This window comes from Bradyrhizobium sp. AZCC 1610 (assembly GCF_036924515.1).
Taxonomy (GTDB): Bacteria; Pseudomonadota; Alphaproteobacteria; order Rhizobiales; family Xanthobacteraceae; genus Bradyrhizobium.
This window is the reverse complement of sequence record NZ_JAZHRR010000001.1, coordinates 6599259-7058022: the sequence shown is the minus strand read 5'-3', so window position 1 is coordinate 7058022 and position 458764 is coordinate 6599259. Positions and strand designations below refer to the sequence as shown.

418 protein-coding genes, 3 tRNA genes, 1 other RNA gene and 15 pseudogenes (1 of these 437 running past the window's edge) are annotated in these 458764 nt (G+C 63.0%); 222 read left to right on the top strand and 215 right to left on the bottom strand.

Annotation, left to right across the window (positions count from 1 at the left end):
- Positions 1–230 carry the 5' end (the start) of a ribosome maturation factor RimP gene (gene rimP, locus V1279_RS34545; protein ID WP_334445218.1) on the bottom strand. 547 nt of this gene lie to the left of the window's left edge, so 230 of the gene's 777 nt are visible here — the first part of the coding sequence; the start codon lies at positions 228–230; the stop codon falls past the left edge of the window.
- A gap of 341 nt (positions 231–571) precedes the next feature.
- On the opposite strand from rimP, the gene V1279_RS34540 reads away from it, so the two are divergent.
- A complete protein-coding gene (locus tag V1279_RS34540; RefSeq protein ID WP_334445216.1) occupies positions 572–1642 on the top strand; it encodes a DUF2336 domain-containing protein in 1071 nt (356 codons plus the stop codon).
- 218 nt (positions 1643–1860) lie between these two features.
- Here the strand turns inward: V1279_RS34540 and trmB are convergent, their stop codons facing one another.
- From trmB to murJ, 17 genes and pseudogenes are all read right to left on the bottom strand, one after another.
- Positions 1861–2598 carry a tRNA (guanosine(46)-N7)-methyltransferase TrmB gene (gene trmB / locus V1279_RS34535; protein WP_442894929.1) on the bottom strand — a complete coding sequence of 246 codons (738 nt, stop codon included), beginning with the start codon at positions 2596–2598 and terminating at the stop codon, positions 1861–1863.
- The gene (locus V1279_RS34530) at positions 2598–3725 is read right to left on the bottom strand and encodes a M20 family metallopeptidase (protein ID WP_334445212.1); all 1128 of its coding nucleotides are present in this window, start codon (positions 3723–3725) and stop codon (positions 2598–2600) included. The genes trmB and V1279_RS34530 overlap by 1 nt, the downstream gene beginning before the upstream one ends.
- A 100-nt stretch (positions 3726–3825) precedes the next feature.
- A complete protein-coding gene (locus V1279_RS34525; protein ID WP_334445209.1) occupies positions 3826–4248 on the bottom strand; it encodes a helix-turn-helix domain-containing protein in 423 nt (140 codons plus the stop codon).
- Between the two features lie 242 nt (positions 4249–4490).
- Positions 4491–6102 (bottom strand): annotated as a pseudogene (gene lnt, locus V1279_RS34520) (apolipoprotein N-acyltransferase).
- The gene (locus V1279_RS34515) at positions 6099–7217 is read right to left on the bottom strand and encodes a hemolysin family protein (RefSeq protein WP_334445207.1); all 1119 of its coding nucleotides are present in this window, start codon (positions 7215–7217) and stop codon (positions 6099–6101) included. The pseudogene lnt and the gene V1279_RS34515 overlap by 4 nt, the downstream one beginning before the upstream one ends.
- 2 nt (positions 7218–7219) lie before the next feature.
- Positions 7220–7741, bottom strand: coding sequence for an rRNA maturation RNase YbeY (gene ybeY, locus V1279_RS34510; protein WP_334445205.1), 522 nt, complete (start codon positions 7739–7741; stop codon positions 7220–7222).
- A gap of 83 nt (positions 7742–7824) precedes the next feature.
- Entirely contained in the window at positions 7825–8880 is a 1056-nt protein-coding gene (locus V1279_RS34505) for a PhoH family protein (RefSeq protein ID WP_334445203.1), read from the bottom strand.
- Between the two features lie 4 nt (positions 8881–8884).
- Complete coding sequence (gene miaB, locus V1279_RS34500) at positions 8885–10318, bottom strand: tRNA (N6-isopentenyl adenosine(37)-C2)-methylthiotransferase MiaB (protein WP_334445201.1); 1434 nt, start codon at positions 10316–10318, stop codon at positions 8885–8887.
- Positions 10319–10451: 133 nt separating this feature from the next.
- Positions 10452–12434, bottom strand: a complete 1983-nt coding sequence (locus V1279_RS34495; RefSeq protein ID WP_334445199.1) for a glycosyltransferase family 39 protein — start codon at positions 12432–12434, stop codon at positions 10452–10454.
- 130 nt (positions 12435–12564) lie between these two features.
- A complete protein-coding gene (locus V1279_RS34490; RefSeq protein ID WP_334445197.1) occupies positions 12565–13245 on the bottom strand; it encodes an HAD family hydrolase in 681 nt (226 codons plus the stop codon).
- A gap of 12 nt (positions 13246–13257) precedes the next feature.
- Positions 13258–13707 carry a Fur family transcriptional regulator gene (locus V1279_RS34485; protein WP_334445195.1) on the bottom strand — a complete coding sequence of 150 codons (450 nt, stop codon included), beginning with the start codon at positions 13705–13707 and terminating at the stop codon, positions 13258–13260.
- A 52-nt stretch (positions 13708–13759) separates the two neighbouring features.
- Positions 13760–14242 (bottom strand): ribosomal protein S18-alanine N-acetyltransferase, encoded by a 483-nt coding sequence (gene rimI, locus V1279_RS34480; RefSeq protein ID WP_334445193.1) that lies wholly within the window; start codon positions 14240–14242, stop codon positions 13760–13762.
- Positions 14239–14940, bottom strand: coding sequence for a tRNA (adenosine(37)-N6)-threonylcarbamoyltransferase complex dimerization subunit type 1 TsaB (gene tsaB, locus V1279_RS34475; protein WP_334445191.1), 702 nt, complete (start codon positions 14938–14940; stop codon positions 14239–14241). Before tsaB ends, rimI begins: the two co-directional genes overlap by 4 nt.
- A 148-nt stretch (positions 14941–15088) precedes the next feature.
- Complete coding sequence (locus V1279_RS34470; protein ID WP_334445189.1) at positions 15089–15658, bottom strand: NifU family protein; 570 nt, start codon at positions 15656–15658, stop codon at positions 15089–15091.
- Between the two features lie 117 nt (positions 15659–15775).
- On the bottom strand, positions 15776–16270 hold the full coding sequence (locus tag V1279_RS34465; protein ID WP_334445187.1) for a universal stress protein: 495 nt from the start codon (positions 16268–16270) through the stop codon (positions 15776–15778).
- Positions 16271–16424: 154 nt separating this feature from the next.
- A complete protein-coding gene (trpS, locus tag V1279_RS34460) occupies positions 16425–17477 on the bottom strand; it encodes a tryptophan--tRNA ligase (RefSeq protein WP_334445185.1) in 1053 nt (350 codons plus the stop codon).
- A 67-nt stretch (positions 17478–17544) separates the two neighbouring features.
- The gene (murJ, locus tag V1279_RS34455) at positions 17545–19089 is read right to left on the bottom strand and encodes a murein biosynthesis integral membrane protein MurJ (RefSeq protein WP_334445183.1); all 1545 of its coding nucleotides are present in this window, start codon (positions 19087–19089) and stop codon (positions 17545–17547) included.
- Between the two features lie 246 nt (positions 19090–19335).
- Here murJ and V1279_RS34450 point away from each other — a divergent pair, with 246 nt between their 5' ends.
- Entirely contained in the window at positions 19336–20337 is a 1002-nt protein-coding gene (locus V1279_RS34450; protein WP_334445181.1) for an adenosine kinase, read from the top strand.
- 47 nt (positions 20338–20384) lie between these two features.
- Positions 20385–21314, top strand: coding sequence for a GIY-YIG nuclease family protein (locus V1279_RS34445; protein ID WP_334445179.1), 930 nt, complete (start codon positions 20385–20387; stop codon positions 21312–21314).
- 950 nt (positions 21315–22264) lie between these two features.
- On the opposite strand, the gene V1279_RS34440 is transcribed toward V1279_RS34445, so the two are convergent.
- Positions 22265–23458, bottom strand: a complete 1194-nt coding sequence (locus V1279_RS34440; protein ID WP_334445177.1) for a serine hydrolase domain-containing protein — start codon at positions 23456–23458, stop codon at positions 22265–22267.
- A 367-nt stretch (positions 23459–23825) separates the two neighbouring features.
- Here V1279_RS34440 and V1279_RS34435 point away from each other — a divergent pair, with 367 nt between their 5' ends.
- Together V1279_RS34435 and V1279_RS34430 are read left to right on the top strand one after the other, a co-directional pair.
- A complete protein-coding gene (locus V1279_RS34435) occupies positions 23826–24146 on the top strand; it encodes a hypothetical protein (RefSeq protein ID WP_334445175.1) in 321 nt (106 codons plus the stop codon).
- Between the two features lie 104 nt (positions 24147–24250).
- On the top strand, positions 24251–25747 hold the full coding sequence (locus tag V1279_RS34430; protein ID WP_334445173.1) for an NAD-dependent succinate-semialdehyde dehydrogenase: 1497 nt from the start codon (positions 24251–24253) through the stop codon (positions 25745–25747).
- Between the two features lie 6 nt (positions 25748–25753).
- On the opposite strand, the gene V1279_RS34425 is transcribed toward V1279_RS34430, so the two are convergent.
- From V1279_RS34425 to V1279_RS34415, 3 genes are all read right to left on the bottom strand, one after another.
- A complete protein-coding gene (locus tag V1279_RS34425; RefSeq protein ID WP_334445172.1) occupies positions 25754–26557 on the bottom strand; it encodes a crotonase/enoyl-CoA hydratase family protein in 804 nt (267 codons plus the stop codon).
- Positions 26558–26644: 87 nt separating this feature from the next.
- On the bottom strand, positions 26645–27559 hold the full coding sequence (locus V1279_RS34420) for a phosphoribosylaminoimidazolesuccinocarboxamide synthase (RefSeq protein ID WP_334445170.1): 915 nt from the start codon (positions 27557–27559) through the stop codon (positions 26645–26647).
- 42 nt (positions 27560–27601) lie between these two features.
- Positions 27602–28519: a pirin family protein gene (locus tag V1279_RS34415; protein WP_334445168.1), complete on the bottom strand. Its 918-nt coding sequence runs from the start codon at positions 28517–28519 to the stop codon at positions 27602–27604.
- Between the two features lie 222 nt (positions 28520–28741).
- On the opposite strand from V1279_RS34415, the gene V1279_RS34410 reads away from it, so the two are divergent.
- The 3 genes from V1279_RS34410 to V1279_RS34400 all read left to right on the top strand — a co-directional run bounded on the left by V1279_RS34410 (position 28742) and on the right by V1279_RS34400 (position 32026).
- Positions 28742–29317 (top strand): GNAT family N-acetyltransferase, encoded by a 576-nt coding sequence (locus tag V1279_RS34410; RefSeq protein ID WP_334445166.1) that lies wholly within the window; start codon positions 28742–28744, stop codon positions 29315–29317.
- 67 nt (positions 29318–29384) lie between these two features.
- A complete protein-coding gene (locus V1279_RS34405) occupies positions 29385–30446 on the top strand; it encodes a helix-turn-helix domain-containing protein (protein ID WP_334445164.1) in 1062 nt (353 codons plus the stop codon).
- A gap of 149 nt (positions 30447–30595) precedes the next feature.
- Positions 30596–32026, top strand: coding sequence for a serine hydrolase domain-containing protein (locus tag V1279_RS34400; protein ID WP_334445162.1), 1431 nt, complete (start codon positions 30596–30598; stop codon positions 32024–32026).
- A gap of 140 nt (positions 32027–32166) precedes the next feature.
- Here the strand turns inward: V1279_RS34400 and V1279_RS34395 are convergent, their stop codons facing one another.
- The 5 genes from V1279_RS34395 to gyrB all read right to left on the bottom strand — a co-directional run bounded on the left by V1279_RS34395 (position 32167) and on the right by gyrB (position 39366).
- The gene (locus tag V1279_RS34395; protein WP_334445159.1) at positions 32167–33537 is read right to left on the bottom strand and encodes an MmgE/PrpD family protein; all 1371 of its coding nucleotides are present in this window, start codon (positions 33535–33537) and stop codon (positions 32167–32169) included.
- A gap of 156 nt (positions 33538–33693) precedes the next feature.
- Positions 33694–34167, bottom strand: coding sequence for a DUF2867 domain-containing protein (locus V1279_RS34390; RefSeq protein WP_334445157.1), 474 nt, complete (start codon positions 34165–34167; stop codon positions 33694–33696).
- Positions 34164–35564, bottom strand: a complete 1401-nt coding sequence (locus V1279_RS34385) for an MATE family efflux transporter (RefSeq protein WP_334445155.1) — start codon at positions 35562–35564, stop codon at positions 34164–34166. Before V1279_RS34385 ends, V1279_RS34390 begins: the two co-directional genes overlap by 4 nt.
- A 50-nt stretch (positions 35565–35614) precedes the next feature.
- A complete protein-coding gene (gene murA / locus V1279_RS34380; RefSeq protein ID WP_334445153.1) occupies positions 35615–36913 on the bottom strand; it encodes a UDP-N-acetylglucosamine 1-carboxyvinyltransferase in 1299 nt (432 codons plus the stop codon).
- 14 nt (positions 36914–36927) lie between these two features.
- A complete protein-coding gene (gyrB, locus tag V1279_RS34375; protein WP_334445151.1) occupies positions 36928–39366 on the bottom strand; it encodes a DNA topoisomerase (ATP-hydrolyzing) subunit B in 2439 nt (812 codons plus the stop codon).
- A 334-nt stretch (positions 39367–39700) separates the two neighbouring features.
- Here gyrB and V1279_RS34370 point away from each other — a divergent pair, with 334 nt between their 5' ends.
- Both V1279_RS34370 and V1279_RS34365 read left to right on the top strand, forming a co-directional pair.
- Positions 39701–40198: an acyltransferase family protein gene (locus V1279_RS34370; protein WP_334445148.1), complete on the top strand. Its 498-nt coding sequence runs from the start codon at positions 39701–39703 to the stop codon at positions 40196–40198.
- Between the two features lie 107 nt (positions 40199–40305).
- Positions 40306–41157, top strand: a pseudogene (locus V1279_RS34365) (SGNH hydrolase domain-containing protein).
- Between the two features lie 4 nt (positions 41158–41161).
- Here the strand turns inward: V1279_RS34365 and recF are convergent.
- From recF to rpsT, 5 genes and pseudogenes are all read right to left on the bottom strand, one after another.
- Entirely contained in the window at positions 41162–42301 is a 1140-nt protein-coding gene (recF, locus tag V1279_RS34360; protein ID WP_334445146.1) for a DNA replication/repair protein RecF, read from the bottom strand.
- A 46-nt stretch (positions 42302–42347) separates the two neighbouring features.
- Positions 42348–42634: pseudogene (locus tag V1279_RS34355) on the bottom strand (GIY-YIG nuclease family protein).
- A 46-nt stretch (positions 42635–42680) separates the two neighbouring features.
- Positions 42681–43799 carry a DNA polymerase III subunit beta gene (dnaN, locus tag V1279_RS34350; RefSeq protein ID WP_334445144.1) on the bottom strand — a complete coding sequence of 373 codons (1119 nt, stop codon included), beginning with the start codon at positions 43797–43799 and terminating at the stop codon, positions 42681–42683.
- A gap of 419 nt (positions 43800–44218) precedes the next feature.
- Positions 44219–45646: a chromosomal replication initiator protein DnaA gene (dnaA, locus tag V1279_RS34345; RefSeq protein WP_334445142.1), complete on the bottom strand. Its 1428-nt coding sequence runs from the start codon at positions 45644–45646 to the stop codon at positions 44219–44221.
- 1320 nt (positions 45647–46966) lie between these two features.
- Positions 46967–47233 (bottom strand): 30S ribosomal protein S20, encoded by a 267-nt coding sequence (gene rpsT, locus V1279_RS34340; RefSeq protein ID WP_334445140.1) that lies wholly within the window; start codon positions 47231–47233, stop codon positions 46967–46969.
- Positions 47234–47605: 372 nt separating this feature from the next.
- Between rpsT and V1279_RS34335 the strand changes: the two genes are divergently transcribed.
- From V1279_RS34335 to V1279_RS34320, 4 genes are all read left to right on the top strand, one after another.
- Positions 47606–47923 (top strand): hypothetical protein, encoded by a 318-nt coding sequence (locus V1279_RS34335; protein ID WP_247782089.1) that lies wholly within the window; start codon positions 47606–47608, stop codon positions 47921–47923.
- 128 nt (positions 47924–48051) lie between these two features.
- Positions 48052–48708: a peptide-methionine (S)-S-oxide reductase MsrA gene (gene msrA / locus V1279_RS34330; protein WP_334445136.1), complete on the top strand. Its 657-nt coding sequence runs from the start codon at positions 48052–48054 to the stop codon at positions 48706–48708.
- Positions 48709–48861: 153 nt separating this feature from the next.
- A complete protein-coding gene (locus tag V1279_RS34325; protein ID WP_334446704.1) occupies positions 48862–49593 on the top strand; it encodes a polysaccharide biosynthesis/export family protein in 732 nt (243 codons plus the stop codon).
- Positions 49594–49941: 348 nt separating this feature from the next.
- Positions 49942–50949 carry a Bug family tripartite tricarboxylate transporter substrate binding protein gene (locus V1279_RS34320; RefSeq protein ID WP_334445134.1) on the top strand — a complete coding sequence of 336 codons (1008 nt, stop codon included), beginning with the start codon at positions 49942–49944 and terminating at the stop codon, positions 50947–50949.
- Positions 50950–51063: 114 nt separating this feature from the next.
- On the opposite strand, the gene V1279_RS34315 is transcribed toward V1279_RS34320, so the two are convergent.
- From V1279_RS34315 to V1279_RS34305, 3 genes are all read right to left on the bottom strand, one after another.
- Complete coding sequence (locus V1279_RS34315; RefSeq protein ID WP_334445132.1) at positions 51064–51738, bottom strand: dienelactone hydrolase family protein; 675 nt, start codon at positions 51736–51738, stop codon at positions 51064–51066.
- A 62-nt stretch (positions 51739–51800) separates the two neighbouring features.
- Positions 51801–52145, bottom strand: a complete 345-nt coding sequence (locus tag V1279_RS34310) for a hypothetical protein (RefSeq protein ID WP_334445130.1) — start codon at positions 52143–52145, stop codon at positions 51801–51803.
- Entirely contained in the window at positions 52142–52930 is a 789-nt protein-coding gene (locus V1279_RS34305) for an alpha/beta fold hydrolase (protein ID WP_334445129.1), read from the bottom strand. Before V1279_RS34305 ends, V1279_RS34310 begins: the two co-directional genes overlap by 4 nt.
- Positions 52931–53261: 331 nt before the next feature.
- On the opposite strand from V1279_RS34305, the gene V1279_RS34300 reads away from it, so the two are divergent.
- Positions 53262–54359 carry an HD-GYP domain-containing protein gene (locus tag V1279_RS34300; protein WP_334445127.1) on the top strand — a complete coding sequence of 366 codons (1098 nt, stop codon included), beginning with the start codon at positions 53262–53264 and terminating at the stop codon, positions 54357–54359.
- A gap of 22 nt (positions 54360–54381) precedes the next feature.
- On the opposite strand, the gene V1279_RS34295 is transcribed toward V1279_RS34300, so the two are convergent.
- Both V1279_RS34295 and V1279_RS34290 read right to left on the bottom strand, forming a co-directional pair.
- Complete coding sequence (locus V1279_RS34295) at positions 54382–55962, bottom strand: AMP-binding protein (RefSeq protein WP_334445125.1); 1581 nt, start codon at positions 55960–55962, stop codon at positions 54382–54384.
- Positions 55963–56175: 213 nt separating this feature from the next.
- Complete coding sequence (locus V1279_RS34290; protein WP_334445123.1) at positions 56176–56595, bottom strand: VOC family protein; 420 nt, start codon at positions 56593–56595, stop codon at positions 56176–56178.
- A gap of 152 nt (positions 56596–56747) precedes the next feature.
- Here V1279_RS34290 and V1279_RS34285 point away from each other — a divergent pair, with 152 nt between their 5' ends.
- The 7 genes from V1279_RS34285 to V1279_RS34255 all read left to right on the top strand — a co-directional run bounded on the left by V1279_RS34285 (position 56748) and on the right by V1279_RS34255 (position 60527).
- Positions 56748–57725: a Bug family tripartite tricarboxylate transporter substrate binding protein gene (locus tag V1279_RS34285; protein WP_334445121.1), complete on the top strand. Its 978-nt coding sequence runs from the start codon at positions 56748–56750 to the stop codon at positions 57723–57725.
- An 83-nt stretch (positions 57726–57808) separates the two neighbouring features.
- A complete protein-coding gene (locus tag V1279_RS34280) occupies positions 57809–58063 on the top strand; it encodes a DUF3551 domain-containing protein (protein ID WP_442894856.1) in 255 nt (84 codons plus the stop codon).
- A gap of 155 nt (positions 58064–58218) precedes the next feature.
- Positions 58219–58689, top strand: coding sequence for an ArsR/SmtB family transcription factor (locus V1279_RS34275; protein ID WP_334445119.1), 471 nt, complete (start codon positions 58219–58221; stop codon positions 58687–58689).
- The gene (locus V1279_RS34270; protein ID WP_334445117.1) at positions 58689–59030 is read left to right on the top strand and encodes an SRPBCC family protein; all 342 of its coding nucleotides are present in this window, start codon (positions 58689–58691) and stop codon (positions 59028–59030) included. Before V1279_RS34275 ends, V1279_RS34270 begins: the two co-directional genes overlap by 1 nt.
- A 15-nt stretch (positions 59031–59045) precedes the next feature.
- Positions 59046–59780, top strand: a complete 735-nt coding sequence (locus tag V1279_RS34265) for a DUF899 domain-containing protein (protein ID WP_334445115.1) — start codon at positions 59046–59048, stop codon at positions 59778–59780.
- Between the two features lie 109 nt (positions 59781–59889).
- Positions 59890–60249, top strand: a complete 360-nt coding sequence (locus tag V1279_RS34260; RefSeq protein ID WP_334445113.1) for a DUF1428 domain-containing protein — start codon at positions 59890–59892, stop codon at positions 60247–60249.
- 62 nt (positions 60250–60311) lie between these two features.
- Entirely contained in the window at positions 60312–60527 is a 216-nt protein-coding gene (locus tag V1279_RS34255) for a hypothetical protein (RefSeq protein WP_334445111.1), read from the top strand.
- Between the two features lie 20 nt (positions 60528–60547).
- Here V1279_RS34255 and V1279_RS34250 read toward each other — a convergent pair whose 3' ends face one another.
- Both V1279_RS34250 and V1279_RS34245 read right to left on the bottom strand, forming a co-directional pair.
- The gene (locus V1279_RS34250) at positions 60548–61669 is read right to left on the bottom strand and encodes an amino acid ABC transporter permease (RefSeq protein WP_334445109.1); all 1122 of its coding nucleotides are present in this window, start codon (positions 61667–61669) and stop codon (positions 60548–60550) included.
- Between the two features lie 4 nt (positions 61670–61673).
- Positions 61674–62861 (bottom strand): amino acid ABC transporter permease, encoded by a 1188-nt coding sequence (locus V1279_RS34245; protein ID WP_334445107.1) that lies wholly within the window; start codon positions 62859–62861, stop codon positions 61674–61676.
- A gap of 98 nt (positions 62862–62959) precedes the next feature.
- On the opposite strand from V1279_RS34245, the gene V1279_RS34240 reads away from it, so the two are divergent.
- Genes V1279_RS34240 through V1279_RS34225 form a run of 4 tightly spaced genes read left to right on the top strand, consistent with a single transcriptional unit; the run spans position 62960 to position 66917 of the window.
- Complete coding sequence (locus V1279_RS34240) at positions 62960–63835, top strand: MurR/RpiR family transcriptional regulator (protein WP_334445105.1); 876 nt, start codon at positions 62960–62962, stop codon at positions 63833–63835.
- A gap of 5 nt (positions 63836–63840) precedes the next feature.
- Positions 63841–65190, top strand: a complete 1350-nt coding sequence (locus V1279_RS34235) for an aspartate aminotransferase family protein (protein WP_334445103.1) — start codon at positions 63841–63843, stop codon at positions 65188–65190.
- A gap of 13 nt (positions 65191–65203) precedes the next feature.
- The gene (locus V1279_RS34230) at positions 65204–66217 is read left to right on the top strand and encodes an amino acid ABC transporter substrate-binding protein (protein ID WP_334445101.1); all 1014 of its coding nucleotides are present in this window, start codon (positions 65204–65206) and stop codon (positions 66215–66217) included.
- Positions 66218–66275: 58 nt separating this feature from the next.
- Positions 66276–66917 (top strand): aspartate/glutamate racemase family protein, encoded by a 642-nt coding sequence (locus V1279_RS34225; protein WP_334445099.1) that lies wholly within the window; start codon positions 66276–66278, stop codon positions 66915–66917.
- Here V1279_RS34225 and V1279_RS34220 read toward each other — a convergent pair.
- Positions 66914–67213: a hypothetical protein gene (locus tag V1279_RS34220; RefSeq protein WP_334445097.1), complete on the bottom strand. Its 300-nt coding sequence runs from the start codon at positions 67211–67213 to the stop codon at positions 66914–66916. The two genes, V1279_RS34225 and V1279_RS34220, sit on opposite strands and share 4 nt — an antisense overlap.
- 217 nt (positions 67214–67430) lie before the next feature.
- Here V1279_RS34220 and V1279_RS34215 point away from each other — a divergent pair, with 217 nt between their 5' ends.
- Positions 67431–69128, top strand: coding sequence for a methyl-accepting chemotaxis protein (locus V1279_RS34215; RefSeq protein ID WP_334445095.1), 1698 nt, complete (start codon positions 67431–67433; stop codon positions 69126–69128).
- A gap of 36 nt (positions 69129–69164) precedes the next feature.
- A complete protein-coding gene (locus tag V1279_RS38055) occupies positions 69165–69515 on the top strand; it encodes a hypothetical protein (RefSeq protein ID WP_442894855.1) in 351 nt (116 codons plus the stop codon).
- A 255-nt stretch (positions 69516–69770) separates the two neighbouring features.
- Here V1279_RS38055 and V1279_RS34205 read toward each other — a convergent pair whose 3' ends face one another.
- On the bottom strand, positions 69771–70919 hold the full coding sequence (locus V1279_RS34205) for a transporter (protein ID WP_334445091.1): 1149 nt from the start codon (positions 70917–70919) through the stop codon (positions 69771–69773).
- 81 nt (positions 70920–71000) lie between these two features.
- Between V1279_RS34205 and V1279_RS34200 the strand changes: the two genes are divergently transcribed.
- From V1279_RS34200 to V1279_RS34190, 3 genes are all read left to right on the top strand, one after another.
- Positions 71001–71204 carry a hypothetical protein gene (locus tag V1279_RS34200; protein ID WP_334445089.1) on the top strand — a complete coding sequence of 68 codons (204 nt, stop codon included), beginning with the start codon at positions 71001–71003 and terminating at the stop codon, positions 71202–71204.
- 63 nt (positions 71205–71267) lie between these two features.
- A complete protein-coding gene (locus V1279_RS34195) occupies positions 71268–71783 on the top strand; it encodes a copper chaperone PCu(A)C (RefSeq protein ID WP_334445087.1) in 516 nt (171 codons plus the stop codon).
- A gap of 623 nt (positions 71784–72406) precedes the next feature.
- Positions 72407–72628 (top strand): hypothetical protein, encoded by a 222-nt coding sequence (locus tag V1279_RS34190; RefSeq protein ID WP_334445085.1) that lies wholly within the window; start codon positions 72407–72409, stop codon positions 72626–72628.
- Positions 72629–72902: 274 nt separating this feature from the next.
- Here V1279_RS34190 and V1279_RS34185 read toward each other — a convergent pair whose 3' ends face one another.
- Genes V1279_RS34185 through V1279_RS34165 form a run of 5 tightly spaced genes read right to left on the bottom strand, consistent with a single transcriptional unit; the run spans position 72903 to position 76756 of the window.
- Complete coding sequence (locus V1279_RS34185) at positions 72903–73079, bottom strand: helix-turn-helix domain-containing protein (RefSeq protein ID WP_334445083.1); 177 nt, start codon at positions 73077–73079, stop codon at positions 72903–72905.
- 21 nt (positions 73080–73100) lie between these two features.
- Positions 73101–73739: an NADPH-dependent F420 reductase gene (locus tag V1279_RS34180; protein WP_334445081.1), complete on the bottom strand. Its 639-nt coding sequence runs from the start codon at positions 73737–73739 to the stop codon at positions 73101–73103.
- A 35-nt stretch (positions 73740–73774) separates the two neighbouring features.
- A complete protein-coding gene (locus V1279_RS34175) occupies positions 73775–74416 on the bottom strand; it encodes a nuclear transport factor 2 family protein (RefSeq protein WP_334445079.1) in 642 nt (213 codons plus the stop codon).
- 58 nt (positions 74417–74474) lie between these two features.
- Positions 74475–75908 (bottom strand): mercury(II) reductase, encoded by a 1434-nt coding sequence (merA, locus tag V1279_RS34170; RefSeq protein WP_334445077.1) that lies wholly within the window; start codon positions 75906–75908, stop codon positions 74475–74477.
- Between the two features lie 20 nt (positions 75909–75928).
- Positions 75929–76756: an alkylmercury lyase family protein gene (locus tag V1279_RS34165; RefSeq protein ID WP_334445075.1), complete on the bottom strand. Its 828-nt coding sequence runs from the start codon at positions 76754–76756 to the stop codon at positions 75929–75931.
- Positions 76757–76869: 113 nt separating this feature from the next.
- Here V1279_RS34165 and V1279_RS34160 point away from each other — a divergent pair, with 113 nt between their 5' ends.
- Complete coding sequence (locus V1279_RS34160; RefSeq protein ID WP_334446701.1) at positions 76870–77316, top strand: MerR family transcriptional regulator; 447 nt, start codon at positions 76870–76872, stop codon at positions 77314–77316.
- A gap of 290 nt (positions 77317–77606) precedes the next feature.
- On the opposite strand, the gene V1279_RS34155 is transcribed toward V1279_RS34160, so the two are convergent.
- Positions 77607–77683, bottom strand: a tRNA-Arg gene (locus tag V1279_RS34155).
- A 68-nt stretch (positions 77684–77751) separates the two neighbouring features.
- Positions 77752–78507 carry a GntR family transcriptional regulator gene (locus tag V1279_RS34150; protein ID WP_334445073.1) on the bottom strand — a complete coding sequence of 252 codons (756 nt, stop codon included), beginning with the start codon at positions 78505–78507 and terminating at the stop codon, positions 77752–77754.
- A 151-nt stretch (positions 78508–78658) separates the two neighbouring features.
- On the opposite strand from V1279_RS34150, the gene V1279_RS34145 reads away from it, so the two are divergent.
- The 4 genes from V1279_RS34145 (at position 78659) to V1279_RS34130 (ending at position 82269) form a co-directional block, all read left to right on the top strand.
- Entirely contained in the window at positions 78659–79666 is a 1008-nt protein-coding gene (locus V1279_RS34145) for a TRAP transporter substrate-binding protein (RefSeq protein ID WP_334445071.1), read from the top strand.
- A 73-nt stretch (positions 79667–79739) separates the two neighbouring features.
- Entirely contained in the window at positions 79740–80288 is a 549-nt protein-coding gene (locus tag V1279_RS34140; protein ID WP_334445069.1) for a TRAP transporter small permease, read from the top strand.
- Positions 80289–80314: 26 nt separating this feature from the next.
- Positions 80315–81625 carry a TRAP transporter large permease gene (locus tag V1279_RS34135; RefSeq protein WP_334446699.1) on the top strand — a complete coding sequence of 437 codons (1311 nt, stop codon included), beginning with the start codon at positions 80315–80317 and terminating at the stop codon, positions 81623–81625.
- A 167-nt stretch (positions 81626–81792) separates the two neighbouring features.
- Positions 81793–82269 carry a universal stress protein gene (locus tag V1279_RS34130; RefSeq protein ID WP_334445067.1) on the top strand — a complete coding sequence of 159 codons (477 nt, stop codon included), beginning with the start codon at positions 81793–81795 and terminating at the stop codon, positions 82267–82269.
- Between the two features lie 13 nt (positions 82270–82282).
- Here V1279_RS34130 and V1279_RS34125 read toward each other — a convergent pair whose 3' ends face one another.
- The gene (locus V1279_RS34125; protein ID WP_334445065.1) at positions 82283–82690 is read right to left on the bottom strand and encodes a YccF domain-containing protein; all 408 of its coding nucleotides are present in this window, start codon (positions 82688–82690) and stop codon (positions 82283–82285) included.
- Between the two features lie 284 nt (positions 82691–82974).
- On the opposite strand from V1279_RS34125, the gene V1279_RS34120 reads away from it, so the two are divergent.
- Both V1279_RS34120 and V1279_RS34115 read left to right on the top strand, forming a co-directional pair.
- On the top strand, positions 82975–83892 hold the full coding sequence (locus tag V1279_RS34120) for an LLM class flavin-dependent oxidoreductase (RefSeq protein ID WP_334445063.1): 918 nt from the start codon (positions 82975–82977) through the stop codon (positions 83890–83892).
- 150 nt (positions 83893–84042) lie between these two features.
- Positions 84043–85977 (top strand): patatin-like phospholipase family protein, encoded by a 1935-nt coding sequence (locus tag V1279_RS34115; RefSeq protein ID WP_334445061.1) that lies wholly within the window; start codon positions 84043–84045, stop codon positions 85975–85977.
- Here V1279_RS34115 and V1279_RS34110 read toward each other — a convergent pair.
- The 3 genes from V1279_RS34110 to V1279_RS34100 form a co-directional block, all read right to left on the bottom strand.
- Positions 85893–89000, bottom strand: coding sequence for a bifunctional diguanylate cyclase/phosphodiesterase (locus tag V1279_RS34110; RefSeq protein WP_442894854.1), 3108 nt, complete (start codon positions 88998–89000; stop codon positions 85893–85895). The two genes, V1279_RS34115 and V1279_RS34110, sit on opposite strands and share 85 nt — an antisense overlap.
- Positions 89001–89181: 181 nt before the next feature.
- A complete protein-coding gene (locus tag V1279_RS34105) occupies positions 89182–90957 on the bottom strand; it encodes a putative bifunctional diguanylate cyclase/phosphodiesterase (RefSeq protein WP_334445059.1) in 1776 nt (591 codons plus the stop codon).
- 219 nt (positions 90958–91176) lie between these two features.
- The gene (locus V1279_RS34100) at positions 91177–92139 is read right to left on the bottom strand and encodes a sensor histidine kinase (RefSeq protein WP_334445057.1); all 963 of its coding nucleotides are present in this window, start codon (positions 92137–92139) and stop codon (positions 91177–91179) included.
- A 189-nt stretch (positions 92140–92328) separates the two neighbouring features.
- Here V1279_RS34100 and V1279_RS34095 point away from each other — a divergent pair, with 189 nt between their 5' ends.
- Both V1279_RS34095 and V1279_RS34090 read left to right on the top strand, forming a co-directional pair.
- Complete coding sequence (locus tag V1279_RS34095; protein ID WP_334445055.1) at positions 92329–93171, top strand: SDR family NAD(P)-dependent oxidoreductase; 843 nt, start codon at positions 92329–92331, stop codon at positions 93169–93171.
- A gap of 13 nt (positions 93172–93184) precedes the next feature.
- Positions 93185–93685: a cupin domain-containing protein gene (locus V1279_RS34090; RefSeq protein ID WP_334445053.1), complete on the top strand. Its 501-nt coding sequence runs from the start codon at positions 93185–93187 to the stop codon at positions 93683–93685.
- A gap of 107 nt (positions 93686–93792) precedes the next feature.
- Here V1279_RS34090 and V1279_RS34085 read toward each other — a convergent pair whose 3' ends face one another.
- From V1279_RS34085 to V1279_RS34075, 3 genes are all read right to left on the bottom strand, one after another.
- Entirely contained in the window at positions 93793–95169 is a 1377-nt protein-coding gene (locus tag V1279_RS34085; protein WP_334445051.1) for a cytochrome P450, read from the bottom strand.
- 242 nt (positions 95170–95411) lie between these two features.
- On the bottom strand, positions 95412–96653 hold the full coding sequence (locus V1279_RS34080) for an LLM class flavin-dependent oxidoreductase (RefSeq protein ID WP_334445049.1): 1242 nt from the start codon (positions 96651–96653) through the stop codon (positions 95412–95414).
- Between the two features lie 196 nt (positions 96654–96849).
- Entirely contained in the window at positions 96850–97110 is a 261-nt protein-coding gene (locus V1279_RS34075) for an Lrp/AsnC family transcriptional regulator (protein ID WP_334445047.1), read from the bottom strand.
- Between the two features lie 361 nt (positions 97111–97471).
- Here V1279_RS34075 and V1279_RS34070 point away from each other — a divergent pair, with 361 nt between their 5' ends.
- Entirely contained in the window at positions 97472–98689 is a 1218-nt protein-coding gene (locus V1279_RS34070; RefSeq protein ID WP_334445045.1) for an extracellular catalytic domain type 1 short-chain-length polyhydroxyalkanoate depolymerase, read from the top strand.
- A 27-nt stretch (positions 98690–98716) separates the two neighbouring features.
- On the opposite strand, the gene V1279_RS34065 is transcribed toward V1279_RS34070, so the two are convergent.
- Positions 98717–99391 (bottom strand): MBL fold metallo-hydrolase, encoded by a 675-nt coding sequence (locus V1279_RS34065; protein ID WP_334445043.1) that lies wholly within the window; start codon positions 99389–99391, stop codon positions 98717–98719.
- A gap of 158 nt (positions 99392–99549) precedes the next feature.
- Between V1279_RS34065 and V1279_RS34060 the strand changes: the two genes are divergently transcribed.
- Positions 99550–100368 (top strand): RMD1 family protein, encoded by an 819-nt coding sequence (locus V1279_RS34060; protein WP_334445041.1) that lies wholly within the window; start codon positions 99550–99552, stop codon positions 100366–100368.
- 60 nt (positions 100369–100428) lie between these two features.
- On the opposite strand, the gene V1279_RS34055 is transcribed toward V1279_RS34060, so the two are convergent.
- Complete coding sequence (locus tag V1279_RS34055; RefSeq protein ID WP_334445039.1) at positions 100429–101547, bottom strand: vWA domain-containing protein; 1119 nt, start codon at positions 101545–101547, stop codon at positions 100429–100431.
- 168 nt (positions 101548–101715) lie between these two features.
- On the opposite strand from V1279_RS34055, the gene V1279_RS34050 reads away from it, so the two are divergent.
- Positions 101716–102201, top strand: coding sequence for an MmcB family DNA repair protein (locus V1279_RS34050; RefSeq protein ID WP_334445037.1), 486 nt, complete (start codon positions 101716–101718; stop codon positions 102199–102201).
- 58 nt (positions 102202–102259) lie between these two features.
- Here the strand turns inward: V1279_RS34050 and V1279_RS34045 are convergent, their stop codons facing one another.
- Entirely contained in the window at positions 102260–103981 is a 1722-nt protein-coding gene (locus tag V1279_RS34045) for a SulP family inorganic anion transporter (RefSeq protein ID WP_334445035.1), read from the bottom strand.
- Positions 103982–104041: 60 nt separating this feature from the next.
- On the opposite strand from V1279_RS34045, the pseudogene V1279_RS34040 reads away from it, so the two are divergent.
- Positions 104042–104217: pseudogene (locus tag V1279_RS34040) on the top strand (MmcB family DNA repair protein); the annotation flags it as partial.
- Positions 104218–104252: 35 nt separating this feature from the next.
- Here the strand turns inward: V1279_RS34040 and V1279_RS34035 are convergent.
- From V1279_RS34035 to V1279_RS34025, 3 genes are all read right to left on the bottom strand, one after another.
- Complete coding sequence (locus V1279_RS34035) at positions 104253–104723, bottom strand: helix-turn-helix domain-containing protein (protein ID WP_334445033.1); 471 nt, start codon at positions 104721–104723, stop codon at positions 104253–104255.
- A gap of 170 nt (positions 104724–104893) precedes the next feature.
- Entirely contained in the window at positions 104894–105448 is a 555-nt protein-coding gene (locus V1279_RS34030) for an ActR/PrrA/RegA family redox response regulator transcription factor (protein ID WP_057852373.1), read from the bottom strand.
- A gap of 105 nt (positions 105449–105553) precedes the next feature.
- Entirely contained in the window at positions 105554–106879 is a 1326-nt protein-coding gene (locus V1279_RS34025) for an ActS/PrrB/RegB family redox-sensitive histidine kinase (RefSeq protein ID WP_334445030.1), read from the bottom strand.
- 107 nt (positions 106880–106986) lie between these two features.
- On the opposite strand from V1279_RS34025, the gene V1279_RS34020 reads away from it, so the two are divergent.
- The 4 genes and pseudogenes from V1279_RS34020 (at position 106987) to V1279_RS34005 (ending at position 111113) form a co-directional block, all read left to right on the top strand.
- Entirely contained in the window at positions 106987–107781 is a 795-nt protein-coding gene (locus V1279_RS34020; protein WP_334445028.1) for an ABC transporter ATP-binding protein, read from the top strand.
- Positions 107778–108600, top strand: a pseudogene (locus V1279_RS34015) (ABC transporter permease). Before V1279_RS34020 ends, V1279_RS34015 begins: the two are co-directional and overlap by 4 nt.
- Before the next feature lie 124 nt (positions 108601–108724).
- Positions 108725–110107 (top strand): polyhydroxyalkanoate depolymerase, encoded by a 1383-nt coding sequence (locus tag V1279_RS34010; RefSeq protein WP_334445026.1) that lies wholly within the window; start codon positions 108725–108727, stop codon positions 110105–110107.
- Between the two features lie 184 nt (positions 110108–110291).
- Positions 110292–111113: a M48 family metallopeptidase gene (locus V1279_RS34005; protein ID WP_334445024.1), complete on the top strand. Its 822-nt coding sequence runs from the start codon at positions 110292–110294 to the stop codon at positions 111111–111113.
- A gap of 112 nt (positions 111114–111225) precedes the next feature.
- On the opposite strand, the gene V1279_RS34000 is transcribed toward V1279_RS34005, so the two are convergent.
- Positions 111226–113454: a transglycosylase domain-containing protein gene (locus V1279_RS34000; protein WP_334445022.1), complete on the bottom strand. Its 2229-nt coding sequence runs from the start codon at positions 113452–113454 to the stop codon at positions 111226–111228.
- 145 nt (positions 113455–113599) lie between these two features.
- On the opposite strand from V1279_RS34000, the gene V1279_RS33995 reads away from it, so the two are divergent.
- On the top strand, positions 113600–114025 hold the full coding sequence (locus tag V1279_RS33995; protein WP_334445021.1) for a DUF1330 domain-containing protein: 426 nt from the start codon (positions 113600–113602) through the stop codon (positions 114023–114025).
- A gap of 231 nt (positions 114026–114256) precedes the next feature.
- Here V1279_RS33995 and V1279_RS33990 read toward each other — a convergent pair whose 3' ends face one another.
- Positions 114257–115483 (bottom strand): ABC transporter substrate-binding protein, encoded by a 1227-nt coding sequence (locus V1279_RS33990; protein ID WP_334445019.1) that lies wholly within the window; start codon positions 115481–115483, stop codon positions 114257–114259.
- 328 nt (positions 115484–115811) lie between these two features.
- Complete coding sequence (locus tag V1279_RS33985; RefSeq protein ID WP_334445017.1) at positions 115812–117035, bottom strand: ABC transporter substrate-binding protein; 1224 nt, start codon at positions 117033–117035, stop codon at positions 115812–115814.
- Between the two features lie 336 nt (positions 117036–117371).
- Here V1279_RS33985 and V1279_RS33980 point away from each other — a divergent pair, with 336 nt between their 5' ends.
- Positions 117372–117941 carry a methylated-DNA--[protein]-cysteine S-methyltransferase gene (locus V1279_RS33980; protein WP_334446697.1) on the top strand — a complete coding sequence of 190 codons (570 nt, stop codon included), beginning with the start codon at positions 117372–117374 and terminating at the stop codon, positions 117939–117941.
- 273 nt (positions 117942–118214) lie between these two features.
- Here V1279_RS33980 and V1279_RS33975 read toward each other — a convergent pair whose 3' ends face one another.
- The 4 genes and pseudogenes from V1279_RS33975 to V1279_RS33960 form a co-directional block, all read right to left on the bottom strand.
- Positions 118215–118400 (bottom strand): hypothetical protein, encoded by a 186-nt coding sequence (locus V1279_RS33975; RefSeq protein ID WP_334445015.1) that lies wholly within the window; start codon positions 118398–118400, stop codon positions 118215–118217.
- A 359-nt stretch (positions 118401–118759) separates the two neighbouring features.
- Positions 118760–119149: a response regulator transcription factor gene (locus V1279_RS33970; RefSeq protein ID WP_334445013.1), complete on the bottom strand. Its 390-nt coding sequence runs from the start codon at positions 119147–119149 to the stop codon at positions 118760–118762.
- A gap of 105 nt (positions 119150–119254) precedes the next feature.
- Positions 119255–119926 (bottom strand): response regulator transcription factor, encoded by a 672-nt coding sequence (locus V1279_RS33965; protein WP_334446696.1) that lies wholly within the window; start codon positions 119924–119926, stop codon positions 119255–119257.
- 147 nt (positions 119927–120073) lie between these two features.
- Positions 120074–121351: pseudogene (locus V1279_RS33960) on the bottom strand (PAS domain-containing sensor histidine kinase); the annotation flags it as partial.
- Between the two features lie 586 nt (positions 121352–121937).
- Between V1279_RS33960 and V1279_RS33955 the strand changes: the two are divergent.
- Positions 121938–122414: a hypothetical protein gene (locus V1279_RS33955; RefSeq protein ID WP_334445011.1), complete on the top strand. Its 477-nt coding sequence runs from the start codon at positions 121938–121940 to the stop codon at positions 122412–122414.
- A gap of 384 nt (positions 122415–122798) precedes the next feature.
- On the opposite strand, the gene V1279_RS33950 is transcribed toward V1279_RS33955, so the two are convergent.
- Positions 122799–125594: a [protein-PII] uridylyltransferase gene (locus V1279_RS33950; protein WP_334446694.1), complete on the bottom strand. Its 2796-nt coding sequence runs from the start codon at positions 125592–125594 to the stop codon at positions 122799–122801.
- Positions 125595–125802: 208 nt separating this feature from the next.
- Between V1279_RS33950 and V1279_RS33945 the strand changes: the two genes are divergently transcribed.
- Together V1279_RS33945 and V1279_RS33940 are read left to right on the top strand one after the other, a co-directional pair.
- Positions 125803–126312, top strand: a complete 510-nt coding sequence (locus V1279_RS33945; protein WP_247782018.1) for an OsmC family protein — start codon at positions 125803–125805, stop codon at positions 126310–126312.
- A gap of 155 nt (positions 126313–126467) precedes the next feature.
- A complete protein-coding gene (locus V1279_RS33940) occupies positions 126468–127265 on the top strand; it encodes a hypothetical protein (protein WP_334445007.1) in 798 nt (265 codons plus the stop codon).
- Between the two features lie 8 nt (positions 127266–127273).
- On the opposite strand, the gene V1279_RS33935 is transcribed toward V1279_RS33940, so the two are convergent.
- Both V1279_RS33935 and mutS read right to left on the bottom strand, forming a co-directional pair.
- A complete protein-coding gene (locus V1279_RS33935) occupies positions 127274–128308 on the bottom strand; it encodes a hypothetical protein (RefSeq protein ID WP_334445005.1) in 1035 nt (344 codons plus the stop codon).
- Between the two features lie 94 nt (positions 128309–128402).
- Positions 128403–131135, bottom strand: a complete 2733-nt coding sequence (gene mutS / locus V1279_RS33930) for a DNA mismatch repair protein MutS (RefSeq protein ID WP_334445003.1) — start codon at positions 131133–131135, stop codon at positions 128403–128405.
- Between the two features lie 237 nt (positions 131136–131372).
- Here mutS and pcaF point away from each other — a divergent pair, with 237 nt between their 5' ends.
- From pcaF to V1279_RS33845, 17 genes are all read left to right on the top strand, one after another.
- The gene (pcaF, locus tag V1279_RS33925) at positions 131373–132581 is read left to right on the top strand and encodes a 3-oxoadipyl-CoA thiolase (RefSeq protein ID WP_334445001.1); all 1209 of its coding nucleotides are present in this window, start codon (positions 131373–131375) and stop codon (positions 132579–132581) included.
- Between the two features lie 135 nt (positions 132582–132716).
- Entirely contained in the window at positions 132717–133418 is a 702-nt protein-coding gene (gene pcaH / locus V1279_RS33920) for a protocatechuate 3,4-dioxygenase subunit beta (protein WP_334444999.1), read from the top strand.
- On the top strand, positions 133419–134024 hold the full coding sequence (gene pcaG / locus V1279_RS33915) for a protocatechuate 3,4-dioxygenase subunit alpha (protein ID WP_334444997.1): 606 nt from the start codon (positions 133419–133421) through the stop codon (positions 134022–134024).
- Positions 134025–134072: 48 nt separating this feature from the next.
- Positions 134073–135011, top strand: coding sequence for a LysR family transcriptional regulator (locus V1279_RS33910; RefSeq protein WP_334444995.1), 939 nt, complete (start codon positions 134073–134075; stop codon positions 135009–135011).
- Positions 135012–135140: 129 nt separating this feature from the next.
- Complete coding sequence (locus tag V1279_RS33905) at positions 135141–136031, top strand: shikimate dehydrogenase (RefSeq protein WP_334444993.1); 891 nt, start codon at positions 135141–135143, stop codon at positions 136029–136031.
- A 133-nt stretch (positions 136032–136164) separates the two neighbouring features.
- Complete coding sequence (locus V1279_RS33900) at positions 136165–137301, top strand: ABC transporter substrate-binding protein (RefSeq protein ID WP_334444991.1); 1137 nt, start codon at positions 136165–136167, stop codon at positions 137299–137301.
- A 99-nt stretch (positions 137302–137400) separates the two neighbouring features.
- Positions 137401–138276: a branched-chain amino acid ABC transporter permease gene (locus V1279_RS33895; RefSeq protein WP_334444989.1), complete on the top strand. Its 876-nt coding sequence runs from the start codon at positions 137401–137403 to the stop codon at positions 138274–138276.
- Entirely contained in the window at positions 138273–139274 is a 1002-nt protein-coding gene (locus V1279_RS33890; RefSeq protein WP_334444987.1) for a branched-chain amino acid ABC transporter permease, read from the top strand. Before V1279_RS33895 ends, V1279_RS33890 begins: the two co-directional genes overlap by 4 nt.
- Positions 139271–140014: an ABC transporter ATP-binding protein gene (locus V1279_RS33885; protein ID WP_334444985.1), complete on the top strand. Its 744-nt coding sequence runs from the start codon at positions 139271–139273 to the stop codon at positions 140012–140014. The genes V1279_RS33890 and V1279_RS33885 overlap by 4 nt, the downstream gene beginning before the upstream one ends.
- A gap of 12 nt (positions 140015–140026) precedes the next feature.
- Positions 140027–140767, top strand: coding sequence for an ABC transporter ATP-binding protein (locus V1279_RS33880; protein WP_334444983.1), 741 nt, complete (start codon positions 140027–140029; stop codon positions 140765–140767).
- Positions 140764–142635: a bifunctional sugar phosphate isomerase/epimerase/4-hydroxyphenylpyruvate dioxygenase family protein gene (locus tag V1279_RS33875; RefSeq protein ID WP_334444981.1), complete on the top strand. Its 1872-nt coding sequence runs from the start codon at positions 140764–140766 to the stop codon at positions 142633–142635. Before V1279_RS33880 ends, V1279_RS33875 begins: the two co-directional genes overlap by 4 nt.
- 43 nt (positions 142636–142678) lie before the next feature.
- The gene (locus V1279_RS33870) at positions 142679–144508 is read left to right on the top strand and encodes a tannase/feruloyl esterase family alpha/beta hydrolase (RefSeq protein WP_334444979.1); all 1830 of its coding nucleotides are present in this window, start codon (positions 142679–142681) and stop codon (positions 144506–144508) included.
- A gap of 6 nt (positions 144509–144514) precedes the next feature.
- The gene (locus tag V1279_RS33865; protein ID WP_334444977.1) at positions 144515–146227 is read left to right on the top strand and encodes an FAD-dependent oxidoreductase; all 1713 of its coding nucleotides are present in this window, start codon (positions 144515–144517) and stop codon (positions 146225–146227) included.
- A gap of 53 nt (positions 146228–146280) precedes the next feature.
- On the top strand, positions 146281–147036 hold the full coding sequence (locus V1279_RS33860) for a sugar phosphate isomerase/epimerase family protein (RefSeq protein ID WP_334444975.1): 756 nt from the start codon (positions 146281–146283) through the stop codon (positions 147034–147036).
- A 68-nt stretch (positions 147037–147104) separates the two neighbouring features.
- Complete coding sequence (locus tag V1279_RS33855; protein ID WP_334444973.1) at positions 147105–147428, top strand: ArsR/SmtB family transcription factor; 324 nt, start codon at positions 147105–147107, stop codon at positions 147426–147428.
- 11 nt (positions 147429–147439) lie between these two features.
- Positions 147440–147910, top strand: coding sequence for an SRPBCC domain-containing protein (locus V1279_RS33850; RefSeq protein ID WP_334444971.1), 471 nt, complete (start codon positions 147440–147442; stop codon positions 147908–147910).
- A gap of 100 nt (positions 147911–148010) precedes the next feature.
- The gene (locus V1279_RS33845) at positions 148011–148478 is read left to right on the top strand and encodes a GyrI-like domain-containing protein (RefSeq protein ID WP_334444969.1); all 468 of its coding nucleotides are present in this window, start codon (positions 148011–148013) and stop codon (positions 148476–148478) included.
- Between the two features lie 43 nt (positions 148479–148521).
- On the opposite strand, the gene V1279_RS33840 is transcribed toward V1279_RS33845, so the two are convergent.
- The 3 genes from V1279_RS33840 to V1279_RS33830 are packed head-to-tail and all read right to left on the bottom strand — an operon-like array spanning position 148522 to position 151739.
- Complete coding sequence (locus tag V1279_RS33840; protein WP_334444967.1) at positions 148522–150081, bottom strand: MDR family MFS transporter; 1560 nt, start codon at positions 150079–150081, stop codon at positions 148522–148524.
- Between the two features lie 4 nt (positions 150082–150085).
- Positions 150086–151252, bottom strand: a complete 1167-nt coding sequence (locus tag V1279_RS33835) for an HlyD family secretion protein (RefSeq protein ID WP_334444965.1) — start codon at positions 151250–151252, stop codon at positions 150086–150088.
- Positions 151245–151739, bottom strand: coding sequence for a MarR family winged helix-turn-helix transcriptional regulator (locus tag V1279_RS33830; RefSeq protein WP_442894853.1), 495 nt, complete (start codon positions 151737–151739; stop codon positions 151245–151247). Before V1279_RS33830 ends, V1279_RS33835 begins: the two co-directional genes overlap by 8 nt.
- A gap of 131 nt (positions 151740–151870) precedes the next feature.
- Here V1279_RS33830 and V1279_RS33825 point away from each other — a divergent pair, with 131 nt between their 5' ends.
- Both V1279_RS33825 and V1279_RS33820 read left to right on the top strand, forming a co-directional pair.
- On the top strand, positions 151871–152356 hold the full coding sequence (locus V1279_RS33825) for a Fur family transcriptional regulator (protein ID WP_334444961.1): 486 nt from the start codon (positions 151871–151873) through the stop codon (positions 152354–152356).
- Between the two features lie 33 nt (positions 152357–152389).
- Positions 152390–153328 (top strand): DMT family transporter, encoded by a 939-nt coding sequence (locus tag V1279_RS33820; RefSeq protein WP_334444959.1) that lies wholly within the window; start codon positions 152390–152392, stop codon positions 153326–153328.
- 103 nt (positions 153329–153431) lie between these two features.
- Here the strand turns inward: V1279_RS33820 and V1279_RS33815 are convergent, their stop codons facing one another.
- Entirely contained in the window at positions 153432–154310 is an 879-nt protein-coding gene (locus tag V1279_RS33815; RefSeq protein WP_334444957.1) for a sulfurtransferase, read from the bottom strand.
- 266 nt (positions 154311–154576) lie between these two features.
- On the opposite strand from V1279_RS33815, the gene ispG reads away from it, so the two are divergent.
- The 3 genes from ispG to V1279_RS33800 all read left to right on the top strand — a co-directional run bounded on the left by ispG (position 154577) and on the right by V1279_RS33800 (position 158426).
- Positions 154577–155863, top strand: a complete 1287-nt coding sequence (gene ispG / locus V1279_RS33810) for a flavodoxin-dependent (E)-4-hydroxy-3-methylbut-2-enyl-diphosphate synthase (RefSeq protein ID WP_334444955.1) — start codon at positions 154577–154579, stop codon at positions 155861–155863.
- Positions 155864–155999: 136 nt separating this feature from the next.
- Positions 156000–156893, top strand: a complete 894-nt coding sequence (locus tag V1279_RS33805) for a TauD/TfdA dioxygenase family protein (protein WP_334444953.1) — start codon at positions 156000–156002, stop codon at positions 156891–156893.
- Positions 156894–157085: 192 nt separating this feature from the next.
- Positions 157086–158426 carry a Rieske 2Fe-2S domain-containing protein gene (locus V1279_RS33800; protein WP_334444951.1) on the top strand — a complete coding sequence of 447 codons (1341 nt, stop codon included), beginning with the start codon at positions 157086–157088 and terminating at the stop codon, positions 158424–158426.
- Between the two features lie 63 nt (positions 158427–158489).
- Here the strand turns inward: V1279_RS33800 and V1279_RS33795 are convergent, their stop codons facing one another.
- Both V1279_RS33795 and V1279_RS33790 read right to left on the bottom strand, forming a co-directional pair.
- Positions 158490–160097, bottom strand: coding sequence for a Na+/H+ antiporter (locus V1279_RS33795; RefSeq protein ID WP_334444949.1), 1608 nt, complete (start codon positions 160095–160097; stop codon positions 158490–158492).
- 160 nt (positions 160098–160257) lie between these two features.
- Entirely contained in the window at positions 160258–160632 is a 375-nt protein-coding gene (locus V1279_RS33790) for a nuclear transport factor 2 family protein (RefSeq protein ID WP_334444947.1), read from the bottom strand.
- A gap of 101 nt (positions 160633–160733) precedes the next feature.
- On the opposite strand from V1279_RS33790, the gene V1279_RS33785 reads away from it, so the two are divergent.
- Complete coding sequence (locus V1279_RS33785) at positions 160734–161162, top strand: GFA family protein (RefSeq protein WP_334444945.1); 429 nt, start codon at positions 160734–160736, stop codon at positions 161160–161162.
- Positions 161163–161402: 240 nt separating this feature from the next.
- Complete coding sequence (locus tag V1279_RS33780; RefSeq protein WP_334444943.1) at positions 161403–163172, top strand: caspase family protein; 1770 nt, start codon at positions 161403–161405, stop codon at positions 163170–163172.
- Positions 163173–163270: 98 nt separating this feature from the next.
- Here the strand turns inward: V1279_RS33780 and V1279_RS33775 are convergent, their stop codons facing one another.
- Both V1279_RS33775 and V1279_RS33770 read right to left on the bottom strand, forming a co-directional pair.
- The gene (locus V1279_RS33775) at positions 163271–163951 is read right to left on the bottom strand and encodes a DUF1345 domain-containing protein (protein ID WP_334444941.1); all 681 of its coding nucleotides are present in this window, start codon (positions 163949–163951) and stop codon (positions 163271–163273) included.
- Positions 163952–163970: 19 nt separating this feature from the next.
- Positions 163971–164891, bottom strand: a complete 921-nt coding sequence (locus V1279_RS33770) for a polyprenyl synthetase family protein (protein ID WP_334444939.1) — start codon at positions 164889–164891, stop codon at positions 163971–163973.
- Positions 164892–165067: 176 nt separating this feature from the next.
- Between V1279_RS33770 and mtgA the strand changes: the two genes are divergently transcribed.
- The 3 genes from mtgA to V1279_RS33755 all read left to right on the top strand — a co-directional run bounded on the left by mtgA (position 165068) and on the right by V1279_RS33755 (position 167020).
- Positions 165068–165739: a monofunctional biosynthetic peptidoglycan transglycosylase gene (gene mtgA, locus V1279_RS33765; protein ID WP_334446692.1), complete on the top strand. Its 672-nt coding sequence runs from the start codon at positions 165068–165070 to the stop codon at positions 165737–165739.
- Positions 165740–165893: 154 nt separating this feature from the next.
- Positions 165894–166076 (top strand): 50S ribosomal protein L32, encoded by a 183-nt coding sequence (rpmF, locus tag V1279_RS33760; protein WP_028347701.1) that lies wholly within the window; start codon positions 165894–165896, stop codon positions 166074–166076.
- A gap of 134 nt (positions 166077–166210) precedes the next feature.
- Positions 166211–167020 carry a hypothetical protein gene (locus V1279_RS33755; RefSeq protein WP_334444937.1) on the top strand — a complete coding sequence of 270 codons (810 nt, stop codon included), beginning with the start codon at positions 166211–166213 and terminating at the stop codon, positions 167018–167020.
- A 1-nt stretch (position 167021) separates the two neighbouring features.
- Here the strand turns inward: V1279_RS33755 and V1279_RS33750 are convergent, their stop codons facing one another.
- A complete protein-coding gene (locus V1279_RS33750; RefSeq protein WP_334444935.1) occupies positions 167022–167306 on the bottom strand; it encodes a hypothetical protein in 285 nt (94 codons plus the stop codon).
- A 231-nt stretch (positions 167307–167537) separates the two neighbouring features.
- On the opposite strand from V1279_RS33750, the gene V1279_RS33745 reads away from it, so the two are divergent.
- Positions 167538–169229, top strand: coding sequence for a putative bifunctional diguanylate cyclase/phosphodiesterase (locus V1279_RS33745; RefSeq protein WP_334444933.1), 1692 nt, complete (start codon positions 167538–167540; stop codon positions 169227–169229).
- A gap of 122 nt (positions 169230–169351) precedes the next feature.
- Here the strand turns inward: V1279_RS33745 and phaR are convergent, their stop codons facing one another.
- Positions 169352–169951 carry a polyhydroxyalkanoate synthesis repressor PhaR gene (gene phaR / locus V1279_RS33740; RefSeq protein ID WP_334444931.1) on the bottom strand — a complete coding sequence of 200 codons (600 nt, stop codon included), beginning with the start codon at positions 169949–169951 and terminating at the stop codon, positions 169352–169354.
- Positions 169952–170268: 317 nt separating this feature from the next.
- On the opposite strand from phaR, the gene V1279_RS33735 reads away from it, so the two are divergent.
- A complete protein-coding gene (locus tag V1279_RS33735; RefSeq protein WP_334444929.1) occupies positions 170269–171447 on the top strand; it encodes an acetyl-CoA C-acetyltransferase in 1179 nt (392 codons plus the stop codon).
- A 226-nt stretch (positions 171448–171673) separates the two neighbouring features.
- Entirely contained in the window at positions 171674–172399 is a 726-nt protein-coding gene (gene phbB, locus V1279_RS33730; protein WP_334444927.1) for an acetoacetyl-CoA reductase, read from the top strand.
- 88 nt (positions 172400–172487) lie between these two features.
- Here phbB and V1279_RS33725 read toward each other — a convergent pair whose 3' ends face one another.
- Positions 172488–173642, bottom strand: coding sequence for an IS4 family transposase (locus tag V1279_RS33725; RefSeq protein WP_334432501.1), 1155 nt, complete (start codon positions 173640–173642; stop codon positions 172488–172490).
- A 199-nt stretch (positions 173643–173841) separates the two neighbouring features.
- On the opposite strand from V1279_RS33725, the gene yddG reads away from it, so the two are divergent.
- Positions 173842–174711 carry an aromatic amino acid exporter YddG gene (gene yddG, locus V1279_RS33720; RefSeq protein WP_334444925.1) on the top strand — a complete coding sequence of 290 codons (870 nt, stop codon included), beginning with the start codon at positions 173842–173844 and terminating at the stop codon, positions 174709–174711.
- On the opposite strand, the gene V1279_RS33715 is transcribed toward yddG, so the two are convergent.
- The 3 genes from V1279_RS33715 to gloB form a co-directional block, all read right to left on the bottom strand.
- The gene (locus V1279_RS33715) at positions 174708–175388 is read right to left on the bottom strand and encodes a flavin reductase family protein (protein ID WP_334444923.1); all 681 of its coding nucleotides are present in this window, start codon (positions 175386–175388) and stop codon (positions 174708–174710) included. The two genes, yddG and V1279_RS33715, sit on opposite strands and share 4 nt — an antisense overlap.
- A gap of 77 nt (positions 175389–175465) precedes the next feature.
- Positions 175466–175900 carry a cupin domain-containing protein gene (locus V1279_RS33710; RefSeq protein WP_334444920.1) on the bottom strand — a complete coding sequence of 145 codons (435 nt, stop codon included), beginning with the start codon at positions 175898–175900 and terminating at the stop codon, positions 175466–175468.
- Positions 175900–176667 (bottom strand): hydroxyacylglutathione hydrolase, encoded by a 768-nt coding sequence (gloB, locus tag V1279_RS33705; protein WP_334444918.1) that lies wholly within the window; start codon positions 176665–176667, stop codon positions 175900–175902. Before gloB ends, V1279_RS33710 begins: the two co-directional genes overlap by 1 nt.
- A gap of 121 nt (positions 176668–176788) precedes the next feature.
- Between gloB and V1279_RS33700 the strand changes: the two genes are divergently transcribed.
- Positions 176789–177535: a methyltransferase domain-containing protein gene (locus tag V1279_RS33700; RefSeq protein WP_334444916.1), complete on the top strand. Its 747-nt coding sequence runs from the start codon at positions 176789–176791 to the stop codon at positions 177533–177535.
- A 232-nt stretch (positions 177536–177767) separates the two neighbouring features.
- Here the strand turns inward: V1279_RS33700 and V1279_RS33695 are convergent, their stop codons facing one another.
- The 5 genes from V1279_RS33695 to V1279_RS33675 form a co-directional block, all read right to left on the bottom strand.
- The gene (locus V1279_RS33695; protein ID WP_334444914.1) at positions 177768–178535 is read right to left on the bottom strand and encodes a DUF4167 domain-containing protein; all 768 of its coding nucleotides are present in this window, start codon (positions 178533–178535) and stop codon (positions 177768–177770) included.
- A 494-nt stretch (positions 178536–179029) separates the two neighbouring features.
- Positions 179030–179914, bottom strand: a complete 885-nt coding sequence (gene prmC / locus V1279_RS33690) for a peptide chain release factor N(5)-glutamine methyltransferase (RefSeq protein ID WP_334444912.1) — start codon at positions 179912–179914, stop codon at positions 179030–179032.
- Positions 179915–180077: 163 nt separating this feature from the next.
- Positions 180078–181157 carry a peptide chain release factor 1 gene (prfA, locus tag V1279_RS33685; RefSeq protein WP_334444910.1) on the bottom strand — a complete coding sequence of 360 codons (1080 nt, stop codon included), beginning with the start codon at positions 181155–181157 and terminating at the stop codon, positions 180078–180080.
- Positions 181158–181212: 55 nt separating this feature from the next.
- Positions 181213–183480, bottom strand: coding sequence for a phosphoenolpyruvate--protein phosphotransferase (ptsP, locus tag V1279_RS33680; RefSeq protein ID WP_334444908.1), 2268 nt, complete (start codon positions 183478–183480; stop codon positions 181213–181215).
- A 325-nt stretch (positions 183481–183805) separates the two neighbouring features.
- Positions 183806–185059 (bottom strand): aspartate kinase, encoded by a 1254-nt coding sequence (locus V1279_RS33675; protein WP_334444906.1) that lies wholly within the window; start codon positions 185057–185059, stop codon positions 183806–183808.
- Between the two features lie 173 nt (positions 185060–185232).
- Between V1279_RS33675 and V1279_RS33670 the strand changes: the two genes are divergently transcribed.
- The 3 genes from V1279_RS33670 (at position 185233) to V1279_RS33660 (ending at position 187550) form a co-directional block, all read left to right on the top strand.
- Positions 185233–185712 carry a PH domain-containing protein gene (locus V1279_RS33670; protein WP_334444904.1) on the top strand — a complete coding sequence of 160 codons (480 nt, stop codon included), beginning with the start codon at positions 185233–185235 and terminating at the stop codon, positions 185710–185712.
- A 3-nt stretch (positions 185713–185715) separates the two neighbouring features.
- Positions 185716–186483, top strand: coding sequence for a bifunctional 2-polyprenyl-6-hydroxyphenol methylase/3-demethylubiquinol 3-O-methyltransferase UbiG (gene ubiG, locus V1279_RS33665; protein WP_334444902.1), 768 nt, complete (start codon positions 185716–185718; stop codon positions 186481–186483).
- 167 nt (positions 186484–186650) lie between these two features.
- Complete coding sequence (locus V1279_RS33660; protein ID WP_334444900.1) at positions 186651–187550, top strand: DMT family transporter; 900 nt, start codon at positions 186651–186653, stop codon at positions 187548–187550.
- On the opposite strand, the gene V1279_RS33655 is transcribed toward V1279_RS33660, so the two are convergent.
- From V1279_RS33655 to V1279_RS33640, 4 genes are read right to left on the bottom strand one after another with little or no spacing between them, the layout of a single operon-like run.
- Positions 187551–188024: a DUF1178 family protein gene (locus V1279_RS33655; protein ID WP_334444898.1), complete on the bottom strand. Its 474-nt coding sequence runs from the start codon at positions 188022–188024 to the stop codon at positions 187551–187553.
- Positions 188021–188899 carry a carbon-nitrogen hydrolase family protein gene (locus tag V1279_RS33650; protein ID WP_334444896.1) on the bottom strand — a complete coding sequence of 293 codons (879 nt, stop codon included), beginning with the start codon at positions 188897–188899 and terminating at the stop codon, positions 188021–188023. Before V1279_RS33650 ends, V1279_RS33655 begins: the two co-directional genes overlap by 4 nt.
- On the bottom strand, positions 188896–189168 hold the full coding sequence (gene grxC, locus V1279_RS33645; protein ID WP_334444894.1) for a glutaredoxin 3: 273 nt from the start codon (positions 189166–189168) through the stop codon (positions 188896–188898). Before grxC ends, V1279_RS33650 begins: the two co-directional genes overlap by 4 nt.
- Before the next feature lie 29 nt (positions 189169–189197).
- Positions 189198–190007: a ComF family protein gene (locus V1279_RS33640; RefSeq protein WP_334444892.1), complete on the bottom strand. Its 810-nt coding sequence runs from the start codon at positions 190005–190007 to the stop codon at positions 189198–189200.
- 78 nt (positions 190008–190085) lie between these two features.
- Here V1279_RS33640 and V1279_RS33635 point away from each other — a divergent pair, with 78 nt between their 5' ends.
- Entirely contained in the window at positions 190086–190931 is an 846-nt protein-coding gene (locus V1279_RS33635) for a methyltransferase domain-containing protein (protein WP_334444890.1), read from the top strand.
- A 299-nt stretch (positions 190932–191230) separates the two neighbouring features.
- Here the strand turns inward: V1279_RS33635 and V1279_RS33630 are convergent, their stop codons facing one another.
- The 3 genes from V1279_RS33630 to V1279_RS33620 form a co-directional block, all read right to left on the bottom strand.
- The gene (locus tag V1279_RS33630; RefSeq protein WP_334444888.1) at positions 191231–191641 is read right to left on the bottom strand and encodes a (deoxy)nucleoside triphosphate pyrophosphohydrolase; all 411 of its coding nucleotides are present in this window, start codon (positions 191639–191641) and stop codon (positions 191231–191233) included.
- Positions 191642–191656: 15 nt separating this feature from the next.
- Complete coding sequence (gene argJ / locus V1279_RS33625) at positions 191657–192916, bottom strand: bifunctional glutamate N-acetyltransferase/amino-acid acetyltransferase ArgJ (RefSeq protein WP_334444886.1); 1260 nt, start codon at positions 192914–192916, stop codon at positions 191657–191659.
- A gap of 160 nt (positions 192917–193076) precedes the next feature.
- On the bottom strand, positions 193077–193985 hold the full coding sequence (locus tag V1279_RS33620; RefSeq protein WP_334444884.1) for a peptidylprolyl isomerase: 909 nt from the start codon (positions 193983–193985) through the stop codon (positions 193077–193079).
- A 349-nt stretch (positions 193986–194334) separates the two neighbouring features.
- Here V1279_RS33620 and secA point away from each other — a divergent pair, with 349 nt between their 5' ends.
- Positions 194335–197172 (top strand): preprotein translocase subunit SecA, encoded by a 2838-nt coding sequence (gene secA / locus V1279_RS33615; protein ID WP_334444882.1) that lies wholly within the window; start codon positions 194335–194337, stop codon positions 197170–197172.
- Between the two features lie 197 nt (positions 197173–197369).
- On the opposite strand, the gene V1279_RS33610 is transcribed toward secA, so the two are convergent.
- From V1279_RS33610 to V1279_RS33595, 4 genes are all read right to left on the bottom strand, one after another.
- On the bottom strand, positions 197370–198842 hold the full coding sequence (locus tag V1279_RS33610) for a murein L,D-transpeptidase family protein (RefSeq protein ID WP_334444880.1): 1473 nt from the start codon (positions 198840–198842) through the stop codon (positions 197370–197372).
- 284 nt (positions 198843–199126) lie between these two features.
- The gene (locus V1279_RS33605; RefSeq protein WP_334444878.1) at positions 199127–200089 is read right to left on the bottom strand and encodes an acetyl-CoA carboxylase carboxyltransferase subunit alpha; all 963 of its coding nucleotides are present in this window, start codon (positions 200087–200089) and stop codon (positions 199127–199129) included.
- Positions 200090–200289: 200 nt separating this feature from the next.
- Entirely contained in the window at positions 200290–201252 is a 963-nt protein-coding gene (gene xerD, locus V1279_RS33600; protein WP_334444876.1) for a site-specific tyrosine recombinase XerD, read from the bottom strand.
- Positions 201253–201321: 69 nt separating this feature from the next.
- The gene (locus tag V1279_RS33595; protein WP_334444874.1) at positions 201322–201468 is read right to left on the bottom strand and encodes a histidine kinase; all 147 of its coding nucleotides are present in this window, start codon (positions 201466–201468) and stop codon (positions 201322–201324) included.
- A 143-nt stretch (positions 201469–201611) separates the two neighbouring features.
- Here V1279_RS33595 and V1279_RS33590 point away from each other — a divergent pair, with 143 nt between their 5' ends.
- The 3 genes and pseudogenes from V1279_RS33590 to V1279_RS33580 all read left to right on the top strand — a co-directional run bounded on the left by V1279_RS33590 (position 201612) and on the right by V1279_RS33580 (position 204807).
- The gene (locus tag V1279_RS33590; protein ID WP_334444872.1) at positions 201612–202244 is read left to right on the top strand and encodes a shikimate kinase; all 633 of its coding nucleotides are present in this window, start codon (positions 201612–201614) and stop codon (positions 202242–202244) included.
- A complete protein-coding gene (gene aroB / locus V1279_RS33585) occupies positions 202241–203383 on the top strand; it encodes a 3-dehydroquinate synthase (protein ID WP_334444870.1) in 1143 nt (380 codons plus the stop codon). Before V1279_RS33590 ends, aroB begins: the two co-directional genes overlap by 4 nt.
- 70 nt (positions 203384–203453) lie before the next feature.
- Positions 203454–204807, top strand: a pseudogene (locus V1279_RS33580) (hemolysin family protein).
- Between the two features lie 24 nt (positions 204808–204831).
- On the opposite strand, the gene V1279_RS33575 reads toward V1279_RS33580, so the two are convergent.
- Positions 204832–205239 (bottom strand): hypothetical protein, encoded by a 408-nt coding sequence (locus V1279_RS33575; protein ID WP_334444868.1) that lies wholly within the window; start codon positions 205237–205239, stop codon positions 204832–204834.
- A gap of 283 nt (positions 205240–205522) precedes the next feature.
- A complete protein-coding gene (locus V1279_RS33570; RefSeq protein ID WP_334446690.1) occupies positions 205523–205804 on the bottom strand; it encodes a BolA family protein in 282 nt (93 codons plus the stop codon).
- Positions 205805–205914: 110 nt separating this feature from the next.
- Between V1279_RS33570 and V1279_RS33565 the strand changes: the two genes are divergently transcribed.
- On the top strand, positions 205915–206562 hold the full coding sequence (locus tag V1279_RS33565) for a J domain-containing protein (RefSeq protein WP_334444866.1): 648 nt from the start codon (positions 205915–205917) through the stop codon (positions 206560–206562).
- Positions 206563–206674: 112 nt separating this feature from the next.
- Here the strand turns inward: V1279_RS33565 and V1279_RS33560 are convergent, their stop codons facing one another.
- Positions 206675–207766 carry a citrate synthase/methylcitrate synthase gene (locus V1279_RS33560; RefSeq protein ID WP_334444864.1) on the bottom strand — a complete coding sequence of 364 codons (1092 nt, stop codon included), beginning with the start codon at positions 207764–207766 and terminating at the stop codon, positions 206675–206677.
- A gap of 73 nt (positions 207767–207839) precedes the next feature.
- Here V1279_RS33560 and V1279_RS33555 point away from each other — a divergent pair, with 73 nt between their 5' ends.
- Entirely contained in the window at positions 207840–209057 is a 1218-nt protein-coding gene (locus V1279_RS33555) for a citrate synthase family protein (RefSeq protein WP_334444862.1), read from the top strand.
- Here V1279_RS33555 and V1279_RS33550 read toward each other — a convergent pair.
- Complete coding sequence (locus V1279_RS33550) at positions 209015–209671, bottom strand: DedA family protein (protein ID WP_334444860.1); 657 nt, start codon at positions 209669–209671, stop codon at positions 209015–209017. The two genes, V1279_RS33555 and V1279_RS33550, sit on opposite strands and share 43 nt — an antisense overlap.
- 299 nt (positions 209672–209970) lie before the next feature.
- Between V1279_RS33550 and cobS the strand changes: the two genes are divergently transcribed.
- The 4 genes from cobS to V1279_RS33530 all read left to right on the top strand — a co-directional run bounded on the left by cobS (position 209971) and on the right by V1279_RS33530 (position 215325).
- A complete protein-coding gene (cobS, locus tag V1279_RS33545) occupies positions 209971–210969 on the top strand; it encodes a cobaltochelatase subunit CobS (protein ID WP_442894852.1) in 999 nt (332 codons plus the stop codon).
- A 144-nt stretch (positions 210970–211113) separates the two neighbouring features.
- Complete coding sequence (gene cobT, locus V1279_RS33540) at positions 211114–213015, top strand: cobaltochelatase subunit CobT (RefSeq protein ID WP_334444856.1); 1902 nt, start codon at positions 211114–211116, stop codon at positions 213013–213015.
- 4 nt (positions 213016–213019) lie between these two features.
- On the top strand, positions 213020–214087 hold the full coding sequence (locus tag V1279_RS33535; RefSeq protein WP_334444854.1) for an esterase-like activity of phytase family protein: 1068 nt from the start codon (positions 213020–213022) through the stop codon (positions 214085–214087).
- 125 nt (positions 214088–214212) lie between these two features.
- Positions 214213–215325 carry an NADH:flavin oxidoreductase/NADH oxidase gene (locus V1279_RS33530; RefSeq protein WP_334444852.1) on the top strand — a complete coding sequence of 371 codons (1113 nt, stop codon included), beginning with the start codon at positions 214213–214215 and terminating at the stop codon, positions 215323–215325.
- 133 nt (positions 215326–215458) lie between these two features.
- On the opposite strand, the gene V1279_RS33525 is transcribed toward V1279_RS33530, so the two are convergent.
- From V1279_RS33525 to V1279_RS33515, 3 genes are all read right to left on the bottom strand, one after another.
- Positions 215459–216583, bottom strand: a complete 1125-nt coding sequence (locus V1279_RS33525) for a DUF2336 domain-containing protein (protein WP_334444850.1) — start codon at positions 216581–216583, stop codon at positions 215459–215461.
- Between the two features lie 988 nt (positions 216584–217571).
- The gene (locus V1279_RS33520) at positions 217572–218849 is read right to left on the bottom strand and encodes a DUF2235 domain-containing protein (RefSeq protein WP_334444848.1); all 1278 of its coding nucleotides are present in this window, start codon (positions 218847–218849) and stop codon (positions 217572–217574) included.
- Between the two features lie 113 nt (positions 218850–218962).
- Positions 218963–219289 (bottom strand): transcriptional regulator, encoded by a 327-nt coding sequence (locus V1279_RS33515; protein WP_334444846.1) that lies wholly within the window; start codon positions 219287–219289, stop codon positions 218963–218965.
- A 187-nt stretch (positions 219290–219476) separates the two neighbouring features.
- Here V1279_RS33515 and V1279_RS33510 point away from each other — a divergent pair, with 187 nt between their 5' ends.
- Both V1279_RS33510 and V1279_RS33505 read left to right on the top strand, forming a co-directional pair.
- A complete protein-coding gene (locus V1279_RS33510; RefSeq protein WP_334444844.1) occupies positions 219477–222581 on the top strand; it encodes a metallophosphoesterase in 3105 nt (1034 codons plus the stop codon).
- Between the two features lie 237 nt (positions 222582–222818).
- A complete protein-coding gene (locus V1279_RS33505; protein ID WP_334444842.1) occupies positions 222819–223055 on the top strand; it encodes a DUF1902 domain-containing protein in 237 nt (78 codons plus the stop codon).
- Between the two features lie 186 nt (positions 223056–223241).
- Here the strand turns inward: V1279_RS33505 and rpmB are convergent, their stop codons facing one another.
- The gene (gene rpmB, locus V1279_RS33500; RefSeq protein ID WP_334444840.1) at positions 223242–223550 is read right to left on the bottom strand and encodes a 50S ribosomal protein L28; all 309 of its coding nucleotides are present in this window, start codon (positions 223548–223550) and stop codon (positions 223242–223244) included.
- Between the two features lie 408 nt (positions 223551–223958).
- On the opposite strand from rpmB, the gene V1279_RS33495 reads away from it, so the two are divergent.
- The 7 genes from V1279_RS33495 to V1279_RS33465 all read left to right on the top strand — a co-directional run bounded on the left by V1279_RS33495 (position 223959) and on the right by V1279_RS33465 (position 232386).
- Positions 223959–224774 (top strand): DUF3108 domain-containing protein, encoded by an 816-nt coding sequence (locus V1279_RS33495; protein WP_334446688.1) that lies wholly within the window; start codon positions 223959–223961, stop codon positions 224772–224774.
- A 594-nt stretch (positions 224775–225368) separates the two neighbouring features.
- Positions 225369–228818 (top strand): helicase-related protein, encoded by a 3450-nt coding sequence (locus tag V1279_RS33490; protein ID WP_334444838.1) that lies wholly within the window; start codon positions 225369–225371, stop codon positions 228816–228818.
- Positions 228819–228917: 99 nt separating this feature from the next.
- The gene (locus V1279_RS33485) at positions 228918–229187 is read left to right on the top strand and encodes an RNA-binding S4 domain-containing protein (protein ID WP_334444836.1); all 270 of its coding nucleotides are present in this window, start codon (positions 228918–228920) and stop codon (positions 229185–229187) included.
- Between the two features lie 136 nt (positions 229188–229323).
- Positions 229324–229662, top strand: a complete 339-nt coding sequence (gene fdxA, locus V1279_RS33480; RefSeq protein ID WP_334444834.1) for a ferredoxin FdxA — start codon at positions 229324–229326, stop codon at positions 229660–229662.
- Between the two features lie 423 nt (positions 229663–230085).
- Positions 230086–230874, top strand: coding sequence for a CarD family transcriptional regulator (locus V1279_RS33475; protein ID WP_334444832.1), 789 nt, complete (start codon positions 230086–230088; stop codon positions 230872–230874).
- A 581-nt stretch (positions 230875–231455) separates the two neighbouring features.
- A complete protein-coding gene (locus V1279_RS33470) occupies positions 231456–231815 on the top strand; it encodes a hypothetical protein (protein WP_334444830.1) in 360 nt (119 codons plus the stop codon).
- A gap of 208 nt (positions 231816–232023) precedes the next feature.
- On the top strand, positions 232024–232386 hold the full coding sequence (locus V1279_RS33465; RefSeq protein ID WP_334444828.1) for a hypothetical protein: 363 nt from the start codon (positions 232024–232026) through the stop codon (positions 232384–232386).
- A 548-nt stretch (positions 232387–232934) separates the two neighbouring features.
- Here the strand turns inward: V1279_RS33465 and V1279_RS33460 are convergent.
- Positions 232935–233435: a DUF1326 domain-containing protein gene (locus V1279_RS33460; RefSeq protein ID WP_334444826.1), complete on the bottom strand. Its 501-nt coding sequence runs from the start codon at positions 233433–233435 to the stop codon at positions 232935–232937.
- Positions 233436–233486: 51 nt separating this feature from the next.
- A complete protein-coding gene (locus V1279_RS33455) occupies positions 233487–234368 on the bottom strand; it encodes an MBL fold metallo-hydrolase (RefSeq protein WP_334444825.1) in 882 nt (293 codons plus the stop codon).
- A gap of 323 nt (positions 234369–234691) precedes the next feature.
- Here V1279_RS33455 and V1279_RS33450 point away from each other — a divergent pair, with 323 nt between their 5' ends.
- Positions 234692–235702: an AraC family transcriptional regulator gene (locus tag V1279_RS33450; protein ID WP_334444823.1), complete on the top strand. Its 1011-nt coding sequence runs from the start codon at positions 234692–234694 to the stop codon at positions 235700–235702.
- A 46-nt stretch (positions 235703–235748) separates the two neighbouring features.
- On the opposite strand, the gene V1279_RS33445 is transcribed toward V1279_RS33450, so the two are convergent.
- Both V1279_RS33445 and V1279_RS33440 read right to left on the bottom strand, forming a co-directional pair.
- Positions 235749–237236, bottom strand: coding sequence for a M48 family metalloprotease (locus V1279_RS33445; protein WP_334446686.1), 1488 nt, complete (start codon positions 237234–237236; stop codon positions 235749–235751).
- 99 nt (positions 237237–237335) lie between these two features.
- Positions 237336–238124, bottom strand: coding sequence for a thermonuclease family protein (locus tag V1279_RS33440; protein WP_334444821.1), 789 nt, complete (start codon positions 238122–238124; stop codon positions 237336–237338).
- 82 nt (positions 238125–238206) lie between these two features.
- Here V1279_RS33440 and V1279_RS33435 point away from each other — a divergent pair, with 82 nt between their 5' ends.
- The 6 genes from V1279_RS33435 (at position 238207) to V1279_RS33410 (ending at position 247082) form a co-directional block, all read left to right on the top strand.
- Positions 238207–238620, top strand: a complete 414-nt coding sequence (locus V1279_RS33435; RefSeq protein WP_334444819.1) for a VOC family protein — start codon at positions 238207–238209, stop codon at positions 238618–238620.
- Positions 238621–238988: 368 nt separating this feature from the next.
- Positions 238989–242315 carry an adenylate/guanylate cyclase domain-containing protein gene (locus V1279_RS33430; RefSeq protein ID WP_334444817.1) on the top strand — a complete coding sequence of 1109 codons (3327 nt, stop codon included), beginning with the start codon at positions 238989–238991 and terminating at the stop codon, positions 242313–242315.
- Between the two features lie 230 nt (positions 242316–242545).
- Positions 242546–243754, top strand: a complete 1209-nt coding sequence (locus V1279_RS33425) for an ABC transporter substrate-binding protein (protein WP_334444815.1) — start codon at positions 242546–242548, stop codon at positions 243752–243754.
- Between the two features lie 165 nt (positions 243755–243919).
- A complete protein-coding gene (locus V1279_RS33420; protein ID WP_334444813.1) occupies positions 243920–244714 on the top strand; it encodes an enoyl-CoA hydratase in 795 nt (264 codons plus the stop codon).
- 1 nt (position 244715) lies between these two features.
- Positions 244716–245480: a hypothetical protein gene (locus V1279_RS33415; protein ID WP_334444811.1), complete on the top strand. Its 765-nt coding sequence runs from the start codon at positions 244716–244718 to the stop codon at positions 245478–245480.
- Positions 245481–245804: 324 nt separating this feature from the next.
- Positions 245805–247082 carry an IS4 family transposase gene (locus tag V1279_RS33410; RefSeq protein WP_334444809.1) on the top strand — a complete coding sequence of 426 codons (1278 nt, stop codon included), beginning with the start codon at positions 245805–245807 and terminating at the stop codon, positions 247080–247082.
- Positions 247083–247134: 52 nt separating this feature from the next.
- Here the strand turns inward: V1279_RS33410 and V1279_RS33405 are convergent, their stop codons facing one another.
- From V1279_RS33405 to V1279_RS33395, 3 genes and pseudogenes are all read right to left on the bottom strand, one after another.
- On the bottom strand, positions 247135–247935 hold the full coding sequence (locus V1279_RS33405; RefSeq protein WP_334444807.1) for an enoyl-CoA hydratase/isomerase family protein: 801 nt from the start codon (positions 247933–247935) through the stop codon (positions 247135–247137).
- A 17-nt stretch (positions 247936–247952) separates the two neighbouring features.
- Entirely contained in the window at positions 247953–249113 is a 1161-nt protein-coding gene (locus V1279_RS33400) for an acyl-CoA dehydrogenase family protein (protein WP_334444805.1), read from the bottom strand.
- 55 nt (positions 249114–249168) lie between these two features.
- A pseudogene (locus V1279_RS33395) lies at positions 249169–250242 on the bottom strand (acyl-CoA dehydrogenase family protein).
- A 281-nt stretch (positions 250243–250523) separates the two neighbouring features.
- Between V1279_RS33395 and V1279_RS33390 the strand changes: the two are divergent.
- The gene (locus V1279_RS33390; protein WP_334444803.1) at positions 250524–251306 is read left to right on the top strand and encodes an SDR family NAD(P)-dependent oxidoreductase; all 783 of its coding nucleotides are present in this window, start codon (positions 250524–250526) and stop codon (positions 251304–251306) included.
- Between the two features lie 190 nt (positions 251307–251496).
- Here V1279_RS33390 and V1279_RS33385 read toward each other — a convergent pair whose 3' ends face one another.
- On the bottom strand, positions 251497–251775 hold the full coding sequence (locus tag V1279_RS33385; protein ID WP_334444801.1) for a GlsB/YeaQ/YmgE family stress response membrane protein: 279 nt from the start codon (positions 251773–251775) through the stop codon (positions 251497–251499).
- A gap of 125 nt (positions 251776–251900) precedes the next feature.
- A complete protein-coding gene (locus V1279_RS33380) occupies positions 251901–252476 on the bottom strand; it encodes a YidB family protein (RefSeq protein WP_334444799.1) in 576 nt (191 codons plus the stop codon).
- A 140-nt stretch (positions 252477–252616) separates the two neighbouring features.
- Here V1279_RS33380 and V1279_RS33375 point away from each other — a divergent pair, with 140 nt between their 5' ends.
- The gene (locus tag V1279_RS33375) at positions 252617–253624 is read left to right on the top strand and encodes a 2-dehydropantoate 2-reductase (protein WP_334444797.1); all 1008 of its coding nucleotides are present in this window, start codon (positions 252617–252619) and stop codon (positions 253622–253624) included.
- 77 nt (positions 253625–253701) lie between these two features.
- Positions 253702–253899 (top strand): hypothetical protein, encoded by a 198-nt coding sequence (locus V1279_RS33370; protein WP_334444795.1) that lies wholly within the window; start codon positions 253702–253704, stop codon positions 253897–253899.
- A 70-nt stretch (positions 253900–253969) separates the two neighbouring features.
- On the opposite strand, the gene V1279_RS33365 is transcribed toward V1279_RS33370, so the two are convergent.
- The gene (locus tag V1279_RS33365) at positions 253970–254593 is read right to left on the bottom strand and encodes a hypothetical protein (protein WP_334444793.1); all 624 of its coding nucleotides are present in this window, start codon (positions 254591–254593) and stop codon (positions 253970–253972) included.
- Positions 254594–254861: 268 nt separating this feature from the next.
- Complete coding sequence (locus V1279_RS33360; protein ID WP_334444791.1) at positions 254862–255818, bottom strand: helix-turn-helix domain-containing protein; 957 nt, start codon at positions 255816–255818, stop codon at positions 254862–254864.
- Between the two features lie 402 nt (positions 255819–256220).
- Here V1279_RS33360 and V1279_RS33355 point away from each other — a divergent pair, with 402 nt between their 5' ends.
- The 4 genes from V1279_RS33355 (at position 256221) to V1279_RS33340 (ending at position 258529) form a co-directional block, all read left to right on the top strand.
- The gene (locus V1279_RS33355; RefSeq protein ID WP_334444789.1) at positions 256221–256859 is read left to right on the top strand and encodes an RraA family protein; all 639 of its coding nucleotides are present in this window, start codon (positions 256221–256223) and stop codon (positions 256857–256859) included.
- A 59-nt stretch (positions 256860–256918) separates the two neighbouring features.
- Positions 256919–257287 carry a dimethylsulfonioproprionate lyase family protein gene (locus V1279_RS33350; RefSeq protein ID WP_247781862.1) on the top strand — a complete coding sequence of 123 codons (369 nt, stop codon included), beginning with the start codon at positions 256919–256921 and terminating at the stop codon, positions 257285–257287.
- A gap of 57 nt (positions 257288–257344) precedes the next feature.
- Positions 257345–258304 (top strand): Bug family tripartite tricarboxylate transporter substrate binding protein, encoded by a 960-nt coding sequence (locus V1279_RS33345; protein ID WP_334444786.1) that lies wholly within the window; start codon positions 257345–257347, stop codon positions 258302–258304.
- A gap of 148 nt (positions 258305–258452) precedes the next feature.
- A tRNA-Arg gene (locus V1279_RS33340) sits at positions 258453–258529 on the top strand.
- 55 nt (positions 258530–258584) lie between these two features.
- On the opposite strand, the gene V1279_RS33335 is transcribed toward V1279_RS33340, so the two are convergent.
- Positions 258585–259547, bottom strand: coding sequence for an alpha/beta hydrolase (locus V1279_RS33335; RefSeq protein ID WP_334444784.1), 963 nt, complete (start codon positions 259545–259547; stop codon positions 258585–258587).
- Positions 259548–259787: 240 nt separating this feature from the next.
- Here V1279_RS33335 and V1279_RS33330 point away from each other — a divergent pair, with 240 nt between their 5' ends.
- Positions 259788–260030 (top strand): hypothetical protein, encoded by a 243-nt coding sequence (locus tag V1279_RS33330; RefSeq protein WP_334444782.1) that lies wholly within the window; start codon positions 259788–259790, stop codon positions 260028–260030.
- Between the two features lie 77 nt (positions 260031–260107).
- Here the strand turns inward: V1279_RS33330 and V1279_RS33325 are convergent, their stop codons facing one another.
- A complete protein-coding gene (locus tag V1279_RS33325) occupies positions 260108–261949 on the bottom strand; it encodes a di-heme-cytochrome C peroxidase (protein ID WP_334444780.1) in 1842 nt (613 codons plus the stop codon).
- A gap of 375 nt (positions 261950–262324) precedes the next feature.
- Here V1279_RS33325 and V1279_RS33320 point away from each other — a divergent pair, with 375 nt between their 5' ends.
- From V1279_RS33320 to V1279_RS33300, 5 genes are all read left to right on the top strand, one after another.
- Entirely contained in the window at positions 262325–263251 is a 927-nt protein-coding gene (locus tag V1279_RS33320; RefSeq protein ID WP_334444778.1) for an alpha/beta fold hydrolase, read from the top strand.
- Positions 263252–263289: 38 nt separating this feature from the next.
- Entirely contained in the window at positions 263290–264126 is an 837-nt protein-coding gene (locus V1279_RS33315; protein ID WP_334444776.1) for a MerR family transcriptional regulator, read from the top strand.
- A 106-nt stretch (positions 264127–264232) separates the two neighbouring features.
- Positions 264233–264916, top strand: coding sequence for a glutathione S-transferase family protein (locus V1279_RS33310; protein ID WP_334444774.1), 684 nt, complete (start codon positions 264233–264235; stop codon positions 264914–264916).
- 172 nt (positions 264917–265088) lie between these two features.
- Positions 265089–265772, top strand: a complete 684-nt coding sequence (locus V1279_RS33305; protein ID WP_334444772.1) for an alpha/beta hydrolase family protein — start codon at positions 265089–265091, stop codon at positions 265770–265772.
- A 165-nt stretch (positions 265773–265937) separates the two neighbouring features.
- Positions 265938–266672 carry an aspartate/glutamate racemase family protein gene (locus V1279_RS33300; protein WP_334444770.1) on the top strand — a complete coding sequence of 245 codons (735 nt, stop codon included), beginning with the start codon at positions 265938–265940 and terminating at the stop codon, positions 266670–266672.
- Here the strand turns inward: V1279_RS33300 and V1279_RS33295 are convergent.
- Positions 266664–267446, bottom strand: a complete 783-nt coding sequence (locus V1279_RS33295; RefSeq protein ID WP_334444768.1) for an SDR family oxidoreductase — start codon at positions 267444–267446, stop codon at positions 266664–266666. The genes V1279_RS33300 and V1279_RS33295 overlap by 9 nt on opposite strands.
- Positions 267447–267630: 184 nt before the next feature.
- Here V1279_RS33295 and bioB point away from each other — a divergent pair, with 184 nt between their 5' ends.
- Entirely contained in the window at positions 267631–268611 is a 981-nt protein-coding gene (bioB, locus tag V1279_RS33290) for a biotin synthase BioB (RefSeq protein ID WP_334444766.1), read from the top strand.
- Between the two features lie 24 nt (positions 268612–268635).
- Here the strand turns inward: bioB and V1279_RS33285 are convergent, their stop codons facing one another.
- Together V1279_RS33285 and V1279_RS33280 are read right to left on the bottom strand one after the other, a co-directional pair.
- Complete coding sequence (locus V1279_RS33285) at positions 268636–269610, bottom strand: ketopantoate reductase family protein (protein WP_334444764.1); 975 nt, start codon at positions 269608–269610, stop codon at positions 268636–268638.
- A gap of 254 nt (positions 269611–269864) precedes the next feature.
- Positions 269865–270017: a hypothetical protein gene (locus V1279_RS33280; RefSeq protein WP_334444762.1), complete on the bottom strand. Its 153-nt coding sequence runs from the start codon at positions 270015–270017 to the stop codon at positions 269865–269867.
- 57 nt (positions 270018–270074) lie between these two features.
- On the opposite strand from V1279_RS33280, the gene V1279_RS33275 reads away from it, so the two are divergent.
- From V1279_RS33275 to V1279_RS33265, 3 genes are all read left to right on the top strand, one after another.
- The gene (locus V1279_RS33275) at positions 270075–271181 is read left to right on the top strand and encodes a Spy/CpxP family protein refolding chaperone (protein ID WP_334444760.1); all 1107 of its coding nucleotides are present in this window, start codon (positions 270075–270077) and stop codon (positions 271179–271181) included.
- 78 nt (positions 271182–271259) lie between these two features.
- Positions 271260–272057: an enoyl-CoA hydratase-related protein gene (locus V1279_RS33270; protein ID WP_334444758.1), complete on the top strand. Its 798-nt coding sequence runs from the start codon at positions 271260–271262 to the stop codon at positions 272055–272057.
- Positions 272058–272864: an aspartate dehydrogenase gene (locus V1279_RS33265; RefSeq protein ID WP_334444756.1), complete on the top strand. Its 807-nt coding sequence runs from the start codon at positions 272058–272060 to the stop codon at positions 272862–272864.
- A gap of 14 nt (positions 272865–272878) precedes the next feature.
- On the opposite strand, the gene V1279_RS33260 is transcribed toward V1279_RS33265, so the two are convergent.
- On the bottom strand, positions 272879–273763 hold the full coding sequence (locus tag V1279_RS33260) for a LysR family transcriptional regulator (protein ID WP_334444754.1): 885 nt from the start codon (positions 273761–273763) through the stop codon (positions 272879–272881).
- 111 nt (positions 273764–273874) lie between these two features.
- On the opposite strand from V1279_RS33260, the gene V1279_RS33255 reads away from it, so the two are divergent.
- The 4 genes from V1279_RS33255 to V1279_RS33240 all read left to right on the top strand — a co-directional run bounded on the left by V1279_RS33255 (position 273875) and on the right by V1279_RS33240 (position 278336).
- A complete protein-coding gene (locus V1279_RS33255; RefSeq protein WP_334444752.1) occupies positions 273875–275239 on the top strand; it encodes an FAD-dependent oxidoreductase in 1365 nt (454 codons plus the stop codon).
- A gap of 371 nt (positions 275240–275610) precedes the next feature.
- Positions 275611–276615 carry an ABC transporter substrate-binding protein gene (locus V1279_RS33250; RefSeq protein ID WP_334444750.1) on the top strand — a complete coding sequence of 335 codons (1005 nt, stop codon included), beginning with the start codon at positions 275611–275613 and terminating at the stop codon, positions 276613–276615.
- A gap of 136 nt (positions 276616–276751) precedes the next feature.
- Entirely contained in the window at positions 276752–277525 is a 774-nt protein-coding gene (locus tag V1279_RS33245) for an ABC transporter ATP-binding protein (RefSeq protein ID WP_334444748.1), read from the top strand.
- Positions 277518–278336: an ABC transporter permease gene (locus V1279_RS33240; RefSeq protein ID WP_334444746.1), complete on the top strand. Its 819-nt coding sequence runs from the start codon at positions 277518–277520 to the stop codon at positions 278334–278336. Before V1279_RS33245 ends, V1279_RS33240 begins: the two co-directional genes overlap by 8 nt.
- Positions 278337–278486: 150 nt before the next feature.
- Here the strand turns inward: V1279_RS33240 and gtdA are convergent, their stop codons facing one another.
- The gene (gtdA, locus tag V1279_RS33235) at positions 278487–279527 is read right to left on the bottom strand and encodes a gentisate 1,2-dioxygenase (RefSeq protein ID WP_334444744.1); all 1041 of its coding nucleotides are present in this window, start codon (positions 279525–279527) and stop codon (positions 278487–278489) included.
- A gap of 108 nt (positions 279528–279635) precedes the next feature.
- On the opposite strand from gtdA, the gene maiA reads away from it, so the two are divergent.
- From maiA to V1279_RS33220, 3 genes are read left to right on the top strand one after another with little or no spacing between them, the layout of a single operon-like run.
- The gene (gene maiA / locus V1279_RS33230) at positions 279636–280268 is read left to right on the top strand and encodes a maleylacetoacetate isomerase (protein ID WP_334444742.1); all 633 of its coding nucleotides are present in this window, start codon (positions 279636–279638) and stop codon (positions 280266–280268) included.
- Positions 280258–280767 (top strand): MarR family winged helix-turn-helix transcriptional regulator, encoded by a 510-nt coding sequence (locus tag V1279_RS33225; protein ID WP_334444740.1) that lies wholly within the window; start codon positions 280258–280260, stop codon positions 280765–280767. Before maiA ends, V1279_RS33225 begins: the two co-directional genes overlap by 11 nt.
- The gene (locus V1279_RS33220; protein ID WP_334444738.1) at positions 280767–281948 is read left to right on the top strand and encodes a 3-hydroxybenzoate 6-monooxygenase; all 1182 of its coding nucleotides are present in this window, start codon (positions 280767–280769) and stop codon (positions 281946–281948) included. The genes V1279_RS33225 and V1279_RS33220 overlap by 1 nt, the downstream gene beginning before the upstream one ends.
- A 96-nt stretch (positions 281949–282044) precedes the next feature.
- Here V1279_RS33220 and V1279_RS33215 read toward each other — a convergent pair whose 3' ends face one another.
- The 3 genes from V1279_RS33215 to V1279_RS33205 all read right to left on the bottom strand — a co-directional run bounded on the left by V1279_RS33215 (position 282045) and on the right by V1279_RS33205 (position 285286).
- Entirely contained in the window at positions 282045–283658 is a 1614-nt protein-coding gene (locus V1279_RS33215; protein ID WP_334444736.1) for a benzoate-CoA ligase family protein, read from the bottom strand.
- On the bottom strand, positions 283655–284794 hold the full coding sequence (locus V1279_RS33210) for an FAD-dependent monooxygenase (protein ID WP_334444734.1): 1140 nt from the start codon (positions 284792–284794) through the stop codon (positions 283655–283657). The genes V1279_RS33215 and V1279_RS33210 overlap by 4 nt, the downstream gene beginning before the upstream one ends.
- 318 nt (positions 284795–285112) lie before the next feature.
- The gene (locus V1279_RS33205; RefSeq protein WP_334444732.1) at positions 285113–285286 is read right to left on the bottom strand and encodes a hypothetical protein; all 174 of its coding nucleotides are present in this window, start codon (positions 285284–285286) and stop codon (positions 285113–285115) included.
- Here V1279_RS33205 and V1279_RS33200 point away from each other — a divergent pair.
- Together V1279_RS33200 and V1279_RS33195 are read left to right on the top strand one after the other, a co-directional pair.
- Positions 285279–286385 carry an efflux RND transporter periplasmic adaptor subunit gene (locus V1279_RS33200; protein ID WP_334444730.1) on the top strand — a complete coding sequence of 369 codons (1107 nt, stop codon included), beginning with the start codon at positions 285279–285281 and terminating at the stop codon, positions 286383–286385. The two genes, V1279_RS33205 and V1279_RS33200, sit on opposite strands and share 8 nt — an antisense overlap.
- A 9-nt stretch (positions 286386–286394) precedes the next feature.
- The gene (locus tag V1279_RS33195) at positions 286395–289565 is read left to right on the top strand and encodes an efflux RND transporter permease subunit (RefSeq protein ID WP_334444728.1); all 3171 of its coding nucleotides are present in this window, start codon (positions 286395–286397) and stop codon (positions 289563–289565) included.
- A gap of 168 nt (positions 289566–289733) precedes the next feature.
- Here V1279_RS33195 and V1279_RS33190 read toward each other — a convergent pair.
- From V1279_RS33190 to V1279_RS33180, 3 genes and pseudogenes are all read right to left on the bottom strand, one after another.
- Positions 289734–290736 (bottom strand): annotated as a pseudogene (locus tag V1279_RS33190) (NADP-dependent oxidoreductase).
- A 91-nt stretch (positions 290737–290827) separates the two neighbouring features.
- Entirely contained in the window at positions 290828–292144 is a 1317-nt protein-coding gene (locus V1279_RS33185) for a bifunctional folylpolyglutamate synthase/dihydrofolate synthase (RefSeq protein ID WP_334444726.1), read from the bottom strand.
- Positions 292144–293142 (bottom strand): hypothetical protein, encoded by a 999-nt coding sequence (locus tag V1279_RS33180; protein WP_334444724.1) that lies wholly within the window; start codon positions 293140–293142, stop codon positions 292144–292146. The genes V1279_RS33185 and V1279_RS33180 overlap by 1 nt, the downstream gene beginning before the upstream one ends.
- A 289-nt stretch (positions 293143–293431) precedes the next feature.
- Between V1279_RS33180 and V1279_RS33175 the strand changes: the two genes are divergently transcribed.
- From V1279_RS33175 to V1279_RS33165, 3 genes are all read left to right on the top strand, one after another.
- A complete protein-coding gene (locus V1279_RS33175; protein WP_334444722.1) occupies positions 293432–294205 on the top strand; it encodes a ferredoxin--NADP reductase in 774 nt (257 codons plus the stop codon).
- A 175-nt stretch (positions 294206–294380) separates the two neighbouring features.
- Complete coding sequence (locus tag V1279_RS33170) at positions 294381–294512, top strand: hypothetical protein (RefSeq protein ID WP_334444720.1); 132 nt, start codon at positions 294381–294383, stop codon at positions 294510–294512.
- A 190-nt stretch (positions 294513–294702) separates the two neighbouring features.
- On the top strand, positions 294703–296334 hold the full coding sequence (locus tag V1279_RS33165) for an FMN-binding glutamate synthase family protein (protein ID WP_334444718.1): 1632 nt from the start codon (positions 294703–294705) through the stop codon (positions 296332–296334).
- Between the two features lie 132 nt (positions 296335–296466).
- Here the strand turns inward: V1279_RS33165 and V1279_RS33160 are convergent, their stop codons facing one another.
- The 3 genes from V1279_RS33160 to V1279_RS33150 all read right to left on the bottom strand — a co-directional run bounded on the left by V1279_RS33160 (position 296467) and on the right by V1279_RS33150 (position 300188).
- Positions 296467–298470: a carbohydrate porin gene (locus V1279_RS33160; RefSeq protein WP_442894851.1), complete on the bottom strand. Its 2004-nt coding sequence runs from the start codon at positions 298468–298470 to the stop codon at positions 296467–296469.
- 512 nt (positions 298471–298982) lie between these two features.
- The gene (locus tag V1279_RS33155; RefSeq protein ID WP_334444716.1) at positions 298983–299237 is read right to left on the bottom strand and encodes a hypothetical protein; all 255 of its coding nucleotides are present in this window, start codon (positions 299235–299237) and stop codon (positions 298983–298985) included.
- Between the two features lie 135 nt (positions 299238–299372).
- On the bottom strand, positions 299373–300188 hold the full coding sequence (locus V1279_RS33150; protein ID WP_334444714.1) for a creatininase family protein: 816 nt from the start codon (positions 300186–300188) through the stop codon (positions 299373–299375).
- A gap of 144 nt (positions 300189–300332) precedes the next feature.
- On the opposite strand from V1279_RS33150, the gene V1279_RS33145 reads away from it, so the two are divergent.
- From V1279_RS33145 to V1279_RS33115, 7 genes and pseudogenes are all read left to right on the top strand, one after another.
- Positions 300333–301352 (top strand): ABC transporter substrate-binding protein, encoded by a 1020-nt coding sequence (locus tag V1279_RS33145; protein ID WP_334444712.1) that lies wholly within the window; start codon positions 300333–300335, stop codon positions 301350–301352.
- Between the two features lie 6 nt (positions 301353–301358).
- Positions 301359–302171, top strand: coding sequence for an ABC transporter ATP-binding protein (locus V1279_RS33140; RefSeq protein ID WP_334444710.1), 813 nt, complete (start codon positions 301359–301361; stop codon positions 302169–302171).
- Positions 302168–302956, top strand: a complete 789-nt coding sequence (locus V1279_RS33135) for an ABC transporter permease (protein ID WP_334444709.1) — start codon at positions 302168–302170, stop codon at positions 302954–302956. Before V1279_RS33140 ends, V1279_RS33135 begins: the two co-directional genes overlap by 4 nt.
- The gene (locus tag V1279_RS33130) at positions 302956–303945 is read left to right on the top strand and encodes a 2-hydroxyacid dehydrogenase (protein WP_334444707.1); all 990 of its coding nucleotides are present in this window, start codon (positions 302956–302958) and stop codon (positions 303943–303945) included. The genes V1279_RS33135 and V1279_RS33130 overlap by 1 nt, the downstream gene beginning before the upstream one ends.
- Before the next feature lie 101 nt (positions 303946–304046).
- Positions 304047–304647: pseudogene (locus V1279_RS33125) on the top strand (AprI/Inh family metalloprotease inhibitor).
- A gap of 126 nt (positions 304648–304773) precedes the next feature.
- Positions 304774–305172, top strand: coding sequence for a YciI family protein (locus V1279_RS33120; protein ID WP_334444705.1), 399 nt, complete (start codon positions 304774–304776; stop codon positions 305170–305172).
- 31 nt (positions 305173–305203) lie between these two features.
- Complete coding sequence (locus V1279_RS33115; RefSeq protein ID WP_334444702.1) at positions 305204–306469, top strand: RNA polymerase sigma factor; 1266 nt, start codon at positions 305204–305206, stop codon at positions 306467–306469.
- Here V1279_RS33115 and V1279_RS33110 read toward each other — a convergent pair.
- From V1279_RS33110 to V1279_RS33095, 4 genes are read right to left on the bottom strand one after another with little or no spacing between them, the layout of a single operon-like run.
- On the bottom strand, positions 306466–307368 hold the full coding sequence (locus V1279_RS33110; RefSeq protein ID WP_334444700.1) for a metal ABC transporter permease: 903 nt from the start codon (positions 307366–307368) through the stop codon (positions 306466–306468). The genes V1279_RS33115 and V1279_RS33110 overlap by 4 nt on opposite strands.
- Complete coding sequence (locus tag V1279_RS33105) at positions 307365–308186, bottom strand: metal ABC transporter permease (protein WP_334446683.1); 822 nt, start codon at positions 308184–308186, stop codon at positions 307365–307367. The genes V1279_RS33110 and V1279_RS33105 overlap by 4 nt, the downstream gene beginning before the upstream one ends.
- Positions 308187–308221: 35 nt before the next feature.
- Complete coding sequence (locus V1279_RS33100) at positions 308222–309118, bottom strand: manganese/iron ABC transporter ATP-binding protein (RefSeq protein ID WP_334444698.1); 897 nt, start codon at positions 309116–309118, stop codon at positions 308222–308224.
- Positions 309119–309123: 5 nt separating this feature from the next.
- Complete coding sequence (locus V1279_RS33095; RefSeq protein ID WP_334444696.1) at positions 309124–310029, bottom strand: metal ABC transporter substrate-binding protein; 906 nt, start codon at positions 310027–310029, stop codon at positions 309124–309126.
- A gap of 235 nt (positions 310030–310264) precedes the next feature.
- Here V1279_RS33095 and V1279_RS33090 point away from each other — a divergent pair, with 235 nt between their 5' ends.
- Together V1279_RS33090 and V1279_RS33085 are read left to right on the top strand one after the other, a co-directional pair.
- Complete coding sequence (locus V1279_RS33090; RefSeq protein WP_334444694.1) at positions 310265–311149, top strand: carbohydrate porin; 885 nt, start codon at positions 310265–310267, stop codon at positions 311147–311149.
- Positions 311049–311630, top strand: coding sequence for a carbohydrate porin (locus V1279_RS33085; protein WP_334446682.1), 582 nt, complete (start codon positions 311049–311051; stop codon positions 311628–311630). The genes V1279_RS33090 and V1279_RS33085 overlap by 101 nt, the downstream gene beginning before the upstream one ends.
- 56 nt (positions 311631–311686) lie before the next feature.
- Here the strand turns inward: V1279_RS33085 and V1279_RS33080 are convergent, their stop codons facing one another.
- Positions 311687–312295 carry a TetR/AcrR family transcriptional regulator gene (locus V1279_RS33080; RefSeq protein WP_334444692.1) on the bottom strand — a complete coding sequence of 203 codons (609 nt, stop codon included), beginning with the start codon at positions 312293–312295 and terminating at the stop codon, positions 311687–311689.
- A gap of 96 nt (positions 312296–312391) precedes the next feature.
- On the opposite strand from V1279_RS33080, the gene V1279_RS33075 reads away from it, so the two are divergent.
- The gene (locus tag V1279_RS33075) at positions 312392–312886 is read left to right on the top strand and encodes a DUF3237 domain-containing protein (protein WP_334444690.1); all 495 of its coding nucleotides are present in this window, start codon (positions 312392–312394) and stop codon (positions 312884–312886) included.
- 54 nt (positions 312887–312940) lie between these two features.
- On the opposite strand, the gene V1279_RS33070 is transcribed toward V1279_RS33075, so the two are convergent.
- The 12 genes and pseudogenes from V1279_RS33070 to V1279_RS33015 all read right to left on the bottom strand — a co-directional run bounded on the left by V1279_RS33070 (position 312941) and on the right by V1279_RS33015 (position 321945).
- Positions 312941–313624, bottom strand: coding sequence for a DUF6064 family protein (locus V1279_RS33070; RefSeq protein WP_334444688.1), 684 nt, complete (start codon positions 313622–313624; stop codon positions 312941–312943).
- Positions 313624–314544, bottom strand: coding sequence for an aldo/keto reductase (locus tag V1279_RS33065; RefSeq protein WP_334444686.1), 921 nt, complete (start codon positions 314542–314544; stop codon positions 313624–313626). Before V1279_RS33065 ends, V1279_RS33070 begins: the two co-directional genes overlap by 1 nt.
- 158 nt (positions 314545–314702) lie before the next feature.
- A pseudogene (locus V1279_RS33060) lies at positions 314703–314864 on the bottom strand (JAB domain-containing protein); the annotation flags it as partial.
- Positions 314865–314898: 34 nt separating this feature from the next.
- The gene (locus tag V1279_RS33055) at positions 314899–316353 is read right to left on the bottom strand and encodes a GntP family permease (RefSeq protein WP_334446681.1); all 1455 of its coding nucleotides are present in this window, start codon (positions 316351–316353) and stop codon (positions 314899–314901) included.
- Positions 316354–316367: 14 nt separating this feature from the next.
- The gene (locus tag V1279_RS33050; protein WP_334444684.1) at positions 316368–317396 is read right to left on the bottom strand and encodes a patatin-like phospholipase family protein; all 1029 of its coding nucleotides are present in this window, start codon (positions 317394–317396) and stop codon (positions 316368–316370) included.
- Positions 317397–317435: 39 nt separating this feature from the next.
- Positions 317436–317669, bottom strand: a complete 234-nt coding sequence (locus V1279_RS33045; protein WP_334444682.1) for a hypothetical protein — start codon at positions 317667–317669, stop codon at positions 317436–317438.
- Between the two features lie 57 nt (positions 317670–317726).
- Positions 317727–318302 carry an HdeD family acid-resistance protein gene (locus V1279_RS33040; protein ID WP_334444680.1) on the bottom strand — a complete coding sequence of 192 codons (576 nt, stop codon included), beginning with the start codon at positions 318300–318302 and terminating at the stop codon, positions 317727–317729.
- Between the two features lie 217 nt (positions 318303–318519).
- A pseudogene (locus V1279_RS33035) lies at positions 318520–318621 on the bottom strand (JAB domain-containing protein); the annotation flags it as partial.
- 20 nt (positions 318622–318641) lie between these two features.
- A complete protein-coding gene (locus V1279_RS33030) occupies positions 318642–319625 on the bottom strand; it encodes a ribonuclease Z (RefSeq protein ID WP_334444678.1) in 984 nt (327 codons plus the stop codon).
- Between the two features lie 231 nt (positions 319626–319856).
- Positions 319857–320024, bottom strand: coding sequence for a hypothetical protein (locus V1279_RS33025; protein WP_334444676.1), 168 nt, complete (start codon positions 320022–320024; stop codon positions 319857–319859).
- Positions 320025–320141: 117 nt separating this feature from the next.
- Positions 320142–320855: a RadC family protein gene (gene radC, locus V1279_RS33020; protein WP_334446680.1), complete on the bottom strand. Its 714-nt coding sequence runs from the start codon at positions 320853–320855 to the stop codon at positions 320142–320144.
- Between the two features lie 130 nt (positions 320856–320985).
- A complete protein-coding gene (locus V1279_RS33015) occupies positions 320986–321945 on the bottom strand; it encodes an MBL fold metallo-hydrolase (RefSeq protein WP_334444674.1) in 960 nt (319 codons plus the stop codon).
- A gap of 95 nt (positions 321946–322040) precedes the next feature.
- On the opposite strand from V1279_RS33015, the gene V1279_RS33010 reads away from it, so the two are divergent.
- Complete coding sequence (locus V1279_RS33010; protein WP_334444672.1) at positions 322041–323249, top strand: DUF6929 family protein; 1209 nt, start codon at positions 322041–322043, stop codon at positions 323247–323249.
- Positions 323250–323360: 111 nt separating this feature from the next.
- Here the strand turns inward: V1279_RS33010 and map are convergent, their stop codons facing one another.
- Positions 323361–324185, bottom strand: coding sequence for a type I methionyl aminopeptidase (map, locus tag V1279_RS33005; protein ID WP_334444670.1), 825 nt, complete (start codon positions 324183–324185; stop codon positions 323361–323363).
- Between the two features lie 116 nt (positions 324186–324301).
- Positions 324302–325618 carry a mechanosensitive ion channel family protein gene (locus V1279_RS33000; RefSeq protein ID WP_334444668.1) on the bottom strand — a complete coding sequence of 439 codons (1317 nt, stop codon included), beginning with the start codon at positions 325616–325618 and terminating at the stop codon, positions 324302–324304.
- Between the two features lie 233 nt (positions 325619–325851).
- On the opposite strand from V1279_RS33000, the gene V1279_RS32995 reads away from it, so the two are divergent.
- Positions 325852–327645, top strand: a complete 1794-nt coding sequence (locus V1279_RS32995; RefSeq protein ID WP_334444666.1) for a potassium/proton antiporter — start codon at positions 325852–325854, stop codon at positions 327643–327645.
- 55 nt (positions 327646–327700) lie between these two features.
- Here the strand turns inward: V1279_RS32995 and V1279_RS32990 are convergent, their stop codons facing one another.
- Complete coding sequence (locus V1279_RS32990; protein WP_334444664.1) at positions 327701–328006, bottom strand: hypothetical protein; 306 nt, start codon at positions 328004–328006, stop codon at positions 327701–327703.
- A gap of 466 nt (positions 328007–328472) precedes the next feature.
- On the opposite strand from V1279_RS32990, the gene V1279_RS32985 reads away from it, so the two are divergent.
- From V1279_RS32985 to V1279_RS32975, 3 genes are all read left to right on the top strand, one after another.
- The gene (locus V1279_RS32985) at positions 328473–329240 is read left to right on the top strand and encodes a hypothetical protein (protein ID WP_334444662.1); all 768 of its coding nucleotides are present in this window, start codon (positions 328473–328475) and stop codon (positions 329238–329240) included.
- A 704-nt stretch (positions 329241–329944) separates the two neighbouring features.
- Entirely contained in the window at positions 329945–330295 is a 351-nt protein-coding gene (locus V1279_RS32980) for an ArsR/SmtB family transcription factor (protein WP_334444660.1), read from the top strand.
- Complete coding sequence (locus V1279_RS32975) at positions 330270–330773, top strand: SRPBCC family protein (protein ID WP_334444658.1); 504 nt, start codon at positions 330270–330272, stop codon at positions 330771–330773. Before V1279_RS32980 ends, V1279_RS32975 begins: the two co-directional genes overlap by 26 nt.
- 158 nt (positions 330774–330931) lie before the next feature.
- Here V1279_RS32975 and V1279_RS32970 read toward each other — a convergent pair whose 3' ends face one another.
- Positions 330932–331405 (bottom strand): DUF805 domain-containing protein, encoded by a 474-nt coding sequence (locus V1279_RS32970; protein WP_334444656.1) that lies wholly within the window; start codon positions 331403–331405, stop codon positions 330932–330934.
- 203 nt (positions 331406–331608) lie between these two features.
- Between V1279_RS32970 and V1279_RS32965 the strand changes: the two genes are divergently transcribed.
- Both V1279_RS32965 and V1279_RS32960 read left to right on the top strand, forming a co-directional pair.
- Positions 331609–331866, top strand: a complete 258-nt coding sequence (locus V1279_RS32965; RefSeq protein WP_334444654.1) for a helix-turn-helix domain-containing protein — start codon at positions 331609–331611, stop codon at positions 331864–331866.
- A 376-nt stretch (positions 331867–332242) separates the two neighbouring features.
- Positions 332243–333433, top strand: coding sequence for an NADH-quinone oxidoreductase subunit D (locus V1279_RS32960; protein WP_334444652.1), 1191 nt, complete (start codon positions 332243–332245; stop codon positions 333431–333433).
- 257 nt (positions 333434–333690) lie between these two features.
- Here the strand turns inward: V1279_RS32960 and V1279_RS32955 are convergent, their stop codons facing one another.
- Entirely contained in the window at positions 333691–333906 is a 216-nt protein-coding gene (locus V1279_RS32955; RefSeq protein ID WP_334444650.1) for a hypothetical protein, read from the bottom strand.
- A 1010-nt stretch (positions 333907–334916) separates the two neighbouring features.
- Between V1279_RS32955 and V1279_RS32950 the strand changes: the two genes are divergently transcribed.
- From V1279_RS32950 to ilvD, 5 genes are all read left to right on the top strand, one after another.
- Complete coding sequence (locus V1279_RS32950; protein WP_334444649.1) at positions 334917–335144, top strand: hypothetical protein; 228 nt, start codon at positions 334917–334919, stop codon at positions 335142–335144.
- Positions 335145–335186: 42 nt separating this feature from the next.
- Entirely contained in the window at positions 335187–335423 is a 237-nt protein-coding gene (locus V1279_RS32945) for a hypothetical protein (RefSeq protein ID WP_334444647.1), read from the top strand.
- A 1022-nt stretch (positions 335424–336445) separates the two neighbouring features.
- A complete protein-coding gene (locus V1279_RS32940) occupies positions 336446–337375 on the top strand; it encodes a glycine reductase (protein ID WP_334444645.1) in 930 nt (309 codons plus the stop codon).
- Between the two features lie 145 nt (positions 337376–337520).
- Positions 337521–338714 (top strand): CaiB/BaiF CoA transferase family protein, encoded by a 1194-nt coding sequence (locus V1279_RS32935; RefSeq protein ID WP_334444643.1) that lies wholly within the window; start codon positions 337521–337523, stop codon positions 338712–338714.
- 136 nt (positions 338715–338850) lie between these two features.
- Positions 338851–340695 (top strand): dihydroxy-acid dehydratase, encoded by a 1845-nt coding sequence (gene ilvD / locus V1279_RS32930; protein ID WP_334444641.1) that lies wholly within the window; start codon positions 338851–338853, stop codon positions 340693–340695.
- Between the two features lie 137 nt (positions 340696–340832).
- On the opposite strand, the gene modC is transcribed toward ilvD, so the two are convergent.
- The 6 genes from modC to V1279_RS32900 all read right to left on the bottom strand — a co-directional run bounded on the left by modC (position 340833) and on the right by V1279_RS32900 (position 345824).
- Positions 340833–341492 carry a molybdenum ABC transporter ATP-binding protein gene (gene modC, locus V1279_RS32925; RefSeq protein ID WP_334444639.1) on the bottom strand — a complete coding sequence of 220 codons (660 nt, stop codon included), beginning with the start codon at positions 341490–341492 and terminating at the stop codon, positions 340833–340835.
- 2 nt (positions 341493–341494) lie between these two features.
- The gene (modB, locus tag V1279_RS32920) at positions 341495–342190 is read right to left on the bottom strand and encodes a molybdate ABC transporter permease subunit (protein ID WP_334444637.1); all 696 of its coding nucleotides are present in this window, start codon (positions 342188–342190) and stop codon (positions 341495–341497) included.
- A complete protein-coding gene (gene modA, locus V1279_RS32915) occupies positions 342190–342975 on the bottom strand; it encodes a molybdate ABC transporter substrate-binding protein (RefSeq protein WP_334444635.1) in 786 nt (261 codons plus the stop codon). Before modA ends, modB begins: the two co-directional genes overlap by 1 nt.
- Before the next feature lie 201 nt (positions 342976–343176).
- Positions 343177–343698: a Spy/CpxP family protein refolding chaperone gene (locus V1279_RS32910; protein ID WP_334444633.1), complete on the bottom strand. Its 522-nt coding sequence runs from the start codon at positions 343696–343698 to the stop codon at positions 343177–343179.
- Positions 343698–344675, bottom strand: coding sequence for a penicillin-insensitive murein endopeptidase (gene mepA, locus V1279_RS32905; RefSeq protein ID WP_334444631.1), 978 nt, complete (start codon positions 344673–344675; stop codon positions 343698–343700). The genes V1279_RS32910 and mepA overlap by 1 nt, the downstream gene beginning before the upstream one ends.
- A gap of 147 nt (positions 344676–344822) precedes the next feature.
- Positions 344823–345824 (bottom strand): Bug family tripartite tricarboxylate transporter substrate binding protein, encoded by a 1002-nt coding sequence (locus V1279_RS32900; protein WP_334444629.1) that lies wholly within the window; start codon positions 345822–345824, stop codon positions 344823–344825.
- 118 nt (positions 345825–345942) lie between these two features.
- Here V1279_RS32900 and V1279_RS32895 point away from each other — a divergent pair, with 118 nt between their 5' ends.
- Both V1279_RS32895 and V1279_RS32890 read left to right on the top strand, forming a co-directional pair.
- Complete coding sequence (locus V1279_RS32895) at positions 345943–347127, top strand: FAD-dependent monooxygenase (protein WP_334444627.1); 1185 nt, start codon at positions 345943–345945, stop codon at positions 347125–347127.
- Positions 347128–347446: 319 nt separating this feature from the next.
- Positions 347447–349270 carry a putative bifunctional diguanylate cyclase/phosphodiesterase gene (locus V1279_RS32890; RefSeq protein WP_334444625.1) on the top strand — a complete coding sequence of 608 codons (1824 nt, stop codon included), beginning with the start codon at positions 347447–347449 and terminating at the stop codon, positions 349268–349270.
- Between the two features lie 101 nt (positions 349271–349371).
- On the opposite strand, the gene V1279_RS32885 is transcribed toward V1279_RS32890, so the two are convergent.
- Both V1279_RS32885 and V1279_RS32880 read right to left on the bottom strand, forming a co-directional pair.
- On the bottom strand, positions 349372–349848 hold the full coding sequence (locus V1279_RS32885; RefSeq protein ID WP_334444623.1) for a DUF1801 domain-containing protein: 477 nt from the start codon (positions 349846–349848) through the stop codon (positions 349372–349374).
- Between the two features lie 118 nt (positions 349849–349966).
- Positions 349967–351139: an acyl-CoA dehydrogenase family protein gene (locus V1279_RS32880; protein WP_334444621.1), complete on the bottom strand. Its 1173-nt coding sequence runs from the start codon at positions 351137–351139 to the stop codon at positions 349967–349969.
- Positions 351140–351380: 241 nt separating this feature from the next.
- Between V1279_RS32880 and V1279_RS32875 the strand changes: the two genes are divergently transcribed.
- Positions 351381–353177, top strand: a complete 1797-nt coding sequence (locus V1279_RS32875) for an alkaline phosphatase D family protein (protein ID WP_334444619.1) — start codon at positions 351381–351383, stop codon at positions 353175–353177.
- Between the two features lie 18 nt (positions 353178–353195).
- Here the strand turns inward: V1279_RS32875 and V1279_RS32870 are convergent, their stop codons facing one another.
- Complete coding sequence (locus tag V1279_RS32870; RefSeq protein WP_334444617.1) at positions 353196–354425, bottom strand: MFS transporter; 1230 nt, start codon at positions 354423–354425, stop codon at positions 353196–353198.
- A 268-nt stretch (positions 354426–354693) separates the two neighbouring features.
- Between V1279_RS32870 and V1279_RS32865 the strand changes: the two genes are divergently transcribed.
- Positions 354694–356283, top strand: a complete 1590-nt coding sequence (locus V1279_RS32865; RefSeq protein WP_334444615.1) for a hypothetical protein — start codon at positions 354694–354696, stop codon at positions 356281–356283.
- Between the two features lie 2 nt (positions 356284–356285).
- Here the strand turns inward: V1279_RS32865 and V1279_RS32860 are convergent, their stop codons facing one another.
- Complete coding sequence (locus tag V1279_RS32860) at positions 356286–356417, bottom strand: hypothetical protein (RefSeq protein WP_334444613.1); 132 nt, start codon at positions 356415–356417, stop codon at positions 356286–356288.
- 180 nt (positions 356418–356597) lie between these two features.
- On the bottom strand, positions 356598–358409 hold the full coding sequence (lepA, locus tag V1279_RS32855) for a translation elongation factor 4 (protein ID WP_334444611.1): 1812 nt from the start codon (positions 358407–358409) through the stop codon (positions 356598–356600).
- A 159-nt stretch (positions 358410–358568) separates the two neighbouring features.
- Between lepA and V1279_RS32850 the strand changes: the two genes are divergently transcribed.
- The 4 genes from V1279_RS32850 (at position 358569) to V1279_RS32835 (ending at position 363207) form a co-directional block, all read left to right on the top strand.
- Complete coding sequence (locus V1279_RS32850; RefSeq protein ID WP_334444609.1) at positions 358569–359927, top strand: YARHG domain-containing protein; 1359 nt, start codon at positions 358569–358571, stop codon at positions 359925–359927.
- Positions 359928–360695, top strand: a complete 768-nt coding sequence (locus V1279_RS32845) for a M15 family metallopeptidase (RefSeq protein ID WP_334444607.1) — start codon at positions 359928–359930, stop codon at positions 360693–360695. It begins immediately after the preceding gene.
- Between the two features lie 73 nt (positions 360696–360768).
- A complete protein-coding gene (locus V1279_RS32840) occupies positions 360769–362379 on the top strand; it encodes a glycosyltransferase family 39 protein (RefSeq protein WP_334444605.1) in 1611 nt (536 codons plus the stop codon).
- Positions 362380–362409: 30 nt separating this feature from the next.
- The gene (locus tag V1279_RS32835) at positions 362410–363207 is read left to right on the top strand and encodes an SDR family NAD(P)-dependent oxidoreductase (RefSeq protein ID WP_334444603.1); all 798 of its coding nucleotides are present in this window, start codon (positions 362410–362412) and stop codon (positions 363205–363207) included.
- A gap of 188 nt (positions 363208–363395) precedes the next feature.
- Here V1279_RS32835 and V1279_RS32830 read toward each other — a convergent pair whose 3' ends face one another.
- The 5 genes from V1279_RS32830 to V1279_RS32810 all read right to left on the bottom strand — a co-directional run bounded on the left by V1279_RS32830 (position 363396) and on the right by V1279_RS32810 (position 367382).
- Positions 363396–363722: an HPr family phosphocarrier protein gene (locus V1279_RS32830; protein WP_334444601.1), complete on the bottom strand. Its 327-nt coding sequence runs from the start codon at positions 363720–363722 to the stop codon at positions 363396–363398.
- Positions 363719–364120, bottom strand: coding sequence for a PTS sugar transporter subunit IIA (locus V1279_RS32825; protein WP_024339151.1), 402 nt, complete (start codon positions 364118–364120; stop codon positions 363719–363721). Before V1279_RS32825 ends, V1279_RS32830 begins: the two co-directional genes overlap by 4 nt.
- A 132-nt stretch (positions 364121–364252) precedes the next feature.
- Positions 364253–364774, bottom strand: coding sequence for an HPr kinase/phosphorylase (locus V1279_RS32820; protein WP_334444599.1), 522 nt, complete (start codon positions 364772–364774; stop codon positions 364253–364255).
- Positions 364771–366588 (bottom strand): sensor histidine kinase, encoded by a 1818-nt coding sequence (locus V1279_RS32815; RefSeq protein WP_334444597.1) that lies wholly within the window; start codon positions 366586–366588, stop codon positions 364771–364773. The genes V1279_RS32820 and V1279_RS32815 overlap by 4 nt, the downstream gene beginning before the upstream one ends.
- A 92-nt stretch (positions 366589–366680) precedes the next feature.
- A complete protein-coding gene (locus V1279_RS32810) occupies positions 366681–367382 on the bottom strand; it encodes a response regulator transcription factor (protein ID WP_027541437.1) in 702 nt (233 codons plus the stop codon).
- Between the two features lie 218 nt (positions 367383–367600).
- Here V1279_RS32810 and V1279_RS32805 point away from each other — a divergent pair, with 218 nt between their 5' ends.
- From V1279_RS32805 to V1279_RS32795, 3 genes are all read left to right on the top strand, one after another.
- Positions 367601–368335: a HugZ family pyridoxamine 5'-phosphate oxidase gene (locus V1279_RS32805; RefSeq protein WP_334444595.1), complete on the top strand. Its 735-nt coding sequence runs from the start codon at positions 367601–367603 to the stop codon at positions 368333–368335.
- 101 nt (positions 368336–368436) lie between these two features.
- Positions 368437–368661, top strand: a complete 225-nt coding sequence (locus V1279_RS32800; protein WP_334444593.1) for a hypothetical protein — start codon at positions 368437–368439, stop codon at positions 368659–368661.
- Between the two features lie 339 nt (positions 368662–369000).
- A complete protein-coding gene (locus V1279_RS32795; RefSeq protein WP_334444591.1) occupies positions 369001–370617 on the top strand; it encodes a phosphoenolpyruvate carboxykinase in 1617 nt (538 codons plus the stop codon).
- Positions 370618–370687: 70 nt separating this feature from the next.
- On the opposite strand, the gene rocF is transcribed toward V1279_RS32795, so the two are convergent.
- From rocF to V1279_RS32780, 3 genes are all read right to left on the bottom strand, one after another.
- Entirely contained in the window at positions 370688–371659 is a 972-nt protein-coding gene (rocF, locus tag V1279_RS32790) for an arginase (protein WP_334444589.1), read from the bottom strand.
- Positions 371660–371778: 119 nt separating this feature from the next.
- Positions 371779–372597 (bottom strand): acyl-CoA thioesterase, encoded by an 819-nt coding sequence (locus tag V1279_RS32785; protein ID WP_334444587.1) that lies wholly within the window; start codon positions 372595–372597, stop codon positions 371779–371781.
- A 202-nt stretch (positions 372598–372799) separates the two neighbouring features.
- Positions 372800–375274, bottom strand: a complete 2475-nt coding sequence (locus V1279_RS32780) for a glycogen/starch/alpha-glucan phosphorylase (protein WP_334446678.1) — start codon at positions 375272–375274, stop codon at positions 372800–372802.
- A gap of 299 nt (positions 375275–375573) precedes the next feature.
- Between V1279_RS32780 and V1279_RS32775 the strand changes: the two genes are divergently transcribed.
- Positions 375574–375804 (top strand): hypothetical protein, encoded by a 231-nt coding sequence (locus V1279_RS32775; RefSeq protein ID WP_334444586.1) that lies wholly within the window; start codon positions 375574–375576, stop codon positions 375802–375804.
- A 19-nt stretch (positions 375805–375823) separates the two neighbouring features.
- Here the strand turns inward: V1279_RS32775 and V1279_RS32770 are convergent, their stop codons facing one another.
- Positions 375824–376054, bottom strand: a complete 231-nt coding sequence (locus V1279_RS32770) for a hypothetical protein (protein ID WP_334444584.1) — start codon at positions 376052–376054, stop codon at positions 375824–375826.
- Positions 376055–376224: 170 nt separating this feature from the next.
- Between V1279_RS32770 and V1279_RS32765 the strand changes: the two genes are divergently transcribed.
- Complete coding sequence (locus V1279_RS32765) at positions 376225–376656, top strand: hypothetical protein (RefSeq protein ID WP_334444582.1); 432 nt, start codon at positions 376225–376227, stop codon at positions 376654–376656.
- 99 nt (positions 376657–376755) lie between these two features.
- On the opposite strand, the gene V1279_RS32760 is transcribed toward V1279_RS32765, so the two are convergent.
- Together V1279_RS32760 and pyrE are read right to left on the bottom strand one after the other, a co-directional pair.
- Complete coding sequence (locus V1279_RS32760; protein ID WP_334444580.1) at positions 376756–377565, bottom strand: DUF2865 domain-containing protein; 810 nt, start codon at positions 377563–377565, stop codon at positions 376756–376758.
- A gap of 276 nt (positions 377566–377841) precedes the next feature.
- Positions 377842–378405 carry an orotate phosphoribosyltransferase gene (gene pyrE / locus V1279_RS32755; RefSeq protein ID WP_334444578.1) on the bottom strand — a complete coding sequence of 188 codons (564 nt, stop codon included), beginning with the start codon at positions 378403–378405 and terminating at the stop codon, positions 377842–377844.
- A gap of 206 nt (positions 378406–378611) precedes the next feature.
- Between pyrE and V1279_RS32750 the strand changes: the two genes are divergently transcribed.
- Positions 378612–379238 (top strand): glutathione S-transferase family protein, encoded by a 627-nt coding sequence (locus V1279_RS32750; RefSeq protein WP_334444576.1) that lies wholly within the window; start codon positions 378612–378614, stop codon positions 379236–379238.
- A gap of 115 nt (positions 379239–379353) precedes the next feature.
- Here the strand turns inward: V1279_RS32750 and V1279_RS32745 are convergent, their stop codons facing one another.
- From V1279_RS32745 to V1279_RS32735, 3 genes are all read right to left on the bottom strand, one after another.
- Positions 379354–379989: a LysE family translocator gene (locus tag V1279_RS32745; protein WP_334444574.1), complete on the bottom strand. Its 636-nt coding sequence runs from the start codon at positions 379987–379989 to the stop codon at positions 379354–379356.
- Positions 379990–380208: 219 nt separating this feature from the next.
- Positions 380209–383295, bottom strand: coding sequence for a DNA polymerase I (gene polA / locus V1279_RS32740; protein WP_334444572.1), 3087 nt, complete (start codon positions 383293–383295; stop codon positions 380209–380211).
- 198 nt (positions 383296–383493) lie between these two features.
- Positions 383494–384546, bottom strand: a complete 1053-nt coding sequence (locus V1279_RS32735) for an acyltransferase family protein (RefSeq protein ID WP_334444570.1) — start codon at positions 384544–384546, stop codon at positions 383494–383496.
- Between the two features lie 179 nt (positions 384547–384725).
- Between V1279_RS32735 and V1279_RS32730 the strand changes: the two genes are divergently transcribed.
- The 4 genes from V1279_RS32730 to V1279_RS32715 all read left to right on the top strand — a co-directional run bounded on the left by V1279_RS32730 (position 384726) and on the right by V1279_RS32715 (position 391016).
- Positions 384726–386045 carry a UDP-glucose dehydrogenase family protein gene (locus V1279_RS32730; RefSeq protein ID WP_334444568.1) on the top strand — a complete coding sequence of 440 codons (1320 nt, stop codon included), beginning with the start codon at positions 384726–384728 and terminating at the stop codon, positions 386043–386045.
- A gap of 128 nt (positions 386046–386173) precedes the next feature.
- On the top strand, positions 386174–388651 hold the full coding sequence (hrpB, locus tag V1279_RS32725) for an ATP-dependent helicase HrpB (protein ID WP_334444566.1): 2478 nt from the start codon (positions 386174–386176) through the stop codon (positions 388649–388651).
- A gap of 239 nt (positions 388652–388890) precedes the next feature.
- The gene (locus V1279_RS32720; RefSeq protein WP_334446677.1) at positions 388891–389394 is read left to right on the top strand and encodes a TIGR02281 family clan AA aspartic protease; all 504 of its coding nucleotides are present in this window, start codon (positions 388891–388893) and stop codon (positions 389392–389394) included.
- Between the two features lie 122 nt (positions 389395–389516).
- A complete protein-coding gene (locus V1279_RS32715; RefSeq protein WP_334444564.1) occupies positions 389517–391016 on the top strand; it encodes a phosphomannomutase/phosphoglucomutase in 1500 nt (499 codons plus the stop codon).
- 573 nt (positions 391017–391589) lie between these two features.
- Here V1279_RS32715 and V1279_RS32705 read toward each other — a convergent pair.
- From V1279_RS32705 to V1279_RS32670, 8 genes and pseudogenes are all read right to left on the bottom strand, one after another.
- Positions 391590–392758 (bottom strand): annotated as a pseudogene (locus tag V1279_RS32705) (IS110 family transposase).
- A 114-nt stretch (positions 392759–392872) separates the two neighbouring features.
- On the bottom strand, positions 392873–394342 hold the full coding sequence (locus V1279_RS32700; RefSeq protein WP_334444560.1) for a methyl-accepting chemotaxis protein: 1470 nt from the start codon (positions 394340–394342) through the stop codon (positions 392873–392875).
- A 21-nt stretch (positions 394343–394363) separates the two neighbouring features.
- Positions 394364–394657 (bottom strand): hypothetical protein, encoded by a 294-nt coding sequence (locus V1279_RS32695; RefSeq protein WP_334444558.1) that lies wholly within the window; start codon positions 394655–394657, stop codon positions 394364–394366.
- Between the two features lie 120 nt (positions 394658–394777).
- Positions 394778–395278 carry an Lrp/AsnC family transcriptional regulator gene (locus tag V1279_RS32690; protein ID WP_334444556.1) on the bottom strand — a complete coding sequence of 167 codons (501 nt, stop codon included), beginning with the start codon at positions 395276–395278 and terminating at the stop codon, positions 394778–394780.
- A 68-nt stretch (positions 395279–395346) separates the two neighbouring features.
- On the bottom strand, positions 395347–396309 hold the full coding sequence (locus tag V1279_RS32685; protein ID WP_334444554.1) for a sugar kinase: 963 nt from the start codon (positions 396307–396309) through the stop codon (positions 395347–395349).
- 80 nt (positions 396310–396389) lie between these two features.
- Positions 396390–397340 (bottom strand): NAD(+) diphosphatase, encoded by a 951-nt coding sequence (gene nudC, locus V1279_RS32680; protein WP_334444552.1) that lies wholly within the window; start codon positions 397338–397340, stop codon positions 396390–396392.
- A gap of 4 nt (positions 397341–397344) precedes the next feature.
- The gene (locus tag V1279_RS32675; protein ID WP_334444550.1) at positions 397345–397770 is read right to left on the bottom strand and encodes an HIT family protein; all 426 of its coding nucleotides are present in this window, start codon (positions 397768–397770) and stop codon (positions 397345–397347) included.
- A 57-nt stretch (positions 397771–397827) separates the two neighbouring features.
- Positions 397828–397971: a hypothetical protein gene (locus V1279_RS32670; protein ID WP_334444548.1), complete on the bottom strand. Its 144-nt coding sequence runs from the start codon at positions 397969–397971 to the stop codon at positions 397828–397830.
- A 54-nt stretch (positions 397972–398025) separates the two neighbouring features.
- Between V1279_RS32670 and ffs the strand changes: the two genes are divergently transcribed.
- The 5 genes from ffs to V1279_RS32645 all read left to right on the top strand — a co-directional run bounded on the left by ffs (position 398026) and on the right by V1279_RS32645 (position 401482).
- Positions 398026–398122: signal recognition particle sRNA small type (gene ffs, locus V1279_RS32665), an RNA gene on the top strand.
- Positions 398123–398232: 110 nt separating this feature from the next.
- Positions 398233–400077, top strand: coding sequence for a DNA polymerase III subunit gamma/tau (locus V1279_RS32660; RefSeq protein ID WP_334444546.1), 1845 nt, complete (start codon positions 398233–398235; stop codon positions 400075–400077).
- A 24-nt stretch (positions 400078–400101) separates the two neighbouring features.
- A complete protein-coding gene (locus tag V1279_RS32655) occupies positions 400102–400422 on the top strand; it encodes a YbaB/EbfC family nucleoid-associated protein (protein ID WP_334444544.1) in 321 nt (106 codons plus the stop codon).
- Position 400423: 1 nt separating this feature from the next.
- Complete coding sequence (gene recR, locus V1279_RS32650) at positions 400424–401029, top strand: recombination mediator RecR (protein WP_214489070.1); 606 nt, start codon at positions 400424–400426, stop codon at positions 401027–401029.
- Between the two features lie 24 nt (positions 401030–401053).
- The gene (locus V1279_RS32645) at positions 401054–401482 is read left to right on the top strand and encodes a hypothetical protein (RefSeq protein ID WP_334444541.1); all 429 of its coding nucleotides are present in this window, start codon (positions 401054–401056) and stop codon (positions 401480–401482) included.
- A 104-nt stretch (positions 401483–401586) separates the two neighbouring features.
- On the opposite strand, the gene V1279_RS32640 is transcribed toward V1279_RS32645, so the two are convergent.
- The gene (locus V1279_RS32640) at positions 401587–402957 is read right to left on the bottom strand and encodes an AmpG family muropeptide MFS transporter (RefSeq protein WP_334444539.1); all 1371 of its coding nucleotides are present in this window, start codon (positions 402955–402957) and stop codon (positions 401587–401589) included.
- A 101-nt stretch (positions 402958–403058) separates the two neighbouring features.
- Positions 403059–404267 (bottom strand): DNA recombination protein RmuC, encoded by a 1209-nt coding sequence (locus tag V1279_RS32635; protein ID WP_334444537.1) that lies wholly within the window; start codon positions 404265–404267, stop codon positions 403059–403061.
- A gap of 171 nt (positions 404268–404438) precedes the next feature.
- On the opposite strand from V1279_RS32635, the gene def reads away from it, so the two are divergent.
- The 3 genes from def (at position 404439) to truA (ending at position 406776) form a co-directional block, all read left to right on the top strand.
- The gene (def, locus tag V1279_RS32630) at positions 404439–404966 is read left to right on the top strand and encodes a peptide deformylase (RefSeq protein ID WP_334444535.1); all 528 of its coding nucleotides are present in this window, start codon (positions 404439–404441) and stop codon (positions 404964–404966) included.
- Between the two features lie 140 nt (positions 404967–405106).
- Positions 405107–406039: a methionyl-tRNA formyltransferase gene (gene fmt, locus V1279_RS32625; RefSeq protein WP_334444533.1), complete on the top strand. Its 933-nt coding sequence runs from the start codon at positions 405107–405109 to the stop codon at positions 406037–406039.
- Positions 406039–406776 (top strand): tRNA pseudouridine(38-40) synthase TruA, encoded by a 738-nt coding sequence (truA, locus tag V1279_RS32620; protein ID WP_334444531.1) that lies wholly within the window; start codon positions 406039–406041, stop codon positions 406774–406776. Before fmt ends, truA begins: the two co-directional genes overlap by 1 nt.
- Here the strand turns inward: truA and dapE are convergent.
- From dapE to rpmH, 11 genes are all read right to left on the bottom strand, one after another.
- The gene (gene dapE, locus V1279_RS32615) at positions 406773–407939 is read right to left on the bottom strand and encodes a succinyl-diaminopimelate desuccinylase (RefSeq protein ID WP_334444529.1); all 1167 of its coding nucleotides are present in this window, start codon (positions 407937–407939) and stop codon (positions 406773–406775) included. The genes truA and dapE overlap by 4 nt on opposite strands.
- Positions 407932–408549 (bottom strand): DUF805 domain-containing protein, encoded by a 618-nt coding sequence (locus tag V1279_RS32610; protein ID WP_334444527.1) that lies wholly within the window; start codon positions 408547–408549, stop codon positions 407932–407934. The genes dapE and V1279_RS32610 overlap by 8 nt, the downstream gene beginning before the upstream one ends.
- A gap of 73 nt (positions 408550–408622) precedes the next feature.
- Positions 408623–409468 carry a 2,3,4,5-tetrahydropyridine-2,6-dicarboxylate N-succinyltransferase gene (dapD, locus tag V1279_RS32605; protein WP_334444525.1) on the bottom strand — a complete coding sequence of 282 codons (846 nt, stop codon included), beginning with the start codon at positions 409466–409468 and terminating at the stop codon, positions 408623–408625.
- 204 nt (positions 409469–409672) lie between these two features.
- Complete coding sequence (locus V1279_RS32600; protein WP_334444523.1) at positions 409673–410368, bottom strand: pyrimidine 5'-nucleotidase; 696 nt, start codon at positions 410366–410368, stop codon at positions 409673–409675.
- A 186-nt stretch (positions 410369–410554) separates the two neighbouring features.
- Positions 410555–411541, bottom strand: coding sequence for a DUF1036 domain-containing protein (locus V1279_RS32595; RefSeq protein WP_442894928.1), 987 nt, complete (start codon positions 411539–411541; stop codon positions 410555–410557).
- Between the two features lie 95 nt (positions 411542–411636).
- On the bottom strand, positions 411637–412533 hold the full coding sequence (argB, locus tag V1279_RS32590; protein WP_334444521.1) for an acetylglutamate kinase: 897 nt from the start codon (positions 412531–412533) through the stop codon (positions 411637–411639).
- Between the two features lie 179 nt (positions 412534–412712).
- Positions 412713–413084: a DUF423 domain-containing protein gene (locus V1279_RS32585; protein WP_334444519.1), complete on the bottom strand. Its 372-nt coding sequence runs from the start codon at positions 413082–413084 to the stop codon at positions 412713–412715.
- Positions 413084–413734: a ribosome biogenesis GTP-binding protein YihA/YsxC gene (gene yihA / locus V1279_RS32580; RefSeq protein WP_334444517.1), complete on the bottom strand. Its 651-nt coding sequence runs from the start codon at positions 413732–413734 to the stop codon at positions 413084–413086. Before yihA ends, V1279_RS32585 begins: the two co-directional genes overlap by 1 nt.
- Before the next feature lie 142 nt (positions 413735–413876).
- Complete coding sequence (gene yidC / locus V1279_RS32575) at positions 413877–415772, bottom strand: membrane protein insertase YidC (protein ID WP_334444515.1); 1896 nt, start codon at positions 415770–415772, stop codon at positions 413877–413879.
- Positions 415773–415791: 19 nt separating this feature from the next.
- Positions 415792–416241, bottom strand: a complete 450-nt coding sequence (gene rnpA / locus V1279_RS32570; protein ID WP_442894850.1) for a ribonuclease P protein component — start codon at positions 416239–416241, stop codon at positions 415792–415794.
- A gap of 25 nt (positions 416242–416266) precedes the next feature.
- Positions 416267–416401 (bottom strand): 50S ribosomal protein L34, encoded by a 135-nt coding sequence (rpmH, locus tag V1279_RS32565; RefSeq protein ID WP_008542748.1) that lies wholly within the window; start codon positions 416399–416401, stop codon positions 416267–416269.
- Between the two features lie 411 nt (positions 416402–416812).
- Here rpmH and V1279_RS32560 point away from each other — a divergent pair, with 411 nt between their 5' ends.
- Positions 416813–418294, top strand: a complete 1482-nt coding sequence (locus V1279_RS32560; RefSeq protein ID WP_442894849.1) for an ATP-binding protein — start codon at positions 416813–416815, stop codon at positions 418292–418294.
- 83 nt (positions 418295–418377) lie between these two features.
- Here V1279_RS32560 and V1279_RS32555 read toward each other — a convergent pair whose 3' ends face one another.
- From V1279_RS32555 to V1279_RS32545, 3 genes are read right to left on the bottom strand one after another with little or no spacing between them, the layout of a single operon-like run.
- Entirely contained in the window at positions 418378–419349 is a 972-nt protein-coding gene (locus V1279_RS32555) for a Bug family tripartite tricarboxylate transporter substrate binding protein (protein ID WP_334444511.1), read from the bottom strand.
- Positions 419350–419407: 58 nt separating this feature from the next.
- Positions 419408–420253 (bottom strand): alpha/beta fold hydrolase, encoded by an 846-nt coding sequence (locus V1279_RS32550; RefSeq protein WP_334444509.1) that lies wholly within the window; start codon positions 420251–420253, stop codon positions 419408–419410.
- A 35-nt stretch (positions 420254–420288) separates the two neighbouring features.
- Positions 420289–421002, bottom strand: a complete 714-nt coding sequence (locus V1279_RS32545) for a GntR family transcriptional regulator (RefSeq protein ID WP_334444507.1) — start codon at positions 421000–421002, stop codon at positions 420289–420291.
- Positions 421003–421135: 133 nt separating this feature from the next.
- On the opposite strand from V1279_RS32545, the gene V1279_RS32540 reads away from it, so the two are divergent.
- From V1279_RS32540 to V1279_RS32515, 6 genes are all read left to right on the top strand, one after another.
- On the top strand, positions 421136–421750 hold the full coding sequence (locus V1279_RS32540) for a glutathione S-transferase family protein (RefSeq protein ID WP_334444505.1): 615 nt from the start codon (positions 421136–421138) through the stop codon (positions 421748–421750).
- Complete coding sequence (locus V1279_RS32535) at positions 421743–422960, top strand: CaiB/BaiF CoA transferase family protein (protein ID WP_334444503.1); 1218 nt, start codon at positions 421743–421745, stop codon at positions 422958–422960. The genes V1279_RS32540 and V1279_RS32535 overlap by 8 nt, the downstream gene beginning before the upstream one ends.
- Positions 422957–423574, top strand: a complete 618-nt coding sequence (locus tag V1279_RS32530; RefSeq protein WP_334444501.1) for a carboxymuconolactone decarboxylase family protein — start codon at positions 422957–422959, stop codon at positions 423572–423574. The genes V1279_RS32535 and V1279_RS32530 overlap by 4 nt, the downstream gene beginning before the upstream one ends.
- Positions 423571–424464 carry an amidohydrolase family protein gene (locus tag V1279_RS32525; RefSeq protein WP_334444499.1) on the top strand — a complete coding sequence of 298 codons (894 nt, stop codon included), beginning with the start codon at positions 423571–423573 and terminating at the stop codon, positions 424462–424464. The genes V1279_RS32530 and V1279_RS32525 overlap by 4 nt, the downstream gene beginning before the upstream one ends.
- Positions 424461–425246 carry an enoyl-CoA hydratase/isomerase family protein gene (locus V1279_RS32520; protein ID WP_334444497.1) on the top strand — a complete coding sequence of 262 codons (786 nt, stop codon included), beginning with the start codon at positions 424461–424463 and terminating at the stop codon, positions 425244–425246. Before V1279_RS32525 ends, V1279_RS32520 begins: the two co-directional genes overlap by 4 nt.
- 370 nt (positions 425247–425616) lie before the next feature.
- A tRNA-Arg gene (locus V1279_RS32515) sits at positions 425617–425693 on the top strand.
- Positions 425694–425738: 45 nt separating this feature from the next.
- On the opposite strand, the gene V1279_RS32510 is transcribed toward V1279_RS32515, so the two are convergent.
- The gene (locus V1279_RS32510) at positions 425739–425939 is read right to left on the bottom strand and encodes a hypothetical protein (RefSeq protein ID WP_334444495.1); all 201 of its coding nucleotides are present in this window, start codon (positions 425937–425939) and stop codon (positions 425739–425741) included.
- Between the two features lie 171 nt (positions 425940–426110).
- Here V1279_RS32510 and V1279_RS32505 point away from each other — a divergent pair, with 171 nt between their 5' ends.
- From V1279_RS32505 to V1279_RS32490, 4 genes are all read left to right on the top strand, one after another.
- Complete coding sequence (locus V1279_RS32505) at positions 426111–426929, top strand: C1 family peptidase (RefSeq protein ID WP_334444493.1); 819 nt, start codon at positions 426111–426113, stop codon at positions 426927–426929.
- A gap of 316 nt (positions 426930–427245) precedes the next feature.
- Positions 427246–427578 (top strand): hypothetical protein, encoded by a 333-nt coding sequence (locus tag V1279_RS32500; RefSeq protein ID WP_334444491.1) that lies wholly within the window; start codon positions 427246–427248, stop codon positions 427576–427578.
- Position 427579: 1 nt separating this feature from the next.
- Positions 427580–428572: an AAA family ATPase gene (locus V1279_RS32495; RefSeq protein WP_334444489.1), complete on the top strand. Its 993-nt coding sequence runs from the start codon at positions 427580–427582 to the stop codon at positions 428570–428572.
- Positions 428573–428613: 41 nt separating this feature from the next.
- Positions 428614–431109, top strand: a complete 2496-nt coding sequence (locus V1279_RS32490; RefSeq protein ID WP_334444487.1) for a S8 family peptidase — start codon at positions 428614–428616, stop codon at positions 431107–431109.
- 351 nt (positions 431110–431460) lie between these two features.
- Here the strand turns inward: V1279_RS32490 and V1279_RS32485 are convergent, their stop codons facing one another.
- The 4 genes from V1279_RS32485 to V1279_RS32470 all read right to left on the bottom strand — a co-directional run bounded on the left by V1279_RS32485 (position 431461) and on the right by V1279_RS32470 (position 435987).
- Positions 431461–432897 carry a metallophosphoesterase family protein gene (locus V1279_RS32485; RefSeq protein WP_334444485.1) on the bottom strand — a complete coding sequence of 479 codons (1437 nt, stop codon included), beginning with the start codon at positions 432895–432897 and terminating at the stop codon, positions 431461–431463.
- A 222-nt stretch (positions 432898–433119) separates the two neighbouring features.
- Complete coding sequence (locus V1279_RS32480) at positions 433120–435009, bottom strand: CHAT domain-containing protein (RefSeq protein WP_334444483.1); 1890 nt, start codon at positions 435007–435009, stop codon at positions 433120–433122.
- Positions 435006–435449, bottom strand: coding sequence for a hypothetical protein (locus V1279_RS32475; protein ID WP_334444481.1), 444 nt, complete (start codon positions 435447–435449; stop codon positions 435006–435008). The genes V1279_RS32480 and V1279_RS32475 overlap by 4 nt, the downstream gene beginning before the upstream one ends.
- 316 nt (positions 435450–435765) lie before the next feature.
- Positions 435766–435987 carry a hypothetical protein gene (locus tag V1279_RS32470; protein WP_334444479.1) on the bottom strand — a complete coding sequence of 74 codons (222 nt, stop codon included), beginning with the start codon at positions 435985–435987 and terminating at the stop codon, positions 435766–435768.
- A 25-nt stretch (positions 435988–436012) separates the two neighbouring features.
- Here V1279_RS32470 and V1279_RS32465 point away from each other — a divergent pair, with 25 nt between their 5' ends.
- On the top strand, positions 436013–439309 hold the full coding sequence (locus V1279_RS32465) for a CHAT domain-containing protein (RefSeq protein ID WP_334444477.1): 3297 nt from the start codon (positions 436013–436015) through the stop codon (positions 439307–439309).
- 141 nt (positions 439310–439450) lie between these two features.
- Here the strand turns inward: V1279_RS32465 and V1279_RS32460 are convergent.
- Positions 439451–439883, bottom strand: a pseudogene (locus V1279_RS32460) (hypothetical protein).
- Positions 439884–439929: 46 nt separating this feature from the next.
- Positions 439930–440325, bottom strand: coding sequence for a hypothetical protein (locus V1279_RS32455; RefSeq protein ID WP_334444475.1), 396 nt, complete (start codon positions 440323–440325; stop codon positions 439930–439932).
- A gap of 146 nt (positions 440326–440471) precedes the next feature.
- On the opposite strand from V1279_RS32455, the gene ku reads away from it, so the two are divergent.
- The 5 genes from ku to V1279_RS32430 all read left to right on the top strand — a co-directional run bounded on the left by ku (position 440472) and on the right by V1279_RS32430 (position 447422).
- A complete protein-coding gene (gene ku, locus V1279_RS32450; protein ID WP_334444473.1) occupies positions 440472–441392 on the top strand; it encodes a non-homologous end joining protein Ku in 921 nt (306 codons plus the stop codon).
- Between the two features lie 18 nt (positions 441393–441410).
- Complete coding sequence (locus V1279_RS32445; RefSeq protein ID WP_334444471.1) at positions 441411–442025, top strand: cell envelope biogenesis protein TolA; 615 nt, start codon at positions 441411–441413, stop codon at positions 442023–442025.
- Between the two features lie 667 nt (positions 442026–442692).
- Positions 442693–444729 (top strand): ParB/RepB/Spo0J family partition protein, encoded by a 2037-nt coding sequence (locus V1279_RS32440; RefSeq protein ID WP_334444469.1) that lies wholly within the window; start codon positions 442693–442695, stop codon positions 444727–444729.
- An 801-nt stretch (positions 444730–445530) separates the two neighbouring features.
- Positions 445531–445842, top strand: coding sequence for a DUF736 domain-containing protein (locus V1279_RS32435; RefSeq protein WP_334444467.1), 312 nt, complete (start codon positions 445531–445533; stop codon positions 445840–445842).
- 389 nt (positions 445843–446231) lie between these two features.
- A complete protein-coding gene (locus V1279_RS32430; protein ID WP_442894927.1) occupies positions 446232–447422 on the top strand; it encodes a DUF932 domain-containing protein in 1191 nt (396 codons plus the stop codon).
- 186 nt (positions 447423–447608) lie between these two features.
- Here V1279_RS32430 and V1279_RS32425 read toward each other — a convergent pair whose 3' ends face one another.
- Entirely contained in the window at positions 447609–447860 is a 252-nt protein-coding gene (locus V1279_RS32425; RefSeq protein ID WP_334444464.1) for a helix-turn-helix domain-containing protein, read from the bottom strand.
- A 196-nt stretch (positions 447861–448056) separates the two neighbouring features.
- Here V1279_RS32425 and V1279_RS32420 point away from each other — a divergent pair, with 196 nt between their 5' ends.
- From V1279_RS32420 to V1279_RS32360, 13 genes and pseudogenes are all read left to right on the top strand, one after another.
- Positions 448057–448338 carry a DNA -binding domain-containing protein gene (locus V1279_RS32420; RefSeq protein ID WP_334446673.1) on the top strand — a complete coding sequence of 94 codons (282 nt, stop codon included), beginning with the start codon at positions 448057–448059 and terminating at the stop codon, positions 448336–448338.
- Positions 448339–448490: 152 nt separating this feature from the next.
- Complete coding sequence (locus V1279_RS32415; RefSeq protein WP_334444462.1) at positions 448491–448679, top strand: transcriptional regulator domain-containing protein; 189 nt, start codon at positions 448491–448493, stop codon at positions 448677–448679.
- A gap of 205 nt (positions 448680–448884) precedes the next feature.
- Entirely contained in the window at positions 448885–449259 is a 375-nt protein-coding gene (locus tag V1279_RS32410) for a DUF2285 domain-containing protein (protein WP_334446672.1), read from the top strand.
- 128 nt (positions 449260–449387) lie between these two features.
- Positions 449388–449669 carry a helix-turn-helix transcriptional regulator gene (locus tag V1279_RS32405; RefSeq protein ID WP_334444460.1) on the top strand — a complete coding sequence of 94 codons (282 nt, stop codon included), beginning with the start codon at positions 449388–449390 and terminating at the stop codon, positions 449667–449669.
- Between the two features lie 21 nt (positions 449670–449690).
- Positions 449691–450573: pseudogene (locus V1279_RS32400) on the top strand (replication initiator protein A).
- Between the two features lie 250 nt (positions 450574–450823).
- Positions 450824–451288 (top strand): DUF2840 domain-containing protein, encoded by a 465-nt coding sequence (locus V1279_RS32395; protein ID WP_334444458.1) that lies wholly within the window; start codon positions 450824–450826, stop codon positions 451286–451288.
- A complete protein-coding gene (locus V1279_RS32390) occupies positions 451288–451800 on the top strand; it encodes a S26 family signal peptidase (protein WP_334446671.1) in 513 nt (170 codons plus the stop codon). The genes V1279_RS32395 and V1279_RS32390 overlap by 1 nt, the downstream gene beginning before the upstream one ends.
- 218 nt (positions 451801–452018) lie before the next feature.
- Positions 452019–452297 carry a hypothetical protein gene (locus V1279_RS32385; protein ID WP_334444456.1) on the top strand — a complete coding sequence of 93 codons (279 nt, stop codon included), beginning with the start codon at positions 452019–452021 and terminating at the stop codon, positions 452295–452297.
- The gene (locus V1279_RS32380) at positions 452294–454048 is read left to right on the top strand and encodes a relaxase/mobilization nuclease domain-containing protein (protein WP_334444454.1); all 1755 of its coding nucleotides are present in this window, start codon (positions 452294–452296) and stop codon (positions 454046–454048) included. The genes V1279_RS32385 and V1279_RS32380 overlap by 4 nt, the downstream gene beginning before the upstream one ends.
- Before the next feature lie 215 nt (positions 454049–454263).
- A complete protein-coding gene (locus tag V1279_RS38050) occupies positions 454264–454842 on the top strand; it encodes a ribbon-helix-helix protein, CopG family (protein WP_442894848.1) in 579 nt (192 codons plus the stop codon).
- 115 nt (positions 454843–454957) lie between these two features.
- Positions 454958–456349, top strand: a complete 1392-nt coding sequence (locus V1279_RS32370) for an MFS transporter (protein ID WP_334444450.1) — start codon at positions 454958–454960, stop codon at positions 456347–456349.
- On the top strand, positions 456267–458210 hold the full coding sequence (locus V1279_RS32365) for a conjugal transfer protein TraG (RefSeq protein ID WP_334446669.1): 1944 nt from the start codon (positions 456267–456269) through the stop codon (positions 458208–458210). Before V1279_RS32370 ends, V1279_RS32365 begins: the two co-directional genes overlap by 83 nt.
- 9 nt (positions 458211–458219) lie before the next feature.
- Positions 458220–458654, top strand: a complete 435-nt coding sequence (locus V1279_RS32360) for a CopG family transcriptional regulator (protein ID WP_334444448.1) — start codon at positions 458220–458222, stop codon at positions 458652–458654.
- Positions 458655–458764: the final 110 nt, after the last annotated feature.

Sequence of the window (458764 nt, the reverse complement as noted above, 5' to 3'; positions counted from 1 at the left end):
GAGATCGCCTCGCAATCCTCGATCTGCATCGTACCATCAGGCCGCTCGGCCATGATCTGCACCGTGCAGCCGGCCTCGGCTGAAATCTTGATCCGGACCAGCCGGTAGCCCATTCCCTGCAGAACCGGTCCGGCCACCGCCGATACCCGCGCGGCCGCGCCCGGCTCGACGACGAGACGGGGCTCGGCCAAGAGGTCGGCATCCACAGAACCAGCAGTTGGATCGGTCATGTCCAGGGTCAAAAGTGTCTTACTTGCATGGGTTTAGGCCGGGCCTTAACCGGCGGTCCGGCCGGTTCCCTTAAACCGCGCCTGACGCCCATTCTGGGCAGGGGTAGGTTCAGGTAATAAAAAAGAGCGGGTCCCGGGGGGCCCACTCTCAATACGCGATCGTATGAGAACCATAAGTTGCCGCGGATATAGCGCTTTTTGCGCAATCCGACAAGGCCCGCGATCCCGTTAAGTCCGATTTTGCCAAGCTTTGAAGGCCGGCGCCAGGTCTAACCCTTCATTCACGAACGCTGCCTAGATTTCCCGAAAACCAGCCAATTCAGGCCGGTTTGGGCGGGCTCATGATAATTTCACCATCGTTGATCCCGGAACTCGACGACATCATCAGTCGCGGCGACCCCAAGCGCCGCGCCGATGCCGCACGCCGCATCAGCGAGCTTTTCCTGCAGGGTGCGGCGAGCTTCCGCTCCGATCATGTCGATCTGTTCGACGGTGTCCTGACCAGTCTCGTGCCGCATGCCGAGCTGGCCGAGCGCGCCGAACTGGCCGAGCGTCTGTCGGTGCTGGCAAACGCGCCGCGCGGTTTGGTCGGCCAACTCGCCCATGATGATGAAATTGCCATCGCAGGCCCGCTGCTGCGCCGCTCGCCGCTCATCGACGAAAAGATGCTGGTCGAAATTGCGTCCGTGAAGGGCCAGGGCCACTTGCTGGCGATGGCGGAACGGCCCACGCTTTCAGCCGATCTCACCGACGTCATCGTCGCCCGCGGCGACCGCAACGTCGTCAGGCGTGCCGCCGGCAATGCGGGCGCCGCCTTCTCGTCGGACAGCTATTCGACGCTGATCAAGCGCGCCGGCCAGGATGGCGTGCTGACGATCAGGCTCGGCCAGCGCGACGATCTGTCGCCTACGCAATTGAAGGACCTGCTCTCCGGCTCCATCGACGTCGTTCGTCGCCGCCTGTTCCAGGTCGTCAAGCCCGAGCGGCAGGCCGACATCAAGCAGGCGATGACCGCCATCACCGGCCCGTCCGAGCGCGAGGACCGGCGCGACTTTATGTCGGCGCAGCGCACCGTGCTGAAGCTCCACCGCGAAGGCATGCTCGGCGAAGGCGCATTACTCAACTTCGCCAGGGCCTTCAAATACGAGGAGTCGGTCGCCGCGCTGTCGGCGATGACCGGCGTCAAGATCGAAACCCTCGACCGCCTGATCAGCGGCGACCGCTACGATCCGATCCTGATCGCCGGCAAGGCCATCAATATCGAATGGGCCACCGTGCGCGCGCTGATCCTGCTTCGGCTCGGTCCGAACCGGACCACGTCCCCCGCCGACATCGAAAACGCGCGGGTGAATTTTACGCGCCTGATGCCATCGACCGCCGAGCGCGTCGTCGCGTTCTGGAAGACGCGGTAACGGTCTCGCCTTTCGTCATTGCTATCGGGCGTGAACGCCGCAAGCGCATGATGTGGGAAATGACCGATACGAAGCAGGCGGATGATGGGACAATAAACTCTCGCCGTCATGGCCGGGCTTGTCCCGGCCATCCACGTCTTTGCCGCCGCACGGCCTGTAAGGCGTGGATGCCCGGGACAAGCCCGGGCATGACGAGCTGATGAAGTTCGCCTGAATTCTCAGATCCGCCGAAACCGCAAATACGCCGCCACCCGTCCCTCGCGCTCGGCCTTTCGCCCATAGCGCGTCATGGTGTAGCCGTCCCACGGCCTTTGCCAGTCGGCGGCGCGTTCGGCAGTCCAGAGAAAATCCGGCGATCGCATCAGATGCGCCAGCGTCCAGGCGCAGTAATCGTCGATGTCGCTGACGAACCGAAACTCGCCGCCGGCCTTGATGATGCGCGCCATCGCCTCGACCGTCGCGTCCTGCACGAAGCGCCGCTTCCAGTGCCGCCGCTTCGGCCAGGGATCGGGATGGATCAGGTCGATCCGCGCCAGCGATCGTGGCGGCGCCCAGGCCAGCAACTCCGCGGCATCGCCGGCATAGAGGCGGATGTTGCTGATGTTGTGCGTCTCGATCTGCGTCAGGATCTTGGCCATGCCGTTGACGTAGGGCTCGCAGCCGATGAATCCGATCTTGGGAAAGGCTTGCGCCTCCGCGATCAGGTGCTCGCCGCCGCCAAATCCGATTTCGAGCCTGACATCCGCAGGTCCATCGTCGAACAGCTCGGCAAGCCGCGCCGGTGCGGGCGCCCCGATATCGAGCGCCAGTTGCGGCAGCAGATTGTCGATCAGGTCGGCCTGGTGGATGCGGAGCTTGTGGCCCTTGCGGCGGCCGAAGAACGAGCCGCGCGCATGTGCCGACGCGCCGTCATCCGGCGTCGCGTCGCGGTCGCCGGTATCGCGCGGAGCGGTCATCATCGCAGCGTCTGATAGAGACGGTACAACAGCCGCGCTCTCGGCTCGATCGAGGAGATGTACATCTGCTCGTGGTGGGTATGTGCGCCCTGGCCGTCGACGCCGAGCCCGTCCAGCGTTGCGGTATGCGGCGCGGTGAAATTGCCGTCGGAGCCACCGCCGGTCGACGTATCGACCAGGTCGAAACCGATCTCGGCCGCAATCGTCCTGGCGTGCTCGTAGAGCGCGGCGCCGGCATTGCTCTTTTCGTACGGCGGGCGATTCAGCTCGCCGATCACCTTGACGGTGACGCCCTCGGTGCGCGATTTCAGATTGAGGATTTTCGCCGTGAGCTCGTCGGAATCCGATATCGTCGGTACGCGCAAATCGACCTCGGCATAGGCCTCCTCCGCGATCACGTTCGGCTTGGTACCGCCGCGGACCACGCCGACATTGACGGTGATGCCGCGCGCCAGATCGTTCATCGCCTCCAGCGTCTGGATGACGTTGCCGAGTTCGCGGATGGCGCTGCGGCCGTCCTCGGGCCTGGTGCCGGCATGCGAGGGCACGCCCTTGATGAAAACCTCAAAGCGCCCGACGCCCTTGCGCCCCGTCACGATCTTGCCGCCGTCGCGCGCCGGTTCGGTGACCAGCACATATTTCGCTTTCCGCCCCTCGCTCTCAATCAGCGCACGCGAGGTCGGACTGCCGATCTCCTCATCAGAGACATAGAGCTGGGTGATGCCGAGCGACGGCCGCGCGCTGTCGGCGCAAACTTGCCGAAACGCATGATAGGCGAGATAGGCGCCGCCCTTCATGTCGTAGATGCCTGGGCCGAAAGCGCTGTCACCCGCAATCTTGAACGGCAGGCGCTCGATGAATCCAAGTGGATGCACCGTATCGAGATGGCTCAGCACCAGGATGCCCGGTGCGTCCTGCCCCCATGACGAGCGCGCCACCAGATGATCGCCGCAGCCGGAGTGCCCGGCGATCCGCTCCACGGTCGCGGGCAGGCCGCGATAACCTTCAGCGACGAGGTCGGCGAGCTTGTTGACCTGCTCGGGCGCTTCGGTCGGGGTCTCGATCTCGACCCAGCGGCGGATGCCCGCGAGGATCGGCGCAGCATCGAATGGATTGGCTGTCGTCATGTCGTATCCGATACCGCGTCATTTCACGATGCGCAATTTCGCACCGGGAAATGATGGCATATTCCAGAGTACGAAATTCTCAAACCGGTGCGGATGAAAATCAGCGCGGGTCGGGGCCGTCGCGCGACGCGATCTGCTCGACCAGCTCGACGATGGAGCGCCGCATTTTGGAATCGCTGATGCGCGTGAACGCGCGCGTCAGCGCGAGCCCCTCCGATGTGGCGAGGAAATCTGACACGTAGGCCGGGGAGGCGCCTTCGGAGAAGCCCGCGCCATTCACCGCGCCGCTCGGCCCGCCATCGAACAGAAACGACACCGGGACCTGCAATATTTCGGAGATCTGCTGCAGGCGGCTGGCGCCGACCCGGTTGGTGCCTTTTTCGTATTTCTGAACCTGCTGGAAAGTAAGGCCGAGCGCTTCGCCCAGTTTTTCCTGGCTCATACCCAGCATGATACGGCGCATCCGGACGCGGCTGCCGACATACTTGTCAACCGGATTGGGCGCTTTGGTGGAGGTGGACATCTGCATCACTCCTGGGATGGGCGCCGGGAATAAGGCAGTGGAAGGCTGTGCCTCAGGCGCCGGTACCGTCAAATCCTGCTCGGAGGATCGGGTAGAATTGCGGGACGATCTGAGCAATGAAGTGACTGGTTGTTGTTCTTGGCTTGCAGCCGCAGAAAGCGAATCGCAGCCGCGATGTCAACAGGTGGAACCGCGCAGCAGCGTTTTTTAGTAAACCAGTGACAATCAGCGATGAGCAAATCTCAGGCAGCTTGCTTTGCAGCGCGGCGCCTGACGACGAACAGCAGGGCGGCGGCCACGATGATGGCAGCCGGAATATCTCCAAGACGAGCATAAACCGTCGGCGGCAGCGCCGACGGCAGGCCGGCATCCAGCACGCCTTCGATGCCGAGGCCGAGCCGTGCCACAATCCGCCCCGAGGGATCGATCACCGCCGAGATGCCGGTGTTGGCGGCGCGCACCATCGGCAGCCCTTCCTCGATCGCACGCAGCCGCGCCTGCTGCAGGTGCTGGTAGGGGCCCGTCGAATTTCCGAACCAGCCGTCGTTGGTCAGGTTGACGATCCAGCCGGGGCGATCGTCACGCGCTGCCACATTTCCGGGAAAAATCGCTTCGTAACAAATCAGCGGCAGCGCGCGCGGCGCATTCGGTATCTCCATCGCGCCGTGCCGCGTGCCGGGAATGAAGCCGCCATGCACCTTTGTAAGCTGCACGAAGCCGAGCTTTTCCATCCACTCCTGAAACGGCAAATATTCGCCGCAACGGCACCAGATGCAGCTTGTCGTAGACCGACAGCACGCCACCGTCATGGTCGATCAGATATATCGAGTTGTAGGCACGGCTGACGCGGGCGCCGGGCGGTCCGTCCGGGGCGCGCACCGAGCCGGTCATCAGCACCGTGCCCTTCGGCAGCAGCTCGGCGATCTGCGCCATCGCGTCGGCCTCCCGCGTCAGGAAGAACGGGAAAGCCGATTCCGGCCAGATCAGGATCTGCACGTCGCGCACGCCGGTGGATTGCGGTCCTGAAGCGCGGTCGGACAGAGCAAGGTATTTCTGCATCACTTCCGCCTTGGCGGCGTAGTTGAATTTGACGTCCTGCTGCAGGTTCGGCTGCATGATGCGCAGCCTGACCTTGGTCATGGCGGTCGGCTGCAGCGACAGCCGCACGGCGCCGTAGACACCCATCACCACGAGCAGCGACAGCGCCGCCGCCGGCGCGATCCAGGGCTTTCGACCGCGCGAAGACCCGTCGATCAGCGCCGCCGGGCTGGCAAAGATCGCGACGCTGAGGAAAGTCATGCCCCACAGCCCGATCAGCGACGCCGCCTGCGCCAGCGCCAAGGGCTCCGACAGCGCGTAACCGAAGGCATTCCACGGGAATCCTGACAGCGCATAGCCGCGCAGCCATTCGCTGACCGTGAGCCCGATCGCGAGCGCCAGCACCCGCGAAGCATCCCGCGTCCAGATCAGGCGCGCCAGCGCGAAGCCGAGCGCCGGAAACAAGGCAAGGTAGGCCGGCAGGCCGAGCACCGCGAACGGCATCAGCCAGGCAAAGGTCGGCGCATCGACCAGGAAGGCGTTGCCGGTCCAATAAAGCCCGGGCACGAAATAGCCGAGCCCGAACCAGAAGCCCGACGTCGCCGCCGCCGGCACACCGCGCCATTTTCCGGCCGCCGCCCCGTCGATCAGCCAGACCGCGACCGGAAAGGTCACAAACAGCACCGGCCAGGCATTGAACGGCGCCATCGCAAGCACTGACAAGGCACCCGCGGCCAGCGCGATGATCGCGCGCTTCCAGCCCCAGGCCAGGATGATCGAAAGTCCCGCGAGGCGGAATTTGCTGGTTGGGATCACTGCGAGCCGGCTCCATCGCCGGAGGTCGGCGGTGTATTGTCATTGGTCGGCGGCACGTTGGTATCGGGCGCGGCCTCGCGGCGGCTTCGCTCGCGCGTCGCGCGCGTCGCCGGGCGCTCTTTCCGAATCCCGATCCGCAGCCGCTTGACTCGCCGCGGATCGGCATCGAGCACCTCGATCTCGAAATTGCCCGGGCCCGCAATGACTTCGCCGCGCACCGGCAGGCGGCCGACTTGCGCCACCAGATAGCCACCCAGCGTCTCGACTTCCTCGCCGGCCTCGCCGGTCACGAATTCCTCGCCGATCATCTGGCGCGCATCCTCGAGGCTGGCGCGGGCGTCTGCGATGAATGCATTGTCGCCCTGCCGGATGATCGACGGCGGCTCGTCGCTGTCGTGCTCGTCGTCGATCTCGCCGACAATCTGCTCGACGATGTCCTCGATCGACACCAGCCCGTCGGTGCCGCCATATTCGTCGACCACCAGCGCCAAATGGATGCGCGAGGCCTGCATCTGCGCCAAGAGATCGATCGCCCGCATCGACGGCGGCACAAACAGCAGCTTGCGGATGATGTTGGCCTCCGCCAGCGGCATTGCGAGGTCGACCGCGCGCAGGTCGAGGCCCGCCGGGAACGGCTTCTTGCGCTTCGGCTTGGTGGTATCGCCGACCCGCGCCTTCGCGGTCATGAACGCCAGAAGGTCGCGGATGTGAACGATGCCTTCGGGGTCGTCGAGGGTTTCGTTGTAGACCACGAGCCGCGAATGCGCCGCGCTTTCGAACAGGCTCATTAGCTCGCCGAGCGGAATATCCCGCTTCACTGCGACGATGTCGGCGCGGTGCACCATCACATCGGCGATCCGCCGTTCGTTCAGGCCGAGGATGTTGCGCAGCATGGTGCGCTCGATGGCGGAAAAGCCGACATCATCGGGGGTGGAGGCGTCGAGCACGACCTGAAGATCGGCGCGCACCGATCCCGCCCTCCAGCCGAACAGCGTACGGATCGCGCGCATCAGCCAGTTGTCGGCGGCCGGGCGTAGCACCTCGCCTTCCTTCACCACCGCCGGCAGGTTGGGCGTGTCGCGCGGGTTGTCCTGTATCGGGTCGGAGTCCGGCATTTTCAGTCTATCCGCTCCCGGTCCGCGTAGGGATCTCGATCCGTATACGGATCGGGAATGCCGAGCTGGGCGAGAATCTCCCGTTCGAGATCTTCCATGGCTTCGGCGTCGGCGTCCTTTTCGTGGTCGTAGCCGATCAAATGCAGGAAGCCGTGGACCGCCAGATGGCTGAGATGATGATCGAACGGCTTTTCCTCGTCGTCGGCCTCTTTCCGCGTAGTCTCATAGGCGATCGCGATATCGCCGAGCATCCGCGGCGCGTTAGGGGGCGCGCTCGCGGTCGGCTGCAATGCCGGAAACGACAGCACGTTGGTCGGCTTGTCGATGCCGCGCCAGTTATTGTTGAGCGTGCGGATGCCGGCATCGTCGGTCAGCATGACGGCGAGCTCGGCCTCGGCGACATCGGCCTCGGCGATTTCGGCTGCCGCATTGATGGCGCGATGGATCACCGCCTCGGCCTCCGGCTCGGTCTGCCAGCAATCGGCGACGACGAGAACCTCGATAAGGGGAAGGGCGGACGACACGGGCGTTCCAGCGCTTTGCATTTCAGAGTTCGGGTTACGGCCGGGACCTGCCTGTGGCAGGTCCACGGCCGAAGATTGTTGGGTCAAGATTTGCCGGTTGCCGGTTTTTGCGGCAATCCCTCATAGGCGGCGACGATCCGCGCCACCAGTTCATGGCGGATGACGTCTTCCGCGGTGAATTTCACCTGCGCAATGCCTTCGACGCCGTCGAGCAGCTTGACCGCTTCGGCAAGCCCGGAGGCCTGGCCGTGCGGCAGGTCGACCTGCGACGGATCGCCGGTGATGATCATGCGGCTGTTCTCGCCGAGCCGGGTCAGGAACATCTTCATCTGCATCGTCGTCGTGTTCTGGGCTTCGTCGAGAATGATGACGGCATTGGTCAGCGTGCGGCCGCGCATGAACGCCAGCGGTGCGATCTCGATCTCGCCGGCCTGCAGCGCGCGCTCGACAATGCGTGAATCCATCAAATCGTACAGCGCGTCGTAGATCGGCCTTAAGTAAGGATCGACCTTTTCCCGCAAGTCACCGGGCAGGAAGCCGAGCCGCTCGCCGGCCTCGACCGCCGGCCGCGACAGGATGATGCGATCGACTTCCTTGCGTTCGAACAATTGTGCGGCATGCGCCACCGCAAGCCATGTCTTGCCGGTGCCCGCCGGGCCTACGCCGAACACCAGCTCGTGGCGCTTCAGCGCGCGGATGTAGGAATCCTGCGCGGCCGTTCGCGCCCGCACTGGGCGCTTGCGCAGGTTAATGGTCTCGAACGAGGTCTTGGCGGCCTTGGGGTCGAACTCGAACAGCGAGCCCTGTGCGAGCACGGCGCGGATCGCGCCTTCGACCTCGCCCTGCGAGAGATCGTGACCTTGCACAGCCTGTGCGTAGAGCGTCTCCAGCACGCGCCGCGCGGCGTCGCAGCCGTCGCGGGAGCCGGCGATGGTGATGTGGTTGCCGCGGGAATCGACGACGATGCCGAGCCGCCGTTCGACCAGCGCCAGGTTTTGTCCGTAGGGGCCGACAAGCGCGGAAGCGGCGCGGTTGTCGTCGAAGTCGATGACGACCTGGGTTTCGGGCGGAATTTGCATGTCGCGGTCAAATTTGCGGCTAGGAGCGAGCGAAGACGAATCCGATGCGCTTTTGGGCAAGGGTTCAGGCTCCAATTTCTTGAGAAGGATTGGTTTGTTGAGAAGAATTGGTCATGGTTGAAAGTGTTGAAGACATTGGCCGTGCGGCAGCGCCGGCGAGTTCGCCGAGCAGGCTGTAACGCTCGAGGCTTCCGATCGTGACCGGCAACACCCGTCCGATGATGTCAGGCGAGGCAAAGACATGCGCGGGCTGAAGGTACGCGGTGCGGCCGACGATCTGGCCGGGATTGCGGGCCGCGCGTTCGAACAGCACATCGACGGTGTTGCCAATCATGGCCTTGTTGAAGGCCGATTGCTGGCTGTCGATCAATCCCTGGAGCCGCACCAATCGCTCGTCCATCTCAGCCGCTGACACCGTCTCCTGCATGTCCGCCGCCGGCGTGCCGGGCCGAGGCGAATATTTGAACGAATATGCCGTAGCGTATCCGATTTGCATGACAAGCGCGAGGGTCGCGGCAAATTCTCCCTCGGTTTCGCCGGGGAAGCCGACGATAAAATCCGATGAAAAAGCAATATCTTGGCGGGCGTCGCGAAAACGGTCGATGACGCGGCGGTAATCATCGGCGGTATGCTTGCGGTTCATGGCGGCCAGGACCCGGTCGGAGCCGGACTGCACCGGAAGATGCACGAACGGCATCAGCGCAGCGAGATCGCGATGCGCCGCAATGAGCGAGTCATCGACATCGCGGGGATGACTGGTCGAGTAGCGCAGCCGCGCGATACCTTCGATTTCGGCCAGCCGATGCAACAGCATGCCGAGCGGCCAGGTCCGTCCGTCGGGGCCTTCGCCGTGATAGGCGTTGACATTCTGGCCGATCAGCGTGATCTCGCGCACGCCGTTGTCGGCCAGCCGCTTCACATCGTCGACGATTTTTGCGACCGGGCGCGACACTTCCGCGCCGCGCGTATAGGGCACCACGCAGAAGGTGCAGAACTTGTCGCAGCCTTCCTGCACGGTGACGAAAGCGGAGATGCCGCGCGCACGGATCGCGTCCGGTTTGGGGGCGGGGAGGAAACCGAACTTGTCCTCGACCGGGAATTCGGTCTCCAGCGCGCGGCCATGGGTTTTCGCGTGCGCCAAAAGCTGCGGCAGGTGATGATAGCTCTGCGGCCCGACCACGACGTCCACGGTTGGTGCGCGGCGGATGATCTCCTCACCCTCGGCCTGCGCGACGCAGCCCGCGACCGCGATGCGCATCTCACGGCCATTGCGTGCCGCCTCATCCTTGGCGACCCGCAGCCGACCGAGCTCGGAGTAGACCTTCTCGGAGGCTTTTTCCCGGATATGGCAGGTGTTGAGGATCACCAGATCCGCATCCTCGGCGCTGTCAGTCTCGACAAAGCCTTCCGGCCCCAGCGTGTCCACCATGCGTTGCGCATCGTAGACGTTCATCTGGCAGCCATAGGACTTAATATGCAGCTTGCGCGGCGGCTTCATGGAACCTGAGTGCTGGTGGAAAAGGCGCCCTGACGGCGGCTGGGGCTCAGATATAGCCTAAATGGCCAAAAAGCCAGCGGTTGAGGCCGTCATTTCGGGGCGCGAACGCATCCCCCCGGAACGACGGGCAGGCTCAATCCGCCTTGCCCCAGAGATCGAACAGTTCGGGCGGCGGAACCTCCACCCATTCATTGCCGAGGTTGATGCGGTAGGGGGTGCCGGCCGATGCGGACAGGCGCCACAATTCTGGATCGACGGGGCGGCCGTTGGCGCGCACCCATCGGGCGATCGGATCGAGCGCCGCCGTCTGCTTTGCAGGCGCCAGGGTAAATCCGCCAAGCATGACGAAGCGCAGTTGCCTGTCCGAGGCCAGCCGTTCGATGTCCGACGGCGTCAGGATCGGATCGTCGCCGAGATAGCCGCCGATCGCCATGACGGGCAGGCCGGTCGCGATAATGAGCGGCGCAGCGACGTTGGCGTTGGGGACCGCGACGAGAAACTTTGCGGCCTCGCGATGGGCGATCAGGTAGCCGGTGAGCTTCTGGCGGGCGGCGTCCAGCCGCGATGTCCGCAAGGCCGCACGCTCGGTATCCGACGGCGCGAGCAGGGCGGTCATATTGGCAACCGGCGCCGCGATGTTGGGGCGTCTCAGAACGACGCTCGCGGCGGTCAAGGCAGGCGCAACGAGCAGCGCGCCGATGGCCGCGCCTGCGAACAGTATTGCGAATCTGCTGCCCTGCTGCGGCAATGCATAAAGGACGGCCGCGCAAATCCCGGCGATCCCGATCGACGTCAGCCATGTCAGGCTGAGCCAATCGGATCCGATTCCCTCGGACTGCGCCATGCAGAGATAGGTTTGCCAGGCGGCCGTGGCCACGATGATCAGCGGCAAATATATCCGCCCTGGCTTGCCCGCTTTCCACCTCGACCAGAACCCGGCGACGGCGATGCCGGAAAACACGGCGAGTGGCGGACCGAGCACGGCGACGTAGTAGGTGTGGATCAATCCGCCCGCAAAGCTGAGCACGATCCAGTACATCACGAGCCAGCCGGTCCACACACCGGCGCTGATGCGGCGTGACACGGGCGCGCCCGGACCCCGTGTGTCCGACCAGGCGAGAACGAGGCCCGCGAGCGCGAGCGGAAGCAGCCAGGCGAACTGTGTCGCGGCCCTCGGCCGAAACAGGCGGAGAGGGCCTGTTGCCGAGTCGTCGGTCATAACGGGCTGCGGCCGAACTTGCGCGCTTGCAGGCGCCGTCTCGCCCGAGATGGTGGATGCGGAGTTTGCCGGAATGCCTGCGGGCGTAACGAAGCGGGCTGCGCCATTGTGCACTAGCGCAAGCTCCAGCATGGAGTTGTGTTTGGTGCTGCCCGCATAGGGCCGGTCGCGAACCGGCGTGAGATCGAAGAGGATCGCCCATGACAGCGAGACGGCGACGAGGGCGATGCCCGCGATGGCCTGTCGCCGGACATGCCAGGTGACTGGAGCCGCCGGCTGCGCGAGGCTGAACGTCAAGGCCAGCACGGGAGCCAGCACCAGCGCAGTTCCCATCTTGACGTTGAAGCCTACGCCGAGCGCGGCCATCGCGGCGCAGTACATCGCGAGCCGGCCGGTTTCGGCCGCGCGCATCGCGAGCCACACGCCGGCCAGCAGCACCAGGATGAGACAGCTATCGGTATTGTTGGAGCGGTCGACGGCAACATTGACCGGGCTGAGCGCGAGCGACAGCGCGGCGATAGCCCCCGCCGTCCCGCCCCAATATTTCCGCACCAGAACGTAAATCAAGAGGATCGCGGCCAATCCCGCCATCACCTGGGCAAGCAGGATCGGAAGCGCGCCAAAGCCGAACAGCTTGGCGCTGGCGACCTGCAGCCAGATCGCCACGGGCGGCTTGTCGATGGAAACAAAGCCTGCGGGGTCGAACGCGTTGAAGATGAAATTGTGCCAGCTACCCAGCATGCTGCGCACGCCTGCGGCGTAGTACTGCCTTGCAAAATCGTTCTGCGAAAGCTGCCAGGTTCGCGCAAGCACAGCCACCGCCGCAACGAGCGTGAGCGGCAAGGCCGCCTTCAACATCAAGGCTGCCTTTGATATCTGGCTGTCAGGTAATTTCACGATGCGCGCGCTCCCCTCACGCAGGTCCATCGGAAACTATCACCTGCGGGTCTCGCGCCCAGTTAACTCGCGGCAAGATTCTTGATCTGATGCCGGCAGTGACGCCGGACTTCAACCATGCGATGCAGGATTAACCGGCCGTTCGACCGATGCGCGCAATCAGGTCGGGCAGTTGCCGCATATCGTCGAAGATCATGGCGGCACCGGCGGCGCGCAGCATCTCGGCATGGCCCGGCTGACAATGGCTGCCGCCGTGGAAACCGAGCACCGTCATCCCGGCGGCGCGGCCGCCGGTGACACCGGGAACGCTATCTTCGATCACGATGCAGCGTTCGGGCGGTGCGTTCATTTGCTCGGCCGCGAATAGAAACAGATCGGGCGCGGGCTTGCCGCGGCTGACCTGCGTCGCGGAGAAAATATGCGGCGCGAGTTGGTCGTAGAGGCCGGCGCAGGTGAGGCCGTGGCGAATCTTTTCGGGCGTTCCGCTGGAAGCGACGCATTTGGGCAGGCGTATCGCGCCGATCGCCTTGCCGACATGCGCGATCGCCTGCAAATCGCCCTCGTAAAATTTCAGCGTGGCCGCCTTCACCTGTTGTTCGAAGTCATCAGGCAGCTTCCGGTCGATCTCGCGCTCGATCGTTTGGCGCGCCTCGCGGTCAGACACGCCGAGAAAGCGAACGAGCACCTGTTCGGAAGTGATCGGATAGCCATGACGCGTCAGCGTCTCCGCATGGGCACGACACGAAATGACTTCGCTGTCGACCAGCACGCCATCGCAGTCGAAGATGACCAGATCGAAATTCGGATTCAAGTTGGCACGCGATCAAGATTTCTCTTCGTCGAGCGGCACGCAATACAATTCCAGCCGATGATCGACCAGCTTGTAGCCGAGCTTGCGGGCGATCTCGGCCTGCAATTTCTCGATCTCCTCGGAGGTGAACTCGATCACCTTGCCGTCGCGCAGATTGATCAGATGATCGTGGTGGCTATCGGGCATCTGCTCGTAGCGCGCGCGCCCCTCGCGGAAATCGTGCCGCTCGATGATCCCGGCGTCTTCGAACAACTTGACGGTGCGATACACCGTCGAGATCGAGATCTTGTCGTCGACCGCGACACAGCGCCGGTAAAGTTCCTCGACGTCGGGATGGTCGACCGAATCGGCCAGCACGCGCGCGATCACCCGGCGCTGTTCGGTCATGCGCATACCGGTGGCGGCGCAGCGGGCCTCGATGCCGGTATTCTTGTGCGCAGGCGGGGATTTCAGTACGGGCATGGTCTCAGGGCCTTCGGACGCAGGTCGGGGGTCTTTTGCCACCCGGCGCACATTACGACAAGTCACGCCGCATCAGAAGTGCATTCAATTGCTCGCCGCCGGGCTGCTGATAATAGCGTTCCCGGCGGCCAACGACCTCAAATCCGGCCCATTCATACAGCCGCCGCGCCGGCTGATTATTTTCTTCGACCTCGAGGAACACCTTGCGTACGCCGCGGCCTGCGAGATGACCGAGATGCGTCAGCAACAGGTTGCGCGACAGACCGCGGCCACGTTGGGTCGCATCGATGGCGATCGACAGTAACTCCGCCTCGTCGGCCGCTATGCGCGACACCGCAAAGCCGATAATCTTGCGCCCCTGTCTGAGCCGGTGAACGAGCGTATTGCGCTCGGTCAGCATGACCTCGAATTCACCTTCGCCCCAGCCGCGGTGAAACGATGCGCCATGCAGTTGCGCCAGACGCGTCGCGTCGCGCTGGCTGGCCGGTTCGATCACGGCCGTGCCGCCGCTCCACCATTCGGAGAGCCATGTCATCGCGAGGCCGGCGGCTGTGCTGCGCTCGCCAGCGGATCCTTCGGCGGCTTGGCATCGGGCGCGCGCAGATAATAGGGCCGTGCCGGTGAGCTTTCGGGATTGACGGCGGCCCCCAGCCACGCCACCCAGGCGATATCGGGCGCGGCCTGCTGATCGATTCTGAAGGGCGGCGCTGCATCGGTCGGCCAGCGGTCGGCGAGAATTTTCGCGGCATTGCCTATCAGATGCGGCGTGCCGAAGCGCGCTGCGTCGAGCGCTTCCGCGATTGGCGCCACTTTCGCCTTGATGAGCGAACGGCCGTCGCCGCCCAGCATCTGGAAATAGACATGATCATGCCGCGCATCGACGGCGGATATCACCGGATGCTCGCTGGTCTCGCTGACGATGGGGGCGGCAAACGCGGTCAGTGTCGTCACGCCGACGACCGGCTTGCCGGCGGCGAGCGCTATGCCGCGGGCGGCGGAAAGGCCGACGCGCAATCCGGTAAAGCTGCCGGGACCGGTCGTCGCGGCGATGCGGTCGAGCGCGGCAAAGGCAACGCCGGATGCCTTCATCACGCGCGCGATCAGCGGCATCAGGGCTTCGGCATGACCGCGCTTCATCGCCTGCGATTCTTGCGCGATGACCCCGCCTGCGCTGGTGTCGAGCACGGCCGCGGCGCAGGAATCAAGCGCGGTATCGATGGCGAGGATCAGCATGAGGAGAGGTATAGCAGACGCGCAATCATCACGTCATGTTTTGCGGCGCGTAGGGTGGGCAAAGCGAAGCGTGCCCACCATGCGACGACACGGATAAACGATGGTGGGCACGGCGCTCACGCGCCTTTGCCCACCCTACGACACCAACTCACACCGGCCGGACTTCGACCACGTCGGGCACGAAATGCCTCAGCAGATTCTGGATGCCGTGCTGCAGCGTCGCCGTCGAGGACGGGCAGCCGGCGCAGGAGCCCTTCATGTTGAGGTAGACGACGCCGTCCTTGAAGCCACGGAAGGTGATGTCGCCGCCGTCATTGGCCACCGCCGGCCGCACCCGCGTCTCGATCAGGTCCTTGATGGTCGCGACCGTATCGGCGTCGGCCTCGTTGAAGAACTCGCCTTCCTCGTCGGTGGCCTCGTCGTTGCCGGCAGTCCCGTCCGCCAGCAGCGGCGCGCCGGACATGTAGTGCTCCATGATGGCGCCGAGGATCGCGGGCTTGAGGTGCTGCCAGTCGCCGTCCGCCTTGGTCACGGTGACGAAATCGTAGCCGTAGAACACGCCGGAGATGCCGGGCACGTCGAACAGACGCTCGGCGAGCGGCGAGCGGGCGGCGGCTTCGCGGCTGGCGAATTCCATCGTGCCGGTGTCGAGCACGGTACGGCCTGGAATGAATTTCAGGGTGGCGGGATTGGGCGTGGCTTCGGTTTGAATGAACATTGCTTTTCTCCGGCGTCGCCGGTTCAAGGCCGGCGCGTGGGGCTTCCCATAGCAGATGGCGACGGGGCGTGCACGATCAAGGGGCGCAGATCAGCAATTCCGCAGGTAAATCAAGCCTTAGGACAGGCCGTCGATGTCCGAATCGCTGAGATCGCCGGAAACGATGACGACGGGAATCGGGAACGAGCCAGCGGCCTGCGCCATCATGCTGATCAGGGGGCCGGGGCCCTCGGGGCCTGGATTGGCCGCCAGCACCAGCATCGAAATATCGACGTCCTTGTCGATCACATCGAGTATCTGGGCGGTCGGATCGCCCTCGCGAATCACCCGCTCCGGCGTGATTGCGGCGATGCCGTTGGCGCGGCCGGCGGCGCGGTCGAGCGCTTCATTGGCGGCGTCCTCGGCCTCGGCGCGCATCAGGTCGGCTACCCCCAGCCATTGCTGGTTCTGGTCCTCGATGGCGATGATGCGCAGCATCACCACGCCGCCGCCGACCCGCACCGCCCAGCGGCTGGCGTAGTACACCGCGCGGTCCCACTCCGCGGTGTCGTCAACGATGACAAGGCATTTTGGCTTGTGACCCGTTTCGTAGCTTCGTCGCTGGGTGGTCATGCATGTCCCGGTGCTGCGCCAAACCGCCGCATGGTGCCACGGCGCAGCCGCCTTCGACAAGCGGCGTCGCTGTTGCAACGCCGCGAGAGCCATAGCGTTTTCGAGCGAAGTGGGTACCGGTTCGCGTGAAGAAAACGCGTCAAAACAAGAATCTCTAGCTCTTTCGGATGAAACCGATGATATCCTTGGCCGCGCGCATGGTTTCGTCGGCGATGACGCGGGCGCGGTCGGCGCCGTCGATCAATATTTTGTCGACATGGCCGGGGTCGGCGACCAGACGTTTCATTTCGGAAGCGATCGGCGAGAGTTTTGCCACGCAAAGTTCCACCAGCGCGTTCTTGAAGCTGGAGAACTGCCCGCCGCCGAATTCCTTCAAAACGTCGGCCTTGCTGCGCTCGGACAGCGCCGCATAGATGCCGACGAGGTTGTCGGCCTCGGGCCGGCTCTCCAGGCCTTTTTCCTCCGACGGCAGCGGTTCCGGATCGGTCTTCGCCTTGCGGATTTTCTGCGCGATGGTGTCGGCATCGTCGGTCAGGTTGATGCGCGAATTGTCCGAGGCATCCGACTTCGACATCTTCTTGGTGCCGTCGCGAAGCGACATCACCCGCGTCGCCGGCCCCGTGATCAGCGGTTCGGGTTGCGGGAAGAACAGCCCGTCATTGAAGCCGTGGCCGCGAATCGAATCGCCAAAATCGTTGTTGAACTTTTGCGCGATGTCCCGCGACAGCTCCAGATGCTGCTTCTGGTCCTCGCCGACAGGCACATGCGTGGCGCGATAGAGCAGAATATCCGCCGCCATCAGCACCGGATAATCGTACAGCCCGACGGACGCGTTCTCGCGGTCCTTGCCGGCCTTCTCCTTGAACTGCGTCATGCGGCTGAGCCAGCCGACCCGCGCCACGCAATTGAAGATCCAGGTCAGCTCGGCATGGCCGGCGACCTGGCTCTGGTTGAACACGATGTGCTTGTTCGGATCGATGCCGGCGGCGATGAAGGCCGCGGTGACCTCGCGCGTGTTGCGGGCAAGCTCCGTCGGACCGCCCCAGACGTCCACGCCTTGCGTGATCGCGTGCATGTCGACGACGCAATAGATGCAGTCATGGGTTTCCTGCATCTTCACGAAGTTGACGATCGCGCCGAGGTAATTGCCGAGATGCAGATTGCCCGTCGGCTGAACGCCGGAAAATACTTTTTCAACAAAAGCCATAGTCAGCTTCCCGAGGATGCCTGTTTCGCGCTGTCGTTTGCCACGCAGGGGCTATTCGCGCAAGCCGCTAGACCTTGGATTGCCTGAAGGCGTTAACCGCCTCGCGCCAGCCGGTGACGCGGAGAAGCCGCAGAAACAGGCCGTAAATCGCAATTCCCGCCGCTATCACGGCAAGCCACAGGACGGCCTGCACAAACCCGTGCGCGTCCGAACTGAGCGCCGGCAGCGACCGCGTCGCCAGCCACAGCAGCGCGCCCATCGCGAGCGCTGATAGCGCGATGCGCGGCAGCCGCCGCCGCGCTTCTGCATCGATCGAGAATCCAAACGTCTCGGCGCCGCGGCGGATCAGGCTGAACGCCATGCTCCACGCGCCAAGCGCAATCGCCGCCGCAATGCCCTCAGTGCCGTACCAATGGCTGAGCAGGAAGGCGATAGCGATCGCCAGCACCACGCCCTTGAGTGCTGCGACCAGCGGCGTCATCGTATCCTCGCGCGCGAAGAACGCCGGCGATAATGCTTTCATCAGCACATGCGCCGGCAGCGCCAGCGTCAGCCACATCAGCGCGCGGGCGGTGGCTTTCGTGTCATCAGCCGTGAAGGCGCCATGCTCGAACAACAGCCGCACGATTGGCTCGCTCAGCACCATCAGCCCGAGCGTGGCCGGCAGCGCCAGCCCAACCGCGAGTTCAAGCCCGCGCGATTCCGCATGCGCCACGGCGGCGCGATCCTCGGCCCGAACCGCGCGCGTCAATTCCGGGATCAGCACCGTGCCCATGGCGACGCCGACGATGCCGAGCGGCAGCTCGACCAGGCGGCCTGCAAAATAGAGCCACGACACCGCCGACGGCGACGACGACGCGATGATCGCGCCTGCCACCATCAGCAGCTGCGGCGCGCTCGACGCCATCATGCCGGGCGCGGCCTTGGCCAGGAAGCCGCGGATTTCCGCATCGAACGAAATCCGCAAAGATCCGGCGATGTTGCCGCCACGGCGCAACACCAGCACCGATAGCTGCAACAGCCCGGCAATGCCGACAGTCGCGGCGACGATTTGCGCTGATAGCACCGCATCCGGCCGTATGGCGAGCAGGACGACCATCACCGCGATCAGCGCGATATTAAATAGCAGCGGCGAAAACGCCGTCAGCGCAAAACGGCCTTGCGCGTTCAACAATGCCATCATCACGGTCACTGGCCCTGCAAAGGCGAGGTACGGCAGCATCAGCCGCGCATTGTCGGTGGCGAGCTGCAGCGTCTCGCGCCCCGAGAACCCCGGCGCCAGCGCTGTGATCACAAGCGGCATCGCCAGCGCGAGCACCGCTGTGGCTGCGATCAACGCTGTTGTCACCGTGCCGAGCACGCGCCCCGCGAACGCCGCCGCTGCCACAGCCCCATCGGTTTCACGCACCCGCAGCCATGCCGGTACCAGCGCCGCGTTCAGCCCGCCCTCGGTCAACAGCCGCCTGATGACATTCACCAGCTGAAACGCCGCCAGGAAAGCATCCGCGGCGGCGCCCGCGCCGAGCAGCGCGGCCAGCGCCGAATCGCGCACGAACCCCAGCAGCCGCGAGGCCAGCGTTCCCGAGGATACCGTGAGAAAGGAGCGGATCATTGCGGGGTGTATAGCAGCCGCTTGCCCAACCCGTCATGCCCGGGCTTGTCCCGGGCATCCACGTCTTTACGGTCTCTCGGCGACGAAGACGTGGATGGCCGGGACAAGCCCGGCCATGACGAAAGACTTTCGGCATGGTGGGTAGCGGCCCCCCGCTTCCCTTGCTGGCGCGGGGCCGATCTGGTAGGCCGCAGCCTTAGCCGCGCTCGGCTTCTTCGCGCAAACAGCCGTAAACAGGACGGATGAATGACTGACGCAAAATACGACGTTCTCGGGATCGGCAATGCGATTTTCGACGTCTTCGCGCAAACCGATGAGAAGTTCCTTAGCCAGCACGGCATGGCCAAGGGCGGCATGGCGCTGATCGACGAGGCCCGCGCCATTTCGATCTACCGCGACATGGGCCCGGCCACGGAAGTCTCCGGTGGCTCCTGCGCCAATACCATCGTCGGCGTCGCCGGCTTCGGCGCGCGGGCCGCCTTCATCGGCAAGGTCAAGGCCGACCAGATCGGCACCCTCTACAGCCACGATATCAGAGCCGCCGGCGTCGCCTTCGAGACCAGGGCGGCCGCTGATGGACCCGCCACCGGCTGCTCCTACATCCTGGTGACGCCGGACGGCGAGCGCACCATGAACACCTATCTCGGCGCCGCGCAGGACCTTAACCCATCGGACATCGATGAAACGCAGATCGCAGCCGCGCGCATCGTTTATCTCGAAGGCTATCTCTGGGATCCGAAGAACGCCAAGGAAGCCTTCGTCAAGGCAGCTAGCATTGCGCACGCGGCCGGCCGCCAGGTGGCACTGACGCTGTCGGATTCCTTCTGCGTGGATCGTTATCGTGACGAGTTTCTCGACCTGATGCGCAAACGCACGGTCGATCTCGTGTTCGCCAACGAGGCCGAGCTGCATTCGCTGTACCAGACCTCGGATTTCGATGGTGCGCTGAAGCAGCTGCGCCTCGACACCAAGCTCGCCGTCGTCACCCGCAGCGAAAAAGGCTGCGTGGTGGTGTCATCCGACGGCGTCACATCAGTGCCGGCCTTCCCGATTCAAAAGCTCGTCGACACCACAGGCGCCGGCGACCTGTTCGCCGCTGGCTTCCTGTTCGGCCTGGTGCGTGATGCCAGCCACGAGACGTGCGGCCGGCTGGGGGCTCTGGCGGCGGCAGAGGTGATCCAGCACATCGGCGCAAGGCCGCAGGTGTCGCTGAAGGAGCTGGCGGGGCAGAACGGGTTGCCGGTGTAGGGAGCGGCCTACTCGTATTAGCTTGAGACAGGAAAAGAGCTGTCGCCATGCCTTCGGACGGTTTCACAATACGAATTTTCGTGCCCGATGGTGACCCTGAGGGCGTTAGAATAATCGATCGCATGGCTTCCACGGGACTCGCCATAACGTTTCCCCGAGTGCAATGGCCCAATATTAAGGCTCGTCCAGAGTTTCAGCGGGCGGGCGTTTACGTCCTCTCCGGATACGCGACGGACGACGCGGAACTGCCGACGTTGTACATTGGTCAAGGCGACGGAGTGCTCGATCGTATCGAGAGCCACTACTCGGGGAAGGATTTCTGGGACTGGGGTTTTGCGTTCGTTACGAAATCCACTGATAGTGGATTCAACCGAGCGCATATTACTTGGCTCGAACACATGCTTATTACACGGGCCCGGCTCGCAGGCCGTAGTCATCTCAACAACGGAAACATTCCGACAGAGCCGACTCTTTCTGAAGCTGACAAAGCTGATACGTACCTGTTTCTAAGGGAAATATTTCAGGTGTTGCCGTTGGTCGGATTGCGCGCATTTGAGATCCCGGTGCCGGTGGCCACGCCAAATGCTTCGGGCGAGATTGTGCCTGCGGCTCCGAAGGTTACTGATGAGCCGGATACCGTCATCGTGCCTGCGCAGAAAGATGGCTTCGAGGAAGTTTTCTTACGTCAAAATGCTTGGTGGGCTATTCGTATTGGTGGAGGCATGATTCCTAAGGTCAAGTATATTGCAGCCTATCAAAGCAATCCTGTTAGTGCGGTAACGCACGTTGCGCCTGTTGCCTCGATTGAACCTTACGGAGAAGACGGCAAGTACAAATTAAACTTCTCCGCACCGGCAAAACCGATTGATCCGATTCCATTTGCAGACGCTCCGTCAGGATCGATGCAAGGACCGCGCTACACAACGTATGCACGTTTGATGGCAGCAAAGAAGGTAACTGACCTCTTTCCAAAGTAGAGTGCTCGCTCAAATCAACCGTCGTCCGAGACAGCCGACCTCCCTCGCCCCAGCACTGATTTGCCCGACGGCGCAAATCAAAAAACGATCTTCCGCAAAAATAATCCGCTTCTCGTTTCCCCCAAATCACCCTTACAACCTCCGGTATCCCGTCCCCCAAGAGGGGCGTTTCGCGATCGTCACTGAACGCGGGGCGGGGTGCGGTGGACGCGGCAGCGTCGGGCGCGCAAACGTCGTCGCAGGGCGGGCTCTCTTGAGTTCGTGAGCGAAGGGACGGCACGCCGACGACCGATGCTAAGCCGCTCTTCGTCAGACTTCGGCGGGTGGGTACCAAGCCCGTCGAGACCCTTGGCGTTGGGCGTGTCGCGTACGGCCAAGTCGTGTGGTCCTGGCACCCGTTGCTGGTGTCAAGTCCGCGGAGGATGTGCCGGCCCGACCGGGCAGGCCCCATCCATCAATCCGCGGATGACGGTGGCTAAAGGAATTCGCACACCGGGGAGAGCACGAAGTACGCCGTAAAACCATTGCGCAGGGAAGGCCGGATGCTCTCCGCTGGACCTGTATGCTCGTGTGCGCGTTTTTTGCGCAATTGCACACGAGACCGCGGGTGCAGCGCGCACCCGGTCTTCCCTGCGCCCTCTTTATCCAAGGAGGGCGAACGAGATGCAAACCTCGGGCAGTTCATGCCGCGAGATCGTGAAATCATGTCGGCCGTTACATCCGTCGAAGGTGCGTCAATCACAGCCGTCATTGCGAGCGAAGCGAAGCAATCCATTCTTTCCTTGCGCCGCACGATGGATTGCTTCGCTTCGCTCGCAATGACGACAGAGACACCAGTGATGGATTCGATAGGCCCCGGCGGACGGGATGCCCCGCATGCGCGGGGCATGACGACTGTAAGTGGGGCGAGGGCGCGCCAAGCAACGCCGCGCCGCCCTCGTTCCTCTATTTTACGCCGCGCGCTGGCCGCTGCCGGCATCGAGCCCGGCATAGACCCCGCGCTCGAAGCCTGCAAAAGCCTCCAGGCACTTGGCGTCGGCGAACGGCAACAGCTGCATCAGGATCACGCCGGCGACGTTGCGCGCCGGATCGATCCAGAAATAGGTGTTGGCGAGGCCGGCCCAGGCGAGGCTGCCGGCGCTGCGGCCCTCGGGCGTTTTGGCGGTGTTGATCAGGAAGGAGAGGCCCCACTTCTTCACCATGTCGGGATAGAGATCGACATCGTTGGTGTAGACCGGCGCCACCGTCACCATCTTGCCCATGGTGAGATCGCCGATGTGGTTCTGGCTCATCAGTGCGACCGTCTCGGGCTTGAGCACCTGGTTGCCGTTGCCGCGGCCGTTGTTGAGGATCATCTGGGTGAACGTGATGTAATCGGCCGCCGTGCCGTAAAGGCCGCCGCCGCCCATATGAAATTCCGGCGCCTGTTCGAGCTCGAACGGCATCGGCGCCAGCGATCCGTCCTCGCCGCGCGCATGCATGCCGACCAGCCGCTGGCGCATCGAGTCCGTGATCTTGAAGGCGGTGTCGTTCATGCTGAGCGGCGCGAACATGTTCTCGTGCAAATACACATCGAGCCGCTTGCCGCTCACCGCTTCGATCGCCTTGCCGACAAAATCGATGTTGGTGCCGTATTCCCAGCGCGTGCCGGGGTCGCTCGCGAGTGGCGTTGTCAGCGCGGCGTTCAGGCAGGAGATGACGCCGGGCGTGCCGGTCTTCTCCATGTATTTCCCGATGTCGCCGTTCCACATCTCGTAGCAGAAGCCGGCGGTGTGGGTCATCAGATGCCGCAGCGTGATCGGCTTGGTGGCGGGGCGCAGCTTCGGCTCGCCGCTGTCGTCAAAACCTTCCAGCACCTGCGGGTTGGCCAGATCGGGCAGCAGCTTGCCAATCGGCTCGTCGAGGGAGAGCTTGCCTTGCTCGACAAGCTGCATGCCGGCCGCGGTCGTGATCGCTTTCGTCATGGAGGCGATCCAGAACACGCTGTCGGCGGTCATGGCATCGTCCTTGGAAAGATCCCGCTTGCCGAACGCGCCTTGATAAATCACCTCGCTGCCGGTCGCCGCCATCGCGACCACGCCGGGAATCTCCCTGGCCTCGCATTTCTGACGCAGAATCTGGTCGATCTCCGCTTTGCTTTGCATGGGTCTCCTCCGCCTTGTTTTTTATGGAAGTGGAACGATCTTCCTCCCGGCCGCCCCATCCCGCAAGCGTCCGCGCTCAGCCGCCGCGGATGTCGCGATCTCGTGATGGGCAAAGGGGGCGTGGAGTGGCGTGGGCAGGAGGCGCGGGGGTCCATCCGGCACCAAACTGCAACACCTCGCTGCAATCCGCGGTGGACGAAGTGCAATGGCGGTGACCCTGCTTTGCATCCACGATAACGTGATTTCGCCACGATTCCCGTCGCCGATTTTTTGCAGTAAAGCGTTCAAATTCCAGCACAAACGCCAGCGCGTTGGCTGGCTCAATTGACGAAAATTGTTTCATTTCCGAACGTTTTGAAGGTGCGCAATGATTTCGACCTGGAGTGAATGGAAGCGGTATCCCCGTGCCGGGCGGGGCGAGAACATCGAGGCGCCGATCTCGCCTGGCATTTACGAAGTCCGCTACGCCGGCACCGGCGCGCTGCATTCCTTTGAGGCGGTCGATAACGTCGCCCAGGCCCTGGCGCAGCTTTCAGTCGGGTCCAAATCCTGGTTCGCCCGCCGCGAACCCGCCAAGCTGCCCGACCTCGAATACCGCACCTGCGCGACCTCCTCGAAGGCCGATGCCAAAGCCGCTGCGCAACGCATGGTCGGCCGCCGCGAAACCTATATGAGCGGCGCGGCCTGACCTCAAAATTGGTTGACGCAGAGTTGCCTCAGCGGGCGGTGCATTGCTGACGATACGGGCCTATACTCGGACCAATCTCTCAAGAAAATCCGAGGAGTAACGCCATGAACCCGCCCGTCGCCGCACGCGCTTCGAAAACCTCCCAACCCTCGCTGCACGACCGCCTGAAGGATCCCTCGCTGCTGCGCGACCGCTGCTACATCGACGGCGCCTGGGTCGGCACGCCGTCGCGCCCCGTCACCAATCCGGTCAACGGCGTCGAACTCGCCAAGGTCCCGGCGTTCAGCACGGCGGAAGCCACGCAAGCGGTCGAAGCCGCCGAGCGCGCATTCCCGGCCTGGGCCAAGCTCACCGCCAAACAGCGCTCCAATACCTTACGCAAATGGTTCGACCTGATCATCGCCAACCGCGAGGACCTCGCGCTGATCCTCACCTCCGAGCAGGGCAAGCCGCTGGCCGAAGCGCTCGGCGAGGTCGATATCGGCGGCGCCTATGTCGAGTTTTTCGCCGAGGAAGCCCGCCGCGTCTATGGCGAAACCATTCCGACCCAGCGGCCGGATGCGCGGCTGCTCGCGATCAAGCAGCCGATTGGCGTCTGCGGCGCCATCACGCCGTGGAATTTCCCCTGCTCGATGATCACCCGAAAGGTGTCGCCGGCGCTCGCCGCGGGCTGCACCGTGGTGCTCAAGCCTGCCAATGAGACGCCGCTGACCGCGCTGGCGCTGGTCGCGCTGGCCGAAAAGGCCGGCGTGCCGAAGGGCGTGTTCAACATCCTCACCGGCAATTCGTCCGCGATCGGAAAAGTGCTGTGCGAGCATCCCGCCGTGCGCTTCATCGGCTTCACCGGCTCGACCGAAGTCGGCAAGATCCTCTATCAGCAGGCTTCCGTCGGCGTGAAGAAGCTCGGCCTCGAACTCGGCGGCAACGCGCCGTTCATTGTGTTCGACGATGCCGATATCGATGCGGCGGTCGAGGGCGCCATGATCTCCAAGTACCGCAACATGGGCCAGACCTGCGTCTGCGCCAACCGCATCTACGCCCAGGACGGGATCTACGACCAGTTCGTCGAAAAGCTTTCGAAGAAAGCCGCGGCGATGAAGATCGGTGACGGCACCGAAGCGGGCGTGACGCAGGGCCCGCTGATCAACATGGCAGCGATCGACAAGGTCGAGAAGCACATTGCGGACGCAGTGAAGGGCGGCGCGAAAGTCGTCACCGGCGGAAAACGCCATTCACTCGGCGGCAGCTTCTTCGAGCCGACGGTGCTTTCGAATGTGAAGCCGGACGCCCTCGTCGCGCACGAAGAAACGTTCGGCCCGCTGGCGCCGGTGTTCCGCTTCAAGGACGAGGCCGAGGTGATTGCGATGTGCAACAACTCGCCGTTCGGTCTCGCCTCTTACTTCTACTCCCGCGATCTCGGCCGCGTCTGGCGCGTCGCCGAAGCGCTGGAATCCGGCATGGTCGGCGTCAACACCGGGTTGATCACCACCGAAGTCGCGCCGTTCGGCGGCGTGAAGGAATCGGGCCTCGGCCGCGAGGGCTCGCATCACGGCATGGAGGAATATGTCGAGATCAAATACGTGATGATGGCCGGGGTGTAGTTCCGGTCAATCGGTGGCGTCACTGGCAAACGCGCCGTGGCGACCGATGCCGGAGGCAAACCGCGTTGCGCCCGACAGCGTTTCGCCCGAGGCGATCACCTCAAGCCCGCCGCGCATTTCGTTGGCAATCGCCTCTTCCTCGGAAAGATCCCATTGCCGCAGCGCCGACAGCCGATCGGCGCGCAGGCATCTTTGCGGAAAGCGCGCGATCTCCCGCGCCAGCGCGATCGCATGCGCCGTGGCTTCGCCCCGGCCGACGACGCGATTGGCGAGCCCCATGCGCAACGCTTCCTGCGCGCCGACTGGGCGGCCGGTGAGGATCAGGTCGATCGCCTGCGAATGGCCGATGAGCCGTGGCAGGCGGATGGTGCCGAGATCGATCAAGGGCACACCAAAGCGGCGGCAGAAGATGCCGAAGGTGGCATCCTCGGCAACCACGCGCATGTCTGCCCACAGCGCGAGCTCCATTCCGCCGGCGACCGCAAAGCCTTCGACCGCGGCGATCACCGGCTTTGACAACCGCAACCGGCTCGGTCCCATTGGCGCGATCGAATCGTGGCCGCCGAGTTCGCGCCGCTTATTGGGATCGCCCGCCGCCACCGCCTTGAGGTCGGCGCCGGCGCAAAAATAGCCGCCGGTCCCGGTGAATACGGCGACGGACGCTGCTCCGTCGGCATCGAAGGCAAGAAACGCGTCGTACAATTTGCGTGCCGTCGCGCCGTCAACGGCGTTGCGGCAATGCGGGCGGTTGATGGAAACGATGGTCACCGGGCCATCGCGTTCGACCAGCACGGAATCGGCTTCGGTCATATCAGGCGCTCCCTCGCATTTTTATGGAGGGAGCTTCGCACCGGACGGGCGTGCAGGGCAATCCTATATCCGCTCGCAATGACGGGGCTAGATTTGCAGCTCTGTCCCCGTCACCCGCCGATACGCTTCGAGATACCGCTTGCTCGTCGCATCGACCACGCTGTCAGGCAGCGGCGGGGGCGGGGCGTCGCCATTCCAGCGGCCGGCGTGGCGCTCGGCGTCGAGATAGTCGCGCAGCGGCTGCTTGTCGAAGGAGGGCTGCGGCCGGCCAGGCTTGTAGACGTCGGCGGCCCAGAAGCGCGAACTGTCCGGCGTCATCACCTCGTCGATCAGGATGATGCGGCCGTCCGCCGCGCGGCCGAACTCGAACTTGGTGTCGGCGATGATGATGCCCTGATGACGGGCGATCCGTTCGCCGAAATTGTAGACCGTGCGCGCCATGCTCTCGAGTTTCTCGGCGACGTCGGCGCCCAAAATCTCGCGCACGCGCGCAATCGTGATGTTTTCGTCATGGCCGGTCTCGGCCTTGGTGGCCGGGCTGAAGATCGGCGCGTCGAGCTTCTCGCTTTCGACGAGACCGTCTTTCAGCTCCTCGCCGGCGAGCGTGCCGGACGCGGCATATTCCTTCCAGGCCGAGCCCGAGATGTAGCCGCGGATCACGCATTCGACCGGGAAGACGGTGGTGCGCCTGCACAGCATCGCGCGCCCGAGAATATCGGCGCGGTGATCTTTCAGGTCAGGCACCTCGCGGATGATCTCGTCGGCATCGGCGCTGATCATGTGATGCGGCACCACGCCTTCGAGCTGGCGGAACCACCACGCGCTGATCTGCGTCAGCACCGCGCCCTTCATCGGAATGGTCTCGGCCATCACGACGTCGAACGCGCTGATGCGGTCGGTGGTGAGCAGCAGCACGCGGTCGCCGCCGACGGCATAGATGTCGCGCACCTTGCCGCGGCCGATCCGGGGCAGGGGCAAATCGCTGGCGAGCATCGCGTTCATTCGGTCAGGCTTTCGAGCAAATTGGGAATACAGAGCAATAGCTCACTCCGGCAGCGGAATGAACTCATGTTCCTGCGGAACGGCTGCAAACCGGCCGGTTTTCCAGTCCTGTTTGGCCTGCTCGATCCGCTCCTTGCTGGAGGAGACGAAATTCCACCAGATGTGCCGCGGCCCCTCCAGCGCGTCGCCGCCCAGAAACATCATCCGCATCGGCCTCACGGCCTTCGCCGTGATGCGGTCACCGGGCCGGAATATCAAGAGGCGCGGCCCCTCATAGCGCTCGCCCGCGATCTCGACCTCGCCGTCGACCAGATAGATCGCGCGCTCTTCATGGTCAGGGTCGAGCGGGACACTGGTCCCGGCTTGCGCCGTCACTTCGCTATAGAACCATGGCGACACCATGCTGACCGGCGATTTCGCGCCGAACGAACTGCCCGCGATGATGCGCGCGGTGAAGCCGCTCTCCTTCACGGTCGGCAGCGCCTCGGCGGCGTAGTGCTGGAACGACGGTGCGATTTCCTCGGAGCCAGCCGGCAGCGCGATCCAGCTTTGCAGGCCCAGCATCTTCTGGCCGTCGCGGCGCTGCACGTCAGGCGTGCGCTCGGAATGCGCGATGCCGCGCCCCGCCGTCATCAGGTTCATGGCGCCGGGCTGGATCTCCTGGATGTTGCCCTCGCTGTCGCGGTGCGTGATCGAGCCGTCGAACAGATAGGTGACGGTGGCAAGGCCAATATGCGGATGCGGGCGCACGTCCATGCCCTTGCCGGCCATGAACTGCACCGGGCCGAAATGATCGAAGAAGATGAAGGGCCCGACCATCTGTCGCTTGCCATGCGGCAGCGCGCGGCGCACCGCGAAACCATCGCCGAGATCGCGGGTGCGCGGCACGATGATGAGATCGAGCGCGTCGCAGGTCTTGGGATCGCCGAGCACGGGATCGTTGGACGGTTGCCAGCTCATGGGGGACTCCTTGATGTTTGCGGAGATCATAGCAGAAACTGCGGGATAGCACTCAAATGCCTCCACATGTCGTCCCTGCCTAGTGCGCAATTGCGCACGGGCGCAGGGACCCATACTCCGTGTCCTATCGTTTGGCGGCAATGGCAGATATCGTCTCCAGCAACTCACAACGGTGGTTATGGGTCCCTGCTTTCGCAGGGAGATATAGGAGAATGATGAGCCATGATCCCTCCACTCAAGCCCGGCGCCAGATTGTTGAAGGTCGATGGTCCCATCCTCGAGACCGCGCGCCTGATTCTGCGCCCATGGCGCAGCGACGACATTGCCGCGAATACGGCGATGCTGTCCGATCCCGATACCGCGCGCTTCATCACGCCTGACGGCAAGGCGATCACCACCGAAATCGGCGGATGGCGCAATGCCGCCGTGATATCGGGGCATTGGGCGCTGCATGGCTTCGGCATGTTCGCCGTCGAGGAAAAATCGAGCCGCCGCTATATCGGCCGCGTCGGGCCGTGGTCGCCGCCGGGGTGGCCGGGCTTTGAGGTCGGCTGGGGTATCGACCGTGCATATCGCGGCAAGGGTTACGCGGTGGAGGCAGCGCGGGCGTCGATCGACTGGGTATTCGCGAGTTTCGAGATTGACGAGATCATCCATTGCATCGAAGCCAGCAACGAGCCGTCCAAGAGCGTCGCGCGACGGCTGGGGGCAAGGAGAGATGGCGAAGTTGATTTGTTAAGCAAGACCAATGAACGCTGGGTGACGTCGCGCGATAGCTGGAAAGGTCAATCGGCGTAAAATTGAACCAAGCGACGACTCGCACTAGATTGACATGCGCGGATGACCGCGCCAACGGACCGACCGAATGCTGCTTTCCACCATCGACATCGCCTTGCGCGGCGCCACCGTGGCGCTGCTGCTGGTGCTGGCGGCGTCGCTGTTTCGCGGCTTCGGCACGGTGCTCGCCGGACGATTGGCCGCGGCGTTCGCGCTGGGGTCGGCGGCGCATGCCGTGACCGCATCGATCGGGGCGACGTCGCAGGTCGCGGCAGTGCATGCGCCTGTGATCGCGCTGTCGACCGGCAATGTCGTGGTGTTCTGGCTGTTCACGCGGGCGCTGTTCGACGAGGCGTTCAGGCTGCGATGGTGGCACGCGCTGATCTGGGCGGCGGTCGCGGCTTTCAGTTTCGTCAATTGCATGTGGCTGGCGCCGGCATCCGGTGTGCGGCTATCCATTATCGCAGTCAATCTGCTGGCGCTCGGCTTTATCGTCCTGGCCGTCGCGCAGACCATCACATCCTGGTCGTCGGATCTCGTCGAGGGCCGGCGTCGCGTCCGCATCTTCATCGTGAGCGCCGCCGCGCTGTATGGCGGGCTGAACGCAGTGCTGCAGATCTCGCTGTCCGGCAGCGGCGCAGCCGAAATTGCCAACACGGTGAATTCGGCCGTGTTGGCCGGAGTGGTGGCAGCGATCTCGACCGCTATGATGCGCGTCGACGGCGCCGACCTGTTCCCGGCGGCGCCTGAGGTTCAGGCCGAGGCAAGCGGCGGGGCGATCGTCGAATCCAGCGCCGTCGATCAAAAGCTGGTCGATGCGCTGATGCGGTTGATGGGCGACGAGCGCATCTATCGCCATGACAACGTTACCATCGGCACGCTGGCGACCAAGCTTGGGATTCCCGAATACCGGCTGCGCAGGCTGATCAATCAGCGGCTCGGCTACCGTAATTTCAATGTCTTCCTCAACGAGCACCGGATCGCCGAAGCCAAGGCCGCGCTGGCCGATCCCAGCCAAGCCGACGTCCCCGTCATTACGATTGCGATGGACGCCGGCTTCCAGTCGCTCGGGCCCTTCAACCGCGCATTCAAGGCGATCACGGGCGTTACGCCGAGCGAATACCGCCGGCTCAAGGCCAGCCCGGCATAGTCGGCATCATATTGTTATCATTTATATATTTCGGAATCGGCGAGGCGTATTGAGCTTTCGGCCAGCGCGAATTCCAAATCCGGCGAGCAGCCAGCGGCCGCTTCGCGATTATCCCGGCACGCGCTGATGCGTCATGCCGGAGGCTCTTCGTGAAACGCCGAAATCTCATCCTCATCCTGGCCACCACAACGGCACTGAGCGCGCTCGCGCTATCGGCGGCCCGAGCCCGCGACGTGCCAAAGGTCGCAACCGGCTTCGTCGCCAACGTGCTCTGCACGGAGACCTTCGTCTCCGGCCTCGACCCGGTGCGGGTATTCGCCGAGACCACCTCGGCGATGCCGGGCGCAGGCCTGATCGCCTGGGCGCTGGACTATCGCGTCGATCGCGTGCGCAAGGACGTCACGGTGACGCTGTTCGGGATAGGCAGGAGCCACGCCGTCTATCGCGGCGAAGGTCTCGGCTGCTATCTCGATCACGGCGGGGCGGTCGCCGACGTCACATTGCCGGCGTCCGATGCAAAGCCGGCGCTGCAGCCCGACATCGCCAGTCCATCCATTGTCGCGCCGCAAACGCCGCAACTGGCCGCCGCGCTCGACCGGGCCTTTGCCGAGCCGGACAAGTCGACGCCACGCCATACGCGGGCGATCGTGGTCATGAAGGACGGGCGCGTCGTTGCCGAGCGCTATGCCGACGGCATCGGCATCGATACGCCACTGCTCGGATTCTCCGCCACCAAATCGGTCATCTCGGCGCTGGCCGGGATCCTCGTGCGCAAGGGAGCGCTGAGGCTGCATGAGCCCGTGCCCATCGCGGCGTGGCAAGGCCCCGGCGACGCCAGGCGCGCCATCACGCTCGATCATCTCTTGCGCCATACCGCGGGGCTTGCGCTCGGCAACTCGTTGCAGGCGTCGCTGGCGTCCGCGCTCGAGCCGGTCAACCGCATGAAATTCATGGAGCCGGATATGGCCGCCTATGCGGAGAGCATGCCGCTGGAAACCGTGCCGGGCGCGGCATGGAACTATCACGATGGCAACACCGTCATCCTCGCGCATCTGATCCGCCAGGCCACCGGCGGCAGCGCATCCAAAATGATGCGCTTTGCGCGGCAGGAATTGTTCGACCCGCTCGGCATGCGCAACGTGACGCTCGAATTCGACGCGTCGGGGAATGCGGAAGCGTCGAGCCAGTTGCTGGCCAGCGCGCGCGACTGGGCGCGTTTCGGTCAGCTCTATCTCAATGACGGCACGGCCGGCGGCAAACGCATCCTCCCCGAAGGCTGGGTGAAATATTCCGCTACGCCAACGCCGAATGCCTGGGTCGGCCAGGGCGCGGGCTTCTGGACCAATCTCGGCGACAGTTTTGGCGCGACCTACCGCACCGAACGCGGCTGGCCGCACGACGCGTTCTTCGCCAAGGGCACGATCGGGCAGTACGCGATCATCGTACCGTCCGAGCGGCTGGTCATCGTCCGGCTCGGCCGTTCGTCGAACTGGCTGCCGGAGGCCGATGGCGTGTTCGATCTCGTGCGCGACGTGGTAGCGGCGACGGGGAGCAAGGGAAAGCTGGCGGGAGCGAATTGACTGCGGGCAGGCCTCACGGCCTGCCGAGACGCGTAGCCCGGATGGAGCGCAGCGAAATCCGGGGGCGGTATGTCAGCGGATGGTCTGATCCCGGATTGCGCTTCGCTCCATCCGGGCTACGTACTACGCACTCAACACGATTACTGCCGTCCCAATTGCGTGGCCTTCTCGACGCGGTCAAATCTTTCGAGCGACAAGATCGCGTCGGCAAGCTGGTCGGCGCGGCCGTTCAGCACGGGGCGGGCGAGCGTGAGGAATTTTTGCTGCATCGCCTGCGCGTCCGGGAACGAATTCGGCTCGCCGGACGGGTCGGCATAGAGCCGCTCATGCACGCCGTCATCGGTGGTGATCGAAACGCGCGCGCCAAAGGGGTGGGTGCGGCCGATCTCGAGGCGGTCGTCCTGCACCACGTCGAACTTGTCGGCCAGCGCGTTGACGGCCGCGTCGCCGAGCCGCTCGTAATCGTCCCAGCCGAAGCTGCCCTGGTCGAGTGCCAGCGCGCCAGTGAAGAACATCGAGAATTGCCCGCCGACGATCGAGGTCGGGTGTCGCTTGGTGGCGGCGTCGCCGGTCAGCGTGATGCCGTTGCGGTGGAGACCGATCTCGACGCGCTTGATCTGGTCCGGCGTCAGATTGTGTTCGCGGCGCATCGCGATCAGCGCATCGAGGGCTGCATGGGTGTAGCGGCAGCTCGGATAAGGCTTCACGCCAATTTTGAGCGTCTCATAGGTCTTGCCGAGGCCCGCGATAGCCTTGTCCGGATGCGCGTCGTCGCTGTAGCCGACGAGGAGACCATGCTTGCCCTCTACAGATTCGGTCGAGCCAACAAAATTGTTGCGCGCCAGCGTCGCTGATATGACGCCGTTCATCGCGGCAGCGCCGACCTGATAACGCTTGTTCCAGGCGCCGTTGACCAGAAACTGCAGCGAGCCCGCGGCCTGGCTGCCAGAAACGCCGAAGGCGGATATGAGCTGGTCTTTCGTAAGGCCAAGCAATTTGCCCGCCGCCGCCGCAGCGCCATACGTTCCTGCGGTCGCGGTCGGGTGGAAGCCGCGCGCATAATGCGAGGTCGGATCGAGCGCGTTGCCGAGGCGGCAGCATACCTCGTAGCCGGCCACGATCGCGGTCAGGACGTCGCGCCCCGATGCGCCGACCATTTCGCCGACCGCAAACGCCGCCGGCACCACGGGCGCGCTCGGATGCAGCGAGGAGTCCGCGTGCGTGTCGTCGAAATCTAGGGAATGGCCAAGCGCGCCGTTGAGCAGGGCGGCGACCGCGGGCGTCCAGGTCTTCGCATCGCCGAACACGGTGGATTCGCCCTTGCCGTCGAGCGCCAGCGCTTCCAACATCTTGAGCAGCGAGGGTGTGGATTCCGCATCCCGCCGCGCCCGGATCGTGCTGCCGAGAAAATCCAGCGTCAGCACCTTGGCGCGCTCCAGCACCTCAGGCGGGATGTCAGTGAATTTCAGGTTGGCGACGTAGCTGGCGAGCGTTGCGGTTTCATTGGCCACGGCGTTGCCTCGTTTGTTCTTGCGTTGAGGTTAGGTACGGCGCAGCCGTGGCGTCGTCAACATCAGTTACGGCGGGTCAGACCCCTGCTTTCCATGCGCAGATCAGAAGATCGATGCGGGTCCTGGCCGTGTTCTCCTCCGGCCATTTTTGCGGCCTCAGGCCGCAACCTGGCGCAGCAGGGCCGGCACGATCAACCGGTGAAACGGCATGATGATCGCGAGATAGGTCCGGCCGAGCCAGTTGTGGGTCTTGACCAGCGTGGTCGCGGTGACCTGCCTGACGCCGCCGGGCGCCGTCACATCCACCACGATGCGAAAATCCAGATGGTGATCGTTGAAGCCGGCAATGAGGCGATCGGGCGTTGCGCTCACGACCGGAAAGATCCCGATCATGTCGCGAGGTACGTTCGGAGTGGCGCCTGAGGTTTTCAGCCCGAGCGGTGCGACCAGCAGATTCCGCAGCGACAGCAGCGCCTCGACCCATCGCGGCTGCCGCGCCATCATCCGCTCCGCTGCGCGGCGGGCGTCGAGATTGCAGTCGCTAATCTCAATGCAAAAGGCGTCGGCGAACTGCGCGCCGGCCAACAGCGTATCGGCATCGACGGCAGGCGTGACTTCGCGGACGGTCATCGGAACGTGAGCTTGTTCGCCAGCAGGCGGAAGCGCAACAGCAGAAGCACGGCATAGACGGCGGTTCCGATCGACAGCCCGATCCACACGCCGACGGCGCCTGATGGTGTCCAGAAGCCGAGCCAGCAGGCGCAGGTGAAACCGATCAGCCAATAGCTGAGGATCGCGAACAACAGCGGCACGCGCGTGTCGTTCATGCCGCGCAACGAGCCGGCGGCGACGGTCTGGATGGCGTCGGCGATGAAGAAAGTCGATCCGACCAGCAGCAGCGTCGCGGAGAGTTCGGCTGTCGCGTCGGCGCTTTCGCCCAGGAAAAGCGCTGCAATGCCAAAGCGGCTGACGATCACAGCGACCGTCAGGACCGCGGCGAGAACGATGCTGAGCCAGATGGCAACGTAGCCAGCGCGCCGGACCGCGCCCGCGTCGCCGCGGCCGATGGCGTGGCCGACCCGCACGGTGGCGGCCATGCCGATGCCGAACGGCACCATGAACAGGATAGCCGCGACCTGCAGCGCAATCTGATGCGCCGCCAACGCGGTCGTGCTGATCACGCCCATCAGGAGTCCTGCGGCGCCGAACAGGCCGTATTCGAGCAGGAACGAGAAAGAGATCGGCGCGCCGATCACGACGAGTTGCCGCATCAGCTTCCAGTCGACGCGCCAGAAATAGCCGAGCACGTGATACTTCCGGAATGGGCGGCGGCGAGCGGCAAACCACAGGCCCGCCAGGAACGTGCCGAGATTGACGATCGAGGTCGCCAGCCCAGCGCCGAACAGGCCGAGTTCCGGCAGGCCGAACGCGCCATACAGCAACAGATAGACCAGCAATGCATTGGCCGGGATCGCAGCCAGTGTGATCCAGAGGATCGGCTCGGGCCGGTTGACCGCGCTCATGAAGCCGCGGATCGCCAGAAACCACAGTCCCGGCAGGATGCTCCAGGTAAGCCCGAACAGATATTCCTGCGCGAGGCGCGCCGCCGTCGGCGCCTGGCCCAGCATCAACAGGATCGGTTCGCCGCGGAATGACAGCGCCATCATCGGCAGCGACATCAGCAGTGCGGCCCACAGGCCGACGCGGAGCGAACGCCGGATCAAACGCGGATCACGCGCGCCGAACGCCTGCGCCGCCAAGGGTGCTACCGCGGATACCAGCCCCATGCCGAAGGTGAAGCTGACAAAGAAAACCGTATGCGCCAGCGTGGCTGCCGCCATCGCCTCGGTGCCGAGGCGGCCGATCAGGGCAATGTCGGTCGTCATCATCGCGATCTGCCCGAGCTGCGTCAGCGCGATCGGAACTGCGAGCTTCAGCGTTTCGGCGAGTTCCAGCGCGAGATGACGCCCGGGCACCACTGTGGAATCGGGCGGCGCAACTGATGTGGCTTCGACTTTTTCGAGCATTGCAACGGACTAACACCGACGAAGGTCAGAAAAGTGACAGCGCGCAGGGTCTAGCGGCCGTCTCGCGCCGGCACACGCGTAATCTTGGCGCCGAGCGCATTGAGCCGTTCCTCGATGCGCTCATAGCCGCGCTCGATCTGGTCGGCGTTGTTGATTGTGCTGGTGCCTTCGGCAGCGACCGCCGCCAGCAGCATGGCCATGCCGGCGCGGATGTCGGGGGAGGTCATCGGCGCGCCGCGCAGCCGGCTCGGGCCCGCCACGATCGCGCGATGCGGATCGCATAGCACGATGCGGGCGCCCATCGAGATCAGCTTGTCGACGAAGAACATCCGCGACTCGAACATTTTTTCGAACATCAGGATCACGCCGTCGCATTGCGTCGCGGTGACGATCGCAATCGACATCAGGTCAGCCGGGAAAGCCGGCCACGGCTGGTCCTCCAGCTTCGGCACATGGCCGCCGAAATCGTCGTGGATCTTCATGGTCTGGCCTGAGGGCACCACGAGGTCGTCGCCCTCGACGCCGCAGACGATGCCGAGCCGTTCAAAGCCCATCCGGATCGAGCGAAGATGCTCGACGCCGGCCTTCGCGATGCGCAGCGGCGAACGCGTCACCGCGGCGAGCCCAATCAGGGAGCCGACCTCGATATGGTCGGGCTGGATCGAATAGCTCGTGCCGCCAAGCGTCGCCGGGCCGTGCACGATGATGGTATTGGTGCCGATGCCCTCGATCTTCGCGCCGAGCGCGACCAGGAAATGCGCGAGGTCCTGCACATGCGGCTCGGAGGCGGCGTTGCGCAGATAGGTGGTGCCATGGGCGGCGACGGCTGCGACCAGCGCGTTTTCGGTCGCGGTGACGCTCGGCTCATCGAGGAACACGTCGGCGCCCTTCAACCTGGTCGCGCGGAACTCCAGCCGGTGCGTTGCGGTGACGGTGGCGCCCAACTGCTCGAACGCCAGAAAATGCGTGTCGAGGCGACGGCGGCCGATGACATCGCCGCCGGGCGGCGGCAGCGCCACCTCGCCGCAACGGGCCAGCAGTGGCCCGGCCAGCAGGATCGAGGCGCGGATCCGCGCGCAGAGTTCGGGATCGAGATCGGCGGCGCGGACTTCCTTGGCGTGGATCGCCAACGTGTTGCGCGCTTTCCATTCAGCCGAGGCGCCGACCGAGCGGATCAGTTCGACCAGCGTTTCGGTGTCGCGGATGCGCGGCACGTTTTCCAGCGTGACCGGATGTTCGGTGAGCAGGGCGGCAGCGATGATCGGCAGCGCAGAATTCTTGTTGCCGGACGGCTCGATCGTTCCCGCGAGCCGGTGGCCGCCTTCAACGATGTATTGAATGGGCGGCACGGGCGCGTCCTGCCTCACACGTCAACATTAGCGCTGAGCGAATTATCCTGGATGAATTCGCGGCGCGGCTCGACCACGTCACCCATCAGCTTGGTGAAGATGTCGTCGGCTTCGTCGACCTCCTTGATCTTCACCTGAAGCAGCGAACGCTCGTTGGTGTCGAGCGTGGTTTCCCAGAGCTGGCCGGGGTTCATTTCGCCGAGACCTTTGTAGCGCTGCAACGCCACGCCCTTGCGGCCGGCGTCGGTCACCGCCTCGAACAGGCTGACCGGCCCGTGGATCGCGGTCTCCGCATCCTTGCGGCGCAACACGCCGGTCGTCTTCGGATAGGACTCCTGAAGTTTAACGGCGTAGTCGTCGAGTTTGCGCGCATCGGCGGAGCCGAGCAGGGCATCGTCGATGATGGCGACATCCTTGACGCCGCGGATGGTGCGCTCGAAGAAGAAGCCTTCGCCTTCGGTGAAACGGCCGGTCCAGCCGCGTTCGACCTCGTCGGCCAGCGCATCGAGGCGCCTGGCGATGTAATCGGCGGCGGCATTGGCGGTAGCGATGTCGCTGGTGATCTTCGGGCTCAGGACGCCGGCAATCGCCGCCTGCTCGACCACCTTGCGGTTATAGCGGCTGTGCAGGTTGTTCAGGATGCCGCGGATGATGCGCGCATCCTCCACCAGCGACAGCAGGTCGCGTCCGGCACGCTCCGATCCCGTCGCCGGCTTGAAAACGCAGTCGTCGAGGCCGGTTGCGATCAAATAATCTTCCAGCGCGCGCTCGTCCTTCAAATACTGTTCGGACTTGCCGCGCGTCACCTTGTAGAGCGGCGGCTGGGCGATATAGAGGTGGCCGCGGTCGATCAGTTCACGCATCTGCCGGTAGAAGAAGGTCAACAGCAGCGTGCGGATATGAGCGCCGTCGACGTCGGCGTCCGTCATCACGATGATCTTGTGGTAGCGCAGCTTGTCGGCCGAGAAGTCGTCGCTGATGCCGGTGCCGAGCGCGGTGATCAGCGTTCCGATCTGCTCGGAGGACAGCATCTTGTCGGTGCGGACGCGCTCGACGTTGAGGATCTTGCCGCGCAGCGGTAGCACGGCCTGGAATTCACGGTTGCGGCCCTGCTTGGCGCTGCCGCCTGCCGAGTCGCCCTCGACGATGAACAGTTCGGACTTGGCCGGGTCCTTCTCCTGGCAGTCGGCGAGCTTGCCGGGCAGCGACGAAATGCTGAGCGGGCTCTTGCGGGTCAGCTCGCGCGCCTTGCGGGCGGCTTCGCGCGCCGCCGCGGCCTGGATCACCTTGCCGACGATGACTTTGGCCTCGCTCGGATGCTCCTCGAACCACGCCGCCAGCGCCTCGTTCAGCACGTTCTCGACGACGGGACGCACTTCCGAGGAAACCAGCTTGTCCTTGGTCTGCGAGGAGAATTTCGGGTCGGGCACTTTCACCGACAGCACGGCGGTGAGGCCTTCGCGGCAATCGTCGCCGGTGAGCGCGATCTTCTCCCGTTTTGCATTGGCCTCGGCATAGCCGTTGACCTGGCGCGTCAGCGCGCCGCGGAAGCCCGCAAGATGGGTGCCGCCGTCGCGCTGCGGGATGTTGTTGGTGAAGCACAGCACGTTCTCATGGTAGCTGTCGTTCCACCACAAGGCAGCCTCGACGCCGATGTCGTTGAGCTCCGCCCGAATCATGATCGGGGCAGGCACCATCGCCTTCTTGTTGCGGTCGAGATATTTGACGAACTCCTCGACGCCGCCGTCGTAACGCATCGCCTCGCGCTTCTCGACCGCGTGGCGCATGTCCGACAGCACGATATTGACGCCGGAATTCAGGAACGCGAGCTCGCGCAGGCGATGCTCCAGCGTCGGGAAATCATATTCGACGTTGGTGAAAGTCGCGGTGGAAGCAAGGAACGTCACCTCGGTGCCGCGCTTGCCGTTGGCGTTGCCGACGACTTCGAGCGGGGCGACCGCATCGCCATGGGCGAATTCGATGTAGTGCTCCTTGCCGTCGCGCCAGACGCGAAGCTGCAGCTTGCTGGACAGCGCGTTGACGACGGAGACGCCGACGCCGTGCAGGCCACCGGACACCTTGTAGGAGTTCTGGTCGAACTTTCCGCCGGCGTGGAGCTGGGTCATGATGACCTCGGCCGCGGAGATGCCTTCGCCCTTGTGAATGTCGACCGGAATGCCGCGCCCGTCGTCGCGCACCGTCACCGAGCCGTCGGCATTGAGGATGACTTCCACGGCGGTGGCGTGACCCGCGAGCGCTTCGTCGATGGCGTTGTCAACGACCTCGTAGACCATGTGGTGCAGGCCGGAACCGTCATCGGTGTCGCCGATATACATGCCCGGCCGCTTGCGCACGGCATCGAGCCCCTTCAGCACCCGGATCGATTCCGCGCCATATTCGACCGGAATGGAATGCTCAGTATCGGCAGGTGTCTGCCGGGCAGGTTCTGTCATGTGAGGCCTTCGAGGGTGTCCCGAATCAGCTGCGCAATATGAGGCGCTGATTGATCTATTTGTGCCATGAAAGAGCCATCGCGCCTAGCGCAATCTCTCCATCAACAAGTCATTGAATAAATGGCGATTTTTTACCCTTTTTCAAGGTCTCCGAGGGCCGATTTTGGCGGTCTCGAAAAGCGCGCTTCGGGGACTGATTCTGCGCTTCGACCGCCGGATTTTTGTGAGTCGTCGCGGTGGGAAATGGCAGGCCGCCGCGGACCTGCTAAAGAGAGGCGGCGCGGCAGCTTGTAGTGGTTGTCCGCCGTCACTGCGATCCCGGATTAGCTCTCCATTGTCCCAGCCTTCATCAAAATATCGGCCCGATGTCGATGGCCTCCGGGCCATCGCCGTGATGCTGGTGCTGAATTTCCATGCGTTCCCGGACGCCATGCCGGGCGGCTTCATCGGCGTCGACGTGTTCTTCGTGATTTCGGGCTTCCTGATCACGGGCATCATCACGCGCGAACTGGAACTCGGCCGCTTCAGCCTGGTCGAGTTCTACAACCGGCGAATCCGGCGCATCTTCCCGGCGCTGATCGTGGTGCTCTCTGCGACATTGATGCTCGGTTGGTTCTGGATGCTGCCACAGGCCTTGGCGCAGCTCGGCAGCGACAGTCTCGCCAGCGCGGCGTTCTTGGCCAATATCGCGCTGTTGCTGCAGTCCGGCTATTTCGACGTCGAGTCCGCCAAAAGCCGTTGCTGCATCTATGGTGGCTCGGCATCGAGGAACAGTTCTATCTGTTCTGGCCGCTGTTGGTATTCGCAGGGATTATCAAATTCGGTCCGCTGACGCTGCTGGAGCGCCACTTGATATTGCTCGCGAGCACGCTCTTGGCCTGGGCGACCTACCGGTTTGTCGAGATACCGTTCCGTTTCGGCCTCCCGAGCCGGCGCAAGATGTTCAGCCTCGGGGCCGGCATGGCGATGATAGCGGTTGCGGGTATTGCCGTCATTTGGGGGCGCGGCTTCGACGTCCGGCTGCCGCCGGAAATCCGCGCGATGGCCACTGTGCCGACGGAGAGCTTCAAGTGGCGGTTTCACGAATGCCTGCTCGATCTCAGCAACGAAACAACGTTTGCCGACACTTGCGTCGATCGCGATCGGCGCCCGCTGGTCCTGATGTGGGGGGATTCGACCGCGGGCGCCCTGCTGCCCGGCCTGCGCAAAGCGCAGGAGCAGCGAAACTTCGGCATCGCGCAGCTTACCTCCAGTTCCTGCATTCCGGCGCTCAACGCCGACATTGCGAGCCTGCCCAATTGCCGCGCGATGAACGACAAGGTTTTCTCACTCGTCCGGCAGATCAAGCCGGATATCGTCTTGCTGCATGGAACCTGGGAAAAATATCTCGACAACGTGGCCGAGACCGTGGTCGCGCTGTAGAAGGAGACGAATGCGCGGGTCGTTGTTCTCGGCGGCGTACCGACGTGGCGGCGCGGACTTCCGTCCGAGGTGCTAAGGTATTTCATCCTCCATCGTGCGCTGATCCCGCAGCGTTCGCCCAATGCCGCACCACCTACCGCCTACGATGCCGTGATGCGCGCCAGGCTCGAGCCGCTGGGCGCGGAATTCATCTCGGCGTCGGACGTCTTTTGCGATGCGCAGGGTTGCCTGACCCGCACTGGCGATGCGGCGAAAGATATTGTCGTGAGCGATCAGGTGCACCTGACCGAAAAGGGATCGGTATTTCTGATCGACTCGATCATCGACCGCTTGCTCGGCGGTGTATCGCCCGCGGGCAGGGCGCGTTAAGGACTCAGACGCGACGGCTCACCTGGCCCGATTCCACGTCGAAAATCTCGCCGGTCGCGCCGATGTCGACGAAGGCGGCCGGATCGGCGCCGGTCATCCAGACCTGTGCGCCGAGCTTTGCGAGTTCATCGAACAGCGCCTTGCGCCTGACGGGATCGAGATGCGCGACGACCTCGTCGAGCAGCAGCAGCGGCACGATGCCGGTCATCTCGGCAACCAGCGTGGCATGGGCCAGCACCAGCCCGATCAGAAGCGCCTTTTGCTCGCCGGTGGAGGCGTCGCGGGCCGGCATATTTTTGGGCGCATAGACCACCTGCAGATCGGTAAGGTGGGGACCGTCGAGCGTGCGGCCGGCCGCGGCGTCGCGGGCGCGGCTGGCGCGCAGGATCTCGCGGTAGCGATCCTCGACTGCGGTCGCGGACTCGTTGACCAGCGCATTTTCCATCCAGCCGTCGAGCATGATCTGTGCCGACGGAAAGGCCGAAGCTTGGCCACGTTCGCGCAGCATCGTTGCCAGCCACGTCACCGTCTGGCCGCGGGTGGCGGCGACCGCGACCGCAAGCTCGGCGGTTTCGCGCTCGATCGCGTCGCACCAGTGGTCGTCATAGTTGCGCACTTCAAGCAGGCGGTTGCGCGAGCGCAACGAGCGGTCCAGCGCCGAGACCCGGCTGGAATGCTCGCTGTCGATCGCCAGCACCAGCCGGTCGAAGAAGCGCCGCCGCTCGGAAGCTGCGCCGAGAAACAGCCCGTCCATTGCGGGCGTCAGCCACACCATGCGCAAATGATCGCCAAAGGCGGTTGCCGAACCCACCGGCTCGCGGTCGATCCGGCAGCGCCGGCTGGTTGACGCCGCCTCCGCGGCGGGCGCATCGATACCGGTGCCGAGCGTGGCGAGCCCCAGCGCGCCCTCGACCTCGGCGGAGACCGCCCAGGAGCCGTCGCCCTGGTTGTCGGCGACATCCTCCAGCGTCGCGCGCCGCAGGCCGCGCCCCGGTGACAGAAACGAGATCGCCTCCAGGCAATTGGTCTTGCCGGCGCCGTTCGGCCCCACCAGCACCACGACATCACTCCGCGCCTGCACGCTCGCCGCGCGGTAGTTGCGGAAGTGCGTGAGGTTGAGGCGATGGATGCGGGAGGGGGTCATGGCCGGTCGTCATTGCCGGGCTTGACCCGGCAATCCATCGTTCGCGTCAGCGGACAATTTCTTCGTAAAGATCGCGCCAATCGGGATTGCCCGCGACGATCAGATCTATTTTCCACTCGCGCGACCAATGCTTGATGTTCTTCTCGCGTTGAAGCGCCGGCGATCGTTTCGTGCGCTTCGAAATAGACCAGTGTCTTGATGCCGTACCGCTTGGTAAAGCCGTCCGCTAGGCCTTCCCCGATGCTCGTAGACGCGCCGAACCAGATTGTTCGTTACACCCACATACAGTGTTCCACCGGGCTTGCTGGCGAGGCTGTACACCCAATAGGTCATTTGGTTTGATGGATTGCCGGGTCAAGCCCGGCAATGACAGTTGGGCTCACACCCGCATCGGCATCAACACGTAGAGCGCGCCCTTGTTGTCCTTGTCCTGCACCAGCGTCGGCGAGCCGGGGTCGGCGAGGCGCAGCACGGCGACTTCGCCTTCGATCTGGGCGGCGATGTCGAGCAGATAGCGCGAGTTGAAGCCGATATCGAGGGCGTCGGAGGCGTATTCGACTTCCAGCTCTTCAGTGGCGCTGCCGGAATCCGGATTGGTCACCGACAGCACCAGCTTGCCGGCGGACAGCGCCAGTTTCACCGCGCGGCCGCGTTCGCTGGAAATGGTCGAGACGCGGTCTACCGCAGCCTCGAAATCCTTCTTGTCGACGATCAGTTCCTTGTCGTTGTTCTGCGGAATGACGCGGCCGTAATCCGGGAAGGTTCCGTCGATCAGTTTTGAGGTCAGCACGACGTTGCCGAGCGTGAAGCGGATCTTGCCCTGTGACAGTTCGATTTTGACTTCGGCCTCATTATCCTCGATCAGCCGCTGCACTTCGCCGACCGTCTTGCGCGGCACGATCACGCCGGGCATGCCGGTGGCGCCACTGGGCAAGGCCAGATCGATCTGCGCCAGCCGATGGCCGTCGGTTGCCACCCCGCGCAGGGTTGCGGCCTTGGCGCTGCCGGCCGTGTGCAGATAGATGCCGTTGAGGTAGTAGCGGGTTTCTTCGGTCGAGATGGCAAACTGCGTGCGGTCGATCAGGCGCTTGACGTCGGCAGCCGCGAGCGAGAACGAGTGCGTCATGTCGCCGGCGGCGAGATCAGGGAAATCGCTTTCGGGCAGGGTCTGCAGCGTGAAGCGTGAGCGGCCGGCGCGGATCGCCAGCACCGAACGGTCGCCGTCGGCTTCCAGCACGATCTGCGCGCCATCGGGCAACTTGCGGACGATATCGTAGAACATATGCGCCGGCACGGTGGTGGAGCCGCCAGTCGCGGTTTCCGCCGCCAGCGTTTCGGTCACCTCCAGGTCGAGGTCGGTCGCCTTCAGCGACAGCCTGGCGTTTTCGGCGCGGACCAGCACGTTGCCGAGGATCGGGATGGTGTTGCGGCGCTCGACCACACGATGGACGTGGCCCAGCGATTTCAGCAGTTGCGCGCGTTCGACGGTGACCTTCATTGCAATATCCGCCAGAGATGGAAAAGCCGGGCGGCCCGTAAAGGCAGCGCCGCGGCATTGGAAACCCGAAAAGCCGGATCAGGATCGGATCTGATCAAACCCCCGGGGGGACCGCAAGGTGGCGCGGATGGCCCGCCGGTGCAAGGGAGGCGAGACCCCGTTCCCCACTTTTGCGGCAGAAAATGGCGGCAGAAAAAAATTCTCCCACCCCAATTCTCCCACATCTGGGATCAGGGGAGGGAGAGGTGGGGGAGGAGCCAAGTTCTTAAGGGGCAGGTCCCGTTCCTGCTCGAGCTTCGGCTCTGATTGAATCAGAGCCGAAGCTCTAGATTCTTGTTTTAGCGCGTTTTCTTCACGCGAACCGGTATCCACCCCGGATCAAGTCCGGGGCAGGCTTTCGCTCGAAAACGCTATAACCGCTATTCCTGCAATTGCCGCTTCAGCGACTCGACCTCTTCGGACAGAGCGATATCCCGGGCCACCAGCGCCTCGATCTTGCGCACGGCGTGCAGCACCGTGGTGTGGTCGCGTCCGCCGAACCGGCGGCCGATCTCGGGCAGCGAACGCAGCGTCAGCGTCTTCGCCAGATACATCGCGACCTGACGCGGCCGTACCACGTTCGCGGTCCGCCGCGACGAGAGCAGGTCCGAACGGCTGACATTGTACTGCCGGGCGACCACCCGCTGGATGTCCTCGATCTTGATCCGCTTCGGTTCCTGCGGGCGGACCAGGTCGCGGACCTCGCGCTCGGCCATTTCCAGCGTCACCGGCTGGGCGTTGAGCTTGGAGTGGGCGAGCAGGCGGTTGATGGCGCCTTCTAGGTCGCGGCCGTTATGGGTGATGGTGCGCGCCAGATAGTCCAGCACCGCTTCCGGTACTTCGAAGCTCGCGTGATGCGCGCGCGCAGCCGCCACGCGCGACTTCAGGATTCCGAGCCGCAGCTCTTCACCGAGCGAGCCCATCTCCACGACGAGGCCACCCGCCAGCCGCGAGCGCACGCGATCGTCGAGGCTCTCGAGATCGGACGGCGGACGGTCGGCGGCGATCACCACCTGGCGGCCGGCATCGATCAGCGCGTTCAGCGTGTGGCAGAACTCGGCTTGGGTCGACTTGCCCTGCAGGAACTGCAGGTCGTCGATCACGAGCACATCAATGCCGCGTAGTGCCTCCTTGAACGCCAGCGCCGTCTGCGTTTTCAGCGCGGCGACGAAGCCGTACATGAACTTCTCGGCGGTGAGATAGAGCACCTTGCGCTCGCTGCCCGAATTGCCGGCCCACGTCACCGCCTGCAACAGATGGGTTTTGCCAAGGCCGACGCCGGCGTGAATATAGAGCGGATTGAACATCACGGCATCACCGCGGCGTCCTTCGGCGACCTGACGTGCGGCCGCATGCGCCAGCGTGTTGGAGCGGCCGATCACGAAGCTCGCAAAGGTCAGGCGCGGGTCGAGTGGCGAGCCGCCGAGCGCATCATGGCTGGCGGATACCGGCGCCGTCGCAGTCGCGCGCAATTCTGGCGCGGGCCGGCCATTGGCCTGCTCGGCGCGGCGTTGATCGGCTGGCGCGATTTCCTTGGCGGGCGCGGCGCAGCGCATCGCGGTGCGCACGGTGAGGTCGATGCGGTGCACTTCCGGCATCTCGGCCTGCCAGCAGGTCAGAACACGGTCGGCGTAATGCGCCTGGATCCAGCTCTTGAGGAACCGGGTCGGAACCGAGAGATGCACGCTTTCGTCCTGCACACCTTCCAGGTCCATGCGCGCAAACCAGCTTGTATAAACGTCCTCGCCCACGGTCGTCCGCAACCGTCCCTTCACGCGCGACCAACGATCCTGTTCCGTATTTGTCATTGCCTGAGAACTTTTCTGAATGAGTAAGTAATGGTGTTTGCGAAATCGGCCGGCGAGTTGACGTGACCTCGACGCGGAGCTTCAGCCATCAGACAAAGATCGGGCGTTCGGCGGAATCGCCGTTTGCTGAGATCAAAGGCTGGATGGAGTGAGAGGCTACCGCGAGGTCAGCGCGTACTCGACGGTCTGCCCGGAGTTCGCGTGGGTGGACGACTGGAAACGTCGTTCAGGGATTCAGAAGCGGTCTCGATGGAAATGAGCGTGCCGAATGTCGCGTTGATTCCGTAAAACATAGTACCTCCCCCTCTCGCCGCGAGAACGCGCGGCGAGCAATCACATCACCAGTGTTTCAAAGCCAGTCTGCCGCTACCGAACATCCGCTTGTCCGACCGCTGCGCCGCCGCGTATCTCAGTCTGTCGTCTTCAACACGTTCACGATCTTCGCGTTCCCACTCGTTGCATCATCGGCCAGCATCTTATTCCCCTTGCCTTATTCCCCTTGTCCGGAACGCACTGAACGCGAGCACCACGCCGGGAAATTTAGACACAGAACAGCCGCTCTCATATTGCTATGAGCTACCAACTCAGCTTCGCTTGGAAAGCGTCGCTAACGCGCACACCGCCGCCGATTTGCACGTCCGCTCTTGGGTCTCATACCGCGCTGGTCAGGAGAGCCTTGGGCGTCGCGAACGAGTAACAAATACACCAAGCGCGATTTCTGACAATCCGTGATTCGACGACGTGGCCCGACTCTTCGTCGGTGTTGCAACACTGCAATTGCGAAACTCCACACCAAGTTTTTGAATCCGCGCGTAGAATCGCGCGACTCCGACAAGCGTGACAATTTTCGTTGCACTCGCAAAATTTTTTAAGAAACCGTTACAATCGTGGTTACCGGGACCAATTTTCGAAACGCTTGTGCTCGCTATGTGGATAAGTGATTAGCGAGACGAAGTTTTTCGGAATTGTTTTTCAGGGTAACCCCGCGCGGCAGAGATGCGGGCGGGAAGAAGCTGGCGTCTGATTGGTCAGCCGTTGCGATCGCGCTTCTCGCAAATGCGCATGGCAACGCCGGTGCAATAAATTGCACCTCGTAAAATTACGGCGCTAGAAATGTGACACGTAACCCGGTGCTCAGCAACGGGACAATTGAACTGTCACGGCCAATCCAGGGCCACGCTTTCAGCGTGAGCCAAAAATGCAACAGGATGCACGTGCGTGGCGAAATGGATTTTCGGGTTCGCGCTCGTACGCCCGGCATGACAGAAAAACAAAAGCCCGGCGAAGCCGGGCTTTTGACGAATATCTATTTCTGTCAGTTCACTTCGCGAGCTTGGCGATCGCGTGCGTCAGGCGCGACACCTTCCGGCTCGCATTGTTCTTGTGAATGATGTTGCGCTGCGCGGCCTGCATCAGTTCCGGTTCCGCGTGCTGCATCGCCTTGAGCGCCGCCTCGCGATCGCCGCTCTTGATCGCCTCCTCGACAGTCCGAACCGCGCCACGCATCTGGGTGCGGCGCGACTTGTTGACGATGGTGCGGCGGGCAATCTTGCGGGTCGCCTTTTTGGCGGAAGAGGTATTGGCCATGTTCTCAACTATCCTTCGGCTGTCATCGCTCGGGTGGTCGGGCTTGAGCGCGCCGGCCGTTCAAATTGCGTGATCGACACTGGTTGTGTTTTCCAGGGTGTTCTGACGTAAGCCGTTCTTGAGGATGCCATGGACGGAAGCCAAAATGCTCCCGTAAGCGGCGCTGCTCAAAGAACAGCGGCGGCGGGATTGCGCCCGCCGCCATTGGGGGTCTTATAGAGGGCGCGTCATGCACCGTCAACGCTTTCCGCCCCTCCCCAAAAGGCCGGAAAGGGGGCGAAAATGGCGCGTAAGGTGCTGACGAGGTTGAATTTCGGGGTGCCCCCGGTATTGGCTGACGGCCTTTTGGGGGCGATAGATATAAGGTGACGCATGATCCGCGGTTTTTTCCGGCTAATCGGCCTGCTGCTCCTGGCCGGCGGATTCATCTTCATGGTCTATGACGGCGCCCGTTTCGTCGCCGACCAGACCCTGCGGTTTACCCGGTTTGGCCAGTTCTGGAACGACATCCATCAGTCCAGCCAGCTTGCATTCCGGACCTGGGTCGAGGGTACCGCGCCGTGGCTCTGGAACAGCGTCATCAAGGTCCTGCTGGATCAGCCGGTTTTTGCCGTGCTGGGCGTGGTCGGCATTCTGCTCATGATCCTGTTCCGGCCCCGCAAGCCATTGATCGGCTATTCGCGGGACTGACCCGGCCCGCCGCCCGCCCGCGGGGCGCGGCATAACAGGGCTGCGGCATCTGGCGTAAAGACATATATAGAAGTCCAACCGGCCGACGCCGTTGTCGCGTCCGCCGATGTCCCGCCTGGAGGTACTCCATGTTGTTCATGCGCAAGACCACCGCGTTGCCAAGCGCCGCCGAAGCGCTGTCGGGCCGTGCCACCCCGATACCGACCGCCACCACGCATTTCGTCAACGGCCGCAAGCTGCAGCCGCCCTATCCCGCAGGCCTCGAGCAGGCGGTGTTCGGCCTCGGCTGTTTCTGGGGCGCAGAGCGCAAGTTCTGGGAGCTCGGTGACGGCATCCATGCGACCGCCGTCGGCTATGCCGGCGGACATACGCCCAATCCGACCTATGAGGAGGTCTGCTCGGGCCGCACCGGACATACCGAAGTGGTGCTGGTCGTGTTCGATCCGAAGAAGGTCCCCTATGAGCAGCTCCTGAAGACGTTCTGGGAAAGTCACAACCCGACGCAGGGCATGCGCCAGGGCAACGATGTCGGCACCCAGTATCGCTCGGCGATCTACACCTTCGGCGATGCGCAGCGCCAAGCCGCCGACGCGTCGAAGGCAACGTACCAGAAGGCACTGGCGGCGAAGGGTCTCGGCGTCATCACCACCGAAATCGCGCCATCGGGCGAATTCTATTTCGCCGAGGACTATCACCAGCAATATCTCGCCAAGAACCCGGCCGGCTATTGCGGATTGGGCGGCACCGGCGTGTCGTGCCCGATCGGCGTCGGCGTGAGTGCCTGATTTGTTTTCTTCTCTCCCCGTTCTTTACGGGGAGAGAGGGAGCTTCCTTCATCCCTCCCGCATGCGCGTTCGCCTCTACAAAACCCTTTATTAACCATACCCGGTGCAAGACTAGAGCTGTCTCGCTTTTGAGGGATGGGCTGAGTGCGGGTTGTGCGCGCGTTTCGAATACCGATCACTGCGATCATCACCGCGCTCGCTCTGTCGGGCTGCATGCGCACGACCGGGCCGGTTGCGGTCGCGCCGCAAGGCGATCTCGACCAGATGGCCTATGGCCACGCCAACAGCCCGCCGCCGCAGTCAGTCGTGGCCAATTCGGGCGGCGGCGCGATCGGCGCGCTTCGCTCGGCCTTTGCCGCAGCACCAGCCCCCGTCGTCGTTGCCGCGCCCGCGGCCTATGTCGAATCCGCACCCGTGCGATACGATACCGCCTATCATCTCGATGCCGGTGACAGGCTGCGCGTCGTTGTCTACGGCCAGGAAGGCCTGACCAACACCTACGCGATCGACGCCGGCGGCTCGATCACGATGCCGCTGATCGGTTCGGTGCCGGCGCGCGGCCGCACCACGGCGGGACTGGCGGCAGGGATATCGGCGAAACTGCGCGCCGGCTTCATCAGGGATCCGTCGGTCGCGGTGGAGATCGAAGCCTATCGGCCGTTCTTCATTCTCGGCGAGGTCGCAGCACCCGGGCAATATCCCTACGTACCCAACATGACGGTCGAGAGCGCGGTGGCGATCGCCGGCGGCTTTTCGCCGCGCGCCCTGCGCGATCGTGTCACGGTCACTCACACCGATGGGTCGGGAACGGCGCGCTTCGTCGTTCCGCCCGGCAGCCCGATCAGTCCCGGCGACACCGTGCTGGTCAGCGAGCGCTGGTTCTAGGGCGTGAAGCCCTTCATCGGGCCGTCATTTGAGCCGGCTCTTTTCCTGAGCCTTTGTGTCAGGCAAATGCCTCGCATTTGACCAGTAAAATTCATTATCTGTTTCGAACCAGCGGGTTCTGCGTTCCGCATCTAACTTGCAGTGGCGGACATGCGGCTTCGCACGTCTGGAGGTAGTGATGACGCCCGCGCATCGCTGTCGAGCCGTTTTGGTTGCGATAAATTAGCGCTATGCGCTGACTGCATTCGAAACCTTATTCCAAGTTGCACTGCAGCGATGTAGAAGGACGTCGTCAAATCTAGGCGCGCCGGATTGTTCGGCTAAGTGCCTGCAATCCGGAGTATGACCATGAACTATCATTTGCCGGCTCGCGTGGTGCGCGCGGCGACCGCGGCCGCGTTGCTCGCTTCCATCGCCGTAACGGCTTTGTGTGCCTCTTCGCATCCGGTGTCGGCGGCGGATCCCTATCCGAGCCGGCGCATCACCTTCGTCGTGCCGTATCCCGCGGGCGGAGCCACCGACGTCCTGGCCCGGTTGCTTGCCAACAAATTATCGGAGTCGTGGAAGCAAGCCGTCGTCGTGGAGAACAAGTCGGGCGGCGGCGGCGTGGTCGGCAACGACAACGTGGCCAAGGCGCAGCCGGATGGCCACACCGTGCTGATCGGCATCACGCAGATTATTCAGGCGCCGAGCCTCGTTGCCAAACTGCCTTACGATGTTTTCAAGGATCTCGCGCCTGTCACCCAGATCGCCTTGTCGACCATCGTTCTGGTGGTCCCAGAGCAGCAGCCGATCAAGTCCGTCAAGGAGCTGATCGATTATGCCAAGGCGAACCCCGGCAAGCCTTACGGCACCTTCGGCAACGCCACGACGTCCCACCTCTACGGCGAGTTGCTCAAGAAGAACGCCAATATCGACATGACCCATGTCCCCTATCGCGGCTCGGCGCCTCTCACGAACGACTTGCTCGCCAACACGGTTACCTCGGCGTTCCAGGACCTGACCACGGCGAGCGCGCAAATCAAGGCGGGCAAGCTCCGGGCTCTGGCGGTTGGCGGCGAGAAGCGCAGGAAAGCGTTGCCCGACGTGCCGACGATGTCCGAACTCGGTTACCCCGGTTTTGAGATCGAAGGCTGGCTTGGCGTGTTCGTGCCCGCCGCGACGCCAAAGGAGATCGTGAAGAAGCTTTCGGACGAACTCGCCCGCATCATCGCCTCGCCCGAGGGCGTCGCCGGGATCGAGACGCTCAGCCTCATACCGGTGGGCGGATCGGCGGAAACGTTTGAGAAAGTCCTGCGCCGCGATTACGAACGGTGGGCCGATGTCGTGAAGGCCACCGGCGTCAAGGGCGAGTAAGGGGTTAGTTGCGGTCCGTCATTCCGGGGCGATGCGAGAGCATCGAACCCGGAATCTCGAGATTCCGGGTTCGTGCTGCGCACGCCCCGGAATGACGGCGGAGAGATTTGCGCGCTATTTGTCCAGATGCTTGGCGAAAAACGCCAGGCTGCGCGGCCAGGCGATGTCGGCGCTGGCCTTGTCGTAGCTTGCGCGCTCGTCGCAGTGAAACCCGTGTTGCGCGCCGGGATAGATATGGACTTCGACTTCCGGCCGCTTGGCCTTGATGGTTTCGACGTCGGTCAGCGGAATGCCCGCATCCTTCTCGCCGAAATGCAGTTGCGTCGGCACCTTCGGCTTGTCGTCGGCAAAGCGGACGATGGCGCCGCCGTAATAGCCGACCGCGACCGATAGTCCCGACAGCTTGGTTGCCGCAGCATAGGCGACGCTGCCGCCGAGGCAGAATCCGATGATGCCGACCGGACCAGCATCCTTGACGGCATCAATCGCGGCCTGGCTATCGCGCAGCATCGCGGCCCAATCGGGATTGGCGATGAACTTTCGCGCGGTCGCAATCTCGTCAGGCGAATAGCCGCACTGGAAGTCCGGCTGGGTGCGATCGAAGATCGACGGCGCAATCGCGACATAGCCTTCGCCGGCCAGCCGATCGCAGACCGAGCGGATATGGTGATTGACGCCAAAGATCTCCTGGATCACTACGATGGCCGCTTTCGGCGTGCCTGTGGGGTCGGCACGATAGCCGCCCAGTTTGAAACCGTCCGAAGCCGTCAGTTTGATATCCTGTCCCACGGGTCATCCCTTCTTGTTTTGGGTCGCACGCAGTCGGTTGCGTGAATCTGCGGAGCCGAGTGCTACTGCCACATCCAGTTGTGGCCCCAGTCGCCCTTCCAGCCGGCCAGTCTGCCCTTGCGGAATTGCAGAAACAGCCGGTCCTTCTTGTAGAATAATCCGCTGCCGCCGATATTGCGGAATGCGAGGAAGATTTCCTCGCCCGGCCGGCCCCGGACATAATTGAGCGGGGCGCCCAGCGCACGCGCGGCTTCGTCGGCGTCCATGCCGAACGCCAATGGCGTGTTGTTCGACAGCGTTTCGGTGAAAGGCGGCGGATAGGAGCCGCCGATCGGCGGCAGTTTTTGCGCAGCAGCCTGGCTAAAGCTGCCTGCGATCAGGGCGAGGGCCACAGCTTCTACCTTCATGACGCGGCTTTCCGTGTTGCCTTGGTGTCCAGGCCGTCGAGGAACGGCAGCACGGCGTCGATAAAGGCCTGCGGCTGGTCGATGTTGACGGCGTGGCCGGCGGCCGGGATCACCACCTTCTGCGCGCCCGGAATCTTGGCGGCCATGTAGTCGGAGGCGGCGAGGAACGGCGTGTCGTCGGCGCCGACCACGATCAGCGACGGCACCTTGATATCGGGCAAGGATTCGATCACGCGGGCATCGCGCTGAGTCAGCATGCCGCGCGCGGCGCGCGCCAGTCCCGATGCGTCGCGATGGGTGACGCTGGAGCGTTCGCGGCTGGCCGATTTCAGAACCTCCAGTCCCTCGCGCTCGAAGCGGTCGCCGGTGTCATGCGCGCGCTTGTTCCAGACTTCACGGGCCTCGTCGTTCTTGAAGCCCGGGCCGGTGTCGATGATCAGTAGCGCACGGACGCGATCCGGATTGGCGCGGTAGAACGCCAGCGACATGTAGCCGCCGAGCGAGAGTCCGCCAACGATGGCGGTGTCGGCGCCGACGGTGTCGAGCAGCGCTGCCATGTCGGCGACCGTCAGCGCTTCGCTATAGGCCGAGTTATCCTCGGGGTAACCGGACTGGCCATGACCCCGCATGTCCCACAACACAAGTTTGTGATGTTGCGACAAGGCCGCGATCTGGCCCTGCCACATCCCACTGGTGGACGAATAGCCGTGTGTCAGTAGCAACGGTGGGCCAGAGCCGTGAACCTCGTAATAGATGCGCACTCCGTCACGATCGATTGTCGGCATTGCGATTTCCCAGGCAAATAACGCGAAATTCCGGTCTCGTTTCATCCTAGCGCAATCGGTCCGCCGTTGGGAAATGCGTAAACGGAATGTGCGTCTACGGCGGCCCGCTTGATTGACAAGCACGTGACAGACAGTGCCGCAGCGCACAAGCCCGCGGCTCGCGAATGCGCTTTCGGGGAGGATGTCGGTCTCGACGCGGCGCATCACGAACCAGATCGCTAAAATTTTAGCGTCTATGGTAGTTCGCTTTCAGCATCCCTCTTAAGCCCCGGGGAACTCCTTGTCCGCTAGCTTCGGTTGCAGGTCATCACCGCTAGGGGTCTGGGGTTTCATGACATCGGTAGCCAACAAGACTTCGACCAAGCGCCGGCTGCTGCTGGCTTCGGATCGGAGCGATCAAAGCAGCGAACTCGCCAGCATTCTACGATCCGTCGGTCAGGTCGATACCATCGCGACATCAGATATTCCCGACGCGCCGGAGCGCGACCTGGCGGGCATCGTGGTCGACATCAACCTGCGCTCCGCCGAGAGTGTGCAGCTGGTGCGCAACAAGCTGCGGGCCGAAGCCTATCGCGAAATGCCGCGGCTGTTCGTGCTGGCCGACGCGCTGCATCACGGATCGATGCAGGCCTGGGCGCTCGGCGCCACCGACACCATCGCGCGGCCGTTCGACGCGCAAGGCATCCTGCAGCGGATTCGCGCCGCGTTTCCGGACAGCGACGGATATGACGAGACCGATCGCGGCAAGGTCCTGAACCGGGGCGTCGAAGCGGCGCATGCCGTGATGGTCAAGATCTTCGAAAAGCTTCCGGCCGGCGTCCCCCTGAAATACAGCGACATCGTCGAGGCCGAGAACAAGATTCTCAAGGCGATCAAGCATTCGTCCTTGCGGGAATGGCTGACGACGGTCGGCTGCCATCACGCCGGCAGCTACCGCCATTGTCTCTTTGTCACCGGCTTTGCGGTAGCCTACGCGCAGCATCTTGGCATGCGCGAGGACGACCAGCGCCGTCTCGCCCGTGCCGCGCTGCTGCACGACGTCGGCAAGGCCTTCATTCCGGTGGCGATCCTGGACAAGCCGGGCCCGCTGACGCTGGAAGAGATGGAAGAGATGCGCCAGCATCCGCGCCGCGGCTATGACGCTCTGATCGCGCAGGGCGGTTTCCCGCCCGAAATGCTCGACGTGGTGCTGCACCACCACGAATTCCTCGACGGCACCGGCTATCCCAACGGCCTGAACGACAAGCAGATCAGCGACATCGTGCGGCTGACCACGATCGTGGATATCTATGCCGCCCTGGTCGAGAAGCGCGCCTACCGGCTGCAGTTCACCCACGCCCGGGCGTTCGGCATGATGGAAGAAATGGGCGACAAGATCGACCAGAATTTGCTGCACGCCTTCCGCCCGGTGGCGTTCGGGTATTATTGAGTCCCCGCGATAATCGCGCCTCTCACCCGAGCATCTTCCGCAATTCCGCCTTCGCCACCTTCTCCAGTGTCGAGCGCGGCATGTCGTCGACGAAATGGATTTCGCGCGGCACCTTGAAGTCCGCCAGCGAAGTGCGGCAGGCGGTCATGACCGTGTCATGCAGGTCGGCCGGTGCGCCGTTGACGCCGGCCTGCGGAATGATGAACACGACGGGCACTTCATCCAGCATCGGATGCTTCTTCGCCACTACCGCGGCCTCGCGCACGCCCGGCACCACAGCAATCACCTGTTCGATCTCGGACGCCGCGACGTTCTCGCCACCGACCTTCAGCATGTCCTTGGTGCGGTCGCCGAAGCGGACGAAGCCGTTCTCGAGCAGCGTGACACGGTCGCCGGTGATGAAATAGCCGTGCTCGTCGAAACTTTCGCGCGTCGCCTTTTCGTTGTGCAGATATTCTGCAAATAGCGACAGGCCGGGAATGCCCTTGATCAGGAGATTGCCGGTGCCGCCGACGTTCGTCGGCGTGCCGTCGTCTTTGACGATGCGGATCTGATATTCGGGCGCGGCGCGTCCGATCGACATCGGTGTATTGGGCTGGTCGACTTCGCCGACGATTCCGTGCGTGATGGTTTCGGTCATGCCCCACCAGCCGATCGTCTTGACGCCGAAGGCGGCAAATGGCGGCGGCTCGGATACCGCAGTGCCCCAGAGCCGGAACTTGTGGCTCTTCGGAATCTCATGTTCCAGCAGCGCCTTCATGCAGAAGGGGATGGTCGAGGTCCAGGTGCAGTTGTGCGCAAGCGCCACGCTCCAGAACCGGCTCGCCGAAAACCGCGGCTGGATCACGCAAGAAGCACCAACCCACAGCGTCGCCAGCATCGAATAGGCCAGCGCGTTGGTGTGAAACAGCGGCAGATAGGTCTGGTGCACGTCGCCCGCGTGCAGATCCTCATGCGCGGCGTTGATCTTGGCGCCCCACAATGCGTTGGCATGCGTCCACAGCACTGCCTTCGGCCGTGACGTGGTGCCCGAGGTGTATTGAACGCTGCACGGCGCGAACGGGTCGGCGGCGCGGCGCGGCCGGTCGGTGCTGTCGGCGAAGAGTTGCTCAAAGCTGTCGCCGCGCGGCGCGCCCCGCGCCGGCGTGCTGCCGGCATCATGCGAGATGACGGCGATCCAGCGCAGGCCGCGGCAATTGGCCGAGATCAGCTCGGCATAAGCGGGTTGGGTGATGGCGGCGACCGCGCCGCAATGACCGGCGAAATATTCCATCTCGGCCGCTGCCGAGCGGGTGTTGGTGGTGACCGCGATGGCGCCGAGTTCGACGCAGGCAAACCAGGCCAGAACAGCCTCGATGCAATTGTCGAGATGGATCAGCACATATTCGCCCGGCTTGATGCCGCGTTTGACGAGGCCGGCGGAAAGCGCGCCGACGCGTTCGTGGAATTCGCCGTAGGACCAGCTCCGCGCCGGGCCCTCGAACGGCGCCCAGATCAGGAATGGATGGTTGCGGCGGCTCTCGGCGCGCATCCGCAGCAGCCACGGTACGTCGAGGCCTGAAAATGGTCCGACAATGCCCGGCGTGGCTTGCGAAAGTGGCATGAAATTCCTCCCGTGCAGCTTTGACGGGCTGCCTTGGTTTTACTTGGGAGCAGTTCTGCCATTGGACGGCGCGATGGGCAAATCGGGAATTGGCGAGTCTCTTTTCCCCCGTCATTGCGAGCGAAGCGAAGCAATCCATGGCGCGGCAGCGGCGGTATGGATTGCTTCGTCGCTAGCGCTCCTCGCAATGACGGGGAGAGAGCGGCGCGTTAGCTACTTCACGCCATCCTCATACGACGAAATCTCGATCAGGCTCCCGTCAGGATCCCGGCAATAGACCGAACGCAGCGTGCCGCGGGCGCCCTGCTTTGCCACGGGGCCTTCCTCGATCGCCACGCCATTGGCTTTCAGGTGCGCCACCACTTCGTCCGGTGTGCTTGACGTCAGGAAGCACAGATCGTCGCTCCCGGCGGTCTCGTGATCGGCCGTGAACCACTCGACCTTGTCGGCGCCGCGCGGCCGCACATTGATCTTCTGGTTACCAAACACCAGCGAGGTCCGCGGCGTTTTGCCCGTACCCGGATCGAACACCTTGACCTCCATGCCGAGAATCTTCCGATACCACTCGGTAGAACGCGCCACGTCGGAAACGTTGATGACGAGATGGTCGAGCGCGTTAACCTTGACAGACATGCCTTATCCTTTCGTCGCGGTCGGCGGCGCTTGCGTCGCACTGGCCGCACCTGACTTTGTTTGTTACAACGCGGGCCGCGCTCGGTTCAATAGAGCCGCGCCTCAATAGAAACGGACTGGGCTTTGAATCCCGGCCTCCAAGGAGAAGCTTTATGATTTCACGCCGTACTGCGATTTGTCTGGCCGTCATCGGTCTTTCTACCGCCGCCTCGATGGGCAGCGCTTCGGCGCAGGATTACCCGACCCGACCGGTGAAATGGGTCGTCGGATATCCGCCGGGCGGCGCGACCGACATTATCGCGCGGCTGCTCGGCCAGCGGCTCTCGGAACGGCTGGGCCAGCAATTCGTGATCGAGAACAAGCCCGGCGCCGGCAACAACATCGCCACCGAATCGGTGATCAACGCCGAGCCCGATGGCTACACCCTGCTGTTCGTCAATCCGGCGAACTACATCAACGCCACGCTCTACGCCAATCTGAAATTCAACGTGGTTCGCGATATTGCGCCGATCGCGGCGTTCAATCGCGTGCCGAACGTAATGACGGTCAACAAGGACGTGCCGGCGAAGACGGCCGCGGAGTTCATCGCCTATGTGAAAGCCAATCCCGGCAAGGTGAACCTGGCGTCGTCGGGCAACGGCACGTCGGTGCATCTGTCCGGCGAAATGTTCATGGCGATGGCAGGCGTCAAGATGCAGCACGTGCCCTATCGCGGCGCCGCACCTGCGATTACCGATCTGCTCGGCGGCCAAGTCCAGTTGATCTTCGACAACATGCCCTCGATTCTTCAGCATGTCCGCGCCGGTTCGGTGCGGGCGTTGGCCGTCACCGGTACCGCGCGGTCGCCGCTGTTGCCTGACGTGCCGGTTCTCGCCGACACCATCCCGGGTTACGAGGCGAGCGCGCTGTTCGGCGTCGGCGCACCGAAGAACACGCCAAAGGCGGTTATCGAGAAGCTGAACAAGGAGATCAACGCCGTGCTCGCCGAGCCGGCGATCAAGGCGCGCCTGCTCGACCTCGGCGGCGAACCGCTGATCGGCCCGCCGGAAGCGTTCGGCGCGATGATCGCGGCCGAGACGGAGAAGTGGAGGAAGGTGATCGAGGAAGCCAAGGTCGAAAAGGTGCAGTGATCCACCTCACGGAACATTGGCGCAGCCGCGGTGTTTTATGGCAGAGGCGACGCGGCTTTTGCGTCCCGTGAAGGAGATCGAAGATGCGCAATGCAATGTTAGCGATATTGGCGTTGTCGGCGGCGACTGTCGCCACGGTGGCGGGCAGCTCGCCGGCGGCGGCGTACGATTATCCCTATTGCCTCCAGGGCCGGGGAATAGGCATCCCCGGCGACTGCTCCTACAGCAGCTATGGCCAGTGCATGGCGTCGGCGTCCGGACGGGCGCTCTACTGCAATGTTAATCCGCGCGTTGCTTTCGGACAGCAGCGGCGGATGCGGGTTTATCGGGATTATTGATCGGGCCCGCGAATTCTTCCCGGGATGGCCGGACTGACGCGCGAAAGCTTTTTGCGCTGAATGATCCGGCCATCTACGCCTCTGTTGCCGCAACTCTCGACTTCGTGAGCAAACGCCGGCTTGACGGCGTTTGTTTTGCCTCTATACTAAACCAAATGGTTAAGTATCAGGAAGACGTTCTGGACCGAACCTTTGCCGCGCTTTCCGATCCGACCAGGCGCGCGCTGCTGACGCGGCTCGGCGATCGCGAAAGCCTTTCGGTCAGCGAGCTGGCGCAGCCGTTCTCGATGTCGCTGCCCGCGATCATGAAGCATCTCGATGTGCTGTCGGATGCCGGCCTGATCGCGCGCGAAAAAACCGGCCGCACGGTCGCGTGCCGGTTGACCGCTCAGCCGATGGAGCAGGCGATGGACTGGCTCAATCGCTACCAGCGCTTCTGGTCCGACGCTCTCGACCGCCTTGCCGCTTTTGTGGAGGAAGACCCATGGCCACCCAGTCAAGCCTTGCCAAGCACGACGCTATCAGCGACGCCGAACTCGCCGCGCGGCCAAGCCTTACGCTCACGCGACGTCTCAACGCGGCGCCCGAAAAAGTCTACGCCGCGTGGGCCGACCCGCAAAAACTAGTGCAATGGTTCGGGCCGGCGTCGGTCGAGGAGGGCTCGGTCAAGGCCGACATCGATCTGCGTATCGGAGGCCGCTACCGCATCAGCTTCAGCGCCAACGGCGGTTATAATGAGGTTGGCGGCGTCTATCGCGAGGTCATTCCGAACCAGCGGCTGGTCTTTAGCTGGGCGTGGCATTCCACGCCGGAACGGGAATCGCTCGTGACCATTTCGATCAAGCCGGAAGGCAGCGGCACGCTGCTCGTCTTCAATCACGCGCAGTTCGTCGATGAGAAAGCGCGCGACAATCACGAGCGCGGATGGACGGAATTCCTTGGCAAGCTTGAAAGCTACCTGGCCTGAACAGAGGAGCCGCCCATGCAGCCGCACCCCATCGTCTCCCGCGAGGAATGGATCGCCGCCCGCAAGGCGCACCTTGCGCATGAGAAGGAATACACCAAAGCGCGCGAGCGCCTGAACGAGGAGCGCCGCGCGCTGCCATGGGTCAAGGTCGAGAAGGATTACGGGTTCGACGGGCCCCATGGCAAAGTGTCGCTCGGCGACCTGTTCAAGGGGCGCAGCCAGCTCGTGGTGCAGCACATCATGTTCGCGCCCGACTGGAACGAGGCCTGCAAGAGCTGCTCGTTCTGGGCTGACGGGTTCGAGCGCATGATCCCGCATCTGGCCGCGCGCGACACCACGATGGTCGCGATCTCGCGCGCGCCGCTGCCAAAGCTCGCTGCGTTCAAGCAGCGGATGGGCTGGACGTTCGACTGGCTGTCGTCCGGCGGCAACGCGTTCAATTACGACTACGGCGTTTCCTTCACGCCGGAGCAAATCGAGAGAGGCGGCAACTACAATTTCGGAACCATCCGGTTCGGAAGCGAGGAAGCACCCGGAATCAGCGTGTTCTATCGCGATGAGGCCGGGAACATCTTCCACACCTACTCCTGTTACTCGCGCGGCCTCGACATGATGAACGCCGCCTATCACTACCTCGACCTGACCCCGCTCGGGCGTCATGAGGAAGGCCTGCCATATCCGATGGACTGGGTGCGGCTACGTGACCAATACCAACCGGCGCCGGTTCAGGCATCTTGTTGTCATGGTTGAATGAATGTTTGTTCCTTGTCATTCTGGGGCGATGCGAAAGCATCGAACCCGGAATGACGACAAACATCTGCTCCCAACAGCCAGGGAAAAACAACGGAGAGGAACACGCATGCCCTACGTCGATGGCTTCATCGTCGCCGTGCCGAAGAAAAAGCTCGCGGAATACGCCGCGCTATCGAAGAAGTGCGGCAAGCTGTGGCGCGAATACGGCGCGCTGGATTACCGCGAATGGGTCGCCGACGACGTCAAGGTCGGCAAGCTCACGTCCTTCCCGCGCAGCGTCAAGCTCAAGCCGGGCGAGACCGTGATATTCTCCTGGATCACCTACAAGTCGCGCGCCCAGCGCGACAAGATCAACGCCAAGGTGATGGCGGACCCGCGGCTCTCGTCGATGATGGATCCGAAATCCCCGCCGTTCGACGGCAAGCGGATGATCTATGGCGGCTTCGAAAGCCTGGTGAAAGTGTAGCTCGTAAGGGCATCCTGGCTAGCTGTTATGCCGCGCGGTGGAATTGTTGGCCTCGTCTGGCAGTGCATATTCTCGCCAGCGGCCATGTGCTTTGCGATGGCGATGGTTGGCGAATCACTGCCGAGGGGCGGGATTTCCTGCGTGCGCTCGAGGCGGCGACGCAGGACAACCGGCTGGCTGACGCCGGACCGTGCGAACCGGAAGGCGGCAAGGCTGCCGAGCGTCCGCGTGCGGCGCTGATTGTCGTCGGTCATCGCTTCAAGACCCGGCGGCGCTGACGCGCCATCCATAGCGGCCGTCAACCCGGCCGTGCCTGCGCCTCCAGATGCCGGCTATAGCGGGACATCGCAAAGCAGAAGACGAAATAGATCAGCCCCACGAACACGTAGACTTCGACGCTGAACGGCTGCCAGGCGGGATCGATGATCGACGTCTTCGCCGTCGTCAGCAGGTCGAAGATGCCGATGATCAGCACCAGGCTGGTATCCTTGAAGAAGGCGATGAACGTATTCACCAGCGGCGGAATCACGTGTCGGATCGCCTGCGGCAGGATGATCAGGCCATTCTTCTTCCAGTAGGAAAGCCCGAGCGCGTCGGCGGCGTCGTGCTGGCCTCTCGGAATGGCCTGCAGGCCGCCGCGGACGACTTCGGCGAGGTAGGCGCCGGCGTACAGCACGAACGCGATCTGGGCACGGAGCAATTTATCGATGTTGACGCCATCGGGCATGAACAGTGGAAACATCACGCTGGCCATGAACAGGAGACTGATCAGGGGAACACCGCGGATCAGTTCGACATAGAGCACGCAGAGCGATCGGATCGCCGGAAGCTTAGAGCGGCGGCCCAGCGCCACGACAATCCCAAGCGGAAAGCCGAAGGCGAGCCCGAAGGTCGCAAGGATCAACGTCACCGGCAGACCGCCCCAGCGGTCCTGCGACACGTAGGTCAATCCGGCAACGCCGCCCCACATCAGGACGCCGATCAGCACCAGTGCGGCCGCCCACACCGCCACCAGTTCCTTGCGCCACCAGTTCCGCCGGCTCGACACATAGAACAGCGCAATGAATGTCAGGCACACCAGCGCCGGTCGCCATTGCTCGCTAAACGGATAGGTGCCGAACAGGATGAAGCGATATTTCTCGGGGATCACGGCCCAGCAGGCGCCGAGTCCGCGGATCGACCGGCAGGCGCCGGTCTGGTCACCGGGCACCGACCAGATCGCATTCCAGTAGCCCCATTGCACGAGGCTCACCAGCGCTTTGCCGAGCAGGGCTATCAGGAGCACGGAGATGACCGAGGACGTGACCGAGGCAAACAGGTTGGCGCGCAGCCAGCGGATGACGCGCCCGCCCAGGACCTTGCGCGATCGCGCGCTGTTGAACGGCAGTGGATTTTGCGGCCCGTCCGTGATCGACGTCATGAGATCAGCGCTCCACCAGCGCGATGCGCGCATTGTACCAGTTCATGAGAAGACTGATGCCGAGACTGATCGTCAGGAACACCATCATGATGAGCGCGATGGCTTCGATGGCCTGGCCGGTCTGGTTCAGCGTCGTATTCGCGATCGACACCACGTCCTGGTAGCCGACCGCGACGGCAAGCGAGGAATTCTTGGTGAGGTTGAGGTACTGGCTGGTCATCGGCGGAATGATGACGCGCAAGGCCTGCGGCAGCACGATGCGCTGAAGCACAAAACTCCGGCGCAGGCCGAGCGCGTTTGCCGCATCCCATTGCCCTCTGGGAACGGCCTGGATGCCGCTGCGGACGATCTCGGCGATGAAGGCTGACGTATAGGTGACCAGCGCGATCAGCAGCGCAAAATATTCCGGCGCCAGCGTCAGCCCACCGACGAAATTGAATCCGCGCAGCTCCGGCATCGTGACGGTCCAGGAAGCGCCCAAGCCAAGGGACACCAGCGCCGGCAATCCCACGAGCAAGGCCAAGGCGTACGGCCACAGATGGCGCACCTTGCCGTCGGCCATCTGCCGCGCCATCAGCTGCCGCCGTAGCACATAGAGCGCGATCAGCCCGGCGATGACGGCCGCGATCACCCAGAGGTTTGCTTCCGCGATCGGGATTGATGGAAGCACCAGGCCGCGGTTGGAAAGAAAGACGCCCTCGACCGGCTTCCATGCGGCGCGCGCCGCCGGCAATCCCTGCATCAGCACGTACCAGAACAGCAATTGCAGCAGCAGGGGAATGTCGCGCAGCAGTTCGACATAGATGGCGGCGAGCCGCGACAGCAACCAGTTCGACGACAGCCGCGCGATGCCGACCAGCGTGCCGATCACGGTCGCCAGCACGATGCCGATCACGGCGACGCGAAGCGTATTGACGATGCCGACGATGAAGGCGCGGACGTACGGGTCCCTCGGGCTGTAGGCGAGCCAGCTGTCCGCGATCGGCATCCCGGCTTCGCGGCCGAGAAACGCGAAGCCGGTCGAAATCCGCCGTACCGACAGATTGTGCAGCGCGTTCGACCAGAGCCAGCCAACGATCGCGACGGCGATCCCGACCACCAGGATTTGCCAGGCAAGGCCGATGAGTTGTTGGCGGTTCAGCGAGAAGCGCAGCCGCCTGCGGCGTGGGAAGTCGGGCGTGGATGTCTTCACAGCACAAGGATCCTTCTGGCGACAGCGATCTTCGGCCATGCGTCCCGGGACGCATTTCAAATGTTGCACCAAAATTGGTTTCGTGCAACATTTGTTTCATGGCGCAGCTCCAGTCGAAATCCTCACCGCTCAGCGAATTATGCAGTGCCTTGCCGTCGCTTCCGGCGCGGCTGCAGCAAGTCGGGCGCTTCGTCGCCGCCAATGATTACGACGCCACCACGCGTTCAATGCGCGATCTGGCGGCCGAGGCCGGCGCCGATCCCGCCGCCTTCACCCGGCTGGCGAAAGCGCTGGGTTATTCGGGATGGGACGAATTGCGCGCCGCGTTGACCGAGGCGCGCCGTCCAGCGCAAGCTCAGCCCTTCTCGGCACGCACCCGCGCCGGTCGCAAGGGACCCCACGCCGAGATATCGCTGGTCGCCGACAAGCTGGAAGCCGAGGCGGCGGGCCTCGCGCGCATTTCCACCGGCTCGGTGGCCGAAGCAGCCAAGGCCCTGCATGCCGCGCGGCGAATCTGGATCGCCGGCTTTCGAAGCTGCCGCAGCGTGGCCGAGTTGCTCAATTATCAGCTCCGCCTGTTCCGCTCCGACGAGGTGCAACTGGTCGGCGGCTCCGGTCCGGAAGATCTCGACCTCGGCGCCTTCCAGCGCGGCGACGCGGTCGTGGTCATCGGCTTTGCGCCCTATTCCAGGGCCAGCGTGCTGTCGGCGCGCGCCGCGCATGATTCCGGCGCCACGCTGGTCGCGATTGCCGACGCGATCACCGCGCCGATGGCGGAGGGCGCCGATCATCTGCTGCTCTATGAAGCGGCCGCATCGCCCGGATTCTTCCCGAGCTTGACGGGAGCCATTGCGATTGCGCAGTCGCTGGCTGCGGTCACCTTCGTGCTCGGCGGCGCGAGCGCAAGGCGGCGCCTTGAAGCAACCGAAGGCCGGCTGGCCGCGATGTCGCAATATGTCGCCGAGGAAGGTTGATCGATATGGGTGCGAGCCGAAGCCGGGTGCTGCATCGAAGCCTGCGTGAAACCCCTCCCAAGGCAATCGGCGGCGAGGGCGTCTGGCTGATTGGCGAGGACGGAAGGCGGATTCTGGATGCGTCCGGCGGCGCTGCCGTCTCCTGTCTCGGCCATCAGCATCCGCGCGTGCTCGAGGCGATGTCGCGGCAGGCGGCGAAACTCGCCTATGCCCATACCAGCTTCTTCTCGTCGGAGCCGGCCGAAGCGCTGGCCGACAAGCTCGTGGGCCACGAGCCCGGCGGGCTTGGCTACGCCTATCTCGTCAGCGGCGGTTCGGAAGCGATCGAAGCCGGCATCAAGCTGGCGCGGCAGTATTTTATCGAGATGGGCCAGCCGCAGCGCCGGCACTTCATCGCGCGCCGCCAGAGCTATCACGGCAATACGCTGGGTGCGCTGGCTGCCGGCGGCAACGCCTGGCGCCGCGAGCCCTATGCCCCGCTACTGTCGACGGCCTTCAGCCATGTGACGCCGGCCTTCGCCTATCACGAAATGCGCGACAGCGAATCCGAGGTGGATTTCGTCGCTCGCCTGGCGGCTGAACTGGAGGCGGAATTCCAGCGTCTTGGCCCGGAGAGCGTGGCGGCGTTCATCGCCGAGCCTGTCGTGGGCGCGACCGCCGGCTGCGTGCCGGCGCCGGAGGGATATTTCCGCGCCGTCCGCGAGATCTGCGACCGGCATGGCGCGCTCGTCATCCTCGACGAGGTGATGTGCGGCATGGGCCGCACCGGCACGCGCCACGCCTGGGAGCAGGAAGGCATCGCGCCGGATATCCAGGCGATCGCCAAGGGACTGGGCGGCGGCTATCAGCCGATCGGCGCCATGCTTGCGAGCGCGCGCATCGTCGATGTCATTCGCGACGGTTCGGGCGCGTTCCAGCACGGCCATACCTATCTGGCCCACCCGCTGGCTTGTGCCGCGGCGCTCGAGGTGCAGCGCGTGATCGATGACGAGCAATTGCTCGACAGGGTCAAGACTCTCGGCGGTCAGCTCGAGCGGCGCCTCACCGAGCGCTTCGGCAATCACCGGCATGTCGGCGACATCAGGGGCCGCGGCCTGTTTCAGGCCATCGAACTCGTCGCCGATCGCGCCACCCGCGCGCCGTTCGATCCGGCGCTGAAATTGAACCAGCGCATCAAGGCGATCGCGTTCGAAGGCGGCCTTGGCTGCTATCCCGCGGGCGGATGCATGGACGGCCGCAGCGGCGATCATGTCCTGCTCGCGCCGCCCTATATCGCGACATCGGACGATATCGACATGATCGTCGACCGCCTGGGCCAGGCGGTCGACTTAGCCTTGAAGAGTGTGGGCCATTAGCAGGAGGAGCAGTATGAAGAGGATTGTCATCGCTACGGGCTTGCTCGCCGCGTCGTGCTTGACGGCGCAGGCCGCTACGCTGGATACGGTCAAGCAGCGCGGCATGCTGGTGTGCGGCGTCAGCGCCGGTTTTGCCGGCTTCTCGACGCCGGACTCGCAAGGCAACTACAAGGGGCTCGACGTCGACTATTGCCGCGCCTTGGCGGCCGGCGTGCTCGGCGACGCCGCAAAAGTGCGATACGTCGCGCTGACGGCGCAGAACCGCTTCACCGCCCTGCAATCGGGCGAGATCGACGTACTCTATCGCAACTCGACCCAGACCTACCTGCGCGGCGCGACGCTCGGGCTGCGGCAGGGGCCGGTCAATTTCTACGACGGCCAGGGGTTTGTCGTGCGCGCCGACGCCGGCGTGAAGGATCTCAAGGGGCTGAACGGCGCCACCGTCTGCGTCGCACAGGGCACGACCCACGAAGTCACGCTCGGCGATTACGGCCGCGCCAACGGAATCGAATGGAAACCGCTGGTGTTCGACCGCACCGACACCATGTACCAGACCTTTTTCGGCGGGCGCTGCGATGCCATGACCCAGGACGCATCGGCGCTGGCGGGCGCCGTCACCACGGCGGCCTCGAACCCCGCCGACTATGTCGTCCTGCCGCAGACCATCAGCAAGGAGCCGCTCGGGCCTTTCACCCGCAACGGCGACGAGGTGTGGACCGACATCATCGCCTGGCTGCATTCCGGCCTGATCGAGGCGGAAGAACTCGGCGTCACCGCTGCTAATGCCGATGAGATGGCGAAGTCCAGCGGCATCCCGGCGATCCAGCGGCTGCTGGGCACGTCTGGCGAACTCGGATCGCGGCTCGGCCTCGACAACAAGTGGATGCTGAAGGCGATCAAGGCGGGCGGCAATTACGGCGAGATCTTTGAGCGCAATGTCGGCAAGTCGAGCCCGCTGAAACTCGATCGCGGCCTGAACGCGACCTGGACCAAGGGCGGCCTGATGTACGCCCTGCCGTTCAAGTAAAAATCACGCTGCGGCACGTCGGGTTGACACCAGCCGCGCCGCAGCCAAACTGATCCGCATGCGCATCACCCTGATCCACGCCCTGAAACATTCAGTTGTGCCGATCGAGGCCTCCTTCGCGAGGCTTTGGCCGGACGCCCGCCTGATGAACTTGCTGGACGACAGCCTGTCGGCTGATCTGGCGCGCGACGGCGGGCTGTCCGATGTCATGACCGAGCGTTTCCTGAAGCTAGGGCGCTATGCGGCCAGCACCGGTTCGGACGCAATCCTGTTCACGTGCTCCGCCTTCGGTCCCTGCATCGAAGCGGTCGCCCGCGCGCATTCGTCCATGCCGGTGCTCAAGCCCAACGAAGCCATGATCGAGCAGGCCGCCGCCCGCGGCCGCAAGATCGGCCTGCTGTCGACGTTTCCGCCGACGCTGGCCTCGATGCCGCCGGAGTTTCCGTCGTCGATCGAACTGGTGCCGAAACTGGCGGAAGGTGCGCTGGCCGCGCTCGATCGCGGCGACGGCGCCACGCACGATCGGTTGGTGGTGGAGGCGTCAAAAGACCTGCGCCATTGCGATTTGATTGCGCTCGCCCAGTACAGCATGGCGCCGGCGGCCGCAGAGGTCGCTGAAGCAACCGGGCGGCCGGTGCTCACCACGCCTGATAGCGCGGTGATGAAGCTGAAGAGGATGCTTGGCGTTGAGCGCGCCTAGCCGTCCTTTTTCTTCGCCGCCATCTGCGCAGCCGCTTCCTCGGCCGCGTTCCTGATTGCCCGGGCATAACTATCGGCGGTGTTTTCCGCTGAATTCTGCAGCCGCTTGGCCGCGGCCGCACCTAGCAGCATCGTGCTCTTGGCGATCAGCCGGAATTGATCCCGGGTCTCCCTGTCCTTGGCCTTGGCCGCGCGGGCCATGATCTGGTCGCGGCGTTTCTTGACGGCGGCCATCAGGCTCTTGTTCTGCGCTTTTGCGATTTGCCGGATGAGGATGTCGAGGTCGGCTTCAGCCATTATGGATCACTCTTACCGCGGCAAGCCGTCCGCACGGTGCGGCGATCATTGGCGCGTCATGTTGGAAGGAAAGGCACGCCATTGTGTCGCCGCAGCGCTGTCATTTCAAGCGCCGATTCTCGCGATCGGACGTCGCGGGCCATCTGCGCAACCCACCGCTAACATTCGATTAACGGTGTATTGGTACAAATCCTCAACCAACAGGAAGGCCAGCGGCATGCGCAACCTCACCGTCTATCAGCGTTTTGCGATGATCATTGCGGCGCTCACGATGGTGCTGTTTGCCGTCTCCGCCTTGCAGATCCTGGTGTTGCGGGATGCGGTCCTGGGCGAGCGGCGCACCACGGTCCGCGATCTCGTCGAGGCTGCGACCAAGATTCTCGCCCACTATGAGGGCGAGGCCAAGGCAGGCAGGATCGAGCCGGATAAGGCGCGCCAGATGGCCTTCGCCTCGATCAGCTCCATGCGGTGGGGCGAATATTCGGACTATATCGGCGTCTACGGCACGGGAAGCGCTGACGCCGGCGTGACCTACGTGCACGCCAATCCCAAATACATCAACGTCAACCGCTGGGAGTTCAAGGACAAGAGCGGCAAGCTGCTGATCCAGGACATCGTGCGGACGGCGCGCGCCGGCGGCGGCTTTGTCGAATATCTGTCGCCCCGGTCGGCCGGTGGTGCCGAACTTCGCAAGGTCTCCTATGTCGGGGCCTTTGGGGCGGGCGACAAGCTTCTGGCGCTTCAGGCGGGCGCCTATGTCGACGATATCGACGCCGTGGTGTTTCGCCGGATGATCTGGGCTGGGATCGCGGGGCTCGCCGGGCTGGCATTCGCGGCATTCGCGGCGTTCTGGCTTGGCCGCGGCCTGGTCGGCCCCCTCAACAGAACCTGCGCGGCCATGGACGAGGTGGCCAAGGGAAATCTTGCGGTCGACATTCCGTTCGTCGACCGGACCAACGAGGTCGGCCGGATTGCGCGAAGCCTGCAGGTCTTCAGGGATCATCTGGTCGAAACGACGCAGCTCCGCACCGAGCAGGAAGCGATGAAGGTCCGTTCCGCCGAGGAGCGGCGGACGGATCTCGCCCGTATCGCCAACGAATTCGAGCGCAGCATCGGCGGGGTGATCCGGGGCACCGCCACCGCCGCCGACGAGCTGCAGGATTCGGCTTCGTCGATGTCCACGATCGCGGTGGGGACGACGGATCAGAGCGCCAAGGTCGCGGCCGCAGCCGAGCAGACCGCATCGAACGTTCAGACCGTTGCAGCTTCGGCGGAGGAGCTGTCGTCCTCGATCCAGGAGATCGCGCGGCAGGTCACCCAGTCTTCGTCAATTGCCCAGAATGCAGTCGGGCAGGCCAACCGAACCGAGGCCATGGTCGGACGCCTGGTCGAGGCTTCCCAGAAGATCGGCGAGGTCATGGCGTTGATCCAGACCATCGCGGGACAGACGAATTTGCTGGCCTTGAACGCAACCATCGAGGCCGCCCGGGCCGGCGAAGCCGGCAGGGGCTTTGCCGTCGTGGCCAACGAGGTCAAAGCGCTGTCGTCGCAGACCGCCAAGGCTACCGACGAGATCACCAGCCAGATCCAGGAAATTCGCGACGCGACCGGCTCGACGGTCAACGCCATCCGCGAGATCGGCACCACGATCGGGCAGATGAACGAAATCACCGGCTCCATTGCGGCCGCCGTCGAAGAGCAGGGCGCTGCGACCAACGAGATTGCCCGCAGCGTGCAGCAGGCGGCACAGGGCGCCCAGGAGGTGATGCAAAACATCACGGGCGTTCGCGAAGCGTCGAGCAAGGTCGACGCTGCCGCCACCCTCGTCTTGAATGCAGCCGCGCAACTGACGTCGCAATCCGAGCAGCTCGAGACCGAAACCGGCAAATTCCTCGGCAACATCCGCGCCGCATGACACCCAGCCTAAGCTTCGCGCGGCGGGCGGAGAATCATGGCAGGCGCGCTATTCCTGTTCGACGTCTTCGAGCCTGACGCCAAGTCCAGCGCTCAAGCTGCTGCGCGCCTGTTCGATGCGGCGCAGGAAGCGTGGGTCATGTTCGAGACGGTATTCGAACCAGTCATCCTCCGATTCAAAGCCGATGAGCACGCCTGCCGGTTTACCATGACGGGTTATGACGATTTCCTGGGTCGCCGCCTCGCGAAGGAAGCGAGACAGATCGTCCTTGATTTCGGACAGGGGGACTTCCTTCATGCCGGATTTCCGAACTGTGCGAGCCATAACTCAGCCTCCGATTTGGCTACGATCGCCAAAACTTCGACGGTCGTGCCGGAAACATCATAGAACACCCGGACTTCATCCACGCGCAGTCGATACTGCGGACGGCGCAATCCTCGTAACCGTTTGATGCGACTGCGGCTTACCTTTTCAGGCTCGTGTCGCAGATGCGTCTCGAGCGCAGTCCGTTGTTCGAACCTTCGCCGTCAACCTCCTGAGGTCTTCGACCGCTTCCGGAGCAAGTATGATGGCGAAAGGCATTCTGGCCAGATTATAGCCAGAATGCCGCCGGCGCCAAACGGCGGCCGCCCACTTCCGTGTTCAGTTCAGCCGCGCGCCGATCCCCGTGAGGATGCGATAATCGGGCTTGGACTGAATGCCGTTGTGCTGGTTGATGACCGGCACGCCGACGGAGACGAAGCCCGAAAAGCGATCGAAGCCCACGCGTACGCCGGGTGAGAGATAGACCGTGGTGCCGCCCGAATTGGGGTCCGGAATACCGGCGGTCCGCTGCTTGTCGTGCCACTCGCCATTGAGCTCGAGAACGAGGTCGAGTGTGTAGGGCGTCTTCTTCATGTCGCTGTGGTCGTGATTGGCGTGATAGAGGCAATGCTCCTGCAGCTGGTTGCGGGGCTGCATGCAGTATTCGTGCAACTCCACCTCTTTGGATGAGCCGGTGGCGCCGACCAGGCGATACGACACCGCGGTGCCGAACAGGAAGCGGTCGCCGAGATTGGTGTTCTGCGTGCCTGTGCTGATCAGGTAATAGAGGCCGCTTACGTCGAACGACCAGCGGCCTGCGCGCTTGGTGAGGGCGGCGCCGAACAGGCCGTCCCAAGAGCCCGAGCCCGGCTGAAACTCGGCCTGGAATAGCTCGCCGAGGCTGTCGCGTCGGTTGGTGACACCGGTCGGCGCCTTGAAGCCAAACAGCACGGCGGCCGACGTTCCCGTCTGCGCGTTGTTGTGGAAGCGGTATTGCCCGAGCATGGTTACGTCGCCGAAGCCTGCCGAATTGCCGCGCCGGTTGATGCCGTCAGGGCTCATCAGGCTGCTCATGTCGCTCGTATTCATCATGCCCATATGGCCGCCGCTCAGCATGTCCTCGGCGGGCTCGCTGATACCCGAGCGGCGGACGCCGGCGGCGCGAACGGCAACGGTCAGGTCATTGGTGATGCCGTAGGCGACCGAAAGCGAGACGGCGTCGATCGAGCGGATCGAGTGCGCGTGGGTGCCCTGGCTCGCGGCGGCGAGCAGCTGGGCGTCGCTGAGCTGGCCAAGCCGGATGAATTCGTAGCGAACGGATGCTGCGATCAGTCCTTCGGAAAGCGTGTCGGCCGAGATGGTGTTGATGGGGCCGCCGCTACCGGTATTGCCGCCGCCGCCGGGATGATGCGCTTCCGCAGGTAACGCGAGAAAAAACATGATGGATGAAAAGACACCGGCAGCCGGCCGTTTAAGATACGCACGCACATACGCCCCCTTTACTCACTGTCGGACGATTAGCCATTGCAATCGGGCGCGAGATTGACTGGATCGTGCGAGAAGCGCGACTTGCTGGCGACGGAAGGGAAGCGGAAAAGCGAAGACATCATCGCGAGCGCGGCATCGGTGTGGCTGTCGCGTGTTGAGCAAATGGTGAAAGAGGTGCGGCCCGGCTGCTTGGTTGTGCGTCCGATTTTCTTCGCGTCGCGTCACGATGCGGTGGCCGTAATCACGTCCGGCAGTAGCCGCAATCACGGCGAGCACCGGCCGTAATCGCGTCTGAATGTTTCTCTACACGCCTTAACGGTCCAGCGCGCGTATCGGAGTAGGACAATAATGACAACCATCGTCAGAGATATCTTTGTGTTTGTCACCGCGGCCATTTTCGTCGCAGCCGCCGTGCTCGTTACGACCGGGGCCGGCGCGCACGAGTTCAAGGTCGGTGCGATCGACATCGGTCACCCCTGGTCGCGCCCGACCCCGAAGGACGCCAACATTGCGGGCGGCTACCTCACCATCACCAACAAGGGAAAGACTGCGGATCGCCTGATCGGAGGCGCCTCACCCTCGGCAAGCCAGATCGAGGTGCACGAGGTGGTCGATGTCGACGGCATGACGAAAACACGCGCGCTCGCCAACGGCATCGAGATCAAGCCCGGCAAGACCGTAGAGCTCAAGCCCGGCTCGTATCGTATCCTGCTGCTCGGCCTCAAGGAGCCGTTACAACTCGGCCAGAAGGTGAAGGGCACGCTGGTGTTCGAGAAGGCCGGCCCTGTCGAGATCCTCTACAACGTCGAGGAAAATGCCGGAGCCGCCGTCAGTGGAGTCGCGCAGCAGCATAAGAACCATTAGGGCGCGGCCTCGCGGGCTCTGCCGGGGGAGGGCTCCCCGCCCTTGAGCATCGAATAGCTCTCGGCAGATCGCGCGATGTCCGCGAGCTGCGGCGTCGCGGTCTGTTCGGCGTCACGCGCCGAGCGAACAACGCCGGGCCATCGCGATCGGCGATGGCTGGTCTCGACCTCATCATTCTCCAGCCAGGATCCTGACCAGTGTCCAGCCCGAACCAAATGTCAGCCGTCACCGCGGCCAGCCTGCAACCACTACCGCAAAGAAGACGAGTGACCTGGCCGTTCGCTGCCACGATGTTGTGCGCATCGCTTCTCGGGATCGGGTTGGCCTACTGTGCCCGTACATTGTCGATCCCGGCATGGGGGCTTGATGGGGGCGTCGCGTCTCTGTTGCCGAAGGACATCGTCTGTTCGAGCGAAAATTCTTCGACCGCGCCGCAGACAACTCGCACAGACGAGTGAAGCGGTTGAGCTTTTCGAACTTTGAGGGGGCCACGCCGCGTCTATCCGTTGAGCACCCGCCGTCAACAGTTCGGAAACCACATGGGCTCTCTTCCAGCGCCGCTAACTAATCGAAAATCGTTCTGCCGCAAGTTCGTGCCCGGGAAAGAAAGGGGAGATCCGAACATGAACGGCATGGCCATCATGGAAAACGTTCGCCGATACCGCACCATCGCTTCGTTGTACCGCCAAACCGCGGCCTTCCGGCCGCTTCATAGCGGCTCCCTGCTGGCGCAAGCCAAGGAATGGGAGCATCGCGCCGTTGCGGAGCTGGAAGCCTACTATGAGGCCTTCTATTACGCGGCTTCCGGCAATGCCCCGACCCACTCCGCAAGCTGCGCAGCGTGAGCTGACGGCGGGCTGCCCGGAAAGGGATGCGCCAAGGGTTCATTAAGAATTGCGACGGCGTGGGATAATCAGTCGGCAAACAGCGCGCCTTCGCTGTCCCGGGCGGAGACTGGATTGGTCACGCTACTGGTGTCGGTGATACGATCTAAATTCTCCGCCGCGCATCTGACCTCCTTCCCGGCTAGATATTAGATCGCGGGCGCTATCAGTCCGACTCGCATATCCTTGGCGACGTAGACGCAGGTGTCGTCGGCAAATACAGCCGTTCGCAATTTCAACGGCCAAGGGGCGATCCGGGCCGGGCGGTTTTCCATGGACTGCGAATTCTTTTTTCAACCTGGACAGCGCTGAGATTGGATTGCGTGAGCCCGAGCACATCAGCAGCCTTTCGGAAGCTGTCGTGACGCGCGGCCATCTCAGCGTAGTGTAGATGCTTGAGCTTGACAGACACGCGGACGAAACGGATGAACAGTCACGGCCGCCGACGGGCCAACGTGAAGGCCCAGTCGCGGCCCTCGCCGCGTAAAATGGCTTGGTTGATCCACACCATGGCCAAGGGCTCGAGCAGGCGCGCTATGCTGAGCGGACCCGCGTCCAATGGCTCAAAGCCGAGTTCGGCGACTAACGCTCGTGCAGTGTCCTTTGCGGCGGCATCATCGCCAGCGAGAAACATCACGGGGCGCGCCGACAGCATGGTGGTATCCCCCATCACCTCCGCACCGGCCTGATTGAGCGTCTTCACGACGCGCGCGCCCGGAAGCCAGGCTGCCACGCGTTCCGCGCCCGACGTTTCAAATCCGCACTCAAGCCCGAGCGCCCCATCGCGCATGATGAGCGGGTTCATGCAATCGATGACGACCTTTCCGTTGAGGTCGCCCAGGCCGCGTACGGCCGGTTCCGCCTTGCCCCACGGCAACGCCAGCACGACAACGTCCGCAGCAAGCGCGGCGGCCTGGCCCGGTGCTTCGCGTCCCCCAGTCTGGGCGAGAAAGGACGCCATGTCCTTGACGCCGGCGGTGCGCGCGCCATAGACCACATCATGGCCTGCCTTGACCCAGGCGCGCCCGAGCGCGCGCCCCACCGCGCCAGCGCCGATGACTGCAACGCGCATGACCAAATCTCCTTCTCGGCTTGGCGTGCGCTGAACTAAGCGCTTCTGCGATTCACACCAGCAACGATCGCCGGTGGCGTCCAGTTATGCGGGTGCGGCCAGCCGCGATCCCAAAGACAGATAGCAAGATCGAGCGAATTATCGGCCACGTCGATGCGCACGATCTTGTTCGCCTGGATGGTCAGCAACAGCGTCTCGATCGAAGTTCCCTCGCGAAAGGTGGGCACGAGCCCCATGAATTCGCGGTCATGCTTCCAGTGGAGATTGAAGGTGATGAAGCCGCGCCCGTTGCCGCGGCTGTCTAGTGCAAGGTGTTCATCGACAAGGTCGATCTGATAAGCGAGCGTGGTGGCGAAGGCGGCCGCCCACGTCTTGAGAGGGCCGATCCCCTCGATCCCCCGTCCGCCTGGGCTATTGGTCACGACATTTGGTGAAATGATCGCGTCCCATCGATCGATCTGGGCGCTTTGGAAGGCGTCATAGAGTTCGCGTGTCAGTGTCATTGGTTCAATCCCCGACTTGGTTTTGGCAGCGGCGAGCGTGGGAACCACGATAGCAAGCGTGCTACCGGCGATAAGGAGGCGCCAGATCCACATTGATGCCCAGGCCAGCCGCGTCCGGAGGTAATCGCTCGAATCATGGTACACCTCTGGACGGCTGAGTTTGCCTTGCTGCATTCGGTTGTGGCCCTGGGTCACACTTTCGCGTGGACGAGCGGAAACTGAATCAATTTGTTCAGCCCGCGCAGCAAGATAGTCTGCTCAGATCCTTGTCGAACCCCTGTGCAGCGAGCTTGAGCCCTTCGACGGTGGTCAAATACGGGAAGATCGCGGCCGTGAGATCATCGATCGTTAGTCTGTGCTGGAGCGCCAGCACCGCGGTCTGGATACTGTCCGCGCCTTCCGGAGCCAGGATATGCGCCCCGAGCAGCCGTCGCGACGCGCGATCGGCGATCAGCTTGATCAGACCGCGGGTGTCCCGGCCCGCCAACGCGCGCGGCACCTGGTCGAGCCGGACCGTCGAAACACGAACATCGTACCCGGCGGCGCGCGCAGCCGTTTCCGTGAGGCCGACGCTTGCCCCCTGCGGGTCGGTGAACACCACGGCCGGCATCGCCGCATTGTCGTAACGCAGCGTGTCGCCGTTCAAGGCGTTTATCGCCGCAAGCTTTGCGCCGTAAGCCGCCATGTAGACGAACTGGTCGCGGTCGGTCACGTCACCCGCGGCATAGACGTCCGGCCTGGTAGTACGCATGCGGTCGTCCACGACGATCGCGCCGTTGTTCGAGACGGCGATCCCCGCTTCGGTGAGACCGAGTTGCTCGGTATTCGGCGTCCGGCCAGTGGCGATGAGCACCTTCTCAGACTCAAAAACTTGCTCCCGGCCATCGCGTGCCACGGCGAGCTTCACGCCCGCGCCGTCCCTTCGAATAGCGCGGTATGCAACCCCTGCAACAATTTTGATCCCTTCGTCTGCAAGGTACTCCGTCAGCGCTTCGCTGATTTCATCGTCGGCCTTGGGCAGCAGGCGTGAACGGCAAACGAGCGTGACCGCAACGCCGGCGCGGGCAAACAGCTGGGCAAGCTCCGCGCCGATGTAGCCGCCGCCGATCACGAGCAGCGACTTCGGCAGCTCCTCAAGATCCAACGCCGACGTGCTCGTGAGATAGGGAACCGTTTCGATGCCGTGAATCTCCGGCACGGCTGGTCGCGCGCCGGTGGTGATGATGATCTTTTCGGCGTGGACCTGCTCGCCCCTGACCTCGATTCCGCCATTGACGAGACGGGCCGCCCCTTCGATATACGCAACGTCTCCATAGAATTGCAGAATGTCTGTGTATCTGGCCTGCCGTTGCTCCGTGACCAGCTCGTTCTTTTGCCGAACCGTCGCGCGCCAATCCTTGATCTTGGCCCCTGCTTCGATCCCGGCGAAGCGGGCTGCAACGCAGGCGCTGTGCAATGTCTCCGCCGCACGAATCAACGTCTTGGAAGGCAGACACCCGATGTTGGTGCAGGTGCCGCCGATGACCCCGCTGCCGATGAGGGCGACCTGCGCGTTCTGCTCGCACGCAGTGATCGCAGCCGAGAAGCCCGCCGAACCGGCTCCGATGACAGCCACATCGTAGCGGCCGCCATTCTTGCCGTTCGTGATCGTGTTGTTGTTCGCCATTGAACCATCTCCTGGGCGTGTCAGCCGCCGACCGAAAGAGCGTCGAGGCGTTGGGCGGAGCCGGTGCATGCATCGATACCCGCTAAACTTGGTCCGAAAATTGCCCGGCCGACCTCGAGCGCTTCGCCGAGCGAAAGCCGAACGCCGCGCATGTCAGCAGGTTGATCCTTGTGCCACGCTTCGAGATGGTCGTCCGTGGCGAAGAATACGGTCACCGTGCAAAGAGAGTACGCCGCGGATCCGCCTTCATAACGCAGGCTCAGCCAGACAACCGTCGTTTCAGGATGAGCAACCGCAATTGCTCGGCCGCAGTCGCGAGTTGTGATCCTGATCGCGCTGCCGCTGCGGTGACAGCGCGAGTCGATCTGAACGTCGCGCCCCAACATAGCGCCGACGCCCAGCGCGTCGACGGCGCACATGGCGTTGACCGTTCGACCGTCCAGCTTGACCCGCTGACCGGTGTCGCGGTCGCTGAAAGGATAGGCGCCGATGATCCGCTCGCCATCGCGGGAGAGGACGACAAGATCGCGCAGCCGGAGTTCCGCAAGCTGACTCCGGGCCTCGGCCGTATCCAACCGGGCGCGCGCCGCAAGTGCGTCGATGGTCGGAGCTCGACCCTGCTCCGCGTAAAGCCCGAGCAGCGCAGCACGTACGCGGTCTTCGGCGGGCGAATAACCCGACCAACGATTCAAAATGTGTTCGGACTCGAACATTGCCAGTAGCGCATCCTTGACCACCGGAGATGTGACAACCGACCAATCCGGACAGGACACGCCGGGACGCATGATGAAACTCGGCTGGGCTGTCGCCTTTGCTGATGATGGACGCGATGCGCTGCTAGCGGTCATTGTTCAGTGCTCCTGTCTGTTGCGCCGTATTTGAACTCGCGATCCATTGCGAAATCCGATCTGCCGCCTAACTCTGGGGTCTGTAGCTGCTACAGGCTCAAGAGGTTTTCATGATGCGCGATCACGCTGGCGTGAGGGGCCTGCAGAGGGGCGAACTTGCCAAACGGGCCCGATGCAACATCGAGACTGTCCGCTATTACGAGAAGATCGGATTGCTGCCGCAGCCTTCACGCACGACTACCGGCTATCGGGTGTACGACACGATATACGAGCGACGTCTCGGGTTCGTGCTCAGAGCGCGTGAGCTCGGCTTCCGCCTCGACGAGATTCGCGCGCTGCTGCGGCTCGTCGACGAGCTCGATCAACCGTGCACGGAGGCTCGCGCTGTTGCGACGGCTCACCTCGACGATGTACGTGCGAAGATCGCCGACTTGAAGCGCATGGAACGCCTACTGAAAGACGTGATTGCGCAATGTGGCAGCAGCAAGTTGCGCGAATGCGCGTTGATCGAGACATTGTTTCGCGACGATCGTCGTGCCTTGGCGAGCACCCGCGCTTGAGTGCGGGAGGTGCGGTAGTGGCGACTGCCTGCTACCTTGCATGGGGCCGTCTTCGATATTTTTGGTTGGGCGCCACAGCTGCGCGAGGGCAAGATATCCTGCTTGAAGCCGCATACTCTAGCGAGGCCTGCTCGTGGAGTTCAGCGGCGAGCAACGTCGCGGCTACGCGGTCGCGCCGTGCCCGCGGGCGGACTTGCTCGTCCTGCACGATGTTCCAGAAGCGGCCTGATCATCGAATGGCAGCGCAGAAAACGGACCCTTAAGCGGGTCCTGCGTGCTGTGGCGTAAAGTGGCGCACCCGACACGATTCGAACGTGTGACCTTTGCCTTCGGAGGGCAACGCTCTATCCAGCTGAGCTACGGGTGCTTCGGGCCTTCATTTAGCCGATTGGCCGGGCAGGGGCAACGGTCCTGCAGGGATCGTTTTGGGGCGTGTCAGGCGCCTGCGCCGCCGTCGCCGAAGCGTTGCCGGTAGGCGCGAATGTAAGCCTGCTCCGCCGGTTTGAGGTGACGCCGGGTCAGCATGATCAACTCCTCGCGGCGCGAATGCCGCAGAGCCTCGATCATCGCCATATGGTCCTGGCGGGCGTCGTTCAGCGCGCCCGGGTTGGCGTAGGCATAGGAGCGGATGCCGGAGACCTTTTGCGCCAGATTCTCGATGGTCTCGATCAGGCAGCCATTGCCGCATAGCCCGAACAGGGCGCGATGGAATTGCACATTGCTGTGGAACACGGCCAGAAGGTCGCCGGAATCGACGGCCTTGCCGTGTTTGCGCTGCACGGCTTCCAGCCTGACAATGTCGGCGCTCGCGACCGGAAACGGCAGAATCCGCACCGCCATCACCTCGAGTTCCTCGCGCACATTATAGATTTCGCTGACCTCCCGCGGCTTGAGATCGCGCACGATCGCGCCGCGGTTCGGGATGCGCTCGACGATGCCGCGCTTTTCCAATTCGAACAGCGCGAGCCGGATATCGCCGCGATGGGTGCCAAAGGCCGAGCACAGATCCTGCTCGACCAGGCGCTCGCGCGGATGGCGTCGTCCGAGCACGACATCCTCCTCCAGCTTCCGGGCAATCACATGCGCGTTCGGTTCGCGCTCGTGCTGCGCCTCGGCCGGGGAGGGAATCCCGGCAGTTGTCGCAGCGTCGCGGCGAGCAGGCAGCTTTTTCGAGGTTTTGGCGGTCACCATGGAGCCAATTTGCCATCGGTCCAGATAGTATACAATCTAAAATACTATCTTGTTAACACATCGGCTTCGGTCATAATGAGATGGACGCCGGGGCCCTAGGGGTGATGGCGACAATCAGTCCGCAAAAGCGGCGAAGCAGGGGAGGAGTTCGATGTCCGTTTCACGGTATCTGCCGTTCGCGCGCGGAATTCTGCTGGGCGTCGCCATTGCCATGGTGTCGTCAGCGGCGTCAGCGCAAAAGCGCGAATTCTCGTTCGCCTACGACCAGCCCAAGAACAGCGGCTATGGCATTGGCGCCGAAATCTTCAACAAGAAGCTGACCGAACTGAGCAAGGGCACGCTCTCGATCAATCAATACCCCGGCGCCCAGCTCGGCACCGAAGCGCAGACCCTGCAAAAGGTCCAAACCGGCGACATCGATTTCGTGATGCTGTCGACCGCCAACGCCTCGACCGCGCAGCCGGAATCGGGCGTGTTCTCGCTTCACTATATCTTCCGCGATGAAGCGCACGCCATCAAGGTGCTTGGCGATCCCGCCGTCATCGCGGCGATGAAGGAATTATATGCGGCCAAGATGAAGGGCGCGCACATGCTGGGGTTGGGCTCGCAAGGCCTGCGGCACATGTACGGCAAGAAGCCGATCGAGAAAGTCGCCGACCTCAAGGGCGTCAAGGTGCGGGTGCAGGCCACCGTGACCGAAGATACCCTTTTCCCGGCTTACGGCGCCCAGGTCGTGCACATGCCGTTCGGGGAGGTCTACACCTCGCTGCAGACCGGCGTTGTCGATATGGCCGAGAACGGCATCAACAACTATCTCGTCAACAAGCACTACGAACCCGCCCCGGTGCTCTCGCTCACCGAGCACGAAGCAAACAATGCCGCTCTGTTCGTCAGCGACAAGGTATGGAGCAGTCTCAGCGACGAGCAGAAGAAATGGGTGCAGGCGGCCGCCGACGAAGTCAGCCGCAACGAGCCGACGGCAGCCTTCAAGCTTGAACGCGAAGCGCAGGCGAAGCTCGAGAAGATCGGCGTCAAGGTCGTCAAGACCGTCGACAAGAGCGGCTTCATGGCCATCAGCAAGCCGATCCAGGACAAGCTGGCGTCCGACCTCGGACCGAACGCCGTCAAGGTCCTCGGCATGGTACGCAACGTTCAGTAGCTGGCGGGCGTGCGCGGCGGGGAGCGGTGGCTTCCCGCTGCGCCGTTCCTCATCGCGGATTCGAGAATCGACCATGCCTGGATTCAATAGCCTCGTCCTGGAGGAGCAGCGCCACCTGAAATGGCGCGCGCTCGACTGGCTCGAACAGGTTCTGATGATTCTCTGCGGCGTCGCCATCACCGGCTTCTCCATCCTGGTGATGTGCGACGTTGTCACCCGCACCATCGGCCACCCCTGGCTCTGGCTCCAGGAGGCGACGATGACATTCTTCATCTATGGCATCTTCTTCGGCGTCGGCGCGGCGACGCGGCGCAACGATCATCTCTACCTCGCCGTGCTGGCGGAATCGCTGGCCGGCAATGCGCGGCTATTCTTCGAGATGTTCAACCGGCTGGTGGTGCTCGGCGTCGCCTTCTGCATGATCTATTTCGGATACTTGAACTTTCTGGACGGCTTCAAAAGCCTGCGCATGCCGTCGATGACGCCGCTGGCGAGCCTCTACGCAGCCATTCCGCTGTGTGGTGTGCTGATCTCAATTTTCATCATTGAGCAGATGGTCAACGGCTGGAAGAACGGCTTCGGCGGCCCGTCTGACGTGGATGAGAAGAGGAAGGCGCTGTGACGACCAATGGCGGGCTCATCTTCCTGATGGGATTTCTGTTTCTGTTCTTCGGCTATATGGGCGTGCCGGTGGCCTTTGCCCTGATCGCGTCCGTGCTGATGGTGACGGCGTTCACGCCGGTCAGCCTCGCCTCGATGATGGCGCAGCTGTTCAACGGGATGGATACCGAAGCCCTGCTCGCGGTGCCGTTCTTCCTGCTGGTCGGCGATCTCATGACCTCGGCGAACGTCACCGTCCGCATGATCAAGTTGTCGCAAACGATGGTCGGGCATTTGCGCGGCGGTCTGGCGCAGGTGGTGACGATCTTCAGCATGTTCTTCGCGGGCATTTCCGGCTCGTCCGCCGCCGACGTCGCCATCCTGTCGCGAACGCTGGCGCCGGAAATGAAGCGGGAAGGTTACGACCTCGCCTTCACGGCGGCGCTGATCGCTTCGGCCTCGACAATGGCTAATCTCATCCCGCCCAGCATCATGGCCGTGGTGTATGGCGCGACCGGTAACGTGTCGATCGGCGGGTTGTTTCTCGGCGGCGTGGTGCCTGGCGTGTTCGTGGGCATCGGGTTGATGATCTACAGTTTCTTCTTCGGGCCGGTCGGCATCAAGCGCGAGCGCGCCACGTTTGGCGCGTTCGCAACCGCGACGAAGGAGGCGGCCGTGCCGCTGATGATCCCGTTCATCATCATGGGCGGCATCCTGACCGGCCAGTTCACGCCGACCGAAGCCGGCATCATCGCCGTGGCCTACATCGTGTTCGTGGCAATCCCGTTGCTCAATCGCCGGCATTACCGGCACTTGCCGCACGATATGGCGATGACCGGATTGCTCTATTCCATTCCGCTCATCACCATCGGCGCCGCATCGGTGTTCGGCTGGATGCTGGCCTATCTGCGCGGGCCGGCAGTGGTATCAGGCTGGATTTCGTCGGCAGCCGGCGGCGATCCCTTTCTGATCATGCTGTTGCTGGTCGCCCTGTTCGTGGTGGTCGGCGACTTCATCGATGCGATTCCCGCGATCATCATTTTCATGCCGATCATCGACGATCTGACCAAGAACGCCGATATCAATCCGGTGCACATGGGCGTCGTCATCATCGTCACGCTGGCATTCGGGCTGATCACACCGCCTTACGGGCTGGCGCTGCTGATGGCATCGAAATTCGTCGGGGTGCGCTTTGGCAGAGCGATGCTGGCATCGTTGCCCATCTACATCGTGTTCTTCGCCGCGATCGCGTTCTGCATCTTCTTTCCCGAAGTCGTGCTGTGGCTGCCCAAGCACCTGCTTCCGGAATCGGTCGGCTGCTTCAAAAACCCCAGCGGCGCCGGCTATATCTGTCCCTGAGAGGATCGATGTGCCGCAATAATGGTCGTCCCCGCCGGCAGGCCTGCCGGAGCGAAACCATGAGCCAGGGAAACGGGCCGCGCTTCTCGTCAAAATTCTGATCCGTTCCCGTTAATTGGTGCTAGTCTTGTTGCGTTGATCTTCTAGACCATGGATGGGGACGTCCGATGTATAAGAAGGTTCTTCTCGCCTATGACGGTTCGGTCGAGGGGCGGCGCGCGTTGCGGGAGGGCGCAAAGCTCGCACAACTCTGCCGTTCCGAGGTCTTTTTGCTCGCCGTCGTCGAGGTTTCCTCGATCATGACGCCGGAGGCCGGGCTTACGATCCCGATCGAGCTGCAGACCGAGGATTACAAGGCCATCCTGAACGAAGGCACCGAGCGGTTGAAGGCGCTGGGATTTTCGCCGACCGCACGGCTCGAGGTCGGCGATGCCGGGCAGAAAATTGCCGAGGTTGCCGAAGAAATCGGCGCGCATCTCGTCGTCGTAGGCCACCGCCCGCAGGGGGCGCTGGCGCGGTGGTTCGGCTCGATCGGCAGCTATCTGGTCAAGCGCCTGCGCTGTAGCGTGCTGGTGGCCCAGACCGAGGTCAGCGATGCCGAGTTCGAGCGGCTGAAGCCTGAAGAAACGGCAGCCTCGGGATAGACCGAGGCCGAACTTAAGTCGTGGGAACGATGATCTTGCCGATCGGCCATAGCGCGATTCCGGCAAGCTTCAGGTGTGCCCAGGCAAAGGGAATGCCGATGATGGTCACGGCCAGCACCACCGCCGTTATGACATGCCCGAGCGCCAGCCACCATCCCGCCAGCACCAGCCAGATGATGTTGCCGATCACGCCGAACGGTCCGGTGCCGATATCCTCCTGCCCGGTATAGGCATCGCGGGAGATCGCCGTGAAGCCGAACGGGAACAAGGTGTAGGCCGCTATATTGAACGCAGCTCGCGCCCAGGGAATGCCGATGATCGTGATCGCCATGACGACGGCGGCGACCAGCCAGCCGAACGCCATCCAGGCGCCGCCGAGAACGATCCAGATGATGTTGAGAAGCAGCGAGACCGGTGACATGGCTAAAACTCTATCTTGGCGTGGGCGCGATTGAAATCGAAAATCGCTCTGCAGGGGGAACCCGATTGCCCCGGGATTCGCAGGCGCTAAACTCAGGGCTGAACGACCCGGCAACAAGTGTCGACAGGGAGAAGCGTTCATGCGTCAGCTCGAATTCGGCTGGTATCTGCCCACGCATGGCGACACCACGGCCTATGGCCTGATGGACGCGCAGATTCCGGGCTCTCCCGAACTGTGCGGCTGAAGCGGCCGGCTTCGAATATCTCCTGATCCCGGTCGGCTCGGTGTGCTGGGAAGCCTGGATCACCGGCGCGTTCATGGCGGCGCGTTCGTCGTCCATCAAGCCGCTGATTGCGGCAAGGCCGGGCTACATCAACCCGGTGCTGCTGGCGAAAATGATCTCGACCTTCGACCAGATGTCGGGCGGGCGCATCTGCATCAATTTGATCGCCGGCCAGAACGAGAGCGAGGTCGAAGGCGAGGGCGTGCGCTACCCCAAGGAACAGCGCTACGCGCTGATGGAGGAAGAGGTCTCGATCCTGAAGGCGCTGTGGACCACGCGCGGACCGCTAAACTTCGAAGGAAAATTTTACAAACTTTCGGCTGCGCATATCCGGCCGCGTCCGCACCAGCAGCCGTTTCCAAAATTCTATCTCGGCGGCGGCTCGCGCCAGGCCTGGGAATTATCCGCCAAGCATTCCGACGTGCATCTGTTCTGGGGCGACCTGCCGGAAAAGATCGCCTCGAACATTGCCGAGATCAGGGAGATGGCGCGCGCGCATGGCCGCGAAAACGACATCGGCTTCGGCATGAGGCTGCAGGTGGTCTGCCGCGAGAACGAGGCGGACGCCGGGGAGGCTGCCGATCAACTGGCGCGCCACGCCACCGAGCGGCAGAAGCAGGAAATCCAAACGCTCTACAACAAGTCGGAAGCGAACCTGCGCGTGCAGCAGCTCGCCCGCGAGCATGGCGACCTGTTGCTGCCGCATCTGTGGACCGGCATCACCAAGGTTCGCCCCGGTGCCGGCATCGCCGTCGTCGGCAATCCCGTCCAGTGCGCCGACACGCTGCAGCAATTCATCGATGCCGGTTGTCATTCGTTCTGCCTGTCCGGCTATCTGCATGACGATGAGGCCGAGCGCTTCGGCCGGCTGATCCGGCCCGTTCTCGCCGAGAACAATCGCGGCCGGTGGGCGGCGTAACGCGGGGACGGACGCGGCGTCCATGTTGCAGTGCGTCCGTTGACGCCGGGCGCATTGCTGCAGTGCGCTCAAGCAAGGCTTTTATATCGCTCGCGGTGGTGTGGGCCCGGCGCTAAAGTTGAGGCGCGAATTTCAACCGGGTACCGCCAAATGAGTGGATCGAGTTCGGTACTTGTGTGGAGCTCCGCTCTGGAGGACTTCGCGCTGTTTCGAACGCTCAGTTCCGAACAGCGGCTGAAAACGCTCAACGCCATGGTCCGCCAGGATCTGGTGCGCGGGCAGATGCTGGTCGCGCAAGGCGGGCCCTCGGATTCGCTTTTCCTGGTGCTGCATGGTGCGCTCGCGGTGCGCAAGACCGGCTATCTCGAACCGATCGCCGAGCTTCGGACCGGCGAACTGGTGGGCGAGATCGGCTTCTTCGCCGATGTCCCGCGCACGGCGGACGTGATCGCCATCCGCGACACCAGCGTGCTGGCATTGACGCGTCCTGCCTACCAGAAGCTCGTCGAGGAAGCCCCCGCCATCGTCGAGGCGCTGCTCGCGGCGCTGGCGCGGCGGTTCGCCAGGGAGACCGCGCGCATCGCACCGTTCCCAACCTCGCCGAAGGCGCGAACGGTGGCGCTGATCGACGGTGGATTGGAGCCGCTGCCGGGCGATTTCGATCGCCGGATGCGGGACGGGCTGGCCGCGACCCATGCCGAGATCATCGACGCCGGCCGTCTCGACACAATGTTTCCCGGCCGCGCGCTCGATGCGCACGAAGTCACCGAATGGCTCAACAAGCTCGAACACACGGCGCCGCTGGTGGTTTATCTCGCTGGCCGCGACGCCTCGCCTTGGGCGCGCAAGGCGATCCGCCAGGCCGACATGGTGGTGTTCGCGTGTCGCGGGGAGGCGCCTGTCGCCGCATTAACTGACATCGAGGCCTTCGCCTGCGAGGTTCATTCCGTCTCGGCCAGACGCCTCGTTCGCATTCACGACAAGCGAAGCGGCGAGGTCTCTGGCACCGCGGCCTGGTTGGCCCGGCTGCCCGCCTTCATGCATCACCATGTCGCCCTCGAAGACCAGGTCGATATCGACAGCCTGATCCGTTTTCTGTGCGGCCGGGCGATCGGCTTCGTTGCCGCCGGCGGCGGCAGTTTTGGAACCGCGCATGTCGGAATCTACAAGGCGTTTCGCGAACGCGGCGTGATGTTCGATATTTTTGTCGGCACCAGCGTCGGCTCCGCGATGGTGGCCGGCTTTGCCAAAAATCTCGAAGCCGAGCATCTCGAGCGCGGCACGCACGAGATTTTCGTCAGGAGCCGAAGCTTTCGGCGGCCGACCTGGCCGCGCTACGCGCTGCTGGATCACAAGGCGTTCGATCGCGCGCTCGCCCATCAGTACGGCCCCGACTGCCGGATCGAGGATTGCTGGCGGCCTTTCGCCGCCGTCGCAACCAATCTTTCGACCCACAATCTCGAACTGATCCGGACGGGGCCGCTCTGGCAGGCGGTGCGCGCATCGAGCGCGATCCCCGGGCTGTTGCCGCCGTTCTACACGCCGGAGGGGGCGATGCTGGTCGATGGATGTCTCATCGACAATGTCCCGCTGGCGTCGATGCACCAGCTCAAGAGCGGTCCCAATCTGGTGGTGCATTTCGGCGAGCCGGCGGCGGAGATGTTCGACGTCGACTACGCGGCGCTCCCCGGACGGCTTGAACTGATCGCCGCCATGCTGACGCCGTTCCGCAAGAAGCTGCTGCCCGCCGCACCGAGCGCGGTGAACGTGCTGTGGCGAAGCCTCGTGGCGCATCAGCGCTACGATACGTTGCCGGTCGGGCCGTTCGATACGGTGATGCGACCGCCGCCTCCGGTCGGGATCGACGTGACGGATTTCGATCGCCACACCGAGATATTTGAAGCTTCCTACCTCTGGGCCAAAGAGGCCATCGCGGCGCTGGAGGCGGGAGGCAGCTCAGCCATCGCCGCCATGCTCGACACCGGCGCGCTGGAACGGCGTCAGGCGACGGCGGTCGCAGTCTCCAATCGCGCGCCCAGCAATCGCCTCGCCTCGGCCGCCGGCTTCGGCGCGCTGAACAGATAGCCCTGCATCTGGGTGCAGCCGAGCTGGCGCAGTATCTCGCGCTGCTGCTCGGTCTCGACGCCCTCTGCGGTCGTTGTCATGTGGCGGGCTGCTGCGATATTCACCACCGCCTGCACGATCGCAGCCGAGCTGTCGACCTCGATGTCGCTGACGAAGCAGCGGTCGATTTTGATCTTGTCGAACGGGAACCGCTTCAGATAGCTCAACGAGGAGAAGCCGGTGCCGAAATCGTCGAGCGCGATGCGCACGCCGATGGCGCGGAGTTGATGCAGGATCGCCAGCGCGCTTTCGTCGTCATGGATCAGCACCGCCTCGGTGATTTCGATCTCGAGCCGATCGGGCGGCAGGCCGGAGGCGGCAAGCGCGCCCGTGATCCGCAGCGCCAGCGTAGGCGACTTCAACTGGATCGGAGAAACGTTGACGGCGAGCCTGACCCGCGACGGCCAGCCGGCCGCCTCGGTGCAGGCGGTCTCCATGACCCAGTCGCCGAGTTCATTGATCAGGCCGGTGTCCTCGGCGACCGGAATGAATTCCGCCGGTGAGACCATGCCGCGTTCGGGATGACGCCAGCGCAAGAGCGCCTCGCAGCCCGTCACCTCGCCGCTCGCGAGATCGAGCAACGGCTGATAGTGGATTTCGAAGGCGCCATCGACCAGCGCCTGCCGCAGATCCTGCTCCATGGTGAGCCGCGCCTTGGCGCGGGCATCCATGGCAGGCTCGAAGAAGCGATGGATGCGGCGTCCCTCGGCCTTGGCGGCGTACATCGCAAGGTCGGCGTGCTTGATCAACTGGTCGAGTTCGGTGCCGTCCTCCGGTGCGAGCGCGATGCCGATGCTGGCGTCGGTGGAAAGATGATGGCCGAGGCATTGATAGGGCTGGCGTATCGCCTCGTAAATGCGGATCACGAATTCCTCGACGTCGGCGCGGCCGCAGACCGAGGTCTGAATCACCGCAAATTCGTCGCCGCCGAGGCGGGCAATGAGATCGCCCGGCTTGATGCAGTCCTTGAGGCTGGTCGCGACCGCCTTCAAAAGTTCGTCGCCGACATGGTGTCCAAGCGAGTCGTTGATGCCCTTGAATTCGTCGATGTCGATATAGAGCAGTGCGAATTGTTGGTCGCCAACGGCCTTGCGAAGCTCGCGCTCGATCTGCTCGCGGAACAGCACCCGGTTCGGAAGATCGGTCAGCGCGTCGTAATGCGCCAGATGCGCGATCTTCTCGTTGGCAAGCCGGCGCTCGGTAACGTCGTCGACGACGTTGATGATGTAACGCGCCTGACCCGCCGCATTGCGGATGCCAAGTCGCTTGGAGGTGACGTAGCGCGGGCCCATCCCCTGGGTTTCCCAGACATGCTCGTCCTTGAACAGGCCGTCGGGGGATTGCAGCGTTTTCTCCTCATCGGCCGCGATGAGGTCGGCGGCGGCTTTTGGAAAGATGTCGGAGGTCGTCTTGCCGATGATGAGGTCGCGAGAGATGCCGAACTGGGCTTCCGCCACGCGGTTGACCAGCAGGTAGCGCCGGTCGTGCACGTCCTTCACGGTGATCTGCGACGGGATGTGATCGATGATCTGGCTCAGGAAGGCGTAGTTGCGGTCGCGCTCCTGCTCGAGATTGCTCCGCTCGGTGATGTCTTCCATGGTGGCGACCCAGCCGCCGTCCGCCAAGGGCTTGCTCACCTCCATGAAAGAGCGTCCGTCAGGGCATTGCATGATGCTGTGGTCGACCTGGCCGCGCGCGATGTTTTGCATGACGGTAGAGCAGAAGCCGTCGACGTCGCCGGCGAACGATCCGCAGTCCTTGCGGTGCTGCATCAGGTCGCGGAAATGACAGCGCGGCTTCACCACGTCGGTCGACAAATGATACATGTCGATGTAGCGCCGGTTGAAGGTAACGAGTCGCGCCGAGGCATCGAACGTCACCAGGCCCTGGATCATGTTGTTTAGGGCCGTATCGAGCCGGCCCCTTTCCGCCTCCAGCCGTTGCTGCGCCTCGCGGTTCTGCCGGGTGATCTGCCTTATGATCAGGAACAGGATCAGGGCGATCACCGCAGCCGCCAGCGTTGCCGCGATGACGAGAAACCGGGTTTGCTCGCGCCAGTCGGCAAGCGCGGCGGTAACCGTGTTGGTTGCGACCACCACGCCCGAGTAGTGGCCGAGCGGGGCTGCAGATCCCAGCCTGTCCGTCTGGTCGATCGGGCTTTGTACGCGCAGCGTCTGCCGGGTGCCTCGCTCCCGGACGCGCTGCAGCAGCGGCGCCTTCGCGAAATTCTGGCCGATCAGTTCGTCGACCCGCGGATAGCGCGCCAGCAGGGTGCCGTCGGCATGAAACATCGAGATGGCGGCGCCTGTTCCGAGTGCGACGGAAGCGAAGAATTTTTCGTAAGTGGCGGGGTTGATGCGCCGCGTCATCACGCCGAGGAAGATGCCGTCCTCGCCGCGCAGTCGATGGGCGATGACGGAATTCAGATTGCCGGTGAGATAGCTGCGAACCGACTCGGCCAGAATGGATGGCGATCGTGAATCGAATTTGAAGCTCTTGAAGTAGGCCCGCTCGGAAATGTTGAGCCTCGGCGCCGGCAGCGGCCGCGACCAGTTGATCATGTCTCCATTGGAATCGAAGATGGAGATGTCGCCGAGGTAGGACAGGACGCCGGCCTTGGATCTCAGGATCTCGTGCGATTCGGAGCTCGCAACACGTTTGCGGAATTCCTTCTCCGAGGCGATGCTGGAAATTTGCAGCCGGGAAATCACGTCGCCGGCGAGCGTGTCGGAGTCTTCGAACTGCTGGTCGAAGTGACGGGTAAGCAGGACGACGGTATTCTCCAGCTCGCGTTCGCTGTTGCGAAGTGCGCGCTCGCGGAATTCACCGGTCATCATGATGGTGCCGACGAAAATCGCCGCGACCAGCAAGCCGCCGCAAAGGGTCAGCCACAACACCGGGCCCCGGATGGTCGCGGCAAGGTGCCGCCCGGTGGCTGCGGATCGGGCCTTCATGCCATGCAGGTGGTGAAACAGACCGCGCATTCTCCCTTCTCCCGGGAACATGCATACGATGGGCGGATGTCATAAGCTGTTAGGAAATCCGGTTACCTAAGGCTTAATCGCGTGTCCTTCGGGTGCGATCGCGGGAAGAAGCGGTATTCTACGGCTTCTGCCGTCCTGCCGGCGGAAATGAAGCGCGCGTCCGCGGCAAGCAGCCTACCCCTCAGCGGCGATAGCCGCCGCTGCGGGAGTAGGCGGCGCGGGTTTCCGGCGCGGGGCGGCTAACGAGGCCAGCGCGCGCCTCGCTGGCGCGCGGGGTCGCCAGCTTGAGGTCTTCCAGGAAGATCGGCCTCGAGAAGTAGTAGCCCTGGGCGTAGCGGATCTTGGTCGCGGCCTGCAGATAGGCCAGTTCCTCGAAGCTTTCGAGCCCTTCGGCGATCACGGTCATGCCGAGCGCTTCGCTCAAGGACTCGATCGCCCGCAAGATGCCCTGGCTGCGGGGGCGCTTATGGATGTCGGTGATGAAGGAGCGGTCGATCTTGATCTCGTCGGCGGTAATGTCGGCCAGCGCCGACAGCGACGAATAACCGATGCCGAAATCGTCGATCGAGATCTTGACGCCGAGCTTGCGGAAGATCGGCAGGATCTCGTCCTGGAAATGCGCCTTGGTGACGAAGGCGTCTTCCGTCACCTCTATCATGAAGCGCTTTGGAAATCCCGTGGCCTCGAGCGCCTCAGCGAACGGTCGCATGAATTCGGGATTGCCGGCCTGTTTGGCCGCGACGTTCATGCTGATCGTGACGTCGGGGCCGAAGGTCTCGTTGATCAGGTCGACCGACTTGACGATCTCCGCCAGCACCAGATGCGTCAATTCGTCGATCAGGCCCAGTTCGGTGGCAAGGTTGATGAAGGTGCTGGGGGCCTGAATCACCCCCTCGTCGTCGCGCAGGCGCACCAGCGCCTCGACGCCCGTGACCTCCTGGGTCCGGATATCGACCTTGGGCTGGAAGGCGCAGCAAAAACGCTTCTCCAGGATAGCCAGCCGCAGCGATTGCTCGATCTTCATGCGCGCCAGCGCCTCGCGCTCCATGCTGGCATCGAAGAACGCCGCGGCGCCCTTGCTGCCGTTCTTGACGCGGTACATCGCGATGTCGGCGTTCTGGCGCAGCACCTCGTAGCTGCGCCCGTGTTCGGGATAGAGGCTGACGCCGATCGAGGTCGAGGCGAATATCTCGGATTGGTCGATGAAGAATGGCGCCTTCAGCCGCTGCAGGATGAAGTGGATGTACTCTTCGACCTCGGTGTCATTCTGAATTGGGTTGAGCACCAGCACGAACTCGTCGCCGCTGATCCGCGACAGGATATCGGATTCGCGCAGGTCCAGCCCCAGCCGCTTGGCCATCTCCACCAGCAGCGCGTCGCCGACCGGGTGTCCGTAATAGTCGTTGATGTGCTTGAAATTGTCGATGTCGAGAAACGCCAGCGCGAAACGGCCCTGTCCGTTGTCGTACTTCAGCAGACTGTTGACGCGATGTTCGATCACGCGCCGCGTCGGCAAGCCGGTCAGCTCGTCGTAATAGGCGGAGCGGAACAGGTGATCCTCGAACGCCTTCTGTTCGCTGATGTCGGTCGAGCTCGAGATCAGCAGATTGCGCCCGGCGACCTGGACGGGCCGGTGCGAGGTGAGAAAAACCTTTTTGGCCGGACCGCCGGCAATGGCTTCTTCCAGCACGGCCGGGCGGCCGGTACGCAGCAATTCGAGGCAGGTTTCGCGGCGATCGCTCAATTGCGAGGCCGACGGCGCCGCGGCGGCCGCCTCCAGGATGGCGGTCGCGGCATCGTTCATCAGCACGAACTCGCCGTGCTCGTCCTGAACCGTCACGCCGGCCGGAAGCAACCTGAAGATATCCCGCAGGATGTTCAATTCGGATTCAAATATGCTTTCATCACCGGCTTGCGTCGCCGCCGTCCGAAAGTCGTGCTTGTTGGGACTATGCATGCCACGGAGATTGGCAAAGTCCCTTGTAGCATTGGTTAAGCGGAACTGCGAAAAACCGTAACAACCGTAGAAGTCAGTGATTTCCAGCGGAGTTGGACTTGATCGTCATTAACAGAATGTCAACGCCGACGGAGAGGGCTGCTTGCGAAGCGAATGTCAGTTCGCGCGTTTTCAGGATCGCGACGGAGATTTTGCGTCGGGACTTCGCTGGAAACCGGTCTAATTCGCGGGAATCCGGCATTGCATCGTGCAATGCACGCCGGTCTTCAGGAAGCGGATCTCCGTCTTGCCGTCGAACGCGCGAAGCGCCGATTGCAACAGCTTGGTGCCGAAGCCCGCAGGGCCGACGTTTTCGACCACGGGACCTTCCGTTTCATCCCAGGTGACGTTGAGGCGATTCTCCGACACCGACCACGACACCTGCAACAGCCCACGCGCCGAAGAAAACGCGCCGTACTTGCCCGCATTGGTGGCCAGTTCGTGAAAGATCAGCGCCAGGCTGACTGCCAGTTGGGCCGGCAGGAACAGCGGATCGCCGTTCAAATTGAACCGGACGTGACCGTACGGCCCGAGTTCGGAATGCAGCATGTCCTTGATGTCGCAGCCGCTGCCGTCCAGCCGCGCGATCAAATCGTCGGTCGCCGACAGCGCGCGGAGGCGGCGATCGATGCTGCCCCAGATCTGCGGCTGGTTCTGCAGCACCTGGTGCAGCACGGCGTGGATCGTCGACGTCTTGTTTTTGAGCCGGTGCTGCAATTCCTCGACCAGGAGCTTGCGGTATTCCTCTTCCCTGATCAAGCGTTTCGAATCTTCCTGCTGTTGCGCGACGATCGTTCGGTAATGCTCGACGCCCCAGATGGCGAACCCGCAAACCGCCCAGAACATCAGGAGCAGCGCAAACCGCGCGGAATCCGCAATAGAGCTATCAAAATTGACGGTGACGCCGAGCAGGCCTCCAGCGATGGCCGTCGCGATCCCGATCCTGGCGCCGCCGATGGCGGTGGCCAGGAACACGGCCGGGAAGTAGGGCGTGAAGAATACGTCGGGGCGGATCAGGGAGACTCCCCACCGGGCGATCGTCGACAAGACGAGGCAGCCGGTCGCGAAGGCCGTGCTGAAAAGCAAGGAAGGCTGGGAGATTCCCTGCCATCCGCGTCTGAATTCGTCGATCAATTTCTTCATCGGTATTGTCACTTCACGTGATCAGCGAATCCAAAATAAGGCCGATCATAGCGAAATTCGGGTATTTCGGAGCCGTCGACGGCAGCAAGGCCGGCTCAGTGCCGGGTGATCGCGGTGGAACAAGCTCGCTTGCCATGTCCACGAGGGGCGGGGATATTGATGTCAACAATATCGACAGGGGATAACGACATGGGACGGCTGGACGGCAAGGTGGCGGTGATCACCGGTGCGACGAGCGGCATCGGACTGCACACTGCGGAACTATTCGTCGCCGAAGGCGCAAAAATCGTGATCGCCGGGCGCCGCGCGCCGGAGGGCGAGGCGCTGGCCAAAAAGCTTGGGCCCAACTGCATCTTTCGCCAGACCGATGTCACCGCGGAAGAGCAGATGAAGGCACTGATCGGCCTTTCGGTGGAGAAATTCGGCCGCATCGACTGCCTGTTCAACAATGCCGGCGGTCCGGCGCAAACCGGCGGCATCGAAGGCCTCGAGGTCGAGCGTTTCGACGCCGCGATGGCGACGCTGGTGCGCAGCGTGATGCTCGGCATGAAATATGCGGCCCCCTATATGCGCAAGCAGCGTTCCGGCAGCATCATCAACAATGGCAGCATCGCCGGGACGCTGGCCGGCTATTCGTCGTCGATGGTCTATAGTGCGGCAAAGGCCGCCGTTATCCATTTGACCAGATGCGTCGCGATGGAGCTCGGCGAATCCAACATTCGCGTCAATTCGATTTCGCCCGGCGCAATTGCGACCGGCATCTTCGGCAAGGCGCTGGGCCTGTCGGTGGAGGCCGCCGAAAAGACCCCCGCCGTCATGCGCGAGGTCTACAAATCGGCTCAGCCGATCCCGCGCGCCGGTTTGCCGGAGGATATTGCGCACGCCGCGGTGTTTTTGGCGAGCGACGAATCCTCCTTCGTCAACGGCCACGATCTGGTGGTCGACGGCGCCATGATCGGCGGCCGCAATTGGAGCCAGCAACAGCAGGGCTATGTGACCCTGCGCAAGGCATTCGATCAGGGTGCCGGGTGAGGGAGAGACACAAATGTCTGCAACATTCCGCCTGTCACCGACATCGGACGGCCGTCCGTTCTACCTCGCCATCATCGCCGGCCTCGCCTGCGCCTTCGTCATCGGCAAGACGCTGCCATCGACCATGGACGCGATCTCGGCGGTTATCGAGCCGCTGTGCGCAAACAGTGTCTCGTCGGGCTCGACACAGGATGTCGTCGAGCCGATCTCATCGCATGCATTGCCGAACGTGCCGGGCAAGCGCGTGACGATCGTGCGCGTGTTCTATGGCCCCGGCGGGTTCACGCCTGCGCACCGGCATGGCGGTTCGGTCACCGCCTATGTCACCAAGGGCGAAATCCGCTCGCAATTGGCGGGCGGTCCGGTCGAGACGTTTGGGGTCGGTCAGTCGTTCTTCGAGCCGCCCGGCACCGTGCATCTGGTCTCGGCCAATGCCAGCATGACCGAGCCCGCGGAATTGATCGCGGTGTTCGTGGCCGACGAGGGCGCGCAACTCACGACGTTCGTGGATTAGCAGCGCGGCCACGTTCTCAACTCGTCATGCGCGGGCTTGACCCGCGCATCCATCGAAAGAATCAAGCGAAGCGTGATGGATTGCCGGGTCAAGCCCGGCAATGACGGCTAGACCGCCTTCACCACCACGCGCAAGCCATCCCGCGGTTTCGGGATCGGCCACATCTGCCAATCCGCCTTGTAGCCGGGCTCCAGCGACACCTCCAGATTCTGCAGGAAATGCCGCGCGAAACATTTCGCCTGCATGTAGGCGAAGTGCAGGCCGAGGCACATATGCGCGCCGCCGCCATACGGCACCCAGGCGAAGCGATGGCGGGTGCGCTGCGCTTCGTCGGAGAAACGCATCGGATCGAACTTGTCCGGTTCGTGCCAGATCTCCGGCATGTGGTGCGTGAACAGCGGGTTGACGCCGATCAGCGTGCCGGCAGGAACGTCGTACCCCCTAAACGAAAAGTCGCGCACCGCGCGGCGCGGCATCGACGGCACCGGCGGCTTCAGCCGCAGCGCTTCCTTGAACGCCATTTCCGACAGCGGCATCTTTTCGAGATTATCGATGCTGGAGGGATCGTTGGCCTCGATGCCGAGGCCTTTGACTTCCTCGCGCAACTGCTGCTGCCATGCGGGGTGGGCGGCAAGCTCGCCGACAAAGGAGGTCAGCGACGATGTCAGCGTGTCATGCGCCGCCATCATCAGAAAACTCATGTGGTCGATGATATCCTGGGTCGACAGCAGCGCGCCGTCCTCGTGCGTCGCCTGGCACAGTTGCGAGAACAGGTCATCGCCGCCGCCCCGCGCGCGGCGAATCGGAATCTGCTCGCCGAAGTAGGCAACGATCCGCTTGCGGCCTGCAACGCCGCGGCCCATCTGCGTGAACGGCAGTGGCCGCCGGATCGGCGCCACGGCTGCGGCCACCATGTCGATGAAGGCGCGGGTGATCTCGTCGACCTCAGGCCCGATGTCGGCGCCGAGGAACGACGTCGCCGCCAGATCAAGCGTGAGCTGCTTCATCGCCGGATACATCAGCATCTCGCCCGGCCGCGCCTTCCACTGCTTGACCCGCGTGGCAATGCCGCGGTCGAGATCGACGAGGTAGGACTTCATCGGCCCCGACTTGAACGCGACCGACAGCGCGCGGCGGTGCAGGCGGTGCTCTTCAAAATCCAGCAGCATCAGCCCGCGCGGAAACAACAGGCCGAGGATCCGTCCCCAGCCATGGGTGGAGGAGAACATGCGCGCCTGGTCGAACAGCACGAGCTCGTTGGCCTCGGGCCCGAGCATCGTCACGCTGGTCTCGCCGAACAGATGGGTGCGGTAGATCAGACCGTATTTGGCGGCCGACTTCTCAATCTGTCCTTTGGGGTCGGCCAGCACCGCCAGCGTGTTGCCGATGAACGGCCAACCCTCGTTGCCGGGAATGTGCCTTAACGCCTTGGGGTTCGGCGGCACCGGGATAGTGACGGGGGAAGCCACACTGTGCATCGACATGGCAATTGCTCCGGTTGAGCCTCGCAAATCGCAAATATTATCCCAAATATTATCCATTGTATCGGCGGCTTTGTCGCGGCCTTAAATATTGGCGCGGGCGGGCCAGGGTCCAGCCGGCCGCAGGTAAATAACTCTTTGTTTCAATGCGGCAAAGCGTGCGCCTGCCGGGCAAAGCTGCTAGCCCCGCCATTGCGACCCGTTGGCTCGCAATGGCGGTGGTAGACCCGCATCGAATTGGCCGATCACGCCTTGCGCTTGGCGGCTTCCTTCTGCAGGTCGGGCGCGTTGATGGTTGGGATCGCAACGCGGCCGGGGCCGGTATGGGCAAGGGCCGCTGCGGCCTTTTCGTTTTCCATGATTTTCGCCATCACGGCCTGGCCTGCACGCTCAAACACCGCGCGGTTCTCGATCACGAATGTCTGCGACTCGCGCAGCTTGGCGACGTAGCCGTTGATCTCAGGGATCACGTAGCGCGCCACCATGTCCCAGCTTCGGCGGGTATTTTCCGGGTTGGCCCAGTCGTGGACGAAGCCGATAATGGTGCCGACGCCGCCCGAGACCTGCATCAAATTCTTGATGGTTTTGACCAGGTCATCAGGCGTGCCGATGGTGGAGGCGGCGTTTTCGCCACCGGCGGTTTTCTCGATCGCATCCTCCGGCGAGGTGAACGGCTCCAGGCCCGGCCGCTGCAGCGTGCGGACATTATATTCATTGTGCCAGCGCATCAGGCCGGGGCCGGCCTCGTGCTGCGCCTGCTCGCGGGTCTCGGCGATGTGCCAGGAGAGCAGCACGCGCCAGTCGGAGCGGCTCACGGTGGTGCCGGCCTTCTTCGCGGCGTCCTCGGCAAAGCCCCACTGCGTCGGCAGCGCCATCAGGCCCTGCGTCGACATCGAGCCGAGCGAGATGATGCCGATGCCGTATTTGCCGGCGAGCGTCATGCCCGACGGCGAAATCTGCGACGCCACCACGAACGGCATGTCCTCCTGCAGCGGCAGCAACTGCAGCGCGGCGTCGTTCATCGTGAACCAGTCGCTCCTGGCGGTGACGCGTTCGCCCTTGAACAGGCGGCGGATGATCGCGATCGCCTCGTCCTGGCGGTCGCGCTGCGTCATCGGGTCGATGCCGAGCGTGTGCGCATCGGAGGCCAGCGCACCCGGGCCGGAGCCGAAGATCGCGCGGCCGCCCGTCATCCAGTCGAGCTGCACCATGCGCTGCGCGACGTTGTAGGGATGGTGATAAGGCAGCGAGATCACGCCGGTGCCGAGCTTGATGCGCTTGGTGCGTTCGCCGGCAGCCGCTAGAAACATTTCCGGCGAGGCGATCATTTCCCAGCCCGAGGAATGGTGTTCGCCGCACCAGAATTCGTCGAAGCCGAGCGCGTCGATCTGCTCGACGAAGTCGAGGTCGCGGCGGAACTGCAGCAGGGGATTTTCGCCGATCGGATGATGCGGGGCGAGAAAGGCTCCGAACTTCAGGCGTGCCATGCGTGTTCCTCTCCGGATTGATTTTGCTTTTTGGAATTGCTCAGGCCCCAAACTACGGGGAGGGCAAGGGCAAGGCAATCCTCGAAGCCGGGCGGCCAGCGCATGGTTGTCGCGCAAAGACAGGCGACATGCCGCAGCCCGGAATTCCTGTGCTTCTTCTTCTCACGGCGCGCCGCGTACGGCATCGCCGGCGACATCAGAATTGCACGGCCTCGAGACTGACCTTCCACGTCTCCTTGGCCGACGACAGCGTGATCAGCGTCTCGGTTCGCTCCACGCCATTCACCGCCTTGATGGTTTCGGTGAGAAACCCTTCGAGATCGCGCGTGGTGCCGACTCGAACTTTGAGAAGGTGATTCCAGGCGCCGGTGACGTGATGGCACTCCAGTACGTCGGGTGAGGCCTTCACCTTCTCCGGAAATATCGCCTCGACCTTCGGATTGCTCCAGCCCACCATGATGAAGGGCGAGCAGATTGAGCCCCGCCGCTTCCGGCGCGACGTGGGCGTGATACAAGGGAGGCCTGTCGCCAACGATCCTTTGTGAAAAGTCGGCGCTGTATTATTCTTCGAAGCCGGTCAATCGGCTCGGCTGGCGCTGCTTGCTGCGTGCGCACTGTTTGCGTTGTCGATTATCGCCTGCGCCGCATTCCTGACATGGACGCGCCAGGTCACGGGATGACAAATTAACGTCATCTGCCAAAATTTGATTGTGGGGAATGACAGTGCACGGCCTTTTTATTTCGCAGTGCAGCAACTATCTGTTCTAGGTAACGTGATTAAGAAAAATCGCCCCAGAACAATCGCCCCAGGAGCCATCTTGTCGCTCGCGAAGAACGTCGAATTCTTGCGCCATTTCCCGAAGCTGAACGGGTTCAATGGCTTGGGAATCTATGGCCGAACCGTTTCGCCGTCGGGGCGGAGTCCGCTGGTTGAGATCAGCGGATTTGGCACCAATCCCGGCGCGCTCAAAATGTTCGCCTATGTGCCGGACCCGTTGCCGCGCGCGCCTGCGCTCGTCGTCGTCCTGCACGGCTGCGGCCAGACCGCGGCCGGTTACGACTTCGGCACCGGCTGGTCGACACTCGCCAAACGCTATGGCTTTGCGTTGCTGATGCCCGAACAGCAGGCCTCGAATAACGCCAACACCTGTTTCAACTGGTTCAATCCGGGCGACATCGCGCGCGGCCGCGGCGAAGCCGCTTCGATCCGGCAGATGGTCGCGCGGATGGTCGCCGATCAAAAAATCGATTCCCGCCACATCTATATCACCGGACTTTCCGCCGGCGGCGCGATGACGTCGGTGATGCTGGCTGTCTATCCGGAAGTGTTCGCGGGCGGCGCCATCATCGCCGGTCTCCCCTACGGCATCGCCAGCAATGTCCGGGAAGCGCTCGGCGGCATGATGCAGTCGACGTCGCGCCCCGCCGGCAAATTGGGCGATCTCGTCCGCAAGGCCTCCAAGCACAAGGGCCCGTGGCCGAAAGTGTCGGTGTGGCACGGCAGCGCCGACCGCACGGTGAATCCCGGCAACGCCAACGAAATCGTCAAGCAATGGCTCGACGTTCACGGTCTGCCATCAGCGTCGATGTCGGCCAGCGATGTCGACGGCCATCCGCGCGAGGTCTGGTGGAACGCCGACGGCGAGACCGTCGTCGAGTCCTACACCATCACCGATATGGCCCATGGCACGCCGCTGGGCTTAGCCGGCAATGACGAGCCCTATGGCGCGGAAGGCGCGTTCCTGATCGAAGCGGGGATCTCGTCGTCCTATCACATCGCCAACTTTTTCGGCCTGACCGAGCGCGTCAGCCAGCCGAATGAAGCTGCAGTCAATAGTGCGAAGCGCGCGGCGCCAATCGCTCCTTCGGCCGCCACCGCTTCCCTGCAGTCGTCTGACCTCGCCGCCACGCTCTGGTCGCGGGCCCACAAGCCGGTTCGCCAACCCGAGCCGGCGCCGCGCGAACCGAAGCGTCGCGGCATCGATGTCGGCGCCGTCATCACCCGCGCCCTGACGGCCGCGGGACTGATGAAATAACCGCTCCGGCCATCAAGCCCAGCGGAATTAAATTCCGATCTCGCCGGTGATGAACGGGTTGGTCAGGCGCTCCTGGCCGATGCTGGAGCCGGCGCCGTGGCCGCAGATGAAGCCGACGTCGTCGCCGAGCGGCAGCAGCTTTTCCTTGATCGAGTTGATTAGCGTGGCGTGGCTGCCGCCAGGCAAATCGGTGCGTCCGACTGAGCCGTTGAACAGCACGTCGCCGACATGGGCGAAGCGCAATTCCTTGTTGAAGAACACCACGCTGCCCGGCGAATGGCCGGGGCAGTGCAGGATGTCGAACGTGAGATCACCGATCGAGACCTGCTCGCCTTCGTCGAGCCAGCGGTCGGGCCCGAAATTGCGCACATCGGTCATGCCGAAGCGCTCGCCGCTGCTCACGACATTGTCGAGCAGGTATTTGTCGGCGATATGCGGACCCTCGATCTTCACCTGCAGCGCATCGCGCAAGTCGGCGGCGCCGCCGACATGGTCGATATGGCCGTGGGTGAGCCAGATCTTCTCGACCGTGACGCCGGTCTGCTTGATTGCTTCCAGAATCTTGGGAACGTCCCCGCCGGGGTCGATCACCACGGCCTTCCTGGAAGGCTCGTGCCAGATGATGGTGCAGTTCTGCTCGAACAGCGTCACCGGCACGATCATCGCGCCGGCCTTCGCCTGGGTCTCTATTTTATCATCCATGGCAGGCACCATATTCTACCTTGAAAAGGGGTCAACACGGGCCGGAACCGGCATGTGGCCCGTTTCAGTCCGTGATAGGTTTGCACAGACGGATATCTAGTAGCGAAAGCCGGAAATCGCATCGGTCAGATCGCGATTTCGACCGGGATGCGCAATTCATGAACCAAGCCTCCAAATCGCCGCTGGGCGGTCCCCGTACAACTGCCCGCGCCTTCTTTGTCAGCGAGCGCCTCAATGCGTCGGGCCTTGAACGCGGCGATGTCCTCTCCACGACACCCCTTGCCTTTCGCGTCAATCAAGACGGCGGCGTCGCGATCTTGTTTCGCTATGGCGTTGTGATTTTGATCGGCCTCAATGCCCTGGAGGAGGAAGAATTCCTTCGTAGCCTGCAATCGCGCATGACAGGGGTATTCGCAAGGCGCGACGAGGAAATGGCCGTCGTTGAACTCGGCTCGGACAAGGAGGACCAGGTTCCGCCCGGCGGACCGATTTACCTGCAAAGCTTCTCGCCGGAGCGCCTGATTTTGGTTGGCGAGGCGCTTGCGAAGAGCGTCGTCCTGGCGCGACATGAGCGGGAGGTTGCCAGCGTGTTTGACGCCACGGAGCCGTTCTCGCGGGAGCTGGCGCGCAGCGGCCGGATGGGTGGCGGCCGCCGCTCGATCCTGAAGCATATTGGCAATGCGCTGCTGGTGCGGCATCGAGTGTCAGGGCCGGTCGAAGTAGCGGAGAAACCCGACGTGCTGTGGGACAAGCCGCATCTTGAGCGGCTCTATGCCCGGCTGGAGGACGAGTACGAGCTCAAGGAGCGTGCGGAATCGCTGAACCGCAAGCTCGCCGTGATCGCCGAGAGCGCGCAGGTGTTGACCGATATCATCGACACGCGGCGTTCGCTGCGGCTCGAAGTGATTATTGTGCTCCTGATCCTGTTCGAAGTGATTATCACGATCTACCAACTCGCCATGGGCCGGCATCCCTGAGCATGGCCGTCATTCCGGGTTGCTGGCGCTCGCACTCCCGGAATGACGCGCGGGAGAAACCTACCGCTTGATCTGCGCCTTCAGCGTATCCTCGACCACACGGTCGAACGATGACGCTTTCGGTGGCGCCTTGGCGCGCTGGTCGGCGACGTACTTGTCGCGTTTCGCCACCAGCGCCGCCAGTTTTTCGTTGAGCGCCTTGCGCTGGCTCATCTGCTTGCTGACTTCCTCGACGCGCTGTTCAGGCTTCATCGCGCGCAGATTATCCGGCAGGTCTTCTTCCTTGATGGCGGAAAAGCTGCTGCGGCCGGCCGAGACATCAGCGACGAGATCGCCATCGCCGGTGACGGCTTCCGACGTCGCCTTGGAACGCTTGTTGAGGTAGCTCGCCATCTCCGAGGCCTGCGCCGGCGCGGCGGCGGCGACCTCGGACAATTGCTTGGTCTTGCCCTCGGTGCGCTTCTGCAACGCGCGCGGTCCGTAAGGGATCACGGTGCCGTTGATCTCCCGCTGCAGGATGATGATGTCCTCGTCGTAAGGGGTTTCGATGATCACGACCTGGCCGCCGTCCTGCGGGATCGGGATGAAGCGGCCGTTGCCGTTCCGGGCGATATCGCGCCACACCCGCTCGGTATCGCGGGCCTCGCCGGCCAGCACCGCATTGACGATGATGTCCTTCTGCTTCGCCACCGACAGCGTGACCGGATACTTGCTATCCTGCGCGTAATCCATGTGCGGCGGCGCATCGCCGACCAGGAACACGATCCGCCTGATGTCGCCGCCGGTGGTCCATTGCAGCTTGTTGACGGCCACATCAAGCGCCTCATTGACGCTCTCCGGCCAGTCGCCGCCGCCGCGGGCTTTCAGTTCCAGAAGGCTGGCGTAGAGATCCTGGATGTCGGTGGTGAGTTCGACCTTCCTGGTGACGTAGTCGTCGCCGATGTCGCGATAGGCGACGAGGCCCATGCGGATGTCGGCGTCGGGGTTGGAATCGACGATGGCGGTCGCGATCGACCAGATCTTGCGCTTGGCGCCTTCGAGCAGGCCGCCCATCGAGCCCGTGGTGTCGAGCACGAACGCCACTTCGACGGCGGGCTTTGCAACGGCCGACGACAGGCCGGCGGACAGGAACGGGGCAGTGAGAGCGAGGGCAAAAGCTGATGTAGCGATGCGTGGCATCGTTGGATCTCCTCCAGTGTTTTGTCCCTCGAAGCCAAGGTTCCCTTGGCTTCACGGTGCGCTGAGGTCCAAAAAAGGGCGGGCGGCGGACAAATTTGTGGCCGGCTTTGCGTCGGACTTGGCATCGCTGCTGGGTGGTCGTCGTGAAATCGGATAGGGTTCACGACTATGGAATCGCCCGCCCGCCAGATCAGCCTCGTGCCGCCGTTAGACCGCCGCCAGTCGGAGACGGCGCTGGCGATCGCGCGCGGTACCGCGCGGCTACTGCGATCGCTGGGGTTCTCCTGCATCAGCGAGCTGCCGTTGCCCTCGGGGCGACGCGCCGATCTGGTGGCGCTGAACGAGCGCGGCGAAATCTGGATCGTCGAGATCAAGTCGTCGGTGGAAGACCTGCGCGCCGACCAGAAATGGCAGGACTACCGGATGCATTGCGACCGGCTGTTCTTCGCCTTCACGCAGGACCTGCCTTGCGAGATCTTCCCGCAAGATACCGGCCTGATCATCGCCGATGCCTACGGCGCCCATCTGCATTGCGAGGCGCCTGAGCATCGCCTGCCGGCGGCGACGCGCAAATCGATGACGGTGCGTTTTGCCATGGCCGCAGCCCAGCGGATCAACCGCCTGGTCGATCCGCAAGGGCATGGGGAGTTCTGAGAGACGGTGCTTACCTCTCCGCACACGATCAGCGTGTGTCCGGCATGTCACCCCCTAACTAACGTTTGGCTCGGTCCTCCCAGTCCTCCCACTCGACATCATGGACTTCCAGGTAGCCGGAAACGGCTGCGCCGATGGTTGGGAAAAAGCAATTCTCGCCAAGCTGTGCCAATAAACCGAATTTCTTCAGCTTGTCCTTTACGGGATCCTTGAGTTCGGCAAAACAAAGCTCGATACCCTGTGCATGCAACGCCTCGTCCAATTCGGCGAGCGTATCGCCGGCGGTGACGTCCACGCCAGTGACCGGCTCCGCCGCAACCACCAGCCAGTGTACCGGCGTCGGCGATTTCGCCACCGCGTCCAGAGCGCGCTCCTTGAAGAATTCAGCGTTGGCGAAGAACAGCGGCGCATCCCATCGGAACAGAACCAGCCCGGGGATCTGCCGTGCATCCGGATATCGCGTGATGTCGTGATAACCTTTCACGCCGTCGGCGCGGCCCAGTACGGCGGAGTGCGGGCGCCAAGCGTCCCATAGAAACTCGGCAATGGCGATAGCGATTGCCAGACCTATTCCCGGAATCACTCCGAGCGCGACGACGCCGGCAAAGCAGACGATCGATAGCCAGAACTCCCACGGCTGAATGCGGAAGATCCGCTTGAGGTCGGTGACCTCAATCAAGCTGATCGCAGCGGCGATCACGACAGCGGCCAACGCAGCGTTGGGCAAATACTGAAGCAGGTTGGGTGCCACCAGCAGAAGGAAAGCGATGGCAACCGCGCCAACGATGCAGGTCAGTTGAGTGCGGGCGCCGGCGGCTTCTGCAACAGGCGTACGCGAACCGCTGCTGCTGATCGGGAAACCCTGAAAAAGGCCGGTTGCCAGATTGGCGGCGCCGAGCGCCACCATCTCCTGGTTGGGATCAACATGATCGCCCAATCGCGCCGCATAGGCCCGCGAAAGCACGCTGGTATCGGCAAAAGATACCATCGCGATCGCGCAACCGCCGATCAGCACCGGGACTATATCGCCCGGACCGATCCAGGGAACGGCGAAACCCGGCAGACCCTGCGCAAGGGGACCCAGAACTGTCACGCCGTAACGCGCCGCAAGATCCAGCGCAGCGACGGCGGCCGTTGCCGCGACGACTGCAATCAGAATGCCTGGCAGCCGCTGGTATTTCTGGAGCAGCAGGATGACCGTCAACGTGCCGAGCCCAATCCCGAAGGCCACCCAGTTGGTCTTTCCTTCAAGGATTGCACCGGTGATCGCCCACAAGCTCCGCAAAGAGCCTTCGCTTTCGATCGAGAAGCCGAACAGCTTTGGCAACTGGCTGATCAATACGGTCAATGCAATTCCATTGATGTAGCCGTAGCGTATCGGCTTGGAGAGAAGCTCAGTCACAAAGCCCAGGCGCGCGATGCCTGCCAGAATGCAAACCGTCCCGGAAACGATTGCCATCATGGCGGCCAAGGTTGCAGCGCGGACGGGATCGCCGCCAGACAACGGAACGACGACGCCAAGGATGATAGCTGCAAGCGCCGAGTCCGGTCCGAGGACGAGGATGCGGCTTGGCCCGAACAATGCGTAGACAAAGAGCGGTATGATCGTTGCGTACAGGCCGTAGATGCCGGGCAAGCCCGAGGCCTCCGCGTAGGCAATGCCAACCGGGATCAGCATGGCTGACAGCACGAGCCCGGCGAGGATATCGTGCCTGAGCCACGCCGCTTCATATCGACGGAGGGTGTCGAGACCTGGCAGCCAGCGGATCCAATGCTTCATTGCCGGTCACTCCCAAGCCCGGCCGGGCGCGCTTGGGCTCGCGCGCCGTTGCGACCGGTCTTCACGCATACCCCGCCGTGCAAGATTTTCCGTTAAAACACCGGATTGATCATAGCCGATGCCTTCGGCGCGCATCGGCATTGCCAGACGCCGGAGCATCGCCTACCGGCGGAAAAACGCGCAAGTCGATGACGGTGCGCTTTGCGATGGTGGCTGCCCAGCGGATCAACCGCTAGGGCACGGGGAGTTTTAACGGGTTCGAAGGAAGCGGTTAGAGCTTCCGGCCCAACTGCTTCTCGACCTGTTGCCGTTCCCATTCGCCATTCAGGAACGGAATTTTGTCGAACGTCCGCAATCCGTGCAACAGCAGGCCGATACCCCAGCCGAGCGCAATCCAGACAACCCAGTAGGACCGGGGATACACGAAGAAATTGACCGCCGCGAGGAAGCCGACAGTGATGGCGTATTGGGCCAAGTGAATATAGAAGCCTTTTACCTTGCGGACGTGCGACAGGGCGAGGGCTTCATCGGCGCTGACATTTTGGCTAACAGTGGGGTTCATTTCTGGCTCCTTGAGATCGGAAAAATCGATCTGAAAGGCCGCCCCAAGCGATTTCAAAGATTCGATGCTGGCGGGCTGGCCCCGCTCGATGCGCTGGATGGTGCGCACGCTGAGGCCACTCAACTCGGCCAGTTGTTCCTGTGACCAGCCGCGCTGCAGCCTGAGTTTTTGTATCAGCATGGGGGACCCTTCAGTCAACGGCTGAAATTTGGGCCGAAAGGGCATAGGACAACACGTCAGCAACCCGTCAGTGACCCGACATCACCCCGACTTTGATGACAGCAGGACGACGGCCGCTTTCGGCAAACCTGGAGAGGCCCCAAAATGACCGGGGATTGAAGGCGGGGGGACTACCGCGGCGCGCGTTTCGCCAGAATCCGCTGCAAGGTGCGGCGGTGCATGTTCAGCCGCCGGGCGGTTTCGGAGACGTTGCGGTTGCACATCTCGTAGATGCGCTGGATGTGTTCCCAGCGCACGCGATCCGCCGACATCGGATTTGACGGCAGCTCGGACTTCTCGGTGCCGCTGGCGAGCAGCGCCGCAACGACGTCGTCGGCGTCCGCTGGCTTCGAGAGATAATCCACCGCGCCCATCTTCACCGCCGTGACGGCAGTGGCGATGTTGCCGTAACCAGTCAGCACGATGGTGCGCGCGTCGGGGCGCTTGCGCTTCAGCGCCGACACCACGTCGAGCCCGTTGCCGTCGCCAAGCCGCAGGTCCACCACCGCGAAGGCCGGTGCGGCCTTGTTGATCTGGGCCAGCCCGTCGGACACGGTGTCGCAGGATGTCACCGCGAAGCCGCGGGTTTCCATCGCGCGCGACAGGCGCTCCAGAAATGGCTTGTCGTCCTCGACGATCAGCAGCGAGCGGTCGGCGAGATCGTTCAGTTCGGCGATGGCGTTCAAGTCGGCTATCCCCCGGTTGCGGATATAAAGGATATGGCGTGGCAATTTTGCGCTGCCAAGGCCCCCAAGTCGATCGGTTCCTTTTCCCTGATGCCTGGGACAGTTCTAATCTGCTGGCCCGGCAGGACTTTCCTCGGTTTCGAAGCGGGCGCGGGGCCAGGCGATCTGCACCACGGCGCCGTGATCGGGAAACGTCCGGTTGGAGAACGAAACCTTGGCGCCGGTCCGTTCCAGCAGCGTGCGGGCGATGAACACGCCAAGGCCGAGGCCGGCGCGTTCGCGGTGGGCCTCATCGGCGCTGCGGCGCCTCGATAAATAGGGTTCTCCGATCCGTTTCAGCATATCGGGCGCAATGCCCGGGCCGTCGTCCGAAATGACGATTTCGACCGTATCGGCGTTCCACCAGGCGTTCACCTCCACGGTCGTCCGTGCGAAATCGACGGCGTTCTCCAGGATGTTGCCGACGCCGTAGAGGATTGCCGGGTTCCGAGCGACGACCGGTTCCCGCGTGGCTGCGACAGCTAGCCGCACCTTGATCGCGACGTCGAAATCGCGATGCGGCGCCACCGCCTCCTCGATCAGCGTCGACAGCGGCATGAGGTCGAACGGCGCGCCGGAGGAGGAAAGCTGGGTGAGCTTGGCCAGGATGTCGCGGCAGCGCTGCGCCTGTTCGCGCAGGGTTTTCAGGTCGGACGCCAAGGGGTCGTTGCCGTCGACCGTCTTTTCCAGCTCCCGCGAAATCAGGAAGATCGTCGACAGCGGCGTGCCGAGTTCATGCGCGGCAGCGGCGGCGAGGCCATCGAGCTGGGTCAGGTGCTGCTCGCGCGTCAGCACCAGCTCGGTCGCGGCCAGCGCATCGGAAAGCTTCCGCGCCTCCTCGTTCGCCTGGAACGCATAGAGGCTGGTGACGCCGATCGCGAGCACGATCGAGAGCCAGACCCCGAACAGATAGATCGGTGGCAGCACCAGCGGATCTTCGCTGTCCCACGGCAGCGGCAGATTGAAGAACACCAGGCCCGAAGAGCATGCGACCGCGAGCAGGCCGAGCCCGACCGTCATCCGGACCGGCAGCACCGTCGCCGAGATCAGGACCGGGCCGAGGAACAGAAATGAAAACGGATTCTGCAAGCCCCCGGTCAGGAACAGCAGCGCCGCCAATTCGACGATGTTGAGCGCCAGCAGCGCCGCCGCATAGACCGGTTCCAGCCGCTGCATCGGGTTGAAGGCAACCTGCAGCGCGAGATTAAGAAGTGCCGAAACGCCAACAATTGCGACGCATGCAATGACGGGAAAGTCGAATTCCAGCCCATGCGCCACGATGAAGATCGCGGTGAGCTGGCCGAGCGCAGCCAGCCAGCGCAGCCGAAGAATCGTGTCGAGACGGACATAGCGGTGCGGAAGGCGGAAATCGGAGGTGGCGACGTCGGTCATTACTGGAGTTTAGCCGCGCGGGCGTGCGATCACAAACGCGCTGCTCACAGCTTCGATTCCCGCGCAAGTCTTGCACTTATCGGCGCAATGGCTCAATGAACGGCCAAATGGACGACAGCGAGACAATGCCCGCCCAATCGCCCGCGGTCGGGCCGGAAAGCCCCGCCGCGATTGACGTCGCGCATCTGATAAAACTCTACAAGACCACCCGCGCCGTCGACGACGTGTCGTTCCGGATTGCGCGGGGCAGCATCACCGGCCTGCTCGGCGGCAATGGCGCCGGCAAGACCACGACGATCGCCATGATCATGGGGCTGGTGCTGCCGACCTCGGGGCGCGTTCAGGTGCTGGGACACGCGATGCCGGAGCAAAGCGCCGAAGTGCTCGGCCGGATGAATTTCGAGAGCCCCTATGTCGACATGCCGATGCGGCTCACGGTGCGGCAGAACCTCACCATCTTCGGCCGGCTCTATGCGGTGAAGAATCTCGCCGAGCGCATCGAACAGCTCGCCTCCGACCTCGATCTCAAGGATTTCCTCGACCGCGCCAACGGCAAACTCTCGGCCGGGCAGAAGACCCGCGTCGCGCTGGCGAAGGCGCTGATCAATCAGCCTGAACTGTTGCTGCTCGACGAGCCGACGGCCTCGCTCGACCCCGACACCGCCGACTGGGTGCGGCAGCATTTGCAGGATTACCGCCGGACCCATGACGCCACCATTCTGCTGGCGTCGCACAACATGCTGGAAGTGGAGCGGCTGTGCGACCGCGTCATCATCATGAAGCGCGGCCGCATCGAGGATGACGACAGCCCCGACCAGATCATGGCGCGCTACAACCGCACCACGCTGGAAGAAGTGTTCCTCGATGTCGCGCGCGGGCGGGTGCGGGAGGGGACACCATGAGCGAGATCGCCGCGCATCACGCCATTTCCTGGCATCGCATCCAGGCGATGGTGCTGCGCTACTGGTATCTGCTGATGTCCTCCTGGCCGCGGCTGCTGGAACTGATCTACTGGCCGGCGCTGCAGATCATCACCTGGGGCTTTCTGCAGAACTATATTTCGCAGAACGACAATTTCTTCGCGCGTGCCGGCGGCACGCTGATTGGCGCGGTGATCCTGTGGGACATCTTTCCTGTTCCGCGGCCAGCTCGGCTTCTCGATCTCGTTCCTCGAGGAGATGTGGGCGCGCAACCTCGGCAACCTGATGATGAGCCCGTTGAAGCCGATCGAGTTCCTGATCTCGCTGATGATCATGAGCCTGATCCGGCTTGCGATCGGCGTGATCCCGATGACGCTGCTGGCGCTGTTCTTCTTCGATTTTAACTTTTTCGCAATCGGGCTGCCGCTGATCGCGTTCTTCTGCAATTTGATCTTTACGAGCTGGTCGGTCGGAATTTTCGTGTCTGGTCTCGTGCTGCGCAACGGGCTCGGCGCTGAGAGCATCGTCTGGACGCTGATGTTCGGCCTGATGCCGCTCGCCTGCATCTACTATCCTGTCGCGGTGTTGCCCGGCTGGCTGCAGACCATCGCCTGGACGTTGCCGCCGACCTATGTGTTCGAGGGCATGCGCGCGCTACTGATCGATCACGTGTTCAGGGCCGACTTGATGGTCTGGTCGCTTGGCATCAACGTAGTGCTGTTCGCTGCCTCCTTTGCGATCTTCCTTGCTCTTTTGCGCAGTGCCAAACATCACGGTTCTTTGCTCGGGGGTGGCGAATAAGTCACAGTTTTCCCGTGTATTTCCGGGGTTTCTAAGCCTTTTGGCGCGTGGACATAACTAATCGGTCCATTGACGCATTATTACGCATTCTGCACTATGCTGCGGCGCAAACAGAGGAAATAAAATGCCGATTGGTGAGTTTGGCGGCGCACCGCCACTGGTGGCCGAAGGCAGTCCGGCGCTTACGACGCCTATGTACTGGATGTACGAATTGGGCCACGCGTCGCTCAACCCGGCACGCGCCGTGACCGACGCCACCAAGATCCTGTTTCAAAATCCGCTGAATCCCTGGTCGCACACTCAATTCGGCAAATCGATCGCCGCGGCCTGCGAATTGTTCGAGCGCACCACGCGCCGTTACGGCAAGCCCGAATGGGATCTCGACTTCACCGAAGTTAACGGCATCCGCACGCCGGTCGAGGTCCGCTCGATCTGGGAAAAGCCGTTCTGCCGTCTGCTGCATTTCGATCGCAAGCTGATCCGGCCGCTGCGCGCGCCGCATCCGCGCGTCCTGATCGTGGCGCCGATGTCCGGCCATTACGCGACGCTTTTGCGCGGCACGGTCGAGGCGTTCCTGCCGACGCATGAAGTCTACATCACCGACTGGTCCGACGCGCGGATGGTTCCTCTCACCGAGGGCCGCTTCGATCTCGATGACTATGTCGATTACGTCATCGAGATGCTGCATGTGCTCGGCGGCAACATGCATGTGATCGCGGTATGCCAGCCTTCGGTGCCCGTGCTGGCGGCGGTTTCCGTGATGGAAGCCGCGCGCGACCCCTTCGTGCCGCTGTCGATGACGCTGATGGGCGGCCCGATCGATACCCGCCGCAATCCGACCTCGGTGAACAACCTCGCGGCCGAGCGCGGCATCGAATGGTTCCGCAACCATGTCATCACCAAGGTGCCGTTCCCGCATCCCGGCGTGATGCGCGACGTCTATCCGGGCTTTTTGCAGCTCTCGGGCTTCATCACCATGAACCTCGATCGCCATACCGACGCGCACAAGGCCCTGTTCAACAATCTGGTGAAGGGCGACGGCGACATGGTCGACAAGCACCGCGAATTCTATGACGAATATCTCGCGGTGATGGATCTGACGGCTGAGTATTACCTGCAGACCGTCGATGTCGTATTCGTCAAGCACGCGCTGCCCAAGGGCGAGATGACCCATCGCGGCAGGCTGGTCGATCCGTCGCAAATCCGGCGCGTGGCGCTGATGACGGTGGAAGGCGAGAACGACGACATCTCCGGACTCGGCCAGACCGAAGCGACGCACGCGCTGTGCCCCGCAATTCCCGATCATCGCCGCGTGCATTACGTGCAAAAGGGCGTTGGACATTACGGAGTGTTCAACGGTTCGCGATTCCGTTCCGAAATCGTGCCACGCATCTCCGATTTCATGATGTCGGGCGTCCAATACCAAGCCGAAATTGGTCGCTGCAGCCTCCGCGGCCGAATAAACCCGATGGCGGCATCGATTTTGGTGCCGCCGATAAGCTGCTGAATAGATTCAAACATTCCAGTTTTCGGTCGAATCAAGGGGTGAGTTAAGACTCACTTCTTGAGGCCGTTTTTGACCCTTGGTTCCAGCCAAAATTTTGGGTTCCAGCCCCTGCCGGTAGAGGCCTTTTGGCCTCCATCCCCTGTATATTGGGCAAATGATTTGTTTTTTGCGCCGAACGATTTAGATGAGATTCCCTTGGCGTCGGATATGGCAGAATCCGGGCGAACTCCTGCTCCCCGGACTCCAAGACATGGCTACTCGCGCCCTCCTTTATCGGCGGCCCGCCGAACCCGCGACTCTTTTGGTCAAGCACGGCTCGCAAATCTTTGCGATCCGACTGCGCCGGCACCGCCGGGCGCGGCGTTACACGTTACGCATTCATCCGACCGACCGCGAAGCCATCCTGACGATGCCGCCGCGGGGCACGATCATGGAAGCCAAGGATTTTGCGCAGCTTCACGGCGGCTGGATCGCTGCCCGTCTCGGCCGTCTGCCGAAGGCCGCGCCGTTTCAGGCCGGCACTGTCATACCGTTGCGCGGTGTGCCGCACCGGATCGTGCATCGCGCAGGTGAGCGCGGCACGGTGTGGACCGAAACGCGCGACAGCGGCGAGAAGGTTTTGTGCGTGGCCGGCGGCGCCGACCACATGGACCGGCGCGTCCACGACTTTCTCAAGCGCGAAGCGCGGAAAGATCTGCACAAGGCATCGCTCGCCTATGCGGCGGATCTCGGTGTGCGGGTCAGGCGGGTGTCGATCCGCGACCAGTCGAGCCGCTGGGGATCGTGCACCTCGGCCGGCTCATTGTCGTATTCCTGGCGCTTGATCCTCGCGCCGCCCTATGTGCTGGACTATCTCGCCGCCCATGAGGTGGCTCATCTCGTCGAGATGAATCACTCTCTCAGGTTCTGGCGCGTCGTCGGCCGCATCTGCGACCATGTCGAACGTGCCAAGCGCTGGCTCGACACCTACGGCAACGACCTGCATCGTTACGGGGTCGAGGAATAGGCGGAGTCACTCGTAGCCCGGATGGAGCGAAGCGCAATCCGGGAAAAACTCGATCAGCTCACAAAGACTGTCCCGGATTGCGCTTCGCTCCATCCGGGCTACTGGCTTCGAGTTATCGTCCAAACAGCCGGTCCACCAGCCAGCCATCGAGTCCTGCCGCCGCTTCCGGGCGTGCCGATGGATTCGGCGGCGGCGCGGAAGTTCGCGCCGGCGGTGGCCGGTGCGAACCGCCTTGTGGGGCCGGAGCCGACGGGTTCGGCGCCGCGCTGGCCTGCGACGCGGTCTGAAACAGGTTCGACAGAAAACCGCCGCGCTGCGAGTTTGGCAAACTCGCCACTGCCACGCCCTGATGCGCTGTGCGCATGAAGCGGGTCCACACTTCCACCGGCAGGCCGCCGCCGGTTGCCTTCCTGGTCGGCGAATTATCGTCATTGCCGAGCCAGACGCCGGTGACCAGGTTGGCCGTATAGCCGATGAACCAGGCGTCGCGGAAATCCTGGCTGGTGCCGGTCTTGCCGGCGGCCATCCAGCCCGGAATTTCCGCCTTGCGCGCGGTGCCGCTCAAGAGCGTTTCCTGCATCATCGTATTCATCATCGCGACATGGCGCGGCCCGATCACTTGGCTGAGCTGATCGGGTTGCCGCATGTACAGCACCTTGCCTTCATTGGTACGGATCTTGGTCACGACATGCGGGGAGACGCCGAGCCCGCCATTGGCAAACGGCGCATAGGCTCCGACCAGTTCGATGACGGACACTTCCGAAGTGCCGAGCGCGATCGAGGGATTGGCCTCCAGCTTCGATGAAATGCCGAGCCGGTGCGCGGTCCGCACCACGTTTTTCGGCCCGACTTCGAGGCCGACCCGCACCGCGACCGTGTTGAGCGACATCGCCAGCGCCTGCGTCAGCGTCACCGCACCGAAATATTCATGGGTGTAGTTCTCGGGTTTCCAGCCCTTGAGATCGAGCGGCGCATCCTGGCGGATCGTTTCCGGCGTCAGGCCGCCTTCGATCGCCGTCAGATAGATGAACGGCTTGAACGCCGAGCCTGGCTGGCGTTTGGCCGTCACTGCGCGGTTATACTGGCTGTCGGCATAGTTCCGCCCGCCGACCATGGCGCGCACCGCCCCTTCGGGCGTCATCGCCACCAGTGCGCCCTGGGTGACGTTGAATTTCACGCTCTTCGCCGCCAGCTCGTCGATGATGGCGGCTTCGGCCACGCTCTGCAGCTTCGGATCGATCGTGGTCTCGACCACGATGCTCTGGTCGATCTGGCCGACGAGATCGTCGAGCACCTCGCCGATCCAGTCGGCGACGTAATTGACCGTGCCGGCGCCGGCCGGCTTCACCTTGTAGGAGGGATGGCCGATCGAGGCCTTGGCCTGGGCGGCGCTGATGAATTTGGACTCCGCCATCGCCGCGAGCACGATTCCGGCGCGCGCTTCCGCGCCTTCGGGGTTACGGTTCGGCGCCAGCCGCGACGGCGATTTGACGAGGCCCGCCAGCATCGCGGCTTCCGCGACCGTGACATTTTTCGCCGACTTGCCGAAATAGCGCTGGGCTGCGGCCTCGACGCCATAGGCGCCGGAGCCGAAATAGACGCGGTTAAGATAGAGCTCGAGAATTTCGTTCTTGGAGTGCTTGCGCTCCAGCCACAGCGCGAGCTCCACTTCTTGCAGCTTGCGCGCTATCGTGCGTTCCTGGGTCAGGAACAGGTTTTTCGCGAGCTGCTGCGTCAGCGTCGAGCCGCCCTGCGAGACGCCGCGATGCAGGACGTTGGCGACCGCGGCGCGCGCGATGCCGATGGGGTCGATGCCGTAATGCGAATAGAAGCGGCGGTCCTCGATGGCGATGAACGCCTTCGGCAAATACGGCGGCAGGTCCTTCAGCGCGACATTGGTGCCGGCCATTTCGCCGCGCGAGGCCAGCAGGCTGCCGTCGACCCCTGTAATCTGGATGGTCGGCGGGCGCTTTGGAATTTCCAGCGACTGGATCGCCGGCAGATGCGCGCCGACCCAGATCACGACGCCGATGATCGCGATCGCCGCCCACAGGCCGAGCACCGCGCCCCAATAGATCAGCCGGCCGAACCTGAGCCCGCCGCGCGATTTCGCACGCCGCTTGGCGCCGCCTCTCGCTGCGCGCGGTTTGCGCTCGCGCGGCGGCCGCTCGTCGTCGTCCTCATCGGGCTTGCGCTTCGGCACTGGCTTCTTCGGTTTGTCGTCGTCGTCGGTGGCGGCCGGAATGCGATCTTCGGGAGAGAGGCGCAGGTCGGCGAGCGCGGCCTGAAGGCCGAATAGCGGCTCCTTGCGTCCGCCGCTCTTTCTCCGTCCCCACGCCATGACAAACGCCGTTCACACCCATCCCGCCGTACGCTAGCGGGGGCTGTTTAAGGGTCGGTTACGGAAAGGTTAATGCGGGATTAGGAGGTGCGGCGGGGCCATATTAGGATGGCTGCAAACCACAGCGTGCTCAGGGGAAATTGGCATGGGCCACATCGATCCGACCAAGGAAATGTTCGCGCAATTCAAGGCCAATGACCGGCCGGGGCCCATCCATATGCTCAATCTGGTCCGGTTGCGCGCGCTGGCCGCCTATCCCGACGGCCGCAAGGCGACCGGCGCGGAAGCCTACGCGGCCTATGGGCGCGAAAGCGGCCCGGTGTTCGAGCGGCTGGGTGGCCGCATCGTCTGGCAGGGCAGGTTCGAGCTGATCCTGATCGGGCCGCAAGACGAACGCTGGGATCACTGCTTCATCGCCGAATATCCAAGTGTCGCGGCGTTCGCCGAGATGATCCGCGATCCCGTCTACCGCGAAGCGGTAAAGCACCGCCAGGCCGCGGTCGAGGATTCCCGCCTGATCCGGCACGCGCTGCTGCCCGTCGGCAAGACGTTTGGCGAGATTCCTGCCTAGATCGTCATGGCCGGGCATAGCCGTCTGAAGGACGGCGTCGCTTGCGCTCGCCTATGCCCGGCCATCCACGTTTTTCTTGCTGCAATACCGTTAAGACGTGGATGCCCGGGACATCTAGCGCGAAGACGCGCTTCGCGCTTCTGCCCGGGCATGACGAAAGTAAAAAATCGGCGGCCCCGAGGGGCCGCCGATCGCTTCTTTCCGCCGATCGTTTCGATTGGTTCGCCGCGACTAACCCGCCGCGCCCTTGTCCTCGAGGATCGGGCCGAACATTTCCCAACGCTCGCCGTTGAACTTCATCATCTGCAACTGCTTGTTGACGCGATAATCGTCCGGCGTGGTGTTGACGGAAATGCCCGGCAGCAGCAGGTCGAGCTGGACGTTCTTCAGGTTGGTGGCCTGCTTCAGCACGTTCTCGCGGGTCAGGTTGTCGCCGCACGCCTTGAGCACATGGATCAGCAATTGCGAGGTCATGTAGCCATAGGAGTTGAAGCTCGAATCCTTGTCGCCGTCCGGATAGTACTTCGCCATGAATTCGAAATACTTCTTCATGCCGGCGTCGTCCTTCCAGGTCGGATCGAGCGGATCCTTGCCGTAGTTGACGCTGATCACGCCCTTGGAAGCTTCGAGGCCTGCCGGCTTCATCACCGCGCCGACCGAGGTGGCGTTGATGTCGAGGATGTGCACCGGCTTCCAGTTAAGCTCGGCGATCTTCTTGATCGCCTGCGCCGCCTGCTTCGGCGTCGTCGCCGAGAAGAACAGGTCCGCGCCGGCATCCTTGATCTTGAGGATCTGCGAGTCGATGGTCGGATCGGAGACTTCGTAGGAAGCTTCCGCCACGATCATCTTCGCCGCCTTGTCGCCGAGGCCGGCCTTGATGCCGTTCAGATAATCCTTACCGAGGTCGTCATTCTGGTAGAGCACGCCGATCTTGGCGTTCGGATGTTCCTTCAGGATGTACTGGCCGTAGATGCGTCCCTCGACGAAGTAGTTGGGGTTGAAGCCCATCGTCCAAGGGAAATTCTTCGGATCGGTGAATTTCGACGCGCCGGTGGCGGCGAACAGTTGCGGCACCTTCTTCGTGTTCAGATACTTCTGAACCGCTGCGTTCGAGGGCGTGCCGAGAACCTGGAAGGTGAGCAGCACCTCGTCGCTCTCGACCAGCTTGCGCACCTGCTCGACCGCCTTGGGCGGTGAGTAGGCATCGTCATACTGAATCAGATTGATCTTGCGGCCGTTCACGCCGCCCTGATCGTTGATCATCTTGATGTAGGCCGCCTGGGTCTTGCCGATCGTGGCATAGGAGGAGGCGGGTCCGCTGAATGGATTGGTCTGGCCGATCTTGATCTCGGTGTCGGTTGCGCCGGTATCGTATTTCTTCTGCGCTGACGCCGTGGAGACCGACAGCGCAAGCGCGAGCGCCGTCCCGGTGACCAGATGGAAAATACCCTTCCGCATATTGATGCATTCCTCATGTGTTTATGATTGAGCCGATGATCTTTGCCCGGGCTGTAATCAACCCGGGCGGGCGCCATCGCTGCGACGATACTGGCGGAAGCCATGTTGCATTGCAAGGCGAGCCGTTCCGAGCGCGCACGATTTCGTCTCGACGGTCGCAAGCTCAAAGCAAGGGCATCGGCTGATGGTTGCACAAAAACAGCTCATCGGTATTGCCGTGCCGCCGTGTGCGCCCTTGGGTAGGCTGGAACCTCATGGAAACGAAACTGCCGGCGCCGAGAAGACACGGCGCCGGCAGTTGTTTCAAATTGGATCGGACGTGCTCTATTTAACCGGACGGTCCGGTATCCTCGATGATCGGGCCGAACAGTTCCCAGCGCTCGCCGTTGAACTTCATCATCTGCATCTGCTTGTTGATGCGGTAGTCGGTCGGCGAGGTGTTGGTGACCATGCCCGGCAGCGACAGGCTGCCGGTGACGTTCTTCAGATTGGCGGCCTGCTTCATGATGTTTTCGCGCGTGAGGTTGTCGCCGCATTGCTGCAGGATCTTCACCAGCAATTCCGCGGTCCCATAACCGTAGACGTTGACGGTGTTTTGCTTGTCACCCTCGGGGTAATATTTGTCCATGAAGGCGAAATAGGCCTTCATGCCCGGATCGTCCTTCCATTGCGGATCGCCCGGGTCCTTGCCGTAGTTGGTCGAGATGATGTCCTTGGAGATATCGAGGCCCGCGGGCTTGAGCGTGGCCGAGACCGGGCTCGCATTGATGTCGAGGATGTGGACCGGCTTCCAGCCGAGGTCGGCGACCTTCTTGATGGCTTGGGCTGCAAATTTCGGCGTCGAGGCGTCGTAGAGCAGGTCGGCGCCGGCCGCCTTCAGCTTGACGACCTGCGAGTCGATGGTCGGGTCGGTCAGCTCATAGGAGGCTTCGGCGACGATCATCGACGCGGCCTTGGCGCCTAAGCCTTCCTTCAGACCGGTGACGTAATCGCGGCCGAGATCGTCGTTCTGGTAGAGAATGCCGATCTTGGCGTTGGGGTGATTTTGCAGAATGTACTTTGCGTAGATGCGTCCCTCGGACTGGTAGTTGGGATTGTAGCCCATCGTCCAGGGGAAGTTCTTGGGATCGGTGAACTTCGAGGCCCCGGTGGCGGCGAGGAGTTGCGGTACCTTCTTGCTGTTGAGATATTTCTGGACGGCCGCGTTCGACGGCGTGCCGATGATCTGGAAGGTGAACAGAACCTCGTCGCTCTCGACCAGCTTGCGCACCTGTTCGACGGCTTTCGGCGGCGAGTAGGCGTCGTCATACTGGATCAGGTTGATCTTGCGGCCGTTGATGCCGCCCTGCTCGTTGATCATCCTGAAATAGGCGGCCTGCGTCTTGCCGATGCCGGCATAGGCGGATGCTGGTCCCGAGAACGGAACGGTCTGGCCGATCTTGATTTCGGTATCGCTTGCGCCGGTATCGTACTTCTTCTGCGCATTGGCCGGTGACGCCAGCGCGATCGCAACCGCCGTGCCTGCGATCAGATGAAGAACACCGCTTCTCATATCGCTCCTCCCTAATGTTGGCCGATGATTGTTCCGGCCATCCGTTGGGATGGCCGGCCGTCATCGTTGGAAGGGAGTTTGGCGGAACGGTTTTGCCAATGCAAGCTATAGCGTTCTCGCGAAGCATACCTCGGACTTGATCCGTGGGTGGACGCCGGTTCGCGTCAAGAAAACGCGTCAGAACAAGAATCTAGAGCGTGGCCCAGCGGCTTGTCCCAGAGAAAATTGGCGACGAAGATCATGTTGCGGTCGCCCCAACCGGCAGCAGAATTCGGGTGGACGCTAGCACGGCGTGCGTGAAAAGTGCGGGCGCGCCTGTCTATAATCTTTCAGGGAATGACGATGCCAGAGAGCTTCAACCTCGATCGCCTGCTAACGCCCATCGGGACGGCGCTATTGGTCACCGATGCGGACGGACTGCTCCGCGCGCTGGACTGGGAGGATTATGAGCCGCGCATGAAGCAGTTGCTGCGTCTGCATTATGGCGCGGTGGAGCTGAAGAACGCGCAGGCGCCGCGCGAGCTGCGCGCCGCATTGACGGGCTATTTCAAGGGCGACCTCGACCGCCTTGCTGCAATCGAATGGCGCGTCGCCGGCACGCCGTTTCAGCAAAAGGTCTGGAACGCGTTGCCCCGGATTCCTGCAGGCACGACGCTGAGCTACGGCGCGCTCGCCGCGAAGCTCAGCATGCCCAAAGCCGTCCGCGCCGTCGGCCACGCCAACGGCTCGAATCCGATCAGCGTGGTCGTGCCCTGTCACCGCCTGATCGGCGCCAACGGTTCGCTGGTGAAGTACGGCGGCGGGCTGGAGCGCAAGCGCTGGCTGTTGCAGCACGAGGGCGCTCGGATTCAAGAAGGGGGCGGGTCAATCAAGCGACTGGAAGCTGCACTTGAGGGCCCGTCATAGGCTAGAGCGTTTTCCAGCGAAGCATGCCCTCGGACTTGATCCGGGGGGAGACCGGTTCGCGTCAAGAAAACGCGTCAAATCAAAAACCCAGAGCCCGTTCCGATTCCATCGGAACGGAAAAGCTCTAGTCGAGACCTCGTGTGTTTCGCATGTCCCGCACGATATAGATGAACACAAGAATCGTTGGTGCCCAGGCCAGTATCGCGCCCACCATCATCGCCTGTACTGTCGTCATGATCGCTCCTTGAGTGTCCGCTCCACCCCGTGGCTGGATCAGTTTCTTTCCGCGACCGACGGCTCAGGGCATTTGTAGAGCCATTTCCAGTAGGTCCGGTTGCGCTCCAGCTGACGCTTGTAGATCTCGCGGCACTTCGCCGAGCAAAACTGTTCGAAGTACCAGCTGCGCCGGACCAGCCCGAAGGGGCGCTTGCATTCCGGATTTCCGCAACAATTGGTCATGACGCGATCTCCGCATTCGTGCGCCGTATCCAGCGAATGAAATTCTCGTGACCCTTGTCGAGACAGAAGCGTCCGCAATAGCGTTCAAACGCAGGATTTCGCAGAGAGATGATTTTCGGGCCTTCACTGTCGCAATGAGAGCAGCGCGGTTCTAAACGCATGGCGACCTCCTTCTGAGGAATTGCCACTTGCCGGATCAAAATATGATGCTTTGCTGTCGCCTTCGTTCTCTCGATGAGCGACGATGCGAAGTCTCGCGCCGGCACCGCTTTTCTTCAACCTGTCTATATGTTTGGCGAGGTCATCCTTGCGTATAGCCGGCCCGCAACTCATTGACGCAGCGCCCCGACCCTGCTGGGTCATTCGCCGGTTGTCGCGCCCTTTCCTTCCAGGGCGGCATCGAGGCATCCGATCAAGGCTTCCCCATCGAAGGGCTTGGTCAGATAGCAGATCGCCCCGGCCTTCAGAGCTCGCGCGCGATCGCTCTCGATGGCGAAAGCGGTAATGAAAATGAACGGCAGGCTCTGTCCCCGGGCAAGCAAGTAGGCCTGCAGTTCGAGCCCGCTCATGGCAGGCATTCTGACATCCGCTATTACGCACGATGTGTCACCCAGGTGGGACGATCGCAAGAACTCCTCGGGCGACGCGAACGTATGGACGGCGTAGCCGAGCGATCTCACGAGATTGTGGGTCGCGGCGCGAACGGACCCATCATCGTCGATGATTGAAATTACCGGTGGGTTGGACACAGCGGTCCTTCCTGGAGACGACCGGAAGGTGTCTCTTGCTGTATAGCCGCGTGGTGGGAGAGTGCGTCCGAAATCAGAGTCGGAGAATCATACTTAGGTTTGCGCTTAGGTTTGCGGCCCGCCGGATGCGGGCCCGATCCCGAGCATCTCGGCCATTCGCACCAGATCGGGCAGCGATTTCGCGGCCATTTTTCGCATGATGTGCCCGCGGTGTATCTTCACGGTGATCTCGGCAATACCGATTTCGGCTGCGATCTGCTTGTTCATGCGTCCGGCCGTTACCAGTGCCATCACCTCGCGTTCCCGAGGGGTCAGGGTCGCGAAACGAGCATGCAAGCCCGCGAGCATCCTGGCTTCATCGCGGCTCACCCGGTCGCGTTCGATTGCCGTGGTTACGGCATCCAGCATGTCCTGGTCGCGGAATGGCTTGGTCAGGAAGTCGACCGCTCCGGCCTTCATCGCCCTGACCGTCATCGGGATATCGCCGTGACCCGTCATGAAGATGATCGGAATGCGAATATCGGCCTTCGCCAGCTCGGCCTGAAAGTCGAGGCCGCTCAGCCGAGGCAGCCTGATGTCGAGGATCAGGCAACTGGCGACATTCGGAAGCTTGCTCTGCAGAAACTCGTGAGCCGAACCGAACACTTCGACCCGCAAGCCCACCGACCGGAAAAGATTGCTCAGCGCTTCTCGCATCGATGCGTCGTCGTCGATAACGAAGACAACGGGTTCCTCGGCGCCTGCGATTGTATGAGGCGATGCTGGGCGGCTGGTCACGTACTGCCCTCCTGATGCGATGGCAAGGTGAACTGAAACGTCGCGCCGGGGCCGGCATTGTCTGAGGCCGATAGCCGTCCTCCGTGAGGCGTCGACGATCGAGCGGCAAATCGACAGGCCCATGCCCATGCCGCTGGATTTGGTGGTGAAGAAGGCGTCGAACAGCCGATCGGCATTCTCGGCGGCCACTCCGACACCGCAGTCGCTCACCGTGACCAGGACGTGGCGGGTCTCGTCCTGTCGCGTCCGGATCACCAGCTCGCGCGGCCGATCCTTGACCGGCTGCATCGCTTCAATTCCGTTGATGACGAGGTTGAGGATGACTTGCTGCAGCTGGATCCGGTCGGCGAGGACCAGGGGGAGGGCAGGAGCAAGTTCCAGCCGCAGCGCCACCCGGTGGCTCAACAGCTCATGCTGCACCAGGCTGATGACCTCGTTGACGACTTCATTGATGTGGAGCGGCGCTTTCTGATCGGTAGTCTTGTTCACGAGTGCACGGACGCGCTGGACCACTTCGCCCGCCCGATTGCCGTCCTCGACGATCGATTGCGCGGTGCTGCGCGCTTCTTTCAGGTTGGCAGGTTCGCGGTCGAGCCAGCGCAGGCATGCGGCAGCATTGGTGACGACGGCGGCGAGCGGCTGGTTCACTTCGTGGGCGATCGACGCGGCGAGCTCGCCTAGCGCAGTCACGCGCGTGACATGCGCGAGGTTCGCCAGCGCTTCGTGCAACTCCGCTTCGGCTCGCTTGCGGGAGGTGACGTCCGTCACCGCTCCGACAAATTCGATCTCACCCGACGCATCTGTTACGGCATGCGCGGTGGCATGGACATGTTTGACCGAGCCGTCGGGCATCAGCAATCGATATCCTTGCGCGAAGTCCTTTCCGTCGCGGGACGCGCGGTCGATGATCTGTTCCACCCGCGCACGATCGTCAGGATGAATGCGCTGCATCACTGTAGCGAGCTTGATGGAAGAGGCCTTGTCGTAGCCAAATATTCTGAATGTTTCCTCCGACCAAATGGTTTCGCCGCTGGCGACGCGCCAGCCGAAGCTGCCGGTGCGGCTCAATCGCTGGGCTTCGGCCAGATACATTTCACTCTGCCGCAAGGCATTTTCAGCCTCCTTGCGTTCGGTGATGTCCTCGCATGCGATCAGGACGATCAGTTGGTTGTCCAGCCACCGCACGGCTTTGGCGTTTTCACGAACCCAAAGCGACGAACCGTCCTTGCGAACCTTGCAGATCTCCCAACTGTGGGTTTGGCCGATATTTTCCAGGCATGTGGCAACGTTGCTCTGGGCCGCATGTTGCTCTTCGGCAGGAAAGACTTGCAGCACGGATTGCCCGAGCAATTCGCTGACGGAGTAGCCAAGTTGTGCAGCGCCGAACGTGTTGACGGACAGGACGGTGCCGGCCGCGTCGACCATGAAATACATCACCGGGTTGTGCTCGAATACTTCCTTCCATTGCGCTTCGCTATGGCGCAGCGCTTCTATCGCGTGTTGTTCGGCTCTCGTCCGGCCGTGGAGCATGGCTTCCATCTGCCTGCGGGTAGTGCCCACCCGGCGCATCATGATCAGGGAGGCGAGAAGCGAGGCGATGAGCAATACGACGGCGGTCAAATAGGCGGGAGCCGCCGGTGCGGGGCCGAGAACAAGCCAAATGAAAGCCGCCGCAGCCAATGCCAGCACCATGCCGCCCAGCAGCCATTGCTCGGCTGAGCGCCAGGATTTCATGGTCTGGTTGCGCATCATCGGCAGCACAAAAGGCTTGGCCATCCCGGACCGGCGCTGCGTCGCTAGGTGATCTCGATCATCAGCGGCGACAACGTCGCCCTCCTAACAGGCCGCATACTAGCAGCTTTTGGACCTCCGGAGCGATATTCCGGAAGACATTAAGATCCGGAACGGTCCTTGCGGTGCACCGACGTGCCTCCCGGGAGTGCCGATCGCCCGCCGCAGCCCGGATAGCGATCCCAAACCTAGGTATGATGCTGCGAACCGAATGTAACGTGTGGATCAACCTCCGTTTAATGGTCAGTTTCGTTTCAATGATGAAAGCTTGTCGGATAAGCCGATGGCACAAGAGTTTTCTGGAATTGCCCTGCGGGAAGGTTTTTACGCGAGACCTTCAACCGGACGTCTCGCCGAACGCAAATATCTCGTCGCAGTTGTCAAACCCGTAACCCGGCGATCACCGACCGCAGATTTGGGGATTGATATGACGAAAGCACATCTGCACTTGATCTGTTGCTCTGATGACATCGAACCCGAAGCAATGCGTCGGAGGCGCGGGCGCAGCTTCCAGCTATCCGTTATCGACGGAGGCAAGCGAGCAATCGACGCGCCGGGAGAGAAGCTTTGGGAAACCATGCTTGATCTGTTCGATCTGGGCATTCTGGTTTCCCAGGCAAACTATCTGACCTTCGTTGCAGCGAGCCTGACAGCTCTCGAGCTCCATGGTTGGGCTGATCCCAAACGGGCCAGCTAAACGCGACAGTGATCTGCCTCGCATGCAAGCGCGAAGCACGCGAGACCGCGGGTGCAGCGTGCACCCGGTCTTCCCTGCGCCCTCTGACTTTGGAGGGCAAGGTCAAAGGCAAACCTCGGGCAGTTCATGTCGCGAGATCGCAAAAGCATACTCAATTGTCGTCACCCGCCTTGTGCGCAATTGCGCACTGGGGCGGGTGGCCCAGTATTCCAGAGACGTCAATGATTGAACCGATAAGCCGCGGCGTACTGGATCCCCCGCCTGCGCGGGGATGACGCTGTTATGTGCGTCGCTACCTCCACGTCATTGCGAGCCACCCGGTCGGCGCGAAGCGCCGCCGGATGGCTCGCAATGACGGTGGGGCCGCAGGGGGAGGACGGCCCATCACGCCGCCGGCTGCGCGACGTTGTCTTCAATGGAGAGCAGATGAATCAGCGCGCTCTTGATCGCGGCCTGCCGGGTCGGCGCGTTGATCTGGGCGCCGAGCAGATCCGTCACGTAGAACACGTCGCGGGCGCGTTCGCCGAAGGTCGCGACATGGGCGGAGGCAATGTTGAGGTTGAGTTTCGATATCGCGGTCGTGAGCTGATACAGCAGGCCAGGGCGGTCGAGGCCGGAGACCTCGATCACGGTGTAGCGGTCCGACCACTGATTGTTGATGGTGACCTCCGGCTCGACCACGAAAGCGCGCACCTTGCCGCGGTTGGCCGCCTTGCGGGCCACCACTTCGGGCAGCCGCAGCTTGCCTTCCAGCACCTGCTCGATCATCTCGCCGATGCGGGTGGCGCGCCGTCCCTCGTCCTCGTCGCGGTCGTACTCCCTGGAGATCGCGATGGTGTCGAGCGCGCGGCCGTCGGTGGTCGTGTAGATCTGCGCGTCGACGATGTTGGCGCCGGCGGACGCGCAGGCGCCTGCAATGATCGACAGCAGCCACGGATGGTCCGTCGCCAGGATCGTCAGTTCGGTGACGCCGCGCGCCTCGTCGAAGCCGACATTGATCGCTAGCTGATGTCCGGCCTGCTCGCTGGCGCGGATGAAACGCGCCTGGCGGATTTTGCGTTGCAGGTCGACCTTGAGCCAGTAGGCGGGATAATGCCGCCCGATATAGGCGTTGAGTTCAGCGTCCGGCCATTCGGTGAAGGCGGCGCGGAATTCGGATTGCGCTACCGCGATGCGCTGCGCGCGGTTCACTTCCGAGAAGCCGCCGGTCAAGACCGGCTCGGTCTCGTAATACAGCGTGCGCAGCAACTGCGCCTTCCAGCCGTTCCACACGCCGGGGCCGACGCCCCTGATGTCCGCGGTGGTCAGGATGGTCAACAGCTTCATCTGCTCGACCGACTGCACGACCGCGGCAAAATTCTCGATCGTCTTGCGGTCGGAGAGGTCGCGCGACTGCGCCACCGTGGACATCGTCAGATGCTCTTCGATCAGCCATGCCACCAGCTCGGTATCGGCGGCGTTGAAGCCGAGCCGCGGGCACAGCCGCCGCGCCACCTTGGCGCCGGCGATCGAGTGATCCTCGAGGCGGCCCTTGGCGACGTCGTGCAGCAGGGTGGTAATGTAGATCACCGCGCGATGCTCGGGGCGGATCTTGCGGAACAGGTCGCTCGCGACCGTGAACTCGTCATTGCCGCCGCGCTCGATCTCCTGCAGGTGGCCTATGCAGCGGATCAAATGCTCGTCCACCGTATAATGGTGGTACATGTTGAACTGCATCATCGACACGATCTTGCCAAAGGCGCGGATGAAGTGGCCGAGCACGCCGGTCTCGTTCATGCGCCGCAGCACGATCTCCGCGTTGTCAGACGTCAGGACCTCCATGAACAGCCGGTTGGCTTCCGGATTTTCGCGAAGCTGGGCGTTCACCAGCTTCAGCGAGCGCGTCACCGTGCGCATCGCGTCGGGATGGAAGGCGAGGTTGTTCTTCTGCGCCAAATGGAAGATCCGGATCAGGTTGACCGGGTCGTGCTTGAAGACGTCGGCAGCGGCGAGGTTGATGCGGTTGTTGTCGATGATGAAGTCGTCACTGTCCGGCACCCGCCGCCGCTTGATGCCCGGCCGTAGCCGCGCCACCATGCGGCTCAGCACCGGCGCGGGCTTGGCCTGCTCTTCTTCCAGCTTGGCGCACAGGATCGCGGTCAGGTCGCCGACGTCCTTGGCGACGAGGAAGTAGTGCTTCATGAAGCGTTCGACATCCTGCATGCCGGGATGCGAAGTGTAGCCGAGCCTCACTGCGATCTCGCGCTGCATGTCGAACGACAATCGTTCCTCGGCGCGGCCGGAAACGAAATGCAGGTTGCAGCGCACCGACCACAGGAAATCGGCGCAGCGGCGGAAGGTGCGGTATTCCTGCGCGTCGAACACGCCGCGCTCGACCAGTTCGCCGGTCTCGCGCACGCGGTAGACGTATTTGGCGATCCAGAACAGCGTGTGCAGGTCGCGCAAGCCGCCCTTGCCGTCCTTGACGTTGGGCTCGACCAGATAGCGCGATTGCCCGGCGCGGCGGTGGCGTTCTTCGCGCTCGGCGAGTTTGGCGGTGACGAAATCCGAAGCCGTGCCCTGCACCACCTCCTTGTCGAACCGCGCGACCAGTTCGTCATAGAGCGGCTGGTCGCCGGTCAAAAATCGCGTCTCCAGGATCGCGGTGCGGATCGTCATGTCGCCGCGCGCCTGGCGGATGCATTCGTCGACCGAGCGCGTGGCGTGGCCGACCTTCAGTCCCATGTCCCACAGGCAATACAGAATGGCTTCCGCGACCTGCTCGCCCCAGGCGGTCTGCTTGTAGGGCAGGATAAACAGCAGATCGATGTCGGATTCCGGCGCCATCAGGCCGCGGCCATAGCCGCCGGTCGCCACCACGGCCATGCGCTCGGCGCCGGAGGGCACATGCGAGCGATAGAGATGCCGCGTGGCGGCCGAATAGAGGATGCGGATGATTTCGTCCTGCATGAAGCAGAGTCGCTCCGCGCAGCGGCGGCCGTGGCGATCCTTCAGCAGCACGGCCTGCGCGGTGGCGCGCGCCGTGATCATCTCGGCTTTCAGGAGTTGGGCCAGCGCCGAGCGAAACACGTCCTCGCGGCCGGCATGTTTTTCGGCCAGCGCATCGACCGCCGCGGTGATCCGCGTGGTATCGAAACGTTCATCCTCGCCCGAAGGGGCCTCAATCACGATGCTGTCCATGATCTCCCCGATATCGGACGGCGCAGGGGCTGTCACGGGCGATTGTACGGTCAAGTCAAAGCTATGCCGCCGCGTGCGCGAATGCCAGCCATAACCTGTTGGAAAAGCGTGGATTTCCGACGCCGCATAGGGCGGCCGCGGGGGACCGTGATGACAGCGCGTCAATAGCCCTTTATATCCGATGCACAAACAAAGTCGGGAGACGAAGATGGACGCTGCCGAACTCCGCGCGATGCAGGCCCCGATCAAGGAACGCTACAAGTCCGATCCCTCGGCCGCGGTCATTACGCTGAAAGCCAAAGGCTCGATCGACAATGAAGGCATCGCCTGCAAGGTCGAAACCGGCCGCGCGCTGGCGGTAGCTGGCCTCCACCCCGCCACCGGCGGCTCCGGCCTCGAGCTCTGCTCCGGCGACATGCTGCTGGAAGCCCTCGTCGCCTGCGCCGGCGTGACGCTCAAATCAGTGGCTACCGCCGTCGACGTTCCGCTCAGAAGCGGCACCGTCATCGCCGAAGGCGATCTGGATTTTCGCGGCACGCTCGGCGTCGACAAGGAAGCTCCGGTCGGTTTCGAGGAGATCCGCCTGCGCTTCGAGGTCGGAACCGACGCGCCGCAGGACAAGCTCGACCTGCTGCTGAAGCTCACTGAGCGCTATTGCGTGGTCTATCAGACCATCAGGAACGGCCCGAAAGTCTCGGTGTCGATGAAGCGGGTCTAGTTCGGTGTCGCCCCTGCCTAGTGCGCAATTGCGCACGGGCGCAGAGGCCCATAGCCACCGGAGTCCATGGGTGCGGGGAGTATCAACCCACACCTCCCATAATCGATAGGCCGCGGCGTATGGGCCCCTGCGTTCGCAGGGGCGACAGATAGAGAATGTCCCCCGAACTCGCTTTCATCCTGACGCTCGGCCTGCGCATGGCGATCACCGCGGCGTTCGTGGTGACGGCCTCGATTGTCACCGAGCGATCGGGCCCGGTGATCGGCGCGTTGATCGCGACGCTGCCGATCTCGGCGGGACCGTCCTACGTGTTCCTCGCGCTCGATCATGACGCGGCCTTCATCGCCGAGGGCGCGCTGGCGAGCCTGCCGATCAACGCCGCGACGATCTTCCTCGGGCTGACCTATGTCGTGCTGGCGCAGCGCCATGGCGCGCTGCTCAGTTGCGCTGCGGCCGTCATCGTGTGGCTCGTGCTCGCCACGGTCATCCGCTCGGTGCAATGGTCGTTGGCCGGCGGGCTGATCGCCAATGTCATCGCTTACGCCATCTGCGTCCCGCTGCTCGCCCGCTACCGCCACGCCAAAATGCCGCCGATCAGGCGCCGCTGGTACGACATTCCGCTGCGGGCGTCGCTGGTCGCGACACTGGTGGCGACGGTGGTCACGACGTCGAGCTGGGTCGGCCCCAAGGTCAGCGGCATCATCGCGCTGTTCCCGATCGTGTTCACCTCGATGATGCTTATCCTGCATCCGCGCATCGGCGGCCCGCCGACCGCGGCAGTCCTCGCCAACAGCGCCTGGGGCCTGATCGGCCTCGGCACCGCCATTGCCGTGCTGCATGTGGCGGCGCTGCAGTTCGGTTCGGCGATCGGGCTGAGCCTGGCGCTGGCAACATGCGTCGGCTGGAATCTCAGCCTGTGGTGGCTTGGGCGCAGGAAGGCCGTTACGCGCTAACGGAGTCGCTACGACTGCGCTGAAAGCGGATGTCGTAGCATGAAGTCCGCCCGCGATCTGATCGCAGGGCTTCGATCCTTCGCCAGATGGGCGATCAAAATGTCTGCGTCCGGTATTTGCGCGCGAGCGCCGACCAAGGCGTCTGCGGCAATCCTTCGCACGAATGCTGACTTGTCGTGGATTCCCTCCCTGATCCATTCAGCGGCGGGACGGGTTGCTCGAACATCGCGCGAGGCAAGCACCGGTATGCGCCTTCGCAGGCCGTAAACCTTGTCGATCCATGCCCATTCGAAGCCCACCGGCCAAGTCGCCTTCCCGGCAATCAGCCATTGGTAGGCAACCGCTCTAACTGACGGTTGAACCGCCGCAGCCGCTATGTGTGGAAGGTGCTCGTCGATATCGGGATAACGCGAAGCGCTGCGAAGGCAAGTTGCGACCGGTCCAGTCGATTGCTCCTGCAGATGCGCTGCTAAGGCTGCAATTGCATCTCTCCGCCCGAACACTGAATCTAGGACATTTGCCTCATCAGTCCAACGGCTCCATACGAGGCGGCGATCAAGTAAGTATAGCGCCGCCTTCGCGGCGACGTCTGCAGTGGTTTGATGCAGTACTCGTTCGGCGCAGCGCTGCGCTGCCTGGCGCACCGGTCGAACCCAGTCGTTCAACCGCCATGCCAGCGTGGCAAAGAAGAAGGCTGATGTTGGAGGGTCGTTTATCGAGTCCAGTGCGGCTTCTCTCGCGTAGCCACTGGGGTGAAACAGAAAGACCCACGCGTAATCGCGATTTTTCCTGAGAAGTTGCGGAGTAGACGCCGCTCCGCCAAATAGCGGCGGGAGCAAAAATCCATTTTGCTCTCGCCACCAGCCGAAGCGGACTGCTGTCGCGATCTCTCGGCTGGCGGGCACAATTACGTTGGCAGGAAGCGCTGAAAGCTCCGCCAACACGTCTTCCAGTTCGTCGTCAGATTGCCCGAGCTTGTTGCCCAACGCAGCCAGCTTGGCGGCCAACGGCGGCGGTAGAACTGATCGACGATGTGATGCCATGGCCCTAGCTTGGCAGGAATCTGCAACAATTGGAAGTTGCGCTCACACATCGGCGATCGGACTCAAGGTGGGCGAGCCGGCGTGCCGGAATAGACTATTGCTGCTTCGGCAATTTCGCCTTCAGCGCATACAGCGCTTCCAGCGCCTCGCGCGGGGACATCTCGTCGGGATGCAGCGCTTTCACGGCTTCCATCATTTGCTCGGCCTCGCTCGGTGGCGCGGCTTCGGCGGCGGCGCGGGAGGGGACGGCGAACAGCGGTAAATCATCAGCCAGCGCGCGGGCGGTCTGGCCGCGGTCCTGCGCCTCGAGCTTCGCCAGCACCGACTTGGCGCGCGCGATCACGGCGGGCGGCAGGCCTGCGAGCTTGGCGACCTGGATGCCGTAGGAGCGGTCGGCCGAGCCCGGCAGCACCTCATGCAGGAACACGACGTCGCCCTGCCACTCCTTGACGCGCACGGTGGCGTTGAACATTCGCGGCAGTTTGGCCGAAAGCGCGGTCAGCTCATGATAGTGCGTGGCGAACAGCGCGCGGCAGCGATTGGCCTCGTGCAGATGCTCGATCGCGGCCCAGGCGATCGACAGGCCGTCGAAGGTCGCAGTCCCACGGCCGATTTCGTCGAGGATCACCAGCGAGCGCTCGCTGGCCTGGTTGAGGATCACGGCGGTCTCGACCATCTCGACCATGAAGGTCGAACGTCCCCGTGCGAGATCGTCGGCCGCGCCGACGCGTGAGAACAGCCGGTCGACGACGCCGATCCGCGCGCGCGACGCCGGCACGTAGGAACCGATCTGCGCCATCAGCGCGATCAGCGCGTTCTGGCGCAGGAAGGTCGACTTACCCGCCATGTTGGGGCCGGTGATCAGCCAGATCTGGCCGGATTTTTGCGCGGGCCCCGGCGAGAGATCGCAGGCATTGGCGATGAATGGCTGGCCGTCGCGCTTCAGCGCCTGTTCGACCACGGGGTGCCGGCCGCCCTCGACCGCGAAGCCGAGCGAGCCGTCGACTTCGGGCCGCACATAATTGTCATCGACGGCGAGCTTCGCCAGCGCAGTCGCGACATCCAGCAACGCGAACGCGTGCGCGGCGGCACGCAGATCGTCGCTGGCGGCGAGCGCCATCGCAGAGAGCCGCTCGAAAATTTCCAGTTCCAGATTGAGCGCGCGGTCACCGGCATTGGCGATCTTGGCTTCGATCTCGCCGAGCTCGGACGTGGTAAAGCGAACCTGTCCCGCCAGCGTCTGGCGGTGGATGAAGGTCGCGTTGAGCGGCGGCGCCATCAGCTTGTCGCCATGCTGCGCCGTGACCTCGACGAAATAGCCGAGTACGTTGTTGTGGCGGATCTTGAGCGCCTTGATGGAGGTCGCGTCGGCATAGCGCGCCTGCATCGCGGCGACGACCAGGCGGGAGGCGTCGCGCAGATTCCGGCTTTCGTCGAGCGCGGCCTCATAGTCCTCGCGGATGAAGCCGCCGTCGCGCTTGATCAGCGGCAGTTGCTCGGCGAGCGCGCGTTCGAACTCGCGGGCGAGATCGCGCGAGGGACGGCGCAGAGCCTCCGTCACGGCAATGATTTCCGGCGCCTCCAGTTGCGCGAGCCGCGCCAGTGCCTGATCGGCGGCAAGGATTCCGTCGCGCAGGCCAGCAAGGTCGCGCGGGCCGCCGCGTCCGACCGACAATCGCGCCAGCGCGCGCGACATGTCAGGCGCCGCGCGAAGCGTGGTTCTGACATCGTCACGCGCCGCGCTGTCGGCGACGAATGCCGCAATCGCATCCAGCCGCCGCGCGATCGCGGCACTGTCGGTCAGCGGTGCCGCGAGCCGTTGTGCCAATAGCCGCGAGCCGGCGGCGGTGACGGTGCAGTCGATCGCATCGAGCAGCGATCCGCGCCGCTCGCCTGACAGCGTGCGGGTCAGTTCGAGGTTGGCACGGGTCGCGGGATCGATCGCCATCGTGGTGCCGGCCGCTTCGCGCGAGGGCGGCGACAACGGCGGACGCTTTCCGACCTGCGTGCGGTCGATATAGGTGACGGCCGCCGCCGCCGCGGTCGCCTCCAGCCGCGACATCGCGGAGAGGCCATCCATGGTTGCGACCGCGAAATAGTCGCAGAGCCGCCGCTCGGCAGTGGCGCCGTCGAAGACATCGCGGGTGAGCGGCGTTACTGACGGCAATTCGCGCAGCAGTGGCCCGAGATCGGTATCGCCATACAGCGCGTCGGTGACGATGGCCTCGTTCGGATTGATCCGTGCCAGTGTTGCAGCCAGTTCCGCGGTCGAGCATTCCGTGACCATGAACTCGGACGTCGAAATGTCGATCCACGCGAGCCCGATACGATCGCCACCGGAGGAGGCGCGGGCGCGCGCGATCGCGAGTAGATAGTTGTTGGTACGCGCGTCGAGCAGCGTGTCTTCGGTCAGCGTGCCCGGCGTCACCAGCCGCACCACGCCGCGGGCCACCACGCTCTTGTTGCCGCGGGCGCGCGCCGCGGCGGGATTCTCGGTCTGCTCGCACACTGCGACCCGATGGCCGGCGTTGATCAGGCGATGCAGATAATCCTCGGAGCGCTCCACCGGCACGCCGCACATCGGGATATCCATGCCCTGATGTTTGCCGCGCTTGGTCAGCACGATTCCGAGCGTTTTGGAGGCGATCTCGGCGTCCTCGAAGAACAGCTCGTAGAAATCGCCCATCCGGTAGAACAGCAGGAGCCCTGGGTGGGCGGCCTTGATATCGAGATATTGTTCCATCATCGGCGTGACGCGCGACGTTGCGTCAGCGGCAGGCGCGGCCTCGGGGGGCGCGGGGGCGGGGATGGATTGCTGGATCGTCATTGCGGGCGGCAAACTACAGAATTTCGCCGCCCGGTCCTATTCCCATACCCGCGTTGTCAGAGTTTTCCACGCCCGCCGCCGCACGATTGATCATGCCCGCCACAAGGGCATAGCGGCCCCCCGCGAAAGTAGCGCAAGGGGAACGATGCCTCAATTGACCTGCCGCGGGCGCGCTCCTAAAACTCGCCATCAATTCTGCGTCAAAGGCCTAAAGCACGGCATTCAGGGAGAGATTCTATGCGTGATGTATTCATTTGCGATGCCGTCCGGACCCCGATCGGCCGTTTCGGCGGCTCGCTCGCCAAGGTGCGCGCCGACGATCTGGCTGCGACCCCGATCAAGGCGTTGATGGCAAAGCATCCCAATCTCGACTGGTCCCAGGTCGATGAGGTGTTTTTCGGCTGCGCCAACCAGGCCGGCGAGGACAACCGCAACGTCGCGCGGATGGCGCTGTTGCTCGCGGGCATACCCGAATCGGTTCCCGGCCAGACCCTCAACCGCCTCTGCGCGTCGGGCCTTGATGCGGTCGGCGCCGCGGGCCGGGCGATTCGATCAGGCGAGATCGATTTCGCGATTGCCGGCGGCGTCGAGTCGATGACCCGCGCGCCGTTCGTGATGGGCAAGGCGCCGGAAGCGTTTGCGCGCTCGGCGGAGATTTACGACACCACCATCGGCTGGCGCTTCATCAATCCCTTGATGAAGGCGCAGTACGGCGTCGATGCGATGCCGGAGACCGGCGAGAACGTCGCCGAGGAATTCCAGGTGTCGCGCGCCGACCAGGATGCGATGGCGATCCGTTCGCAGCAGCGGGCGGGCGCTGCAATCGCTTCCGGCTATTTCGCCGAAGAAATCACGCCGGTGTCGGTGCCGGGCGGCAAGGCCGGGCCTGTCATCGTCGACAAGGACGAGCATCCGCGCCCCGAGACCACGCTGGAGGGCCTCACCAAACTGAAGCCGATCGTGCGCAATCCCGGCACGGTGACGGCGGGCAATGCATCCGGCGTCAATGACGGTGCGGCGGCGATGATCCTCGCCTCCGAGCTAGCTGTGAAGAAGCACGGGCTGACGCCGCGGGCGCGCATCCTGGGGTTAGCCTCGGCCGCCGTGCCGCCGCGCATCATGGGCATCGGCCCGGTGCCGGCGACGAAGAAGCTGATGGAGCGGCTCGGCATCAAGATCTCTGACTTCGATTTGATCGAGCTCAATGAAGCCTTCGCCTCGCAGGGCATAGCCTGTTTGCGGCAACTGGGCGTCAAGGACGACGCCGACTTCGTCAATCCGCATGGCGGCGCGATCGCGCTCGGCCATCCGCTCGGCATGAGCGGCGCGCGGCTGGCGTTGACGGCGGTGCACGGCATGGAGAAGCGGGGCGGGAAGCTTGCTTTGGCAACCATGTGCGTCGGCGTCGGCCAGGGCGTCGCGGTCGCGATCGAAAAGATAAATTAAAACAACTATTTGAGAGGGTGAAAAACAGCCCTTTCCCGGATTAGTTATGTCATATAATGATCTGGCGGCGCGGCTCAGCGACAAAATTGCAAAGCAATTTTGCGCTGCGAGCGCGATGCGAGGGAGGAATTCGTCATGACATTGGTCTATCCAGTGCAAAGTCTTGCGGCGCATCCGCCGCGGCTGTCCCCCGCCTACAAGAGCACGGTCAAGCGCTCGCCCTCGAAGCCGCTGATTCCGATGCGGCACACGCTGTCGGAATTGACCGGGCCGGTCTACGGCCACGAGACGGTGCGCGAGCACGATCACGATCTCACCGTTCAAGGCAAGGGCGAACCGATCGGCGAACGCATCATCGTGCACGGCCATGTGCTCGACGAGGACGGCCGCGGCGTTTCGAACGCGCTGGTCGAACTGTGGCAGGCTAATTCCTGCGGCCGCTATGTCCATGTCGTCGATCAGCATCCCGCCCCGCTCGATCCGAATTTTACCGGCGCCGGCCGCACCCAGTCGGACGCGCAGGGTTACTATCGCTTCGTCACCATCAAGCCCGGCGCCTACCCCTGGGGTAATCACCACAACGCCTGGCGTCCCGCCCACATCCACTTCTCGGTGTTCGGCCACTCGTTCGTCTCGCGGCTGGTGACGCAGATGTATTTCCCCGGCGATCCGCTGTTTCCGTTCGATCCGATCTTCAATTCGGTCACCGACGAGAAGGCGCGCAACCGGATGATTTCCTCGTTCGATCTGGAGAACACCAGGCCGGATTGGGCGCTGTGCTACCGTTTCAACATTGTGCTGCGCGGGCGCAACGCCACGCCGATGGAGAACAGTTAAGTGCAACAGACCAAGCCAGACGGCATCACCCCGTCGCAGACCGTCGGTCCGTATTTCGCTTATGGCCTGACGCCGAACGGCAAATACGACTGGAACGACGCGTTCAACAACAATTTGGTGACGCCGGACACTTCGGGCGAGCGCATTCGCATCGAAGGACAGGTGTTCGACGGTGACGGCGCGGTTGTGCCGGATTGCATGCTGGAGATCTGGCAGGCGGACGCGCAGGGCCGCTTCTCCGATCCGCAGGACAAGCGGGCGCTGACGAATTCAACGTTCAAGGGGTTCGGCCGCATCGGCACCAATGCGAAGGGCGGTTATGCCTTCGACACCATCAAGCCGGGGCAGGTCGCGGATCCCGACGGCAAGCCGCAGGCGCCGCATATCGTGCTCGCCGTGTTCGCGCGCGGCATGCTGCTGCACAACTATTCGCGGATCTATTTCGACGGCGAGGCCGCCAATGCGTCAGATCCCGTGCTGGCGCTGGTGCCGGCCGATCGCCGCGCCACGCTGATCGCGGCGCGCCAGCCGGGCAGCGGCAACGCGGTCTATCGCTTCGACATCCATCTGCAGGGCGACAAAGAGACGGTGTTCTTCGACGTGTAGCTGTATTCACATCGCAGCCGCAGCCAAGCGACAGGCAAGGCCTCGCACATGATGACGCTTCGCCAGGTCGAGGTGATCCGCGCCGTGATGGTGACCGGCACGATCGGCGGCGCGGCGCGGCTCCTGAATGTGTCGGCGCCCGGCATCAGCCGGCTGGTGAAGTATACCGAGAAGTCCCTGGGCGTCCGCTTCTTCCAGCGTCAGAACGGACGCTATTTCCCGACGGCGGAAGCGCGCAACATCTTCGAGCAGATCAACGGCGTTTACGAGAAGATGGATGACCTCTCCGAGATCATCTCCAAGATCGGCCGCGGCGATCTGTCCGAGCTGCGCATCGGCTCGGTGCCGAGCATCTCGCAGGTCATGGTTCCGCGCGCGATCGAGCGGGTGCGGCGCCGCTATCCCGAACTGCGGATCGACATCAACATCCTCAAGATCGAGGAGGCCGTCGATTATCTGCTGCTGGGCCGTGGCGATTGCGTCGCCATGAGCTACCGGCTCGATCATCCCGGTCTCGACTTCCTGCCGCTGGCGTCGGGCGAATTGTTCTGCATCGTGCCGGCGGGCCATGAGCTTGCCGGATGCAAGCAGGTCTCGGCCGCGGAAATCATCCGCTATCCGCTGATCGGGATCGATCCCAACGACCCCTATGGGCGGATCATGGCGGAGATATTTGCGCGCAACAAACTCGACTACGACATCACCATCCGCGCGCGCTTCGGCACCACCGTGTGTGCGCTGGTCAAGGCCGGTCTCGGCATTGCCGTGATCGACCAGTTCACCGTCGCCCATGGCGGCTATCCCGGCATCGAATTGCTGAAAATTGTCGAGCCGACCAGATTCGACACCTACATTGCGGTGAAACGCGGTGCGCCGCTGTCGCTGCACATCGAGCATTTCATCGACTGTCTGCGCTCCGAAATGCGGGCGGTGGGGCCAAGTAAGACGGCGTCGCGAAAGCCCGATTCCAGGCCCCGCAAGAAATAACATGATGTTATCTATCCGGCATAAATGGGTAATTGTGTTAGGTCGGCAAAAGGCTATCGTCGGGGCGGATCGGGCATGTCCCGAGCACACCGCTGCCGCTAACGCGCATTGCATCCTGATGATGAGAACATGAGCCCTGCCGCCCGACCTCCTGCTCCGGCCGACCGCCGTTTTCTCACGGGCCTCATCGGTGCGCCGATCGCGCATTCGGCGTCGCCCGCGATGCATGAGCGGGCCGCCGAAGCGCTCGGCGCCCATTGCCATTACCAGCTCATCGAAGTTGCAGGCGCCGGCCGCGAGGAACTGCGGCGGCTGCTCGACGGCGTGCGCCGTCTGGGCTTTGCGGGCGTCAACGTCACCTTTCCGTACAAGGAAGCGGTGGTTTCCCTGCTCGATGAATTGTCGCCGGGCGCGCATGCGATCGGCGCGGTCAACACGGTCGTGGTCAGGGATGGCCGGCTGATCGGATACAACACCGACACCACAGGGTTTGCCCGGGCGATCACCAAGCTCGTGCGTGATCCCGCGCAGAGCCGCGTCGCCGTGATCGGCGCAGGTGGTGTCGGCAAGGCGATCGCCTTTGCACTGGCGGCGACCAGCGTGAGCGAGATCAGGATTTTTGACACCGATCGCGCCAAGGCTGAGCAGCTTGCCGCGCAGCTCAAGAGTCATGGCGAAGCAAGGCCGGCCGGCAGCGTCGAGGACGCGATGCGCGGCGTCACCGGCGTGGTCAACGGTTCGCCGGTCGGCATGCTGCCGAACCGCGGCACGCCCGTCCCGGATGCACTGTTGCACAAGGACCTGTGGGTGGCGGACGCGGTCTACACGCCGCTCTGGACGCCGCTGTTGAACGCCGCAAAAACAAAGGGCGCTGAGGTCATGACCGGGCGCGAGCTTGCGATCTATCAGGCCGCGGACGCATTCGAACTGTTTACGGGATTGAAGCCATCGGCCGTCGAGATGGGAAATGCATTCGACGCCGTGATGGCCAAACGCTACGCTAAAGTGAACGCAGCTTAGAGCCTGATCCGGAAAAGTGGGTACCGGTTTTCCCTCGCGACAAACGCGGAACGCGTTTGCGCGGAGATCATGCTCAATCTAAGAACGCGGCCGGTTACAAGGCCGTTTGTTGTAATGAGAAGAGGGGATGGAAATGAAATCTGGGATTCTCGCGGGCGTCTTGCTCGCCACCGTGTCGGCCGCAGCCGCATTCGCGCAAGGCGGCCCCATCAAGCTCGCCAATGTCGCCGAACTGTCCGGCGGCGGCGCCACCGTCGGCAACAACTGGAAAAACGGCATCGACCTTGCGATCGAGGAGATCAACGCCAAGGGCGGGTTGCTCGGCCGCAAGCTGGAAGTCACGCATGCGGATTCGCAGTCGAATCCCGGCGTCGCGCGTGCACAGGTGCAGAAGGCGCTCGACAACGAACCATATGTCCTGCTCGGGCCCGGCTACTCCGGATCGGTCAAGGTGACTGCGCCGCTCGCCGCGGAAGCCGGCATCGCGCAGATCATGGGCGGCGAGGCCGCCGAGCTGACACAAGGCGGCAACAAGTTCCTGTTCCGCACCTCGTTCGGCCAGCAATCATCGATGCCGAAGGTCGCCAAATACATCAACGACGAACTGAAGGCGAAATCGGTCGCGATCGTCTGGGTCAACAACGACTTCGGCAAGGGCGGCCGCGACGTCATCACCAAGGAATTCGCCAAGTACAGTATCAAGGTCGCCGCCGACATTTCCACGGAAGCAGGTCAAGCCGATTTCGCCGCCGACGTCAGCAAGATCAAGGCCGCGGCGCCCGATGCGGTGTTCGTCTATGTCAACGAGGAAGAGAGCGCGCGGATGCTCAAGGAGCTGAAGCGCCAGGCGATCACCGTGCCGCTGATGGGCGAGACAACGCTGGTCGGCCAGAAGGTCGTCGAACTCGCCGGCGAAGCCGCCAACGGCGCACGCGGCCATGTCGGCCTGACCACGGATGCACCGGTCGATCTGGTCAAGGCGTTTCGGGAAAAATTCGTCAAGAAGTACAATTACGTGCCCGATCACAACGGGCTGAAGGGCTATCTCGCGATCTACATGATCAAGGCCACCACCGAGAAGATGGGCAAGGTCGACGCCAAGGCGTTCGCCGACAATCTCCATGGCCTCACCATCAAGGCTGCGAGCGAGCCCGGCATTCTGATGGATGCGACTTTCGATGAGAAGGGCGACATCGATCGCCAGGGGTTCCTGGTCGAGATCGTCGACGGCAAGCAGGTCGTCAAGCAGGTGCTGCCGAAACTGAACTGAGCCACGGCACGGGTGGCGCGCGGAAGAACGCGCCCCCGTCGCGATCAGGCATTGCGAAACAGCATTGATATCGTCCGCGTGCGACGGTGAGGGAGAAGCATGTCCAATCTGCTCGATCTGCTCGTGGCAGGCCTTGCGACCGGGGCGATCTATGCCTTGGTCGCGGTCGGTTTCACGCTGCTGTGGCAGACGTCACAAACCATCAATTTCGCGCAAGGCGAATTCGTGATGTTGCCGGCGTTCCTGATGCTGGCGGTGATGCATGCGGGCGCGCCGTTCTGGCTCGCGATTATCATCGGCATCCTGCTGTCGCTGCTGCTGCTCGGGCTCGGCTTCAAGCTGCTGCTGGTCGACCCGATGCTGCGGCACGGCGTGCTGCCGCTGGCGATCGCGACCATGGCGCTGGCGATCGGCATGAAGGAAGCGGTGAAGCAGTTCTTCAGCGCGGAGGCGTCGCCATTTCCGTCCATCGTGCCCGCCGGTGATGTGTCGATCCTCGGCCGGGTGGTGTCGTTGCAAAGCCTCGGCGTGCTCGCGCTTGCGATCGCGGTGGTGATCGGCCTGACGGCGCTGCTGAACCGCACGTCGGTCGGCCATCAGATGCAGGCGACCGCACAGAACCCGACGGTCGCCCGCATCATCGGCGTGCCAGTCGAACGCATGATCCTGCTGACCTTTCTGATCAATGCGCTTCTGGTGGCGCTGGCCTCGCTGCTGATCACCCCGATCTATCTGGCGAAATTCTCCTCCGGCGAAGTGCTGGGGCAGGCGGCGTTCATCGCGGCGATTGTCGGCGGCTTCAACCAGGTGCGCGGCGCCATCGCCGGTGGGCTCCTGATCGGCGTGGTCGACAATCTGGCTGCTGCCTATGTGTCGACGCAATACCGCGCCGCAGTGCCGCTGATCCTCCTGATCGTCATCATCCTGTTCCGTCCGCAGGGCCTGCTCGGCCGGCCCGAGGAGCGCACGGTATGACCGCCACGGGAAAATATTTGCGCATCGCGCTCGGCGTCGCCGTGATCGCGGCGCTGATTATCGTGCCGATGAATTTCAACCGCTATGGCCTCTACATCCTGAGCCAGTGGGCGGTGATGACGATCGCCGCGATGGGACTTAACCTGACGCTCGGCTATGCCGGCCAGGTCTCGCTGGCGCAGGGCGCGTTCGTCGGCATCGGCGCCTATGCGGCGGCGATCATGACCACGCAGGGCGGCATGCCGCTGATTGCGGCGCTCGGCGTCGCCATCGTGCTGTGCTTTGCGATCGGCTGGATCCTCGGTTATCCAGCGCTGCGCGTGCAGCATCATTATCTCGCCTTCGTGACGCTGGCGTTCTCGACGCTGGCCTTCCTGGTATTCCGCAACGAGGACTGGCTCACCAAGGGCATCTACGGCATCAGCAATATTCCGCGGCCCAATGTTCTGGGCTTCGCCACCAACCGGCCGCTGCCGTTCTATTACTTCTGTCTCGGCTCGCTTGCGCTCGTCTCGCTGGCGATGTGGTGGCTGATCCGCTCACCCTGGGGCCGCGCGTTTGTGGCGCTGCGCGAAAATCCGGTGCGGGCGCTGTCGCTCGGCATCGACACGCGGCGCTATACGCTGATGGCGTTTGCGATCGGGTCGGCGCTCGGCGGCGTCGCCGGCACGCTCTACGCGCCGCTGACGCAGTACATCGATCCGGTTCCCTTCAACCTCTCGCTCTCGCTCGATCTGCTGATGATGGTGATCGTCGGCGGCTCCGGATTCTTCTTCGGCCCATTCCTCGGCGCGATGATCGCGGTGCTGCTGCCGGAGTGGCTACGCTTCACGCAGGGCTATTACCTGATGCTTTATGCGGTGGCTGTGATGCTGCTCCTGATCTATTCGCCGACCGGCATCCTCGGCATCCTCGATCGCTATCTGGCCGAGCGGCGCACCAAGGCGGCCTCCGCACTGCGCGCGGTCGTCAAATCCCGACTGGAGACGGCGCCATGACCGCAGTCCTCGAAGTCAGCGACATCAAGAAGAGCTTTGGCGGCATCAAGGCCGTCGACGGCGTCAGCTTCGACGTACAGGAGGGCGAGATCCTCGGCCTGATCGGCCCGAACGGCTGCGGCAAATCCACGCTCTTCAACTGCATCCTCGGCCAGCTCACGCCGACCGATGGCGAGGTGAAGGTGGATGGCAAGGTCGTCACCGGGTTGCGGCCGTCGGAGCTTAATCGTCTGGGTGTCAGCCGCACCTTCCAGCTTCTGCAGGTGTTTCCGAAACTGTCGGTGCGGGAAAATCTCATCCTCGCCGGGCAGGAGCATCAGGGCAACATGATGTCGCGGCTGTTCGGCCCTTCGGACGCCGGATTGACCACCGCCGCCGACCAGATGATCGGCTTCTTCAAGCTCGATCACCTCGCCACTGAAGCCGCGGGCGGCCTGTCCTACGGCCAGCAAAAGCTGCTCGATGCCGCGATGGCGTTCATGGGCGGGCCGCGTCTGGTGCTGCTCGATGAACCCGCCGGCGGCGTCAACCTCACCATGCTCGGCGATCTCAAGGAACGGCTGGCCGCGATCAACCGCGAGAAGCGTGCCACCTTCGTCGTGATCGAGCACAACATGGAATTCGTGATGTCGCTGTGCACCCGCGTCATGGTGATGGCGGAAGGCAAGCTGCTGGCGATGGGCACGCCGGCCGAAGTCCGCGCCAATCCCGCCGTCATTGAAGCCTATCTCGGCCACTGAGGGGATCGATCCATGAGCGATACCATCCTGGATGTTCAAGGCCTCGTCGGCGGCTACGGCAAGATGACGATCCTCAATGGCACCAGCTTCTCGGTGCCCGCGGGCTCCATCACCACCGTGATCGGCCCGAACGGCGCCGGCAAATCCACCGTGTTCAAGGCGATCTTCGGCCTGTTGAAGCTGCGCGAAGGCAAGGTCCTGTTCAAGGGAAGGGACGTCACCGGGTTGAGCCAACGCGAATTGCTGACGTCAGGCATCTGCTACGTGCCGCAGGGACGCAATATTTTCCCGGAACTCTCGGTGCGCGATAACATCCAGCTCGGCGCCGTCGTGGCGGGGCGGGACATTACCGATCTGCCTGATCGGATCGAGGCGGCGCTGGATAAATTCCCGGTGCTGCGCAAGAAGGCAACCCAGCAGGCGTCGACGCTGTCGGGTGGCGAGCAGAAGCAGCTCGAGGTCGCGCGCGGCCTGTTGCTCAATCCGCAACTGGTGCTGATCGACGAGCCGTCGATCGGGCTTTCGCCGCTGATGGTGCAGCAGACCTTCAATATTTTGAAAGACCTTCGCGACCGCGGGGTATCGATCCTGATGATCGAGCAGAACGCGCGCTCGGCGCTGGAGATTTCCGATTACGGCATCGTGCTCGAACTCGGCCAGACCCGGCTTGTCGACACCGCGCAGCGCGTGCTGAACGATCCCCGCATCGGGCAATTGTTCCTGGGCGGCGCCATGACGGAAACTGCGGCATGAACAAGCGCTCGATCGCCACGGTTTCGCTGAGCGGCGCGCTCGACGAAAAGCTGCGCGCGATCGCCGCCGCCGGCTTCGATGCCGTCGAGATCTTCGAAAACGATTTGCTGTCGTTCAGCGGCAGCCCGCGGGACGTCGGTCAGATGTGCCGGGATCTCGGGCTTTCGATCTGCGCCTTCCAGCCATTCCGTGACTTCGAGGGCATGCCGGAGCCGCAGCGCACCCGCAATTTCGCGCGCGCCGAGCGCAAGTTCGACCTGATGCAGGAATTGCAGGCCGATCTGATGCTGATCTGCAGCAACATCTCGCCGGCCTCGCTCGGGGGCATCGACCGCGCGGCCGCTGATTTCCGCGAACTGGGTGAGCGGGCCGCCGCGCGGGGCTTGCGCGTCGGCTATGAGGCGCTCGCCTGGGGGCTTCACGTCAACGATTACCGCGACGCCTGGGAGATCGTGCGGCGCGCCAACCACAAGTCGATCGGCATCATTCTCGACAGTTTTCATGCGCTGGCGCCGTCGTTTCCCACGTTGCCGATTCAATCGATCCCCGCCGACAAGATCTTTCTGGTGCAACTGGCCGACGCGCCGAAACTCGGCCTCGACGTCTTGTCCTGGAGCCGGCACTTCCGCTGCTTCCCGGGCCAGGGCGACCTGCCGGTCGCGCAGTTCGTGAAAGACGTGCTCGCTACCGGCTATGCGGGCCCGCTGTCGCTGGAGATATTCAATGACCAGTTTCGCGCCGGCTCGGCGGTCCGCACCGCGACCGACGGGCTGCGCTCCCTCATCCTGCTCGAGGATGACGTCCGCGGCGCGGCGTCGGGCGCGCCTGCCATGCCGCTGCAACCGAAGGCGCGCAGCCGCGGCGTCGGCTTCATCGAATTCGCTATGAGCGAGGAAAAGGCCCGCGACCTCGCGGCGCTGTTTAGCCAGCTCGGCTTTCGCAAGACCGGCGCTCACCGCAGCAAGGACGTCGAACGCTGGTCGCAGGGCCATATTGACCTCGTGATCAATTGCGAGCCTGATGGTTTTGCGCATTCGCATTTTGTCGCCCATGGCCCCGGCGTCTGCGCCATCGCCGTTGATGTCGATGACGCCGCTAGCACCATGGCGCGCGCGGAAGCGTTGCAGGCGCGGACTTTCTACCAGCCGGTCGGGCCGGGCGAGCTCGAGATTCCAGCGATCCGCGGCGTCGGCGGTAGCCTGCTATATTTCCTGGAAGAGGCCGGCAAGAACTGGGACCTCGATTTCGAGCCGCTGCGTAGCGACGCGGCTACCGATAGGCTCGATGCCGTCGATCACATCTCGCAGTCGATGCCGTATGATGAGATGCTGTCGTGGCTGTTGTTCTACACCGGCATTCTCGATCTGGAACGCCTGCCGCAGATGGAGATCGCGGACCCGGTCGGGCTGGTGCAGAGCCAGGCGCTGATCAATGGCAATCAAGGCCTGCGCGTGGTGCTCAACGGTTCGTCCGCCACCCGAACGCTGTCAGCCCGCTTCATCCACGAATTCTTCGGTTCCGGCGTCCAGCACGTCGCGTTCTCCTGTCGCGATATCTTCGCCGCGGTCGCCGACATGCGCTCGCGCGGTGCGGACTTCCTGAAGATTCCCGATAATTATTACGACGACATCGAAGCCAAATACGGCCTCGACGCCGCGACCATGACAGCGCTTCGCGACAACCAAATTCTCTACGACCGCGAAGGCGATGGCGAATTCTTCCAGGTCTACACCCACGCCTTCGACGAGCGGTTTTTCTTCGAGATCGTCGAGCGGCGTGACTATCACGGCTTCGGCGCCGCCAACGCCGCGATCAGGCTCGCGGCCCAGACCCGGGAATCGCGGCCGCTGACCATGCCCAAGGCGTGACTAATCAGAATAGCAACAAGAAGACTGAAAGGGGAGCGAGACGATGTCGATCATGAACGGGAAGGGTATTCGCGCGGCATTGCTGCTTGCGGCCTGCGGCTATCTGACGCCGGCGCTGGCCGATACGCTTCCTTGCGATGACGGCATCAAGACGGCCTTTCGTCCTGACGCCGACACAAAGGTCGTCGCGGTTCGGCTGGTGAAGAAGGGCGAGGAGCTGAAGGCGCCCGACGCGCCGCAGCCGGTGACGGCAGCGGCCGACCTTTGCCTCGTGAAGCTGCTGGTCGGCCCCGGCGCCACGGCGGAAAAGGACAAGACTGCGCGCTCCTATTCGGAAGGTATCGGCATCGAGGTCTGGCTGCCGACGCACGTCAACTGGAACGAGCGCATCCGCAACTATGGCGGCGGCGGATGGGTCGGTGGCGGCCATCGCTATGCGGACAAGATCGGCAGCAAGGTGCCGGCCATCGTCAACGCCAACATCGGCTATGCCTCGGGCACGACGGATGCGGGCCAGCCCTGGTATCAGGATGGCTCGTTCGCATTTCTGTCCGATGGCAAGGTCAACGTGGAATCGCTTCGCGACTTTTCCGTGCGGGCCATGGTGGAGCAGGCCGTCAAGACCAAGGCGCTGGTCAGCCTCTATTACGGCAAGGCGCCTACATACACCTACTATGACGGCCATTCGCAGGGCGGCCGGCAGGGCATGAAGATTGCCCAGGAGTATCCGGAGCTCTACGACGGCTACATGATCGCCCAGCCGGCGTTAAACATCGCGAAGTTCGGCACGGCGGGACTCTATCCGCAGATCGTGATGCAGACCGAACTCGGCTTCACCGCGGCGAACAAGCCGGAGGCTGCAGCCTTCGCTACCAGGGTCGCTGCCGCCAGCAAGCGCGCGGTCGCCGTCTGTGACAAAGCGGGTCTTGGTTTCCTGCTTGATCCCTTCACCTGCGATTACAATCCGGCGCGCGATGCCGACATATTGTGTGCAGGCGTGGTCGGCGAAGGCGTGTCCGGCAGGAATAACGACGCGGCAACCTGCATGAATTTGAAGGAGGCGAATGCGCTGAATCGGATCTGGTACGGCGCCACCAGCGATGGAAGCTTTGACGCCGCGCAAAGCGCCGATGCGCGATCCGGCAAGTCGCTCGGCAAGAACCAGCTCTGGTGGACCTTCACCAAGGGCACCGCCATCGGCAATCAGATCACGAAGGCCGCTTCCCTCGGTGTCGCGCTGGCGCTGCAGGACGTCAGCTATGCCCCCGACGCCAGCACGGCATCGGGCGATCCGATTACGAACGTTTCGTCTGACGTGCGCAACAAATGGCGTGAGCTGGATTACGCCGGGCTCGCCGACGCCGTGAACAAGGGCGTCGCATTGCAGCCGACGCTGTTCAGCGACCTCATCACGGACAAGGCGGACCTAGGGAAGCTGCGCGATCTCGGCCGCAAGGTTATCGTCTACAGCGGGCTCGTCGATGACGCGATCCCGCCCGCCGGCAACATCAACTATCACGAGCGCGTGGTGGCGGCGATGGGCGGACACGCCGAGGTGCAGAAGTTCATGCGGATGTATCTCCTGCCGGGTTCGGCGCACTCCTCGCAAGGCCGGGCCTACACGGTTGGCAGCAAGAACGACGCCGTGCCGCTGCCGAAACTGCCCGGTAACGCCAACCAGACGCCGACGCGCGAGCAGGACCAGTTCTTCACCGCACTGGTGGATTGGGTCGAGAAAGGTGCGGCACCGGGCGAAATCCTGCTGACGTCGCGCGACAACAGCGTCAGCTATCCCGTCTGCGTCTATCCGCTGCGGACGACGTGGAACGGCAATGGGGATGCAAAGCAGGCGGCAAGCTATAGCTGCCGGTAGTTGTCCTTGCGCCGCCGTGGATTATCCGAGGTCTCGCCCGGTTACGACGTCGTCGTGATCGGCGCCGGAGCCGCCGGCATGTCGGCTGCGCTTTTTTCCGCCATTCGAGGCGCGAAAACGCTGCTGGTCGAGAAGACCGGATTTGTTGGCGGTACCTCCGCACTATCGGCTGGATCGATCTGGATATCCAATACGCGCCACGCGTCGGCGCTCGGTGCGACCGATAGCCCGGCGAACGTCGAAAAGTACCTGCAGCAGATCGTTGGAAACCATGCCGACGTTGCGCTGCGCGCAGCCTTCCTGAAGGCTGGTCCGGCGGCAATCGAGGTTCTGGAAAATCATTCCGAAGTGAAATTGCGGGCCTATGCTCGTCATCCCGACTATCGCTCGGAGCTTGAGGGCGCGGCGCTCGCCGGGCGCGCGCTGGAGCCGTTACCGTTCGACGGGCGGTTGCTTGGCGAGGCGTTCGAGCTGATTCGTCCACCATTGCCGGAGTTCACGCTGCTTGGCGGGATGATGGTCGACAGGACCGACATCGGTCACCTGCTGTCGTCGACGAAATCGATCGGATCATTGCTGCATTCCGTACGCCTCGTTGCGCGTTACGCACGCGACAAAGCGAGCCATGGCAGGGGCACGCGGCTCGTGATGGGTAATGCGCTGGTCGGCCGGCTTCTGTATTCTTTGATGCGTCAGGACGTGGATATCCTCACCGGTGCATCGCTCGCGAAGATCATCCGGGAACCCGACGGTCCCGTTACGGCCGCGAGTTTAACCTCGGGGGGAGTATCGCGCGAGATCGGCGTCAACGGCGCGCTGATTCTGGCGGGAGGCGGGTTCAACCTTCATGCCGGGCGGCGTCTCGCCGCGCTTGGAACTGAAGCCGGCTGGTCGTCCGTTGCGCCGGGCTCGAGCGGCGATGCGCAGGACAAGGCCCTTGAGATCGGTGCGCGCCTCAGCGAGCGCGACGTCAGCCCTGCATTCTGGGCGCCCGCATCGATCCGGCGGCGGCGTGACGGATCACAAGCGGTCTTTCCGCACTTCGTGCTCGACCGTGCCAAACCAGGGACGGTGGTTGTCGACAGCAACGGGCGTCGTTTCGTCAACGAAGCGATCTCCTATCACCAGTTTGCGTTGGAGATGCTGGCGAAGGGAAAATCGGCCATCCCGGCGTTTCTGATCGCGGATGCGGCTTCAGTCCGGAAGTATGGTCTTGGCATGGTGCGGCCTGGTGGCTGGGGCGCCAGCGCTGCTGTCGCCGACGGCTATCTCGCCGCCGCCGACACCATCGAGCAGCTTGCGCTACGATTGAACATCGATCCCGGTCAATTGCGCGAGACGGTCGACAGGATGAACCTGTATGCGCAAACTGGTCGTGATCCCGAATTTGGCAGGGGAAGCACTGTGTATCAAAATCACAACGGCGATGCGTCTGCGGGCGGGGCCAATCCCAACCTTGGCCGCATTGCGACGGCTCCCTTCTACGCGGTCCGGCTTTATCCTTCCGATATCGGCGCGTCGGCGGGCCTTGTAACGGACGAGGTTGCCCGCGTTCTCGATGCCGGCAATCAGCCGATTGCCGGCCTCTACGCTTGCGGAAATGAAATGCAGTCGATCATGGGCGGAACCTACCCCGGACCGGGGATCACGCTCGGACCGGCTATCGCGTTCGCCTATCTCGCGGCGTCGGATGCGGCTCGGCGCGTGGGTTTCGAATGATGCCGTCGTTTTCGCTTGCCGCGCTTACCGCGCTCGAACTTGCACCACCCGAATTGATCGACGTCGCCGCCGCCTGCGGCTACGACCACGTCGGACTCCGTCTTCTGCCTGCGATGCCCGGAGGCGTTGCCTATCCGCTGATGGAAGATGACGCGGCTTTGAGGGAAACCATCGCGCGGCTGGCCGCGACTGGTGTGACCGTTGCGGACCTGGAAGTGGTTGCCATCCGGCCGGAAACGGAAATCGCGGCGTTCTCGGCGTTCTTCGAGGCCGGAGCGCGCCTCCGCGCCAGGCATGTTCTGGTCGCGGCATACGATCCCGACCTGGACCGGTTTGCGGATCGCTTTGCCGGATTTTGCGAGGCTGCTGGGCCCCACGGATTGACCGCGGATCTCGAGTTCATGCCGTGGACGAGCGTGCCCGATCTTGAGACTGCCAAACGAATTGTCGAACGGGTTGCGCAAGCAAATGCCGGGGTTCTCGTGGATGCCCTGCATTTCGACCGGTCGCAAAGCCCGGTCGGCGACATCGCAACGATCCCCGCCGGCAGGCTTCACTATTGGCAATTATGCGACGCCCCGGCCGAACGGCCGGCGACACCAGAGGAAATGATACACGCCGCTCGCAACGAGCGGATGTTTCCCGGAGAGGGCGGCCTCGATCTCGTTTCGCTGATGCGAGCCATGCCGCCGGATATCGCAATCAGCATCGAGGTGCCGACCGCGACGCTCGCGCGGACGGTGGGTGCTGAGGCGCGGGCCCGGCGCGCACTCGAAGGGGCGAGGCGCATCGTCGCGGCGGCAAGGTAATTACCTCGGTTGACAATCGCTATCTGGTTATATAATAAATTAGTTATATAACCGATTTGAGATATACGATGCCGAGCCTCGATGCCGCTTTTTCCGCGCTGGCCGACCCGACACGCCGGGCGATCCTGGCGCGTCTCGCGCTGGGCGAAGCTACCGTCATGGAGCTGGCGGAGCCGTTCGAGATGACGCAGCCCGCCATCTCCCGACACCTCAAGGTGCTCGAAGGCGCAGGTCTCATCCTCCGGCGTGTCGAAGGCACGAAGCGGCCGTGCCGGCTGGCGCCGGCAGCCGTCAACGAGATCGACCAATGGCTTGCGATGCTCCGGCGAGCCCTGGCCGCGAACTACAACCGGTTGGACGACGTTCTGGCCGCCATGAAAACCGAAGAGTGAAAGGCAGTCCGATGAGCAAGTTGACGCTTAAGACCGAAGGCGACACCCACGTCGTTGTTACCAGGCACTTCGCCGCCACGCCGGAGGCGATGTATCGCGCGCACACCGAGCCGGCGCTGATCCAGAAGTGGCTGCTCGGTCCGGAGGGCTGGACGATGCCGGTTTGCATCAACGAGGCGCGACCGGGCGGCAAGATCCGGTACGAGTGGACGAACGGCGAAGGCGGCGGATTCTATTTGACTGGCGAGTATCTCGAACTGGTGCCATTCAGCCGGCTCGTTCATGTCGAGCGGATGCACATGCCCGATGCGACGCCGGACAACCATGTCGAAACGACCTTCGCGCCGGACGGGACCGGTACATTGATGACCATGCGGATGACCTTGCCCGATGCCGCGACGCGGGCCGCCATGCTGTCGACCGGCATGGAGCACGGAATGGAAGCGAGCTATGTCCGGCTTGAGACAACTCTCAAATCATAAGCAGCGCTCAACCACTGAACATGGGCCGTGCGCCACACCACGTGGCTGAAATGAGCGAAGAAGAACGTTTCAGCCAGACTTCTGAATTTGGAGAGCAACCGTGATCGAACCGCTTCGTATCGTTCAAACCAGGCCACAGCTCACGGCAATGATTCCGATCACGGTTCCGCGCGAAGACATTCACAAGGTCATGGGGCCCGGCCTTGCCGAACTGAAGGCGGCCGTCGCCGCGCAGCACGTTGCGGTCACGGGCCCGTGGTTCACTCACCATGTTCGCAATCCCGGTGAGGTGTTCGATTTCGAGATATGCCTGCCGGTCGCCACGCCCGTCGCGCCGGTAAATCGCCTGAAACCAGGGCAGTGGTCCGCGATGAATATCGTCCAGACCACCTATCACGGTGGCTACGAAGGCCTCGGCGGTGCGTGGGGCGAATTCATCGGCATGATCAAGGCGGCAGGACACAGAACCGTGGACGGCCTCTATGAAGCCTACTTGGTAGGCCCGGAGGAGAGCGCGGACACGAATGCCTGGCGGACGGTGCTCAGCAAGGAACTGGTGGAGGCTTAGAATAAACCAGTCTCGAAGCGGAGAAAATTCGCCGTGAGAAATTCTACTCCATCACCGCATGATCCGGCGCGGCCGACTGCTCACGCAACGTGGCCTTGCTAGAGCCGATCATGATCGCAAGCGGGATCGCGCAGGCGGTGAAGATCATCACCATCTGGTAGTCATACGAGAACGCGATGATCTGGGCCTGCACCTTGACCATCATGTCAGCCATGGCGCGGCCCTTGTCGGTGGCGAGATCGATCATGTCGCGCACGGCAGGCATCTGCAGGGCGTGATTGAACGGATTGATGTGCTCCGACAGGACCGCGTAGGTGTAGCGCGTGCCCTGCGTCAGTTGCGAGATCACGAGCGAGATCCCGATCGAGCTTGCGACATTGCGCATCAAGGTCAGCATCGAGGTGCCGTCGGTGCGCAGATGATTGGGCAGCGTCAGGAACGCCACTGTGGAGAGTGGCACGAACACCAGGCCGAAGCCAAAGCCCTGAACCACGCTGATGATCACGATCTCGGTCACGCCGGTCTGGTCGGTCCAGCCGGTCATGTAGAACAGCGAGGCTGCGGTCAGGCTGAGGCCTGCGACGATCAGCGTTCGTGCCTCGATATGGTTCATCATGCGGCCGACCAGCATCATCGCCACGAAAGTGCCGCAGCCGCGGCTCGCCAGCAGAAGCCCCGCTGTGATGATGGGGTAGCCAATCACGTTCTGCAGGAACGGCGAGGAAAGGGCCATGGTGGAGAACAGCACCAGCCCCATCACGGCCATGAATACGCAGCCGCCGACGAAATTCTTGTCCTTGAACAGCGCGAACTGAATGAACGGATGTTGCGTCGTTAGCGAATGCGCCAGGAAATAATAGAAGCCGATGCCGGCGATGATGAACTCGGCGATGATCTCGTTGGATTCCAGCCAGCCGAGCTGCTCGCCGCGGTCGAGCGCAAGCTGCAGCGCGCCGATCGCGATCGCCAGCGCGGTGAAGCCGAACCAGTCGAAGCGCAGGCCGAGGTCCTTTTTGGACTCGTCCATGAAGATGACAAGACCGAGCACCGTGAAGATGCCGAACGGCAGGTTGACGAAGAACACCCAATGCCAGGAATAGGTCTCGGTCAGCCAGGCGCCGAGCGACGGGCCCATGATCGGCCCCATCATCACGCCCATGCCCCAGATCGCCATCGCTTTCGCCCGCTCATGCAGCGCGTAGGAGTCGAGCATCACCGCCTGCGACAACGGTACCAGCGCCGCGCCGAACACGCCCTGCAGCAGGCGGAACAACACCATCTGGCCGATGTCCTGCGCCAGTCCGCACATCACGGAAGCAATGGTGAAGCCGGCCGAGCAGATGATGAAAATGCGCTTGCGGCCGAAGCGGTTGGCGATCCAACCCACAGGCGCGGTCATGATCGCGGCGGCGACGATATAGGAGGTGAGCACCCAGTTGATCTGGTCCTGCGACGCCGACAGCGTGCCCTGCATGTAGGGCAGCGCGACGTTGGCGATCGTTGTGTCGAGCGCCTGCATGATGGTCGCCGTCATGGCGCAGATCGTCACCATGCTCCGGCGCAGGCCGGGAACGGCAGCCGATGATGCGCCCGGTGTCGCCATGGCGCTATTCGTGGTCCTGGTTGGCTACCGCCGGCGACAGGCCGAGCAGGGCGGACAGCGAGCGGCGATGGTTGGTGTCGATCGTGGCGTAGACGCTCATGCCGGCCTTCAGCTTGCGGACGAACTTGTCGTTCTTGTCGAAATAGATCCGCACCGGCACGCGCTGCACCACCTTGACGAAATTGCCCGAGGCGTTCTGCGGCGGCAGGATCGCGAATTGCGCACCGGTGCCGGGCGAGAGCGAGCCGACCGTGCCCTTGAATGGGTGGTTGGGGAACGCGTCGACCTCGAGCGTGACGGACTGGCCGACCGCGACATAGGTGAAATCGGATTCCTTCGGGTTGGCGTCGACCCAGGGGTTCGAGGTGTCGATGATGCTGAACACCGGCGCGCCCGCCATCACGAAGCGGCCGAGCTGAATCTGTTCGACCTGCGTGGCGATGCCCGCCATCGGCGCGCGCATCACGGTGTGGTCGAGATTGCGCTGGGCCTGGTCGAGCGCCGCCTTGGCCTGGGCGTAGGGCGGGAATTCCTCGAGCGGCAGCTCCGGATTGCCAAGCAGTTGCGCTTTGGCGGTCGCGATCTTCTGCTGCAGCAACTGGAACTGGGCGCTCGCAGTCACCAGCGCTGTCGACGCATTGTCAAGGTCGAGCTGCGAACCGAAGTTGTTCTTCACCAGTGAAGACTTGCGTTCAACGTCGCGCCGCTTCAGGTCCATGCCCTGTTGCGAAAGCTCGCTCATCTGGCCGTAGATCCTGAGATCGGCGATCAGATTGTCGTAGGTGACCTTGGCCTGCGCGAGGTTGGCCCTGGCCTGCGCCACGGCGAGGCGGAACGGGACGGGATCGATCTCGAACAGCACGTCGCCCGGACCAACCTGCTGGCCCTCCTTCACCACGACCTTCTCGATCTTGCCGGAGATATCGGGCGTGATCAGAACCTTCTGCGCGCCGACATAGGCGTCGTCGGTGGTCACGTAGCGGCCGCCATTGAGATAGAACGTCACACCGGCGACCAGTGCGACCAGCGGCAACACTACCAGCAGCAGGAAGCGGCGGTAGCGGCGCATGCCGGCCATCAGGCGGCGGCGCGGCTCGGCCGCCAGTTTCGGCCGTGGCGTCGCAGGATTGCCCTTCTGCTCAGGTGGGAATTTGAGCACGGGATCAGCCATAACGCTGCTCCTTTCGCGGAGGTTCGTTCGCCGGATTCTGGATCGCGTTGCGAACGTTCTCCTTGATCAGGTCGAGTTGGTCGAGCAGGCGGTGGGCGTCGGCGGGGTTGATGCCGTCGAGCGCGGTCGCCGTCAGTTCGGAGCGAAGCCCGGCGAGTTTGCCGAGCAGTGGCCGCGCAGCCTTGCGCAGATAGAGGCGGTTGACGCGGCGGTCGTTCTCGTCGCCGCGGCGTTCGATCCAGCCATTGTCGCAGAGCTTGTCGATCAGCCGCGTCAGCGTGATCGGCTGCATCTCCATCAATTCAGCGAGTTCCGACTGCTTCAAACCCTCGCTGCGTTCGACCTTGGCCAGAACCGCCCATTGTGCGCGAGTGATGCCGTAGCGCGCCGCCTGCCTGTCGGCATAGGCACGCACCATTCGCTGCACCTCGCCGAGCGTGAACAGGAAGTTCATATCCACGGAACCGCGCATGGCCTCAGCCTCCATAAGCTTGCGATATAATAAGCTTGCTTATGAATTCTGCATGGCGAGTTAGCAATGGCCTGATCCGCTTCCAGCACATGGCTGGGAACCAAGGAGCTTTGGGATTGGCCCGCGAACTGATACAAAAGCCCGATATGACCCTGACGAAACCGACATTTCCCGCGCCCGACCACGATCACGGCCGCTGCACTGCGGAAGCGATCGCGCATGCCGAACAGGTTTGCGCGCGGCGGGCGCAGAAGTTCACGCCGATCCGGCGCCAGGTGCTGCAGGCGCTGCTCTCGAGCCACCGGCCGCTCGGCGCCTATGAGGTGATCGACGAACTCGCCAAATCGATGCCGCGGCCGGCGCCAATCACGGTCTACCGCGCGCTCGATTTTTTGATGGAGAACGGCCTCGTCCACCGGATCGAGAGCCGCAATGCATTCCTCGCCTGCGCGCATGACCATGACGAAACCTCGATGGTGGCGTTCCTGATCTGCGATCATTGCGGTTCCGTTGGCGAAATTCCGGCGGCGCCGGTGGCGCAAAGCCTTAATGCGGCGGCGCGGGCCACGGGTTTCGCACCAAAGCTCTCCGTCGTCGAGATCGCCGGCACCTGCGCGCACTGCCAGAAATAGAGAACACGGCGGATAAGCCGGCCGCGAGGATCGATGTCTTCCAAACCAATAGAACCGTCCGCCGGGCGTGCGCTCACCCCGGGGGCGATCGCCTTGATGCTGATGCTGTGCCTGAGCTGGGGCTTCAACCAGATCGCGGTGAAGCTGGTGTTGCCGGAGGTGCCGCCGATGCTGCAGGCATTGAGCCGCTCTGTCGGCGCGTTGCCGGTGTTGCTCGCGATCGGCTGGTTCCGCGGTGTGAAATTCTTCGAGCGCGACGGGACGCTGTGGCCCGGCGTGAGCGCGGGGGTGATCTTCGGTATCGAATTCGTTCTGATCTATCGCGGCCTGCTGCTGACATCGGCGTCGCGTGCAGTGGTGTTTCTGTATACGGCACCATTCTTCGTCGCGCTCGGCTCGTATGTCTTTCTCGGCGAACGGCTGCGGGCGCCGCAATGGGGCGGCCTGGCCCTGAGCTTCGCCGGGGTCGCGCTGGCGATCGGCGTCCCGCAGGCCAATGTCGATGCGAAGGTCCTGCTGGGCGACCTCCTGATCGTCGCCGGCGGCGCGCTCTGGGCGGCCACGACGCTGATCGTCAAGACCACCGCGCTGATCAAGGCCCCCGCGGAGAAGGGGCTCGGCTATCAGGTGGCGCTATCGATCCCGATTCTCGCGCTTGCCGCGTGGATATCGGACGAAACCATCTCCCAAGTTCCGGGGCCGCTGTCGCTGTCGCTGCTGGCCTATCAGGCGTTCTGGGTGGTGGGTCTGACGTTCCTGTTGTGGTTCGCGCTGGTGAAAACCTACTCAGCCAGCAAACTGTCAGCCTTCACCTTCGTCACGCCGCTGTTCGGCGTCGCCGCCAGCTATTTCATCCTGCATGATACGCTGACCATCGCCTTCGGCGTCGCGGCGCTGCTGGTCATTGCCGGGCTCTATCTCGTGAACAAGCCGGATCCGAAGGTCGTGCCGGATCCGAACCTGCCGGCGTGATGAGTCCGTCATTGCGAGCGAAGCGAAGCAATCCATCTTTCCACCTGCGCTGAAAGATGGATTGCTTCGTCGCTATCGCTCCTCGCAATGACGTGGAGAGAGCCTACCCGGTCTCGATCGGTAACGACGCATCCTTGGCCCATTCGCCCATCGAGCCGTCGTAAAGGGTGAGCTTGTCGTAGCCGAGCTGGTGCAGCAGGAACAGATCGATCGTCGCCGAGATGCCGCCGCCGCAATAGGCGACCACGCGCTTGTCTCTGGTGATGCCCTGCGCCTTGAATTTTGCTTCCGCCTCGGCCAGTGGGATGAACGCCTTGGTCTTGGGATCGAGCAGCGTCGCGGCCGACACGTTGCAACTGCCGGGGACACGGCCAGGCCGGCCGTAGCGGCTGGGCTCGAGGCCTTTATGGAATTGCGGTCCGAGCGCGTTGACGACGATAGTGCCCTGCTCGGAAGTGGCAGCGAGCGTTTCGTGCTTGTCGACAAAAAATCCCGGCTTTGGTTTGGCGGTGAAGGTCGCGGGCCCGTGTCCCTTCGCCGGTCCGGTTTCGAGCGGGCGGCCTTCGGCCTTCCATTTGTCGAGCCCGCCGTCGAGCACCGCGACGCTCTCGAAGCCGAGCGATTTGAGCATCCACCAGAACCGCGTCGCCCACATCGGTGAGCCGATGCTGTACAGCACCACCACCCGGCTACCGTTGGATACGCCGTGACGGCCGAACGCAGCCTCGAGATACGCAACATCCGGCATCATGAAGCGAAGCTCGATATCGGGATCGGAGAACTCGCCCTGCAGATCCAGAAAATCCGCACCCGGAATATGCCCGGCTTCGAACGTGAGACGTCCGGGTACAGTGAGATAGGGCTGGCCAGCGCCTTCGGGCGCGGGTTCGAGGTAGGTAGTGCAGTCGAACAGGCGCAGGTCGGCCTGGCCCAGAATATCAGCGAGTTCCGCGGTAGAGATGAGCCCGTTACGCCCCGACATTGTTGGCCTCCCGTTATTTGAGGCCGATGCTAGGGCCCGCATCGGGCTATGAAAAGGCGGCCGGGAAGTACGCTCGCCCTTTCAATTCGGCGATTCCTGTCCAATATAGCTGATAACGGAAGTCGCGGTATTTCGCCCGGCTTCCGGCCGCCGTGGCCGGCCTAAGCTATTGAATATGCAATGCAAAAATCCGAAGTGTGACGGGGCGCACAGACCCTTCGCCATCCCCTTGGTGAATGTCACCAAAACCTGATATTCGAGGCCCCATGAACAAGCCCGAAATAATTCCGCAAGACGACGTCGCCGGCCCCAAGGCCCGGCATAAAACCACCCAGGTCATGGTCGGCAATGTTGCCGTCGGCGGGGGGGCGCCGATCGTCGTGCAGTCGATGACCAATACCGACACCGCCGATGTCGATGGCACGATCGCGCAGGTCGCGGCCCTGTCGCGCGCCGGATCGGAAATGGTGCGCATCACCGTCGATCGTGAGGAGGCGGCTGCCGCCGTTCCGCATATTCGCGACGGCCTGCGCAAGCGCGGCATCACCACGCCCCTGATCGGCGACTTCCATTATATCGGCCACAAGCTGCTCGCCGATTATCCGGCCTGCGCCGAGGCGCTCGACAAATACCGCATCAATCCCGGCAATGTCGGCTTCAAGAACAAGCGCGACACGCAGTTCGCCGACATCATCGAGATCGCCAACAAGAACGACAAGCCGGTCCGCATCGGCGCGAACTGGGGTTCGCTCGACCAGGAACTGCTGACCAAGCTGATGGACGAGAATACGGCTTCAGCCAACCCGCGCGACGCCCGCGCGGTGACCCGCGAGGCCATGGTGCAGTCGGCGCTCTTGTCGGCCGCCCGCGCGCAAGAGCTCGGCATGCCCAAGAACCGCATGATCCTGTCGGCGAAGGTTTCCGCCGTGCAGGACCTGATCGCGGTCTATCAGACGCTCGCCTCGCGTTCGGACTACGCGATCCACCTCGGCCTCACCGAGGCCGGCATGGGATCGAAGGGCATCGTGGCGTCGTCCGCGGCGCTCGGCATTCTGCTGCAGGACGGTATCGGCGACACCATCCGCATTTCGCTCACCCCCGAGCCCGGCGGCGACCGCACGCTGGAAGTGCAGGTCGCGCAGGAACTGCTGCAGACCATGGGCTTCCGCACCTTCGTGCCGCTGGTTGCGGCATGCCCGGGCTGCGGCCGCACCACCTCGACCACGTTCCAGGAACTGGCGCGGTCGATCCAGGATTTCATCCGCGAGGAAATGCCGGGCTGGAAGACGCAATATCCCGGCGTCGAATCGCTCAACGTTGCGGTGATGGGCTGCATCGTCAACGGCCCCGGCGAGTCCAAGCACGCCAATATCGGCATCTCCTTGCCCGGCACCGGCGAAGCCCCGGCCGCGCCGGTGTTCGTCGACGGCAAGAAGTTCCGCACCCTGCGCGGGCCCACGATTGCCGCCGACTTCAAGGCGCTGGTGATCGACTATATCGACCAGCGTTATGGCGCGGCCAGCAAGACGCCGGAGACGGCGGCGGCGGAGTAAAGCCGCAGCAAACGTAGCCCGGATGGAGCGGAGCGAAATCCGGGGCCTTTCTCGCGCGTAGATGTACTGATCCCGGATTGCGCTTCGCTCCATCCGGGCTACGATGGCTGAAAACAACAACCATCGGAGAAACGCCATGAGTTCGTTGTCCGGCAAGCAAGGTCCGCGCTATCGGCACACCGCCGGCGACACCGAGCCCTACGAGACCATCGACGTCGAGAAACTGACGCCGATCATCGGCGCGGAGATTTCGGGCGTCGATATCGGCAAGCTGGTCTCGGACGACGCGCGCTCCAATCGGCAGATGGACGAGATCCACCGCGCGCTCGCCGAAAACCTCGTGATCTTCTTCCGCGACCAGCACATCACGCCGGCCCAGCACCTCGCCTTCGGGCGCAAGTTCGGCGAATTGCATGTGCATCCGGCGGCGCCCAACGAGGGCGACCCGGCGCTGATGAAGATCTATGCCGACAAGGATTCGCCGCGCGCCAATGGCGAGGGCTGGCACACCGACGTGTCCTGCGACGTCGAGCCGCCGATGGGATCGATCCTCTATATCAAGCAGTGCCCGCCGCGCGGCGGCGACACGTTGTTCGCCAACATGTACGCCGCTTACGAGGCGCTGTCGGACCGGATGAAGGCCTATCTCGATGGGCTCACCGCGCTGCACGATGGTGAGCAGACCTATCGCGGGCTCTACGCCAATTACGGCGTTGCCGATCGGGTGGACTATCCGCGCGCCGAGCATCCGGTGGTGCGTACCCATCCGGTGACGGGCAGGAAAGCGCTCTACGTCAACCGCGGCTTCACCCGTTTCATCGTCGGCATTCCCCGCGACGAGAGCGACGCCATGCTGGCCTATCTCTACCAGCACGCGGAAAACCCGCTGTTCCAGTGCCGCTTCCGCTGGACCGAAAACGCCATCGCGTTCTGGGACAACCGCTGCGCCCAGCACCGCGCGATGTGGGACTACTGGCCGCACACAAGGTCAGGCACGCGGGTGACGGTGAGGGGCGAGCGGCCGGTGTAAGGCGGGGCCCACGCTTTGCATCCACGATGGGTCCCGGCTCTGCAGCGCGTCACCATAGCGCGTCGAAGACGCGCGTAAACGCGCTGATGGTGCCGCGCTGCGTCCGGGACACGAGAGTGGGACGAGCGTTGACGTTATCGGCAGCCCGCGTCAATCTTCTGCAAACTCAGAACAACATCCGGAGGTCCCCCCATGCTCCGCGCCGAAGACAACAAATTCCTCACCGAAAGCGGTGCAGGTACCGGCATGGGCGAATTACTGCGCCGCTTCTGGATTCCCGTGCTGCTGTCGGAAGAGTTGCCCGAGCCTGACGGCACCCCGAAGAAGATCGTCGTCATGGGCGAGGAGCTGCTCGCCTTCCGCGATACGCGCGGTGTGGTCGGCGTCATCGATCAATATTGCCCGCACCGCGGCGCCAATCTCTGGCTCGGGCGCAACGAGGAATGCGGCATCCGCTGCGTCTATCACGGCTGGAAGTTCGATACCGACGGGCGCTGCGTCGACATGCCGACCTCCTATCCCGACCTCAACGCCAAGGATCTGATCCGCATCAAGTCCTATCCGGTGCGCGAATGGGGCGACATGATCTGGGCCTATATGGGCCCGGCGGAGCAGGTGCCCGAATTGCCCGCGCTGGAAATGGCGCTGGTGCCGCCTTCGCACCGTTACGTTTCGAAGAAATGGCAGGACTGTAACTGGGTGCAGGCGCTGGAAGGCTCGATCGACACCGCGCATTTCACCTTCGCGCATCTCTCCTTCGAAAAGGAAGAGAACGAGATCCTCGACATCAAGAGGCACTTTGTGAATCCGCTGACGCGGGTCGCGACCGACCACATGCGATGGATCGCCGAAGACCCGCGCCCGGTGATCAAGATCAATCCGCACGAGGCCGGCCTGACGGTCGCGGGAGGGCGATTGACCGGCTCCGACAACATTTACTGGCGTATAGCCCAGTTCCTGATGCCGGTGCATGCCTATGCGCCGAGCTCGATGCCCGGCGAGAATATTTTCGGCCAGAGCTTCATTCCGGTGAACGATACGAGCTGTTGGATCTTCACCTATGCGTGGAATCCGGAACGTCCGCTGACGCAGGCGGAGCGCGATGGCTATGACCGCGGCAACGGCGTGATGTCGGAGGTCGACGAGAACTATATTCCGCTGCGAAACAAGTCGAACGATTACCTGATCGATCGCCAGCTGCAGAAGACCAAGAGCTACACCGGCATCAAGGGCGTGTCCGAACAGGACGCCGCCGTGCAGGACAGCCAGGGGCCGATCGCCGACCGCACCCGCGAACATCTCGGCCCGACCGATCTCGGCATCATGCATTTCCGGAAACTGGTAATGGATGCCGCCCGCGCGTTGCAGAAAGGCGAGGCGCCGTCGCACCTCAAGCATCAGGATCGTTATGCGGTGCGATCCGGTGCCTGCGTCACCAGCAAGGCCAAGGACCTCACCGCGGTCATGATCGAGCGGTTCGGCGACGCGGCGGGCCATGTCGGTCGGCCCGGCAGGAACGCGGCGGCGGAGTAGGGATCTGTCGATCGTCGCTGCCGCTGCGCAAACGCTTCGCGTTGTCGCAGGCAATGACGGCTTCTAGAGCGCGATCTTCCGATACTCCCGATTGCTCAAGCTGGCTTCCTCCAGATCGAGGTCGCGTTCGATCCGCCGCCTGGTTTCGTCGGTGATCTTGCCGTCGCGGAGCAGGACGTGGATGAACTTCCGTTCCGCCGCAATCAATTCCCGCGTCAACTCGGTACCGGCCGCCGAGATATCGTGGGCGTCGGCATCGAGCACGTCAGGGAGCTGATTGCTGCGGACCTCGTGCCGTGCACGCAGCAGCTTGACGACTCCGTCGGAAAGCTCGCGGTCGTCGGTGATGGCATCGAGCGATCTGAGCGCCGCATCGAGCGCCTCGCGGCGCGCCGCGATCTCCGCTTCATGCTCCGCCAAATGTTCGCTGCGGCCGTCTTTGGCGACCCCGAGCCATCGCACCACCGCCGGCAATCCAAGCCCCAATCCCACCAGGGTGATGAAGATGACGCCGAAGGCCACGAACAGGATCATGTCGCGGTGGGGAAAGCCCTCGCCGCTCGGCAGCGCGAACGGCAGCGCCAGCGCCGCTGCGAGCGACACCGCGCCGCGCACGCCGGTGAAGGCCACCACGAACACGGTCTGCCAGGATGGCGGCGGATCACGTTCACGGATTCGTCTGCTGATCAGACGCGGAAGATAGGTTGCGGGATAGACCCAGGCAAAGCGCGCCACGATGACGATGATGGCGACCAGCGCGGTGGCGAACAGGATTTCCTGCAGCGGAAACGCCTTCGATTTCTCGAACAGCAGCCGCATCTGGAATCCCGTCAGCAGGAACAGCGAGCCCTCGACCAAATAGATCACGAGGTCCCAGAAGAAGATGCCCTGCAGGCGCGTCGCCGATGAAATCAAGAGCGGTCCATTCCAGCTGATATAGAGGCCGCAGGCCACGGTTGCGATCACGCCGGAGCCGCCGAGATGCTCGGGGACCCAGAAGGCGAGGTAGGGGGTGATCAGCGACAGCGTGATCTCGACCTGCGGATCCCGCGCGCGATGGCGGGCGCGCAAGGAGAGCCAGCCGATCGCCACGCCGAACAGGATCTCGCAGACGACGATCATCGCGAAGGTGCCGGTGGCCTTCGGCAGCGAGAACAGACCGGTCGAAATCGCCGCCACGGCGAAGCGATAGAGGATCAGCGCGGTGGCATCGTTGGCCAGCCCCTCGCCCTCGAGCACGACGAGAATGCGGCGCGGCATGCCGAGCTTGCGGGCAATCGCTAGCGGCGCCACCACGTCCGGCGGTGCGACGATCGCCCCCAGCAGGAAGCCGACGCCCCAGGGCAGCCCGATGAGATAATGCGTCGCGGTCGCGACCGCGAAGGCGGTGAAGATCACGCAGCCGACCGACAGCAGGATGATCGGACGGAGATTGGACTTGAATTCGCGCCAGCTCATGGCGACGCTCGCCGAATAGATCAGCGGCGGCAGGAATACGAGCAGCACCAGCTCAGGCGGCAATTCCACCGTCGGCATGCCGGGCACGAAGGCCAGCGCGATGCCTGCGAGCAGCAGCAGGATGGCCGGTGCGACGTTGATTCGCCGCGCCAGCAATGCGGTCCCTGCCAGCGCCGCGAGCAGGATCAAAAAGATCTGAAACTTGGCTTCCATGATGGTCCCAGTTCGCAGGGAAAAACCGCGAGGTCAATAATGCGAAGGGGACGCGCTCATGGACGGGACTATCAGGCTTCAAGTCGGTCCGGCCAAACTGGCGATCGAACTTCTCGAGGTTGCCAACAACTGTCGCCGGCGGGCGTGCTCGTCTGATCGACTACTCGCGCAGGTCGTAGCGGTAGGATTTCGAGACGATCTTCCAGCCGTCGCGCAGCTTCATCGCCACCAGATAATCGGTGAAGTAGCGCGGCGGCAATTGGCAGCGCACCTTGATGAAGGCGGTCTGATCATCGGAGCGGTCGATTGTGACGATGAAATCCTCGCGCGGCTTGCCTTCGGCCTTGGCTGAGGGGCGCTTGCGCACGCGATCGAGCCAGTCCGGCACGGTCAGCACCTGCAATTCGCCGTTTTCCAGCCAGCGCAAATCGGCGGTGGCGTCGAAGATCGCGCCGAGCTTGTCGGCATCGCCCTCATACAGGCCATCGAAATAGTTCTTCACCACGGCTTCGACGGTCGATCGGTCGTGACTCACGGTAGTTCCTCCCGGCGAAAAGAAATTTGTTCGAGCTGAATTAAGCCACGAACCGCTTCATTGCGCTAGGCTGACTTGATCACGGTTGCGAGGAGTTGCAGGTGGCGGGTTCAGCAAAATCGAATGCTCGCATTCTTGCCGGAGAATGCTTTTGCCGCGCGGTCAGCTACGCTGTGGCTGACGAATTCGGCTACGCCTTGAACTGCCATTGCTCGAATTGCCGGCGCACCACCGGTGCGGCGTTCAAGCCGTTCGCTGGCATCGCGCGCGACAAATTCAGCGTCATCAAGGGCGAGGACGATCTCATGATCTATGGCGACGAGGCCGGCCACGACGCGCATTGCCGGAAATGCGGCTCTTTGCTCTATTCGGTGGTGCGTGAAGGCGCCTTCGTCCACGTCGCCATGGGCACGCTGGTCGACGATCCCTCGATCCGCCCGACCGCTCACATTTTTGTCGGCTCCAAGGCATCGTGGTTTGCGATCACGGACGACCTGCCGCAATACCGGGAGCATGTCGTGCCGCGTTGAGCGGCTCATACTGCACCGGGAATACATGCCTGTCGCCGGAGGTTTATACCTGGACGGGATCCCGGCGGAAAAGGTGGTCGGTCATGGCCGAACCGACAGGGCGCTGGCCCGACTAAGGATATAGCGAGGGCACAATTCACGTTGGCGTGGATCGTGACTTAACTCACAAAGCCGGGCTGTGGCTTCTGGTAGGCAGGCCGGTGTGGTAAAAAGGTACAAGGCTCCGGAGGAGTCATTATGATGTCTGGATCGCTAAAATTGCTTCGATGGGCCGCTGCAGCCGCGGCCTTCCTGTTCGTGAGCGAGCCGGCCCTTGCCGAGAAGCGCGTGGCGCTGGTGGTTGGCAATTCCGCCTACAAAAATGTCGCGCCGCTGGCCAATCCCGTTAACGACAGCGCCAAGATCGCGGCGACGTTGAAAGACGCGGGCTTTGATGTCGTCGATTCCCGCCGCGACCTGCCGGCGGCCGAGACCCGTCGCGCGCTGCGCGACTTCGCGGATCGTGCGCGCGATGCCGATATCGCGGTGGTCTATTACGCCGGCCACGGTATCGAGGTGGACGGCGGGAACTACCTGATTCCCGTCGATGCGCGGCTGGAACGCGACACGGACATCTATGACGAAGGCCTCTCGCTCGACCGCATTCTGATCGCGATCGAGCCGGCCAAGAAGCTGCGGCTCGTGATTCTCGACGCCTGCCGCGACAATCCGTTCGCCCGGACGATGAAGCGCACGGTTGCTTCGCGCGCTATCGGGCAGGGCCTGGCCAAGGTCGAGCCGACCAGCCCGAACGTCCTGATCGCTTATTCAGCCAAGGCCGGGTCCACCGCAGCCGACGGCGACGGCCAGAACAGCCCGTTCACGGCGGCGCTGTCGCACCATTTGACCAAGCCCGGGCTCGACGTGCGCCGCGCGTTCGGCTTTGTCCGCGACGAGGTGCTCAAGACCACCAATAACCGGCAGGAACCCTTTGTGTATGGTTCGCTCGGCGGTGAAGACGTGCCGTTGGTGCCGGCTCGCCCGGCGGTTGCGGCGGCCCCTGCGACACCCGCCCCCAGTGCGCAGGCCGAAGCCCGCCGCGATTACGAACTCGCGCTGCAGATCGGCAACAAGAGCGCGCTCAACGCCTTCCTCGCGCAGTATCCCGATGGCTTCTACGCCAGCCTCGCCAAGCTTCAGCTCGACAAGATCGCCGCCGAAGAAGCACGCGTCGCCGCGACCGAGAAAGCGCGGCTGGCCGAGCAGGAGCGGGCACGGCTCGCCGCGGAGGGCGCCCGGAAGTCGCAACAGGCAAAAGCCGAAGCGGAAGCCAAAGCCGCCGAGCAGGCGCGCATCGCGGCTGAAAAGGCCAAGCAGGTGGCGCAGGACCAGGCGGCTGCCGCCGAACAGAAGCGCGTCGCCGCCGAAAGCGCCAACGCCGACAAGGCATCTGCTCCAGCCCCCGCTGACAAGGACAAGGCCGTGAACGTTGCTGCCCTCGCCGCGGGGCCGCCGCAGGCCGACGTCACCAAATCGGTGCAGGCCGAGCTGCGCCGCGTCGGCTGCCTGACCGGCAACGCCGATGGCAACTGGAATAACGCCTCGCAGCGGTCGCTGACGCTGTTCAACCGCTACGCCGGAACCAAGCTCGACACCAAGGTCGCCAGCGTCGATACGCTCGATACGATCAAGCTGAAGTCGTCACGGGTGTGTCCGCTGGTCTGCGAACACGGCTTCCAGGCCGATGGCGACCGCTGCACCAAGATCGCCTGCGCCGAGGGCTCGTTCCTCAACGACGACAATGAATGCGAAAAGCGTCGCGCCAAAAAGCCGGTGGCAACGCGCGACAGGCCGGAATCACGGCGCGTTCCCGAAGCAAGGCATGCTCCGGAACCAAGGCAAGTTATCGTCAGGCGTTCTCAGGGACCGACTGGTCCAGGGCTGTCGTCTACAGGCCGGCCGCTTACCGGCCACGAACGTCAGGTGGGTTGCCACTCCTACAGCGCCATCATGTCGGGCGTGTGCCCATAGCCACCGCCGCGTGTTATCGAACACGCCACGGCCCCGGCTCATCTCTGTCTTCACGGCAGGGGTCCGGGCCAGATTCAGGGCGCCGGGGACGACGGGGGTTAGATCGCGCTCGCCGCGATATTCACCATTAAGGCCAGCAGCGCCGTATTGAACACGAATGAGATGATGCCGTGCACGGTCGCGGTGCGGCGGATGACCCTGTCGGTGATGCCGACATCGGAAACCTGCGCGGTCATGCCGATCACGAACGAGAAGTAGACGAAGTCCCAATAGTCCGCATCCTCGCGCGCGTCGCCGCCCGGGAACTGCAGGCCGCCGGCTTTGCTGCCGCGGTAGAAATCATGCGCGTAGTGCAGCGCAAAGGCGGTGTGCACCAGCGCCCATGACACCACGATCGTCACCGTCGCCAGGATCAGCCCGGCCGGATTGCCTTTAGAGGCGCCGAGCTCGAACACGATCGCGCCAAGGCTCGCGAGGGCGCCAAACGCGGTCAACAACAGGATCAGGAAACGCCCGTCATCCTGCAACACCGCGCTGCGCCTTATATGGCTGACGTCACAGCGCAGCATCATGATGTAGGCGAGCACGAGATACAGCGCGGCGAACACGTCCCAGCCGACGACAAGCCGCGTTGGCAGCCGCAGCGTGCCGGGCAGCAGCAGGAACGCGATGACGCCGACCGCGAGCGCGATGAAGGTGCGCGGCCTCCCGTAGACCACGCGGACTGGCAGCGGCAGGTTGCGGAACCGAACAAGGTGCTCTTCGAATTCCTTGCTCATCCGCAGCCTCTATTGCTCGCTAGTTCTTGCGCTCCGCGACGAAGCGCGCGGCTGCCCGCAACACGTCGCCCTTTGTCCCGAAGATCGACAGCGCCGAATCCGCCCGCGCCAGCAGATCGCGCACGCGCTGCTTGGCGCCGTCGATACCGAGCTGGGTGACGAAGGTGGTCTTGCCGAGCGCCGCATCCTGCCCGGTCTGCTTGCCGAGCGCCGCCGCGTCGCCCTCGACGTCGAGCAGATCGTCGGCGATCTGAAACGCCTCACCGAGTGCACGGCCGTAATCGTCGAGCGCCTGGTATTCCTTCTGTGAAGACTGGCCGAGGATGGCGCCGGCGATGCAGCCATAACGCAACAGCGCGCCGGTCTTCATCTGCTGCAGCCGTGCCACGTCGACCGGTTCGCGGTCGCCGAACCGGCCTTCGCCGGCGAGGTCGAGGATCTGGCCGCCGACCATGCCGCCAATGCCGGAGGCGCGCGCCAGCGCGCGCGTCAGGAGCAGGCGCACAGTGGCGTCCTTGTGGATCTCGTCGCGGGTGACGATGTCGAACGCCAGCGTCAACAGCCCGTCGCCGGCGAGGATCGCGGTGGCGTCGTCGGTCTCCTTGTGCAGCGTGGGCCGGCCGCGGCGCAGGTCGCTGTTGTCCATCGCGGGCAGGTCGTCATGGATCAGGGAATAGCAATGGATGCATTCCAGGGCCGCGCCGACCAGCAGGGCCGCTTCGCGCGGAACACCGAACACCGCCGAACTTTCGGCTACCAGAAAGGGCCGCAGCCGCTTTCCGCCGCCGAGGCTGGAATAGCGCATCGCCTCCATCAGCCGCTTCGGCCGGACGATCTCGTCGGGCAACAGCGTATCGGACAACAGCTTCGCCAGCAGGGCTTCGGTATCGTCCGCGGTCTGGTCCAGTCGTTTGGCAAAATCGGCAGTGGCGGTCGTCATTAAGAATAGCTCCAGATCAATTTGGCCGGACAATCGTTGATGGCAACGGCTTCGTCAATTCCATGACCCCGGTCACAAAAGCGCTGGAAAACGCACGAAATATCATGGAGATGTCACGTGGGTGGGGCCTGTTCGCCGGTCCCGGGCCGGGTTGGGCTGAACCGGAAGCATCCAATTTGCGCATTGTCCGAATTTTATTGCTGATCCTGCTTGCGGTGCTGTTGCTGCCCTATCTGGTGACGCCGCTCTACCGAACCGGCCATCCGGTCTCGGCGCTGATGGCTTGGCGCTGGCTCAACGGCGTGCCGGTATCCCGGCAATGGGTCAATTTCAACGTGATTTCGCCCTCACTGCCGCGCTCGGTGGTGGGCTCCGAAGACGCCAGATTCTGCAGCCATCGCGGGGTCGATTGGGGTGCGCTGCAGGATGCGATCGACGACGCCGAGGATGGTGAGACTGCCCGCGGCGGATCGACGATTACCCAGCAGGTGGCCAAGAACCTGTTCCTTTGGCCGGGCCGCAGCGTGGTCCGCAAGGCGCTGGAACTGCCGCTGGCGATGTGGATCGATCTCATGCTGCCCAAGCAGCGGATCCTGGAAATTTACCTCAACATCGCCGAGCTCGGCCCATCCGGACAATTCGGGGCCGAGGCCGGGTCGATGTACGCGTTCGGCCATTCGGCGGCCACGCTTTCCGCGCGCGAGGCTGCCTTGCTGGCGTCGATCCTGCCCAATCCCGTCAGGCGCAGCGCCCGCAACCCCGGCCCCGGCGTGCGCCGTCTGGCCGGAACCTATATGGCTCGGGCCAACGCCGTGCCCCGCTGCTGGAGCGAAAATCGTGCTTTTTGAGCCAATTTTCAGTCCCTTTAACCGCAAGCCGGCCTAGCTTTACGCCATCCCATCCTCTATAAGCGCGGCCTTATCGGCATCGCAGCCCGTGCGCGCAGCGCTGGGCCGTCCGGTTTGCGGACAATGCCTCCGACAACACCCCTAGAGGACCGTTATGGCCGTTCCCAGAAGAAAAACATCGCCCTCGCGGCGTGGCATGCGCCGCTCGGCGGACGCCCTGAAGAAGCCGACTTATGCCGAGGACAAGGATTCCGGCGAACTGCGCCGTCCGCACCACCTCGACCTGAAGACCGGCATGTACAAGGGCCGGCAGGTGCTGAAAAAGAAGGAATCCTGATCGGGTTCGGGGGATAAGGCGCCGCTTCCAGCGGCGTCTGCCCGAATTTGGCCAACGAGTGGGCCAAGGTTCCACAGGGCGAAGCGATGCTTTGCCCGGGGACATTCCGGCATTCCTAGGAAGGCGCGATACCCATGGTCGGTTTTCCGCTGCTTCTGATTCCGCTCGCGATCTACAACATCATCGTCTTCCTGATGCCCAGCGTTGCGTTCACCGATCCGCTGGTGAAGCTGACGTTGATGTCGGGCGCGGAATGGACGGTGACGCTGAGCGACGTGCTGCTTACGCTCGCCATCCTGCTGCTGCTCGCCGAAGTCATCAAGGGCGCGCGCCCCGGCGCGAAATATCTCACCGACCATCTGCTGTCGCTGATCGTGTTCGGCGCGGCTGCGGCCGAATTCGTGCTGTGGCCGAAGTTCGGCACCTCGACCTATTTCCTGATGACGGCACTGGCGCTGGTGGATTTCCTCTCCGGCCTTGCCTTGCGAACGCGGCGCCGTGCAGTTGCGGTAGCGGCGGCGCCTGCGCCTGCGCCAAAAGCCACCGAACCTCCGCCAAAAGCCGCCGAAAAAGTCGAGGCGCCGGCCGAGCCTAAAATCGAGCCCGCGCCGGCAGCCGCACCCACGCCTGCTGCGCCATCGGTGCCGCCGGCAGCCTCTGTTGCCGAATCCGTGTTGAAGGATCAGCCCGAGCCGAAACCGGCGCAGTCCGCCGCCGCGCCCGAGGCGACCTCGCCGAAACCGGCGCAGCCCGCCGCCGCGCCCGAGGCGACCTCGCCGAAACCGGTGCAGCCCGCCGCCGCGCCCGAAGTGACCTCGCCGAAAACGCCTTCACCGGAAGTCCATTCGGCGGAAATCTCGTCACCGGAAGTCCCGTCGCCGGGAATACAGCCGGGCAGCGGCCCGCAGCCCTCGCCGGATAAGCCGGATACCCCTCAACGCTGATCTAGACGGTTTGCTTGGTCCGGAAGCCGGTGCCGGACCGCCGGATCTGGCTGGCGCCATAGGCCGTCTGCGCATCCGCCAGCGAAGCCCGCCTAAGGCCGCGGGTTTGCGGCGCCCGGTCGGCGGTCGCGATCAGCTGTGCGACGAAGGTTGGATCGGGCCGCGGCGCCGATCTCGGCGACCAGTGCACGGACTGGGTCACCGGCACCAGCTCGGTGCAGGCCGGCTCGTCGAGGTTGACGAACTCGCCGTCCAAGATTTCGTCTGATCGATCGATATCCAGCATCGCACACCGTAACCGGCTAACTGTCACGTTTTGGGACGTTACGCCCTACTGCGATCTGACCTCGCAAGGCCTATGCCGCTTCCTTCCGGTTCGTTCCCGCCGGCCCCGGGAAGTCTGTGAAACATGGTTTCCGGATTATTTATGAACTTGACCTAGCCTGGCGTTCGAAAGAGCCACTATCCTTGAGGCTTAGGGGAATCACCCCACGGTGTCCCGAATCGAGGCGTCCTGATGCCCCCTGTCCCGCAAGCCTCCAGCATCCTTGCCTCGCTTGGTCAGGCGGCCTTCCTCTGGGACCTGACGGCGGACACCATCGCCTGGAGCGACAATGCCGGCGCGGTCTTCACCGACATCCCGGCGGAGGCCCTGGCCAGCGGCGCCGGGTTCGCCAAGCTGATCGAGCCCGCCCAATCGATCCGGGCGGAGGCGCTCGCCCAATCGGCGCCGGCGCGGGGCGACGAAGGCGTCGCCTACCGGATCGAATATGGCGTGCGCGCCGCGGCCTCGGCGCCCGTGATCTGGATCGAGGAGACCGGTTGCTGGTTTGCCGGGCCCGACGGCAAGCCGGTGCGCGCGCAGGGCATCGTCCGCGTCAACAACGAACGCCACGCCCGCGACGAACAGCTCATGCGGCTTTCGCGGCACGATCCGCTGACCGGTGAACTCAATCGCACGCATCTCGTCGCCTCGCTGGCGGAAACGATCGAAGAAACCATGCGTTTCCGATCGTCCTGCGCCTTCATGCTGATCGGCATCGATCATCTGGCGCGCGTCAACGATGCCTTTGGTTTCGACGTAGCGGACGCCGTGATCGCCGAAGTCGGAAAACGCATCCGCGCCAAGCTGCGCGGCGGCGACGTGCTCGGCCGGTTCTCCGGCAACAAGTTCGGGCTGGTCTTGAGGAACTGCACGGTCGACGACACCAATACTGCGGCCGAGCGCTTCCTGGCAGGGATCCGCGACGAGGTGATCCCGACCAAATCCGGCCCCGTCTCGGTGACGGCCTCGATCGGCGCGATCAGCATCCCGCGCTACGCCCGCAATGCCGATGAGGCCATCAATCGCGCCCAGGAAACACTCGACGGCGCCAAGCGCCGCCGCGCCGGATCGTTCTCGCTGTGGCGTCCGAATGTCGAACGCGATGCCCAGCGCCGCGTCAACATCCGCGTCACCGACGAGATCGTCACTGCACTCAACGAGCGCCGCATCGTGACGGCGTTCGAACCCGTCGTGGAAGCACGCTCGCGACAGCCGGCGTTCTACGAGTGCCTGGTACGGATGGAGCAGCCGGACGGGCAGGCGCTACTGGCGCCCGATATCGTTCCGGTCGCCGAGCGATTGGGCCTGATCCGGCTGGTCGATCACCGCGTGCTCGAACTCGCGGTCGCCGAACTTGCCGCGTCGCCGAACGTACGGCTCAGCCTCAACATCTCGCCCGACACCACCATGGACCCGGATTGGTGGACCGGAATCGAATCGCTGATGCGGGCCCATCCCGGCGCCGGCGAGCGGCTGATCGTCGAAATCACCGAAACGGTCGCGATCCAGGATATCGACGATGTCCGCGGCTTCGTGACCCGTTTGAAGAATTTCGGCAGCCAGATCGCGATCGACGATTTCGGCGCCGGCTACACTTCATTCCGAAATTTGCGCAAGCTCGGCGTCGATATCGTGAAGATCGACGGCGCCTTCGTGCAGAACATCGCACGCTCCGCGGACGATCGCGCGTTCGTGCATACGCTGATCGATCTGGCGAACCGCCTGCAGATCAAGACGGTGGCGGAATGGGTGCAGGACGAGGAAGCCGCCGTGATGCTGCGCGAATGGGGCTGCGATTACATCCAGGGCCGCCTGATCGGGCTGGCCTCGCCGGAACGGCCGTGGGCTGCGCAGACTGAGACGGTGTTGCCGGCGGCGGGGTAGGCACGCGTAGCCCGGATGAAGCGAAGCGCAATCCGGGAGAACTCAAGCCGGTTGCGAAACCGTCCCGGATTTCGCTTCGCTCCATCCGGGCTACGAGCGCGGAATGCGCGTCAGAGGAAGCTCTACTCTTCCTTCTTCGGCTCTTTCGACATGCGCTCGAGCCGGTCCTGCATGTCTTTCATCTGGCGGCGAAGATCGTCGATATTGTCTTCGTCGGGTGCCGGCTCCGGCACCTTCTCCGGCTCGGACGGCGCCGATCCGGGGCGCGGCGGCACGAACGGCTTGAACATCGAGAACGTCTGCTGAAACAATTCCATGTTGCGGCGGACATGTTCTTCGAGCGGCGCAAACGGCGTGCCGCTGAACGTGTTGGTAAGCTGCTTGCGGAATTTTTCCTGTTCGCGCGTCAGCGTATCGATCGACTGCTCCAGATATTTCGGCACCACCATCTGCATGCTGTCGCCGTAGAAGCGGATCAACTGCCGCAGGAAAGTGGTCGGCAACAGATTCTGTCCGGCCTTGTTTTCCTGCTCGAAGATAATCTGCGCCAGCACCGAGCGGGTGATGTCGTCGCCGGTCTTGGCGTCGTAGACGAGAAAGTCCTCGCCGTCCTTCACCATCGCCGCGAGATCCTCAAGCGTCACATAGGTGCTGGTGCCGGTATTATAGAGCCGCCGATTGGCGTATTTTTTAATAGTCGTAGGTTGGTCTGACTTTGCCATGGGCTCACACATCGACACCGAGAGCGGGGAACCCGACGGCATCGCCGACGGGCAGACGAGCAACGCAACGCAGCAAAGTAAGCATTTTCAATGCGGTTCGGCTACCGTTTTGTGCGGCACGGTTAATTCCAAGGCATGGACGCTGCTATGGAAACCCACACGTGGATCAATTTGAATGCGCCGCGGCAGGATTTTGGGCCTTGGCCGATTGACATGGGTCAATGGGGTTAACAGGATGAGGTGAGAGACAGGCACGCCATCCGGCCGCCCGCCGTCGAAGAAACCTCAAGCCCAAGAAACCCAATAAGGAGATGTCCATGTCAGACGATGTCGTCATCGTCAGCGCCGCCCGCACCCCGGTCGGCAGTTTCAACGGCGCGTTCGCCACGATGCCGGCCCATGACCTCGGCGCCGTCGCCATCAAGGCCGCGCTGGAGCGGGCCGGCATTGAGCCTGGCCGCGTCTCCGAAGTCATCATGGGTCAGATCCTGACCGCAGCCCAAGGCCAGAACCCGGCCCGCCAGGCCTCGATCGCCGCCGGTATTCCGGTGGAGAGCCCGGCCTGGGGCGTCAACCAGCTCTGCGGTTCCGGCCTGCGTACGGTCGCGCTCGGCTACCAGGCGCTGCTCAACGGCGATTCCGAAATCGTGGTCGCCGGCGGCCAGGAATCCATGAGCATGGCCCCGCACGCGCAATATCTGCGCGGTGGTGTGAAGATGGGTGGCCTGGAGCTGGTCGACACCATGATCAAGGACGGGCTGTGGGATGCCTTCAACGGCTACCACATGGGCAACACCGCCGAGAACGTCGCTCGCCAGTACCAGATCACCCGCGCGCAGCAGGACGAGTTCGCGGTTCACTCGCAGAACAAGGCCGAGGCCGCGCAGAAGGCCGGCAGGTTCAAGGACGAGATCGTCCCCGTCACCATCAAGACCCGCAAGGGCGACATCATCGTCAGCGACGACGAATATCCGCGCCATGGCGCGACGCTCGACTCGATGGCCAAGCTGAAGCCCGCCTTCGAGAAAGACGGCACCGTCACCGCCGGCAGCGCGTCCGGCATCAATGACGGCGCCGCCGCGGTGGTGCTGATGACCGCCAGGCAGGCCGCCAAGGAAGGCAGGAAGGTGCTCGGCCGCATCGTGTCGTGGGGCCAGGCCGGCGTCGATCCCAAGATCATGGGCACCGGGCCGATCCCGGCTTCCCGCGCTGCGCTGAAGAAGGCCGGCTGGAACATCGGCGATCTCGACCTGATCGAGGCCAACGAAGCATTCGCGGCGCAGGCCTGCGCGGTCAACAAGGACCTCGGCTGGGATACCGGCAAGGTCAACGTCAATGGCGGCGCGATCGCGATCGGCCACCCGGTCGGCGCCTCCGGCGCGCGCGTGCTGGTAACGCTCTTGCACGAGATGCAGAAGCGCGATGCCAAGAAGGGCCTCGCCACGCTGTGCATCGGCGGCGGCATGGGCATCGCGATGTGCATCGCACGCGACTGAACTAAAGGCAGAGTGACTGGTTGAATGATGAAAAGATCATCTCGCAACCTCGGCTCGAATTGATAAAGATGAAATGCCCGGTCTCGCGCCGGGCATTTTCATCTTGCGCAAGCGTTTCCAGGAGCGCTGCAAAAACAAGAGCGCTTCAAAACCGGAAAGATTGAGTTTCGTCAAAAGACCGGAGCAATTCCGGCGTAGAAAAAAGACCACCAAGGAGGACTACGACATGGCACGTGTTGCATTGGTAACTGGGGGGACGAGGGGCATTGGCGCGGCGATCAGCAAGGCGCTGAAGGCTGCGGGCTACAAGGTTGCGGCGAGCTACGCCGGCAACGACGCCGCCGCCGAGAAATTCAAATCGGAGACCGGCATCCCCGTCTACAAATGGGACGTCAGCTCGTTCGACGCCTGTGCCGAAGGCGTCAAGCAGGTCGAAGCCGACCTAGGCCCGGTCGACGTGCTCATCAACAACGCCGGCATCACCAAGGACGGCGCCTTCCACAAGATGACGCTCGATCAGTGGAACGCGGTCATCAACACCAATCTCGGCTCGCTGTTCAACATGACGCGCCAGGTGATCGAAGGTATGCGCGCCCGCAAATTCGGCCGCGTCATCAACATCTCCTCGATCAACGGCCAGAAAGGCCAGTTCGGCCAGGTCAACTATTCCGCGGCCAAGGCCGGTGACATCGGCTTCACCAAGGCGCTGGCGCTGGAGAACGCCAAGGGCGGCATCACCGTGAACGCGATCTGCCCCGGCTACATCAACACCGAAATGGTGCAGGCGGTGCCGAAGGAGGTGCTTGAGAAGAGCATCCTGCCGCTGATCCCGGTCAATCGCCTCGGCGAGCCCGAAGAAATCGCCCGCGCCGTGGTGTTCCTTGCCGCCGACGAGGCTGGCGGCATCACCGGCTCGACGATGACTGTCAATGGCGGGCAGTACATGGTGTGACCTGAGCGCTCGTCACCGCATGGCTGTTGCATGTCGCAACGGCTCATAAAAAGTCGTCATGCCCGGGCTTGTCCCACGGCTGTCCGGTTCATTGTAAGTATAATCCGAGTTTTAACTGGTTTGAGTTGATCGGGATGGGCTGTAGGGGTTCGAGCAACTGGTTGATCGGGCGCCTGCGCATGAGGTTGGAGCGGACGAGCCGGGCAAATACGAGGGGGCTGTGTATTGCCTTTTGAGCGAGCTGGGCCATACGCAAGATGAGAAAAGCGATCAGGGCGGTAGCGATCTGAATGCGAACGGCATTCTCGGAGACCCCGATGAAGTGCCTGATTCGAAGCGTCTGCTTGACCCAGCGGAAGAACAACTCGATCTGCCAACGCTGTTTGTAAAGGTCTGCGATCTCCTGCGCCGGCGCGTCGAGATCATTGGTCACGATGCGCAACAACTTACCGGTGTCGATGATCACGCGGATCTCCCGGACCGGAACTTGCAGCGGATTGTTGCGGCTGTTGGCGAGCCGGGCCGGCAGGTGACCGATCCGGTCGCTCACAATATTGCTGCCCTTGGGAACGCGGTTCTCCTTGACCACGCTGAACGGAGTGTTCTTCTTCAGCCGTGTCACAAAGCGGCAGCCGGCATCATCGAGCCTCGCCCACCAGCCGTAATCGTAATAACCGAGGTCGTAGACGTAGGTTACACCCGGCTCGATCGGCATGGCTTTGGCGGCTGTGATGTCGTTGACGTTGGCCGGTGTCACCGCAAAGTAGACCGGTCGATCGGCATTCGGATCGTAGACGATATGCGCCTTGGCCCCGAACACATCGGCCGAAAACGTCGCCCAGCCTTCGCTCAGGCTAGAGAGCCGAACACTGGTGGAATCAATCAGCCGGACCGCGTCTGCCGCCGCGCGCCGCAGCCCGCGATGCGCTTGCGGCAACATTTGCGCAAACAACTCGCTAAACACTTGCCAAGGCCGTTTCGAATTGGCGTCCGACATCGTCGAACGCTTCACCGGTGTCGCTCCCACATGATAAAGTCGTGTCTCGTGGCTCGCCATTCCGGTCACGGCCTCCCGCAGGCTCGTTGCGCCGCTCAATTGCCCATACAGCAAAGCAATGAGGTGACGCTTCGTCGTCAATTTGCGCACCAACCGGTCGGCTCCGTGCTTTTCCACGATCTGTTCGAATCTAGACCAAGGAATGTGCTTCGTTAGACTATGAAATACGCTATTCTGATGCCGCATGGCGCGGATCTCCTTCCGTGTCTCGAACGTGTGCGAAGCGCTCAAAACACAGAAGAATCCACGTCATGCACCCTGTCCATAAAAATCGAACCGGACAGCCGTGGGCTTGTCCCGGGCATCCACGTCTTTACAACCATCTGGCGAAAAAAGACGTGGATGGCCGGGACAAGCCCGGCCATGACGGAAAGTACCTGCATAAATGACCCCCCGTGCCGCCACACTGATCGGACTGACCGCGATCCTGATGTGGTCGCTGCTGTCGGTGTTGACCGTTGCGACCGGAAAGATCCCGGCTTTCCAACTCGCCGCCATGACGTTTGCAATCGGCGCCCTGGTCGCTTTCGCAAGTTTCCTGCTCAGGCCCGCCGCCTTTGGCGCATTGAAGCAGCCGCTGGTCGCCTGGGTCATCGGCGTCGGCGGCCTGTTCGGTTATCACGCGCTGTATTTCCTCGCGCTGCGCTTTGCGCCGCCGGCCGAAGCCGGCCTATTGAACTATCTCTGGCCGCTCCTGATCGTGCTGTTCTCCTCGCTGCTGCCGGGTGAGCGGCTCGCGCCGCATCACATCATCGGTGCGTTGCTTGGGCTCGTTGGAACGGTGCTGCTGTTCGTCGGCAATACCGGTGCCTTCGCACCGGGCCAAATACCGGGACTCGCGGCAGCCTTCGTTGCCGCCTTCGTGTGGGCAGCCTATTCGGTGATGTCGCGCAAGCTCAAGGCGGTGCCGACCGATGCAGTGGCGGGCTTCTGTCTCGCGACCGCGCTACTGGCCGCGCTCGTGCATGGCATGGTCGAGACCACGGTTTGGCCGGAAACGATCGGGCAGTGGCTTGCAATCATTGCTCTCGGCGTCGGCCCGGTGGGCGCCGCCTTCTTCGTCTGGGACATCGGTATGAAACGCGGCGATATCCGCGTGCTCGGCGCCGCGTCCTACGCGACGCCATTGCTGTCTACGTTGTTCCTGATTCTCGCCGGCTTTGCGCAGCCGACCGCCACCATTGCCATCGCCGCGATCCTGATCGCCGGTGGCGGCCTGATCGCGGCGAAGGATATGGTGTGGAGGAAGTACTAAGCCGCCGGCTTCCAGCCCGGTGGCTTGTACTTCGCTTCCGGAATCTCTCCGAGTTCGGAGCGCTGCAGCTTTTGCGGCGTCAGCCCGTAGAATTGCTGGAAGCTCATGATCAGCGGCCGCCATTTGTCGGGATCGACGCGGTTGGGCTCACCTTCCATCATGATTCCCGGATGCGCATGCACGCGGGTGATGCGCACCTCGATCGCCGTGATGTTGCCGCGCCAGACACTATCCTCCTGCGCCATTTCATGGACCTGCGCGACCTTGGCTTCGATCTGCACCGAACATTCCAGCGCGCGCGGTGCCGCAACTGTTTCACCTGCCATCGCCGTCAGGCCGCACAGGCCGAACTTGTCGCGCGCATGCCGGTAGCCGCGCATGATCTTGCCCGGCGGCACCGGGTCCGAACCAGTCGTGCGCGCCAGCCGATCGACCGCGCCGACGAGCCCGGCGGACGGCAGATTGAGGACGCATTCGCCTGATCGAATCATGTTCTCGGTGGTCTTTGAATTGGCTGCCAACCCCAGCATACAGCGCCATCCGACCCACCATGCCGACGACATCGGGGCGAGGTTAAATGAGCCGTCCTCATTGGTTGAGCCGATCAGAACCACCGGCGTGCCGAAATAGAAAATCGCCGGCTCGATCTGATGTGAAACGCTGAATGTCCCGTGCATTTTCCGCTCCTCTTGTTGCGAGGCCGGAAACTATGTGCGCGAGCGTGTGAAACCCACCCGATTTCCGATCGGCTGTTTCAGCGTGGAGGAGTCCAATCCTTCGGCGCGAGTTCGAATTTCGCAAATTCGAATCCGGGCGCAACCGTGCAGCCGACCAGCGTCCAGTCGCCGGTGCTTTCGGCTGCCTGCCACGCATGCGCGGGCACGACCGCCTGCGGGGTTTCGCCGGCCGTGAGATCGGCGCCGAGTTTGATGCTGCGTTCACCGTTCTCGTCCGCGATTCGCAGCGTCAGCACGCTGCCCGCATAGTAGTGCCAGGTCTCCACGGCATCGACGCGATGCCAGTGCGAGCGCTCGCCGCGCGCCAGCAGGAAATAGATCGCGGTCGATCGCGAACGTCCATCGGCATCCGCGCGCGCGTCGCGAAACGTCTCGCGATAATGCCCGCCTTCCGGATGCGGCTTCAGGTCGAGCCGCGCGATGATGTCGGCGGCTTCTTTCGGTAGCGCCATCAGGACTTGTTCTTGCGTTCGCGCAGTTCGCCGAATACCTCGGCCGCGCTGGCGCCCTTCATGTGCAGCTTCGCCGCTACCGACGGCTCGTCGGCGCGCAGGAAGACGTTGGCTTTCTTCTCCTCACCCAGCAGCACCGGGATCGTCGGCTTGTTCTCCGCACGCAGCCGCGTCACTTCCTCGGCACGCGCCTTCAGCGCGGGATTGTCGGTATCGACTGACAGCGCGAACTTGACGTTCGACGCCGTATACTCGTGACCGCAATAAAGTTTGAAATCGTCCGGCAGCGCGCGGAGCTTCAACAGCGAATCCCACATCATGGGATAGGTGCCCTCGAACACCCGGCCGCAGCCGATCGAGAACAGCGTGTCGGCGGCAAACAGCGCCTTTTCGGTGTCGAACACGTAGGAGATATGATCGAGCGTATGGCCGGGCGTTTCCAGCACCCGCGCCAGCAGGCTGCCCACCTTGATCACATCGCCATGGGCCGCGCGCAGGTCGACATTAGCGATCCTGGTGGACTTGTCGTTGGGGGCAACGACCCGGCAATTATATTTCTGTTTCAGTTCGGCGACGCCGCCGACATGGTCGTGATGGTGGTGGGTGACGAGAATATCCGTCAGCGTCCAGCCTTCGCGCTCCAGCGCCTTGATGATCGGGGCGACCTCCGGCGCGTCGATCGATGCGGTAGCCTTGGTCGCGGGATCGTGAATCAAATAGCCGAAATTGTCGTTGAGGCAGGTGAAGGTACGAATTTCCGCGGCCATGATAGCTCCGTGACTAAGGCTTTCCGCCCCATTGGGATATCAAGAAATATGGCGTTAACGCTCGCGCGGCAATGCCATTTTCGGCGCACCGCAACGAAACGCCATGTGGTAGATTGCGCCCATGACCATCGACGTCATCGATCTCCGCGATTTCTATTCACAGCGCCTCGGCATCGTGGCGCGGCAGTTGATCAACCGCGGCATCCGGGCGCGCTGGCCCGATGCGACGGGTCAGCGCGTGCTCGGGCTCGGCTACCCGACGCCCTATCTCGGCCTGTTTCGCGAGGATTCCGAGCGCTGCCTCGCCTTCATGCCGGCGGCGCAGGGCGTGTTGAAATGGCCGACCGCGCGTCCCGCGCTGGCGACCCTGATCGACGAATTTTCGATGCCGCTGCCGGACGCTGCGGTGGACCGGATCCTGCTGGTCCACGCGCTGGAAATGTCCGACGATCCGGAACGCTTGCTGCGCGAGGTGTGGCGGGTGCTGGCGCCGTCCGGGCGGCTGATCGCGGTGATCCCGAACCGGCGCGGCGTGTGGACGCGCTCCGACAATACGCCGTTCGGTCACGGCCGGCCCTATTCGCGCGCGCAGATCACGCAATTGCTGCGGCAGACCTGGTTTACGCCGGCGGCGTGGGGCGAGGCGCTGTTCCTGCCGCCGGTTGGCAATAGCTGGTTCCTGCGGTCGGCGATGGCGTGGGAACGCGTCGGCGCCGCGCTGTCGCTGCCGTTCGCGGGCGTCCATATCGTGGAAGCGACCAAACAGGTCTATCGCGCGATCCCCGCGGGCCGCGAACGCACGCGGTTGATTCCGTCACTGGAGCCGGTGCTGGTGCCGTCGTCGACGGCGACAAGGGATAAGGCGTAGTCTATCCGCTCGTCGTCCCTGCGAACGCACTAGGGCATCTACACATCTTCTGGAGTCTTCTCAAAGAGTTACCGCGAGAATGCCGAGAAATCGCACGTCAGCGCTAGGCTAGACGCAAGAAATTCGGTCGCAGGTTAACAACCAAGTCCTTGATCTTGAGTCAGTTTTTCGACTCGAAAGATGTGTAGATACGCTAGTGCGTTCGCAGGGACGACGGTTGTGAGCGAATTACCTACTCATTCCCCGGATTGAAATCTTCGCTGGGCGCGGCAGGCGCGGCAATGCTGTCGGGACGCGGGCCATGCGGCCGGCGGCGCCGGCGCGGGAAACGCTCGCCGCCACGGCCCTCTTCATACCCGCCGGGCGCGCCATTCACCTGCGGCTGCGGGCCGGTGATGAAGGAGGGCAGGCGATCGACGCCGCCGGTATCGGCAATCACCGGCTGCGGCTGGGGTTGCGGCTGATATTGCGGCTGCTGCGGACGATGCTCGCGTTCGCGATGATGCTCGCGCGGCTGCTGGTCGCGCTGGAAGGGCGGACCGTCGCCGCGCTGTTCGCGCGGATTGTTGTCGCGCTGCTCACGCGGATTATCGCGGATGTAAGGCTGCGGCTGCTGCGGGACGAAGCCCGGCTCCTGGCCGAAATGCGAGAAGCTCTCGCCGTCGTCATCGCCGTCTTCCGTCGGCGCCATTTCGGTGTCGACGCGCGGCTGCGGCTGGCTCTGCCGGAACTGCTCCTGGGCGGCTGCGATCAGGCGGAAGTAATGTTCGGCGTGCTGGTAGTAGTTCTCGGCCGCGACCGGGTCGCCGGAAGAGCGCGCGTCACGCGCCAGCTGAACGTATTTTTCGGCGACGTGCGAGGCGGTGCCGCGGATTTTGATATCGGGTCCGTTCGATTCGAATACCCGGGTCATCGGGTTTTGACCGCGCCGGTTATTGTTGTTGCTATTATTATTGTTATTCCGGTTACGCATCCGCTTGTTGTTCTGACCGTTTCTCATGTCTCGCCTTTATTCCAGCCCTGAAGTTATGCAGTTGCCGTCGTAGCCTGATCCGACCCGGCGCGCTCATGCGCACCGAATCACGATGCCGTTCAAATTCATGTCGTCTCGTCGATTTCGCCAACCATCGCGTTCAGCAAAGACGCGTTCCCCACCCGGCGGCGTACACTCGCCCGCCGGACCAAATCATTCAGCCTGCCAAAGCCAGCCTAATCGTCTTGCGTGACGGCTTCGCGTGACCATCTGTTGCGTAAGTCTTCAAGCGCAATATCAGGCTTTCGTTCGCTTTGCGGTCAAGAGCAGCACAGCTCCAGCTATTGCGCTCAATTCGACCTGCGTTTTGGAACCTTTCACTCGGCGGGCTCTCGTTTCGAGAACTCTGGCCTCCACCCGTGAATACCTACGGGGCCAGCGACCCTGGACCGACGTTGTGAGCGGAACGTAGTCGCTCCCGGGCAATATTCCAAGTGGTTTTTTTGCGTTCCAATGGGACTTTATCGGGCCGTTTTGTGGCCTGCGACGGCCCGCGGAACGCCCGCCAGATCGGCTTTGGGCGCGCGCGCGGGCGTTAACCCAGCCGCGGTCATCAAGGCCTGGATTTGGCCGCTTTGGCCCTCTCCGGCCTCCACAACCAGGGCGGCTCCGGGCGCCAGACGGCAAGCCGCCTGGGGGATCAGCGCGCGGTAGGCATCCAGCCCGTCGGCGCCGCCGTCGAGCGCGGCCAAGGGATCGTGATTCCTGACTTCCACCGCCAGACCACCGATATCCGCTGATCGGATATAGGGCGGATTCGAAACGATCAGATCAAACAGGCCGGATAGTCCGCTCGCATAATCGCACGCGATGAACGTCGCGCGCTCCAGGAGCCCTGCGCGGGCGGCGTTGGCTGCGGCGGTTTGCAAAGCCAGTTCGGAAATGTCGGTGCCGAATCCCGTTGCCGCCGGCAATTCGGACAACAGCGCCAGAAGAATCGCGCCGCTGCCGGTGCCGAGATCGGCGATGCGCAGCGGGCGATTGAGGTCGCCATCGGCGCGCAAAAGCTCCAGCGCCAGTTCGACCACCGTCTCGGTATCGGGCCGCGGCACGAGCGTCGCGGACGAGAGTTGCAGCGGCAGCCCCCAGAATTCTCTCTCGCCGACAATGCGGGCGACCGGTTCTCCCGCGAGGCGACGGCGGGCGAATTCCTCGAGGCGTACCGATTCGTCTGGCGTCAGCTGGCGCTGCGCGGCCGATATCAAGCCGGTCAGGTCGAGGCCGAGTGCGTGGCCCGTGAGGAGCCGCGCGTCGAGGTCGGCGGATTCGATGGCGGCCGATTTGAATTGTGCGGTAAGCGCACGCCGCGCCGCGTCGACGGTTTGTCCGGCGAAGGAGCCCGTCATGCGGCGGCCTCGCCCAAATCTCTCCACACGTCTTCCCTGCGAACACAGGGACCCATACTCCGTGGCCCTTCGATTGGAGCGATGCGGGTCGATATCTTGAGCAACAACGGACGCTGATGGTTATGGGTCCCTGCGTTCGCAGGGACGACGGCGAGTTTGCCGCTCACGCCGCCGCGCCTTGGGCCGCAAGCTGCGCGGCCTGGTGCTCGGTGGTCAGCGCGTCGGTCAATTCACCCAGTGCTTCGCCCGAAATCACCTGCGGCAATTTGTAGAGCGTCAGGTTGATGCGGTGGTCGGTGACGCGGCCTTGCGGGAAATTATAGGTGCGGATGCGCTCACTTCGGTCGCCGGAGCCGACTTTCTCCTTGCGGTCGGCGGAACGTGCTGCATCGACGCGCTGGCGCTCGGCGTCATAGATGCGCGAGCGCAGGATGTTCATCGCGGAGGCGCGGTTTTTATGCTGCGAGCGGCTGTCCTGCATCATGACGACGATGCCGGTCGGGATGTGGGTGATGCGGATCGCGGATTCGGTCTTGTTGACGTGCTGACCGCCGGCGCCCTGCGCACGCATGGTCTCGATCCGCAAATCGTCGGCCTTGATGTCGACATCGACATCCTCGACCTCGGGCAGCACGGCGACGGTGGCGGCGGATGTGTGAATTCGCCCCTGCGTTTCGGTGTCGGGCACACGCTGCACCCGGTGCACGCCGGATTCGAACTTCAGCTTGGCGAACGCGCCGCGGCCCTGCACTTCGGCGACGATTTCCTTGAAGCCGCCCATGGTGCCCTCGGAGGCCGAGATCACCTCGACCTTCCAGCCCTGCAGGGCGGCAAACCGCTCATACATCCGGAACAGGTCGCCGGCGAACAGCGAGGCTTCGTCACCGCCGGTGCCGGCGCGGATTTCCAGCACCACGTTGCGGTCGTCCATGGCGTCCTTGGGCAACAGCGCCACGCGAATCTTCTGCTCCAGCTCGGCTGTGCGCGCCTGAAGCGTTTCGAGCTCGAGCTCCGCCATGCTGCGCATTTCGGCATCGGTGGCGGCATCCGCCAGCAGCGATTCGGCGCCGGCAATCTCGGCCCGCGCCGCGCGATAGTCTTTCACGGCGTCGATCAGCGGATTGAGCTCGGCGAGCTCGCGCGTGATCTGGACGTATTTTTCGGAATTCACCTGGCCCAGCAGCTCCGCTTCTAGCGAGGCGTGGTGGGCGAGCAGGATATCGAGTTTGGCTTCGGGTAGCATGGCGTTGTTCTCAGGGATCGAATGCGGACGGCTACGGTGTCGGGACAGAGCCTCGCTACAACGACAGCCCCTCGGCCTCCGCGAATTCGGTCAGTTTCTTCCGGATCGAGACGCTGCCGGCCGGCGCGTCGAGCAGCGGCATGATGACAGCTTCGGCCTTCTTGGCGTCGAGGTCGAGGATCATGGCCTTCACCGGCCCGTGCGCGGTGGCGGATAGCGACAGCGAGCGGTAACCCAGCGCAATCAGCGCCAGCGCGCCAAGCGGCTTTGAAGCCATCTCGCCGCACAGCGACGCCGCCTTCTTCGCCGCCTGCGCCTTGCGCACGATGTCGCGCAGCGCACGCATGATCGGCGCCGACATGGTGTCGAACCGCTCGGAAACCTTGGCGTTGCCGCGATCGACCGCGAACATGAACTGGAACAGGTCGTTCGATCCGACCGAAACGAAATCGACCTTCTTGAGGAGCTCGTCGAGCTGATAAAGCAGCGCCGGCACTTCCACCATGGTGCCGACGTCGATACGTTCCGGCAGTGCATGGCCGTGCTGACGCAGGTATGTCAGCTCGCGTTCGACGATGGCCTTGGCCTGGTCGAACTCGGCGACGTCGGAAATCATCGGGAACATGATCTTCAGCGCGCGGCCGCCGCCGGCCCGCAGCAGCGCGCGGATCTGGCCACGCAGCAATCCAGGCCGGTCGAGCCCTAGCCGGATCGCGCGCCAGCCGAGCGCGGGATTTTCCTCGATCACGGTTTCCATATAGGGCAGCGCCTTGTCGCCGCCGATGTCTAGCGTCCGGAACGTGACCGGCTTGGTGCCGGCCGCGTCCAGCACGGTGCGATAGAGCGCGAGCTGGTCAGAGGATCGCGGCAGGCTCTGGCCGACCATGAACTGCAGTTCGGTACGGAACAGCCCGATACCGGCGCTGCCGGTGTCGTCGATATGCGGCAGGTCGACGACGAGACCCGCATTGATCATCAACTCGACCGGCTGGCCGTCCTTGGTCACGCAGGGCTTGTCGCGCAGCGCGGCATACTGCGCCTGCCGCCGCGCCCGAAACCGCACCCGCTCGGCATAGGCCGATTCGATCTCGGCCGAGGGGCGGACATAGATCGAGCCCGAAGTGCCGTCGACGATGATGGCGTCGCCGGGATCGGCGATGCCGGGCGCGTTCGGCACTTCGCCGACGGCGGGAATGCCGAGCGCGCGCGCCACGATCGAGACATGTGAGTTGGCGGTGCCTTCCTCCAGCACCAGGCCGCGCAGCCGCTTGCGATCGTAGTCAAGCAGGGCCGCCGGTCCCATCGCGCGCGCGATCAGGATGGCGTTCTCGGGAAGCTGCTCGCGCGACGGCGCATGATCCTGTCCCACCAATTGCCGCATCAGGCGATGGCCGAGGTCTTCCAGATCGTGCAGGCGGTCGCGCAGATAAGGATCGGTCGAGCGCAGCATGCGGGCGCGGGTGTCGGACTGCACGCGCTCAACGGCGGCTTCGGCGGTGAGGCCGGTGGCGACCGCCTCGTGCAATTTGTGCGACCAGCCGTGGTCGTTGGCGAACATGCGGTAGGCTTCCAGCACGTCGCGGTGTTCGCCGCCCTCGGCGACGTCGCCGCGCTCCAGCATGCGGTCGAGATCGGCGCGCAGTTTGGTCAGCGCCGCGTCGAGCTTCTTGATTTCCTTCGGCAGGTCTTCGGCGATGTAGTTGGTGATGACGACACGCGGCTCGTGCAGCACGACGTGGCCGAGCGCGATGCCGTCGGAGAGGATCGCCCCGGTCTTGTGCAGGGAATGCCGCGCCGCCGGTTCCGCGCCGGGCTGTGCCAGCGCCGCCAGCTCGCCGGAGGCGATCATTTCCGCCAGCACCATGGCGGTGGTCTGCAGCGCCTCGACCTCTTCCTCGACATAGGTGCGCTTGGCGCGGTTTTGGACGACCAGCACGCCGAGCGTGTTGCCGGCCCTCAGAATCGGCACGCCGAGGAAAGAATGGTAGATTTCTTCGCCGGTTTCAGGCCGGAACGAGAACGCCGGGTGATTTTGCGCGTCCGAGAGGTTGAGCGGGCTCGCCTCGCTGGCGACCAGGCCGACGAGGCCCTCATGCGCATTCAGCACCGTTCGGTGCACCGCGTCGCGGTTCAGGCCTTCGGTGGCATAAAGTTCGAGCGTGTTATCGATGCGCAGCACGTAACAGGAGCAGACCTCGGCCACCATGTTGGCCGCGATCAGCACCACGATCTTGTCAAGGCGTTCCTGGGCCGAGACCTGCTCCGCCATGGTTTCGCGGAGCCGTCTCAACAAGACGCGGGGACCTCCCGACGCGCTCCGCATGTGCTGGTATCCTCCCCCGCGAGTCTGGGCCGCCGGGTGGCCGGCAGCTGGCGTGAAACGCACGAAAACAACAATTTTATTCATTCGGCGCGGCCGCAGGCACCTGATCCCGGCCGAATCGGGATCGCCAAAACCGTGGCGCAGTTTGCGGCAACCCACCTCACAGGCCGTATAGCCAATCGAGGCTTGCTTTGCCAAGCAAAACGCCTGCCAGCAGCAATAACGTGTGTGTCAGAGCCGATGCTGCGCCAGCGAAGCGCATGATCTGCCAAAACGCCGCCGGTTCGGCGATCAGACCATGCGCCAAATTTGAGAGAAAATTGTTCTAAGCTTTGTCGAGCCCGTAGAGCGTGTGCAGCGTGCGCACCGCAAGTTCGGTGTAGGCGGCGTCGATCAGCACCGAAAACTTGATCTCGGAGGTGGTAATGGCGCGGATGTTGATATTGCGCCCGGCCAGCGCGGTGAACGCCTGCGCCGCGACACCGGCATGGCTGCGCATGCCGCTGCCGATCACGGAAACCTTGGCCACGTCGGTGGCGCTGTCGAGCCGGGCATAGCCGATCTTGGCCTTGGCCGAACTGATGGTGTCGCGGGCGCGGTTATAGTCGGAGGCCGGAACGGTGAAGGTGAGGTCGGTGGTCTTGCCATCTTCGGAGACGTTCTGGACGATCATGTCGACATTGATGTTGGCTTCCGCCAGCGGCCCGAAAATCGCGGCGGCAACGCCCGGCTTGTCCTCGATTTGGCGCACGGAAATCTGGGCTTCGTCCTTGGAGAAGGCGATGCCGGTGACGACGTGGCTTTCCATGATTTCCTCCTCGCTGCAGATCAGCGTGCCCGGCGGTGTGCCGTGCGGGTCGATATCCTCGGGCTTGTCGAAACTGGAACGGACGAACACGGGCATGTTGTGCACCATGCCGAGTTCCACCGAACGTACCTGCAGGACCTTGGCGCCCTGAGAGGCCAGTTCCAGCATGTCCTCGAAGGCGATCTTGTCGAGCCGCCGCGCCTTTGGAACCACGCGGGGGTCGGTGGTGTAGACGCCGTCGACGTCGGTATAGATGTCGCAGCGGTCGGCGCGGATCGCGGCCGCAATTGCCACCGCCGAGGTGTCCGAACCGCCGCGCCCGAGCGTGGTGATTCGGTTGGTCTGCGGATTGATGCCCTGGAAGCCGGCAATGACGGCGACTTCCTTGCGATCCTTGAAGCGGGCGCTGATCTCGGTGCCGTCGATCTCCAGAATCCGCGCCGAGGCGTGGGCATCGGAGGTCTTGATCGCGATCTGCCAACCCTGCCAGGAGCGGGCCTGGATGCCCATGCCCTGCAACACGATCGCGAGCAGGCCCGAGGTCACCTGTTCGCCGGATGCCACCACGGCGTCATATTCCCGCGCATCATGCAGCGGCGAGGCGTCGCGACACCAGTCCACCAGCTCGTTGGTCTTGCCGGCCATGGCCGACACGACGACAGCGACATCGTGTCCGGCGTCCACTTCGCGCTTGACGTGACGCGCGACGTTGCGGATTCGGTCGATATTGGCGACGGACGTACCGCCGAATTTCATCACGAGGCGGCCCATGACGACGCGTGCATTCCCTGTGAGGATAAGTAAGGTGACCCGCACGGAAAGTGGAGCGCCCGGGCCGAAAGCGGCGTATACATAGCGGCGCGGTCCGGAGCAAGCAACCAGCTTCGTTTTCGGCCCAAAATGGCGCAAATGGCTGTGGTAGCGGGTTAATTCAAGGCAGGCGTATGGGCCGTTATATCGATGATATCCTGCAGCCCGGCGAGACGGTGCTGTATTCGACCAACGCGCACTGGATGTTCTATCTGCCGGCTATCGCAGCGTGGACTGTGGCGATCGTGTTTCTGGTGCTGTCGCGGATGGTCACCGCCGACGCGCTGATGTTGCTTTGCGTGGCGCTGGCGGCCGTCGCCGGACTTGCGGCATTGTATTGGAGCGCGACGGCCTGGTTCCATCGCTGGACCACCGAGACCGACGTCACCAATATGCGAGTCGTCCACAAGACGGGTTTCATAAAGCGGCGGACCTTCGAGATGAGCCTCGACAAGGTCGAGAGCGTCGACGTCAACCAGAGCATTCTCGGCCGCATCATGAACTATGGCGACGTCACCATTCAAGGCGTCGGCGAAGGCACGCAAACCATTTCCACCATTTCGCGCCCGCTGGCGTTTCGCACCGCCATCACCACCCGACCGGCCGGCACCTGAATCATGGCCATGCAGCAAAATTCATCCGCCGGCCTTTCCGCGACGGGCAGCAGCGTTGACCCCGCCGAAGTCGCCAAGTTTTCAAAGCTGTCCGACGAGTGGTGGGATCCCAGGGGCAAGATGGCCCCGCTGCACAAGATCAATCCGCTGCGGCTCGCCTATATCCGTGACGCCGCCTGCCGCAAGTTCGATCGCAATGCGAGGAGCCTGAGCTGCCTGTCGGGCCTGCGCATCCTCGATATCGGCTGTGGCGCCGGGCTGTTGTGCGAGCCGTTCACGAGGCTGGGCGCACAGGTGATCGGGATCGATCCGTCTCCCACCAACATCGCCGCCGCCAAGCTGCATGCCGACAAGGGGCATTTGTCGATCGACTACCGCTGCACCACCGTCGAGGCGATGGATGTGCGCGAGCGCTTCGACATCGTGTTGGCGATGGAGGTGATCGAGCATGTCACCGATGTCGGCGCGTTCCTTGCGCGCTGTGCGGCGATGGTCAAGCCCGGCGGCATGATGGTGGTCTCGACACTGAACCGCAACTGGAAGAGCTTTGCGCTCGCAATCGTCGGCGCGGAATATGTGCTGCGCTGGCTGCCGCGCGGTACCCATCAATGGGACAAGTTCGTCACGCCCGACGAACTCGCCCAGCATCTTGCCCACAACCGCCTCACCATCACCGAGCAGGCCGGCGTGGTCTATAACCCGCTCGCCGACCGATGGAGCATCTCGTCGGACATGGACGTGAACTACATGGTGGTGGCCGAGGGGGTTTAGTTAGTTAGCCCCATATCTATCGTCGTCCCTGCTCCCGTGCGCAATTGCGCACTAGGCAGGGACGACGACCGTTTGTGGTGCGCGCGCAATCCTGTCATGACGCCGGTTCTGTTGACCTAACGCATCTCACCCTTCACGGTGCAGCAGCTTTCCCGCCGGTACTCCCCATGCTCTCCGTCGCTACACTCTGGATTCCCTTCACCATCATCGCTGCGCTGGGCCAGGTCGCGCGCAATGCGATGCAGCGGTCGTTGACGGGGCCGCTCGGGACCTGGGGCGCGACCAATATCCGCTTTCTGTTCGGTTTTCCGTTCTCGCTGGTGTTCTTCGCCGTCGTGGTGGCGGTGACTGGCGACCCCATACCGTGGCCGACGGCGGTGTTCTGGCCGTGGCTGCTGCTGGGTGCGCTCAGTCAGATCGTCGCCACCGGTCTGATGCTGCTTGCGATGAACGACCGCTCCTTCGTCGTGACCACGGCGTATCTCAAGACCGAGGCGATCCAGACCGCGATCTTCGGCTTCATCTTTCTCGGCGATCATTTGACGCTGCTGAAAGTGGTCGCGATCGTGATCGCGACCATCGGCGTGGTCATCACGGCGCTGCGGCCGGGCGGCGAAAAGGGCTTTGCGGAGCTGAAGCCGACCATCATCGGCCTGGTCGCCGCCGGTTGCTTCGCGCTGTCGGCGATCGGCTTTCGCGGCGCCATCATCACGGTGCCCGGCGTCTCCTTCGTAACGGCGGCGTCCTACACACTGGTGTTCGGCCTGTTCGTGCAGACACTGGTGTTGACGATTTATCTGCTGGTCCGCGCGCCTGATGTGCTGATGAAGATTGTCGGACTGTGGCGGCCCTCGATGCTCGCGGGCTTCATGGGCGCGTTCGCCTCGCAATTCTGGTTTCTGGCGTTTGCGCTGACGGCGGCCGCGAACGTGCGCACGCTGGCGCTGATCGAAGTGCTGTTTGCGCAGGCAGTGGCGTATTATTCGTTCAAGCAGCCATTGTCGGCGCGCGAACTGTCCGGGATTGTGCTGATCGTGGCGGGCGTTGCGCTGCTGGTGGCGGCTTAGTTAGTTCCGGTCGTCCGGCAGCACCGGCAGCGGGGAGACCTCGACGCCTTCGTCGATCAGCGCGCGCGCCTCGTCCGGCGAGGCCTCGCCGTAGATCGGGCGATGCTCGATATCGCCGTAATGCATCTTGCGCGCTTCGTTGGGGAAGCGCTCGCCGACATTGTCGGCATTCTTGACGATGTGATCGCGCAATTCCTTCAGCTTGGCGCGCAGCTCGCGTTCCTGCGCCATCAGGAGCGGCGTCGATTCGGATGGCGCCGTTGCTTCCGCAGGCGTGGCCGACGCAGGCGCGGCGGCCTCGCGGCCCTTCTTGCTCACGATCTGCGGGGCCATGATGGCGCGTTCGACCTTGACCGAGCCGCAGGCAGGGCAGCTCACCAGCCTGCGTTTCTCCTGGCTCTCATAAGCCGCGGAGCTTTGAAACCAGCTTTCGAAGGCATGGCCCTTCTCGCAGCGAAGGTTGTAGCGGATCATGCCGAACCCCGGACGAGATGCAGATGCTCCGGGCCGGCCTTGGGGTCGGCGATCCCGAAGCGCCGTCCGTGCTGCAACGACGGCACGGCCGTGCGCGCGGTCTCCACCTTCGAGGGATCGATCTCGGCGAGGAACACGCCGGGGTCGACGCCGCCCTCGGCAAGAATCTCGCCCCAGGGGGCGATGATCAGCGAATGCCCGAAGGTCTCGCGCTTGTTCTCGTGCATGCCGCATTGCGCCGCCGCGAAGACGAAGCAGCCGGTCTCGATGGCGCGGGCGCGGAGCAGCGTGTGCCAATGCGCCTCGCCGGTCTTCCTGGTGAAGGCGGACGGCACCGTGAGGAACGACGCACCGGCTTCGGCAAGCGCGCGATAGAGCGCCGGAAAGCGCACGTCGTAACAGATCGTCAGCCCGATGCGGCCCCACGGCAGATCCGAGATCACGGCCGTCTCGCCCGGCTGGTAATTGGCGGATTCGCGATAGCTCTCGCCGCCGGGCAGATCGATATCGAACATGTGGATCTTGTCGTAGCTGGCGAGCAAATTGCCGTCGGGCCCGATCAGGAACGAGCGATTGACGGCGCGCTCCGGCGAATAGCGCAGCGCCAGCGAGCCAATGTGGAGATGAATCTTCAATTCCGCCGCCAGCGCTCGATAGGCTTTCAACGAGAGATCGTCGCCCTCGGCGGCGAGATGCTCGAACAGCGCCTTGCGGTTCAGCTGCATCATGTTGCTCACCTCAGGCGTGAGCACGTAGTCGGCGCCTTGCGCGGCGGCCTCGCGGATCAGCTTGATGCCCTGCTCGAGGCTCGGCTCGGGTAACAGCCCGGTGCGCATTTGCACCATGGCGGCGGTAAAAATGGAGCCTGCGCTCATGAGGAAGCCTTTTCTGTCGCCAGCAAGCCATCGAGCTTGCCCGCGCGGTCCAGCGCGTAGAGTTCGTCGCAGCCGCCGACATGGGTTGTGCCGATGAAGATCTGCGGAAAGGTCGAACCGTGGCCTGCGCGACCGTACATCTGCTCGCGATAGGTCGGGTCGGTCGCCACGTTCAATTCGGTAAACGCGGCGTTCTTGCGCGTCAGCAGCGATTTGGCGGCGGTGCAGTAGCCGCAGCCCGGGCGGGTATAGATTTCAATGGCAGTCATGGTGCGCTCTGATTTGGCAAGTGTTTGAATTATATGGGAGCCCGGTGGGTGTCCACAACCCGCGCGAATACCAGCACGTCGACCTGCGCGGCTTTGGCGCGCAGCAGCGCCCGGGCGCAGGCGTCCGTCGTGGCGCCGGACGTCAGCACGTCGTCGATCAGGATGACGCGGCGGCCCTGGATATCTGCCATGCGATCGGCGGCGACCTTGAAGGCGCCCTGCACATTGCTGGCGCGCTGCGGCCGGGACAGCCCGATCTGCTGCTCGGTCGCGCGAATGCGGCGAAGCGCCTCAGTGGCCAGTTTGACGCCGGTTTGCTGCGAAATTACCCGCGCCAGCGCGCCGGACTGGTTGTAGCGGCGGCTCCAGCCGCGCCGCCAGTGCAGGGGAACCGGCACCAGCACGTCGGCCTCTGCGAGCAATTCCTGACCCGCGCGGGCCATCCAGCGGCCCATCGCCGGCGCCAGATCGGTGCGGTCCTGGTATTTCAGCGAATGAACCAGCGTGCGGGCAACGTCGTCATAGCGCACCGCGGCGCGGGCGCGCTGGTAGGCCGGCGGACTGGCGATCGCCTCCATCGACAGCAATTCCGGACCGGGATCATAGACAAAGGGAATGCCGAGCCGCGGACAGAACGGCTGTGCGATGAACGACAGTTTCGCCCAGCACGCCGCGCAGACGCCCTCGCCATCGACCGGTTCGCGGCAGGAAACGCACAGCGTCGGCAGCGCGATGTCGAGCGCGAGCCGCGGAAGATTCGCGAATGCGTCGCGGCAGGCGCCGAGCGCGCCGCGAAGATGGCTGGAAATGGATCGTGGTGGTGATGCCTCGGCGTCCATGGGACGAGGCTAGCGCTGCTGGGCAGCGTGCTCAAGCGGAGGATTGCCAGAGACGGGGCGGGCGGCGTACCAACCGGCATGGTTTCGAGCCCGACCGCCGCACCCATCCTGTTCGACCGCGCACTCTTGCGTGCGCGCATCGATCGCGCGCGGCGTGGCGGGCCGGTGACGTTCCTGCTTGATCGCGTCAGGGAGGACATGGAGGAGCGGCTGCAGGCGGTGATGCGGAATTTTGCCGACGTGGCTGAAATCTGGACGCCGGGCGAATTGCTGCGAAAGCCCATCGCTGATCGCTTCCAGTCGATCTCGCGCATCGATCCCGATCAATCGGAAACGCTGCGCTTGCCGCCGCAATCGCTCGACCTCGCCGTCTCGGCGCTCGCCTTCCAGTTCGTCAACGATCTCCCCGGCGTGCTGGCGCAAATCCGCCGCGCGCTAAAACCCGACGGATTGTTGCTGGCAGCAATGATCGGCGGCGATACGCTGACCGAGCTCAGGCAATCCTTTGCCGCCGCGGAAGCCGAATGCGAGGGCGGGGTATCGCCGCGCGTCGCGCCGTTCGCGGATCTGCGCGATGTCGGCGCGCTGCTGCAACGCGCAGGCCTTGCGCTGCCGGTCACCGACGTCGATCGTGTCGTGGTGCGCTACGACAGTGCGTTCGCGCTGATGGCCGATATCAGGCGGATGGGTGCGACCAATATCCTGATCGAGCGGCGGCGGACGCCGACCCGTCGCGCCACCATGTTGCGGATGGTGCAGATTTACGGCGAACGTTTTGCCGATCCGGATGGCCGCATCCGCGCCACCTTCGATCTTGTCTGGCTGTCCGGCTGGGCGCCGCATGAGAGCCAGCAAAAGCCGTTGCGGCCGGGTTCGGCGAAAGCGAGCCTGGAGGCGGCGGTGAAGAAAACTGCTCCCAAATAGACAACCTAAAGCGGGATGAGATCAGGTTGGGCCGTGGCGACGGACCATTTTTCTTCTCGTGCCCCGGACAAAGCACGAGTGCGGCAAGCCGGCCCCATTCTACTTTGCATGGGGTTGTTTTCGCGATTTTGTGTCTGGGCTCTGCGTGCCGCCGAAGATGCGCCGCACTGGAAGACTCTTTGAAGTTGATGGATGCCCGGATCCCGGCTACGCCAAGGCTTCGCCGCGGCTTTCCCCGTTGGCGCGCCGAAGCTTTAGCGGAGGCGGCAAGTCCGGGCATGACAGTGGTATGCGCCACCTCACATCAACAAATCAATCAGATGCGGGATCAGAGGAATGTCTGCGGGCGGCATAGGGTAATCGCGCAGTTTGTTGGCGCGGACCCAGGCCAGTTGCTGGCCTTCGCGCGCCATCACCGTGCCTTCCCAGCGCCGGCAGATATAGAGCGGCATCAGCAAATGAAAGCTGTCATAGGCGTGGCTGGCAAAAGTCAGCGGCGCCAGGCACGGCTCGCTGACGTCGATGCCGATCTCCTCATGCAATTCGCGGATCAACGTCTGCTCCGGCCGTTCGCCGGGCTCGACCTTGCCGCCGGGAAATTCCCAGAGACCCGCGAGCGCCTTGCCCTGCGGACGTTGCGCGATCAGCACACGCTTGTCGGCATCGACGAGGGCGCAGGCGACGACGAGGGTGAGCTTGATGTCAGCCATGCGCCGCTGTCTCGCTCACGACCGGTAGTCGCCATTGATCGCGACATATTCCTTGGTCAGGTCGCAGGTCAGCACGCGGTCGCGGCCCTTGCCGAGGCCAAGCGCGACCTTGATCTGGATCTTCGGATTTTTCATCACCTCGGAAACCTCGGCCTCGTTGTAGGACGGATCGCGCGCACCGCTCCTGGCGACCCGAATGCCGTTGAACGAGATCGAAAGCTTGTCGCGGTTGGCGGGCTCGCCGGCCTTGCCGACGGCCATCACCACGCGGCCCCAATTGGCGTCCTCGCCGGCGATCGCCGTCTTGACCAGCGGCGAATTCGCGATCGACATCGCGATTCGGCGCGCCGAGGCCTTGGTGGTCGCGCCTTCGACGATCACCTCGACCAGCTTGCGCGCGCCTTCGCCATCGCGGGCCACCTGTTCGGCAAGGTTGGCCAGCACGTCGCGGAACGCCTTGGCAAACGCCTTCAGCCGCGGGTCGCTGGCGCGGCTGATCTTCGGTGCGCCGCTGGCTGCGGCCGTGCCGGTGGCGAACGCCAGTAGCGTATCCGATGTCGAGGTGTCGCTGTCGATCGTGACGGCGTTGAAGGTGTCCTCGACGCCGCTCTTGAGCAGCGCCTGCAGCACGGTGGACGACAGCGGTGCATCGGTGAACACGAACGACAGCATGGTCGCCATATCGGGCGCGATCATGCCCGCGCCCTTGGCCATGCCGTTGATGGTCACCTTGGTGTTGCCGAGCTTTGCCGTGGCGGTTGCGACTTTCGGGAAGGTGTCGGTAGTCATGATCGCGCTTGCCGCGCTCATCCAGCCATCCGGCGCGGCGGCTTCCGCCAGCGTCGCCAGGACGCCGTCGAACTTGGTGGCGTCCAGCGGCTCGCCGATAACGCCGGTCGAGGCAAGGAACACCTCGTTGGCGCTGCAGCCTACTGCTTTCGCTGCGGTTTGCGCGGTCAGCGCCGTCGACTGCTTGCCGGTCTTGCCGGTGAATGCGTTGGCGTTGCCGGAGTTCACCACCAGCGCGCGGGCAAATCCTGCCTTGGAAGATCCATCCCGGCCGAGCTTGGCGCGGCACCATTCAACGGGAGCGGACGGGCATTTCGATTTGGTGAAGACGCCCGCGACCGTGGTGCCCTTGTCCATGACGGCGAGCAGCACGTCGGTACGCCCCTTGTAGCGGATGCCGGCGGCGGCGGTGGCAAGCTTCACGCCCGCAATCGCCGGCATCTCGGGGACATCGGTCGGGGCGAGGGGGGAGATGGTGGTGGACATGCGGCACCTTCTTCGACCAGATCAACCATAGCCGGATCTGCGCCGGCATCGACGTCTTCAGGGCCTGCCAACCAGTCCCTGGACATGGAATGGCCGGGCGCTTCGGCCCGGCCATGACGATGGTAGATACTATCGGCCTCGAAGAAGGGACAGCGATTTTTTACTTTTTCGGCGGCGCCATCTTGGAATCCGAGGGCTTGGCGGCGTCCGGCTTGGCGGCTTCCGCCGGCTTGTCCATGCGTTCGACCTTGGCGGCTTCACGCAGCTTGGCGACGTATTCGGCCTGCGCCTTGCGCGTCACGTAGGTCTCGATCTGCGCCTTGACCTGCTCGAACTCGGGCGCCTTGCGGGCGCGCTTTTCCTCGAGCTTGATGATGTGCCAGCCGAATTGCGACTTCACGGGGTCGGAGATCTTGCCGGGCTCGAGCGTGAACGCGACGGCGGAGAATTCCGGCACCATCTGTTCCTTGGTGAAGAAGCCGAGATCGCCGCCATCGGAGGCGCCGGGGTCCTTGGACTTCTTCTTCGCCAGCTCGGCGAAGTCGCCGCCCTTCTTCAGCTCTTCCGCGATCGCCTTGGCCTCGTCCTCGGTCTCGACCAGGATGTGCCGGGCGTGAACCTCCATTTCGCCGGTGATCTGCTTGGAGGCCTCCTCATAGACCTTCTTCATGGCCTCGTCGGTGGTCGCAGCCTTGCCCTCGGTGGCGAGCAGGTTGTCCATCAGAAGACGGCTGCGGGTGAAGGCCAGGCGCCTCTTGAAGTCTTCCGAATTCTCGACCTTCTTGTCCTCGGCGGCCTTGGCGACGATTTTCAGGTCGATCAGGAAGGCCAGAACATTGTCCTTCTTGGCCGCCGGGTCCATTTGCGCGAGGCTCGGGCCGAGTTCCTCTTCCGCGAGCGCCACATCGCTCTGGCGGATCTCCGCACCGTTAACCTTGGCGAGAACGGGGTTGTCCTGGGCACGAACCGGCAGGCTGGCGGCCAGAACCGCAGCCAGACAGGCCGTCGCGGCCAGGGAGGCGAGGCCGAAGCGCAGGCCGGTTTTCGTTTCCGGGAACGAGGTGGTCATGGAAAATCCTTGTCTTGAAGAAGGGGGCAGCAAAAGGCGGCGGGACACTCGCCCAATCATGCGGCCTTGGCAACGCGAAAAGTCTGTCAAAATGATGAATTCCTTGACAGATGGACCCACGTTGACAAGGCCCCAACCCAGCCATATCTGTGCCGGATCGTACGGCGGCGATAGCGCTTATTTTGCTGCGTTTTTTGCCGTTGAACCTTGGATTGCTTAATTCCCACTCATTAGGCGGATGACCCCCGGATCGGGGTGTTTGCCGCGACGCGTCACGGTGAGTTGATAAGCAATTTGGTGGACCCCGTCACGGCTTGCAACGCAAGTAACGGCAAAGGCAGGAATTGGCATGATCGGCGCGCTCGCCCGCAAGTTTTTCGGCTCCGCCAACGACCGGCGGGTGAAGGGATATCAGTCCCGCGTCGACGCCATCAACGCGCTTGAGCCCGAGCTCGCCGCGCTCTCCGACGAGGCGCTGAAGGCCCGCACCGCCGAGTTCCGCCAGCAACTCGCCGACGGCAAGACGCTCGACGATATCCTGGTTCCGGCCTTCGCCACCGTGCGCGAAGCCGCCAAGCGCACCCTCGGCCAGCGCCATTTCGACGTCCAGCTGATCGGCGGCATGGTACTGCATGAGGGCGACATCGCCGAGATGAAGACCGGCGAAGGCAAGACGCTGGTGGCGACGCTTGCGGTCTATCTCAACGCGCTGGCCAGCAAGGGCGTCCATGTCGTCACCGTCAACGACTACCTCGCCCGCCGCGATAGCGAATGGATGGGCCAGATCTACAATTTCCTCGGCCTGACCGTCGGCGTGATCGTGCACGGGCTCGACGATTCCGAGCGCAAGGAAGCCTATTCGCGCGACATCACCTACGGCACCAACAACGAATACGGTTTCGACTATCTGCGCGACAACATGAAGTACCGGCTGGAGGACATGGTCCAGCGCGGCCATTTCTACGCCATCGTCGACGAAGTCGACTCGATCCTGATCGACGAGGCGCGCACGCCGCTGATCATCTCCGGTCCGCTCGACGACCGCTCGGAATTCTACAACACCATCGACACCTTCTTCCCCCAGCTCGACAAGACCGATTACGAGGTCGACGAGAAGCAGCGCACGGTGACGCTGACCGAAGCCGGCATGGAGAAGATCGAGACGCTGTTGCGCGATGCCGGTCAGCTCAAGGGTGAATCGCTCTACGACGTCGAGAACGTCTCCGTCGTTCACCACATCAACCAGGCGCTGCGGGCGCACTCGCTGTTCAACCGCGACAAGGACTACATCGTCCGCGACGGCGAAGTCATCATCATCGACGAATTCACCGGCCGCATGATGCAGGGCCGCCGCTATTCCGAAGGCCTGCATCAGGCGCTGGAAGCCAAGGAGCACGTCCAGGTCCAGCCGGAAAACCAGACGCTGGCCTCGATCACATTCCAGAACTATTTCCGGATGTACGAAAAGCTCGCCGGCATGACCGGTACGGCGCTGACCGAAGCCGACGAATTGTTCGACATCTACAAGCTCGAGGTCGTGGAAATCCCGACCAACGTGCCGGTCGCGCGTCTCGACGAGGACGATGAAGTCTACCGCACCCAGAACGAGAAATACGCCGCGATCCTGGCCGAGATCGAACGCGCCAATGCGCGGCTGCAGCCGGTGCTGGTCGGCACCGCCTCGATCGAAAAGTCGGAAGTGCTGGCCGATTACCTGAAGAAGCATGGTTACAAGCAGATCGATTTCGGCTCTGAATCCAGCATGGAAAAGCTCTATGCGGCGGCGCGTGCGGGCAAACCGGCAAAACTGTTTGCGGTGTTGAATGCGCGCTTCCACGAACAGGAAGCCTATATCGTCGCCGAAGCCGGCGTCCCCGGCGCGATCACGATCGCGACCAACATGGCCGGCCGCGGTACCGACATCAAGCTCGGCGGTTCGCTCGAGATGCGGATCCTGCAGGAGACCGCCAACATTACCGACGAGGCCGAGAAGGCCACGAAGATCGAACAGATCAAGGCCGACATCGAACGCTTCCGCGAGATCGTGCTGAAGGCCGAGGACGTGGTCGAGGTCGAGCCCGCCAAGGGCAGCAAGCCGGCCAAGACCATCACCAAGCCGGGTGGGCTCTACATCATGGGCTCGGAGCGGCATGAATCCCGCCGCATCGACAACCAGTTGCGCGGCCGTTCCGGCCGTCAGGGCGACCCCGGCCGCTCGAAGTTCTTCCTGTCGCTGGAAGACGATCTGATGCGGATCTTCGGGTCCGACCGGCTCGACAGCATGCTGCAGCGGCTCGGCCTGAAAGAGGGCGAGGCCATCATCCATCCCTGGATCAACAAGGCGCTGGAAAAGGCGCAGCAGAAGGTCGAAGCCCGCAACTTCGACATCCGCAAGAACCTGCTCAAGTTCGACAACGTGCAGAACGACCAGCGCAAGGTGATCTTCGATCAGCGCGTCGAACTGATGAAGAGCGACAGCGTGGCCGAAATGGTTGCGGACATGCGTCATGATTTCATCGACGACATCGTCGTCAAGCATGTGCCGGAACACGCCTATGCCGAGCAGTGGGATGTCGCGGGCCTCAAGGAAGAACTTAAGCGCGTGCTCGACGTCGACCTGCCGGTCGACGAATGGGCCAAGGAAGAGGGCATTGCCGACGAGGAATTGCTGACGCGGATCGAGCAGCGCGTCGACGAGCACATGGCGGCCAAGGTGGCGCAGTGGGGCCCCGACGTGATGCGCTATGTCGAGAAGACCATTCTGCTGCAGACGCTGGATCATCTCTGGCGCGAACACCTGATCATGCTCGATCATCTGCGTCAGGTGATCGGCCTGCGCGGCTATGGCCAGCGCGATCCGTTGCAGGAGTACAAGTCGGAAGCCTTCGGCCTGTATGAGGCAATGACCGCGCACCTGCGCGAGGCGGTGACGGCGCAATTGATGCGCGTCGAGATCGTGCCGCCGGAAGAGCAGCAGCCGGTGCTGCCGGCGATGGAGGCGCACAAGTTCGATCCCAATACCGGCGAAGACGAGATGGCCTTCGCCAACGTCTCGCTGGTGCCTGAAGTCGCGGACGCTGATCGCGATCCCAAGAATCCCGCAAGCTGGGGCAAGGTCGGCCGCAACGAGGATTGTCCCTGCGGAAGCGGCAAGAAGTACAAGCATTGCCACGGCAAATACGGGTGATTTTTTCGGTGATGGCGCGCTGACGCCATCACGCGCCGCTGTCATCACACGCGCCGCTGTCATCATCCGCGAAGGCGGATGATCCAGTACGCCGCACCGCTTCGGTTCTTCCAATACGCGTTAGGGAACACCCGCTTTCGCAGGGCGCATGACGGCACTGTGCTGTTGTGCAGTCCGGGGGAGCCGCGTCGCGCTTCTTACTTCACCGCCCCGAAGCGGCTGTCGAACGAGTTCGACGACACGATCGGTGCGGAGCCGGAGACCTGGTTGTCCTTGGCAGCGGGGCCCGGGGTATCCGACACGGACGCTCTCAGCGGCGGGCGGGCGGCGGCCTGTTTGGCGTCGTGCTTCGGCGCCATGGTCTTCGGCGCGGCCGCTTCCTGACGCGGCGGCTCGCTTCGCTTGGCTTCGCTCGCCTTCGGCTTCGAGGGCGGTGTGCTTGCGGTGGCGTCAGCCGCGCCGCCGATACCGACCTTGCGGGCGAGGTTGGAGAAGAACCCGTCATTCTGGGCCGTCGGCGCCGCATTGGCGACCCGCGTCGGCGCCGCGGCAGGGGTGGGAGCCGGGGCTGCGGCAAGCTTCGGCGGCTCCGGCGCACCCATCAGCAGATTATCGGAGGGCGCCTTGGGCGGATTGACGTGGGAGGGAACGGTGCCGGGAGCGCGCGCCATCAGCGACAGGCTTGAGCCGTCGCCGGGCTCCGAAAGGCCGGTGCTGGCTTCAGGCACACGGGCGGCGAACACCCGGTGCATGCCGCCGTCGATGCCGGTGTTGGCCCGGGCGACCGGCGTTCCCTTGGCGATCAGCCGCGCGGTCTCGGCGAGGTCGGTCGCCTGCTTTTCGCGCACGGCGTCGGCGACCTCGTCGGGAATCACATAGGCCGGGCACTTGGCCGAAGCATCGAACACCAGATCACGCGTCGCGTTCGGCGGCTTGGCGGCATCGAACACGTATTTCTTTTCGCAGAAATCGACCTTCGGCTCTTGCCGCGTCACCTCGAAATGATCATTGCCTTCCTTGATCATCTTCCAGAACGGCATGTTCGGATTGTTGCGATGCTTCGCCATGTTGATCGGCGTCATCTTGAACGGATAGGCCTGCAGCTGGAACGATTTCTGGCCGCCGAAGAAGGATTCGCGGCCCAGCGAATAGATTTCCGCGATCTGCTCGTCGGTCATCGCGTAGCAGCCGCGCGATGAGCAGTCGCCATGCACCATCAGTTGCGAGCCGGTACGCCCCAGCGCCTTGTCGAAGGCGTTCGGATAGCCGGTGTTGAAGGAAAGATAATAGGCCGATTGCGGGTTCATCTGCGCCGGCGAAATCGCATAGAAGCCTTCCGGCGCCTGGCGGTCGCCCTCGCGGACCTTGGGTCCGAGATCGCCCGACCAGCGGCAGATCGGATAGGTTTTCAGCAGCGCGAAACGGCCGGAGCGGTCCTGCTTCCAGATCTCCAGTTCGGCTTCCTGTTTGAACAGACGAACCAGGATCGGCGACTGCAGGTCCATGTTTTTCGCCGTCATGTCGGCGATCAGTTTTGGCGGGACCGGCTGGTTGGCCTTGGCGTTATTGGCCAGCGAGATGTCGTCACCGTTGCAACCGGCCATCAGCAGGCCCGCGCCCAAAAGGGCAGCCGACGTGACGAGCGCGCGAACCAGCGAGCAGTAAATCAAAGGCTAAGCTCCACACCCACCGGGCATTTTCGCACCCCAAATCACAGCGAACATGCCCTGAAGCCATTGCATAAAATAGTACCCTTTGACCTTCCGCGCCGCAACCCGAACGCGATGCGCCAGCCGCTTCCACGGCAGGCATGGTCAATAGAGTTTAAAGATGGGGTCTTGGGCCTAATTAGGGCCGAATCAAGTGATCCGACGAAATAAAGCACCTTTAAGGCGGCGTTAACGAATGGGACGCCGGGCCGTCCGACCCCATCCAGGGGGAGGACAAGGGGCCATCAGCCGAGCTTGCGGCCGATATCGAGAAATTTCTGCCGCCGCTGCCGGCGGACGCCATCCGCGTCCAGATTGCGGAAATCGTTGAACGCCTCGGCGATCGCATCGCCCGTGGCTGAGATCATGGCGGCGGAATCGCGGTGAGCGCCGCCGGAGGGTTCTTTCAGGATCTGGTCGATCACGCCGAATCGCAGCATGTCCTGCGCGGTGATCTTCATGCCGTTGGCGACTTCCTGAGCCTTGGTGCCGTCGCGCCACAGGATCGAGGAGGCCGCCTCCGGCGAGATCACGCTGTAGATCGCGTGTTCCAGCATCAGCACCCGATTGGCGGTCGTAATGGCGATGGCGCCGCCCGACATGCCCTCACCGGTGACGATCGCGACATTGGGGACGCCGAGCGAGAGGCATGTGTCGGTCGAGCGTGCGATCGCTTCCGCGACGCCGCGCTCCTCGGCGCCGATGCCGGGATAGGCGCCGGCGGAATCGACGATCGACAGCACGGGAATGCCAAAGCGGTCGGCCATCTCCATCAGCCGCACCGCCTTGCGATAGCCCTCGGGCCGCGCCATGCCAAAATTGTGCTTGATACGGCTGTCGGTGGTGGCGCCCTTTTCCTGGCCCATCACGCAGATCGCCTCGCCGCGGAAACGGCCGAAGCCGCCCATCAGCGCCTCGTCCTCGGCGAATTTGCGGTCGCCCGCCATCGGGGTAAATTCAGTGATCAGCGCGTTGACGAAATCGCTGAAGTGCGGGCGCTGCGGATGGCGCGCCACCAGCGTCTTCTGCCACGGCGTCAAATTGGCGTAGAGGTCAGCCAGCGCCTGCTGCGACTTGTCCTCTATGCGTGCGATCTCATCGCCGATGTCGCTGCCGGACGCCGCCAGCGCGCGCAGTTCATCGACCTTGGCCTCTAGTTCGGCGACGGGTTTTTCGAAGTCGAGATAGCTGCGCATCTGATCCGGCATCAAACCAATATAGGTAACAACGTGCTTTGAGGCGAAGCGGTTTCGATTCGCTTAAGGAAAGCACGCATCTTCAATGATTTAGCGTGCAGCTCGGTCCGGATGACCCGGTTTACCGAAAGCGCGCCAAACAAGGCCGCGGGCGGGAGACGGCTCTTTCAGGGGAGACGCCGCGGAAGTCAAGGCGGGCGTTGCGACGAAGGTTACTTCTCCGCCAGCGGATGCAGGTCGCGCACCAGGCTTTTCAGCCGCTCCTCGACCACATGGGTGTAGATCTGCGTGGTGGAGATATCGGTGTGGCCGAGCAGCGTCTGCACGATGCGCAGGTCCGCGCCGTTATGCAGCAGGTGGCTGGCAAAGGCGTGGCGGAGCACGTGCGGGGAGACCAGCCGCGGCGCGAGGCCCGATGCCGCTGCCAGTTCCTTCAGGTCGCGCGCAAAATGCTGCCGCGTCAGGTGGCCGCTCTCGCCGAAGGAGGGAAACAGCCATTTCGAGCTGGCGGTGCTTTTCTTCTTCTCGGGCTTGAGCGCTTCCATCGCGGCGAGATAGTCGGCCATCGCCTGCCGCGACGTTTCGTTGAGCGGTACCAGCCGTTCCTTGTTGCCCTTGCCGCGCACCACGATCATGCTGATATCGCGCCGCGAGGCCGACAGCGGCAACGCCACCAGCTCTGAGACGCGCAAGCCGGTGGCGTAGAGCACTTCCAGCAGGCAATACAGCCGCATCGCGCGCAGCCGCTGCTGCGGCGAAGCGTTCTCGGCCTCGGTCAATTCCTTGGCGCGCGTCAGCATGCGGTCGACGTCCGATATCGACAGCACCTTCGGCAAGCCTCGGCCGCGCTTCGGGCCGGACAGGATTGCCGCCGGATCGTCGCTGCGAATGCGCTCGTTCAAGAGGAAGCGGAACAGATGCCGCATCGCCGACAGCCGGCGTGCCACGCTGGAGGATTTGAAACCGCGGGTGTCGAGGTCGGCGAGGTAGTCCCGCAGCCCATCCGTCCCGGCACCGGCAAAGTTTTGTCCCTTGCGGCCGAGAAATTCGGAAAAATCCGTGAGGTCGCGGCGATAGGCGTCGAGCGTGTTGTCGCCCGCTCCCTGTTCCGCCGCGAGCATGTCGAGGAACAGGTTGATCAGTTTCTCGTCTTTGGCCGTCTTGCTGGAACGCATTGCCCCCGACATCCCGTAACGAGATGCCGCTCCCCGAGTTCGTGCTCACCACAAATCAGACGATAGCGGCTATTTCTTGAGGAACTTGTCTGCGGGGATGGTGACCGTCATTTCCCGGGGCTTTGGGGTCACGAAGTTCGCCAGCGAAAAAATCACGCCATAGATCACCCCGGCGATGATGCCGACGGCCGTCAGAAAGCGGAACAAACTGGGCATAGGGGGCTCAGGGCGGCGAATTAACCAATGAAATCATCCAACATGTTCCCATCCCCGTGGCAAGAGACTCTGGCAACGGCATCGATGGGGGTAGTATAGGTGTCGCAGCGCGGAGCAAGTCCCGCAAAACCGCAGAGTTTTTGATGTCCGAGACCGCCGCACCGGCACAAACGAGCCCCACCCAGGAGGCCGACATCACGTCGGCTCTGGGAAGGCGTTCGGTCGTGCTGGTCGGCATGATGGGCGCCGGCAAGTCCACCATCGGCCGGCGGCTGGCGGCCCGGCTGCGGCTGCCGTTTCTCGACGCCGATATCGAGATCGAGGCGGCGGCCGGGATGTCGGTCCCGGACATTTTCGAAACCCATGGCGAGCCGCATTTCCGGGACGGCGAGGCGCGGGTGATCGCGCGGCTGCTCGATAGCGGCCCGGCCGTGATCGCCACCGGCGGCGGCGCCTTCATGCGGGAGGAGACCCGCAACCGCATCCGCGACAAGGCGGTCTCGATCTGGCTCAAGGCGGATGTCGAAATCATCATGAAGCGCGTCAAGCGCCGCGCCGACCGGCCACTGCTACAGACCGAGGATCCGGTTGCGACCGTCAGCCGCCTGCTCGAAGCGCGCGAGCCGGTCTACCGGACCGCCGACCTGACGATAGGCTCGCGCGACGTGCCGCACGACCGCATCGTCGACGAATGTATCGATGCCCTGCGCGCCCGGCTGTGCGCCGGCGCGCCTGCCGCCCAGCCGACAACCGACGGGATCAGCGTCACGCCATGACTGCGCCCCTGAAACATTCCGCCGATATCACGGTCGACGTAGCCCTCGGCGACCGCGCCTATGACATCGTCATCGGCCGTGGCGTGCTGGAGTCGCTCGGCGCGCGCGTCGCCGCGTTGCGCCCCGGCGTGCGGACCGCCATCGTCACCGACCGCACCGTGGCGAAGCACTGGCTGGAGCCAACCGAGCGCTCGCTGGCGGAAGCCGGCATCCTGACCTCGCGTGTCATCATCGAGGAAGGCGAGGGGTCGAAAACCTATGCCGGTCTCGAAAAGGTCTCCGAGGCGCTGATCGCGGCCAGGATCGAGCGCAACGATCTGGTGATTGCGCTCGGCGGCGGCGTGGTCGGCGATCTCGCCGGCTTTGCGGCGGCGATCCTGCGTCGCGGCGTCGATTTCGTGCAGGTGCCGACCTCGCTCCTGGCGCAGGTCGATTCCTCGGTCGGTGGCAAGACCGGCATCAACTCGCCACAGGGCAAGAACCTGCTCGGAGCGTTTCATCAGCCGGTGCTGGTCATCGCCGATACGGCGGTATTGGACACACTGTCGCCGCGCCAGTTCCGCGCCGGCTATGCCGAAGTCGCCAAATACGGTGTGCTCGGCGACGAAGCCTTTTTCACCTGGCTCGAAGCCAACTACGCCGACATCTTCTCCGGCGGCGCGGCGCGCGAGCACGCGATTGCGACCTCCTGCCGTGCCAAGGCCGCGATCGTGTCCCGCGACGAGCGCGAGAACGGCGAGCGTGCGCTGCTCAATCTCGGCCACACTTTCGGCCATGCGCTGGAGGCCGCGACCGGCTTTTCCGATCGCCTGTTCCACGGCGAAGGCGTCTCCGTCGGCATGGTGCTGGCAGCGGAATTTTCCGCCGAACTCGGCATGATCTCCGAGGCCGATGCCGCCCGCGTCGAACGCCATCTTGCTTCCGTCGGCCTGCCGACCCATTTGCAGGATATCGCAGGCTTTGCGCAGGAGGGGCTGGCGGATGCCGACGCGCTGATGGCGTTGATGGCGCAGGACAAGAAGGTCAAGCGCGGCAAGCTTACGTTCATCCTGCTGCTGGCGATCGGCCGCGCGGTGGTCGCAAACGACGTCGAGCCGGCGCTGGTGCGCGACTTCCTGCAACAGAAGCTGTCGGGATGAGAACGGGGTTGTCCGAGGGCATTGCGGGCGACACGTCGCGCACGGCCGGGGCCGTCGCCGCGAGGCAATCATGAGTTCGACTGCATTCAATCTGCTGCTCGCGTTTCTGCTGCTCGCCGCCAACGCGTTCTACGTGGCCGCCGAGTTTGCGCTGGTGAAGAGCCGCGGGTTTCGCATCAGGGTGATGGTCGAGCAGAATCGTTTCGGCGCCCACCTGCTGCATAGCATGATGAATAACATCGAGGCCTATCTTGCCTGTTGCCAGCTCGGCATCACCATGGCCTCGCTCGGCCTCGGCTGGGTCGGCGAACCCACGGTTTCGGCGCTGCTCGAACCGATGCTCATCCCGCTAGGAATGTCGGAACCGACCCTGCACTTCGTGTCGTTCCTGACCGGCTTCCTGGTATTTTCCTCGCTGCACATCGTCGTAGGCGAGCAAGTGCCGAAGACGCTGGCGATCAGGGAGCCGATGCCGGTTTCGCAGTGGATCGCTTATCCGCTCTATTTGTCCTATCTGGCTTTCTATCCGCTTAACTGGCTGCTCAACACCGCCTCGCGCGGGATCTTGCGCCTGCTCGGCGTCAAGGAATCCTCGCAGCATGAAATCCTCACCGATTCCGAGATCGAAGGGCTGGTGGAAGAATCGGCCGTGCACGGCGGCATTGAAAGCGGCGAGGCCGAGTACATCCACAACGTCTTCCGCTTCGGTGACCTCGCCGTGTCTGACGTCATGGTCCATCGCACCTCGATGGTGATGATCAATGCCGACTTGCCGCCGGACGAACTGGTGCGCGAGGTGCTGGCGACCGAATACACCCGCATCCCGCTGTGGCGCGACAAGCCGGAGAACATCATCGGCGTGCTGCACGCCAAGGATTTGCTGCGCGCGATCCGCGTCTCCGAGGGCGACATGTCGCGCATCAACGTTTCGGCCATCATGTTGCCGCCCTGGTTCGTGCCGGAGATGCGGCCGCTGTCCGAACAGTTGAAGGCGTTCCGCCGCCGCAAGACCCACTTCGCGCTCGTCGTCGACGAGTATGGCGAGGTCGAAGGCATGGTGACGCTGGAAGACATTCTGGAAGAAATCGTCGGCGATATTTCCGACGAGCACGACGTCGTGGTGACCGGCGGTCCGCGCCCAACTCGACGGCTCGGTGGTGGTGGACGGCTCGGTGCCGATCCGCGACCTCAACCGCGCCATGAACTGGCATCTGCCGGACGAGGAGGCAACGACCGTCGCCGGCCTCGTGATTCACGAAGCGCGCTCGATCCCCGAGCGCGGGCAGAGTTTTACCTTCCATGGCTTCCGCTTCCGCGTGCTGCGCCGTGAGCGCAACCGCATCACGGCCCTCAAGATCGCGCCGGTGCCGCGCGAGGCTGAGGGCGAGGATCCGAAGCCGAAGCGGGCGGGGACGGCGTTCTGAGCGTCCGCGCCATGACGGTGTCAGCTATTCGATATCGATGGTGATGCCGCTGAGCTTCCACTGACCGTCGGAGGGGATGAAGCCGAGTTGGTACTTCACCTTTTTGGGCGTCGTGTCGAAATGACCTTTAAGGCGCAGTACGCCTTTGTCGTCGATCTTCGCATCTTCATCCGGAATGACCGGGTTTGCGACGATCGCGTCGAACACGGCGTGCTTCTCGACCAGGTCCTTGAAGACGGTCCGCAGCTTCTCGGGCGGAAACTGATCGCGGAACGGCTTTGAAATCTTGGCGTGGAGCACCGTGAAATTATCCGATGCCACCGCGTCGTTGAGCGTCACCAGAATGCTCTTGATCAGGACTTCCTGGACAAAGGGGCTCGGCATATCAAGCGCGTGCGCCCTGATCGGGGAGGTCGCAACCAGCAGCGCCAAGGCGGCGGTCCATCTGAAGCATGCCCAATATCGCATCGGACGACCCCATCGACCTGCGACGGCATCGGGGTCAGCCCGACCCCGCGTTCGAACGGAACCTGATCCATCGCTTTGGCAATTGTCTCACAGTTGCGAAAACGGTTCTACCGTCCCGGCCGACCTTCACAGGAAGCTGGCGGACAGCCCCATGCAGGTAGAAGATGGCGTCCGCGACCAACCATTCGGCCGGATGTGTCGAAATTTCCAGCGCCAGCGGGCGCTCATATTCTTGCGGCAGACCAACTTACCGGCCGGCGGTTTCTCCCGGGGCCTGCGCCTTGATCGCGAGCGCATGGACGGAGCCCTCGAGTTCCGCCGCAAGCGTCGCATTTACCATACGGTGGCGTTCAACCCGGCTCTTCCCTTCGAAGGCCGGAGATACGATATAGACCCTGAAATGCGTCTCGCCGCCCGGCCGGTGGCCCGCATGGCCCTCATGCAGATGAGATTCGTCCGTAACGTCGAGGCTTTCCGGCAAGAAAGCTTCACGCAACTTGTTTATGATAGCGTCCCTGGTGGTGCTCATGATGGCGGCAGATAATTCCGTTGTCGGCTTTCCGTCAATGACGCATCCGAACAGAGGTATTCGCAATGTCAAGACTTGAAGCCTCGGGCATTGCGTAGTCAAAGTCAGCCATGGCAATTGATTCATCCAAATTCTTCGATTCCATTCGCATCAAGCCCAACAAGCTGAGTGCGAAGCAGCAGGCGCAGGCGCGCGAGGAAGCCGCCATGTGCGAATGGGCGGGCTGCCAGAACAAGGGCCCGCACCGCGCGCCCAAGGGCCGGGAGAATTCGCGGGAGTACTTTCACTTCTGTCTCAATCACGTCCGCGAATACAATCAGAACTACAATTTCTTCCAGGGTATGAATGCCGACGCCGTCGCGCGCTACCAGAAGGATGCGCTGACCGGTCATCGCCCGACCTGGAAAATGGGCGCCAACACCGCCGGCAAGAAGGGCAAGCAGGCCGCCGAGGATTTTGACGGCGCCGCTGATCCCTTCAGCGTGTTCTCCGAGCTCAACGGCCGCGGACGCTGGCGGCCCGGACCGGGCGCCGAGGCCAAGGCCGAAACCCGGAAGGTGATGAACGCCGAGCGCAAGGCGCTGCAGGTGATGGGGCTCACCGCCGAAGCCACCCTCGAGGACATCAAGGCGAAGTACAAGGCGCTGGTCAAGCAGCACCATCCCGACGCCAACGGCGGCGACCGCTCCACCGAGGACCGCCTGATCGAGATCATCAAGGCGTATAATTATCTCAAGACCGTAGTGCGCGGCGCGTAGCGAGCGCAGGCTCCGTAGCCCGGATGAAGCGCAGCGCAATCCGGGATTTCGCTCACCGCTGATAAACCGGCCCCGGATTACGCTGGCGCTCCATCCGGGCTACGGTTTTCGATCACTCTGGCATCGCCCCGATATAGGCCGAACTCGGCCTGATCAACCTCCCGCCGCGCTGCTGCTCGCGGGCATGCGCGGTCCATCCGGCGGCGCGCGCCACCGCGAAGATCGGCGTGAACGCCTGCCGCGGGATCTTCAGCGCGTCGAGCAGGATCGCGGTGAAGAACTCCACATTGGTGTCGAGCGGGCGTTCCGGATTCTTTATCCGCAACGCGCTACGGATATAGGCCTCGACCTCGCCCGCGAACGGCAGGTCGGTGCCGTCACCGGCAAGCCGTTCGATCGCACCTTTGAGCACATCGGCGCGGGGATCGCGGACGCGATAGACGCGGTGGCCGAATCCCATCAGCCGCTCGCCGCGGGCCAGCGCACTGTCGACCCAAGGCTTGATGCGCGCGGTTGAACCGATTGCGTCCAGCATCTCCAGCACCGGTTCAGGTGCGCCGCCATGTAGCGGCCCTGTCAGCGCGCAATAGCCGGCGGTGACGGCTGCGAACAAATCCGCCTGGGTCGAGGCCACCACGCGCGTCGCGAACGTCGACGCGTTCATGCCGTGGTCGCACACCGTGACGAAATAGGCGTCCAGCGCCGCCACCTCGCGCGCGTTGGGCTTGCGGCCGAGCATCATCGACAGCGTGTCGGCGGCATGGCTGGCGGTTGGATCGGGTGCGACGGGGTCGTTCCCCTTGGCGCGCTGGACCAGGGCCCCGGCGATGACCGGAAACGCGCCGACGATCGTGGCCTCGTGCGCAAGCCCCGCTTCCGCCCGCAGCCCCGCAATCGCTGCGCGGAAACCGTCGACGACCGAAAGGCCGCGCGTGATGCCCAAGAGATCCGGCAGCCGGGCGAAGGCGCGTTCGCGGCCCGCACCGAGGGCGGCGCGCACGGCGGCTTCGCCGACCGGCTGGCCGGTTCCGCCGCTCCACAGCCGGGCGGTCACGCCCTCAAAACCGGTCTTGCGGGCGAGGTCGCCGACCCGGTCGCCGGCGATGATCAGTTCGCCGCGCTCGCCATCGACATGGCTGAGCACGGTTTCGGCGGCCGGAATCCCGTCCAGGCCGATCGGGGTCTTCGAAAGCTGCATATTCATGAGGGCTCTCCTTTGTCGCTTCCAAAGGTCGGGCCTCTCGACAGGTTGATCAATCTTGATTATGTCAATCAATATGAAAAAATCCGCCGGCCTTTATCTCTCGGCCCGCGAGGCCTCCGCCGAACTCGCGATCTCGCAGGCCACCCTCTACGCCTATGTCAGCCGCGGGCTGATCCGCTCGGAGCCATCGCAGGACTCGCGCAGCCACCGCTACCGGGCCGAGGACGTTCGCACGCTGAAGGAGCGGCGCGCGCCGTCGCCGGAGCCGCGGGGCCTGCGCAGCTTCGACGCCGATCTGCCGGTCATGGATTCGGCGGTCGCGACCATCACCGAGGACGGGCCGATCTATCGCGGCGTCAATTGCGTCGACCTCGCCGAGCGCGACACGCTCGAACATGCGGCGACGCTGCTGTGGGATGTCACCGGCGCCGATCCGTTCGAACAGGACAATTGCCCCGTCGTGTCGGACGAAATGCGTGCCGTGGCCGAAGCTGCGCGCGGGGCCAATGCGATCGATCGCACGATCGCCGTGCTGGCGCTGGCGGCCAGTGCCGACCCGCGGGCGTTCACCCGGGCGTCCGAAGGGCGCGCGATGCTCGGCGGCCGCATCATGCGGCTGGTGGTCGCGACCATGCTGAACGCCAAATCCTCGGCAAGACCGCTTCATCTGCAGATCGCGCGCGTCTGGGCGCCGGAGCACAAGCACGCGGCCGATTTGATCCGCCGCGCGCTCGTGCTGCTGGCGGATCACGAATTGAATGCGTCGACCTTCACCGTGCGCTGCGCGGCCTCGACCGGGCTAAACCTCTACGACGCGATCATCGCCGGGCTCGTCGCGCTCAAAGGCCCCAAGCACGGCGGCGCGGGTGTGCTCGCGGCGCAGCTTTTGAAGACGCTCGCTAATGGCGAGGTCGCCCCCGTCATCCGCGAGCGCGTCGCGCTCGGCGAACGCTTCGCGGGCTTTGGTCATGGCGTCTACAAGCACGGCGATCCGCGCGCGCGGGCCCTGCTGGAAGCGCTGGCGCGCTCGGGCGCCGACCGCAAACTCACCCACGAAATCCCCGAGCGGATCGCGGAGGCGACCGGCGAGTTCGTCAATATCGACTATGCCCTTGCGGTGCTGGTGCACACGCTCGGCCTGCCGCCCGGCCATGAACTCGTGCTGTTTTCCATGGCGCGCACGGTGGGGTGGATCGCGCATGCCTGCGAACAATTGCGGCATGGCGGGCTGATCCGGCCCCGCGCGCGCTATGTCGGCCCGGCGCCCGGGCGCAGCCCCGTCCGGGCCTGACGGCGGCGTAGCGTCCAGACGCCGAGCGCGATGATCGCCGCCGCGAACACGGCCAGCATCCACAGATGTTTGCCGGTGTGCTGGTGGTGGGGCAGGCCGGCATATTCATGCAATGCCGAGACCGCGAGCACGCCTGGCAGCACGTGCGCCAACGCCCAGGCGAGTACCGCGGGAATATTGACGCCGAAGAAAAGCATTGGTGGCATCCCGAGCGCGCCCGCTGTGACCGGTACGAAGGCGCGGATCGGCGGCACAAAGCGCGCGAACAACACGGCCAGCGTTCCCCAGCGGTGGAAGAACGCCTCGCTCTGCGCCATCACGCCCGGATATCTCGACATCGGCCAGGCGCCCAGAATCTCGCGTTGCGAGCGATGGCCGGCCCAGAACGCCGAGCCGTCGCCAAGTATGGCGCCAGCGATCGCTGCCGCCAGCACGCCCCACAGCTTCAGTTCGCCACCCGGCACCAGCGCACTCAGGGCGAGGATGACGGTCGAGCCCGGCACCAACGCCCCCACGACCGGAATCGCCTCCAGCAGGGCCGCGAGAAATAGTGTCAGATAGGCTGCCCACGGATGGGCCGAAACGAATGCAATCACGGGATCGAGGAATGTCACAACCTTGCTGTCCAGTCGGAGGCTGAATCAGAGCTACCAAGCCCGGGCCGGGGCTGAAAGTGCCGGCCAGCCTCCGGTTTTGAGCGTGGTGGGGTGGCCAAGGCGGCAAAAGTGCGGCGTGATTCGCAGGGCAGCCCTCCAAAAACCTGATACACGGCCTATCTCAATGATAAGGCAACGGAACTTTGATTGCGCCGCGGGCTTCTGCCGGCCCTTGCTCTCTGCTAGGTTCGATTAGCCCCCATCCGCAGCCATTCAACAAATCTGGTTTCGGGAACGCCCGGGACCTCGGAGGATTGATGACGACCGCCGCCATGAGCAAAGTTTCGGAGCCCGCCGGTTTGCCCGACATGAAGGTGTCGGTCCGGCAGGTTTTCGGTATCGACAGCGATCTCGAAGTTCCGGCCTATTCCGAAGTCGACCCGCATGTGCCGGAGGTCGATTCGGACTACCGCTTCGATCGTGCCACCACGCTCGCGATCCTCGCCGGTTTTGCCAAGAACCGCCGCGTCATGGTCACCGGCTATCACGGTACCGGCAAATCGACCCACATCGAGCAGGTCGCAGCAAGGCTGAACTGGCCTTGCGTGCGCGTCAACCTCGACAGCCACATCAGCCGTATCGACCTCGTCGGCAAGGACTCGATCGTGGTCCGGGACGGCAAGCAGGTCACCGAATTCCGCGACGGCATCCTGCCCTGGGCGCTGCAGCACAACATCGCGCTGGTGTTCGACGAATATGACGCCGGCCGCCCTGACGTGATGTTCGTGATCCAGCGCGTGCTGGAAGTTTCCGGCCGCCTGACGCTGCTGGACCAGAACAAGGTGATCAAGCCGCACCCGTCGTTCCGCCTGTTCTCGACCGCCAACACGGTCGGCCTCGGCGATACGTCGGGCCTCTATCACGGCACCCAGCAGATCAACCAGGGCCAGATGGACCGCTGGTCGATCGTCACCACGCTGAACTATCTGGCGCATGACGAAGAGGTCGAAATCGTGCTGGCCAAGGCGCATCACTACCGCACGCAGGAAGGCCGCGACATCGTCAACAAGATGGTGCGGCTCGCCGATCTCACCCGCAACGCGTTCGCCAATGGCGATTTGTCGACGGTGATGAGCCCGCGCACCGTGATTACCTGGGCCGAGAACGCCGATATCTTCAGCGACATCGGCTTTGCGTTCCGCGTCACCTTCCTCAACAAGTGCGACGAACTGGAGCGGCCGCTGGTGGCCGAATTCTACCAGCGCTGCTTCAACCAGGAACTCGCGGAATCTTCGGTGAACGTGGCGCTTTCGTAGTCGTCCGTAGTTGTCGTCCCTGCGAAAGCGGGGACCCATACGCCGTGACGTTTCAGTAGCGCGACGGAGCCAGAGTTTGGAAGACAATGATCGCCGGTGGTTATGGGTCCCTGCTTTCGCAGGGACGACGGCGGTGAGGTGGCAATGACGACGTCGAACTCCAAATTCCGTACCGGATCGAAGGAAGCCCCGACCGAGCCGTTCAAGCGCGCGGTGACCTCGTGCCTGCGTGCGATCGCAAAGGCGCCGGAGCTGGAAGTGACGTTCGCGGCTGAGCGCCCCGGTCTCGCGCCGGGCAAGGCGCGGTTGCCGGAGCCGGCCCGCAAGATGACCAAGCGCGACGCGGCGATCGTGCGCGGCCATGCCGATTCGATCGCACTGAAGCTCGCCTGTCACGATCCCAAGGTGCACCGCAAGCTGATGCCGGGAAATCCGCAGGCGCGCGGCGTGTTCGAAGCCGTGGAGCAGGCCCGCGTCGAGGCGATCGGGTCGCGCCGGATGTCGGGCGTGGCGAAAAACCTCACCGCGATGCTCGATGATCATTTCCATCGCGGCAAGTATGACGAGATCACCGACCGCGCCGACGCACCGCTGTCGGATGCGCTGGCGATGCTGGTGCGTGAGCGGCTGACCGGCATGGCGCCGCCCACGGCTGCCAAGAAGATGGTCGACCTCTGGCGACCGGTGCTGGAAGACAAGATCGGCACCCGGCTCGACAAGCTGAGCCGCGTCACCGAGGACCAGGCGAAGTTCGGCGACCTCGTGCACGACCTGCTGTCGGCGCTCGATCTCGGCGACGAGCGCGATGCGGACGCCGATGACGACGAGAACGACGAGAATCAGGACGGCGAGAACGACCAGTCCGGCGCCGAAGGCTCACCCGACAGCGACGCCGCGCAGGAAATGAGCGCCGACCAGGCGCAGGCTTCCACTGACGAAATGTCGGAAAGCGCGATGGAGAGCGCGCAGGCGTCCACCAGCGACACATTTGACGATGGCGAACTCGGCGACGACGAGACGCCGGGCGAGGCGACGCGGCCGAATACCCGCGGCGCCAACGAGCCGCGCGGGCCGGAATATCACGCGTTTGCGCCGAAGTTCGACGAGGTCATCGCGGCCGAAGATCTCTGCGACCATGACGAGCTGGAACGCTTGCGCTCCTATCTCGACAAGCAGCTCGCGCATCTGCAGGGCATCGTGGCGCGGCTCGCCAACCGGCTGCAACGCCGCCTGATGGCGCAGCAGAACCGCGCCTGGGAGTTCGACCTCGAGGAAGGCATCCTCGATCCGGCGCGGCTGTCGCGCGTGGTCACCGATCCCTATCATCCGCTGTCCTTCATGCATGAGAAGGAGGCGACGTTCCGCGACACGGTGGTGACGCTGCTCCTGGACAATTCCGGTTCGATGCGCGGCCGCCCGATCACGGTGGCGGCGACCTGTGCCGATATTCTCGCGCGCACGCTGGAGCGTTGCGGCGTCAAGGTCGAGATTCTCGGCTTCACCACCCGCGCCTGGAAGGGCGGGCAGTCGCGCGAGGCGTGGCTTGCCGCCGGCAAGCCGGCCAATCCCGGCCGGCTGAATGATCTCCGCCACATCATCTACAAATCCGCCGATGCGCCCTGGCGGCGTTCGCGCAAGAATCTCGGCCTGATGATGCGCGAGGGTCTCCTGAAGGAGAACATCGACGGCGAGGCGCTGGACTGGGCGCACAAGCGGCTGCTCGGCCGGGCCGAACAGCGCAAGATCCTGATGATGATTTCGGATGGCGCGCCGGTGGACGACTCCACGCTGTCGGTCAATGCCGGCAACTACCTCGAGCGGCACTTGCGCCACATCATCGAGGAGATCGAGACCCGCTCGCCGGTCGAACTGATCGCGATCGGCATCGGTCACGACGTCACGCGCTACTACCGCCGTGCGGTCACCATCGTCGATGCCGAAGAGCTCGGCGGCGCCATCACCGAAAAGCTCGCCGAACTGTTCAGCGAGACCCACGGCGCCGCGCCCGCCACGGGCCACCGCCGGCCGCGCCGCCTGCATTCGTGAGCGTATGCGCACGCCCATAGGCCGCCGCCGGCTTTTGAAATATGCAGCGGCGGGGCTTTCCGTGGCGGCCGTGCCCGCCATCGCGGCGGCGCAAACGGCCGTTCAGCGGCCCCCGAGGCGGACCGTTCCCGACGAATTCTCGGTCACCACGCCGGTCTCGATCGAGGTCAATGCCCGGCCGCTGCCCTCGTTCGATACCCGCGACCGGTCGCGTCTGCGGTTTGGCGAACTCGAATATCGCAGCGGGCTCATTCTGACCTCGCGGTTTCGCGGCTTCGGCGGATTGTCGGGCCTGCGGCTGGACGCGAAGGGTGAGCGCTTCATCGCGATCAGCGACAAGGGCGGCTGGTTCACGGGGCGCATTGTCTACAAGGGCCGCGAGATGACCGGGCTCGACGACGTCGAGGCCTCGCCGATGCTCGGTCCCGACGGCAAGCCGATCATCTCGCGCGGCTGGTTCGATACCGAGGCGCTCGCGCTCGACGGCTCGCTGGTCTATGTCGGCCTCGAGCGCGTCAACCAGATACTGCGGTTCGACTTCGCCAGGGGATTTACGCGCGCAGATGGCGAGTTGATTCAGTTGCCGCTGGGCGTGCGCAAACTGCCCTACAACAAGGGGATCGAGGCGCTTGTCGTGGTGCCGAAGGGCTTGCCGCTGGCGGGAACGCTGATCGCGATCTCCGAACGCGGACTCGACGCGCAGGGCAACATCACAGCCTTCCTGATCGGCAAGACGCTGGGGCTGTTCAGCATTCGCCGCACCGAAAATTTCGACGTCAGCGATGCGGTGCTGCTGCCGTCCGGCGGCCTGTTGCTGCTGGAGCGCAAATTCTCCTGGCTCGGCGGGATCGGCATCCGCATCCGCCGCATTGCACTTGCCTCCATTGCCCCCGGCGCGGTGATCGACGGTCCCTCGATCTTCGAGGCCGATCTCGGCCACGAGATCGACAACATGGAAGGCATCGACGCCCACGTCACGCCGGAGGGCGACACGGTGCTGACGCTGGTCTCCGACGACAATTTTTCGATGATCCAGCGCAATCTGCTGCTGCAATTCACGCTGGTGGAGTGACGTTGCCGGTGGCGCGGCCAACGATGAATCGCCCGGCAGGGTTGCAGCCGGGGCGGGTTGAGGAGCGCCAAGCGGCTCGCTAGACATGGCGGGTCGCTTTCCTCCCGGTCCGGATCCCTTAGCCCATGAGCGCTTTGTTTACCCCGATCAAGCTGCGCGGCCTTAACCTTGCCAACCGCATCATGGTGGCGCCGATGTGCCAGTACTCGTCCGTCGACGGCGAGGCCAATGACTGGCACTTCACCCACATCAATTCGCTGGCGCTGTCGGGGGCCGCGGTGTTCTGCATCGAGGCGACGGCGGTGGAAGCCACCGGCCGCATCACGCCCGCCTGCCTCGGCCTCTACAACGACGCCACCGAAGCCGCACTTAGGCCGATCCTCGCCTCGGTGCGCAAGCGCTCGAAGGCGCACGTGATGATCCAGCTCGCGCACGCCGGCCGCAAGGCCTCGAGCCACACGCCGTGGGACGGCGGGCAATTGATCCCGCTTGCCGAAGGCGGCTGGCGGGCAGAGGGGCCCTCGGCGATCCCGCACAAGGAGAGCGAGACGCCGCCGCTGGCGTTCGACGCGGCGGGACTGAAGCGCGTGCGCGACGCCTTCGTGGCGGCGGCGCAGCGCGCTGAACGGCTCGGCATCGATGCCATCGAGGTGCACTCCGCGCACGGCTATCTGCTGCACCAGTTCCTGTCGCCGATCGCCAACCGGCGCACCGATCAATATGGCGGCTCCTTGCAGAACCGCATGCGCTTTCCGCTCGAAGTGTTCGACGCGGTGCGCGCGGCGTTCCCGCATGACAAGCCGGTGGGATTGCGCGTCTCCTGCACCGACTGGGTCGAGGGCGGCTGGGATCTGCCGCAGACGATCGAGTTCGCACAGGCCCTGAAGCAGCGCGGCGTCGATTGGATCGATGCGTCCTCGGGCGGCGTGTCGCCCTTGCAGAAGATCCCGCTCGGCCCCGGCTACCAGGTGCCGTTCGCGCAGGCGATCCGCGAGGCGACCGGCCTTCCCACCATCGCCGTCGGCCTGATCACGGAAGCCAGGCAGGCCGAGGAGATCGTGGCCTCGGGCAAGGCCGACATGGTCGCGCTGGCGCGCGCCATGCTCTACGACCCGCGCTGGGGCTGGCATGCGGCGGCCGAACTCGGCGGCGAGGTGTTCGCCCCGCCGCAATACTGGCGCTCGCAGCCCTCGACGCAGAAGGCACTGTTCGGCGCCACCACGTTCGGGACAAGGTAGCGCGCGTTTCGTAGCCCGGATGGAGCAAAGCGCAATCCGGGATTCTCGCAGCCCGATAGACCTATCCCGGATTGCGCTGCGCTCCATCCGGGCTACATTCTTCGCTTCGCTCGCAATGACGTAGGACACGCCCTCAATGCGGCTTCGGCGGCGCGTCGGCGGGGCGGACTTGCCAGAATTTTATGAGACGGCGGGCGTTTTCGACCGTCAGCTTGCCGTATTTCTCTTTTGCTTTCGCCAGTTCATGGCGGCCCATGCTGCCGGAGGCGAAGCGGCTGTCGAGCACGGCTGCGACCGTTTCCCAGTTCAATCCGGCGACGCGGCAGGGGATCAGCACGCCGTCATCGCGCAGGCTCTGCATGACAGGGCGGATCACCTCGACGGTCGAGCCTGACAATTCGGCAAGCGCCGCGACCGTCTCGGCGTATTTGCGCTCTTTCGCAAAGGCCAGCAGCGCCGGCTCGTTGAGCTTGCCGTGCTTGGCAAGCGCCATGACGAAGCGGCGGGCCGCGGTGAAATCGCGCGTGCGCGACATTTCGCGGTTGGCGCCGGCGGCAGCAAGCGCGATCGCGTTCCTGATTTCCTCGAACAGATGCGGCGGGGCGCGCGACAACAGCCGCGAGCGCACGGCCTCGGTGGCGCTGCGCAACAATTGCTGGCGCTGCTCGGCCGGCAGGTCGACGCGAATGCCGGTCTCGACCGCGAGATCAGGATCGCTCTCCGCCTGCTTCAGCACGACGGCGAAGCCTGCGGCCGACATCCGCGCGCCGGGATTGGTGACGAGCCGCCGGCTGACGGAAGGGTAATGCCGCTTCAACAGCGCGTCGGTGACGATCTCGGTCAGCCACCAGCGCCCGGAGATCGCGAGCAGATGCTGCTCGCCCTTGGTTTGTGCGAGCTCGACCAGATCCTCGGCCGTCAGCCGCGCCGATTCGGTCAGCACGGGCCGCGCAATCGAAATCTCGTCATTATGCGCCAGGCGGCGGACCACGGCCGCCGGCGCCTGCTTGATGGAGGCGAACTGCGTGCTCATTTCGGCGAGCGCAATGCGCGCGGAGACATCGGCCAGCGCGCGCAGCTCGATGGTCCGGATCAGCCGTTCCAGCACGTCGCCGAACAGCTCGATCTGTTCGCCGGAATAGCCGTCGGCGGACAGCAGAAACAGGTCGGTGACCTGCCTCAGCGTATCCAGATGTTTTTCCGTCGAGCCGGCCTTGATGGCCGCCTCGACCTCGTCGGCGATCGATCGTTCCAACATCGCTCGTCCTGAGCGTTTCAAGCCGGTTCTGGCTGTAGACGCGCGAGAATAGGGGTGAGAGTTTAACGATCCGTAAACCATTTGGGTCGGGAGGAGGCGGGAATGGGGCCGTAAGATTTGCGGGGGCGGTCGGCCAGTGGCCGAGTGTTGAGAGCGCGCTTCCGTAGGATGGGTGGAGCGAAGCGATACCCATCGATTGCCTCCGGTCACTTGGGTAGGTGATGGGTTTCGCTGCGCTCTACCCATCCTACGAAGAACACACCTTCGCCGTCTCGCGGCGCATTGCGCCCGAGCTTTGCATATCGTTTCGCCCAAAGAAGAGGGCGCAGGGAATGCCGGGTGCCGGCTAGCACCCGCGGTCTCGTGTGCAATATGCGCTAGAGAAACGCACACGAGCATACAGGTACAGCCGGAGCAGCCCGGCATTCCCTGCGCGATGGTTTTACGGCTTATACCGCGCTCTCCCTGGAGACGAATTCCTCTTGCCTCCATCGCCGGCGGATTGAAGGTTTTGGCGAAACCCGGTTGGATTTCTCAAAACCTCCGCCGGCTTGACACCAGCAACGGGTGCCAGGACCACACGGCTTTGCCGTCCGCAATAGCGCCGTCCGTCGGCGCGCGGCCTTCGCTCACGGACCTAAGCCCGCCCTGCGAAAACCTCCTTGTGCGCCCGGCGCTTTGCGGCCACCGCTCCCCGCACCCTACGTCCGTGACGATCGCGATACGCCCCTCTTGTGGGCGCGGGATGGCGGGAGTTGTAGGGTTGATTTGGGGTGAACGCGAAGCGGAATATTTTTCACGCGAGGGCTGGACAGGTTTTGAGTGATTTGCCCGTCGGGCAGTCACACACGAGATCACACAGTGCGTATCACGCGTCGTCGCCTTCCACTGTCGTCATTGCCGGGCTTGACCCGGCAATCCATCAACAGAGAAGAAGTTCTTCTTGATGGATGGCCGGGTCAAGCCCGGCCATGACGAGGAGAGAGCGTCAATCCTCTTCCGCGGACGCATGCGCCGGCGCCACCGGCATCGGAAACTTCTCGTATTGCTTCGGCAAATTCACCGGCCGATAGCTAGGCATCGCGTCCATGCGCAGCAGCGCCGATTCGTGGATCATGGCGCCGTCGGGAATCAAGCGCGGTTCGGCGTCCGGGATGTAATAGCCGAAATACGTTTTGCGCGCCGGCCACTCATTGTAGGTCGCGCTCTTCGGAAGATATTCGAGGATCCACCACGCCCCTCGCAGCGAGGTGTGCAGTTCGCCGCGCACGTCGGGCACGACGTAGGAGAACGGGCTGCCCTTGCGCTGAATGCCCCAGGCGAGCTGGTTGACGGTGGCCTGGTTGACCCCGAGTCCGCACTTTGTCGCCTCGTCGATCATCCACAGCAGCGGATATTTGGAAAGCCCGCTTTGCTTTTCCGGATAGCCGCCGCCGATATCGCCATGCACGCCGGCGAACCACACCTGCAAAATATCCTGCGGCTCGGCATGCGCGTCGTTGAAGCGGTTGTGCTTGAAGGTCTGCGGGTCGTCCCACTTGTTGAGGCGGAACATGCAGCGCCGCTCGTCGATCGAGATCGCCTGCCGGAACGTCTGCACGCTCGGGTTCGCGATCGTGAACGCCAGCTCCTCCAGGCTCGGCCAATAGAACCGATCGGCCCGCGGCACGATCACGCTGGCGACCGTATCCCAGACGCCGACGAAGCGGACGTTGGGCCAGCGCGCCGAGGTGATGCGCGCGAATTGCGCGGCGTTGTCGAACGCGGTCTGCGGCAGCGGCCCCAGCGCGTCGCCGGTCTCGGTAAGCAGCTTGGCCTCGGCCCGCAGCTTCGGCGCCTCGTCGGAGGAAAACTGCTTGTAGGCGATCAGCCCCGAGCCTGCGAGATTGACCTGCTCCGGCGAGATCAGCCCCACCTTGTGGATCAGCCCCGCCAGCACCCGCACGGTATAGGCGCCGCGGGAAAAGCCGAACAGATAGATCTGGTCGCCGGTCTGATAATTGTGGACCAGGAAGGCATAGGCCGCGAGCACGTTGTCATCGAGCCCATAGCCGGTGGCGAGGCCGAGGATGGCGTTGAAATCCTGCTTCAACTTGTGCCACGGGTCCGGCCGCTCCAGCGTGCCGACCCCCGGATCGTAAAACACCAGCTGCCGCGGCTGTGTCTTCTCCGTCTTGCGCAGGCAGCGATAGAGCTTCAGCACATTGGAGATGTTCTCGGAAATCTCGTTACCGGTGCCGTCGCAGCAGATGATGATGTTGCGCATGCTGATGCTCCCCCGGTGCTACCGGAGCGAGTATAGCGGAATTTGGGGATTTTGGATGACGCTGTGAACGGCCGCTCTGTCTCGTCCACGGCCTTCCCGGCGCGAGGCTCGCGTCAGGCCGCCTCGGTGACTGCGCGAATCTTCAAGTGTACCCCGGTCTCTTCCTGCAACGCGCCGATGACTCCGAGCAGATTTTCGGCGGTGGGATTGCCGTCCGGGCCGAACATCCGCATCAGGCTCTTCGGCGACCGCCCGAGCACCTCGCCCAGCCGATCGAATCCGATCGTCGCATTGATATAGGCCCGCAGCGCCGCGCGCCCCTCATCGGTCTCGCCCTGCAGCAGGGCCTGCACCGCCTCCTGAAACAGCGCCCGGCGAAAGGCAGGCTCGCGCTCCGCCCGCGCCCGCACCGTGTCGCGAAAATTCCGGGTCAGTGCCATGGCGTCATCCTTCGCTGCGCTTGCGCTTCTTGTAATCGCGCCAGCGGCGGAGCGCGGCTTCGATAACCCGGGATGGCACTTCATTCTAGCTAGTCCTTTTTGCGTGCTTGTGTGAATACTGCAACCATTGCGATTCCCTGCTTGGAAGCCAAAGAATAGATTTCATCTCATATATAGGAAGTTGTTCATGCAACTATTGCACCTCACAGATCTGCATTTCACGCCAAATAGACCATTCCAAAGGGAACTGATCGGAGCACTTCTTTGCGACGTCAAGCAACTCGTTGCTGAAGGATTCTCGGCCGACTTCTTGGTCTTCTCTGGCGACATCGTCAACAATCCGGACGAGCCAGACATCTATCAGCAGTTCGAAACTGCGTTCCTTGATCCGCTGCTATCGGCGCTGGGTTTGACCGGCAAGGAAGTCATTTTCTGTCCGGGCAACCACGACGTAAGCCAAAAAACAATAAGAGACTGGAACGATGAAAGGGAGAGGCTGAAGGTCGCAATGGCCGCCGATTCAACGGATATGATGGCGCTGCTGTCTTCTGGACCAACTCAAACTTACGTAAAGGCCATTGGCCACGGCTTTTTCAATTTGGTGGAACGGTGTGGCAATCCGTGGCCAAATCCATTTGCACACACGTACTCTTATCCAACAAAGAGAGTCAGCTTTGTTGCGCTAAACAGCAGCTTTGGCTGCGGCCTCGAAGGTTCGAAATTTGATCGAGGCAAATTGACCATTCCAGGCGAATACGCGTTAGCCGCCTTTCAGGACGTGCCAGATGGTCATCAAACGCTCTCCTTAATGCATCATACCATGGCCGATTTGAATGAAGCGTCAAGTCGTGTCTTGGTCCCTATGCTAACGGACAAATCGTCTTTTCATTTCTTCGGACACGTCCACCAACCACTACCTTCTATCGTTCTTGGCACGGACGTCTGCTTTATGGCTCAGGGCGGCGCCCTTTACGAGACAAACGGGTACTACAACGGATACTCGCAGGTCTACACAGCTGAATCTTCTGAGTGCATCGCAGCGCATTACCGCACGTATTATCGAGATCGAATGACTTTCGACGTAGGCACGAACGTCGCAAAGAATGGCGTATTCTACAACTCATCTGCGGCTCAGTCGTATTGGGAGCGGATGGTTCCACCCGCGAGTAACGATGACGTCTGCTTATGGCTAATGGAAACATTGGAAGTTGCTGCCAAAGAATTAGATAAAACTATAACTGAGCGTTCCCTGCGAGAAACGTTTGTCGATCCTGTTCTAAATCGCGAGGGCGCAGCAAACGTCAATCAGAGAATGACGACTTCGCAGCTCCTCCAGGCGACGAGCAATGTCGTGATTTCCTGCGCACCGGAACACGGGGCAACTTCGTTGCTGGATTTTCTTGCAATGCAGTTTCATCACGAATGCTTAAACATGAAGGTGGCCATGGTGCCATCGTTCGTTGATGGCCGACGAATTAAGGCGGCATATCCCGCAGCCATAACTTCCGCTCTGCGAACGGGGCTCCCTGATGGTGATGATCGACGGTTCAAGCTCCAGCCCTTACATGATAGCGGCAGATTGGTCGTTCTTGTTGACGACATCGATCCGAGCAACAACGTCCATATTAGCTTTTTGTCGTTGATCCGTTCAATGTATCCAAAGGCGCGGTTGATTATCGCCTTGAAGATATCAATGGTCGACGTGAAGCGGTTGCGTCCGATTATCGGAATTGATGAATTTGAGTTCATCCAAGTCGGGGCTCTCACAAGATCAAAGGTCCGTTCTCTTGTCGAAAAATGGAAGCTCCCATCTGCTTATAATTCGGACGCGGTCGTCGACGAGATACACTCGCGCTTTCTAGCTCTTGGTATTCCGCTGACCGCAGCATACGTAGTCATTTACCTTTCTGTCTTAGAGCAGATTGAAGGCTTTAATCCCATCAATTCATCGACGGTCATTGAGCAATTCGTCGAAAGTGCCCTTCAGAAATATAAGCCGGTATACGCGTTCCGCAGCGCTTTCGATTATCGAAACCAGATCGATTATCTGGGCGTCATTGCTGAGCGGATGTGCAGAAAGAATCAATTCATTGTTGAATATGCAGAGATTTACCAATGGACGAAGGAGTACTTCGAGGGCATTGGATTAGAACACGATCTATCTAAGTTGTTGCGCCACTTCGTCGACAACAAGGTGTTCGCTGATGAAGGAAACTCACTCCACTTTCGATACAATATCTTCCTTTCCTTTTTTATCTCACACAGAATGTTTAGATCGGAAGACTTTAGAAAATGGCTGCTCGAAGATCACAGATACACGAACTACATTTCAGAAATCGACATTTACTGTGGCCTCTCCCGGCAAGACGTCGAACTGCTGGATTTCTTTTCTGCGGAGTTTTCTGATCTCTCGGCTAAGTTGGAGGCGATTGTAAAGCCACTTGCTTGGGCAGATCGCTTAGAGAAATTGACTATCCCGGGGAACAAGTCCGACACGGACTCTTTTGCCGATCGAATCAATCGGCAGCTAACGAGTGACATGCCGCCTCAGGAGCGTGATGAGGCTATGGAGCGAGTTGATCGAGCCGAGGTAAAGCCGGCAGCTACAAGACAGGAGGTGCTGGGGATTCTTCCCCAATGGATTCTTACCCTCAGGGCATACACAGTCTCGTTGAAGAACTTAGAGAACATTCCGAAGGAGAAGAAGGAGCAGCACCTACGGAAGGTTTTGCATGGGTGGTCGACAATCATTCTGTACGGATCCATTGCCTTTAAGGAAATTGTTGAAACGCGAGAGGTCGCTCTCGGTAACGCACGGTTCAAGCTCGATCTACCTGAGAAAGTTGACGCAAAACTTCTTAGGCTTATTTTCTTGAGTATCCCGGTGGCAATTTCGGAGATATTGCGCCAAGACTTGGGCTCGCAGAAGCTTGCACTCCAACTTCGGAATGATGGAGTCGGATCGACTCTTTCGGACTCGTTCCTCCAATCTTCTCTTTATGCTGATCTCAAGCTTTCTGAGTACATCGGCCGATTGAAGTCTTTTAAGAATAAGGCCGTTGAAGCTTCATCCATGGTGTTTTTGGAGGTTCTGTTACTAAAGATGAGTACAATTTTTCTTAGATTAGGCCTTCAACATGACGAACAGGATGGTTTCTTGCATCTTGCCGGCGAGATAAGCGCTGAAGTGAAGGGGTTACAAGGCGAAGAGCGTCAGCGGGAGATTGATCGATATACGCGAGATCTCCGTCGCAGAGACCAAGTCAAGAAATTGCGAGATAGTATGCAGTAAGAGAAATGCGCTAACGCAGGTGAGCAGCGAGCGCGGCACGAGGTGGACGACGAAAGCCACCGGCACGCAAGTGTTCGTCAATATCGACGGCGGCGCGCCCGACGTGGAATCGTGGTTCACATGACGGGGAAAGAAGGCCTCACCGCGAGCGATTTCTGGCTGTAGAAGGCCACGACATGCTATATTCCTTGCAAGGGCGCGCCTTGGTGCGGCCCGGTGAGATGAGGCAGAGCCTAAATGTCGAAACCGGTCATCTTTACCATTTCCGCGACCTGGGACGATGAAGCGTCGGTGTGGAGCGGACATTGCGACGACATTCCAGCCGCCGCCGACGGAGCCACGCTCGACGAATTGCTGGCGAAGATATCGGCTATGGCGCTCGACCTGCTGCCCGACAATCATCCCGACGTCGATCCGGCTTCGCTGTTCCTGCAGATCACCGCGCTGCGCGAAGCGGAGACGGCTACGGCCTGAATGGCTTCGTAGCCCGACAAATCATTGCGCGATTAGCCACGCCTTGCTGCCTCAAGACAAGAATGACGTGGATGGCCGGGCCAAGCCCGGCCATGACGGAGAGCGAGTGTGGTGCGTGCCAAACAAAAACGGCCGGGTCTTTCAACCCGGCCGTTCAAAACTTCGATCCGCCGATGGTGCTAAAACTCAGCTCGCCTTCTTCACGAACACCGGCTTGCCGACCTTCTTCTCGATCGCGCGCTTCAGATCGAGTGCGCGGGGGGAGAGCACGTCGGCCTTGGCCTTCAGCAGGAACTTATCGAGGCCGCCATTGTGGTCGACGCTCTTCAGCGCATTGGTCGAGACGCGCAGGCGCACGTTGCGGGCGAGCGCGTCCGAGATGAAGGTGACGTTGACCAGGTTCGGCAGGAAGCGCCGCTTGGTCTTGATGTTCGAGTGGCTCACCTTGTGGCCCACCTGGGGGCCCTTGGCCGTCAGTTCGCAGCGCCGGGACATTTCGAAAAATCCTCTTCCCTCCCCGCCCGTGGCAAAGCGCTCTCGCGGCCCGCGGGGGTCCAAATTCACGTCCATTTTCAGGAACCGCGGACCTATAGGGGGAGACGGCCGAACCGTCAAGGTTCTTCGCCCGTTTGGAGGCCGGAATTAGCTTGAATGCAAGGGGTTCCAGCCACTTAAGGCATCATATAAAGGGCGCAATCCCCGCCGACATCATGGCTTTCGACATAACTGACCTCGCCGGCCATACGCGGGCCGTCGTCGAGGTCCGCTTTGCAGTGCTTTTCGCGAAATGCGCGTTGTTTGCCGGATATTTCTGCCTAAATGAGCACCAGTTCGCGCCGATCCCGGGACTCCAGAGATTTGACCAGCAACTGCGCCGTCTCATCCCCCGCTGTTTCCTCAAGGCTGGGGCTCGTTTTCAGCCTGTGCGCCTTGGCATGGCTGGCGCCGCAGGCGGCGTCCGCGCAGGGCCGGCTCGATGCGCAGTATGAGGCGACGCTGGCGGGCATCCCGGTTGGCAAGGGGGCCTGGACCATCGAAATCGGCGACGACACGTTTTCGGCCTCCGCCCAGGGCGGCACCGCTGGCCTGTTGAAGGCGTTTTCCGGCGGAACGGGCTCGGGCGCCAGCCAGGGCCGCGTCGTGGGCGGCGCGCTGGTCGCGAATGCCTATACCGCCACCACCACCACGCAGAAGAAGTCCGAAACCATCCGGCTGTCGCTGGCGAACGGCAATGTGAAGGATTTTTCGATCGATCCGACGCCGCCGGTCGATCCGGACCGCGTCGTCGTCACCGACGCGCACCGCAAAAACGTGCTCGATCCCATGACCGGCTCGATGCTGCGAGTATCAGGCAACGGCGAGGTGCTGTCGCCGGATTCCTGCCGCACCGGTGCGGGGATCTTCGACGGACGGCTGCGCTACGATCTCAAGCTCGACTACAAGCGCATGGAAACGGTGAAGGCCGAGCGCGGCTATCACGGGCCGGCGCTGGTCTGCGCCATCTACTTCACGCCGGTTGCGGGCTACATCCCCGATCGCCCCGTGATCAAATATCTCGCCACCGAACGCCGGATCGAGATCGCGTTCGTGCCGATCGCGGGAACCCGCGTCCTGGTTCCATTCCGCATGACCATCCCGACGCCGTTCGGGCCGGCGATGCTGGAGGCGACGTCGTTTGTGACGACCGCGATGCCGCCAAGGGTGGCGAAGACGAATTGAGCCTAGAGAGTCACCTCGCCCCGCTCTTCAGCGGGGAGAGGTCGGCGCGCAGCGCCGGGTGAGGGGCTCTCTCCGCGCATACGACTCGTGGAGAGAGCCCCTCACCCCACCCCTCTCCCCGCAAGGGCGGGGCGAGGGAGCAGGGCGGCATTCGAGGAGAGACCGCCCCGACTCATCGCTTGACTCTTGCCCGGTTCTGATTCGACTCCGCGCCTTAAGGATTTGACCCGAACACCGCCGCTTGTGGAGCCCGTGTAAACTTGATCTAGTGCCGCCTCGATCGCATCAACGCGAGATGTTGCGGTGAACGAAGGGGGTCTCGGGAGGAGTCAGCGATTCGGGCGCGTTTCGTTCCAGACTCGTTCCAGACCTTAAGCCGCGACCGCATCGCCGTCGCAGAATGAAACAGAATCGGCGGAATTTGACGCCGGACGACCGAAGGGCTTCCGTCATTGCGAGCGAAGCGACTTGTCCGCCGTAGCACCTTCAGCGAAGGCGGAAGCAATCCATAGCGCGGCATAGGAACAATGGATTGCTTCGTCGCTTCGCTCCTCGCAATGACGGCTGAGCACCTAAAAGAAACACCTGCACATAATGGCTTTCTCACCTTCCAGCTTCGCACACGACCGCGCGCCCGGCGCCGGCGTTACCGCTGTGCTCGGGCCGACCAACACCGGCAAGACGCATCTGGCGATCGAGCGGATGCTGGGGCATTCGTCCGGCGTGATCGGCCTGCCGCTGCGGCTGTTGGCGCGCGAGGTCTACAACAAGATCGCGGATCGGGCGGGGAGCGAGGCGGTCGCGCTGATCACCGGCGAGGAGAAGATCAAGCCGAAGAACCCGCGCTACTGGGTGTCCACCGTCGAGGCGATGCCGCGGGATCTCGACGTGTCGTTTCTCGCCGTCGATGAAATCCAGATCGCGGCCGATCTCGAGCGCGGCCATGTCTTCACCGACCGCATCCTGCACCGCCGCGGCCGCGACGAGACGCTGCTGCTGGGGGCTGCCACCATGCGGCCGATCATCGAGCGGCTGCTGCCGGGCGCCTCCATCATCACACGGCCGCGGCTGTCGCAGCTCGAGTTCGCCGGCGACCGCAAGATCACGCGCCAGCCCAGGCGTACTGCGATCGTCGCGTTCTCGGCCGATGAAGTCTATGCCATCGCGGAGCTGATCCGCAGGCAGCATGGCGGCGCCGCTGTCGTATTGGGCTCGCTGTCGCCGCGCACACGCAATGCACAGGTGGCAATGTTCCAGAACGGCGACGTCGATTATCTCGTCGCCACCGACGCCGTCGGCATGGGGCTGAACCTCGACGTCGATCACGTCGCGTTTGCCTCCGACCGCAAGTATGACGGCTATCAGTTCCGCCGGCTCAATCCGTCCGAGTTCGCGCAGATCGCGGGCCGTGCGGGGCGCGCCACGCGCAACGGCACGTTCGGCACCACGGGGCGCTGCGGGCCGTTCGAGCCGGAACTGGTGAACGCGCTGCAGAACCACACCTTCGACAGCGTCAAAATGCTGCAGTGGCGTAATTCGAAACTGGATTTTGCCTCGCTCGGCGCGCTGCAGGTCTCCCTCGCACTGTCGCCGGGGCACGAGGTTTTGACCCGCGCGCCGATTGCCGAAGATTTGCGCGTGCTCGATCATGCGGCACGCGACGGCGAGGTGAGGGACATGGCCCACGGCGCGGTCGCCGTGGAACGGCTGTGGGACGCCTGCCAGATCCCGGATTACCGCAAGATCGCGCCGGCCGCCCACGCCGAGCTGGTGACCACGCTTTATGCATTCCTGATGAAAAAGGGCCGTATACCGGACGCCTGGTTCGGAGCCCAGGTCGACCAGGCCGACCGCGTGACCGGCGATATCGACACGCTGTCGGGCCGGATTGCGCAAATCCGCACCTGGACCTTCGTCGCCAACCGCCCGGACTGGCTGTCCGACCCCGACCATTGGCAGGGGATCACCCGGGAGGTCGAAAATAAATTATCCGATGCGCTGCATGAACGGCTTACGGAGCGTTTCGTTGACCGCCGTACCAGTGTATTGATGCGCCGCCTGCGGGAGAACTCAGTTTTGAATACGGAAATTGGCAAGACCGGCGAAGTGATTGTGGAAGGCCACGCGATCGGCCGGCTCGATGGATTTACCTTTGCACCCGATGCGGCGGAAGCCGGCTCGGACGCCAAGGCGCTGCAGGCGGCTGCCCAGCAGGTGCTTGCCAGCGAGATCGACGCGCGCGCCACCAAGCTTGCCGCAGCACCCGACGACCAGTTCGTGCTGGCGTCAGACGGCACCATCCGCTGGACCGGCGATGCCGTTGCAAAGCTCGTTGCCGCCGACGACGCGCTGCATCCGCGATTGCGCATCATTGCCGACGATCGCCTCTCCGGCGCGCCGCGCGAGGCCGTGCAGGCGCGGCTCGATCTGTGGCTGAAGACGCATATCGAGAAGCTGCTCGGTCCGCTGTTCGGGCTGTCGAAAGCCGAGGACATCACCGGCATCGGACGCGGCATCGCGTTCCAATTGGTCGAGGCGCTCGGCGTGCTGGAGCGCGCAAAAATTTCCGCCGAGATGAAGGATCTCGACCAGGCCTCGCGCGCCACCTTACGCAAATACGGCGTGCGCTTCGGCGCCTACCACATCTATTTCCCGGGGCTGCTCAAGCCTGCTGCGCGCGCGCTAGCTTCGCTGTTGTGGGCCGAGAAGCAGGACAATGTCGACATGTCCGCGCTATCAGGGGCGCAGCATCTGGCGAGCTCGGGCCGCACCTCGTTCCCGGTCGACAAGGCGCTGCCGCGCGATGCCTATCGTTTGCTCGGCTATCGCCAGTGCGGCGAGCGCGCGGTGCGCGTTGATATTCTGGAACGGCTCGCCGATCTCATTCGTCCTGCGCTGGCGTGGCGCGAGACTTCGCCCGGCGAAAAGCCGACCGGTGCGTTCGACGGCCGCGGTTTTGTGGTGACGCAGGCGATGACCTCGCTCACCGGCTCGGCCGGCGAAGATTTTGCCTCGATCCTGCGTGCGCTCGGCTACCGCATGGAGCGCCGCCCGCCATTGCCGCCGAAGCCCGCGCCCGACGTCGTTGTCGAGACCGTCTCCACTGAGGCACCGCCGGTCGAGGCGAGTGCGGAGACAACGGCAGAGACAACGGCAGAGACAACGGCGGAAGAAGTTGCCGCCGAAGTGCCTGATAGCAGCGAGCCCGCGTCATCGGCTTCATTGCTGCCGAATGTCACGCCCGTGACGGAAGCGACCGAAGAGGTTGCGCCCGCCGAGACCACGCCGGCGGAAGCCGCGATCGCGGATGCGCCCCCGGAACAGGAGGCGGAGCAGGTGGTCAGCGCCGCCGAAGCTGCGGCCGAGCCCGCCACCGCGAGCGAAGCTCCCAGTGAAGCCGCCGCCGCAGAAGCTCCTGCAGAAGCCGCTCCCGCAGAAGCCGTTGCCGCGGAAGCCAAGTCCGATGCGCCGGCCGAGCCGCAACTCATCGAAGTCTGGCGGCCCGGCGGCCGTTCCGACGAGCGCCGTCCGCACCACGACCGCAACCGCCAGCGTCATCACGGCCGCCCGGCCGAAGCCGCGCCAGCAGCTAGCGGCGAAGGCGCCGAGGCCGCGCCGCGCGAGCAGCGCCATCGCCGTGGCCGCCGTCACAACGAGTTTCGCAAGCCGCGCGAGGGCGTGCCGGCGGATGCCACGGCTGCCCCGACGGCGGCCGAGGGCGCGCCGGCGGCTGAAGCACGTCAGGACCGGCCGCCCCGCGAGCGCGTCGAGGGCAAGGGCCGCGACGACAACCGCCGCGACAAGTTCGATCGCAACAAGGGCGACCGCAACAAGGGTGGTGGTCGCGACAAGGGTGAGCGCGGCGGCCGTGATTTCGGCGGACGCGACAAGGGTGGCCGTGACAAGCGCGACTCAGGCCCCTCGCATCGTCAATGGGCGACCAGCGCCAGCCCGCGCGACCGCGACCGTCCGGTCGATCCCAATTCGCCATTTGCAAAACTGGCGGCGCTGAAGGAGCAGCTTGCGGGCAACCGCAAGGAGTAACCGTAGCGTTTTCGAGCGAAAGCCTGCCCCGGACTTGATCCGGGGAGATACCGGTTCGCGCTCAAGAAAACGCGTCAAAAATAGACTGCGGGAAGGTCGTTGGAGCGGCAGCGTCTCGACAAGTGGCTGTGGCACGCGCGGGTGGTGAAGGCCCGCACCTCCGCTGCCGCGCTCGTCGAGGCCGGTCACGTCCGCATCAACGGCGTGCGCGAAACGGCGCCCGGCCACTCGGTGAAGATAGGCGACGTCTTGACGATCGGGCTCGATCGCAGCGTGCGCCTTCTCAAAGTGGTGGGATTTTCCGAGCGGCGGGGCGACGCTGCGGCCGCGCGCGTGCTCTATGATGATTTGCAGAACGGCAAACAATAACTATCTGCATTGGGCTCGCGGGACGCCTTGAAAAACGGCCGTTTGCGGCCTTCCGCTTCCCTTGCGGCAGCGCACCGCATGCGCTACGCAAACCCCGGAAAACTGATCCGTTTCGGAGCCTTGTTCGGAGCCCTGGATGACTTACGTCGTCACTGAAGCCTGCATCAAATGCAAATATACCGACTGCGTTGAAGTCTGCCCCGTCGACTGCTTCTACGAGGGCGAGAACATGCTGGTTATCCATCCCGACGAATGCATCGACTGCGGCGTCTGCGAACCCGAATGTCCCGCCGACGCCATCAAGCCGGACACCGAGCCCGGCCTGGAGAAGTGGCTCGAGGTCAACACCGAGTACGCCAAGAGCTGGCCCAACATCACCCAGAAGAAGGAAGCGCCGACGGACGCGAAAGAGTTCGAAGGTGTGGAGGGCAAGTTCGATAAATATTTTTCCAAGGAGCCCGGTGCCGGCGACTAGGCTGTGGATAAGTGGATGAGTTAAGGGCTCGTTGAGCCCTGTTTTCGGCCCCAATCTGAACCGAACCAGCTTGGCGGATTTAACCCTGTTAGCGGACTTATGGCGGAACGGCCCCGTAAAGGCCCGGAACCCGGCGTAAATCATTGATTTTTGCGGAAAATGTGCTATATTGGGCACATTACAAGCCGATCCTGGCCATGTGTAGCTTGTGGCCCCGGTGGGTTCCCGTAAAAACATCGAACAGGGGCGTGGCAGTTCCGCGCGCAGGCTGTGTCACAGAAAACGCGTAAAAAGAGTGCTTCCAAGACCACGAAAAAAGCCGCTCCGGCCAGCCGCAGCGCAACCAAAGGCCGTGCCAAGGCGACCGTAAAGGTCGCCAGGAAGGTTGCGGCCACAAAGTCCTCAAAGAATAAAAGAAGCGCAATGCCAGAAAAGACTGCCAAGACTGCCGCGAAAGCGACGGGTTCGAAGACCACTGCGTCGAAAGTTGCTGCCAAGGCTCCCGTGAAGACCCCTGTGAAGGCTGCACCCCCGAAGGCCGCTGTTGCGCCGAAGGCTCCCGTCAAGCCGGTCGCCGCCGCGCCGCGCGTCGAGGAGCCGAAGAAGATCGTGACCCAGCGTCAGGGCTTCAAGGCGAACGAATTCGTGGTCTATCCCGCTCACGGCGTCGGCCAGATCCTGGCCATCGAGGAGCAGGAGATCGCGGGCGCCAAGCTCGAACTGTTCGTGATCAATTTCATGAAGGACAAGATGACGCTCCGCGTGCCGACCGCCAAGGTCGCCAATGTCGGCATGCGCAAGCTGTCCGAGCCGGCGCTGGTCAAGAAGGCGCTGGAGACGCTCAAGGGCCGTGCGCGCGTCAAGCGGACCATGTGGTCGCGCCGGGCGCAGGAATACGAAGCCAAGATCAATTCGGGCGACATCGTCGCGATCGCCGAAGTGGTCCGCGACCTCTACCGTTCGGAATCGCAGCCCGAGCAGTCCTACAGCGAACGCCAGCTTTATGAAGCAGCGCTCGATCGCCTGTCGCGCGAAATCGCCGTCGTGCAGCATTCGACGGAGACCGAAGCGGTCAAGGAAATCGAAAGCCAGCTCGCCAAGAGCCCGCGCCGCGGCGCCAAGGCGGAGGCGACCGGGGCTGACGGCGAAGCCGACGAGGCCGATGTCGAAGCCGACGGCGACGACGCTGCCGTGGCGGATGAGGCTGCCTGAAAGGATCCCAATTCCAGGGATTGAAACGAAAAGCCCGGTCGCAAGACCGGGCTTTTTGTTTGGGTTGCGCTAGTTTCCTGTCCTCGCGCCGCTTCCCTTCTCTGCACGAGACGACACGGTCGAACTCATTGCGGCAACATGAACGCTCGCGGGTTAACCGCTTGTTAACCATAACCGCTCAGCATCCGGCATTACCAAGAGGTGCCAAGGCTTGGCCTGAGGGCGGTCTTCATTGTTCATTCGGGGCTTGCGGGGCTCCAAGGAGTAACGCCATGTCGTTACCTGATGTACGACCCCAAGCAAATCTGCTCTCCGAGTTCGCCCTGGCTACGCTCAGCGCATTTGGTTTGGGCTTGCCGATCGCGGTCGCGATCATCTGGATCTGCTCCTGATCTCGGTGTCGCTTGACGCAGTCGGACGGCGAACAATTCGCCTGCACTCGAAATAATAGATGGTTACCGCCTCACCTCAACCCATCGCGCGGCAGTTCGCCCGGAATGTGGCCAAATTTTCGGCCATTTGTGACCAAATTTAAAAGTGAGGCTTCTGTCCACATCTAATTGAACCGCAGGGGGTGTTCGATGAAGACGCAAATTCTGCTGGTCTTTTTCGCCGCTTGTATCGCTGCGCTCATGCCAACCGGCGTGGCAAATGCGAAGGCCATGGAATGCAGTGTCGCTCGGCCATCGAGTGCGCAAGGGTATTGGTCCTGGCGCCTGATCGATGGACGAAAATGCTGGTACGCCGGCAAGACCATGATCTCGAAATCGCTGTTGCAGTGGCCCGCGAAGGCGTCGGTGCAAGCGAAAGCCGATACAGCGCCAGTACCAGTAACCGTCGCCACGGAGAAGCGCAGCGATCCACTGGACGCGCAAGCGCGGCTGCTCGACTACGCCAACAGTTTCGAAGTGCGGTGGCGCGCGCGGGCTATCACCGACTAGGCTTGGTCACGAAGCCGCAGGAAAGTAAGTCGGCGAATGCGAGCGTCCGGCGGGCAGTGTCCGCGCCCTTTGATGGAGCCACCGGAGATCATCCCAGATGGCGTTTTGAGGGCTTTGACGTGGAATTCAGCCAGATTTTCGACCTTTTATGACCAGAATACAGGGCGAAGTTGCTCCCGCGCTCAACTAACCGCAGGGGGAGTGACCGATGAAGATGCAGATTCGGCTTATCTTTTTCGCCGCTTGCATTGCCGCGCTCGTACCGATTTGCATGCCGACCGCGCAGGCCAAGGCGCAGATCAAGGAATGCAGTGCTACGCCGTCAAAGGTGCATGGGCATTGGTCCTGGCGCCTGATCGACGGGCGAAAATGCTGGTACGCCGGCAAGACCGTGATCTCGAAATCTTTGCTGAAGTGGCCGGCAGCGGCGCCCGCGCAAGCCAAGGCGGAGGCGGCGCCCGTAAGCATGTTCACAGAGAAACGCAGCGAGCCTATGGATGCACAGGCGCGGATGCTCGATGACGACAATAGTTTCGAATCGCGGTGGCGCGCGCGTGTAACCATCGAGTAGATTTAGATCGTACGAACTTTCTCAACATGTCGTCCCTGCTCACGGCCGGGACGACGCGGTGAATGTGTCGCTCTCTCCGCGTCATTGCCTGCGACAAACGCGAAGCGTTTGCGCAAGGGAGCGTAAGCGACGAAGCAATCCACACTGTTTGCGTAGCCTTGTTGCGTAGCCTTGGGATTGCTTGCGCCTTCGCCCGGTGGGCTACGGCGGACAATTCGCTTGCGCTCGCAAAGCTAGCTAGACGCCATCGCGAAAGACCCATTACAGACTCTCGAGCGAGTGAGCCCGCTAGCGAGTGAGCCCACTCACGTTCAAAGACGTCTCCGGAAACATGCTTTCAGAACGGTAACGCTTGGCGTCATTCACGGGAACGCGAGGTCATGTGCCCTAGCCATGTCGTGAGCCTTGATCTTTCCCTGACCAAGCCATCCTGATTGAAGTGGTGAACACAAAAGTGTGCCCATGAATCTTCGAACGCCATTTCCATGTCACCTGTGACCGACGTGGCACCTAGCCCGATTTCTGCGTAAGTAAACTCGAAACTGCCACTAGGACGCGCCAGCGCAATGTGGAATGGTTGACCAGTAAATTCGTTGATCTTCGGCCTGCCGGTGCTCCGCATGATGGCCGGGTATCTCTACCCTTGCGGTTCTGAGTTCCAAGTCTGCATCGAAGTCAATCGGTAGGAACAACGTCTCGCAAAATTCCGAGCATGTGGACGCGAATACGGCGAAAAGATTGCTCAATGGTTCGCATGCCTCGCCTGAGATGATCGTTTCAAGCGCGATTCGTTGAGCTTCATCCCCACGCTCGTCGATAACGATCTGGCGCCGGCCGTTTCCGTCCTTGATTTCGCCGGGCCACTTGTACAGTGCCGCCCAGTTCAAACCTGAGAGCGGCGTATCGTTGAAGTGGCCTTCAACGATGGTGCCGACGAAGGCCGACTGACAATAGCCGTGAGTACTCGGCAGGTTGAACTGGCAACCACAATTCATAGCGCAATTGCAGTTATCATAAGTCTCGCTCTTGAATAGCCATTGATCAGCCATATCACTGCGCCTCCCGAAAGCGATGACGCTCAACTCGACTTTTCGCGAGCTTCAAGTCGGAACGAAGCGATAGGCGCCATCCTTGCGCTCGACGAAGCCGGTGCCAGGGAACGGCAGGTGAGCGCCGATCAGCCGGCGCTTGTCAATGACGAGTCGATCAAGCAGGCGTAGGCGGGTCGAGATGCCGCGATCGGGCTCATGGTCGACGGGCACCGGCCACGACGGATGCTGGAATGAGATCACAGCGTGCGTAAGCGCGTCCGCAACGACGACGAGACCATCGCCACCGGCGATTTCGACCGAGATGTGGCCCTGGGTATGCCCTGGCGTATCGATGACCTGCACGCCGCTGACAATCTCATCGCCATCCCGTACCGTCCTCATCTTGTCTCTGGCGTGCGAGAAATGGTTCTTGGCGCCATTGATGATGCGATCGTTGGTTGCTAAGACTGCCGGCAACCTTCGCATCACATCCGGGTCGGCCCAAAGATTCCATTCGACGGCCGAAACGAGATAGCTCGCATTCGGATAGATCGGGTTGTCATGCGCGTCGAGGACGCCCCACAGGTGGTCGGGATGGCCGTGGGTCAGGACGATCTTGGTCACGGCCGCAGGTGGAATGCCGGCAGCTTTGAGGTTCTCCGCAAGCTTTCCCGCCGTGGACTGGTGGCGCGGGCCGGTGCCCGTGTCGACCAGGACCACATCGGACCGGCTACGGATCACCGCGACAGTGTTCACGAGCTGGAGCTGGTCGGCGGTTTGTCCGGTTGCGTTCAGGGCAGCTTCGCGCTCGGCGGGCGGAGAGTCCGGCGTCGCGAGGAAGCCCACTGGAAGGAAGAAATGGCCGTCGCTTACGACCAGAGTCTCGAGGCTGCCTGATTTGTGGACCGGTACCGCGTGGACGGCTGCTCTTGCCGGTCGCAGCGAAGACACGCACGCAGCTGCGGCCAGAGCCGCTGCAGCCGATTCACCCAGAAATTGGCGACGAGCTATTCTGTGAATATGCCCTGCAGTCACGACGCTTCCTTCCTTGATGGACCCCCCTATCGATAGGCACCGCCCCGTTGGGCGCGAAGCCTAACTGGCGCATTTGGTGCTGGATATCCGAGTGCCGCGAGGTTCTATCCGGAAAGCGCGTAAATCGCTTCCGGGAACCGACGATCATTATCCAGAAACTGCAAGAATGATCGGAACATTCCCGGCCCCGGTGCCCATGGCTCGGATGCGTGGTATGCTCGATCAACACGGAGGCGAGCATGCAGCCTGGCACAGCGCCGCTTCTGGAGCAGTTGCCCATCTTCCGCAGCCGCAATGTGGAAGAGACCGGTGCATTCCTGCGCGCGAAAGGCTACCGCTTCGACATCGCAGGGCGGCAGGCCCGCCAGCTCGATGCGCGCCTCAACGGCGTTTACATGCCGGGCCTCTACGTGGGTTACGTGCAATACGGCGGCGCATCGGTTGTCCTGTCTCCGAGCCCTGCCCGCACCGACACCTGGATCCACCTGCCGCTTCGCGGGCAGCTTGAAGCCACCATTGGCCGTGACAACGTCGTTTGCAATCCGAACCTTGCCACGATCATCTCGCCGACGCGCGAGAGATGTCGGCTGGTATCGGAGGCCGATAGCAGCCGCATCCAACTGTCTTTGACCAAATCCAGCCTTACAGGTCAGCTTGCCGTCCTACTCGGCGAGCCACCAACCGCTCCCCTCGACTTTGCGCCCACCATCGACCTCGCTACGGGGTACGGCCGCAGCCTGGCACGCTACGTGCTGATGGCCGTCGCGGACCTGGAACAGGCGGGATCGGTGCTCTGGAGCTCGACGACGATGAGCCAGTTCGAGCAGTTCATTATTACCGCACTGCTGCTGTCGCATCCGCACAATTACAGCAACGCGCTGCGACGCCTCGAGAGGCCGATTGCGCCGCGTGACGTAAGGCGCGCGGTCGACTACATCGAAGCTCATCTCGATCAGGCAGTCACAGTGGCCGACCTCGTTACGGCGACCGGGGTTGCGGGCCGGACGCTCTTTATGCACTTCAGGGATTTCAAGGGCGTCTCGCCGATGCGCTACCTGCGGAACGCCCGCTTGAGGCAAGTTCGTCAGGCCCTGCTGCGGGCCGATCCGGAAGCGAATGTCACCGAGATTGCCATGAGCGCGGGGTTCACCCACATGGGCCGGTTCTCGATCACGTACCGCACGTATTTTGGGGAAAGTCCTTCGGAGACGCTGAGAGGTCAGGCGCAGCAGCTTCGGAAGCAACCGTAGTTTGGGAAGCTCCAGGCCAGCGATTGCGTTTGCGAGTGCCCGCGCGTCAATCCACCACGATCTTCACGCGATCGCGCGGCTTGATCTGCGCGTGCTGGTCGAGGCCGTTGAGGATGCGGAAGCGCTCGGCGGGGCGATCGACACCGGTCATGCGGTGGGCGAGGGATTCTACGGTATCGCCGGGCTGCACGGTGATGACCTTGATGCGCAAGGGACGCGCGGCCTGGATTTCTTCCAGCGTCAGGCGGCGGAACGAATTGACGGTCTCGCGCGCATTGCGCTCGCTCTCGGTGTTGCGCTGCTTGGCGGCGAAGATGAAGCGGTAGACGTCGCTGCCGTAGCGCAGCGCATAGACCTTGAACTGCCACTGATCGCCATTCGCCGAGGCTGCCGCCACCGGGAAACCGTTGATCATGAGGTCTTCGGTCGAGCCCTTGTCAACGCCTTCCATCCAGCCGGAATTGAGATAATCGGAGAGCGACTGTTCGGCCGGCACGCGCACCACGTCGAAGCGCATCGCCTGCGTGCCGCCCTCGCGCACGCCGATCACGGCCTGCGCGGTGTTATCCAGCGTGAAGGTATCGGGCGCAGCGAAGGTGAAGCCGAGCTTCGGATGCAGGAAGCGCCGGCCGCGCACAAAACCTTCGCTGGGGTCCTCGCCATAAACGATGTTGTCGATCGCGGCGAGATAGGTCTCGCGGTCGCGCTCGGCGCTCTGCGGCGAGGAGTATTGCCGGGCGCTGGCCTGCGCGTTCTGCACGCGTTCGGGCGTCGCCGGATGCGAGGACAGGAAATCCTGCGCGCGGGGATCGAGCGAGGTCTTGCCCGCCTTCATCGCCGCATTGCGCTCCATGGCGGCGAGGAAGCGTGCCGCGCCATAGGGATCGAACCGGGCACGGGCCGCAATGCCGACGCCGATGCCGTCGGCCTCGAATTCCTGTGCGCGCGAGAAGCTCGCCATCGTCAGTTTCGTTTTCGCCAGCGCCAGCGCCGTCAGATCGGGATCGTTGCTCATGTCGGTGACGACACGGGTCACCACCGCAGCCTGCCGCGCCTGGTCTTCCCGGATCGAGGCGTGTTTTGCGATGACATGCGCCATCTCGTGGCTCAGCACCGAGGACAACTCGGAGGTGTCGCTGGCGAGCGCCACCAGGCCGCGCGTCACATAGAGCTGGCCGGTCGGCAGCGCGAAGGCGTTGACCGCGCCGGAATTGAGGATGGTCACCCGGTAGGCCTGCTCGGGACGGTCGGAGGCCGCGACCAGCCGGTCGACGGTCTTGCCGATCAGGGTCGCGAGTTTCGGGTCGTCATAGGCGCCGCCATAGGAGGCGAGAATGCGCTCATGTTCGCGCTCGCTGGCGGGCGTTTGCGCGACGGCGCGGCTCGGCTTCGGCGCCGCCACCGTCGGCGCGGCGGTTTCGAGTTTTCCGAGATTTCCACAGGAAGAAAGCGTGAGCGCGGCGCACAGCAGCGCCGGCGCAGCCAGAAGGTTGCAGCCCCTGTTTCCTTCGCGCCGTTCTGCACGATGCGTCAAATCAGCCACTGGACCCACGATCCGACCGGGATCGTCGATCTCATCCCTTTTTTGCGCGTGATCCAAACGAAAACCGGTGCCCAGCCCTCGGATCAAGCGTTATTTCCCGCCCAGCACCTCAATCTGCCCCACCCGGAACAGTTCGATCCGTGGTCCTCCCCGCGACGAGACAATGCCGCGGACACGAATCCGTCGATTTTCGAGCGATTTAGGTCCAAGGCTGGCGTTCTCGAACACCGGAACGATGCGCCTTGAAATAGTCGCAGCAAAGTCCCGTGTCCAGTTCCGCCCGAAATTCAGGTAGATCATTGCCCCTGCCTGCCGAACGGACAGAACTCTGCCCTCGACCACCGTAAACTGCCCAATCGCTGCCAGAATATCGCCCGGACTTTCTGTGTTTTTTATGGCCGAGGTTTCAGCCCAAATGCCCAATTTGGCATCGCGTGCCGCGCCCTCGGCGGCGGCCAGTGCTGCAGCGCAATTTTTGTCGGCTGTATCGGCCGAAAACAGCGCCTCGCCGCGGCGCAGCAGCTCGCTTTGCACCGAGTGTTCCGAGCCTGTCGCGAACACAAAGGCGCCCTGGCGGCCATAGCGATCCGGCGTGTCGTCCTCGCCATGCAGCGTCACGTCGCGGCCGCCGGCGATCGCGGACAATGCGGCTCTGCCGCTGGCCCCGTCGGTTCCACCGCGCTCGATGCCGGCGAGCCGGACCTCGCGGCCGTCTTCGAGGCGAAAGCTGCGCGCATCGATCACGGCGGCGACACGTCCTTCGCCCTGCGGCTCGAGCGCGCAATCGGCGGCATCGGCCGGTCCAACGGACGCCAGCACGAGAAGTGACGCGGCGCATGCCGGGAGCGCCGCGTTGCCACGCAATGCCGGACGGGTCATAGCGCTGCTCTCCATCCCGCTTGTTCCTGTATGCTCGATAGCAACGACGTTACTACCTGAGATTGCCACGCAGGGGAAGACAATGGAAGTCAACGGCATCGCGCATATTTTTCTCACCGCCTCGAATTACGAGCGCTCCCGCGCGTTTTATCGCAAGCTGCTGCCGTTTCTCGGGCTGAAACCGGTGATCGATACCGAGACCACCTACTATTGCGTCGGCGGCCGGACCGCGGTCGGCATCAGTGCGCCGTTAGCCGAGCATGAAGGCGCGGCATTCGAGCAGCAGCGTGTCGGCCTGCATCACCTCTGCTTCCGCGCCCGCGAGCGCGCCGACGTCGACGAGCTGCATGGTTTTCTCCAGACGCTCGGCGCAAAAATCATCCGTGCGCCGCGCGAGGATCAGTGGGCGCCGGGATATTATTCGATCCTGTTCGGAGATCCCGATGGCATCCGGCTCGAGCTCAATCATGTGCCGGGGAAGGGGCTGCTGGGGTAGTGCGCTGTGTAGGATGGGTGGAGCGCAGCGATACCCATCACGCCTCCGCGCAATGGTTGATGGGTTTCGCTGCGCTCTACCCATCCTACGAACCGCCGCGTGAATGTGCGGCACACCCCATCCTACGCACTGGTTGTGCACCGCTGCTTGCTGCAAATCGCGCGCGCATCAAAATCCAGTTGTTGTCATCATGTCATGCGCTGCTTGGTAGCGAGCGCTGTAGCCGAGCACCGCTCTCGCAAGAAATAGGGAGTTATTCGCAGTCGAATTGCTGCATCAAGGCGTGCCATCTGAGGGACATTGGGATAAGTTTTCGTCGCCGTGGCCCAACATGCGGCCTGCTGTCAACCACATATTCCGGTGGAGCCATGCAGCAGATTTCGGATTGGCTCGAGAAGCTTGGGCTTGGACAATACGCGCTGCGTTTTGCCGAGAACGGGATTGATCTTGGTGTCCTTCCCGAACTGACGGACCAGGACTTCGACAGGCTCGGTGTCCTGCTCGGCCATCGACGTAAAATGCTGCGCGCGATCGCCGAACTCAATCAAGGCGAACTGGTCGCTGAGCCGGCGCTTCAGCGCGATGCCGAGCGACGCCACCTCACGGTCATGTTCTGTGATCTGGTGGGCTCGACTGCGCTCTCGGCTCGCCTGGATCCAGAGGACATGTGGGAGGTGATCCGCGCCTATCGGGCCGCCTGCGCGAGGGTGATTGCCACTTACGACGGCAGTCTCGCCAGGTTTGTGGGCGACGGGATACTCGCCTATTTCGGCTATCCCCGCGCGCACGAGGATGACGCGGAGCGCGCGGTGCGCGCGGGGCTCGACATCATCGCCGCAGTAGGACCGCTTGAAACGCGCGCGGAACGGGTCGAGGTGCGTATCGCGATCGCGACCGGGCTGGTGGTGGTAGGCGACCTCATCAGCGGAGGCGCGTCAGAGCAGCAGGCAATGGTCGGGGATACACCGAACGTTGCTGCCCGGCTCCAGGGCCTGGCAGAACCGGGGGCGGTCGTCGTTGCTGCTTCGACGCGCGAGCTGCTGGGCGATCTATTCACTTTTCGCAACCTCGGCCTCCGCGAGGTCAAGGGCATCTTCGAACCCATCGCAGTCTGGGCAGTCGAAGGTGGGGCTGCATCGGAGAGCCGCTTCGAGGCGGTGCGTACCGCGCGATCCATTGGCTTTGTCGGCCGCAAGGCAGAGATCGAATTCGCGCTTTCGCGCCAGCAGCTGGCGTGGCAGGGCCAAGGCCAGGTGATGATGATTTCCGGCGAGGCCGGCATCGGCAAATCGCGCTTTGTCGCAACGCTCTCAGAGAGCCTCGGGCTAGGGGCGCACCGCCGGGTGAGGTATCAGTGCTCGCCCTACCACACCAACAGTGCGCTTCATCCCTTCATCGCTCAACTTGAGCGCGCTGCTGGCATAGAGCCACAGGATACGATCGGGCAAAAGCTCGACAAGCTCGAGGCAATGCTTGCACTCGGAACGCGACAGGTGGCCAACGCGGCGCCGTTGATCGCCGCGCTTCTTTCGATCCCAACTGGCGAGCGCTATCCGCCGCTCGGCTTGAATCCAGTGCAGCAGCGGCGACAGACGTTCGCCACCCTGCTCGATCAGCTTGAGGGGTTGGCCCGGCAGCAACCAGTGCTGATTGTCTGCGAGGACATGCATTGGGCCGACGCCACGACGCTTGAGCTGTTTGATCTCGCAGTCGACCGGGTCAGGGGGTTGCCGATCCTCGCGCTCATGACATTCCGGCCTGAGTTCGAACCGCCTTGGGCGGGTCTTGCCAACGTCAGCTTGTTGCGGCTCGACCGCCTTGATCGGCAGGACACGCGCGCTCTGGTCGAGCAGGTGACCGTCGGCCGGCATCTGCCAGGCGAAATGATGACGCAGATCATCGACAGGACGGATGGTATCCCGCTATTTGTCGAGGAACTGACCAAGATGGTGCTGGAGTCCGGACTGCTCGTGGAAGATGCCGGACGCTATCGCCTCGATAGCCCGCTCCCGCCGCTCGCCATCCCCGCGACACTGCAGGACTCGCTGATGGCGCGCCTTGACCGGCTGGCCCCGGTCAAGGAAGTGGCGCAGATAGGCGCTGCCATTGGCCGCGACTTCTCATACAGGCTGTTGCGAAGTGTGGCGGGGCGCGATGATCTGACGCTGTGCGCCGCGCTGGGTCAGCTCGAAGAGGCCGAACTGCTATCGCGTCGCGGGGCGCCGCCGGAAGCGAGCTACAGCTTCAAGCATGCGCTGGTTCAGGAAGCGGCTTACGAGAGCCTGCTGAAGAGCCGCCGGCAATTGCTCCATAAGCACATTGGCGATGTCCTACGCGATCAGTTTCCGGTGATCGCCGAGACCGAGCCGGAAGTCGTGGCATATCACTTCACTGAAGCGGGGCTGGGCGTGGTAGCCTTCGAGTGGTGGCGCAAGGCCGGTCAGCAGGCGCTGAAACGCTCGGCCTATACCGAGGCAATCGCACATCTCGGCGAGGCTGTCGCCATTGCCGATGCGCTGCCCGATGAGCCGGGCCGGAGCATGAACCGGCTGCAGCTTCAAATCGCATATGGCCGCGCGCTGCGGGGCAGCCTTGGCCACAGCGCCCCCGAAACGGTGGCCGCGTGGAAGCGCGCCCGACAGTTCGCAGCCGACATCAATGATCCGGTCGAACTGGCGCCGATCCATTCGGGCCTGTTCAACGCCTGCTTGACGCATGGCGAGATCGCGCCGATGCAGGAGTTGACGGAGGCAGTCATGGGCGTCGCCAGGCAGCGACCGGAATCGCCAGTGGCCGCGGTCGTCGCACACTCGACAGCCGGGGTAACCTGTTGGTTCGGCGGCGATTACCTGAACGCGCGACTGCATCTCGAGCGCGCGCTTGTGATCTACGAGGCTGAGCCTGATCCGGCGACCTTCAGGGCATCGGCGCTGGACCTGCCTTTCGTCATCAAGAGGTTTCTTGCCCTGGTGCTTTGGCCGCTCGGCACGATTGATCGATCGCGCCGGCTCGCCGCCGAAGCGGTGCGCGCCACGGCAGATAGGCCGGCGCTTTCTCAAGCCAATGCGCTCGTTCACAAGGCGGTCTTCGATGGACTATGCGGAGGCATGTTGCAGGAAACAGAGACGATTCTGGCGCTCGCTCTCGCGCGCGAGCATACGATGCCGTTGTACATAGCCGCCGGCAGCTACCTGAACGGCCTGGCAAAGTGGCGCGCCGGCGACCGGACGGGTGGGCTTTCGGAAATGCAACGGGGCTGGACATTGCTTCACGAGAATGACTGCTACCTCTGTGAACCGTTTTGGGGGATGCAGGTTGCGGTGGCGAATGCGGAGGCCGGGCAAGCTGAGTCCGGGTTGGAAATTTTGCGGCAGTTGATTTCGTGGACGGAGCAATCCGGTCAGCATTGGCTCGATGCCGAACTGCATCGCAGCCAGGGTGAGCTCTTGTTGCGTCTTGATCCGCCGGACGTTTCCATGGCCGAAGACGCCTTCCGCAGAGCGCTGGAAATCGCCCGAACCCAACGGACGAAAACTTTTGAGCTACGCAGCGCAGTCGGACTTGCGCGCCTCTACCGTGCAAACGGGCGAGCCGCGGCAATACCCGAGGTGCTCGCACCAGTTCTTGTTGATTTCGACATGGAGCGAGATCTGCGCGAAATCGAAGAAGCGGAAACCTTGCTCAAGCGTGGATAAGTGGCCCGGCCCGGCACCTGATGAGTGTGTAGGATGGGTTGAGCGAAGCGATACCCATCGCTCCTACAGGCGGCGATTGATGGGTTTCGCTGCGCTCTACCCATCCTACAGGATCATTCCGTTTAACGGAAAACGTCTGCGCCTTGCCGCTATGGATGCCATGCGGCATGATCGCGGCGAGCAAAATTCAAAGCCGCAGGCAATGCGGCAGCCGACAAGGGAGGCCTTCCATGAAGAGAGCAACAACAGGCATTGTCGCGGCGGTCTTGGCGATGTCTGCGAGTGCGGCGTTGGCGCAAACCAAGGCGCCGCTCAAGCTCGGCGGCATTCTCGACATGTCCGGGCTTTACGCCGATATCACCGGGCCAGGCTCGGAGACGGCCGCGAAGATGGCGGTGGAGGATTTTGGCGGCGAGGTGCTCGGACGCAAGGTCGAGATCGTCGCGGCCGACCATCTCAACAAGGCCGACCTTGCCGCCAGCATCGCGCGCGACATGCTCGACAACCAGGGCGTCGAGATGCTGTACGACGTGGCGGCGTCCGCGACCGCGCTGGCCGCCGGCGAGATTGCAAAAGCGCGCAACAAGATCGTGATGTATAGCGGCCCGGCCTCGATCCGCCTGAGCAACGAGGCCTGCGGCCCCTACACCGTGCATTACTCCTACGACACCTTTGCGCAGGCTAACGTCACCGGGCTTGCCACCGTCAAATCAGGTTTTGAGACCTGGTTCTTTCTCACCGCCGACTATGCGTTCGGCCAGGACCTGGAAAAGGACACCACCCATGTGGTGGTGAAGGCCGGCGGCAAGGTGCTCGGCGGCGTCAAGCATCCGCTCAACACGTCGGACTTCTCCTCGTTCCTCCTGCAGGCGCAGAGTTCGAAGGCGAAGGTCGTGGGCCTTGCGAATGCCGGTGGCGATACCATCAACGCGATCAAGCAGGCGGCGGAATTCGGGCTAACCAAGAGCGGCGGTCAGAAGCTGTCGCCGCTGCTCGCCTTCGTGACCGACATCGACAGCGTTGGACTGGAGACGGCGCAGGGCCTGTTGCTGGCGGAGGCGTTCTACTGGGATCTCAATGACGACACCCGCGCGTTCTCAAAACGCTTCCAGGAGCGCGTCAAGCGGCCGCCGACCGCGGCGCAGGCCAGCGTCTACTCTTCCGTCGGCCATTACCTGAAAGCCGTGAAGGCCGCGGGCACCACGGATTCGGCCGCGGTCATGAAGGTCATGAAGGAGACGCCGGTCAACGACATGTTCGCCAGGAACGGCAAAATTCGAGATGACGGCCGAATGGTGCACGACATGTATCTGTTCGAGGTCAAGAAGCCACAGGAATCGAAGGCGCGCTGGGACTATTACAAGCTGCTGGCCACCATCCCCGGCGGCGAGGCGTTCCAGCCGCTCGAAGCCTCGCGCTGTCCGCTGGTGAAGAAGTGACGCGAAGCGTCATTGCCTGCGGCAAATGCGAAGCATTTGCGCAAGGGAGCGAAAGCGACGGAGCAATCCATAGGGCGGCAAAGAAAGTCTGGATTGCTTCGCTTCGCTCGCAATGACGGCTTCAAAACCAAGTCAAGACAACCAACAACAACGAAAGCATCGTCCATGAGCGCAAACGAAATGGTCCTCCAGAACCTCGACGCTGGGCTACTCACCATCACCATGAACCGCCCCGACCGGCGCAACGCGCTCAACCCGGACATGACGCGCGGGCTGGTGGAGGCGGCGCGGCGCGCGGCTGAGGATCACGAGGTGCGAGCGGTGCTGTTGAAGGGCGCCGGCGGCACGTTCTGCGTCGGCGGCGACGTCAAGTCGATGGCGGAGGGCCGGGCGCCGCTCGGCTTCGAGGCCAAGATGGCCAATCTGCGCCGCGGCATGGAAGTGTCGCGCATCCTGCACCAGATGCCGAAGCCCGTGGTGGCGCAGCTCGATGGCGCCGCCGCCGGCGCTGGCCTCTCGATCGCGCTGTCCTGCGACCTGCGTGTTGCCAGCGCCTCCTGCAAGATTACGACAGCTTTTGCCAAAGTCGGATTGTCGGGCGATTACGGCGGAACGTACTTCCTGACCCAGATGCTCGGCAGCGCCAAGGCGCGTGAGCTCTATTTGATGTCGCCGGTGCTGTCGGCGCAGGAAGCGTACAATCTCGGCATGGTGACAAAAGTAGTGCCGGAAGCCGATATCGACGCCGAAGCGCACGACCTTGCGATGTCGCTGGCGCAGGGGCCGTCGGTGACGCTGGGCTACATCAAGCGCAACATCAACAACGCCGAGACGATGTCGCTGGAAGCCTGCTTCGACGCCGAAGCTATCCACCATTCGCGCTCCGGCGACACCGCCGACCACAAGGAAGCGGCGAAGGCCTTCGTCGAGAAGCGCAAACCCGTATTTCAGGGACATTGATATGGCCGAATATCTCAGGCTGCGGCAGATCTGCCTGGTGGCGCCGCATCTGGAGCCGGTGATCTCGGATATTTCCGCGATCATGGGCCTCAACGTCTGTTACCGTGACGGTAATGTCGCGAAATACGGGCTGGAAAACGCGCTGCTGCCGGTGGACACCATTTTGCTGGAAGTGGTGGCGCCGTTCCAGCCGGGCACCGCGGCGGGACGCTTTCTCGACAAAACCGGCGGCCGCGGCGGCTACATGGCGATCTTCTGCTGCAACGATCCCGACGCGCGCGGCAAGCACGCCAACAGCATCGGCGTGCGCACCGCCAACGTAATCACGCACGTGCCCTATCACGGCGTGCAACTGCACCCGCGCGATTGCCGCGCGGCCTTCATCGAGTTCAATCACACCACAGGCAGCGACGATGTGCTGGGGCCCTATCCGCCGGCGGGGCCGGATTGGCAGAAGGCGATCCGGAAAGACGTGACGCTGGCGCTGACTGATGTCGAGATGCAGAGCCCGGATCCGTTGGGGCTGGCCGAGCACTGGGGGAAGATCACGGGGATTACCGTTACCAAGAATGCAAGCGGCGAGCTTGATTTGAAATTGCCCAATGCCAGCTTCCGTTTCGTCAAGGGCGCGAGCGATTTGATGAGCGGGTTGACGTTCAAGGTCGCTGACGTAGCGAAAGTGCGTGATGCAGCCAAGGCGAAGGGTTGCCAGGTATCGGGCGACAGTTTCGATCTCTGCGGAGTGACGTTCAGGCTGGTGGCGTAGCGAAATCCCTCAACGAGTCGTCCCTGCGAACGCAGGGACCCATAACCACCGCTCTTGATGGTGAAGTAAGCCGTCTGACGTTGTGCCCTTTACGCGGGCCGCGGCGTATGGGTCCCTGCGAACGCACTAGGGCATCTACACACCTTGGGGACGCGACAGATTGACTCGGAGCGGCATGATGTGCTGTCGCCGCAGCGTTTGTATGATTCTCTCTCTGGCGCTTTGATTCGAAGGAGCGCCAGAGATGCAGCAGGAACCGGGTTTGTCCCTGGGTAAGTTTGGAGACGTTCGCCTCGATAAAAGGGGGCGGCGCTTCTCCGGGCTATGCTTTGCACGCGCAGCGTCTGTTTGCGCCAGATGGCGCAGGGCGACTGGGCTGCGAACATGGCGTTCTGGCGGTTTGTGAACAATCCACAGGTCACGATCGACAAGCTGATTGAAGGCTGGAGCCTGCAGACGTCGATCGCGGTCAGCGGGCGTCATGTGCTGTCAATCCAGGATACCAGCGAGATTAAGTTCCACACCTGTCCTGGACATCGGCGCGGCTTGGGCAAGGTCGGCAAAGGCAATGCTCGCGGCGTGTTGCTGCATGCCATGATGGCGGTCGATGCCGACAGCGGGGTCTGTCTCGGGCTCACCGGCGGTGAGGTGTGGACGCGCAAGCGCAAGGCCAAGATCGCTCACGAGAAGCGCGCCTTGGCCGACAAGGAGTCGGCGCGCTGGGTGACGACCGCTGAGCAAGGCCGCGATGTTCTGGCCGCTGCTCGTATGATCACCGTTGTCAACGACCGCGAGGGGGATTTCTTTGCTCACTGGGCGCTGACACCCGCTGACAATGTCCACCTCCTGTCGCGCGCCATGCACGACCATGCGCTGGTCGACGGCGGCACGCTTTATCAGGCAGTCGAACGGGCCCGCTTCTGCGACAAGGCGGTGATCGATCTGCCAAAGCGAATGGATCGCCGCGGTCGCCAGGCCCACCTCTCCATGCGCTTCGGAACCGTTGTGCTCAAACGGCCGCCGCGCCCCGGCGTGAAAGACCTGCCGGAGGGCGTCAAAGTCAGCTTCGTGGAAGTCGTCGAGTTGCGCCCCCCGAAGGGCGCCAAGCCCATTCATTGGTTGCTCTTGACCACGCATCCGATTGCCGCTGCCGCCGATGCCTGGCGGATCGTCTCCTGGTACAAGCAGCGCTGGATCATCGAACAGCTCTTTCGCTCGCTGAAGAGCCAGGGTCTGCGCATCGAGGATAGTCAGCTCGACAGCGCTGAAGGCCTGATCAAACTCGCGGCGATCGCTACCAGAGTGGCATGTATCGTCATCCAGCTGGTTCAAGCCCGCAATGGCGGCGAAGAATTGCCGGCAGATTTTGCGTTCACACCGGACGAGATCGAAGCGCTCAAGGCCATCAACAAAACCCTGAAAGGCCGGACCGAGCTTCAGAAGAACCACCATCGCCCCAACACTATCGCCTGGGCCGCATGGATCATCGCAAAGCTCGGCGGATGGACCGGCTACGCCTCGCATCGCCCACCTGGACCAATCACCTTCCACATCGGAATGGCTCGCTTCCAAATCCTCGTATATGGCCCGGCAAACGTGTAGATGCCCTAGTGCGTTCGCAGGGACGACGGGTTGAGAGAGACGTGCGTGCGCCCTACCGTCCCTTGAAATTCGCTACCCGGCGCTCGGCGGTGGCCTTGACGCCTTCCTTGAAATCCTCCGTCGCGCGGAGTTTGGTCTGCTCGGCGAGTTCGTGGTTGGTGGCGGCCATGACGCGGTCGGCGAGGCCGGCGCGCATGGTGGCGCGGGTGGAGATCAGGCCGAGCGGCGAGCATTCGGCGATTTCGGCGGCGAGCTTCATCGCTTCAGCACGGACCTGATCCTGCGGCACGCAGAGATTGGCGAGGCCCATCCGCGTGGCTTCCTCGCCGGTGACGCGGCGGCTGGTGTAGAAGATCAATTCCGCATTGTTCCTGCCGACCAGTTCGGGAAGCGTCGCGGTCAGGCCGAAGCCGGGATGGAAGCCGAGTTTTGTAAAATTGGCCGCGAAGCGCGCTTCGGGGCAGGTGACGCGGAAATCGGCGGATACGGCGAGCCCCAGGCCGCCACCGATGGCGGCACCATGGATGGCGGCGACGACCGGCTTCTTGTTGCGGAAGATGCGCACGGCCTGAACGTAGAGATGGTTGATCGGCAGGTTAGCCGCCGGATCGTTTTGCGCGCTCGCTTCCTGCTCCTGCCGCTTCGGATCGGAAAAATCGGCGCCGGCACAGAACGCCTTGCCTTGCGCTGCGAGTACCGAGGCGCGGATTTCGATGTCGTTGTCGAACTCTTCCAGCGCATCCGCGATCTGGTTGATCAAGGAGACGTCGAAGAAGTTGAGGGGCGGCTTTCTGATTTCGATCAGGCCGACATGGCCGTGCTTCTCGACGCCGATATCCGTGTATTTGCTCATGGAGTTTCCTTCTTGAATTAGCGCAAACCGAGCCCGCGGGCGATGATGCCGCGCAGCACTTCGGTGGTGCCGCCCTGGATCGTCAGCTTGGGCGCGGTCTTGATCGCGAATGAAAGTTGCTGTTCCAGCGTCTCGCGGTTGGTGGCGGTTTCCTCGACGAAGGCGGCGAGTTCGCGGACGCGGTGCGGCAGCTGCTGCTCCCACACCGTGCCGATGTCTTTGACAATGGAAGCTTCGACGACCGGCTCCTTGCCGGCCTGCAGCATGCCCGCCACCGAAACCGACATGCGACGCATGGTATGCACCTGCGCCACCAGCCGCCCGATGCCTTCGGCGCTGCGGGTATCCGGATTGTTGCCGACGGCGCGGACCAGTTCGGTCAACACGTAATAGGTCTCGAGAAAACGCTCGGGGCCGGAACGCTCATAGGCCAGTTCCGACGTCGCCTGCTTCCAGGCGCCGTCGATTTCGCCGAGCACGTGATCGTCGGGAACGAAAAAGTCCGTGAACACCACCTCGTTGAATTCATACTGCCCGGTGATCTGGCCGATCGGGTTCACCTGGATGCCCGGCTGCTTCATCTTGACCAGGAACTGCGTCAGGCCGTGGCGGCGGTTCTCCTTGGTCGGGGGGGAGGTGCGGAAGATTGCGATCATGTAGTCGGCGATATGGGCCGAGGAGGTCCAGATCTTGGTGCCGTTGATCAGATAGCCGCCGTCTGTCTTGGTCGCGCGCGTCTTGGCCGCAAACAAGTCGGAGCCGGAATTCGGCTCGCTCATGCCGATCGCAAAGCAGATCTCGCCGCGGCAGATGCGCGGCAGGATGTCCATCTTGATATTTTCCGGCGCGTATTTCAGCAGCACCGGCCCGCTCTGCCGGTCGGCGACGAAGAAGCGCCGCGTCGGCGCGTTCGCCACGCGCATCTCCTCGGTCACCACGTAACGCTCGAGGAACGAGCGCTCATGGCCGCCATATTTCTTCGGCCAGGTCATGCCGAGCCAGCCGCGCGCACCGACTTTTCGGGAGAACTCCGGCACGTCGGTGTCTTCGCGGTTCGGCTGGTGCGGGTCGAAGGTGCCGGCGGCGATTTCTTCGGCGAGGAAGGCGCGCACTTCCTTGCGCAACTGCTCGCATTCACTCGGCAGGCGGATCGGATCGAAACGGAGGGCTGCGGTCATTGTTGGTCTCGACTTCTATGCAGGCAGATCGGTGTGCAAATCGATGTGAGCGTTGTCAGCGCGAGGCGACCAGCGGCCACAATTCATCGGCGCCACGGTTGGCTACCAGCTTGCCGAGTTCGACCGCCCAGTAGCTTTCCGAGCCGAAATCGTCGCGCCACGCCAGCGCGCGCAGTGAATAGCGATGCAGGATGTGCTCGATGGTGAAGCCGATCGCGCCATGCACCTGATGGGCAATGGCGCCGCCCTTCTCGGCGGCTTCCGCACAGCGGATCTTTGCCGCCACCGCTTCGAGGAACACTTCGTCGTTGAAGGTGGTTGCGTTGGCAATGGCGTCCGCGGCCGAGGTCGCAGCCGCAAGCGCCGCCGCCGACTCGCCGGCGAGTCGCGCCAGATTGTGCCCGGCTGCACCGCCTGGAATTTTGAAATCTTCTTCTCGAAGGCTATGCGCTCGTTGGAATAGCGCACGGAAATTTCCAGCATCGATTCCAGCGCACCTGCGATCTGCAGCGATCGCGCGACGCCGCCCATCAGCATCAGCCGGGTCTGGTCGAAACCTCGCGGTGCCGGCTTGATCGTGACCGGCTGGACCTTGTCCAGCGTCACGGTGTCCGAATTGTCGCCGCCGAGATTGAGTCCGGTCTCGATCCGGAACTTGCCGGCATCGACCAGCGCAATGGAGAGGCTGCCCTTCACATCGCTTGCGAGCACCGCAAAGTGCTTTGCCGCCTTGGCAAACGGCACGCCGCGGGCCGTGCCCGACAGGCTGCCATCGGCATTGACGGCGATCCGGTCCTTCGGGCTCGCGGGCACCACCGTCATTTCGCCATCGGGCGAAGCGATCTTGGCCTGCGCCAGCAGCCAGCCGGCCAGCATGGTCTCAGTGAGCGGCACCGCGACCGCAAAAACGTCCGGCGGCGCTCAACACGCTGAAACCTTCGGCGAGAGAGGCGCCCGAGCCGCCGCAATCTTCCGGTACCCACGACAGTGGCAGGCCGGCCTCGGTCAACGCCTGCCAGAGCGGCGCTTTCCACGCGCCTTTGTTATCGCGATTGATGGTTTGGGCGTCGGCGAGGTCGGCGAAGATTTTCTCCGCGGTCTCGGCAACGATGTTCTCACTCTCCGCCACAGCGTTCCCCGATTTGAAATTGGCATGCCAATCCCAACGGTTATGCCCGGGGGGCGGCTGCGGTCTTTTTCTTGCGCTTTATGATGGGCAAAAGCCATAGCCGTGACAAGCGCTGTCCGCAGGGCTGCATGTGGCGGTGGCATGAAGGCCATCAGGCAAAGAATAAATTCCGCGCAACGGATTTCGCGGATTTGCACGCCGTTCATCGCGGGATATGGTAGCCGTGAAGCCTGTCCACGGGCGGTTCGAAACTCAGCCAAAAGCAACAAGAGGAAATGCGGATGTCGAAGGATGGTTTGTGCGCGATTGTCACCGGTTCTGCCTCGGGCCTCGGGGCCGCCACCGCCGCCATTCTGGCAAAGGGCGGCGCGCGCATCGTCGTCAACTATTCCAACAGCAAGGCGGAAGCTGAAGCGACCGCCGATCTCTGCCGCAGCGCCGGCGCCGAAGTTGTGGTGGTGCAGGGCGACGTTTCGCGCGACGAGGATTGCAGGAAGATCGCGGCTGCCGCGGCGGCGTGGGGCCGTCTCGACGTGCTGGTCAACAATGCCGGCACCACCAAGCATGTGCCGCATCACGATCTCGACGGGCTAACGGCTGAGGATTTTCAGCGCATCTACGCCGTCAACACGATCGGCCCGTTCCAGATGATCCGCGCGGCGCGCGCACAGCTCGAGGCCGGCGCGAAAGCCTCCGGCCTGTCGTCCGCCGTGGTCAACGTCTCGTCGGTCGCCGGCATTTCCGGCGGCGGCTCGTCGGTCGCCTACGCCGCGAGCAAGGGCGCGCTCAACACCATGACGCAATCGCTGGCGCGCGCGCTGGCGCCCTTGATCCGCGTCAACACGGTGTGCCCCGGCTACATCGACACGCCCTGGTTCACCAAGGGCCGCGGCGAGGCCGGCGCCAAGGCGGTGCGCGACGCCGTGGTGGCGAAGGTGCCGCTGAAGGTCGCCTCGACGGCCGAAGACATCGCGCAACTGGTGTGCTTCCTCGCCTCGCCGGCGTCGAGCAACATGACCGGCGAGTTCGTCCGCATGGATGCGGGCATGCATCTGGTTTTGTGAGGATTGCATTCGCCGTCATGGCCGGGCTTAGCCGTCCGAAGGACGGCGTCGCTTCCGCTCGCCTATGACCCGGCCATCCACGTCGTGTTTTGCGCGTGGCGACAAGAACATGGATGCCCGGGACATCTAGCGCGAAGACGCGCTTCGCGCTTCTGCCCGGGCATGGCGATGGAGAGGTGTGGACGGGCGCTTACCTGTTCCCCGGATCGGAAATCATTCCCCTTGCCACCAGCCGGTTCCAGATGAACAGCACCACCAGCGCGCCGATGGTGGCGGTGATGAAGCCGGCGCCCTGATCGGGGCCATAATGGCCGATCGCCTGGCCGATGAAGGTTGCCAGAAACGCGCCGGCGATGCCGAGCACGGTGGTCAGGATGAAGCCGGTCGGGTTGTTCTGACCCGGCGATAGGATACGCGCGATAATGCCGGCGACAAAGCCGACGACGATGATCCAGATAATGCCGCTCATGGCTGTCCCTCTCGATGCGTCGATGATGAAGCAGAGCGGCGCCGACCGCCGCGTTAGTTCTTGTTTGACGCGTTTTCTTCACGCGAACCGGTATCCACTTCGCTCGAAAACGCTATGGCGCGGCGTCAAATCCGTTCCGACAACTCGTTTTCGTTCGGCAGCCGTCCGTCCGGCGTCAAATGATTGACGACGTCGGGCAGATACTGGCTGAGGCCTTGCAGCAAATCGTCGCGCGACAGGCCGCTCTGCGCCGATAGCTGATCGATCTGGTCGGCGCCAAGTGCGTTGGCGAGATCGCCGGGCGCGATCTGCTTGTTGGGACCGTTGCTGACCCAGGAGTCGGCCTTATCGCCAAGCCCCTTCTGCTGGAATTGATTCAGCAGGTCGCCGAGGCCGCCGCTGAGAATGCTGCCGGCCGCGCCGCCTGCCAGAAGGCCGCCCAAGCCGCCCTTGAGCATGTCGCTCAGTCCGCCGCCCACGCCGCCACCGGGCATGCCCGCGCTCACATTGCCGGGCGCGGGCGCCGGTTGCGGTGTCGAGCCGGTCTGGTTGCCGCTGAAATGCTTGATGCCTTTCCAGGCCAGCAGCGCCAGGATCGCCATGGTGAGGGGCGACATTCCGCCGCCGTCGGATTGTTCGCTGGGGCGGCTCGGGCCGCGCGGGCCATTCTGCATGCCGTTGAGTACGTCGAGTAAACCCATGGTCGTCTCCTCTGCGTAGCCCCGCGTGAAACATAACGGCGGCGTATGACGGTTACAAGGAGCGGGCGGCCAGCGCCTGCGATAGGCACGGTCCGCGCGCTCTGCTATTTGAAGCCCGGTGCAACGCGGTGGGTGGCGAAATGGTTTCGGGCCAAACGATCGGTATTGCAGGGGCGGGCAGCATCGGCTGCTTCGTCGGCGGCATGCTGGCGGCCGGCGGCCGCCGCGTTGCGCTGCTGGCGCGTCCGCGCGTGATCGCTGAAATCGAAGCAGGCGGCCTGCGGCCGACGAGTTTTGAAGGTTTCGACCAGACCATCACGCGCGGTCAGTTCGCATTGTCGGAAAATCCTTCCGTTTTTGAGGACGCCGGCATCGTGCTCGTCACGGTCAAGAGCGCGGATACCGCGGCCATGGCCGAAATCATCGCCAAGCACGCACCATCGGATGCCGTCATCGTCAGCCTGCAAAACGGCGTCGGCAATGCCGCTGTCCTCCGTCATCGCCTGCCGGGGCGGCGCGTGCTCGGCGGCATGGTGCCGTTCAACGTGATGGCGCTCGGCAACGGGCGGTTTCATCGCGCGACCTCGGGCGACATCGTCATCGAGCAGGACGAGGCGCGCACCGTAGAGAAGCTCTCGGTCCCGGGCCTGACGATACGTCCGACCGACAACATTGACGGCGTGCAATGGGGCAAGCTCCTGCTCAATCTCAACAACGCGCTCAATGCGCTGGCCGACCTGCCGCTGCGCCGGCAGCTGGCCCAACGGCCATGGCGGCGATTATTCGCCGATCAGCTGGCGGAAGCTTTGGCTGCGATCCGCACCGAGGGCATCAAGCCGGTCGCGCCGACGCCGATTCCGGCCGCATGGATGCCGCCGCTGTTGCGACTGCCGGACCCGATCTTCGAAGCATTGCTGGGACGAACGATGAAAATCGATCCCGAGGCGCGCTCGTCGATGTGGGAAGATCTGAAACAGGGCCGGCGCACCGAGATCGATTATCTGCAGGGCGTCATCACCGAGATCGCCGAACGTCGCGGGCTGCAGGCGCCGCTGTCGCGCCGGATCGTGGAACTGATCCGGCAGGCCGAGCGTGACGCCAAGGGCTCGCCCGGCCTGACGCCGGAGCAGATTCGGGCTGCGAATTGATTGGCTCAGCGAGTGCGGCTTGGCCTAGATTGGCGCTGGTCCAGCACAGATCGAACATGCGTTCGAGGGAGATGCGAATGAAATGGACAGGTCTGGCATTGATGGCGGTTGTCCTTGCCGGCTCGGCGTCGTTGACACCCGCCCAGGCAGTGCCGCCGACGGCTACGCCATCGCCGGGCTATGATGCGCGGCTGCAGGAGCAGCGGGCAGCATCGCGGGCGGCCGTACCGCCGGTCGTCAAGCCGCGTCGGGTCAACAAGCAGCGCGCGCATTGACGCTGACGTCATGCGCGTGAGCACGCCTCTCCCCACGTCGTCCCTGCGTTCGCAGGAACGACAAAAATATCTAGCTCTTCTTCTGCTTGGCCGGCTGCTGCTGCGGGTTGAGCAGCCTTTTCAGTTCGTTGATGCTCTCTGAAAGCCGCGGCCATTCACACGAGAATTGGTTCTTGGCGCATTGGGCAGCCTTGATGCGCGCCGCCTGCTTGACTGGACTTGCCACCGGTATCGGCACCTTTTCGGTTTCGGCCGGTGGAGGAGATACCTGTTCGGTGCGCAGCGAGACCTGCTGCCACCCCTGCGCTGGTGGCGGCTCCTGCTGCTTGGCCGCCATTGCTGCGGCGATGTGGCTGCGCCGCTCGCGCTCGAGGTAGGCGGTATATTGCTCGTCGATTCTCTTCTGCTCTTCCGGCGTCGGGTTGGGGCCTGCGATGTCGAAGGTCCGGTCCTGCATGAAATCGTAATAGGTGTAGCCGCCACCGGGCTTGCGGCGGCCGGCGAACTTCGCGTTGCACTCGGCGAGCTTCGCCGTCTTTTCTTCCTTGGTGCTCGCCTTCTCGGCCACATCGGCGCAGGATTCGAAATCGACAGGCGCGCTGCGCCACCACTGCGCGTCGCAGCGCACCGGGGCCAGCACGACGAGGCTCCCGATGGTGGCAACAACAAACGAAGATGCACGTGAGGCGATCACGGACGATACTCTCCAGTCGAATTCTCTAGGGAACTTTGATTGAGTCGATTGTCATCATTTTGGCAGCGCTGTCACGCCGAAATTGCACGATGTTCCCGCTGTCGTTGTGATCTTATCCGCTGGATGTGACCGATGGAACACAATGCTATGTCGTTGAAAATTATTGAGTAAATTCAACGGCGAAGCACGCGAGCGGGCATGATATTGCAGCGATTCTAAGTGCGCCATCCGAGGGCGCGCGGATAGGTACGTCGCATTGTGGCAGAAATCAGTCAGCGCCTCTCGCGCGGGCCAATGTGCGCGATGCCGTTTCATGGAACGTTGCGCGATAGAGCCTTGCAAATTCGCCCATGTGATGGAACCCGTTGGCTCGGGCGCACGACGTCACGGTGATGGCGTCAGACCCTTTCACGAGTTGTGCGCGGGCCGACCAAAGCTGCTTGAGACGCAGATAGCGATGCAGGCTCATGCCGCGAACGCTCGCCACCGCCGTGCCCAAGGTTCTGACCGACACGCCGCATTGTTCGGCGAGGTCGGCGCTGTAGATCGCCGAGGCGGCATGAAAGGCGACATAGTCGTCGATCATGCGAACCAGGCGGCAATAGCTCCTGCTTGCAAGCCGGCCCGCCACTTCCGGCGTCCTACTGCGGCGGAACATCTCGTCGATGGCGAGCAGCAGGTCTTCCTGGATGGCGAGCGCCGAGCGCGGGTCCTGCAACAGGTCCGGTCTGGCAGAAGCCGTCTGCAAAATACCTGTCGTGACCGATCGGACCGTCGCCAGAGCATCGACGTCCGGCATGAACGGGCACAGCTCGTCCGGCGCATCGAACCACTCCCGATCCTGCAGGCCGGCGCCAAGGGTGATGATCGCGTGCAGCGATCCGCGGGGCTCGACGAACTGCAAATCCAGATTGCCGCGCATGCCGATAAAGGCCGGACGGTTCACGGACATGCCGTTGACGGACACCTCGTAGCGGTCCTCGAGCTGGAAGATGACGACGCCATGCGCCGCGCGATAGCTGACATCGAGAATGCGGGGAAACGAGGTGAGCACGGCGATCTGGCAGAACGGCAACTGCACGATCGCGCGTGCGGTATGGAAGTTGGCGAGGTTCAGCGGGACGCTGCGCGCATCGGCGACGAACTCGACCGGCCGGAAGGCGTCGATGTCGGAAAATTGCGTGATCGAAAGCGCCGGTGAAGGCGAAAGGTTCTGGAACAGCATCTCAAGGTGCCCGGCGCCCGAATCGTCGAATCCGGTCTCTAGCGTCGAACGCTCTGGTTAACTTCGTGTTAACACGTGTGGCCGGTGGGGAGTGCGACTGCAAGCCGCCTGCGTGAACAATGGCCGCGTTCGATGCCGAGGGCGGCCGAAAAACTACCGAGGAATTCGAAGGGCTTAGCCGGCGGCGAGGCTGACGGCCGGTCCGCCGGTCGAGGTGCTGCACGACGTGTTGCAAATCCATTATAGCTGCTCACGCGGAATGCTATTTGTTTTGCGGCGACGGAAGACTTCATGGTGTTGCGCCATGCGGCGCCTCCGAGCCATCGGTTCAGCGCGCAACTTAACTCGCCGCGGCGCCGGCGGGCGGAGTGGCAGAACAATCGCAAGGGGGAAACAGTCTGCATGAGCATCACCACGGCCATGACGAGCGTGCCGAAGCCCGAGCCTGACCTGATCGAGGCTTTCAGGCATGCGCCGACCTCTGTCATCAGTGACAATCTTGCCCGGCTGCCGGGCGCCGTGGGCCTGCGGCCGTTTCACCGCGCCGGCCGGCTGGTCGGGGCCGCCTTCACGGTGCGGACGCGGCCCGGCGACAATCTTGCGATCCACCGGGCGCTGGAACTGGTCGGGCCGGGCGACGTCATCGTGGTCGATGGCGGCGGCGACAAGACGCGGGCGCTGGTCGGTGAGATCATGAAGAACATCGCCGAGTACAGGGGCGCCGCAGGCTATGTGATCGACGGCGCCATCCGCGACGTCGCGGCATTCGCCGCATCCGACTTTCCCTGCTTTGCGCGCACGGCCATCCACCGCGGGCCCTACAAGAGCGGGCCGGGCGAAATCAACGTGCCGGTTTCGATCGGCGGCTCGGTGATCTCCCCCGGCGATATCGTGGTCGGCGACGAGGACGGCGTGGTGTCGTTTCCGGCCTCAATCGCAGCCACCGTGCTGGAGGCGGTCCGCACCCAGATCGCGCGCGAGGAGGATACACTGCTCGCCATTCGCGAAGGCCGCTACCAGGGCAGCTACGGCAAGTCTTGAAGCGCCAAGTCTTGAAGGCCACGTCATGATCGAAGCGCAACTGCGCTGACGGAGGAACGATGAGTCAGAAGGACGAATTTCACAATCTGGATAATCCCGCCGACGGCCTGTTTCGCGAACTTGCATCCGGGGTCACGACGCGAATCTTCTCCGGCGAGCATGCGATGCTGTCGGTGGTGACGCTGGCGCCGCACGCGCAAGGCACCCTGCATCATCATCCCGAGGAACAATGGGGCGTGCTGCTCGATGGCTCGGCCATCCGGGTTCAGGGCGGTGAGGAAATTCCGGTCAAGAAGGGCGATTTCTGGCGCACGCCGGGAAATGTGCCGCACACGATGCGGGCTGGACCGGACGGCGCCCGCGTGCTTGACATCTTCAGCCCGCCGCGGCCCGAGTACAAGAAAGCCGGGTCCGGCTTCGGCACTTAAGAGCAAGTCTGCGAACAAAAACAAAAAAGCGCAGCCACAATCGGGAGGAGACACTTGGTGAATATTACCAGACGTACCTTGCTTGCGGCGTCGGCCGCGTTCGCGGTGACGCCGGCGCTGGCGCAGCCAGCCAAGAACATGACGCTGGTGGTGCCGTTCCCGCCGGGAGGCTCCACCGACGCGCTGGCGCGGCTATTGCAGTCCCACCTGCAGACGAAGCTCGGCCGCACCGTGCTGGTGGAGAACAAATCCGGCGCGGCCGGCTCGCTCGGTGCCGTGCAGGTCGCCAAGAGCGCACCTGACGGCGCGACGTTTCTGGTGACCTTCGACTCGCACGCGGTGATTCCCTCGATCCTGGAAAAGCCGGGGCTGGATGTCGAGAAGGATCTGGTGCCGGTGTTCCTGGTCGGCACCGCGCCTTACCTCCTCGCCGCGAACGCCGAGCGGCCGTACAAGACCTTTGCCGACGTGGTTGCGGCCTGCAAGGCAAATCCCGGCGCGGTGAAATACGCCTCCGTCGGCATCGGCACGCTCGGTCATCTCGCGATGACGGTGCTCGCCAAGAAGGCCGGCGTCGAGATCACGCATGTGCCCTACCGCGGCGGCGGCCCGGCGATGAACGACGTGCTCGGCGGCCATGTCGATATGATCATCGGGTCGGCGGCGCTGATCACGGCGCAACTGGGCACCAACAGGCTGCGTCCCATCCTGCAAATGGGGCGCGAGCGGATGGCTGCGCTCAAGGATACGCAAACCGCGATCGAGGCAGGCTTCCCCGATTTCGAGACGCTGGCCTGGTGGGGCGTTTTCGCGCCGAAGGACACGCCGCCCGATATCATCGCCAGCATGGCGAGGTCGGTGAAGGAGATTCTGAGCGAGCCGGCGATCGCCACGCAATTGCGCGAGACGCAGCAGATGACGCTGCTGCTCGCCGACGGCAAGGACTTCTCGACGTTCTTCGCCAGGCAGGTCAGCATCTGGGGTCAGGTCGTGCGCGAGAATAATATCAAGGCGTAGGGCTGCGGACCGGCCGACTGTCCCGGTATCTCCGGCCCGGAACCGGCGCCTTCCGGTGCGGGCCAGATCGGCCGTGTCGGAGGGCTGGCGATGCCACGCTTGCTTTGCTATGAAGCGGCCAAGCACCTGCTTACGCAAGCGGGTTCGCGGTCCCGTAGCTCAGCCGGATAGAGCGACGGTTTCCTAAACCGTAGGTCGGAAGTTCGAGTCTTCCCGGGATCGCCAGCATGTTCGGGTCAACCACGCGGTCTGTCGTTCGACCGAATGGTGCAACGGCTCGCTACGCGCCCTTGTCCAGCAGCGCCTTGAAATCCGACCGCGCGCGTTGCGCTTCGCGCTTCGCAGTTTCCGACGCCTCGCCGAGGCCGAAATAGCCGTGGATCAGGCCGAGGCCGTCATAATATTTGGTCGGCACGCCGGCAGCCCATAGCGCGTCGGCGTAGGCTTTGCCCTCGTCGCGGAGCGGATCGAACCAGGCGGTCGCGACGATGGCAGGTGCTACACCGGCGAGGTTTTCGGCGCGCAGCGGCGATACGCGCCAGTCCGTGCCATGGGTTTTGTCGGCGAGGTAATGGCCGCAAAACCATTCCATGGTGGCGCGGGTGAGGAAATAGCCTTCCGCGTTCTCTGCGCGCGAGGGAAAGCGTGCGTTCTCCTTTGCATCCGCGAAATTTCCGGCGACGTCGGTGACGGGATAGACCAGCAGCTGCGCTGCCAGTCCTATGCCGGCGTCGCGGCAGGCAATCGCGGTGGTGGCTGCGAGATTGCCGCCGGCGCTGTCACCGGACACGCCGACGCGCCTCTCGTCGCCGCCGAATTCGGCGATGCGGGCGATGACGTCCTTGGTGGCTGTGAAGGCATCCTCGAACGCGCCGGGAAACCGCACCTCGGGCGGGCGGCGATAATCGACGGAGACGACGACCGCGCCGGTCTCGATCGCAAGCCAGCGCGCCTGGCGGTCATGAGTGTCAAGATCGCCGGCGACCCAGCCGCCGCCGTGGAAGAACACCACCGTCGGCGATTTGTCGTTCGAGTTCCGATAGGCCCGCGCGCTGAGGAACCCGGCCGCGCCTTTCACCTTGATGTCCTCCGCGCTCATCACCGGCGGCGGCGGAACCGCTGCGCGCGAGGCCGCCAGCGCACGCAGCGCCTCGCGTGCGCTCTGCGGCGTCATCGTCGCGGGATCGCGCAGCGGCAGCAGCGGAATGATCTCGGCGACGACGGGATCGAGCGGTGGAATCATGCGGGCGCCTGGTTGCGGAACAAGGCGGCAGCATAGGTAACGGGCACGGTCGCTGCAATCGCGGCGTTCCGCCGGGTAGACTGGCCGATTTCCTTCTATTGATAATGAGTCCTGCAAGCAGATGCGTGGGCCGCGCGTCGATGGAATCGTTCTCCGTTTACTTCTCGTTATCCGTAAACGGGCGCGCGCGGGGAACGGGCGGGCACGCTGCTCATTACTCCTTCGAGAGGGAGTGGTGCGATGGATCAAATTGCCGGAGTGGATCGGGCGCTCGACGAAATGCTGGTGCAACTCGGCGGGATGGTGCTGAGGCTGTCCAGCCCGGACGTGACGCGGACGCCTGACGAACGTCACGCGTTGGCGCGCTCGGTCAACCAATATTCGGTGTGCGCGGCGCGCTCGGGCGATCCGCGCGTGCACCAGCTCAAGGTCGAACTGGAAGAGACGATCAAGCCGCATTTGCGGCTGATTGCCAGCCGGTAAGGCGCCTGGTCCGTCTGCGACGCGGAAGCCGGCGGCCCGGGCGGGAGCCGGCCGTGGCGGCGTGCGCGCAAATGACCTCAGAGCGTCTTGAGGTATTCGATCAGCGCCTTTCGATCGTCCGCCGATAGCTCCGGCCCGATCACGCCCTTGATTTCCTTGTTCTTGTTGTAGTCCTTCCTGAACTCGTGGCCTCTGTTCGAGTTTCCACGAATTGAGGTGTCGAACTCGAAACCGTTGGTGATCGGGTCGGTCTTGTAGCCGAGCTTCACGGGGTCGTATTCGCGGCTGCCGAGATAGAATTTCGCCGGTCTTTTTTCCGGGTCGCCAAGCAGATCGTCGATGGTCGGCACCGAGCCGTTGTGCAGATAGGGCGGCGTCGCCCAGACGCCGTTGAGCGGACGGACCTTGTAGGCAAGATCCGCCCGAACTTCGTTGAGCATGTTTCCGTCCATGCGCCGCCGCTCCTTGTCGGTCAACGGCGGGTTGTGTTCTTTGTAGATGAGATTGACAGTGTTCTCGACCAAGTATTTGAGGGCGAATCCGAATCGGTTGTCCGTGATTCCGAGATTTTCGGGAAGCGCGACTGTCCGGTTCGCCATGTCTGCCGCCTGCGCGGGATCGGTCCCGATATGCGAGATCGGAACATTCTCGACCTTGAGGATCGCCTCGCCGGCCTCGTTCCTGGTCCACCAATCCTTGTTGTTGAAGTCCCAGAACGCCTCGCTCGTCACGGGCGGGCGGTGACATTCCTGGCAATGGGTCTTGTAGAGTTCGGCGCCCTTGTCGGCCAGTTTCTGATCGTACGGCGGGAGAATATCGGCCGGCCATTTCGGAGATCTCAGGCCCGGAAAACCAGTCTTGGCGTTCGGCTGCGTGTCACCCTTGATCATCTGCTCCATCTTGAACAGCTTATCCACGTCCACGCTCGATTTATACAGTCCCTTCGACGGCTCGGTCAGATTGAGCTCCGCCGATACGCCGAGCGACTCGCCGGCGTTACGCACCATCGGCTGCATGATGGAGCCGTTATACTGCACCCAATCGAACCACGGCGTGTTCCAGATCCGCGGGTAATGTACCGGCGCCGACGAGCCGGCGTAGTTTTCCGGCTTCTTGAGGTCGATTGAAAACACCTGGTTGCCGATCCGGTTGAGGGCGTCTAGCCGTCCGTAACCTTCCTGGATGCTTTGGGAGGCGACGCGCTCTTCCAGATTCTTGACCTGCTTGTATTGATTGAGAACCTGCTCGAGCTGGTTCTTCAGCGTTTCGCGGTCGTCGAGCGTGGCGTCCGGCCCCAGGATGCGCTCGGCGAAGCGGTCGAACCGGCCGGGCCAGTAGCGCGTCAGCAGGAGCGAGATGCCCATGCCCTGCTTCATCGCGAAGAGATTGGTGAGCGCCGGTCCGCCGTCGATAACGACGGCGGTGTCCTTGTAGGTGAAGCTGCCGGTGTGGCAGGCCGCGCAGGTCAGGCCGACACCGATCATCTCCTTTTTGGTGCGCGGGTTGCGCCATACCGCGCCCGTCGGGTCGAGCATAGGGGTGCCTTTCGCGAACCCGATCGGAAGCGTCTCCTTGCCGGGGATGATGGTATCCGGGATGAAGCCATAGCGGTCGAGATAGGCGGTGTCGCTGAAGAGACCGACCTTGGTGAACGGCAGCCACGAAATCGTCGGCTGCTCCAGCGCCATGAACCACTCATAGGGGAAGCCGAAGGTCCGCGTTCCCTGGTCGGCGTGATAGAACCAGCTCAGATCGTTCTTGCTTATGCCCTGGTCGAGCCAGACGGTTTTCTTCGGCGTCGGATGCTCCACGATCTTGACGTGCAAATCCTGCCAGAGCTTGGCGATATCGTCCTTGAAGGCGGCATAACCGATGCCGACGATCGCCAGTGCGATCACAATTTTCGTCTTGCCACGCATGGCCTGCCCCCTTCAAAACCGCGCTGCTAGCGCACAATATTCGTCTGTCTATCAAAAGCGCCGGAAAACGAATCGTCCTCGGCGTGCGATCAAGTATCGTATCAGCTTATAGTGGCATCATATGCCTGTCCATAAATCCGGCAGGTTAGCCTGGAGCATGATTTCGCGCCGGTCGCGGCATTTTAAGACGCTCCGGAAATCCCATCGATCCATTTCGGGGCATCGCCGTGAAATATGCCCAGGAATTGCTTGCCAGAATTACTTTGCCAGAATTGCTTGCCAGTTTTGCGGCGCCGGCATGTATGAAAAAGCCGCTTGACTTTGACGTAGCGTCAAACCCGCATAACGCGCTCCTCGAAACAGAGGAGCCTGCCCATGACCACCCGACGCAGCTTTCTTCATCTTTCCCTTGGCGCCCTTGCCGCCACCTCCACCGCTGTCACTTTGCCGCATGTGGCTCAGGGCCAAGGCCGCACCTTCAAGCTCAACACCCGGGATGGCGTCGGACTTTTTGTGAAGGATACCGGAGGCTCCGGCCGCGCCGTCGTGATGACCCATGCCTGGCCGCTGAACGCCGATATCTGGGACTATCAGGCCGCGCGGCTTTCAAGCGCCGGCTTCCGCGTCGTCACCTATGATCGCCGCGGGTTCGGCCGTTCGGATCAGCCGGCCAGCGGCTATGATTTCGATACCTTTGCCGACGATCTCGCTGATGTGATCGAGCAGACCGGCGTGCGTGACGCTACCCTCGTCGGCTATTCGATGGGTGGCGGGGAGGTGGTCCGGTATTTCTCGCGGCACAACGGGGGCCATGTCGCGAAGGCCGGCCTTGTCGGCGCCGCCGCGCATTATCTGCTGAAGACCGAGAACAATCCGATCGGGATTGACGGCGCCATATTCGACGGGATCAAGCAGGGCGTGCAGGGCGACCGCAAGACGTATCTGGCGGGTTTGCTAAGCGATGTGTTTCTCGACGCCAAGCGGCCGGCGACCAATGCGGTGACACAGGAGATGATCGATTCGACGCTCGCGATGGCGATGCAGGCCAGTGTCGCAGCGACGATCGTCTGCGTCGATACCTTTGCCAGAACCGACTTCCGTCGCGAACTCGCCGCAGTCAAGGTGCCGACGCTCGTGCTGCACGGCACCGCGGACATTCCGGTGCCGTCTGCGATCGGAAAGGCGACCGCCGAAGGCATCGCCCAAGCGAGGTTGATCGAATATCCTGATGCCTCGCACGGTATCGTGCTCACCGAGCGCGATCGGGTGACCCGCGACCTGCAAGCCTTCATCGCAAGCTGAACGCCGCTACCGGCTCATAACGGGATTGGAGAGTTCTGATGTTCCGGATCGGAGAGTTCGCCCAGATCGCGCAGGTCTCGGCACGGCAGTTGCGGTTCTACGATCAGCTCGGATTGCTGCAGCCCGCCCATATCGATGCCCAGACCGGCTATCGCTACTACAGCATCCGGCAATTGCCGCGGCTGAACGGCATTCTCGCGCTGAAGGAGCTCGGCCTGTCGCTGGAGCAGATCGGGCCGCTGTTGAAGGACGAGATCTCGCCAACCGAATTGCGCGCCATGCTGACGCTGAAGCGGGCGGAGGTGGAGCGCTCGCTGCGCGAGGAAGAGCGACGGTTGCGGCACATCGAATCCCGCATCGCCCAGATCGACCGGCATGGCGGGACCGAAGGTTTCGACGTCATCCTCAAGTCGGTCGAACCGACACCGTTTCTGTCGTTGCATTGTTCATGCGCCGACATGGACGAGGTGGTCCGCATGGTCCGCCTCGTCGCCGAGGACGGTGCGCGGCAGATCAGGCCGGCGCTGCGCGACAAACTGGTCGTGGTCGCGCACAACGATCACGACGACGACAGGCTCGATCTCGATATCGGTTTCTCGTTGACCCGGCCGTCCAATGCCGGCGTCCGTTTGACCGGCGATTATCTGATGCGCGCCAGCGAACTGCCGGCGGTCGAGACGATGGCGACCATCGTCCGGCCGGGCACCAACATGGAAAGCCACACGTCGTTCGGCGCGGTCGGTACCTGGATCGAAGCCAACAACTACCGGATTGCCGGGCCATGCCGCGAAGTGTTCCTGGAGCCCATTACCGGGCCTCCCGGCTTTGAAGGCGCCCTGGTGGAGATCCAGTTCCCGATCAGGCCGGCCGCCTAGCTTCTTTTCGTTTCCCTGAACTACCCAATCCGGGCGCGTGCGCGTTCCGGCCACCAGAACTGCTGTGCCGAAATCCGGCCAGCAGCCAATCTCAGCAGGAGTGAACATGCTTACGATCCACGGCGTTCCGCTTTCCGTCCATACCCGCAAGGCCATTGTCGCCGCGATCCTGAAGAAGATCGACTACCGGTTCGAGGTGGTGATTCCGATCATCCCCGGTAACCCGCCGGCCGACTGGAGCACGCTCAGCCCGACCGGATTGATCCCCGTTATGCAGGACGGTGACTTTACGCTGGCGGATTCCACTGCCATCTGCCTCTACCTCGACAGGAAGCAGCCCGCGCCGCCGATTTGCCCTGCAGACATCAGGGATCATGCCCGCGTGCTATGGTTCGACGCCTATGCCGGCGGCACCATCTTCCGGCATGTCGTGCATCCGCTGTTCGTCCAGACGGTCGTCGGACCCAACATCCGTAATGTCCCGACCGACAAGGCCGTGGTGGATGATGTTCTGATGAACGTGCAGCCAAAGATCCTTGACTATCTCGACAGGCAGATCACAGGAAAATTTCTGGTCGGCGACGCCATGACGCTGGCCGACATCGCGATCGTGTCGAACTTCATTGTCTATCAATATCTGGGCTTCGAGATCGACGCTGCCCGATATCCGAAGCTTGCCAAATATCTTCGCGAGATCGCCGCAACCGCCGCGTTCCAGCGGGCGCTTGCGGACGAAAGACCGTTCGTCGACCAGATGGGGCTGAAGCGCGACTTCCTTTCGGCGGCATGACGCTCAAGAGCATTGAACACCCCGGCCGTGGCCGCTTTTTTGGCCCCGGCCGGGATTGTTGCGCTCACTAGATCGTCGCAATCGCTTCGATTTGTTCCCGGCAGGTTCGGCTTTCGCCGGGCCGTTTCCAGTATAACGTTCCGGTCATGCAGATAAATACTGGTCGGATCATATGACAGCCGTTAGCGCGCAATCGCTCCGAATTGAGGTTGGCCCGGATGAGGAGGTTTCCGCTTTGCTGATCCAGCCGCCGCAGGCGCGCGCGTGTTACATGTTCGCGCACGGCGCCGGCGCGGGTATGACGCATGCGTCGATGGAGACAGTTGCGGCTGGCCTCGCCGAGCGCGGCATTGCGACACTGCGCTATCAATTTCCCTATATGGAAAAAGGCAGCAAGCGCCCCGATGCGCCCAAGGTTGCACACGCCGCGGTCCGAGCCGCCGTGGCCGAAGCCGGTCGACGCTTTCCCGCGCTGCCGCTGATCGCGGGCGGCCGATCGTTCGGCGGGCGAATGACCTCGCAGGCACAGGCGCTTTCACCCTTGCCCGGCGTGCGAGGGCTGGCGTTTCTCGGCTTTCCGTTGCATCCGGCGGGAAAGCCTTCCAGCGATCGCGCCAAGCATCTCGCCGATGTCAAAATCCCGATGCTGTTCCTGCAGGGCACGCGTGACGCGCTGGCTGAACTGAGTCTGCTCGAGCCTGTCGTCAAAAGCCTGGGATCGCGCGCGACGCTGCATTTGCTTGAGGGCGCCGATCATTCCTTTCATGTGCTGAAGAGCTCGGGGCGGAATGATCGCGAAGTCATGAACGAGGCGCTGAATGGGTTTGCGGCGTGGGTTGAGGGCGTCGTTGGCTAAGCTCTCCGCTGTCGTCCCGGCGAAAGCAGGGACCCATACGCCGCGGCGGTTATTGTGGCAATCGCTTTGCCTAAACAACTATGTCCTGTGGTTATGGGTTCCTGCGTTCGCAGGAACGACGGATGATAGAGTTGCGCCGTGCCGCATACCCACTACGATGCGCCCATGACAAAAATCCTGATCGTCAATCCGAACACCACCGCCTCGATGACCGAAACGATCGGCGCTGCCGCGCGCGCCGTCGCCAGCCCCGACACCGAAATCTCAGCTGTCACGTCGTCGATGGGGCCCGTCTCGATCGAGGGATATTACGACGAGGCGTTCGCCGTGCCCGGCCTGATCCAGGCGCTCATGAATGCGCCGGACGCCGATGCGGCGATCGTCGCCTGTTTCGACGACACCGGGCTCGACGCCGCCCGGAGCGCCGCGCGTTTTCCGGTGGTCGGCATCTGCGAGGCGGCGCTGGTGACGGCTGGCCAGATCGCAAAGCGCATTGCCGTCGTCACCACGCTGCCGCGCTCGGTCGTGCCGCTCGAGGAACTGGTACGCCGCTATGGTTTTGCAGAGAGGGTGCTGGTCACCGCCTGCGACGTCGCGGTGCTCGATCTCGACAAGCCCGGCTCGGGTGCGGAAGCGAAGCTTGAGGCCGAGATTTCCCGCGCGCTTGAGAAGGGCGCTGAGGCGATCGTGCTGGGCTGTGCGGGCATGGCCGATCTCGCACAAAAACTATCGCTGAAATTTGACGTGCCCGTCGTCGACGGCGTGGCGGCCGCGGTGAAGCAGGCGGAGGCGCTGGCCGGCCTGAAGCTCATGACGTCGCGGCGCGGTTCGTATGCCTCGCCGGGCGCGAAGAACTACACCGGGATACTGCAGCCGTTCGCGCCGAAACCCTCAGGCTGATTGTGGCGCGCCGTAGATCTTGTCGCGCAGCCGGCGCATGCCGGCGAGCCAGCGGTCGCGATTCGAAGCCTTGCGCAGCATGTATTCGCCGACCTGCGGGTGCGATAAAATGAGGAAGCGCTCTTCCTCCATCGCTTCGATCACCATGCGCGCCACTTCCGGCGGCTGCAGCACGCCGTCGACCCTTGCCGCGCTGGGGCCGGGCGTCGTCATGCCTGTTTGCACCGATTGCGGGCACAGCACGGAGACGCGGATGCCGCGGTCGCCATATTGAATGGCGAGATGCTCGGCGAGCGCCACCGCCGCGTTCTTGGTGACGCCGTAAGGCATCGAATTCAGCGAAGCCAGCAGGCCTGCCGCGGACGCGGTGTTGAGGAGATAGCCGGATCCGCGCACAAGCATGCCGGGCACCAGCGCCCGCGCTGCGAACACATGGCTCATGACATGGACGCGCCAGCTCACGTCCCAATCGGCATCGGAGGCGGCCTCCTGTCCCTTGCGCGAAAGGCCGGCATTGGAAAAGAACACGTCGACCGGTCCATACTTGTCCTCGGCCGCAGCGATCAGCGCCTTGATATCTTCCTCCAGCCCGGAATCGGCGGTCACCGCGAGGCCGTCGATGTCGCCCGCCACTTTCGCCAGCTTGTCGCGCGATGTCTTCAGGTCGGCGACGACGACGCCGCGCGCGCCGGCTTCCGCATAGGCACGCGCCACCGCTTCGCCGATGCCGCTCGCAGCTCCCGTGACGACACAGACCTTGGCTTTGACGTCCATGTTCGGTTCCCGCTTGTTTCTTCTTCTTAAACGGGGGCGAGAGTGATACGACCTCCGCTGCGCGGTCAATGCCGGTTCGCGCCGGCGATCAATTTTTTACAAGCACGGCGCGCGCCGCTGGTGTCAGCTTCGCCAGCGTGCGATGACGGCCGCGCAGGGCGATCAGGATCGGGAGAATTGAAGGATGCTCGAAGTGCGAGATGAATTGGCTGTGACGGCGCCGCTTGTGGACGCTGTGGAGTGGACGAGCGAGACCGCCTGGTCGCTCTACCGGCTGCCGTTCAACGATCTCTTGTTCAAGGCGCAATCCATTCACCGCCGGCATTTCGATCCCAACCGCGTGCAGCTCAGCAAGCTGCTCAACATCAAGACCGGCGGCTGCCCGGAAGATTGCGGCTATTGCAGCCAGTCCTCGCATCATTCGACGGGTCTTACCGCATCGAAGCTGATGGACGTCGAAAAGGTCGTCGCCGAGGCGCGCAAAGCTAAAGCCGGCGGCGCAACGCGCTACTGCATGGGCGCAGCATGGCGCAATCCGAAGCCGAGAGACATGGATGCCATCGTTGAAATGGTCGGCGCGGTGAAAGCGCTCGGGCTCGAAACCTGCATGACGCTGGGAATGCTGGATCGCGATCAGTCGGACCGCCTCAGCGCCGCGGGGCTCGACTACTACAACCACAATATCGATACGTCGGCGCGCTATTACCCGCAGGTGACCTCGACGCGCACGTTTGCCGATCGTCTCGACACGCTGGAGAATGTCCGGCAATCCGGCATGAAGGTATGTTGCGGCGGCATCCTCGGCATGGGCGAGGAGGAAGCCGACCGCGTCGAAATGCTGGTCACGCTTGCGAACCTCGCCGAGCCGCCGGAAAGCGTTCCGATCAACATGCTGATTCCGATCGCCGGTACGCCGCTCGCCGAGGCGGCGCCGATCGCGCCAATCGAGTTTGTCCGGATCGTTGCACTCGCGCGCATCATGATGCCGAAATCATATGTCCGCCTGTCGGCGGGCCGCTCGGCCATGACCGATGAGATGCAGGCGCTCTGCTTCTTTGCAGGGGCGAATTCGATCTTCGTCGGCGACACCTTGCTGACGGCCGGCAATCCGGAAGACGAGGCCGACCGGAAGCTGTTCCAGCGGCTGGGATTGCAGGCCATCTGATCGGCTCTGCATCAAGCGGGACGGTTAGCTCGGATAGAGTCCCTTGTCGCGCGCCTGACGGATGGCGAGCGCTGCCATCATGTCGAGCATCGGTGTCGAAAGTCCGGCGGCGCGCGCGAATGCGGCGGGCGCGCGGACCAGTACGTTGATCTCCATGGCGCGGCCGAGTTCGTAATCCTGCAGGATCGAAGGCTTGTGGTCCGGCGCGGGCCCGGAGCGCGTGACGCGCTTGACTTCGGGGAAGCAGCTTTGCGCGACGGCGTTGGCCTCGTCGAGCAGGCGCGGCACGATTTCGGCGAGCGCCGCATCGTCGCGGACGGCGCGTGCGGTCTGCCCGGTCAGCAGGCACAGCACCGACATCGACATGTTGGTCAGCAGTTTCGACCAGATCGTCTCCCGGATCTGCGTGACCTCGGGCGAATCGATCGAAGCTTCGTTCAGCGCCGCGCGCAGTTTCGCCCCCCGCTCGCTTTGGCGATCGTCGCATTCGCCGATCAGGAGCCGATTGCGCTCGGGCGAAAGGTTCGCGACCACGCCGGGCGCGACGACTTCGTTGGACGAAAACACCACGCCGCCGACAATAAGCTGTTTCGGGATGGCCGCGCGCAGGCGTCCGCCGGGATCGAGGAAGGTCAGATCCGGCACCGGCGGATGCCTTGGCGAGAGCCCGACATCGTACCACCAGGGAATGCCGTTCTGCGCGAACACCACGGCGGTATCATCGCCGAGCAGCGGCTGCAGCCCGTCCGCGAGGCTGGAGAGGCCCGTTGCCTTGAGCGTGCAGATGACGGCGTCCTGCCGGCCCAGCGCGGCCGGATCGCTCGATGCGCTTACCTTCGCCTTGAACTCGCCATTTCCAACCCGCAGCGTCAGCCCGTTCGCTTTCACGGCGTCCAGATGGGGGCCACGCATCACGCAGGAAACGTCGTGTCCTGCCTGTGCCAGCCGCACGGCAAAATGGCTGCCGACGGCACCCGCACCGAAAACGCAAATCCGCATGGGGAGTCCTGCTGATGGGAATGATCTCAGGACTAGTTTTCATAAGCCTTGTTCAGGTGCAACCGGTCCGCCGCACAGGGCGGGTTGCGGAGGGCGCGGCCTTGCCGGCTCCGGGAACCTTGCCGTTCAATCGGCGTTCATCGCTGTGCCGTCAAGCTCGCCGCATAGCGACAATGGGACGTGCGATGATGATGGGACGTACCATGTCAAAGATCGCACTGGGAATTGCCGCCATTGTCTTCGCAACGGTGCTGTCAATGGCGGACTTTGCGATCGCGAAAGGTGGCCATGGAGGCGGTCACGGCGGTGGTCGCGGTGGCGGTCATCATGGCGGCGGCCATCGTGGGGGTGGTCATGGTCACGGCCATCATTTCGGCGGGCGGCATCATGGCGGCGGTCATTTTCATGCCAGATCGGCGCGTCCCCGTTCATTCTCCGCTCACCGTTCATTCTCCGCGCATCGCATGAATTTCGCGGGTGGCGGCCGTGCGCTGAACTCGCGCGCGCTCGCCCGCAGCTATCGCCACACTGCTGCACTGCATAGTCCTGCCAGGCGGGCCAGCGTGACCGCCGGCGCGGCGCTCGCAGGGTGGCAATATGGACGGTCCAGAGGCGGCGGCTGGTGGCGACACGGCAACGGCGGATACGGCTGGGTCGGGCCGCTGTTCTGGCCGTTCGCCTATTACGACATCTACGACTATACGCTGTGGGGACCGCGTGTCGGCGCGCCGTTCTGGTACTATGGCTACGACGACATTTATGCCGGCCTGTTCGGGCCCTACGACTATCAGGGTCTTGCGGGCTACCTGCCGCCGCGCGGTTCGCCCGACGCCGGGCCGGACCGGCTGGCGCTATTATGCGGTGAAGACAGCCGTGAAATCGCCGGGCTGCCGATCGACCTGATCGCGCAGGCGATCGAACCGACCGAGGCGCAACGCGCAGCCCTCGACGATCTCGCCAATGCATCGGTGACTTCAGCGCAGAAGATCAAGGCGGCGTGCCCGACCACGGTTGCGCTGACGGCGTCCGGCCGGCTTGCGTCGATGCAGCAACGCATCGAGGCGATGATATCAGGTGTCGCGACCGTGCAGCCGGCGCTGGACAAGTTTTACGGCCTCCTGAACGACGAGCAGAAAGCGCGGCTGAATGCGGTCGCTGAGGATCAGGAGAGGAAAGCCGAGCGGCGCCGCAACAGGTCGTTTGCGCGGCCCTGCGACGTCACGCAATCCTCGAGCTTGCGATGGCCGACCGAGGAAGTCGAGGCAAGGCTGCATCCGACCGATGCGCAACGCACCGCCCTTACCGCCCTGCAGAACGCCAGCGCAAGGGCGGCCGACATGCTGGCCACATCGTGCCGGATCGACGAAGCGGCCACGCCACCGGCGCGGCTCGCCGCCGTCGGCAAGCGGCTCGACGTCATGCTGCAGTCGGTCAAACTCGTACGCACGGCGCTGGATGATTTCTATGCGATGTTGAGCGACGAGCAGAAGGCCCAATTCGAGGCGATCGGCCCAAGGCGGACCTCCTTTGCCGACAGGGCAGATATGATGCAGCGGCGCGGCCGCCGATAGGTCGGCGGCGGTGACAAGGGCTACGCTCCCGGCCTATTGTCCGGCATAACAAAATGCCGACCAAAAAGGGGCCGCCGAATGAGTGCCAATCCGGTTTTGTGGAATCTCGACGCGCGCGGCGTCGCAACCGTCACGTTGAATCGTCCCGAGGTGAACAATGCCTATGACGCCGGCCTCATCAACGGCGTGCTCGCGGCGATGGATGAACTGGGCAGGAAGCCCAATCTCCGCGTCGTCGTTCTCAAGGGCAATGGCAAGCATTTCCAGGCCGGCGCCGACCTGAAATGGATCAACGGCGTGCGGCCGAAATCGACTGAGGAGAACGAGGCGGTGTCGCGCGCGACGTTCGAGGCCGTGCAGCGGCTGAATACGCTGCCGATTCCGACGGTCGCGTTGGTGCAGGGCGGCTGCTTCGGCGGCGGCACCGGCGTGATCTCGGCGTGCGACGTCGTGATCGCCGCCGACAACGCGCTGTTCTCGATCACCGAAGTGCGCTGGGGCTTGACCGCCGCAATCATTATCCCGCAGCTCTGCGACGCCATCGGCGTCCGCCAGGTTCGCCGCTACGCGCTGACCGGCGAACGGTTTGGCGCGGAGGAGGCGCGGCGTATCGGCCTCGTGCATGAGGTGGTACGGCTGGCCGAGCTGGAAGCGGCGGGCGCGAAGGTTGTCGAGCAACTGCTTGCCAACGGCCCGGAAGCGCTGGCCGAAACCAAGCGGCTGGCGATGGAAAGCTCGTTTGGCGGCATGAGCGTCAACGACGAGGCTTATGCGCGGCTGGTGAAAATGCATTCGGCGCGGCGGCAGACGAAAGAGGCGTCCGAAGGGCTGGCGTCGTTTGCGGAGAAGAGGGCGGCGAATTGGGGGATAGCGTAAGTGTCGTCCAAACGCATCGCCATCGCCGGACTTGGTGAGATCGGCAAGACCGTGGCGCGCAAGCTGGCGCAGGGTTTGCCCGGCCTCTCGCTGGCGGCGATCGCGACCCGGGATCGCGCGAAAGCGAAGGCGTGGCTCGATCGCGAAGGCATCTCCTGCGCGCTGGTTTCGCTCGATGAACTGCCTGATCACGCCGACCTCGTTGTCGAATGCGCCCCGGCCGATATCCTCGATCAGATCTGCCGGCCGATGCTGCGCTCCGGCAGGCAGGTCATGGTGCTGAGCGCCAGTGCGCTGCTGCCCCGTCCCGATCTGGTCGAACTCGCCCGGGCGCATGGCGGTCAGATCATCGTGCCGACCGGCGCCCTGATCGGCTTCGATGCGGTTTCGGCCGCCGCCGAAGGTACCATCAATTCGGTGCAGATGGTCACGCGCAAGCCGCCCGGAGGTCTCGCCGGCGCGCCCTATCTCGTCGAGAACGGGATTTCCATGGAAGGCCTGAGGTCCGCCCTCTGCGTGTTCAAGGGCTCGGCGCGCGACGCCGCCGCGGCCTTTCCCGCCAACGTCAATGTCGTGGCGGCGCTGTCGCTCGCGGGCATCGGCCCCGATCGCACGACGATCGAAATTTGGGCCGATCCGGCCGTGACGCGCAACTGCCACCAGATCAGGGTCGAATCCGACTCGGCCTCGTTCACGATGTCGATCGAGAACATCCCATCGGAAAACCCGAAGACCGGCCGTATCACGGCGCTCTCGGTGATCGCGGCGCTGCGCAAGCTGACTTCGCCGCTGCAAGTCGGAACGTAAGCTCCTCGCGCGCTTTATAGCGTCGGCGCGAGCGCGCGCTTCAATTGCTGCAGCAGCGCCTGCACGGCGGCAGCATTGACACGTCGCTCGGGAATGGTCGCCTTGACCCACAAATCGGGGATCGGGAATTCCGGAAGCACCACCTGCAGCGACCCGTCGCGCAGCGCGTCGGCCGCGAGATAATGCGAAATGAAAGCAATGCCATTTCCAGCGATCGCGCTTTTCACCAGCACGTGGCCCTCGTTCGAATTCAACAGCGGGCGTACTTGAATGGTGATGCGGCCGCGGGGGCCGTCGAATATCCAATCGGGCCCGGTCGGAAGAAAGCTCAGGCAGCGGTGTTCGACCAGATCGCGCGGGTGCTGTGGCGTGCCGTGTGACTTGAGATAGGCTGGCGCTGCGCACAGCAGGCGCTTGAGTGCGCACAAGGGTTCATCGACGACACCCCCGAACGAATGCGGGAATGCGCCGATGGCGACGTCAAAACCTTCCGTAACCGGATCGACCGGCCGGTCAATCAGCACGACTTCCAGTTTCAGCCGCGGATTTTCCGTCTGGAAGGCGCTGAACACATCGGCCAGCCGGGCGATGGTCAGCGACGTCGGCGCCTTGATGCGAAGATGATCGATCAGATCATGGTCCTTTTCGCCCATACGCGACAGAAGATCGCCGACGTCAGCCACCACGCTGCGTGCGCGATGCACGTATTGGTGTCCGGCTTCGGTCAACCGCAATTGACGGGTCGAGCGATGAAACAACGCGACGCCGATTCGATCTTCGAGCTGGGTGACGCGCTTTGCCACGACCGAGGTCGAGACATTCAGCTTGCGGGCGGCAGCCGAGAAGCCGGCGGCATCGGCGGTAGCCAGAAAGGCCTGGAGATTGACGAGCGTATCCATCTACTTTTCTCGATTCGAGAAAGCTGGTCGCGCAATTTGCCTGATTGTAGTCCCATTCGCGTTAATTCATAGTCCCGCGAAACAAAATCATCAGGGATGGGGATCGCTGCCGTGTCGGCCAAAACCATTGAAGAACCCGCTCGCCAGATTCCGCTATACGGTGAATATGAAGTCGCCGTCCTCGGTGGCGGACCAGCGGGCATCGCCGCGGCCGTGGCTGCCGCGCGGGCCGGCCGGCGCACGCTGCTGATCGAGCGCTACGGCTTTCTCGGCGGGATGGGCACGGCCGCGGGGGTGACGAATTTCTGCGGGCTGCATGCCAATGTTCATGGCGAGATGCATCGGGTGGTGCAGGGCATCGCCTCCGATTTGCTCGCGCGGATCGACCGTCTCGACGGGCTCAACGCGCCGCACCTGATCCTCGGCAAGATTTTTGCGCAGGCCTACGACACCGCGGCCTACAAGATCGCGGCGGATGATTTGCTGGCAGCGAACAAGGTTGACATCCTCTTTCATGCGCTCGGCGCGGGCGTGGTGATGCAGGACGAGAAGCGCATCAACGCGCTGATGGTCGAGACCAAGGCGGGCCGTCAAGCAGTGCGCGCCGGCATCTTCATCGATTGCTCGGGCGACGGCGATCTCGCGGCCTGGGCGGGGGTGCCGTTTGAGGTCGGCGACAATGCCGGCAGCATGCTGTATCCCTCCATGATGTTCCGCCTCAACGGCATCGATCCCGAGAGGGCGGGCGACGCCTGGCGGACCATTCCAGCGCTGATGGAAAAGGCCGAGGCCAAGGGAACCCATCGATTTCCACGCAAGACCGCGATCGTGCGGCCACAGCGGTCGGCAATCGAATGGCGGGTGAATTTCACCCAGCTTGCGCGCGAGGACGGCTCCGCGGTGAACGGACTCGAACCGGACGATCTCACGCGCGGCGAGATCGAAGGACGCCGACAGGCAGTGCAAGCGTTCGAATTCCTGCGCACGGTGCCCGGCTTCGAAAAATCCTACATCGTCGACCTGCCGCCGCAGCTCGGCATCCGCGAGACACGCCGCGTGGTCGGCGGCTACATGCTGTCGGGCGAGGACGTGCTCGGCTGCGCCTCGTTCGACGACTCCATTGGCGTCAATGGCTGGCCGATGGAACAGCATGTCGCGGGAGATGTAACCTTCACGTTTCCGCCGATTCCGGAATCGCGCGGCTTCAACGAATTGCCGTATCGCATGCTGGTGCCCGAAGGCATGGACAATCTGCTTATGGCCGGGCGCTGCGCCTCGATGACCCATGACGGCCAGTCGGCGGCGCGGGTCTCCGGCGCCTGCTTTGCGATGGGGGAGGCAGCGGGCGCGGCGGCGGCGTTGGCGCTGTCGGGCAATACGATTCCACGCGACATTGCGGTAGAAAAGTTGCAACAAAGCCTGAAACAACAGGGCGCGTTCATCGGGCGGGACCAGAACGTGCCCGAAGGGCTATAGGCCGGTGCGCTTTGAAGCGATGAAATATGCTACGTCGTCCCTGCGAACGCACTAGCGTATCTACACATCTTTCGAGTCGAAAAACTGACTCAAGATCAAGGACTTGGTTGTTAACCTGCGACCGAATTTCTTGCGTCTAGCCTAGCGCTGACGTGCGATTTCTCGGCATTCTCGCGGTAACTCTTTGAGAAGACTCCAGAAGATGTGTAGATGCCCTAGTGCGAACGCAGGGACCCATAACCACAGGACTGTGTATTAGCAAAAGCCGTCTGCCCAGGTTGCCCCAAAGAAAGGCCGCGGCGTATGGGTCCCTGCGTTCGCAGGGACGACCCATGTAGATAGGCTATGACAAGAAAAGACGGAGGAGGCGGATGACGAAATTTGCACGGCTCGCGCTGGCGGGCCTGTTGGCGATGGCCGCGGGCGGGATCGCGCGGGCCGATGATGCGCAGAAGGCAAAAATCGGCGTGCTCCGGCTGTCGTCATCGGCGCCGGTGTTCATCGCGCAGGACAAGGGCTATTTCCGTGAGGCCGGCCTCGACATCGAACTGAAGTTCTTTGATGCCGCGCAGCCGATCGCGGTGGCGACCACCTCGGGCGATCTCGATTTCGGCATCACGGCGTTTACCGCAGGGCTCTACAATCTCGCCGGCAAGGGTACGCTGAAGGTGATTGGCGGCATGAGCCGCGAGAAGGCGGGCTATCCGCTGATCGGCTATTTCGCCAGCAACAACGCCTATGCCGCGGGACTGAAGACGCCGAAGGACCTGGCGGGCAAGCGCATCGCGGTGACGCAAGTCGGCTCCAGCTTTCACTATTCGCTCGGCCTGCTCGCCGACAAATACGGCTTCAAGCTCGCGGACGTGAAAGTGCTGCCGCTGCAGTCGCTGTCGAATGCCGCGGCCGCGCTCAAGGGCGAAACCGTCGATGCCGCATTGCTGCCGATCTCGACTGCGCGGTCATTGGTGGATTCCGGTGGCGCCAAGTTCCTGGGCTGGGTCGGCGACGAGACGCCATGGCAACTCGGCGCGGTGTTCGCCTCGCCGAAGACGCTGGCGAACAAGGCACTGGTGAGCAAGCTTCTGGCCGCGCTGGTGCGCGCCGATCGCGAATATCACGACGTGATCCTGGCTTCCGTGAAGGACGGCAAGGCCGAGATCAACGACAAGACAAAGCCGTTGCTCGAGATCATCGCCAAGTACACCAATCTGCCGGTGGAGCAGGTGGTCGGCAATTGCGCCTATATTGATCCCGACGGCAAGCTCGACGTCAAGAACGTCGCCAACCAGATCGCGTGGCTGCAGGAGCAGGGCTTTGTCGACAAGGGGTTTGCGGCGGATGCGATCATCGCGAAGGAATATGTGAAGGCGGATTGAGGGGGAGTTCTCCGTCATGGCGGGCTTGACCCGGCCATCCACTCTTTGTCGCGGTTGGACCGTAAAGACGTGGATGCCCGGGACAAGCCCGGGCATGACGAGCAAAACCTGGTCTTTGAAGAGATGTAGTAGCCACATGGACCTGATCGCCGACCAAATCAGCCACCGCTTCGGCGGGCTCGACGTGCTCGATAACGTGTCCTTCACCGTCGCCTCGGGTGAGGTGGTCGCGATCGTGGGGCCCTCCGGCTGCGGCAAGAGCACGCTGCTGTCGATCCTTGGCGGGCTGCTGCAGCCAAGCGAAGGAAGGGCAAAGCTGCGCGGCGCGCCGCCGGTCGGCAGCCTCAATCCGCTGACCTTCGTGTTCCAGGATTTTGCGCTGCTGCCGTGGTGCACGGTGGACGCGAACGTCGAATTCCCGCTGGTTCACACCGCGCTTGACGCCGCCACGCGCCGCGCCGTCGTCGATGACGCGCTGCGTCGGACCGGTCTGTCCGATTTCCGTGGTGCCTATCCAAAACAATTGTCGGGCGGCATGCGCCAGCGCGTCGGCATCGCGCGGGCGCTCGCGGTGCGGCCGGCGATTCTACTGATGGATGAGCCGTTGTCTGCGCTGGATTCGCAAACCCGCGAATTGCTGATGGAGGATTTCATCCGCCTGCTAGCCGACGGTGCGATGGGCGCGGTCTATGTCACACATAATCTGGAGGAGGCGGTGCGGCTCGCCGACCGCATTGTGGTGCTGTCGCGCCGGCCCGGCCGCGTCAGGGAGATCGTCGAAATCCCGATGACGCGCGCCGAGCGCGGTGCGATCGATGCGCGCGGCAAGTTGCTGGCGCTGCAGAACGATCTTTGGTCGCTGATCCGCGAGGAGGCGATCGATGCCGAGCGCGAGGTGCAGCATGCTTGAGCGCGCACCGCAGGACGATCGCGCCACCGAAGCCCGGCCGGTCGCATTTCGCGGCGCCGGTTTTGTGCCAAGGGCGGGGCGCACCTCCGGCTGGATGGCGCTCGCGCTGGTGATCGCGCTCTGGCAATTCGCCGGCAGCGCCGGCTGGGTCAATCCGCTGTTCCTGCCGGCGCCTTCGGCCATTGCGGTCGCGATCTACAAGCTCGCGATGTCAGGCGCGCTCTGGCAGCACGTTTCGGCTTCGGTCGTTCGCATCGGCAGCGGCTGGGTGCTCGGCACCGCCGCCGGCGTGGTCGTCGGGTTTGCGATCGGGCTGTCGACGGTGGCGCGCGGCGTCGGCATCACCTTCATCTCGGCTCTGTTTCCGATCCCGAAAATCGCGCTGCTGCCGCTGTTGATCCTCTGGCTTGGGATCGGAGAGGAGCCGAAGATCGCGACCATTGCGCTCGGCGTGTTCTTCTCCACCGCCATTTCGGTCTATAGCGGCGTCGACGCGGTGCCGCGCAACCTGATCAGGATGGCGCAGAGCTTTAACGTGCCGTTCCATGCCATCGTGTGGCGCGTGATCTGGCCGGGGGCGCTGCCATCGATCCTCGCGGGATTCCGTATCACGGCTTCCGTCGCGTTGTTGCTCGTCGTCAGCGCCGAAATGATCGGCGCCCAGTTCGGCATCGGCGCCTTCGTGCTGCAGGCCGGCAACCTCATGCAGACCGATCAGCTCTTGGCCGGTGTCGTGATCCTGTCGCTGTTCGGGCTGGCGGTGGGGAAGTTGATCAATGTGCTGGAGGCGAAGCTGCTGCACTGGCGGTAGACCCGCTGTCGTCCCGGCCTTGAGCCGGGACCCATACCGCGTGATCTATCGATGGGGCATTCTGGTCGACGCCTATCGCAACTACGAGCGCCGGTGGCTATGGGTCCCTGCGTTCGCAGGGACGACGATAGAGCATTTACGACAACCACCTCACGCATTCCCACGGTCCTCGCGGAACAGATCGAGCTTCTGCTGCACCGGGCGGTCGGAGAACGAGAACAGTACCGAATCGGTGTCGGCCTCGTGCGTGACCCAGTGCCAGCTCGGCACCACGAACAGGTCGCGCGCGCCCCACTCAAAAGTCTGGTCGCCGATCCTGGTGCGGCCCTTGCCCTCGATCGCGGCGAACACGGTGGCGTCGGTCGCGCGATAGCGCGCGGTCTTGAAGCCTTTCGGCAATAGCTGGATGAAGGTGCCGATCGTCGGCATCGCGAAATCGCCGGTTTCGGGATTGGAGAATTTCAGCTTCAGCCCGTGACAAGCGTCCCACTCGTCGCGCGCTTTCGCCTGCTCCAGCGCCTCGCGCGTATAATGATAGGGATAGTTGAAGATCGGCGAGGTCCTGGATTTGCGCTTCTCGTCGACCGGCAGCAGATTGTGGCCGTAGCGCGCAAAACTGTCGCCGGCGGGCTTGGAGATCTTCTGCTGGTCCTCGTTCGATCCTTCGGCAAAGGAGGCATCGAAGAATTGCACCATCGGGATATCGAGCCCGTCGAGCCAGAACATCGGCTCCGAGGTTTCGTTGGAATGGTCGTGCCAGGTCATCGACGGCGTGATGACGAAATCGCCCGGCGCCATCGCGGTGCGCTCGCCGTCGACGGTGGTATGGGCGCCCTTGCCTTCGAGCACGAAGCGCAGCGCCGACTGGCTGTGCCGGTGCGCCGGGGCGACGTCGCCCGGGACCACCATTTGCACGCCGGCAAACAGCGATGTCGTGACCTTCGACTGGCCGCGCAGGCCGGGATTTTCCAGCACCAGCACCCGCCGCTCGGCTTCCTTGGCGGTGATCAGCTTGCCGGCTTCGGTCATGTAATCGCGGATCGAATCGAATTTCCATAAGTGAGGCCGGCAGGCGCTTCGCGGCTCCGGCGTGACCAGGTCGCCCAGCACGTTCCACAGCGCGGAAAGATTCTCGCCGTCGATCTTCTTGTAGAACGCCTCGCGTTCTGGGGTCTTCTGCACGGCTTCCATGGTCAAGCCTCCCGTCATTTCTTGCATCTAAATTGACAGTATACTTACAATATGGGTAGCGTCAATGACAGGCCGCGAGGCAAACGATAAAATCCGAGGGAGGTTCCGATGAAGCTGCATGGCTATTTCCGCAGCAGCGCGGCATACCGGGTCAGGATCGCGCTCAACCTCAAGGGGCTCACGGCCCAGCATCTGCCGCATCACCTTCGCAAGGGCGAACAAAGCGCACCCGCCTATCTCGCGATCAACCCGCAGGGGCTGGTGCCGGCGCTGGAGGACGATAGCGGCGCGGCGCTGACACAGTCGCTCGCCATTATCGAATGGCTGGACGAGACCCACCCCAACCCGCCGCTATTGCCAAAGGATCCGCTGCGCCGCGCCAAGGTGCGCGCCTTCGCGCTGGCCATCGCCTGCGATATCCATCCGGTGCAGAATTTGAAGGTTCTGGCCCGGCTGCGCCAGCTCGGCGTGGCCGAGGAAAAAGTGACGGAATGGGCAGCCTGGGCCAACCGCGAAGGCCTTTCCGCCTGTGAAGCGCTGATCAAGGGCGAGAAGGGGCCGTTCTGTTTCGGGGCGGCGCCGACGGTTGCGGACCTCTGCCTGGTGCCGCAGCTTGCGAACGCGCGGCGCTTTGGCGTCGACGTCGCAGCTTTTCCGCGCCTGCTCGAGGCAGAAGCCGCGACCAGGGAAATCAAGGCGTTCACCGACGCCGCGCCGGACAGGCAGCCCGATGCCGAGTAAGCCATCCCCCATCACGATGGATGCGGTCTACACCGCGCCCGGTTACCTGTTCCGCCGGATGCAGCAGATTGCAGTCTCGATCTTTGTCGAGGAATGCAGGGCGTTCGACCTGACGCCAGTGCAATATGCGGCGCTGGTGGCGATCCACACCCATCCCGGCATCGACGCTACGCGGCTGTCGGCGGTGATCGCATTCGACCGCTCCACGCTCGGCAACGTGATCGAGCGGCTGGAGAGCAAGGCGCTGATCGAGCGCAAGCCCTCGCGCGAGGACAAGCGCATCAAGCTGCTCTATCTCAGCAAATCGGGTACTGGCGCGCTGCGCGACATCATGCCGTCGGTGGAGCGCGCGCAACTAAGGATGCTGCAGCCGCTGAAGCCGGCGGATCGCAAGACCCTGCTGGCGCTGCTGACACAGCTTGTCGATCTCAACAACGAGGCCTCGCGCGTGCCGCTGCGCGCCGAAGACGCGCTCGAGCATCTCGGGAAATCGAACTGATGGACGTACGGCCGGTCCTGATCGCAGGCGGAGGAATCGGCGGGCTCGCCGCAGCGCTTGGGTTGGCGCAAAAAGGCATCCGCTCGATCCTGCTGGAAAAAGCCTCGGCGCTCGGCGAGATCGGCGCCGGCATCCAGCTCGGGCCCAACGCGTTCCATGCCTTCGACTATCTTGGCGTCGGCGAGGCGGCGCGCGGCATGGCCGTCTATATCGATCAGCTTCGGCTGATGGATGCGCTGACCGCCGAGGAAATCACCCATGTCGATCTGGGCGATGCGTTTCGCGCTCGCTTCCGCAATCCCTACGCGGTGGTGCATCGCGGCGATCTGCATGGCGTGTTCCTGCGCGCCTGCCAGAATCACGAGTTGATCGAGTTGCGCGTCAGCAGCGAAGTCGTCGGCTACGATCAGGATGGCTCGTCGGTGACGGCGCGGCTGGCCAATGGCGAACGCGTCACGGGGCGGCTATTGATCGGCGCCGACGGGCTGTGGTCGAATGTCCGCAAGCAGGTGGTCGCGGACGGGCCGCCGCGGGTATCAGGGCATACGACGTACCGCTCGGTGATCCCGACCGCGCAGATGCCGGAAGATTTGCGCTGGAACGCGGCGACGCTGTGGGCCGGGCCGAAATGCCACATCGTGCATTACCCGCTGTCGGGCTGGAAGGTGTTCAACCTCGTCGTCACCTATCACAACGACGCGCCGGAGCCGGTCGCCGGCAAACCTGTCAGCGACGACGAAGTCATGCAGGGCTTTGGCCACGTGCATGAGCGCGCGCAGGAGATCATCCGGCACGGCAAGAACTGGCGGCTGTGGGTGTTGTGCGACCGCGATCCGGTCGAGTGCTGGGTCGACGGCCGTGTCGCGCTGCTCGGCGATGCCGCGCATCCGATGCTGCAATATTTTGCGCAAGGCGCCTGCCAGGCAATGGAAGACGCGGTGTGCCTCTCGCACATGCTGGCGCAGCATGACGATCATGCGGTCGCGCTGGAAGCCTATCGCACGCAGCGCTTCCTGCGCACCGCAAAGGTGCAACTGATGTCCCGCGCCATCGGCGAGCACATCTATCACCCATCAGGCGGACATGCCCGGCTGCGCAATGCGATCATGAGCGCGAAGACGTCGGAAGAGTGGTACGGCGATCTGGCGTGGCTGTATGGCGGGACGGGGTTGGCGGGGTAGGACGCCGTCATTGCGAGGAGCGGAGCGACGAAGCAATCCATCTATCCCCGAGCGGAAAGATGGATTGCTTCGCTTCGCTCGCAATGACGAGGCCCGCTACATCTTCATCAACGCCTGGCGGTCGATCTTGCCCGTGCCGGTCTTCGGCAGTTCTGCGATGAACCTGATCTCGCGCGGATATTTGTAAGGCAGCAGCTTTGCCTTGACGTAATCCTGCAGCGTTTTCGTGGCGTTGTTCGGATCGAACTCGCCCTTGTTCATGACGACCACCGCCTTGAGCGTCATGCGTCGATCAGGCAGTTCGGCGGCGAACACCGCGCATTCCCTGATATCGGGATGCTCGGCCAGGCACAGTTCGACCTCGAGCGGGTAGACCCACTGGCCAGATATCTTGATCAGGTCGTCGGCGCGACCGCGGAAGAAGTGAAAGCCGTCGCTGTCGCGCACGAAACGGTCGCCGGTGTAGATCCAACCCCCCTCACGGATGGTCTCCGCCGATTTGTCGGGCCGGTTCCAGTACAGCGGCGTATTGGAATCGCCGCGCACCCATAAAATGCCTTCCTCGTCGTCGCCGACCTCGCGGCCGTCCTTGTCCTTCAGCAGGATCTCGTAGCCGGGCACGCGCAGGCCCGCGGCGCCGAGCTTTTTCTTCTCGGGGCGATTGGAGAGATAGATGTGCAGCACTTCAGTCGAGCCGAGCCCTTCGATGATCTCGAGCCCCGTCAGCGCCTTCCAGCCGTTGAAGACTTCCGCCGACAGCACCTCGGCGGCCGACAGCGCCATCCGCAGAGAGGAGAAATCGGTGGCCGAAGCGCCGTCGGCCTTGGTCAGCGAGGTATAGAGCGTCGGCAATCCGTAGAACACCGACGGCCGATACTTTTCGATCGCCTCGAAGATCGCTGCCGGCTTCGGCTGTCCGGGCAGCAGCAGCGTCGCCGCGCCGACCGAGAACGGGAAGGTGATGGCGTTGCCAAAGCCGTAGGCGAAGAAAATCTTCGGCACCGAGAAACAGATGTCTTCGGGCCCAAGCTTGAGCACGTTGCGCGCAAACGCCTGCTCGCTATAGGCCATGTCATGCTGCAGGTGCACGATGCCCTTGGGACGTCCGGTCGAGCCGGATGAATACATCCAGAACGCCATCTCGTCGCGCTTGGTGTCGGCTTCCGGCAGATCGGTGGAGAATCCCTGCAGCCATTGCTGCGCCATGAGCGCTTTCGGCACGGCGTGCTCGCCCGCGGTGCCATTGACCACGACCAGGGTTTGTAGCGGCGTGTCCTTGCACGCCTCCGCATTGAACCGCGAGGTAAACTCGGCCTCCGCGACCGCCACCGCGGCGCCGGCGTCCGAAAGATAGAACTGCAGCAGGTCCGGCGGCGTCAGCGTGTTGATCAACAGCGGCACAAAACCTGACCGCACCGCGCCAAAGAACGCCGCAGGATAAGCCGGCGTATCGTCAAGGAACATCAGGATGCGGTCGCCGCGCTTCAAGCCCAGCGACTGAAAGCCATGCCCCCATTGCGAAGCCTCGGCGCAGAGCTCCGCGTAAGTGCGGGTGCCGCCGGGGCCGGTCAGCGCCAGCCGCTCGCCGCGGCCTTGTGCGAGGTTGTCGAACAGGATGCGGCTGGCATTATAGCTTTCCGGAATCGCGAAGCCGATCTCGCGCGCGCCCGGATTGTCGCGGGGGACCAAATCGGAAATTGCTGACGTCATGCCTGGCTCCCAATGTTCTTTTCCGCCTCGTAGCGCGCCATGAATTCCGGCGACATCGCGCGCAGCCGCGCGTCGGCGATCCGCCCCGAGCGGGTGATGTAACTGTAGGCAAAATCCATCAGGTCGAGCTTCATGCGTTCGGGGAAGTGTTCGTACCAGTCGGCGCTGGTGCGGGCCGCCGTCACCAGCTTCTGCACGATCGGCTTGCGTTCGGCCTGGTAGCGGGCGAGGGCGGCGGGAATTTCCGTCTCCGCCTCCAGCGCCTTGGTCAGCGCGATCGCGTCCTCGATGGCGAGCCGTGTTCCCGAGCCGATCGAGAAGTGCGCCGAATGCAGCGCGTCGCCGATCAGCACCATATTTTCGTGCGACCAGTTCTCGTTCCAGATCCAGGGAAAATTGCGCCACACCGATTTGTTCGAGATCAGCGGGTGGCCATCGAGTGTGCCTGCGAATATCTCCTCGCAGATCGCCTGCGATTGCTCGATCGTCTTGTGCTCGAAGCCGTAGGCCTGCCAGGTCGCCGCATCGCATTCGACCAGGAACGTGCTCATCGAGGGTGAATAGCGATAATGATGGGCGTTGAACGATCCGAGATCGGTCTTCACGAAAGTCTGCGACAGTGTGGCAAAGCGTTTGCTGGTGCCATACCAGGCGAACTTGTTGGTCGAGTGCGAAACCGAGGCGCCGAATTCCTTCTCAAAGCCGCGGCGCACCAGCGAGTTCAGCCCGTCGGCGGCGACGATCAGGTCATATCCCCTGAGTTCGTCGATCGACTGGATCGTGGTGTCATACCGCGCCGTGACACCTGCCGCGCGCACGCGTTGCTGCAGGATGGTCAGCAGTTCGAGCCGGCCGATCGAGGAGAAGCCGATGCCGTCGATCTCGGCGCTTTGCCCATGCAGATTGAGCGTGATGTTCTTCCAGCTCTCCATCCGCGGCGTGATGGCGTCGACGGTTTCGGGGTCGTCGGCGCGCAGAAATTCCAGCGCCTGTTCGGAGAACACCACGCCGAACCCCCAGGTCGCGCCTTCGGGGTTCTGCTCGAACAGGGCGATGTGTGCGTCCGGGTGACGCCGCTTCCAGAGATACGCGAAATAGAGGCCGCCGGGGCCTCCGCCGATGACGGCGATACGCACGTCTTCCTCCCAATCGACAGTATACTGATTAATTTGGGTCGGAGACTAATCCGCGGCGGAAATTTGCGCTACAGAAAAATAACGAGGGAACGAGACCGGGACCCGGTCCCCACCGGCGGCCTATGGCCCGTCTCAATCCAGCCGGTTCTGTCCGCGAACGGTTGTCCGCTCTGCGGCAGCTTCGGCTGGACCGGGCATTTGGTAACGCCGGGTTAGCCGCAGCGGCGAACCATCACGCCATTCACCCACACGGTCTTGCAAACCACGACAGGCTTGCGGACGACGACCGGTTCCGCTGCAAGCGGATTGTTGCTATTTTCATGGGGTGGCGGAAAGCCAGTTTTTGAATAAAGCCTTTTCCAGAACAAAACCTATTGGGGCACTAAAAATGAAGGCTTCGCGTTCGCCTGCACGCTTGAGATCATACGGCGTCGCCGGACAAAGGGGCGCCGCGGCCTGCCGTGCAGGTTTCGCGATTGCGGCGATGGGCATCTTAAGTGCCTGCGAACAAAATACTTTTGTCCCGCCGCCGCCGCCGAAGGTCGAAGTCGCGCCGCCGGTGCAACGGCCTTTCACGCGCTATCTGGAAACCACCGGCAATACCGCCGCGATCAAGAATGTCGATCTGGTTGCGCGCGTGCAGGGCTTTCTGCAATCGATCAACTACAAGGATGGAGCCTTCGTGAAGGAGGGCACATCCCTGTTCACGATCGAGCCTGACACCTACAAGCTGAAGCTCGAACAGGCGCAGGCTGCGGAAAGCGGCGCGCAGGCATCGGTGAGACAGACCGAGGCGGACTTCAAGCGCCAGCAAGAGCTGGTGCAGCGGCAAGCCGTTTCCCAGGCGACGCTGGACAATTCCACGTCTGCCCGCGACAACGCGCAGGCGAGCCTGCTTCAGGCCCAGGTCAATACCAAGATCGCGGCGGTTAATTACGGTTATACCAACGTGACGGCGCCGTTTGACGGTGTCGTCAGCGCGCATCTCGTGTCCGTCGGCGAACTCGTCGGCGCGTCGTCGCCGACGCAACTCGCCACCATCGTGGCGCTCGATCCCATCTATGTGAATTTCAACGTCAATGAACAAGACGTGCTGCGGATCCGCGAGGAAGCCCGCCGGCGCGGCCTGACACCCGATGATCTCAGGCAAGTGCCGATCGAGATCGGATTGCAGACCGAGACCGGCTTTCCGCACAAGGGCAACCTCGACTATGCCGCCACGACGCTGAACCAGTCGACCGGCACGCTTCCCGTGCGCGGCGTGCTGCCCAATTCGGACCGTGCCCTGTTGCCGGGCTTCTTCGTCCGCGTCCGCGTACCCCTCGACCAGGTGCAGAACGCGCTGTTCGTGCCTGATGTTGCCCTCGGCAGCGATCAGTCCGGACGTTACGTGCTGGTCGTGAACGGCGAAAATATCGTCGAACAGCGCAAGGTGCGCGTCGGGCCGCTGGAAGGCGAGTTGCGCGTCATCGAAGAAGGCCTCAAGGCCGACGACCGCGTGATTACCACCGGCCTGTTGCGTGCGATTCCCGGCCAGAAGGTCGATCCGCAACTGAAGACGGTCGAAGCGCAGCCGGCTGCGGCCAAGTAGGAGCCGGCCATGATTTCAAAATTCTTCATCGAGCGGCCGGTTCTTTCCAACGTCATCGCCATCCTGATGATCCTGATCGGCGGCGTCTGCCTGTTTCGGCTCGCCGTCGCGCAGTATCCCGACGTCGTGCCGCCCACGGTCCAGGTCACCACCCGCTATCCCGGCGCCAGCGCGAAAACCGTGATCGATACGGTGGCGCTGCCGATCGAGCAGCAGGTCAACGGCGTCGAGGACATGCTTTACATGCAGTCCTACAGCGGCGCCGACGGTTCCTATTCGCTGACGGTTACGTTCAAGATTGGTACCGACCTCAACTTCGCGCAGGTGCTGGTGCAGAACCGGGTGTCGAGCGCGCTGTCGCAGTTGCCGCAATCGGTGCAGAACCAGGGCGTCACCGTGCAGAAGAGGTCGACGGCGATCCTCTTGTTCGTGACGCTGACGTCGCCGAAAGCGACCTATGACAGTCTGTTCCTGAGCAATTACGCCACCATCAATATTCGCGACGAGCTGTCGCGTTTGCCCGGCGTCGGCAACGTCACGGTGTTCGGCGCCGGTCAGTATTCGATGCGGGTCTGGCTCGATCCGAACAAGCTGCAGGCGCGCAACCTGATGCCGCAGGACGTCATCTCGGCGATCCAGCAGCAGAGCCAGCAGGTCACCGCCGGTCAGGTCGGCGCGCCGCCGGCGCCAGCAGGGCAGGCGTTCCAGTATACGCTCAACGTCAGCGGGCGGCTCGACGACACCAGCGAGTTCGAAAACGTGATCGTCAAGACCGGCAATAGCGGCGACGTCACGCGCGTGCGCGACGTCGGCCGGGTCGAGCTCGGCGCCCAGACCTACAGTCAGATGTTCTCGCTCAACAATAAGCCAGCCACCGGCATCGGCGTGTTCCAGTCGCCGGGCGCCAACGCGCTCGAGGTCGAGCAGGCGGTTCAGAGAAAGATGGCGGAGTTGGCGAAGGGATTCCCGCAGGACATCAAGTACGACACGCCGTTCAACACCACCAAATTCGTCTCCGAATCGATCAATGAGGTTTACAAGACGCTGATCGAGGCCGGCCTGCTCGTGCTGGTCGTGATCCTGATCTTCCTGCAGGATTGGCGCGCGATGCTGGTGCCGGCGACCACGGTGCCGGTCACGATCATCGGTGCGTTCGCGGCGATGGCGGCGCTCGGCTTCACCGTCAATATCTCGACACTGTTTGCGATTGTGCTCGCGATCGGCATTGTGGTTGATGACGCCATCGTCGTGGTTGAAGGCGCGGCTCACAATATCGAGCAGGGCATGTCCGGCCATGACGCAGCGATCAGCGCGATGGACGCGCTGTTCGCGCCGATCATCGGCATCACGCTGGTGCTGATCTCGGTGTTCTTGCCGTCAGCGTTCCTGCCGGGCTTGACCGGGCGGATGTATGCGCAATTCGCGCTGGTCATTGCCGCAACTGCGCTGCTCAGCGCCATCAACGCGGCAACGCTAAAGCCGACGCAGTGCGCCCTATGGCTGCGACGGCCCGCGCCGCCGGAACAGCGCAACTTCTTCTATCGCGGCTTCAATGCGGTCTATAACCGCCTTGAGGCCGGTTATGGCCGGCTGATCGGCCGGCTGGTGGCGCACAGCAATGTTTCTGTCATCGGCGCGCTGATCCTGATCGCGATCGGCGGCTACGGCCTGTCGCGGGTGCCGACCGGCTTCATCCCGATCGAGGACCAGGGCTATCTCCTGGTGGCTGTGCAATTGCCCGACGGCGCGGCGCTGGACCGAACCCAGCGCGTGCTCACGCGGGTCAGCGAAATTACCGGCAAGGCAGCAGGCGTCGAGCAAGTGATCACCATTTCCGGCATCTCTGCGCTCGACAATTCTTCCAGCCTCGCCAATGCCGGCGTGGCCTATCTGATCCTGAAGGAGTGGAGCGCGCGCGGTGAGGGTGAGGATCTGCGATCGCTGTTCGTCGGACTGAACGAGAAGCTGTCGGTGATCGAGGAAGCGCGGATCCTGGTGGTGCCGCCGCCGCCGATCCAGGGTATCGGCAACGCCGCCGGCTTCGCCATGCAGGTGCAGCTCCGGGACGGCAATTCCGATTTCAGCAAGCTGCAGGCGATTACGGGCGCCATGGTCTCCAATGCGGCGACGCAAAGCGCGCTGCAGCGCGTCAGCTCGCCGTTCCGTTCGATGGTGCCGCAGTTCGACGTCGAGGTTGACAGGGTCAAGGCCCAGACCATGCATGTCACGACCGACCAGATCTTCTCGACACTGTCGTCTTACATGGGGTCGAGCTACGTCAACCAGTTCAACAAGTTCGGTCGTACCTTCCAGGTCTATGCCCAGGGAGACGCGCAATTCCGCCTGACGCCGCGCGACATCGAAAGGCTGACGGTGCGCAACAGCCAGGGCGACATGATCCCGCTCGGCGCGGTGGCGAAGATTACGCCCGCCGTCGGTCCGTCGTTGATCAGCCTGTATAACCTCTATCCGTCGGCCACCATCATCGGCCTGCCGGCCACGGGCTACAGCTCGGGCCAGTCGATGAACCTGATGGAAGAGATCGCCGCAAAGACGTTGCCGCCGGGCACGGGGTTCGAGTGGACGGCGATGTCGTACCAGGAGAAGGTCGTCGGCGGTCAGATCTATTGGGCGTTCGGCCTTGCCCTGCTGCTGGTCTACCTCGTGCTGGCGGGGCAATATGAGAGCTGGTACGCGCCGGTCTCGGTAATTCTGGCGGTGCCGTTGTCACTGCTCGGCCCGATGGCGGTGCTGACCGGCTTGAGGATCGAGAACAACCTCTATACTCAGATCGGCATCATCCTGCTGATCGCACTGTCAGCCAAGAACGCCATCCTGATCGTCGAGGTGGCGCTGGAATTGCACGTGCGCGACCGCAAGCCGCTACTGGAATCCGCCGTTGAGGCGGCGCGCGCCCGCTTCCGTCCGATCCTGATGACGTCGTTCGCCTTTATCCTCGGCGTCGTGCCGCTGGTGCTCGCGACCGGTGCGGGCGCCAATGCGCGGAAGTCGATCGGCATCACGGTGTTCTCGGGCATGCTGGCCTCGACGTGTCTGGCCGTGCTGTTCGTGCCGACATTCTTTGTCGTGGTGCAGCGGTTCGAGAACTGGCTGAAGGAGCGGAAGCGGAAGAAGGTTGGGGCGCAAACGGTGCCGCAGGCGCCCGCCGCGGGACATTAGTCTCTATCCACGTCGTCCCGGACAAGCGAGCAAAGCGAGCACGATCCGGGATCCATAACCGCCGATGCCTACGTTGCGGTGGGCTGGGGCCACGGCCTCGTTCATCGCTAAGGTTCGGGGTTATGGGTCCCGGCTCAAGGCCGGGACGACGTGCTGATAGAGTTCGGCCTACACCCTCACCATCCTCTTGCCGCGGTTCTCGCCGGCGAGCAGGCCGATCAGAGCTTTCGGCGTGTTCTCGATCCCATCGATCACGTCTTCCTGCACCTTCAACTTGCCCGACGCGACCCAGGACTGCAGGTCGGCCAGCGCCGTGCCGCTCTGGTCCATGTAATCCATCACGATGAAGCCCTGCATGATGAGGCGCTTCACCACGATCAGGCCGGGCACGCCGCGTGGGCCATGGGCCGACGGCACGCCGTCATATTGCGAGATCGCGCCGCAGCAGGCGATGCGGCCGCGGTTGTTCATCAGCGAAAGGCAAGCTTCGAGAATGTCGCCGCCGACGTTGTCGAAATAGACGTCGATGCCCCTTGGGGGCCGCAGCGCGCAGCGCCTTGAAGGTGGCGCCGTCCTTGTAATCGACCGCGGCGTCGAAGCCAAGTTCGGAAGTCAGCCACTGGCACTTGTCCTTGCCACCGGCGATGCCGATGACATGGCACCCCTTGATCTTGGCGATCTGCCCGACGATCGATCCGACCGAACCGGCGGCTGCCGACACGACGACAGTCTCGCCTTCCTTGGGCTTGCCGACATGCAGCAAGCCAAAATAGGCGGTGAGACCGGCGATGCCGTAGACACTGAGCAGATGTGTCATCGGCTCCATGTCAGGCATCTTCGTGAGATGCTTGGCGGGCACCGCGGCATAATCCTGCCAGCCGGTGTCGCCGAAGACGATATCGCCGGGCGCGAGACCTGAGGCCTTCGAAGAGACGACCTCCGCGATGCTGCCGCCCGCCATCACGGTGTTGGCCTCGACGGCGGCGCGGTAAGTCGCGCCGTGCATCCATGCCCGGTTGGCGGCGTCGAGCGAAATATAGCGTGTCCGCACCAGCGCCTCGCCGTCTTTCGGCTCGGGCACGGTACCCTTGACCATGTTGAAATGCTCAGGGCCGAGCTTGCCGCTCGGCTTCTCGACCAGCAGGATCTGACGATTGACGGTGTCACTCATGATGTTCTCTCCCTCGCATTGTCTTATTCTGGCGTTTTCCGGATGCGCTGCCGCGGACGAGCCGTTCGACTGCGCGGATTGTGCGCCACGTTCAGAAAAACTCCAAATCTTCCGCGCGGCCACCCTTGACGACGGTCGTGTATTCGACCGCCAGGAATAATCCGCCCGCCACGTATACGCTTCGCTTTTGGCGCCGAGCCATCTCCTGCGAGAGCCGCGCCGCGTCTGCGATTGTCGCGGCGACATGAATGTTCGCCTTGGGATTGCCGCGCCGCGCCGCGGCCGCGATGGTTTGCGCGTCGGCTCCCTTGTGATGCGCTGCCGTACAAATGATCGTGTCAAAGGATGGCGCCAGCGCGCCGACGATTTCGTCGGCCTTTTTGTCGCGCGACGCGCCGGTGACAAGGATCCAGCCGTCGCGGCCATGAATCGACATGAGGCTTGCAAGCGATTGGCGGATGCCGTCCGGGGTATGGCCGACATCGATCACCGTGAGTGGGTCTTGCCGGATGGTTTCGAGACGGCCGGGCCAACGCGCCTCGCGCAGTCCGGTGCGTATCGCGGCTTCGATCCGGTCGGGAGCCTTGCGCGGCTGCTCGCGCTGCAGCCAGAACAGAAACAGGGTGACCGCAATGGCGGCGTTGTTGAACTGGAATGCGCCCGGCAGGTTCACTTCAAGGCGGCGATAATCATGATAGCCGAACTGGAAGTCGAAATGCTGGCCGGACGCCGCCGTAACCTCGTTGTCGATTCGGATCTCATCGCGGACGAACAGCGGCGTGCAGCCGCGCCCGCGATTATATTCGACGAGATGCGGCCGCAGCTCCCGGCAGTTCTCGCCATAGACGATCGTGCCGCCGGCGGTGCAGGCGTCGCTCTTGTCTGATACGATCAGTTCAAGCGAGTGTCCGAGCAATTCGATATGCTCGTAGTCAACAGAGGTGACGCACGTCTCGCGCGCGCCGACCAGACGGACCGGATCGTAGCGGCCGCCGATGCCGGCCTCGAACACCGCGAAGTCGCATCCGCTCTCCTGGAAGTGCAGGCACGCAAGCGCAAACAGCGCTTCGAAGGCGCCGAACTTCTCGTCCACCTTCTTCGAGACGGTTGCGATGGCAGCTTCGACCCGCAGTTTCAAGCGAGCGAGCGCGTCGTCGGCGATCTCCACGCCATCGATCTGAATCCGTTCGTTGAAACGCAGGAGATGCGGCGAGGTGAACAGGCCGGTGCGCAGGCCATAGGCGCGGCCAATAGCGGCGCACATCGCCGCCGTGCTGCCCTTGCCATTGGAGCCGGTTACCACCACCGAGTTGCGCTGCAGTCGCGCGCGATCGATAGAAAGATGCTCCAGCAACTCGGCCATCCGCGCCAGACAGACACCGTCGCCGTATTTCGGCAGGTCGAACACTACAGCAGTCCCATGGCAGAGAAGGTGTGATGCCAGATCTTCAGGATCAGGTCGCCCCGGCCGGAATCTTCCAGCAGCCGGATCGCCGGGTTGGAATTGACCTCGATGATCTCGATCGCATCAGGATTGCCGCCGATACCGACGAACATGTCGATGGCCGCGACGCGAAGCCCGATCGCGCGCGCAGCCTGCCGCGCCAGGGTGACGGCCTTTTCGGATGGCGCCGGCGCCAGCACCATCGTGCCGCCCGCGCTCAGATTCATGCGCCCGGGGATCTCGCGACGTTCGCCCTTCGCCGGGACAGTATCGAGCGACGGATCCCGGTTCGGTAGCGAAGCAGGCGAGAGGCCGCGTGCGCGCAGGGCATCATTGTGGACAGTGAGCAATTCACGCGTTGTGTGCACGCCGTCGCCCGTGACGGACGGCGGATATTTTCGCGCGCAAAAGAGCACATCATCGTCGAGCAGAAAAACGCGATACTCGATCCCTTCGACGATCGGCTGGATCAGCACAGCGTCGTAATATTTCATCACCTCATCAAGATAGCGAATGAGCGCTACGTCGCCGTGAATGGCTTGTGCGAAATCGCCGCGCGATCCCGTCAGTGGCTTGACGAAAGCCGATCCGCCCAATGTCTTGAAATAGGCAACCGCGTCGCTGCGCTCATGTCCCGCCGGGCGATGCGCGCGGTGGCGGTCGTGCAGGAAGAAATATTCACCGCCGAGCGCGGGCACGCCGGCTTCTCGCAGTATCCTGCTCGCAAAGTGCTTGTCGGACGCCAGCGTCGAAGCGGTCGCGTTGTTCTGCGGATACCAGGAGCATCGGCCGGCACCGAAATGAAGCAGGCTGTCGCGCCAGGCGACGCTGAACAGCAGTCCCGACCCGCCGTCGAGGTCGCGAAAATGGAGCCCGAATTCGGCGCAGGCAAATTCGGCATAGATCGACTGATCCGGATAAAAGCCCGGTTTACCCTTTCGAAATTGGCCTGGGCCTCGCATGCGATCTCTTTTGAAACGTTCTTAATTTGACGTGGTCATTTATTGCCAGATCGGCGCCGAATTCAGCAAGTTAATTGCGCGAGAAAGCATTAACGAAGCCAATCGAACCTTTTTGCAAAATAGACCGACAGCCATTCCGAGTTCTCGATTGTGCTGCAGGTCATATTGACTATGTGTGTCCCGTGCGCAAATGAAGCGCCAAATCGCCAATGATTTCGCTGATTTTTGGCACTTCGAGGCCCGAAGACCGAAACGTTCTACATCGAGACGTCAGGAAAAACGAAAACCCATGAGCGCATTCTATAGAGAGAAGGTTCTTTCTGTCCGCCACTGGACCGATACGCTTTTCAGCTTCCGAGCCACCCGCGATTCCGGTTTCCGTTTCCAGAACGGCCAGTTTGCGATGATCGGCCTTGAGGTCGAGGGCCGGCCCCTGCTGCGCGCCTACAGCATGGCGAGCGCCAATCACGAGGAAGAACTCGAATTCTTCTCCATCAAGGTCGCGGACGGGCCGCTGACCTCGAAGCTGCAGAAGATCCGCGAGGGCGACGAAATCCTGGTCGGCCGCAAGGCGACCGGCACGCTGATCACCGACAATCTGATTCCGGGCAAGCGCCTGCTGCTGCTGTCGACCGGCACGGGTCTCGCGCCGTTCGCCAGCCTGATCAAGGACCCTGACGTCTATGAGCGGTTCGAGACCATCGTGCTCGTTCATGGCTGCCGTCAGGTTTCCGAGCTTGCCTATGGCGAGGAACTGGTCGCCAAGCTGCGCGAGGACGAACTGTTCGGGCCGCTGCTATCGGAGAAGCTATTGTATTACCCGACGGTGACCCGCGAGCCGTTCCGCAACCGCGGCCGCATCACCGACCTGATCTCGTCCGAGCAGTTGTTCAACGACATCCACCAGGCGCCGCTCAATATTGAGACCGATCGCATCATGATGTGCGGCAGCCCGGGCATGCTGGACGAGCTGAAGCAGATGTTCGAGTCCGGCGGCTTCCTCGAAGGCAGCCACAACACGCCCGGCCATTTCGTGATCGAGAAGGCGTTCGTCGAGCGCTGAGACCTTGCGTAGCCCGGATGGAGCGAAGCGAAATCCGGGTGCACTGCATACGCCGATGAACCTGTCCCGGATTGCGCTTCGCTCCATCCGGGCTACGAGCACCCCAGTAGCTCTCCCCACAGCCCCACTGCTATAACCACCTCAACGCCGCGCGGCCTGTTGCCGGCGCGCCGCTATGCCGCTAGTGGGCTCACCCTACGATTTCTCGCGAACCGCCGATCATATCGATCGCGCCATTCTCTCCACCGACGCCTGGCTGGCCCAGCAGGGCAAGATTCCGCACGAGATGCGGTTGCACAGCCACTAAGTGAGGAGTGCCGGGCCGTTACGCTGCACTGCAAAAGGCGACAGGCTTATTTCGGCCTGGTGAAGCCGCCAATTATTTTTCCAGGCCGCCGTCACTTCCGTGAGGATACGCTCCGTATAACGTGTAGCGCTCGTTCCGGCGGTTGGACTAAGCTGGCGCTGGCGACGCGACAATCCGGCTGAGGGGTTCCATGGATACGCTGCTGCTTCCGTTCTCGCCACGCTACATCATTCTGACGATCTGCGCCGTCGTCACGGCATTGCTGATCGGCATCGGGATTTTCGACCAAAATCTCAAGGTGTGGGAGCTGCTGCTGCTGCCGATCGTGATTTTCGGCGCCCTCACATTTCTCGGCATTCGCGATCTCCTGCAAAAGAACCACGCGGTTTTGCGCAACTATCCGATATCGGCGCATATCCGCTTCCTGCTCGAGGAAATTCGCCCGGAGATACGGCAGTACTTCTTCGAGAGCGAGAAGGACGGTATGCCGTTTTCCCGCGACACCCGCGCCTTGGTCTATCAGCGCGCCAAGATGGTGCTCGACAAGCGGCCGTTCGGCACCCAGGAGGACGTCTATCGCGATGGATACGAATGGATGCACCATTCGATGGCGCCGAAAGCTCGTGCCGTCGAGCAATTTCGCGTCACTATCGGTGGTCCGGATTGCGCCAAGCCGTACTCGGCCTCGGTCTTCAACATCTCGGCGATGAGTTTTGGGGCGCTCAGCCCCAACGCGGTGCGGGCGCTGAATGCGGGGGCGAAGAAGGGCAGCTTTGCGCACGACACCGGCGAGGGTGGCGTCAGTCCTTATCACCGCGAACACGGCGGTGACATCATCTGGGAAATCGGTTCGGGCTACTTCGGCTGCCGCAACCGCGACGGCTCATTCAACCCGGAGGAATTTGCCCGCGTCGCCAGCGACGATCAGATCAAGATGGTCGAACTCAAGGTCAGCCAGGGCGCCAAGCCCGGACATGGCGGGGTCCTTCCGGCGGCCAAAGTCTCTGAAGAGATCTCCAAAATTCGCGGTGTCGCCATGGGAGAGGATTGCATTTCGCCGGCCACGCACAGCGCGTTCTCGACGCCGCTGGAAATGATGGCCTTCATCGGCGAGATGCGGCGATTATCCGGCGGCAAGCCCGCCGGGTTCAAGCTGTGCGTCGGGCATCCCTGGGAATTCCTGGCGATATGCAAGGCGATGCTGCAGACCGGGATATATCCTGATTTCATCGTGGTCGACGGCAATGAAGGCGGTACCGGCGCGGCTCCGCTGGAATTCATGGACCATCTGGGCATGCCGATGCGGGAAGGCGTCAATTTCGTCCATAATGCACTGATCGGCATCAATGCGCGCGACCGCATCAAGATCGGCGCCGCCGGCAAGATCGCGACCGCATTCGACATGGCGCGCGCGATGGCGATCGGCGCCGACTGGTGCAATTCTGCGCGCGGCTTCATGTTCGCACTCGGCTGCATCCAGTCGCTGAGCTGCCATACCGATCGATGCCCGACGGGCGTGAGCACCCAGGATCCGCTTCGCGCCCGCGCGCTGGTGGTGCCGCTCAAGATCGAGCGGGTCTACAGCTATCATCACGCCACTCTGCACGCCCTGTCCGAACTTATCGCGGCGGCGGGGCTCGGACATCCGCAGCAATTACGGCCGATCCATTTCTCGCAGCGATCCTCCACGAACGACACGTTGTCATTCGCAAAACTCTATCCGTCGCTGCGTCCGGGTGAGTTGATCGAAGGCACGCAGGATCCACGCTTCCGCGAGGCCTGGGCGATGGCGCGCGCGGAATCGTTCCAGCCGGTGGGGTAGCATCTCGCGACGTCGTCCCTGCGAACGCAGGGACCCATACCGCGTGATCTATCGACGGCGCGGGATGGCAGACGGCGGGGGACAACAATCTGGGCCGGTGGCTATGGGTCCCTGCGTTCGCAGGGACGACGGTTAGAATTCCCCGTGGAAACGGCCGGAGAAGATGTGGACCGGGCCGCGGTCGGCGTTGTAGGCGGGGTTCGTAACCAGCTGGTAATCGGCGGTGAACGTGAAGTTCTTGTCGATTGCGTAGGCGTAGTAGGTTTCGAGGATTCGTTCGTTGCTGTAGTTGAGACGGCCGTCGCCGATCAGCAGGCCGAGACCGCCGGCCGCCAGGAAATCGCGGTGCGCGCTGGAGAGACCATTGATTGCGCCGCCCAAACCGAATGTATCGCTCGGGCGTCCCCAATAGCTGCCCTTGACCGACAGGCCTGCCGAGATGCTGCGGTCGATGTCGGTAAACGACAGGATTTCGTTGCGGCCGTCGTTCCAACTCGCGCGGGCGAACAGGCCGACATCCTTCATGATCTGTTGTTCGGCGTTGACGTAGAAACCGTATTTGAGATTTTGGCGCCGGATGTCTGTCATGACGTTGTTGATATCGAGCGCCGGGTCTGCGGCGCTGATCGCCAGCGCGTTGCGGTAGTTTCCGGTATTGCCGCGATTGGCGAAGATGCCGAGCCGCAATTTGCCGGGCTGGTCGAACACAGTGTGACGTTCTTCGAATTCGACAACAGCTCCGCCGGTCTTGAAGGTGAGGACATCGCTGTTGGGAGCAGAGGGCACCTGAAACAGGCCGGCGCGGACTGCCCAATCCTTGCGATTGAGTTCGACCACGGCGCCGCGGGTAAATCCGGGGAGATCGGCCGGAAAGTCATAGGCCGCGGACGCCCACATGGCCCAGTTCATGAAATCCAAGCGGGGATCTTTTGCGTAGGAATTGCCGTCAAAGAAATCTCCGACGGCAAATCGCCCGACCGTCACCGTGACCCGGTCGATGTCGCGCTTGCCCGGCAACTGATTGGCCGCATCGGCCACTTCTTCCTGTTCGCCGCCCAGCCCGAATGTCTGCCGGAAGAAATAGCGCTGTGCGCGGAATCTCGGATACTCGGCGCCGCCTTTTTGGGCTTCGCCGTTGGAAAAACCTGCCAAGCCTAATGTGCCGCCGATTCCAAAGCCCTGCGCAAGCTCCGGACCAAAATAGAACTCTCCGCCGTCCCACAACCGCCAGCCGAGAAAGGCTCCGACCGTCCAGGTCTCTCTGACGCGTCCGGCGCCCGGCAGGCTGTTCGTACCTTGATACGGCGAGCGGAAGCTCGGATAGCCCTGCGGAAGGAATGTCGTCTGGGCGTGGACGTTCCAGTCCCTGGACGCGGGAGGGGTGGGTGGCCTGATGGCGTAATCGCTTGATGTCGCGGAAGGCGGCCCGTCCCAGATCTTGTAGTTCAATCCGAGCTTGACGGTGTGGATCTTTGGATCGACCCTGACATCCGGCAGCGACACATCCGCAAGCCCATAGGTTCGGGCTCCCAGATCGATGTAGTCGTATTCGAGTTTTGCGCTCCATCTGGCGTCGGCGGCATACTCGACGCCAGCGCCTGCGGTCCAGCCGAGATGTGTATGCCCGCGCGTGGACAGCACGCTTCCGTCGATATCATTGATGTCGACATGGGTCCGGGCCCAGGCGACACCGCCGGTCACATAGGGCAACAGCGTTCCGAATGCGTATCCGACACGGCCCCGGGCCGTGGCAATGTAGTCGAAGGTGGTGTTGAAAGGGGCCGGCACAAGCCGTGGACGATCAAGCGTGCTCAGGAATGAAACATCGACCTCAGCGCCCGAGACCAGATTGTTCGGGAGTTGAAAATTATAGCCGGCCTGATAGCCGCCGATCAGGCCGGTGATGCTGTGGGGAAAGAACACGCCTTGCAGCGGCAGCGGATTGGTGCCGGGGCCGAAGCTGCCGCCGCCATAACCGACATGGCCGCCGAGATAGAAGCCGGTCCAGCTATGGACGGCTCTAACGGCTGGGGCCTTTAAGGACATGTCGGCGGCGCTGGCAACACCATCCAATGCGAGCAGGCTGAAGCCCAGGCCAGCCAACAAATAATCCCGGGATCGGCTGCGGCGGGTCATCGTGCGGGCACTCTCGGCGCTAACATTCCGGCGGTCGCTCTTATCACTGCAGATTTGCCGGCGCGCTACCACCAAAGAGATCGCCTGAAATCATCGGCCCAGCCTCCTTTTTTGTGGATTAGCGGCTGTTTCCGGCCGAAAGCCGGATCGAGCAGGAGCGCAATCCGCTTTGCGAGCTTTGTTGGGAACAATTCGCAATTGCAAGAAGGATTGAACCGTTTCGTCTAAATGACATCGTCGCGTGACGTGCGCGCAACATACCGGGCCTGGTCAGGGCGATGGTCCGCAAAAAGGTGACCCGCCCGGGGGGACAACCGGGCGGGTCGGGTTCGGCACGGGGTGGATGAGGCGCCCGTGCCGGACGCAAATCCACAACAGAAGCGTTTTCGAGCGAAGTGGTATTCCGGTTCGCGTGAAGAAAACGCGTCAAACAAGAAGAAGCGTTTTCAGGTCTTGAAATGGCTTGCTTGAAGAAGTCGCTTCTCAAACAGAAACCAAGTCAGCCGAAGAAATCAGTAACCGCAGGTACGCACGCGGCCGATGTAATTGCCGAAAGCGTCGAACTGGCGAACCCAGCCGCAGCGGCGATAGCCGTCGTAGTAACCGGGGCCTGAAGCGGCGATCGCGGTGCCGACGATGGCTGCGCCAACGAGGCCGGCTCCTACACCCCAGTGGAGCGGCTTGGCCTGAGCCTGCGTGGAAGCCATGCCGCCGGTGACGGCAAGGGTAGCGAGAGCGAGAGCGGCGAACTTGGTCTTGATCGACATGGAAGTCTCCATCCTGTGTTGGGCGGCCATTGTGGTCCGCACGCCAGTTGGACGGAGCGTGTTAGAAAGCGGTTCGAAAACCCGCCTGGAAATATGGTTTCGTCATTTATTTCTTAGATATTACAAATAGTTAGACTAACTCTTTGGCCTGCGAAGAAACAATTCCGGATCGAATTTGTCGACGTCATCGAGCAATTCGCAGAACGCGCGCGCGCCGTGATCGAGCAGTTGTTCGCCCTTCTCCGCGGAGGCTTTGGTGGCGTCGCCGACCGCGCCGCTTTCATGCAGATCCTGCGTCTGCCACGCAAATGGCACCGGGCGATGGGCGGAGAGCCAGCGAAACTTCTTTTCCATCGCGATGCTGGCGGGACGAAAGTCCGCGATCGCTTCGTTCCGCACGGTGTGGGGATAGCGCGCCAGCATGATCGAAGTCTCGACCGCGCCGCCATGAATGCCGTGACGGATTTCTTCCGCGGAAAACAGTCCGTCCGGTGCGCCGAAGCGCGACCAGCTCGTGGTGACCACGAGAAGCCCGTGATGCGCGCGCAGATCCTGCGCCACCAGCGACATCGCCGCGCTGTTGCCGCCATGGCTCGTCACGATCACAAGCTTGCGGATGCCCGATCGCGCGACACTCTCACCGATCCCCATCCACTCCTTCAATGCGACATCGGTCGGCAACGTCAGCGTGCCCGGATAATCGATATGCTCGGTGGAAATGCCGACCGGCTGCAGCGGCAGAAAGGTGACGGGAAGCGCGACAGGCAACAGCTCGCGCACCCGCGCCAGATAGGCCTCGCCGATCAGGACGTCGGTTTCCAGCGGCAGATGCGGGCCGTGCTGCTCGGTGGCGGCCAGCGGCAGCACCGCTATCCAGCCCGCGGCGTCGGCGCTGGCGGTATCCGGCCAGTGGATGTCGGTCCAGTCGCGGGGCGGAACGGTTGAGGTCATCGAGCGAAGCGTTTCTTTGGATGAATTTGCGGGGTAGTTTGTTAGATGTTCCGGGAATTGATCCAATTCCCGGATAAACCCGTGGAACGATATCCACGTCCACTGCCTCCCATCATGGGCCAGAACGATCGACGGAGTCCAACCATGAACCCGGCCTTTTTGACGCGAGCGTTAACCGCAGGTCTTTTGACGCTGATGGCGGGGCTGATGCCCGCGCGTGGGCAAACCCTCGACAAGGTGTCGTTCGGAACCAACTGGGTCGCGGAGGCCGAACATGGCGGCTTCTTCCAGGCGGTTGCCGACGGCACCTACAAGAAATACGGCCTCGACGTCACCATCGTTCCCGGCGGCCCCAATACCAACAACCGCATCCTGCTGACCGCCGGCAAGCTCGACTTCTTCATGACCGCGAACACGCTGCAATCGTTCGACGCGATCACCAACAACGTACCGGTGGTCGCGGTCGCCGCCATCTTCCAGAAGGATCCGCAGGTCTTCCTGACCCATCCAGAAACCAAATTCACCAAGCTCGAAGATCTCAAGCCGCTCACGCTATTCGTGTCCAAGGAAGGCGTCGCGAGCTATTTCCAGTGGCTGAAGTCCGAATACGGGTTCAGCGAGAGCAAGGTGAAACCCTACACCTTCAATTCGCAGCCATTTATCGTGAACAAGCAGAGCGCGATGCAGGGCTACGTCACTTCCGAGCCCTACGCCGTGGAGAAGGCGGCCGGCTTCAAGCCGGGCGTGATCCTGCTCGCCGATCACGGCTTCAACGCCTATTCGACCCTGATCGAGACCCGCCGCGAAATCGTCGACAAGAAACCCGACCTCGTGCAGCGCTTCGTAGATGCCTCTGCCATCGGCTGGTACAATTATCTCTACGGCGACAATTCGGCCGGCAACGCGATGATCAAGAAGATGAACCCGGAAATGACCGACGAGCTGCTGAACTACTCCGTCACCAAGATGAAGGAATACGGCATTGTCGATTCCGGCGATACCTTGCGCGACGGCATCGGCGCGATGAATGACGCGCGCGTTGCGAGCTTCTTCGACAAGATGGTGCGGGCCGGCGTGGTTCGCCGCGATATCGATTACCGCCAGGCCTACACGTTGCGTTTCGTCAACAAGGGCGTCGGTGTCGATCTGCGGCCGAAGAACTGACGCGAGATGGCCGGGCCCGATTTGTCCGAGACGGATATCGATGCGGCTGTCCTGGCAGTGCGTCTGCGCGCCGTTACCAAGACCTATGATAACGGCGTGACCGCTCTCGGACCGCTCGATCTCGATGTCGCAAAAGGCGAATTCGTCTCGTTGCTCGGGCCTTCCGGCTGCGGAAAATCGACCGCACTGCGGCTGATCGCAGGGCTCAGCGCGCCAAGTGCGGGCACGGTGAGCGTTTCCCATCGCGCCAACAGGAAGGATGGGCGGCATCCCATCGGCTTCGTGTTTCAGGAGCCGACGCTGATGCCGTGGGCAAGCGTGCGCGACAACGTCCGCCTGCCGCTGAAACTTTCGCATGCGCCGGCGACTGATGCCGACAACCGCATCGAGGAGGCGCTGGCGCAGGTCGGCCTTTTCGAGTTTGCCGATGCATACCCCCGTGAATTGTCCGGCGGCATGAAGATGCGGGTCTCATTGGCGCGCGCGCTCGTCACCGACCCGGATATTCTGCTGCTGGACGAGCCGTTCGCGGCGCTCGACGAGATCACGCGCTTTCGGCTCAACAACGATCTGCTTGATCTGTGGCGCAAGCTGCACAAGACCGTCATCTTCGTCACCCATTCGGTGTTCGAGTCGGTCTACCTGTCGCAGCGGGTGATCGTGATGACGGCGCGGCCGGGCCGCTTGGCAAGCGCGTTTCGCATCGCCACAGTGGAGCCGCGCGGGGAGGAGTTTCGCACTTCCGCCGAATATGCCGGCTATTGCCGCGAGGTCTCCAGCGCGCTCGCGCCTTCCTATTCCGGGCAGCGCAGCGCATGAGCTCCTTACAGAATATCGGCCGGATGCTGCTGCCCATAGCCGTGCTCGCCGCGGGCCTGGGCTTGTGGGAACTCGTGGTGCGCGTCAACGACATCCAGCCTTACGTGCTGCCGGGCCCTTATGTCGTGTTTCAGACGCTCGTCGGCGACTGGCCGGTGCTGTCGGAGTCGCTCGGCGTCACCCTGCTGACCACGCTGGAAGGCTTTATCGCCGCGGCCGTCGGCGGCGTCGCGCTGGCGCTGTTGTTCAATCAGTCGAAATGGCTGGAATATTCGCTGTTTCCCTATGCGGTGATCCTGCAGGTCACGCCGGTGATCGCAATTGCGCCGCTATTGCTGATCTATCTGCCGCAGCAGACCGCGGTCATCGTCTGCGCCTGGATCGTCGGCTTCTTTCCGGTCCTGTCCAACACCACGCTTGGGCTGAATTCGGTGGACCGCAATCTGGCCGGGCTGTTTCAGCTCTACGGCGCGTCGCGGCTGCAGACGCTGCGGTACCTGAAATTGCCGGCGGCGCTGCCGTATATCCTTGGCGGCTTGCGGATCGCGGGCGGCCTGTCCTTGATCGGCGCCGTGGTCGCCGAAATCGCGGCGGGCACCGCGGGCGCCGGCTCCGGGCTGGCGTTCCGGATCGCCGAGTCCGGTTATCGCCTCAACATTCCCCGAATGTTCGCGGCGTTGCTGTTGCTGTCGGTGGCCGGGATTGTCATCTATGGGCTGCTGGCGCTAGTTTCGCATCTGGTACTACGGCGCTGGCATGAGAGCGCGCTTGGAAAGGAAAATTGATGGCTGCCGCGAATATTTCGTCCGAAAAGATCGATGTCCTGATCTACGGGCCCATCAGGCCGATTCTGGAAGGCGGCTTTTCGGATCAGTTCGTCCTGCATATGGCGGAGAGCCGCGCCGACCTCGAGCGATTGACGCCTGATACCGCGGCGAAGATCCGCGGCATGGCGGTGACCTATCACATGGTGCCGGCCGATGCGAAGGCGCTGTCGCAGTTTCCAAAACTCGAAATCATCGCGAGCTTCGGCGTCGGCTACGACCATGTCGATTCCGCCTATGCGCGTGAGCACGATATCGTCGTCACCAACACGCCCGACGTGCTGACCGAAGAGGTCGCCGACGTCGCAATGGGGCTTTTGATTTCGACCTTGCGCGAGTTCGTCAAGGCCGACCGCTATCTGCGCTCCGGCCAGTGGCAGACGCAGAACTATCCGTTGAGCGTCGGCTCGCTGCGCGACCGCAAGATCGGGATCGTCGGCATGGGCCGCATCGGCCAGGCGATCGGACGCCGGCTCGAAGCCTCGCGCGTGCCGGTGTCCTATCACTCGCGCAACCCGTCCTCGGCCGTGTCCTACAAGCACTATCCCGATCTGATGGAAATGGCGAAGGCGGTGGACACGCTGATCGTGATCGTGCCGGGCGGCGCATCGACCGCAAAGATGATCAATGCCGACGTGCTAAAGGCGCTCGGTCCGCGCGGCGTCTTGATCAACGTCGCGCGCGGCTCCGTCGTCGACGAGCCGGCGCTGGTCGCGGCGCTGAAATCCGGCACCATCCTCGCGGCCGGCCTTGACGTCTTTGCCAACGAGCCGAACGTGCCGGACGAATTGACGTCCATGCAAAATGTCGTGCTGTTGCCACATATCGGCTCAGCTTCGGTGGTAACGCGCAACGCCATGGATCAGCTCGTCGTCGACAATCTGAAAAACTGGTTTGCCGGCAAGGCGCCGTTGACGCCTGTTCCGGAAACCCCGGTGAAGGGGCGCTGATGTTGCTTGGGCGTTCGGGCATCACGGTGGCAGCGTTGACGGCGCTGCTTGCGCTTGCGTCGCAGGCAGCGGCGCAGGATGCCTCGACCCTGAAGAAGGACATGATCGGGCAGTGGGAGCTTGCCACCACCGAGCGCAGCAAGACCTGCGTTGTCACGCTGAAGGGCGATACGACGCCGCAGGGGCTCAAGCTCGAGCTCGAGCCCGGCTGTGCCGCGGCGCTGCCGTTTACCAAGGCAATCACGGCCTGGAATATCAAGGGGCTGGACATCGTGCGGCTGCAGGATGCGGCAGGCCAGCCGGTGATCGACTTCACCGAAGTCGAGAGCGGCATCTTCGAAGGCTTGCGGACCGGCGAGGGCGTCTACATCCTGCAGAACCTTGCTGCCGCCCGCTCGCTCGCCAAGTCGATGGACCAGATGATCGGCGACTGGTCGATGGTTCGCGGTAACGGCCAGACGATCTGCGGCCTGACGCTGACCAATACCGAGGCGACCGGCGATAATTTCCAGGTGTTTTTGAAGCCGAAATGCGATCCCGCGGTCGCGGCCTTTGCGCCGAACCAGTGGCGGGCTCGAACGCGGGCAGATGATCCTGATGTCGGCGACAGGCCAGACCTGGCAATTCGAGGCCGATGACAATGCGCAGTGGCGGCGGGTGCCTGACGCGGCCGATCCCCTGATCATGATCCGGGGACAGTAGGCGGTATCCCGGGGTCGGGATTTTTTTACAAGCGCATGTCGATCCGGCCGCGGCCTGATCGTCGTTCCCTGTAGCGAGACAGAATGGCCGGCCTGATGCCGCCAGCTCGCAGCACAGGAGTTGTTCATGCGCTTCATGTCCATCGTCACTTCCCCGCAACCGATGAAGGCCCCGACGCCCGCCTTGATGGAAGCGATGGGTAAGCTTGCCGAACGCGAGATCAAGGCCGGCCGGATGGTCGACATGGGCGGGCTGACCCCGCTGCAGCAGGGGGCGCGGGTCTCGATCGAAGGCGGCAAGCTGAGGGTCACCGACGGCCCGTTCGTGGAGGCCAAGGAAGTGATCGGCGGCTACGCCATCTTCGAGTTCCGCGACAAGGCGGAAGCGCTCGCCATGGCCAAGGAGTTCATGCAGCTTCATCTCGACCACATGCCCGGCTGGGAAGGCACCTGCGAGCTGCGCGCCATGGCCGGCCACGGCCTGGAAACGACCTGCGGCGACGTCGAATCCCCCGCGCACGCCTGATGGCGCGGCATAGCCGATCTGGTCGGCGGCGATGACGGCCGCCGACGTCCATCGCACCATCCTGGCGGTCTGGCGCATCGAGCAGCCGCGCCTGATCACCGGCCTGTCCCGGATGTTGCGCGATGTGACGCTGGCCGAAGACCTGACGCAGGAAGCCCTGGTGGCGGCGCTCGAACATTGGCCCGCCACCGGCGTGCCGGAAAAGCCCGGCGCGTGGCTGATGGCGACCGCCAAGCGCCGTGCGCTCGATGACATGCGCCGCCGCAGCATGCTCGCGCGCAAGCACGAGATGCTGATGCGCGACCTTGAGCAGGAGCAGCAGGCGATGCCCGATCCGGACGCTGGGCTGGACGATGATATCGGCGACGAGCTGCTGCGGCTGATCTTCACCGCCTGCCATCCGCGCCTGTCGCGCGAGGCGCGCGCGGCCCTCGCACTGAAGATGATTTGCGGCCTGACCACGGAAGAGATCGCGCGCGCCTTCCTGCAGCCGGAGGCGACCATTGCCCAGCGCATCGTGCGCGCGAAGCGGACGCTGTCGGAATCCGGGCTCGCCTATGAAACCCCGCGCGGCGAGGAGCTTTCGGAACGGCTCGCCTCGGTGCTGGAGGTCGTCTATCTCATCTTCAACGAGGGCTACACGGCCGCCCGCGGCGACGACTGGCTGCGGCCGCAGCTTTGCAACGATGCATTGCGCATGGGCCGCGTGCTGACCCTGGTCGCGCCGCAGGAGGCCGAAGCCCACGGCCTGCTCGCGCTGATGGAGATGAACGCTTCGCGCACCGCGGCGCGCACCGATGCCGCCGGCGACCCGATTCTCTTGATGGACCAGAACCGAATGCTGTGGGACCGGCTTCAGATCCGCCGCGGATTATCGGCGCTGGCGCGGGCGTCCGAACTCGGCGGCGGGCACGGATTCTATGCGCTGCAGGCGGCGATCGTCGCCTGTCACGCCAGAGCCGCCACAGCTGATGAAACGGACTGGCCGCGCATCGCAAATCTCTATGCCGAACTCTCACGCCTGGTGCGCTCGCCGATTATCGAGCTCAACCGCGCGGTGGCTATCGGCATGGCCGACGGCCCATTGGCCGCACTTGTAATCGTGGACCAACTGGCGCACGAGCCGGCGCTGAAGAACTATCATCTGCTGGAAAGCGTTCGCGGCGATCTGCTTTGCAAGCTCGGCCGCCTTGCGGAAGCGCGCGCCGCGTTCGAGATCGCGGCCCGGCTTGCCGGCAACAGGCGCGAGCGGGAGTTGCTGAAACGGCGCGCCGCCGAGGTGAACGCGGAGGCCTAGGGGCTGCTCCACGTGCGGGACTGACCACCTTCGGGTTCGCTCGGCGCTATGGCTAGAGCCGCTTCACGCCTTTGCAGCCTTGCGGTCTTGATGGTGACGAAGACGAAGGCGGCAATGAAGGCGATGGTCATCAGCAGCACGATGGTGGGAGCCGGCGCGCTGTCGATGAAAAAGGAAAGGTAGACCCCGAGGAACGAAGCGATCACCGCGATGGTGGCGGCGATGGCCAGCATGGCGCTGAAGCTGCGCGCCATCAGGAAGGCAATGGCCCCCGGCGCAATCAGCATGGCAATGGCCATGATGATGCCGACGGCCTTTAGCGCACCGACGACCGTCAGAGAGAGGATCGACAGCAACCCGTAGTGCAGGAGCCTGACCGGCAGGCCGATCGCTCTGGCTTGCACGGGGTCGAATGCGTGCAACAGCAGGTCCCGCCACTTTACAACGAGGATACCGGCGGCAATGGCCGCGATCATTCCGGTTTCGACGATGTCGCTGAGATCGACACCAAGCATGTCGCCGAACAGAATGTGATCGAGATGAACGTCGCTCTGGATCTTGACGTAGAGCACGAGCCCCAGCCCGAACATACCGGAGAACACGACCCCCATCACCGTATCCTGCTTGATGCGGCTGTTCTCCTTGAGGAAGCCGGTCGCCAGTGCGCAGATCATGCCGGCCGCGAAAGCGCCGACGGCATAGGGAAATCCGACAATGTAGGCGATCACGACGCCGGGAAAAACCGCATGCGAGATCGCATCGCCCATCAGCGACCAGCCCTTGAGGACGAGAAAGCAGGAGAGAAGCGCGGTTGGGATCGCCACCAGCACCGAGATGATCAGCGCATAGCGCATGAACTCGAGCTGGAAGGGTTGCAGCAGCGTGTCGAGCAGCGTCATGGGCCGGCATCCAGCGCCTGGATCGCGCGGCGGCGGGCCGCCAGCATGCCGTGCTTGGGGGCGAAAAAGAAGACCGCGAGGAAGGCCAGTGTCTGCAGGACGACGATGATTCCGCCGGTCGCGCCGTCCAGGAAATAGCTTGCATAGGCGCCAATGAAGCTCGTCGTGGATCCGATCACAACGCTGATCAGGAGCAGGCGCGGGAAGCGGTCGGTCAGAAGATAGGCGGTCGCGCCCGGTGTCACCACCATGCAGATGACGAGGAAGGCGCCGACAGTCTGCAGCGCCGCAACCGTCGAAGCGGACAACAGCGTGAAGAACATGATCTTGAGCATCGTCGTATTGAGCCCGATCGAGCGCGCGTGAGTCTCGTCGAAGAAGGTAACCATCAGGTCCTTCCATTTGACGATGAGAACGGCGAGCGAGACGAAACCGATGATGGCGAGCTGCAGCGTGTCTTCCGGGGTGATCGCCAGGATGTTGCCGAGCACGATGGTCTGGATGTTCACGGAAGTCGGCGACAGCGACACCATGAAGAGCCCGAGGCCGAAAAAGGAAGAAAAGATCAGGCCGATGATGGCGTCCTCTTTCAGCTTGGTGCGCTGGTTGAGGAAAAGCATCGCGGCTGCCGCGAGACTGCCCGAGAAGAAAGCCCCGATGGAGAACGGCAGGCCGAGCATGTAGGCGCCGGCGACGCCGGGCACGATGGCGTGAGAGAGCGCGTCGCCGATCAGCGACCAGCCCTTCAGCATCAGATAGGCGGACAGGAACGCGCAGACCCCGCCGACGAGCGCGGAAACCCACATGGCATTGAGCATGTATCCGTACGTGAAGGGTTCGAGCAGCGAGGACACTAGCCGCGATCCTCTTCGCTAGATGACGATTTGTGCCGCGTCGCCTGGCCATCCTGGAACACCACCGCCCGCTCGTCGTCGGTGATCACATCGAACGCACGCGGCTTGCCGCCCTCGGTGTCGTTCAGTACGAAATGCCGCAAGACGCCGCCAAAGGTCTTTTCCAGGTTCGCCTGCGTGAAAATCTCGACTGTGGGCCCATAGGCGAGCACGGTGCGATTGAGAAGCACGGTGCGATCGCAGAATTCCGGCACGCTGCCGAGATTGTGCGTGGAGACCAGCATCACCCGCCCTTCGTCGCGGAGCGAACGCAACAGCTTGACGATGGCGTCTTCGGTATTGACGTCGACGCCGGTAAAAGGCTCGTCGAGCAGAATCACGCGCCCGTCCTGGGCCAGCGCGCGGGCGAGGAACACGCGCTTCTTCTGGCCGCCGGAGAGCTCGCCGATCTGGCGCTTGCGGAAGTCGCGCATGCCGACGCGGGCAAGCGCTGCGGCGACCGCTTCATGATCTGCGGCCTTGGCGAGGCGCATCATATTCATGTGGCCATAGCGGCCCATCATCACCACGTCCTCGACGAGAACGGGGAAGTTCCAGTCGATGTCCTCGCTCTGCGGCACATAGGCGACCACGTTCTTTTTCAATGCGGCATTGGCCGGCTGGCCGAGAATGGCGATCTCGCCTTTGGCGAGGCCGACGAACCCCATGATCGCCTTGAACATGGTCGATTTGCCGCTGCCGTTCACTCCGACCAGCGCGGTGATCGTGCCCGCCGGTATTTTGAACGTCGCATCGCGCAAGGCGGTGTGACCGTTGCGGTAGGTGACGGTGGCGTTGCTGACGGAGAGGCCGGATCCCGTATCTGAGGACGCAGGATTGAGGAACGGATCGATCATCGCGCTCACTGTGCGAGGCCGTTTGCGATCGTCTCGGACGTCACGCGCAGGAGATCGATATAGGTCGGAACCTTACCGTCGGCGGCGCTGAGCGAGTCCACATAGAGAACTCCACCATATTTGGCTCCGGTCTCGCGGGCAACCTGCTTGGCCGGATCCGGCGAAATGGTGCTCTCGGAAAAGACCACCGTGATCTTGTTGGCTCGCACGCCGTCGATCACCTTGCGGACCTGCTGCGGCGTGCCCTGCTGATCCGCATTGATCGGCCAGAGATAAAGCTCCTTCAGGCCGAAGTCGCGGGCGAGGTAGCTGAAGGCGCCCTCACTCGACACCAGCCATCGCCGCTCAGGCGGAATCGCCGCGAGCCTCGCCTGGATCGGAGCTATCGCAGCGGAAATCTTCTGCTTGTACGCCTCGGCATTTGCCTTGTAGGTCGCGGCGTTGTTCGGATCGTACTTTGCGAAGGCATCACGGATGTTATCGACGTAGATGAGCGCCGCATTCGGCGACATCCACGCATGCGGGTTGGGCTTATCCTTGTAGGGGCCATCCACGATTCCCATCGGCTGGACGCCCTGGGAGACGACGACGCCTGGAACGCCCTTGAGGCGCTGGAAGAACTTTTCGAACCAAAGCTCGAGATTGAGCCCGTTCCAGAGCACGAGATTTGCTTCCTGCGCCTTCAGGATGTCGCCGGGCGTCGGCTGATAGTTATGGATTTCAGCGTCGGGCTTGGTGATCGACTCGACGGTCGCCGCGTCGCCGGCAACATTTCGGGCCATATCGGCGATAACGGTGAAGGTCGTGACGGCCTTGAACTTGGCCTGGGCGAACGCCGCTCCGGTTGTCAGCCCAAGTACCGTAGCGCCCGCAACCGTCGCCAGGACGACGCGCCTGCCTCGATCGAACATGTCCATTTCTCTCCTATGCCGTGCGCACGCGCTGCTGCTGTCCGCAACGGCCTGCGACATTTCCGTAATTGCAATTCATTCGCAACTAGCTTGACGTCTAGCTAACATTCAGACATTTTGCAAATGCGACTTAGTCGCAAATCACTCAAAAGCTCCTGATCGGAAGGTGCCGCATGAGAGTTATCCATTCGTTAGATGCAACTGAGTTGCAGTAGCAGTAAGGACTTGCATTCCAGTGAATAAGTTAAGGCTGAGTATTTCCGTCTTCGCGGCGGCCATCGCGATGGCCGAACCGGCGGCGGCGGAAACGGAAATTATTGATGGCATTCCGCCCGCGTCGATTGCGACCAGCATGGCGGCCAACGGCGATCCGACAGGCAGCCGCAGATGGCTCGCCCAGCACGGGATCAGCTATGGCTTGATCTACACTGGAGAGGCACTCAGCAATGTCTCCGGCGGCTTACGTCGTGGCAGCCTGTATCAGGGCAAGCTTGAGGCGTTCACCGCGGTCGATTTCGGGAAGTTCGCCGGGTGGCAGGGCTTGAGCTTCTTCGGCAACGCTTTTCAGATTCATCGTACCTCCGGAATGCGCGGCGACCACTTCAACAGCCTGATTACGATCAGCAATATCGAGGCCGTTCCTTCGACGCGGCTTTCCGAACTGTGGCTTGAGCAAAAGCTGTTCGACGACCGGTTTGGCTTTCGCTTCGGCCAGCTTGCCGCCGACGCGGAGTTCTTCATCAGCGAATACAGCAAGATGTTCCTGAGCAGCGATTGGCCTACGATCACAGGCGCCAATCTACCCAGCGGCGGTCCGGCGTATCCTCTCGCCACACCGGGCGTACGCTGGAGGTTCGATCCCGACAAAGGCTGGTCCGCCCTGGTCGCGGTGTTCAATGGCGATCCTGGAGAACAAGGGACGGTCAACACGACAGGAACCAATTTCAGGATCAACGACCCGCCGTTGCTGATGGGTGAGGTTCAGTACCCGGCACAATCAGGGAAAAGACGACAGCGGGCTGGCGGGAAGCTACCGGCTGGGTGGCTGGCATCATTTCGGCGAGTTTCACGACCACAGATACGGCACAGATGGACTTGCGCTTGCCGACCCCCTGAGTAACGGCATTCCCCGCCGGATCGGCGGCAACAGCGGCATCTACGGCATCATCGACCAGCAGATCTACCGTCCCGTGGACGGCGGCCCCGACAGCGGCATCGGCGTCTTCAGCCGGATTTCGGCCAGCCCCTCCGATAGCAGCCACATCAACTTCTTTGTCGACGGCGGAATTGTCGTCTCCGGCATGATCCCGAGCCGCCCCAATGACAGGTTCGGCGCAAGCTTCATCCATGCGAACATCTCAAAGCATGTACGGGACTTCGATCGCGACCTGATTGCGCATTCCGGACATGAACTGCCGGTCCGCAGCTATGAGATGACGATCGAGTTGAGCTATCAGGCCCAGATCAAACCCGGCTGGATCCTGCAACCCACATTCCAGTATGTGACGCGTCCAGGCGGCCACATATCCGATCCTGACAGGCCGGAGAGGCCGATCAAGAACGGCGCGATATTTGGCGTGCGAACGGCCATCGCATATTAGGTCGGTCATGCCGTTCGGCTGTCGTGAGAGGCCACGAGCCGTGAGCACGCATTCGCTCAGGTCGTACGGAACCCGCCGAGCAGACTGCCGATGATCTTTTGCCCGCGCACGCGGAGCTTTTTCGGATTCTCCGCCCCGGGCAGCAGCAGCGCCATCTCGCAGATCATCGCGTCCACCATGCGGCTCAGCAGATCGATGTCCTCGAAATCGAGCTCGCCCTGGCGCTTCAGCGCCGCCAGCGTCGCGGTGAGCAGCGCCATCGGATGGGCTTCCTCGATCTCACGGTAGCGCGCATTGCCGAGCACCGCCGGAGCTTCCTGGATCACGATGCGCGCGTAGGCCGGTTCAAGGCAGACGTCGAGATAGGCGTCGATGCCCTCGGTCAGGCGATCCCATACCTTGCGCTGCGTCTTGGCTCTCGCCTCGATCTTTGCCGCGGCTTCGATCTGCAACGCGACGACCACGGCGTCGAACAGCGCCTTCTTGTCCTCGAAGTGGTGATAGAAGGCGCCCCGCGTCACCCGCGCGGCGCGCGAGATCGCCTCGATCCCCGCCGCCTGATAGCCCTCGCTCGCAAAAGCGTCCCGCCCGGCCGCCAGCAGCGCCTGCCTCGTGGCCTCGGTGTATTCCTCGCGGCGGGTTCGTTCGCGTCCGGCTTCCTGCATGCCCCGACATACCACTTGACGCTTTCAATACCATAAACATATAACATACATATAGTATGTGAAAAACATATAGTTCAGTAAGCCGGAGTGTTGGACATGACAGCAGACCCGCGCGTCAAACCCGTTGCAGCCATCAAGACGGCGCCGTTGTTCGATATCGTCGTCGATCTTAACCCGAGACTGAACATCGGCGATGGCCCGCTCGGTCGACGCATCCTGTTCGGTGCGGCCGGCGGCAGCTTCGAAGGCCCAAGGCTCCGTGGCGAGGTCGTGCCCGGCGGCGGCGACTGGGCGCTATTTCGCGCCGATGGCGCCATGTCGCTCGACGTCCGCCTGACGCTTCGCACGCATGACGGTGCGCTGGTGCACATGACCTATGGCGGCCGCTGGATCACGCCTCCGGAGTTGCGCGCTGAGATGGCCGACCCTGCCAGGCGTTATCAGGTCGACCCGTCGCGTTACTACTTCCGAACCAATCCGCTATTCGAGACGGGAGCGGAGCATTACGCCTGGATGAACGATATCGTCTGCGTCGGATCGGGATATCTGGTGGAAGGCGGCATCGCCTACAGTATTTCCCAGATCATCTGACGGGTGTGCTGCGCAGACGGCGTGTCCTCGGCGCGAACGCGCCTTTGCGCGCAATCACTCGGCTGGAAGCCATCTGCGCCGGCGGATGATCGTCCAGATCCAGGCTGCAGCGGCGAGCGCCAGGGCGGCATAAGGGGCCCAGGCTTGCGGCTCTCCCATCGTGCTGAGGGTTATGCCGCTCAGGAGGGACCAGAGAACGGGGATCGGCAGCAGCACTGGCAAAAGCCTGCCGCGGGCGAGGAGCAGAAAGCCGAGTGTCGCGATCACAGTTGGATCCGGCGCGATGCCGAAGACCTCGGACGAGGCCCAGCCGCGTCCCTGTAGCGGCGCAAGCAACGGCTGTCCGGCGAGTGCGAAGACAAGGATGAGATACCCTAGCCAACCGGCAGGCCCGCGCCGGTCGAACGCGAGACCATCGAGCAGAGACACGATGAGAAGCAACACGCCCTCAACGGCGAAAGCCGGCGCGACATAGGCGGCAGCCCAGTTGATGGCCGCGTAGCGGTTCCACAGGAAAGACCATCCGACGAACATCCAAAGGGCCGCGAGGATGAGCGCGAGCCAGCGTGCCCAGGTTCCTGGCCGCCACGCGATGAGCAGGATGATGGCGAGGCCGGCGGCGAGTGTCAGGACGTGCAGCGGCCAGAGCGCCGCATTGTGCGATTCGAACATGCGCCAGTAGACGCGCGGCGAAAACAGCAGGAAATCCTCCGCCCGGTAGGTCCACCACTCCGACATCAAAGGGCCTTCACGTGGGCCGAGATGCGCTCGCGCATAGCCTGGTCCGGCATCGGTCCGGCGGCGGCCGCGAGATTTTCACGCACGTGGTCGACGCGGCTGGTTGCCGGGATTGCAACGGTGACGGCCGGATGAGAGAGGATGAACTTCAGGATCAGCTGCGCCCAGCTCGACACCCCGAGTTCGGCCGCCCATTCGGGCAGCTGCTCTTTCTTGAGCCGGTTGGTCAGCGCGCCCTGCCGGAATGGGCGGTTGACGATCACGGCGATGCCGCGCTCCGACGCCAGTGGCAACAGCCGTGCCTCCGCCTCGCGGTCGACGACGTTGTAGGAGAACTGCACGAAATCGATCGCCTCGTTCCGCATGATCTGTTCGACGAGATCATGACGGCGGCCTTCGGATGTGGTGATCCCCACGTAACGCAGCGTGCCGGCCGCCTTCATCTGAAACAGCGTCTGCAGATGCGGCTGCCAGGCGAGAAGATTGTGAACCTGAACGAGGTCGAACTTCGGCACACCCCAGAAGCGGCGCGATTGCTCGATCTGGGCGGGCCCGCCCGTGGCCGAGGACGTCCAGACCTTTTCGGCCGAGAATAGCGCGGAGGGTCGCCCGAGCTTTTGCAGGCCGTAGCCTATCACCGGCTGCGACGAGCCATACATGGGAGAGGAATCGATCATGCGGCCGCCCGCCTCGAAGAAGGCGGCCATGACACCAGCGCATTCGTCCCGAAGCGCCGGATCGCCGCCGACATTGAAGGTGATCCAGGTCCCTAGTCCGACGATCGGTATCTCCTCGCGGGTCGAGGGTATCGGTCGGCGGACCGGCCGGCTTGCCTGAGCATGCAGCGAGATTGGCAACAGCGCCGTAGCTGCCGTCGCCGCCAAGGCGGCCTGCACGAACGTTCGGCGTGTCGTGCGCATCCGATGCTCCATCATCGCGGCGGGCAAGCTTCCGCGCACAATGCGCAGAGTGACGGAACGCCGCCGCCAGTTTCGCAAATACAAAATTGCCGATTATGGCACTGGACCAAATATGCAGTCGCGCGCCGTCCTCAATCTACGATGGACGATTGAAATCGCTAGATGAGCTTCAGTCCCCTCAAACTTGCGTGACCGTTCCTTCCGACGATGATGTGGTCATGGACGGAAATGCCGAGCGAGGCGGCGATCTGGACGATCGCTTTGGTCATATGGATATCGGCCTGCGAGGGCGTCGGATCGCCGGAGGGGTGGTTGTGCACCCTTTACCTTGAGACGGCAGGCCATGCCGATGGCTCAGAACGATCCCGCCACCGAGCCGAGCGCGATGACGGCAACGAGGGCGACGAGTGCGCCGACGATGCCGACCATGACGATGTCGCGATAGCTGTCCCGGTGCGTCGATCCGCAGACGGCGAGCAGCGTGACGACCGCGCCGTTATGCGGCAGGCTGTCGAGCGTACCCGAACTGATCACCGCCACGCGATGCAGCAGCGCGGGATCGAGTCCGATCTCCGCCGCGCGCGCCATATACGTCCCCCCGAGTGCGTCGAGCGCAATGGTCAGCCCGCCCGATGCCGACCCCGTGAGCGCAGCGAGCACGTTGGTCGCCACCGCGAGCGAGACCAGTGGTCCGCCGCCGATGCCGAGCACGGTGTCGCGCACGACATCGAAGGCGGGCATCGCCGCCACCACGGCGCCGAAACCGACCAGGCTCGCAACGCTCACAGCCGGCAGTACGGCGGCGTTGGCGCCGGCGTCCATGGTTGCGCGCAGGGCCGGCAATCGCCGATGGCTGACGGCGAGGACCGTCACGATCGCACAGGCGAGGGCCGTGATGACAGCCCAAACGCCGCCGACGGCTGCGAGCGACGTTCCGCCCCAGCGAGCTTCGGCAAGAAAGCGGGTATCCAGCGCCGGCAAGATGAGCAGCGACATCGCGAGATTGACGAGAATCACCACAATGAGTGGCAGCCCGGCGAGTGCAACCGACGGCGGCGCGTCGGTTACCGCGCCGTGCAAGATCTCCGCCGGATCGAACTCCCGCGCGGTGGTGGCGCGTTCGCGCAGCTTTTCGTCAGTGGCAAGAAGGGCAGAGGGCATCGGCACGCCGTCGCCGAAGCCTTCGCCGATTTTTCTTGAGTTGGCCTCCTCGCGGCTGAGCCACCACAGGCCGAAGCCGAGCATGATCAACGATGCCAGAATGCCAAGGCCGGGCGCAGCGAACGGCGTGGTGCCAAAGAACGGCATCGGGATCGCGTTCTGGATCGATGGCGTGCCGGGCAGCGCCGACATGGTGAAGGTGGAGGTGCCGAGCACGATTGCCGCTGGCATCAGCCGCCGCGGGATGCCGGCGTTGCGAAACAGCTCGTGCGCCATCGGTGCCAGCACGAAAAAGGCGACAAACAGACTGACGCCGCCATATGTGACGAGAGCTCCGGCGAGTACCACCGCGAGCACTGCCCGCCGCGTGCCCAGCCGCTGTGTCATGAAGGCTGCGATCGCGGCGACCGAGCCGCTGTCTTCCATCAACTTGCCGAACAGGGCGCCGAGCAGAAATAGCGGAAAGAACTGGGCCAGAAAGCCAGCCGCGCTGACCATGAAGGTCTGGGTCCAGTGGGCCAGCAGCGGCTCGCGGGAAAACAGCGCGGCAACCAGCGCGGCGAGCGGCGCAAGCAGCAGCACGCTCCAGCCCCGATAGGCGAACAAGATCAGCAGGCCGAGCCCGATCAGGATGCCGAGAAGTCCCAACAGAGTCATCGCCCTCAGCACTCCGCAAGCAGTGCATCGATATCCGCGGTGGAGCGCCGGCCGAGGTCGTCAGCATGCGCCTCAAGGAATGCTTCGGCGCTCTTGCGTCCCTCTTCCTTGAGCAGCGACACGAACTCCCATTCAGCGTTGAGCTTCGACGACGCTCCGAACTCCGTGAGCACGTCGGTCATGATCCGGTGCGTGCGCATTCCGGCCCAGCGCGCGCCCTCGCCGTGTCCGGGGTCCGCCACTTGGCGCAGCAGCGCCATCATGCGCAATTCCTTCATCAGCGGCGAGTTGAAGGAAATCTCGTTGAGCCGGTTGAGGATCTCGTTTGCCGTGCGCGGCGGCTCCGGCCGTTCGCGCGGATTGATCTGCACCAAAATGGTGTCATGCGCGTCGCTTTCGCGCACCAGCGGCGTGAGGGTCGGATTGCCGGCATACCCGCCATCCCAATAGGGTTCGCCGTCGATCTCGATCGCATGGAACATGGTCGGCAGACAAGCCGAGGCAAGCAGGACGTCGGCCGTGATCTCCTTGTTGCGGAAGATGCGGCCGCGGCCGGTGCGCACACTGGTCGCGGTGACGAACAGTCTGATCGGTGCGCGGGCCAGCCGGTCAAAATCGATGCTTTCGGCGAGGATGGCGCGCAGCGGATTGAGGCCAAGTGGATTGAGATCATAGGGCGAAACCACGCGGGCCATCAGGTCCATGGCGATATAGGCGGGCGAGGTGTCGAGCGTCCAGCGACCCATCAGTCGGTCGAGCGGCGAGCGCTGCAGCGGGCTGAACGCCGCAGCCTGCGACACCCGCCGCCAATAGGTCGCGAGCGCTGCCCGCGCACCTTCGGCTCCGCCTTGCGTCCATCCGTCCGCCACCAGGGCTGCATTCATCGCGCCCGCCGACGTGCCGGAGATCGCCTCGATCCGCAGCCACGGCTCCTCGATCAGCCGATCAAGCACGCCCCAGGTGAACGCGCCGTGGGAGCCTCCGCCCTGCAAAGCGAGGTCCACCAGGACAGGTTCGCGCGCGGCTTCTTCCATCTTCATCCTCCTCGGCCGGAGATGAAACGACGCCTTAGGTCAGGGCGAGCCCGCAATGCTTCGTCTCGACCCTTCGTACGATCGACGCAGCAGCGCATACAGGCTGCCGCCCGTCGCCGCGCCAAGGAGGTAGGCGACGGCGGCCAGCAGTGCGAGCGGCACGCGGGCATTGATGCCGAGGAAGGACATGGTGACGATCTCGAAGTTCTGCACTGCGAAGATGATCGTCGCAGCGACGAACAGAATGATGACGGCGAGGTAGATCCAGCGCATGGCGCCTCCTTTTCGTCGATCGAGAGACTGCGCTACGCGCAGCTCGCTAGCCACACCTCAGCGAGCGCGGCGCAGGCCGAAGCCGAGCCCGATCCAGCCAGCGCCGGCCATGATGAGATCGATGGCGAGGAACAGGCCGAGGATATAGAGACTCGAAACCGGCCAGCGTACCAGGATCAGTACGCCGAGCAGTAGCGTGATCAAGCCTGATAGCGCCACCCAGATCCAGGGCGTTTCCCGTTTCATGCTGAAGGCCAGCACGATCCGCATGATGCCCGAGACCAACAGCGATGCGCCGAGAACGAGGGTCAGCAGCACTGCGGCTAGCAGCGGATTCTGGAACGTGACGAAGCCGGCGATGATGTAGAGCACGCCGAGCAGGGCCCAGAGCAGGAATTTGCCCCAGTTCTTGATCTGGAAGGCGCCGAACACCTCTGCGACGCCGGCGATGATCATCATCACGCCGACCACGAGGACGCTCACGACGGTGGCCATCGCGACGCTGCCAAGCGCGATAAACCCGGCGAGCAGATAGACGACGCCGAGTGCGACGATCCAGCCCCACTTGGCGCGCAGCGGCGCCGTATCCGAGCCGGCCTCAGGGCTTCTTTCGGTGTCTGAAGTGCTGGTCATGACGGTCCTCCGATGCGGAAACCTATCCGACGTTAGTTAGTCGGTCCCTCGACGCGACAGCGCGCGGCGTGGAATGTTCGACGCGTGGATACTAGCGCAACTGCGCGTTGCGATCACCTGATTTCAACATCGTCGGTCGTGATTTGTGCGAGGACTTGCCGTCGCACGACGCTGATCGCCTCGTTGGGATAGGCGATTATTGAGTAGTAGCGGTAGGTTAGATCAGCCGCATCGCCCTCAAACTCGCATGCCCGTTCTGACCGACGATGATGTGGTCATGCACGGAAATGCCGAGCGGGGTGGCGATGGCGGTACAGGCGCGCGAGAATTCATGAACGGCTACGGGCCTTGGCCGAACGCCGCTTGAACTTCATCGAGCAGGCGTGCCTCTTCACCGCTGTAGCGCGACGAAAAATGGAAGGGCTCGACGCGCCGCGCGCCCGCTCGCCGCGCGATTTCTCCGGCGGCCGTGGTCGTCAGATGCGCCCGCTCGGCTGCCAGTGCTGTGTCGCTGCTTGCAAAAGGGGCCTCGATGAACAGGAGGTCGGCGTTGCGCACAAGCTCGATGATGGCTTCGCGATTGGCGGCGGCGACATCGGTCACGTAACCGATTTTCTGCCCAGGTATGACCGTCACGGCGGACCTGATCTCGCCGAGGCGCATTGTGTGTCCGGCATCGATCCGCACGCGCTCGTCGTCTGGCCTTTGCTCAATGACGGCACGCTTGAAATCGCGCAACCAGGGGCCGACGGGCAGCCCCAGTTCCTTCAGGCGACTTTTCCAGACGTTGACGTGGGCGGCTTCCTCGATCGCAAATGCGAGGCACGGTGTGCCGTGCTCCAGCATCGCGGTCGACACGTGAAAAGCCGGCTGGTCGCAGAGCATGTTGCTGAACTTTCGACCTTCGCTGACCGCCTCGGCCGCAAAACCGTTCTTCAGGCGAAAGCGAGCTGTGTTCGTTCTGAGCGACGAATCCAGTTCCGTAACGAGGAAAACGAGGTCGTTTTCGAACCGGTCAACCAAATTCCATCGATAGGCTTGCAGCTTGTGGTGGACTTGATCAACGAAGCCCTCGGGCCCATAGAGCCTTACCGTCGTGTCCCGGCCGATCAGCAGTCTCAAAAGATGATCAAAGCCGATGAAGTGATCGACATGCGCGTGTGAGACGAAGACGTATTCGAGGCGCAGGAGCTTGCGCGGCGGCAGCACTGAAACGTCGCCGAGGTCGAACAGGATCGCGCGCCGCTCGAACAGCGTTTCGATGTAGAGCGCCGGATCGCCGGACCGGCCGTTGACCAGGCTTGGATGCAAGCTCGGGCGCATGGTCGATCAATGCTACCGCGGAGCTGAAGTTCCTGCACCGGCGGTGGGCAAACTCACTCGCAAGAAATAATTTTGATTTCGCTGATATAGCCTTCGCGAGCGTGCCGGTCTGGAGATTGTGTCGGTGCTGACTTGTTTCAACGGCTTTGTGCCATCGCACCCGGCCAATAACAATAATAAGCTAAAGCACGATGGGCGGTTCGACCGTGCCATCGCGCTTTAGTCGCCGAATCAATCGAACAGCACCCTGGTTCGCGCGTCGTTGCGGGCCAAACTGTTGATTTCAGCAAGCGCCATCGCGCCCCTCAGTTCCTCGAGCCTGTCCAGAAATTTGTCGATCAGGTGCTCCGGGCTCATCGAAAGAGCCGCGACCCTCATCCGCTCTGCTAGCTGATTCATCATCGATCCCCTCTCATTCGAGAATGAGCTACCCCCTCTCATCCCGATGAACCACTCTCTCACGCGTTCGCCAAAGCGCGAAGCGGATAGTTAATAGATGGTAAATGCAGGCGATAACTAGATCAGCCGCAACCCCTTCAAGCTCGCATGGCCGTTCTTGCCGACGATGATGTGGTCGTGCACGGAGATGCCGAGCGGGGTGGCGATCTGGACGATCGCCTTGGTCATGTGGATATCGGCCTGCGATGGCGTCGGATCGCCGGAGGGGTGGTTGTGGACCAGGATCAGCGCCGTCGCCGATAGTTCGAGCGCCCGCTTGATCACCTCGCGCGGATAGACCGGGGTGTGGTCGACAGTGCCGGTCTGCTGGACTTCGTCGGCGATCAGTTGATTGCGCTTATCAAGGAAGAGCAGGCGAAACTGCTCCTTGTCGGCGAATGCCATGCCGGTCCGGCAATACTCGATCACGTCGTTCCAGGACGACAGCGCAATCTTGCGCTTGATCTCGCCCTTTGCCACCCGGCTCGCGGCGGCCGCGAGCAGCTTGATCTGGTTGATCGAGGCCTCGCCGATGCCGTCGACCTCGCGCAGGCGGGCGACCGGTGCATGGATGACCTCGGCGAACGAGCCGAATTTTTTCAACAGCGCCTTGGCCAGCGGCTTGGTGTCGCGCCGGGGCAGGGCCGGGAATAGCGCCATCTCCAGCAATTCATAATCGCTCAGCGCCTCCGGCCCGGCGCCGTAAAATCGCTCGCGCAGGCGTTCGCGATGGCCGTGATAGTGCGGCGTCTCGGCGGGTTGATTTTCCGGGTTGTCGGTCTTGCGGGGCATTGGCGCAAGCATGCCGTGCTGCGCAGCTTTTGCAACTCAGAAGTGCGGGGCGGGCGACCGATTTCAGATGGAGGAAAAGGACGCCGCGCAGAAGCACGGCGCCCTTCGATCGTTTCAAACTAGCCCGCTATCAGGCCTTCACGGCCGCGAACGCATAGCCATTGCCGTCCTTCGACAGCGTGCCGACATTCGGGAAGCCGAAATGATAGCCGGCGATCATGCCCTTTTCGGCGATGACGCGATCGAAGAACGCGCGCCGCGTGGCTTCCGCTTTCGGGCCGTCCGAATCGAACATCGAGAACCAGCCGGGATTTTTGACGAACAGCTGGTGGATGCCCGTGACGTCGCTCTGGATGAACAGTTGCTGGCCGCCCGACGCGACGAGGAACGACATGTGTCCGACGGTGTGGCCGGGCGTGGCAATGGCGCGCACGCCGGGTAGGAGTTCGGCGCCGTCGACATATTGCTTGATGTTCTTCCAGGTCGGGAAGGTGGACTGAATCCGCCGCACGTTGGCGCGGGCTGCCTCCGGGACCTTCTCCACCAGCGCCGGATCGGTCCAGAACTTGTACTCCACCTCCGGCATCAGGATTTCCGCATTCGGAAATACCTGCGCGTTGGTCTCCTTCACCCACAGGCCGGAGATGTGATCGGGGTGGAAATGCGAGATCACCACCGTGGAGACGGCAGCCGGATCGAGGCCCGCCGCCTTCATGTTGTCCGCAAGCTTGCCCACGGTCGGCGGCCCGTTGCCGCCGAAACCGGTGTCGAACAGCACGACCTTGCCGCCGGTCCGGATCGCGGTGACGGTAAAGGGGTTGTCGAACTTGTCCGGGCCGATCCCGCCGGCGGTCAGAGCCTTTTTGACGTCGTCGAGCGAGGCGTTCTTGACGAAGCCCTCATTGAGGACACGCTCGATGCTGCCCTCATGCAGGCTGAAGACCTCGATGTCGCCGACCTTGTATTTGAGGCTGTCCGCGGCGCGCTGCGCATGCGCCGCGCCGATGAACGAAACCGGCCCCTTGAGGCCGAAAGCGAGCGCGGCCCCCGTGCTCCCGAGGACCAGATCGCGACGTGAAATTTCGAACATTGCCCATGCTCCCTTGGTTGATCCCTTGCCCGCCGGAGACTTCTGTTCCGAAGGGCCCCACGCTACCTCTACACCAGACAACCCGGGATATTCCGGTGCGATTCCGCCTCAGCTTCCTGTTGCAACGAATTATGACTGATGCAATGGTGAGTTGCAGTGCATCTTATCGACACGCTTGTCTTGAGGGAAAAGAAATGCGTTCGACACATTTCGCCCTCGTCACTATGGGCTTGCTGGGCTGCATCAGTGGCGGCGCTGACGCGCAACAGACCTCGCCCATCGCTCTCAAGCGAATGACGGTCCAGGGTGCCTTTGCGGTCAGCGAAGGCGCTGCGGCGACCGACATCAGCGGAATGGCATGCCTGCCGAACGGCGCGCCACGAAAGTGCTTGCTGATCAACGACGAGAACAAGAACGCGCAGTTCGCCACGATCGATGATGATCGCATGATCGTGGGAAACATTGTGCCGCTGATCGGCGGCGCAGCGGACCCACGGACGCTCGGACGCCCACCGGACGAGACCTGCGTAAAAGCCGATGATTTCAAGGATCTGGACGGTGAAGCGGTCGCTTATGCCGAGCCCTATTTTTACGTGGTCGGCTCTCACGGATGCGGACGCTCAAAGGGAAAATTTCGGCTTTCTTCCTTCATCCTCGCGCGGGTGCGGGTCGATCGGCAGGGACAACCGGTCGATCGCGCCGGCCGGTCTCTGGCTCGCGAAAACTTCGCGCAAGCGGTTGAGACTACCTATCGCGTCTCGGATCTGTTGACGCGGGCCGGCAAGGCGGCGGCATTTTTCGGCAAGGATCTGGAATCTGCTGACGGGTTGAACATCGAAGGTGTTGCTTTGCAGGGCGACACGATCTGGTTCGGCTTGCGGGGACCTGTTCGCAAGAACAAAACCGCTTATCTGGTATCCGGCGATGTCGACGACCTGTTCAAGGCCGGAAACAAGCGAAGCAAAGCCAAACCCGAAGTCGTTCCGGTCGAGCTCGATGGATTGGGAATCCGCGACCTCGCGCTGCTGCCTGACAAGCGTCTGCTTGTCGTCGCCGGCGCGGCCCATGGGCCGGAAGTCCCGTTCAAGCTCTTTGTCGTCGATCCGGCCGAAGAGACCGTGACGCCGATCGGGACGCTCGCGGCGGTGACACAGCAAGTCGACGGAGAAACGAAAACGGGCAAGGCCGAAGGCGTGACCGTTCTCGATATGACGGGGGACAAGGCGCAGATCGTGGTCTTGTTCGACAGCCTTCCGAACGGCGCGCCCCATCTGGCCAATATTTCGCTTCCCAAGGCGCGATAAGGCGCGATAAGCCACGATGAGTTTCCTCGCGCAGGCCGGCCTTGCGAACCCGTGCGGCTACCAACGGCTGGATCGTTCGAGGTGGTCGATTGGAGCCGGGCTCGGGCCCAATTAGGCCGGCGTCAGTGGCTTCTCGCCGTGGCGCTGCGACAGCGTGAAGATTTCGACGCCGCTGGCGGTCACGCCGACCGAATGCTCGAACTGTGCCGACAGCGAACGGTCGCGCGTCACCGCGGTCCAGCCGTCGGACAGGATTTTTACATGCGGCTTGCCGAGATTGATCATCGGCTCGATGGTGAAGAACATGCCGGGCTTCAGAGTCACGCCTTCGCCGGGCCGGCCGATATGGATGATGTTCGGCTCGTCGTGGAACATGCGTCCCAGCCCATGGCCGCAGAAATCGCGCACCACGCTCATGCCCTGCGGTTCGACAAAGCTCTGGATAGCGTGGCCGATATCGCCGGTGGTGGCGCCGGGCTTCACCGCGGCGATGCCGCGCATCATCGCCTCATAGGTGACCTCGATCAGCCGCTCGGCCTTGCGGGCGATCGGGCCGATCACATACATGCGGCTGGAATCGCCGTACCAGCCATCGACGATGAATGTGACGTCGACATTGACGATGTCGCCTTCCTTCAGCGCCCGGTCGCCCGGCATGCCGTGGCAGACCACGTGATTGATCGAGGTGCAGGTCGAATAGCGGTAGCCGCGGTACATCAGCGTCGCCGGATAGGCGCCATGGCTGAAGGCGAAGTCGCGGACGAATTCGTCGATCCGTGATGTCGGGACGCCCGCCTTGGCGATATCGGTGAGTTCGTCGAGGCATTTGGCGACCAGCGCGCCCGCCTTGCGCATGCCGGCGAACCCGCTCGCGCCATGCAGCTTGATCTGGCCGGTTTTTCGCAAGGAGGTATCTGACGCTTCAATATAGCTCATGGGCGGGTCATGCTTCGGAGGAACGGGAATGGTTGATTTAATGGTCTAATTTAGTGATCGGAGCGGCCTGCGGCAAGGCGAGGTTGAGGTGCTGGAGGCGCTAAAAAGACTTGCATCTAGCCGGAAACTTCCACCACCGGCTCGACCGGCAGCGCACCGCCGCGGACGCGGATTTCGCGGACCGGATAGGGAACACAGATCCCCTCGCGCTTGAACGCGTCCCACAGCGCCAGCATCACCTCGCTCTTGACGTTGTCCAGGCCGTCCGGATCGGGCAGCCAGAAGGTCAGGGAGAACTTCATCCCGGCCTCGGCGAATTCGGTCAGGATGCAGTTCGGGGGCTTGTTCTTGATCGCGCGCGGCACGGCGCCGGCAATGTCGATGGCCAGCTTGCACACCGCCCGCGGATCGGCGTCGTAATTGGTGCTGAACAGCACCTTCACCAGCGTGTTCTTGTCGGTATAGGTCCAGTTCACGACCTTCTGCGTCACCAGATCCTCGTTCGGGATCAGGAACTCGCGGCCGTCGCCGGCGGCGACCGAGATGTAGCGCGTCTTCATCGTGCTGATGCGCCCGGTATTGTCGCCGATGGTGACGAGATCGCCGGGTTTCACCGATTTGTCGACCAGCAGGATGATGCCGCTGATGAAGTTGGCGACGATCTTCTGCAGGCCGAGGCCAATGCCGACGCCGGCCGCGCCGGTGAACACCGCGAGCGCCGCGAGGTTGATGCCGACCGCGCTCAGGGCGATCGCAATCGCAAACACCATCAGCGTCAGCCGGACGATCTTGACCAGCAGCACCTGGATCGACGGCGTTAGATCGCCGGACCGGGTGATCCGGCCTTCCACGAAATTGCTGGCGATGTTGGTCAGCCACAGCGCTGCGATCAGGAGCGCGCCAAGCTTGATCAGCAGCAGCGGCGTCAGCCGCAGGTCGCCGAGCACGATCGAGACCGAGTCGAGCGCCTCGATCACCGGCTCGAGCTGGCCCAGAATACTCAACGCCACCACCAGCCAGGCCGATATCGACACCAGCCGGACCACGAAGGTGTTGCGAATGACCGAGGTAACGAGGTTGATGACCAGCCACGCGAAGGCGAGCTTGGCGGCAACCACGAGCAGATAGCTGCGGCTCGGCCAGGTCGATGCCAGCATGACTGCGCGTGCCAGTGTCATCAGGAGCGCGAACGCCGCCGTCGACGTGCTGCCGACCAGAATGCGGACGAACAGCCGGAGCGGCGCCGGCCACCCCATCGCAACCGACGACGCGTCTATCCTGGAGCGGACGGCCGCGCCGCCGGCCCAGGCGATCCCCGCCGCAGTCAGGATCAGTCCGAGCTGCAGATAGAACCAGGGCGAGGTGACCTCCGCACCGACCGATCGCGCGGCGTTGTGCAGGACCTCGATGATCTCTTTCAAATCCATCGGCAAAATCTCGTTCGAGGCTACCCGGCCTCATAAGGCAACGTTTGATTCGCACGCAGCCGGCAGATTCCCACAAGCGGAGTGCGGACGCCATCGATACGACTGCTGCGGGAGCACGTCAGGCCCGTAAATCGGGCACATTGCCACTATCGCAGAAATGGGTTGGCGTCCAACTGTGGCAACGATAAGGATGCAATTGCAAGTATTTGCGACGATTGCGAAGGTTATTGCGGAGGTTCATGGCTTCTCTCGACTCGGTCAGCATCGCCATCTTTCTGGGCGCCGTTCTGGTGATGGCGGGCATCCTGTCGAGCCTGCTCGCGCTGCGCTTCGGGGCGCCGCTGCTGCTGGTGTTCCTCCTGATCGGCATGCTGGCCGGCGATTCCGGGCCGGGCCAGCTCTCCTTCGATGACGTCCGCACCACCTATCTGGTGGGATCGGTGGCGCTGGCGCTGATCCTGTTCGACGGCGGCCTGCGAACCAGGTTTCAAAGCATCCGCACCGTGCTGGCGCCATCGATGGTGCTCGCGACCATCGGCGTGCTGGTCACCGCGCTGGTTGCCGCGCCGGCCGCCAAATATGCGCTCGATCTGAACTGGACCGAGGCGTTGCTGGTCGGCGCCGTGGTGGCATCGACCGATGCCGCGGCGGTGTTCCTGCTCGTTCACACGCAGGGCCTGCGCCTGCGCCCCCGTGTCGGAGCAACCCTGGAAGCCGAATCCGGTACCAACGACCCGTTCGCGATCTTTCTCACCCTGATGCTGGTCGAATTCATTTCGCTCGGAGAAAGCTCGCCTGCGCATGTCGTCATGGAGCTCGCGCGCGAAGGCCTGCTCGGCGCCATCGTTGGCGTGATCGGTGGCCGCCTGGTGGTGGTGGCGCTCAATCGCATGGCGCTGCCGCAAGGCTTGCATGCGCCCTTTGTCACGACCGCCGCCCTGGTGATCTTCGGCGTGGCGCAGATCTCGCACGCCTCTGGATTTCTCGCGGTCTATCTCGCCGGCATCATCGTCGGCAACCGGCCGACGCGCGCGCATAATTCGGTGGTGACGTTTCTCGACGCCGCGACCTGGCTGGCGCAGATCGTGATGTTCGTTCTGCTGGGCCTTCTGGCGTCGCCGCAGCGTCTGCTGGACAGCGTGGGCCCCTCCGTGATCGTGGCGCTGGTGCTGATGCTCGTGGCACGGCCGCTCGCGGTGCTCGTGTGCCTGGCGCCGTTCCGGTTCAACTGGCGGGAAAAGGTCTTCATCGCCTGGACCGGCCTGCGCGGGGCGGTCGCGATCTTTCTCGCCTCGATCCCGATGCTGGTCGGGCTGTCGAAAGCCTATCTCTATTTCGACGTCGCCTTTGTGGTGGTCGTCATCTCGCTGCTGCTGCAGGGCTGGACGCTGGCGCCGGCGGCGCGCTGGCTGCACGTGGCGCTGCCGCGCGTCGACCGCGGCCCGCGGCGCGTCGAGCTCGATCTGCCGGGCCAGCTCGAACAGCAACTGGTCGGCTATCCGGTGCGGCCGAAGAGCCTCTACTTCCGGCGTGGCCTGCTGCCATCCTGGTCGAAGCCGACGCTGGTGATCCGCGACGAGCGGATCCTCTCGCCGGTCGAGGCCGACCCGGTTGCGGCCGGCGACTACCTCTATCTGCTGGCGCCGCCGGAAAAGGCCGAGGCGCTGGATCGCTTCTTCGTCGACATGGCGCCGAGCTCGGCGCCCGACCCGCATCTGCTCGGCGATTTCATGGTATCGGGCGAACACACGCTCGGCGAACTGGCCGAGATCTACGGCGTTTCCGTAGGCGAAGAGCAGGCGAAGCTGACGCTATCGGATTACTTCGACATTCATCTTGATCACGCGCCGAAGGAAGGCGCCGAGCTCGCGCTTGATCCCATCGTTCTTGTCGCACGCAGCATCAGTGGCGGCCGGGTTAACATGGTCGGCCTTCGGCTCCCCGAGGATGAGGAAGAGGCCGTGCCCCTGACACGCCGGCAGGCCTTCAAACGCAAGCTTGCGGATGTCTGGTCGTCGGTGGCCGGAGTCTGAATGAGAAAAGGCCCCAGCCGCCGGCCGAGGCCTTTCCCGTTCATGCGCTATGCCATCAATAGATGTCGGGCGCGCAGACGTTCACAGTGCGCGGACCATACTTGGTGAAGATGGTCTTGTAGCAGCTTCCGCCGACATAGAACGACGGCCCGAAGTGGCGATGGCCCCAGTGACCGTGATGGCCATGATGACCATGGCCGTGATGCATGCCGTGACCGTGGCCACCGTGCCCACCACCATGCCCACCATGCCCACCGTGTCCGCCATGACCACCGTGCCCGCCGCCGGCAAACGCCGGCGCAACCGCAGCCGCGGTCAGAGCGAGAGCCGCGACAGCAGCGAGGGAAATCTTGCGAAACATTGGTGTTCTCCATTCCAGGCGTGATTGCCTGACATGCCTGTAAGACGCGCCCGATAAGGAGAAAGTTCGAGGGATTTTTATGAACCGGCGTTCACGTGTGACCTACAGCACGTAGCAAGCGTTCGAGGTTTGCGGGCGCCGGCCCCGTGCGCGCTGCCCCACCGTCATGGGGCCGGCATCCGAAAACCTTCACAATAAGCGACATACCGGCAAGGAACGTTTTGAGTGGATGTAAACCAGTTCACATACCGCAAAGCGCCACCGCAGTATCCTTTGATCCGATGTCGCGTCGGTTCCGTTTTGAAAGCGGCGCGCTGTTCTCAACCTGGTCGTTCGAGAACTCAGATTGCAGTGAGACCCAAACGCTTATTCTTGAATAACAGGCTTGCCCTGCCGAGAACCAGCGGGCGGACCATACTGAAGCAATTGCATTGGCGCGCGCTATAACATGCGCAAGTAGGTCGCTATGGACCGAACTGCTGGCAAGGAAAGCGGTTACCACGCCATACCGCATTGTTCGATACGAAGACAAAGTGGCGGTATTCTCCTTGTTGCGATGCTCTGCACCGTGTGCATCGTCCTCTTCGCGAGCGAAGCCAGTGCTCAATGTACGGCGCGAGACGTCCTGCAGAACCGCTTGACGCTCAGGAAAGCTCCCTCAGCTAATACTCCGCCGATTCTAGTCAAATCCGCCTTCGCTGTTCCGGTGTGGAGAACGATTACAGTAGGGACGTTTGCAAATTCGTTTGCTCTCCTTAACGCGCTGGATGCAGCAGGCTGCAGCATCGGAGGCTTGGCCGAGGAAATTCTCGCTCGACCGGCTTTTACCGTCGGCACTGCGAAAGCAAGCGTGGAGCTTTTTGCGGTGTCGGCGGCCGAACTCGGCTTTCAGACTGGTACTGTGCGGCTGGCGGACATTTATGCGCGGGCTCAACAATTAGGTTTCGGACTTGCGGCGGCAGAGGTCGCGCCGCAATTGAGGCTCCAATTTTTTGACCAGCCGATCGGTGAATTTCTCATCATCGGAATGGAGCCAATCAAGACGTGGACAGGCGAGCCCGTCATTTTAACTGTAGCCAATGGTGGAGTGGGACTAATCCTGATCGGCCAAGATGGCAGCGCCGACGCAGAAATATCCGTCGCGTCCCGCTTTTTGTTCGTGCGATCCAATGAAGCGGCATTGGCGAAGGTGGTCGGCGGGGTCGATGAGGCCGCAGCGTTCGGTCATCACTGAGTTTCCGAAGCAGAACGCGTCCGGGCGAACAGTTCCCAGCTTAAGTCGCCAAATACCAAAGTGTGCAACCGAGCGTCCGCCGACGGCGGAAAAGGAGCAGCGATCATGGAATCAGTTCCGCGCAAGCCACTCCGAGCGGCTTATCATTGCAGCTTGGCGCTGTTGGGTCTGACGTGTTTGCTTGGCACGGCCGATGCTCGTCCGATGCGGTTGCCATCGGAGCGATTTCCCGGTCCCTGGCTGGAGGTTACGCAAGAGATCAGGGACGTCCTCACTCTAAACAAAGTCTCTGCCTGCAGTCAGGCCGCGGGACGCGAATCGTCGCGCAACCCCGGGGAATATCTCTTGTACTGCACATCGGACGAGAAGCTTTGGACAAGCTGGCGCGTACAGCCCGCGGCGCGCACCGTTCGAGGCCCGGGCAGGCTCTTCCGAGATATCGCACCGCCGGACGGATATTAGGCTTTATCAGGCGGCCGCTGTGTCGAGCGCGGTCTGCCCTGCTCAGCATTGGGATTCGCAAGGGTTACGGTGACAGTGCACTTAACTCGCAGCAAGTTTGGTGCACTGTCACCGTAATTCCGTAATTCTGGCGAACTCGATCGACGACGCGGTGCTCACTATCTATTAGTTAGCCGTCTGGCTAACTTTTATTGACACACGTTTGTGTCTCCACTATAGTTAGCTTTATGGCTAACCAATCAATGCAACTCGACCACGTTTTCGGGGCCCTGTCTGACGCGACCCGTCGTGCGATCGTCATGCGACTATGTGATGGCCAGGCATCCGTCGGAGAACTGGCGAAGCCGTTCGAAATGGCGCTCCCGAGCCTGATGAAACACATCCGCATTCTAGAGAGCAGCGGCCTCGTTGCGTCCGAGAAGACCGGTCGCGTCAGGATGTGCTCATTGCAGACGGAAGCTCTCGCAACCGTCGAGGTTTGGTTGGCGGCCCAAAGGGAGATCTGGGAGCAACGACTGGATCGACTGGAAATGTACGTTGAGAAACTGAAGAAAGAGGAAAAGTCTAATGCCCGCAAACGCAAGTCAAAATGAAACGTCCCTGTCCACTTGGGCGCTCGATCGAGAGATCGTCCTCTCGCGCGTGATCAACGCGCCACGAGAGTTGGTTTTCTCCGCCTGGGTTGATCCGCGCCATCTCCCCCAATGGTTTGGTCCGGCCGGTTTTAGGGTCGAGACAAAGTCAATGGATATTCGCGTCAACGGCGAATGGCGGTTCGATATGATCGCTCCCGACGGCAAGCGATATACGAATCGGATGCAATTCCGGCGCATCGAGAGGCCGCACCTGATCGAGATCGATCATGGCGCCGACAAAGACAACGATCCTGGCATATTCCGCACCACCATCACGTTCGATGAGCAGAGCGACGGCAAGACCGTCATCACTTTGCGGCAGTTGCATCCGACGAAGGCTCAGCGCGACGCGGGGATCGGATTCGGCGCGGTCGAATTCGGTTATCAGACCCTCGAGAAACTGGCGCAGCACGTCGAACGCAGTAACGCTACTTAACGAATACGAACAAATCTGGTACGCGTTGTCCGCTTCCGGTGGGCCGGACGACAGTCGCTATGGGATTTACGGTGAACAGTGCACTTAACTCGCAGCAAGTTTGGTGCACTGTCACCGTAATTCGAGTGCACAGGGCTCCGCGGGACGCAAAGCGGTTTTCAAGCCAGCTGTTGCGCCGGGTCGGCGCCGTACAGGTTCGGCCCCTTGGTGCCCGGCAGAATGCCGAGCTCGACGATGCCCCATAGCGCGGGCGGAAGGCTCGCAAAAATCAGGATCGAGCCGGTCGAGAAATATCCGCTTCGGCGGACGGTGTTGGGGTCGTCAAAGAAATCGATGCTGAAGCCGACACAGAACAGGGCGAAGGGGAGCAGCCAGAAAATCAGCAGCCACCAGCCGTTCTTGTTGCGGTCGTGCAATCGCTTGCTGCCCACGGCCAGTATCGGCCACAGGCTTAAGAGCCATATGAATTGCGAGGTCAAGGCGACCAACAGCACGGCCGCCTCTTCGCTTTTGAGGAGAAAGGGTGCGAAGGTCAAGACCAGCACCGCGACGATCAGGGCGAGGATTGCCAGCCAATAGGTGCGGCGGCCGATCCGGCCGGCGAAGCTGAAAAGGATCTTCTGCAGTTTCATCGCATCCTCGCCAGGGGCGTCCTCTCGGGTGCTTTGATTGGTCGGTACGGCGGCAGATTTGGTTCGAAACGGAGTTCCTTCAGGCAGCGGACAGCGGGGAGTGCCTTTCAGAAAAAGCCCAAGAAGGGTATTTCGACGCCGAAGACCGAAATCGACATGATCAAGCGCAGATTGAAAGAAGCCGAGAGCTTGGCGGAGAGAGAATGAGAAATAAAGTCAGAGTTACAAAGAGCAGCGGCAACGTGTTTGCGGATATCGGTCTTCCTAATGCTGCCGAACATTCCATCAAGGCGGATATTGTCCTGCGCATTGCCGCTCGGATCAAATCAAAGGGCCTGACCCAAGCCAAGGCCGCGTCGCTGCTCGGTCTTGCTCAACCGGATGTGCCCAAAGCTTTTGCGCGGGCATTTTGCCGGTTATACTTACGACCGTCTGTTTGGCTATCTCAATGCCTTGGGTGAGAAAGTTTGTATCGAAATATCGGAAGCAAAAACCAGGAAAGACGCCCGGCTTGAGCTGGAGATGACAGACTGAGGAGTTACGCGCCCATCAATGACGCAATATGAAAGTTAAATGCACTGCACTGACAGTGCACTCAACTATTTACCTATACCGGACCGGCAATGACGCGATCTGTCGGTTAATTGCATTGTCACCGTAATTGTCGACTCGCCAACGACGATCCCCTCACGCCGGTAAACCGCCCGGTGCCGTGTCGCGGTCAGACTTTCTCCGCGCAGATGTGGCCAAAAATCGACCCCTTCGGCGGTTTGACATTTTCGGCCGATTCTCTGGAACCCACTAGAACAAGAGACGTTCCTGGGATGTGAGGTCGTTATGGCCCAAGCCGCCGTTCGCTATTTCACTATCAATTTCGGGCCACAGCATCCGGCGGCCCACGGTGTGCTACGGCTTGTTCTCGAGCTCGACGGTGAGGTCGTCGAACGCGTCGACCCGCATATTGGGTTGCTTCACCGCGGAACGGAGAAGCTGATCGAGCACAAGACCTACCTGCAGGCGCTGCCTTATTTCGACCGGCTAGATTACGTTGCGCCAATGAACCAGGAGCATGCTTTTTGTCTGGCCACCGAGAAGCTTCTTGGCATCACCGTTCCCAGACGGGGTCAACTGATACGGGTGCTTTATTGCGAGATTGGCCGCCTGCTCTCGCATCTGCTCAACATCACGACGCAGGCAATGGATGTTGGCGCACTTACGCCGCCGTTGTGGGGGTTCGAGGAGCGCGAGAAATTGATGGTGTTTTACGAACGTGCATCGGGCGCGCGCATGCACGCAAACTATTTTCGCGTTGGCGGGGTTCATCAGGATCTGCCGACTAAGCTGATCGATGACATCTGGACATTCTGCGATCCGTTCCTGAAAGTTTGCGACGATCTCGAAGGCCTGCTGACCAACAATCGCATTTTCAAGCAGCGCAACGTCGATATTGGCGTCGTCAAGCTCGCGGAGGCTTGGGGCTGGGGATTTTCCGGCGTCATGGTGCGCGGCTCCGGCGCCGCTTGGGACCTGCGCAGGGCGCAGCCTTACGAATGCTACCCTGAATTCGATTTCGACATCCCGATCGGAAAGAACGGTGATTGTTACGATCGCTACCTGATACGTATGGAAGAAATGCGCCAGTCGGTGCGCATCATGAAACAATGCATCGACAAGCTGCGCGCTATCGAGGGACAGGGGCCTGTGATAATAGAAGATAACAAGATAGCGCCGCCGCGACGCAGCGGCATGAAACGCTCGATGGAAGCAATGATCGAGCACTTCAAGCTGTACACCGAAGGCCACCGTGTTCCCGCCGGAGAGGTTTATGCAGCTGTCGAAGCGCCCAAAGGCGAATTCGGCGTCTATCTCGTCTCCGATGGCACCAACCAACCCTACAAGTGCAAGATCCGGGCGCCCTCTTTCGCGCATCTGCAAGCAATGGATTTCCTGAGTCGCGGCCACCTGCTGGCCGACGTGTCGGCGATCATCGGTTCGCTGGACATCGTGTTCGGGGAGATCGATCGCTGAACACCGATCGAAAAAGAACCGCGATCTAGCATTGGGGCGGATTTCTTCATCAGGGGGGGGTCGGCGCGTCGGGCTCGTCTCCGGCTAACCGAAGGACCGATCCTGAGGATTTTCTCGGTCGGACAGACTCTCGTCCTCAGCATCTTCCGTACTCAGCATTCTTCGTCTTACTCAAGCATTGCACGTAGCTTGGGCTCGGAACGATCCCTGAAAGGTTAAACGCCTCTCCGGATCCGCTCGCATGCTGCGTTTATCTCCTAACCACCAAGTACGTTTCCCCAGCCGTCGAACACGAATTCGTTCCAGGCGACGGTCCCGTCCGCTCTTTCAATGTGGGCACGGTGGAAGGCCGCAGCATCTTCGCCGCTCCAAGTGATGATTCTATCTGATATCAGATCATGAAGGATCGCCGGCTCCGAAGGATCGAAATCCTTCATGGGATGCAGAGTGGGCGGCGGCTTACGGGTCGGCATATGATCATAACTCTTTACGGGTAATTCCGTTGCCAACGAAGCGATGGAAAAGGCACCAGCATCGGGATGAATGGGATTGCAATGCGACGCGCACAACTGGATAATTGCCTGTCCGACGGCAGGTCCGGCTCCATCGACTGGCTAGAATATCTTTGGCTCGCTTATTGAGGACCTTGGCACCCCGCTTTCGAGCTTCGGTGCATGGTCGCCACCTGATCGTCAATCGCGCGGTCGACCGCGTCGCATGCCTCCCGCAGCACGCGCCGGGTCTCCTCGACCTGTGCTTGCCGGCGGCATGAGCTTGCCGATGGGTCGGGGGCGCTTGCGGTGATCACTCATCTTCGGGCCGATGAACGAGCTTATAAACTCGACTCTCCGTCGAGGCCCATTCGACCATGGTTTGCGTGCATACAACGCATTTTGCCGCAGTGTCACCTTTGGGTTGCCGCGAGTCCGTCACTGAATACAATGCCCCGCAATGGGGACAAAAGAACGGTCTGCCCTCGGGGATTGGCCCTGTTAGAGGCATGTCCGCGACTCCGCACACAGAACCATTATGGCCCTCAAGGCGATAAATTCTAGCCGGGGCCTGGCGGGGCCGCGGCCGCGCTCCGCACGCTCCATGTCCGAAAGGACGGAGTGACAGAAAGTTAATGTTTAAACTCTGGCGCTTCTCAAGGTCGCGCATATTTGGTTATCACCGCTCGGATATATCGCTAGCACCGCTCGGTACGTGGCTTTCATCTCTGATGAGACCGCCAGTCGCGCTCCTGCAAACCTCGCATGGATGGAGCAGCGCATGCCAAAGCGTAGCCGTTTCAAACAAACGACATCCCTTAAAGAACGCCTTGCAGAAGAGGCGACGCTGTTACGCAGGCAGGCTCAAGATATCCCACCGGGGTTTGAGCGCGAGCTCCTGGTTCGTAAAGCCCGGCGAGCCGAGACAGCTTCTCATATGATCGAGTGTCTGGCCTCGGCCCCCAAAGCAACCAAGAGAGGATCAAATAGAAATGGCAATTTATCGCCTATTAGAGAACTCTTCCTTGGGGCTGGGGCCGAAAGAGGTTAACGGCATCATAGCGGCATACGAGCAAACGCTGCACACCCTCTGCGTCAAGGATCGCGACGATCCTCTAACGGAAATGATTGCGAAGAAGATCATCAGGATCGCGCAAACTGGTGTTCATGATGCGGCGCAGCTTTCGGCTCTGGCAATCAAAGAACTAGAGGTCCGGTAAGGCGGCCGCAACGGCGGCCTCGTTTGGGAGAGAGAGGTTACTGTGGCGGAATATCGCGCCTACCTCATTGGCTCGGACGGCCATTTCAAAAGCTCCCGCTCGTTCGTCTGCGACACTGACGAGAACGCTATCGTGTGGGCAAAGCAGATGGTGGGCCAGCAGCCCGCGGAGCTCTGGAGCGGGACGCGGTTGGTGGAACGCCTGTCCCCTCCCGACGAAAAACAGGCCGTCAGCCATGAAATTCATGAAGGTCGCTTGGTGCCAAAGGGTAAGACGTAATGCTGCTGTAGTCAGGAATTACGGTGCACTCAACTATTTACCTATACGACTTTCCGGACCGGCAATGACGCGATCTGTCGGTTAACTGCACTGTCACCGTAATTCCACTGTCACCGTAATTCACCTATGGGGTGCAGTCCAGCGGCCTAATTCCCTTCCACGAACTGAAAGCCGATTGCCGATGGGCAAATCAGTGAGCGTTTCGGCCCACGGTCGCACGGTCTTGCTTCCAAAAACACCGCCAAACCCGCTGCGCGAAAGATCGAATTTCGCCAGCCATTTCAACGCGATTTGGGTCGTCCAGATTGCGCGGCAAAAATATTCCGCTTCTCATTTCCCCCAAATCAGCTCCATCTTCGCGCCATCCCGCCTCATCGAAGAGGGGCGTACGCGTCGTCACGATACGTGGAGTGCGGGTTGCGGTGGACGCGAGGCGCCCGCGCGCGCGAGACATTGCAGGGCGGCCTCAAGCTTTGTCTTGGGGCTCGTGAGCAATCGATCCGCGCAGGACGAGCGGCGTTGTTGCGTACGGCAAAAGCGTGTGGTTCTGGCACCCGTGGCTGGTGTCAAGCTGGCGGAGGCCGATCGAATCCAACCGGATTCGTTCGGCCGTCAATCCGGCAGCGACGGAGGCAAGAGGAATTCGTCTCCGGGAAGAGCGCGCCATAAGCCGTCAAACCATTGCGCAGGGAAGGCCGGATGCTCTCCGCTGGACCTGTATGCTCGTGTGCGCACTTCTTTGTGCACATTGCACACGAGACCGCGGGTGCAGCGCGCACCCGGTCTTCCCTGCGCCCTCGTTACTTCGAGGGACAAAGAGCCGTCGCATCAACTCGGGGCGCGCGTCGCCTGCGAGCGTAGAGGTGCGTCTGGGCTTGTTGAGGCCATTTGAGGCCGATCTTTGGTCGTCGGTCGCGGGTTTTGAGCGGCTATTTCGACGGTTGAGGAATAGGCGGACTATCATTAGCTTAGCCGAAGGTCATTCGATGACCTGACGGTGGAAACGCAGGAGAGACACAACAATGTCCGGCCCCCTCGACGATCAGCTCGGTTTTGCGCCCGACCACGATGCCGCGATTCCCTATATGCAGCGGACCCGCGATTATTACGCCGCGATCGGCTACACCACGCCCTACCGCTGGGCGCATTATGTCGATGCGCCGTTCCAGCCGCTGAAGAAGCCGCTCGCGCAGTCGCGCGTGACCATCGTCACGACCGCCGCGAAGTATGATCCCACCAAGGGCGATCAGGGTCCCGGAGCGGCCTACAATGGCAGCGCCAAGTTCTACCAGGTCTACGACGGCGACACCGCCAAGCAGCACGATCTGCGGATCTCGCATATCGGCTACGACCGCAAGCACACGACAGCTACCGACAGCGGCACTTGGTTTCCATTGCCGCAGCTCCTCAAAGCCGCCGCTTCGGGGCGTATCGGCGAGGTCGCGCCGCGCTTCTTCGGTGCGCCGACCAATCGCAGCCACCGCGTCACCATCGATGTCGACGCGCCGGATATTCTCGCCCGCTGCCAGGCCGACAAGGTCGATGTCGCCGTCATCGTCCCGAACTGCCCGGTCTGCCACCAGACGTCAGCTTTGGTGGCGCGTCATCTCGAAGCCAACGGGATCGCTACGGTCGTCACGGGCTGCGCCAAGGATATCGTCGAACATGCGGCCGTGCCGCGCTTCCTGTTCTCGGATTTCCCGCTCGGCAACTCCGCCGGCAAGCCGCATGACGTGGAATCGCAAGCGCTGACGCTCGAACTGGCGCTGCGGCTTTTGGAGTCCGCGGCAGGCTCCCGCACCACGATGCAGTCGCCGCTGCGCTGGAGCGAGGATGCCTCCTGGAAGCTCGACTACAACAACGTCGCGCAGATGAGCCCGGAAGAACTGGCTCGGCGCCGTGCCGAGTTCGACAAGCAGAAGGAAATCGCGCGCGGCAACCGGGCGGCGTGATTTCGGACCGCGCCGCAGCCGTCATTGCGAGCGTAGCGAAGCAATCCATCTCTCCGCCCAAAGAAAGAATGGATTGCTTCGTCGCTTCGCTCCTCGCAATGACGCCAAATATAGCCTTGAGTAAGAATCTCAGGAGGACGTCCATTTGACCCGACCGTTCGAAGGCGTGAAGATTCTCGACTTCACGCAGGTGCTGGCCGGCCCCTATGCGAGCTACCAGCTCGCGCTGCTTGGCGCCGACGTCATCAAGGTGGAGCGGCGTGAAGGCGAGGACATGCGGCGCACGCCGCTGAGCCGCGAATGGGCCGAGCGCGGCCTGGCGCCGGGCTGGCAGGCGATCAACGGCAACAAGCGCAGCCTGACGCTCGACCTCTCGAAGCCGGAGGCGATCGCCATCGTCAAGCAACTCGTAGCCCAAGCCGACGTGGTGATGGAGAATTTCCGCCCCGGCGTGATGGACAAGCTCGGCATCGGCTACGCCGCACTCTCCACGATCAATCCGCGGCTGATCTATTGCGCCATTTCAGGTTTTGGCCAGACCGGGCCGGAACGATCGGGCGCCGGCTATGACGGCAAGATCCAGGCGTTGTCAGGCATCATGTCGATCACCGGCCATGCCGAGACCGGGCCGACGCGCGCCGGCTTTGCGGTCTGCGACGTTCTGTCGGGCGCCACCGCGGCCTTCGCCGTGTCGAGTGCGCTGTTCCAGCGCACCCATGCCGGCAAGGGGCAAATGGTCGATGTCTCCATGCTGGAGGCGACACTGGCGTTCCTGTCCGGGCAGGTCGCGGATTACTCGGTTGCCGGCCATCGCCAGCAGCTTTCCGGCAACCAGGCGGTAAGCCGCCGGCCGACTGCCAATCTGTTCAAGGCGGGCGAGGGCTATCTGCTGCTCGCGGTGAACAGCGAGAAGCAATACCGCGCGCTGATGACCGCGCTCGGCCGTGATGATGCCCTGGAAGACCCGCGCTTCGCCGACTGGTTTGCGCGCCAGGAAAACGAGCCGGCGCTGCGGGCCATCATCGAGGAGGCGCTGTCGAAAAAGGACCCGCGCGAGTGGGAAAAGATCCTAGAGGCCGCCGGCGCGCCCTGCGCCAGCATCTGGAAGATCGAGGAGGTGATCGATCACCCGCAGATCGCCGCGCGCGGCGCCATTCAGGAGATCGATACGCCCTATGGGCGCCTGCGCTTTGCCGGCAGCGGCTTTCAGCTCGCCCATGGCGGCGGCCGGCTGGATCGGATGGCGCCCGCGCTCAGCGCCCACACCGAGGAGGTGCTGGCCTCGCTCGGCTATGACGCGAAGGCGATCGCGGAACTGCGTGCGCGCGAGGTCGTCTAGCGGTAGCCCGAGCAGGGGCGCGCTTAGCCCTGTCCCATTTTGGGTGGGCCAGCGCATGGCGACCCTGCGCCAAGCCGCTTTGATCGATCCGGTTCACCGTCTAAAAGACGCCTTTCCCGATCCAAAAGGACAGACTATGCCCGCCTACCGTTCCCGGACCACGACCCACGGCCGCAACATGGCGGGCGCACGCGGCCTCTGGCGCGCCACCGGCATGAAGAATGAGGACTTTGGCAAGCCGATCATTGCCGTGGTCAATTCCTTCACCCAGTTCGTGCCCGGCCACGTGCACCTGAAGGATCTCGGCCAGCTTGTCGCCCGCGAAATCGAAAAAGCCGGCGGCGTCGCCAAGGAGTTCAACACCATCGCGGTCGATGACGGCATCGCCATGGGTCATGACGGCATGCTCTACAGCCTGCCGTCGCGCGAGATCATCGCCGACAGCGTCGAGTACATGGTCAACGCGCATTGCGCCGACGCCATGGTGTGCATCTCCAACTGCGACAAGATCACGCCCGGCATGCTGATGGCGGCGCTGCGGATCAACATCCCGACCGTGTTCGTCTCGGGCGGACCGATGGAATCCGGCAAGGTCAATCTCAAGGGCAAGGTCCGCGCGGTCGATTTGATCGACGCCATGGTCGCGGCCGCCGACAGCAACGTCAGCGACGCCGAGGTCGAAGCGATCGAGCGCTCGGCCTGCCCGACCTGCGGCTCGTGCTCGGGCATGTTCACGGCCAATTCCATGAACTGTCTCACCGAGGCGCTGGGGTTGGCGCTGCCGGGCAACGGCTCGGTGCTGGCGACGCATGCCGACCGCAAGGGCTTGTTCGTCGAAGCCGGGCACCTGATCGTCGATCTGGCGCGTCGCTATTACGAGCAGGACGACGAAACCGCATTGCCGCGCAAAATCGCAAACTTCAAGGCATTCGAGAACGCCATGACGCTCGACATCGCCATGGGCGGCTCGACCAACACGGTGCTGCATCTCTTGGCGGCGGCCTATGAAGGGCAGGTGCCGTTCACGATGCAGGATATCGACCGCCTGTCGCGGCGGGTGCCTGTTCTCTGCAAGGTGGCGCCGTCGGTGGCGGATGTGCATCTGGAAGACGTCCACCGTGCCGGCGGCGTGATGGCCATTCTCGGCGAGCTCGACCGCGCGGGCCTGCTCAACCGCGGCCTGCCGATGGTGCACTCCAAGACGCTGGAGGATGCGCTCAGCCGTTGGGACATCAAGCGGACCAAGAGCGAAAGCGTCCGCAAATTCTTCATGGCCGCGCCGGGCAATGTGCCGACGCAAGTGGCGTTTAGCCAGGAACGCCGGTTCGAGGAGCTTGATACCGATCGTGCGACCGGTTGCGTCCGCGACGCCGAGCACGCCTATTCAAAGGACGGCGGCCTTGCGGTGCTGTCGGGCAATCTCGCGCTGGACGGCTGCATCGTCAAAACCGCCGGTGTCGACGAGAGCATCCTGAAGTTCGAGGGGCCGGCGCGCATCTTCGAAAGCCAGGACGCAGCGGTCGAAGGGATTCTCGGCAACAAGATCAAGGCCGGCGACGTCGTCGTGGTCCGCTACGAGGGCCCGCGCGGCGGCCCCGGCATGCAGGAAATGCTGTACCCGACCAGCTATCTGAAATCGAAGGGGCTCGGAAAGGTCTGCGCGCTGATCACCGACGGGCGCTTCTCTGGCGGCTCGTCGGGCTTGTCGATCGGCCACATCTCGCCGGAGGCCGCTGAAGGCGGTTTGATCGGCCTCGTGGAGGATGGCGACCGCATCAAGATCGACATCCCCGCGCGTTCGATCAGCCTCGTGGTCGATGACGTCACGCTGGCAAAGCGCCGCGAAGCCATGCTGGCCCGCGGAGCGGAGGCGTGGAAGCCCGCCAGGAAGCGCAGCCGCAATGTCACGATGGCGCTGAAGGCCTATGCGGCACTGACGACGAGTGCTGCCCGCGGCGCGGTGCGCATCGTTCCGGAGTGAGATTCTGAGGGTAGCCTCGTAGCCCGGGTGAAGCGCAGCGAAACCCGGGGCGGGTTGATCCGCGTTTGAAACTGTCCCGGATTGCGCTTCGCTTCATCCGGGCTACAGGCTCCACCCATCCTACGAACCGTCCTCACCTAAGTTAGCACCTTGACGCCGCCCAGCGCGGTCACGCGGCCGCGCTGGAGCATGACGATCTGCGTCGCCAGTTGACGCAGTTCGGCGGCGTCGTGGCTGACATAGACCATCGGAATGCCCTCGTCGCGCAGCCGTACCAGATAGGGGAGAATCTCCTCCTTGCGGCCCTCGTCGAGCGACCCCAGCGGCTCGTCGAGCAGCAGCAGGCGCGGTTTTGACAGCAGCGCGCGGCCGAGCGCGACGCGCTGGCGCTCGCCGCCGGAGAGTTTTCCGGGCCGGCGGTCGAGCAGATGGCCGATGGCGAGCAGGTCGGTGACGCGCGCGTGCTGCGCCGTATCCACGGCAAGGCCATTCATGCGCCGGCCGTAGTCGAGGTTTTGCCGTACGTCGAGATGCGGAAACAGCCGCGCGTCCTGAAACACGTAGCCGATCCGCCGCCGGTGCGGCGGCACGTGGACACCTGCAGCCGTGTCATCCAGCGTTTCGCCGTCGAGCGCGATAATGCCGCGATCGGGCCGCAAGAGTCCGGCGATCATGTTGATCAGCGAAGTCTTGCCGGCGCCGGACGCGCCGAACAGGCCAGTGACGCGGCCCTGGCTTTCGAACGCGGCTTCCAGCGAGAATTCGCCGAGCTGTTTGGTGACGTCGACGCGGAGCATGGTCAATTCCCGTGCAGGCGTTTGGTGGCGCGCCGCGCGAACCATTCGGATGCGATCAGGGCGCCCATTGCGATAACGGTGGAAACGACAACCAACCGCCCGGCCGCACTGTCGCCGTCTGGGGTCTGGATCAGCGAATAGATCGCGGACGAGATGGTCTGGGTCTCGCCGGGGATGTTGGAGACAAAGGTGATGGTGGCGCCGAACTCGCCGATCGCCTTGGCAAAGCCGAGCACCATGCCGGCGAGTACGCCCGGCAGCGCCAGCGGCAGGGTCACGGTGGCGAACACCTGCCACGGTGCAGCGCCGAGCGTGCTCGATGCCTGTTCCAGTCGGCGGTCGATCGCCTCGATCGACAGCCGGATCGGCCGCACCAGGAGTGGGAACGACATGATGCCGCAGGCCAGCGCCGCCCCGGTCCAGCGAAACGCGAACACGATGCCGAGATGGTCGGCGAGCCACGCGCCGACCAGGCCGCGGCGGCCGAAGGTCAGCAGCAACAGATATCCGGTGACGACCGGCGGCAGCACCAGCGGCAAATGGACCAGAGCATCAAGAAACGATTTGCCCCAAAACTCCCGCCGCGCCAGCAGCCACGCCAGCGCGATGCCAAACGGCGTCGCCACCAGCGTCGCCATGATGGCGACGCGCAGGGACAGCAGGATGGCCGTCCATTCGGCGGGCGAGATATCGAACATCAGGTGGAAGGGCTGACGAGGAACTTGAAGCCGTATTTTTCAAGAATGGTCCTCGCCGCCGTCGAGCGCAGGAAGGCGAGATAGCCCGAGGCCTCCGGTTTTGCGGTGGTGGTCGCCGCGACGGGATAGACGATCGCCGGATGGGAATCGGCCGGGAACGTGCCGACGATCTTGACGCCGGGCTCGACCCTGGCGTCGGTCGAGTAGACGATACCCAGCACCGCTTCGCCGCGCGCGACCAGCGTCAGCGCGGCGCGCACGCTTTCGGCCATGGCGAATTTAGCTTCGACGGCCTGCCATGAACCAAGCTTCTCAAGCGCCGCCTTGCCGTATTTGCCGACCGGCACTGACTTGACATCGCCGGTAGCGATCCTGCCGTCGCTCGCGAGCTTCGCGAGATCGAAGCCGGGGCCGATGGTGAGATTGTCGACCTTGGAATCCTTTGGCGCGATCAGCACGATGCTGTTGCCGAGCAGATTGATCCGGCTCGATTCATTGATCGTCTTTTTCGACGTCGCGTAATCCATCCAGTCGGTGTCGGCGGAGATGAACGCGTCGGCCGGTGCGCCCTGTTCGATCTGCTTGGCGAGCGCAGAACTCGCAGCGTAGCTGACGGTGATCTTGACCCCCGACTTCGCGGTATAGGCGGCGTCGATCTCGTCGAGCGCATTCTTCATCGAGGCCGCGGCAAAGATCGTCAGCGACTTGTCCTGCGCGGCGGCGGGGGGCGGAATGACCGCTAACGATACGGCGAAGGCCACGAAAAGGCCGGCAAGACGATTCATCGGGCGCTCCATGCATGATTGCGAGCCGCGGTTACCGCGCGCAAGACAGGCGTTGGTTGGGTTAAGGCGACTGTCGGAAGCGCCGTTCCGGTATTCCCTGGAGGACTTGCGGTCGATCGGGATGTCGCCAGCCCTGACAATAGTCAGGATGGAAGAGGAGGTAAAGGCGGCTGCACCGGCCTGCAAGGTGCAGCCGGGGTGTCAATGGTGGTGGTGTCGCTTGTGCCCGCCGCCGTAACCGCGCAATTCCGCATACTTTGTCATCTGCGACGGGGTCAGGATGCTTCCGGTCGACAAATGGTATTTCAGATGGGTTTCGCGCAATATCCCCTGCGTCGCCGCAACGGCCGCGGTGGACGCCTTCAGACTTTCCGGCGTGACCGTGCGGGTTGCAAACTGCTTGTCCAGTTCGGCTTCCTGCTCGATCAGCTTCGCGCCCAGCGGCATTGCTTCGGCCTTCATGGAATCGAACAGGCGCTGCACGTTGGCACGCTGCTCGGCGGAGAGTGCGAGCTTGTCGGCGAGTTCGAGAACGTGCGATGGCCCCGGATAGCCATTCAGTTCGGCCGCGAGCGCCAGGCCCATTCCGCGGCCGGCGCCGAGGTCGGCAATCTGCTGCTCGGAAAGCGCCTTGATCGGGCGCGTCTGCATCCCGGAATACGGCGTCTGTGCGTGTACGCTCGTGACGAATGCGATCGATGCAATCAGGGACCAAATCTTCATCATCGTTCTCCGGTGGGTCTGCTTGACACTTCGTGTTTGGCATCCGGCGCGTTCAGCACCGCCCTGCAGGCGGGTGGCAACTCCGCCATCGTCATCGGCGGCTTCGGCTTCGGCGGCACTTTTGGCGGCTTCGGGTGCAGCACGGCATCGCTGAACCAGTAGGCAAGGTCGCCCGCACTGCAGCCTTCGCCCTCGTTCGGCTCGGGTTGACTTTCGCATTCGCCGGCCCCTGGCGGGCATTTGATGCGGATGTGGAAGTGATAGTCGTGGCCGTACATCGGCCGTACCTTGTGGAGCCAGTGGCGGTCGCCCCTGGCTTCACGGCACAGCGCCTTTTTGATCGCCGCATTGACGAAGATGCGCTGGACACTCGGCTCCAGCGCAGCGGCGCGGATCACCGCCAGATGAGTCGGCGTCCAGGCGTGCGGATCGATGTCGAGCCGGTCGGCGCGCACCATCATCACGGCGGACGTTTCCTCGCGCTCGTTGCGCGACAGTTGCCGGTTCGGCATCGGCGTCAGCCAGATGTCGGCATCGAGCCCCACCTGATGGCTGGCGTGTCCGGTAAGCATCGGCCCGCCGCGCGGCTGCGACATGTCGCCGACCAATATGCCCGGCCAGCCGGCATCCCTGCGCGCCTTGGCGGCGAGCCGCTTGAGCAGCGCGATCAGGTCGGGATGTCCCCAGTAACGATTGCGCGACAGCCGCATCACCTGCCAGGTGTCGCCGTTGATCGGCAGCCCTTCCGCGCCCGCGATACAGCCATGGGCATAGAAGCCGTGCACGCGCGTCGGCATCGCCGCCGGCAGCGCTTTGCGGCCGAACAGCTCCTTGGCGGCGATCTTGGGATCGTTGGGATTGGCGAGCGGCGGCAGCGGCTTCGGGTTGACCGTGCCCTTGTCCTGCGTCCATGCGCTCGTGGCATTGACGGCGGCCATTAGGGTTATGAGCGGGATCAGAAGCAGGCGAGATATCATCGGATCACTCTATTCATCCGAGCATACCATGAAATCGAGAACGTGGGACAGGCGAAGCTGTCGCAATCGCTTGATCGCCGCACAGCCAGTGCTCCCGGCTGCGCCGAACCACGTAACACGCGGATTGAGATCAATTGAGGCGGCGACCTACTGCAGCTCGATATTGGCCGACTTGATCACCGCGGCCCACCGGTCGACTTCCTCGCGCATATAGGCGGATGTCCTGTCGACCGGTCCGCCGAAAATTGCGACGGATAGTTTCTTGAGCTGGTCCTGCACCTCGGGCTGGCGCAATGCCTCGTTCACATCGGCATTGATCTTGTCGACGATGCTCTTCGGAGTTTTGGGCGGCGCCACGATGCCGTACCAGGCGACCGCTTCAAAACCCGGCAGCGTTTCGGCCATCGTCGGTACATCCGGCAGCGCCGGCAGACGGTCGGGCGAGGCCACCGCGAGCAGTTTCAGCTTGCCGGCCTGAACCAGCGCCAGCGAGACGCCGAGATTGTCGAACATGACATCGACGTCGCCGGCGACAAGACCCTGCAGCGCTGGCGCCGAGCCGCGATACGGAATGTGCCGCAGCTTTACCTTTGCCAGCAGTTGAAACAGCTCCGAGGTCAGATGCGAGGTCGTGCCGTTACCTTGCGTGGCGCAGATGGTTTTGTCGGAATTGCCTTTCAGGTATTCGATCAACTCGGGCACGCTCGATGCCTTGATGTTGTTCGGGTTGACGATCAGCGCATTTGGCACCTGGGCCATGACGATAATCGGCTCGAACTTTGTCGGATCGAAGCCTAGCTTGGGGTACAGATTGTGATTGATCACAAGCGGCGGCGGCGGTGACGAGAGCAGGGTGTAGCCGTCGGGCGCCGAATGGTAGACCTGTTCGGCGCCGATGTTTCCGGCGGCGCCCGTGCGGTTCTCGATGACCACCGGCTGGCTCCATTTGCGTGACAGCCAGTCGGCGACAATTCGTGGAATCGCGTCGGCCGTTCCTCCGGCCGGAAATGGAACGACGATTTTTACGGCACGGTCCGGGTAATCACCGGCCAGCGCCGGCGTGTGACCATGCGCGGCGAAGGCCAGAAGCAGCGTCAGGACCGCCAATTTACGGCGGACGGGAAGCAAAGCTGGCGCAGAGCCGGGCATTCAAACTCCTCCCGCTGCCGTTTTACTCCGTCCAGTCTGAGCTGTCGGCGCTTGGTGTTTGCAGCAAGGAAGGATAGCTTGAACGAGCAAGCTTCCGAAGCATTTTTTGCGTGGGACAATGAGGCAGCCGCAGCTCACTGTCGTGATCATTGGAGGCGGAATTGGCGGGCTCTTCGCCGCGAACGCGCTGATTGCTCAGCGCTTCCGTGTTTTCGTCTATGAGCAGGCCCCTGCGCTCGGCGAGGTCGGGGCAGGGGTATTCCTGACGCCGAACAGCGTGCGCCAGTTGCAGCGGGTTGGCCTCGGCCCTCAGGTGGAACGATGGGGCGCCAGGGTCGGCCACGGCTCTCACTATTTTCGCCACGACGGCGCGCCGATAGCCCCGGTCCAGGTGACGGACTCCGCGGGCTGGAACGCCACCTTCGGCATGCATCGCGCCGACCTCGTCGAGATGCTGTCGAACGCATTGCCACCAGGCGTGGTGCGCACGGGACATCGCGGTATCGGCTTTGAGCAGGCGGGCGAGGTCGCGCGCGTGTCATTCGCCAACGGTGCGGTGGCCGAAGGCGACGTCGTCATTGCAGCCGATGGCATCCACTCCGAACTCCGGCCTTTTGCCGCGCCGCCGTCGCGGCCGGTCTTTCACGGGTCCGTCGCCTATCGTGGCGTGTTGCCGCATCGACGCATTCCGCACTGGCCGACTGATTGCTGGCAGATGTGGCTCGGCAAGGGAAAACATTTCCTCACCTTTCCGGTGCGGTCCGGCGAACTCATCAACTATGTCGGCTTCGTGCCGGCCGATGCGGAAATGAAGGAATCATGGTCGGCCCCGGGAGATCCCGACGTGCTCCGCCGCGAGTTCGAGAGCTGGGACCCGCGTATCGGGACCCTGCTGAGCCAGGTTGAAAAGACATTCCGCTGGGCGCTGTACGACCGCGAGCCGCTGCCGACCTGGACGCGCGGTCGGCTGACGCTGCTCGGCGATGCCGCGCACCCGATGCTGCCGCATCTCGGCCAGGGCGCCAACCAGTCGATCGAGGACGGCATGGCGCTGGCGACAATTCTGGCGCTGATGTCACGCGCCAGCGTGCCGGCGGCGCTGCTTGCGTATGAGCGGCTGCGACGTGAGCGCGTGGCGGCGGTTCAGCGCGGTGCGCGCGAGAACGGCATGCGCTACGACTCCTCCTATGCCGATCTCGGCGTTCGCGATGCCGAGATATCAGCGCATGCGGCGTTTCGCAGGCGGCTTTACGATCATGACGTCGTGCCGGAAGCGCAAGCCGCGGCGGCTGCCTTGAGTTGAACAGGCGTTATGTCGCCACCGTTCTTAACCGCGCGATAACCCTGTCGATCGTTGACGTATAGTCATGAGCACGCGCGGCGTTTCGCGCATTCCTTGTGCATCCGGGGCGCGCGTCGCAGGCCTGTTGTGCGAGCGCGACGATTTTGCCCCGGGAACTTGCGATTTGTGTCAAAATCGATACACGCAGAGCGTGCGCATGACTTTCCGGCAGGGCAGTGAATGTGGCTGCACGTGTGCCCTTTCTGCGGCAAGAGATACCTTTTTTTCAGATACTTATCTGCAAACATCGCCCGCACAATTGCGCGGAGTAGGCGTTGCGATGTCGACGAAGAAGCGAACAACAGCAGGGAAGCCCAAGCAGGCGGCGATTGTCCGCTTTCGCGGTCGGCCGGTAAAATCCGGGCCCAAGCCTCCCGCCAAACGCGGGCGTCGCTCGCAGACCGATGATGGCTGCATCATCGGTTTGCGCGTCGATATCACCGAATTGAAACAGCGCGAGGCCTCGTTCCGGCTGCTGTTCGACAGCAATCCGGTTCCGATGATCGTCTGCGCGATGGGCGACGAACGCATTCTCGCCGTCAACGACGCTGCGATCCAGCACTATGGTTACAGCCGCAGCGAATTCGAGAAGCTGACGATCCGCAGCCTGCAGGCCTTCGACGCCGAGCTGCCATGGACCGGCGACGAGCGCACTGCGCGCACGTGGAAGCATGTCCGGGCCGACGGCACGCTGATCGATCTGGCGATCTTTTCACGCCAACTCGTCTATGGCGATCGGCCTGCGATCCTGCTGGCGCTGATGGACACCACCGAACGCAAACGCGCCGAGGCGCGGCTGACTTTCATGGCCGAGCATGACGGCCTGACCGGGCTGCCGAACCGCAATTTGCTGCGTCAGCAGATGGACGATATCCTGCTGCGCACACGCCGCAACGCCGAGCAGGTGGCGGTGCTCGTGCTCGGCCTCGACCATTTCAAGGCGGTCAACGATACGCTCGGCCACGGCATCGGCGACAAGCTCCTGGGCGGCGTTGGCAAGCGATTGCGATCGATGCTGCGCGACGACGATGCGCTGGCCCGGCTCAACTCCGACGAATTCGCAATCGTCCAGAGCGGGGTGACGCGGCCTGAGGATGCGGCGTTCCTGGCGAGGCGCCTGCTGGACGCAATCGGCGACCCCTATCTTCTGGACGGGCATTCCGTCGTGATCGGCGCCAGCATCGGCATTGCGATGTCGCCCGGCGACGGCGACGAATCCGAGAAGCTGTTGAAGAACGCCGACCTCGCATTGTCGCGCGCCAAGAACGATTCGCGCGGCACATTCTCGTTCTTCGAGGCCGGAATGGACGCGCGAGCCCAGACCCGCCGCAAGATCGAAACCGAGCTGCGCGAGGCCGTCCAGGGCGATGCGCTGCGGCCCTATTACCAGCCGCTGGTCGATCTTTCGAACGGGCGCATCACCGGCTTCGAAGCGCTGGTGCGTTGGCCGCATCCCGAGCGCGGCATGATCTCGCCGGCCGAATTCATCCCCGTTGCGGAGGAAACCGGACTGATCAACGCCGTCGGCGGTTTGATGCTGCGCCGCGCCTGCACGGATGCGGCGCAATGGCCCGACGATGTCCACGTCGCGGTCAATCTGTCACCGCTGCAGTTCCGCCTCGGCAATCTGCTGTCGCTGGTAACGGATACGCTGAAGCAATCCGGCCTGCCGGCGAGGCGCCTGGAACTCGAGATCACGGAGACGCTGCTTCTGGAAAAGAGCAGCGAGGTGCTGGCGACCCTGCATGCGCTGCGCGCGCTTGGTGTTCGCATCTCGATGGACGATTTCGGCACCGGCTATTCCAGCCTGAGCTACCTGCGCAGCTTTCCGTTCGACAAGATCAAGATCGACCAGTCCTTCGTGCGCGACCTCGCCGCCAACCCCGACGCGCAGGCGATCGTGCGTTCGATCATCAGCCTCGGCAAGGGCCTGGGCGTCACGATCACGGCGGAGGGCGTCGAGACCGAAGCCGAATTAAACTGTCTGCGCAACGAGGGATGCCACGAGGGGCAGGGCTTTCTGTTCAGCCGCGCGCGGCCCAGCGCGGAGATCGTGAGCATGTTGAAGACGCAGGGCGGCTATGGCGCGGCACTGGTGGCGTAGTGGCGTAGCCCGGATGGAGCGAAGCGAAATCCGGGGCCATCGCGCAGCGGACCAGGTGCAGTCCACCAGTCTGTCCCGGATTGCGCTTCGCTCCATCCGGGCTACGCGCGTCTATTGGCCGTCTTCCGCTTCCGCGCATGATATGTCAGCGCCAGCGCGATGCAGTGGCGCAACGCTTTCTCGGGCACCTCCTCGCCAGCGTCGAGCAGAATGCTACGGTTGCCGCCATACCGCAGTTCCGGATAGAGTTCGCGAAAGGTCTCGACCAGATCGGTCTGGCAGTGGAAGTAGACCGCGTACCGGCCGGCTTCCGCCTTCACGTGGTCGATCCGGATCGTGCTGCCGCTCTTGCTCTCGGTCGTGAGATAACTCGGCTGCCCCCATTTCAGGGTCTCCTCAAGAGCGCCGACGCCTTTGGTCGTCTTGGCGGTGTCGAAGATCAGCCGGCGCAGCGCGAGCAGTCTTGCTTTGACCGGAGTGGGGTAGGCACTGAAGATCGCATCCACCGCGGGCTCTGCAAAATGCCCGCGCGGCCGCGCCACTACGCGCCTTGCGGTTCTCTCTGTTGGCTTCTTCATCCGCCTGTCGGCACCCGCCAAGACTGTTGCGCGTAGCCTAAAGCACGGAGGAGACAGGCGGAAGTGAAGACTGGAGCATTATTGGCGCCTTCGCACCGCCCGAACCGGGACGGCCGCCTCAACGCGCCGTCGGCGGCGTATCGAGATCGCCTGACAGGATCGCCTTGCCGGCATCCTCATAATGGGCGTGGCGGCCCTGAATCTGCTGCGCGATCGCATGCATGTCGCGAAAGCGGCGCTCGAACTTGTTGGCGTTGAATACGGCCGTGGCGCCCGCCATGTGATAGGCGGTGTCGACGACGGCAGCCGATTGATGGATGGTCCAGGTGGTGGCGATGCGAAGCGCTACGCGATGCGCTTCCGTGGTGGCCCCGCCGCCCGCCAGATCGCGCCAGACTTCGGCCGCGGTCGCGTAGAGATAGGCGCGCGCCGCGCGCAAGGTCGCCTCGGTGCGGCCGATCAATCCCTGCACGGCATTGTTGTCGCGCATCGCGTTCAGCGCCTGCGGCGTCTTGGCGCGGGCAAGGTCGATCGCCGCGTCGAGCGTCGCGCGGGCGACGCCGAGCGAGGTTGCCGCAAAGCCCATACCAAACACCATGTTGGTGGAGAGCTTGTACAGCGGCCCGTTTTCGCGCCGGGCCTGGGGTTCGTCGCGAAGCGCTGCAAATTTTTCAGGGATGAAGAGGTCGTCGACCGAATAGGAATCGGTGCCGGTGCCCCGCAAGCCAATCACGTCCCAGACGTCATACATGGTGGCGCTGGTCACCGGAAACAGGATGGTACGGATCTCCGGCGAGCCATCCTGCTTGCGCCGCGGCGTGCCATCGGCCTCGACAACGCGGACATGGGCGCCCAACCAGCTTGCCTGCCGCGAGCCGGAGGCAAAATCCCAGCGTGCGCTGGCTTTGTAGCCGCCCGGAACCGCCTGCACTTCATGGTTGATCGCGCCCCAGGCCAGGATGCCGGGCGCGACGTTGAAGATTTCGTTGGCGGCGTCGGGATCGAGATAGGCCGCGGTCATGGCGCAGACGCTGCACTGGCCAAGGCACCACGCGGTCGAGGCATCCGCCTTGGCGATTTCCTCCTGCATCTGCATGAAGGTTTCGAGCGGCACCTCGGCGCCGCCAAAGCTTTGCGGCAGCAGTGCGCGGTAAAGCCCGTTCTCGATCAGCGCCTGTGTCACCGCTGGCGTCAATCGGCGCGTCCGCTCGATCTCGTCGGCGTCGCGCACGATCAATGGCGCCAGCGCGCGTGCACGCTCGACGAGGTCGAGGCCGGGATGCCTGTTCATGCGCTTCCTCGCATTCTCTTGTTCTTGGGCTTAGCCGCGATGGTGACCCATCCGCCGCCCTCGATCAAGGCAATGGGATCGCGTCCTTCGCACAAGGCATCGCGCCCGAGTCTTGCCCGGGCGGTCTTCCATGGCATTGTCAACGCGCGACGGGGCGCCAGTGGCCGCTCAGGGGCACTCGACTTTACGTTGAAGTTGTGGGCTAATTTCATCTGATCGAAAGGTATCGGGGGAGAATACGATGGCTAGCTTGCGCCCTCCGGGACTGGGACCGTTGGTCGGTGCGACGACGGACAGCACCTGCCGCATCTGGATTCGTGCCGGCGATCCCGCGGACCACAGGGCCGACCTCGATGAAGATCGCCGAACGATCGGCGTGATCGGGATGCTGGACACAAGCAAGCCCCAGGCGACGGTGACCGATGCGTGGTATTTCCGCTTGCAGCGCGAATTCGATCGCACGGGCACTTTTGCGCTCGGCAAGGACGTTCAGCTAGGCTTTTATTCGACCGACTTTCAGGAACAGATTGCCAAGGGCGTCATCAACAGTCTTCCGGCTCCGCTGCCGCCGGAAGCCATTGCCAGGCCGCTGGAGCCGGACAAGCAATACACAGTGCGGTGCGGTACGCTGACGATCGACGACCCTATGCCGAACGCCGCCAGCCTGTCCGACTGGGAGCTGATCCAACGTCTGCCAGATATCAACAAGATAAAGGGCGAACTGCTCGGGCCTAATTTCAAGGAAACAGAATGTCAGGCCACGTTCCGGACCTTCCCAGCGGCGGCCGGCGCGGTCGAAGACTCCCTGTCCTTTCTGCTCGGCTCCTGCCGTTATCCGGGTCTGTTGTGGAAGATCAAGGAAGCCGATCGAATCTTCGGACCGATGCAGGCGCACTTCAAAGGCGGCCCCTTGGGCAAGCCGGCCCGCTATACCATGATGTGTGGGGACCAGGTTTATGCCGACATGCTGAACCGCATGATTCCGATTCTGAGGGCCGACACCTTCGAGGAATTCCAGGAGCGGTATTTGACCGCCTATAGCGGACCGAATCTGCGTCAGCTCCTGCGCAGCTCGACCACTTACATGATTCTGGACGATCACGAAATCGAGGACAATTGGACGCAAGACCGGGTCACGGACCAGGGACAGCACCATCTCTTCAATATCGCCATCGGCGCCTATCAGAGCTACCAGTGGAGTCACAGCCCGCGCACGTTCGGGCAACTATTCTATTACACGTTCGAGTGCGGCGGTTATCCGACCTTCGTGCTCGACACGCGGACGCAACGCTTCAAGGACGATCAGGTCGGCCTGCGCGACAACCATTTGCTGGGTCGCCCGAGCATCGATCCGGATCATCCCGGCCAGCTCCAGCGTTTGCTCGATTGGCTTTCGGTGCAGCAGAAGCAGCGCAAGAACGTGCCGAAATTTATAGTTACCTCGAGTGTTTTCGTTCCGAACGACATGAGCGAGCGCATCGCGCCTGTTCAAGGAATGACAAAGGGGATCAAGTCAAAGACCGCAGACAACATGCTGTTCGGCGAATACTGGAATCGCGACCGCCGCAATGACAGCGATAGCTGGCCGGCTTATCCGAACACCCGGCTCGCCTTGCTGAAGCATATCGTCGATGAAAAGATCCAGAACGTCGTGTTTCTCGCCGGTGATATTCACTGCTCGAATACGGCGGTCATCGAGTTTGATGGCAAGGACGCCAAGGGCCTCAAGGCGTTCTCGATTACCTCTTCTGCATTCTATTGGCCGTTCCCGTTCGCCGATGGCGACCCCAACAACTACGTGCACAATTCGCGGGATGCCAAGCAGAGTGACCCGTTCCCGATCGGAACGGATGCGGCCATGCATTACAAATCGTTCGGTTACACCCAGGAGGATAATTTCACGCGTATCGATCTCGACAAGGCGGCGAGCACGCTCACCGTGCGCGTGTTTGACAAGGAAGGTAACCCGGTTCTTGTTGGTCCTGACAACAACAAGCAGCCACTGATCAATACGCTTCAACTCGCCAGTTGGAGCTGACGCAGGCCAAAGCTCAATTCACGCCGCCGCCCGCCCCAGATCGAGCGACGGTCGCTTGGCTGACGGGAAGCTCAGCGCCACGGCGACCGCAGCCATGCCGATCGCGAAGGACCCCACATAGAGCCAGTTGTAGGCGTGGAAGGTGTCGAACACCCATCCGCCGGCGAGCGGGCCCAGCGCCATGCCGAGGCTGGCGAAGGCGGAGACGGCGCCGAACATGCTGCCCATGATGCGCACGCCGAAATATTCACGCACCAGCACGGCGTAGAGCGGCATCACGCCGCCATAGGCGAGACCGAAGATCACCGACAGCGCGTAGAATTCGCCGAGCTGGCCGACCGCGAGAAAGGTGGCGATCGACATAGCCTGCACGAACAGGCCGCCGACCAGAACGTGCTTGGCGCCGAAGCGATCGGCCAGGACGCCGAGCAGCAGCCGGCCGCCGAGGCCGGAGAAGCCGGCAAGGCTGTAGACGGTGACCGCGGTCAAAGGCGCGATGCCGCAGATCATGGCGTAACTCACCAGGTGGAAGATCGGTCCGGAATGCGCTGCGCAGCAGGCGAAATGCGCTCCTGCCAGGATGATGAATTGTGGTGTTCGCAGCGCCTGCCCGACGGTCCACTGCTGCCCCTCAGGCACGCCCGCCCCATTTGCAGCAGCCGATGTTGACGGCGCCGGCGGCTGTCGCACCAGCAACGAAGCCGGAATCAACAGCGCCAATGCGACAATGCCGATCACCAGCATCGCCGTGCGCCAGTCATAGGTCGTGATCAGCCAGCTCGCGAACGGGGCGACCGTCAGCGGGGAAACGCCCATGCCGGCGGTTACCAGCGCAACGGCGAGGCTGCGGTGGTGTTCGATCCAGGCGCTCGCCGCTGCAACCATCGGCGCGTAGAAACTGCCGGCCGAAATCCCAATCAAGACGCCGAACGCCAGCTGGAACTGCCACAGGCTCGTGGCCTGGCTCGCCCCGATCAGCCCGGCGCCGAGCAGCAGCGTGCCTGATAGTACGACGATGCGGGTGCCGAACCGGTCGGACAGCGCGCCCCAGAAGAACGCCGACAGTCCCATGGCAAGAAAGTCAATCGTGGCCGCCGCCGACACGCCGCTGCGCGACCAGCCCATCGTCTCCGAAATTGGCTGCAGGAACACGGCCAGCGACAACATCGACCCGAACGCGACGCAGGTCATCAGCGCGCCCACAGCAACCACAACCCAGCCGTAGGAAGATCTGGAGGACTTGCTCATGCGTTTCCTTGCGCGTGTGATGTTGTTTGTATGCGCGGGGTAATGGTGGCCTATTCGCCGTCGCCGATCAAGACGTGCGCAGAGACCGACCCGCTTCAAGAAAACGCGTCAAATCAAGAATCTGAAGTCCAGTTTCAATTTGATCGAACGGACGGTTGCAGTGGGACGCGGTCAGGCGCACGTGAAGCAGAGACAGAATCGACTTCACGTTGTATGTGTAGGATGCTACGTCCTAGATTGGTGCGAGATTTCAATTGGGGGAGGAAGCATGGCAAGCTTGCGTCCACCGGGGCTGGGTCCAGTGGTCGGTGCGACAACCGACAGCACCTGCCGAATCTGGATCCGAGCGGGCGATCCCGCAATTCATAAGACCGATCTCGATGAATATCGTCGGACCATCGGCGTGATCGGGATGCTGAATGCAACTAAGACACAGATAACTGATGCTTGGTACTTCCGGTTGCGACGCGAATTTGATCGCGCGGGTACCTTTACGCTCGGTGAGGATGTCCAATTAGGTTTTTCTTTCACCGATTGGCAGGACCTACTTGCAAAGGGTGTCATCACCGGTCCTCCGGACCCGCTGCCGCCGGAAGCCATTCCAGCTTTTTTGGAACCGGGTAAAGAGTACACGGTACGGTGCGGCACGCTGACAATTGATGACCCGACGCCAGCCGCTAGCTTATCCGATTGGGAACTCATCCGGCGTCTGCCGGACATCAACATGATCAAGGGCGACCTTTTCGGCCCCAACTTTAAATCGAAAGCCTGCGAGGCGACGTTCCGCACTTTCGTCACGGCACAAGGTTCGGGGCTGATGGATGAAGCCGAGACGCGAGACGTGCCTCCTCCGATTCCGCCAAAACAAGGCCACGGCCCTCACTTTGAAATTAATGAGCGTGGCGTGATATCATTCGCTCCGCCTCAGTTTCTTGATCGACAAGGCAACAATGTTGATCGTCTGAGAAAGTTACACCCGAACCTGAGAGATATTTCGACAGGTTTGGTAACTAGCCTTGGTGCGGGCAATGTACCTCATTGGCATCTGCGAGATCGCGCTATTGCATACTCGAAGCTTGTAGATCAAAAACTCGAAGATATTGATTTTGCTCTTCTCTATGTCGAAGGTGTTAGGCTAGCTAATGCAGATAGGGCTACCAAGAAAAAGATATCAGAGGAAGAGTTGCCCTCTCTAGATACGCAGGTCCACGAAGCAGTTGAAAGTCTATTGCACCTGCACGGTACATTTGTACTCTCTACCGCTGCGGGTACCGAATTTCTAGCTGACGAAGAACGTTTCCAGCGGAATCCAAAGGAAGAAATCGAGTATCGCGAAGCAGCTGTCGAGTTCGCGCGGAGCTTACAAAATAAGCCACACATTATCGATCAAGCGGCTGCAGCGTTTGTTTTAGGTACAACAGAAGAAATTGGAAAAGGCTCGAATCTTGAACGCTCAGGAGTTGTAGCTGATGCGACCATCAAGAACGTTGCGATCACCGTTTCTACCGCGGCGGTTCTTGCCGCGCTATCTGCTGGAGCAGTTGCTTCGGGTTCCGCCGCTCTCATAGTTGGTGCCGGCGCGACCGTACTCGTTGCGGGCGAAGGATTAAAGCGATCCAAGTCTTTTGAGATTGTGGCCTCCTTGGTTACGCGGGGTCTGGATAAGGCCTCCGATACCGAGATAGCCGCTTTTTTCAATAAACTAGCGGAGCACTCAACAGCGCAGCTAGGATTTGTAATTTCGCTAGAATCCCAGCTGCGGCGGTTAGCTGCCAAGGGGAGGGAGCTCAACTGGTTGAATCAGACTCTCGACTGGATCAAAAATCAATCGAAGCGCCATCCGCCACCCTCTAAATAGCCTCAGCTACCCACCTTCAGCGCCGCAATGAACGCTTCCTGCGGGATGTCGACCTTGCCGAACTGCTGCCGCATCTCCAGAAGCATGCGTTTGAGCGTGATGTTGGATTGCGTCGGTTCCGATGAATTTGGCAAGCGCCCCACCGATCACACGCGCTGCGATGATGGCGTCGTGCCGCTGATTTGCCCGTGAGGCATCACGCCGGCAATCGGCGGCTACTTTGCATGGGGTTGTTTTCGATATTTTTGTTGTCCGGTCACGGAAGCCTCAGACCGGACCCAATCTCATCATGCTTTGGCGGTTGAGCATTCGCCTCAGCTATCCACCTTCAGCGCCGCGATAAACGCTTCCTGCGGGATGTCGACCTTGCCGAACTGCCGCATCTTCTTCTTGCCTTCCTTCTGCTTCTCCAGAAGTTTGCGTTTGCGCGTGATGTCGCCGCCGTAGCATTTGGCGGTGACGTCCTTGCGCAGTGCGCGGACGGTTTCGCGGGCGATCACCTTGCCGCCGATCGCGGCCTGGATCGGGATCTGGAACATGTGCGGCGGGATCAGTTCCTTCATCTTCTCGACCATGGCGCGGCCGCGGCCCTCGGCGCGGGCGCGATGCACCAGCATCGACAGCGCATCGACCGGCTCGTTGTTGACCAGGATCTGCATCTTGACGAGATCCGCCACCTTGTAATCGGTCAGATGATAGTCGAACGAGGCGTAGCCCTTGGAGACCGATTTCAGGCGGTCGTAGAAATCGAACACGACTTCGTTGAGCGGCAGATCGTATTTCACCATCGCGCGGGAGCCGACGTAAGTCAGCTCCTTCTGCGCGCCGCGGCGGTCCTGGCAAAGTTTCAGCACGCTGCCGAGATATTCGTCCGGCGTGAGGATCGTGGCTTCGATCCAGGGCTCCTCGATGTCGGCGATCTTGACCACGTCGGGCATGTCGACGGGGTTGTGGATCTCGATCTCCTGGCCGTCGGTCAGGTGCATCTTGTAGATCACGCTCGGCGCCGTCGCGATCAGATTAAGGTCGAACTCGCGCGACAGCCGTTCCTGGATGATTTCCAGATGCAAGAGGCCGAGGAAGCCGCAGCGGAAGCCGAAGCCCAGCGCCGCCGAAGTTTCCATCTCGTAAGAGAAGCTGGCGTCGTTGAGCCGCAGCTTGCCCATCGCGGCGCGCAGCGTCTCGAAATCGTTGGCGTCGACCGGGAACAGGCCGCAGAACACAACGGGGATCGCCGGCTTGAAGCCCGGCAGCATCTCGGTGACTGGCTTCTTGTCATCGGTGATGGTGTCGCCGACGCGGGTGTCGGCCACTTCCTTGATCGCCGCGGTGATGAATCCGATCTCGCCGGGGCCGAGTTCGTCGACCTGCTCCATCTTGGGCGTGAAGAAGCCGACGCGCTCGACATCATAGGCTGCATTGGTGCCCATCATGCGGATGCGGCTACCCTTCTTCATGGTGCCATCGACCACGCGAATGAGCACGACGACGCCGAGATAGACGTCGTACCAGCTATCGACCAGCAGCGCCTTCAGCGTAGCATCCCGGTCGCCCTTCGGCGGCGGCAGGCGGGTCACGATCGCTTCCAGCACGTCTGGAACGCCCAGGCCCGTCTTGGCCGAAATCATCACCGCTTCCGACGCATCGATGCCGATCACGTCCTCGATCTGCTGCCTTATCTTCTCGGGCTCGGCCGCGGGCAAGTCGACCTTGTTGAGGACCGGAACGATCTCGTGATTGTTGTCGAGCGCCTGATAGACGTTGGCGAGCGTCTGCGCTTCGACGCCCTGGCTGGCGTCGACCACCAGCAGCGATCCCTCGCAGGCCGCCAGCGACCGCGAGACTTCGTAGGCGAAGTCGACATGGCCGGGCGTGTCCATCAGGTTGAAGATGTAGTCCTTGCCGTCCTTGGCACGGTAGTTCAGCCGCACCGTCTGCGCCTTGATGGTGATGCCGCGCTCGCGCTCGATATCCATGGAATCGAGCACCTGTTCCTTGCCCGCCATTTCGCGGTCCGTCAGCCCGCCCGTCATCTGGATCAGGCGGTCGGCCAGCGTCGATTTGCCATGGTCGATATGGGCGACGATGGAGAAGTTGCGGATGTTGGAAATGGGGACGGTTGTCATGGGGCGCGGGATAGCATTCACACCCCCGTGCGGCAACCATCTTGCTGTATTCCAAGGGGGTGTGGAGACGAATCAGCCGGGCTTTTCCGGGGCCTCCGGTTATCGATTTCCGGGTGTCTTTCTGCTAGATCTGGCGCCATCGAAAACCTGGATCCGACGATGCGCTGGACCACTCTTGCCGCAGGGCTGCTCGCCGTGCTTTTCGTCTCGCCGGCAGTTGCCGAAAAGCGCGTAGCGCTGGTCGTCGGCAATTCGGCCTATCAGAACGTATCGCGGCTGGAGCATCCGAAGAGCGACGCGCTGCTGGTGGCCGACACGCTGAAGCGGCTGGGTTTCACCTTGGTTGGCGGACAGGCCCAGGTGGAGCTGGACAAGGCAGGCTTCGACACCGCCGTCCAGCGCTTCGGCAGTCAGCTGATGGGCGCGGACGTCGCGCTGTTCTACTACGCAGGCCACGGCATCCAGGTCCGTGGAACGAATTATCTGGTTCCGGTCTCGGCGAATCCCACGCGCGAGGCTGACGTCGATTTCCAGATGGTCGATGTCAATCTGGTGCTTCGCCAGATGGAAGGGGCGGGAACGCGGCTCAATATCGTGATTCTGGACGCCTGCAGGAACAACCCGTTCGGCGGACGCGGGCTTCGCACCGCTGACGGTGGTCTCGCCCAAGTCCGCGCACCGGAAGGCACACTGCTGTCCTACGCGACTCAGCCGGGCAACGTCGCGCTGGATGGCGATGACGGACATAGCCCCTACACGCGAGCGCTGGTCGAGACGATGCAAAAACCCGGGCTCGATGTGCTGCAGACCTTCAATCAGGTCGGCCTGGTCGTCAAACGTGCCACCGGAAGCGCGCAGCAACCCTGGGTATCGACCTCGCCGATCGATGGGACCTTTTACTTTTCCGGCAACGCGCCGGCGCAGGTTGCAACAGCTGACCCGTCGTCAACGGTGCTGCCGCCGACAACAAACCTGCCTCCACTCGCATCGCCGGTTGCGCGCGCGCAGCCGGATTTCATCTTCCCGGACTCGGACAGCCGCCATCTTTCCGAGGGCGATCTCAGCAAGCTCAGCAAGGACGATCGGCGGATCGCCCGCAATGAAATCTTTGCCCGGCGCGGCCGCTACTTCAATGCGCCGGACCTCACCGCGCGATTTAGCAAGTTCGCCTGGTACGCTCCGCACACATGGGATCCCGACCTCAACGCGGTCGAGCGCGCGAACGTCGCGTTGATCGATCGGTTCGAGTCTGGCGGGGGCGCAGTGCAGAGCGGCTTCATCTTTCCTGATTCCGACCGCCGCCTGCTGACGCCCGGCGATCTGCAGCGAATGTCCAAGGACGACCTTCGGATCGCCCGCAACGAGATTTTTGCCCGCAGGGGTCGCTATTTCGAAGCTGCCGATCTCAAGGCGCGCTTCGAGCGGTTCTCCTGGTACGCACCGAACACCTGGAATCCGAGGCTCAATGCGACCGAACAGGCCAATATCGCGCTGATCGAGCAGGCCGGGAAGCGTTGAATGGCCACGCGGTGGGCGGTTTGTGCCTTTGCCGTTCTAGCGCTCATGCCAGCGTTCGCGCATGGCGAAAGCAGAGGCAGGCTGCTGGATCGGCTCGTTCGCGCCTATCCCGATGCTCTGTCAGGGCACGACGACAAGACGATTACTTGGCGCGACGGCACCATCATGCCCGTGGACGACGGCGTTGCCGAGAAGTCGTTCGAGCAGTTGTTACGCAATGCGTCCATTCTCGATCAGATGCGGCTGGCATATCCCACGGGAGCATCTGCGCTGCCTGCTCCAAATGTCGATCCTGGACGATTCCGGAACGAGGCCTTCTTCAAAAAAATGTATGGCGACTGCAATGCGGGCGAGGTCAAACGGAATCTCGTGACGATTATCTGGTTACCCCGATCATGGGGCAAACCGGTCCAGGTCACACGGGTCAATGGCGTGGCCGAGCGCCTCAAGCAGGTGTCTGCGGAGATCGATGCGCTGGATCCCGCGGTGCGCGCGGCCGCATTTCCAATCGCGGGCGTCCTGTCGTGCCGTAACGTCGCCGATACCGGGAAGATGAGTATGCACGGCTACGCCGCCGCCATCGACTTGAACTTGAAGTACTCGGACTACTGGCTGTGGGCGGAAAAAGGCAAGTCCATTTCCTACAAGAACCGAATGCCGCAACAGATTGTCGACATCTTCGAGCGCCACGGATTCATCTGGGGCGGCAAGTGGTATCACTACGACACCATGCACTTCGAGTATCGTCCGGAACTTCTGGGCAAATGAATCCGGGGCGGCTAAGGCCTTCGTTCACGCCAAGCTGATTTCACCAGCCGCAAAAACGCGCTAGGCACGAGCCATGTCGACTGCATCCATTTTGCCCACGGCCGCGCGCGGCAAGCGCATTCCCACGATCCGGCGGCTCGGGGCGTGGCTGGCCTCGCGCGCCGGCGATCCCAAGACCGAACCTATGGCCGGCCTGTGGCTGGTGACCGGCTTTGCCGTGGTTCACGCGGTCCTGTGGACGCTGATCCTGGTCAATCTGAAGACCGGGCAGGACGTTCACATGGACGTCGCGGAAGCCTACGCCTGGGGACAGAAGTTCCTCCTCGGCTATGGCAAGCACCCGCCGCTGTCGGGATGGGTCGCCGGCGCCTGGTTCATGCTGTTTCCGGTCACCGACTGGGCGACCTATGCGCTGGCGATGGCGACGCTGGCTTGCGGGCTCGTGATCTGCTGGCTGCTGGCGTTGCGCGTGGTCGATCGCCGGCGCGCGTTCTTCGTCGTGGTGATGCTGGCGCTCTATCCGATCTTCAACTTCAAGGGTTTCAAGTACAATCCGGACCTGTTGCAGCTCGTCACGCTGCCGCTCGTCGTGCTGGCTTATCTCGACGCGTTCGAGAAGCGCAGCATCAGGTCCGGCGTGTGGCTCGGGCTCGCCGGTGCGCTGGCGCTGATGACCAAATACTGGGTGCTGACCATGATCGGCGCCATCGGCCTTGCCGCGCTGATCCATCCCGCGCGCCTGCAATTCCTGCGCTCGCCGGCGCCGTGGGTCGCGATTGCCACGCTAGTGGTGGCGATGCTGCCGCATTTGATGTGGCTGAAGCAGGTCAATTTCGTCCCGCTCACCTATGCCGGCGATACCTACTCCCTCACTGACCGCGCGATGATCGACGATCTCGCACTCGGCTATGTCTTGCATAATCTCGCGCTGCTGGCCTTGCCGGTGGTGCTCGGCGCGATCGCGCTTGGCTGGCGGCCGCTCCGCTTGACGCCGTTTCCGGCTCTGGCGCGTGGCGCCAATTCGGGCGTGAACATGTCTCAGGCGCTCAATGTCTGGATCATCCAGGCGGTGGTGGCGATCGGGCCGCCACTCGGCGCGCTGATATTCCACGTCTACATCAAGACCGACTGGGGCATCCCGCTGTTCTTCCTGCTGCCGCTCGCGCTGATCGCGATCCCAGCGGTGCGGGTCCGGAAAATCGCGTTGTTGAATCTGACGGCGACCTGGCTGGTGATTTCGCTCGTCGTGCTGGCGGCATCGCCAAAGATCGTCGCCTATGAACTCGGCGAAAAGCGCACCGCAGGCGCGACCTACCGGGCGCGTTCCGAACTCGCCCGCGAATTGACGGAAGCCTGGCACACGCGCTTTCATTCGCGCTGGCCGGTGGTTGCGGCCTATACCGATACCGGCCAGCCCGTCACCTTCTACAGCCCCGATCATCCGGCGCCGCTGACCCCTGACGAGCCATGGTCGTCCGGCCTGACTTCGCTCGACGAAGCGAAGCGATCGGGCTTCATCGGCATCTGCGAGGTCGGCGACTGGAAGCTCGAAAAATGCGAGGCGTGGATGAAGACCCATGCCGCCAATGGCGAGCGCATGGTGATGACCACGCGGCGATTCTTCTTGGGCATGCCCGGCCCCGCGACGGCCTGGAACATCTTCATCGTGCCGCCGGCCAAATAGCGGCTACAAGAAAATCAAAAGGGGTAACGCATGGATCTCGACCTGACGGACAAGACGGCGCTCGTCACCGGTTCGACGCGCGGCATCGGGCTCGCGACCGCAATCGGGCTTGCGCAAATGGGTGCGGAGGTGATCGTCAACGGGCGCGACAAGGCGGCGGTCGGCGAGGCCGTGGCAAAAGTCCAACAGGCCGCACCGTCGGCCAAGGTGCACGCGGCGACGTTTGATCTCGGCCATGCGGCGGGCTGTGCCGCGCTGGTGGAGCAATTCCCCGACGTCGACATCCTCGTCAACAATCTCGGCATCTACGAGCCGAAGGGCTTCTTCGAGATCGAAGACGCCGATTGGACCAAAATGTTCGAAGTCAACGTCATGAGCGGGGTCCGGCTGACCCGGCATTATTTGAAGCGGATGCTTGATAACAAGGACTGGGGCCGCGTCGTGTTCGTCTCCAGCGAGTCCGGCGTCTATATACCGAAGGAGATGGTGCATTACGGTTTCTCGAAGTCGGCGCAGCTCGTCATCGCGCGCGGCGCAGCGGAGACCACCAAGGGCACCAACGTAACAGTCAATTCGGTGATGCCGGGCCCCACCTGGGTCGAGATGGCGCCGGTCCGCCTGGCCGCGCGCGCCGAGGCTGCCGGAACCACCGTCGACGATCTGGTCCAGCGCACCTTCACCGAACGCCGCCCGGCATCGCTGCTGCAGCGTTACGCCAAGCCGGAAGAGGTCGCCAACCTGATTTGCTACGTCTGCTCGAAAGCCTCCAGCGCCACCAACGGCGCCGCGCTTCGTGTCGACGGCGGGATTGTCACCAATCCGTTTTGATAGATTTGGAATGGCTCTGGTTTACCTCGCCCCGCTCGCGGGGAGAGGTCGGATTGCGAAGCGATCCGGGGGGTACAGGTCCATCAATTCGCACCGGCTTCGCGGAGAGAGCCCCTCACCCCAACCCTCTAAGAGCGAGCTTCGCTCGTCTCGACCCCGCAAGAGCGGGGCGAGGGAGCCGAACAGAATCACACGCCTTCTTCGTTGAACTTGTCAGCGACCAGCGCGGCGATCGCATCCACCGCTTGCTGCGCATCGGGGCCGATCGCGGAGACCGTGACAGAGGTTCCCGGTCCCGCCGCCAGCATCATCAACCCCATGATCGAGGTTCCGCCGACGGTCTCGCTGCCGCGCGTCACCCAGACTTCGGCATTGAAGCGTTCGACCATCTGGACGAACTTGGCCGAGGCCCGCGCGTGCAGGCCGCGCTTGTTGATGATTTGAAGTTCCCGCGAAATGGCGCCCGCAGGCACGCTCGGCCCGAGTTCCTTTTCGGGCGAGGCCTCGTCGCTCATTTGCCGGCGAGCACGCGGCTGGCGATGGTGACGTATTTGCGGCCGGCTTCCTGGGCCATGGCGATGGCGTCGGGAAGCGAGCGCTCTTCGCGCACCTTGGCGAGCTTGACCAGCATGGGAAGATTGATGCCTGCGAGCACTTCCACCTTGGGGCGGCTCATGCAGGAAATCGCAAGGTTGGAAGGCGTGCCGCCGAACATGTCGGTGAGGATCGCGACACCATCACCGCTGTCAACGCGATTCACCGCTTCGATGATATCGCTTCGACACAGATCGGAGTCGTCCTCGGCTCCAATCGTGATGGCTTCAATTTGTTTTTGCGGACCCATGACATGTTCGAGCGCCGCCTTGAACTCGTCGGCAAGGCGCCCATGGGTCACAAGCACTAGACCAATCATCGGAAACTCCTCGCGGGTGCTTTTTGGTGCACCGCACGAACGCGCCACTTTGACCATCCAGAGGCCCCGCGCAAGAGGGCATCTTGGCTATAGTTCCGGTATTTGGCGGTAAACAGTGGGGCCTGTGCCGGTTTATTCGGTGGCGATATTGGGGCTTATATGGTTACCAATCCCCTTCGAACAATCATCCAAAGGTTGGAGGGAACCTGAACTTGCGGTTGTTGTCAGGGCAGCTGCAATCAACGGGAGGGGGTCATAGCCTGTTCCGACGGGGATTCGCGGTAATAAAACACCGTTTAGGCTGATGGAGAGCGCTTCGGGCGGCGGCAGCCGCTCCGCGTCGCTGGCTGCGAGGTCGGCGATCAGGCCGATCACCGCCGCCCCAACAAAGTCACAATGGCGAATGCCGAGGCCCCGGACCTCGATCAGGCCGGCCAGTTCCGGCGCCGGCCGGACCCACAATTCTCCGGCGACTGTGTCGAGATGGACACGGTCATCGCCAACCAGAACGGCCGGCGGAAGCTGTCCGCCGCGTCCGGCGAGAATCAGGTCGAAGGCCAGCCGCGACTTGCCGGCGCCTGACGGCCCGCGGATCAGCACGGCGCGATTGCCCACCAGCACAGCGGAGGCGTGCACGCTCGCAACCGGCGTCATGGTGTGGGCAGCCTGACCACGAACCGTGCGCCGACCACCGTCGGCTTGCCGTCGGCGTCGGCCGGGCCGTGGCGATTTTCCGCCCAGACCCGCCCGTTATGCGCTTCGATGATCTGCTTGGAGATCGAAAGTCCCAGGCCCGAGTTCTGGCCAAAGCCCTGATGCGGCCGGTCGGTGTAGAAGCGCTCGAAGATGCGCTCCAGCGCATCCTCGCCGATGCCCGGCCCGTCGTCATCGACGACGATTTCGATTTCCGAGCGCACGCGGCGGCAGGTGACGCGCACCTTCCCGCCGGGATTGGAGAAGGATTGCGCGTTGGACAGCAGGTTGGAGATCACCTGCCCGAGCCGGGAATCATGGCCCGGTACCGAGAACGTGTCGGTGGCTCCGCGGCCCTCGAAGCGCGCCTCGACCGCGACGTCGTGGCCGAGCCGGGTTTCGTTGGCGACCGACGTGAGCGTCGTCAAGAGCCGGCGCAGGTCGACCGGCGCCATGTCCTGGCGCTGCAATTCGGCATCGAGACGGCTGGCGTCGGAAATATCCGAGATCAGCCGGTCGAGCCGCCTGACATCGTGCTCGATCACCTCGAGCAGGCGCGCACGGCTGGTTTCGTTGCGCGCCAGCGGCAGCGTCTCCACCGCCGACCGCAGCGAGGTCAGCGGGTTCTTCAATTCATGGGCGACGTCGGCGGCGAACATCTCGATCGCCTCGATGCGGCTATAGAGCGCATTCGTCATGTCGCGCAGCGCGCCGGACAGATGGCCGATCTCGTCGCGGCGGCGGGTGAAATCGGGAATCTCGACGCGGGTCTGGATGCGCCGGCGGACGCGCTCGGCGCCGTCGGCCAGTCGCCGCACCGGACCCGCGATCGTGCTCGCCAGCAGTAGCGACAGCACGATCATGACCGCGGAGGCGACGCCGCCAACCTTCAGGATCGCCAGCCGCTCGGCGGTGACCATCTGGTCGATGTCGTCGCCCTGCGTCGAGAGCATCAGCGCGCCGTGCACGGCGCGGAACCGCTGCACCGGCACTGCGACCGAGACGATCACCTCGCCGCGGTCGTTGACCCGCACCATGCTGCTCTTGACGCCGTCGAGCGCCTGCACGATTTCCTGGTAGCCCTTGCCGTTTTCCGGACCCAGCTCGCGATAGAGCGGGAGGTCGCCGCGATTGAGCCAGGTGCGGATCGAGATCGTGGCGCGCTCGACGAAACCCGGTTTCTCCGTCGACGGCGGCGGCAGTTCGAAACGCAACACGTCGCCGCGGCCATAGAGGCTGCGGCTGTCGAGGATCATGCCGCCGTCGCCGCCATAGATGCGCGCGCGAGTCTTGGTCGGCGAGATCAGCCGCCGCAGCACCGGCGCGACGCGCTCCGGATTGATCGGAAAATCGAGACCTGAGGATTCATCCGGCGCGCCGTAGCTTTCGCCGGGCTTGAGGTCGAGCAGGCGGTCCGGATCGATGGTGATGGTGTTGGTTTCGACGGTGGCGGAGGCGGCAATCGCGCCGGCGATGATTTCGGCCTGCACCAGAAGGCTCTGCGCGCGCGCGTCGATCAGGCCGGCGCGGAACTGCGAGAGATAGAGAATGCTCGCCACCAGCGCGACGAGGCCCGCCAGATTGAGCGAAACGATCCGGCGCGTGAGGCTGGAGAAAGAGAGCGCGAAGAAGAATTGCCCAGCCCGGCGCAACCAGCCGAGCGGCCGCCGCCAGCCCTTCTCGCCCGCATTATCGTCGACAATGCGATCCCGATCGCGGAGCTCGGGGGCTTCCTCGTGGTTCAGGCTGGGATCGGGCTGCGTTCGATCTAGCAATGGCTGAGACTGCCGGTTGTGATGCGCCGCTCTGTAATTCTACGCTGAGCGGGCGGATGTGTCAGTCGGCACATCCGCCCGGAAAACGCAGATCAGGCTTCCTTGAAGCGATAGCCGACGCCATACAGCGTCTCGATCATTTCAAAATCGTCGTCCACCACCTTGAACTTCTTGCGCAGGCGCTTGATGTGGCTGTCGATGGTGCGATCGTCGACATAGACCTGATCGTCATAGGCCGCGTCCATCAGCGCGTTGCGGCTTTTCACCACACCGGGCCGCGTCGCCAGCGCCTGCAGGATCAGGAATTCCGTCACCGTCAGCGTCACCGGCTCGTTCTTCCAGGTGCAGGTATGACGTTCTGGATCCATCCGCAGCAGGCCGCGGTCGAGCGCGCGCGCATCCGGCTCCTTCGGCACGGCGGTTGGATCCTTGGGCTGGCCGCGGCGGAGCACGGCCTTGACGCGCTCGACCAGAAGGCGCTGCGAGAACGGCTTGCGGATGAAATCGTCCGCGCCCATCTTGAGACCGAACAATTCGTCGATCTCTTCATCCTTGGAGGTCAGGAAGATCACCGGCAGATCGGACTTCTGCCGCAGCCGGCGTAGCGTTTCCATGCCGTCCATGCGCGGCATCTTGATGTCGAGGATCGCGAGGTCCGGCGGCGAAGTGCGGAAGCCGTCGAGCGCCGAAGCACCATCCGTGTAGGTCATGATGCGATAGCCTTCGGCTTCGAGCGCGATCGACACGGAAGTGAGAATGTTGCGGTCATCATCGACCAGGGCGATTGTGGGCATGAGCCTGCTTTCGAATAAGAGAGTGGCTTAAACGGCGGGCAAATCAGCCAGACGCCGCATAAATGGGCTTCGTGTACACAGTCAACGAGCAATGCAAGCTGGGCTGAAGTGTGACCGAGTTCCGCAAAACGCTCCTGCGGGGATACGCCGTCCCCATATAGCACCCTGTCTGGGGGAGAAAAGCCCCCTTTTTGCAACAAGATGCCCGGAAGGGAACCATGCAGCCGACCTCAGATTTTGATGCTTCCAAACTCGCCCGTTCGCTCTTGCGGCGCAGCCGGCAGGGCGCGCTCGCCACCCTTATGCCCGAAAGCGGCGATCCCTATTGCTCGTTGGTTAACGTCGCAAGCCACGCCGACGCGTCCCCGATTCTGCTGATTTCGCGGCTCGCGCTGCATACGAAAAATATTTTCGGCGACAGCCGCGTATCGCTGATGCTGGACGAGCGCGCCGCCGGCGATCCCCTGGAGGGCGCGCGAATCATGCTGGCGGGCCGGGCCGAGGAGGCCACAGGGGAGGCTGCGAAAATCCTGCGGCGGCGCTACCTCAACGCCCATCCATCCGCGGAAACCTTTGTGGATTTCAAGGACTTTTCGTTCTTTCAGATTGCCCCGTCAGGCCTGCACCTGGTCGCCGGTTTTGGCCGCATCATCGACCTCAAGCCAGAGCAGTTTCTGACCGAGATCGGCGATGCCGCCGATTTGCTGGAAGCCGAGCAGGGTGCCGTCGAGCATATGAACGAGGATCACCGCGAGGCGATGAACCTCTATGCGACCAAACTGCTGGGGGCAGAGCCTGCCGTTTGGCGCTGCACCGGCTGCGATCCTGATGGCATGGACTTGCAGGCCGGCAGCGCGACGCTGCGGCTTGATTTCCCGGAACGGGTCGCCAGCGCCATGGCATTGCGCAAGATGCTGGTTCGGCTGGCGGGTGAGGCGCGGGCCAAGGGCTAACAAGGGTTAATGTTTGCTGTCATCGATTGCGGATTTTAACGGGTGCGGAAGTTTCCGCGACCTAACCCATGTCCGCGCAACGGTGACCAGCGAAGGCCCGCATGAAATCCGACGCCGCCGACGAGTTCGACGCAGTCGCCAAAAACCTCGGCGTCGCGGCTGCCGATATTCACCGCGGCGAGGACGCCGGCGAAACCACGCTCAAGCGCACGCCGCTCGCCGAGTGCGGCATTGTCTATTTCGCCACCCACGGTCTCGTCGCCGGTGATGCTGGTGCTGAGCATTCCGAAGCGGCCTGCTCACCGCGAGCGACGTTGTGCAACTGAAGCTCGACGCCGATTGGGCGGTATCTGCGCCAAACGGACAGGACGCCGCGCGCTGAATTTTTTTGTTGTGCGTCGCAGCAATCTTCGGTCGGCAGTGACGGATGGTCGCGCAACCACGACGGCAAAACAACGAAAAGCGCCGCAGCAAGCGATTGATGCATATCAACCGCCCTCGCTGGAATAAACCAAATCGCGTGGATCGGCTTGGCAAGCCCAGCGTTCATCAGTATTAGGTCGCCGGACCGAGGCCGGAAGGCTATATTCAGGGGTCACCGCGACAGAGCGCGTCAAGCGACAGGCGCGCGATTCGAGTAACGCGGGTTCGAGGAGGATTTCTTCGTGCAAGAGACGGGTCTACGCAACGGTGCCTTCGGCGCCGACAAATTCGGCTTAAAGAATCTCAAATCGGTGCACTGGAATCTCGGTGCGCCGCAGCTCTATCAATATTCGCTCTCCGCGGGTGAAGCTGTATTGTCGGCGGATGGCGCGTTGTGTGCGGACACCGGTGAGTTCACCGGCCGCAGCCCCAAGGACAAGTTCACGGTTCGCGATGCGACCACCGACAAGAACATGTGGTGGGCCGGCAACCAGTCGATCACCGCGGACCAGTTCTCCGCGCTCCATGCCGACTTCCTCAAGCATGCCGAAGGCATGACGCTGTTTGCGCAGGACCTCTACGGCGGCGCGGATCCGAGCTTCCAGATCAAGACGCGCGTCTTCACCGAGCTCGCCTGGCACTCGCTGTTCATCCGCACGTTGCTGATCCGTCCCGAGGCGTCCGCGCTGAAGGATTTCGTGCCCGAACTCACCATCATCGACCTGCCGAGCTTCCGCGCCGATCCCAAACGGCATGGTGTGCGCTCGGAGAACGTCGTCGCGATCGATTTCGCCCGCAAGATCGTCCTGATAGGCGGGTCTTATTATGCCGGCGAGATGAAGAAGTCGGTCTTCACCACGCTGAACTATTATCTGCCCGCGAAGGGCGTAATGCCGATGCACTGCTCGGCCAATGTCGGCCCCAAGGGCGACACCGCGATCTTCTTCGGCCTGTCCGGCACCGGCAAGACCACGCTGTCGGCCGATCCGAACCGTACCCTGATCGGCGACGACGAGCACGGCTGGGGCAATGACGGCGTCTTCAATTTCGAGGGCGGCTGCTACGCCAAATGCATCAAGCTGTCGAAGGAAGCCGAGCCGCAGATCTTCGCGGCCAGCAGCCGCTTCGGCGCCGTGCTTGAGAACGTCGTGATGGACGAGCGGACCCGCGTGGTCGACTTCGACGACGGGTCGAAGACCGAGAACACCCGTTCGGCCTATCCGCTCGACTTCATCCCGAACGCTTCACGCACCGGCCGCGCCGGCCAGCCGAAGAACGTCGTGATGCTGGCGGCCGATGCCTTCGGCGTGCTGCCGCCGATTGCAAAGCTTTCGCCGGCGCAGGCGATGTATCACTTCCTGTCCGGCTACACCGCCAAGGTCGCCGGCACCGAGCGCGGTCTCGGCAACGAGCCGCAGCCGGAATTCTCCACCTGCTTCGGCTCGCCGTTCCTGCCGCTCGATCCTTCCGTCTACGGCAACATGCTGCGTGAGCTGATTGCGAAGCACAATGTCGATTGCTGGCTGGTCAACACCGGCTGGACCAGCGGCAAATACGGCACCGGCAGCCGGATGCCGATCAAGGTGACGCGCGCGCTGCTGACCGCCGCGCTCGACGGCAGCCTGCGCAACGTCGAATTCCGCACCGACAAATATTTCGGATTTGCGGTGCCGACCGCGCTGCCGGGCGTGCCGAGCGAGATTCTCAATCCCGTCAATACCTGGAAGGACAAGGCCGAGTTCGACAAGACCGCCCGTAGCCTGGTCGGCATGTTCCAGAAGAACTTCGCCAAGTTCGAAGCCCAGGTCGACGCCGAAGTCCGCGCCGCCGCGCCGGACCTGAAGCTCGCGGCGGAGTAACCGGCAAACGATAACGAACACATTTGAAAAGGGCGGCTCCATGAGCCGCCCTTTTGTTGTGGATACGCCGTCAGCCGTTACCCGGAAGCACCGCGTTGCTCGGCGTGCGGCGATCAGTGATCTGCAGTCCAAACAGGCTGCCGATCAGTTCGACGGCAACACGCGCGGTGCGGCCGCGTTCGTCGAGAAACGGGTTGAGCTCGACGATATCGACCGAGCGCACCAGATCCGAATCGTGCAGCAGCTCCATGATGAGATGTGCTTCGCGATAGGTCGCGCCGCCCGGCACCGTGGTGCCGACGCCCGGCGCGACGGCAGGATCGAGAAAATCGACGTCGAAGCTCAAGTGCAGAACGCCGTTCTGCGCCCGCACGCGCTCGATGACCTTGCGGATCAGCACGCCGACGCCGAATTCGTCGATCGCGCGCATGTCGGCGATCGCGACGCGGCGCTCGAACACCAGCTTCTTCTCCAGCGGGTCGATCGAGCGGATGCCGAACAGGTCGAGCCTGTCGGGACCGATCGAGGCGCGGGGATGGTTGCCGAGCAGCCCGTCGAGGCCGCTCTCGCCGCACAAAAAGGCCGCCGACATGCCATGCATGTTGCCGGTTTCCGTGGTCTGCGGCGTGTTGTAGTCGGCATGGGCATCGAGCCACATGACGAACAGTGGCCGGCCCTGCTCGTGCCAGTGGCGCGCGACGCCGTTCACCGATCCCATCGACAGCGAGTGATCGCCGCCCATGAAGATCGGAACGGCGCCGGAGCGCGCCAGTGAATAGGAACGCTCGCTGAGCGCGCGGATCCAGCCCTTGATCGTGTCGTAATATTTGGCATTCGCCGGCGGCGCGCCCTCATCGGGAGTAACGTCAGGTTTGGCCATGTTGCCGTGGTCCTCGACGGCAAAGCCGAGCTGATCGAGGATGCGGCCGATGCCCGCCGTGCGCAGTGCATCCGGCCCCATCAAGGTTCCGAGTTGTGAGGCCCCGATCTCGATGGGGACGCCGAGCAGGGCGATCTTTGGTCGGCTGGCGCGTTCGGACATGAGGCGGGGCCTCCGAAGAATTGTAAGGTGGGCAAAGCGTAGCGTGCCCACCGATAAAGATCACCAGCCGGATAGATGGTGGGCACGGCGCAAACGCGCCCTTTGCCCACCCTACGCCGCTACGCTTTGAAATACGCGATTTGCGTTGTGGTTGCGAGCAGGCGCCCCGACGGCGACCACAATTCGCCGTTCTGGTCGCCATAGCTCCTGTGGAAGATCTTGGCATCAGCCACGGCCAACACCCGCGTGATGTCCTCGGCCGCCAGTTCATCCGATGACGTGTGGAAGTAGGTCGTTAGCGAGACCGTGCCGAATGGGATCAATTCCCGGCGCACCAGAAACACCCGGCCGAAGAACGCGTCCGACATCGACATCAGCGACAGCATGTCGATCTTTCGCGGCACGTGATCGCCGATCCACTGCTTGGAGTACGCGTCGAGCGGCGAGGACGCCGGCGAGCCGTAGAAACTCGGCTCGCCCTCGACGAAGCGGAAATCATGCTGGTGTGTCCAGGTCATCGGCGTGTTCGGAAACGCGCGCGCCTGTTCAAATGGCGCAGCGCCGGGAAAAGCCGCCTGCTGGTGCGACCAGGATGGGCGGCGCTCGGCGAATACCGCGGTCGCCAGCGTCGCGACGTCGCCGCCGCCCTGCGTCATCTCCACGCACCAATGCTGGCTCGAGCGGTTGGCCTTGACCAGGCGAACGTCGAGATCGAAGCCGCCTTCGGCGATCGGCGCGCAGAAATTCACGGTCAGCGACAGCGGATCGCCCGCCCGCTGCGGATGGTCGATCAGCGCGCGCAGGATGGTCGCGGCCGTGCAGCCGCCAAACGGGCCGACAAAGGCCCAGTAGTCCGGGCTGGTCCTGCCCTGCCAGCAGCTATCGCCGGCGGTGACCCGCGTGGCGTCGTCGAACAGGTGAGGGGCTTTGGTCAGCATGAATACTCTTCGGTCTTGAGAGGCGGGACAGGGTTGGCGCAAGTGCCGTCATTGCGAGCGGAGCGAAGCAATCCATGGCGCCGCAAGCGGAGGGATGGATTGCTTCGTCGCTACGCTCCTCGCAATGACGGTAGATGGAGTATCGCGACTCTTTTGCCGAATTCAATGACGACTGAGGTAATGGCTTCCCGCGTCCCGGGATTTACCGCGTCGCCCCGCGCTGGGCGCTTGTCTCCGGCACCGGCGCGGCCGCGCGCACCGGCACGTGCCAGATATCCTCGGCATACTCCCGGATGGTGCGGTCGGAGGAGAACCAGGGCATCCGCGCCACGTTGAGGATCGAGGCACGGGTCCAGGCCGGCACCACCTGCCAGCGGGCGTCGATGCCGCGCTGGGCCGCGTAGTAGGAATCGAAATCGGCCGAGACCATGTAGTGGTCGAGATAGCGCAGCGCGTGACCCATCGAGGCAAAGCGGGCAGGATCGTCGGGCGAGAACGCGCCGCTCTCGATTGCGGTAATGGCCCGCGCCAGCCGCGGCGAGCGGCTGATCACATCCGTGGCGTCCAGGCCCTGCTTGCGGCGGACCATGACGTCGCCGGCCTCCATGCCGAAGATCGCGATGTTCTCCGCGCCGACATGATCGCGGATTTCGATATTGGCGCCGTCAAGCGTGCCGATGGTGAGCGCGCCGTTGAGCGCCAGCTTCATGTTGCCGGTACCGGAGGCCTCCATGCCGGCGGTCGAAATCTGCTCGGAGAGATCGGCGGCTGGAATGATAACCTCGGCAAGGCTGACATTGTAGTCGGCGAGGAAGACGACCTTCAGCCGCCCCGAGACGTCGGGGTCGTTGTTGACGACCTCGGCGACGTCGTTGATCAGCTTGATGATCAGCTTGGCGTAGCGATAGCTCGCCGCCGCCTTGCCGGCGAAGATCTTCACCCGCGGCACCCAGTCACGCTGCGGCTCGTCCTTGATCGCCTGATACAGCGCGACGGTCTCGACGACGTTGAGCAATTGCCGCTTGTATTCGTGGATGCGCTTGATCTGGATGTCGAACAGCGCCGACGGATCGATCTTGATGCCGAGCCGCTCGTTGATAAGCCGCGCCAGCGCCACCTTGTTCTGATGCTTGACGTCGCGAAAACGCTGCTGGAATGCGTTGTCACTGGCGCGGGCCTCGAGGCGCTCGAACAGCGAGAAGTCGTCGAGCACGGCGTCGCCGCAGACCTCGCGCATGAGGCCGGTCAGCTTCGGGTTGGCCAGCATCAGCCAGCGGCGGAAGGTGATGCCGTTGGTCTTGTTGGTGATGCGGCCGGGATAGAGATGGTTGAGATCGTGGAACACGGTCTCCTTCATCAGGTCCGAATGCATTGCCGAGACGCCGTTGATGCGGTGCGAGCCGACGAAAGCGAGCTGCCCCATCCGCACCCGCCGTCCGGACTTCTCGTCGATCAGCGACACCGAGGCGCGGTAGTCGATATCGCCAGGGCAACGCTGATCTGCCAGCGCCAGATGCGCGGTATTGATGCGGTAGATGATTTCGAGATGCCGCGGCAATAGCCGCTCGAACAGTTCGACCGGCCAGGTCTCCAGCGCCTCCGGCAGCAGCGTGTGATTGGTGTAGGACAGCGTCGCCACCGTGATCTTCCAGGCCTCGTCCCAGCGGAAATTGTGCAGGTCGACCAGGATGCGCATCAGCTCGGTGACGGCGAGGCTCGGATGGGTGTCATTGAGCTGGACCGCGACCTTGGAGGGGAGGTTGCGCAACTGCCCGTCGGAAGCGAGGTGCCGCTTGACCAGATCCTGCAGGGAAGCCGAGACGAAGAAATATTCCTGCCGCAACCGGAGTTCGCGCCCCGCGGAGCTCTCGTCGTTCGGATAGAGGAATTTGCAGATCGATTCCGCGCGCGCTTCTTCAGCGACGGCGCCGAGATAATCGCCGGTGTTGAAGACGTCGAGCCGCAGCGGGTCGGGCGCGCGCGCCGACCATAGCCGCAGCGCGTTGACGTGCTGGCCGCGCCAGCCCACGATCGGGGTGTCGTAGGCGACAGCCTGCACGGTTTCTCCCGGACGCCAGGTGGCGCGGTCGCGGCCGCGGTCGTCGACGTGGTCGACAAAGCCGCCGAAATGGATGTGGTAGACCACCTCGGCCCGCTGGAACTCCCAGGGGTTGCCAAAACTCAGCCATTCGTCCGGGTATTCGTGCTGCCAGCCCTGCGCGATGATCTGGCGGAACAGACCGAAATCGTAGCGGATGCCGTAGCCAATGGCGGGAATGGCCAGCGTCGCCATGCTCTCCATGAAGCACGCCGCGAGCCGCCCGAGGCCGCCATTGCCGAGCGCCGCGTCCGGCTCGCATTTGCGCAGGTCGTCAAGCCCGACGCCGAGATCGCCGAGCGCCGCCTCGAACACCGGCAGCAGGCCCATATTGTTCAGCGCGTCGGTGAACAGACGGCCGATCAGGAATTCGAGCGAGAGGTAATAGACCCGCTTGCTGCCGGCGTCGTAGCTCTCCTTTTCTGCCGTCAGCCAGCGGTGCACGATGCGGTCGCGCAGCGCCAGCGCTGCGGCCTTGTACCAGTCGCGCCGTGTCGCCATGCCGGCGTCCTTGCCGATCGCAAGCCGGAGCTTGGCGAGGATTGCGCCCTTGATTTCGGTCAGCGCCAGCTCGTCCATCGGCTGGTCCAGCGCCGGATAGTTGGCCGGAGAGTTTCCTGGGATTTGTTCCTGCAACACGTCAGTCCTAGCAGTTGAGACTCAAGCGAAGATACGCGCCTTGCCCCCCGATCGAAACCAGCCGGAAGTATGTGTTCACCGCATTGGTATGATTTTATGCAAGGACCGGGCCGATTTCGCGGCACGGCACGACCGCTTTTCGTGCTATAATTTCATGCAAAGCTGTGGGATGCCGGAACTTGGCTGGTGGATGCCGGTACGCGTGAAGGAGACGTTCTCGAACAAGCGGGAGGCCTATCATGAGATTAGCGATCGAGATCGCCGCCGCTGCGCTGTTGGTAGTCTGCATCAGCGCGACCAGCGCAGCCTTTGCCGCAGGCAAGGCTGGCAAAAGCGCGGATGGCCTCAGTTGTTCCTTCAGCATCCCGCAAGGCGCTTCGCCGGCCGCGCGCTGCGCGGCGATCAAGCGGCAGTGCGGCGGAAAGTTCTACGCCAATTACTGCGGCGACAAGCTGTTGTCGGCGATGTGAGGCGATTGGCACTGACAGTTCACACCATGGTGCCGTCCCAATCTTCGCCTTCCTCGGCAAGCCCGGGGTAGCGGAGATAGAGCTTTTGCAGCAGTTCGAAATGCAAGGCGGACGATATCTCGTCGAGAGGCGTGGCAAGCAAGGCTCGGTCTTCGCTGTCGAGGGTGGATACGATCGCATTCGCGCGATCGATCGCGTCGGCCGCCTCCAGTAACAGGGTCCGGAGCTGGGTAGCCTGTGTCGCGTCCATCGCCCTCGATTCTTTGCGGGGCAAATCACCAAAAACAACCTCTGATGGGAGATATTTTGTCGCTCCACCAGAACAAATTAAGAACACTTTAGCAAGTGTTTGATATATCATTGTGATTCGGCGCGTCGCCGACACAACATTTATGGTCTATCCGAGTTTGCGAGGACTACATGTCCACCATCGCCTTCGATCAGTTTGCTCTCACCCGTATCGCCGATTTTGCGCGCTCGCTGTCGCGCCTGCATCAGGCCTCGCGCCGCCGGCTCGTCGACGATGACGCGATCGACCGCGAGTTCAACGCGGTCTGCATGTCGGTGTGGGGTTACACCACGGACGATTTCAGCGACGAGCTGTTTTCGGTCGAGGACCACGCCTTTCTCGACGCGCTGGATGAAGCGCAGGCGCGAATCTTCGCAGCCCAAGCGGGCTACGACCTGGTCGACGATCAGGGCATGCTGACCGACTGGTGGGGCTATTGCTGGATGATCCTGGCCGAGAAGCGCGGCTTGCTGACGCCGGAAAACCGCGCCGCGACGCGTGCGGCGATCGAGGAAAAATATCTGTCGGCGCCAAACGTGATCGGCGTCATCGTCGGGCGGTGAGCGGTGACTTTGTAGCCCGGATGGAGCGCAGCGTAATCCGGGAAAGTGTGCGAGACCGGCCCCGGATTTCGCTTCGCTCCATCCGGGCTACGATATCGCCTAGTTTACTTCCGCCCGCTTCGCCGGCTTCGGCGCGGCGGTCTTCGGTATGGAGGCGGTCGGCAGCTCGACGTCGCGTCTTGTTTCGGGAAGCGGCGCGCTGGCCGCGACCATCTCCGCGCTGACCGGCGCCACCTTCATTTCGCCGAGCCGGGCGCGGACATCTGCCGTGAGGCCGGGATAGGAGGTGACGGGGGTGAATTCCGCCGTCTGGTCGGCGCCTAAGCGAACGCCGGTATAGGCCACCAGGCCGTCGGTGGTAGCGACGACGTCGCCGGAGCGCAGCGAGGTGTCGAGTGCAAGATCGACCGGCGCCAGCCCGGACGGGCTTCGGCCGTTGCAGGTGCAGTCGGCGCTCAGCGCCTTGCGATAGGCGTAGGCGTTTTCGCTGTCGGCATAGCGCTCGCCATTGCCCGCGGCCGCGCTGTCGATACTGCTGCCGTAAAATACCTTGGTGACGCTTGCCGGGCAGAAGGCCTGGCAGGTCTGAACCGGCGAGGCGTTGCCGCGCATGGTCAGCGGAAAATATTTGCCGTCGCAGCTTCGCACGCAGAAGGCAGGTCCGGAGCCCGCGACGCGCGGCGCCGGCGCAGGATGGGACGGTTGATTGATGCCGAACGGATCGGCGAAGAAGTTCGCCTGCGCGGGGGCCTGCCGCGTCTGCTGTTTCTGGATGCCGCCGAACAGGAAATCGAACAGACCCTCGGCGGAGACGCTGCCGGGCGTCAGCGTGAGCGCACCCGCAAGGGTCACGGCGGCCACAAAGGTCGCGCGGCGCCGCCTGCGCGAAAAAGCCAACTCTGTACGCAACGCCAACTCCACCCAACAAACGCGCTGAAGCGCCAAGGCTTCAGTTCGGGTAACCTTAACGGGGGATGGTAAATGAGCTTTTACTGGGGGCGAGAGGGCGGAAAAGAAATGCGGGCTTCTTCTTACCTCGCCCCGCTTGCGGGGGAGAGCTCGGATCGCCTCGGCGATGCGAAGCATCGATCCGGGGTACAGGTCTCACTACTCTCACGACTCGCGGAGAGAGCCCCTCACCCCGACCCTCTCCCCGCAAGAGCGGGGCGAGGGAGAAGAGAGCAATCACCCCTTCAAAAATTCGCCGGCCTTGTACAGCGAGCGAAACTCGAGCCCCGCCTCGGCAAAGACTTCGGTCGCGCCTTCCTCGCGGTCGACCATGGTGAGCACCAGCACGATCTCGCCGCCGGCATCGCGCACGGCCTCAACCGCCTTCAGCGCCGAGCCGCCGGTGGTGGTGACGTCCTCCACGATGACGATGCGCTTGCCCTGCAAGGTCTCGCCCTTGGCGAGCCCCTCCACCGCGAGGCGGGCGCCGTGCTCCTTCGGCTTCTTGCGCACGAAGAACGCTGCGATCGGATGCCCCTTGAGCCAGGACAGCTGCGCGATTGCGCCCGCCAGTGGGACTGCGCCCATTTCCAGCCCGCCGACGAAATCGAGATTGTCGTCCTTCAACGCCTCATAGGTCAGTTCGGCCAGGAGCGCCGCGCCCTCGGGGTCGAGCATGGTCGGCTTGAGGTTGAAGTAGAAGTCGCTCTTGCGGCCCGAGGCCAGCGTGATCTCGCCGCGGCCGAACGAACGCTTGCGGATGATCTCGGCGAGGCGGGCGCGGGAGGCTGATTTGGACAAGGCGGTTTCCCCGGGGGTTTCAAGCCGGCCGCAATCTATCGGCGCTTTCCGGGACATTCCAGCGCCGATCCCGCGCCGTCAACAGGGCACAATGTCCTGCCGTGGCCGCGGCGAATGCAGGGACGACATTCGAAAATGGCTGGTTGTAAGCCGCTTTGGTTCCGCGCTAACGGGAGGGACAAAGCCTGCCTTTGGGGAAACCGTAAATGACGATCGAACTGCACACCTGGAACACGCCGAACGGCCGCAAGATCTCGGTCGCGCTGGAGGAAATGGGGCTGCCCTACAAGGTGATCCCGGTCAACATCACCAAGGGCGAGCAGATGGCGCCCGGTTTCCTCAAGCTCAGCCCCAACAACAAGATTCCCGCGATCGTCGATCCCGACGGCCCCGGCGGCCAGCCGGTCGGTATTTTCGAGTCCGGCGCGATCCTGCTCTATCTCGGCGAGAAGACCGGCAAGTTCCTGCCCAAGCCGCTCGCCGAGCGTATCCCGGTCTATGAATGGCTAATGTGGCAGATGGGCGGCTTTGGACCGATGCCCGGCCAGGTGCACCATTTCATCGCGCTGGAGAATGAAACCGACCGCGCCTACGGCCTGAAGCGCTTCATGGCCGAGACCCGCCGGCTCTATGGCGTGCTCGACCGTCGCCTGGAAGGCCGAGAGTTCGTCGCCGACGCGCTGTCGGTCGCCGATTTCGCCATCCTCGGCTGGGCCTGGCGCCACCCGCGCCACAAAGTGGAGCTGAAGGATTTTCCGAATGTCGAGCGCTGGTACAACGCAATGATGGCCCGCCCGGCGACCAAGCGCGGCATGGAAGCGAAGCTGGATTGAGCCATCGTCATTGCCGGGCTTGACCCGGCAAGCCATCTTCTTCGCAGAAATTTCTTTCCGTCTGCTGCCGCAGACGATGGATGCGCGGGTCAAGCCCGCGCATGACGAGCGAGCGCTACGCCCGCTTCGCCTCGAACGCCATCTTTACCGCAAGCCCCGCCAGCACTGTTCCCATCAGCCAGCGCTGCAGCAACAGCCAGCCCGGCCGTGTGCCGAGAAAGCGCGCGATCGATCCGGCGGCGAGCGCAATCATCGCGTTGACGCTGACGCTGATGACGATCTGGATCGCACCCAGCGCCAGCGACTGCGTCAGCACGCTGCCCACCGTGGGATCGATGAACTGCGGCAACAGCGCCAGATACAGCATCGCGATTTTCGGATTGAGCAGATTGGTGACGAACCCCATCGCGAACAATTTGCGCGGGCCGTCGACCGCGAGCTCCTTCACCTGAAACGGCGAGCGGCCATTGGGCTTGATCGCCTGCCAGGCCAGCCACAGCAGGTAGGCGGCCCCCGCAAACCGCAGCGCGTCGTAGGCGTAGGGCACGGCAAACAACAGCGCGGTGATGCCGAACGCCGCGCACAGCATGTAGAACACGAACCCGAGCGCAACGCCGCCGAGCGACACGATCCCCGCCGCAGGCCCTTGCGTGATCGAACGCGAGATCAGGTAAATCATGTTCGGCCCCGGCGTCAGCACCATGCCGAGCGAGACCAGCGCGAAACCGAGCAAGACGGAAAAATGGGGCATGGGAGACTCGCGAGATGACCACTTTCTAACGCGCGACACACAGCGATTCCATTGCGCAATTGCACCGATATGGAGCGACTATGGTTCGGAGCAATGCAGATATCGCGTGTCCCGGACGCGGCGCGGCATGAAATGACGCGACGCAGAGCCGGGACCCAGTGGACCCCGGACCAGCAGCGCATCACTTCGTGCTGCGCTGCATCCGGGGAACGCATCTATTCAATGCGCCTCGTCCCAGTTATTCGCCGCCCGCGCATCCACCTGCAATGGCAGCGACAGCACCACCGCCGGGAACGGCGCGTCCTGCATCACGTGCTGCACCACCGGCAACGTCGCCGCTACCTCGTCGTCGGGCACCTCGAAGATCAGTTCGTCATGCACCTGCAGCAGCATCTGCGCCGATAGTTTCTTTTCCGCCAGCGCATCTTCCATGCGAATCATGGCGCGGCGGATGATGTCGGCGGCGGTGCCTTGCAGGCGCGCGTTGATCGCGGCGCGCTCGTTAAAGGAGCGGACCGACGCGTTGGAGGCCTTGATGTCCGGGTAGTACATCTTCCGCCCGAACAGCGTCGTGACATAGCCGTTGGTGCGGCAGAAATCCCGCGTCTCGTCCATATAGGCGCGGATGCCCGGAAAGCGCTCGAAATACTTCTTGATGTAGGCGGAAGCTTCCTCGCGGGCGATGCCGAGCTGGTTCGCAAGCCCGAACGCCGAGATGCCGTAGATGATGCCGAAATTGATCGCTTTCGCGCGGCGGCGCACCTCGCCCGGCATGTCCTTGATCGGCACGCCGAACATCTCGGACGCCGTCATGGCGTGAATGTCGAGCCCGTCGCGGAACGCCTGCTTCAGCACCGGGATATCGGCAATCTCGGCCAGCAGCCGCAATTCGATCTGCGAATAATCCGCCGACACCAGCTTGTGGCCGGGCGTCGCGATAAAGGCGCGGCGGATTTTTCGGCCGTCCTCGGTACGCACCGGGATGTTCTGCAGGTTCGGCTCGTTCGATGACAGCCGTCCCGTGGTGGTCGCTGCCAGCGCGTAGGTGGTGTGGACGCGGTGGGTCTGCGGATGGACATATTGAGGGAGTGCGTCGGTGTAGGTCGACTTCAGCTTCGACACTTGCCGCCATTCCAGGATCTTCTTCGGAAATTCGTGGCCCTGTTCGGCGAGTTCGTCGAGGATCTGCGCCGAGGTCGACCACGCGCCGGTCTTGGTCTTGGTACCTCCGGTTATGCCCATCTTGCCGAAGAGGATGTCTCCGATCTGCTTGGGGCTGCCGACATTGATCGGCTCGCCCGCGATCTCCTGAAGCTCGGCTTCGACGCGGGCCGCGGTCTGGGCGAACTCGCCCGACAGCCGCGCCAGCACCTGCCGGTCGATCGAAATGCCGCGCCGCTCCATCCGCGCCAGCACGCTGACCAGCGGCCGCTCCAGCGTCTCATAGACCGTCATCATGTGTTCGGCGGCGAGCCGCGGCTTGAGCACGCGATGCAGCCGCAGGATTACGTCGGCGCTTTCAGCCGAGTAGGCGGTCGCCCTGTCGATCGCGACCTGATCGAATGTGAGCTTGTTCTTGCCGTTGCCGATAAGCTCGCTATAGCTGACGACGGCATGGCCGAACCAGCGTTCGGCGAGCGACTCCAGCGCATGCGAGTTGCGTCCGGCGTCGAGCGCATACGACATCAATTGCGCGTCGTCGATATTGCGCAGGGTGACACCGTGCTGCGCCAGCATCACGGCGTTGAACTTGATGTCGAAGCCGATCTTGAGAATGCCTGATGATTCCAGCAATGGCTTCAACGCCGTCAGCGCCTCAGTGGCCTTGATCTGGTCGGGCGCGAGGCCGGCGTCGAACAGGCCGGCACCGCCGCCGGATTGCTTGTGGGTGAGGGGCACATAGCAGGCATCGTTCGGTGCCAGCGCCAGCGCGATGCCGCAGATGTCGGCTTGCATCGGATTGTCGGAGCTCGCCTTGGCGTCGATCGCGAAAGTGCCGGCATCGTAGGCGCGTGCGATCCAGGCTTTGAGTTCATTCAGGTTGCGGATGGTCTGGTACTTGCTGCGGTCGACCGGCAGTTTTCGCGCGGCTTCGGCGCGCGCCGCGGCGAGCGAGATCGGCGCTCCCTTGTGGCTGGCGGCCTTGTCCTGCTTGTCGGCTCCTTTGCCCGGCGCGACCGCTCCCTTGCTCGCGGGCGCGGCGGAAGAGGGGCCGGGGGCATCGAACAGCGTCGCTCCCTCGGAATAGCCTTCCGGCTTCTTGCCGGAGGGCGGCACCGCGAAAACGCTCGCGCCGCTCTTGTTGCCCGCATCCGGCTCGATGTCGGCCGGATCGATCTGCGAATATTCGGCGACGCGGCGGGTGAGGGTGGAGAATTCCATCGCCTTGAGGAAGGCGATCAGCTTGCGTGCATCCGGCTCGTGCACGGCGAGGTCCTCGAGCGGTACTTCGAGATCGACCTTGTCGTCGAGCAGCACCAGTTGCCGCGAAATCCGCGCCTTCTCGGCGTTCTCGATCAGGGCCTCGCGCCGCTTCGGCTGCTTGATCTCGCCGGCGCGGAACAACAGTTGTTCCAGATCGCCATACTCGATGATCAATTGCGCGGCGGTCTTCACGCCGATGCCGGGCACGCCGGGAACATTATCGGTGGAGTCGCCGGCCAGCGCCTGCACCTCGACCACCTTCTCCGGCGGCACGCCGAACTTTTCGATCACCTCCGGAATACCGATACGGCGATCCTTCATGGTGTCGTACATGGTGACGCAATCGGTCACGAGCTGCATCAGGTCCTTGTCCGACGACACGATGGTGGCAGAAGCCCCGCGCTCGCAGGCGATGCGGACATAGGTCGCGATCAGATCGTCGGCCTCGAAGCCGACCTGTTCCAGGCAGGGCAGGTCAAACGCGCGCACCGCCTCGCGGATCAGTGCAAATTGCGGGATCAGATCGTCCGGCGCCGCTGCCCGGTGCGCCTTGTAATCGGGGTAGAGCTTGTTGCGGAACGTGATTTCCGACTTGTCGAACACGACCGCCAGATGCGTCGGCCGGTTATCCTCGGGCATCTCGCGCAACAGCTTCCACAGCATGTTGCAGAAGCCGAGCACGGCATTGACCTGCAGCCCGTCGGATCTGCGGTTCAGCGGCGGCAACGCGTGATAGGCGCGGAAAATGTAGCCGGAACCGTCGACCAGAAAGACATGGTCGCCCTTGGCGGGTTGTTTGGCGGGCGCCTTGGTTTCTGCCTTGGCCGGGGCTTTGGCGGCGGGAGCGGGTTTCGCGGCGGCTTTGGGGGCTGATTTCGGCATGGCCGAAATTTAGGGATTTTTGCGCGGATTGACAGCCTTGGGAGGTGGATTTTGGTCGCTACCGCACAGCCAAATTGCCGTCGTCCCAGCCAAGAATCGTAGCCCGGATGGAGCGCAGCGCAATCCGGGGGCTTCTGCGAGCCAGCGCGTTCAAACCCGGATTGCGCTGCGCTCCATCCGGGCTACAGGACCAACAACCTACTCCGCCGGCTGCAACGCAGGCGCAGCCTTTTTCGGCGCGATCCAGAATGCGTCGGGGCGCTCGAACAGGAAGTCGGCGCGCAGCGCCAGCGCCAGCCGCCAGATCACCACCGCGCCCGCGACGCCGGCAACGGTCACGATCAGGGAGATCGTCCCGATATCGGCGATCAGGCCGGTCTTCAGCAGCAGCGTTCGGGTCACCGCCATCGGCAGGAAGAACGCGAGATAGATGACGATGGAATGCTCGCCGCAATAACGCAGGAAATTGAGCCAGTGCATGCGCGCCAGCAGCGTGCCCATCACGATGATGGCGCCGGCCCCGGCGAAGCCGAGCGCCAGCGAGACCAGCGGCCAATCGCTGAAGCCCGACATCACGAGGCCGCTATTGACGAACGTCCACAGCGCCAGTCCGGCCAGCGCCAGCGCGGGCTTCTCCCGTGAACGATCCGACAGCGCGAACACGTAAGAGGCCAACAGATAGCCGGAATAGAAATAGACGAAGTGCGCGCAGAATTCGTCGATCACCGTCCAGCCGGTCACGACATGCGCGGTCTCCAGCGCTGCGGCGACGAGCCAGACCGCCATGGAGGGGATGCCGCGTGACAATTTTGTGACGACGAAGAAAATCGGCAGCAGATAAATGAACCACAGCGTGCCGAACGGCTCGATGAAGGATTCCAGATACAGCAAGCCGATATGACGCCAGCCGCTTTCGGCAGCGAAGCCCGGCGCCTTGAAGCCAAACTGGATCGTCATCCACAGCACATAGAAATAGGCGAAGTGCAGGACTTTGCGGTCGAGATAGGTGCGCCAGTCGCGGTCGATCACGACGGCGAGAAAAAGGCCTGAAATCAGGAAGAAATCCGGCATCCGGAACGGCTGGGCGAACATGACGAACGCATGCATGAAACCGGTCTCGCCGGCCGCCTTTTCCACGCCCAGCACCGAATGCATCATGACCACCATGACGATGCAGATGCCCTTGGCATAGTCCACCCAGTCGATACGGGTGGAGCGCTCAGGTCTGGCGGATGTGCCGTTTAAGGTCATCGGTGTCCCTCTTCGGTGCGACGCGGCCGCATCTTCGGCCCGATCCGTTGCTTTCTCCTTTATCCATACAAAGGACATGCCGGTATCGAGCGCTTTTTCCGGTTTCCCCTTTGCTGAAAAATGCTCTAAGACGCCCGCAAAATCGGGATTAGCGTTAACCATCAAATACGGATTGTTTCATGCGAATCGCCATGATTGGCACTGGCTATGTGGGGCTGGTATCCGGCGCCTGCTTTGCGGATTTCGGCCACCATGTCACCTGCGTGGACAAGGATGCCGGCAAGATCGAAGCCCTGCGCAGAGGCGAAATCCCGATCTTCGAACCCGGGCTCGACGCCCTGGTGGCGTCCAACGTCAAGGCCAAGCGGCTGGATTTCACCACCGACCTGACCGCGCCGGTCGCGGAAGCCGACGCGGTGTTCATCGCGGTCGGCACCCCGTCGCGGCGCGGCGACGGCCATGCCGACCTCACTTACGTCTACAGCGCCGCGCGCGAGATCGCAGCCGCGCTGTCCGGCTTCACGGTGGTGGTGACAAAATCGACCGTGCCGGTCGGCACCGGCGATGAGGTCGAGCGGCTGATCGTTGAGGCCAACCCATCGGCTGACGTCGTGGTTGCGTCCAATCCGGAATTCCTGCGCGAGGGCGCTGCGATCCGCGACTTCAAATTCCCCGATCGCATCGTGGTCGGTACCGATGACGAGCGTGGGCGCAAGGTGCTCGGAGACGTCTACCGGCCGCTGTCGCTCAACCAGGCGCCGCTGATGTTCACCGCGCGGCGCACCGCTGAACTGATCAAATACGCGGCGAATGCGTTCCTCGCCACCAAGATCACCTTCATCAACGAGATGGCGGATCTTTCCGAAAAAGTCGGCGCCGACGTACAGGAGGTCGCGCGCGGCATCGGGCTCGACAACCGCATCGGCACCAAATTCCTGCACGCCGGCCCGGGTTTTGGCGGCTCCTGTTTTCCCAAGGACATCCGCGCGCTGGTCAAGGTCGCGCTCGATCACGATGTGCAGTTGCGCATCGTCGAGGCGGTGCTTGGTGTCAACGACAACCGCAAGCGCGCGATGGCACGAAAAGTTTCCAACGCGGCGGGCGGTAGCCTGCGCGGCAAGACCGTGGCGGTGCTCGGCCTCACCTTCAAGCCGGATACCGACGACATGCGCGAGGCGCCGTCGATTCCTTTGATCACCGGCCTGCTCGACATGGGCGCCAAGGTACGCGCGCACGATCCGGTTGGCATGGAGCAGGCGCGCAAGGAATTGCCCGACATCGAATATTGCGACGACCCGTATGAGTGCGTGAAGGGGGCGGACGCCATGGTGATCGTCACCGAGTGGGTACAATACCGCGCGCTCGACTGGGAGCGAATCAAGAGCGAGATGGCGCAGCCCGTCGTGGTGGATTTGCGTAATATCTATCGATCCGAAGACATGGCCGCCCATGGCTTCACTTATGACAGCGTCGGCCGGGCGGCTGGCCCGAGAACTTGATGCGCCGACGCGGCGTCAGGAGTTCGTCATGGCCGGGCTTGTCCCGGCCATCCACGTCTTGTTTTGTAACCGCACCAAAAAGACGTGGATGCCCGGGACAAGCCCGGGCATGACGAGTTGGTGAGACCTTGCCCCGCAGTTTCGACACCCCACTCCCGATCGACGCGGTGCTCGATGAACTCGGGCGCACGCTGACGGCAAACAATGCCGCCGTGCTGGTCGCCCCTCCCGGCGCCGGCAAGACCACGCGGGTGCCGCTGGCGCTGCTCGACGCGCCCTGGCTGAAAGGCAAAAAGATCATCATGCTGGAGCCGCGGCGGATCGCGGCCCGCGCCAGTGCCGAGCGCATGGCACGGACGCTCGGCGAGCGGGCCGGGGAGACCGTCGGCTATCGCGTCCGCTTCGGCTCAAAGATATCCCGCGCGACGCGGATCGAGGTCGTCACCGAGGGCATTTTCTCGCGGCAAATCCTCGACGATCCTGAACTATCAGGCGTCGCCGCCGTGCTGTTCGACGAGTTTCACGAGCGGTCGCTCGATGCCGATCTCGGGCTCGCGCTGGCACGCGATGCGCAGACCGGCTTGCGCGAGGATTTGCGCATCCTGGTGATGTCGGCGACGCTCGACGGCGCGCGGGTCGGCAAACTGCTCGGCGACGCGCCGGTGGTTGCCAGCGAAGGCCGTGCCTTTCCGGTGGCGACGCGCTACCTCGGCCGCAAGGCGGATGCACCGATCGAGCGGCAGATGGCCGATGCGATCGCTGTCGCACTGCGTGCTGATCCCGGCTCGGTGCTGGCTTTCCTGCCGGGCGCCGCCGAAATCCGCCGCACGCAGAATTTTCTCAGCGAGCGGGTTCATGATGCGAGCGTCGAGATCGTGCCGCTGTTCGGCGCGCTCGACGCCGCCGTGCAGGACCGCGCTATCGCGCCGGCGCCGAAAGGCCAACGCAAGGTCGTGCTGGCGACCTCGATCGCGGAGACCTCGTTGACCATCGAGGGCGTGCGCATCGTCGTCGATTCCGGTCTGGCGCGCGTGCCGCGCTACGAGCCAGACATCGGCCTGACCCGGCTGGAGACGGTGCGCGCCTCGCGCGCCGCGGTCGATCAGCGCCGCGGCCGCGCCGGCCGTACTGAGCCCGGCGTCTGTTACCGGCTGTGGGACGAGCCGCAGACCGCTTCGCTCGCCGCCTACACCCAGCCAGAAATTCTCTCGGCCGATCTGTCCTCGCTGGTGCTCGATCTCGCGCAATGGGGCGTCCGCGATCCAACGACGCTGGCGTTTCTCGATTCGCCACCGGCGCCCGCGCTGAAGGAGGCCAACAGCCTGCTCCACGAACTCGGCGCGCTCGATTCCGACGGCCGAATCACTGCGGAGGGCCAGAGCCTGCGGGCGCTGGCACTGCCGCCACGGCTGGCGCGCATGATCGTGGATTCGCATCGGCTGGGCGCGGGCGAAGAGGCGGCCGACATCGCGGCGATCCTGACCGAACGCGGCCTCGGTGGCGACAGCGTCGATCTCGACCACAGGCTCGATCAGTTCCGCCGCGACCGCTCGCCGCGCGCCAGTAGCGCCCGCAGCCTCGCGCAGCGCTGGGCGCAGCAGGTGGCGGCGACAGAAGGGCCGCCCAGCGAGGATGCCTCGCCCTCCACCGGCATCATGCTGGCGCTCGCCTTCCCCGACCGCGTTGCGCGCAATCGCGGCAATGGTAGTTTCGTGCTGGCCAATGGCCGCGGCGCTGCCGTCGAGCAAACCTCGTCGCTGGCGCGCGCGCCCTATATCGCGGTCGCCGAGCTGACAGGCACCGCAGCCCAGGGGCGGATTCTGCTGGCGGCACCGATCGCGCAAGAAGATATCGAAATGCGCTTCGCCGATCAGATCGAGGACAGGGAAGAGATTTCGTTCGATCGCGGCGCGATGGCGCTGCGTGCGCGCCGCAAGCGGACGCTGCACGCGATCACGCTGTCGGAAGCGCCGGTCGCGCTGTCGCCCTCGACAGAGACCGCGCACATTTTCGCCACGGGTTTGATTGCCGCCGGGCTCGACAAACTGCCGTGGTCGAAATCCCTGAAGCAATGGCGCGACCGGGTGATGTTCCTGCGCAAGGCGGAAGGCGATAGCTGGCCCGATCTGTCGGACGCGGCGCTCGCCGCCGAAAGCGAAAATTGGCTGGTACCGGCACTATACGACAAGACCTCGCTGAAGGAGCTTTCGCCCGGCGATCTCTCCGACGCGCTGATGACGCTATTGCCATGGGAGTTGCGCACGCGGCTGGAGCGCGAAGCGCCGACGCATTTCGAAGCGCCGACCGGCACCATGCTGGCCATCGACTACGAGGCCGAGCAGGGCCCGACCATTGCGGTTCGCTTACAGGAATTGTTCGGGCTCAACACTCATCCCTCGATCGCCAAGGGCGCGGTGCCGCTGGTGCTGGAATTGCTGTCGCCGGCGCAGCGTCCGGTGCAGGTGACGCGCGATTTGCCGGGCTTCTGGCGCGGCAGCTATGCGGCCGTGCGCTCCGACCTGCGCGGCCGCTATCCCCGCCACCCCTGGCCGGAAGACCCGGCGACCGCGCTGCCGACCCGCCGCGTCAAGCCGCGCGGAACGTGAGGGCGCAGAGCCGTCATTGCCGGGCTTGACCCGGCAATCCATCCCTCCTCAGGGAAGCCTTTTATTGAAGATTGATGGATACGCGGGTCGAGCCCGCGTATGACGATCTCGGGCGTTAACGCTTCACTCATCCTTTTCGTCAAAATGGCAGCCTTGGCCGCCTCTGTTAATCGCGGCTTGGCCCCAGGCGTGATGTTATCGGCGGTCTGGCAATCGAGTGTGGCGTAATGCGTAACCTGATGATCGTTGCCGCCGTTCTCGTCGGTCTCGGTACCTACATGGCGCAGATGGCGGACAAGATGTCGCCGGCGCCGGCCTCCGCCAGCGCATCGCCGACAAAAGCTCCCACCCAAACGGTCGCGCAGGCCTCTGGCCGCAGCCTCAATATTCCCCGCGACGCCCGCGGCCATTTCCTGACTGACGGCCGCATCGAAGGTCAGCGCGTCAATTTCATGATCGACACCGGCGCTTCGCTGGTGGCGCTGAACGAGAAGTCCGCGGCGCGGTTCGGCCTGCGTCCCTCGCGCGGCGATTACAATGCGACCGTCACCACCGCCAACGGCACCATCAAGGCCGCCCGCACCCGGCTTGCCATGATCGAACTCGGTGGCCTCGTGGTGCGCGACGTCGACGCCGTGGTGCTGCCCGACGAGGCGCTGTCGGAAAACCTGCTCGGCCTGTCGTTCCTGTCGAAGCTGAAGCGTTTTGAATACGCCAACGGCAAGATGGTGCTGGAACAGTAAGGTTTCTCGGTTACCAATCCGCCGCAATTAGCCGCCACAAGGCGCCGGTCCCGCCTATCGCCGGGCCGGCGTATTCGCTATGGCTGCGGTGTTCCCTCGCAATTTATTGACAAGGCTGCCCCATGTTCCCGAAGCCCAAATCCGTGCTGGTTCCCAATACCTATGCCTACGAATCCGGGCCGATGGTGAAGGCAACCGGCTTTCGCGAATACGACGCGCGCTGGCTGTTCGAGAAGGAAATCAACCTGATGGGCGTTCAGGCGCTGGGCATGGGGCTCGGCGCGCTGATCAGGGAACTCGGCGTTAAACAGGAAATCGTTACCGGTCATGATTTTCGCGGCTATTCGGCCTCGATCAAATACGCGTTGATTTCCGGCCTGATGGCGGCGGGCTGCAAGGTGCACGACATCGGGCTTGCGGTGACACCGATGGCCTATTTCGCGCAGTTCGATCTCGACGTGCCCTGCGTCGCGATGGTGACCGCTTCGCATAACGACAATGGCTGGACCGGCGTGAAGATGGGCGCCAACCGCCCGCTCACCTTCGGCCCCGACGAGATGACGCGGCTGAAGGAAATCGTGCTCAACGCCGATTTCAACAACAAGGCCGGCGGCTCCTATCAATTCCACGAGGACTTTCCGGCGCGCTATATAGCGGATCTGACGAAGCGGCCGAAGCTGAAACGCAAGCTGAAAGTCGTGGTCGCCTGCGGCAACGGCACGGCAGGCGCGTTCGCACCGCAGGTGATGGAAGCGATCGGCTGCGAGGTGATCCCGCTCGACACCGAACTCGATCACACCTTCCCGAAATACAATCCGAACCCCGAAGACATGGAGATGCTGCACGCGATCCGCGACGCGGTGCTCAAGCATAAGGCCGATGTGGGCTTAGGCTTTGACGGCGACGGCGACCGCTGCGGCGTGGTCGACAATACCGGCGAGGAAATCTTCGCCGACAAGGTCGGCGTGATGCTGGCGCGGGACATGTCGGCGATCCACAAGGATGCGCAATTCGTGGTCGACGTGAAATCCACCGGGCTGTTCGTGACGGACCCGGTGCTGCAAAAGCAGGGCGCCAAGACCGCCTACTGGAAGACCGGCCATTCCTACATGAAGCGCCGCACCAACGAGATGGGCGCGCTGGCGGGTTTCGAAAAATCCGGCCACTTCTTCTTCAACAAGCCGTTCGGCCGTGGCTATGATGATGGCCTGGTCTCGGCGATTGCGATCTGCGAGATGCTCGATCGCGCCTCCGATAAGTCGATGGCGGACCTGAAAGATGCGCTGCCGAAGACCTGGTCGTCGCCGACGATGTCGCCGCATTGCGCCGACGAAACCAAATACGGCGTGGCCGACGCCGTGGTGAAGCATTTCGAAGCGTTGCAGAAGAACGGCGACAAGGTCGCAGGCCAGAAGATTCGCGATCTCGTCACCGTCAACGGCGTGCGTGTTACCGTCGAAGACGGAAGCTGGGGCTTGGTGCGGGCGTCATCCAACAAGCCGGAGCTGGTAGTGGTGGTCGAGAGCCCGGTGAGCGAAGCGCGCATGCGCGACATGTTCGAGGCGATGGATTCCGTGCTGCGCACGCATCCGGAGGTCGGCGCGTATAATCAGAAGATTTGAGGGGCGGACGGTGTTTGCCTAACACGCGCTCGTCGTCCCCGCGAAGGCGGGGATCCAGTACGCCGCGGCTTTCCTGTTAGGTCACTGACGTCTCTGGAATACTTGTATGGGGGTGATCAAGAGTGAGCGTTGTCAGATCATTGCTATCGTCTCCTTGTTCGACGAAGACCGACATCTCCTCGTCCCGACCCCGAGACGACTAGCCGCCTGGGCGGAACGACGGTCAAGGGTGGCCGCAGGCCATCGCGGAGCGACGCAGCCCTTGACGGTCGTGAGCCCGGCGGCAGGCTTGAGGGCGGGACGAGGTTTGGCGTTAGCGGCATAGGGACGATTTCCGAGGCGAGCCCACCGTGGACGCGATACCGCGTCGCAGACTTGTATTCGGTTGATCGATCGGGACCAGAACCATGATGCATGCATGCGCATCGGGGGCGAAGCTCCGGGGCGGCGGGTCCATTCTGGGTCGCGGCGCAAAGGCCATGTATTCCGGCGGATCACCGCCACCTCGGATGTCGTCGGCAGACTGCCGGCTGCCGAACCGTCAATCGTGTTGGGGTTGCGGAAGCTGCATGGTCAGGTTCCGGCCGGGCGCAGCCTGAGCCCCTCCGTCATCTCGCCGGTGGTTGCCAGCCGCCACAGCGCGATGAGCAGCTTGCGCGCCAGCGCCACGATCATGGTTTTGCGCGTGGCGCTGCGGCCATCTGCGGTGCGCTCGCGGAACCAGCGGACGAGCCGGCTATCCTTCTGGAAGATCAGAAAGCGCCAGGCCAGTTGGATCATGCCGCGGCGGACCCGACCATTGCCGGCGCGGGTCCCTTCTCGCGCCGGCGCTTGCCGCTCTCGTCCGGCGCGCCGGTCAGTCCAGCATAGCGCGCAACAGCTTTGCGATCGCGCAGCTTGCGCGCCAGCGCCTCATTTACCAGCATGTCGGCGGTCTCAATGCCGACGCCAAAAACCCTTGCGATCAGACGAACCATCGCGTGAGGCCTTGTCGTTGCGGCCGGCGCGAGCGCGAGCCGGCGCAACCGTTCACTTTCGATGATGTGGATCTGGTCGTGCACCAGGCGCAGCCGCTCCAGATCGCGGCGCAATTCGGCGTGGGCATTTTCCGGTAACGGTGTTCCTTCCGCGGTGTGCAGTGTCTCCAGCTTCTGCGCCGCCTTGCGCAGCCTCGGATTGAACCCGCCGATGCCGAACAGGGCGAGGACAGCCTTGATCCGGTTGACGATCCGTGTTTGCTCGCCCACGAGGCTCTCCCGCTCACGACTCGGCCGCCGCGCATCTTCTTCCGCCATGGTCGGGATCGCGACCATGCTGCAATGGCGCTTCTCGCCACGCAGCCAGCCGAGAAACGAGCGCATCAGCAGTTCCGTATCGACCCGATCGGTCTTGGCCCGGCGGTGCTCGCGGGACACTGCGATGCTTGCGGCATGGATGACGTAGGCCTCGATGGCGCGCGCCTGCAGCCAGCGCGCCAGCCAGAATCCGTCTCGCCCGGCCTCATAGGCGCAGACGATCCGCCTGACCGTCCGCCCGGCCTTGCGCGCTTCATCCTGCCAGCGCTGCAACAGCTTCAGCAGAGCGTCCGCATTTGCACCAAGCTTCTTCAGGGGCTGGCGCTCGCCCCCCGGGATCACAGCCGCAACAAGCCACTTCGACTGGCTCATCTCGATCACTGCGACCAACGTGCTATCCTGTTCGAAGGCGGTGAGGGACCTGCTGGCGTCAAACGATTGCGACATGGGGTGCTCCATTGCGTGATCACGGCGCTCGAGGGTATCCACACCCTCGCCGCCGCTCCCCCCATAGCATCTGGATCGTCCGCCTTCGCGGACGATGACAGTGTTCTCGAATTCTTACGCCACGTGCAGCGAGCCCAGGAAGCTGTCGACCTCGGACTTCAGCTGGTCGGATTGCGACGACAGACCGTTCGCAGCATCCAGTAGCTTCGATGTTGCCCGGCCCGCCTCTTCCGAAGCACGGCTGACACTGAGAATGTTGCCGTTGACGTCCCGCGTACCGTTAGCCGCCTGCTGCACATTTCCGGCGATTTCCCTCGTCGCTGCGCCCTGTTGATCGACGGCGGCGGCGACTTCATTGGATATCTCGTCGATCTCGGCGATGGTTCCGCCGATCGCCTGAATGGCGCTGACGGCCTGGCTGGTGGCCGTCTGGATGTCCTGCACCTGCGCCGAGATTTCTTCCGTTGCTTTCGCGGTCTGATTGGCCAGCGCCTTGACTTCGCTCGCCACCACCGCAAATCCCCGTCCATGTTCGCCGGCGCGGGCGGCTTCGATCGTGGCGTTCAGCGCCAGCAGGTTGGTCTGGCTCGCAATGCTCTGGATCAGCGTGACGACTTCGCCGATCTTCTGGGTGCCGGCGGCAAGCCCCTCAACCACGGAGTTGGTGCGGCGAGCCTCTTCGGCGGCCTTGTTTGCGATTTCGGCGGAGCGCGTCACCTGCTGGGCAATGTTGCTGATGGAGGCCGTCAGCTCCTCGGTCGCCGCCGCAACCGTTTCCACGTTCGATGAGGCCCGGGTCGAGGCGGCCGCTGCCTCTGCGGTATGCCGAGTGGTTTCCGCGTTGCTCTTGCTCATCAAGGTGGAGAGGCCCTGCACCTCGTTGGCGGTTAACGCGACCGCCTCGACGATGCTGCCGATCTTGCGCTCGAAGCCCGCGGCGAGTTCGCGGCGCGCCGTGTCGCTGTCCTGCTTGGCCTGCCGTTCGGCGGTCATCCGGTCGATATTGGCTCGGGCTTCGGCGGCATTTGCCGCTTCCGCCTCGGCGGTCTTCTGCGCGGTCGTCTCGAACAGGCCGGACAGCTTCACCGCCAGCCAGCTCAGCACGCCGGCCTCGATCAGAAGAATGACGGCGTGAAGAACGACGCGGCCGAGATCGGCGCCGCCGGGATAGACCGCCGCCGGAAGCAGGAAGTTCAGCACCAGATGATGCAGCGCGACCGCGACCGCGCCGGCGAGGATCGGGCGATAGTCGCAATAGGCGAGGAGACACGCCAACGTGGCAAAGAAATACATGTGCGTGTCGACCTGCCAAGCATGGCCGGCGAACTGGAAGGTAAACACCGACACGCTGCCCATCAGGGCGACGGCAAAGATCAGCCGGGTCGAAAGCCCGTTACCCGAGGTGCGCCACGACAGGGTCGCGGCCAGCGCCATCGCCGCCATCAGCGCGGTTGGCGCCAGCCAGCCGCTATCGCGCATCAGGCCGATGACGAGCGCCATGGGAACATGAAGCCAGAGCAATCCCAGCAAGGCCTTGCTGGTGGTTTCGCGCAAAGCTGCAAGATCATCGCTTTCAATGGTCATTTCCGGATTCCCAATATGCATTCAATAAATAGCTGCTTTGTTTGTGAAACAGGCCACGATCGCTTGCGGATCGATTGCGAACCAGGCCCCGGCCTCGTGCAGCCGTGACAATCCCTCAACGCCGTCGGGCCGCACCACCAGCAGCGATGGAACGGCGGTCACGCGGACGATGGCAGCATTGGCTGAAGCGGCGGCCGAGAAGGCCTGCTGAGAATCCCACCAAACGGGAAATGCTACGGCCACGACTTCAGCGCCTGGACGGGCCTGAAACGACAGTCCTGCGATGCCGGTGAAGCTGGCGATCAGCAACAGCATGGCGTTAAGCCATGCGGGCCATCGGTGGCTGAGTGTGACATTCCGACCCATCCCCCGTGTCTATGGACACAGGGCTAATGTTCGGTGAACGGACCCGCTCCGTAGAATTACGGAGGTTACTTACGCCGCCGGCACCGGCAGCGCGGTCACCGACTTGATCTTCTCCATCGCAAAACGCGAGGTGACGTTCTTCAGCGGCACGGCGCTGATCAGCTTTTTGTAGAACACGTCGTAGCTCGCCATGTCGGCGACCACGACGCGCAGCATGTAGTCGACGTCGCCGGCCATCCGGTAGAACTCCATCACCTCGGGCATGGCGCTGACGGCGCTGGCGAAGGCTTTCAGCCACGCCTCGGAATGATCGGCGCTCTCGACCGAGACGAACACCGAAATGCCCAGCCCGATCTTGTTCTGGTCGACCAGCGCCACCCGGCGCAGGATCACGCCGTCGGCCTCCAGCCGCTGGATCCGCTTCCAGCACGGCGTCGACGACAACCCGACCCGGTCCCCGATCTCGGCGACCGAAAGGGAGGCGTCCTCCTGCAGCACGGTCAGGATCTTGCGGTCGATGGCGTCTAAGCGGCGGTTGGCTTCAGGGAGCTGAACGGCTAAATCGGTCATGAGAAGAATGTTCCATACGGGAGATCATATCCCCTAATATATAGAAAATTCTTCTATAGCAAGCCCTGCTATTGGCCGGTCGACGCCCGGTCTGCAGCCTGGCCGTGGCTTAAAAACTCCTCAACTTCAGCACGTTGCGGGGCGGCGAAGGCACCCCCGAAACGGGTGCATTTCAGCGCCGCGGCGGCGGAGGCGAATCGCAGCGCCTGCCGCAATTCCTGCTTCTCGGTGATGGCCAGCGCGAACGCGCCGTGGAACACGTCGCCGGCGCCAAGGGTATCCACCGTATGCACCGGGAAGGCCGGGGTTTCCTGGATCTCCCCGTTCTCGTCGAGCCAGATGGTGCCTCTCGGTCCCCGCGTTCCCGCCAGGAACGACGGCGTCAGTTTGGCAATCTTCTTCAGCGCCTGGGCGTCGTCGGTGACATCTGCAGTTTCCTGCAGCGGTTCGCTGGAGAACACCAGGTGGGAGGAGGCGTTCAGCAGACCCTCGCGCAGCGACATCGCGCGATCGACGTCGACGATCACGGGAATGCCGCGCCTGATAGCTTCGGCGCAAAGCTCGGTGCAGAATTCGGCGCAGCGGCTCTCGGTGAGAATGGCGGCGCAATCGTCCAGCAGTGTGTCGAAATCGGGCAATTTCACATGCCACAGTTTCGGATCGCGGAAGGTCACGATGGTGCGTTCGCCGGAAGGATCGATCATCACCGCCGAGATCGGCGTCACCAGCCCCGGCATGTGAATGAGGTGCTTTGTGTCGATGCCCTCATGCGCCATCTGCTCGAAGATGAAACGACTGGACGTCTCCCTGGAATCACCCATAGGCCCACAGATCGAGGCTCGGCCGCCGAGCCTCACGATGCCAATTGCGCCATTCAACGCGTTGCCGCCGCAGATTTCGTCGAAACCTGTCGCATTCTCCTTGGAACCACGCCCGGGGACACCGGGTGTATTGAAGGTAAGGTCGCGCACCGGCATGCCGATGCAGAGAATCCGCGGCGGCCTTGTGGGCGCTTTGTCTTGAAAGTTCATCTGGGAATCCGTCATGTCGGTTCCGCCTTCAGTCGGAACCAAGATCCCGAGTTAATCGACTGGTCCATGGACGGTTCCCGCTATGCACCAGTCTCTTTTCCGTCATGCACCCAGCGTCCGATGAGATGATGCGCAATCGCGAACGGATGCGCCGCAAACAGGCCGTCAGGATGTTCGCGCCGGTGCATCAGGGCGACCTCGGCGCGATCGAACCAGCGTGCGTCCTCGAGCTCGGTGCGGTCCACCACGATATCCTCGTTGAGCGCGCGCGCGGCGCATCCGATCATCAGCGATGACGGATAGGGCCATGGCTGCGTCATGTAATAGCTCACGTCGGTGCAGCGAATGCCGGATTCCTCGAAAATCTCGCGGCGGACCGCGTCCTCGATGGTCTCGGCGGCTTCGACAAAGCCGGCCAGACATGACCACATCCCGGGCAAAAACTGCTTCTGCCGGCCGAGCAGGCATTTTTCACCATGCGTGACCAGCATGATCACGACCGGATCGGTGCGCGGAAAATGCTCGGCCTTGCAACTCGGGCACTCGCGCTTCCAGCCGCCGTCCTTCATCGCCGTGCGGGTGCCGCAATTGGCGCAATAGCCGTGGCGCTGATGCCAGGTCACCATCGATTTCGCCATGGCGATGGCGGAGAGCTGTTCCGGCGGCACCGTGCCTTGCATGGCCATGCCGCGCAGCTCGGTGACGGCGACGTCGTCGCGCGTCATCAGCTTCTCGACGGCCGCGGCCGAAATGCCCATGCCGAAAACAGGCGCGCCGTCGCGCAGGCCTAAAAAGATCGTGCCGGGATTGGCGCCGAGCTTCACCGCCTCTTCGACGCCGAGCAGCACGCGCGGTCCATCCGCCTCCTGCCTCACCAGAAGCGAGTCGCGGTAGATCACATAGGCGCCGGCGTTGCGCTGGCCCTCCAGTGCGAACAGTTTTTCGTCATTGGTGCGCAGATGCGCGGCGCGATCCAGAATGTGGGTAACGAAAGCGGGCTTCCCCAGCGGATATTTATCGAATGCGGACATCGGTTCAACCCAACCAGATCTTGCGGCGAAGCGCGTTGATGAAATTCTGTACTTCCTCGGCGTCATGCGCCAGCGGCGGCATCACGCCCCAGACCGGGCGCGGCCAGGCCGCGTCGCTGGTGCGCCGCGCGATGACGTGGACATGCAACTGCGGCACCAGGTTGCCCAGCGCCGCGACATTGAGCTTGTCGCATCTGGTGACCTCTTTCAGCGCGCGCGAGACCCGGGAGATTTCCGTCATCAACTGCGCCTGCTCGACCTCGTCGAGGTCGATGATTTCCACCGCACCCACCCGGCGCGGCACCAGCAACAGCCACGGGTAATGCGCATCCTTGATGACCAGCACCTTGCACAGCGGCAGGTCGCCGATGTCGATGGTGTCCTTTTTGAGCTGGGAATGCAGCGACCAGGCGGAGGCGTCAGAGGGCATTAGGGTCTATGATCCTCAAAGTAGGATTGCAGAGGGCGGCCCTGCAAACAACACCCGTCATGGCCGGGCAGAAGCGCGAAGCGCGTTTTTGCCCGGGATGTCCCGGGCATCCACGTCTTTTTTGCGCTGAATTGGAAGAAGCAAGACGTGGATGGCCGGGTCAAGCCCGGCCTTGACGAAACGGGGGTAGTTCCAGCGCATGGCACCCACCAACCCCGCTTGCTTTCCGACCCTTTTGGCCCCAAATAAGGACCGGGAGATTGGCGGTGGACGAGCCACTCGCCAACCGGGTCAGGTCCGGAAGGAAGCAGCCCTAACGAGGTCCGGATCGGGTCGCTCGTCAGTCTCCTACCTGTTTTTCGAGCGAATCGCGCAAGGAGAGCGGAAAAGTCCGCGCCTTGCGCCTGGTTTCGTTCCTTTCCGCAAGCCGGCCCCGAGAGACAATCAATTGCGGATCGACCGATGAGTGATGCTGGCGCTCCCCCCGACAAGTCAGACGACGCCGGCCAGAGCGGCTTCGGCCTCGGCGGCCAGGGCGAGACGGCCAAGCCCTACCGGGTGCTGGCACGAAAATATCGCCCGTCCAGTTTTGACGACCTGATCGGCCAGGAGGCGATGGTCCGCACCGTTTCGAATGCGTTCGAAACCGGCCGGATTCCGCAGGCCTGGATCCTGACCGGCGTCCGCGGTGTCGGCAAAACCACCACGGCGCGGATTCTCGCCCGCGCGCTGAACTACGAAAAGCCTGACGGGTCGGTGAAGGGGCCGACCATCCACATGCCTGACCTCGGCGTGCACTGCCAGGCGGTCATGGAAAGCCGGCACATGGACGTGCTGGAAATGGACGCGGCGTCCCATACCGGCGTCGACGACGTCCGCCAGATCAATGACAGCGTGCGCTACGCGCCGGCCAGCGCCCGCTACAAGGTCTACATCATCGACGAAGTCCACATGCTGTCGACGGCGGCCTTCAACGCCTTCCTGAAGACGCTGGAAGAGCCGCCCGAGCACGCCAAATTCGTGTTCGCCACTACCGAGATCCGCAAAGTCCCGGTCACGGTGCTGTCGCGCTGCCAGCGTTTCGACCTGCGCCGCGTCGAGGCCGACGTGCTGATGGGGCATCTTTCCAGCATCGCGAAAAAGGAAGGCGTCGAGGTCGAGCCCGAGGCGCTCGGCATCATCGCGCGCGCCGCGGAAGGCTCGGTGCGCGATTCGCTCTCCCTGTTCGATCAGGCGATTGCGCACGCGGCGGGCCTTGTCCGTGCCGACGCGGTGCGGCAGATGCTGGGCCTGGCCGACCGCACCCGGGTGATCGACCTGTTTGAGCATCTGGCGCGCGGCGATATCGCCAGCGCCTTTGGCGAATTCCGTTCGCAGTATGACGTCGGCGCCGATCCGGTCGTGGTGCTGTCCGACCTCGCCGAATTCGTCAATTTCGTCACCCGCGTGAAGATCGTGCCGGCCACCGCCGACAATGTCGCGTTCGGCGAGACCGAGCGCGTCCGTGCCCGCGAGTTCGCCGCAAAACTGTCGATGCGGGTGCTGTCGCGGATGTGGCAGATGCTGCTCAAGGGTATCACCGAGGTGCAGACCGCGACCCGGCCGGCGGCGGCCGCGGAAATGGTGCTGGTCCGCATCGCCTATGTCGCCGACCTGCCGACGCCGGACGAGGCGATCCGGATGCTCGACCAGAACGGCGGCGGATCGCAAATTGCCTCCGGCGGCGCGGCGCCGTCACGGGCTGCGCCCACCGCACCGGTATCTTCAATGTCTGCGGCTTCGCCGATGCGGACGCCTGTCTCGCCCCGCTCCGGCGCTGAAGCGTCTGCGCGGCCGCAAATGGTGGCGCCATCGGCCCAAACGGAGTCCGCGCCCGTCCTGCGGATCACCACTTTTCCGCAACTGGTCGCGCTGGCCGGCGAGAAACGCGATATCCTGACCAAGACGGCGCTGGAATCCGATATGCGCCTCGTTCGCTTCGAGGACGGGCGGCTGGAGGTGGCGCTGGAGCGCCATGCGGCGCGCGGGCTGGTCAACGACCTCTCCCGCAAGCTGGAATTATGGACCGGGCGGCGCTGGACCGTGGTCATCTCCAACGAGGCCGGCCAGCCGACGCTGCGATCGCAGAACGAACAGGCGAGGAACGAGCACGCGCGCGCCGCGGAAGCCGATCCGCGCGTCCAGGAGGTGCTGGCGCGGTTTCCAGGCGCCAAGGTGGTCGAGGTGCGCCGGCTTGCCGCCGAGCCGCCGGAATCCAGTATTATCGCTGAAGACTTGAACGAGATTTCCGACGGCGACGACGACTGATCGGACTCTCGAGAGGACGGATAAATGGCTGATTTTCTCGGCATGATGAAGCAGGCGGCGGAGCTGCAATCCAAGATGCAGGCGATGCAGGAAGAGCTCGGCAATCTCGAGGTCGAGGGCATTTCCGGCGGCGGGCTGGTTGCCGTACGCATGACTGCGAAGATGGAAGTGAAGGGCGTGAAGATCGACCAGTCGCTGATGAAGGCCGAGGAGCGTGAAGTGCTCGAGGATCTGCTGGTGACCGCGCATAACGATGCGCGGCGCAAGGCGGAAACCACGGCGATGGAAAAGATGCAGGCGCTGACCGGCGGGCTCGGCCTGCCGCCCGGGCTTGGCCTCACCTGAAATGGCAGCAAGCGTTGCCGGCCCCGAAATCGAACGTCTGATCCAGCTCCTGGCGCGCCTGCCGGGGCTGGGGCCGCGCTCGGCGCGGCGCGCGGCGCTGCACCTGATCAAGAAGCGCGAGGCGCTGATGACGCCGCTCGCCGGCGCGCTCCAGGTCGCGATCGACAAGATTCAGGTCTGCAAGACCTGCGGCAATATCGACACGCAAAATCCCTGCACGGTATGCACCGACCCGCGCCGCGATCCCTCGACCATTGTCGTGGTCGCCGACGTCGCCGATCTCTGGGCGCTGGAACGGGCGAATGCGACCAACGGCCGCTATCACGTGCTCGGCGCCACATTGTCGCCACTCGACGGCGTCGGTCCGCAGGATCTGACCATCGACGCGTTGGTGGCCCGCGCGCACGAATCACAAGTTAGCGAAATCGTTCTGGCGCTGAACGCAACGGTTGATGGCCAGACCACCGCCCATTACATCACCGATCTCCTGCAGGACGCCAACGTCAAGGTGACCCGGCTTGCCCACGGCGTACCGGTCGGCGGCGAACTTGATTATCTCGACGAAGGTACGCTATCGGCTGCCATGCGGCAGCGAACGCTGTTCTAACCCACATCAACGGAACTGATCGACATGACGAAACCACGATTCGGCAAACGCTCCCGCTTTGCGGTCATCATCATGGCCGCAGCCCTGGTTGCGCCTTCCGCATGGGCGCAGCAGGCCGAGCCGGCGCCGAAGCCCGGCAAGCCGATCAATGCCGGCGACGTCCTGTCCGGCGAACTCAACGCTATGAAGGGCGGCAAGAAGAGCAAGCGCGCCGCGACCTACCAGATCACCAGCGAACCGCGCCGGCTGCCGCCGCCGAACGGGCTCTGCAATCTCGAAACGGGACCTGAGACGTTCCAGCTCGTCACCAGCAGCGACGCCCAGGCCGCGCAACTGAAGAATTTCATCGGCAAGGAAATTTCCGTCAAGGTCGACGAAGTCGCCTGTGCGCAGGACGCCGGGCAGATGAGCGAAGCCGTGATCACCAAATGGAGCGTGGTGACGAAGCACTAAGCAGCGAACTTCGTAGCCCGGATGGAGCGAAGCGCAATCCGGGATATCTCAGCCGCCATCGCACCGGCCCCCGGATTTCGCTCTGCTCCATCCGGGCTACAGGACTAAATCTTCACCGGCCCCAATTCGTCAAAATGCCCGCGCCGCTGCAGCCACGCCAGCAGGATCAGGCTCGGCACTGCGACCGCGACGGAGATCACGAAGAACAGCGACCAGCCCGTGGCCTCTGCCACATAGCCCGCACCTGAGGACAGGTAGGTGCGCCCTACTGCGGCGAGCGCGGTAAGCAGCGCGTATTGGGTCGCGGTGTGCAGCGGGTTCTGGCACAAGGCCGAGAGATAGGCGACGAAGATCACGGTACCGATCGCGCCAGTGAAGTTCTCCGCCGAGATGGCGACCGCCAGCGCCCATTGATTGACGCCGACATAGGCGAGCCACGCAAACACCAGGTTGGAGATCGCCTGCAGCACGCCGCCGATCCACAGGCTTGCGACCAGCGAATAGCGCCGCGCCAGATAGCCGCCGGCAAATCCGCCGATCAGGGTCGCGATAAGGCCGACACCCTTGACGATGGCGGCGTAGTCGTTGCGGGTGAAGCCGAGGTCGATCACGAACGGCGCGGTCATCGTGCCGGAAAACGCATCGGTGAATTTGAACAGCACCACGAAGGCCAGCGCCACCCAGGCATACTTGCGGGCGAGAAATTCGGAGAACGCCCCGACGGCCGCATGCATGACGCGCGAGAAAGCTGTCTCGCCGCGAGTCTTGGCCTCCGCACGCACCGATTGTTCCGGCTCGGTTGCGGCCAGCGCGGTGACGGTGCCGATCAGCACCAGTGCTGCCATGGCAACATAGCCCCACATCCAGGCTGCGTGACGCCCGATGCCGGTGCTTTCGAATGCGCTCACCAGGAATAGAACGCCGGCGGTCGATACCAGCAAGCCGATCCGGTAAGCCGCGACGTAGGAGGCCATGCCGGCGGCCTGTTCGCTCTCGGGCAGGCTTTCGACGCGGAATGCATCGACCACGATGTCCTGCGTCGACGACATCGTTGCGACCAGCAGTGCGCCGAGCGCGACGAACAGCGGCGAGCGCGCCGGGTCGGTTAGCGCCAGCAGCAAGATCGCACCGATCAGGAGCAGTTGCGAGAACACCAGCCAGCCGCGGCGTCGGCCGAAGGCGCGCGTGAAGACCGGCACGTGCAGTGCATCGACCAGCGGCGCCCAGACAAATTTCAGCGTGTAGGGCGTGCCGACCAGCGCAAACAGCCCGATGGTGCCGAGATCCACGCCGGATTCCCGCATCCATACCAGCAGCGTCGATCCCGACAGCGCCAGCGGCAAGCCTGACGAAAAGCCGAGCATCAGCACGATCAGCACGCGCGGCTGAAGATAGACGGCCCAGCCCTCGCGCCAGGACGGTGCGGGAGCGGCAGCTTTCTCAGGTGAAACGGAGGTGGATTCTGGTGCTGTCATGGAGGGGTGTTAGCAGATTCTGCAACAAAAAGACTGTCATCGCCCGGCTTCAAGCCGGGCGATGACAGTTTGATATGTGGCTATAGCTGCGCAATAACTGCCTACTCCCCCGCTTGCAGCTTGCGCGGCACGGGGAACAGCTCGGCTGTTCCGCCCTTGACCACGCGCGGCACTTCCACCGGCGCGTCGGTCTTGCTGAAATCGAGTTCCTCGATCCGCCCGGCGCGCTTTTCGATCTTGTCGGCGGAGATCAGGATCTGCCTGACGTCCTCGTTGACGTCGCCAAAATGCTTCTGCAGCTTCAGCACGCGTTCGCGCAGGCGCCCCAGATCGTCGCCGAGGTTGAGCACCTCGGTGCGGATCTGGTCGGCGGCGTCGCGCATCCTGGCGTCTTTCAGGATCTGCTGCATCACCTGAATCGCCAGCATCAGCAGCGAGGGCGACACCAGCACGACGCGGGCGCGGTAGGCCTTCTGGATCACGTCGTCGAAACCGTCGTGGATTTCGGCATAGACCGACTCCGACGGCACGAACATCAGCGCGGTATCCTGGGTCTCGCCAGTAATCAGATATTTCTCGGCGATGTCGTTGACGTGCTTCATCACGTCGTTGCGCAGCCGCTGCGTGGCGAATTTCTTTTCCTCGTCACTGCGCGCATCGTGCAGCGCAGTCATCGCTTCCAGCGGAAATTTCGCGTCGATGCAGAGCGGACGCTGGTCGGGCAGGAACACCACGCAGTCCGGCCGCTTCCCGGTCGAGAGCGTGTGCTGGAACGCGTAGGAGCCCTGCGGCATGCCGTCCTGCACGATCGCTTCCATCCGCGCCTGGCCGAAGGCGCCGCGTGACTGCTTGTTGGCGAGCACGTCGCGCAGCGTCGTGACCTGCGACGTCAGGTCGGTGAGGTTCTTGTGCGCATTGTCGATGATGCCGAGCCGCTCATGCAGCACGCGCAGACTATCCATGGTGTGGCGCGTGGTCGCTTCCATCGATTGGCCGACGCGGTGGGTCACCGAATCCAGCCGCTCATTGACCGCGCGCGCCATCTCGGCTTGGCGGCCGGCCAGCGCCTGGCCCATGGCGTCGACCCGGCCGGTGGACTCGCTCTGCGCCCGCAGCATCTCGCTCAGGCGCTCTTCCAACTCGTCGGCGCGGATCGCCTGCGCCATCGCCAGTTCCGCGCCACGGCGGCCGGAGCGGGCGATGACGATGGCGATCGCCAGCAGCAGCACCAATGCGAGCGCGCCAAAGCCTGCCAGCGCCTCGCCGACGTGGATCGGCAGGTCGCCGACGATGAAAAGAATCTCGTTCATTCGCGACTTGTAGCCCGATTCGCCGGCTTTCGCGAACGAAGAGGGAACATTTATGGTAAATGGCGGGTTAATTTTCATGTGTAACGCGGCGTTAAAAATCATGGTTAAGGCCGTCCGAATGCGTTCCGCCGCGCATTGACCCCGGCAAATCAGCAGCTTAAATCGCGCGCTATGGCCCTAAGAGAAATCATCATCCTGCCGGACAAACAGCTCCGGCTGGTCTCCAAACCCGTCGAGAAGGTGACGACGGAGATCCGCAAGCTCGCCGACGACATGTTCGAGACCATGTACGACGCCCCCGGCATCGGGCTGGCTGCGATCCAGGTCGCGCAGCCGTTGCGGCTGATCACCATGGACCTCGCCAAGAAGAGCGAGGACGGCGAAACCAAGCCGCAGCCACGGGTGTTCATCAATCCGGAAATCATCTCCTCGTCGGAGGAATTGTCGGTGTACGAAGAGGGCTGCCTCTCGATCCCCGAATATTACGAGGAGGTCGAGCGCCCGGCGCAGGTGCGCATCCGCTTCACCGATCTCGACGGCAAGGTGCACGAGGAAGACGCCGACGGCCTGTTTGCCACCTGCATCCAGCACGAGATCGACCACCTCAACGGCGTGCTGTTCGTCGACTATCTGTCAAAACTGAAGCGCGACCGCGTGATGAAGAAGTTTACGAAAGCCGCCAAGCGCGCGGCGGAGTAGACCCTACTCTATCGACCGTCATGCCCGGCCTTGTGCCGGGCATCCACGTCTTTCTTTCTCGCTGCACCAAAGACGTGGATGGCCGGGACAAGCCCGGCCATGACGGATTAAGCTGAAATCGTCCCGGGATTTTCCGCCTCATGCCGCTTCGCTTGATCTTCATGGGCACGCCCGATTTCGCGGTGCCGACGCTGCTGGCACTCGTGGCCCACGGCCATGAGGTCGAGGCCGTCTACACCCGCGCGCCGAAGCCGGCCGGGCGGGGCATGAAGCTGCAGCCGACGCCCGTGGAGCAGGAAGCGCGGCGGCTAGGGATTCCCGTGCTGACGCCGACCACGTTGAAGACGCCGGAAGCGCTTGAGGAGTTTCGCGCGCACAATGCCGATGCGGCGGTCGTCGTCGCCTACGGCATGATCCTGCCGCAAGCCATCCTCAATGCGCCGCCGCTCGGCTGCTTCAACCTGCACGCGTCACTTTTACCGCGCTGGCGCGGCGCAGCCCCGATCAACCGCGCCATCATGGCTGGCGACGCCGAGAGCGGCGTGATGGTGATGAAGATGGATACAGGCCTCGACACCGGCGACGTCGCGATGGCCGAGCGGCTACAGATCACGGATACCATGACCGCCGCCGATCTGCATGACGCGCTGGCGCCGCTCGGCGCCGACCTGATGGTGCGTGCGATCGGCGCGCTGGCACGCGGCGGGCTGCAGCTCCAGAAGCAGAGCGAAGACGGTGTGACCTACGCCGCCAAGATCGAGAAGGGCGAGGCGCGGATCGACTGGCAGCGGCCCGCGCGCGAAGTGCTGCGGCATATTCACGGGCTGTCGCCGTTCCCCGGCGCCTGGTGCGAAGTCGCGAGCGATGGCGAGCCGGCACGTGTCAAGATTTTGCGCTGCGAACCGGCCAAGGGCGCGGGCGCGCCGGGCGAGGTGCTCGACGATGGGTTGACGATCGCCTGCGGCGACGGCGCGATCCGCATCCTTGAGTTGCAGCGCGCCGGCAAGGCGCCGATGAAGACTGCGGAGTTTTTGCGCGGCACGCCGCTCAAACCGCCAGCGCGGCTCGGCTGATGCCCCGCTACAAACTCATCATCGAATATGACGGCAGCCCGTTCTGCGGCTGGCAACTGCAGGAAAATGGCGCCTCGGTGCAGGGCGCGCTGGAAGATGCGGTCAAGGCGATCTGCGGCGAGCGGGTGCGCGTGCATGGCGCCGGGCGCACCGACGCCGGGGTGCACGCGCTGGGCCAGGTCGCGCATTGCGATATCGCAAAACATTTCGTGCCGGGCCGCTTTCGCGACGGGCTGAATGCGCATCTTCGGCCGCATCCGATCGGCGTGCTGTCGGCGGAGATCGTGCCCGATACGTTCGAGGCACGTTTCTCGGCCAAGAAGCGGCATTACCTCTATCGAATATCCAATCGCCGGGCCAATCTCGCGCTCGACCTCGGCAAGGTCTGGCGGCTGCCGCGGCTGCTCGACACCGATGCGATGCATGAGGCCGCGCAGCGGCTGGTCGGCAAATTCGATTTCACCACGTTTCGCGACACCGAATGTCAGGCGAAGTCGCCGGAGAAGACGCTCGACCAGCTCGACGTGATCAGGCAGGGCGACGCCGTCAACATCATCACCTCGGCGCGCTCGTTCCTGCACAGCCAGGTGCGCTCGATGGTTGGATCGCTGGTCTGGGTCGGCGAGGGCCGCTGGAACGCCGACGATCTGCAGAAGGCGCTCGACGCCCGCAGCCGCGCCGCTTGCGGCCCGGTCGCGCCGCCCGACGGGCTCTATCTGGTGCGGGTGGAGTACTAGGCGAAATACCTATCCAGCAAGCCGCGATAAATCCGCGTCAGCTTTTCCAGATCCGACACCGGCGTGCGCTCGTCGATCTGGTGCATGGTCTGGCCGACCAGGCCGAACTCGATCACCGGGCAGTAGCTCGAAATGAAGCGTGCGTCCGAGGTGCCGCCGGAGGTCGAGAGCTCCGGCTTGCGCCCCGTCACCTCCTCGATCGCGCTGACGGCCAAATCAGTGAAGGCGCCGGGTTTTGTCACGAACACGTTGGAGTTGGAATATTCCCACGCGATGCGGGCGCGGATGCGGTTGCCGCAGGCCGTCGCCAGCCGTTCTTCAACCAGCGCGCGCAGCGTTTCCTGGGTGTGGTTGTCGTTGAAGCGGATGTTGAATTTCGCGCGCGCCTGTCCCGGGATCACATTGCTCGCGGTGTTGCCGACATCGACGGAAGTGAATTCGAGATTGGAGGCCTGGAACTGCGCGCTGCCGTGATCGAGTGGCGCGTCGGAGAGCGCCACGATCAGCCGCGAAATATCCGGCACTGGATTGGCGGCGCGATGCGGATAGGCGACGTGGCCCTGCACGCCGTCGACATAGAGCGTGCCGGATTGCGAACCGCGGCGGCCGATCTTGATGCAGTCACCCAGCATTTCGACATTCGAGGGCTCGCCTAGCACGCAATGGTCGAATTTCTCGCCACGCTCGGCGCACCACTTCAAAAGCTTGATGGTGCCGTTGACGGAAATGTCTTCCTCATCCCCGGTGATCAGAAACGAGATCGAGCCTCCGCCATTTTTTTGCGGCTTGCCGCCATTGTCTTTCAGATAGTCGAGTACCGCGGCGACGCTGCAGGCGATGCCGCCCTTCATGTCGACGGCGCCTCTGCCATACAGGAAGCCGTCCCTGATCTCGCCGGAGAACGCGCCGAGCGTCCATGCGGTTTCGTCGCCGGGCGGCACCACGTCGGTATGGCCGGCAAAGGTGATGTGCGGGGCGCTGTCGCCGATGCGGGCGTAGAGGTTGTCGATATCGGCGGTGCCGGGCTCGCCAAAGGTCATGCGGTGCACCTCGAAGCCGGCGTCTTTCAGCAGGCGCTCGAGGACGCCGAGCGCACCGGCATCGGCAGGGGTGACAGACGGGCAGCGGACGAGGTCGCGGGTAATGGAAACGGCGTCATTCATACCCCGGCTTAACACGCCAAACCGGCGGCGGGCCAGCCTTGTGCGGCACCATTTCGATCTCGCTCTGCTGGTCCCAAGGCGGACGCGTATCGAGTGGCGGTTTCGGCGCCAGCGGGTCAGGCCCGAACCGGTTGGTCTTTCGCGAGCCCTTCAGGCAATACATTTCGATGAAGCCCCACAGGCAGAGAACGGCCGCGGCAATGGCGAGCGGCAGGTCGGCGTAGGAATCGGGAAGCCGGTCTGCAAACTGATTGTGGAGGCCGGGCATCGCGAAGAACGGCACCATCCACCAGCCGCTCTTGTCGCGGTCATGCAGCCGCTTGATCGACGTGGCGAAGTAGACCCACATCAGCAATGAGACGCCGAATAACTTGAAGAGGAGCCTGGGAAGATCGGCTAGCTTCAGCGTCCGGTAGACGTCGGGATCCACCAGCTTGAAGATATCCTTGGTGCCTAAACTGAACGGTGTCGGCCCGCCGAACAAGCTCTGGATCGCCACGATCACAGCGCCCAGAACAGTCAGACAGCCCAAAATGACCGGCATCGCGAGCCACAATTTGGCGCGGTTGATGCGGCCATCAAAGCGGAACAGGTACCACGTCCAGTCCATGCCCAAAGCCCCGGAGGGCGGTAGAATGCCGCCCACCCGGTACATTGGTCGCGCGGGAAAGTCCCCGGTTCGATTAGTCCCGCAGCAGTTCGTTGATGCTGGTCTTGGCGCGGGTGCGCTCGTCGACGCGCTTGACGATCACGGCGCAGGCGGTGGACGGGCCGGGCTGGCCGTTCTTCAAGGGCTTGCCGGGCAGCGCGCCGGGAACCACGACCGAATATTCCGGAACTTCGCCGATGAAGATTTCGCCGGTCTCGCGGTCGACGATCTTGGTGGAGGCGCCGAGGAACACGCCCATCGACAGCACCGCGCCCTTGCGTACGATCACGCCTTCCGCCACCTCGCTGCGCGCGCCGATGAAGCAGTCGTCCTCGACGATCACGGGCTCCGCCTGCAGCGGCTCCAGCACGCCGCCGATGCCGACGCCGCCCGAAATATGCACGCGCTTGCCGATCTGCGCGCAGCTTCCGACCGTCGACCAGGTGTCGATCATGGTCGCTTCATCGACATAGGCGCCAAGATTGACGAAAGACGGCATCAGCACGACGTTGCGGGCGATGAAGGCCGAGCGGCGCACGATCGCGCCGGGAACGGCGCGGAATCCTGCATCGCGAAAGCGGTTCTCGCCCCAGCCTTCGAACTTCGACGGCACCTTGTCCCACCACGACGCCTTGCCCGGGCCGCCGGGGATCGCGCTCATGTCGTTGAGGCGGAACGACAGCAGCACCGCCTTCTTCAGCCACTGATTGACCTTCCACTTGCCGCTGGCCTCGCGCTCGGCAACCCGCGCCTCGCCCTTGTCGAGCAGCTCAAGCGCGTGATCTACAGCCTCGCGAACCTCGCCCTTGGTCGATGTCGAAATGCCGTCGCGGGCATCGAAGGCGGCGTTGACGGTGGATTCGAGCGCGGACAGGGACATCGGGATTTCCTTAGGGATTTCGGGCGAAGTTGACGGGCTTTTTCGGGATTTGGGCAGGGAGAGTCAAGCTTCCGCTGTCGTCCCTGCGAATGCAGGGACCCATAACCACAGGTGCGGATTAATTTGATGGGGTGTCTGCCACGGTGCCCTTTTCGAGCCGCCGCGGCGTATGGGTCCCTGCGTGCGCAGGGACGACGAACTAGTTTACGCCTTTCCGCTCAACCTCTCCAAAAATCCCGTCAGATCGTCGGTCACATGATCGACGTAAGCCGCATCCCGGCCTTCCAGCTCCCAATCCTCGCGCACCACTTCCTTGGCGCCGTCGGGCACCACCAGTACCGTGGTCATGCCGAGCTGGTGCGGCACTACGAGGTTGCGGGCCAGATCCTCGAACATCGCCGACCTCAGGGGATCCACGCCATGGATGCGCAAGAATTTGTCGTAGGTCTGCGGCGCCGGCTTCGGTTCCAGCTCGGCGGCGATGATGTCGAACACCGCCTCGAAATGTTCTGTTATGCCGAGCCGTGCCAGCACCGCGCCGGCATGGTCGGTCGAGCCGTTGGTCAGGATCAGCTTGCGGCCGGGAAGTCTTGCGATCGCAGCGTCCATCGCGGGGTTCGGCTCCAGCGGCGAGTGATCGATCTTGTGCACGTAAGCCAGATAATCGTCGGCGTGCACGCCGTGCTCGGTCATCATGCCGCGCATGCTGGTGCCGTAGCGGCGGTAATAGTCCTTCTGGATCACGCGCGCTTCTTCCGCGGAGATTCTCAGGAATGCGCTGATGAACTCGCCGATCCGGGCGTCGACCTGCTGCCACAGATTGACGTGATGCGGGTAGAGCGTGTTGTCGAGATCGAACACCCAGGTGTCGATGTGGCTGAAGGCGCGGGGTGTAGTCATGCCTCTCTCACCGGGTCGTCCCCGCGAACGCGGGGACCCATACGCCGTGTAGGTTGTTGGTAAGCACGGTGCGTGTTGCCTTTAATCGTGGTTGACGGCAGTGGCCAAAACTCAGCCCTGTGGTTATGGGTCCCTGCGTTCGCATTGCGTTCGCAGGGACGACGATAGAGCGGGGCCAGCATTCCATCACGGCATCGCAAATCGCAGCGTCTTGCCGCCACTACTCATGTCGACTTGCGCAAAGCCGATCACCGCAAGCCCGCGGGTGCGGCAATCGCCCTGTTCCGATATCTCGAACTTGCTCTCGCGCGTGCAAAGCTCTTTCGAGCCGCCCCAGTTCAACGGCCTGTCCCGGTATTTGATGGCGCGGTTCTCGCCATCGACGGCTTCGGCAAAGCTGTAGACCTGTTTGGGCTGGCCGATCACGTCGGGATGCAGGCACTTGCCGGGATCGATGCGGTACCAGCCGCGGCTGGTCACCGCCTTGCCGTCGTCGGTGGCGACCGCGGCCATGACCTTGTGCGGCGTGTCATTGCACCAGGTCAGTCCCGAGGAGGAGGGCTTTTGCACGGCCTCGACCATGGTGGTGAAGAAATTCTGCGACTGCACGATGTCGGCCGTCAGCCCGCGGCTCTTCAGGAACGCGGAGAGGGCGCCTTGCGTCTTCGGCCCGTCGACACCGTCGATCGGCGCGGCGTCATAGCCGGCGATGACCAGCAGCCGCTGGATGCCGGCGAGCCGCGCCTGCTCGTCGTCATACTCGGAATCCTCGGCGAGATAGGCGATCAGGTTGCCGTCGTCGGTCCGCGTCGGCGTGATCTGCGTGAACGGTGCAGGCGTCTGGTTGCCGCGGCACTGGCGGGCGGCGGCGATGACGAAGTTCTCCGGCGCGATGCACAGCGTATCGCTGCCGTTCTGCGGGATCGGCGAGGCGCCGTAGACGCCGAGCGCGCGTGCATTCAGCAAGATGCGGTCCGCGGTCAGCGCGCCCTGCAGCACCACGCGGCAGGCGGCCGGATCGATCCGGAACCAGCCCCGCGTCGCGGTCGCCGACTTGTCGTCGATGCCGATCGCCGCCTCAACCACATAGCTCATGCGGTTGCAGAGTTTCAGGTCGGCGAAGGCGGGCAGTGAGGAAGCGAACAGCGAGATCGTCGCGGCCGGCAGGGACATCAGGAAACGGGTCAATGCTGAGCGCGACGGGCGCGATGCCCTTAACTCGTCATGCCCGGTCATGACGGCCTTCATGCGCGTCGCCGCTTTGCTCATCACTTGTGGATCAGTGTGCCGGTGCCCTGGTTGGTGAACAGTTCGAGCAGCACCGCATGCTGCGTCTTGCCGTCGATGATGACAACGCCCTGCACGCCCTGTTCCAGCGCGTAGATGCAGGTCTCGACCTTCGGGATCATGCCGCCGGAAATCGTGCCGTCGGCGATCAGTTTTCGCGCATCCTTTACCGACAGTTCCGGTATCAATTTTTTCGACTTGTCGAGCACGCCGGGAACGTCGGTCAGCAGCAGCAGCCGCTTGGCCTTCAGTGCGCCGGCCACCGCGCCCGCAAAGGTGTCGGCGTTGACGTTGAGCGTGTGGCCGTCATGCGAGGTCGCCAGCGGCGCCAGCACCGGGATCAGTTCGTGTCCGATCAACTGGTTCAACAGCGTGAGATCCACCTTGTCGGGATCGCCGACGAAACCGAGGTCGATGGCCTTCTCGATGTTCGAATCCGGATCGACCATGGTGCGCGACGTCTTCGACGCCTTCACCATGTTGCCGTCCTTGCCGCTCAAACCTACCGCCTTGCCGCCGGCTTCGTTGATGTAGCCGACCAGCTGCTTGTTGACCGAGCCTGCCAGCACCATCTCGACGATCTCGATGGTGGCGGCATCGGTGATGCGAAGCCCGGCCGCGAATTCCGACTGGATGCCGAGCCGCTTGAGCATGGTCGCGATCTGCGGCCCGCCGCCATGCACCACCACCGGATTGATCGCGGTCTGCTCCAAAAGCACGATGTCGCGGGCAAAGGCTTTTGCGGTTTCCTCGGCGCCCATGGCATGGCCGCCATATTTGATAACGATAGTTTCCTCGTCATATTGCTGCATATGCGGCAGCGCTTCCGACAGGATGCGGGCCTGATCGAGCGGGCTGATATTTTGCGCAGATGTCATGAAGCGGGTCTCGCCATTCCGGATGCCGGGGCGGGTTCTATCCGATTGGCGGGCAGGGCGCAAAGTGGGGGAATTGCGGAGTTCGTAGCCCGGATGGAGCGAAGCGAAATCCGGGGCTGTCCCGCCGGTTGATCGAGTTTTCCCGGATTGCGCTCCGCTCCATCCGGGCTACGGAATTCTCACCCCCGCTTCGGCAAGGCGGCCGCTACCGCCAGCGCCAGCCAGCTTGCGATCAGCAATGTCCCGCCGGTCGGCGCGGCCATTGGAAACAGCCCATGCCCGGCATATTGCCGTAGCGTGAGGTCGCCGGCGAACAGTGACGCCGCGATCGCGAAGCCGAACGCTGCCACGATCCCGATGCGGGCATGGATCACGCCGCGCTCAGCCAACGCGACCGCACCCAGCACGGCGATGGCGTGAAACAGCAGCATCGACGAGGCGGACGCCAGCCGCGATGCATCCGCCCCATGCGCGGACGCCGCCGCCAGCATGACGCCGTCGGCGCCCATGATGGCGGCAAGAATGATCAGGATGCGGCAGATGCGGCTCATCAGGCGCGTTCGCGCAGCAGGCGCACCATCGCCGCGCGCAGTTCGGCCATCCCGGCGCCGGAGCGTGAGGACGTCACCAGAACTTCCGGAAACGCCGCCGGATGCTTGCCAAGCGCCGCCATGGTCTCGGTGATGTGCTTTTCCAGCTCGAGCGGCTTCACCTGATCGGCCTTGGTCAGCACCACCTGATAGCTCACCGCGGACTTATCCAGCGTCTTCAGCACGTCCTGATCGACATCCTTGATGCCGTGGCGCGCGTCGATCAGGACATAGACCCGCGCCAGCGTGGCGCGTCCCTGCAGGAATTGATGGATCAGCCTGGTCCAGGACGCGACCTTGGTCTTTGGCGCCGAGGCGTAGCCGTAGCCGGGCATGTCGACCAGCCGCAGTCCTGTCGTGTCCGGGCCGTCGAAGAAGATCAGTTCCTGGGTGCGGCCCGGCGTGTGCGAGGTGCGCGCCAGCGCGTTGCGGCCGGTGAGCGCATTGATCAGGCTCGATTTGCCGACATTGGAGCGGCCGGCGAATGCCACTTCCATGCCCGCCATCGGCGGTAGCGTCTCGATCGAGGGCGAGGCCCAGACGAACTTCCAGTCGCCGGCGAAGAGTTTTCGGCCCTCCTCGATCAGCTTCGCATCAGTCTCGGCGGTCATGCGAAGTGTTCTTTCCATCCGTCATTGCGCGCGAAGCGAAGCAATCCATCTCGCCGCGGAGACGCTGTGGACTGCTTCGTCGCTTTGCTCCCTTGCGCAAACGCTTCGCGTTTGCCGCAGGCAATGACGAGGAGGGCGCCCGTCACGTCTTCTCGGCAGCCTTCTTGGGCGCGAACGTCGCCTTGATATTGTCGAACAGCTCCACCTTCACGCCGTTCTTGCGCATGATGTAGCTCTGCTGCAGCACCGAGAGCAGGTTGTTCCAGGCCCAGTAGATCACGAGTCCCGCCGGGAACGAGGCCAGCATGAAGGTGAAGATCAGCGGCATCCAGTCGAATATCATCTTCTGCGTCGGATCCGGCGGCGTCGGGTTCAGCTTCATCTGGAACCACATCGTGATGCCCATGATGATCGGCCAGACGCCGAGCATCAGGTATGGACCGACCACCGCTCCCAGCACCATGGGATCCCACGGGATAAGCCCGAACAGGTTGAAGATCGTGGTCGGATCGGGCGCCGAGAGATCCTTGACCCAGCCGTAGAACGGCGCGTGGCGCATTTCGATAGTGACGAACAGCACCTTGTAGAGCGAGAAGAACACCGGAATCTGCAGCGCGATGGGAAGACAGCCGGCGACCGGGTTGATCTTCTCCTTGCGGTAGATCTCCATCATCTCCTGCTGCTGCTTCTGGCGGTCGTCGGGGTAGCGCTCCTTCAGCGCGGCCAATTGCGGCTGCACCGACTTCATCTTCGCCATCGAGGCGTAGGACTTGTTGGCGAGCGGGAAGAACAACAGCTTGATGAGCACGGTCACCAGCAGAATGGAGACGCCGAAATTGCCGACCAGGTGGAAGAAATAGTCGAGCGCCAGGAACATTGGCTTGGTGATGAAGTAGAACCAGCCCCAGTCGATCAACAGGTCGAAGTGGTTGAGGTCGAGCTGCTTGTTATAGCCGCCGTGGCCGGCGAGGGGAAAGTTGATGCCAACGACGCCGGCTTCCTTGGCCCCGGCAAACAGCCGCGCATTGGCGCTGGCGGTGCCGCCGATCGCAATGGTCTGCGGATCCTGCAGATAATCGGCCTGATAACGAATTTTGGCGCCCGGTTCGGCGAGGAAGCGGGCCTTGAGGCGGGCCGACGTGTCAGGCAATAGCGCCGCAGCCCAATATTTGTCGGTGATGCCGAGCCAGCCATTCGTCACATTGAACTCAAAGCCCCGCCCGCCATTGCCCAGAACGGGCGCCTCGGCGACGGCCTTGTAGCCGTGCTCCTGCAGGCCCTTGTCGCCGAGATAGCCGATCAGGCCTTCATGAAGGATGTAGTAGCCCGAGACCTCAGGCGTGCCGTGGCGGGAGATCAGGGCGAACGGATAGAGCGCGACGGGCGCATTGCCGACGTTGGTGACGTCGTCCTTGATGGTGAAGAGATAGCGGTCGTCGATCGCAATGGTGCGGCGGAAGGTGAGGCCTTCGCCATTATCCCATTTCAGCGTCACCGGGTTGCTCGGCGACAGCGCGCCCGAGCCCTCCTGCTGCCACACCGTATCGCGGTCGGGAAGCCGCGCCGTCGAGCCCGAGGCTGCGACCCAGCCGAACTCGGCATAATAGGGATGAGCCGTGTTCGAAGGCGAGAACAGCACGATCGCGGGCGACTTCGGATCGACGGTGTCGCGGAATTTCTCCAGCGACAGGTCGTCGATGCGCGCGCCCTTCAGCGCGATGCTGCCCGAAACCCGCGGCGTCTCGATCTTGATGCGGGGCGAGGCCGCGATCGCGGCGTCGCGGCTGACGACCGGCTGGGGCGCGCCCGGCTGGCTGGCGGGCGTGGTGGTGGATGGCGCCGAACCCGGTTGTGGCGTGGTCGATCCCGGTGTCGTCGATCCCGGCGCCGTCTGCGGCGACGGCTTGGCGAGTTCGGCCTGGGTCTGGGTTTGCGCGCGCTGCCGCTCCATCTGCGGCATGTTGTAGAAATACTGCCACGCGATCAGCACAAGGCCGGACAGAATGACGGCGAGGATGGTGTTGCGATTATCGGTCATCGTTTTGGGGTCTCGCCATTCAATTCGATTTGCGGCTCGCGCCGCCCGGTTCCGACTGAAGTCGGAACCCATTGTCTTTTCGTTTTGACGCGTTTTCTTGACGCGAACCGGTATCCACTTCGCTCGAAAACGCATTCGTTGCCGGCTGCCGGTCGAGGCGATGCAGCGCCGAGCGGAGATCGTCGAGCATGGTTGCGAAGTCGCGGGTGAGCGCGGCCCGGCGGCCGACCAGCACATAATCATGGTGTGGTCGCATGGATATGACGTCCAGCCGCTTCACGAGTTCGCGAAGCCGGCGCCGGATGCGATTGCGTTCGGTGGCGGTACCGTTCTTTTTGGTAACGGTGAAACCGATCCGGATCGGGCCATCATCGTCGCGGAGGCGGCCCTGCACCACGAAGGCAGCACTGTTTGCCCGCGTGCCATTGGCAACGGCGAGAAAGTCCGCCCGCTGCCTCAGCCGATCCATGAATGAAATCTCCGGAAGATCCGGCTCAGGCGCTCAGACGCTTGCGGCCACGCGCACGGCGAGCGGCGAGAACCTTGCGGCCGCCGGCGGTGGCGAGACGGGCGCGGAAGCCGTGACGGCGCTTGCGCACCAGTTTGCTGGGTTGATAAGTCCGCTTCACGGGTTAGTTCTCCGCTGACCGGGCAATTTGCCTGTTGGATTGAGATGCGTCCGATGATGCGGGCCGGCCCGAAAAAGGGCCATTTACGGCCCAAACGAGCCGCCCCCGGTGGAACCGGGCCATCGCGGACAGTTGGCGCGGCTTATACGGGAGCGACCTGTTTTCGTCAATGTCGGGGGTTGCCGGATCAGCCGTTCTTTGAAACGTCGCAATTGGGGCGAATATATCTGTTTTCGCGGGGTTTTTAGGGGCGAGACGGCGGCGTGCCCGGACCATCGGAACATCAGGACATTAGCGATCGGTAATTTGACCGCTCGGTGGCCCAAACGCATCCTCGGAATCAGTGTACGGATCAGGACCAGCGCCGGTTTCTGAGTCGGCGGGGCTCCAAACACAGCGATATCAAGGCGGATGTTCGTGTCAGCGACCAACGATCAGTCGACCCCTCAAGCGCCGCGGCCGTCGGGCCCGCGTCGGCTCGGCCTGTCCGGCAAGCTGCTGCTGCTGACGATCCCGCTCGTAATGATCGCCCTCCTGATGATCTACGTGCCTTCGATCGCGAATTTCTGGACCAACCGGCTGAACGATCGCCTCGCGGCGGCCAACACTGCCGCCTTGGTGCTGGATGCCGCGCCGCTTGGCATGGTGCCGGATTCGCTGGCGCGGCAGATCCTGACCAGCGTCGGCGCCCGCGCGGTCGCCATCAAGATGGGGCAGCAGCGCCGGCTGCTTGCCAGCGCCGACCTGCCGGCGGCGATCGACCGCGATATCGACCTGCGGACCCTGACGGTGTGGTCCGCGATCGTCGAGTCCTTTGAGACCATGCTGGACACCGGCAACCAGACCATTCGCGTGGTCGGGCCCGCGCCCGGCGGCGCGCAATTCATCGAGGTCGTGGTCGATGAAAAGCCGCTGCGACAGGCGATGTACCGCTTTTCCGGCAATCTGCTGCTGGTCTCGCTGGGGATCGCGATTCTCGCCGCCGGGCTGGTCTACCTCGCGCTGCATTATCTGTTCGTGCGGCCGATGCGGCGGCTGACCGCAAATCTCGTCGGCTTCCACGAAAACCCGGAAAGCGCGGCGCGCATCATCGTTCCGAGCCAGCGCGGCGATGAGATCGGCGTGGTGGAACGCGAGTTGTCCGACATGCAGCGCGACCTCGTCTCGATGCTCTCCCAGAAGAGCCGGCTCGCCGCGCTCGGCCTTGCGGTGTCGAAGATCAACCACGATCTGCGCAATCTTCTTGCGTCCTCGCAACTGCTGTCGGACCAGCTTGCCAGCGTGCCCGATCCGAGGGTGCAGCGCTTTGCGCCGAAACTGATGCGCTCGCTGGAGCGCGCCATCGATTTCTGCCAGTCGACTCTTTCCTATGGCCGCGCGCAGGAAGCCGAGCCCGACCGCCGCATGATCCTGATCGAGCCCGTGGTGGCCGAGGTGCGCGAATCCGCCGGCCTTGCCGCCGATGCTTCGATCACCTGGATCAGCGCGATCGAGCGCTCCCTCTCGATCGATGCCGATCCGGACCAGCTGTTTCGTGTCCTCCTCAACCTGGTGCGCAATGCGGCCCAGGCGCTGGAAAGCGCCAAGGGCGATGCCGCAACCTTGCAGATCCGCATCACCGGCCGCCGCGAAGGCTCGGTCGCGATCATCGAGGTGTCAGACACCGGCCCCGGCGTGCCGGCGAAGGCGCGCGAGCACCTGTTCGAGGCGTTCCAGACCTCGGGCCGCTCCGGCGGCAGCGGGCTGGGGCTGGCCATTGCCGCCGAACTGGTGCGCGCCCATGGCGGCGACATCCACCTGGTCGAAGGCACCATCGGCGCCACCTTCCGGGTCTCGATCCCGGACCGCCCGGTGGAACTGCAGAGCGTCCGCAACGAGCGGGCGCTGGCGTAAGGCGGTCGCCACCGTCGCTCCGACCTCGGCAGATCGCGTGAGGCGGACGCTTGTCAGGCGGGGCAGGCCAGGCTTCGTGCACGTCACTGCAGCTTGACGCCCCCCGCTTTGCCGACCTGCGCCCACTTCTCCATCTCGGCCTTCACATGGGCCGAAAACTGTTCGCCCGTGCTGCCGACCGTGGTTGCGCCCTGAAGGGCGAGCTTGTCCTTGACCTCGGGCGAGTTCAACGCCTCAACGGCCGCTGAAGATATCTTGGCGGCGATGTCGCCTGGAATGCCGCTCGGCGCCACGAGCCCATACCAGTTGTTGGCGAGCACCTCCGGCATGCCGAGCTCGGCCGTCGTCGGCACGTCGGGCGCGCTCGGGGCACGCTTGGCGCTGCCGATAGCGAGCGCACGGAGTTTGCCGGCCGTCACATTGCCGAGCAGTACGGGAATGTCGGCGAACATCATGTTGACGTGACCGCCGAGCAGGTCGTTGACGGCGGGCGCTGCGCCTCGATATGGCACATGCTCGATGTCGACGCCTGCGGACACCTTGAGCAATTCCCCTGCCATGTGCGGCACGCCACCGACGCCGGTCGAGGCGAAATTGAGCTTGCTGGGTTTGGACTTGGCGAGCGCGATGAGCTCGCCGAACGTCCTGGCCGGGACGTTGTCGGCGACGACCAGCAATTCGGGAACCTCGACCACCTGCGTCAGGAGCTTCAAGTCCTTATGCACGTCGTACGGCATCAACTCGGAAAGCACCGGCGTGATCGCGAGCGGGCCGGCGCTCGAAAGGCCAATGGTGTAGCCGTCGGGTTCTGCTTTCGCGACCGCCGCTATTCCCGTCACGCCGCCGGCGCCGGCACGGCTTTCGATGATGATCGGCTGGCCCAGCAGAGGCGCCATCTTCTCCGTCAGCACACGGGCGATCGTGTCGGCCGGACCGCCCGCCGGAAACGGCACGACCAGCTTGATCGGTTTGTTGGGGTAGGACTGCGCCTGTGCCAATTGCGGCCCGACCAGAAGCGCGGCTACGATCATCCCGCGAACAAGACTTCGCATCATTACTTTCCTCCCATGTGCGAGGCGCTTGCTGCACCTCGTTTTTCATTGATTGGGTGCGTTACAGCTTCGCGATCCAGGCTACGATGGCGTCGACGACGGCGCCCGGCTGCTCCGGGATCAGCGCGTGGCTGGCATCCGGGATCACGACGACGGACACACGCTCGCCAAACTCCTCGCGGCTTTCGTTCCACTTCTCCTTCGGTTTGAACGGGTCCCGCTCGGGAACCAGATCGAGCATCGGAACAGTGCCGGCCTGCCAGTATTCGGCCTGCTTCGTCGCCGATGCAGCCACGCCCTGCGCCTTGTTCGCTGCCGGCGCCCAGCCGCGCAGCCACACGGAGGCGTCATGGCCCGGAAGGAAGAAGCCTGTGCGCAAGGTCGCGAGACGCTGTTCGTCCGGCAGGCTCGCATCGGCGGATTGCTGCACGACGGTTCGCAGTTCGTTCGGAAATGTCCTGGCGGCGGCGGCCATGAGAACGATGCCGCGCACGAGCGCGGGATGGTCGGTGGCGGTCATGCGCGCAACCCAGTTGCCGTAGGCATGACCGGCGATCACGGCCGGGCCCGCCTTCTCGCGGGCGATGACATGCGCGACGTCGCGGGCGAGATCCTGCATGCGGATGCCTTCGAGCGGGCCCGTGCTCTTGCCGGCGCCACGCGGCTGCGGCCGGAGGATGCGATGGCCGGCCTCTGCAAGCCGGGATGCGACGTCGTCGAAATCCTCGGAGTCGCGGCCGCGCGATGGCAGCATCACGATCAGCGGCCCGCGCCCTTCGGCGATGAGATCGATTTCGACATTGTCGTAGCGTACGATTTCGCGGGTGCGCGCCACCTCGGCGGCCGCCGTAGGGCAAGGCAGCAGCATTGCCGGCCACATCGCGGCCAGGATAACGATCGGGCGCATAAGTGCATACTTATGATCTATTGAGCCCTTGCCGGTCACTTGACGTCCATGTCGACGCGCACGACGTCGCCGCGGTATATGCCCTTCGACACCAGCACGAGCCGTCCCCGTTGATCCACCGCCGAGCGATCGATGAAACAGATCGGCGCATTCAGCGGCAATCCGAGCAGTTCCGAGACTTCCAGATCGGAACTGCCGATCGTCATGGTTTGACGTGCGCTGGCGATGTGCACGCCGGGAATGCTCGCAGCGAGGCGCATCGCGGTCAACGTTGTGATGGCGCGCTTCGGCAGGCGGCTCGCCAGCCCCTCGTCGATATAGACCTCGGCGACAAGGAACGGGCGCCCGTCGCGGACGTGGCGCCGCCGCAGCCGCCGGTACGTCCGCGATATCGTGCCGATATCGTGCGGCCATCGCTCGAGCGCAGGAACCAGCGTGTCCTCGAGCACCTCGATCGTCGCGCCATCTCGCGTGTTCAACATGCCGCGGAGATCGGTCGTCACATCGAGCCACACATGGGCCCGGGCCTTTTCCGTAACGAACGTGCCCTTGGCGCGATAGCGCGAGACAAGACCCTCGTCCTCGAGCAGGCCGAGCGCCTGGCGGATCGTCGCACGCGCGACGCCGCATTCGGCCATCAGCCGTTCGATGGTCGGAATCTGCGCGCCGGCGGCCCATTGGCCGGACATGATGCGGCTGCGGAACAAGGTCGCGAGCTGGATGTAGCGCGCCACGGCGCTACGGCTCAAAGGTACTCCGGCGTCTGTCAGGCTCGCCATGGTTCCCCCGGCTGGCAGTTCAATTGACAAAAGTCCGTATATATGACCTTTGTCGCAAAGGGAAGGCCTCTTGACGCGGCCTGCATTCTCGACGGGCGAAAGCATGAAACTGCATTGGTCTCCACGATCGCCATTCGTGCGAAAGGTGATGATCGCCGCGCACGAACTCGGCCTGGCCGAAAAAATCGAATGCGTGCGCAGTGTTGCGGCGATGGGGAAGCCCAACCCCGCGATCATGCTCGACAATCCATTGAGCAAGATCCCGGCGCTCGTTCTCGGGGACGGCACGGTGCTGATCGATTCGGCCGTCATCGTCGAATATCTCGACAGTCTCGCCGGAGGCGGCCGGCTGCTCGCGCCGGCGGGTCCGCTGCGCTGGGTGGTGCTGAGCCGACAGGCCCTGGCCGACGGCCTTCTCGACCTGCTCGTGCTCTGGCGCAACGAGCGCGAAAAGCCTGCCGGCCGGCAGACGCACGAGTGGCTCGACGCCTTCGCAATCAAGGCTGCCGCCACGCTCGACCGCCTGGAGGCCGAGACAGGGGCACTGGAAAGCGAGCCGTTCGGGATTGGGCACATTGCGGTCGGCTGTGCGCTCTCCTATCTGGACTTCCGCTTTGCCGATCTCGCGTGGCGCGAGGGACGACCCCGGCTGGCCGCGTGGCACGCCACGTTTGCGGGGCGCCCATCGGCCAAAGCGACGGAGATCGTCGATGGTTGAGGCGGCGCATCCACGCACGGGTCCATTGACGCACATCCGCGTGCTCGACCTCGGGCGCATCATGGCGGCGCCGTGGGCGACGCAGATTCTCGCCGACCTCGGCGCCGATGTCATCAAGATCGAGCGGCCGGGCGCAGGCGACGATACACGCGCCTGGGGTCCGCCGTTTCTCGGGGATTGCGAGGGCAACCTCACCGGGGAGAGCGGCTATTTCCTCTCGGTCAACCGCGGCAAGCGATCGGTTGCCGTCGACATCGCGACCGTCGAGGGCCAGCAACTGATCCGCGCCATCGCGCAGCAATGCGATGTCGTGATCGAGAATTTCAAGGTCGGCACGCTCGCGAAGTACGGTCTCGATGCCATGTCGCTGCGCGGGCTGAAGCCGTCGCTCGTCTACTGTTCGGTCACCGGTTTCGGCAAGGACGGTCCGAGAAGCCAGAACGCCGCGTACGACTTCGCCATCCAGGCCATGGGCGGCCTGATGAGCGTGACCGGCGCGCGCGACGGCGAGCCCGGCGGCGGCCCGCAGAAGGTCGGCGTTCCCATCGTCGATCTGATGACGGGCATGTACGCAGCCGTGGCCATTCTCGCTGCACTCGCACGACGCGCCGAGACGGGACAAGGCGAGACCATCGACCTAGCGATGCTCGATGTCGCGGCGGCGTTCCTCGCCAACCAGGCGATGAATCATCTCGTCTCCGGCAAAACGCCGCAGCGCAGCGGCAACCGTCATCCCAACATACAGCCGCAGGACGTGTTTGCGGCGTCCGATGGACATTTCGTGCTCGCGGTCGGCAATGACGGCCAGTTCGCGCGGCTCTGCGAGGTGATCGGCGACGCGGATCTTGCGCGCGCGCCGCGCTTTTCGACCAACGCTGCCCGCATCCGTGCCAATGCCGACCTGACGGCGCTGTTGTCCGCGGCCTTCGCCTCATGGAAGCGGGACGCGCTCGTTGCCGCGCTGGACGCCGCCGGCGTGCCCGCCGCACCGATCAATACGATTCCGCAGGTCTTCGCCGATCCCCAACTGCAGCATCGCGGGATGCTGCGGTACCTGCCGCATCCGCTCGCCGGCAGCGTCCCCCAGGTCGTCAGCCCGATCAAGCTCGCCGACGCGCCGCTGCGCTTCGACCGGGCGCCGCCTCTCCTCGGTCAACATACGCAGGAGGTGCTGCGCGAACTCGGACTGCTTGCGGAAAGCGCATCGTGACCGGCGTCGAGGACCAGCGCCCGCGCATTCCACTGCTCGACGTCGCAGACATGAACGCCGAGCAACGCCGTCTCCACGACTCCGTCGTGTCGGGTCCGCGCGGGCAGATGATCGGTCCGTTGCGCGCGGCGATCCACAGCCCGGAGCTGGCGTCGGCATGGTCGGTGCTCGGCGAGTTTTTGCGCTACCGCACCTGTTTGCCGCCACGCCTCAACGAACTCGCGATCATCGTGACGGGGCGGCGCTGGACGGCGCAGGTCGAGTGGTGGGTGCATGTGCGCGCCGCGGTAGCGGCGGGCCTGAAGCAGGAGATCGTCGATGCCATCGCGGCCCTCGAAAGCCCGGCGTTCGACGACGCGGCGGAGTTCGAGGTCTACGAGTTCACGCGCGCATTGCAGCAGACGGGTTGCGTGCCGACGGTCACGTACGACCCCGTGCTGGGCCGCTGGGGCGCGCGCGGCGTGGTCGAGCTGACGGCCGTGATCGGCTATTACACGATGGTGGCGCAGACATTGAATGCGCACCAATTGCCGTTGCCCGAGGGAGCGACGGGGCTGGCGCCCGAGACGATTTTGGTCACGCTGCCGCCGGGGCGCTATGGGAGCGCGCCATGACGGCGGCCGACTTCGAGACCGTTCCGGCGCCGGCCGCAAGCGTGCCGGCGTGGACGCTGCCGCCCGACGCGTGCGATGCGCATTTTCACGTGTTCGGCCCACACGATCGCTTTCGTCCGGTGGCCACGCCGGTATACGCGCTTCCCGAGGCGACGCCGCAGGTCGCTGCCAGCCTGCGCCGGACGCTTCGCCTGACGCGCGGCGTGCTCGTCCAGCCCGCGCCCTACGGCAGCAATCCCGATGCCATGCTGAGCGCCATCGCAGCCGCGCCCGACACGCTCCGCGGCATTGCGGTCGCAGATCCCGGGATCGACACCGGCACACTCCAGCGCTGGCGCGCGGCGGGTATCGTCGGGCTCCGTTTCGTCGAGATGCGCACACCGGATAGCAGCCGCTATCCCGGCAGCGTCGGCTTCGATGCCTTCGGGGTGTTGGCGCCGCGCATGCGGGCGGTTGGCCTTCACGCCCAGCTATGGGCCAGGGCGAATGATCTCGCGAACTGGCTGCCGAATTTGCTGCGGTCGAACGTGCCGCTCGTGCTGGACCACATGGCGTGTCCTGACCCGCTCCGTGGGCCTGACACCGCTGCTTTCAAATCCATTCGCGCGCGCCTCGCCGACAGCGACGTCTGGGCCAAGCTGACGGTTTGCCGCGTGTCGCAACGTCCCGGGCATGACGATGCGCGCGCCTTCCACGACGCCGTGATCGCCGCCGCGCCGGAACGTGTCGTTTGGGGGTCTGACTGGCCCTATGTGCGCATGAACCCGGCGCCGGATGCCGGTCAAATGCTCGATCTCCTGCATCGGTGGGTGCCTGATCCGGCGCAGTGCACCCGCATTCTCGTCGACAATCCAGCTCGCCTCTACGGCTTCGAAAGGACTACCCCATGAAAGGTCTCGAAACGCTCGAATGCTTCCGCATCGACGTCACCGATCACGTCGCCACGCTGACGATAACAGCGCCGCCGGTGAACTCGCAGGATCGCAAGTTTCGCGAAGAGATCATCCGGATTTTCGACGTGCTCGGCGCCGAGACCGACGTGCGCGCCATCGTGCTGACGGGAGACGGCAAGATTTTCTCGGCGGGTGCGGATCTGTCGGAGCGCCCTGCGCTGCTGCAGGAGCCGGGCGGCTATTCACGCCACAACCGTCTCGTGCGCGCCTCGTTCGATTGCGTGATGGAATGTCCGAAGCCGGTGATCGCGGCCGTCAACGGCGCGGCGATCGGCGCCGGTTGCGTGCTCGCCCTCGTCTCCGACATCCTCGTCATCGCCGAGGAAGCCTACATGTCCATGACCGAGGTCGACTACGGGCTCGCGGGCGGCGTCCGGCACGTCTTGCGCTCGTTCAGCCCGTCGGATGCGCGCCTGATGATTTATACGGCCAGGCGCATGTCGGGCGCCGACCTCTACCGCATGAACGTCGCGTCCGTCTGTGTGCCGCGCGAGCGTGTCGTTGCCGAGGCGCAGGCGATCGGCAGGACGATCGCGGAGAAGGTGCCGCTCGCGGTCGTTGCGGCCAAGCGTTCGTTCGGATTGACCGAGGAACTGCCGCTGCGCGACGGCTATCGCTACGAGCAGAGCCAGACGGCGGCGCTGGCCGAAACCGAGGACACCAGGGAAGCGCTTGCCGCGTTCCGCGAGAAGCGCAAGCCGGTGTTCAAGGGGCGGTGAGGCGTTCGGCGGCGGTCCATGGGCCCCGTCGCTACCGGCTGCGTCGATGGCAATCCGGGTGGGCCACGTCGCCGGCACGTTGATGCCTGCGATCAGCTGGAAACCCCGCTTGGCGGGCGTTGCGCCCCGGTTGGGGCATCGTGCCGCGCCGCGCCCCGAATTGCTTGTAATTGCTGGGAAATTTCGGGTGTGCGCCAACGGGCGTCGGTAAAGGGCGTCAAATTGACAGCCTCCGATTCGCCACTTGAATCGCACGAAGCGGACCTTGCAAAGCGAGGCCGGAGCAGGTAGCTAAAGCGCTCCTTCGCGGCCGTCCGACCTTGTTCGGACGCATCCGGGCCCCTTAAAGCCCAAATGCACAAGCGAAAACGCGCCCGTAGCTCAGCTGGATAGAGCACCAGACTACGAATCTGGGGGTCAGGAGTTCGAATCTCTTCGGGCGCGCCATTTATATCAGGCACTTACTAAAGATCACCGTTTGAAGCGGCCAAATTAAAACGGTTTTTCAAACGGTTCTTTATTGCGAGAGTCAAACGGGTCTTTTTCGCGCGAGCAAGTGTTGATCACGCCGGGGAGCGGGACTCGCCTCAGCTTTAACTCTGAATGAACTCGAATCCCTTTCGCGTTCTTCGCGAAGCGCACGAGCACCTTGATCGTCACCAAGGCTTCGGAATACGCGAAGAAATATCTCATCCGCTTTAATCCACGGCCGCGACCCTGGCTCATAGGGGACGGTTGCCTCTAGTTCCGGGGTGCAAAGGTAGAATGTGCCTGCGAGTTCGGCTTAAATGCGGTAGCCAGACGCCTTCAAAGCCGCCGCGCGCGACGAACTGCGGCTAGCGGCTGATCTGCATGGAGTGCTGGATGGACCTTCTCGAATTGCAAAAAACGCTGCAGGAAGGCGGCGCGCGTTGGCGGGCGAAGCAAACCCCGCTCCTTGATCTGAGCCCGAGGGATAGAAAGGTCGCGGGGATTCCCGAGATCGACGTAGTTGAATCCCTTCGCGCAGCGTCGGGAAACCTTCTTCCGCCGCGATCGAGTCGGACTTCCGCTGCGCCCAGCGTGGATTGGCGAACGCACCAGCCCCCGATCATAGGCGCAGTCAGAGACCAGTCGGCATGCATGTCGTGCGCCGCGTTCGCGCTCTGCGCCGCAATGGAGTCGCGCCTGCAGCTGCAAGAGCCTGGGAACGGTATCGATCTGTCCGAGGCCGATCTCTTCTTTTGTGGAGGAGGAAATTGCTCTCTCGGTATGCCGATCGACGTGGCGCTGTCCCGCGCTCAGAAAAGCGGAGTCGGTCGCGAAGCGGATTTCCGTTACGATCCCGCCGCAACTCAATGCATCGCCATAAGGCCCTACGCAAGGGTCGCAAGCTTCCATTACATCGTAAATGACAGGGATCGACGACTATCGATTTCCGAAGACGGTCCCGTCGTGGCGATAATGAGAGTCTACACGGACTTTCTCGCGTACGACGCCGGTATCTACGAGCAGGTTTCAGGAGTGTATGAAGGCCTGCACGCAGTCGTCATCGTCGGTTACGACGACCGCGAGCGGTTCTGGATAGCGCGCAACAGCTGGGGATCCGACGTCGGCGAAGATGGCTACTTTCGCATCCGCTACGGTCAATGCGAGATCGATACGCGTCCGTTCATCGCGGTCGATCCAGAAAGAATTCGATGAGCGGCGCCGGGACGGGGCCGGAGCGAACCAACGTCGACGTTCGTCGCGGGGAAGTGTTCGAATTGGTCCTCCCGAATTTTGCCACGGCTGGCTTTCAGTGGCAGCCGACCTTTGACAATTCCGGATTTACATTGGTGGGCATCGAGAGACGGGGCGACTTGCGGCAGGTCGTATTTCGCTTCCGCGCCCTCGGTTCGACCGGGAAAATCGCGCTCGCCCTCGCCCGGCCGGGGCGCGCGCCCCAAGAGACCAGGACCTACACCATCTGCGTCTCTGAGCCTTGACCTTTGCTTCCGTTTTTTGCATAATTTGCAAAATGGGAGAGCTCAGTGAGCGCCAAACGGAGAGTCAGCGCCTGCTGGCAGGCCGGGTTTCCGCGTATCGAGATCGGCACAGGTTGACCTTACAAGCGTTGGCCGACAGGCTCGGCTGGCATATTGCCATGCTGAGCCGCGTTTTGAACGGGGTTACTGGCATGAGACCCTACCAGGAGGCCGGTTTTCGAGACCTGCTCGCGACGGAGGACTTAACCGCCCGTCAGGGAGAGCTCGTTACCATGATCAGTCAGATGCGGCCGGGTGAGATCGAGGCCGTGTCGCAGATTTTGCAAATTATGCAAAATCTGCGAAGATCGCCTGAACAGGACTAACATGGCCACCGCCCAGCAAATTGTTGCGCTTATCAGAAGCTTCACGCGAGGCGACCGCGAGCGCTTTACGCGCGTTGCAGAGCAGCTTGCGGATAGCGCGGCCGGGCGAGGGCAAGAGAAAATCGCCGAGGAAATCCGGTCGTTGTTGCGCGAGGCCGAGGCGTCGAGCGGTCCGGCTTCCAAATCGCGCGATCCGATTCCAATGCTCCGTCCGCGCGGCGAACTTGCGGGCGTCATGTCGGTTGCCAGCCCGGATGTTCGTCTGTCCGACATGGTCCTGGACGAACATCTGCTCAGCAGGTTGCGCAAGATCATCAAGGAGCAGCGCGAGAGGGCCAAGCTCTCTGCCCGTGGCCTGGAGCCACGGCGTAAGTTTCTCCTTGTCGGGCCGCCTGGGACGGGAAAGACCATGAGCACCGCGGCCGTTGCCGCGGAGCTGGGACTGCCCCTTTTCACAGTTCTGCTCGATGGCCTCATTACGAAATACATGGGCGAGACGGCTGCAAAGCTGCGACTTGTGTTCGACGCCATGACAGAACGACGCGCGGTCTATCTGTTCGACGAAGTCGATGCGCTCGCGACAAGCAGGGCGGCCGATAATGACGTCGGGGAGGCGCGGCGCATTCTCAACTCCTTCCTTCAGTTTCTCGATGAGGACCGAAGCACGAGTCTGATCTTCGCCGCCACGAACCATCCAGAACTCCTCGATCGGGCGATCTTCAGAAGGTTCAACGCAGCGCTGCATTTCACGCTTCCCCAGCCCGGCCTTGTACGGCCTCTGGTCGAATCCGTGCTTTCTCAGTTCGATCTACATGATATCGACTGGGAGGCGGTCTCCGCCGGCGCGGCCAATCTGAGCCAGGCCGAAATCGTTCGCGCGGCGGACGATACGGCTCGGGACGCGGTTCTCGACCATGACAACGTGGTGGACACCGAACTGCTGTTGGCCTCGCTCGCGGATAGCCACAGGGTAGGCCGTTCGCTGAAAGGATAGCGGTTGACTCGGGCATCGCCGCCTCGCCCAATATCGGCGCAATGGTCACGATTCGCCGATATCCTCACCTGCTTGTCGATCTGCCCGCCTACCGGATTTTGTTCGCGGCATCGGGTGGCGGTGGCGATTCCGTTGCACCTGATCCGGTAAAGGACAGAGGGCAGCATTCTCGAAGGATCGCACAGACTCTGGATAGCGCGATCGCCGTGAAACGCGCGGCGCTCGATGAATCAGAAACGCCGACCGATGATGCGCAGATCCATCTGAGCGTGTCCGCCAGGACATCGGTGGGCGTGATAACGGGGGATAGCTTCCAGAACCCCGCCGCTGCGCTGCAGCTGCTTTCCGTCAAGGGCCATGGCAGGCGGCAACGAGCAAATCTCCTGCTCACGCTTTCGAAGTCGGACACGATCCGCCAGCGCGCCTCCGACTACGCAGCATGGGACAACGGCGACAAAAGGCGCCCGAGCAATTTCTACTTCTTCGAGAGCATTGACCGGTTTTATCCCACCAGGCTCGAGGACTTGTGGCTAGACGACGAAGAGCTTCTGCCGTCGGCCGGCAAGGTCGCCGAGTGGGAAGTCTGGGTGAGACCCGAAGCCTCTCAGCGAATGAGAAGTTCGGCCAAACTGTACGGCGTCAGGTTCGACGTGGGAGAAGTCGAGTTCTCGCGGGTGCGGGTGCTGCGGGCTCATGCCAGACGCGAAGACCTCCAGCGCCTGATCGACAAATCGGGTGCGGTGATGGAGCTGCGGGCTTGCTCCAGCCTGACCCTGGATGTGCTGGACATGGGGCATGAAGCCCGTCGCGAATTGAGCGCGAGAATGCAGGCCCGCGTGCGCCCGCCGGCCGCAGCGGCCGCCCGCATTAGCATCCTCGATACCGGCGTCGACCATAGCCATCCATTGCTTTCGCCGGCATTGGCGGAATCTCGCTGCCATTCGCTATCCGAGCACTGGCCGGAAAACGGCTGGGATGCCCACGGCACCCGGATCGCAGGAATAACGCTTTATCCGAATCTTGGCGCGACGCTTGAGGGCACGGGGCCGATCCAGCCGGAGAATTCTCTCGAGTCCGTCACGATCTTGAGACCTCCAGGCGGTCAACGCTTCGCGCGCGAGGCGGTGGGCGAAATCGCCGCGGCCGTCGAGTTGCTGGAATCCGCTGAGGATGCCAAGCGCGTCTATTGCCTGGCGTTCACCAGTCCGAAGGGTCTGGACGATGGCTCCCCATCGACGCTATCGGGCTCCGTCGATCAACTCGCCTGGGGAAAGGACGCGTCGCCGCGGCTCTTCTGCGTGGCGGCGGGCAACATACTCGATGAACCGCTGATGGTGGCGGGTTACGCCAGCAGGAACGAAGAGTCGGGGATCACGTGCCCGGGGCAGGCCATCAATGCTCTCACGGTAGGCGGATGCACATTCGTCGACGAACATCCTCACGGCGGCGCACTTCTCTCGCTCGGAGGAGATCTTTCCCCGACGAGCAGAACAAGCTGCTCCTGGGCAAACAAGAAAGCGATCAAGCCGGATGTCGTCTTTGAAGCCGGCAACCATGAGGTCGACGGTTCAGGATCCGGCGAAACCACGGCTCTTCCCGAGCTTGGCGTTTTGACCACGAACAAGCACACAACGCGGAAGTTCGCTACCCTCGATCAGACCAGTGCAGCGACGGCGGCTATCGCTGGCATGGCTGGCCGCTTGACGTCTCGCTATCCCGACTATTGGCCCGAAACGATCCGCGGCCTCATCGTGCATTCGACAGACTGGACGCCGGCCATGATCGAGCGCGCGTCGAATCTCAACAAGCAGCAGCAAAAGGAGATGCTCGTCTCCTTGTTCGGCTATGGAGTCCCGGACGAGGATATGGCCGCCAGGAGCGCGTCCGACGCATTAACCCTGGTGATACAAGGTCAGTTCACGCCGTTTTCGTTCGCTAAAGGCAGAACCGTCGCAACAGAAATGGCCTATCACGACTTGCCTTGGCCGAAGCGAATTCTGCACGACCTGAAAAAGACGCCTGTCGAGCTGCGCGTAACCCTGTCCTATTTCGTCGAACCAGATCTGACAGCTGCCGCCGCGGGACGCTGGTCCCGTTATGCATCCCACCGGCTGGCATTCGACGTGCGGGGGCCGGACGACGACGAAATCGACGTTCTTGGACGACGCAACAAGGCACTCAGCTCGCGGCGGACTACCAAGCCCCCGGCACGTTCGGAGGAGGGGTGGGCACTGGGATCCCAGTTGCGGGAGAGAGGCACCATCCACCACGACAGATTCTCCGGCGAAGCCATCGATATCGCGCGCCAGAACGGCATCCGGATAACTCCAAAGAAAGGATGGTGGACCGATGACGTCTGGAAGGGCGAATACGCCGGCGCTCCGGTCCGCTACTCGCTGATCGTGAGCATTCGATCGCCGGCAATCACCCAGGACATCTATCAGGTGGCGGTCACGGAAATGGCGACGATGGCGCGAACGAAGAACAGAGTGCTTACGGACCTGTCCATCAAACCGACCATCATACGCAGGAAGTGACGCGGTTTATCGGGCTTCAAGCGGATCGACGGTTCCGCCGATGGGGAATGGGCCGAGTGCAGATCAGTTCGTTGCGGATTGTAAGATGCATTTTTCCTTTGCGCAAAGGCCAGGTCGTCAAGGCACTCTCCATCGCCTTCAAGGTAGAAAACGCGGCGATAACTCTCCCGAAACGATCAGTCTCGCAGCGAACCCATCGATCAAGGTTCGCACCTTCTCGCGCCATTCCCCGTCTTTCGACAGCGGCTCCAGCCGATCGAGGGCCTTGAGCATGCTGCGTTGAAAGAACTCCTTGGCGCGTTCGAACTGCTCTTCCTTTGGACTGCGTTGCGGACCACCGAAACCCAGACGTCACGCGATTCCTGGCGCCACGGTCTCCTCGTGGCACACCAAGCCGTCCTCGTCGACGTACTTTGCTTTCAAAGCGCCACCATCAAGGTCGATCACTGCGAAACCCATGTACGCCCAGTGCTCAAGACCGCCTCCCATGTACCGACGATCCTCGAATATCGCCGGTGCCTCATAAGCATCGCTCTCGCCATGCGTCATGTAAACGGGCACGCCGCCGTTGCCTACGAGGCGCGCGTATTCGAGATTACCGTGCGGTGCGTGAAGCACACAGCGATGTTCGTGTCCCCAGATAGCACCGAAAATTCTGCGTTCCGTCAACAAGGGTCCAAGCTTGTCCCGCAAGGTTTCGCCGACCGAAGGCGAATTCTCGTACGCGCTGAAGAACTGGTGGTGCGTAAGCAGGATTGCGCGCTGCGGATTTTTCGCCAAAGTATCGGCGAGCCAAACGGCCTGCGGATCCTTCAATCCGTTGTCGTCGTAAGCGGTATCCAAACCGATGAATTGCCAGTTGGAGTTGGCGAGCCGGAAGAAGCTTGATTTTGCCTGCTTCGCAAAACGAACGTCGGCAAGTAGCGTTCCGAAGTACGCGTGACCGCCCGAATACATGTCATGATTTCCGTTCAGCGACCAAGAGCCGATGCGATCTTCCTCGCCGGGATTTACGGGCCAATATGGAAGGAATCGCTTGCGGTATTCGTAGTCGAATCCGGAATAGTAAACGTCGCCCAGATGTAGCACGTGGCATTCCGTGCCTGCAGTCAAGGATTGCTCCACGAATTTGCGCATTTCGCGACCGACCTTTTGCGCCCGCGGAAGGCCACTTCCCCAATCGCCGACGATTACGAGGCGGCATTGATCGGCCATGGTGTGCGTAGGAGCCGGCGCGGGATTGAACGGATGGGGTTTTCGGAACTTCGAGATTCCCATCGCGACGAGCGAGCTGACCCATCCGGGATCAGTGATCGAAAACTTGTCCAACACCCGGCGAGAGGGCAGAGTCCGGCCAGTCGACAGGTACCGATCGGTAACTGCCGGATTCGATTCTTCGCCGCGCCGTTGGGATCGCTCGCTCGGCTCCCCCACGTGATCCGGGCTTTGGGGATCGTCGAAATACTCCTGAAGCGCGCTCTGGGTAATGCTTACGATCGGATCGCTGCTGATGAAACATGTCTCGTCCAACGAGACGGACGGGGTTCCGCCACGGCGCCGCGATTGAGGATCGAATCCTGTTGGCCCCGATGTATTCGCCGTTTCATCGCGCAACGCCGTTTCCATCTTCTTGGCAGCTTGGTCGTAGTCGTCCATATCCACTGGAACGTCGTGGTCGCCCGTCGCAGCGCTGCCGCCGCGACGCCTCGATGCGCGTTGCTTCAATTCCTGCAATATCGCCTTCATCTGGGCCAAGACAAAATCGCGGTTAAGTACTTCGCCGATCATCGGACCTCCAAACGCCTCGCAACCGGCGCACCGAATCGGGATTGCGCAGCCTCCGATCCGCAGTGTGACGGCTGCTCGAGAGAGCAACCTAGGCGATTCTCGTGGATCCGCAACCGTCGACAAGCTGCCTGCCCGGATCAATCGCCGCGCGATGTCGCGCTCGCGCAATCCGGCTCTCGTCGCTGGGTCGTCCGTCGACGTCCGTCCGACGAAAATAGCAGCTCAGCCGCCAGGCCTCGCGGGCAATATAGTCCGACTCTCCGCCATCGATGCCAAGGGATCTCCGAAGAAGCAGTAGGCGGCGTACGTGTCCTTGCCCTCGACGTAAGCTTTGGCCCTGATCGCGGAGAAAATCCGGCTGAGCGGTACCGATGGCTTCTTACGGACCTCCCTGTAGAATTCTTCGGCAATCCGGTGCGCGATTTCGTCGTCAACGCTCCAGAGCGGTGCGATTACCGCCGAAGCTCCGAGTTCTATGAAGGCAGGCGCGAAGCCTCCCAATCCGACAAGCGAAGGAATGCCTCTTCCCACCTCGCACGCATTCAGAAATACGACCGGTTTCTTCGCGGAAAAGATCTTCGCTAGGCCGTTGATGCCAATTAAGGACGACGAAGTCAGAACTTCGTTGCCTTCCAGGCGCAACGACTGGTTCTCGAACGCTGCTGAATTTCCGTGACAGACGAAATGTATGAGCGACCTCGCCTGACCGAGCAATCTCATCCTGATTTGCGCGAAACTGGCGGGAGAAATCATCTCGCCATCGAAGAGGGAGGCGACCATCTTCGCTTCGGCTGCAGCGTTCCTAAGATCGCCGCGTCCGTTATAGTTCGGCGCAATTACGAAGCTGTCGTTGAGTTCAATGTCGCGCGTGGGCGAGACGATGTCCGGAGAGGTCCACCGACCGACGCCGAAAAGCACGCCCAGAGATTTTTCGAACTCTTCGAGTCCGTTTTTCGATCTTCGGCGGGGAATCATAAGCTCCCAGGGAAAGTAGGGCTCTTCGCTAACGATGGCGATCGAGCGAAGCGGCAGGCCAGCGTCCGACAGCGCCCAGAAGACTTCCTGAAACAACTTCGGAGATGCGTCAAACAGCTTCTTCCCCGCACCGTTGAGCTCGTCGATAAGCTGCTCAGGCCCGGTGCTCGCCGATGTGAATTTCTCCATGTAGCCACGCACTACTGCGCTCGTTGAATCGCTGAGATTCCACGGCTGCGCCTTTGCCTGACTGTACTTCTCAATATGAGGTGTCGTCACCGTGCATTGAAATTGACGACCATTGTTGATGATGTCCGCTACCACGGTGACAGTCAGATCGGCCGGGACCACTCCGTTGGGCACGACAACGATCCTTTGAACCGTTGCATCTGTGGCGGCATCGACGCGCCCTAGCGGGATCCGCCGACTCACCTTCCCGCAGGGCCTGCCGTCGATGAAGAAAATCGCGATGACGCCTGCCCCATCGCTCTGCCATTCTGCCTTCGGTCGAACGACTAGCTCAAAGAGCGGCAGCTCGATCACGCCCGAGACGTCGTTAAGGATGAATGAGGCGGAGTCGGGTCCGAGAATGGCAAGCTGGCTCGACGCGACCAATGTCATTTCTATGCGGGTGCCCGCAGGCGCCGCGATCCCTTGCCCGATCTCTCCCGGCCGCATCGGCAACTTGTCGAGATATACCCGGATCTTGAACCTGTCATCGGGCTCCAGGGGGCTGTCTCGAATCACATCGATATGGGGAGTCCGCTCGACCCGGAAATCCGACGTTCTCGCTAAGGAAGGCATAGGTCCCTCCTTGGTGCCGACGAGCAACCGGGATCTAGGCCTCGGCCTGCTGGCCGACTCCGCCGGACGTGGCCGCGATGCGGCGCGCGGTAGCGCAACCTTCTCCAAGCGACCTTGGACCTGCATGAGGACGCTTTCAAGGCGTTGCCATTCCTCCGATCCACGCTCAAGCCGGGACTGAAGCAACCCGACAATCCGAGCGATATAGATTTCGCAGCGAGCCAGCCACCGCGCGTCCCCCGCAATCGAAACGAAAGCCGCCAGCGCTATTTCGAGATCGCCCTTCTCGAAGAGCTCCTGCGCAGCGGCGAAACGATCTTGGCCTTCCATCATGACCGCGCCTCCAGCGGCACCGCGTTGAACGCATGCGGCGACTCGAACTTCCGGATACCCATGGTAACGAGGCAGCTGATCAAGCCAATCCCCGTCATCAAAAACTTGTCGAACATTCTACAGTCGGGAGACGAGTGTGCCGGCTCTGGTATCGCCAAGGAACGGTCCGTCACTAGAATCTCGTCGAGTGACCTCCAGCGGGTCGAAGCGGCGCCTTTAACTGCCGCTATTTCTGCAGGTGATCGATTCGACGGCGTCGCTCTTGCTAGAGCGTTACGTACTTCGGCAGCCAAGTGTTGAATTTCAGTTGAGCCTAGATCGGGCACTACGGGCGGCGGGGCGGCCCGCATCTGCGGTTCTGCATGTCGATGCCGCTTGATGGCGTCCAACTTATCGAGAACGAATCTGGCGAGCTTTCGATTGAGGATTTGCGCAAACATGGGAGCGATCCATTCGGCCAACGTATTTCGGCGGCGGCACCGGCGTCTTCTTTCGGTTGCCGCTGTCTCCGGATGGGCCGACTTGGCGACGCATCCAAGTCTGAACACTTATCCGCCAAGCGGAAAGCCGAAGCTTAGCTTCTGCGTGTGGATGTGCAACATCGATAATGGTGGTTGTTTTTCGATTGCCGTAAGTTCGATCGGCGGCTAGTGTGGCGTTACACGTGCGATGAGATCGTCCATACATGCCATGGGCTATATATCCGGTCGCCACCCTTTCGGTCATCGGTAAGACTCTTTGCTTGCCCCGGATTCATCATCCGACGATCACCGCAAAGGCGACAACCCACCGTGCCAGATCGACGCTCGGCAGTCGTTTCTCTGAAGCCCGCGCACTATTCCCGGTTTCCTTGGCTCTGGCATTCATTTTCTTGTTCGCAATCCAGTGCTCCCACGCTCTTGGCCAGAACCAGAGCGCATTGCCGTCGCTGCCCCAGTCCGCGCCGACAGCTGAGTTAACGGGAAACTGGGAGTTCATACCGGTGCCTCTTCCGGACCGGAATGTGACCCACATCCTCGTCTCAAGAGCGAAGGATCGGGTCTGGCTCGGCACGTCGGGAGGCGTCGCCTCATACGACGGCGTGACAGCGAAGGCACCACAGTTCGATGATTCTCGATTGCAGCAATCCTTGATCGTGAATTCCTTGGTCGAGATAGACCACGGTACCGTCATCGTCGGAACGATCAACGATAGCCTGTGGCGATGGACGGAAAACAAGATCTCGCCGGTGTACGGCGCCTGCGATCGCAATGCGGGAGGATGTCCCAGAGCTGATTGGGCGTTGGCGAGATCCGAAGACGGCAACCTTTACGTCGTCTCATCATCGTTCGCCCCCCGACAGACTGAGGCTATCTCAGCTCTAGAAGAAGTTGTACGCGGAAAGGTAGTCCCCGTCGAAGTTCAGGCGGGTTTTCTCGGCTTCGCTGGCGAGGACCTCGTGGCCGTCGACAACGGAAGAATCTACTTAATCGATAGGGCATCCGGAAAAGTCTCGTCCACGATCAATTTCCAGGTGGAGCCCGGAACATTCGTCCGCAACGTATCGTATGCCGCCGGCAAGGTGCTCATTGGTACGGACAAAAACTGTCTTTCCGTCGGCCTGAGGATAGCGTCGACCCCCGAATTGCTCGCGACTGGCAATTGCAGTGCCGTCTACCAGCAGCGGGACGGCACGGCGTGGGTCTCGACGGACTATCTCTATCGGCACCAGAACGCCTGGATGCGTTGGTCGCCCGGACAGAGTAGTCCGATAAAGGCAAGCTCCATCATCGAGGACGGACTTGCCAATGTATGGATAGGATCGCCGCTCGGTCTTTGGCGGTATTTCGATGTATCGCGCGAACAAAAGTTTGTGGGTGACGAGAGAACGATCTCATCAATGGTACCCGGCCCTGATGGTGGCATCGTAGTCGGGTTGAAAAATGGCGAAGCTTGGCGCCTGACCCGCCAGCTGGAGGCGTCCCGATTGGAATTGCCAGCGGCTGGGTCGACTGCTTCCCCCTATTTTCCCGGCGCCCTCTTGGCTAGCGGTTCCAAGGATAGGCTCTGGGCTCTGACTGGGGCCGGCCTGTTCTCGATTTCGGACGCCAAAACCGAACGGGTGGCGGACTATCCAGTGCCGAAAACGGAAAGTTCCGTTGCGCCTTCGACGTTAGCGGTCTCCGACGACGGAACGGTATGCGTTGGACTTTTCTGGTCAATCTCCGCTCTCTGCGTGTCCGACAAAAAATGGCGCGAAGTCGCGGAAGTCGACCCCGACTTCGGTGGTTCGGCCATCGGAGCTTTGGCCTTCGACCAAAGTGGAACGATGTTCGCTGTCGGAGTCGTCGGGATAACCGTCGCATCCGGCGAACGCGCGAAGCTGGGTCCCTTCTCGCCGGCTCCCTATGGCAAGAAGCATCTCTTCGGCGCCATCGCTCTGACCGATATGATCGAGGGCGCGGACGCCGTGGCTTCTGGAGGATGGGGCGGAACGGTTTTCCTGAAGCGGAACGAAGGCAAATTCGCGGTCGTCGGCTTCGGCGGTCCCGATGTTCAGGATCAGCCGTATATTATCCGCTCGTTTGCCGCGCACCGGGAACTGGGACTGCTCGCCGCCACCGACGCCGGGCTGTTCCGCTGGGAGGGCAGCGTCCAAGAAGGAAGATGGAAAACACTCAGAGGTCTGGATCCTCGACTCGCCGAGCCCATCAACCTTGTTGTCCCTTCGACCGGCCGCGGTTTTTGGGTCGCGTCAGCGGGAAGCGTCGCGCTGATACACTTGCCAAGCGCGAAGCCTGAAATCCTGATCGAGCGAACGCCTTCGACCGAAACTATCGATACGAACTCAGTGACATACCGCTTGGTGAGCCCCGGGCTCGTTGGGATGCCCTCTTCTAAGATCACGGTCGTATCGTACAACCCGCCCATCGCGAACGCCGAGCGTCGCCTGGTCGGACCGGAAAACCGTCTGGATCTTTCCAATCTCGATGATTTAAAGAGTTACCGCCTCTTTGCGAGTGTCACCGACGGCTTCCTGAACGTGGGAGATTTCCACGACTCCCGCTTCTCCGTGAGCCTGCCTTTCTATCGCAATCCCTACAAGCTCACTGCTGCAATCTTGGCATCGATCCTCTGCGCAGGGCTGCTCCTGACACGCCGCGGTCCTACGGGTTTCCTGTTGCGGCGGATCGGGCGATTGAAATGGTCGCTGGAAAAGGGCGATCCTCGATTTGCCGTCGAGATAACGGCTTTGTCTCCCGATCTCGTTCGTTACCAATTGGAAGCGCCATCCTCCTTGACACCTATTCGGCTCGAAGTGGATGTGCCATCCGCGCTCCTAAACGGCATGCCGAAGCAGATGTTGCCCTACTTGGTGCAGACTGCGGAAGCTCCAGAATTTTCCAAAGCTGATTTCGAAGGCTCGATCGCGCGGGTGTCGAAGATGTTGGGCGAGGACGCGCTCCCGGATAACATGCGGTTCACGACGAGCCAGTTTCACGACGATGTGTTGAGTCTAAGCCTTTCGAAATCGTTGATCTGGCTTCCCATCGAACTCGCCGACGACGGGACGGGCGAAATGATGCAGTTGCGATATGCAATCGGGCGCACGGTGACAGCTGACGTTACCGTCAGAGCCAATCCGCTATCGTCATCGAGGCTGAAGGTCGCTGTGTTTGGTCCGAAGCAGGATCGTTCCGGCGCGCTACCGCACGTGGCGGCCGAAATAGATTCGGTCAGCAAGGCGGTCAAATCGTGGGGGGCGGACGTGATCTGGGTGCGACCAGACGCGACGAAAGCTGAAGTCCTGAACGCAATCTGCGACGCCCACCTGTTCCATTACGCCGGACACGCTCAGTTCGTGCCCGGTGCCCCGGATAAAAGCTATTTACCGATCTACCACGACCAGATTCTCGCCGAAGAGGTGGCCGCGGCTCTGAAGTTACGACCCCACAATCTCGTCCTGGCCTTCATTAACGGTTGCGGGAGTTGCCGGGAGGCCCCTTGGCAGCGCAGTGCCGAGATCTACGGGTTTGCATCCGCGTTCATGGCGAATTCTGCATACTTCGTCGGTGCGCAGTGGCCGATCGATGACGAATTCGCAGCCGCGTTCGCTCGAGAATTCTATTCACGGCTTTTTCCGGCCGCTTATGACATGTGGTGGCGTCTCGTGAGGCGCGATCCTCTGAGCGGTATACCGTTCGCGGAGGCGCTACGACTCGCGCGGCATCATCTGCTTGATTTCGGGCCAGTGGCTACTCAGACGTGGTCGTCGTACGTGTACTATGGAGATCCTACGAGGCGCTTGGTTCTTCGCTGAGTGAGATCCTTACGCTTATTCTGAGCGCGCCGGCTATAACCGACCTGCCCGAAGACGCTGGTATCCGCTTGATATTGCGCAAGCAGCCAACGTCGTTGAGACGAGTACGCCTCTTCGATCACCAGAGTCCATGCACATCAGTCAGGCTCGAGGGTGGCGCGGCTGCCAAGCCAATTGTAGCAGAGTCGCGGATGGACGCCGGCCCGACTTGGCGCATTTACGGCAGCGCAGCCGGCTGGCGAAGGTGGTCGGCGGGTGTTTCATCGCTGCGAGGTCGACGTCGCTCGGCGTCTTGCAGCGCGCGCACCTGATCTCAAGCCAAGGGTAGCCTCCATTCACGGCCTGATCGATGGTGGGCGACGGATCGAGCGGTTCGCCGTCGCTCCACATCCGCTCGTTCCAACTTTCGCAAAGGAGCCGGTCAGCTTGCTGGATGATCGCCTCGCCCTTGGCCCGCATCTCCACCGATTGGGCGGCCAGGATGTTGGCCATCGCGCGTGCCTTGCCGAGCTCTTTCGCCAGAGCCTTGCGGTCGCCGCCCGACAGGAGGCGTTGGGTGATACTTCGGGGCCATCCGGACATCCAGGCGCAAAGAGATCGGATCGGCGATCCGGAGCGGGCTACGGCGCCTCGAACGCCGGCCAGCACCCGTCTTCTTCATGCCTGCCGGTGCGCTGCTGGCAGGTGTTGTCGAGCAGCCGCTGCGCGACGTCCTTCCAGACCGCGTTGCCGCCATACAATCGGACGGCATCGGCGGTCTGGATTTCCACGGTCCGCTCGCAGCGGCGGCAGGAGATGCGCAGCACGTGGCGCTGAATCTCGCAAAGACGTCGCTGCCGCAGCTGGGCCCCGGTCGCGCCGACGCGAGGGTCTTTGAGTACCGATTCCCAGTATTCGGCCGGGAGGGGCGCATCCGGAGCCGCAGCGGAGGGGCCCGGCCTACGGGCGACTTCAGCGGCCAGCTTTTCCATCTGCCTTGGGGTCGGCATGCGCCAGCTCGCGGGTCGGTCGGTCATTCCGAATTAGAACATAAAGAGAACAAAAGTCGAGTCCGCTTCAAGCCCGCTCCGTGAAAAAATCATCCCGTTGGGAAGGCCGCGATGTCGGAACCAAGCTGGGTGGATCGTCTTGAATCCGGCATCAGTATTGGAGTTCCCCCGCCATGGCCCCCCGCGCTAACTGGAAAGGCTTCCTGCGTCTTTCCCTCGTCACCTGTCCGGTCGCGCTCTATCCGGCCACGTCGGAATCCGAAAAAGTCTCGTTCAATCAGCTCAACCGGAAGACAGGCCACCGCATCAAGTACGCCAAAGTGGACGCCGATACCGGCGAGGAGGTCGCCAACGAGGACATCGTCAAGGGCTACAAGGTCGACACCGACACCTTCATCGAGGTGACCAAGGAGGAGCTCGAGAACGTCGCGCTGGAATCGACGCGGACCATCGAGATCGACGAGTTCGTCGACCGCAGCGAGATCGATCCGCGATATCTGATCCGCCCCTACTACCTGGTGCCGGACGGAAAGGTCGGCCATGACGCCTTCGCCGTCATCCGCGAGACCATCCGAGAGATGAACAAGGTTGCGATCGGGCGCGTGGTGCTGACCAATCGGGAGCACATCATCGCGCTCGATCCGCTCGACAAGGGGCTGATGGGAACGCTGCTGCGCTATCCGTACGAAGTGCGTTCTGCGGACGAGTATTTCGACGACATCCAGGATGTCAAAGTCACCAAGGACATGCTCGATCTCGCCAGGCACATCGTCAATCAGAAGGCGGGCCACTTCGACCCAGACAAGTTCGAAGACCAGTACGAAACCGCCCTTATCGATCTCATCAACCAGAAGCGCGCCGGAAAACCAATCGCCGCGAAAGAGCGTCCCCGCGGCGAGAACGTGGTGGACCTGATGGACGCGCTGCGCAAGAGTATCGGCGCCGCCGGCCCGGCTAAAGAGAAGCCGGCGAAAAAGCCACGCAAGGTCGCAAGCGGCCAGAAGGAAATGCTGATGCCGATCGATGGAAAGAAATCGGCGAAAGAGGCAGCGGCAAAGAAGCCGGCCGCAAAACCGCAGCGGAAGTCGGCCTAGCGTATTGTGAAGCAGCCGGTGAGAAAACTGAAGACCTACCAGACTTCGCTGGGCTTCTTCGATCTGGCGGTCGCCGCTCCGTCGATGAAAGCGGCCCTGGAAGCGTGGGGCGCCGACAGCAATCTCTTCCACCAGGGGGCGGCGAAGGAAAGCGACGATCCAGGTATCATCGCTGCGACCATGGCGAAGCCGGGCGTCGTTCTCAAGCGCCCCGTCGGATCCGAGGGACGCTTCGGCGAGCGTGCCGAACTTCCCACCGATCTGGGCAGCGGCGGAAGACAAACGAAAACTGCCCGCAAGTCGGAAGGCCGCAAATCGAAGAAGCCTCCCTCCCGTCCCGTCGACAAGGCGGGGGAACGGCAAGCCGATCTCGCCTACGAACGGGAGCAGAAGCGCCGCGCGCGTGAACAAGCGAGGGAGGAAGCCGCCAGACAGAAGGAGCGCCAAAGGCGACAGCAGGCGATCGACAAGGCGCAGGCGGCGTTGGACAAGGCCGAGCGCGAGCACACCAATAGGGCCGCAGCAATCCAGGCCGAGGTGGAGGTTCTTGCGAAGAGATCCCAAGTCGAAGATGCCAGATGGGACAAGGAAAAGGAGCGGTTGAAGGCCGCGCTGCGGCGCGCGCGGGGCTAGATCTCGCAGGGGCGCACGTGGATGGCCCATCCGCCTAACTTCCGTATCGCCGGCCTTCGTTCATTCGTCGTCAGCATTCAAAAAGCTCCTGATACGACGACTGTTTATGTCCCGTCGTTCGTTCCAGCTGAACACAAGGCTATGTTTCGCAAGGGCCGGAGCTCAAGGTTTGGGCGCGCGCGGCAATGGCCGCACCGGGCTCTCGTGAACCGAGCCGCAAAGCTGCGTCTCGGCCTTCGGCTTCGATCCCTCGCGCGATAACGTGTCGCTCGCCGGAGGCACTCGCCCTCGGTCCCGCCGTCATTTCATTCCGGCGTCGCTATCACTGCCCTTCGTTCGGGTGCCTATTTAACCGGTCTCGCGACTGCCGACTGGCCTTCGCTTCGCTGCGGCGCAGACGCCCTCTTTCTGTTTCGGAGCTAAGGGCTCCGCCCTCGCGCGGACAAGGGTGAAGTCCCGGAAGATCCGGGACCGGCCGGGGCGGTCTCCCCGACCTTCCGCGCGGACGTCAAGACCGGACAGCCGCCACCATCGGAATCCGCTTGTGCAGGCCGGGTGATCCCCCACCGCCCCGGCCGCCCTTGCCCTTGCTACCCCGGTCTCGCCGACGGGCAGGGGTGCAGGCGCGAGGTGCGCGCTGCACCCAGGCCCTAAAAGGAGATCGATCATGTCCATCAAGAATGTCGAAATCGTCACGGCGAGCGGGACCGAGAGCTTCATTCCGTTCAACAAGCTCAAGAAATCCCCGAACAACGCCCGCAAGACGCCGCACAGCGAGGCGTCGATTGAGGCCTATGCGGCCAGCATCGCCGCCAAAGGCATCCTGCAGAACCTTGTCGTCGAGCCGGAACTGGATGCGGATGGTGCGGCCACCGGGTTCTATTTTGTCACCATCGGAGAGGGCCGCAGGCTGGCGCAGCTTCTCCGTGTCAAGCGCAAGGAGATCAAGAAGACCGAACCGATCCGTTGCGTCATCGACACCGCGAACGACGCCTTCGAAATCAGCCTCGACGAAAACGTTACGCGCGAGAACATGCATCCCGCCGACCAGTTCGAGGCGTTCAAGAAGTTCGCGGAGGAACGCGGTTTTGGCGCGGAGGAAATCGCCGCCCGGTTCGGCGTCACGCCGCACGTGGTGCGGCAACACCTGCGCTTGGGCGGGGTTTCGCCCAAGCTGATGGAAATTTATCGCAACGGCGATCTGTCGATCGACCAGTTGATGGCCTTTGCGATCACCGAGGATCATGCTCGGCAGGAAGCCGCCTTTGAGCGGCTGTCCTTTAACCGCGACGCCAGCACGATCCGCCGCATGCTCACCGAAGCCAACGTTGCCGCCACCGATCGCCGCGCGATCTTTGTCGGCGCGGAAGCCTATACCGAAGCGGGCGGCACGATCCTTCGTGATCTCTTCACCGAAGATCGCGGCGGCTATTTCGAGGACGTGGCGCTCCTCGACCTGCTTGTGATGGCGAAGCTCGGACGTGCGGCGAACGCCTTGCTGGAAGCAGAGGGGTGGAAATGGGCGCAAGTCTTCCTGGACTACCCGCACAGTCACGGGCTACGCCGGACATATCCGCAAGCAGTGGACCTTTCGGCGGAGGATCAAGCCGCCTTGGATGCCGCGAGGGGCGAGGTCGACAGCCTGACGGAGCAACATGAGAGCGCCGAGGAACTGCCCGATGAAGTCGATGCGCGTTTCGGCGAGCTTGAGGCCGAGATCGAGCGGCTTGAGGCGAAGCGTCGGGCCTATGACCCCGCCGACATCGCGCGTTGCGGGGCGTTTGTCATCCTCAATCATGACGGTACCGTGCGCATCGAGCGCGGTTTTATGCGGGCCGAGGACGAGACGCCGGAGCCAGAAACACATGATCTGAATGGCGAAGGCGAGGACAGTCACACCGTCCATGAGGACGGCGAAAACCGCCCGCACGGTGAAGCCGAGGGTGAGGGTTTGGATGGGGAGGACGAGGACGGCGACGGTCACAAGCCGCTGTCGGACATCCTCATCCGCGATCTTACCGCGCACCGCACCCTCGGGCTTCGCCTTGCCTTCGAGCAGCCGGACGTCGCCATCGTGGCCGTGACCCATGCGCTATCGGCGCAAATCTTCTATCGCGGCGCGGACGCCCACGTTCTCGACATCCGTCCGGTCAGCACGGTGCTGGCCTCCCATGCGGATGGTATCGAGGACACCAAAGCGGGGAAGGCATGGGCGGATCACCACGCCCGTTGGGCGGCTCAGATGCCGCGCGATGTGTCCCACCTCTGGGCTTTTGTCGTGGAATTGGACCACGACAGCCGCATAGCGCTGTTCGCGCATTGCGCCGCGCTCACGGTCAACGCCGTGAGACTACCATCGGAGCGCAGGCCCCGTGTGGTGGCAACGGCGGACAAGCTGGCGGAGGCTGTGTCGCTCGACATGACCTCGCATTGGATCCCGACCGCGCGGACCTATCTGGGTCGTGTCACCACGACGCATATTCTTGCCGCCGTGCAGGAAGCTGTCAGCGAGGAAGCCGCTGGACGGATGGCGGACATGAAGAAGCAGGAGATGGCGGAAGCCGCCGAGCAGTTGTTGGTCGGAACCGGGTGGCTGCCCGTATTGATGCGGACGCCGGGAGCCGTCCAGGAGCCTGCCGAACACCCGCAGGCGGATGCCGTCACGGAGACGACCCCCGACGCGTACTCTGTGGCCGCCGAGTAAGCGGCAAGGCCGGGACCGCTCGCGCGGTCCCGGCTTCTCATCGCGCAACTGTCGTATTTTTTGGCCGCGCGCCTTCAGGCGCGCGGCTAACGTCATGATATTCACACCCTCGATCGGATGCATTCTCTAGGGAAAGGAAGATGCTTTTTGGCCTGAAGCGCGCGGGCAGCGTGCGTTGTGGTCCGCGCCCGCGAACCCGCCCGAAGGACGGCACGTCGCGTCGATCCAGTTGGATCAGTCGCCGTTGCGGCGGGACCAGATCAGGGTGAAGCTGTCGTGGCCCTCACCTTTCACCAGCGAGGCGTAAATCGGGGCGGACCTATCACCATCTCTGACATCGAGATCGCAAGCTGGACTCCGCGGGTTTGGATCGAGGGCGAGTGACGGGTCGGCCCTACGATGCGAAATCATGCGCCGTCGTTCGAAAGGGGCGCGTCTTCGCCTTCGGGGATGCGCGGCTGCACGTCTTTGTCCGATTGGTGATCGCTGTCCTTGTGCGGCGACGATGATGGCAGTCATGGTGGTCTCCATCAGTCCGTTTATAGGCGCGCACCAACGCAACCTCGAATGGACGGATCAGGCCCGAGGGACGGCTGCGCCTCGATCGCCTTCCCGCAACAGCTCCGCCGGCTTTTTTCCCCTGCCGCGAAGTGGCGGCATTCCTCGCGGAAAGCAAAAAAGCCGTCTAACGCCGTCCTCCGCTGCGCTGCGGGCCTGACGGCTGCGGGCCGATCGCTCCCCGGGCCAAGGACCGCCATCGAGGCCGCGATGGTCGCGGCCCGACAACAGACGGAGACCACCATGGCTACCATCGGAACCTTCACCGCAGCGGACAACGGCTACACCGGATCGGTCAAGACGCTCACGCTCAACGTCAAGGCGAAGTTCGTCGCAACCGAGAAAGAAAACGACAAGGCGCCCGACTTTCGCATCTTCGCCGGCGCCACTGAATTCGGCGCGGCCTGGAAGAAGACCGCGCGGGAGACCGATCGCGAATATCTCTCGGTCAAACTCGACGACCCGAGCTTCCCGGCCCCGATCTACGCTTCGCTGGTGAAGGGGGAGGGCGACGACAGCTTCACGCTGATCTGGTCCCGCCGCAACGGCGACTGATCCAACCGGATCGAAGCGCCCCGCCTCCTCGGAGGCGGGGTTTTTCCTGCGCTCAGGGCCACAACGGCGCGGAAAGAAGAGGGAGGACCTTCGGTCTCCTTGTTTTCATGATAGTCGCTAAGGGCTCCGCCCTCGCGCGCGCAAGGGTAAAGCGCCGAAGCCGGCGCCGGCCGGAGTGGTCTCCCCGGTCTTCCGCGCCGTCGCAGAATTTTCACGACGACATGAGCGCCAGGCGCGTGCAGACGCGCGCGTACCGCGCGCCCCCTTGGGCGGGTGATCCCCCTCCACTCCGGCCGCCCTTGCCCTTGCTACCCCGGTCTCGCCGACGGGCAGGGTTGCAGCGCAGCGCTGCGCTTTAACCCAGCCCCAGAGGAGAATCAGCGATGACGATGATAACCCTGACCCAGAACGAACAGCCTGCTTCTAGCGGCTTTCGCGTGGATGTATCGCGCGGCAAGCGTGTTGGCCGCGTGTCGTCGGAATGGTTTTCGCGGCCGGATGACGAGCGTTACTTGAACCTGCCGGAACTCTATGACGCCGTGCGCGGTCGCGCCGAGCGCGCGCAGGCGCGGACGGTGGAAAGCAAGTCAATCAGGGTGGAGGCGAACCGCGACAGTGTCGAGCGGCTGGCGTTGATGGTCCCCGGGCGCGATGAGCCGGTGGCGCCCACCCATTGGAGCTTCGGACAATTGTGCACCCTTGTCGGGGCGCCAACTTCGTATCTGCGGCAACTTCCGGCCGCGCTGTCCGGCATCAATCTGCAACATGGCTTGCTGTCGCACCGCGCCGAACTGGTGAAGACCTTGGAAGCTGATAACGGCCGCGTCGAGCTTCGTGCCGTCACCGGCCCCGACTATGGCCGCATCTGGGACCATGAGCTTGTTGCCGCCGTGATGAAGATTGCAGGCAATGGAGTTGGGGATACGCGGTGGAAGGTGCCGGGCGTGCTGGATTGGGCCACCATGACCCACAATCCCTTCGTGGACGTGACCAAGGACACCACGACGCTCTACGCCAGCGACCGGGATGTGTTCCTGTTCTTGGTCGATGACACCAACCCGATCGAGGCGGGGCGCTTGCCGGACGGATCACCGGACCTATATTTCCGGGGATTTTACTGCTGGAATAGCGAAGTTGGCAGCAAGACGCTCGGCATTGCCAGCTTCTACCTTCGCGCCGTCTGCATGAACCGCAATCTGTGGGGCGTCGAGAATTTCGAAGAAATCACCATCCGGCATTCCAAATTCGCAGGCCAGCGCTTTGCGCATGAGGCGGCACCGGCCTTGACCAGCTTTGCCAATTCTTCGCCCGCGCCATTCGTTGCCGGAATCAAGGCCGCTCGGGGGCGGATTGTTGCCCGGACGGATGAGGACCGTGAGAGCTTCTTGCGCAAGGGCGGGTTTTCCAAATCGGAAACGGCGAAGATTATTGAAACGGTGCTTGGCGAAGAAAATCGAAAGCCCGAAAGTGTCTTTGACTTCGTGCAAGGCATCACCGCGCTGGCCCGGACCAAATCTCATCAGGATGCGCGGCTGGAACTCGAAGGCAAGGCAAAGCGCTTGATGGAACGCGCCATTTAGAACGTGCGCCGCGCAATTTGAGAAAATTGCGCGGCCACTTCATTTCTTGCGAATGGTGCCCCAAGTGCGCCGCCGCCGATCCGGCAAGCGGATCGGCGGCGGCGACGCGTGTTTGCGTCGGCGCTCGCCGGGCCTTTGGCCCGGCTCGCGCGGAAGCACAGAGCCACATTCGTCAGATGGAATCGTTCACTTTTTCTTGGAGGGTTTGGATCGTTCGCTGCGCACTTCATCATCTGGTAGCACAAGGTCGATATGGCTCACGCCCAAGGCTGTGGCGAGTTCAAACAATGTAACGATGGTCGGATTGCGACGTCCGCGTTCGAGACCGCTGATGTATTGTTGGGTAAAGCCGGATGCTTCCGAAAACTTCTCCTGCGTGAAGCCCTTCTGCTTCCGCAATCGTCCGAAGTTTCGGCCAACCAACTTGCGCATGTCCATTCGCGCAAGTTGCTTCTTTACATACTATGAGGTTTATCTCCTATAGTGTGTATTCCCAACTGCGTAGGCATTCGAATGCCCTCCAGGAATAGCTGCCTTCCCGAAGTTTGGCTGCGAACGGTACCGAATAGGGCTAAGGTGAGGCTATCGCCGAATGGTGGCCAAGCGCAGCCTCGTCGCCACTCGAAGGAGCTACATGCCGTCACCCCCACTTGACCCCGATGTTGCGGACCTGGCACCGGATGACCCCGTGCTGACGGCTTATGACGAGCAACACGTCGTCACCTATCTCCGGCTGCTGGATGCTGACGCTGACAACGCGGACTGGCGTGAAGTTGCAAGAATCGTTCTTCACATCGATCCTGAACGCTACCCGGAGCGCGCACGCAGAGCCTTCGATAGCCATCTGTCTCGCGCCAGATGGATGACGAACCATGGCTATGGCCATTTGCTACGTGGCGGCTCCGCCAATCGGTAGGAAAACGATCTGCAGAATTAAATTGGGAGGGAAGAATTTTCTGTACTGCAGATAATTCGCGTAACTAACCGGTGGGATACGTTATGCAACCATAAATGGTCCATATTTAAAGTGTTGCAATGCGTCATTGTTTCGCGTGAGGATCAAGTACAATGCCGGATTTCGATTGGCGCTCGCCTGAGGCCTATTCAAAACTGCAGAACGCCGACCTGACCGGTCTCGCCTGGGAATGCCTTCGTCGTAATCCCGAATACCGAAAACACTATAGTGCGCTAGCGAATCCGCGCGCCGGCGCTCCGGCCGAATTCCGGAATAAATGGGGCCTGTCTTTTCGCGGCTGATCCGCGAAAGGCCTGCCACGAGCAGATCATATTTTGGGCACCTGAAGTTCTGCCGACCGTTTTGTCGGTAGGAGCTTCGTCGTCGCAAACTTCAGATCAACCGATCGCTCTGGATCTAACTGGACTGTCGCCCGGCGAGTTGCGGCAGAACACGGACGGCTGGCATGCCGTGCTCCGGTTCGGTGGTGCCACGCATCGCGTGTGGATGAAGGAATTGCCTGCAGCCTCGACGCCGCAAGCGATCGAGTTGCCAATGGACTCGACGTTTGAACTCCGCACCCAGGCGGCCCAATCGCTCTGTCGTACGCTGAGCGGCCGTTCTCCGTGTCCACCCCTGTCCGACCTTCCTCAGCAGCGGCGCCAGCGGTTTGCTTTGGTCTTGCGTGCGCTCGACGGACGTAATGAGGGCAAGACTTATCGTGCGATCGCCGAAGGTCTTTTTGGCGAGAAGCGTATCCCGGAGCGCGCCTGGAAGACGCATGACTTGCGCAATCGTACCATCCGCCTCGTGCAGCGTGGCCTCGCCTTGATGCGCGGCGGCTATCGCGAACTCCTGCGTCCAAGGCGCAAGGACAAATAGCCCCTTTCGGGTATCGATAATCCACCCCTCGATCTTCGCCATCCCCCTGCGACGGGCTGCTCCTCCATGATCACCGCACACACGCCGGCACCGCCGGTGATAGCGCGATTCCATGATGGAGTTCTCAAATGCCCGATCCCATGGCCGGTCTGCCGCCACGTTTCCTGCGGACGCCCGAGGCCGCGCGATATCTGGGGCTGTCCGGCCGCACTTTGGAAAAGCACCGCACCTACGGCACCGGTCCGACCTATCGGAAAATTGGCGGCCGGGTCGTCTATGCGCTCGATGATCTGAAGGCTTGGGCCGATCTCGGGTCCAAGACATCGACGTCCGATCCCGGGAAGGGGACGGTCCTGCCTGCCAAGAAGCATCCGGCACTGCGCCCCTATGCGGGCCAGGAACGTCGCTGATTGCCGCGGGAGCATTGGCAGATGCGGCGCAAATTTCGATCCGAGCGCAGTCAACTCGAGCTGTTCCGCGCCTTGCCTGGCGATCTCGCGCCGCGCGACGCCCAGGACTTGATGGCCTATCCATTCTTCTCGCTCGCCAAGTCAAAGCGGATTGTGCCGATCGATTTCCGCGCGGGCGCAATCTCCATTCGCGTCGAGGCAGTGCCCGAACACGGCATGGCGACGATCTGGGATGCCGATGTCCTGATCTGGGCAGCTTCGCAAATTGTCGAGGCGCGCGACGCCGGCCTGAAGACCTCGCGCCTGATGGCGGCAACCCCTTATGAAATCCTGACCTTCGGTTGGCCGCGGCACCAGCGCGCGCGACTACGATCGTCTCAAGGCAGGTCTCGACCGGTTGCAGGCAACCTCGGTGCTGACGTCGATCCGCCAGCCGGCAGAGCGACGACGGCATCGTTTTTCCTGGATCAACGAATGGAAGGAGACGGCCGATGCCAATGGGCGTCCGCTGGGCCTCGAGTTGATCCTGCCAGACTGGTTCTATGCCGGCGTTCTCGATGACGCGCTCGTGCTGACCATCGACCGCGCCTATTTTTGTTTGACCGGCGGACTCGAGCGCTGGCTTTACCGGCTTGTCCGCAAGCACGGCGGTCGCCAGCAAGGTGGCTGGAGTTTTGATTTTCTGCATCTTCACGCCAAGTCCGGCAGCCTCTCGCCGCCCAAACACTTTGCCTTTGACCTGCGCGAAATCGTCCGTCGGCAGACCTTGCCCGGCTATGAGCTCGTGATCACGCGCGACCCAAACGGCGTCGAACGGTTGAACTTTTCGCCCCGCTGCACCGATCCGTTCGAGGAGCGGCTTCGCAAGCGCGGGCTCACGCCTCAGGCTGGAGATAAGCTGTGAATCAACTCGTGCTATCGGGGACCGCTACTCTCGTGCCATCGGGGACCAGATCCTCGTGCTATCGGGGACCGGAATCGGTCCTAAGCGTTTGTTATCAGGCGCGTTCGAGCCGCCGTAACTCTTCTAACCAGAAATCCTTCGGATTTCTTCTAACGGACCGCGCCGTTTTCCTCACTGTGCATAACCCGCCGCCGAGGGATCTGCGTGCTCGTCCGCAGGCGTTGGAGCTCCGCCTAGACGGAGTGGCCTCATGAACGAACTCACGCAGGTCGAGCTTCTCTGGCTTGAAAAACGCATCGAGAACCGAATTCGCTTCGGTCGCGCCGTCGAGGAAAGGATTCTCGACCGCAACAGGCGCGTCCTGTCATTCGCACCCGGCAGCATCTTTGCTTTCGTTCGCTGGATGTCGAACGATTTCGGGACGGTCGTTTCCCGCATCGACATCTTGCGGGCGGTGGCAACTGGCCAACGCTGCTCGACCGTCCCTTATGTCAAATCCGGCGGCGAAATTCTCTTGCGCCTGTCAGGCTGGTCCAAGGTCGAGCGTGTGTTGCAGTTGATCGACGCCGTCGAGGCGCTCGGCATCGACCCTGCCGACGCGGCGCCCGACTATTGGCATCACGTCCACAACCGCCTGTCTGTCAACGAAGCCCCGCGCGCCTACACAAAGTCACGCCATCAGGCCTGGCTTCATCGGCGGAGGGTCGCACCGTGATGATGCCCCGAAACCGAACCCTCCTAACGACGATCGGCGCAGTTGCCTTGCTCGCCGGGCCGATTGTCGCACAGCCATGCCCAATCTACATTTGGAACAGCTCTGCGAGCGTCCCTGTCGGCCTCTATCGCGTGCGGCCTGCTGGCAATCACTACGTCACCGAGCTGGTCGTAGTTCGGCCGCCGGCGCCGCTGGCAAGCTATCTGGACCTGAACGGCTATCTTCCAACTGGCGTTCCCATGTTGAAGCGTGTGCTGGCGCTTCCCGGACAAACCGTCTGCAGAAACGGGAGCACCATCACGGTCGATGGCATCGCGGTGGGCGAGGCGCGGGAGCGTGACAGTCGTGACCGGCCGTTGCCGGTCTGGGAAGGGTGCGACGTCGTCGACGACGGAAAGCTCTTCCTCATGAACTGGCAAGCCGCGGACTCCTTCGACGGGCGTTACTTCGGAATGATGCCAGCAACCGCAATCGTCGGCCGTGCGCGTCCCGTTTGGACAAATGAGAACTGACGGTGCGTGCTGTGGGCTCTCGGTTGGCCATTCCTCTGTTCGATCGAAGGCCGCACCATTCCTCCGTCCCGACCAGCGCTGTCGCAGCCGCCGCGCACAGCGGCCGTCCAGGGCGGCCGAATGGCCGGCGCGAAGCAGCTTCACCCTGGACGGTCGCGAGCACGGTGGCAGGCTCGCCTTCTATCGGGATTGCCGCTTGTGCCGCTGTGGCGGCTGTCTTGTTTGTAGTTCTGATGGTCGCGCCCCCTGCAAACGAGCTCAATCGCATTCTGTCGAAGCTCTTCGCACTCTTGGCGGTGCGTGATTGGGAGCAGGGGCAGACCGACCGCGGATGGCAAGGGAAAAGCGCCGCCTTCGGTCGGGCGCATGTGGTTGGTGGAGTTGAGAGTTTAAGAGGCATGGGAAATGATCAAGCCGTCGCTCCATTCCAAATCGTCAAGGAAACCAACGCACCGAAAGCCATCGGCCTGCGCAAGCTTGCGGTGAGGCGATCGTGAGCCAGCACGACAATGACCTTCGTGTTCGTCCTGGTCGCATCCGCGACAGCGGACGTAGCTCGTCGCGTCCGAATAGCTTTGTCGGCCAGGTTATGCGGGCGGCCAAGAGGGCCGGGCATGTCGGCAACGGTTTCGGACGCGGTAAGGCCGGCGCTAGCCGGTCGCGCTTCGGGCGAGGCCGGCGCGCCGCCCTTTCCTTGTCGCTCCGCCCGACCTCGCGACGCGTGGTGATGAAGGCGCGCGTGGTTCGTCACCACGGCACCCGCTTTCGCTCGGCGCCGCTGCCGAAGCATATTACCTATCTGAAACGGGAGGGAGTTACACGGGACGGCGCTGATGCTCGGATGTTTGATGCGGCGTCGGATACAGCGGATGAGCGTGCTTTCGCCGAGCGCTGCAAGGATGACCGGTACCATTTTCGATTTATTATTTCTCCCGAGGACGCCGCCGAGCTCGGCGATCTCCGTGCCTTCACGCGCGAGTTGATGACCGACGTCGCGCGCGATCTCGGAACCAAGCTGGAGTGGGTCGCGGTCGATCACTGGAACACCGACAACCCACATATTCATGTCCTGATCCGCGGGCGCGCCGAGGATGGCCAGGATCTGGTCATCAGTCGGGATTACATCAGCCGCGGGTTTCGGGATCGTGCCGCCGAGCGCGTTACCCTGGAGCTTGGGCCGCGCAGCGAGCGGGATATCCAGTCTGCCCTGGAAAGGGAGGTCGAGGCCGAACGCTGGACGAGCCTCGATAGGGCGTTGCGTATTGCCGCCGACGAGGGGGCCGGCGTGGCGGACCTTCGCCCCAGTGTAACAGGCGAAGACCTCGCACTCCGCCGCCTGATGGTTGGTCGGGCGGCCAAACTCGAACGTCTCGGTCTTGCGGATCAAGTTGCATCCGGCTGCTGGACGCTCAAGCCTGGTATCGAGGACAGGCTGCGTGACCTGTCAATTCGCGGCGATGTCATCAAGACAATGCATCGGACGATGACCGTTCGTGGCCGCGAGCCGGATGTCTCCGGCTTTGCCTTGCACGGCGAGGAACCGACAGATCTCGTGCTCGGCCGGCTGCTCGAGCGCGGATTGCATGACGAACTGAAAGGCTCGGCCTATGCGATCGTTGAGGGGATCGATGGACGAACGCATCACATCAGGTTCAGCGATATCGAAATGACTGGCGATGCCGCGCCCGGCGCGATCGTGGAGGCGCGATCTTACGATGATGTGCAGGGCCGCAAGCGGCTCTCGCTCGCCACCCGATCGGATCTTAGTATTGAGGCTCAGGTCACCGCGCCGGGAGCGACCTGGATTGACCGGCAGTTACTCGCGCGGGATTCGATCGTGGCAAGCAGCGGTTTCGGATCCGAAGTGCGCGAAGCCATTGATCGCCGGGTTGACTATCTCGCAAGCGAAGGTCTCGCGCGCCGTCAGGGGGCAAGGGTCACCTTTGCCCGCGATCTTCTCAATACGCTAAGGCAACGGGAGCTCGATGCGGCGGTTGCAAGAATCTCGGTCGAGACAGGGCTACCCCACAATCCTTCGTCGGAGGGCGAACGCATCGTGGGCATCTATCGTCAGCGTATAGCGCTGGCGTCAGGTCGGTTTGCCATGATTGACGACGGGCTTGGATTCCAACTCGTGCCCTGGCGGCCCGCCCTTGAGCAGCATCTCGGTCGACAGGTATCCGGCATCGCCGCAAGTGGCGGCGGTGTGACCTGGAGCTTTGGAAGGAAAATTAGCCTGGGAATCTGATTGGCGGACTGCCCGGCACTTCCGCGCCATGTCGCACCTCGCGCCGCCCGCCGGTGCCATGCAATCTCGATCGGCCTTCTTCTACGCCGATCTATCCGAACGCACGGCGGTTGCGATTGAGCGGTTGCTCGGGGACCGTGAGTAGCCCCTTTTGTTCAGCGCGCCGCTGCTTTAGACGCGCACTGCAGGAAATCAGGCTTTCAAAAGGTCCAACGATGAAGCCCAGAATTGGCGTCTACCTCTCGGAGCAGATGGCCGCGCGGCTAGCGGCAGCCGCCAAGCGTCCTGGCGCCAGCAAGTCGGCGCTCGTTGAGGCCGCCCTTGCTCAGTTCTTCGGTTCGGACGACGATAATGATAATCTCCCGGTAGACCGCCGCCTTTCCTTGATGAGCCGCCAGCTCGAACAACTCGATCGCGATCTTCGAATCGTCAACGAGAGTGTCGCGCTGCAGGCTCGATACCAGCTTGCGGTGACGCCGCCGCTGCCGGCCGCCGCTCTGCGGGCCGCGTGTGCGCTCGGGGCGGAGCGGTTCGATGAATTTGCCACACAGGTTTGGCGGCGCGTTCAGTCGGGGACCTCGCTCGTGCATGAGACGGTGGATCGGCTCGGCCACAAGAGACGTACTCACGCTGACGGTTTTGGGAAGGGAATGGCAAAGACCTCTTCGCCAGTTCACGAGCCAGATCTCCGCACGTCAAACCCGGTTGGCATCGAAGTAGAGCACTCCACTGCCGTCCGGGAGGGCGGCAGCCTGTTCAACTTTCCAGGGAAGGCGGGACTGCCTCTGCACTAGACCTGTTGCGAAGCAGACAATTGCTCACGAAGAATCGGTCGAACAGCCACTACGGTCCCGACTGTCCAGCCATGCGACTCGACGCCGACGTGTCGGCGGCTCGACAGACTGGCACTTGATTCTGCGCGTCTTCCTGCCGTTCGTTGCCGCTTACTACCTCTCATTTCTGTTTCGGACCATCAATGCAACGGTCGCCGGTTCCTTGACGTCGGAATTTGGCCTCAGCGCTGGCGATCTTGGTCTACTGACGTCTGTTTACTACCTGACTTTTGCTGCTGCCCAGATTCCGATCGGCATCTTGTTGGACCGATATGGTCCGGGGCGGATCCAAAGTGCCGTGATGATTGCCGCAGCTCTAGGCGCGGCGCTATTTGCCGTCTCGGACAATTTTTGGCTGCTCCTCGGCGGCCGGGCGCTGATCGGTCTTGGTGTCGCCGCGTCATTGACGGCCGGCTTGAAAGCCCTCGTGCTCTGGTTTCCCAGCGAACGTATCCCGTTGCTCAACGGCCTGATGATCATGTTGGGGGCCCTGGGCGCACTGACGGCAACTTTGCCTGCGGAGTTCCTGCTGGTTTCGGTGGGTTGGCGAGCATTGTTTGCGCTGCTCGCGATTGTCTCGGCCGGATGCGCTCTTGTCATCTATCTTGCTGTCCCAGAGGTGCCAGCACGTATATCGGTGTTATGCGGACCAAATAGTCTAAGGATGGTTTATGCCGACCCACGCTTCTGGCGCCTGGCTCCGCTTTCAGCCGCCTGTATCGGGACGGCATGGGCGTTGCAGGGACTGTGGGCGGCGCCATGGCTCAGCGATGTCGAGCGTCTCGACCGCTCGGGACTACTCTGGCATTTGCTCATTATGGCAATCGCATTGAGTTTGGGCGGGCTTCTGTGGGGCATTGCGGTCGATCGGGCGCGCCGACGTGGGACCGGACCGCGGACACTGTTGGGCCTTGTCGCCACGATGTTTATCGCGGCTCAGTTGGCATTGATCCTGCGATGGCCGCTCCCGTCATATGTCCCGTGGATCGTCGTGGCGGCCGTCGGCGCAGGAACTGTTCTCAGTTACGCTATCCTGGCCGAGTATTTCCCTAAGGAGCTGGCGGGTAGGGCCAATGCAGCGCTGAACGTCTTCCACATCGGTAGCGCGTTTGTCGTGCAATATATGACGGGGCTAGTAGTTCAGCTCTGGGCGCCCATAGATGGGCACTACCCTGAAGTCGCTTACCAAGCAGCATTTGCTTTCAATGTAGGGCTCCAGATCGTGGCTGGCCTCTGGTTTGCCGCACCAATCTGTTCGCCGGGGTATCCGAAAATACTAGCAGCTTGCAAGATGGCTTGTCCGCGGATTACGGAGTCACTTGATATTCGATGCCATGTCCGCAACCAGAATACTTTGGGGCCAGATCGCCTGCGTCTTGACCGTCGTGCTCATCACAATGTGGGCCGCGACGCAATGGACGGCGTGGCGTCTCGGCTATCAGCTGCAACTCGGACACCCCTGGTTTGAGCTCGCACCGGGCGTTCCCATCTATCTGCCTCCGGCCTTCTTCTGGTGGTGGTATGCCTACGATGCCTACGCACCTGAAGTGTTCGTTGAAGGGGCATGCGTCGCTGCGTCCGGCGGGATCATCTCGATTATAGTCGCTTTCGCGATGTCGGTGTGGCGGGCTCGGGAGGCGGAGACGGCGGCCACATATGGTTCTGCACGTTGGGCCAGCCAGCTTGAGATTCGAAGTGCCGGCCTTGCCGGGGCAGATGGCGTGATCCTCGGGCGGTTCGAGCGACTTTATCTGCGGCACGATGGACCTGAGCATGTCCTTTGCTTTGCCCCCACCAGATCCGGCAAGGGTGTCGGCCTTGTTGTCCCCACGCTCCTGACTTGGCCGGGAAGCTGCATCGTTCATGACATCAAGGGTGAAAACTGGACCCTGACGTCCAGCTTTCGGGCCCAACACGGTCGGGTGCTGTTGTTTGATCCAACCAACTCAAGGAGTGCAGCCTACAACCCTCTCTTGGAAGTGAGGCGAGGGGAGCGGGAAGTTCGTGACGTGCAAAATGTGGCCGACGTGTTGGTCGATCCTGAAGGGTCGCTGGAACGGCGCAACCACTGGGAGAAGACCAGCCATGCGCTACTGGTCGGAGCCATCCTTCACGTCCTCTATGCGGAGCAGGACAAGACGCTCGCCGGTGTTGCGAGTTTCCTGTCCGATCCGAAACGGCCGATCGAGACCACGCTTCGCGCAATGATGACTACGCCACACCTTGGCAAAGCCGGTGCGCATCCGGTGATCGCATCCGCAGCGAGAGAGCTACTGAACAAGAGCGAGAACGAACGGTCCGGCGTGCTTTCGACCGCGATGTCTTTCCTCGGCCTCTACCGCGACCCTGTTGTTGCCGAGGTGACGCGCCGCTGTGATTGGTGCATCCGCGATCTCGTTGAAGACGATCGGCCGACGACGCTCTATCTCGTTGTACCTCCATCCGACATCAGCCGCACCAAGCCGCTGGTGCGGTTGATACTCAACCAGATCGGTCGCCGTCTCACCGAGGAACTCCAGGCCAAGGGCCGCCGGCATCGATTGCTGCTCATGCTCGACGAGTTTCCGGCGCTGGGAAGGCTTGATTTCTTTGAGTCGGCGCTCGCCTTCATGGCGGGCTATGGGCTCAAGAGTTTCCTTATTGCGCAGTCGCTCAATCAGATCGAAAGAGCATACGGGCCGAATAACGCGATCCTCGATAATTGTCATGTGCGCGTTTCCTTTGCGACCAATGACGAGCGTACGGCCAGGCGGGTTTCGGATGCGCTTGGGACTGCCACGGAATTAAGGGCGATGAAGAACTATGCCGGTCACAGGCTTAGCCCGTGGCTCGGCCATCTCATGGTTTCGCGACAGGAGACCGCGCGGCCATTGCTAACGCCCGGCGAGGTGATGCAGCTTCTGCCCGAGGATGAGCTGGTGCTGGTTTCCGGCGTGCCACCGATCCGCGCCAAGAAGGCGAGGTATTTTGAGGATCCACGTTTGACCGAGCGCGTGCTACCACCGCCAAACTCAAGCTCCCTCGATCGCGACGGTAGGGCAGTGATAGACGATTGGAGCCAACTGCCAGCTCCGCCGAATTCAAATGTTGCCGAGCCGGTAAGCTTGTCGGGTGCTCGGCAATCTACCGTAAATTCCGGCATTCGCCGCGAGCCGGAGCTTCCCGAGCATGAAAATATCGCGCCAGCGGCCTTAAAGCCTCCACCGGAGTTCGACTTCACGGAAGATGTGGGCGACGGTGACGCCATACGAGCGCGTGTGCTGCGCATGAACGTCTCCAGCCTCGCACGCCAGGCCGCGATGGATCCAGACGATGGCCTCGACCTCTAGGGTGAGATAATGCGGACTAAACATACGTTTCGCCTGCCTCCGGACCTTGCGGGCAAGCTCGCCGATCATGCCAGCCGCAAGCGGGTGCCGCAGGCGCTCATCGTCGAAACTGCGCTGGCCTCATTCCTGTCGCCGGATAATTCGGAGCGGATGGAAGCGGCGCTCGGCCGTCGCCTTGACCGGCTGACCCGGCACGTCGAGCGGCTGGAGCGTCACATCACCATTTCAAACGAAGCGCTCGCCTTGTTCGTGCGGTTCTGGCTGACGGCAACGCCGCCGCTGCCTGATACCGCGCACCCCGCTGCGCAGGCCAAGGGCCGGGAACGGTACGAGGGGTTTGTCGAAGCCCTTGGGCGTCGGCTGGCCAGGGGCCAGACCCTGGCCCAGGAGATCTCGCTCGACATCGATCCGACGCAAACGCCGCCAACCGTTCCTCGTAAGTGATCCCGCCATCTTTTCTTTTGCTACGCCACGATACGCCGCCTGATTTCAGCTTGTTGCACGAGCGCGTAACCTGCCTTTTCTACTGATCCCCACCGCCGAGCTCATATCTC

Bases quoted from the DNA above. Each gene is read 5' to 3' on its own strand.
- V1279_RS34540 (WP_334445216.1), top strand. From the start codon at position 572: ATGATAATTTCACCATCGTTGATCCCGGAACTCGACGACATCATCAGT.
- trmB (WP_442894929.1), bottom strand. From the start codon at position 2,598: ATGACCGCTCCGCGCGATACCGGCGACCGCGACGCGACGCCGGATGAC.
- V1279_RS34530 (WP_334445212.1), bottom strand. From the start codon at position 3,725: ATGACGACAGCCAATCCATTCGATGCTGCGCCGATCCTCGCGGGCATC.
- V1279_RS34525 (WP_334445209.1), bottom strand. From the start codon at position 4,248: ATGTCCACCTCCACCAAAGCGCCCAATCCGGTTGACAAGTATGTCGGC.
- V1279_RS34515 (WP_334445207.1), bottom strand. From the start codon at position 7,217: ATGCCGGACTCCGACCCGATACAGGACAACCCGCGCGACACGCCCAAC.
- miaB (WP_334445201.1), bottom strand. From the start codon at position 10,318: ATGAAGCCGCCGCGCAAGCTGCATATTAAGTCCTATGGCTGCCAGATG.
- V1279_RS34485 (WP_334445195.1), bottom strand. From the start codon at position 13,707: ATGCCCGTACTGAAATCCCCGCCTGCGCACAAGAATACCGGCATCGAG.
- rimI (WP_334445193.1), bottom strand. From the start codon at position 14,242: ATGACATGGCTCTCCGAATGGTGGAGCGGCGGCACGGCCGTGATCGAA.
- tsaB (WP_334445191.1), bottom strand. From the start codon at position 14,940: ATGCTGATCCTCGCCATCGATACCGCGCTTGATTCCTGCGCCGCGGCC.
- V1279_RS34470 (WP_334445189.1), bottom strand. From the start codon at position 15,658: ATGTTCATTCAAACCGAAGCCACGCCCAATCCCGCCACCCTGAAATTC.
- V1279_RS34465 (WP_334445187.1), bottom strand. From the start codon at position 16,270: ATGACCACCCAGCGACGAAGCTACGAAACGGGTCACAAGCCAAAATGC.
- trpS (WP_334445185.1), bottom strand. From the start codon at position 17,477: ATGGCTTTTGTTGAAAAAGTATTTTCCGGCGTTCAGCCGACGGGCAAT.
- murJ (WP_334445183.1), bottom strand. From the start codon at position 19,089: ATGATCCGCTCCTTTCTCACGGTATCCTCGGGAACGCTGGCCTCGCGG.
- V1279_RS34450 (WP_334445181.1), top strand. From the start codon at position 19,336: ATGACTGACGCAAAATACGACGTTCTCGGGATCGGCAATGCGATTTTC.
- V1279_RS34445 (WP_334445179.1), top strand. From the start codon at position 20,385: ATGCCTTCGGACGGTTTCACAATACGAATTTTCGTGCCCGATGGTGAC.
- V1279_RS34440 (WP_334445177.1), bottom strand. From the start codon at position 23,458: ATGCAAAGCAAAGCGGAGATCGACCAGATTCTGCGTCAGAAATGCGAG.
- V1279_RS34435 (WP_334445175.1), top strand. From the start codon at position 23,826: ATGATTTCGACCTGGAGTGAATGGAAGCGGTATCCCCGTGCCGGGCGG.
- V1279_RS34430 (WP_334445173.1), top strand. From the start codon at position 24,251: ATGAACCCGCCCGTCGCCGCACGCGCTTCGAAAACCTCCCAACCCTCG.
- V1279_RS34425 (WP_334445172.1), bottom strand. From the start codon at position 26,557: ATGACCGAAGCCGATTCCGTGCTGGTCGAACGCGATGGCCCGGTGACC.
- V1279_RS34420 (WP_334445170.1), bottom strand. From the start codon at position 27,559: ATGAACGCGATGCTCGCCAGCGATTTGCCCCTGCCCCGGATCGGCCGC.
- V1279_RS34415 (WP_334445168.1), bottom strand. From the start codon at position 28,519: ATGAGCTGGCAACCGTCCAACGATCCCGTGCTCGGCGATCCCAAGACC.
- V1279_RS34410 (WP_334445166.1), top strand. From the start codon at position 28,742: ATGATCCCTCCACTCAAGCCCGGCGCCAGATTGTTGAAGGTCGATGGT.
- V1279_RS34405 (WP_334445164.1), top strand. From the start codon at position 29,385: ATGCTGCTTTCCACCATCGACATCGCCTTGCGCGGCGCCACCGTGGCG.
- V1279_RS34390 (WP_334445157.1), bottom strand. From the start codon at position 34,167: ATGACCGTCCGCGAAGTCACGCCTGCCGTCGATGCCGATACGCTGTTG.
- V1279_RS34385 (WP_334445155.1), bottom strand. From the start codon at position 35,564: ATGCTCGAAAAAGTCGAAGCCACATCAGTTGCGCCGCCCGATTCCACA.
- gyrB (WP_334445151.1), bottom strand. From the start codon at position 39,366: ATGACAGAACCTGCCCGGCAGACACCTGCCGATACTGAGCATTCCATT.
- recF (WP_334445146.1), bottom strand. From the start codon at position 42,301: ATGACCCCCTCCCGCATCCATCGCCTCAACCTCACGCACTTCCGCAAC.
- dnaN (WP_334445144.1), bottom strand. From the start codon at position 43,799: ATGAAGGTCACCGTCGAACGCGCGCAACTGCTGAAATCGCTGGGCCAC.
- dnaA (WP_334445142.1), bottom strand. From the start codon at position 45,646: ATGACAAATACGGAACAGGATCGTTGGTCGCGCGTGAAGGGACGGTTG.
- rpsT (WP_334445140.1), bottom strand. From the start codon at position 47,233: ATGGCCAATACCTCTTCCGCCAAAAAGGCGACCCGCAAGATTGCCCGC.
- V1279_RS34335 (WP_247782089.1), top strand. From the start codon at position 47,606: ATGATCCGCGGTTTTTTCCGGCTAATCGGCCTGCTGCTCCTGGCCGGC.
- msrA (WP_334445136.1), top strand. From the start codon at position 48,052: ATGTTGTTCATGCGCAAGACCACCGCGTTGCCAAGCGCCGCCGAAGCG.
- V1279_RS34320 (WP_334445134.1), top strand. From the start codon at position 49,942: ATGAACTATCATTTGCCGGCTCGCGTGGTGCGCGCGGCGACCGCGGCC.
- V1279_RS34310 (WP_334445130.1), bottom strand. From the start codon at position 52,145: ATGAAGGTAGAAGCTGTGGCCCTCGCCCTGATCGCAGGCAGCTTTAGC.
- V1279_RS34305 (WP_334445129.1), bottom strand. From the start codon at position 52,930: ATGCCGACAATCGATCGTGACGGAGTGCGCATCTATTACGAGGTTCAC.
- V1279_RS34300 (WP_334445127.1), top strand. From the start codon at position 53,262: ATGACATCGGTAGCCAACAAGACTTCGACCAAGCGCCGGCTGCTGCTG.
- V1279_RS34295 (WP_334445125.1), bottom strand. From the start codon at position 55,962: ATGCCACTTTCGCAAGCCACGCCGGGCATTGTCGGACCATTTTCAGGC.
- V1279_RS34290 (WP_334445123.1), bottom strand. From the start codon at position 56,595: ATGTCTGTCAAGGTTAACGCGCTCGACCATCTCGTCATCAACGTTTCC.
- V1279_RS34285 (WP_334445121.1), top strand. From the start codon at position 56,748: ATGATTTCACGCCGTACTGCGATTTGTCTGGCCGTCATCGGTCTTTCT.
- V1279_RS34280 (WP_442894856.1), top strand. From the start codon at position 57,809: ATGCGCAATGCAATGTTAGCGATATTGGCGTTGTCGGCGGCGACTGTC.
- V1279_RS34275 (WP_334445119.1), top strand. From the start codon at position 58,219: ATGGTTAAGTATCAGGAAGACGTTCTGGACCGAACCTTTGCCGCGCTT.
- V1279_RS34265 (WP_334445115.1), top strand. From the start codon at position 59,046: ATGCAGCCGCACCCCATCGTCTCCCGCGAGGAATGGATCGCCGCCCGC.
- V1279_RS34260 (WP_334445113.1), top strand. From the start codon at position 59,890: ATGCCCTACGTCGATGGCTTCATCGTCGCCGTGCCGAAGAAAAAGCTC.
- V1279_RS34250 (WP_334445109.1), bottom strand. From the start codon at position 61,669: ATGACGTCGATCACGGACGGGCCGCAAAATCCACTGCCGTTCAACAGC.
- V1279_RS34240 (WP_334445105.1), top strand. From the start codon at position 62,960: ATGGCGCAGCTCCAGTCGAAATCCTCACCGCTCAGCGAATTATGCAGT.
- V1279_RS34235 (WP_334445103.1), top strand. From the start codon at position 63,841: ATGGGTGCGAGCCGAAGCCGGGTGCTGCATCGAAGCCTGCGTGAAACC.
- V1279_RS34230 (WP_334445101.1), top strand. From the start codon at position 65,204: ATGAAGAGGATTGTCATCGCTACGGGCTTGCTCGCCGCGTCGTGCTTG.
- V1279_RS34225 (WP_334445099.1), top strand. From the start codon at position 66,276: ATGCGCATCACCCTGATCCACGCCCTGAAACATTCAGTTGTGCCGATC.
- V1279_RS34220 (WP_334445097.1), bottom strand. From the start codon at position 67,213: ATGGCTGAAGCCGACCTCGACATCCTCATCCGGCAAATCGCAAAAGCG.
- V1279_RS34215 (WP_334445095.1), top strand. From the start codon at position 67,431: ATGCGCAACCTCACCGTCTATCAGCGTTTTGCGATGATCATTGCGGCG.
- V1279_RS38055 (WP_442894855.1), top strand. From the start codon at position 69,165: ATGGCAGGCGCGCTATTCCTGTTCGACGTCTTCGAGCCTGACGCCAAG.
- V1279_RS34195 (WP_334445087.1), top strand. From the start codon at position 71,268: ATGACAACCATCGTCAGAGATATCTTTGTGTTTGTCACCGCGGCCATT.
- V1279_RS34190 (WP_334445085.1), top strand. From the start codon at position 72,407: ATGAACGGCATGGCCATCATGGAAAACGTTCGCCGATACCGCACCATC.
- V1279_RS34180 (WP_334445081.1), bottom strand. From the start codon at position 73,739: ATGCGCGTTGCAGTCATCGGCGCTGGCGCGGTGGGGCGCGCGCTCGGG.
- V1279_RS34175 (WP_334445079.1), bottom strand. From the start codon at position 74,416: ATGCAGCAAGGCAAACTCAGCCGTCCAGAGGTGTACCATGATTCGAGC.
- merA (WP_334445077.1), bottom strand. From the start codon at position 75,908: ATGGCGAACAACAACACGATCACGAACGGCAAGAATGGCGGCCGCTAC.
- V1279_RS34165 (WP_334445075.1), bottom strand. From the start codon at position 76,756: ATGACCGCTAGCAGCGCATCGCGTCCATCATCAGCAAAGGCGACAGCC.
- V1279_RS34160 (WP_334446701.1), top strand. From the start codon at position 76,870: ATGCGCGATCACGCTGGCGTGAGGGGCCTGCAGAGGGGCGAACTTGCC.
- V1279_RS34150 (WP_334445073.1), bottom strand. From the start codon at position 78,507: ATGGTGACCGCCAAAACCTCGAAAAAGCTGCCTGCTCGCCGCGACGCT.
- V1279_RS34145 (WP_334445071.1), top strand. From the start codon at position 78,659: ATGTCCGTTTCACGGTATCTGCCGTTCGCGCGCGGAATTCTGCTGGGC.
- V1279_RS34140 (WP_334445069.1), top strand. From the start codon at position 79,740: ATGCCTGGATTCAATAGCCTCGTCCTGGAGGAGCAGCGCCACCTGAAA.
- V1279_RS34135 (WP_334446699.1), top strand. From the start codon at position 80,315: ATGGGATTTCTGTTTCTGTTCTTCGGCTATATGGGCGTGCCGGTGGCC.
- V1279_RS34130 (WP_334445067.1), top strand. From the start codon at position 81,793: ATGTATAAGAAGGTTCTTCTCGCCTATGACGGTTCGGTCGAGGGGCGG.
- V1279_RS34125 (WP_334445065.1), bottom strand. From the start codon at position 82,690: ATGTCACCGGTCTCGCTGCTTCTCAACATCATCTGGATCGTTCTCGGC.
- V1279_RS34115 (WP_334445061.1), top strand. From the start codon at position 84,043: ATGAGTGGATCGAGTTCGGTACTTGTGTGGAGCTCCGCTCTGGAGGAC.
- V1279_RS34110 (WP_442894854.1), bottom strand. From the start codon at position 89,000: ATGCGCGGTCTGTTTCACCACCTGCATGGCATGAAGGCCCGATCCGCA.
- V1279_RS34105 (WP_334445059.1), bottom strand. From the start codon at position 90,957: ATGCATAGTCCCAACAAGCACGACTTTCGGACGGCGGCGACGCAAGCC.
- V1279_RS34100 (WP_334445057.1), bottom strand. From the start codon at position 92,139: ATGAAGAAATTGATCGACGAATTCAGACGCGGATGGCAGGGAATCTCC.
- V1279_RS34095 (WP_334445055.1), top strand. From the start codon at position 92,329: ATGGGACGGCTGGACGGCAAGGTGGCGGTGATCACCGGTGCGACGAGC.
- V1279_RS34090 (WP_334445053.1), top strand. From the start codon at position 93,185: ATGTCTGCAACATTCCGCCTGTCACCGACATCGGACGGCCGTCCGTTC.
- V1279_RS34085 (WP_334445051.1), bottom strand. From the start codon at position 95,169: ATGTCGATGCACAGTGTGGCTTCCCCCGTCACTATCCCGGTGCCGCCG.
- V1279_RS34080 (WP_334445049.1), bottom strand. From the start codon at position 96,653: ATGGCACGCCTGAAGTTCGGAGCCTTTCTCGCCCCGCATCATCCGATC.
- V1279_RS34075 (WP_334445047.1), bottom strand. From the start codon at position 97,110: ATGGTGGGCTGGAGCAATCCGAAGGTCGAGGCGATATTTCCGGAGAAG.
- V1279_RS34065 (WP_334445043.1), bottom strand. From the start codon at position 99,391: ATGGATGATAAAATAGAGACCCAGGCGAAGGCCGGCGCGATGATCGTG.
- V1279_RS34060 (WP_334445041.1), top strand. From the start codon at position 99,550: ATGAACCAAGCCTCCAAATCGCCGCTGGGCGGTCCCCGTACAACTGCC.
- V1279_RS34055 (WP_334445039.1), bottom strand. From the start codon at position 101,547: ATGCCACGCATCGCTACATCAGCTTTTGCCCTCGCTCTCACTGCCCCG.
- V1279_RS34050 (WP_334445037.1), top strand. From the start codon at position 101,716: ATGGAATCGCCCGCCCGCCAGATCAGCCTCGTGCCGCCGTTAGACCGC.
- V1279_RS34045 (WP_334445035.1), bottom strand. From the start codon at position 103,981: ATGAAGCATTGGATCCGCTGGCTGCCAGGTCTCGACACCCTCCGTCGA.
- V1279_RS34035 (WP_334445033.1), bottom strand. From the start codon at position 104,723: ATGCTGATACAAAAACTCAGGCTGCAGCGCGGCTGGTCACAGGAACAA.
- V1279_RS34025 (WP_334445030.1), bottom strand. From the start codon at position 106,879: ATGACCGACGTCGCCACCTCCGATTTCCGCCTTCCGCACCGCTATGTC.
- V1279_RS34020 (WP_334445028.1), top strand. From the start codon at position 106,987: ATGGACGACAGCGAGACAATGCCCGCCCAATCGCCCGCGGTCGGGCCG.
- V1279_RS34010 (WP_334445026.1), top strand. From the start codon at position 108,725: ATGCCGATTGGTGAGTTTGGCGGCGCACCGCCACTGGTGGCCGAAGGC.
- V1279_RS34005 (WP_334445024.1), top strand. From the start codon at position 110,292: ATGAGATTCCCTTGGCGTCGGATATGGCAGAATCCGGGCGAACTCCTG.
- V1279_RS34000 (WP_334445022.1), bottom strand. From the start codon at position 113,454: ATGGCGTGGGGACGGAGAAAGAGCGGCGGACGCAAGGAGCCGCTATTC.
- V1279_RS33995 (WP_334445021.1), top strand. From the start codon at position 113,600: ATGGGCCACATCGATCCGACCAAGGAAATGTTCGCGCAATTCAAGGCC.
- V1279_RS33990 (WP_334445019.1), bottom strand. From the start codon at position 115,483: ATGCGGAAGGGTATTTTCCATCTGGTCACCGGGACGGCGCTCGCGCTT.
- V1279_RS33985 (WP_334445017.1), bottom strand. From the start codon at position 117,035: ATGAGAAGCGGTGTTCTTCATCTGATCGCAGGCACGGCGGTTGCGATC.
- V1279_RS33980 (WP_334446697.1), top strand. From the start codon at position 117,372: ATGACGATGCCAGAGAGCTTCAACCTCGATCGCCTGCTAACGCCCATC.
- V1279_RS33975 (WP_334445015.1), bottom strand. From the start codon at position 118,400: ATGACCAATTGTTGCGGAAATCCGGAATGCAAGCGCCCCTTCGGGCTG.
- V1279_RS33950 (WP_334446694.1), bottom strand. From the start codon at position 125,594: ATGGACAGCATCGTGATTGAGGCCCCTTCGGGCGAGGATGAACGTTTC.
- V1279_RS33945 (WP_247782018.1), top strand. From the start codon at position 125,803: ATGGACGCTGCCGAACTCCGCGCGATGCAGGCCCCGATCAAGGAACGC.
- V1279_RS33940 (WP_334445007.1), top strand. From the start codon at position 126,468: ATGTCCCCCGAACTCGCTTTCATCCTGACGCTCGGCCTGCGCATGGCG.
- V1279_RS33935 (WP_334445005.1), bottom strand. From the start codon at position 128,308: ATGGCATCACATCGTCGATCAGTTCTACCGCCGCCGTTGGCCGCCAAG.
- mutS (WP_334445003.1), bottom strand. From the start codon at position 131,135: ATGACGATCCAGCAATCCATCCCCGCCCCCGCGCCCCCCGAGGCCGCG.
- pcaF (WP_334445001.1), top strand. From the start codon at position 131,373: ATGCGTGATGTATTCATTTGCGATGCCGTCCGGACCCCGATCGGCCGT.
- pcaH (WP_334444999.1), top strand. From the start codon at position 132,717: ATGACATTGGTCTATCCAGTGCAAAGTCTTGCGGCGCATCCGCCGCGG.
- V1279_RS33910 (WP_334444995.1), top strand. From the start codon at position 134,073: ATGATGACGCTTCGCCAGGTCGAGGTGATCCGCGCCGTGATGGTGACC.
- V1279_RS33905 (WP_334444993.1), top strand. From the start codon at position 135,141: ATGAGCCCTGCCGCCCGACCTCCTGCTCCGGCCGACCGCCGTTTTCTC.
- V1279_RS33900 (WP_334444991.1), top strand. From the start codon at position 136,165: ATGAAATCTGGGATTCTCGCGGGCGTCTTGCTCGCCACCGTGTCGGCC.
- V1279_RS33895 (WP_334444989.1), top strand. From the start codon at position 137,401: ATGTCCAATCTGCTCGATCTGCTCGTGGCAGGCCTTGCGACCGGGGCG.
- V1279_RS33890 (WP_334444987.1), top strand. From the start codon at position 138,273: ATGACCGCCACGGGAAAATATTTGCGCATCGCGCTCGGCGTCGCCGTG.
- V1279_RS33885 (WP_334444985.1), top strand. From the start codon at position 139,271: ATGACCGCAGTCCTCGAAGTCAGCGACATCAAGAAGAGCTTTGGCGGC.
- V1279_RS33880 (WP_334444983.1), top strand. From the start codon at position 140,027: ATGAGCGATACCATCCTGGATGTTCAAGGCCTCGTCGGCGGCTACGGC.
- V1279_RS33875 (WP_334444981.1), top strand. From the start codon at position 140,764: ATGAACAAGCGCTCGATCGCCACGGTTTCGCTGAGCGGCGCGCTCGAC.
- V1279_RS33870 (WP_334444979.1), top strand. From the start codon at position 142,679: ATGTCGATCATGAACGGGAAGGGTATTCGCGCGGCATTGCTGCTTGCG.
- V1279_RS33855 (WP_334444973.1), top strand. From the start codon at position 147,105: ATGCCGAGCCTCGATGCCGCTTTTTCCGCGCTGGCCGACCCGACACGC.
- V1279_RS33850 (WP_334444971.1), top strand. From the start codon at position 147,440: ATGAGCAAGTTGACGCTTAAGACCGAAGGCGACACCCACGTCGTTGTT.
- V1279_RS33840 (WP_334444967.1), bottom strand. From the start codon at position 150,081: ATGGCGACACCGGGCGCATCATCGGCTGCCGTTCCCGGCCTGCGCCGG.
- V1279_RS33835 (WP_334444965.1), bottom strand. From the start codon at position 151,252: ATGGCTGATCCCGTGCTCAAATTCCCACCTGAGCAGAAGGGCAATCCT.
- V1279_RS33830 (WP_442894853.1), bottom strand. From the start codon at position 151,739: ATGGAGGCTGAGGCCATGCGCGGTTCCGTGGATATGAACTTCCTGTTC.
- V1279_RS33825 (WP_334444961.1), top strand. From the start codon at position 151,871: ATGACCCTGACGAAACCGACATTTCCCGCGCCCGACCACGATCACGGC.
- V1279_RS33820 (WP_334444959.1), top strand. From the start codon at position 152,390: ATGTCTTCCAAACCAATAGAACCGTCCGCCGGGCGTGCGCTCACCCCG.
- V1279_RS33815 (WP_334444957.1), bottom strand. From the start codon at position 154,310: ATGTCGGGGCGTAACGGGCTCATCTCTACCGCGGAACTCGCTGATATT.
- ispG (WP_334444955.1), top strand. From the start codon at position 154,577: ATGAACAAGCCCGAAATAATTCCGCAAGACGACGTCGCCGGCCCCAAG.
- V1279_RS33805 (WP_334444953.1), top strand. From the start codon at position 156,000: ATGAGTTCGTTGTCCGGCAAGCAAGGTCCGCGCTATCGGCACACCGCC.
- V1279_RS33800 (WP_334444951.1), top strand. From the start codon at position 157,086: ATGCTCCGCGCCGAAGACAACAAATTCCTCACCGAAAGCGGTGCAGGT.
- V1279_RS33795 (WP_334444949.1), bottom strand. From the start codon at position 160,097: ATGGAAGCCAAGTTTCAGATCTTTTTGATCCTGCTCGCGGCGCTGGCA.
- V1279_RS33780 (WP_334444943.1), top strand. From the start codon at position 161,403: ATGTCTGGATCGCTAAAATTGCTTCGATGGGCCGCTGCAGCCGCGGCC.
- V1279_RS33775 (WP_334444941.1), bottom strand. From the start codon at position 163,951: ATGAGCAAGGAATTCGAAGAGCACCTTGTTCGGTTCCGCAACCTGCCG.
- V1279_RS33770 (WP_334444939.1), bottom strand. From the start codon at position 164,891: ATGACGACCGCCACTGCCGATTTTGCCAAACGACTGGACCAGACCGCG.
- rpmF (WP_028347701.1), top strand. From the start codon at position 165,894: ATGGCCGTTCCCAGAAGAAAAACATCGCCCTCGCGGCGTGGCATGCGC.
- V1279_RS33755 (WP_334444937.1), top strand. From the start codon at position 166,211: ATGGTCGGTTTTCCGCTGCTTCTGATTCCGCTCGCGATCTACAACATC.
- V1279_RS33750 (WP_334444935.1), bottom strand. From the start codon at position 167,306: ATGCTGGATATCGATCGATCAGACGAAATCTTGGACGGCGAGTTCGTC.
- V1279_RS33745 (WP_334444933.1), top strand. From the start codon at position 167,538: ATGCCCCCTGTCCCGCAAGCCTCCAGCATCCTTGCCTCGCTTGGTCAG.
- phaR (WP_334444931.1), bottom strand. From the start codon at position 169,951: ATGGCAAAGTCAGACCAACCTACGACTATTAAAAAATACGCCAATCGG.
- V1279_RS33735 (WP_334444929.1), top strand. From the start codon at position 170,269: ATGTCAGACGATGTCGTCATCGTCAGCGCCGCCCGCACCCCGGTCGGC.
- phbB (WP_334444927.1), top strand. From the start codon at position 171,674: ATGGCACGTGTTGCATTGGTAACTGGGGGGACGAGGGGCATTGGCGCG.
- V1279_RS33725 (WP_334432501.1), bottom strand. From the start codon at position 173,642: ATGCGGCATCAGAATAGCGTATTTCATAGTCTAACGAAGCACATTCCT.
- yddG (WP_334444925.1), top strand. From the start codon at position 173,842: ATGACCCCCCGTGCCGCCACACTGATCGGACTGACCGCGATCCTGATG.
- V1279_RS33715 (WP_334444923.1), bottom strand. From the start codon at position 175,388: ATGCACGGGACATTCAGCGTTTCACATCAGATCGAGCCGGCGATTTTC.
- V1279_RS33710 (WP_334444920.1), bottom strand. From the start codon at position 175,900: ATGGCGCTACCGAAAGAAGCCGCCGACATCATCGCGCGGCTCGACCTG.
- gloB (WP_334444918.1), bottom strand. From the start codon at position 176,667: ATGGCCGCGGAAATTCGTACCTTCACCTGCCTCAACGACAATTTCGGC.
- V1279_RS33700 (WP_334444916.1), top strand. From the start codon at position 176,789: ATGACCATCGACGTCATCGATCTCCGCGATTTCTATTCACAGCGCCTC.
- V1279_RS33695 (WP_334444914.1), bottom strand. From the start codon at position 178,535: ATGAGAAACGGTCAGAACAACAAGCGGATGCGTAACCGGAATAACAAT.
- prmC (WP_334444912.1), bottom strand. From the start codon at position 179,914: ATGACGGGCTCCTTCGCCGGACAAACCGTCGACGCGGCGCGGCGTGCG.
- prfA (WP_334444910.1), bottom strand. From the start codon at position 181,157: ATGCTACCCGAAGCCAAACTCGATATCCTGCTCGCCCACCACGCCTCG.
- ptsP (WP_334444908.1), bottom strand. From the start codon at position 183,480: ATGCGGAGCGCGTCGGGAGGTCCCCGCGTCTTGTTGAGACGGCTCCGC.
- V1279_RS33675 (WP_334444906.1), bottom strand. From the start codon at position 185,059: ATGGGCCGCCTCGTGATGAAATTCGGCGGTACGTCCGTCGCCAATATC.
- V1279_RS33670 (WP_334444904.1), top strand. From the start codon at position 185,233: ATGGGCCGTTATATCGATGATATCCTGCAGCCCGGCGAGACGGTGCTG.
- ubiG (WP_334444902.1), top strand. From the start codon at position 185,716: ATGGCCATGCAGCAAAATTCATCCGCCGGCCTTTCCGCGACGGGCAGC.
- V1279_RS33660 (WP_334444900.1), top strand. From the start codon at position 186,651: ATGCTCTCCGTCGCTACACTCTGGATTCCCTTCACCATCATCGCTGCG.
- V1279_RS33655 (WP_334444898.1), bottom strand. From the start codon at position 188,024: ATGATCCGCTACAACCTTCGCTGCGAGAAGGGCCATGCCTTCGAAAGC.
- V1279_RS33650 (WP_334444896.1), bottom strand. From the start codon at position 188,899: ATGAGCGCAGGCTCCATTTTTACCGCCGCCATGGTGCAAATGCGCACC.
- grxC (WP_334444894.1), bottom strand. From the start codon at position 189,168: ATGACTGCCATTGAAATCTATACCCGCCCGGGCTGCGGCTACTGCACC.
- V1279_RS33640 (WP_334444892.1), bottom strand. From the start codon at position 190,007: ATGGACGCCGAGGCATCACCACCACGATCCATTTCCAGCCATCTTCGC.
- V1279_RS33635 (WP_334444890.1), top strand. From the start codon at position 190,086: ATGGTTTCGAGCCCGACCGCCGCACCCATCCTGTTCGACCGCGCACTC.
- V1279_RS33630 (WP_334444888.1), bottom strand. From the start codon at position 191,641: ATGGCTGACATCAAGCTCACCCTCGTCGTCGCCTGCGCCCTCGTCGAT.
- argJ (WP_334444886.1), bottom strand. From the start codon at position 192,916: ATGTCCACCACCATCTCCCCCCTCGCCCCGACCGATGTCCCCGAGATG.
- V1279_RS33620 (WP_334444884.1), bottom strand. From the start codon at position 193,985: ATGACCACCTCGTTCCCGGAAACGAAAACCGGCCTGCGCTTCGGCCTC.
- secA (WP_334444882.1), top strand. From the start codon at position 194,335: ATGATCGGCGCGCTCGCCCGCAAGTTTTTCGGCTCCGCCAACGACCGG.
- V1279_RS33605 (WP_334444878.1), bottom strand. From the start codon at position 200,089: ATGCCGGATCAGATGCGCAGCTATCTCGACTTCGAAAAACCCGTCGCC.
- xerD (WP_334444876.1), bottom strand. From the start codon at position 201,252: ATGCGTTCCAGCAAGACGGCCAAAGACGAGAAACTGATCAACCTGTTC.
- V1279_RS33595 (WP_334444874.1), bottom strand. From the start codon at position 201,468: ATGCCCAGTTTGTTCCGCTTTCTGACGGCCGTCGGCATCATCGCCGGG.
- V1279_RS33590 (WP_334444872.1), top strand. From the start codon at position 201,612: ATGTCCGAGACCGCCGCACCGGCACAAACGAGCCCCACCCAGGAGGCC.
- aroB (WP_334444870.1), top strand. From the start codon at position 202,241: ATGACTGCGCCCCTGAAACATTCCGCCGATATCACGGTCGACGTAGCC.
- V1279_RS33570 (WP_334446690.1), bottom strand. From the start codon at position 205,804: ATGAGCACCACCAGGGACGCTATCATAAACAAGTTGCGTGAAGCTTTC.
- V1279_RS33565 (WP_334444866.1), top strand. From the start codon at position 205,915: ATGGCAATTGATTCATCCAAATTCTTCGATTCCATTCGCATCAAGCCC.
- V1279_RS33560 (WP_334444864.1), bottom strand. From the start codon at position 207,766: ATGAATATGCAGCTTTCGAAGACCCCGATCGGCCTGGACGGGATTCCG.
- V1279_RS33555 (WP_334444862.1), top strand. From the start codon at position 207,840: ATGAAAAAATCCGCCGGCCTTTATCTCTCGGCCCGCGAGGCCTCCGCC.
- cobS (WP_442894852.1), top strand. From the start codon at position 209,971: ATGACGACCGCCGCCATGAGCAAAGTTTCGGAGCCCGCCGGTTTGCCC.
- cobT (WP_334444856.1), top strand. From the start codon at position 211,114: ATGACGACGTCGAACTCCAAATTCCGTACCGGATCGAAGGAAGCCCCG.
- V1279_RS33535 (WP_334444854.1), top strand. From the start codon at position 213,020: ATGCGCACGCCCATAGGCCGCCGCCGGCTTTTGAAATATGCAGCGGCG.
- V1279_RS33530 (WP_334444852.1), top strand. From the start codon at position 214,213: ATGAGCGCTTTGTTTACCCCGATCAAGCTGCGCGGCCTTAACCTTGCC.
- V1279_RS33525 (WP_334444850.1), bottom strand. From the start codon at position 216,583: ATGTTGGAACGATCGATCGCCGACGAGGTCGAGGCGGCCATCAAGGCC.
- V1279_RS33520 (WP_334444848.1), bottom strand. From the start codon at position 218,849: ATGCGCAACATCATCATCTGCTGCGACGGCACCGGTAACGAGATTTCC.
- V1279_RS33515 (WP_334444846.1), bottom strand. From the start codon at position 219,289: ATGGCACTGACCCGGAATTTTCGCGACACGGTGCGGGCGCGGGCGGAG.
- V1279_RS33510 (WP_334444844.1), top strand. From the start codon at position 219,477: ATGCAACTATTGCACCTCACAGATCTGCATTTCACGCCAAATAGACCA.
- V1279_RS33505 (WP_334444842.1), top strand. From the start codon at position 222,819: ATGTCGAAACCGGTCATCTTTACCATTTCCGCGACCTGGGACGATGAA.
- rpmB (WP_334444840.1), bottom strand. From the start codon at position 223,550: ATGTCCCGGCGCTGCGAACTGACGGCCAAGGGCCCCCAGGTGGGCCAC.
- V1279_RS33490 (WP_334444838.1), top strand. From the start codon at position 225,369: ATGGCTTTCTCACCTTCCAGCTTCGCACACGACCGCGCGCCCGGCGCC.
- fdxA (WP_334444834.1), top strand. From the start codon at position 229,324: ATGACTTACGTCGTCACTGAAGCCTGCATCAAATGCAAATATACCGAC.
- V1279_RS33475 (WP_334444832.1), top strand. From the start codon at position 230,086: ATGCCAGAAAAGACTGCCAAGACTGCCGCGAAAGCGACGGGTTCGAAG.
- V1279_RS33470 (WP_334444830.1), top strand. From the start codon at position 231,456: ATGAAGACGCAAATTCTGCTGGTCTTTTTCGCCGCTTGTATCGCTGCG.
- V1279_RS33465 (WP_334444828.1), top strand. From the start codon at position 232,024: ATGAAGATGCAGATTCGGCTTATCTTTTTCGCCGCTTGCATTGCCGCG.
- V1279_RS33460 (WP_334444826.1), bottom strand. From the start codon at position 233,435: ATGGCTGATCAATGGCTATTCAAGAGCGAGACTTATGATAACTGCAAT.
- V1279_RS33450 (WP_334444823.1), top strand. From the start codon at position 234,692: ATGCAGCCTGGCACAGCGCCGCTTCTGGAGCAGTTGCCCATCTTCCGC.
- V1279_RS33440 (WP_334444821.1), bottom strand. From the start codon at position 238,124: ATGACCCGTCCGGCATTGCGTGGCAACGCGGCGCTCCCGGCATGCGCC.
- V1279_RS33435 (WP_334444819.1), top strand. From the start codon at position 238,207: ATGGAAGTCAACGGCATCGCGCATATTTTTCTCACCGCCTCGAATTAC.
- V1279_RS33430 (WP_334444817.1), top strand. From the start codon at position 238,989: ATGCAGCAGATTTCGGATTGGCTCGAGAAGCTTGGGCTTGGACAATAC.
- V1279_RS33425 (WP_334444815.1), top strand. From the start codon at position 242,546: ATGAAGAGAGCAACAACAGGCATTGTCGCGGCGGTCTTGGCGATGTCT.
- V1279_RS33420 (WP_334444813.1), top strand. From the start codon at position 243,920: ATGAGCGCAAACGAAATGGTCCTCCAGAACCTCGACGCTGGGCTACTC.
- V1279_RS33415 (WP_334444811.1), top strand. From the start codon at position 244,716: ATGGCCGAATATCTCAGGCTGCGGCAGATCTGCCTGGTGGCGCCGCAT.
- V1279_RS33410 (WP_334444809.1), top strand. From the start codon at position 245,805: ATGCTTTGCACGCGCAGCGTCTGTTTGCGCCAGATGGCGCAGGGCGAC.
- V1279_RS33405 (WP_334444807.1), bottom strand. From the start codon at position 247,935: ATGAGCAAATACACGGATATCGGCGTCGAGAAGCACGGCCATGTCGGC.
- V1279_RS33400 (WP_334444805.1), bottom strand. From the start codon at position 249,113: ATGACCGCAGCCCTCCGTTTCGATCCGATCCGCCTGCCGAGTGAATGC.
- V1279_RS33390 (WP_334444803.1), top strand. From the start codon at position 250,524: ATGTCGAAGGATGGTTTGTGCGCGATTGTCACCGGTTCTGCCTCGGGC.
- V1279_RS33385 (WP_334444801.1), bottom strand. From the start codon at position 251,775: ATGAGCGGCATTATCTGGATCATCGTCGTCGGCTTTGTCGCCGGCATT.
- V1279_RS33380 (WP_334444799.1), bottom strand. From the start codon at position 252,476: ATGGGTTTACTCGACGTACTCAACGGCATGCAGAATGGCCCGCGCGGC.
- V1279_RS33375 (WP_334444797.1), top strand. From the start codon at position 252,617: ATGGTTTCGGGCCAAACGATCGGTATTGCAGGGGCGGGCAGCATCGGC.
- V1279_RS33370 (WP_334444795.1), top strand. From the start codon at position 253,702: ATGAAATGGACAGGTCTGGCATTGATGGCGGTTGTCCTTGCCGGCTCG.
- V1279_RS33360 (WP_334444791.1), bottom strand. From the start codon at position 255,818: ATGCTGTTCCAGAACCTTTCGCCTTCACCGGCGCTTTCGATCACGCAA.
- V1279_RS33355 (WP_334444789.1), top strand. From the start codon at position 256,221: ATGAGCATCACCACGGCCATGACGAGCGTGCCGAAGCCCGAGCCTGAC.
- V1279_RS33350 (WP_247781862.1), top strand. From the start codon at position 256,919: ATGAGTCAGAAGGACGAATTTCACAATCTGGATAATCCCGCCGACGGC.
- V1279_RS33335 (WP_334444784.1), bottom strand. From the start codon at position 259,547: ATGATTCCACCGCTCGATCCCGTCGTCGCCGAGATCATTCCGCTGCTG.
- V1279_RS33330 (WP_334444782.1), top strand. From the start codon at position 259,788: ATGGATCAAATTGCCGGAGTGGATCGGGCGCTCGACGAAATGCTGGTG.
- V1279_RS33325 (WP_334444780.1), bottom strand. From the start codon at position 261,949: ATGCGTGGCAAGACGAAAATTGTGATCGCACTGGCGATCGTCGGCATC.
- V1279_RS33320 (WP_334444778.1), top strand. From the start codon at position 262,325: ATGACCACCCGACGCAGCTTTCTTCATCTTTCCCTTGGCGCCCTTGCC.
- V1279_RS33315 (WP_334444776.1), top strand. From the start codon at position 263,290: ATGTTCCGGATCGGAGAGTTCGCCCAGATCGCGCAGGTCTCGGCACGG.
- V1279_RS33310 (WP_334444774.1), top strand. From the start codon at position 264,233: ATGCTTACGATCCACGGCGTTCCGCTTTCCGTCCATACCCGCAAGGCC.
- V1279_RS33305 (WP_334444772.1), top strand. From the start codon at position 265,089: ATGACAGCCGTTAGCGCGCAATCGCTCCGAATTGAGGTTGGCCCGGAT.
- V1279_RS33300 (WP_334444770.1), top strand. From the start codon at position 265,938: ATGACAAAAATCCTGATCGTCAATCCGAACACCACCGCCTCGATGACC.
- V1279_RS33295 (WP_334444768.1), bottom strand. From the start codon at position 267,446: ATGGACGTCAAAGCCAAGGTCTGTGTCGTCACGGGAGCTGCGAGCGGC.
- bioB (WP_334444766.1), top strand. From the start codon at position 267,631: ATGCTCGAAGTGCGAGATGAATTGGCTGTGACGGCGCCGCTTGTGGAC.
- V1279_RS33285 (WP_334444764.1), bottom strand. From the start codon at position 269,610: ATGCGGATTTGCGTTTTCGGTGCGGGTGCCGTCGGCAGCCATTTTGCC.
- V1279_RS33280 (WP_334444762.1), bottom strand. From the start codon at position 270,017: ATGAAAATGACCGCCGCCATGATGCCGCCCGCCGAAATGATGGCCGTG.
- V1279_RS33275 (WP_334444760.1), top strand. From the start codon at position 270,075: ATGAATTTCGCGGGTGGCGGCCGTGCGCTGAACTCGCGCGCGCTCGCC.
- V1279_RS33270 (WP_334444758.1), top strand. From the start codon at position 271,260: ATGAGTGCCAATCCGGTTTTGTGGAATCTCGACGCGCGCGGCGTCGCA.
- V1279_RS33260 (WP_334444754.1), bottom strand. From the start codon at position 273,763: ATGGATACGCTCGTCAATCTCCAGGCCTTTCTGGCTACCGCCGATGCC.
- V1279_RS33250 (WP_334444750.1), top strand. From the start codon at position 275,611: ATGACGAAATTTGCACGGCTCGCGCTGGCGGGCCTGTTGGCGATGGCC.
- V1279_RS33245 (WP_334444748.1), top strand. From the start codon at position 276,752: ATGGACCTGATCGCCGACCAAATCAGCCACCGCTTCGGCGGGCTCGAC.
- V1279_RS33240 (WP_334444746.1), top strand. From the start codon at position 277,518: ATGCTTGAGCGCGCACCGCAGGACGATCGCGCCACCGAAGCCCGGCCG.
- gtdA (WP_334444744.1), bottom strand. From the start codon at position 279,527: ATGGAAGCCGTGCAGAAGACCCCAGAACGCGAGGCGTTCTACAAGAAG.
- maiA (WP_334444742.1), top strand. From the start codon at position 279,636: ATGAAGCTGCATGGCTATTTCCGCAGCAGCGCGGCATACCGGGTCAGG.
- V1279_RS33225 (WP_334444740.1), top strand. From the start codon at position 280,258: ATGCCGAGTAAGCCATCCCCCATCACGATGGATGCGGTCTACACCGCG.
- V1279_RS33220 (WP_334444738.1), top strand. From the start codon at position 280,767: ATGGACGTACGGCCGGTCCTGATCGCAGGCGGAGGAATCGGCGGGCTC.
- V1279_RS33215 (WP_334444736.1), bottom strand. From the start codon at position 283,658: ATGACGTCAGCAATTTCCGATTTGGTCCCCCGCGACAATCCGGGCGCG.
- V1279_RS33200 (WP_334444730.1), top strand. From the start codon at position 285,279: ATGGGCATCTTAAGTGCCTGCGAACAAAATACTTTTGTCCCGCCGCCG.
- V1279_RS33205 (WP_334444732.1), bottom strand. From the start codon at position 285,286: ATGCCCATCGCCGCAATCGCGAAACCTGCACGGCAGGCCGCGGCGCCC.
- V1279_RS33195 (WP_334444728.1), top strand. From the start codon at position 286,395: ATGATTTCAAAATTCTTCATCGAGCGGCCGGTTCTTTCCAACGTCATC.
- V1279_RS33180 (WP_334444724.1), bottom strand. From the start codon at position 293,142: ATGCGAGGCCCAGGCCAATTTCGAAAGGGTAAACCGGGCTTTTATCCG.
- V1279_RS33175 (WP_334444722.1), top strand. From the start codon at position 293,432: ATGAGCGCATTCTATAGAGAGAAGGTTCTTTCTGTCCGCCACTGGACC.
- V1279_RS33170 (WP_334444720.1), top strand. From the start codon at position 294,381: ATGCCGCTAGTGGGCTCACCCTACGATTTCTCGCGAACCGCCGATCAT.
- V1279_RS33165 (WP_334444718.1), top strand. From the start codon at position 294,703: ATGGATACGCTGCTGCTTCCGTTCTCGCCACGCTACATCATTCTGACG.
- V1279_RS33160 (WP_442894851.1), bottom strand. From the start codon at position 298,470: ATGACCCGCCGCAGCCGATCCCGGGATTATTTGTTGGCTGGCCTGGGC.
- V1279_RS33155 (WP_334444716.1), bottom strand. From the start codon at position 299,237: ATGTCGATCAAGACCAAGTTCGCCGCTCTCGCTCTCGCTACCCTTGCC.
- V1279_RS33150 (WP_334444714.1), bottom strand. From the start codon at position 300,188: ATGACCTCAACCGTTCCGCCCCGCGACTGGACCGACATCCACTGGCCG.
- V1279_RS33145 (WP_334444712.1), top strand. From the start codon at position 300,333: ATGAACCCGGCCTTTTTGACGCGAGCGTTAACCGCAGGTCTTTTGACG.
- V1279_RS33140 (WP_334444710.1), top strand. From the start codon at position 301,359: ATGGCCGGGCCCGATTTGTCCGAGACGGATATCGATGCGGCTGTCCTG.
- V1279_RS33135 (WP_334444709.1), top strand. From the start codon at position 302,168: ATGAGCTCCTTACAGAATATCGGCCGGATGCTGCTGCCCATAGCCGTG.
- V1279_RS33130 (WP_334444707.1), top strand. From the start codon at position 302,956: ATGGCTGCCGCGAATATTTCGTCCGAAAAGATCGATGTCCTGATCTAC.
- V1279_RS33120 (WP_334444705.1), top strand. From the start codon at position 304,774: ATGCGCTTCATGTCCATCGTCACTTCCCCGCAACCGATGAAGGCCCCG.
- V1279_RS33115 (WP_334444702.1), top strand. From the start codon at position 305,204: ATGACGGCCGCCGACGTCCATCGCACCATCCTGGCGGTCTGGCGCATC.
- V1279_RS33110 (WP_334444700.1), bottom strand. From the start codon at position 307,368: ATGACGCTGCTCGACACGCTGCTGCAACCCTTCCAGCTCGAGTTCATG.
- V1279_RS33105 (WP_334446683.1), bottom strand. From the start codon at position 308,186: ATGCTCAATGCCATGTGGGTTTCCGCGCTCGTCGGCGGGGTCTGCGCG.
- V1279_RS33100 (WP_334444698.1), bottom strand. From the start codon at position 309,118: ATGATCGATCCGTTCCTCAATCCTGCGTCCTCAGATACGGGATCCGGC.
- V1279_RS33095 (WP_334444696.1), bottom strand. From the start codon at position 310,029: ATGTTCGATCGAGGCAGGCGCGTCGTCCTGGCGACGGTTGCGGGCGCT.
- V1279_RS33080 (WP_334444692.1), bottom strand. From the start codon at position 312,295: ATGCAGGAAGCCGGACGCGAACGAACCCGCCGCGAGGAATACACCGAG.
- V1279_RS33075 (WP_334444690.1), top strand. From the start codon at position 312,392: ATGACAGCAGACCCGCGCGTCAAACCCGTTGCAGCCATCAAGACGGCG.
- V1279_RS33070 (WP_334444688.1), bottom strand. From the start codon at position 313,624: ATGTCGGAGTGGTGGACCTACCGGGCGGAGGATTTCCTGCTGTTTTCG.
- V1279_RS33065 (WP_334444686.1), bottom strand. From the start codon at position 314,544: ATGCGCACGACACGCCGAACGTTCGTGCAGGCCGCCTTGGCGGCGACG.
- V1279_RS33050 (WP_334444684.1), bottom strand. From the start codon at position 317,396: ATGGAAGAAGCCGCGCGCGAACCTGTCCTGGTGGACCTCGCTTTGCAG.
- V1279_RS33045 (WP_334444682.1), bottom strand. From the start codon at position 317,669: ATGCGCTGGATCTACCTCGCCGTCATCATTCTGTTCGTCGCTGCGACG.
- V1279_RS33040 (WP_334444680.1), bottom strand. From the start codon at position 318,302: ATGACCAGCACTTCAGACACCGAAAGAAGCCCTGAGGCCGGCTCGGAT.
- V1279_RS33030 (WP_334444678.1), bottom strand. From the start codon at position 319,625: ATGCGCCCGAGCTTGCATCCAAGCCTGGTCAACGGCCGGTCCGGCGAT.
- V1279_RS33025 (WP_334444676.1), bottom strand. From the start codon at position 320,024: ATGAATCAGCTAGCAGAGCGGATGAGGGTCGCGGCTCTTTCGATGAGC.
- radC (WP_334446680.1), bottom strand. From the start codon at position 320,855: ATGCCCCGCAAGACCGACAACCCGGAAAATCAACCCGCCGAGACGCCG.
- V1279_RS33015 (WP_334444674.1), bottom strand. From the start codon at position 321,945: ATGTTCGAAATTTCACGTCGCGATCTGGTCCTCGGGAGCACGGGGGCC.
- map (WP_334444670.1), bottom strand. From the start codon at position 324,185: ATGAGCTATATTGAAGCGTCAGATACCTCCTTGCGAAAAACCGGCCAG.
- V1279_RS32995 (WP_334444666.1), top strand. From the start codon at position 325,852: ATGGCTTCTCTCGACTCGGTCAGCATCGCCATCTTTCTGGGCGCCGTT.
- V1279_RS32990 (WP_334444664.1), bottom strand. From the start codon at position 328,006: ATGTTTCGCAAGATTTCCCTCGCTGCTGTCGCGGCTCTCGCTCTGACC.
- V1279_RS32985 (WP_334444662.1), top strand. From the start codon at position 328,473: ATGGACCGAACTGCTGGCAAGGAAAGCGGTTACCACGCCATACCGCAT.
- V1279_RS32980 (WP_334444660.1), top strand. From the start codon at position 329,945: ATGCAACTCGACCACGTTTTCGGGGCCCTGTCTGACGCGACCCGTCGT.
- V1279_RS32975 (WP_334444658.1), top strand. From the start codon at position 330,270: ATGCCCGCAAACGCAAGTCAAAATGAAACGTCCCTGTCCACTTGGGCG.
- V1279_RS32970 (WP_334444656.1), bottom strand. From the start codon at position 331,405: ATGAAACTGCAGAAGATCCTTTTCAGCTTCGCCGGCCGGATCGGCCGC.
- V1279_RS32965 (WP_334444654.1), top strand. From the start codon at position 331,609: ATGAGAAATAAAGTCAGAGTTACAAAGAGCAGCGGCAACGTGTTTGCG.
- V1279_RS32960 (WP_334444652.1), top strand. From the start codon at position 332,243: ATGGCCCAAGCCGCCGTTCGCTATTTCACTATCAATTTCGGGCCACAG.
- V1279_RS32955 (WP_334444650.1), bottom strand. From the start codon at position 333,906: ATGCCGACCCGTAAGCCGCCGCCCACTCTGCATCCCATGAAGGATTTC.
- V1279_RS32950 (WP_334444649.1), top strand. From the start codon at position 334,917: ATGGCAATTTATCGCCTATTAGAGAACTCTTCCTTGGGGCTGGGGCCG.
- V1279_RS32940 (WP_334444645.1), top strand. From the start codon at position 336,446: ATGTCCGGCCCCCTCGACGATCAGCTCGGTTTTGCGCCCGACCACGAT.
- ilvD (WP_334444641.1), top strand. From the start codon at position 338,851: ATGCCCGCCTACCGTTCCCGGACCACGACCCACGGCCGCAACATGGCG.
- modC (WP_334444639.1), bottom strand. From the start codon at position 341,492: ATGCTCCGCGTCGACGTCACCAAACAGCTCGGCGAATTCTCGCTGGAA.
- modB (WP_334444637.1), bottom strand. From the start codon at position 342,190: ATGTTCGATATCTCGCCCGCCGAATGGACGGCCATCCTGCTGTCCCTG.
- modA (WP_334444635.1), bottom strand. From the start codon at position 342,975: ATGAATCGTCTTGCCGGCCTTTTCGTGGCCTTCGCCGTATCGTTAGCG.
- V1279_RS32910 (WP_334444633.1), bottom strand. From the start codon at position 343,698: ATGAAGATTTGGTCCCTGATTGCATCGATCGCATTCGTCACGAGCGTA.
- mepA (WP_334444631.1), bottom strand. From the start codon at position 344,675: ATGATATCTCGCCTGCTTCTGATCCCGCTCATAACCCTAATGGCCGCC.
- V1279_RS32900 (WP_334444629.1), bottom strand. From the start codon at position 345,824: ATGCCCGGCTCTGCGCCAGCTTTGCTTCCCGTCCGCCGTAAATTGGCG.
- V1279_RS32895 (WP_334444627.1), top strand. From the start codon at position 345,943: ATGAGGCAGCCGCAGCTCACTGTCGTGATCATTGGAGGCGGAATTGGC.
- V1279_RS32890 (WP_334444625.1), top strand. From the start codon at position 347,447: ATGTCGACGAAGAAGCGAACAACAGCAGGGAAGCCCAAGCAGGCGGCG.
- V1279_RS32885 (WP_334444623.1), bottom strand. From the start codon at position 349,848: ATGAAGAAGCCAACAGAGAGAACCGCAAGGCGCGTAGTGGCGCGGCCG.
- V1279_RS32880 (WP_334444621.1), bottom strand. From the start codon at position 351,139: ATGAACAGGCATCCCGGCCTCGACCTCGTCGAGCGTGCACGCGCGCTG.
- V1279_RS32875 (WP_334444619.1), top strand. From the start codon at position 351,381: ATGGCTAGCTTGCGCCCTCCGGGACTGGGACCGTTGGTCGGTGCGACG.
- V1279_RS32870 (WP_334444617.1), bottom strand. From the start codon at position 354,425: ATGAGCAAGTCCTCCAGATCTTCCTACGGCTGGGTTGTGGTTGCTGTG.
- V1279_RS32865 (WP_334444615.1), top strand. From the start codon at position 354,694: ATGGCAAGCTTGCGTCCACCGGGGCTGGGTCCAGTGGTCGGTGCGACA.
- lepA (WP_334444611.1), bottom strand. From the start codon at position 358,409: ATGACAACCGTCCCCATTTCCAACATCCGCAACTTCTCCATCGTCGCC.
- V1279_RS32850 (WP_334444609.1), top strand. From the start codon at position 358,569: ATGCGCTGGACCACTCTTGCCGCAGGGCTGCTCGCCGTGCTTTTCGTC.
- V1279_RS32845 (WP_334444607.1), top strand. From the start codon at position 359,928: ATGGCCACGCGGTGGGCGGTTTGTGCCTTTGCCGTTCTAGCGCTCATG.
- V1279_RS32840 (WP_334444605.1), top strand. From the start codon at position 360,769: ATGTCGACTGCATCCATTTTGCCCACGGCCGCGCGCGGCAAGCGCATT.
- V1279_RS32835 (WP_334444603.1), top strand. From the start codon at position 362,410: ATGGATCTCGACCTGACGGACAAGACGGCGCTCGTCACCGGTTCGACG.
- V1279_RS32830 (WP_334444601.1), bottom strand. From the start codon at position 363,722: ATGAGCGACGAGGCCTCGCCCGAAAAGGAACTCGGGCCGAGCGTGCCT.
- V1279_RS32825 (WP_024339151.1), bottom strand. From the start codon at position 364,120: ATGATTGGTCTAGTGCTTGTGACCCATGGGCGCCTTGCCGACGAGTTC.
- V1279_RS32820 (WP_334444599.1), bottom strand. From the start codon at position 364,774: ATGACGCCGGTTGCGAGCGTGCACGCCTCCGCTGTGCTGGTGGGCAAT.
- V1279_RS32810 (WP_027541437.1), bottom strand. From the start codon at position 367,382: ATGCCCACAATCGCCCTGGTCGATGATGACCGCAACATTCTCACTTCC.
- V1279_RS32805 (WP_334444595.1), top strand. From the start codon at position 367,601: ATGCAGCCGACCTCAGATTTTGATGCTTCCAAACTCGCCCGTTCGCTC.
- V1279_RS32800 (WP_334444593.1), top strand. From the start codon at position 368,437: ATGAAATCCGACGCCGCCGACGAGTTCGACGCAGTCGCCAAAAACCTC.
- rocF (WP_334444589.1), bottom strand. From the start codon at position 371,659: ATGTCCGAACGCGCCAGCCGACCAAAGATCGCCCTGCTCGGCGTCCCC.
- V1279_RS32785 (WP_334444587.1), bottom strand. From the start codon at position 372,597: ATGCTGACCAAAGCCCCTCACCTGTTCGACGACGCCACGCGGGTCACC.
- V1279_RS32780 (WP_334446678.1), bottom strand. From the start codon at position 375,274: ATGGACGAGCTGGCGCTGACCGAAATCAAGGGCGCAATCCTCGCCAAG.
- V1279_RS32775 (WP_334444586.1), top strand. From the start codon at position 375,574: ATGAGATTAGCGATCGAGATCGCCGCCGCTGCGCTGTTGGTAGTCTGC.
- V1279_RS32770 (WP_334444584.1), bottom strand. From the start codon at position 376,054: ATGGACGCGACACAGGCTACCCAGCTCCGGACCCTGTTACTGGAGGCG.
- V1279_RS32765 (WP_334444582.1), top strand. From the start codon at position 376,225: ATGTCCACCATCGCCTTCGATCAGTTTGCTCTCACCCGTATCGCCGAT.
- V1279_RS32750 (WP_334444576.1), top strand. From the start codon at position 378,612: ATGACGATCGAACTGCACACCTGGAACACGCCGAACGGCCGCAAGATC.
- V1279_RS32745 (WP_334444574.1), bottom strand. From the start codon at position 379,989: ATGCCCCATTTTTCCGTCTTGCTCGGTTTCGCGCTGGTCTCGCTCGGC.
- polA (WP_334444572.1), bottom strand. From the start codon at position 383,295: ATGCCGAAATCAGCCCCCAAAGCCGCCGCGAAACCCGCTCCCGCCGCC.
- V1279_RS32735 (WP_334444570.1), bottom strand. From the start codon at position 384,546: ATGACCTTAAACGGCACATCCGCCAGACCTGAGCGCTCCACCCGTATC.
- V1279_RS32730 (WP_334444568.1), top strand. From the start codon at position 384,726: ATGCGAATCGCCATGATTGGCACTGGCTATGTGGGGCTGGTATCCGGC.
- V1279_RS32720 (WP_334446677.1), top strand. From the start codon at position 388,891: ATGATCGTTGCCGCCGTTCTCGTCGGTCTCGGTACCTACATGGCGCAG.
- V1279_RS32715 (WP_334444564.1), top strand. From the start codon at position 389,517: ATGTTCCCGAAGCCCAAATCCGTGCTGGTTCCCAATACCTATGCCTAC.
- V1279_RS32700 (WP_334444560.1), bottom strand. From the start codon at position 394,342: ATGACCATTGAAAGCGATGATCTTGCAGCTTTGCGCGAAACCACCAGC.
- V1279_RS32695 (WP_334444558.1), bottom strand. From the start codon at position 394,657: ATGCTGTTGCTGATCGCCAGCTTCACCGGCATCGCAGGACTGTCGTTT.
- V1279_RS32690 (WP_334444556.1), bottom strand. From the start codon at position 395,278: ATGACCGATTTAGCCGTTCAGCTCCCTGAAGCCAACCGCCGCTTAGAC.
- V1279_RS32685 (WP_334444554.1), bottom strand. From the start codon at position 396,309: ATGAACTTTCAAGACAAAGCGCCCACAAGGCCGCCGCGGATTCTCTGC.
- nudC (WP_334444552.1), bottom strand. From the start codon at position 397,340: ATGTCCGCATTCGATAAATATCCGCTGGGGAAGCCCGCTTTCGTTACC.
- V1279_RS32675 (WP_334444550.1), bottom strand. From the start codon at position 397,770: ATGCCCTCTGACGCCTCCGCCTGGTCGCTGCATTCCCAGCTCAAAAAG.
- V1279_RS32670 (WP_334444548.1), bottom strand. From the start codon at position 397,971: ATGCGCTGGAACTACCCCCGTTTCGTCAAGGCCGGGCTTGACCCGGCC.
- V1279_RS32660 (WP_334444546.1), top strand. From the start codon at position 398,233: ATGAGTGATGCTGGCGCTCCCCCCGACAAGTCAGACGACGCCGGCCAG.
- V1279_RS32655 (WP_334444544.1), top strand. From the start codon at position 400,102: ATGGCTGATTTTCTCGGCATGATGAAGCAGGCGGCGGAGCTGCAATCC.
- recR (WP_214489070.1), top strand. From the start codon at position 400,424: ATGGCAGCAAGCGTTGCCGGCCCCGAAATCGAACGTCTGATCCAGCTC.
- V1279_RS32645 (WP_334444541.1), top strand. From the start codon at position 401,054: ATGACGAAACCACGATTCGGCAAACGCTCCCGCTTTGCGGTCATCATC.
- V1279_RS32640 (WP_334444539.1), bottom strand. From the start codon at position 402,957: ATGACAGCACCAGAATCCACCTCCGTTTCACCTGAGAAAGCTGCCGCT.
- V1279_RS32635 (WP_334444537.1), bottom strand. From the start codon at position 404,267: ATGAACGAGATTCTTTTCATCGTCGGCGACCTGCCGATCCACGTCGGC.
- def (WP_334444535.1), top strand. From the start codon at position 404,439: ATGGCCCTAAGAGAAATCATCATCCTGCCGGACAAACAGCTCCGGCTG.
- fmt (WP_334444533.1), top strand. From the start codon at position 405,107: ATGCCGCTTCGCTTGATCTTCATGGGCACGCCCGATTTCGCGGTGCCG.
- truA (WP_334444531.1), top strand. From the start codon at position 406,039: ATGCCCCGCTACAAACTCATCATCGAATATGACGGCAGCCCGTTCTGC.
- dapE (WP_334444529.1), bottom strand. From the start codon at position 407,939: ATGAATGACGCCGTTTCCATTACCCGCGACCTCGTCCGCTGCCCGTCT.
- V1279_RS32610 (WP_334444527.1), bottom strand. From the start codon at position 408,549: ATGGACTGGACGTGGTACCTGTTCCGCTTTGATGGCCGCATCAACCGC.
- dapD (WP_334444525.1), bottom strand. From the start codon at position 409,468: ATGTCCCTGTCCGCGCTCGAATCCACCGTCAACGCCGCCTTCGATGCC.
- V1279_RS32600 (WP_334444523.1), bottom strand. From the start codon at position 410,368: ATGACTACACCCCGCGCCTTCAGCCACATCGACACCTGGGTGTTCGAT.
- V1279_RS32595 (WP_442894928.1), bottom strand. From the start codon at position 411,541: ATGTCCCTGCCGGCCGCGACGATCTCGCTGTTCGCTTCCTCACTGCCC.
- argB (WP_334444521.1), bottom strand. From the start codon at position 412,533: ATGACATCTGCGCAAAATATCAGCCCGCTCGATCAGGCCCGCATCCTG.
- V1279_RS32585 (WP_334444519.1), bottom strand. From the start codon at position 413,084: ATGAGCCGCATCTGCCGCATCCTGATCATTCTTGCCGCCATCATGGGC.
- yihA (WP_334444517.1), bottom strand. From the start codon at position 413,734: ATGACCGCCGAGACTGATGCGAAGCTGATCGAGGAGGGCCGAAAACTC.
- yidC (WP_334444515.1), bottom strand. From the start codon at position 415,772: ATGACCGATAATCGCAACACCATCCTCGCCGTCATTCTGTCCGGCCTT.
- rnpA (WP_442894850.1), bottom strand. From the start codon at position 416,241: ATGGATCGGCTGAGGCAGCGGGCGGACTTTCTCGCCGTTGCCAATGGC.
- V1279_RS32560 (WP_442894849.1), top strand. From the start codon at position 416,813: ATGTTCGTGTCAGCGACCAACGATCAGTCGACCCCTCAAGCGCCGCGG.
- V1279_RS32555 (WP_334444511.1), bottom strand. From the start codon at position 419,349: ATGATGCGAAGTCTTGTTCGCGGGATGATCGTAGCCGCGCTTCTGGTC.
- V1279_RS32550 (WP_334444509.1), bottom strand. From the start codon at position 420,253: ATGCGCCCGATCGTTATCCTGGCCGCGATGTGGCCGGCAATGCTGCTG.
- V1279_RS32540 (WP_334444505.1), top strand. From the start codon at position 421,136: ATGAAACTGCATTGGTCTCCACGATCGCCATTCGTGCGAAAGGTGATG.
- V1279_RS32535 (WP_334444503.1), top strand. From the start codon at position 421,743: ATGGTTGAGGCGGCGCATCCACGCACGGGTCCATTGACGCACATCCGC.
- V1279_RS32525 (WP_334444499.1), top strand. From the start codon at position 423,571: ATGACGGCGGCCGACTTCGAGACCGTTCCGGCGCCGGCCGCAAGCGTG.
- V1279_RS32520 (WP_334444497.1), top strand. From the start codon at position 424,461: ATGAAAGGTCTCGAAACGCTCGAATGCTTCCGCATCGACGTCACCGAT.
- V1279_RS32510 (WP_334444495.1), bottom strand. From the start codon at position 425,939: ATGAGATATTTCTTCGCGTATTCCGAAGCCTTGGTGACGATCAAGGTG.
- V1279_RS32505 (WP_334444493.1), top strand. From the start codon at position 426,111: ATGGACCTTCTCGAATTGCAAAAAACGCTGCAGGAAGGCGGCGCGCGT.
- V1279_RS32500 (WP_334444491.1), top strand. From the start codon at position 427,246: ATGGGAGAGCTCAGTGAGCGCCAAACGGAGAGTCAGCGCCTGCTGGCA.
- V1279_RS32495 (WP_334444489.1), top strand. From the start codon at position 427,580: ATGGCCACCGCCCAGCAAATTGTTGCGCTTATCAGAAGCTTCACGCGA.
- V1279_RS32490 (WP_334444487.1), top strand. From the start codon at position 428,614: ATGGTCACGATTCGCCGATATCCTCACCTGCTTGTCGATCTGCCCGCC.
- V1279_RS32485 (WP_334444485.1), bottom strand. From the start codon at position 432,897: ATGATCGGCGAAGTACTTAACCGCGATTTTGTCTTGGCCCAGATGAAG.
- V1279_RS32480 (WP_334444483.1), bottom strand. From the start codon at position 435,009: ATGATGGAAGGCCAAGATCGTTTCGCCGCTGCGCAGGAGCTCTTCGAG.
- V1279_RS32475 (WP_334444481.1), bottom strand. From the start codon at position 435,449: ATGTTTGCGCAAATCCTCAATCGAAAGCTCGCCAGATTCGTTCTCGAT.
- V1279_RS32470 (WP_334444479.1), bottom strand. From the start codon at position 435,987: ATGAACTCCCAGTTTCCCGTTAACTCAGCTGTCGGCGCGGACTGGGGC.
- V1279_RS32455 (WP_334444475.1), bottom strand. From the start codon at position 440,325: ATGACCGACCGACCCGCGAGCTGGCGCATGCCGACCCCAAGGCAGATG.
- ku (WP_334444473.1), top strand. From the start codon at position 440,472: ATGGCCCCCCGCGCTAACTGGAAAGGCTTCCTGCGTCTTTCCCTCGTC.
- V1279_RS32440 (WP_334444469.1), top strand. From the start codon at position 442,693: ATGTCCATCAAGAATGTCGAAATCGTCACGGCGAGCGGGACCGAGAGC.
- V1279_RS32435 (WP_334444467.1), top strand. From the start codon at position 445,531: ATGGCTACCATCGGAACCTTCACCGCAGCGGACAACGGCTACACCGGA.
- V1279_RS32430 (WP_442894927.1), top strand. From the start codon at position 446,232: ATGATAACCCTGACCCAGAACGAACAGCCTGCTTCTAGCGGCTTTCGC.
- V1279_RS32425 (WP_334444464.1), bottom strand. From the start codon at position 447,860: ATGGACATGCGCAAGTTGGTTGGCCGAAACTTCGGACGATTGCGGAAG.
- V1279_RS32420 (WP_334446673.1), top strand. From the start codon at position 448,057: ATGCCGTCACCCCCACTTGACCCCGATGTTGCGGACCTGGCACCGGAT.
- V1279_RS32415 (WP_334444462.1), top strand. From the start codon at position 448,491: ATGCCGGATTTCGATTGGCGCTCGCCTGAGGCCTATTCAAAACTGCAG.
- V1279_RS32410 (WP_334446672.1), top strand. From the start codon at position 448,885: ATGAAGGAATTGCCTGCAGCCTCGACGCCGCAAGCGATCGAGTTGCCA.
- V1279_RS32405 (WP_334444460.1), top strand. From the start codon at position 449,388: ATGCCCGATCCCATGGCCGGTCTGCCGCCACGTTTCCTGCGGACGCCC.
- V1279_RS32395 (WP_334444458.1), top strand. From the start codon at position 450,824: ATGAACGAACTCACGCAGGTCGAGCTTCTCTGGCTTGAAAAACGCATC.
- V1279_RS32390 (WP_334446671.1), top strand. From the start codon at position 451,288: ATGATGCCCCGAAACCGAACCCTCCTAACGACGATCGGCGCAGTTGCC.
- V1279_RS38050 (WP_442894848.1), top strand. From the start codon at position 454,264: ATGAAGCCCAGAATTGGCGTCTACCTCTCGGAGCAGATGGCCGCGCGG.
- V1279_RS32360 (WP_334444448.1), top strand. From the start codon at position 458,220: ATGCGGACTAAACATACGTTTCGCCTGCCTCCGGACCTTGCGGGCAAG.